Source organism: Streptomyces sp. NPDC034037 (genome assembly GCF_055575715.1).
Genome location: NZ_JBVISC010000004.1, coordinates 220,693 through 553,679 on the forward strand (window position 1 = coordinate 220,693; position 332,987 = coordinate 553,679).

The window sequence follows — 332,987 nt, forward strand, 5'->3', positions numbered from 1 at the left end:
GGCCCCGTGACCTTCAACAACACCCCCGCGGGGCGCACGGCGCTGGCGGCGTCGCTGGCCGTCCTCCTCGTTCTCGTGGTCTTCGCGGTCTACGGCGGCACGCAGTTGTTCAGCGGCGGGGACTCGCCGGGCTCGGACCGGGCGTCCGTCCCCGGCGGCCGGTCCCAGCCGGGCGGTTCGGCGACCGGTGGCGGAAGCGACGCGGCACCCGGTGCGGGAACCGGTGTGGACGGGGCGGGGGGATCGCAGAAGCTGGTGCCGCTGGTCGACGCCGACGCGGTCCTGAGCGTCCTGCCCGATACGACCAGCCTGTCCTCCGGCTGGACCCAGAGCAGCCCGCCCACCGCGGACGTCGCCTCCCAGGGCGACGGCTCGACCTTCGAAGGCTCAGCCGTGTACTACCCGAGCTACGGCATGGACACCCAGTTCCTGGTCTACGCCTACCCGAGCGAGAAGAAGGCGGTCGCCGCCTTCAAGGAGAAGAGCCGCGAGGCGGCGGAGGAGGGCGCGCAGCGGATGACCATGCCGGCCATCGGTGACGAACTCGTCGCGTTCTCCGTGACCGAGGGCGGAGGCGGCGGATACGTCTCCAAGACCACCAACTACACGCTGGTACGCACGGGGACGGTACTCACTGTCGTGGGCGGCAAGGACACGGAGAGCCGCAAGTACGGCAGCGACGACCTCCAGTTCGCCACGCAGCTCATGTCCGACCGGGCGCGGGCCGCGCAGGCGCGCTGAGGAAGGCGGTCCAGGTGGCGGGGGATATCTGGAGGGTGGGGCCGCTGGGGTTCAGCTTTGAGTCGCGGACGTGGATGGTGGCGGGCGTTGCGGCCACCTCTACGCATTCGTTGCCCTGATCGCCGCTGTAGCTGGACTTGGCCCAGGCGAGGGCAACCTCGATGCATTCGCCTTCGTCGGTGCTGTAGCTGCTTTTGAACCAACTGAGGTCCGTGCTCATAAATCCTGCGCCACCTGTCCGATCAGCTTTGCGGACTCCTCGGGAGTCAGAGCCTGCGCTCGCAGAATGCCATATCGCCCGAACAGGTCTGCCAGGTCCGGCTGTTCGCTGACAAAGTAGCCGCCCTTGTGCCCTTCGATGTAGGCGAGCTGGCGGCGTTCCGCTGTCTCCAGGAGGATCCGGGGGCCCGCCAGCCCGGCATGGGTCCTCCGATCGTGCAGCATGACTTGAATCTCGACGTGGCGAAGTCGGCTCACGTCGAGGATGTGGTGCAACTGCTCCTTGAGGACCGAGGGTCCACCCAGGGGGCGGGTCAGTGCACTCTGTTCCACCACGAACCCCAGGTTCGGGGGTGGCTTGCGATGGATGAGCTGCTGGCGCTTCAGTCGGGCTTCAACCTGCTTCTCGACCTCGTCGTCGTCCAGTGAGGGAAAGCAACTGCTGTTGTAGACAGCCTGCGCGTACGCCCTGGTCTGGAGGAGTCCGGGGATCACATGGCTCTGGTACGAGTGAATGGATGACGCATTCCTCTCCTCAGCCAGGTAATCCTCGGTCCATGGCCGCAGCCCACTGCCCCCGAACTCCTTCTCCGCGAGCAGCGTCAGTGCACCCTGTGCACCCAGTACCTGATCGGCGATCTCGACCAGTTTCCCTTTCGGGGGCCGCTCGCCCCGCTCCACCATCGCCACCTGCGACTTGGAGTACCGGACATGCGTGCCCAGCACCTCCAGGGTGAGCCCGGCCCGCTCGCGGTAGAACCGCAACAGCGCGCCGAACGTCTCCGAACCTCGTTCACCGGAGTGCACAGCGACCTCCCCAAGCGCACAGCGCAGCACGACGCCTGCGAATCCCTGGTCACAGTATGTGAGCGCCCGACAACATCTGGCGCATGAACTCGGAAACCTCATCACTCAGGGTCCACGACTGGATCCCGGCGACGGGCCACGCCCTGCGCCACGCCGGCATTCACTTCGACGCGGTACGGATCGAGGGCGCGCTCGGCGAGCAGGTCGCGTACGACCTGATGCAGTTCACGGACTTCCACGCGGGCCCGATCGTCCGCGAGGCGACGGGTGGGCGCTACCTCTACTTCCTGCTGCCCCCGCAGACAGCGGACTCGTACACCTGGCCGGTCGGCGCGCGTGCGCTGAGCCGACGCTCGGGGAACCTCGCGTACGTGGGCGTGCCCGCGCTGGACGGCTACACGTGGCCGCTGGACTGGCGGTCGCGCCCGACGAGTGAAGTCCCGTTCGTGGAGGTTGGTCTGCTGCACGAGACGACTGAACGCGCGGCACGGTGACCGCATCATCGCGCGCCGAGTCCCGCCCCGCCGTGGAGCGAGGCCCCCGCGCCCGTCAGCCTCCCTGTGACTTGATGTGCTCGATCACCTCGTTGAAGTCCTTCGTCGGCGAGAAGTCGACGTACTCGCAGTCCTCAAGGGCCACCGGGGCGTGACCGGGCGGCCAGTAGAAGGCCTGACCCGCCTCGTAGACCTCGTCGCCCTCCGGGGTCCGCATCTTCAGCCGTCCCTTGAAGAGATAGCCCCAGTGCGGGCACGGGCAGAGGTCACCGGCCAGCCCTTTGAGGGCCGGTCCCAGGTCGGTGCCTTCGGGAAACCTCACGAAGGCGACCGACATGTCTCCGCCGACGTCCTGAAAACGCAGCTCCACTCCGCCGTCCGCGATGGCGACCGGAGTGTCCTTCCGCGTGATCGCTGTCATGGCTCCTCCCTGCTCACCTGCTCACCTGCTGAGAGGCACGGGGAAAACACCCTCCCTTCCAGCGTGGACCCGAGTGCCGCACAGTGCGCGCCGGGCGCCTCAGGGCGCCGGTGCGACGGCCCGTGCATCCGTACCGTTCCGGTAGCGCCCCGGCGTGGTGCCGAACGTCCGGGTGAACGCGTGCGAGAAGGCGTAGGGCGAGCCGTAGCCCACCTGGCGGGCCACTGTCTTCAGGGGGTGCGCCGTGTCGCGCAGGAGCGTGGCCGCCCGGGACATGCGCCACCAGGTGAGGTACGTCATCGGGGCGCGGCCCACCAGCGTCGTGAAGCGGCGGGTGAGGGTGGCGCGGGAGACACCCGTGCGGGCGGCCAACGCGGTGCTGGTCCAGGGGGCCTCGGGGGAGGCGTGCAGGAGGCGCAGGGCCTCGGCGACCACCGGGTCGGCCAGGGCGGCGGGCCAGCCGGCGTCCGAGGTGTGGTCCGTCGTCCACGCCCGCACCATGTAGATCAGCAGCAGGTCGAGGAGCCCGGGCACGGCCACGTCAGCACCGGGGAGCGCCGCCCCCGTCTCCCGGCCGAGCAGGTCGATCGCCGCCCGTAGCTCCGGGTGGTGTCCGGCGCGGCGGGGCAGGTGCACGGTCTGGGGCAGCTCGGCGAGCAGCGGGTGGGCGTGCCGGCGGTCGAAGCGGTACTTCCCGCAGAGCAACTCGGTTGTCGGTCCGTCCCGTTCGGGGTGGGGGAAGGGGGCCCGCGAGGGGCCGGCCGCGTCGAGCCGATGCTCGAAGGGGGCCGCCCGTGCGACGGTGCGGGCGTCCGCCGGTGCGTCCGCGAGGACGTGGCCCGCCCCGCGCGGCAGCAGCACCGCGTCGCCCGTCGCGAGGGTGAGCGGGGCGCCGCCGCCGTCCGGCAGCAGCCAGCAGCCGCCCTCCAGGACCACGTGGAACCCCATCCCGTCGTACGCGGGCAGCCTGCTGCACCAGGAGCCGCTGACCCGGACCCGGTGGGCGTCGGGCCGGCCGACCCGCGCGGCCGCGATCGCGTCGCTCACTACGTCCATGGCGGCAGCGTAGAGGAACGGGTGGTGAGTCATGCGCGTATCCGGGCAAGCGGTTCGGGCATTGGGGAGCTCACCCGGTGCTGCCTACGGTCGTACTCATGAACGAACACCTGATGGTCGGCGAGGTCGAGATCCGGCGCGTGGTGGAGCTGGAGGCGCCCTTCCTGCCCGCCAGCGCGCTCGTGCCCGGCGTGCCCGAGGAGCGGTGGCGCGAGAACCGGTCCTGGCTCGCGCCCGACTTCTGGGACCCGGACAGCGGCCGGGTCATGGCCGCCGTACAGACCTGGGTGCTCCGGAGCGAGGGGAAGACGGTCCTGGTGGACACCGGCGTCGGCAATGGACGCCACCGGCCGGACGCCCCGCACTTCGCGGACCTGGACACCGATTTCCCGGCCCGGCTCGCCGCCGCCGGAGTGCGCCCCGAGGACGTCGACATCGTCGTCAACACCCACCTGCACGCCGATCACGTGGGGTGGAACACCCGCCGCGGCGACGGCGGCTGGGTGCCCACCTTCCCGAACGCCACCTACCTCATGCCGGCCGCCGACCACGCCCACTTCGGCCCGCGCGGCGCGGACCGGGTCAGCCGCGACCCCGTCTTCGCCGACAGCGTCGCGCCCGTGGACCGGGCCGGGCAGACAGTGCTGTGGAGCGGCGCGTACCGCATCGACGCCCACCTCAGCCTGGAGGCCGCGCCCGGGCACACCCCCGGTTCGTCCGTCCTGCGGCTCGCCTCGGGAACCGACCGGGCGGTCTTCGTCGGCGACCTCCTGCACACCCCGGTGCAGATCCTCGAACCGGAGCACAGCAGCTGCCTGTGCCTCGACCCGCGGGCGGCCGCCGCGACCCGGGCGCGCGTCCTCGGGCGGGCCGCCGACGAGCGGGAGCTGGTCGTTCCGGCGCACCTGCGAGGGGCGGGCGCGGCCGAAGTGCGGCGCGCGGGAGGGGAGTTCGCGATCAGGCGGTGGGCCGCGTGAGCTCCCGGGTGGCCGGGAGGCCCGTGTAGGGCCCGCCGATGCCCCACGCCTGCGCCATCGCCTCGGCGAAGGCGGCGGCCAGCTTGTGCTCGCCGCTCGCGTTCGGGTGGGTGCCGTCGTAGGTGTCGGCGTGGATGTCGTACGAGGACGGCGGCGAGGCAAGGAGCAGGGGCGAGCGGCCGGTGTCCAGGTCGGCGACCGTCTTCGCGAGGAGCTCGTTGAAGTGGGCGACCTCGGCGGCGAACGGCGCGTCCGTGGCGGCCCGGATGTTCGGGATCACCGGGAGGAGGACCATCCGCACGCGCGGGTTCGCCGAGCGGGCCCCGGCGACGAACGCCCGGACGTTGACGGCCGTCTGCTCCGCGTTCGTGTAGAAGCCGAGGTCGATCAGGCCCAGCGAGATCAGCAGGACGTCCGCCGGATCGCGGGTCAGCGCCTGCGCGATCCGCGGCGCCATGTGCAGCCAGCCCTCGCCCCAGCCCGCCAGGTGGTGGCGGGGGAAGTCGGGGGAGGCGTCGGCGTAGTCGTGCGACAGGGGCGCTCCCGCCGCCTTGTCGTGGAGCGCGGTGCGCGGCCCCACCACGGCGACGCCCCCGTCGCCCAGGGTGGCGCGCAGGTGCTGCCACATGCGGTGGCGCCAGGTGTGTTCACCGGCGCTCCCGATCGTCATCGAGTCGCCGACGAACATGAACCTGAGCATCCGCACATCATCGCGGATGGGCGCCGCCGCCCGCGATGTGAGGCCGCACACGCCCCGCCGCCGCGCGGATGGCACGCTTGGGCCCATGCGTTCGCTTCGGGCTCTCCCCTCCGTCCTCGCCGCCGCCGTGCTGCTCCTGACCTCGGCGGGGCCCGCCGCGGCCGACGGCGGGCACGACGGGTTCACCATGAAGGACCCGCGGATCGTGGAGTCCAGCGGCCTGGCCGCCTCCCGCGCCCACCCCGGCGTCTACTGGACGCACAATGACCAGGACAAGGGCGCCTACCTGTACGCCGTCGACTCCAGGACCGGCAGGACGGTCGCCACCGTCACCATGACCGGGATCGGCGCGCCCCGGGACGTCGAGGCGATCTCGGTCGGGACCGACGGCTTCCTCTACGTCGGCGACATCGGCGACAACCTCGGCGGCACCTGGCCCCACGTGTGGATCTACAAGCTGCCCGAGCCGAAGACGCTGAAGGACCAGGCGGTCCGCGCCACGCAGTACGTCGTGAAGTACGCCGACGGGGCGCGGGACGCGGAGGCGCTGATGGTGCACCCGAAGACCGGGCGGATCTACATCGCGGACAAGAAGGAGGAGGGCGGCAGCCTCTACGAGGGCCCCGCCACGATGTCCACCGCCGGTCCGAACGTCTTCCGGCGGATCGCCGCCACCGACCTGTGGGTCACCGACGGCGCCTTCTCGCCCGACGGCCGCCGGCTGTCCCTGCGCGGCTACTTCGGCGGGGTCGACCTCGCCTGGCGGGGCGCGGGCAGGAAGCCCGTGCGGGAGGGGCGGCTGAGCGTGCCCTTCCAGCGGCAGGGCGAGTCGATGACGTACACCCCGGACGGCACGACCCTGATGTACGGCACCGAGGGCGCGCAGAGCGCGGTGACGCCCGTGGAGGTGCGCGGCAAGGGCGGGGGCGGCTCCGACGGGCCGTCGGGCGGCGGGAGTTCGAGCGGCGGCGCGGGGGGCGGGGACCTGGGCGGGAACCTCGCCAAGGGCGCGCTCACCGCCGGTGCCGTGCTGTTCGTCCTCTTCGGGCTGAAGCGGCTGCTGCGCAGGCGCTGACCCGGGCCGCAGTTCCGGCCCCGGTCCCCGGGCCGGCTCTCACGCCTCCTGGCGGCGCCGGGAGACCAGGACGTCCAGGCCGTCCAGGAGGCGCTGCAACCCGAACTCGAAGTGGTCGAAGTCCGGGCCGAAGGCGTCGCGGGAGAGCCCCGCGAGGAACGGGTAGCGGCCGCTGCTCATGACGCGTTCGAGGGCCGGGGCCTGCGCCGCCCAGAAGTCCTGGTCGGACAGGCCGGTCCTCTTCACCGCCTCCGTCTCGTGCACCTGGGTGCGGGCGACGCCGGTGACGTACCCCTCCACCATGACGACGACGCTGATCAGTTCGGGGTCGGTCAGGCCCGTCGACGAGATCCGCGCCAGGGTCCGGTCCAGGCCGCCGACCGAGCCGGGGCCCAGCACCGGGCGGGCCTGGTTGACGTGGAGCAGCCAGGGGTGGCGGCGGTAGCGCAGGAGGGTCTCGCGGGCGTACTCCTCGACGCCCTCGCGCCAGCCGCCGGTCCACGGGGCCTCCTCGCGGGGCGGGGTGTACACGCGGTCCAGCATCAGGTCCAGCAGCTCGCCCTTGCCGGGCACGTACCGGTACAGGGACATCGTGCCGGCGCCCAGCTCCGTGGAGAGCCTGCGCATGGAGACCGCCGCGAGCCCCTCGGCGTCCGCGAGGCGCACTGCCTCGGTGACGATCCGGTCCAGGGTGAGGGCCGGCTTGGGTCCGCGCGTGGGGCGCGCGCCCTCTCCCCAGAGCAGCTCCAGGCTGCGGGTGATGTCGTCGCCGGTGCGCCGGTCGTCGTCGCCGTTCGTGCTCGTCATGGCCTCACCCTATTCCCCCGCAAAGAAACTGGGTACGGCGTACCCGAAGGAACTGGGTACGGTGTACCCTCCACTGGGTACGGCGTACCCAGAGGGTGCGTGACGAGGACCGGGAGGGGCAGTACATGAACGGGAACGGCTTGGCGGTACGAGCCGAGGGGCTCCAGAAGCGGTACGGGGAGAAGTACGCGCTCGACGGCTTCGACCTGCACGTCCGGCAGGGCACGGTGCACGGCCTGCTCGGCCCCAACGGCGCGGGCAAGACCACCGCCGTGCGCATCCTCGCCACCCTGCTGCGGCCCGACGGCGGCCGCGCCGAGGTGGCCGGCGCCGACGTGGCGCGCGAGCCCGCGCGGGTCCGGTCCCGCATCGGTCTCACCGGCCAGTACGCCGCCGTCGACGAGATCCTCACCGGGCGGCAGAACCTGGAGATGTTCGGCCGCCTCTTCCACCTCGGCGCCCGGCGGGCCGCCCGGCGCGCCCAGGAACTCCTGGAGCAGTTCCACCTCCAGGACGCGGCGGACAAGGGCGCCGGTCAGTACAGCGGCGGCATGCGGCGCAGGCTGGACCTCGCCGCGTCGATGATTCTCGCGCCCGCCGTGCTCTTCCTCGACGAGCCGACCACCGGGCTCGACCCCCGCAGCCGCCTCGAAGTGTGGGACAGCGTGCGGGACCTGGTGGCGCGCGGCACGACCGTGCTGCTCACCACCCAGTACCTGGAGGAAGCCGACCGGCTCGCCTCCCGCATCACCGTCATCGACCGCGGCCGCGCCATCGCCGACGACACCCCCGACGGCCTGAAGAACACCGTCGGCGGCAGCCACCTCGACGTCGTGGTGCGCGACGCCGCTGACCTGCCCGCCGCCGCCGAGGCCGTCGCCCGGGTCTGCGCCGGCGAGCCGCTCGTCGTCGACGCGGAGCGCCGCGTCCAGGCTGCCGTGACCGACCGGGTCGCCGCCCTCACGGAGGTCGCGCGCACCCTCCAGGACGACGGGGTCGCCGTCGAGGACATCGGCCTGCGCCGGCCCAGCCTGGACGACGTGTTCCTGCGCCTGACCGGCCACGCCTCCCAGGCCCATACCTCCCAGGCCCATACCTCCCAGGCCCACGCCTCCCAGGCCCACGCCCCCGTCGCCGACCCGGAGAAGGAGATCGCGGCATGAGCGTCGCCCTCACCGCCGACACCTCGCACGGCCGGCTCTTCTGGGCCCTCGCCGACTGCGGGAACATCGCCCGCCGCTACCTCACGCACTTCCTGCGCCAGCCCGTCACCATCGCCTGGCAGCTGGGCTTCCCGATCATCTCCGTGCTGCTCTACGGCTTCGTCTTCGGCGAGGCCATGAAGGTGCCGGGCGGCGGGAAGGACGGCGACTACCAGCAGTTCCTGATGCCCGGCATGTTCGTGATGACGATGGCGTTCGGCTTCATGAACACCGCCATGGCCGTGGTCACCGACGCCTCCAAGGGCGTCATCGACCGCTTCCGCTCGATGCCGATGGCCCCCTCGGCGGTGGCGTCCGGGCGGGGGGTGGCCGACCTCGTCGTGGCCTGCGCGGAACTCGCCATCCTCGCGCTGACCGCCCTCGCCATCGGCTGGCGCTCCAGCGCCGGGCCCCTGGACACCGCCCTCGCCTTCGGGCTGCTGCTGTTCCTGCGGTTCAGCCTGATCTGGGTCGGGGTCTACCTCGGCCTCGTCGTGCCGACACCGGAAGCCGCGGGCGGTCTCTACGCCGTCGCGTTCCCGCTCACGATGATCTCCAGCGTGTTCGTGGCGCCGTCACTCATGCCGGACTGGCTGGCGCCGGTCGCCGCGTGGAACCCCGTCTCCTCGACGGGTACGGCCATCCGGGAGCTGTTCGGCAACCCGGGCGCGGGGGGCGGTAGCTGGGTCGAGCAGCACGCCGTGCTGATGGCCGTGGTGTGGCCGATCGTGATCTCGCTGGTCTTCCTGCCGCTGGCGGTACGGAGGTTCCGGCAGCTGAGCCGATAGGCCCCGGCAGGAGCGGGGGGAACCGCGCGACCGGCCACGGCGCATCCGCGGCCGGTCGCGCGGCGAAGCGCTAGAGCTTCTCGATCACGAAGTCGACGCACTTGGTCAGCGCCTCGATGTCCGCCGGGTCGATCGCCGGGAACATCGCGACCCGCAGCTGGTTGCGGCCCAGCTTGCGGTACGGCTCGGTGTCCACGATGCCGTTGGCCCGCAGGGCCTTGGCGACCGCCGCCGCGTCGATCTCGTCCGCGAAGTCGATCGTTCCGATGACCTGCGAGCGCTTGGCCGGGTCCGTGACGAACGGCGTCGCGTACTTCGACTCCTCCGCCCAGCCGTACAGGGTCCGCGAGGACGCCGCCGTGCGGCCGGTCGTGAACTCCAGGCCGCCCTGGGAGTTCATCCACTCCAGCTGCTCGCCGAGCAGGAAGAGCGTGGCGAGCGCGGGGGTGTTGTACGTCTGGTTCTTGCGGGAGTTGTCGATCGCCGTGGGCAGGCTGAAGAACTCCGGCACGTGCCGGCCGGACGCGTGGACGCGCTCGGCGCGCTCGATCGCCGCCGGGGAGAACACGCCGATCCACAGACCGCCGTCCGAGGCGAACGACTTCTGCGGGGCGAAGTAGTAGACGTCCGTCTCGGCGATGTCGACCGGCAGGCCGCCCGCGCCGGACGTGGCGTCCACCAGGACCAGGGAGCCGGCGTCGGCGCCCGCGACGCGCTCGACGGGAGCGGCGACACCGGTCGAGGTCTCGTTGTGCGTGAAGGCGTAGACGTCGACGCCCGCCTCCGCCTTCGGGTCCGGGTGCGTGCCCGGGTCGCTCGTGATCACGGTGGGCTCGGCCAGCCACGGGGCGAGCTTGGCCGCCTTCGCGAACTTGGAGGAGAACTCGCCGAAGCTCAGGTGCTGCGACTTGTTCTCGATCAGGCCGTGCGTCGCCACGTCCCAGAACGCGGTGGAACCGCCGTTGCCGAGGACGACCTCGTACCCCTCGGGGAGGGAGAAGAGGTCCTTGACGCCCTCGCGCACCCGGCCGACCAGGTTCTTGACCGGCGCCTGGCGGTGGGACGTACCGAGGAGGGAGGTGCCGGTGGCGGCCAGGGCGTCCAGCGCCTCCGTCCGCACCTTGGAGGGGCCCGCGCCGAAACGTCCGTCGGCGGGCTTCATGTCAGCGGGAATCCGGATCTCAGCCACGGGTTGAGCCTAGCGGTTTCTGGCACGGGGGCCTTGAACAGTCCGGCGTTTGAGACTCCGCCTCGGGGCTCTGCCCCGGACCCCGCTCCTCAAATGCCGGAGGGGCTGGATTTGGGCCCGGGACTGCTCAGCCGAGTCGTACCGGTAGGGCGTACAGGTCGTTCTGGGTCACCACCGGCTTGTGGTGGAGGTCCGTGGCGGGGACCGCCAGGGTCAGGTGGGGGAAGCGGGCGTAGAGCGCCGGGAGGGCCACGCCCGCCTCCAGGCGGGAGAGCGCCGCGCCGGGGCACACGTGCGGGCCGTGGCCGAAGGAGATGTGGCGGGTGGGGGACGTGCGGGTGATGTCGAAGGCGGCGGCCGTCGGGCCGTGGGCCTGCTCGTCGCGGCCTATCGCGCCGTAGGAGACGATCAGCGCGTCGCCCTTCGGGATCACCTTGTCCCCGACCGGGACGTCCTGCGCGGCGAAGCGGATCAGGACGTGCGAGGTCGGCGTGGAGTGGCGCAGCGTCTCCTCGACCACCGCGTCCCAGCCGACCCGGCCGGACAGGACGAGGGCGAGCTGCTCGGGGTGTGCGCAGAGGTTCACGACCGCGTTCACGATGAGGGAGATCGTCGTCTCGTGGCCCGCCGCGACCATCAGCTGGAGCGTGGAGACGATCTCCTGGTCGGTGAGGTGGTCGCCGCCCTCCGAGGCCTGGATCAGCGCGCTCGTCAGGTCGTCGCCCGGCTTCTCCCGGCGGGCCGCCACGACCTTGCCCATCATGGCCGCCAGCTCGCCGAGGGTCGCCAGGACCTCCTGCGGCGGCGTCTGCGTGGAGAAGAACTTGTCGAACAGGACCTTGAGGCGGGGGTGGTCGGCCTCGTCGATGCCCATCAGGTCGCTGATGACGTACATGGGCAGCGGGTAGGCGAACTCCGCCTTCAGGTCCACCACGTCGGAGCCCGACGCGGACAGCCTGTCGAGCAGGCCGTGCGTCAGCTCGGTGACGCGCTCGCGCATCCGCTCCACGCGGCGCGGCGTCAGCGCCTGCGCGACCAGCGAGCGCATCCGGCGGTGCTCCTCGCCGTCCACCGTCAGCATGGAGCGCCCGGGGTTGGCGAGACCGATCAGCGGCCAGTCGGCGGGGATCTCGCCGCGCCGCCACGCGCCCCACACCTCGATGTCCTTCACCAGCCGCTTGTCGGCCAGCAGTTGGCGGGCCTCGGCGTGGTGCGTGACCGCCCACACCGGCACGCCGCCCGGCAGTTCCACCTCGGCGAGCGGGCCCGCCGCGAGCAGTCGGGCGCTCTCCCCGTCCAGGTCGGTGACGAACGGGTCGAGGGCGATCCTGCCGGGTCTCACGGTCATCTGAGGTCTCCAAACGCTGAGGTCGGGGTCGGGGTGAAGCGCACCGGCAGGTCGGTCAGACCGCGCAGCCAGGGAGAGGGGCGGCGCGTCAGGTCGCCGGCCGGGACGGCCAGGTCGAGGTCGGGCAGCCGGTCGAGGAGCACCTCGATGCCCGTCCGCGCGATGACCTCCGCGACCTCCTGGGCCGGGAAGGGGCAGCGGTGCTCGCCGTGGCCGAACGCGAAGTGGGCGCTGTTGCCGCCGGTCAGCGCCGAACCGTCGGTACGCACCAGCGGGTCGCTGTTGGCGGCGCCGAGGCCGAGCAGCAGCAGGTCGCCGGCGCCGATGGGGCGCCCGCCGAGCCGGGTGTCGCGCGAGGCCCAGCGGCCGGCGACGTTCTGCGTCGGGGTGTCCTCCCACAGGACCTCGTTCATCGCCTCGGCGACGCTGTGCCGGCCGCCGAAGAGGGACGCGGCGAACCGGTCGTCGGTGAGCATCAGCCGCAGCGAGTTGCCGATCCAGTCGGCCGTCGGCTGGTGGCCCGCCGCCATCATCACCATGAGGTCCTGGGCGATCTCCTCGTCGCTGAAGGCGTCCGCCCGCCCGTCCACGTCCGCCTGCCCGGTCGCGTCCGGTTGCCCGTGGTGGAGCATGTACGAGGCCACGTCCTCGCCCGGCGTCTCGTGCTTGTCGGCGATGAGCCGCACCATCGACGACGCCAGGTGCTGCTGGCCCGCCAGCGCCCGCTCCCGGCCGTCGATCATGTCGTTCATGGCCGTGACGAGGGCGGGGCCCTCCTCGTCGGGGAAGCCGTAGACGCGCGCCAGGACGCGCACCGGCAGCAGCATCGCGTACTGGGCGACGAGGTCCGCGGCGCCCTTGCCGCAGAACCGGTCGATCAGCTCGTCCGCGAACGTCTCGGCGTGCGCCTTCAGTTCGCTCGGGTCGACCTCTTCGAGGGCGTGCGCGATCACGGCGGCGCGCCGGGTGTGCCGCTCGCCGACCGTGTAGAGGATGGACGGCTGGCGGTGGCCGATCATCGGCAGCAGCGGCCAGTCGGCGGGGATGTTCGGCCACTGGTTCCACAGCTCGGAGTCGCGGCTGAACAGCACCGGGTCGCCGGTGACCTGGTGCAGCTCGCGGTAGCCGAGCACCAGCCAGGCCGGTATGTCGCCGTCGAGCAGCACGGGCGCCACCGGGCCGTGGTCCCGGCGCATCTCCCGGTACAGCTGCGCGGGTTCGGCGGCGAACCGGGGGCCGGAGAGCGGGACGGGGGAGGGTGCGGCGCCGGTCACGGGGCAGGTCACGGGGCGTTCTCCAGAGGGGCGTTCTGCGGTGCGGCATGCCGCGGCGCGGCATCTCGCTGAGCGGCGTACAGCGTCTTCAGGTGCTCCACGAGCGCGATCAGCACGCCCTTGCTGGAGGTGCGCGAACGCGCGTCGCAGTCCACGAGCGGCACGTGCGGGTCGAGGTCGAGCGCCTCGCGCAGCTGCTCGGTGGTGTGCGCGGGCCCGCCGAAGTCGTTGCGGGCCACGATGAACGGCGTGCCGTGGCGCTCCAGGCGGTCGATGGCGTACCAGGAGTCCGCCAGGCGCCGCGTGTCCACCAGGACGACCGCGCCGAGCGTGCCGGCGAAGAGCCGGTCCCACAGGAACCAGAAGCGCTCCTGGCCGGGGGCGCCGAAGAGGTAGAGGACGTTGTGCGCGTCGAGGGTGATGCGGCCGAAGTCGAAGGCGACCGTGGTGGCCGTCTTGGCGCGCAGCCCCGCCAGGCCGCCCGTCTCGTCGATGCCCTGGCCGGCCTGCGTCATCGTCTCCTCGGTGTTGAGGGGGCGGATCTCGCTGACCGAGCGGACCAGGGTCGTCTTGCCGACGCCGAAACCGCCGACCACGACGATCTTCAGGCCGTTGTCGGCGGTCGCTGCCGGCGCTCTTCGGCCGGTGCCGGCCGGTGTGCGGTCAGAGGTTGCGGAGTCCAACGAGCACCTGCTCCAGGAGTTCGGGATCGGGAAGGCTGTGGGCGGGGCCCGAGCGGGGGTGGCGGGCGCTGACGCGGCCCGCGTCGAGCAGGTCGGACAGCAGGATGCGGGTGATGCTCACCGGCAGGCCGAGATCGGCGGCGATCTCCACGACCGCCGTCGGCAGGCGGCACATCCGCAGGATCGCGGCGTGCTCCGACTGCATGCCGGGCACCGGGTCGCACTCGGCGACGACGAGCGTCACCAGGTCGAAGGGGGCGTCGGGCGCCGACCGGCTGCGGCCCTGGGTGAGGGTGTACAACCGGTCGGGGGAGTCGTCCCTGCCGGGGCGGCCCACGCTCATGCGGTGGGCCGGCCGCCGGTGGCGCGGGGCGCCGCGCGCAGATGCTCGCCGAGCTGCTCGACCAGCTCGCTCATGGTGTGCCCGACCAGGCCCGCGTCGGCGTCCTCGGCGGCGATGACCGCGAGGTGCGCGCCCTCGCCGGCCTCGACGATGAAGAGGATGCCGCCGTAGAACTCGGCCATCGCCGAGCGGACCCCGCCGGTGCCGTCGCCGAACTCGGCGGACGCGCCGTGCGACAGGGACTGGATGCCGGCGGCGATCGCGGCGAGCTGGTCGGCCTGGTCGACGGAGAGCTCCGGGGTGCGGCACAGCTTCAGGCCGTCCCGGGAGAGCACGAGGGCGTGGCGGGCGCCGGGGGTGCGCTCCAGGAGGCCCACCAGGAGCCAGGTGAGCTTGTCGTCGGTGGTGGGGGCGGGCGTGGTGCCGGTCGTCATCGGGGGATGTCGCCTTCCGGGTGCTGGGCAGGGGCGGGGGTCTCCGGGCCGCCCGACGGATCGGTGGTGTCCGGGGCGGGGGTACGGACGGCCTGGCGGAAGCTGCTGAAACGGGCCGCGGTGCTCGCGGCGCCGGCGGGGCGCGGCCGGGGGTTCTCCCCGGTGTCACTGTCGAGCCGGCCCCGCTCGGCGGCGGCGAGGGTACGACCACGACGCCGCTTGGGGAGGGGCGCCTCGGACGCGACCACCGCCTCCGGCGCCGGGTCCTGGGCCGCCGTCGGGTCGGCGTCACCGGGGGCGGCCGGGGTCGCGGGCGCGGTGGCGGGGGACGCGTGTGCCGGGGCCGGTGCGGGGGTGCCCGGGGTCGCCGGGAGCTGCGCGGGTGGGGTCGCGGGCGCGGTGACGGGGGACGCCTGCGCGGGGACCGGTGCGGGGGTGCCCGGGGACTGCGCGGGCGCGGTGACGGGGGTGCGCGGGGTCGCGGGCGGGGTGGCGGGGGACGCGTGCGCCGGGGCCGGTGCGGGGATGCCCGGGGTGGTCGGGGACTGCGCGGGCGCGGTGACGGGGGTGCCCGGGGCCGCCGGGGGGAGTTGCGCGGGCGTGGTGGCGGGGGGACGGGTCGCGTCCGAGGGGCGGGAGAGCAGCTCGTGCGGGATGAGCAGGAGCACGCCCGTGCCGCCGCGCGCCGACGGGCGGAACGACACCGTCAGGCCGTACTTGCGGGCCAGCCTGCCCACCACCGCGAGGCCGAGGCGCGTACCGGTCAGCCCGCCGAGGCCCGTCGCCTCGCCGGACACGGCGCGCTCGGCGCGGCGCTGCTGCACCGGGCCCATCACCAGGCCGCTGTCCTCGACGGAGACGATGACGCCGGCCGCGACGTCCTCGATGTAGACGTGCACCTCGGAGGTGGGCGGCGAGAAGTTCGCCGCGTTGTCCAGGATCTCGGCCAGGGCGTGCATGACGCCCTCGGCGGCGTGGCCCGCGACCGCGACCTCGCTGGCCGAGTGGACGCGCACCCGCTGGTAGCCGCCGATGCGGCCCATCGCGCCGCGCAGGATCGACTCCATGACGATGGGCCGGGCCCAGCGGCGGCCCGAGCGGGCGCCGGTGAGCACCGCCACCGAGTCGGCGATCCGGCCGGCCTGCGCGGTCCTGTGGTCCAGGTGCAGGAGGTCGGTGAGGACGTCCTCGTCGGCGTGCCTGCCCTCCATCTCGCGCAGGTCGGCGAGCATGCCGGTGGCCAGCGCCTGCATGCGGCCCGCCGCGTTGGCGCAGGCGGCGAGCGCGGCGGCGCGCTCGGACTCGGCGGCGCGGGCGCGGCGCGTGAGTTCGGCGCGCACCCGGGTGTTCTCGGCGGTCAGCTCGGACCGCAGGCGGGTGTTCTCGGCGGTGAGTTCCGCCCGCGCGCGGGCGTGCGCGGAGGTCAGTTCCTCCCGTATCCGGGCGTTCTCGGCGGTGAGGTCGGTCACCTCAAGCGCGTGCGCGGCCGTGAGGCGGGCGTGCTCCTGGGTGAACTCGGCCGACCGAAGCGCCTGTTCCTGCTGGAGCCGCGCGCTCTCCTGCCGCTCGGCGGCCAGCCGGCGGCGGGCCAGCGCCTGCCCGCGCAGGGCGTGGAAGGCGACGGTCACGGCGGCGCTGAGCGCGAGCGCCGCGGCGCCGGCACCCCAGGCCAGCGGGGTCCGCGCGGACGCGGGCGCGAGCGTGACGGCCGTGCCGGCGAGCACCGCGGTGACGAGGAGGCAGGCCAGCAGGACGTATACGGAGGGGCGCAGCGGAGGGCGCTCCGTCCCGGGGCGCGCTAGGGGGGTTGGCGCGGTCATCAATCGGGGTCCTCGATCGGAAGCGACACACTCTGCTCGGACGTGCTCGGTCTTGTCCGGGGCACTGCTCAAGTTCTGGCCACTATAGGAGAGTTGATGCATGTAGTGGGAATGTTCCGTTCCGGATCGTGACATATCGGGAGCGGCGGGGTGCCCGCGGCGGCCGGGAGCGGGGGCATCCTGGACCGCATGAGCCCTCACGACGGTGACCTCGGCGGCGATCCCGGCGGCGATTTCGGCGGTGCTGCCCCTGGCGATCCCGGCGGCCTGGAGCGGGAGCTGCGCGCGGCCGTACGCGGCCCCGTGGACCTCTCCGTGACGGCGCGCGCCCTGCACACCATGGACGCCTCCAACTACCGCCGGGTGCCCGCCGCCGTGGTGGCCCCCCACGACGCCGACGACGTGGCGGCGGCGCTCGAGGTGTGCCGGCGGCGCGCGGTGCCGGTCGTGGCACGCGGCGCGGGCACCTCGATCGCCGGGCAGGCCACCGGCGTCGGCGTCGTCCTGGACTTCACCCGGCGGATGAACCGCGTCGTCTCCCTGGACCCCGGGACGCGCACGGCCGTCGTGGAACCGGGCGTCGTCCTGGACGACCTGCGGGCCGCCGCGGCCCCGTACGGCCTGACGTTCGGGCCCGACCCGGCCACGCACAGCCGGTGCACGCTCGGCGGGATGATCGGCAACAACTCCTGCGGGTCGCACTCCGTGGCCTGGGGGACCACCGCCGACAACATCCACGGGCTGACGGTCGTCGGCCCGCGGCGCGGTCCCGTCCGCCTCGGCCGGGGCTGGGACGGCGCGCCCGACGCCCTGCGCCCGCTGGTCGAGGCGCACCTGGCCCTGCTGCGCACCGGCTTCCCCGACCTGCCCCGCCGCATCTCCGGCTACGCCCTCGACGCCCTGCTCCCCGAGCACGGCGTGGACCTCGCCCGCGCGTTCTGCGGCTCGGAGGGCACGCTCGGCGTCGTCACCGAAGCGGTCGTACGACTCGTCGAGGCGCCCCGCGCACGGGCGCTCGCCGTCCTCGGGTACGCCGACGAGAGCGCCGCCGCCGAGGCCGCGGCGGGCCTCCTGCCGTACGGGCCGCTCACCGTGGAGGGCATGGCCGCCGACCTCGTGCGCGACCCCGCGCAGCGCGGCGCCCTGCCCAGGGGCGGTGCCTGGCTGTTCGTGGAGACGGGCGGGGTGAGCGCGGCCGAGGCACGCGCGCGTGCGGACCGGGTGGTGCGCGCCGCCGACGTCCTCGACGCCGTGGTCGTCGACGACCCGGCGCGGCAGCGGGCGCTGTGGCGGGTGCGCGAGGACGCCGCCGGGACGGCCACGCGCATGCCGGACGACGGGGGCGAGGCGTGGCCCGGCTGGGAGGACTGCGCGGTGCCGCCGGCCCGTCTCGGCGCCTACCTGCGGGACTTCCGGGCGCTGCTCGCCGAACACGGCCTGCGCGGCACCCCGTACGGGCACTTCGGGGACGGCTGCATCCACGTACGCGTCGACTTCGACCTGATCAGCTCCGAAGGAGTGGCGCGGTTCCGCCGCTTCTCCGAGGAGCTGGCGGAGGTCGTCGTGGCGCACGGCGGGTCGCTGTCCGGCGAGCACGGCGACGGGCAGGCCCGCGCGGAGCTGCTGCCGAAGATGTACGGGCCCGAACTCGTCCGCCTCTTCGAGCGCGTGAAGGACGCCTGGGACCCGGCCGGGCTGCTCAACCCGGGCATCCTGGTGCGGCCCGCGCCGCTCGACGCCGGTCTGCGCTTCGCGCCGCTGCCGCGCGAGCCCGTCGACGTCACCTTCGGCTACCCCCACGACGGCGGCGACTTCACCGCGGCCGTCCGGCGCTGCGTCGGCGTGGCCAAGTGCCGTACGACGACGGTGACCTCGCCGGGTGAGGTCATGTGCCCGTCGTTCCGCGTGACGGGGGAGGAGGCGCACTCGACGCGGGGCCGGGCGCGGCTGCTGCACGAGATGCTGGCGGGCGAGGTGGTGACGGACGGCTGGCGCTCCACCGAGGTCAAGGACGCGCTGGACCTCTGCCTGTCCTGCAAGGGCTGCCGCTCCGACTGCCCGGTCGGCGTCGACATGGCCACGTACAAGGCGGAGTTCCTGCACCACCACTACGCGGGCCGGCGCAGGCCCGCCGCCCACTACGCGATGGGATGGCTGCCGCGCTGGCTGCGCGCCGTCGCCGCCACCCGCACCGCGCCGCTCGTCAACGGCCTCGCACGCATCGGCCCGTTGGCGGCGCTCGGCAAGCGGCTCGCGGGCATCGCGCCGGAGCGGCCGGTCCCGGTGGTGGCACGGCGGACGCTGACCCGGTGGTGGCAGGGGCGGCCGGGGGCGGGGGCGCGGAATGCGGAGCCGGGGGTGCGGGGGGCGTCGGGGGCGTCGGTGGTGCTGTGGCCCGACACCTTCACCGAGCATCTGTCGCCGTCCGTGGGCCGGGCCGCCGTACACGTCCTGGAGGCGGCCGGGCTCACCGTCATGCTGCCGCCGAGGGGCGTGTGCTGCGGGCTCACGTACGTCTCGACCGGGCAGCTCGATCGCGCCCGGGCGGTGCTGCGCGCCACGCTGGAGCGCATGGCGCCGCTGCTGGAGGCGGGCGCACCGGTCGTCGTCCTGGAGCCGAGCTGCGCGGCGGCGCTCCGGACGGACCTCGTGGAACTGCTGGGCGACGACCCGCGCGCCCGGCGGCTCGCCGCGTCGGTGCGGACCTTCGCGCAGGCCCTGGAGGAGCTGGCCCCGCGCTGGCACCCGCCGCGCGTCGGCCGTCCGGCGGTCGGTCAGACGCACTGCCACCAGCACGCGGTCCTCGGCGACGCGGCGGAGCGGCGGCTGCGGGCGAGGGCCGGCCTGGAGGGCGAGCTGAGCGGCGGCTGCTGCGGGCTCGCGGGGAACTTCGGTTTCGAGCGCGGCCATCACGAGGTGTCGGCGGCCTGCGCCGAGGAGCAGCTGCTGCCCTCGGTGCGCCGGGCACCGGGCGACGCGGTGGTGCTGGCCGACGGGTTCTCGTGCCGTACGCAGCTGGAGCAGCTGGGTGGGGTACGGGGGCGGCATCTGGCGGAGGTGCTCGCGGAGGCGCTTCGGCCCACCCGTTGAGCACCGGCTCACGCTTATGCGTGCCGTGCATAACCGGCGCCCGATCGGCATTTCACGCCGCCCGCGCGCGGTCGTACCGTCGACGTGCGGGCGCGGGCGGCGAGCCCGGCGACAGCCAGCGGAAAACCGTTCCGCTCCTCCGCCCCGAGTCCATTACAGTGGACGATAGAGTCCAACGTGATGGACTCCATCATGGATGGCGGCAACGGCAGAAAGGCTCAGGCGTGAACGTCTCGCGCAGTGATGAAGCGGCACCGGCGGCGGCCTCCGTACTGGCCCAGCAGCCGGAAGTCGCCGGCGCGGCGACGACCGCCGAGGCCTCTGGGGCCTCTGGGGCTCCCGGGGCCACCGGTACTCCCGCGACGCCTCAGGGCGGCCTGCGCGCCAGGTTCGGCCCCATCGGGCTCGTCCTCGCCGGCTGCGTCTCCGTGCAGTTCGGCGGCGCGGTCGCCGTCAGCGTGATGCCCCGCGCCGGGGCGCTCGGCATCGTGACGCTGCGCCTGGTGTTCGCCGCGCTCGTGCTGCTCGCCGTGTGCCGCCCCAAGCTGCGCGGGCACGCGCGCGCCGACTGGGGCACGGTCGTCGCCTTCGGCGTGGCCATGGCGGGGATGAACGGCCTCTTCTACCAGTCCGTCGCCCGCATCCCCATGGGGCCCGCCGTCACCCTCGAAGTGCTCGGGCCGCTCGTGCTCTCCGTCGTCGCCTCGCGCCGCGCGGTCAACCTCGTCTGGGCCGGGCTCGCGCTCTGCGGCGTCTTCCTGCTCGGCGGGGGCGGGGGCTTCGGCGGCCTCGACCCGGCCGGTATCGCCTACGCGCTCGGCGCCGGCGCCATGTGGGCCGCGTACATCGTCTTCAGCGCGCGCACCGGACGCCGCTTCCCGCAGGCCGACGGGCTCGCGCTCGCGATGGTGGTCGCGGCGGTGCTGTTCCTGCCGCTCGGGATCGCCGAGTCCGGGGCGAAGCTGATCGAGCCGGGCACGCTGGCGCTCGGCGCGGTCGTCGCCGTGCTGTCGTCCGTGCTGCCGTACACCTTCGAGCTGGTCGCGCTGCGGCGGCTCCCCGCGCACACCTTCGCGGTCCTGATGAGCCTGGAACCGGCGCTGGCCTCCCTCGCCGGGTTCCTCGTCCTGAGCCAGGCCCTGTCCCTGACCGAGGCGCTCGCGGTGGCCCTGGTCATCGCGGCCAGCATGGGCGCGGTGCGCACGCAGGTGGGCCGACGCAAGACGCCGGAGCGCGGCTGAGCGGTCGGCACGCGTCCCGACCTCCCGGCGGACCCGGCTGCGCGCGCCGGCCTTCGTCGCGGGGGTGGACGCGTGCCGGTGTCCCTGACGTCCGGGGCTTTCCCGGCGGCCGGGGCGCCCGCGCTCGCCGTAGTGGTGCCGTCGCCTCCAAAATTCATGCAAGCACGCTTGCTTGTTTCTCGCCGCGCTGCCATGCTCCCAGGCACCTCCCCACGCTCTCCGCTCCGGGCGAGCGAGCAGGGGAGACCCCGTTGGTGCCCCGAGGGGAGCGTTCCGTGTTCGATGCCCTGTCCGTGCTCGACGACCTGCGCCGTGAGAGCGAGGAACTCGACCGGCTCGTCGCCGAGCTGAGCGAGGACCGCTGGGCCCTCGCCACCCCCGCGCCCGGCTGGACGGTCGCCCACCAGATCGCGCACCTGGCCTGGACCGACCGGGCCGCCCTGCTCGCCGCCACCGACCCCGGCGCCTTCGCCGCCGAGGTCGACAAGGCGGCCGCGGCGCCCGACTCGTTCGTGGACGAGGGCGCCGAGCAGGGGGCGGCGCTGGCACCCGCCGAGCTGCTCGCGCGCTGGCGTGCCGGGCGCGACGAGCTGGCCCGGGTCCTCGCCGAAGCTCCCCCGGGGGCCCGGTTGCCCTGGTACGGGCCGCCGATGGCGGTGCCGTCCATGGCGAGCGCGCGGCTCATGGAGACCTGGGCGCACGGCCAGGACGTGGCGGACGCGCTCGGCGTGCGGCGGACACCGACCGGGCGGCTGCGGCACGTGGCGCGGATCGGCGTACGGGCGCGGGACTTCGCGTTCGCCGTACGGGGGGAGAGCGCGCCCCGCGAGGAGTTCCGGGTGGAGCTGACCGCGCCGGTGACTGGCGAGCCGTGGGCGTACGGCCCCGAGGGCGCCGCCCAGCGCGTGACCGGGCCCGCGCTCGACTTCTGCCTGCTCGTGACGCGCCGCGCGCACCGCGCCGACCTGTCCCTGCGCGCCGAGGGCGCCGACGCCGACCGCTGGCTGGACATCGCCCAGGCCTTCGCGGGCCCCCCGGGCGCGGGGCGCGCTCCCCGGGCGCCAGGAGACACGCCGAGGGCAGACGGGGCGCAGGGAGGCGGGGCGCGGGCAGCCGCGTCACAGGCCCACGTCGCCTCGGGAGACCGCACCCCGGGAGCCTGCGCATGAAGCGGTCGCCCCTACGCGTCGGGAACGCCTCCGGGTTCTACGGTGACCGCTTCGACGCCCTGCGGGAGATGCTGACCGGCGGGCACCTCGACGTGCTGACCGGTGACTACCTCGCCGAGCTGACCATGCTGATCCTCGGCCGCGACCGCCTGAAGGACCCCGCGCGCGGGTACGCCAAGACGTTCCTGCGGCAGCTGGAGGAGTGCCTGGGCACTGCCCACGAGCGGGGCGTGAAGATCGTCGTCAACGCGGGCGGGCTGAACCCGGCGGGCCTCGCCGGCGCCGTGCGGGAGCTGGCCGCGCGGCTCGGGGTGCCCACGCGGGTCGCGCACGTCGAGGGCGACGACCTCGGCGCCCGCTTCCCCGGCGCGCTCACCGCCCACGCCTACCTCGGCGGCGCCGGCATCGCGGCCTGCCTGCAAGGCGGCGCCGACGTCGTCGTCACGGGGCGGGTGACCGACGCCGCCCTGGTCACCGGGCCCGCCGCCGCCCACTTCGGCTGGGCGCCCACCGCCTACGACCGGCTCGCGGGGGCGGTCGTCGCCGGGCACGTCCTGGAGTGCGGGACGCAGGCCACCGGCGGCAACTACGCCTTCTTCGCCGCGCACGACCCGGCGGCCCTGCGCCGCCCCGGCTTCCCGCTCGCCGAGATCCACGAGGACGGTTCCGCCGTCATCACCAAGCACGACGGCACCGGCGGCCTCGTCGACGTCGGCACCGTCACCGCGCAGCTCCTGTACGAGACCCAGGGCGCCCGGTACGCGGGCCCGGACGTCACCGCCCGCCTGGACACCGTCACGCTCACCCAGGAGGGCCCCGACCGGGTACGCGTCGAGGGCGTGCGCGGCGAGGCCCCGCCGCCCACCCTGAAGGTCGGTCTCACCCGGCTCGGCGGCCACCGCAACGAGGTCGTCTTCGTCCTCACCGGCCTCGACATCGAGGCCAAGGCCGCGCTCGTGCGTGCCCAACTGGAGGACGCCCTGCACCGCGCCGGGTCCCGCCCCGCCGAGCTGCGCTGGGAGCTGGCCCGCACCGACCACGCGGACGCGGCCACCGAGGAGACGGCGTCCGCCCTGCTGCGCCTCGTCGTGCGCGATCCCGACGCCGACGCGGTGGGCCGCGCCCTCGGCGGCGCCGCGGTCGAACTCGCCCTCGGCAGCTACCCCGGCTTCCACGTGACCGCGCCCCCCGGCAAGGGCGACCCGTACGGGATCTTCGAGGCCGCGTACGTGGACCGCTCCGACGTCCCGCACACGGCCGTGCTGCCCGACGGCGAGCGGCGTCCGGTGGAGCCGGGCGGCCACGACACCCTCGTACTCCAGGACGTGCCGCCGCCGCCCCTGCCCGCACCCCTGCCACCGGGCCCCACCCGCCGCGCCCCGCTCGGGCTCGTCGCCGGGGCCCGCAGCGGCGACAAGGGAGGGGACGCCAACATCGGCGTGTGGGTGCGCTCCGACGACGCCTGGCGCTGGCTCGCCCACGAGCTGACGGTGGACCGCCTGCGGCAGCTGCTGCCGGAGTGCGCCGACCTGACCGTCGTACGCCACGACCTGCCCAACCTGCGCGCCCTGAACTTCGTCGTCGAGGGCCTGCTCGGCGCGGGCGTGGCCGCGCGGGCCCGCTTCGACCCGCAGGCCAAGGGCCTCGGCGAGTGGCTGCGCGCCCGCCACCTGGACCTACCGGAGGTACTCCTGTGACCGTCCTCGCCTCCGCGCTCGACCCCGCGAGCGCCGAGTACGCCGAGCACCGCGCGGCCATGCTGGAGAAGCTGGCCGCACTCGACGCCGAGCAGGCCAAGGCCCTGGAGGGCGGCGGCGAGAAGTACGTCCAACGGCACCGGGCGCGCGGCAAGTTGCTCGCCCGCGAACGCGTCGAACTGCTCCTCGACCCCGACACGCCGTTCCTGGAGCTGTCGCCGCTGGCCGCCTGGGGCACCGACCATCCCGTCGGCGCCTCCATGGTCACCGGCATCGGTGTCGTCGAGGGCGTCGAGTGCCTGATCACCGCCAACGACCCGACGGTCCGGGGCGGCGCCTCCAACCCCTGGACGTTGAAGAAGGCCTTCCGGGCCCACGAGATCGCCTACGCGAACCGGCTGCCGTCGATCCACCTCGTGGAGTCCGGGGGCGCCGACCTGCCCTCCCAGAAGGAGATCTTCATCCCGGGCGGCGCCCTGTTCAAGCACCTCACGCAGTCCTCGGCGGCCGGCATCCCGACGATCGCCGTCGTCTTCGGGAACTCCACGGCCGGCGGCGCCTACGTCCCCGGCATGAGCGACCACGTGATCATGGTCAAGGAGCGGGCGAAGGTCTTCCTCGGCGGGCCGCCGCTGGTGAAGATGGCGACCGGCGAGGAGAGCGACGACGAGTCGCTCGGCGGCGCCGAGATGCACGCCCGCACCTCGGGCCTCGCCGATCACCTCGCCGAGGACGAACGGGACGCGCTGCGCCGGGCCCGCAGGGTCGTCGCGCGCCTCAACTGCCGCAAGGCGTACGCCGATCCGGGCCCGGCCGAGTCACCCAAGTATGACGAGGACGAACTCCTCGGCATCGTCCCCGGCGACCTGAAGAACCCCTTCGACCCGCGCGAGGTCATCGCCCGCATCGTCGACGGCTCCGACTTCGACGAGTTCAAGCCGCTCTACGGCACCAGCCTCACCACCGGCTGGGCCACCCTGCACGGCTACCCCCTCGGCATCCTCGCCAACGCGCGGGGCGTGCTGTTCAGCGAGGAGTCCCAGAAGGCCGCCCAGTTCATCCAACTGGCCAACCAGCGCGACATCCCGCTGCTCTTCCTGCACAACACCACCGGCTACATGGTCGGCAAGGAGTACGAGCAGGGCGGCATCATCAAGCACGGCGCGATGATGATCAACGCGGTCAGCAACTCGCGCGTCCCGCACCTGTCCGTCCTCATGGGCGCCTCCTACGGCGCCGGGCACTACGGCATGTGCGGGCGCGCCTACGACCCCCGCTTCCTCTTCGCCTGGCCGAGCGCCAAGTCGGCCGTCATGGGCCCGCAGCAGCTCGCCGGGGTCCTGTCGATCGTCGCCCGCGCGTCCGCCGCCGCGAAGGGGCAGCCGTACGACGACGAGGCCGACGCCGGTCTGCGGGCCATGGTGGAGCAGCAGATTGAGGCCGAGTCCCTGCCCATGTTCCTGTCCGGACGGCTCTACGACGACGGGGTCATCGACCCGCGCGACACCCGCACCGTCCTCGGCCTGTGCCTGTCCGCGATCCACACGGCCCCCTACGAAGGCGCGCGCGGCGGCTTCGGTGTCTTCCGGATGTGAGGCAGTGACGATGATCGAGTCAGTCCTGGTGGCCAACCGCGGCGAGATCGCCTGCCGCGTCTTCCGCACCTGCCGCGACCTCGGCATCGCCACGGTCGCCGTGTACTCCGACGCCGACGCGGACGCCCTGCACGTACGGGAGGCCGACACGGCCGTACGGCTGCCCGGCGCGGCGCCCGCCGAGACGTATCTGCGCGGCGACCTCGTCGTACGGGCCGCGCGGGCGGCGGGCGCCGACGCCGTCCACCCCGGCTACGGCTTCCTCTCCGAGAACGCCGGCTTCGCCCGCGCGGTCCTGGCCGCCGGCCTGGTCTGGATCGGCCCGCCGCCCGAGGCCATCGAGGCGATGGCGTCCAAGACGCGCGCCAAGGAGCTGATGGGCGTCGCACCGCTCGGCGACCCGACCGAGGCCGACCTGCCCCTCCTGGTGAAGGCGGCGGCCGGGGGCGGCGGACGCGGCATGCGCGTCGTCCGCGACCTCGCCGACCTGGCGGGGGAGTTGGCGGCGGCGCGCGCGGAGGCGGCCGGTGCCTTCGGGGACGGCGAGGTGTTCGTGGAGCCGTTCGTCGAAGGCGGCCGGCACGTCGAGGTGCAGGTCATGGCCGACGCGCACGGCACGGTGTGGACGCTCGGCACCCGCGACTGCACCCTCCAGCGCCGGCACCAGAAGGTCATCGAGGAGTCCCCGGCCCCGGGCCTCGCCCCGGACCTGGTCGCGGAGCTGCACACGCAGGCGGTGCGGGCCGCGCGCGTGACCGCGTACCAGGGGGCGGGCACGGTCGAGTTCCTCGTCGCGGACGGCCGCGCGCACTTCCTGGAGATGAACACCCGCCTCCAGGTCGAACACCCCGTCACCGAGGCCGTGTTCGGCCTCGACCTGGTCGCGCTCCAGATCCGCGTCGCCGAGGGCCACGCCCTGGAGGCGGAGCCGCCGCCCGCGCGCGGGCACGCCGTCGAGGCCCGCCTGTACGCCGAGGACCCGGCGGCCGGCTGGGCCCCGCAGACCGGCACCCTGCACCGCCTGGACGTCCCCGGCGTCCGCCTGGACACCGGCTACACGGACGGCGACACGATCGGCGTCCACTACGACGCGATGCTCGCCAAGGCCGTCGCGCACGCGCCCACCCGCGCCGAGGCCCTGCGCAGACTGGCCGGCGCCCTGGAGCGGGCCGTCGTCCACGGCCCCGTCACCAACCGCGACCTGCTCGTACGCTCCCTGCGGCACCCGGAATTCACCGGCGCCCGCATGGACACCGGCTTCTACGACCGGCACGCCGCGCAGCTGACCGGCGCCGCGCCCGACCCCCTGGCCCCGCTCGCCGCCGCCCTCGCCGACGCGCACGGCCGCTCCCGGTTCGGCGGCTGGCGCAACCTCCGCTCCCAGCCCCACCGCAAGCGCTACCGCACCGAACCCGACGGCACCGAGCACGACGTCCGCTACGACCACACCCGGCACGGCCCGACCGCCGAGGGGGTGCGGGTCCTGACCGTGACGCCGACCCGCGTCGAGCTGGAGGCCGACGGCGTACGACGGAAGTTCACCGTCACCCGGTACGGCGAGCGCGTGCACGTCGCCACGGCGCACGGGGACACCGCCCTGACCGCGCTGCCCCTGCTCCCCGAGCCCACCGCCCACCGCGCGCCCGGCTCGCTGCTCGCCCCGATGCCGGGGACCGTCGTGCGCGTCGCCGAAGGGCTCGCCGAGGGCGCGGCGGTCACGGCCGGGCAGCCCCTCGTCTGGCTGGAGGCGATGAAGATGGAGCACCGCGTCTGCGCTCCCGCCTCCGGCACGCTCACCGCGCTGCACGCCGCACCCGGCCGCCAGGTCGAGGTCGGCCAGCTGCTCGCCGTCGTCCAGGCCGCAGAACCGGAGGAGTCCGCATGAGCACCGCACGCAGCACCGCTGGAAGCACCGTAGGCAGCACCGTTCTGGAGACCGAGGAGCACCGGGCGCTGCGCGCCGCCGTCGCCGCCCTCGGCAAGCGCTACGGACGGGAGTACATGACCCGTGTCGTGGCGGGCGGGGACCACCCCGACGAGCTGTGGGCGGACGCCGCCGCGCTCGGCTACCTCGGGGTGAACCTGCCCGAGGAGTACGGCGGGGGAGGCGGCGGCATCAGCGAACTGTCCCTCGTGCTCGAAGAGCTGGGCGCGGCCGGCTGCCCGCTGCTGATGCTGGTCGTCTCGCCCGCGATCTGCGGCACCGTCATCGCCCGCTTCGGCACCGACGCGCAGAAGCGGACCTGGCTGCCCGGCCTCGCCGACGGCTCCCGCACCATGGCCTTCGGCATCACCGAGCCGGACGCGGGCTCCAACTCCCACCGCATCACCACCACGGCCCGCCGCGACCCCGACACCGGAGACTGGCTGCTGAGCGGCCGCAAGGTGTTCATCTCCGGCGTCGACATCGCTGACGCCACCCTCGTCGTCGGCCGGACGCACGACGCCCGCACCGGCAGCCTCAAGCCGTGCCTGTTCATCGTCCCGCGCGACACCCCCGGTTTCGAGCGGCGGCAGATCGCCATGGAGCTCCAGGCGGCCGAGAAGCAGTTCGAGCTGGTCCTGGACGACGTACGGCTGCCCGCCGACGCGCTTGTCGGCGACCAGGACGCGGGCCTCCTCCAGCTCTTCGCGGGCCTCAACCCCGAGCGGATCATGACGGCCGCCTTCTCGCTCGGCATGGCCCGCTTCGCCCTGGACCGCGCCGTCGGATACGCGGGCGAACGCACCGTCTGGAAGACGCCCATCGGCGCCCACCAGGCCATCGCGCACCCCCTCGCCCAGTCCCACATCGAGATCGAACTGGCCCGCCTGATGATGCAGAAGGCCGCGAGGCTCTACGACGACGGCGACGACATGGCGGCGGGCGAGGCCGCCAACATGGCCAAGCTGGCCGCCGCCGACGCCTGCGTGAAGGCCGTCGACCAGGCCGTCCACACCCTCGGCGGCAACGGCCTGACCAAGGAGTTCGGGCTCGCCTCGCTCATCGTCGCCTCCCGGGTGGCGCGGATCGCCCCGGTCAGCAGGGAGATGATCCTCAACTACGTCTCCCACCAGACCCTCGGCCTGCCCAAGTCCTACTGAGGAGGAGCCCCGCCCATGAGCCTCGTCGTCTCCTCCCCTCAGCGCGGGATCGTCACCGTCCGCCTGGACTTCCCCGAGCGCCGCAACGCGCTCTCGGCGGACCTGCTGGGCGCGCTCGCCGAGGCGCTCCACGGCCTCGGCGGGGACCCCGCCGTACGGGCGGTCGTCCTCACCCACACGGGGACGACGTTCTGCGCCGGCGCCGACCTGCGCGAGCCACCGGACCCCCGGGACTTCGTGCGGCTGCTGCGGCAGATCGTGGAGCTGCCCAAACCGGTGCTCGCGCGGGTGGACGGCCATGTGCGGGCCGGCGGGCTCGGGCTGCTCGGCGCGTGCGACCTCGCGGTGGCCGGGCCCGGCGCGTCGTTCGCGCTCACGGAGGTCCGCCTCGGGGTGGCGCCCGCCGTGATCTCCCTGACCCTGCTGCCCCGCCTCGACCCGGGCGCCGCCGCCCGCTACCACCTCACCGGGGAGCGCTTCGAGGCGGCGGAGGCGGCGCGGATCGGCCTGGTCACGGCGTACGCCGCCGATGTGGACGCGGGTCTCGCACCGATGCTCGACGGGCTGCGGAAGGCGGCGCCGGGCGCCCTGGCCGAGACGAAGAAGCTGCTCACGGCTAGGGTGCTGGACGCATTCGACGAGCATTCGGACGCCCTGGTCGCCCTGTCCGCGCGGCTCTTCGGTTCCACCGAGGCGCGGGAGGGCATGGGGGCGTTCCTCGAACGACGGGAGCCCCCATGGGCGCTGTGACCACCGCCGACCGGGCGCCCAAGCAGGACCGCAGCCGCGCGACGCGGCAAAAACTGCTTGAGGCCGCCGTGTCGTGCCTCGCCGAGCACGGCTGGGCGGGCTCGACGGTCTCGGTGGTCGCCGAGCGGGCCGGGGTCTCGCGGGGCGCCGCCCAGCACCACTTCCCGACCCGCGAGGACCTCTTCACGGCGGCCGTGGAGTACGTCGCAGAGCAGCGCTCCACGGCCCTGCGCTCCCTGCCCGCGCAGGACCGCGGCCCGGTGGTCGCCGCCCTCGTGGACCTCTACACCGGTCCGCTCTTCCGGGCGGCGCTCCACCTGTGGGTCGCCGCGTCCCACGAACCGCAGCTGGGCCCCCGGGTGACGGAGCTGGAGGCCCGCGTCGGCCGCGAGACGCACCGCATCGCGGTGGAACTCCTCGGCGCCGACGAGTCCGTGCCCGGCGTCCGCGAGACCATCCAGGGCCTGCTGGACATGGCCCGTGGCCTCGGCCTCGCGAACCTCCTCACGGACGACGGAGCACGCAGGGAGCGGGTCGTCGCCCAGTGGACGGCACTGGTGGAGGGGACGCTCGGCTGAAGAGATGAACAGCAGCTCCCCGGCTCGGCTGAAGGGGTCGAAAACCAGCCCCTCCGGCGTTTGAGGAGCGGGGTCCGGGGCGGAGCCCCGAGGCGGTAGCCCCGAGGCCCCCGAGACGGTGCCCCCGGGTTCAGCGGGAGATGTCCCCGTACCCCTCGATCTCCTGGGGCCCGCGCGACCCGGGCCCCACGTACCGCGCGGAGGGCCGCACCAACCGCCCCGTCCGCTTCTGCTCAAGAATGTGCGCCGACCACCCGGCGGTCCTCGCACAGGTGAACATCGACGTGAACATGTGCGCCGGCACCTCCGCGAAGTCCAGGACGATCGCCGCCCAGAACTCCACGTTCGTGGCGAGGACCCGGTCGGGCCGCCGCGCGTGCAGCTCGTCCAGGGCCGCCTTCTCCAGCGCCTCGGCGACCTCGAAGCGCGGCGCCCCCAGCTCGCGGGCGGTACGGCGCAGCACCCGCGCCCGCGGGTCCTCGGCGCGGTACACGCGGTGCCCGAAGCCCATCAGCCGCTCGCCCTTGTCCAGCGCCTGCTTCACGTACGCCACCGCGTCGCCCGTGCGCTCGATCTCCTCGATCATGCCGAGGACCCGGGAGGGCGCCCCGCCGTGCAGCGGACCGGACATCGCGCCCACCGCCCCGCTCAGCGCCGCCGCCACGTCCGCGCCGGTGGAGGCGATGACGCGCGCGGTGAACGTGGAGGCGTTCATGCCGTGCTCGGCGGCCGAGGTCCAGTACGCGTCGACGGCCTGGACGTGCTTGGGGTCGGGCTCCCCGCGCCAGCGCTTCATGAACCGCTCGACGACGGTCCCGGCCTTGTCGATCTCCCGCTGGGGGACCATCGGCAGGCCCTGGCCGCGGGCGGACTGGGCGACGTAGGACAGGGCCATGACGGCGGCGCGCGCCAGGTCCTCGCGGGCCCGCTCCTCGCTGATGTCGAGCAGCGGCCGCAGGCCCCACACCGGGGCGAGCATCGCGAGCGCGGACTGGACGTCGACGCGGATGTCCCCGGAGTGCACCGGGATCGGGAAGGGCTCGGCGGGCGGCAGACCGGGGTTGAACGCGCCGTCCACGAGCAGGCCCCACACGTTCCCGAAGGAGACGTGGCCGACCAGGTCCTCGATGTCGACGCCGCGGTAGCGCAGCGCGCCGCCTTCCTTGTCCGGTTCGGCGATCTCCGTCTCGAACGCGACGACTCCTTCAAGACCGGGTACGAAGTCGGACATCAGGCGGCTCCTCGTGATGGTTCGACAGGATGGTGTGCGAGATGGGTTGGCGACCAGCTCATGACCATGCGTCAAAATCGGGCGAAAAACGATCCGGTTCCGCGGTCGATCTCACGTTTGTGCGGCGCGTTCGCCGACTCGCGGTCCGAAGCGGTCACCCCGGTGATGCCCCGTGGGGCTGGTGGTCACCCAACCGATTCGGCAGCAGGACGATATCCCCTGGTGTCACCTTTGGCGATGGAACGCGGCACTCAGTGCCACAGGTCACCTCTCCGGGGCGCGGGACATCCCACCCGGCGCCCGCCCCGATACGGCAAGATGACCGGGTGACCGACTCCAGCGCCCCTTTCCCCGAACCTCTCCCCGAGCCGGCCGGCATGCGCGAGCAGTACGTCACCGAGGGGCTCGTCGAGGCCGACCTGCCCGCCGACCCCATGGCGCAGTTCGCGCGCTGGTTCAAGGAGGCGGCGCGCGCCAAGGACGTCCTGCCCGAGCCGAACGCCATGATCGTCTCGACGGTGGACGCCGAGGGCAGGCCCAGCTCCCGCACGGTGCTCCTGAAGGGCTTCGACGAGCGCGGCTTCGTCTTCTTCACCAACTACGACTCCCGCAAGGCCCGGGAACTGGCCGGCAACGCCCACGTCTCGCTGCTCTTCCCCTGGCACCCCGTGGCCCGCCAGGTCATCGTCTCCGGCACCGCCGCGCGGGTCGGGCGCGAGGAGACCGTCGCCTACTTCCGCACCCGCCCGCACGGCTCCCAGCTCGGCGCCTGGGCCAGCGCCCAGTCCTCCGTGCTCGCCTCCCGGGACGAACTGGACCGCGCGTACGCCGACTTGGCCGCCCGCTATCCGGTGGGTGAACAGGTCCCCGTGCCCCCGAACTGGGGCGGCTTCCGGGTGACCCCGCGGGCGGTGGAGTTCTGGCAGGGCCGCAGGAACCGCCTGCACGACCGCCTGCGCTACGTCCGGACGCCGGACGACAAGGGCGGCAAGGACTGGCACCTGGAACGCCTGAGCCCATGACAAGGCCGCCCCTTCGAGACGGCCTCGGCCGGAAGGGACAGCCCGTCCGGCGTTTGAGGACGAGTAGGCCGAAGGCCACGACAGACCCCGCGCACACCCCGGCCCACCGACCTACCCCGCCAGGACCCTGTCCAGGAACGGCTCGACGGCCGCCCGCCACGCAATGGGCTGGTCGTAGTGGACAAGGTGCCCCGCGTCGGCCACCTCCGCGTACTCCCCGCGGGGCAGCACGCGGACCATCTCCTGCGACTCGGCCCGCCCCAGCTCGCCGTCCAGGCCGCGCACGACGAGCGCGGGGCAGCGGACCTGCATCAGCTCCTCCCAGTGCGCGTCGTGCACCCACGGCTCGCGGGACCTGAGCATCTGGGCGGGGTCGAACACCGGCCGCCAGCCGTCCGGGCCCTCGGCCATCACCTCGGCGAAGAACTCGCCGCGCGAGGGGTTGGGGCGCTCCACCCACGGGTCGTCCTCGCCGAACCACCTGCGGACGTCGGCGAGCGTCGCGAACGGCACCGGCCAGGACGTGAACCACTGCTCCCACTCGCGCTGCGAGGCCGCGCCGAGCGCCGAGGCCCGCATGTCGCAGATGACAAGACCCCGCACCAGGTCCGGGCGGCGCGCGGCCAGCTGCCAGGCGGTGAGCGCTCCCATGGAGTGGCCGATGAGGACGGCGGGCGCGAGGCCGAGCTGCTCCAGGGCGGCCTCGGCGTCGGCCACGTAGGCCTCGCGGGTGTAGGGGCCCTCGGGCCGCTTCTCGCTGCGGCCGTGGCCGCGCTGGTCGAGGGCGACCGCGCGGTGCCGCTCGGAGAGCCAGCGGGCGGTGTCCGCCCAGTGCGAGGCCCGGCCCATCAGGCCGTGCAGCAGCAGCACCCCGCCCGGCGCCCCCTCGGCCTCTCCCGCCTTGGGAGGATCGGCGAACTCCCAGGCGGCGAGGCGTACGCCCTCCGCGCCCGTCACGTCGATGCGCCGCACCATGATTCCTGGCACCCCCCTTGACTCCGCTCGGGATCCACGCCTGGCCTTGCCCCACACCCCCGCACGCTATCGAACTCCCTTTCGAGAACGGGCGGATCGCGGGTAACACCCCTCGTTCGGGTGACCACGCTCAAGGATTGACGGGCGCGGCCGAGGGGAGATCTTCATCGGGAGGCGGGCCGCTCGGGGAAACCGGTCCGCGGGAACTGACCCCGAGAGCTCGGGGCTCCGGGTCAGTGCAGGGGAGGACAGGTCCCGGCGCCCTCGGGCGCCGGGACCCTCACCTCCGGACTCACCGGACGGGCACATCCTCCCGCCCCCTCTCCGGCTGTGCGGCCAGGCCCGGCGCCGACACGGTCAAGAGCCTTCAGGTCATATGCCTCTCGCGACAGCCTCGCACGCGAAACGCCCGCGCGCTGCGATTCCGCACACTGGATCTTGGACTCCGCGACATCTCGCGAGGATCGCGGCGGCTTGTCAACCACCCCTCTGACAACGGAAGTTGTCCTCAGCGCTTGGCGACGAAGACATGCGAGGCGATCTCCGCGGACAGCTCCGCGGCCTCGCCGCTGCTGCCCACGAGCACGCCGCCCGCCGACTGCGTCACGCTCACCACGGAGCCCGGCTGCACGCCGGCCCGCCGCAGCGTGTACATCAGCTGGGCGTCCGTCTGGATCGGCTCGCCGATGCGGCGCACGACGACCGTCTTGCCCTCGGTGCCCGGGTCGAGCTCCGTCAGGGAGACCATGCCCTCGTCCAGGAACGGGTCCGCGCCGTCCTTCTCGCCCAGCTCCTCGAGACCCGGGATCGGGTTGCCGTACGGCGACTCGGTGGGGTGGCGCAGCAGCTCCAGGACGCGGCGCTCCACGGCCTCGCTCATCACGTGCTCCCAGCGGCAGGCCTCGGCGTGCACCTGCTCCCACTCCAGCCCGATCACGTCGACCAGCAGGCACTCCGCCAGGCGGTGCTTGCGCATCACGCGGGTGGCCAGCCGACGGCCCTCCTCGGTCAGCTCCAGATGGCGGTCGCTGGCGACCGCCACCAGGCCGTCGCGCTCCATGCGCGCCACGGTCTGGCTCACCGTCGGTCCGCTCTGGTCCAGCCGCTCGGCGATCCGGGCGCGCATGGGGACCACACCTTCCTCCTCCAGTTCGAGGATGGTGCGCAAATACATCTCAGTGGTGTCAATCAGCCCCGACATGGGTGCCCCTCAGAATTCGCTCGTGCGCTGGCCCTGCCCTCAATTCTGACGCATACCACCGACAACCGTGCCGCGCCGTGGGAAAACCCGCCCCCGGGCGTCCGAAGACAGTGTTGACAGGGCGTAGGTCCAGACCGCAACGTGAGGCGAATGAGCTCCAAGAGCGAGAGCAAACCGGCCGGTCAGTACTTCGACGCCGCCATCGATCTGCTCCGACGGGTCCGCGACGAGGAGGCCGGGGCCATCGCGGCCGCGGGCACGCTGCTGGCCGACGCGGCCGCCTCCGACGGGCGGCTTTTCGCCTTCGGCGCCGGACACTCCTCGCTCGCCGCGCAGGACGTCGTCTACCGCGCGGGCGGCCTCGCGCTGATGAACCTCCTCGCCGTGCCCGGCGTGGTCGGCGTCGACGTGATGCCCGCGACCCTGGGCTCCGCCCTGGAGCGCGTCGACGGCCTCGCGGCCGCCGTCCTGGACTCCTCGCCCGCCCGCCCCGGTGACGTCCTGGTGATCATCTCGCTCTCCGGGCGCAATCCGCTGCCGGTGGAGATGGCGATGAACGCCCGCGCGCTCGGCCTGAAGGTCATCGGCGTGACCTCGCTCGCCTACGCCACCGCGACCAGGTCGCGGCACACCTCCGGGACGTTCCTGAAGGACCACTGCGACGTGGTGGTCGACTCCAAGATCGCCGTGGGGGACGCGGAACTGTCCCTCGACGGGGTCGACGCGCCGTTCGGCCCCGCCTCCAGCGTGGTGACGAACGCGCTCATGCAGGCGATGGTCGCCGCCGCGGTGGCGGAACTGGCCGAGCGCGGCATCCAGCCCCCGCTGCTCCGCTCCGGCAACGTGGACGGGGGCCACGACTGGAACGGCCGCGTCTTCCAGGAGTACGGCAACCGAATCTTCTACCGCTTCTGAGAGCACCCGGCGCTGCTGGAGGCACCCGGGGGGTGCCGTCAGTGCTCGAGGCCCCCGGCCAGGTCCAGCGCTGTCGCGACCCGTGCCGCGACGCTCTCCGCGTACATCGCGTCCGCGCGCTCGAACTGGCCGCGTCCCGGCCCCCGCAGGAACGTCACGACGCCCAGCGTCCGGCCCCGGCTGCGCAGCACCGCGCACAGGGCGTGCACCGTGTCCGTGGGCCACTGCCGGGCGCCCGCCCACTCCCGGGCCCGCTCGGGGGCCGCCGCGCCCGCGCTCGCCCGCACCGAGCCGGCCCGCTCCACGCACTGCGGAGCCGGATGGCCCTCGGGGTAGCGGACCGGTATCCCCGCCATGGCCACCGGCAGACACGGCCCCGGCGCCCCGGCGGGCGTCGCGGCGACCCGCACCAGGCGCACCGGGTCCTCGCCGGCCACGAGGTCCACCAGGGCGTGGTCGGCGAACCCGGCGAGCGCGAAGTCCAGCTGGACGGTGGCCGCCTCCATCGGGTCCTCGCACTCGGCGGCGGCCCGCGCCGCACGGTGCGACTGCTGGGTGCGGAAGCGCAGCTGCGAGGCCTCCTGCTCCGTCAGCTTCGCCTCGGTCACGTCCTGGAAGAGCCACCCGACACCGAGCGGAACCGGTTCTTCCGTGAGCGGTGAGGCGAGCCGCAGGAAGCCGCTGCGCCAGCACCGCCGCTCGAAGCCGTCCTCCTGCCCCTCGCCCGCCCGCACCGACACCCACAGCTCGGCGGGGGCGGGCGGCGCGCCCTCGGCGAGCACATGGGCCAGCGCGCTCTCCAGCTCCTCCACGCCCTGCCCGAGCAGATCGGCCAGCGGCCTGCCGAGGACCGCCGTACGCCCGAGGCCCAGCGCGCGGGCGGCGTGTTCGTTGACCACCGCGGGGCGCAGGTCGGCGTCGACGAGGACCACGCCCCACGAGGCGTCCTCGAAGAGCGCCTCGCTCAGGGCGATGGACCGCTCCAGGTCGATCTGCGCGTGGACCTCGCTGAAGGCGCAGTACACCCCGGCGGGCTTGCCGTCCCCGCCGCGCACCGACGCGCACTGCATCCGTACCAGGACGCGCCCGCCGCCCTTGGTCACCAGGGCGAACTCGTGCACCTGGCGCCCCGGCGCGTCCATCGCGGACAGCAGCCGCCCCTCGACGTCCCCGGCGTCGGCGGCCCGCACGGCCCACCCGGACAGCCCCCGCCGCCCGACGGCCTCCGCCGCCGACCAGCCGAGGACCCGCTCCGCCTCGCGGTTCCAGTGCGTCACCACGCCGTCGGCGTCGAACGCGCACAGCGCCGCGTCCATCCCGTCCAGCAGTGCCGCGAGCAGCTCGGCGCCGCCCTGCTCGGGCTCGTCAGGGCCCAGTTCGTCAGTAGTCCCGCTCTGCCGCGAAGCACTCACCCCGAACCCCCCTGCCGCCGTGTCCTCAGATCATTCAACTCGAACGTGACGCACCCCACAGCCGGTTCCCGGAACTCGCGGGAAAAGTGCTGCCCGGAAATTCGGTTGTGCGGTGCGGGGAGCGGTTCCTAGGGTGGCACGTACACGAGAAGGGAGGTGGTTCGGCAGATGTATCGAAACCGGACGCGTGAGGTGACTGCGGGCTAGCGGCCCGTCGTCGCGCATCGAATTCGGCGCCGGACCGGCACGTGTGAAGCGCGTGCAGCCGGCCCTATTTCCCAGCAGTCACCCGACCCGCGAGCCGCCGGTACGTCCGGCCGGCTTCCTGGACCCGGCATCGCCCGGCCTCCCAGGAACCACGGCTCGCGGGTCGTCTGCGTCCCGAGGGGCTACCCCCTGCTGACCGCCGTGAGGATCTCCGGGAGGCGGCCGGCCACGCGCGGGGCCGCGAGGCGCGTTCCGGCCTCCGCGATCGCCCAGCCGTAGGCCGCGCCCACGGGGAGCAGGAGCCAGGTCCAGGAAGCGGCGTCGGAGGCGTGCAGCCAGATGGTGAGGGCGAGCACCGGGGCGCACAGCAGGGCCGCCGCCACTATGCCGCCGAAGACGGAGAGCCAGGCGAGGCCCGCCTGCCCGGGGGCCACGTTCTTGTAGCCCTCCTGCGGGATGGAGTACGGGAAGCGGGCCGAGGCCCAGGCGCCCGTCGCCAGCATCGCGCCGAGCAGCGCGAAGGACAGGCCGAGGGCTTCGGGCAGGGCGGGCCAGTCGCCGAGCAGCGCCGTGGTCAGGACGGTGACCAGGGTGGCGTAGGGGAGGGTGATCAGCGTCAGCGCCAGGGCGCGGCCCCGCAGCTCCACGTACGCGTCACGGGGCGAGGAGATCGTCATCGCGACCATCCAGAACGCCGAGGTGTCCTGGCCGAACTGGTTGTACATCAGGATGCCGAGCATCCCCGCCGCGAAGCACGCGAGGTACACCGAGCCGGTGCCCTGGAGGGCGTTGAGGACCGGCACGATCAGGCCGATGGCGAGAGACGTCACCCAGGCCGCCTTCGTCTTGGGGTCGCGCCACATGTAGCGCAGGCCGCGGGCCATGACGGTGCCGGTGCGGCCGGCGGGCAGCAGGCCGCCGAGGGCTCCGGTGAGGCGCGAGGCGCCCTTCTCCGGTGCGGCGGCCGCCAGGGTGGAGCCGTCCGGCGCGGTCATCAGGCGGGTCAGGCTGTGCTGCCAGAAGGCCAGCAGCGCCACCAGCGCGACTGCGGCGAGGGCCAGTTGGGCGGCTCCGGTGGCGTACGCGCCCTCGCTCACCGAGTCGATCGCGCCGAGTGCCGACGCCGGGGGGAGCCAGCGCACGACGGCCGCCGCCGGGTCGAGGGTGCCGAGCCCGGCCGAACCGAGGTGCTGCGCGCCGAAGCTGACCGCCTGCGCGCCGACCGCGATGACCAGGCCGCTCAGCACCGCGAGGTCGCGGCCCCTGCGGCTGGTGAGGAGGCGGATGTTGGCGGCGGCGACCGCGCGGGCCAGGGCCACGCAGACGAGGAGCGTGAGGGCGCAGGCCAGGACCCCGGTTGCGGCGGCCGCGGCGCCGTGGGCGAGCGCGATCGCCGCACCGAGGGCCAGGCAGAGCGTGAAGAGGGGCCCGATGCCCACGAGCGACGCCACGAGCAGCCCCCGCACCAGGTCGCGCGGGCGCAGCGGCAGCATCACCAGGCGGGTGGGGTCCAGCGTCTCGTCGCCGCTCGGGAAGAACAGCGGCATGACGGCCCAGCCGAGGGCGAGGACCCCGGCGAGCAGGACGCAGACGGTGGCGGCGTGCGCGGTGCCGCGCAGCGCGATCAGGCCGAGGAACTGGAGGGCGGCCACGAGCAGGGCCAGGACGGCCGAGGCGAGGTAGGCGGCGCGGCGCCCCGCCGACTGGCGCAGGCCGTTGCGCAGCAGGGAGAGCTTCAGCCGTACGAGGACGGGGGTGATCGCCGGGGCGGGAGCGGGGGCCGTCATCGGGCGCCGCCGCCCAGCCAGTCGAGGTCGGAGCCCGCGTCCCGGCCGGGCGCGCCGACGAGTTCGAGGAACGCCCGCTGGAGCGAGGGCGCCGCGCCGCGCACCTCGGCGAGGGTGCCCTGGGCGCGGATGCGGCCCGCGGCCATGACGGCGACCCAGTCGCACAGCGACTCGACCAGCTCCATGACGTGGGAGGAGAAGACGACGGTGGCGCCGGAGGCGGTGTAGCGCTCCAGGACGCCGCGGATCGTCTCGGCGGAGACGGGGTCGACGCCCTCGAACGGCTCGTCGAGGAAGAGGACTTCGGGGTTGTGCAGCAGCGCCGCGGCCAGGCCGATCTTCTTGCGCATGCCGGTGGAGTAGTCGACGACGAGCTTGTGCCGGGCGCCGGCCAGGTCGAGTACGTCGAGCAGCTGGGCGGCGCGCTTGTCGACCTCGGCGCCGGGCAGGCCGCGCAGTCTGCCGTTGTACGCGAGGAGTTCGCGCCCCGAGAGGCGTTCGAAGAGCCGCAGGCCCTCGGGGAGCACCCCGATGCGGGCCTTGACCTGGACGGGGTCGCGCCACACGTCGTGGCCGACGACCTCGACGGTGCCCCGGTCCGGTCTGAGCAGGCCGGTGACCATGGAGAGGGTGGTGGTCTTGCCCGCGCCGTTGGGCCCGACCAGGCCGATGAACTTGCCCGCGGGCAGCGTCAGATCGATCCCGGCCACCGCGACCTGCTCGCCGAACCGCTTCCAGAGCCCCTGGACCCGTACCGCCGCCTCGGTCACCGTGCTGCCCTCCGTCGCCGACTGTCCCGTGGCCGCACGATACGGGGGCGTCGCCTGCTGGGCGTGCGGTACGGGGCGGCGCCGTGCGGGGCGGTCAGCGCCGGGCTTCCCGGCCGCACGCGTACGCCAGGGGCGAGATGATCTCCTCCACGTCCGGCAGCCAGCGGTTGGCGGCGGTCGGGCGGCACGCCCACTGGACCGCGCCCGAGGCGCCGACGCGGGTCGGGGGAGCCGCGACGTGGGCGCCCTCGCCGAGCGCGACGAGGTCGAGGGCGGCCGGCGGCCAGCCGAGCCCGCGCACCAGGTCGGGGACCTTGGCGGCGGCGCCGGGGAGCACGAAGAACTGCGTGCGCCGGCCCGGGGTGCGGGTCACCGGGCCGAGGGTCAGCTCCATGCGCTCCATGCGGGCGAGCGCGAGGAACCCGGCGGTCTCGGGCACGTCGATCGCGTCGAACGTACGCCCCGTGGGCAGCAGGATCGACGCCTTGGGCTGCTTCTGCCACAGCCGCCGGGCGACGGTCGCGCTGCCGGTGGCCTGGGCCGCCCAGTCCTCGCGCGCCGGGTGCGCGCCGGGTGCCGCGCACGCCGGGTCGCCGCACGAGCACCGCTCGGTGCCCTCGGCGGACTCCAGCCAGGTCCCGGGGAAGACGTCCCAGTGACGCTCCTCCGCGTAGCGCACGGCCGTGTCCGGCAAGGCTTCCGCGCGCTGCGTCGGGATCCGCGCGGCCGAGGTGACTTCGATGGTCTCTTCCACGCAGACCTCAACTCCCGTCACCACCACGGGTTACGGGCGCACGCGAGGGCGGAGGAGGAGCATCGATCCTGCGCGCGGGGCGCATGGGTGCACGGCCGGGGCGCGCGGGGGAAATGGCATCCATGTGCGGGTAGCCAGGCCAAGGGCGCTCGGAAGACGCCTCGGAGGAGGCCTCCGGGAAGCCGGTCACCACCGGTGGACGGTCCCGGAGGAAGCCCGACGCACCGCCGGTCGGCACATTGTCGTACTTGTGGTTCTTCATGGCTTCTTATGCCTCTTTCGTGGCGCATCTTCGCCTTGCCGCACGGGCATTGATCGTCGTGAGGCGGTCTCGAAGGCCGCCCCGTTCCCGATGGTCGACGGTGCACTCAGGGGGTACGCCATGGCCGCCAGGCCTCTCGTCGCGCGGCAGCCCAACGAACGGCTGCAAGCGCTCATCCAGGAAGCCGGCTGCTCCAACGCCGGCCTCGCCCGCAGGGTCAACATGTGCGGCGCGGAGCACGGTCTCGATCTGCGCTACGACAAGACGTCGGTGGCCCGCTGGCTGCGCGGGCAGCAGCCGCGCGGCCGGGCGCCCGGCATCATCGCGGAGGCGCTCGGCCGCAAGCTCGGCCGCACCGTCACCATCGACGAGATCGGCATGGCGAACGGCAAGAACCTCGCCTCGGGCGTGGGCCTGCAGTTCTCGCCGACCGTCCTCGGCGCCATCGAGCAGGTCTGCGAGCTGTGGCGCAGCGACGTGGGCCGCCGGGACTTCCTGTCCGGCTCGTCCGTCGCCGCCTCCGCGCTCGTGGAGCCCAGCCGCGACTGGCTGATCTCCTCGCCGGACGCCCAGGTCGGGCGGACGGCCGGGCCGCGCGTCGGCATGGCGGACGTGGCCGCGGTCAAGGCGATGACGGAGGCGCTGACCCGCCTCGACCACCAGTACGGCAGCGGCCATGTGCGTCCCGTCGTCGTGCACTACCTCAACTCCGTGGTCTCCGGGCTGCTCGCCGGCTCCTACCGGGAGGCGGTCGGGCGCGAACTGTTCGCCGCCGTCGCGCGGTTGACGGAGCTGGCGGGCTACATGGCCGTGGACACCGGCCAGCCCGGCCTCGCCCAGCGGTACTACATCCAGGCGCTGCGGCTGGCACAGGCGGCCGGCGACCGGGGCTACGGCGGGTATGTGCTGGCCGCCTCGATGAGCCACCTCGCCGCCCAGCTCGGCAACCCGCGCGAGATCGCGCAGCTGGCGCGGGCCGCGCAGGAGGGCGCGCGCGGACACGTCACGCCTCGCGCGGAGGCGATGTTCTACGCGGCCGAGGCGCGCGGGCACGCCCTGCTCGGGGACGCGCGGGCCACGCAGGCGGTGGCGGGACGCGCGGTGGAGGCGATGGACCGGGCGGCCGGCGAGGGGGAGTCCGGCGACGACCCGGTGTGGATCCGGCACTTCGACCACGCGTATCTGGCCGATGAAATGGCGCATTGTCACCGGGACCTCGGCCAGGCCGACGCGGCGGCGCGCAGCGCCCAGGAGTCCCTGGACGGGCACCCGGAGACACGGGCCCGGCGCCGCGCGATCGGCCTGGTCCTGCTCGCCACGGCCCAGGTGCAGCGGCGCGAGGTCGAACAGGCCTGCCACACGGGCCTGAGGGCCGTGGAACTGCTCGGCACCCTGCGCTCCAACCGCGGCGCGGAGTACCTGGAGGACTTCCAGCAGCGCCTCGAACCCTTCCGGGAGGAGCCGGTGGTACGGGAGTTCGGGGCGCGCCTCGACGTCCAGGCGGCGTGAGGCGCGGATGCTATCAGCGTCCGGGCGGGAGGTTTTGTTACTCGCGGCGCTGGGCAGGAGTCGTAACTTTGAGCTGCGTGGCAGAGGCTTGCGGGGACCCGGTAGCGTGAGCCGACGGTTCCGTAGGTCCCCCATGTGTAGGAGTCCCGGTGACGCAGCAGAGCGGTCAGGGCGCTGCTTCCTCCGATCCGCGGCAGCCCGCGGACCGGCCCGCCCACGAAGGCGTCGTGCTGCCCGCGGACGGCAGCGAGCCGCTGCTGCCCGGCACCGCGGGCCGCCAGGCCACCCCGGCGGGCGGCACGCCCTGGGGTCAGCCCTGGGGACCCGACACGGCGGGCCCGCCGCCGGGCGGTCAGGGCCCGTCCTGGGACGGTGGGACGCCCCAGGCGATGCCGCTGCCGCCGGAGGGCGCCCAGGCCCCGTACGGCGGCGCGGACCCCTCGTACGGCTCGGGTCCCGCGTACGGCGCGGACGCCTCGTACGGATCGGACCCCGCGTACGGTGCGCACGCCTCGTACGGGTCGGACCCCGGGTACGGCGCGGACGCCTCGTACGGTTCCCAGGGCGCCTACGGCTCGCAGAGCCCGCAGGGTGCGTACGGCGGCTCCCACGAGAACCAGGGCTACGGCGCCCAGCAGAGCCACGACCCGCGGCAGCAGGGGTACGACGCACAGGGCGGCCATGACGCCCGGCGCATGCCGTTGCCGCCCGCCGCCGGGGGCGACGCCGACGCCACGCGGTACATCCCGCCCGTGCCCGCCGCCGGGGGCGACGAGGGCGCCACCCAGTACATCCCGCCCGTGCCCGCGAGCGGGGCCGACGAGGGTGCCACGCAGTACATACCCCCGGTGGGACCCGGCGCCCTGCCGCCCGAGGCGCCCGCCCCCGACGCCTCGCGGTACCCGGGCCGCCCCCAGGCGCCCGCGCCCGGCCCGGCGTCCGACAGCGAGCCCACCCAGTTCCTCGCCCCCGTCCCCGGCGGGAACACCGTGCCGCCCGAGCCGCCCGCCGCGCCCTACGGCATCCGCCCCGGCGCCCCCGGCGACCGGCAGCCGCCCGCCGAGTTCGACAGCCTCTTCCGCACCGAGCCGGAGGCCGAGCAGGGTCCCGCCTCCACCCAGCAGATGCCCCGCTTCGAGAGCCCGGCCGCCGCCCCCGCGCCCGCCCCGGCCCCGGCGCCGGCACGCGAGGGGGGCCACGGCGGCCGCCGCACCCGCACCGGCTCGAAGGTGCCGCTCATCGTGGCCGTCGGCGTCGGTATCGCCGTGCTCGGCGTCGGCGCGGGCGCGCTCCTCAGCTCCGGCGGCGACGAGGACGACAAGGCGGCCACGGGCGAGCCCGTCTCCGCGTCCGCCCCCGCCGACGACCGGCCCTCGCCCACCGCCGACCCGGCGAAGAAGCAGGCGGTCGCCCTGGACAAGCTGCTGGCCGACAGCAACAACAGCCGTGACATGGTCATCGCCGCCGTACGCAACGTCGGCCGGTGCCAGAACCTGGACGAGTCGGCGAAGGACCTGCGCGCCGCCGCCCGCCAGCGCAACGGCCTCGTCCGGCGGCTCGCCGCCCTGGAGGTCGACAAGCTCCCGGCCAACGACCTGCTGACGACCTCCCTCAACAAGGCGTGGAAGGCCTCCGCGTCCGCCGACAACCACTACGCGGCCTGGGCCGACCAGGTGGCCGGCAAGAAGGGGTGCAGGAAGGGCCAGGCCCGCAGCACCCCGCAGCAGGGCGCGGGCAACCGCGCGAGCGGCGAGGCGACCGCCGCCAAGGCGCAGGCGGCCGACCACTGGAACGCGATCGCCCGCAAGTACGGGCTGACCACGCGCGAGAAGTCCCAGCTGTAGTCCCCGCCGGGGCGCTCCGCGAGCCGCCCCGGCGGTGACTACGCCGACTGCTCCAGTGTCTGCTCCACGTTCACGAACCCCTTGCGCGCGGGGATGAGCCGCCCGTCGCGCACGACCTGGAACGTGACACCGGAGTTGATCAGGCGCGGATATTCGCCGGCCGCGATGAGGTCCTCGAAGCGCCAGCTCAGCGTCGGGGTGAGGCCGCCCGTCTCGACCCGCAGCCCGCCGTCGAGGGCGCGCCGCAGCGTGCGGGCGGTGACCTCCTTGCCGTGCAGCGACTCGACGGCCCGCTTCAGGACGGTGTACGCGATCCAGGTCGTCTGGACGCCCGCGTCGGCCGGGTCGACCCGGTTGTCGCCGAAGGCCTGCTCCCGGATGACCTCGCGCATCCGCGCCCACCGCGCATCGCCCGACGCGGGGTACCAGCCGGTGACGTACGCCCCCTCGTAGGGGCCGCTCGCGCCACCGGTGCGGTCCACGAGCGACTGGTCGACGCTGCCGAGCACGGAGGAGATCCGCACCGGCGGATAGTCGCCGCTGGTGCGCCGGAACGAGTCGTAGAAGGTGTCGGTGCGGGCCCCGAGCGCCGCCGTCACACAGCCGTCCTTGGTGCCCGCGTGCTGGAGGGCCTGCTCGGCCTGCGGGGTGAGGTCGGTGCCGTCCTCGGGGGCCCGGATGTCGGCGACCGGCTTGTGGTGGCCGTCGCGCAGACCGGAGTTGAGCAGCTTGGGCAGCTCGTCGCCGGCGAGGGTGTCGGGGCGGACCAGGGAGACGCGGTCGCAGCGCGCGGCGAGCTGGCGGCCGTTGCCCGCGAGGAGCGCCGGTTCGCCGCCGTTGACGGGATAGGACAGGGGGCTGCTGAACTCGTCGTCGGTGACGCCGTAGCCGCCGATGTAGGGGATGCCGGCGACCTCCAGCGGGGCGAGGGCGGCGCCGCCGTGCTGGCTGTAGGCGCCGACGACCGCCGCCACGTCCTGGTCGACCGCCTCGCGCGCGCAGTCCGCGGCGCCGACCGGGTCGTTGTGGTCGTTGCAGGTCAGGACCCGCAGCTCGCGGCCGTCGAGGCCGCCGTGCGCGTTGACCCAGCGCGCGTAGGCCTGGGCCATGGCCGGGACGCCGGGCTTGTTGGTGGCCCGGGTCTTCTCGGGCGCCCACGTCATGACGGTGATGGGGCCATCCCCGGAGCCCCCCGTGGCGCCAGGGATGACCCCGCAGCCGGCCACCAGCGACGTACTCGCCGCCGCGGCGGCCGCGGAGAGGACCGCGGTTCGAAGGGGGCGGGGAAGGAAGGTGCGTCGCCTGCCGGTCATGTCCCCGCACAATGCCGTCGGAGGACCAACCGTGGAGTGACTCGCCTTCAACGGACAGTGACATGAAGGTGAACGGGCGGGGGCCGGTTCGCGTGCATGAGGTGGGAACGTACGATCGATGACCGTGCAAGGTTCGGAGAAGTCTTCCCGTCGCGGCCGTCGCTCCAGCACCATGGGCGGCATGCCGACCAATGACATGCCGTGGTGGCGCTGGCGCAGCAACGTGCGCTCGGCGCTGCACATGCTCTCCGACCCCGCGTTCCAGCGTGAATGCTGGCTCGGGGGCCGCGAGGAGTACGGGGATGTGACCGACGCCGTGTACCGGCTGGTCGAGGACACCTGGCTGGACAACTGGTCCGCGGAGAAGTACGTCGGGACGATCTTCCGGGACCCGCAGGAGGCGGCCCTCGTCGACACGGCCGTGCTGCGCGTCCTGCGGATCATGCACGAGGTCGGGCCCGACGCGATGGTCTCCGTCTACCTGGAGCACCCGGGCTGGCCCGACGCGGTACGGGCGGCGCGGGACGCGCACGTGCGCATGGCCGTGGGGGACGGCGAGGACCCCGACGAGCCGCCGCGGACCCTCGAAGTGCTGCGCATCCTGACGCGAACCGCCTGAACGCCTGCCGCGCCGGCCCCGCGCGTATGGGAACCTTGGCCGCATGAACGAGCAGTCCGTCGCCCCCGCCCCGCCCGCTGAGCAGTACGTCCTGACCCTCTCCTGCCCCGACAAGCAGGGCATCGTGCACGCCGTGTCGAGTTATCTCTTCATGACCGGCTGCAACATCGAGGACAGCCAGCAGTTCGGCGACCACGACACCGGACTGTTCTTCATGCGCGTCCACTTCTCCGCCGAGGCCCCGGTGACCGTCGACAAGCTGCGGGCGAGCTTCGCCGCGATCGGCGACTCCTTCCACATGGACTGGCAGCTCCACCGCGCCGAGGACAAGATGCGGGTCGTCCTGCTCGTGTCCAAGTTCGGGCACTGCCTGAACGACCTGCTGTTCCGCTCGCGGATCGGCGCGCTGCCGGTGGAGATCGCTGCCGTCGTCTCCAACCACACCGACTTCGCCGAGCTGGTCGCCTCCTACGACGTGCCCTTCCACCACATCCCGGTGACCCGCGACACCAAGCCGCAGGCCGAGGCGCGGCTGCTGGAGATCGTGCGGTCGCAGGAGGTCGAGCTGGTCGTCCTCGCGCGCTACATGCAGGTGCTCTCCGACGACCTGTGCAAGGAGCTGAGCGGGCGGATCATCAACATCCACCACTCGTTCCTGCCGAGCTTCAAGGGCGCCAAGCCCTACCACCAGGCGCACGCGCGCGGCGTGAAGCTGATCGGGGCCACCGCGCACTATGTGACGGCCGACCTCGACGAGGGGCCGATCATCGAGCAGGAGGTCGAGCGGGTCGGCCACGGCGTGACGCCCGACCAGCTGGTGGCGATCGGCCGCGACGTGGAGTGCCAGGCACTGGCGCGCGCCGTGAAGTGGCACGCCGAGCGGCGGATCCTGCTCAACGGGCGGCGGACGGTCGTCTTCGCTTAACTCCGCGCGCGGGCACGGGGGGCGACGGCTGCCGGTGGGCTCACAGCCTGCTCAGGGACGCCGCCGCGAACAGGACGTCGCGGACGGCCTCGCGGTCGCCGCCCCGGCCCGCCGCCGCTTCCGCCGGTGAGACGTGGCCCGCGGCCAGGCGGCAGAACTCCACGCCGTCCAGCGCCACATGGGCCACCTCGCGCTCGGCGGACGCCCGCGCGCCCGGCGAGTCGAGCGCGATGAACCACTCGCCGCCGCCCTCCCCCTCGATCTCCAGGCGCAGGCTGCGGCCCGGCGCGCCCGCGGCGACCAGGTCCCGCGAGGGGGCGGCGAGCCCGGAGCGGCGGCGGTCGGCCAGGGTGGCGGGGAGCATCCGGGCGGCGAGGTCGATCATGCGGTGGAGGTGCCGGGGCGCGGGCGGGTCGTAGGGGTAGTCGACGGCGCGGGCGATGTCACCCGCGTGGATCCAGCACTCGAAGGCGCGGTCCACCATCGCGTCCCGCAGCGGCAGTTCGATCTTCTGTCCCGGCCCCTCGCCGGGCGGCGGCTGCTCCGTCCCGTACGGCACCGGCAGCCGCCCGGAGCCGTCGCCCGCGAACGACACCGTGCGGACGATCTCGTGCGTCTGGTCCCGCCACGGGCCCCGCACCGCGCGGGTGGGCGGCAGGCGCGAGGCGCGCCAGTACGCCTCCGTGCGGCGGGTCGGGTGGCGCGGGCCCGCCTCCTCGGGGCCCAGCGGGTCGTCGAGGCCGAGGGCGATCGCGACCAGGCCGTCGACGGCGAGGAGGTGCGCGATGATCCCGGCGACGGTGGTCTTCCTGCTCACCGGGGAGTCCTGCTCGAACCAGCGCAGCCGCACCGGGGCGTGCCACTCCGGGCCGCCGATGTCCCGCAGCAGGGCGTCGAGGCGGGCGCTCTCCGCGTCGTAGGGCAGGGCCCACTCGGGCACCGGGATGCGGGGCGGGCGCCGGCCGAGGCAGCTCGCCAGGACGCGGGTGCGCAGACCCGGGTCGAGATCGAGGCTCTCCTCGGCGTGCAGCAGGGTGACGGCGTCCCGCAGCCGCAGCGCCTCCTGCGCGCACGGCCCGCACTCGCCCAGGTGCTCCTCGACGGCGAGGGCCTCCGCCGCGGAGCACGCCGACAGCGCCCAGGCACCCAGCAGGGACCGCAGGACGCGGTGGTCCAGGACGAGCGGCCCGGGGCCGGCAGGGGACGCCTGCCCGGCGGCCGGCGCGTCGGGCACGGGCAGTCCGGTGTCCTCCACGGAGGAGCGCGGCAGCGGTATGCGCGGGCCGCCCCGCACCTCGGTGGCGTCCGCCGGCCCCGGTTCCCCGGGCGGCTCGCGGCTCTCGGGGTCCTCGTACGGCTCGGGGCGGTCGGCGCCGGTCACGGCGTCGTCCCGGGGCCGGGCGGGGAGCCGGTGGACGGGCCCGCCGAGGGGCCGGCGCTGTCGTGGGCCGTGGACAGGAGCTGGAGGCCGAGGCGGAGCCTGCGCCGGGCCTCGTCCTCCGTCACCCCGAGGTCGGCGGCCGTCTGGCGGTAGTCGCGCCGCTGGAAGTAGGCCAGTTCGAGAGCGGCTCGCAGCGGGGCCGGCATGGCCGTGACGATGTAGTCCGCGCGGGCGGCGGCCGAGGCGCGCCGCACCTTGCGCTCCAGGTCCTGCGCGGTGCCCGCGCCGCCGAGGGCGAGGGCGGCGGACCCGGTCTGCCGCAGCCGGTGGACGGCCCGCTGATGGGCGAGCCCGGCGAGCCAGGAGCGCAGGGGGCCCTGGCGGGGGTCGTACGCGTCGGGGTTCTCCCAGATGTGGGCGAAGACCTCGCGGGTGATGCGGTCGGCGCCGGCCTCGTCGCCGAGGACGCGGTGGGCGAGGCTGTGCACGAGCGGGGCGAAGCGGTCGTACAGCTCGCCCAGCGCGGCGGCCTCGCCGTGCGCCAGCCGCTGCTGCATCCGGCGGTCCCGGCGCCGCGGCGCGTCCTTCGGCATGCGGCCCCCTCGCGCTCGCCCTGCCCGTCCGTGCTGTGGTCCGTGCTGTCGTCGCCCGTTTTTCCGACTACCCCTCGAATGTAGTCGGCGGCACTGACAGCGCACTCCTGTTTACGGCAAAGCGTGCGCCGGGCCGGATCCCGGATGATATCGACGGGGGTCCGCTGGTGTTTCATGGACGAAGCGGTGGGGCAGCCGAGCAGGACGAAGCGTAGGGACCGCTTCCGGATCACTCCGGGAGGCGGGACGGGCAGGGCGAGCGAGAGGCGTGACGCGTGACGCTCAAGGTGACGGTGGACGAGGAGTCCGGCTGGGCCGTGCTGCGCGTCCGCGGCGAAATGGACCTGCTGACCTCGCCCGTGCTGCGCCAGCGGGTGCACGACGCGGTGGCGGACGGCCGCCGCAGCGTCGTCCTGGACCTGTCCGACGTGCTGTTCTGCGACTCCAGCGGGGTCGGCGTGCTGATCGCCACGCGCCGTCTGATCCGCTCCTGCCGGGGCCGGTTGCGGCTGATCCTGCCCGCGCAGGGCGCCGTCGACGGCAGCCACGTCAACCGGGTCCTCGCGGCCCTCGGCGTCCGCAGGCTCTTCGAGGTCTTCCCGGACGTCGGCGCGGCCCTGGACGAGGAGGCCACCCCGCTCTCCGCGTAGGGCGTGATGTGAAAGTCCCGTCTGCCTGGCGACGCCTGGCACGCACGCTCGCCGCGTTGTCGGGATCGCACGCACCAGACGCCGCCAGGCCCGCCCTGCGGGCGGACGACGCTACTTTCACAACACGCCCTAGCCCCCGCAGTAGCCCCCGGCGCGTCAGACGTGCCGTTTGGCCGCCGACACGAAGGCGTCGACCGCGCCCAGCGAGACGACGCGCCGTTCGGTCAGTTCGTCGCGGTCGCGGGCCTTGTGCAGATCGGTGACCGCGTCGAGTGCCCGCCGGGCCAGGCCGGCCAGTTCGTCGTCCTCCGTGAGCAACTCCACCCTGAACAGCGCCTCCTGCGCCGCGGAGCGCAGCTCGTAGGAGCGGAAGCGGGACTCGACGCCGTCCTCGGCCCGGTTCTCGTGCCTGCTGAACCACCGGTCGAGCAGCACCCGCCGGTAGTTGACGAGGGCGCCCGCGTACGCGCTGTAGGCGTCGACGCGCTCCTGCCGGAGCTTCTCGCGGCGCGTGAAGTCCTCCGTCCGCGCGATCGCCCTGCGCTGGAAGACATGGGTGACACCCGCGCCCAGGAGGGTTCCCAGCACCGCTATGACACTCGCCGCGACAGCTTCCACGGGTGACAGTGCAGCACATCACCCATCGGTGCGGCTCAAAGGACGTACGCTCGCTCGCGGTGGGTACCCATCCCCTCAAGAGCACCCGACCGCGGAAGTGAGGCAGCCCGAAGACCATGGACAGTGCCGAGTACGAGCGTAGGATCGCGGCCCGGTTCGCCACCTTCGACCAGGATGGCAACGGCTACATCTCCCGGGAGGACTTCAGCACGGCGGCGGCCGCCCTGTGCAAGGAGTTCGGCGCGACGGCGCGGTCCGACAAGGGGCAGGCCCTCTATATCGGCGCCGAGGCGTTCTGGCAGGGCATGGCCGGGATCGCGGACCGCGACGGCGACCAGCGGATCACCAGGGGCGAATTCATCGGCGGGGCGGTGAAGCGGCTGCGGGACAACCCCGAGCGGTTCGCGGAGATCGCCCGGCCCTTCCTGCACGCGGCCCTCGCCGTCGCCGACGCGGACGGCGACGGATCGCTCGCCCCCGCCGAGATCGAACGCGCGCTGGAGGCGCTGGAGGTGCCCGAGGACATCGCCGACGCGGCGGCCCGCGCGCTCGACACCGACGGCGACGGCAAGGTCGCCGAGCAGGAGATCGTGACGGCCGTCGCGGAGTACTTCACGGTCTCCGAGTAGCCCGCCGCCCCGGGGACGGGGACGGAGCTGGGACCGGGGGTGGTTCGCACCGGTGTCAGGACGGGGCGAAGCGCTCCCGCAGGCGGTACTTGAGGACCTTGCGCAGCGTCTCGTTGCGGGGAAGCGCCTCGACGACCTCCAGCTGCTCCGGCAGCTTGTGGGGGGAGAGGCCTTCCCCGCGCAAGTACGAGGTGACCTCCTCCAGGGTCGGCTCGGGGGCGCCCGGCCGCCGCTCCACGACCGCGCAGACCCGTTCCCCGCGCTCGGGGTCGGGCAGCCCGACGACCGCCGCCTCCGCGACGGCCGGATGCCGGTGCAGCAGGTCCTCGATCTCCTTGGCGGAGATGTTCTCGCCCTTGCGGATGATGATGTCCTTGGCCCGCCCGGTGAGGACCAGATGGCCGCTCGCGGTGAGGTGGCCGAGGTCCCCGGTGAGCAGGAAGCCGTCGGCGTCGAAGGCGGCCGCGTCCTGCGCCGGGTCCACGTAGCCCCGGCAGACGGCCTCCCCGCGCAGCCGGATCTCGCCGTCCGTCCCCGGGGGCAGCAGCTCGCCGGCGGGCCCGGTGACGCGGATCTCCATGCCGTCCGGGGGCCTGCCCTCCGTCGTCGCCAGGTGGTCGGCCGTGTCGTCCGGGTCGCCCATGGTGATCATCGGGACCTCGGTCATGCCGTACCCGTGGGTGAGCCGGCAGCCCATCTCCCGTACGACGGCGTGGTACAGCTCCGGGGGCTTGGGCGCGCCGCCGCCCGCCAGGAGCCGCAGCGTCGGGATGAGCCTCTCGCCCGGCGGCAGCTTGCGCTGCTCGGCGAGGAACAGGGAGTAGAAGGCCGTCGACCCGCCCGCCACGGTCACGCCGTGCCGCCGGTAGCCGTCGAGCGCGTCGGGCAGCGCGAAGTGCTCGAACAGGACCGCCGGGAAGCCGTACAGGAGCAGCATGATCGTGTAGTCGGGGCCCGCGATGTGCGCGTAGGGGAACGCCATCGAGCCGACGTCCGACTCCGCGGGGCGCAGCGCGTGGGCCAGGCAGGAGCCGCCGGCGAGCAGCGAGCGGTCGGTGTGCCGCACGCCCTTGGGGTCGGACGTGGTGCCCGAGGTCCAGTAGATCCAGCGCACCGAGGTGCCCTCGGCGGGCGGCGGGGGCAGCACGGCCGGGTCGGCGTCGGGCAGCGCGTCGTACGCCTCGAAGACGCCTCTGGCGCCGAGCCGCCGGGCCATCTCGCGGTGGTCGAAGCCCCGCCACACGCCGGGTGTCGCGAAGAACTCCGCCTTGGACTCCCGCAGCGCGAAGCCGACTTCCCGGTCGCGGTAGAAGGGGATGACGGGGGACTGCACGGCGCCGATGCGGGCCAGCGCGCAGGACAGGAGGGCGGTCTCCAGGCGGGTGGGCAGCTGCCAGGCGACGACCGTGCCGGGGCGCACCCCCATGCCGTACAGCCCGGCGGCGACGCGTTCGGCGCGCTCGCGCAGGGCGCCGAAGGTGAGCGTGCGGTCGTCGGCGGGGTCGGCGGCGGCCTGGATGAGCACGGGCCGGTCGGGGGTGTGGGCGGCGCGGCGCTCGACCAGTTCCCAGAGCGTGCGCGAGGCGGCCAGTTCGTGCGCGGTCTCGTGCCGTGTGGTCCTCAAGTGATCCCCCCGGGGTCGGCCAGGAACGGACGCGCGGACGCGCGGACGCTTGGACCGCATGGGCTGATGGCCCGTCAGATCGTGCGCAGAGCGTAGGCCGCGGCGCCTTGTCGGTCCATAGGCGCGGGGCTAGCCTGCTATCTGACGGGTCATCAGATCACCCGGAAGGGCCGGAGGGATGACCGGAGGAGGGACCATGACCGAGCTTCCCCGGATCGTCAGCGTCGACGACCACGTGATCGAGCCCGCACACCTCTTCGAGACCTGGCTGCCCGCCAAGTACCGCGACCGCGGCCCGCGGCCCCTGACGGCCGGCATCGGCGAACTCGCCTACGTGGGCGGCAAGTACCGGATCACCATGGACCCCGACGGGCCGCCCGCCGACTGGTGGATCTACGAGGACCTGAAGTTCCCGTACAAGCGCAACATCGCCGCCGTCGGCTTCGACCGCGACGACATGACACTGGAGGGCATCACACGCGCCGAGATGCGGCGCGGCTGCTGGGACCCCGTCGCCCGGCTGGAGGACATGGACCTCAACCACGTCGAGGCGTCCCTGTGCTTCCCCACCTTCCCGCGCTTTTGCGGGCAGACGTTCGCGGAGGCCCACGACAAGGAGGTCGCCCTCGCCTGCGTCCGCGCCTACAACGACTGGATGGTCGAGGAGTGGTGCGGCGACAGCGGCGGCCGGCTCATCCCGCTGTGCATCATCCCGCTGTGGGACATCGGCCTCGCGGTCGCCGAGGTCGAGCGGAACGCCGCGCGGGGCGTGCGGGCCGTCACCTTCTCCGAGATCCCCACCCACCTCGGGCTGCCCTCGATCCACTGCGGCCACTGGGACCCCTTCTTCGCGGTCTGCCAGGAGACCGGCACCGTCGTCAACATGCACATCGGCTCCTCCTCCCAGATGCCGGCCGCCTCCCCCGACGCCCCGCCCGCCGTACAGGCGGCGCTCTCCTTCAACAACGCCATGGCCTCGATGATGGACTTCCTCTTCAGCGGCGTCCTCGTGAAGTTCCCGACGCTCAAACTGGCGTACTCCGAGGGCCAGATGGGCTGGATCCCGTACGCGCTGGAGCGCGCCGACGACGTGTGGGAGGAGCACCGCGCGTGGGGCGGGGTGAAGGACCTGATCCCCGAGCCGCCCTCCACGTACTACTACCGGCAGATGTTCTGCTGTTTCTTCCGCGACAAGCACGGCGTGGCCTCGTTGGATGTCGTCGGCCGGGACAACGCCACCTTCGAGACCGACTACCCGCACGTGGACTCGACCTTCCCGCACACCAAGGAAGTCGCCCTCGACCACGTCCGGGGGCTCGACGACGAGACGATCCACAAGCTGATGCGCGGCAACGCCATCCGCATGCTCGGCCTGGACCTGGACAAGTAGGCCGCGCGTGGACCTCACGTACACCGAGCAGGAGGAAGCCTTCCGGGCCGGGCTGCGCGAGTGGCTCGCCACGGCACTGCCGAAGCTGCCCCCGGCGCCCTCGCCGCGGAACTGGCCGGCGCGGCGCGCGTACGACACCGGCTGGCAGCGCATGCTCTTCGACGCCGGGTACGGCCAGGTGCACTGGGACGCCTCCCCCACGCAGCGGCTGATCTTCCTGGAGGAGACGGAGAAGGCGGGCGCCCCCTATGTGGGCGCCAACTTCGTGGGCCTGCTGCACGCCGGGCCCACCATCGCCTGTGAGGGCACCCCCGAACAGCGCGAGCGGTGGCTGCCGCCCGTGCTGCGCGGCGACGAGGTGTGGTGCCAGGGGTTCAGCGAACCGGACGCGGGCTCCGACCTCGCATCGCTGCGCACGCGCGCGTGGCGGGACGGCGACCACTACGTGGTACGCGGGTCCAAGATCTGGACCTCGCACGCGGAGGTCGCCGACTGGTGCGAACTCCTGGTGCGTACGACACCGGTGAGCGAGGCCGTGCCCAAGCACCGGGGCATCACCTGGCTCGCCCTGCCGATGGACGCCCCGGGGGTCACTGTGCGCCCGCTGCGCACCCTGGCCGGCTCCACCGAGTTCGCCGAGGTGTTCCTGGACGACGTGCGGGTGCCGGTCGCGAACCGCGTCGGGGAGCAGGACGACGGCTGGCGCGTGACCATGGTGACCCTCTCCTACGAGCGCGGCACCGCCTTCGTGGGGGAGGTGGTGGCCTGCCGCCGCGTCCTCGGCGAGATCGCGCGCGAGGCCCGCGCGAACGGCCGCTGGGACGACGTGGCGCTGCGCCGCAGGCTCGGGCGGCTCGCCGCGGAGTTCTCGGCGCTGTGGCGCCTCACGCAGGGGAACGTGAGCGAGGCGCAGCGCTCGGGGGGCGTGCCCGGGGTGGGCGGTTCGGTCTTCAAGCTGCGGTACTCGCACGCCCGCCAGGAGCTGTACGACGCTGCCGCGCAGGTGCTCGGGGCCGGGGCGCTGGACCTCGAACGGCCGTGGGCCCTGGAGCGGCTGTCGTCGCTGTCGTACACGATCGCCGCGGGCACCTCGCAGATCCAGCAGAACATCGTGGCCGAGCGGATCCTCGGCCTCCCGAAGGGGCGGTGAGGCTCCGTATGGATTTCCAACCGACGGAGGAACAGCGGGCGTTGCGGGCGGGTGTGCGGGAGCTTTTGGAGGGGCGGTTCGCCGCTCGGGACGCCGTGCGGTGGGGCGAGGGGGAGCCCTCGCCCGAGGGCGCGGGCCGGCTCGACCGGGGGCTGTGGCGGGAGCTGGGCAAGGCCGGTTTCTTCGCGCTGACGCTGCCCGAGGCGCGGGGCGGCGTCGGGCTCGGGCGGCCGGAGGCCGTACTGGTCTTCGAGGAGGCGGGGCGGGCGCTGCTGCCGGGGCCCGCCGTGGCGACGTTCCTGGCGGCGGGCGAGGTGGCGGGCGCCGCCTCGGGGGACACCGTCGTGACGGCCGTCGACGGGACGCTGGTGCCCTGGCTGGCGGAGGCGGACGTCGTCCAGGGGGACGCGGCCGGCGCGGTGGCGCTGCGCTCGCTCGACCCGCTGACGCCGCTGCACCGCGTACCGGGACCGCCCGCGCCCGGCCGGGGAACGCTCCTGCACGCCGCCGAACAGCTGGGCAGCGCCGCCCGCACCGGTGAGATGGCCGTCCGATATGCCCGCGTACGTACACAGTTCGGGCGGCCCATCGGCGCCTTCCAGGCCGTGCAGCACCTCTGCGCGCAGATGTTCGTGCGCGCCGAGGTCGCCCGTGCCGCCGTGTACGCCGCCGCCGTGACCGGCGACCCGCTGGAGATCTGCGGCGCGAAGCTGCTGGCCGACGACGCGGCGGTGCGCAACGCGCGCGACTGCCTCCAGGTGCACGGCGGCATGGGCTTCACCTGGGAGGCCGAGGTGCATCTGCACCTCAAGCGGGCCTGGGTGCGCGCGGAGCTGGGGCAGTCGGCGGACGCGGCGGCGGAAGCGCTTGCCGATGCGCTGTGAATGCGGACAGTGACACTACGGAGCGTTGATATCGGGTTGTGTCCTACGCGTGACTCGTCACGGCCCGGAGTCGGTGTCCGGCTCGGGTACCTTGTGTCAGATGCGAGTGGTTCTGAGGCTGAGCCATCCCGGTGGCGCCCCCGCGGCGGCGCCGTACCCGGCGATGCGCGCCGCTCGCGACGCAGGACGGGGCCCCGTGCCCGCCTGTTCGACCCCCCGCGGTACGCGTCGCACAGTATGCAGCACGCGTACTCCTTCGCGCTGGAATATGCCCGAAGCGCTTGTTGGGGTGACTGAACGTCAATCATGCTGTCTCCTAAGGGGATCACGTTCCGTGACCCCGTGGAGTCGCGAGGCGATGTGTCCGCCGGTTCGGATGGTGTGAGCGGTGCAGGTGCTTCAAGTTCAGCTGGAGGTCGGGGCCGATCCCGCGGAGGTGGGACGGGCCAGGCGATGGGCCCGTTCACGGCTGGCGGGCTCGGGGATAGAGGTCGACGAGCCGGTGGCCGAGACGCTGATCCTGCTGATCTCGGAACTGGTCACCAACGCGGTGGTGCACACCGGCTGTCCGGCCGTGCTGCGCATGCTGCTGCCCGGTGTGCCCGCCCAGGCGCCGGGGACGGTCCGGGTCGAGGTGGCCGACCGCAGCACCCGCCCGCCCCGGCAGCGGCACGCCCAGGGTGACGAGACGGGCGGCCGCGGCCTGGAGCTGGTCGACGGTCTCGCCGACCGCTGGGGCTGGCAGCCCGAGGGCGGCGGCAAGAGCATCTGGTGCGAGGTGGACCGGTGCGAACCGGGCGTCGCGGCCGTGGCGTTCGACGGTGTGTCCTACGGGGACACCGACGCCGACGTGGCCTACGAGGCCGTCTGAGCCCGAGCGCCGTGTGCGCCGTGGTGTGCCACGGTGCGCGCTCCTGTGCGCGGGCGGGATAATTCGGGCATAGTCCATGAATCCCCGGCACGGTGTTGACGTGGCGTGTCCGATTGATCACGCTTGTGTGCAGCGATTCGCCGCGAGGGGACGTCGAGGGTGCTCGGTGACGGAGATCCTCGACGAGATGTGGGTCGCGAGGTCGGCGTCGGTCCCCTCACCTGTCGTGAGGGACTCCCCCCGGGGGCGGGGGCAGTGTCGAGCGCCGAGCCGGATGGCGGCGCGCGGCGGCGCGCTCGGGGCGAGACCCGACGCGCCGCCGTCCGGGAGGAGGGGCCCTGGAGCGGGATGTCCGGTCGGAGCGGGCGCCACGTCCGCTCACAGCACCGCGACCGGTGCCACGGGCGTCCCCGTGCCGCCGACGAACGGCTCCGGCATCGCGGACAGCAGGAAGGTGTAGCGGGAAACTTCCGCACAGGCTGTGGACAACTTCTCCAGGTTCCAGTTCTGGCCCTGGAGCATGCCCATCTCCACCAGGTCGAGCGCGTGCACGGGCAGCCACAGGTCCGCGATCTCCGGCGGGAAGATCTCGAACGTCAGGGTGTCGTTGGCGACGGCGGCCACGTCCCGCGCGTGGAACCACTCGGGGGTGCGCAGCGACAGGCCGGGTGACGGATGCCCGTACGCGTGCCTGTCGCCCGCCAGATACACCTGGAGCTGTCCCGTGCGGACCAGGACGATGTCGCCGGCGCGGACGGCGACGCGCGCGAACTCCGCGGCCTCGTCCAGGTCTTCGGGCGTCACCGCGTGGCCGCCCGGCAGCCGGTCGACGCCCTTGGCGCGCGCCACGTCGAGCAGTACGCCGCGCGAGACGACGGGCGGCGCCTTGTCGATGCCGCTGAACCGCGCGCCGGCGTGGGCCGTGATGGTGTCCGCGCGGCGGCCGTTGTAGATCTTCCCGGAGTGCGAGGCGTGGGTGAGGGCGTCCCAGTGGGTGGCGGTCTGCAGGCCCATCGTCACGGCGTCGTCGCTGGTGGCGACCGAGCCGGGGCCGAAGAGCTCCTGGTTGATCTGCACCATGGCGTGCAGCGGGTTCACCCGGCCCGGGATCAGGCCCGTCTGGACGCCGTCCTCCCTCAGGGGCAGCGCGAGCGGGACGCGGCGCCCGGAGCGGACCTCGGCGGCGGCCGCCCGCACGACGCCGTCGGTGATGAGGTTGAGCGTGCCGATCTCGTCGGCGGAGCCCCAGCGCCCCCAGTTGTTCACGCGTTCGGCGATGTCGTGGAACTCGGGCGGCAGCGACATGGATCCTCCGCGGGGCTTGTCTTCCGGTGTCCGGGGGGCCATAAAATCTAACGGTCCGTCAGAAACCGCGGGAAGGGGCCGGCGTGGGGAACTTCTTGGCAGGCGAGGTGGTGGCCGTCACCGGTGCCGGGCGCGGCATCGGCAGGGCCGTCGCGCTCGCCGCGGCGGAGCACGGGGCGAAGGTCGTCGTCAACGACCACGGCGTCTCCGTGGCGGGCGCCGCGCCGGCCAGCGAGGTGGCCGACGCGGTCGTCGAGGAGATCCGGGCGGCGGGCGGCGAGGCCGTCGCCGTCGCGGACGACATCGCGACCATGGCGGGCGGGCAGCGGCTCGTGGACGTCGCCCTCGCCGCGTACGGACGCCTCGACTCGGCGGTGTGCGTGGCCGGGATCCTGCGCGAGCGGATGCTGTTCAACATGTCCGAGCAGGAGTGGGACGCGGTGCTCGCCACGCACCTGAAGGGCACGTTCACCGTCTTCCGCGCCGCGTCGGCGGTGCTGCGCAGGCAGGGCTCCGGCACCCTGATCGGCTTCACCAGCGGCAACCACCAGGGCTCGGTCTCCCAGGCCAACTACAGCGCGGCCAAGGGCGGGATCATCTCGCTGGTGCGCAGCGCGGCCCTCGGCCTGCACAAGTACGGGGTGACGGCGAACGCGGTGGCGCCCGTCGCGCGGACGCGGATGTCGGCGAACGTACCGATGGAGCTGACCGAGATCGGCGAACCGGAGGACGTGGCGGCCCTCGTCGTCTACCTGCTGAGCGACCGGGCCCGGCAGGAGCGGATCACCGGGCAGGTCTACACGATCGCCGGCCCCAAGATCGCCGTGTGGGCGCAGCCGCGCGAGCTGCGCGCCGCGTACGCCGAGGGGTCCTGGACGCCGGAGCGGATCGCCGACTTCCTGCCCGGAACGGTCGGCACCGACCCCATGCCGCTGCTGGCGCGGGTGCAGGACATGGCAAGGGCGGCGGCCGACGGGGCGCGCCCGAACGCGTAGGCGGAGAGGGGCGGGCGGTGGATTTCGGTTTCGGACCCGAGGACGAGGCCTTTCGAGCCGAGGCGCGCGACTGGCTCGCCGGGCACCTCACCGGGGAGCACGCGCGCGTACGCGGGCGTGGCGGGCCCGGCAGCGAGCACGAGGGCGGCGCCGAACGCCGGGCCTGGGAGCGGGAACTGGGACGCGGCGGCTGGATCGGGCTCGGCTGGGACGCCGACGGGTACGGCAACCGGCGGGCCACCCTCACCCAGCAGGTCGTCTGGGCCGAGGAGTACGCCCGCGCGCGGGCGCCCGCCCGCTGCGGGCACATCGGCGAGAACCTCCTCGCGCCGACCCTCCTGGCGTACGGCAGCGCGGAGCAGCGGGCCCAGTTCCTGCCGCCGATCGCGCGGGGCGAGGCGCTGTGGTGCCAGGGGTACAGCGAACCGGGCGCCGGGTCGGACCTGGCGGGGGTGCGGACGCGGGCGGTGCGCGACGGTACGGGGCTGCGCGTCACGGGGCAGAAGATCTGGACCTCGCTGGCGCGCGAGGCCGACTGGTGCTTCGTCCTCGCGCGGACGGAGGAAGGGTCCCGGGGGCACAGCGGGCTCTCGTTCGTCCTGGTCCCGATGGACCAGCCCGGCCGCGTCGACGTACGGCCCATCCGGCAGCTGACCGGCACCAGCGAGTTCAACGAGGTCTTCTTCGACGGCGCCCGCGCGCGCGGCGAGCACGTGGTGGGCGGCCTCGGCGGCGGCTGGCGGGTCGCCATGGGCCTGCTCGGCTTCGAGCGCGGGGTGTCCACCCTGGCGCAACAGATCGGCTTCGGCGAGGAGTTGGCCGGTGTCGTCCGGGAGGCGGTCGCCTCCGGGGCGGTGCGGGACGCCGTGGTGCGCGAACGGCTGGAGCGGCTCTGGGCCGAGCTGCGGGTCATGCGGTGGCACGCGCTGCGCACGCTCGGCTCCGGGGCGCGGGCCCTGCCCGGCGCCCCCAGCGTGGCCAAGCTGCTGTGGGGGCGGTGGCATCAGCGGCTCGGTGAGCTGGCCGTCCAGGTGCGGGGGGCGGCGGGCGCCGTCGGCCCCGCGGACTGGCGGGCGGCGGCGCCGTACGAACTCGACGCCGCGCAGCGCCTGTTCCTCTTCAGCCGCGCCGACACCGTCTACGGCGGCTCGGACGAGGTGCAGCGCGACATCATCGCCGAGCGGGTGCTCGGTCTGCCGAGAGAGGCCCGGGGGCCTCGGTGAGGGGTGCGTGGTGAGGGGTGTCGTCTTCGACGGGAAACGGGCCGAGGTGGTGCGGGACCTGGCGGTCCGGGACCCGGGACCGGGCGAGGTGCTGGTCGCCGTGGCGGCGGCCGGGCTGTGCCACAGCGATCTGTCCGTGCTCGACGGGACCATTCCCTTCCCGCCGCCCGTGGTCCTCGGGCACGAGGGGGCGGGCGTCGTGGCGGCGGTGGGGCCCGGCGTCGGGCACGTGGCCCCCGGGGATCACGTGGCGCTGTCCACCATCGCCAGCTGCGGTGTCTGCGCCGAGTGCGGGCGGGGCCGGCCGACCATGTGCCGCAAGGCCATCGGGGCGCCGGAGCGGCCGTTCTCGCGGGCCGGTGAGCCGCTGTACCAGTTCGCGGCCACCTCCGCCTTCGCCGAACGCACCCTGGTCAAGGCCGTGCAGGCGGTGCGGATCCCCGACGACGTGCCGCTGACGTCGGCCGCGCTGATCGGATGCGCCGTCGTGACGGGCGTGGGGGCGGTGCTGAACCGGGCCGAGGTCGGCCTCGGCGACACCGTGCTGGTCATCGGCGCGGGCGGCATCGGCCTCAACGTCCTGCAGGGCGCGCGGATCGCGGGCGCCGCGACGATCGTCGCCGTCGACGCGAACCCCGGCAAGGAGGCGGTGGCCCGCCGGTTCGGGGCCACGCACTTCCTCACGTCGACCGCCGAGGTGCGCGACGTCCTGCCCCAGGGCGTCGACCACGCCTTCGAGTGCGTGGGGCGGGTCTCGCTCGTACGGGAGGCGGTGGACCTGCTGGACCGGCACGGGCAGGCCGTCCTGCTCGGCATGCCGGGGCCGACGGCGGAGGCGTCGTTCGTGGTGGCCTCGCTCTTCCTGGACAAGGCGGTACTCGGCTGCCGGTACGGCAGTGCGCACCCGCAGCGGGACTTCGCGCTGTACGCGCGGATGTACCGGGAGGGCCGGCTGCTCCTGGACGAACTGGTGACGGCGACCTACCCGGTGGAGGACTTCGCGAGGGCGGCGGCGGACGCGGGGGCGGGGCGGGTGGCACGGGCGGTACTGACGTTCTGAGGGGCGGGTGGTGTCAGGTGGGGGTGAGGGTGCGGAATGTGCGGCGGTAGGTGGTGGGGGTGACGCCGAGCGCCGTCTGTAGGTGCTGGCGCATCGACTGGGCCGTGCCGAAGCCCGCCGCGCGTGCCACCTGGTCGACGGAGAGGTCGCTGGACTCCAGCAGGTGACGCGCGCGGTCGACGCGTTGCCGGGTCAGCCAGTGGCCGGGGCTGACGCCGACCTCCTCGCGGAAGCGGCGGGTGAAGGTGCGCACCGACATGGACTCCCGCGCGGCCAGGTCGCGCAGGCGCAGCGGCTGGTCGAGGCGGTCCAGCGCCCAGGCCCTCGCCGCCGCGGTGGTCGCCAGCCGCGGCTCGGGGACGGGGCGCTGGATGTACTGGGCCTGGCCGCCGTCGCGGTGGGGCGGTACGACCGTGCGGCGGGCCACGTCGTTGGCGACCGCGGTGCCGTGGTCGCGGCGTACGAGATGGACGCAGAGGTCGATCCCCGCGGCCACGCCCGCCGACGTCAGCACGTCGCCGTCGTCGATGAACAGCACGTCCGCGTCCACCTCGACCTGCGGGAACAGCTGCTGGAAGTGGGCGGCGCTCGCCCAGTGCGTGGTCGCCGGGCGGCCGTCTAGGAGGCCGGCGGCGGCCAGGACGTAGCTGCCCGTGCAGATCGAGATCAGGCGGGTGCCCGGCCTGATGTGCGCGAGGGCGGCGGCGAGTTCGCCGGTGAGGCGGCCCTCTTCGTAGACCGGCCCCAGTTCGTACGAGGCCGGGATCACGACCGTGTCCGCCGTGGCCAGCGCCCGCGGGCCGTGCTCGACCAGGATCGCGAAGTCCGCGTCCGACCGGACCGGGCCCGGCGCCCGCACGGAGCAGGTGACGACCTCGTACAGCGGGCGGCCCGCGGCGTCCCGCGCCCGGCCGAAGATCCGCTGCGGGATGCCCAGCTCGAAGGGGATCACCCCGTCGAGGGCGAGGACGACCACGCGGTGGCGGGGCGCGGTTTCGGGGGCGCGCCGGTGGGCCGGGCCAGAGGTGCCGTCGGAGGCGGGCATGGCCCGATCCTAGCGAACCATGACCTTCGGGCCACTCGTTTCGGGCCAGCCCGTCCCCGAGCCTTGATGACGTGACCCAGACAACGGAGCCGCCCGCGGGAACCGCCGGGCCGAGTGGATCCCATGGCCCGAGTGACTTGAGTGGCCCGAGTGGCCCGAGTGACTTGAGTGGCCAGAGTGGCCCGGGCGGCCCGAGCGGTCAGAGTGAGCCCAGTGACCTGAGTGGTCCGAGCGACCTGAGTGGCCCGGGCGGCCCGAGTGAGCCGAGTGGTCCCAGTGACCTGAGTGGCCCGAGTGAGCCGAGTGGCCTGGGCGACCCGAGCAGTCGGAGTGAGCCGAGTGGGCCGAGCGGTCCGAGCGAGGCGCAGGGGGCGATTGGGGCGGGGCGTCGTGGGGGGCGTGTGCATCGGGCGTGGTTCGTCGCCGCCGTCGCGTTCGTGACGATCATCGGCGCCGCCGCGTTCCGCTCCCTGCCGAGTCTGCTCATCGACCCGCTGCACCAGGAGTTCGGCTGGTCGCGCGGGACCATCGGCCTCGCGGTCTCCGTCAACCTCGCGCTGTACGGCCTCACCGCGCCGTTCGCCGCCGCGCTGATGGACCGCTTCGGCATCCGCAGGGTCGTCGCGGTCGCCCTGATCGTCATCGCCCTCGGCTCCGGGCTGACCGTGTGGATGGAGTCCGCCTGGCAGCTCCTGCTGTGCTGGGGGCTGCTCGTCGGGCTCGGCTCGGGCTCGATGGCGCTCGCCTTCGCCGCCACCGTCACCAACCGCTGGTTCACCGAGCGGCGTGGCCTGGTCACCGGCATCCTCACGGCCGCCTCCGCCTCCGGCCAGCTGATCTTCCTGCCGCTGCTCTCCTGGATCGTGGACACCTACCGGTGGCGGCCGGCCGCCGTGACGGTCGCGCTCGCCGCGCTGGCGGTCGTCCCCTTCGTCTGGCTGCTGTTGCGCGACCACCCGGCCGACGTGGGCCTGAAGGCGTACGGCGCCACGGAGTTCGCCCCGAAGCCGCCGCCCGTCGCCGGGGCCGCCCGGCGCACCGTCGGCGTGCTCCTGAAGGCAGCCCGCACCGGACCGTTCTGGCTGCTCGCGGGGAGCTTCGCGATCTGCGGGGCCTCGACGAACGGCCTGATCCAGACCCACTTCGTGCCCGCCGCGCACGACCACGGCATGCCCATCACGGCCGCCGCCTCGCTGCTCGCCGTCATCGGCGTCTTCGACGTCGTCGGCACCATCGCCTCGGGCTGGCTCACCGACCGCTTCGACGCGCGGCGCCTGCTCGCCGTGTACTACGCGCTGCGCGGCGTCTCGCTGCTCTTCCTGCCGATCCTGCTCGCCCCGAACGTCCACCCGCCGATGCTCTTCTTCATCGTCTTCTACGGCCTGGACTGGGTCGCGACCGTCCCGCCGACCCTCGCCCTGTGCCGCGAGCACTACGGCGACGACAGCGCGATCGTCTTCGGCTGGGTCCTTGCCTCGCACCAGGTGGGCGCCGCCGTGGTGGCGTTCCTCGGCGGTGTCGTGCGGGACACCTTCGGGTCGTACGACGTGATCTGGTACGCCTCCGGGGCGCTGTGCGCGGCGGCGGCACTGATGGCCCTGGTGGTGCGGCGGCGCGACCCGGCGGACCTGCCGGCCCTCCCGGCCCTCAGGGCGTGAAGCGGCCGAACCCGCCCCGGTGGAAGAGCAGCGGTGCCGGGTCCGTGCCGGTGGTGCCGAGGGCGTCCACCCTGCCCACCACGATGAGGTGGTCGCCGCCGGTGTGCACCGCTTGGACCGTGCAGTCGATCCAGGCGGGGGCGCCGGCCAGGCGCGGGGAGCCGGTCACGGGCGCCGCGTCGTAGGCCACCCCGGCGAACTTGTCGGCGCCGCTCACCGCGAAGCCCCGGCACAGCTCGCCCTGGTCGGCGCCGAGGATGTTCACGCAGAAGACGCCGGCGCGGGCGATGCGGGGCCAGGTGGTCGACGTACGCGCCACCATGAAGGAGACCAGCGGCGGGTCGAGGGAGAGCGAGGAGAACGACTGGCAGGCGAAGCCCGCCGGGCCTTCGCCCTCTTCGCCGGGGGGAGCGGTGATCACGGTGACGCCCGTCGCGAAGTTGCCGAGGACGCGGCGGAACTCGCCCGGGTCCAGCGGGGCCCGTTCGTCGTCGCCGACCGCCCGCAGCCGGGGGCGCGGCAGGTCCTCGTCCGAAGGCGTCCTCGGCGCGGGGCCCGAGGTGGGCGCCCCGACCGACCTGAGGTACCGGACGGCGGCGGCCGCCATCCCTGCGTGTCCCATCACGCTGCCCATTGAAGCTGACGGAGCGTCAGTTGGGAAGCCCGGCAGGGGTGGGAAGGGCGGGGCGGGGCCACTCCCGCCCCACGCGTATCTTCAGGCCCATGAAGTGGGGAAACGCCGGTGGGGGCACCAAGAAAGCGGGCCCTGAGGGGACCTGGAGCGGCATCCGGCTGCGGGCCGCGTCGGCGGCGTGCGCGGCGCAGCTGCCGGTGGCCGGCGTGGTGGCGTTCACGCTGACGCTCGACGACGACGCCCGGGGGGCGGGCGGTCCCGCCTTCGGGCTGGCCTGCGCCCTTCTCCTCGGCCCCTTCATGCTGCCGGTCCTCGGCCTGCTGCACGCCGCCGTGCTCACCCTCCCCGCCGTCGGCCTCGGCCGCCTGGCCGCCGCGCGCCTTCGCCGGGGCCCCGAGTGGGCCTGGTCGCTCCTGTGCCTGCTGCCGGTCGCCGCCGTGTGGGGCCTCCTGTTCGCGGTGTTGGGCGCGACCTTCGTGGCGCCGGTGCTGTGGTGCGCGGCGAGCGGTGTGTTGCCCGTGCTGAACATCGCGTACTGCCTGCGGCGCGAGAAGCGCCTGGGCCGGCCGCTGCGGAAGGTGTGGATCCTGTCGGGGCTCGCCTCGCTCGGCCTGTGCGCGGCGGTCTTCGGCGCCGCGGTCCTGGCCACTCTGACGGGGGTCCTCAAGGAGTACGAACCGCCGCGGCTCTCCGCCGCGCAGCTCGCCGGCACCTGGCGCGGCGAGGACGACGAGAGCGTGGTCCTGCGGCTGCGGGGCGACGGGCGGGCCGTGCTGGACGGCACCCCCTTCGAGCGGGAGCCGGGCGACGCGTACGACGGCAGCGGGCTGTCCCGCTGTCATGCCACCGGCACGTGGACGCTGGGCGACGCGCTCTACGAGCGGCGCCCGGCGGTGGCGGTGGAGACCGATGCGTGCGGGGGCGACCAGCGGTGGACTGTCGGCGGGACGGAGGAGCGCCCCGAGCTGTTCGTGGCGCTCGGTGACCCGGACTCCCCGGACATCGAGGTGCTGGTGCGGCGCCGGGGGTGAGGGGGGCGGGGCCGCCGAGGTGGGGGGCCGTCGAGGTGGGGGCCGGGGTGTGTGCGGTGGTGGGGCGCCCGAGGCAGGGGGGGCGAGGGGCGTGAGGCGGTGGGCCGTTGAGGCGGGGGGGCGGGGAGGGTGGGTACGGCGGTGGTGTGCAGCAGGGCGAGGGGCTGAGGTGGTGGCTTTGAGGGGCCCGGGGGGCTGTCAGCGGCCTTGGTAGGTGGGGGCGCGGCGTTCCGTGAAGGCGGTGATGCCTTCGTGCGCGTCCGCCGTGGTCATGTTGATCTCCTGGGCGTCCGCCTCCGCCGCGAAGGCCGTCGCGCGGTCCGACTCCAGGGACGCGTTGACCAGGCGCTTGGTCAGGGCGAGGGCCCGGGTCGGCCCGGCCGCCAGGCGCTCGGCCCACTCCCGCGCCGTCTTCTCCAGGTCGGCGGCCGGTACGACGCGGTTGACGAGGCCGAGGCGTTCGGCGTCGGCGGCGGACACGGCGTCCCCGAAGAACATCAGCTCCTTGGCCCGCTGCGGGCCGATCAGGCGGGGCAGCAGATAGGCGCCGCCGCCGTCGGGTACGAGGCCGCGGCGCGCGAAGACCTCGATGAACCGCGCCGGTTCGGCGGCGATCACCAGGTCGCAGGCGAGGGCGAGATGAGCGCCGAGGCCGGCCGCGGTGCCGTTCACGGCGGCGATGACCGGCTTCTCGCAGTCCAACACCGCGGAGATCAGGCGCTGGGCGCCCCGCCTGATGGTCCGGGCGACATCACCGGCCGTGCGTGCTGCGGGCGGGGGCGCCTGGCGTTCGCCGGGTGAGGACGTCTCGGCTGAGGGGGGTGCCGCGCGCAGGTCGGCGCCCGCGCAGAAGCCCTTGCCGACGGCGGTGATCACGACGGCCCGCACGGCGGGGTCGGCGGAGGCCTCGTCGAGCAGCGTGATGACGCGTTCGCGCTGGTCCCAGGTGAGGGCGTTCAGCACCTCGGGCCGGTTGAACGTGATCCACGAGACGCCGTTGTCAGTGGTGTGCCGTATCAAGGGACGCGAGGGGTCGGGAGCTTCGTCGCGCGCTGAGGGGAAGGCGGCTGTCATGAGGGAGTGGCTCCGTTTCGAGGGCCGGGCCGGCAGGGGCGCGGGTCACCGTGTCCTGGAGCGCCGGGTGCCGGGTGCCGGGTGGCCGTGCGCCGGGTGGCCGGGTGGCGGATGGCCGGGTCCGTAGGCGGGCCGGGGGGACAGGGGGGCAGGTCGCCGGGCGAGGGGCGGGGGCACGGTCAGGGACGGCAGGTGGCGAACGCGTCGAGGGCGACGGCGCCCTGCCCCCGGGGCAGCACCATCAGCGGATTGATGTCCAGCTCCGCCAGTTCGCCGCCCAGTTCGAGGGCCATCCGCTGGACCCGCAGCACCACTTCCACGAGCGCGTCCACATCGGCGGGCGGCGCCCCGCGGACCCCGTCCAGCAGGGCGCGGCCGCGCAGCTCGTGCAGCATGGCCGTCGCCTGGTCCTCGCCGAAGGGCGGCACCCGTACCGCCGTGTCCCGCAGGACCTCGACGAGCACACCGCCGAGCCCCACCGTCACGGTCGGCCCGAAAAGCGGATCGTGGGTGACCCCGACGACCATCTCGACGCCCGGCTCGACCAGTTGGCAGACCAGGACGCCATCCAGCGCCACCTCTTCGTAGCGGGCGATGTCCGTCAGCTCCCGATAGGCGTCCCGCACCTGACTCGCGGAGGTCAGCCCGAGCTTCACCAGGCCCAGCTCGGTCTTGTGCGCGATCCGGGCGCCGGAGGCCTTCATGACGACCGGGTAGCCGACGAGTGCGGCGGCGCGGACGGCCGCCGCCGCGCTGGTCACCAACTGCTCGCGCGGTACGCGGATCCCGTACGCCCGCAGCAGTTGCTTCGCCGCGTGCTCGCTGAGCTGCTCGCCGGGCCGCATCAGGGCCAGCGCCTTGCGGAAGGACGGCGAGGGGGTGCGCGGCGCCTCGTCGAAGGGGGAGCGGTAGCCGGTGGTGAAGCGGTGGTGGTCCAGATGGGCGCGCACCGCCGTGATGCAGTTGGCGAAGGTGCGGAAGGTGGCGACGCGGGAGGAGCCGAGCAGCGTACGGCGGTAGGCGTCCTCGGTGCCGACCGGCGACCCCCACACCACGCACACCAGTTTGTCCGTCTGCTCGGCCGCCTCCACCAGGTCCCGCGCGAGCTGGTCGCTCATCGGCGGGAAGGGGCCGGTGATGGGGCAGACGAGCACACCCACCTGCGGATCGGCGAGGATCGCGTCGATGATTTTGCGGCCGCGCCAGTCGCCCACGGGGTGGCCGCCGCTGTCGACGGGGTTGGTGACGTTCAGGTACGGCGGTATCCACTGGTGCAGCTCGGCCTGCTTGGCGGCGCGGAGCGTGGGCAGGCGCAGCCCCGCCTCGGTCGCCAGGTCCGCGAAGTGCGCGCCCGTGCCGCCCGAGATCGAATAGACGGCGACTCCGTCGGCGAGCGGCGCGCGGGCCCGGGCCAGCAGGGTGGCGGTGTCCTGGAGCTCGTCCAGCCCGTCCACGCGGATCACGCCGAACTGCCGCATGGCCGCGTCCACCACCGCGTCGGCCCCGGTCAGCTTGCCGGTGTGGGAGGCCGCCGTGCGGGCGCCGGTCTCGGTGCGGCCGACCTTGACGGCGACGACGGGCACGCCCCGCCGGGCGGCCCGGTCGGCGGCGAGCAGGAAGGCGCGGCCGTCCTTGAGCCCTTCGACGTAGCAGGCGATGGCGCCGACCTCGGGGCGCTCGGCGAAGTAGGAGATGAAGTCGGAGGTCTCCAGGTCGGCCTCGTTGCCGGTGGGCGCCCAGTGGGAGAGGCGTATGCCGAGCTCCTGCAGGCCGAAGAGGGGGCGGCCCTGGTGGCCGGACTGGGTGATCAGCGCGATGGCGGGGCCCTCGAGGTCGTCGCGGAACTGCTCGAAGGCGTTGAGGTTGGTGTTGGGGCCGAGCAGCCGCAGGCCCGAGCGGCGTACGGCGGCGGCGAGGCGGGCCTGGGCGGCCGCGCCCTGGTCACCGGTCTCGGCGAAACCGGCGGCGAAGGCCACGGCGAACCGCACCTTCTCCTCGGCGAGCTGCTCGATCACGGGCAGCGGGTCGGCGACGAGCAGGACGGCGAGGTCGACCGGTTCGGGAAGGTCGGCGACGGAAGGGGAACAGGGGATGCCGAAGACCGACCGGTGGGTGGGGTGCACGGGGTGCAGGCGTGCGCCGGTCCGCTCGGCCCAGGCGATGAGCCGGCGGGTGATGCCGGCGCCTGGCCGCCCCTCGGTGTCCGAGGCGCCGACGACGGCGACGGACTCGGGCCGGAAGAAGCGGTCCAGGTCGGGCACGTCGGCGTGCAGCGGCCGGCCGCTGACGTCCAGGTCGCCCGCCGTGGTGGCCCTGCCGTGGACGGCGGCGGGAGGGAGTTCGCCGCAGGCCACGACATGGGCGCGGCGGGGGTCGGTGGTGAAGGTGCCGTGAGTCGATCCAAGCATCGGTCCACCCGCTCCTGTGTGACAGCACTTACTGACGCACAGTCAGATTACTGAACTGACGCCCCGTCAGGAATGGGGATGCAGGCAAAGGCTGGTGCCCTTGGCGGTGGGCCGGTGGGCCGGTGGGCCGGTGGGCCGGTGGGCCGGTGGGCCGGCGGGGCGGTGAGGCCGTGGGGCGGTGGGGCGGTGAGGCCGTGGGGCGGTGGGGCGGTGAGGCCGTGGGGCGGGGGTGGTTTCGTGTTCCGTTCCGCCGTCCACGGAAGCGTGGAATCCCCTTGCTGCCAAGGGGGGAATCGGCCGGGGTGGGGGTTTTCGGGCGCGCCCCTTAAGGGGTGGCCTTGCGGCTGCGGCGGGCTATCGCTCTCGCGATCTTCTCGGCGTCGCGGGACAGTTCGCGGAGCATCCCGCTGATGGGGTTGGTGAAGCCGGTGAAGTACAGGCCGGGGGCCCGCTTCGGGGTGCGGCGGCCGTGCGCGGTGGGGCGTCCGCGTGCGTCGAGGACGCCGAGGTCGCCGACCAGGCCCTCCAGGGCGCGGCGGTAGCCGGTCGCGGCGATGACGGCGTCCGGCTCGATCCTGCTGCCGTCCGCCAGGACGACCTTGCCGTCCTCGAAGGACTCCACGGCGGCGACGGGCTCGACCCGGCCCTTGCGCACGGCGTCGATCAGTCCGACGTCCTGCACGGGGATCGCGCCCTGCCTGGCCCGGGAGTAGAGCCCGGTGTCCGGTCGCGGCAGCCCATGCGCCGACAGGTCGGGGACGGAGATCCGGGCGAACGGCACGGCGAGCCGGTCGACCAGCGCGGCCGGCAGTCTGCGGCACAGGATGCCGGTGAGCTGGGCGGGCCAGCCGGCCGTGGAGCGGCGCACGATGTGCGGGGCGGTGCGCACCGCGAGGCGGACCCGGGCGGCGCCGCCCTCGACCAGGTCGACGGCTATCTCCGCGCCGGTGTTGCCGACGCCGACGACCAGGACGTCCTTGCCGGCGAAGGGCGCCGGGGCGCGGTAGTCGGCGGCGTGCAGCAGTTCGCCGCGGTAGGTGTCGCGGCCGGGCCAGTCGGGGAGGCGGGGCGTGTGGTTGTGGCCGGTGGCGACCACGACCGCGCTGCCGGTCAGCTCCCGGCCGCCGGTGGCGAGCAGCAGCCAGCCGGTGCCGTCGGCGGTGCGCTCCAGGCCGGTCACCTCGACTCCGGTGACGACGTCGAGGCGGTGGTGTTCGGCGTACTTCTCCAGGTAGCGGACCAGGTTGTCCCGTGACACCCAGCGGCCGAACGCCCTGGGCATGGCGAGGCCGGGCAGGGCGGAGAGGCGGCGGGTCGTGTGCAGGTGGAGGCGGTCGTAGTGGCCGCGCCAGGAGGCGCCGACGTGCCCGGACTTCTCCAGGACGACCGCGCGGACGCCTCGCGCGCGCAGCGCCGCCGCGACGGCCAGGCCACCGGGCCCGCCACCGATGACGTACACGGGGTGGCGGGGCTGCGGGCGGGTCGTCGGCGGGGCTGTCGGGTCGGCCATGACTGGAGAGTAACCGCGCGCTTACTTGACGGGTGACGGACAAGTCCGGAATCGGTTGCGAATCGATCACGGGGGCGCCGGGCTCCGCCGCTCGCCGCCCCCTGGTCGCCCCGCCGCCCCCTTGCGCTCGTGACACCGGTGCGCTGAACTGACGTACCGTCAGAAGCAGCGTCGAGGCATCGGTGTGGGCTGCGGCGAGGGGGAGAGGGGTGCGCGGGGTGGACTCGATCTGGCTCAGCGGGGCCGAGTGGGTGGCCGTGTTGCGCGCGGGGCTCGGGCTGTGGTGGCTGGAGAGCTGGCGTCACAAGGACAAGAAGGGCTGGCTCGAACGGGGCACGGGGATCGCGTGGGCGGCCGATGTCGCCGCCGGGCATCGGTGGAGCGTGGTCCGCAGCGGCTTCGCCACCGTCGTCGCGCCCCGCCCCAAGGTGATCGCGTACGTCGTCGTCCATGCCGAACTCGCCCTCGGACTGGGGCTGGTCCTCGGGTTCCTCACCCCGGTCGCCCTGGTCGGCGGGCTGCTGCTCAACCTGCTCTACCTCGTCCTCATGATCCACGACTGGGCCGAGCAAGGGCAGAACGCGATGATGGCGCTCATCTCGCTGGTCGCCCTCTTCGCCATGTCCTGGCAGACATGGTCCCTCGACCACGCGCTCGGCCTCTTCCGGTGAGCGGGGGCGGCGCGGCCGGGGAGCAGGCGCGGTTCGATCTTCCGGAGCCGGATGCGTTCACCCGGCCGTACTGGGACGCGGCCGCCGAGGGGCGGCTCTTGATCCGGCGCTGCGGGGCGTGCGGGGTGGCGCACCACTATCCGCGCGAGTTCTGCCCGCGGTGCTGGAGCGAGGACGTCACCTGGGAGCGGGCGAGCGGCCGCGCCACGCTCTACACCTGGTCGGTGGTGCACCGGAACGACCTGCCGCCGTTCGGCGCGCGTGTCCCCTACGTCGCCGCGGTCGTCGACCTCGCGGAGGGTCCCCGGATGATGACGGAACTCATCGGCTCTGGGGTGACCGAACGGCTGCGGATCGGCATGGCGCTGGAGGTGACGTTCCGGTTCCTCGGGCCGGGGGTGGACGGGGCCGGGGCGGACGGCGTCGGGGTGGACAGGGTCGGGGGGTTCGCGGTTCCGGTCTTCAGGGTGAGCGCCGGGGCGGGCGAGTAGGCCGGCTACCGGCTACCGGCTACCGGCCACCGGCTGCCAGGTGTCACGGGGCGCACGGTGAGGCCGCCCGGGCCCGGGAAAAGCTTTGTGCGGGCCGGGCCGTCCGGGCAATCATGGGGCATGTCCCATGACGCGCGTGCCCGTGCCCATGCCTATGCCTATGCCCATGGCCACTGGCAGTTGACCGGCGACCTCGGCGTCTTTCACGGGCGCGCCGACAAGTTCCTGCACTCCGCGCCCGCCCTGCACACCGCCCTCCTGAGCGTCACCGACACCCTGCGCGTCTCGGGACTCCAGGCGTACGGGGAAGGGGCGCCCCTCTTCGGTACGTACGCCGATGACGCGGGCCGCGTCCAAGGCGCCTTCCTGCGTACGCCGCCGCACCGGCTGATGGTCAGCCCCGTCACCGGCGAAGCCGCCGACGCCCTCGCCCGGCAGCTCGCCGACGTCACCGGTGACCTGCCCGGCGTCGGCGCCGACCAGGACACCGCGCGGGCCTTCGCCCAGGCCTGGGAGAAGCACACGGGCGCCACCGCGACGCCCGGCTTCCGCCAGCGGCTCTACCGGCTCGGCACCCTCACCCCGCCCGAGCCCGCGCCGCCCGGCCGTGCCCGGGTCGCCGACGAACGCGACCGGGAGCTGTTGGCGCGGTGGCACCGGGAGTTCGGCGAGGCCGTCGGTGAGCCCCCGGCCATGGACTCCGGCGCCTGGGTGAGCGCCCGTCTCGCCTATGGCGGCGTCACCCTCTGGGAGACCCCCGACGGCACGCCCGCCGCGATGGCCGGCGTCACGCGCCGCACCGCCGGGCAGGTCCGCGTCGCCCCCGTCTACACCCCGGCCACCCTGCGCGGCCGGGGATACGGCGGTGCCGCGACCGTCGCCGTCACCCGCGCCGCCCTCGACGCGGGCGCCGACGAGGTCCTGCTCTTCACGGACCTCGCCAATCCGACCAGCAACGGGCTCTATCAGCGGATCGGTTACCGGCCCGTGCGGGACTTCGCCCAGTACGACTTCGGCCGCTGAGACGGGGCAGGTGCGGCCCCGGTGAGGGCTACAGTCAGGGTTACGGCTCTACGGCCAGAGCAGCTCCCGGGTCCAGCCTTCGTCGGGCCGCGCCCTGCGGTAGCGCAGGCGCACGTGCCGGCGCCGTGCGTCTCCCTGGAAGAACTCCGCCTCCAACGGGTCCAGCGCATAAAGCGTCCACGTCGGCGCGTCCGCGTCCGGCTCGGCCCGCGCGCGCTCCCAGGCGGCGTCGGAGGCGTGCTCCAACTCCTCGTACGTACGCAGGACTTCGCTCTGCCGGCCCACCAGTGCGGCGGCCAGGGCGCCGGTCGAGCGGGCGTGCAGATCGGCGAGGCTCTCGGTGTGCGGGGCCGTCGTGACCTTGCCCCTGATCCGGATCTGGCGGCCCTGCGAGGCCCAGTAGAAGTGCAGGGCGGCCTCCGGGCGGGCGGCGAGCTGGCGGCCCTTCGCGCTGCCGGCGTGCGAGGCGAAGTGCCAGCCGTGGTCGTCGGCGCCGTGCAGCATCACGGTCCGTACGTCGGGGCCGCCGTCCTCGGCGACCGTCGCCAGGCCCATGGTGTGCGGCTCGGGCTGCCCGGCGGCCACCGCCTCCGCGAACCACGCGCGGAAGAGGGGCAGCGGCACGGCGGGCGCCGTGCCCGGGTCGAACGCCGGCAACTCGACGTCCCAGACGCGCTGACCCCGCAGCAACTCCTGGAACGCGGCCGCGGAGGGCGCGCATGCCTGGCCATCGGACGAATGGGGCGCGGCCCCCTGCGCGGAGTCCCGCGACGATCCTGCTCCGGAAGTGCTCATACGCCGATTGTGACGCGGAGCGGCGGGCGCGGGGCGCCGGGTGTCAAGCGCGACGGAACCCCCGCCCCCGCCCCCGCCCCCGCCCCCCTCACCCCCGCCCCAGCACCACCGTCCCCGACGAACAGAACCAGCCGCCCGTTCCCGAGGCCACCGCCACCTCCGGGAGGGTGCCGTCGGGGCGTCGGACCTGGCCGGCGCCCGCGTCGCCGCGGAGCTGTCGTACCGCCTCGACCAGGAGGAACAGGCCCCGCATGCCGGGATGCTGGGCGGACAGGCCGCCGCCGTCGGTGTTGGTCGGCAGGGCGCCGGTACGCAGCAGGCGGCCGTCCTCCACGAACGCGCCGCCCTCGCCCTTGGCGCAGAAGCCGAGGTCCTCCAGCGTCACCAGCGTCATGTACGTGAAGGCGTCGTAGATCTGGGCGACATCCACGTCCCGCGGCCGTACGCCCGCCCGCGCGAAGGCGAGCGCACCGCTGACCGCCGCCGGGGAGACCGTGAAGTCGGCCCACTCGGACATCGTCGTGTGGGACACGTGCTCGCCGGTGCCGAGGATCCACACCGGCTCGGACGCGCAGTCCGCCACGTACTCCTGTGCGGCCAGCAGCACCGCGCAGCCGCCGTCGGAACGCACGCAGCAGTGCAGCTTGGTGAACGGGTCCGCGATCATCGGGCCGGCCAGGACGTCGTCCACCGTGATCGGGTCGCGGAACATCGCGTCCGGGTTGGTCGCCGCGTTGGCCCGAGCCTGCACGGCCACCGAGGCGAGCTGCTCCAGGGTCGTCCCGTACTGGTGCAGGTGGCGGCGCGCGGCCATCGCGTACTTGGCGATCAGGGAGTGCCCGTACGGGACCTCGAACTGCGAGGGGCCGCGCGCGCCGAAGGAGAGGTTCGACGTGCGGCGCCCCGCCCTGATGTCCGCGCGGGCCGTCGACCCGTACACGAGGAGGACGGCGTTCGCCCGCCCCGCCGCTATCGCGTCCGCCGCGTGCGCCGCCATGACCTCCCAGGTGGCGCCGCCCACCGAGGTGGAGTCCACCCAGCGGGGCGCGAGGCCGAGATACTCGGCGACCTCGACGGGCGCGAGGGTGCCGAGGCCCGCCGAGGCGACGCCGTCGATGACCTCGCGGCCCAGACCGCAGTCGGCCAGGGCGCGGCGGGCCGCCTGGGCGTGCAGGGCGTAGGGCGTGGCCTCCTCGACCCGGCCGCAGTCCGACAGGGCGACCCCGACGACGGCGACCTTGCGCGAGGTGGAGCGGCGGAGGGTGGCGGACATGAAACTGACGGTACATCAGATAAGGCCCTCGGGAGGAGGGTGTCGGCGGTGGTCGCCACGGCGTCGCTCTGGGCAACTCGGCGGTGCGGTCCTAATATGACGCGCCGTCAGTTCTGGCGTCGGACGTCCCGACAGATGTCCGTCAGTCGCGGTCCGGCCGCCGCCGGGCCCGGGGAGGAGCCCGCCGATGGACGCCGCTTTCAGCGCCGAGCAGGAGGAGATCCGCCGCACCCTTCGCGACCTCCTCGCCCAACGCTGCGGCCCCGACGACGTCAAGGCCGCCGTGCGCACCCCCGCCGGTCATGACACCGCCCTGTGGGCCGTCCTCGCCGGCCAGCTCGGTCTGCCCGGCCTCGCGCTCCCGGAGGCGTATGGAGGCGTGGGCTGCGCGGTGGCGGACCTCGCCGTCGTCGGCGATGAGTTGGGGCGCGTTCTGGCCCCGTCGCCGCTGTTCGCCACCGCCGTCCTCGCCGCCCCGCTCGTCCTCGCCCTCGGCACCGGCGAGCAGCGTGCCGCGCTGCTGCCCCGGATCGCGGCGGGCGAGCTGACCGCGACCCTCGCCGTGCCCGGCGCCGGGCTCGCCACCGCGCTCGGCCTGGTCGGCGACAACCGCGGCGACTGGGCGGGCGGTGGCCGCGCGGGCGGTGTCCAGGCCCGGATCCGCGACGGGCGGTGGCGGCTGTACGGGCAGGCCGAGCAGGTGCTCGACGGGCACAGCGCGGGGCTGCTGGTCGTCGCCGCGCATGCGGGTGGCTTCGCCCGGTCCCGGACGCGCCTCTTCCTCGTACGGGAAGGGGCGCCCGGCATGGCACGGACGCGCCGGACCTCACTCGACGAGACCCGCGCCCAGGCGCGCGTCGAACTGCGGGATGTGCGAGCGGAGTTGCTGGGGGACGACGACGGTGACGTACCCGGTGTGCTCGCCGCCGTCGGGGACGCCGCCGCCACCGTCCTGGCCGCCGAGGCCGTCGGGGCGGCCGAGCGCGCGCTGGAGCGCACCCTGGACCATGTGCGCCGCCGGGAACAGTTCGGGCGGCCGATCGGCTCCTTCCAGGCGGTGAAACACCGCCTCGCCGAGGTGTACGTACAGGTCCAGGCGGCGCGCTCGGCCGTCTCCTACGCGGCGTGGGCGGCGGGGGCGCGGGCCGCCGGGACGGAGGGGCCGGGCGCCGAACGGGCCGGCGGGCTCGCGCTCGCGCAGGGGCTCGACGCGCTGCGTCTCGCCGCCTCGGAGACCGTGCAGCTGCACGGCGGCATCGGCTTCACGTGGGAGCACGAGGCACACCTGTACTTCAAGCGCGCGGCCGGGGACGAGCTGCTCTTCGGGCCCCCGCACCGCCTGCGCTCACGCGCGGCCGACGGGGCGGGCCTGTTCGGCGCCGAGGGGGTGGGTGCCCCGGGGAGGTGAGTCCGGCCACCCCGTAGGGGCACGGCCACGCTCCCGCAACGGCACGGCCCGTAGGGCCGGGGAGGGCACCCCGTAGGGCACGGCCGTTCTCGCACGGCACGTCCCGTAGGGCCCGGGAAGGCACCCCCGTATGGGCACGGCCTCGCAGGGCAACGGAGGCACCCCCCCCAGGGCAACGGAGGCACCCCCCCAGGGCAACGGAGGCACCCCCCAGGGCAACGGAGGCACCCCGTAAGGCAAGGGAGGGCACCCCGTAGGGGGCGCGGCCGGTCCCGCGCGGCACGGCCCCGTAGGGCAACTGAGGCACCCCCTAGGGCACGAGCGTCACTCCGTATGCCCGCCCCGTCAGGGTTCCGCGAGGCCCGGGGCCTCAGGCGTCGTCCGCCTCCGCGCGCATCTCCTCCAGCGTGTCCGCCAGGCGCTGCACGCCCTCGACGATCACCTTCTCGGGGGCGCTCACGCTCATGCGGAAGCAGCGCGTGGCGTGGCCCTCCGGGAGGGGGTCGGACGGTGTGCCCACGAAGAAGTGCCGGCCCGGGACGACGAACACCCGCTTCTCCTTGAGGCGCCGGTACAGCTCCATGTCGTCGAACCACGGATGGTCGATCCACACCCAGGCGAACATCCCCCCGGCCCCGGAGTGCAGCCGCCAGTTCAGGCCGCTCGGCAGCTGCTCCTCGAGCAGTTCGGCCATGAACCGCTTCTTCTCGCGGTAGTGCGGGGCGATGGCCTCCCGCGTGACCTCGTCCAGCCGCCCGCCGCGCAGCACGTGCGCCACGGCGGCCTGGGGCAGCTGCGGCGCGTGCAGCACGGAGTTGGACATGAAGGCGGCCAGCGCACCCACGTACTGGGGTGCGCCGATCGCGAAGCCGACCCGTTCACCGGGGAGCCCGGCCTTCGAGACGGAGAAGCAGTTGACGACGTTCTCGTGCCACACCGGCTCGACCTGTACGTCGGCGATCCTCGGGAACGGCGCGCCGTAGGCGTGGTCGACGAAGAGCGGTACGTCGCGGTCCGCGGCGACCGCGATCAGGCCGTCCAGGTCGGCCTGGTCGATGGATCTGCCGGTGGGGTTCCCGGGGCTGGAGATGAGCAGCATCCCGATGTCCCGCCGGCGCGCGAGGGCGTCGAGATCCAGGGAGTAGCGGAACCGATGGGCCCCCTCCGTCCCGACCCGGGGCGCGAGGCCCACCACGCCGTCCTCGTGCATGCACAGGCCCTGATAGCCGGTGTAGTCGGGAGTCAGGGGCAGCACCAGGCGGCGCATCACCTCGGAACCGGAAGAGGAAGAGGAGTCGGCACCGGCACCGGCACCGGAGTCGGCGCCCGCACCCGCGCCCGCGCCGGGGCCCGCGAACAACGCCGCCGCCGCGAAGCACACCATCTGGCTGCCCGGCCCGACCACGATGTTCTCCGGGCCGAGATCCCAGCCGTACGCCGCCCGGAAGTAGTCGGCTATGGCCGCCACGAGCGCGGCGTTCCCACGGGAAGCGCCGTAGCGGCAGCTGACCTGGTCGAACTCCTGCGCCAGCGCCGTCGACAGAGCCTCCCGCCACATCTCCCGGGCCTCGGGGATCACGGCGGGGTTGCCCACGCTCAGGTTCAGCCACTCCCCCTCCGCCGCGCCCGCGGTGCTGGAGGCGACGTCCTCCATGATGCTCCGCAGACCGGAGAGGCCGGCCAGCTTGGTGCCGACGGACGACAGACGCATGAGTTCTCCTACTTCGGTCAGCGGACAGCCGGTTCCAGCAGGCGCAGGTCGTCCCCGTCCAGTTCGACGGGGACACCGACCGGCAGGGTCAGGACGGGATCGGTGTGTCCGAACTCGAACTCCGTCACGATCGGGAAGGCGAGCCCGTGGCAGACCTCCAGCAGCGCGCGGTCCAGCTGCGCCCGCTGCTCGGCACTCCAGAGCCGGGGCCTGCCGAGGACGAGCCCGGCGGCCCGGTCGAGCAGCCCCGCGTGCCGCATCTGCCACAGGTCACGGGCGGCGTGCGCGGGACCGTAGCCGTCGTCGGTGGTGAGTTCCAACGCCAGTACGTGCCCCGCGTAATCGGGCAGCCAGGGGGTGCCGAGGAGCTGCAGGAGGCTCGGGACGCAGCCGGCCAGCAGCGGTCCCTGGCCCGTGCCGGGCCGCAGCACGGTCCGCGCGGGCGCCGCTTCGGCCACGCGCGCCCGGTCCTCGCCCGCCCAGTCCACGAACTCGTCGAGCACCTCGGGGGAGCGGGGGAACGACCCGGTCCAGCCGCGCGTGGTGACGTCGAGGAACGAGCGCAGCGTGAACTCCGGCGTCCCCCCGGTCTCGGCGAACTCCGACAGGACGGCCGGCCCGTAGAACGTGGTCGCTCCGGTGCGGGCGTACAGCGCGTGGTGCAGCACGGTGGCGTCGGAGTAGCCGCACAGGACCTTGGGGTGCGCGGCGAACGCGTCGTAGTCGATCAGGTCGAGCAGCTCCGTGGCGTTGAGGCCGCCGATCATCCACAGGACGCCCTTGACGTCCGGGTCCCGCAGCGCCGCGTTGAACTCCCGCGCCCGCGCGTGCCGCGACCCGGCCTCGGGTCCGGCGACGGGCGGTGCCTGGGTCACCCGCAGGCCCGTGCGGGCGGACAGGTCTTTCAGGCCCCGGGCGGCGCGGTCGGGGAAGACCGCCGCTCCCTGCCACGACGGCGACACCACGGTGACCGCGTCGCCCTCGCGCAGGCGCGGCGGGCGCAGCCGCGCCTCGCGCAGGGTGCGCGCCTGGGCCTCGGAGAGGCCGTAGGTGGCGCGGAGATCGGCGTCGGGGGTGTGCGGGTTCCGGTCCAGTACGGCCGCCGCGGTCTTGAGGTTGCGCGCCATGACGCGGGCCCGGCGCTCCGCCTCGGCGTCCAACGCGGCGCGGAAGTCGGCGGAGGCGCCGAACCGGCCGAGCAGGTCCTCGGTCTGCCGGGCGCTCAAGGGCGCGAGCAACTCCAGGAGCCGCAGCACGAACTTGCGTACGACGGAGCCCGGGCCCTTGCCCGCCGGGCGGGCGCCGTGCTCGATCAGCAGGGCGAGCGCCCGGTAGAGGTTGACGGCGTCGGCCGCCTGCTCCCGGGTCAGGCCCGCCTCCTCGGCGGCCTCGACGCGCCCGGCGATCTCGGGCAGGAAGTAGGCGTTCGGGCCGAAGGGGATCGCGGCGGTGATCTCCACGCCGAACCCGACCTCGGCGTAGCGGCGCTCGGCGGCTTCGACGAGGATCAGGTTGGACAGTGGCTGCCAGCGTGCGCACCGGCAGTCGGGCCGGCACTCCGTGGCACAGCCGACGTCGGGGCGCCGGTAGTAGTAGGTGATGCCGCGCCCGCGCAGGTCGTAGCCCTCGCCGTACTCCCAGCGGGTGGACACCTGCGGGGCGTCGAGCACGTGGAGCCGGCCGCCGTGCTCGGCGACGGCCGCCGCCACCTGTGCGGCCAGGTCCGCGTCCTGGGAGTCGACGAGGATGTGGAGGCGGTCGGCGCGGTGGTCGGGGAGCGCGGCGAGGGTGGCGAGGTGGCTGTCCACCGTGACGCGCCGCAGGTCGTCGTCGCTGTCGATGTCGGCGAGCAGGCCGGTCATGCCGAAGGCGAACAGCCAGGGGTGTTCGCCGTGGGCGCGGAAACACGGCTGGTAGTGGCAGATCCGGCCGATGCCGCGGCCGGCCGCGAGGGTGTCCTTGTACGGGGTGACGGTGGCGTTGACGAACGCGACGGTGGCGTCGGCCTCGACGAGGGAGACCGGCGGCGTCAGCCGGTAGCCCCGCCCGGTGAGCGCCTCCAGGAACCCGAGGACCACAGCGCGGGTCGCGGGGCTGTCCCCCACGGAACTCGCGGTGTCGAACAGCCGCTCCCGTATCCCGGGATCGAGGGTGGGCGCCGGCCCCGGGGCGGTCTCCGTCATGTCAGTGTCGTCCTTCCGTGCTGTCGTGATCCATGGGTGCGCCCCGTCCGGAGGGCGAACCAGCCGAGTGCCGCGTCCGCCATGCCGCGCTGGAACGCCCGCAGCGTCGGCAGCCCCGGCGGGGGAGGCATCCGGGACATCCAGGTGAACCATCCGGCGAAGACCGCGAGCAGGGCGGTGGCGTCCTCGGCGGAACGGCCGTACTCCTTCAACACCCCGGCCAGCGCCTCCTCGGGCGGCGCCGCCCACCGGCAGGCCACCTCCAGGAGCAGGTACAGCGGATCGAACACCGCCGCGCCGCGGCAGGCGTACGCCCAGTCGACGACCACCGGGGCGCCGCCGGTCCACAGGACGTTGTCGGCGCGCAGATCGGCGTGGAGCAGCTCCTCGCCCGCGAAGGCGCCGCGGGCGTGTTCCGACAGGGCCACCCACTCCGGTACGGGGAGCAGGGCGCCGCCCGTGTCGTCGGTGGGCCAGGCGTCGAAGGAGGGGTCCGCGTCGAGGGCGGCCCAGGCGGCGAACGCGTCCCCGAAGTAGGCGTCCAGCGGCGGCAGCCCTGGCGGCGCCGCCGTCCTGTGCGCGGCCAGGTGCCGCAGCACCTCCGCCAGCTGCCCGGCCGGCCACTCGGGGGAGCAGATGCGGCCGTCGACGGCCCGGAAGGCGAGCACCGTCCAGTCGTCCCAGTCGAACGCCCAGGCGAAGCCGGGGTCCAGGGCGTCCCGCGCCAGGTGCTCACAGGCGAGCCACTCCTGGCGGTAGAGGCCCCGGCCGTGGCTGTTCACCGCCTCCGAGGTGGCCTTGACGAACAGGGACCGCCCGGCGGTGCGGACGATGCCCGCGAAGCCCGCCGAGAAGCCCCCGGTGATCGCGTCCACGCGCACCACCGGCGAGCCGAGACGCTCCTCGACGCGTCGGCGCAGCCCGCCGGGCAGCGCGTCCCATTCCATGCGCGGAGTCCACAGCACCGGATCAGTACCCCACTCCCATACGACGCCACACGGTGTGCCCGAAGGCCGGTGCCCGCTCCGCGCCGACCTCGCCGACCTCGCCGGCCCCGACCCACTCGGCCACCGCGCGGATCGCCTCGGCCAGGGTCAGCCGTGCCAGGCCCGCCCCCAGGCAGAAGTGGTGCCCGGCCCCGAACGCCAGCTGCGGGCGCTCGCCCCGGTCCGGCGGGGGCAGGCGGAAGCGGTCCGGCTCGGCGAACACCTCCGGGTCCCGGTTGGCGGCCGCGACGACCAGCGCCACCCGCTGCCCCGCCTCGATCACCCGCCCCCGCACCTCGACGGGCCGCACCGCGGTCCTCGGCACGAAGTGGAAGGGCGCTTCGAGCCGCAGCGCCTCCTCCACGAGCCGGGTGACGTCCAGCTCCCCGCGCCGGACCTGGTCGAGCAGCGGCCGCCGCGGGCCGAGCAGGTGCGTGAGCGCCGACCCCAGGCAGGCCACCACGGGCTCGATGCCGCCGGTGAGGATCTGCGCGAACAGGGCGACCGCCCGGTCCTCGTCGATCCGCAGGAACGCCGCGAGCTGGGCGGGACCCCGGCCCGCCCGCGCGTCGGGCAGCGTCACGGAGGCGATGTGCTCCCGCAACCGGGAGATGGCGTGCCGCGCGCGGGGGGCCCGGCCCGGGTCGAGCCGGGGCACCCCGATGAAGCCGATGATGTCCGCCGACCAGGCCAGCAGATCGTCCCGGTGCTCGGCCGCGATGCCCAGCAGATCGCAGGTCACGTCGACCGCGAGCGGCTGCGCGAAGTCCGCGAGGAGATCGGCGGACGCCGGATCCAGCGGCTTCAGGAGCGCGTCCGCCCGCTCGGCGATCGCCGTACGCAGGGGGCGTACGACGGCCGGGCGGTAGGACGGGCCGACCGCGGAGCGCACGGCGGTGTGCTCCGGCGGGTCGGTGAACATCGGCCAGGCGTCGAAGAACCGCGTGACGTCGGCGACCTCCTCCAGCGTCGCCGGGTCGTGGTCGCCGAGGAAGGCGGCGCCGATCCGCGCGGACAGCCGGCCGTCCCTCAGGAGCGTGTTGACGTCCTCGTACGCGGTGACGTACCAGCAGGCCGTGGCCGCGTCCCACCACACGGGGGCGGTGCGGCGCAGCACGGCGTACTGCGGGTGCGGGTCGCGTGCGAAGGAGTCCGCCATCAGGTCCACGGACGCCGACGGGTCCGCGGACGCGGTCTGGGCCGCGGTCATCAGGCCGGGCGGCGGGCGACGGTGAAGAGGTTGTTGCCGCGGCCCGCGATGCCGGGGGCCGAGCGGACCTTGTTCTCCATGGCGAAGATCCGGTCGAAGTTCTCGCCCGCCAGGATGTCCACGAGCTGGTCCGTGGAGCCGTGCAGCTGGGTCTCCTGGTAGCCGGGGTAGATCAGGTTCGGGAAGCCGCTGAGGACGTCCAGCTCCAGGCCGGCGGCGGCGTGCATCTTCTCGATGCGCTCGACGTCGTAGAGGTGCATGTCCGGCATGGTGTCGGTGAAGCGGCCCCGGCCGGCCAGCGCCTTCTCCGCCTCGTCGAGGCGCCCGATGCCCACGTTGAAGAACGCCGCGTGCCAGACGCTGGGCAGGAACGACACCAGCAGCCCGCCGGGCTTGAGCAGCGCGGCCACGTCCTTGATCGTCTGCTCGGGGTCGGCGACGAAGCCCAGGACGTTGTGGAAGTTGAACGCCAGGTCGAAGCTGCGCCCCTGCAGGGCCTGGCCGACCTCGGCCAGGTCGCCCTGCCGGAACTCGACGCGGTCGGCGAAGCCCCGTCGCTCGGCCTTGGCCTCGGCGACCTGGATCATCTCGCGGGTGAGGTCGAACAGCACGCCCGTGCTCTTGGGCGCCTCCTCCGCGAAGAACGAGGTCCAGCGGCCGGTGCCGCCGCCCGCGTCGAGGAACGCGAAGTCCTCGGGCAGCCGGGACAGCACGTCCTCGCGCAGGGCCGTCGCGAGCAGGCGGTCGGAGAGCATCCAGTAGGGCTGGAGGTCGACGTCGTCGTAGGCCTCCGCCTTCTCGGAGAAGTAGCCCTTGACTGCCTGGTCGTACTGAAGTTCGGTCATGACGTTCCTCGCTCACAGGTGACTTGAGAGGTGCGGTTTGCTGGTGCCGTCCCGGCGCGGCCGGGCCCCGGGGGCGGGCGGCGGTGGTCAGGCGGCGGCCCGCTCGGTGCGGAAGCCGCCGTTCAGGGCCTTCTCCAACTCCTGGCCCCGCTCCTCGAACTGCTCCAGGGAGTCGGCTCCGTAGATGAGGAAGAGGCACCAGGCGGAGGGGTGCGGCTCGCCGTACTCGTCGCCCACGCCGTGCTGGCGGACCGTCTCCAGGACGTAGTCGAAGGCGTCGATGTCGGCCTGGGACGGCTCGGCGACGATCTTCCCCTCCTCGCTCGGGGCGAGGTTGATCCAGCCCACGTAGCGGCTGGGTTCGCCGTCCGCGTACGGGGCCGCCCGGCCCGGGTCGACGACCGACTTGATCCACGCGATGCGCAGGTCGTCGCCGAGGGCGCGCCAGGTCTGGGTGATCCCGCCCCCGGCGAACCGGCTGGCGATCTCCGAGAAGACGATGCGCCGCTCGCCGGGCTCCTTGAAGAACTCCAGGTGGGTGATGCCGTCCCGGATGCCGAGCGCGCCGTTCACGCGCCGGTGCATGTCCTCCACGTCGGCGTAGAGTTCGGCCCACTCCTCGCGCGGCAGCAGGACGGAGCCGTTGCCCACCCCGGCCGTCTCGATCGCGAGGCGCGGCCGCAGGTAGCGCATGATGCCGAGCGCCTTGCAGACCCCGTCGACCCAGATGGCGTCCACGTGGAACTCGTCGCCCCGCACCGGCTTCTCGGCCAGCAGGAAGTGCTCGGTGTTGTCGCCGCCCGCCTCTTGGAGCAGGGTGCTCAGCGCCTCCTCGGAGTGCACCCAGCTCGTGCCCAGCGTGCCGAGTCCGGCGGCGGGCTTGACGACGACGGGGAAGCCCAGCTCGTCGGCGGTGCGGCGCACGCCCCGCGCCACCTCGGAGGTGCGCAGCGGGACGAAGTCCGTGACGGCGACACCGGCCGCGCGCACGGCCTGCTTCATCGCCCGCTTGTCGCGGGTCCTGAGGGCCATCTCCAGGGTGGGCTGCGGGCAGCCCAGGAGCTGGGCGAGGTATCCGGCGCCGTACTGGCTGAACTCGGACAGGCTCACCACCCGGTCCGGGATCCAGCCGTCGCCCTTCAGCTCCGTGGCGACCTGGCCCAGTTCGTCCATGTCGTCGAAGCTGTTGATGCGGAAGACGTACGGCAGGGTCTTCAGGACCTCCTCGTCGACGTGGAAGTGGGCGGCCTCGAACGTGTCGAAGAGCAGCGCCACTTCCGCGCCCTCCGCACGCAGGGCGGAGAGGATGTACGGGTCCCAGCGGCAGACGAGGATCTTGGTGCTCATCGGCGGTCTCCTTGTGCTCGAAAAACGTGCGGGTACGGGGGTACGCGGACACGGCGGGGGAGTGGGTCAGGACTCGGCCGGCTCCACGACCGGCCGGGACTCGTCCTCGAGTCCGGACAGGGGAGTGGACGGCAGGAGGCGCGACCCGCGCAGGACGAGCCCCAGCGCGGCCAGGGCCAGCGCCGCCCCCGCGGTCATCAGCACCACGTGCCCGTCCTCCACCAGCCGGCCCGACAGCAGCGGTCCGACGGTGAAACCGAGCGAACACACGAACCCGTAGGCGGCGTTGTAGCGGCCGCGGTTGGAGTCGTCCGCCCAGCTGTTGACCAGCGTCGGGCCGGTCGCGGCCAGCAGGGACTCGCCGACGGCGAAGACGGCCATCGCCGCCGCCCCGCTGAGCAGGGCGTACGCGCCGCCGCCGAGCCCGGTGACCGCGAGGATCAGGAGCCAGAAGAACGCCCAGCTCCCGGCGAGCAGCGCCAGCGCCGTACGCGGGGTGAGGTCCTTGAACCTGTGCATGAGCGTGACCTGGACGAGCACCACGGCACCGGTGTTGACGGCGAACATCACGCCGAGCGCGGTGGGGCCCAGCGTGCTGTCGGCCAGCAGGATCGCGGGCATGCCGGAGTTCAGCTGCGAGTACCCGAGCGTGAACAGGGTCAGGACGACGAGCAGCAGGGCGACCAGCTTGCGGTCGCGCAGGACGGCACGGTAGGAGGCCGGCCCGGGTTGACCTGCGGGGGCCGCTTGCTCCGTCTGCTCCGTCTGGTCCGCCTGTGCTGGCTGGGGGGCCCGCTCCCCGCCCGCCTCCTCACGCGCCTGGCCCGTGCCCCGCAGCTGCCGGGAGACCAGGAAGCCGGTCGCGAGGAAGGAGAGCGCGTCGAGCCCGTACAGCAGCTGGAAGACCAGGAGGGAGTCGGTCAGGCCCGCCACCAGGCCGCCGACCAGACCGCCGAGGCCCATCACCGCGTTGACCACCGCGAAGTCGGTCGAGAAGACCACCGACCAGTGCTCGCGGGGCACCTGGTCGGCGATCAGCGCGTTCCAGGTGATCGCGCCCCCGATGCCCAGACCCTGGACGAGCCCGGACGCCAGAGCCGCCTCGGGCGTGCCGGACACCACGAAGCCGACGGCTCCCAGCGCCGCGCACACGAGCGCCGCCCAGACCGCCGGGGCCCGGCCGAAGCGGTCCGAGACCCACCCGGCGAGCGGCCCGCCGACCAGCGCTCCCAGCGAGGTCGCCGCGACCGCGCCCGTCGCCGTCGCCAGCGACAGGCCCCGCATCTCGTGCAGGTACACGACCAGGAGGGGCACGACGAGGCCGGTGCCCGCCGCGTTGACCGCGTTGATCGCGATCAGCCGCCGTGCCGGGGCGGGCAGCAGGCGCAGTGACTTCATGCTGCTCATGACAGGCTCAGGACCTTTTCAGAAGTGGAAGAGCGGCTGGTCGGTGAAGGCGCCGGTGTCCGGGTAGAGCGAGACGCCGTACCGCGCGAGGACGTCGAGCTGCTGCTGGATGTAGGGCACCGCCGCGCCGGCGTCGGTGTAGTCGCGCGGCGCCATGCCGATGCGCTCCACGGCCTTCTCGACCGCGATGTTCTCCCAGCGGCCCAGCTGCGGCATGAGCAGGTGCTGGTAGTCCGCCTGCCAAAGGCGCAGCACCGCGCGGTCGTTGACGCGGCGGACCAGGTCGAGGGTCGTGTGGTTCAGCGACCGGGCGGTGTGCACGTCCATGCCGATGTGCGACCAGGAGTAGTCCGGGTCCTCGGGGTCGTGCACCTCGATGCGCAGCGCCTCCTTGTCCTCCCACAAAGGCATGGTCTCGTCGGAGATGCTGAACACACTGAGCATGAAGTGCCCCGCGTACTCCTGGGACAGGAAGTCCCGCGTCTCGGAGAAGTCCGCGGGCGTCTCCCCCGGGTAGCCGGCCATGAAGGAGCAGCGGTAGCCGAGGCCGCCCTCGTTGAGGAGGCGGAAGGCGCGCAGGTTGTCCTTCCGCGTGACCTTCTTGTTCATGTGGCGCAGCGTGCTGTCGCTCATCGACTCGAAGCCGATGGACAGGAACTGGCAGTGGGTCGCCGCGATCGCGTCGATCAGCTCGGCGGACTTGAGCACGTTCGCCCTGCTGTACGCCTCCCAGCCGATGCCGACGTCGGGCAGGAGCTTCAGCAGCTCCCGCAGCCGGGTCGGGGGCACCGTGAACGTGCTGTCCATGGCGGAGATGTAGGAGGCCCCGCTCTCGTCCGCGTAGCGCCGCCAGTCGTCCGCGATCTTCTGGGCGGACTTGTAGCGCCACTTGGGACTGGCCGCGGGGAAGGAGCAGAACTTGCAGCTGAAGGGGCAGCCCCTCATGGACTCGTAGGGGATGACGCGCCACTTGCCCTTCGGCATGGGGGAGGGGAACGCGTCGAGGTCCAGGTAGCGGAAGGGGCTCATCCGGTGGCCGAGCAGCTCGCGGGAGTGCCGGTAGACGAGATTGGGGACCGCCTCCGGTGATCCGCCGTTCTCCAGCATGTCCAGCAGGGCGGGCAGCGCCTCCTCCCCGTCGCCGCGGACGATGTAGTCAATCTCGGGGATCGCCCGCATCAGGGAGCCGTACTTGAGATTGCTGTACTGGCCGCCGAGGATGATGGGGATGCCCGGATAGGTCTCGGCGATCCAGTGGACGGCGTGCCGCAGGTCGCGCTCGGTCCAGATGAAGCTGGTCGACAGGAGAGCCGCCCGGTACGACCCCTGGGGCGCGGGGGAGACAGCGCCCTGTGCCCACAGGTTGGTGGTGTCGTAGGTGTCGGTGCGGTGCCCGGCCCGCTCCAGGATCTCCTGGACGGCGAAGGTCGTCAGGTGGGGGACGTTGTAGTAACGGGGGCGCAGCAGGGGGTAGTCGGCGCCGTTGTGCCGGAAGCCGAGCCGGTCGAGGCCGAACTGCTCGAGTCGGGTGCCCCGCAGGTACTTCGCCGTGTTCTGCGCCCCGTGCTGGCGGTCGAGCATGCTGCCCGCGAGGTAGTCGGAATTCTTCAGTGTCGGCCCGAGGCCGGACACGAGGACGACGTCGATGGTGCACTCTCCTGGGGTGAGTGCGGGCCGTGGCCCGCGACTGCCGGTTCGCCGTCAGGGGTTGATCTGCCGGCCGTTCACCCGGTGCAGCATCTGCAGGTCGCGGATCTCGTCGTGCTTGAGCAGCCACAGGAAGAAGCGCTCGACGCCCAGGCCGAAGCCGGAGGTCTTCATCGGACGCAGCTCCCGCATCCGCAGGTACCAGGCGTAGTCCTCCTCGGGGACCATGTGCATGGCCAGCGCCTCGCGGGCCTCCTCGGCGGTGGTGTGGCGCTCGCCGCAGCCGACCGTCTCGCCCACGCCGAACAGCAGGTCGCCGTTGCGGGCGCGGGAGGGGTCGCCCGGCTCGAAGGCCTGGTAGAAGGGGACGGAGAGGTGGTCGAACTGGGTCACCCAGACGAACTCGCCGTACTTGTCCATCAGGGCGCGCTCGGCCTTGCGGGTCAGGCCCCGGGCGCCTTCCGCCAATTCCGTCACGTATTCCGGTGAATCACCGAGGAGTGCGACGGCGTCGGAGAAGGAGACGCGGGGGAAAGCGCCGAGGGACAGCATCCGCTCGATGTGCGCGGTGTCTCCCGCCACTTCGGCGATCGTCGGCCCCATTTCCTTCAGAAAGGCGCCGGCGAGGTGGCGTACATACGCCTCCACGGTCTCCATCACCGCGTCCACATCACCCGGAAGCTCGGCTTCCGAGTGGTAGAACTGGCACAGGTGCGTGGAGTCGGGTGCCTCACCGCGGAACGAGGGCATGACGTAATAGCAGCCCTCCTCCCACATTCTGCAGCCGTATTCCAGGAGGAACTGCATGGAATCGGCCAGATAGGTGGGCACACCCTCCAGTTCGATGCGCACCGGCGACGAGTCGCTGCCGAGGCCCATGGGGCTGGATATGGACCCGGTCGTCACGGGGAGATAGGCCGCGCGGACGTTCCGCTGAGCCCAGAATTCCGCCGTGGCCCGCTGCATGACGTCGGTCAGCTGGAGCAGCATCCGGTACCACGGGTGCGTCAGCGCGATCTCGAAGTGCGAGTCCGGGTCACGCCAGGTACCGGGGGCCGAGAGGGAGACCTTCTCCGTCGTTTGCGCGCTCACGTGTCCTCCTTGGACGCTCTGTACTGGTGGAACAGCTGGAACAAACGGTCTTGGCCGGTCGGGCCCGGGGCTCGCCCGCGCTCAGTCCCAGCCCCAGGTGAGCGGCGACGCGGTCGTGCTGTCGGCGAGGGTGCGGGCCGGCGCGGGGTGCTCGGACCCACCCAGGGCGAAGACCGAGAGTGCTATGGCACAGGCGGCCATAAGGGTGGGAAGTCTGCGGCCCATTGATACGCCTCCGAGAATTCTTGGTGCCCTTGAATGCGATGAGTGGATCAGCGCGGCCGAACTGCGGTGTCGGCGACGTGTTCATATTCGCTGGCCGGAAAGCGACCGTTCAAGGGAGTTGGCTGGCACCAAGGTGCAGAGGCAGCAAGGGGACAGGGCTATTCGCGGTGCCCGGCGGGCACGGAAACGACACCGTGGCACATGCGGGAGGACGTTCCGGGCGGCGGAATCCGGAGCGAGGCCCGTGTCGTGTGGGGCGGCTCGCGGAGCAATGTCCGGGCGGCCGCGAGAACACAACTGCCCGCCACCTCGGCGGAGGCGGCGGACACGAAGAGGACGCCCAGGCGTCCGCGATGGGGTTGGGCCGGCTGGTAGAAGTGCTCCACCACGCAGCCGGGTACGCGGGACGCCTCGGCGGTCAGCTGTTCCAGCCCGAAGAGGGCGGGACCGGGGCCAGGGGGAGACACCTCGATGTGAATGGCGTACACAGGAGGAGAATCCCAGAGACGATCACGGGCCGTGCCCGTTACGCGCGGGCAGCTTGAGGCCGTGGCAGGAAGCGGACGGCGCCCTCGGCGCCGAGCGCGGGCCGCGCGCCGGGGCCGGCGGGCGCCGCGGCCCTGGTCAGAGCCATCCGCAGCGGGAGGCGAGGACCCCGGCCTCGAAGCGGCTGCGGGCACCGAGCCGGCCGGCCACATTGGCCATCATCCGCCGCACGGTCCGCAGGGAGAGCCCGAGCTTGCGCGCGGCCACCTCGTCGGTGTGCCCCTGGGCGAGCAGCTTGAGCAGGGCGTCCTCCTGCGGGCTCGGGGCGTCGGTCTCCTCCGGGACCTGCTGCCCGCCCAGCGGCACGGCGCGGTCCCAGGACATCTCGAACAGGGCCAGCAGGGCGGCGACCACGCTCGACGAGCGCACGACCACGGCGCCCAGGCGGGAGTTCTCCGGGTCGATGGGCAGCACCGCGCTGGTGCGGTCGACCACCAGCATGCGCAGCGGAAGCGAGGGGAGCGTCCGGACCTCGCCGCCCCGCTCGAAGAGCCAGCGGGCGTACTCCGTGGTCCCCCGGTCGTTGCGCACGCTGTCGAGGTAGATCGTCTTCAGCCGCACCCCGGCGGCCAGGCTCCGCTCGTCCAGCGGCCGGCTGGCCTCCAGTGCCGCCGGGCTCATCGAACCGCCCGGCACGAACGCCAGCAGTTCCTCCTTCGCGAGCTGGCTCATCTCGGCGAGGCGGCCGCGCACCTCGTCGACCCCGTAGAGGCGCTCCAGGCCCGCGTTGCTGCGGCTGGCCTGATGGGCCGCGTAGGCGGCGGCCAGTTCGGCGGTGGCCGCCCGCACCGCCGCCAGTTCGAGCTGCTGGGTGTGGATCTGCGCCTCCCACCGGTGTATGTGGGCGGAGAACCCGACCTCGGGGTGGACGGGGAGGGGACTCACGTCGTCCTCGGGGAGATGGAGCATCGACAGCTCCGCCAGGCGGTCCAGGCACTCCCGTACCCGCTCCTGCGTGGCGCCGAGCCGCTCGGCGACGTGGGCCACGGACCACTGCGGTTCGGAGATCACCGCGCGGTAGACGGCGACGCACAGTTCGTCCGCGCCGATCAGCGTCGCGAGCGAGATGCCGTGCGTCTTGGCGTACGGCTCTTCCGTGCCGGCAAGTTCCCCCATGCCCCCACCCCCAGGTGCAGCGTTGTCGACCGGAACGTTTCTAACACACGAACGACGCCTTCAGCCGATGACGATCGCAAATATTCCTGGCGGGGGGCGGGTACGGACACCGCGACGGCGGACCACCGGGGTGATCCGCCGTCGGGTTGACAGGACTTGGGTGGATGGGTGCCCTAACGGGCGATGTAGGGGCGGAGCCGCCCGGCCGCCGCGCCGGTCACTTCGTCGGCTTCTTGCCGGTGACGCCCAAATGTACCAACATGGCCAGATTCGGCTTCAGTTCGTTCTGCTTGACGCCCCACGTCTGGAAGCCGCGCTGGTGCGAGGCGACCGCCGCGAGCATCGCGACCAGGGAGCCCGCCATGGCCGCCGGGCTGATGTCCTTGTCGACCTTGCCCTTGGCCTGCAGCTCCTTGACGGTGTCCGCGAGGGAGTTGTTGACCGAGTTGAGGATCTTCATGCGGAGCTTGTAGAAGCGCTTGTCGCCCTCGGCGGCACCGAGGTCGACCACCCGCAGGATCGCGTCGTTCTTGCGCCAGAAGTCCAGGAAACCCTCGACAAGATCCTGGGAGGTCTGCCAGCCCGCCTTGCCGGCCCACGAGCGGCCGTCGAGCAGCTGGGTCAACTCGGCGCCCTCCGAGGCCATTTGCTCGGCGATCTCCAGGACGGCGCCCTCGACGTCCGGGAAGTACTGGTAGAAGGTCGCGGGTGAAGTCCCGGCCTTGCGGGCGACGTCGATGACTTTGACGTCCCGGTAGGGCGAGGAGCTGAGCATCTCGCCGAGGCAGTCGAGCAGCTTTTGACGCGTCGCCTGACCGCGCCGGCCGGCCACGCGGCCGTCGACGGTACGTACCTGTCCTGTCATGCCGTCAGCTTACCGACGGGTGATCGGAGCGCGATTCGGCCGAGTGCAAATGGGGTTGGGGCGCGGGAGGGCGGGGGAGACGCGCCTTTTTGGAATCGAGCGACAGTTCGAATGCATGCGCTGCGGGCGCCGTGGCGGGCGGTTAGCTTGGCTGGCATGGACTACGCAGAACAGGACACAGGGGGCGGATACGCGCAGGGCGTGCCTTGCTGGGCCGACGCGATGCTCCCGGACGTCGAGGGCGGCAAGCGCTTCTACGGTGAGCTCTTCGGATGGACCTTCGACGAGGGCGCGGGCCCGCGGTACGCCCACTACACGCAGGCGTACGCCGACGGGCTGCCCGTCGCCGCCCTCGCGGCCAAGGCCGACGGCCGCATGCCCACCGTGTGGACGGTGTATCTGGCCACCCCCGACGTGGCCGCCCTGGCCCGGCGGATCAAGAGCGCGGGCGGTTCCATGGTCACCGAGCCCATGACCGTCGGGCCCGCCGGCACGATGGGGCTCGCCGCCGACCCCGAGGGCGCCGTCTTCGGGCTCTGGCAGGCCGGCACCCACCAGGGCTTCGGCAGGCGGCGACGCCCCGGGACGTACCGCTGGTGCGAGGTGTACTCGCGGGACAGGACGCGCGTCGACCCCTTCTACGAGCACGTCTTCGGCTACGGCGGCCACGACCTCGACCTCGGCGGCACCGACTTCCGCACCTGGTCGCCCGCCGGGGCCCCGGCCGGCCCCGACACCGCGATCGGCGGACGCAGCCTGATGTCCCCCGCCACCGACGGATACAGCAGACCCGAGACGCCCCCGCACTTCCTGCTCTACTTCGACGTCACCGACGCGGACGCGACGGCCCGGGCGGTGACCCGGCTCGGCGGACGCGTCCAGCTGCCGCCCCACGACAGCCCCTACGGGCGGACCGCGGTCCTGCGGGACAACCAGGGGGCGACCTTCGCCGTCCTCCAGGACTGAGCTGCCGGACATGCGCACGGGTGGGCCCATGTCCGGCAAAACCCCGAGAAACCCCGAGACACCCCGGGACACCCCGATCCCGCCCCGGGTTCGCCAGGGCCGCCTCGGACAGGAAGAATCGGGGTGCGTGCCGCCGTAGCGGCTCGGGTGGTGAGACGCTGCACGGGGCTGTCTTCTTCGGCGGCCGCGTACGGGGAGGTGGCAGGGCAAGTGGTGGATCAGCTGACGCAGCACGATCCGAGGCGGATCGGGCCGTTCGAGGTCCTCGGCCGGCTGGGCGCCGGCGGCATGGGCCTGGTCTATCTCGCGCGTTCCGCGTCGGGGCGGCGCGTGGCGATCAAGACGGTACGGACCGAGCTCGCCGAGGACCAGCTGTTCCGCGTCCGCTTCACGCGCGAGGTAGAGGCGGCCCGCGCCGTGTCCGGCTTCTACACCGCCGCGGTGGTGGACGCCGACCCGCGGGCCGCCGTGCCCTGGCTGGCCACCGCGTACGTCCCCGCACCCTCGCTCGAGGAAATAGTGAATGAACACGGTCCGCTGCCCACCCAGGCCGTGCGCTGGCTGGCGGCGGGCGTGGCCGAGGCCCTGGAGTCCATCCACGGCGCGGGCCTCGTCCACCGTGACCTCAAGCCGTCCAACGTCCTCGTCGTCGAGGACGGGCCGCGCGTCATCGACTTCGGCATCGCGTCCGGCGTCTCCAACACGCGGCTGACCATGACGAACGTCGCCGTGGGCACGCCCGCCTACATGTCGCCCGAACAGGCCAAGGACTCCCGCAGCGTCACCGGCGCCAGCGACGTGTTCTCGCTCGGCTCCACGCTCGTCTTCGCCGCCACCGGGCACGCCCCCTTCCACGGCGCCAACCCCGTCGAGACCGTCTTCATGCTGCTGCGGGAAGGCCCGGACCTCGAAGGGCTGCCCGACGAGCTGCGCCCGCTGATCGAGTCGTGCATGCAGATGGAGGCGACGCTGCGGCCGAGCCCCGCCGACCTCCAGGCCCAGCTCGCCCCGCACCTGTTCGCCTCCGAGAGCGCCGACAACGACGACAGCGGCACCGCCTCCGCCTGGCTGCCCGAGCGGGCCGTCGCCCTCATCGAGGCGCGCCGCGGCGGCCGGCCCCCGGCCCGCGTCCCGGCCACGGCGGGCCGCAGCGGCGGTGGCCGCGCCCCCGTGACCGCGCCGCCGCCCCCGCAGCAGCCGCCGCCCGCGCCGGCCCGGCCGCCGTTCGCCGCCGGGCCCGACGCGGGGCCCGTGCACCTGGCCGGCGGCAAGGTGCCGATCGGCCCCGGGCCCCGGGTGGCCGACGCGCGCGCGGCCGCCGTGCCCGGTGACTTCGGGCTCGCCGCCTCCTGGTCGCGCTCCTCCTCGCCCCAGGGCGGGCCGGGCACCGGCGCACCCGCCGCGCCCGCCGTGCCGCCGCCCGCGGTCGCGCCCGACACGGGTCCCAAGACGTGGCGGCCGTGGCGGTTCCGGATGTCCAACGACGTGTGGGGCACGCCCGCCGTGGCCGGCAACCTCGTCTACGTCACCTCCTTCGAGGTGCACGCCCTGGACGTCGGCACGGGCCGCCGCAGCTTCAAGACCCGGGACGTCGCCTGGTCCATGGCGGTCGCCGACGGCCGCGTCCACGCCTCCGACGGCCCCACCCTGTACGCCCTCGACGGCGCCGACGGCTCCGACCTGTGGCGGCTGCCGACCGACGCGTGGGTGTACTCCCTCCAGGCCGCCCGGGGCACGGTCGTCACCGGCACGCGGGGCGGCGGCGTCCAGGCCTGGGAGGCCGCCAACGGCGAGAAGCTCTGGGAGATCACCGGCGCCCAGACCGACTTCGAGACGCCGGAGGCCGGGCCCGCCGTCTTCGACGGGACGGTGTACGTCTGGAAGGACGCGCGGCTGCGGGCCCTGGAGGCCCGTACCGGCGAGGAGCGCTGGTCCTACCCCGTGGGCGACGCGGCATCCTGCGGCGGCGTGCCGGTCCGCGTCACCCAGGCCCCGGACGGCTATGTGTACGTCGCCGCCGGTACCCGCGTCCTGGCCGTCGACGTGGCCGCCGGGCACGTCCGCTGGCACTTCGAGGCGCCCGCCGCCTTCCTCAGCCCGCCCGCCTTCGCGCCCGGCCCCGCCGTGACGGGCGGCGGCGTGTACCTCGCCGACTACCTCGGCACGGTGTACGCCCTGGACGCCACGGACGGCCGCGACCGCTGGCGCATCGCCACGGAGTCCCGCTCCTCCATCGAACCCGTCCTCGTCGCCGACGGCCACGTCCACGTGGGCAGCGGCAAGGGGCTCTACACCCTGGACGCCGTCACCGGCACCCCGAAGTGGCGCTTCCAGGCGGGCGGCGAGGTCGTCGGGGCGCCCGTGGTCGCCGACCGGCGCATCCACTTCGGCTCCACGGACCACCTGCTCTACACCCTGAAGGCCGACGACGGCCGGCTCCGCTGGAAGCTGGCCACCGGCGGCGAGATCACGGGGACACCCGTGGTGCGGGACGGCGTGGTGTACGCGTGCAGCAAGGACCGCTGCGTGTACGCGCTGGACGCGGAGCGGGGGACGGGCACCTCACCCCGGACGTAGGGCCGTCACGGCCCCGGGGCCCTCGGCCGTCACCGGTCTCGGGGTTCCTCCGGGGGACGGCCCGGGGCGTCCCCTGCGGTGTTCTCCGGGGTGTCCTGCGGGCGCTTCTCCCAGAACGGGCGGTTGCGGTCGGGGTCGTCCCGGTGCCCGTGCGCGTGGCGGCCGGCGGGGCGCGCACGGCGGCCCGGGCGGCGGCGCGGCTCCGGTGCGCCGGTGTCGTCGTACGCCGGCCCCGCCACGCGCGGGCGCCCGGCCATGAGCGCCGCCGCGAGCAGGAGCAGGACCCCGCCGCCGAGCGCCGCGAGGACGCCGAGGCCGAGGCCCGAGCCGTCGCCGGAGACGGACAGGCTCCCCTCCTTCTGGCCCTGGCGGACCATCCACAGCACCGCGAAACCGAGCACGACGACGCCCGCGAGCGCCACGAGCAGCCGGGACCGCAGCAGCAGCCCGACCAGCGTCACCAGCGCCGCGCAGGCCAGGGGCAGGAAGAGCGAGCCGAAGAGCTGCGCCCCGGAGTCGGTGACACCGCCCCCGGAGAACAGCTCGCCCAGGCGGTAGTCCCGCCCGTGACGGCCGTCGTACCAGGCTCGGAAGGGGCTCCATACGGCGGCCGTCGCTCCGATGAGAGCGAGGACCGTGCCGAGGACGTTGCGGACCATGCCGGCCTCCTCGTACGTCGTCCACGCACGGTGGCTCCGTACGCGGCTCTCAAGATCGACGCTACGCCGCCTCCGGCACCCCCGCCACGCGGCCGCCGCACTTCCTAGCGGACCCGGAAGCCGCCGCCCCGGCGGCCCCCGAACAGCTCCGCCTGCCGGTCGGGCGGCAGGTTCCCGAGGGCGATCAGGTGCGGCGCGTGGGCCAGCGCCTGGGAGCGGGCGGCCTCCTTCGCCGTCCACAGGGCCCGGACCGTGCCCTGCACCGCCTCGGTGGGGTAGGAGGCGATGGTCTCGGCGGCCCGCACGGCCGCCTCCCGCGCGCCGCCCGGCGCCGTCAGCTCCGAGACCAGGCCCGTCTCGTACGCCCTGCGCGCCGAGATCCGCTCGGCCGTGCCGAGCAGCGCCATCCGCGCCACCTCGCCGAACGGCATGCGCTGCGCCATGTGGATCGTCTCGTACGCGCTGACCATCCCGTAGGCGGTGTGCGGGTCGAAGAACGTGGCGCGCTCGTCGGCGACCAGGAACTCCGCCTCGCCCAGCAGGTAGAACGCGCCCCCGCACGCCATGCCGTTGACGGCGGCGATCACCGGTTTCCAGAGGTCGTTCGCCTTCGGGCCGATCGCGACGAGCGGGTCGTCGATCATGTACGGGGAGCCGGGCTGCGGCACCTCGGCGGCCCGGTCGATACCGGTGCAGAAGGCCAGGTCGCCCGCGCCGGTCACCACGATCGCGCGCACCGAGTCGTCGTGGCGGAACCGCCGCCAGGCGGCGGTCAGTCCGGCGGCCGTCGCCAGGTCGATCGCGTTGTGCCGCTCCGGGCGGTCCAGGGTGAGGACCGCCACGCCGGTGTCCTCGTCGAGGGCGGTGCGCAGGGCGCCGCCGGGCCCGCTCACGGGCGCTCCAGGATCCAGCGCGGGAGCGTGACCCCGTCCACGTCCGCGAAGACCGCCTGCACCCGCGCGCCGATCCGCAGCCGGGCCGGGTCGACGGAGTTCGGCGGGGCGTCGGGGGAGGAGACGAGGTTGCCGACGAGGCGGATGCGGGGGGCGTCGGCCAGCTCGACCAGGACCACGTTGTACGGGGCCAGCGCGGCGTAGGCGGGCAGGAGCGGGGGATGCGGGACGACGTAGGACCAGACGCGGCCGTGGCCGCTCATCCTGTGCCACTCGCTGTCGAAGGAGTGGCAGTGCGGGCAGCAGGGGCGGGGCGGGAAGCGGAGTTCGCCGCACGCGGGGGCGGCGCACCGCTGTACGCGCAGTTCGCCCCGGGCGGCGTAGCCCCAGAAGGGGGCGCCGTCGTCGTCCATGACGGGGCGGAGCAGCCCGCTGGTCGTCGTGGTCGCGTCTGCCATGTGATCGTCCTTTGTCGGGAGGGGGATCGTCGTGGCCGCTCGCGCTCTTCGTCGGCCCCTCAGGGGGCCCGCAGGAGCAGGGCCGAGGTGGGGACTCCCTCGCCGGCCGTCACCAGGCAGGTGGCCGCGTCCGGGACCTGGGCGGTGGAGGTGCCCCGCAGTTGCTTGACGCCCTCGGTGATGAGGTTGAAGCCGTGGACGTAGGCCTCGCTGAGGCCGCCGCCGCCCGTGTTCAGGGGCAGCCGGCCGCCGCTCTCCAGGGCGCCGCCCTCGGTGAACGCGCCGCCCTCGCCGCGCCCGCAGAAGCCGTACCCCTCCAGGGAGAGCGGGATGAGCGGGGTGAACGCGTCGTAGATCTGCGCGACGTCCACGTCCTGCGGGCCGAAGTCGGCCTGCTTCCACAGGTGCCGGGCGGCCGTCCAGGCGGGCCCCGAGAGCGGGTCGTCGGTCCAGTAGTTGACCATGCCGTGGTGCTGCGCGGGCAGGCCCTGCGCGACGGAGTGGACGTACACGGGCCGGGCGCGGCAGTCGCGGGCCCGCTCGGCGGCGACCACCACGCACGCCAACGCCCCGTCCGTCTCCAGGCAGTTGTCGAAGAGGCAGAGCGGTTCGCTGATCCAGCGCGAGGTCATATACATGTCGCGGGTGAGCGGACGGTCGTACATCATCGCGGCGGGGTTCTGGTTGGCGCGGTTGCGGCAGGCGAGGGCGACGTTGAAGAGGTGGTCGCGGGTGGTGCCGTACTCGTGCATGTGGCGGCGCGCCAGCATCGCGATCTCGTCGGCCGGGCGGAGCAGGCCGAAGGGGCGCGTCCACTGGGCGGGCGTGGGCAGTTGGACGGCCGTGTTCTTCCAGGGGCGGGGGCCGCTGCCGCGTTTGCGGGACCGCCAGGCGACGCCGACGCCCGCCTGACCGGTCGCGATCGCGGCGGCGAGGTGGGCGACGGTGGCGCAGGAGCCGCCGCCGCCGTAGCCGACCTTGCTGAAGAAGGTGACGTCGCCCGCCCCGACGGCCTTGGCGACCTCGACCTCGTCGGTCTCCTCCATCGTGTACGAGGCGAAGGCGTCCACCTCGGACGGGGCGATGCCCGCGTCATCGAGCGCGGCGAGGATCGCCCGGCACGCCAACGTCCGCTCGCCCTGCGGCAGTTGGCGGGCGAACGCGGTCTGGCCGATGCCGACGATCGCCGTGGCGTCCTTGAGGGAAGGCATGGGTGGCGGCACCTCCGCGAGAGGGGCGTCCCGGCGGGCGTCCGGGCTGCTGACAGGGCGTCAGGCTACCGCTAATCTGACGGTCAGTCAGCTGGTGCGGTGGGAGGGGCTTGCGATGCGCGGCGACCTGGGGCCTGCGATCCGTGGCGACCTGCGGTGGGGCACCGTCCCCGGCCTCGTCCGGTCGGCCGCCGAGCGGTACGGCGACCGGGAGGCGGTCGTGGAGGGCCGCACCCGCCTCTCGTACGGGGAACTGGGCCGGCGCGTGGAGCGGGCGGCGGCGGCCTGCGCGGCGAGCGGCGTCGAGCCCGGCGACCGCGTCGCCGTCTGGGCCCCGAACACCCTCGACTGGATCGTCTGCGCGCTCGGCGCGGTCTCGGCGGGGGCCGTCCTCGTCCCGGTGAACACCCGCTTCAAGGGCGCGGAGGCCGCCTACGTCCTGGCCCGCAGCCGCGCGCGGCTCCTCTTCGTCACCGGCACCTTCCTCGGCACCTCCTACGTCGCCTCCCTGCGCCGCGCGGCGGCCGAGGGCCCGGGGAGCGGGCCGCTGCCGGGCCTTCCGCACCTGGAACAGGTGGTCGTCCTCTCCGACGACGCCCCGCGGGACTTCCGGACCTGGGAGGACTTCCTCGCAGGCGGTGACGGCGTGGACGCGGCGGCGGTCCGCGCGCGGGCGCGGGCGATCGACGGAGCGGCGCCTTCGGACATCGTCTTCACCTCGGGCACGACCGGGCGCCCCAAAGGCGTCGTGATCACCCACGCGCAGACGCTGCGCTGTTACGACGTGTGGAGCGAACTGGCGGGCCTGCGCGAGGGCGACCGCTACCTGATCGTGAACCCCTTCTTCCACACCTTCGGCTACAAGGCCGGGATCATCGCCTGCCTGACGCGGGGCGCCACGATGATCCCCCAGCCGGTCTTCGACGTCGACGCCGTCCTCGCCAACATCACCGCCGAGCGCGTCTCCGTCCTGCCGGGCCCGCCCACCCTGCACCAGGCGATCCTCGACCACCCCTCTCGCGGCCGGCACGACCTGTCGGCGCTGCGGCTCGTGGTCACGGGCGCGGCACTCGTGCCGCTCCGGCTGGTCGAGCGGCTGCGCGACGAGCTGCGGGTGGGCACGGTCCTCACCGCGTACGGGCTCTCGGAGGCGAGCGGCATCGTCACGATGTGCCGTGGGGACGACGCGCCGGAGGTCATCGCCTCGACGTCGGGCCGGGCGATACCGGACACGGAGGTACGGGTGGTGTCACCGGCGGGCCGGCCGCTCTCCCCCGGGCACCCCGGCGAGATCCAGGTGCGCGGCCACCACGTCATGCGGGGCTACTTCGAGGACCCGGCGCAGACGGCCCGCGCGGTGACCCCGGACGGCTGGCTGCGCACCGGGGACATCGGCGTCCTGGACGTGCGGGGCAACCTGCGCGTCACGGACCGCATGAAGGACATGTTCGTCGTCGGCGGCTTCAACGCCTACCCCGCCGAGATCGAGCGGCTGCTCACCGCCCACCCGGACGTGGCGGACGTCGCGGTGATCGGCGTACCGGACCCGAGACTCGGCGAGGTGGGCCGGGCGTACGTGGTGCGACGCCCGGGCTCGACGGTGACGGCGGACGACCTGATCGCCTTCTCCCGCCGGGAGATGGCGAACTACAAGGTGCCGCGGTCGGTGGAGTTCGTCCACCACCTGCCGAGGAACGCGAGCGGGAAGGTGGTGAAGGGGGAGCTGCGGCAGAGCCCCCCACCCGACCGCCCGAAGACCGCCCCTGAACCCTGAGGCCCACCGCGACACTCCGGACGGCCCCGAACTCCCCTTGTCCGCGCGATTCGCCCCACTCGCTGCCCGAGGGGCCTTTGCGGGCTGGGGCTCACAGCCACCGCATGGCGGCCTCGACGCTGTCGTCGATGCCCGCGTTGAACGCGATGGCTGCCCCCGGCGCGTGCTGCCGGACCAGGTTCACGACCTGCTCGAAGAACGTCAGCAGAGGTTCGGGCTTGCGTATCCCGCCCCCGATGACGACGACGTCCCAGTCGCGTTCGGCCAGCGCCGCGACCACCGTGGCCTCGGCTGACCCGTCCGGCGCGATCAGCGCCATCGACACCTCGACACCATGTTCGCCGAAACGGGCCAGTTCCTTGTCCAGGACCGCGCGCATGGCGTCCCCGTCCATACCGGGCACTGCGTGCGGGTCGAAACCGAGAATGAGAGCAGAAGGCATGCTCTGCATGACGATCAACTGCCGGTGCCGGTTCCGTTCCTCTTTGCCGCGCTTCGTTGCTTCGGCCTCCTACCCCTTCAACTGCGCTACGGCAGCGATTCGTGGGGAGATGGCCCGCACGGCACGTGTACGCGCGTAGGGCTTCAGACGGAGCCGCATGGTCTCGAAGTGCTCGTCCCCTCGGGCAGAGGAAATGTGTTCGTAGTCGTCCAGGAACCTTCTCCACGACTCGCACGCAGCATCGACATGCCCGTACTGCAGTTGGCGTTGGGCAAGCACAGCGTTGAAATGCACCCGGCCCTGCCGTTCGCTTCTCGGCTGCACCTTCAGTGCCTGTTGCAACGCGCTGATCGAGCCCGGGAGGTCCTTCCCTTCGTAGAGCACATGGGAGACGTGGAACGCATAGGCGGACTGGTCGTAACCTCCGACGGCTTCACGACGGTTGTCGGCTTTCATCAGCGATACCTCTGTCTCCGCCAGCAAGCGCCTTGCCCGCCTGTGGTCGCCGACCATGGACGTGGCATGTGCTTGCTGTCCCGTCAGAAAGGCGCTAAGCCGAGGACCGCCCTTCGGGGCGGCCTCTGCCGCCGAGTCCGCAAGCTGCAAGGCCCGTGCACCGTATCCAAGGTTGGATGCCTGGAGGCTCATGCCCCGCAATGTTCGGCAGTACGTCACGTGATCATCCGCGTAGCCGGCGAGTTCCAGCGCCCTTGTGTAGTACTCCTGGGCGGTACGGTGGTCCCGCTCGTACATGGCCATCCAGCCGGTCAGGTAGGTCAGGTCAGAGGCCGCCGCGTACATATCTTTTCTGACAGCCGCAGAAGCCTCGGCGCGGAGCCACGGGGCCACCGTGTGGACCAGAAAGGCGGCGGCCATGGGGCGGGCGTGGGCCCCTCCCAGCTCGTCCAGGATATCCGCGATCTTCTCCGTCATCCTGCGTACTGACTCGACTTGCCCTGACCCGATCCGAACCGTGGCCTTGCCGGGAGCCACCGGGACAGCTTCAGCGGCTCGCGCCGCGTCGGCGAACAAGGGCACGGTCAGTGCTGCTGAGAACAGACCGCCCGCGGCGATGACACCACGACGAGTGGGGTCCATGTCGGCCCTCCCTAGGTCGACTAGCTCTTCCACCGTGTCGATGCCCGGCGGGGCCTGGTCAGACGGTGCGACCGGTAGCCCTGCCTCGGCGTGCGTCACGGTGCGATGCAGCTTTCGAGAGAACGCCTCAAGGATCACGCGCCTGACCGGAACCTTTGGGACCGTGCCGCTGATCCAGTGGGAGACCGCGGACTGGTCGTAGTGGAGCGCCAATCCGGCCTCCGCCCCCAGCCGGTTGATGATGATCGCGAACTGGGACCGGCTCCATTTGGCCTGTTCAAGCAGTCGCGCCAGATCAGTGTTCGGCGTGCGTGTGCGTGGCGCCATGCCCTCAACTCCTGCCAAGCAGTCCGGCGTTCATGGCTTTCATACTTCGGCACTGCTTCCAAGGTACCCCTCAGCGTGTTCACACGGTTGCGTAGAGGCAGGAGCGATCACCAGTGAACGGAACCGGGCCGTGGACGTGGACGGTGCTCTCCGCGGTTGCCGTGCTCGGTACCGGGGCCCCCATTAAGAGAGGCAATCCAGATGGCACATGCCGGCATTGATCCCGCTTCCCCGCCCCGCAGGCGCATCGAGGCCGTGGTCCTGGTCCGCAACGGATACGGGGACGTACTGATGGTCAAGCCCCGGTACAAGCAGGCAGACGACGAGCAGGAGTGGCAGCTCCCCGGTGGCGGTGTGCTTTCGGGGGAGACCGTTGCCGCTGCCGCCGTGCGGGCGCTGCATGAGGGGACCGGTATCAAACGGCACGTCACGCACGCGCTGATGATCGACCAGGTGCCTGCGAGTGAGGACGGCATGAGTGCTGAGGAATACAACGTCGTCGTGGACGGCGGAACACTCACCGCGGAAGAAGCTGCCGCAGTAGCGCTGCCGGAATCGGCGCGTTCCGAGTTGTGGGGCGTGCGATGGGTGGCCGCTGCCGACTTGGACAGCGTGGCGTGTCCCTACCAGGTGAAGCGGGTTCGGGCCGCGGCGCGCGCCTTCTCTTTCGGAATGCGGTTGCCGCTGTATCAGCTGGGCGAGCCGACGGTCGCATCCTGACCGGTTGGGCGCACATCACTCCCGCCCTGGCCGGACGAGCCGCAGGCAGACCATCACCCGTCGGGTCGGCTCATCCGCCTCGCCGCTCGGGGCATCCGGGTCGCCCGGCACGTGGTGCAACCGGCCGACCCGTGAAACCGGCGGGGAAGTGGCCGCTTCCCCGCCGGGCCGCGCACCAGAGGACCCACCGATACAGACAGGGGATCGCTCATGACAGCCACGACGCTGCTCAAGTTCGCATGGCTGGAGGTGACAGGGGTTTGCAACGAAATCTGCACCCACTGTTACGCCGACTCGTCACCGCAGGGCACCCACGGCACGATGACCGTGAAGGACTGGGTGAACGTGCTGGACCAGCTCGCCGACATGGAGGCGTTGGACGTTCAGTTCATCGGGGGCGAGCCGACGTTGTACCCCCACCTGCCCGAGTTGATCGAGCACGCACATGGACGTGGACTCGGCATCGAGGTGTTCTCGAACCTGACGCACGTCCGCGAGCCCTTGTGGGACACCTTCAAGCGCTGCGGGGTCAAGCTCGCCACGTCGTACTACTCGGACAGCGCGCAGGAACACGATCAGGTGACGCAGCTCAAGGGATCGCACAAGAAGACACGCGCCAACGTCGTGAGAGCGCTGGAACTCGGCATCCCCCTGCGCGGCGGAGTCGTCGCCGTGCGTGCGGGGCAGCGCGCACAGGAAGCGGCTCGGGACCTCACGGTGCTCGGTGTCGAAACGGTGGGTGGAGACAGGGCCCGCGCGTTCGGACGGGCCAGTCTTGGCGCTGCCCCCACCGTCGGGGACCTGTGCGGGCACTGTGCGCATGAAAAGTGCGCCATCGGCCCTACGGGTGACGTCTGGCCCTGTGTGCTCGGACGCTTCCTCAGCCTTGGCAACGTCAAGGCGGCGCCGCTCGCCGAAGTGTGGGGCGGCTCGCAGATGGCCGCGGTGGCCGCCGATATCGCGGCGGTGCACGGTCCCGGAGCACAGGCGTGCACACCGCCGCAGTTCCTCCCGATGTGCGGTCCCTGCCAACCCTGCGTTCCCTCGGTGGGTTTCTGTGACCCGAGGGAGGCGGGAAGTGCGCCGGGCGTCGCTACCATCGGCGCATCTGCTTGACCCGCATCAAGGAGAACCATGGACGACCACGGCGACGAGTACGGCGCATGGGTCGGGGACACCGTTCCGGACCCGGCGGCAGACCGCACCGACGAAGAATGGGCCGCCATCGCGCGCTACCTGCGGCACGCGGCGAATCAGCTCGGTCCGTCGTTGCCGCTGTGTCTGCCCGGGGAGCCGCAGCAGTGTGGGCGCACCGCCCGACAGCACGTCCTCGCGTGGGGAGCGGCGGTCAAGGCAGCCGCTCAGCATGTGATCGAAGAGGCGGCGCCCTCACCCGCGCACGCGGCTTTCGCGGCGGGTCCGCTCTATCACCGGAGGCGGGCCGTACTGCGCGAGCACGACAAGCACTGAGAGGGCGCTGACGGGCTCCGGTACGCCGCCGCTCGGCGGCGCCTCGCGTGCCATGACCGCGGGCGGTGGGTCAGTGGCCGATGGGTGGTTCCAGGCAGCCTGTTTCCTTGAAGCGGCCGTTTGCTCTGGCGCCGTAGTTGGTCTTCTGGATGTAGGCGGTGACGCAGGCGTCGTCGCCGATGTAGAGGCCGATCATCGCGCCCTCGGGGGTGACGTAGTCGTCGCCCTCGTAGCGCTGGTACATCTCCCTCACCTCCAGCTCGCCGCCGAGCAGCTTGCCCGCGTGGGTCGTCTCGCGCGGCTTGTACCCGAGGCTGTCGATGAGCGTGGCGCGCACGCTGTCCGGGTCCCACTTCCGTTGCCGCCAGAGCCGCTTCAGGACAGGTGTCATGCGGGCGGCCTCGGCCCGCGCGGTCCGCTCGTCGGCGGCGGACATGTCGCCGGGGCGCCGTGGGGCGCTGTTCTCGCCGTAGTGCGGGGCGCCGTCCGCCGCTCCGGGTTCCACGTAGGGGGAGGCGCCCGGCGCCGAGGGAGTGGTGGACGCGGTGTCGCGGGGGGCGGCCGGGGCGGCGTCCGTCCGCTTCTCGTCGCCGCAGGCGGTCAGAGGCAGCACGGCCGCCAACAGAGCTGCGGCCAGGGCGAGATGGCGTCGGTGCGTCGGTGTGGTCAGCATGTGCATGACTCTGCCATGGCGCACGTACGCCCCGGCGCCCCCGCCGCGACGCGAACCCTCTGCGACGATCATCGGATGCGCCCAGAGCACCCCGCCCGGCCCACCCGCCCCCGCCTCCTGTTCGTCACGGACCTCGCCTACCAGGCCAAGGGCCGCCGCTACTGCGACGAGGACATCCATCTCACCGCCCGGCTCCGCGAGGACTTCGACGTGGCCCTGTGCCACCCCCTGGACGCGGCCGCCCTGATGGAGACGTCCGCCTTCGACGCGGTCATGGTCCGCAACAGCGGGCCCGTCCTGCACTACCAGGACCGGTGGGACGACTTCACCGCCCGCGCGGCGCGCGCCGGGGCACGCGTGTACAACCAGCTGACCGGCAAGGCCGACATGGTCGGCAAGCAGTACCTCCTCGACCTCACCGCCGCCGGCCTCCCCGTCATCCCCACCGTCGACGACCCCCGGGACCTCGACCGGCTCCCGGACGCGGACACCTACGCGGTCAAGCCGAAACAGGGCGCGGACTCGATAGGCCTGGAGTTCCTGCCGAAGCGGGCGCTCGCGGCGCTGCCCCCCGGCCGGCGCGACCTGCTGATCCAGCCCCGCGTCGACTTCACGTACGAGGTGTCGTTCTACTTCGTCGACCGCGCCTTCCAGTACGCGCTCCACGGCCCCGCCCCCGACAAGCGCTGGCACCTGGAGCGCTACGCCCCCACCCCCGCCGACCTCGCCTTCGCGCAGCGCTTCGTCGACTGGAACGCGATCGACCACGGCATCCAGCGCGTGGACGCCTGCCGCACCCGGACCGGCGAGCTGCTCCTGGTCGAACTGGAGGACCTCAACCCGTACCTGTCCCTGGACCTGCTGGACGAGGCGACGCGGGAGTCCTTCGTGGCAGCCGTCAAGGGCTCGCTGCGGCGCCTGGTGAACGGGGCCGAGCGGTGAGCCCGGCCCCGTCGGCCCCCTGGGGGCGGGCGGATCAGGTCCGCGGGCCCGACGGCGTGTGGCCGTCACCGAGCGGCACGGACGGCGTGTGGCTGTCGCCGAGGGTGACGGACGGCGTATGGCTGTCGGCGAGCGCCGGCGAGGCCGCCACGCCGGTGGCGGCGGCCGCCAGGGCGAGAGCGACGAGGAACTTCTTGCTACGGGTCATTCCAACTCCTCGGGTGGGGCGGGGACTTCCAACAGCAGGGGACCCTACTGACGAGGCGGCCGAACGTTCGGTTCCGGCGGCGGGACGGCGGGGCGGCGTGGCACGCCCGGGGCGCGACGCGGGCCCAGAGGGGCCCGGCACCCCGGGCATGCGTCGGCCGCGGCGGCTTCCCCTCCGCGCCGCCGCGGCCGATCGTTCCCCCGTCGGGATGTGCAGCTGTGGGGTCAGCCCTGGGGCGGGACCGGCGTGTGGCCCTCGCCCTGGGTGGTGAAGACGCCGTCCTTGGGCGGCAGGGGCGTGTGGCCCTCGCCTTGGGTGGTGACGGCCCCGTCCTTGGGCGGGGCGGGCGTGTGGCCCTCCGCCATCGTGGTGACACCGATGTTCTTGTCGATCTCGCTCATGTACGACAACTCCTTCGTCTGAGCGGGGCTTTCGGGACAGCCACGCCCGCTCGGCAACTCCCCCGAGGATCGCCGAACGGGCGTAGTGGGCCGCTCACCTTAACCGCAGGGCCCGTGCGACCCGTCTGCCCCCCGACGCGACGGATCGACTCCTTGAGAGTGGCAGCTCCTCATAAACGTTCGATGAACGCCGCCGCGAGCGGGGTCAGGCGCAGGCGGACGGCGCCAGCAGGAACCGCACCCGGTCGGCCTCCGGGGCGCCCGCCTCCTCGTGGATGGCCAGGGCCTCGCGCCAGCAGGCCTGGGCCCGGTCCGACTGCCCGAGGCTGACGAGGGACTCGCCCAGCAGGGTCAGCACGTTGGCCCGCATCCACTCACCGCCGACGCAGCCGATGGCGAGCGCCTGCTCGGCGTGCTGGGCCGCCTGTGTCGCGCGCCGGTCCGCCAGGTGCACCTGGGCGACGCGGTAGTGCGTCGTGCCCTGCCACAGGCGCTGGCGGTTCGTGGCGAAGATCTGCAGGGCGTCGGTCAGCTGGTCCAGGGCGTCCGCGCGGTGGCCGGCGTCGCTGAGGGCGAGGCCGAGGGCGTACTTCGCGTTGGCCAGCCGGTAGGTGACCCCGAGGTCGCTGTAGACGGCGATGCCCTGCCGGGCCAGCTCGATCGACCTGGTGGTGCGGCCCATCGCCAGGAGCGCCCGCGACAGGTTGCACAGGGCGCTCGCCTCGCTGTGGCGGTTGCCGTCCGCGCGGAAGACCTCGATGGCGCTCCGCAGATGGACCTCGCTCACGTCGGGCCGGTTGACGCAGTTGTTGACGATGCCCTGTTCGTTCAGGGCGTTGCCGGTGGTCCAGGGGTCCTTGGACCGCGCGGCGAGCGCGGCCGCCCGCTCCAGCTGGCCGGAGGCGTCGTCGAAGCGCCCGTACTTGTTGAGCACCTGAGCGAGCGTCACCCGGGCCCGGCCCTCGGCGAGCGCGTCCCCCGCCTCGGCGGCCGCCTCACAGGCGGCGCGCGTCGCCATCTCGTACCGGTAGGAGATGGCCCCCGACTCCGCGAGGTCCTTCGAGGCGAGCAGCAGGTCCACCGCGCGCCGCAGGCTGCCCTGGCCCAGCGAGTGCTGGACGCACGCCAGGATGCAGGACGCCTCCGTGTGCAGCCAGTCGAAGGCGCGGCCGCTGTCGGTGAAGTCGAGGCCGGCCCGGGCGGTGACCTCCAGGTGGTCCACCGTGCGGTCGCCGGGGCGCTCGATGGCGTAGACCCGGGCCGCCGACCCCAGGTAGAAGTCCAGCAGCCGCGACATCGCCGCGTCCCGCTCGCTCGGCGGCTGCTCGTCGCGTTCGGCGCACGCGCGCGCGTAGAGACGTACGAGGTCGTGGTAGCGGTAGCGGCCGGGGGCCGCCGATTCGACCAGAGAGGTGTCGACCAGGGATTCGAGGAGGTCCTCCGTCTCCTCCGGGGGCAGGTCGAGGACGGCCGCGGCGGCGGCGAGGGAGAGGTCGGGGCCGTCGGCGAGGCCGAGCAGGCAAAAGGCGCGGGCCTGGGAGGGCTCCAGCTGGCCGTAGCCGAGCTCGAAGGTGGCCTTGACGGCGAGGTCGCCCGCCTGGAGCTCGTCCAGGCGGCGCCGCTCGTCGGCGAGCTTCGCCGCGAGGGTGGAGACGGTCCAGGTGCGGCGCGCCGCGAGGCGCGAGGCGGCGATGCGGATGGCGAGCGGCAGGAAGCCGCAGGCCGCGACGACGTCGAGGGCCGCTTCCCGCTCCGAGGTGACCCGCTCCTCGCCGACGATGCGGGTGAACAGGAGCAGCGCCTCCTCGGGGGACATCACGTCGAGGTCCACCAGGTGCGCGCCGGCCAGGTCGACCATGCGGACCCGGCTGGTGACCAGGGCCGCGCAGCCCTCCATGCCGGGCAGCAGGGGACGTACCTGCGCGGCGTCGCGCGCGTTGTCCAGGAGGACCAGGACGCGGCGGCCGTCGAGGACGGAGCGGTAGAGGGCGGCGCGCTCCTCCAGGGTGTCCGGGATCGCGGAGTCGGGGGTGCCGAGGGCCCGCAGGAACGCGCCGAGGACGGTCTCCGGCTCGGCCGCCCGCGCGCCGGCGCCCTGGAGGTCGATGTAGAGCTGACCGTCGGGGAAGTGGGCGCGGGCCACGTGCGCGACGTGGACGGCGAGGGTCGTCTTGCCGACGCCGCCGATGCCCGCGAGCGCGGAGACCGCCATCACGCGGCCCTCGGCGGCGGAGAGGATGTCGCTCAGCTCGCTCACGAAGGAGGCGCGGCCCGTGAAGTCGGGGACGGTCGCGGGCAGCTGGGCCGGGCGGACCACGGCGGCCGCCGGCTGCGGGGCGGCGGCCGAGGGCTCGGTGAGGGCCGGGTCGGCCCGGAGGATGCGCTGCTGGAGGTCCTTGAGGCCGGGGCGCGGGTCCACGCCCAGCTCGTCGGCGAGCAGCCGCCGCGTGTCCGCGTAGACCGCGAGGGCCTCGGCCTGGCGGCCGCTGCGGTAGAGGGCCAGCATCAGCAGTTCGCGCAGCCGCTCGCGCAGCGGGTGGGCGGCCGTCAGGGCCGTCAGCTCGGAGACGGCCTCCGCGTGGCAGCCGACCTCCAGGTCCATGTCGAGGCGCGATTCGATCAGTTGCAGTCGCCACTCGTCGAGGCGGGTGCGCTGGGTGTCGGCGTACGGTCCGGGCACGCCGGCGAGCGGTTCGCCGTCCCACAGGGCGAGTGCCTTGTTCACCAGGGTGCGCGCCGTGCCCAGGTCACCGACGCCGCGCGCCTTCTCTGCCGCCGCCCAGAGGTCCTCCGCCACGGCCAGGTCCAGGGCGCCGTCGGCGACCTGGAGGGCGTACCCGCCGGATTCGCTGACGAGAACTCCGGGGGGCAGCACCTTGCGCAGGCGCGACGCGTACGTACGGACCGCCGCCAGCGCCTGGGAGGGTGACTCCTCGCCCCACAGGGCGTCGATCAGCTCCGAGGCCGTGGCCGTGCGGCCGTCCCGCAGCAGGAGGGCCGCGAGGAGGGCCCGCTGCTGTGGTGAGCCGGTCGGGAGCTGCTCCGTGCCGTGCCAGGCCCGCACCGGTCCGAGCACGGTGAAGTGTGGTGCCCGGACCTCGGGGTGCCCCTCGGTCCGCCCCTCGGGGATGTTCCCCGAGGCCGGACGCCACTGCTCCGGTACTCGCGGTGCATCGACCATCGCTCCCCCTGCCGCCCTGCCGTTCCCAGATCCTGCCGGTCGCGGGCCTGCCCTGCCCGCGTCGTGCCTCGTTCGGTCATGCCCTCGGCCGTGCCCGTGCGGCGCCTGTGGCGGGTCCGGGCCGTGCCTCGGTCGTGCACCCCGCCAGTTTGCCTTGTCCACGGCGGATGCGTCAGCCGTGGGAGACGGCTCTCACAGGGTCCTCGCACGGCGTCCCGCGTGACGCGGGTACCCCAAGGAGGCGTGGGCGACCCGGAACCGAGCAGCTGACGGGCCGTCAGATCAGCGCTACCGTGGGCCGCATGGAGACGATGGAGAGCGCGGACAGCGCGGCGAGCTTCCCGAGGATCATCTCGGTGGACGACCACACCGTCGAACCCCCGCACGTCTGGCGGGACCGGCTCCCGGCCAGGTACCGGGACACCGGCCCGCGGATCGTCCGCGCCCCGCTGAGGGAGATGACCTTCCTGGGCGGCAGATTCGCCCCGGTCATGGGGGAGAAGGGGGACGAGGGGCCCGTCGGGGACTGGTGGGTGTACGAGGACCTGCACCGGCCGCTCACCCGCCTCGACACGGCCGTCGGGTATGACCGGGACGAGATCAGGCTGGAGGTCATCACCTACGAGCAGATGCGCCCCGGCTCCTTCAGCGTGCCCGACCGTCTCGCCGACATGGACGTCAACCACGTCCAGTCCGCCCTGTGCTTCCCCACCTTCCCGCGCTTTTGCGGGCAGACGTTCACCGAGGCCGCCGACCGCGAACTGGGGCTCCTCGGGGTGCGCGCGTACAACGACTGGATGGTCGAGGAGTGGTGCGGCCCCGAGGCCCACGGCCGCCTCATACCGCTCACCCTGATCCCCCTGTGGGACGCCGGGCTTGCCGCCGCCGAGGTGCGGCGCAACGCCGCGCGCGGGGTGCGGGCGGTCGCCTTCTCCGAGATCCCGCCGCACCTGGGGCTGCCGTCGATCCACACCGACGCGTGGGACCCCTTCCTCGCGGCGTGCGACGAGACCGGGACCGTCGTCGCCATGCACATCGGCTCCTCCAGCAGGATGCCGTCGACCTCGGCGGACGCGCCGCCGGCGGTCGGCTCCACGATCACCTTCGCCAACTGCTGCTTCTCGATGGTCGACTGGCTGCTGAGCGGCAAGTTCGAGCGCTTCCCGAACCTGCGGGTGATGTACGCGGAAGGCCAGATCGGCTGGATCCCCTACGTCCTGGAGCGCGCGGACGTGGTGTGGGAGGAGAACCGTGGGTGGGGCGGGGTCGCCGACAAGGTCCACCGGCCGCCGTCCGAACTGTTCGCCGAGCACGTGTACGGATGCTTCTTCGACGACGCCTTCGGCCTGCGGAACCTGGATTCGATCGGTGTCGGGAACGTGCTCTACGAGACGGACTACCCGCACTCCGACTCCACGTGGCCGAAGTCCCGTGAGGTGGGCCAGGCGCAGATGGGCCACCTGCCGCCGGACGTGGTGGACCGCATCGTCCGGGGCAACGCGATCGAGCTGCTCGGTCTGACGCCGGCGGGGTTGTGGGCGGGGGCGTGACGCCGCCCGCCCCGGTGCTCCGTGGCGCGGGCTTCCGGACCCCTTGTCTGACGGTGCGTCAGCTACGACCATGGGTCCTCCCCGGCGCGTGCCGTGCCGCCGGGGCGAGGTGGGGGTGTGGGGCCAGTGATCGCGTACGGAATGCAGCTGCCCGTCCAGTCGCAGAGTTCCCTCTACGCCGAGGCGTGGGAGGCCGGCGCCACCCCGGGTGACCTGATCGAGATCGCCCGGACGGCGGACCGCGCCGGCTTCGCCTATGTCGCCTGCTGCGATCACGTCGCCGTGCCCCGCCGGCTCGCCGACGGCATGGGCCTGATCTGGTACGACCCCGTCGCGACCCTCGCCCACCTCGCCGCCGTCACCGAGCACGTCCGCCTGCTGAGCCACGTGGCCGTCGTGGGCCTGCGCCACCCCCTCGTCACCGCCAAGCAGTACGCGACCCTGGACCACCTCAGCGGCGGCCGCCTGATCCTCGGGGTCGGGGCGGGGCACGTGCCGGAGGAGTTCGCCGCCCTCGGCGTCGACTTCGCGCGGCGCGGGCCGCTGCTGGACGAGACGATCGACGCCCTGAGGGCCGCGCTCGGCCCGGAGCCGTATCCGGAACACCACGGCCCCCGCTACGACTTCGGCGACCTCGGCCAGCTGCCCCGCCCCGCGCAGCGCCGCGTCCCCGTGTGGGTCGGCGGCTCCTCGCCCGCCGCCGTCCGCCGCGCGGCGATCCGGGGCGACGGCTGGCTGCCGCAGGGCGACCCGCGCCCCGAGCTGCCCGCGCGGATCGCCCGGCTCCGGCGGCTGCGGGAGGAGGCGGGCATCGAGGAGCCGATCGTCGTCGGCGCGATCACCGAGCCCCTGTACGTCGGGGCACCGAGCTGGCCCGTCGGCCGCCGGACGCTCCACGGCGGGCCGGACGCCCTCGCGGAGTCGCTGCGCGCGTACGCGGCGATGGGCGTCGACCAGATCCAGGTCCGCTTCCGCAGCCGCAGCCGCGCCGAACTCACCGACCAGATGCGGGCGTTCGCCGCCGACGTGGCCCCGCACCTCGACGCGTGAGCACACCGCCCCACCCACTCCACCGACCGAGGAGCGTTCCCATGGGCAAGCTGGACGACCGCGTGATCATCGTGACCGGCGCGGCGCGCGGGCAGGGCGAGCAGGAGGCGCGGCTGTTCGCCGCCGAGGGCGCCAAGGTCGTCGTCGCGGACGTGCTCGACGCGCAGGGCGAGGCCCTCGTCAAGGAGATCGGCGCGGACGCCGGGGTGCGGGACGGGAAGGGCGCCGCGCTCTACGTCCATCTCGACGTGGGCCGCGAAGAGGACTGGCAGGCCGCCGTGGCCACCGCCAAGGACGCCTTCGGCAAGGTCGACGGGCTCGTCAACAACGCGGGCATCCTCCGCTTCAACGAACTCCTCGCCACACCCCTGGCGGAGTTCCAGCAGATCATCCAGGTCAACCAGATCGGCTGCTTCCTCGGCATCCGCACCGTCGCCCCCGAGATCGCGGACGCCGGCGGCGGCACCATCGTGAACACCGCGTCCTACGCGGCGCTCACCGGCATGGCGTACGTCGGCGCGTACGCCGCCACCAAGCACGCCGTCCTCGGGCTGACCCGGGTCGCAGCGCTGGAGCTGGCCTCTCGCAGGATCCGCGTCAACGCCCTCTGCCCGGGGGCGGTCGACACGGCCATGACCAATCCCGCCCAGCTCGATCCGGGCGCCGACCCCGAGGTGGCGAAGGGCGCGGTCGCCGAGCTGTACCGGAAGCTGGTGCCGATGGGGCGGATCGGCACACCCCAGGAGATCGCGGCCCTCGCGCTCTTCCTCACCGGCGAGGACTCCTCCTACATCACCGGCCAGCCCTTCGTCGTCGACGGCGGCTGGCTGGCGGGCGTCAGCGTCCTCTGAGCCGCGAGGGCCCCGCCCAGTAGGTGACGGCCCGTCAGGTCTTGACGGTCCGAGGGGCGGGTGGAACAGTCGACGCATCCTGAACTGACGGGGCGTCAGAAACTATGCCGCCGCGACCGCCAGACCTCACGAGGACGGTGAACCTCCTTGGAATTCGGTCTCTTTGTACAGGGATACGTGCCCGCCGCGCGGGCCAGGGTCGACCCCGAAGCGGAGCACAAGGCGCTCATCGAGGAGACCGAGTACGTCATCGAGGCCGACAAGGCCGGCTTCAAGTACGCCTGGGCCTCCGAACACCACTTCCTGGAGGAGTACTCCCACCTCTCCGCCAACGACGTCTACCTCGGCTACCTCGCCCACGCCACCGACCGCATCCACCTCGGATCGGGCATCTTCAACCCGCTCGCGCCCGTCAACCACCCCGTGAAGGTCGCCGAGAAGGTCGCCATGCTCGACCACCTCTCCGAGGGGCGCTTCGAGTTCGGCACCGGACGCGGCGCCGGCTCGCACGAGATCCTCGGGTTCATGCCGGGCATCACCGACATGAACCACACCAAGGAGATCTGGGAAGAGACCATCGCCGAGTTCCCCAAGATGTGGCTCCAGGACGAGTACGCCGGCTTCCGGGGCAAGCACTGGTCGCTGCCGCCCCGCAAGATCCTTCCCAAGCCGTACGGGAAGTCGCACCCCGCCATGTGGTACGCCGCCGGGTCCCCCTCCTCGTACGCGATGGCGGGCAAGAAGGGCCTCGGCGTGCTCGGCTTCAGCGTGCAGAAGGTCTCCGACATGGAGTGGGTCGTGGAGTCCTACAAGAACGCCGTCAAGGACGCCGAGGCGGTCGGGGACTTCGTCAACGACAACGTCATGGTGACCTCCACGGCCATCTGCGCCGAGACGCACGCCAAGGCCGTCGAGATCGCCGTCGGCGGCGGGCTCAACTACCTCCAGTCGCTGCTCTTCCGCTACCACGACACGTTCCCCCGGCCCGAGGGCATCCCCCGGTGGCCCGAGCTGCTGCCCGCCTACAGCGAGGAGATCATCGAGCTGCTCATCGCCGAGGAGCTGATGATCTGCGGCGACCCGGACGAGGTCTTCCGGCAGTGCAAGCGGTGGGAGCAGGCCGGGGCCGATCAGCTCAGCTTCGGGCTTCCCATCGGGGTCTCGCCCGAGGACACGAAGAACACGATCCGGCTGATCGGGGAGCATGTCATTCCCAAGATCGACACGGATCCCGTGCATCGGACCTCCCGGTTCCGGGCGGCGGCTTCTTCCTGAGGTCGCCCTTCAGCCGCCCCGGCCTCCTCTCCCGGACGGAGGCCGGGGCCCTGCCGGGCCTGGGCGGGGCCTTGGTGCTGACGCGGGGCTGTGCCCCGGACCCCCCCAATCGCCCTTCGGGCTCGTCCTCAAACGCCGGACGGGCTGGAATTCCGCCGGTCCGGGCTCTCGACTTGCTCGACGCGCCGATTGCGCACGGACCATTCCGCTCTCCGAAATCAACGCGCCAGGTGTGCGCAGACCATTCCGCTCTCCGGAATTGTCGCGCCGGGTGTGCGTTGACCATTCCGCTCTCCGGAAGGGGACGTTCCGTCATGCTCGACCACCTCATCAAGGGGGCCACCGTCGTGGACGGGACCGGCGCCCCCGCCTTCGCCGGCGACGTCGGCATCCGGGACGGCCGCATCGCCGTCATCGCCGCACCCGGCACCGGCACCGAGCCGGCCGTGACGAGCGAGGACGCCCGGGGGCGGGTGCTCGCGCCGGGGTTCGTCGATCCGCACACGCACTATGACGCCCAGCTGTTCTGGGACCCGTACGCGACGCCGTCCCTCAACCACGGCGTGACGACCGTCGCCGGCGGCAACTGCGGGTTCACGCTCGCGCCGCTGCATCCCGCGCGGCCCGAGGACGCCGACTACACGCGGCGGATGATGGCGAAGGTCGAGGGCATGTCGCTGGTCGCGCTGGAGGAGGGGGCGCCCTGGACGTGGAGTTCCTTCGGGGAGTACCTGGACGCCCTGGAGGGGCGGATCGCCGTCAACGCCGGATTCATGGTGGGGCACTGCGCCCTGCGGCGGTACGTGATGGGCGCGGACGCCGTCGGCGGGCAGCCGACCCCCGACCAGCTGCGGCAGATGCTCGACCTCCTCCACGACGCGATGGACGCCGGCGCCTGGGGCCTCTCCACCACGCAGTCCGCCACCCACTCCGACGGCGACGGGCGGCCCGTGGCGTCCCGGTACGCGCGGCCCGCCGAGCTGCTCGCCCTGTCCCGGGCCGTCGCCGAGCACGAGGGCACGCAGCTGGAGGCGATCGTCGCCGGGTGCCTGGACCAGTTCGGGGACGACGAGATCGACCTGCTGGTGGAGATGAGCGTCGCCGCCGGGCGGCCCCTGAACTGGAACGTCCTCACCATCGACGCCGCCGTCCCCGAACGCGTGCCCCGCCAGCTCGTGCCGAGCGAGCGCGCCCGCCGGGCCGGCGGCCGCGTCGTCGCCCTCACCATGCCGATCCTCACCCCGATGAACATGTCGCTCGGCACGTTCTGCGCCCTCAACCTCATCCCCGGCTGGAACGACGTCCTCGCTCTGCCCGTGCCCGAGCGGATCGCGCGGCTCCGCGACCCCGGGGTGCGCGCCGGGATGCTGCGGCGCGCGGACAGCAAGGAGGCCGGCGTCTTCCGGCGCCTGGCCCGCTTCGACCGGTACGTCATCGGCGACACGTACTCCACGGCGAACGACGGCCTCACCGGACGGGTCGTCGCCGACATCGCCGCCGAACGCGGCCAGGAACCCTTCGAGTGCATCGTGGAGATCTGCGCCCACGACGACCTGCGTACGGTGCTGTGGCCGATGCCCGCCGACAACGACCCCGACTCCTGGGCCCTGCGCGCCCGGACCTGGGAGCACGAGGACGTCCTGCTGGGCGGCTCGGACGCCGGGGCGCACCTGGACCGCATGTGCGGGGCGCCGTACACGACCCGGTTCCTCGGGGACTGCCTGCGCGGGCGCGAGCTGGTCGGGCTCGAACAGGCCGTGAAGATGCTCACCGACGATCCCGCGCGGCTCCTCGGACTGCGCGAACGCGGCCGGATCACCGAGGGCCACCACGCCGACCTGGTCCTCTTCGACCCCGAGCGGATCGACGCGGGGAAGGCCACCCTCGTCCACGACCTGCCCGGCGAAAGCCCCCGCCTGGACTCCCGGGCGATCGGCGTCGACGCGGTGTGGGTCAACGGCGTCGAGGTCATCCGCGAGGACGCCGTCACCGGCGCCGTGCCCGGCAGGGTGCTGCGCTCCGGGCGGGACACCAGGACGGTGAGCACCAAGTGAGCCACGCGCAGCGTTTGTTCGTCGGCGGTGAGTGGGTGGAGCCCGACGGCGGGCACTACGAGGTGATCGACCCGGCGACCGGGGAGGTCGTCGGCCTCGCGCCCGAGGCGAGCCGCGCGCAGGCCGAGGACGCCGCCTCGGCGGCTCGTGCCGCCTTCGCGGGCTGGTCCCGCACGCCGCCGCGGGAGCGGGCCGCCCTTCTGTCCCGCGCGGCCGCGATCATCCGGCGCGACCTCGTCCCGTACGCGGATCTCGCCCGGGCCGAGACCGGCGCGACGACCGCCACCGCCCGGGGCATGCAGGTCGCGGTGGCGGCGGCCCGCTTCGAGCGGTACGCGAAGGGCGCCCTGGAGCCGGTGGAGAGCGGACTTCCGCCGCAGCTCAGCGAGGCGGGGCCGATGGGGAGGGCCGGGGTGACGGGCGCGGTCGCGGTGCGGCGGCCCGTCGGGGTCGTCACCTGCGTCACGTCGTACAACAACCCCTGGGCGAACGCGGCGGGCAAGGTCGCGCCCGCGCTCGCCATGGGCAACACCGTCGTGGTCAAGCCGGCCCCGCAGGACCCCCTGTCCGTCTTCCGGATGGCGGCCGCGCTGGCGGAGGCGGGGGCGCCGCCCGGGGTCGTCAACGTCGTCTGCGGCACGGACGCGGCCGTCGGCGAGGCCGCCGTCGGCTCCCCCCACGTCGACATGGTCAGCTTCACCGGGTCGACGGCCGTCGGGCAGCGCATCGGGGAGGTGTGCGGGCGGCACATGAAACGGCAGCTGATGGAGCTGGGCGGCAAGGGCGCGGCGATCGTCTTCGCCGACGCCGACCTGACGGCGGCGGTCGCCGGGATCGGCACCACCTTCTCCTTCTACAGCGGCCAGATCTGCACCGCGCCCACCCGCGTCCTGGCCGAGCGCGGGGTGTACGAGCGGCTGGTGGAGATGCTGGCCGGATACGCCGGCCGCCTGAAGGTCGGGGACCCGCGCGCGCCGGACACGGTGGTCGGGCCCGTCATCTCCGCCGCGCACCGCGACCGGATCGAGTCGTACGTGCGGATCGGTCGCGAGGAGGGCGCCCGGGTCGTCACGGGCGGTGAACGCCCCGCCGGGCCCGGCCTCGGCAAGGGCTTCTACGTGGCGCCCACGCTGCTCGCCGACTGCACGCCGGACATGCGGGTCGTCCAGGAGGAGATCTTCGGCCCGGTCGTCGTGGTCGTCCCCTTCGAGGGGGCCACCCCGCAGGCCGCTGAGGAGACGGCCCTCGCCCTCGCCGACGACAGCGACTACGGGCTCATCGACTACGTCTGGTCCGGTGACGCGGCCCGCGCCTTCCGTGTCGCGGGCCGCCTGCGGGCGGGCGGCGTCGGGGTCAACACGGTCGCCCGCAACATGGAGGCGCCGTTCGGCGGCTTCAAGAAGAGCGGCGTGGGCCGCGACGTCGGTTCGTACGCGCTGCACGCCTACAGCGAGCTCCAGTCGATCGTCTGGCCCGGCTGAGCACCGCCCTGACAAAGCCCCCGGCCGGCGGCCCTGTCAGGGTCCCGGGGCCGGTCAGGAGCGGCCCAGGAAGATCGGGTTCGTGAAGGCCGTCAGCGGGCCCGGCAGGTTCGGGGCCGTCGCCGGGTGGCGGACCTCCGCCCGGACGTACGCCGCGTACGACGGGGTCGTGCGCCACTCCACCGTGCCCGTGCCGGACTTCGGCAGCGGGGCGCTGGTGTGCAGGACGCCCTGGTCGGTGACGATGCGGACCGTGCCGCCCGGGGCGCCCTTGACGTCCAGGCGGACCGTGACGGGGGTGTCGCGGTCGACGGCGAGGCGGCCGCCGATGCCCGCGTGCGCGCCCCGGCCGCCCGCCGCCGAGAACGCCAGCTCCACCGCCTTCGACTCGGCCACGTAGGAACGGCCCCTGCGCAGGCCCTCCTGGATGGCCGCGCGCGTCAGGTCGTCGGCCAGGACGACCGTCTGCGGGCCGCCGATCCGGTCCGGGTCGCGGTGCGCGTCGCTGTTGCCCATCGCCGGGATCCACGGCCGGCCACCGCGTACGGAGGCGACGAGCATGCTGTCCCAGTCGGCCAGGGACACCTCGTCGTCCGGGGTGTACGCGCCGTTCCACACCTCCACGACGTCCGCCTCGCCGAAGCCGAACTTCCAGTTGCAGCCGACGCAGGTGGCGTGCGGGTGGGCGGGCACGACGAGGCCGCCCGCGTCCCGGACCTTCCGCGCGTACTTCCCGAAGCGGTTGTCGCGGGCGCGGTAGCGCCAGTCGATGAACGTGCCCGGGTCCGTGCCGAGGGCGACCACGTGGCCGTTGCGGGTGGTGACCTCCTCGCCGAGCATGATCAGCAGGTCCTCCCCGGCGTGCTCGGCCCAATGGGCGTGCGCGGAGTGGGTGTTGTGCTCCGAGCTGTTGATGAAGTCGAGACCGGCGGCGCGGGCGAGCGCGGCGATCTCGGCGGGGGTGCGGCGGCCGTCGGAGTGCACGGAGTGCAGATGGCAGTCCCCCCGGTACCAGGCGCGGCCGCGCCCCTTGGCGCGCTCGGGCGGATAGTCCGGCCTCGGGGTCCTGCCGGGCGCCCCGTAGGTGAGGGTGATCGTCACCTCGTAGGGGAGGCCCTCGGGGGCGACCGTGTACGGGCCGAGGGCGATGTGCCAGGTGCCGGGGCGGATGCGGCCCGGGATGTAGCCGGGGGTCGCGTCGTCGGCGCGCAGGAAGAACTCGGTGCGGGCGCCGCCGGACCAGCCCCGGAAGCCCTCGCCGCCGAGGCCGGTGCCGCGCTCGTCGAAGACGCCGATGTCCAGGGCGTTGCCCTGCGTCCCGGCGGGGACGGGCGGCTTCTGGTAGCTGTAGGCGACGCGCAGCTCGGCGACCCCGGCGGGGATCTCGACCGGCAGGTACACGAAGTCCGGCGCCCCGACGGGCAGCGTGCCGCGCACCGTGCGCGTCTCCGTGCTCCCCGGCGCCCGGCCCGCCGCCCCGCCGGCGGCCCCGCGCTCGGCGCCGCTCGCGAAACCCACGCCGTTCAGCGTGAGCGCGGCGGCGGCTCCCGTCACGAACAGTGCGCGCCTGTTCGGTCCCTCGTGCACGACGTCCTCGCACATGCGGCGGCTCCCCGGGGTGTCGATGGTGACGTGAGTGGTGCGGGCAACCCTGGTATTGAGCCGTGAACTGCGCGGCAAGGGAAGGAGATTGACGTATTTCCACCCGGTGGCCACGAAAGGTTCCGCCCACCGGCACCCTCTCCGGGGCAGCGGCCCCGTCCCTCCCTGGGCCCCCGGCGGCCCGTCACCCGGTGGCGCCCGCTGCCAGCAGCAGTGCCTCCGTCTCCGGGTGCGGGCCGAGCCGGGCCCAGTGCAGCGGGGTGTGGCCCGTGCGGTGGTCCTCGCGGAGGGCGGGGTCGGCGCCGTGGGCGAGGAGTTCGCGTACGGCGTCGGCGTGGCCCCAGCAGGCGGCGCCGCACAGCGGGGTGCCCTCGCCGCCGTGGCCGCTCTCGGCGTCGGGTTCCGCGCCCGCCCGCAGCAGCAGCCGCACGGCTTCCGCGGCGCCGTGCACCGAGGCCGCGTACAGCGGCAGCGTGCCCTCGGCGTTCGGCAGGCGCGGGTCGACCCCGGTGCGCAGGAGGGCGGCCACGGCTCCGGTGTCGCCGAGCAGCGCGGCGTACACCAGGCGGTGGGTCAGCTTCTTCTGGCGGCGTCGGTTCACCGGCGCCACGGTAATGAGGGCGCGGCCATGGACCAACCGGCTTTCCGGGGATAGGAAGTGCCGAGGAAGCACCGACCCCGGAGAGACCCGTGCGCATCTCCGCGACGCTGTACATGACCGACGCCACCATCGGCCCGGCGCGCCTGGCCCGGGAAGTGGAGGGCCGCGGATTCCACGGCCTGTACCTCCCCGAGCACACCCACCTCCCCGTCCCCCGCGAAACCCCCTATCCGGGCGGCGAGCTGCCGCCCGAGTGCGCCCGCATGCTCAGCCCCTTCCTCGCCCTCGCCCAGGCCGCCGCCGTCACCCGGCGGCTCACGCTCGGCACGAACATCGCCCTGGTCGCCCAGCACGACCCCATCGACCTCGCCAAGCAGGTGGCGACCCTCGACCACCTCTGCGCGGGCCGCCTCACCCTCGGCATCGGCTACGGCTGGAACCGCGAGGAGGCCGAGGACCACGGGGTCCAGTGGCCGAGGCGGCGGGCCGTCGTACGCGACCGCATGGCGCTCATGCGGGCGCTCTGGGCGGACCAGCCGACCGAGTACGAGGGCGAGTTCGGCTCCGTGCGACCCAGCGAGGCCCACCCCAAGCCCCGCCGGGCACCCCGCAAACGGCCGGGGAAGGGGCCGCTGTACGGGCCGCGCACCCTCATCGGCGGCGCGGCGGGCCCCGGGCTCTTCGCGCACATCGCGGAGTACGCCGACGGCTGGATGCCCGTCGGCGGCTCCGGGCTGCGCCAGGCGCTGCCCGTCCTGCGCGCGGTGTGGGCGGACGCGGGACGCGAGCCGGACGACCTGTACGTGGCGCTGACCGGCGTCGCCCCCGACGCGGGCAAGCTCGCGCACTGGGCCGAGCTGGGGGTGGACGAGGTGATCGTGCAGCTGCCCGCGGCCGGCGAGGCGGAGGTGCGCGCGGCACTCGACGCGGCGCGGCGCCACGTGCGTCCGTGACGGCCCTGGGGTGATCGGAAGTATCTGCACAGGTCAGGTGTTCTCGCTCGTATGCTCGGAGACATGACCAACAGCGCGCAGCCCGACGAGGCCGACCGACCCACCGCGAACGCCATGCGCCGCGCGCTCAGGCGGGCCAGGGACGGCGTCGCCCTGGACGTGGGGGAGGCCGCCGTCCTGCTCCAGGCGCGCGGCGCGGATCTGGACGACCTGACGGCGTCCGCGGCGCGGGTACGGGACGCGGGCCTCGCGGCGGCCGGCCGGCCCGGCGTCATCACGTACTCGAAGAGCGTGTTCATCCCGCTCACGCGGCTGTGCCGCGACAAGTGCCACTACTGCACCTTCGTGACGGTGCCCGGCAAGCTGCGGCGCGAGGGCCACGGCATGTTCATGTCCCCCGACGAGGTCCTCGACATCGCGCGGCGCGGCGCCGAACTGGGCTGCAAGGAGGCCCTGATCACCCTCGGGGACAAGCCGGAGGACCGCTGGCCCGAGGCCCGCGAGTGGCTGGAGGCCGAGGGGTACGACGACACCCTCGCCTACGTCCGCGCCATCTCCATCCGCATCCTGGAGGAGACGGGCCTGCTCCCGCACCTCAACCCGGGCGTCCTGACCTGGACGGACTTCCAGCGGCTCAAGCCGGTCGCGCCCAGCATGGGCATGATGCTGGAGACCACCTCCGAGCGGCTGTGGAGCGAGCCGGGGCAGCCGCACTTCGGCTCGCCCGACAAGGAGCCGGCCGTCCGGCTGCGCGTCCTGGAGGACGCCGGGCGCTCGTCGGTGCCGTTCACGAGCGGACTGCTCATCGGGATCGGCGAGACGTACGAGGAGCGTGCCGAGTCGCTGTTCGCGCTGCGCCGCGTGGCCCGCTCGTACCACGGCGTCCAGGAGCTGATCATCCAGAACTTCCGCGCCAAGCCGGACACGGCGATGCGCGGCATGCCCGACGCCGAGATCGACGACCTGGTCGCCACCATCGCCGTCGCCCGGCACATCATGGGCCCGGCCGGCAACATCCAGGCCCCGCCGAACCTCATCGCGGGCGAGTACGAGCGGCTGATCGCCGCCGGCATCGACGACTGGGGCGGTGTCTCGCCGGTCACCATCGACCACGTCAACCCCGAGAAGCCCTGGCCCCGCATCGAGGAGCTGACGGAGCGGTCCGCGGCGGCGGGCTTCACCCTCGCCGAACGGCTCTGCGTCTACCCGGAGTTCGTCCTGCGCGGCGAGCCCTGGCTGGACCCGCGCCTGCTGCCGCACCTGCGGGCCCTCGCCGACCCCGACACGGGCCTGGCCCGCCCGGACGCCACCGTCGAGGGCCGGCCCTGGCAGGAGCCCGACGAGGGGTACGTCGCCGCCTCCGGCCGCACCGACCTGCACCGCACCATCGACACCACCGGCCGCACCACCGACCGGCGCGACGACTTCGACGAGGTGTACGGCGACTGGGGGGCGCTGCGCGAGCAAGTAGCTGACGCCAGGCAGCGGGAAGGCGTCCCGTCCCGCATCGACGGCGACGTGCGCGCCGCCCTCGCCACGGCCGCCGACGACCCGACCCGGCTCACCGACGACGAGGCGCTGGCGCTGCTGCACGCCGACGGGCCCGCGCTGGACGCCCTGTGCGCCGTCGCGGACGACATCCGCAAGACGGTCAACGGCGACGACGTCACGTACATCGTCACCCGCAACATCAACTTCACCAACGTCTGCTACACCGGCTGCCGCTTCTGCGCCTTCGCCCAGCGCAGGACGGACGCCGACGCCTACACCCTCTCCCTGGACCAGGTCGCCGACCGGGCCGCCCAGGCCTGGGACGTCGGGGCCGTCGAGGTGTGCATGCAGGGCGGCATCCACCCCGACCTGCCGGGCACCGCCTACTTCGACATCGCGCGCGCCGTGAAGGAGCGCGTACCGGGCATGCATGTGCACGCCTTCTCGCCGATGGAGGTCGTCAACGGCGCGACCCGCACCGGCCTGTCGATACGGGAGTGGCTCACCGCCGCCAAGGAGGCGGGCCTGGACTCCATCCCGGGCACGGCCGCCGAGATCCTGGACGACGAGGTGCGCTGGATCCTCACCAAGGGCAAGCTGCCGACGGCCACCTGGATCGAGGTCATCGAGACCGCGCACGAGCTGGGCATCCGCTCCTCGTCCACCATGATGTACGGCCACGTGGACCAGCCGCGCCACTGGCTCGGCCACTTCCGCACGCTGGCCGCCGTCCAGCAGCGGGCGCTGGCCAAGAACGTCGCCGGCTTCACGGAGTTCGTGACGCTGCCCTTCATCCACACGAACGCGCCCGTCTACCTGGCCGGCATCGCCCGGCCGGGCCCGACCACCCGCGACAACCGCGCCGTCACGGCCATGGCGCGGATCCTGCTGCACCCGCACATCCCCAACATCCAGACCAGCTGGGTGAAGCTCGGCCAGGAGGGCGCCGCCGAGATGCTCAGGTCCGGCGCGAACGACCTCGGCGGCACGCTGATGGAGGAGACCATCTCGCGGATGGCGGGCTCCAGCTACGGCTCGTACCGCTCCGTCGAGGACCTGACGGCCATCGCGGAGGCGGCCGGGCGGCCCGCGAAGCCGCGTACGACGCTCTACGGCGAGGTCCCCGAGGAGCGCCGGCGTGCCGCGCAGGCCTCCGACGGGCACCTGCCGGAGCTGCTGCCCCTGGTGGACTGACGTCCCGCCGGGCGGCACGCGGAGGGCTTCCGCGCGCCGCCCGGGATTTCCTGGCCGGCCGACTAGCGGGTCAGGAAGCCGCCGAACTCCACGCGGTTCTCCGGCAGGCCCACCGTCTTCGGGCCGAACGACGTGATGCCGGTGACCGTCAGGCCGCCCGCCGCGCCGCGCAGGTGCCACACGGCGCCCGAGTCGGCGTAGGTGCCGTCCTCCAGCTGGGCGCTCACCGTCAGGTCGGCCTTGCCGTCCTTGTTGGTGTCGGACAGCAGGACCTGGCCGCCGAACCTGTCGTTCTTCTCGGAGGCGCCGGGGACCCCGGTGGTGGACTGCTGGAAGGCCTGGGCGCCCGTGCCGGTCAGACCGGTGCGGGAGCCCTTGAGCAGCACGGTGCTGCCGGCGTCCTTGACGGACTCGATGTCCTCGCCGGGGACGCCGACGGCCACGTCCGCGTAGCCGTCGCCGTTGACGTCGCCCGCGCTGATGGCGGCGCCGAACTCGTCGCCGTCCTCACCGACGCCGGGCACGCCCGCCGTGTCCTGCGTGATCTTCGCCGTGCGGGTCGACGAAGGACCGTCCGCCGTGCCGTACTTGATGAGGATCGTGCCCTTCTGGTACGGCATGTCCTCGAAGTTGCCGCCGATGTCGCGGACGATCAGGTCGCCGTAGCCGTCCTTGTCGACGTCCGCGATGGCGCCGCCGACGGAGGCCGCGAGCGGCTTCGGGGTGGTGTTCACGCCGTCCTTGCCGCCGGCCCAGAACTTGCTGCCGTACGCCATCTCCTCGAACCCGTGGTTGGTGACGATGTCGTCGGCGCCGTCGCCCGTGACGTCGCCCGTGACGAAGCCGCCGGGGCCGAAGGTCCGGCTCGTGGCGACCGCCTGGGTGCTCGCCGCCTTGCCGTCCCGCGTGAAGGGGCCGTAGGAGATGAGCATGCCCTGGTCGTCGTTGTCCGGGTCGTCGCTGCTCGGGAAGTCGACCGTGACCAGGTCGCGCTTGCCGTCGCCGTTGAAGTCGCCCGCGGTGACGTGCCCGCCGTTCCAGGGCAGCTCGGCGCTGCCCTGGCCGGACAGGCCCGAGGCCGAGCCCCACAGGACGACGGCCTTGCCGTCGTAGCCGTTGACGACGAGGTCGGTGTACTGGTCGCCGTCGAGGTCGGCGGCGGCCGTCTCCTGCCCGAACCGCCCGCCGTTCTGCGGCTCGCCGGGCACGCCGGGAGTGGCGCGGCCGAACGTCTTGGCGTGCGCGGTGTCGGGGCCGGACGCCGAGCCGAGGACGACCGTCACCTTGCCGGGCGTCGTGCCCTCGTAGCCGCCGACGGAGGAGATCGCGAGGTCGGCGTACCCGTCGTGGTTGAAGTCGACGAGCGGCGTGCGGGGCGCCGTCGGGGCGGCCGAAGCGGCGCCCGCGGAGGCGACGAGCACGAGGGGCGTGACGAGCGTGGTCACCGCGAGAGCGGCCGTGAGGGAGCGTCGCATGGGTTCTCCAAAAGGAAGGACAAGAGGACAGACAAAAGGACAGAAAGGACGGGAGGGGTACGGGGAGAGGGAGGCGGGAGAGGGGCGGCGGGTCAGCCGGCGAGGGTGTGGCCCCACTTGGCGTCCTTCTCGGGCGCGCCGAGCTTGACCGGGCTGAGCGTGCCCGCGCCGGTCGTGGTCAGGCCGCTCGCGGAGCCGTAGAGGTTCCACAGGGCGCCCGAGTCGGTGTACGTGCCGTCCTCGCCGGGAGCCGTGGCGGTCAGATCGGCCTTGCCGTCCTTGTTCAGGTCGGTGAGGGACACCCGGCGGCCGAAGTCGTCGCCCGTCTCGGAGACCCCGGGGACCCCGGCGGTGCTCTGGTTGTAGGCGACGGCGCCCTTGCCCGTCATGCCGCCAGCGGCCTTGGACGCGCCCTTGAGCAGGACGACCGCGCCGGTGCCGGTGGCCGCGTCGAGGCTCTCGCCAGGGACGCCGACGGCGACCTCCGCCCTGCCGTCACCGTTCACGTCACCGGCGCTGAGGGAGGCGCCGAAGGCGTCGTTCTCCTCGCTCGCCCCCGGGACGCCCGCCGTGTCCTGGGTGATGACCTTCTTGCGGGCGTCGGTGGGGCCGGTGGAGCCGCCGTACTGGATGGTGATGCTGCCCGGGTGGCTGTCGATGACCTCGGTGACGGAGCCGATGTCGCGGGTGATCAGGTCGCCGTAGCCGTCGCCGTCGACATCGCCGACGGTGCCGCTGTAGGCCGTGCCGAGCGCCTTGGAGGTGTGGCTGACGCCGGTCCTGGACCCCTTCCAGAAGCGGGCCTCGTGCTGCATCTCCTCAAAACCGTGCGTGGTGACGATGTCGTCCACGCCGTCGCCCGTCAGGTCGCCGGTGATGAAGGAGCGGATGCCCGTCGGGCCGTCGCTCGTGGTGAAGCTGTCCTGCGTACGCGTCTTGCCGTCCCGGGTGAAGGGGCCGTACTGGATCGTCATCCCGGAGACGTCCGGGTCGTCGCTCGGTTCGGCGTTCACGACCAGGTCGCGCTTGCCGTCGCCGTTGAAGTCGCCCAGGGCGAACTCGGAGTACTGGTAGGGCAGGAGCGTGTTCTGGCCGGTCAGGCCGTCCTTGGAGCCCCACAGCACGGTGGCCTTGTTGCCGTTGTCGTCACCGCCGGCCACGAGCAGGTCGGTGTAGGAGTCGCCGTCCAGGTCGCCGGGGATCGACTGGTAGCCGAAGGCGTACGTGCCCGTGGGCTCGCCGGGCACGCCCGGCGTGGAGCGGTCGATGATCTGGTGGCGCGCCGTGCCGGGCCCCGAGGCGGTGCCGTACACGACGGAGACGTAGCCCGCCTTCTCGACGCCGTCGACCGTGCCGGAGGGCGCCGTGACCGCGAGGTCGGGGTACCCGTCGTGGTTGAAGTCGGTGACCGGCGTGCGGGGCGGCACGGGCGCGGCCGACGCCTGGCCGGCGGCGGCGACGACGGCGAGGGGGGTCGCGAGCGCGGCGACGGCGATCGCGGTGATGAGGGTGCGGCGGGGCACTGAGCCTCCTGTGGAAAACGTCTGTGACACAACGGGAGACGGGCCTCCCGGAGCGAAGGTTGTACACCACAGGAACTCCGTTACGAGATGCGGACGTTCCATCGAGTACGGCGGCCGTTCACCTCGCGGCCCGCCCGGATGCGGGACACTGGCCGCTGGTCGGGGCGGCCGAAGCGGCCGGGGGAGGGGCACGATGGCGCGGGCGAGAGTGTCGATGCAGGAGCTGATCCGGCGCAGGCGCCGGGCCGCCTTCGTGGGCAGGGGCGAGGAACTGCGTCTGTTCCGGGAGAACTTCGACGTGCCGGTGGACGACGACCGCCACCGGTTCCTGTTCCACGTGCACGGCCCGGCGGGCGTCGGCAAGACCTCGCTCGTGCGGGAGCTGGCCCAGCTGGCGAGGGACCGGGGCGCCCTCGTCGCCCACGTCGACGAGGGCGCGGCCGGCATCCCCGAGGCCATCACCGACATGGCGGACCAATTCGCCCAGCAGGGGCGGACGTTGAAGGCGCTGGAGCGGGCGCTGGCCGCCCATCGGCAGCGCAGCCACGAGGCCGTCGCGGCCGCCCTGCGCGAGCCCGGCCCCGACGGGCCCTCCACCGGCAGCGCGGTGGCGGCCCGGGCCGGCGTGGTGGGCCTCGGCATGGTGCCGGTGGTGGGCGGCTTCGCCGGGGTCCTCGACGCGGACCGCCTCGCGCGCGGCGCGGACCGGCTGCGCTCGCGCCTGCGCGGCCAGGAGGACGCGCCGCCCGCCCTCGAACCGGAGCGCCTCCTCACCCCCGTGCTCCTGGCCGAGCTGGCCGAGGCCGCCGTCGCCGTGCCCTGGGTGGTCCTCTTCTTCGACACGTACGAGCGCACGGCGCCGTTCCTCGACCGCTGGCTGCACGCCGTGATGACCAGCGAGCGCTACGGCGAACTGGCCGCCAACGTCGTCGTGGTGACCGCGGGCCAGCGCCCCCTCGACCCCGCCCGCTGGGAGGGCGCCGCCCACTTCGCGGCCGAACTGCCGCTGCGGCCCTTCACCGAGGCCGAGGCGCGCGCCCTGCTCGCCGCCAAGGGCCTCACCGACGAACCGGTGGTCGCGGAGGTGCTGCGGCTGTCCGGCCGCCTGCCCGTGCTCGTCTCCACCCTCGCCGAGAGCGGCCCCGCCGGCCCCTCCGACGTGGGCGACCCCAGCGCCACCGCGGTGGAACGCTTCCTCGAGGGCGAGCCGGACCCCGCCCGCCGCACGGCGGCCCTGGCCTGCGCGCTGCCCCGGCGCCTGGACGAGGAGGTCGTGGGCGCCGCCACCGGCGAGGGCGGCGAGGGCCCGGCGGAGCTGTACGCCTGGCTGCGCGCCATGCCGTTCGTACGGACCGACCGCGGGGGCGAGAGCCGCTACCACGGCGTCGTGCGCGCCCCGATGCTGCGCCTGCGCCGGGGCCTGACCCCTGAGCAGTGGGCCGCGGGGCACACCCGCCTCGCCCAGCTTTACGGGCGGCGGCGCGCCGCCCTGGAGGAGGCGGAGGGGAGCCCGCCGCGGCCGGACGACGCCTGGTCGCGGCCCGCCTGGCGGGCGGCGCGCGTCGAGGAGCAGTACCACCGGCTGTGCGCCCGCCCGCGCGAGGCGCTGCCCGCCGTCCTGCGCGACGGCGTCGGCGCGTGCCGCGTGGACACGGCCGTGGCCCGCGAGTGGGCGCGGGCCGTGCAGGACGCGGCCGAGGACACCGACGCGCGGCAGCTGCGGGCCTGGGCCGACGACTGCGGGGCGGCGCTCGCCGACGAGGCGCAGGGCGCGCTGCGGGTGCTGGAACTGCTCCTGGGCCGCGCCGGGCTCGACGACGCGGGCAGGGCGGCCGCGCACAACGCGCGCGGCCTGCGGCTCTTCCTCCTCGGCCGGCCGCGCGAGGCACTCGGCGACCACGAGCGCGCCATCGCCCTGGACCCCGCCGACCCCTGGGGCCACCACGACCTGGCGATCACCCGCCGGGCCCTCGGGGAGTACGAGCGGGCGCTGGAACACCTCGCGCACGCCGCGGAGCTGGTGCCCGACGCGGCGTGGGTGGCCCAGCAGCGCGGCGAGACCTACCGGCGCATGGGCCGCCCGGCCGAGGCCCTGCCCTGGCTGGAGCGCGCGCACGAGCTGGACCCGGCGGAGCCGGTGACGCTGGGCAGCCTCGGCCAGGCCAAGTGCGCGCTCGGCCGCTTCCGCGAGGCCCTGGACGACCTGGACCGGGCGATCGCCCTGCGGCCGGAGTACGCCTGGGCGCTGGGCCGCCGGGCCCGGGTCCGCCACCACCTGGGCGATGTGCCGGGCGCCCTCGCCGACCTGGACCGGGCCGAGCGGCTCGCCCCGGACGTCGCGGGCACCCTGGGCGAGCGGGGCAATGTGCTGCGCTCGGCGGGCCGCCACGAGGAGGCCGTCGTCGAGTTCGACCGCGCGCTGTCCCTGGACCCCGGCTACGCGTGGGCGTGCGGCTCCAGGGCCCTGTCCCTGGAGGCCCTCGGCCACGTCACCGAGGCCCTGGCCTCCCTGGACGAGGCGCTGCGGATCGACCCCGGGTACGCGTGGGCACGGGAGCAGCGGGAGCGGATGCGCGCCGGTGACGCAGGCGCGTCCGTGTCCGGCGGATGAAGGCCCGGCACACGGTGTCGGCAGGCCCTGCGAAGCTCCCGTGAACGTCGTCCAAATGCGACCTCAGGGGCGTCTTGCCGCATACCCCTTGCGCGCTGAACCGATCGTTCCCGTTCGATTACAGTGCTGCGCAGACGCAACCGGTCGAGGCGTGTGGGGAGGTCCGGTGGGCACAGCGGCAGCCACCGGTGTCTGGGGCCGCGCCGAGCAGCAGGACTTCCGCAGCCGGGTGCGGGGCGCGCTCCTCGGGGCCGCCGTGGGCGACGCCTTCGGGGCGCCCGTCGACGCCCTCCCCCTGGCGGCGATACGGGCGGCGCACGGCTCCGACGGTCTGACCGAGCCCGTCCCGGCGTACGGCAGGCGGGGCGCGGTCACCGCCGCCACCCAGCTCACCCTCTTCACCGTGGACGGGCTCATCCGCGCCCAGGTCCGGCGCGACACCGGCGCCTGGCATCCGCCGACCGACCTGCACCGCGCCTACCGCCGCTGGCTCGCCACCCAGAGCGACTGGGGGCCCGACGAGCGGCGCGAGGAGGACGGCTGGCTGGCCCGCGAGGAGTGGCTGTACCAGCGGCGCGATCCTCCCCGGGCGTGCCTCCTCGGCCTCGGCAACGTGATCATGGGCACGCTGGAGACCCCCAAGAACCCCGACGCGCGGGGCCCCGAGGCCGCCGTCAGATCCGCGCCCCTCGGCCTCCTCGTCGGCTGGGAGCCGCAGCTCGTGCTGCAACTCGCCGTCGAGGGCGCCGTGCAGACCCACGGCCACCCCACCGCCTATCTGGCGGCCGGCGCGCACGCCCTCGTCGTGCACGGCCTCGCCCGCGGCGAGTCCCTGGACGGCGCGCTCCAGCGGGCCCTCGCCCTGCTCGCCGCCCGCCCCGGCCACCAGCCCGTCACGGACGCCCTGCGGCACGCGCTGGGCGCCGTGCGCCAGAGCCTGCCGACGGCCGCGCGGGTGGGCGAGCTGCTCGCGGACGGCACCGCCGAAGGGGTCCTCGCCGCCGCCGTGTACTGCGCGCTGGTCGGCGAGGACGTCCGGCACGGGGTGCGGCTCGCCGTCAACCACGACGGGGCGTCGGCCGCTGCGGGCGCGCTGTGCGGGGCGCTGCTGGGCGCGCTGCACGGGGAGACGGCGCTGCCGCCGGGCTGGCTCACCGAGCTGGAGGGCCGGCCCACCATCCTGGAGCTGGCCGACGACTTCGCGATGGAGATGACCCAGGGCCCGGCCCTGCACGGCCCCGCCGCCTCCGCGCCGGGCTGGCTCGCCCGCTATCCGCGCGCCTGAGGCGACTTCGCCGGGAGCGCCTTGGCCCCGGCGGCTCCCGTGGGGCCGTCGTCGTCGGTGTTGACGCGTTCGATGAGCGCGTCCCGCTCCGGGGTGTCCTCGGGCTTCAGTCTGCCGACGAGGACGTAGAGGACGAGGGAGACGGCCAGCGGGATCGACACCTGGTACTGGAGGGCGACACCGCCCTCGACGGCGGCGTTCACCGGGTAGTTGACCAGGTAGAAGGCGAACAGTCCGGCGCCCCAGCTGGTCAGCGCGGCCGTCGGCCCGCAGGTGCGGAAGGCGCGCAGCAGGCCCAGCATCATCGGGATCGCGATGGGCCCCATCAGCCCGGCGACCCACTTGATGACGACGGTGATGATGTCCTTGAACGCCGGGGAGTTGACCTGCGTGGCGACCGCCATGGACAGGCCCAGGAAGGCCACCGTGGTCAGCCGGGCGGCGAGCAGCCCCGCCCGCTCCGACCAGCCCCTCGCCCGCGCGGAGAGCACCGGCGCCACGTCCCGGGTGAAGACGGCGGCGATCGCGTTGGCGTCGGAGGAGCACATGGCCATGGTGTGCGAGAAGAAGCCGACGATGACCAGGCCCAGCAGGCCGTGCGGCAGCAGCTGTTCGGTCATCAGGGCGTACGCGTCCGAGCCGTCGGGCTTCTTGGCGTCGACCAGGAGCGGTGACATCCACATGGGGAAGAACAGGACGAGGGGCCAGACGAGCCAGAGGATCGCGGAGAGCATCGCGGAGCGCGCGGCCTCCTTGGCGTTGGCGGTCGCCATGTAGCGCTGCGCCTGGTTGAGCATGCCGCCGTTGTACTCGAAGAGCTTGATGAAGAGGAACGCCAGCAGGAAGACCGTGCCGTACGGGCCGACCAGCGGTTTGCCGTGCCCGGCCAGCTCCGGTTCGTCCCAGACCCCGAGGAAGCCGCCGTGCGGGCCGAGTTCGGCGACGACGGCCACGAACATCGCGACGCCGGCGAACAGCTGGATGACGAACTGGCCCAGCTCGGTGAGCGCGTCCGCCCACAGGCCGCCGATGGTGCAGTAGATCGCCGTGATGACGCCGGTGACGAGGATGCCCTGGTTCAGCGACGCCCCGGTGAACACCGAGAGCAGCGTCGCGATGGCGGCCCACTTGGCGCCCACGTCCACGATCTTCAGCAGCATCCCCGACCAGGCGAGCGCCTGCTGGGTCCGCAGGTCGTAGCGGTTCTTCAGGTATTCGAGCGGCGAGGCGACGCGCAGGCGGGAGCGGAGCCGGTTGATGCGGGGGGCGAAGAGCCGGGCGCCGATGGCGATGCCGAGCGCGATGGGGAAGGACCAGGTGACGAAGGACGTGACGCCGTAGGTGTACGCGATGCCCGCGTACCCGGTGAACATCACCGCGCTGTAGCCGGACATGTGGTGCGAGATGCCGGAGAGCCACCAGGGCATCTTCCCGCCGGCCGTGAAGAAGTCGCTGACGTTGTCGACGCGCTTGTGGGACCACACGCCGATCGCGACCATCACGCCGAAGTAGCCGATGAGCACGGCCCAGTCGAGACTGTTCATGTGGCCCTCCAGGGGTCCGCCTGGTGAACTGCGCTGAATGGCTCGCACTTCGCCACACGAGGCCGTGGGGGCCGTGGACGGCCCGGAAGTGCGTGCTCATCGTGGGTTCGGGCACACGTCGGCGACAACGGGGGGTAAGGTCAAGAGCAGGCAAATTCGTTCGGAAAGCTGATCCGGGTTCACATATCTGACTGGAGGTGAACCCGCCTACCGCATCAGCTCCCCCGCGTTGACCAGCAGCGACTGCCCGGTGATGGCACGGGCCCGCTCGGACGCGAGGAAGACGACCGCGTCCGCGACGTCCGCGTCCGTGGCCAAGTCGGGCAGGGCCATGCGCGAGGTGAGCCGCCCCAGCACCTCCGCCTCCGGCACCCCCTCGGACCCCGCCGTGAACCGGACGTACGCCTCCACCGGCGGCCCCCACATCCATCCCGGCAGCACGGTGTTGACCCGGACGCGGTGCGGCCCCAGCTCCCGCGCGAGGGAGTACATCGCGGAGGTCAGCGCCCCCTTCGATGCCGCGTACGCCATCTGCCGCACCTCCGAGGGCGCTGCCACCGCCGACTGCGTGCCGATCAGGACCACCGCACCGCCCCGCCGCTCCTTGAGCGCGGGCAGGCACGCGCGCGTCATGCGCAGGGTGCCGAGCAGATTGACGTCCAGCACCCCGCGCCACGTCTCGAAGTCCGCGTCCTCCAGGCCCCCGAAGTGACTGTCCCAGGCGGCGACATGGACGACCGCGTCGATCCCCCCGAACCGCTCACACGCCAGCGCGGCGAGCGCCCGGCACCGGCCCTCGTCGGTGACGTCCGTCGCCAGGTGGGCGGTGCGCGCGCCACCGGGGTCGATCTCGGCGGCCGTCCTGACGAGGTTCGCCTCCGTGCGCGCGCCGAGCACGGCGTTGCCCCCCTCGCGCACGACGGCCGCCGCGACCTGGTGGCCGAGTCCCGCGCCGACGCCCGAGACGACGACGGTCTTTCCCGCGAGGAGCGACGACGGCGCCATGGGATGCCTCCCGGCTCTGGCAGTTTGTCTGACGGGGCGTCAGAGTATGGGCGTCCACCGGAGGAAGGAAGAGAGAGGCAGGGCAGAGCCGTGGCGCGAGAGACCCGCAGCGACCCGTACGCCGAGCTGGCCGCCGTCGGCCCCTACGGCGTGCACCCCGGGCACGCCCTGATCACCATGGTCGAGCCGCATCCGGGGCACGAGCGCGCGTACAACCGCTGGTACGAGGACGACCACTACTACGCGGGCGCGATGGCCATGCCCTGGATGTACGCGGGGCGCCGCTGGGTGGCCACGCGCGACCTCCGGCTCCTGCGCTGTCCGGCCCGCTCCGCCGTGGCCGAGCCGGTCACCGCCGGCTGCTACCTCTCCACGTACTGGATCACCGAGGGGCGCTACGCCGACCACATGAAGTGGACGGTCGGCATCAACAAGCGGCTGAACCGCGACGGCCGCGTCCACCAGGAACGCACCCACGTCTTCACCGCCTTCCAGGACCACGAGGCGACCGTCTACCGCGACGGCGCGGTGGGCCCGCGCGACTTCCACGCGCTCGACCACCCCTACCAGGGCCTGGTCCTCGAGGTCATCGACGCCGAAGCCCCGGACCGCAGGTCCGCGTTGCTGGAGTGGTTGTGCTCCCGGCACCTGCCGGGCGCGCTCGCCGGATCGCCGGCCGCGATGGTGACGCTCTTCCGGCCGACCCCGCTGCCCGGGGACCGGATGACGTACGTGAAGCAGGTCGAGGCGGTGGACACCCGGCTGACACTCCTGTGGTTCCTCCAGGACGACCCCCGGGCGTGCTGGGAGGCGCACTTCACCGGGCGGGACACCGCCGTCGCCGCGTCGGGCCTCGGCCGGGTGGAACTGGTCGCGCCCTTCATTCCGACGGTGCCGGGCACGGACCTGTACGTCGACCTGCTGCGCTGAGCGGCTGCGCTGAGCCGGGCGGCGCCGCTGGGCGCATGGCCGAGCCCCCTCGGCCGGGACGGCGGGCCAGTCGAGAGGGCTCATACGGTGGTGCCTATGCGGTTGTGGTGCTGCGGTTGTTCTTCCGGGGGCCGGTCGGTCCGGCCGGTGCCGCAGTCTCACGCGAGCCCGGCAGCCCCCCGGCTCACCTCGGTGACGAACGCGTTCCACGAGTCGGCGGGGAAGGCGAGGACGGGGCCTTCGGTCACCTTGGAGTCACGCACCGCGATGCCGGTCGCCTGCGGCGACTTGACCTCGACGCACGCGCCGTTGCCGGTGGAGTACGAGGACTTGACCCACATGTGCGAAACGCCCTGCTGGATTGCCATGGTCTCTCCGTTTTGCCCAGTCGTTGAGTTGCTGTCGCCGCGTCGCCGCGGTGGATGCCAACGCTTGTGCTCGATGGCGTGATGGACGCTACTCGCCAACTTCGGCGCATGAAGGGAGCGTTCACTCGACCGGATGGCATATACCAGGGGGGTCTTCCGCCGCGGCGAGGCAAGGGTGTACCGTGCGCCGATTTACCCGGTGGGGCGGTGTCCGGGCTGCTCGGTCAGCGGCCGTAGCCCTGCGCGATCTCCTCGATGAGGCGGCGGGACTGGTCCACGTTCAGCGCCTGGGCGCGCAGGTGCTCGTACATCACGCTGTACTGCTGGACGTCGTTCGCCTTCTCCAGGTAGAGGTCGCTGGTGACGCCCTCGATGTAGACCACGCTGGAATCGGCGGCGTCGGGGAACTCCAGGATGGCGTACTGCCCGTTGAGCCCGGGGTGGGCGCCCAGCTCGAAGGGGATCACCTGGACCGTCACGTGCGGCAGCCGGGACTGCTCCAGGAGGTGCTCCAGCTGGTCGCGCATCAGCTGCGGCGAGCCGACCACGCGGCGCAGCGCCGACTCGTCGAGGACGGTCCACAGGCGCAGTGGGTTCTCCGGCGCCGCGATGCGCTCCTGGCGGCGCATGCGCACCTGGACCCGCTTCTCGATGTCGGTCGTCGTGGTCTCCGGGAGCGCGCCGGTGATGAGCGCCTCGGCGTAGGCGCGGGTCTGGAGCAGGCCGGGGACGACCTGCGGGTCGTACACGCGCAAGGAGGCGGCATCCGTCTCGAGCCCGATGTACACGCTGTACGGGATGTCGCCGAAGGAGTGCCACCAGCCCTGCTGGCGCGAGTCCTTGGCCATCTGCATCAGGGAGTCGACGATGCGGTGGTCCTCGACCTCGTAGACACCGCAGAGGTCGCGCACGTCGCGCTGGCTGATCGAGCGGCGGCCGTTCTCCAGGCGGCTGATCTTCGACTGCGAGACGAGCAGGCGCTCGGCGACCTCCTCGGCCGTCATGCCCTTCAACTCGCGGAGCCGGCGCAGCTCCTGGCCCAGACGACGTCGTCTGACGGTGGGATTGACATTGGACGCCACGGGACGCGCACCTCCGGCTTGCCTGCCACGACTTTGCGTATCTACTGCTCAGCAGAGTGCCACCAACGTGCGGGGCACCGCTGGGAAACAGCGGATGTGCGAACGTGCGGGCGGACCAAGGCGGGCGCGGGCCGGCCCCTGGGCGCCGCGGGGCGCGGCGCAGGGTGTGCGGCCGCGCGGGGCGGTGGTCCCGGGGTGTCGTCGTCCGGACGGTCCGGTACCCCTCCCCGCGCGGCCCAGCGGCTCCCGAACCGGGCCCGGGGGACTGCGGCGCGGCGCTGGTAATGGTGCGGTGGTGCTGAGCGGTCACGTACTGCTGAGCGGTTGCCCGCCGGTGACGCGGTGCGTCGGCGGTGGTGCGGTGCGGTGCTGTGCGGTGCCGTGCCTCAGTGGGCCACGGCGCGTGCCATGGATCCGCGGCGCGGCTGCATCGGGATGCCGTCCGCGTCCGCCACCGCCCTGGCCGGCTGCCGGCCGCCGGGACCCGTGGGGCCCGCCGGTGCGGCGCTGCGGCGCGGCTGGGCCGCCACGCCGTTCTGGACGTCCATCACGGCGTGCGCCACGAGGCCGCCCATGGGGTCGTGCCTGATCAGGTCCCGGAGGCGGGAGCGCGATGAACGCCCCTCGTTCCCGGGGTACAGATGCTTGCCGAGACCGACCGCGTGGGCCAGCGCGGCGAGCGCCGCGGTCCGCGGGTCCGGCGGTACGCCGGTGCGGATCGCCGAGTCCAGCCGGGCCCTGATGTCCCGGCTGATCGCCGTGTCCGTCGCCTGGTAGCGAGTCGTCGGCAGTACTCCGCACATCTGGCCCGCCACGGCATGCACCATGCCGCACCGCTCCAGATGCGAGAGGTAAATCTGGCGCAGCCCCAGCCGGGGCCCGCCGATCCAGTGGACCGCCCGAACCGGACTGCCGCGTCTGCGCAGCAGCTCCAGTGCGGAGTCCAGAGTCGGATCTCCGGTCGGCCGTGGCATCACCACGGCGATACGATCCCCGTCTGGGGCTATCCGTCCGGCCAGCGCCAGCTCCACTAGCTGTGCTCCGGCCAGACCGAGGTCGAGCGACTGCGGCTGCGCCGTGGTACCCGTGGCCGGGTCCAAAGCGAGCAGCAGAAGCTCCTCCGGAATTGTTCTGCGGCTCCTGCCCATCCATGCCTCCCCGCGTGGATGAGTGACAGGGTGACCCCTCTCACATTGGTCTGTCGAGAGCGCGTGGGCGGGATGTACGGGAACCAGTAGGTATGTCGTTCTCGTCTACCACGGGGGTTTAAGCCCTCACACAGGACACTGGTACACGGTTCGGACAGTGGGTCCGGCCCGGATTTGGCGCAGGTACGAGGAGGCATCGGTGGCGGGCGAGACCCCCGACAGGTCGAAGCAGCGGAAGTCGTCGGGGAACCCGACTGCGGCGGACCCTTCAGCGCCGGCATCGGATGAACGGGACCCGCGGCTAGCGATCACCCGTGAGATCCCCGCGGCGCGGGCGGATGCCGGGGAGACCTCCGAGGCTTCGGAGACGTCGGACGCTTCGGAGCCCTCGCAGGCGGCTGCTTCCGGCGGCGGGGCGAACGGTGACGTGCGGCTGCGGAAGGCGGTGGCGGCGTGGGTCGCCACGTCGGACGAGGACGAGGACGCGGACGCCGCGGGCGCCGGGAGCGGTGACGGTCCCGCCGACCCCGGGGCGGAGTCCTCCTCCGCGCAGGGCGACTCCGACGAGGACACCGCCTCCGCCGAGGGCGACGCGGCCAAGGCCGCAGAGGCCGGCGGTGCCGCCAAGGTCGCCGCGTCGGCCAAGTCGGCCGCCGAGGACACCACTTCGGGCAAGGGCGACGCGGCCAGGCCCGGCACCGGTGAGGCCGCCGCCTCGGCCGAGTCGGGCGGCGAGGAGTCCGGCTCGGGCAAGGGTGACCGCGCCCCGGGCAAGTCCGGCGCTGCTGCTAAGGCTGTCGCCTCGGCCGATTCAGGTCGCGAGGAGACCGGCTCGGGCAAGGGGGACGCCGTCTCGGCCGCTTCCGGTGCCGCCAAGGCCCCCGCGTGGGCCAGGTCCGACCGCGCGGAGGGCGACGACGCCTCGGCCGCGTCCGACGCCGACAAGGCCGCTGAAGCCGGCGACGCCGCCAAGGCCGCCGCCTCGGCAAAGGCGGCCGCTGAGGGCAGCACCTCGGGCAAGGGCGACACCGGGGACGAGGCCGAGGAGGCCGAGGGCGCCGGTTCCACCGGTGTGGATCAGGCCACCGCCGTCTTCCGGGCGCCGACCGTCAAGCCCGAGGTGGATCAGCCGACCACCATGCTCAAGCTGGGCGGCGACGCACCCGCCAAGGGCGCCGCGAAGAGCCCGGCGAAGGACAGCGCGAAGGCCAGTGCAAAGGGCGACGCAAAGGACATCGCAAAGGGCACTGCAAAGGACTCCGCGCAGGACTCCGCCGAGGCCGGCCCGACCGCCGAGCGGGACGCCGAGCGCACCAGCAAGTTCGTCGCGCTGAAGCCGCTCGACGAGCGGTCCGCCAAGCCCGCCGCCGCCGCGTCGAAGGCCGACGCCCCCGCCGCCGAGGCCGACGCCTCCCAGGCGCCCCCGCCCGTGGAGCGTACGACCCAGCAGCCGGTGCCGCCCAAGCCGCCGCTCGACCTGCTCGCCGAGCTGACCAACACCCCGCCGCCGCCGGAGACCCCGACGCGCACCGCGGTGCGCCGGCTCAAGATCTGGACGCCGCTGGTCCTGCTCCTGGTGGTCGTCTTCGCGGTCGTACAGGCCGTGCGTCCGCTGCCGGCGCCCACCCTGGACCTCACCGCCCAGCAGAGCGTGACCTTCGAGGGCGGCAAGCCGTCCGTGCCGTGGCCGGCCGAGGGGCAGGCCGCGATGGACGTCAACGGCATCGGCACGTTCGGCACGTCCGGCGAGCAGAAGCCGGTGCCGATCGCGAGCATCGCCAAGGTCATGACGGTCTACCTCATCCTGCGCGACCACCCGCTGAAGAAGGGCGAGGACGGCCCGAAGATCCCCGTCGACGCCGCCGCGCAGAAGCACTACGAGACCGGCAAGGCGGAGCAGGAGTCCGTCGTCAAGGTCACCGAGGGCCAGAAGATCTCCGAGTACGAGGCGCTCCAGGCGGTCATGCTGCCGTCGGCGAACAACGTCGCCAAGCTGCTCGCCCGCTGGGACACCAAGAGCCACTCCGAGGACGAGTTCGTCGCGAAGATGAACAAGACCGCCAAGGAGCTGGGGATGAAGAACACCCGGTACACGGACCCCAGCGGCCTGGACAAGACGACCGTCTCCACCGCCGAGGACCTCGTGAAGCTCGGCCGCGCCGCGATGGAGAACCCGGTCTTCAACGAGATCTCCCGCCAGCCCAGCTACAAGGACCTCAACGGCGACAAGCAGAACAACTTCTTCGGCCTGGTCCCGACCGTCGCCATCGGCATCAAGACCGGCACCACCACCGCCGCCGGCGGCAACATCCTCTTCGCCGCGGAGAAGAAGGTGGGCGGCGAGACGCAGACGATCATCGGCGCGGCCCTCGGCCAGTTCGGCAAGGACGGCGTCGCCAACATCGACGCGGTCACCGGCGTGACGCGCAAGCTCATCGAGGCCGGGCAGGAGGCGCTCACCGCCAAGACCATCGTCAAGAAGGGCGACGTCGTCGGCCGGGTGGACGACGGCCTCGGCGGCACGACACCGGTCGTGGCCAGTGAGAACGTCTCCGCGGTGGGCTGGTCGGGCCTGACGGTGAAGCTGCGGCTCGAACAGCTGAAGGGCAAGGCGGTCCCGCACACGGCGAAGGCCGGCACCAAGGTCGGCGTGCTGAGCGTCGGCGACGGCAAGGGCGAGGCCGTCGAGGTGCCCGTCGCCCTCCAGAAGGACCTCGCCGAGCCGGGCCTCGGCGCCAAGCTGAAGCGCGTCGGCTGACGCGGGCGGCCGCGCCCGGCGAGGGCGCGGCCGAAACCCGCCGAGCACGCGCGGGGGAGCGGCCCACGGGGGGCTGCCCCCCGCGCGTGCGTGCTAGCGTCACAAGCTCGGGGGGCAGTACGCCGGGGCTGAGATCGGGGTGTTCCGGGACGGACGCCCGTCGGCCCGCCCCGGGGGGACAGGACGACACGGGGAGAGCCTTCAGTGGCCACAGCGGAGCCGACGCGCGCCGACGAAGACACCGAGCCGGACGGCGGCGAGGGCGTGAGCCCCGGCGCCGCTCCGCGAATACCGCTTTCCTCCTCGCCCGGCCGGCCCCAGGCGCCGACCGCCGCCTCCTCGTGGCACACGCGCCTGGCGCGCCACCCGGTCGCCGTCGTGACGGTGCTCGCCGCGGTGCTGCACGTCGTGTGGGTGTTCGCGTTCGCGAACAGCGGCGGTGACCTCGCGGCGCAGGACGCCTGGGCCGAGTTCGTCGGGCGGCACCCCGACTCGGCGTACAACCTCGCCTGGTACGGCGGCATGCACCCGGTGTCGTACAGCGTCATCTCGCCGTACCTGATGTCGGTGCTCGGTGTGCGCACCACGATGATGATCGCGGGCACGCTCTCCGCCACGCTGCTCACGCTGATCCTGGTCCGCAGCCGGGCGGTGAAGCAGCCGCTGTGGCCCGCCCTCGCGGGGCTCTTCGCGCTGTTCTGCAACGCCGTGTCGGGCCGCGTGACCTACGGCCTCGGTCAGATGTTCGCCCTGATGGCGGTGGCCGCCGTGTTCTGCTGGCCGCACCGCTGGCGCTACAAGCGGTGGGCGAAGGCGCTGGTCGCGGCGCCGTTCGCCGCGCTCGCCACGATGGGCAGCCCGGTGGCCGGCCTGTTCGTCGGGCTCGTCGCCGTGGCGCTCTTCCTCAGCAAGCGCTACCCGGGCGCGTACGCCCTCGGGGTCGCGCCCGCCGTGGTCGTCGGGCTCTCCGCCTGGCTCTTCCCCTTCTCCGGCACGCAGCCGATGTCGTTCTGGTCGGCGTCGCTGCCGCTGCTGTTCGCGGGGCTCGTCTACTTCCTCGTACCGAAGCAGTGGAAGACCGTGCGGATCACGACGGCCGTGTACGCGGCTTTCGTGCTCGGGGTGTGGATCATCAGCTCGCAGATCGGCTCCAACATCACCCGGCTCGCGATGTCCTTCGCCGGCGTCGTGCTGATCGCCGCGCTGCCGTACACCGTGCCGAAGTCCCGCAAGTGGTACGCGGTCGTCCTGGCCTTCGTCGGCTTCACCGGTTGGGTCGGGTTCAAGGCCGGCGACGACGTGGTGCACACCCGGCCGGTGCTGTCCTGGACCCGTGACCTGGCGACCCCGCTGATCAAGGAGTTGCAGGAGCACGGCGCCGAGCGGGGCCGCGTCGAGGTCGTGCCCGCGCGCAGCCACCGCGAGGCGTCCGCGTTCGCCCCCTACTTCCAGCTCGCCCGTGGCTGGAACCGGCAGGCGGACATGGAGCGCAACCCCATCTTCTACGACGACACCCTGAACTCCGCGAACTACCACGACTGGCTCAAGCGCTGGGCCGTGCACTACGTCGTGCTCCCCAAGGGCGAGCCCGACGGGGACGGCGGCAAGCGCGAGACGCAGCTCATCTCGGACGGCCTGCCCTACCTGAAGCAGGTGTGGGGCAACTCCGACTGGCGGCTCTACAAGGTCACCGACCCCACGCCGCTCGCCGAGCCGAACGCCGTCGTGCAGCGCGCCGAGCAGGGCGAGATGACGCTGCGCGTGAAGAAGCCGGGGCGTGTGCTGATCCGCGTGCCGTACTCGCCGTGGGTGAGCGTGGTCGACACCCGGGGCAAGGGCCTGGAGCCGCCCCGGGAGACCGCTCAGTCGCAGCGGCGGCGCGCGGACGACGAGTCGGCCCCCAGGGAGTACGACAACGTCAACGGCTGCCTGCTGGAGGCCGAGGAGGACCACAACGGCGACAAGTGGATCGAGCTGTTCGCCCCGAAGGCCGGCACCTACCGGCTCGGCTCGCCCTACCAGCTGCCCCGCGGCACGCCCTGCCCGGAGGAGTTCCGGCGCTGACGCCCCCGCCCGCCTCAGCCGCCGGGCGGGGCGCAGACCCCCGAGACGGGCAGGGCGCCGGGCCCGGTGTCCGGCACGGCGTCCCGGCGGACGGTGTCCAGCTGGCCCAGCAGCTCGTCCAGGCGCCGCTCCGCGGGGTTCCTGAAGTACTGCAGGACGGCCCGGTGGAAGGCGTCGCGCAGGGCGGGCGGCATCACGTCCGAGGCGTCGAAGCAGAGCGTGCGGGCCTTCTCGGTGAGGATCCGCGCGATGCGCCGCCCGGTCGGGTCGCTCGGCTGGGGGTCGGCGGCGTCGGGGAAGAGCGGCCGCAGCGCGTCCTTCGCCTCGGACCGCCACAGCGAGCGGGCCGTCCGGCCCGACAGGCGTTGGACGAGGGTGCGGGCCGCCGGATTGTCGCCGAAGACGGCCGCCATGTCGCCCGCCACCTCGTAGGCGCCGTCCTGGGCGGACCGGCCGCGCAGGAAGCCCGCGGACGGGTCGACACGCACCGGGTCGTGCGCGTAGACGTACCGGATGAAGGCGCTCTGGTGCTCGTGCGTGCAGCGCGGGCTCATGGAGCCGAGCAGCCCGCGCGGGGCCGCCCCGCCCCCGGCCGCCGGGTCGGCGGTGCCCGCGTACGGCATGGTGAGCGACTGGTCGACGGACTCCTTGGAGCGCTCGCCGAGCAGGGCGGCCCAGGTCGTCCAGGCGTCGCGGACCCGCCGGTCGCGCCAGCCGAGCCGGCCCGTCGCCCACCGGGCGTAGACCTCGGGGCCCGCCCGGTGGAGCAGGATGTCCTCGATCCAGTCGGTGCCCGGCCAGCCGGAGGTGGCCTGCGAGGCGAGGCCCACGCACCACCTCGGCGCCCTGGCCGACTCGCCCGCCCGGCTCCACACCAGGCTCTTCAGGTCGACCTTGAGCGGCACCCAGTAGGTGCGGCGGGTGCCGTCGACGGAGAGCGGCGGCGCCCACGGCGGATAGGCGCGGGCGGCGGCCGCGGCGGGCAGCGGCCTGAGCCGGCCGGCGCGGGCGTACTCGGTCAGCTCGCCGACGCTGTTGAGGATCGCCACGTCGGGCGGGGCGTCCGCCTCCAGCTGCGCGACGAGGGTCTCGCGCAGGGAGCGGGTGCCCTGGTAGGTGTACGTCTGCCCGGTGCCGTCGTCGAGCCTGTTCAGCATCGCCTCGAACGCCTCGCCCTCGTCGCCCGTCCAGGGGCCGAGGACGACGAGCGTCTCGTCGGGGCGTCCGGCGCAGGCCCCGGCGGTCACGGCGAGCAGGCAGGCCGCGAGGAAGACGCGCAGGACGGCGTGGGCGCGGGTCATGCGGCGGCTCCGGAGCGGGAGATGAGGACGTACTCGCGGCGGTAGGCGTGCAGGGTGGCGTAGATCAGGCCCGCGTCGAGCAGCCCGGTGGGCCCCACCCAGGGCGCCACCCCGTCGAGCGCGGCCAGCCGGCCCCGGGCCAGCTCGTGGTCGGCCCGGGCGGCCAGGGAGGAGATGAGGCCGGGGTGCGGGGGGCCCAGGGGCCGCTCGTCGACGGTCGACTCGATCGCCGGTGACGTCGCGTCCGCAAGCCGGCCCGCCGTGGTCACCACCCGCTGCTGCGCGCGGTGGGCGAGCACCGCGTCGGCGGCCAGGAACGGCACGGCGAGCAGCGGCAGCCCGGCCGCGAGCAGCGGTACGCTGACCCGCAGGCGGAAGCGGTGGCGGAGGAAGACCTGGGTGCGCCACAGCCCGGTGGCGAGCAGGACGAGCGCGCAGCCCGCGACGGCGGACGCGGCGAGCACACCGCCGCCGAGGGCCGCCCGCTCGGCGAGCCGGCCGCGCAGGCTCGTCTCCAGCGCGGAGATGCGGTCCACCACGGCGGTCGCGTCGGACCCGGTGCCGGGCTCGCACGGCGGATAGCCGCCGGGGCCCGTGCGGCGGGGCGGCACGGGGGGTGTGCAGAGCATGCTGCGGGCGTACGAGAGGCCGGTGTCCCGCAGGACCGGGTCGCCGACATTGTTCTGCGCGAAGACGATCCAGCTGCCGTAGTCGACGACGAGCCCGGAGACCACGTCCAGCTCCTGGCGCTCGGCGGTGGTCAGGGCGCCGCTGCGGGCCACCTGGTTGAGGCGCTGCGTGGCCCGCGTCGTGCGGGAGAGGTAGCGCCTGCCGATGCCGGACAGCCGTACCGACTCCCCGGCGCGCAGGCTCCTTCCGGCCTCGCGGTCGGCGATGCGCAGGGACATCTCCGCGTCGGCCAGGTCGGCGAGGGCCGGCAGCCGGCTCGCACGCAGCGCCGCCGCGTCCGCGCGGACGTCCGCGTACGCCCAGCCGAGCGAAAGGGACGCGACGACGGCGAGCAGCGGCAGGGCGATCAGGCGCTCGCGCAGGTAGACGCGGTTGCGGGTGTGCGCGTCGAGCGGGGCGGGCCACAAGTGGCGGTGCAGGCGGCGCAGCACGGCGGCGGTGACGAGCCGCGCCGCCCGCCACGACGCGCTCACCGCGGGTCACCGGTGGCGCGGGTCCCGGGCAGGACCGTCATGCTCGACTGGATGCGGGCCGCCTCCACGTCGAAGCGGGTGACGCGGTCCAGAAGACGTACCGTGCCGCGCTCGGCGTCGCTCACGCGCACCAGGCGGCGCAGGTGTTCGCGCATCGCCGTGTCGCCCGTCGCGACGGCGAGCCGCCAGGCCGTGCCGAGCAGCGCCTCGGCCGCCTCCCGCGCGCCCCGCTTCAGCTCGGCGCAGGCCCGCTCGAAGGCACGGTGCAGCTCCTCCTCGTGCCGGTAGTGGGCGACCTGGGGGTCCAGGCGGCTGTAGAGGTCGGCGTCGTCGGTCCAGCGCACCAGGACGGGCCGCGGGTCGGGCAGTTCGACGTCCTGCGGGGGGCCGGCGGTGTCGATCTCCACTTCCGTCAGGAGGAGTTCCCTGCCGAGCTGCGCCGGGTCGTAGGGCGCGCCGACGCGCAGCAGGTAGGCGCGGGTCTCCTCACCGCACGGCCCGAGGGCGTACTCCACGACGGGGCCGCCCGCCCCGCTGCGCACGCCGCTCAGGTCGGTGTGGGCGGGGTCGAGGGCGGCGCGGGTCGGGTGGACCTGCTCGAAGGAGTGCGGGCGCACCCCGGCCCGGTGGCGCAGCCGCAGGCGCAGGCCGGTCACGTCGCGTGCGGCGGCGCGGCCGGTGAGGGCGGCCAGCTCGCCGGGCAGCCGGGTCAGGTCCGCCACGGCCCGGGTCCGCCCACTGAGCGCGCCCGCGATCAGCAGGAGTTCCTCGGTCTGCCAGGCGTCCCCGATGCCCACGACGTCGCAGTCGAAGGCGCCCGCGCACCGCTCGACGCGTTCGCGCAGCTCCGCGGGCGACTCGTAGCCGGGCTCGTTCCTGCCGTCGGTGAGCAGCAGGGCGTGGCGCAGGTGCGTGCCCGGTCCGGCGTCCGGCAGGTGGTCGCGGAAGAGGGTCCTGGCCCGATCCAGCCAGGTGCCCATCGCGGTGCCGCCGCCCGGGGTGCAGTCGTGCAGGGCGGCCTCGGCGGCGGCCCGCGACTCGGTGTGCGCGACGGCGAACCCGGGCCGCCTCGGATAGATCATCGCGGTTCTGTCGCCCCCGGCGACCAGCGCGAACAGCGAGCCGTCGGGGAGCTTGGCGAGGGCGCTCACGGCGGCCGCGCGGGCGGCGGCCAGCCGGCTCGGCGGCAGCACCATGGACGAGGAGTGGTCGATCAGAAGCACCTGCGCGAGCCGGGGCCCGGCCGGCCGGTCCGCCGCGCGGGGCGCGGGGGCGCCGGGCCTGCGCACCGTCACCGTGAGGACCGCGTACATCCGCGCGGGCTCCTCGGCGGCGGACCCGCGCGGGCGCGCCAGCTCCACGACCTGGCTCACCTCCAGGGTGACGCGGGCGCGCGGCCCCGCCCCGGCCCCGGTCATCCGCCCCGCTGCGCGGAGGTGCTGTTCCTGATCCAGGTCCTGATCTTCTTGCCCGGCCATGGGGTGTCCCTGTGGTGTCGTAAGGCGAAGGGGCGTACCGCGTAGGCGCGGTCCAAGAGGAGTTCGGCGAGCGGGACCTCGGCGTCCCGCGGTGGCGCGTCGCGGGCGGCCTGGAGGGCCAGGCCCCGGTAGAAGCGGGACAGGTCCTTGCACAGCCCGCGCTCGTCGCGGGGGAAGTCGAGCAGCGGGTCGGCCCGCTCGGCGATCGCGCGCAGCTCGGCGCCGGTCATCCGCGGGGCGCCCTCGGCGGGGGCGAGCAGACGGTGGGCCACGCCCCACACCTCCGCCTTCATCCGCACCCGGGCCTGCTCGTCGGTCAGGCCGTGCGCGGTGAAGAGCGCGGCGAGGCCGCGCACCGCGGTGCCGAGGCCCGCGGCGTCGCGGGCGTGGTCGGCGCGGACGCGCACGGCGGCGGTGCGGGCCGCGGTGCGGTGCCGGGAGTGCTGGGGCACCGCGTCCAGCGCGGCGATGGCGTCGGCGAGGGCGTCGGGGCCGCCGAGGGCGAGCCGGGCGCGGGCGGCGCCGAAGGCCGCGCTGCCCAGCGAGGGGTTGCGCAGCCGGACGGCCTCGTAGAACGTCAGCGCCTCGTGGGGCCGCCGAAGGTGCTCGGCGCAGTGCCCGAGGGCCAGCTTGGGCGCGTACTCGCCGGGGATCGCGCCGTACACCCGGTCGAAGTGGTCGCGGGCCTCGGCGACCTGGCGGCGGGCGAGCGCGAGCAGCCCGCGGTGCCAGTCGAGCCGCCAGTCGTGCGGGGCCCGCGCGGGGCCGATGGCATCCTCGGCCAGCGCGAGCGCGGTCTCGGCGGCGGACAGGGCCTCGGGGTCAGTCCGCTCCCGGGTGCGCAGCCGCAGCCGGCAGCGCAGCAGATGCACCTCGGGGGAGTCCCGCCAGTCGCCGGTGTGCTGGAGCAGCGCCACGGGGTCGTCGTCGCTGAGCCTGCTCAGCTCGCCGTGGTGGTCGTCGTCGGGGTCGGGGCGCGGCACGGGCAGGCGCCGGGCCACCTCGGGCGGGGCGGGCGGCGGATGGCGGGGCGCGGACGGCGGGGCCGCCCAGCGCGACACCTCGGGGGCGGAGCCGAGGCCGGCGTCCAGGGCGTACGCGGACTGCAGGAAGAGCGGCGACGGCTCGAAGGTCTCCACGCCCGTGCGCAGGGACCGCAACTCCCGGAACACGCCCCGCAGTTGCTCCTCCATCTCCTTGGCGGTGGCGAAGCGGTCGGCGCGCCGGGTGCGGGTGGCGCGGCGCAGGGCGCGGGCGAGGGAGACCTGGCCGAGCCCGCGGTGTCCGGCCGCGGCGTCGTCCAGCGGGTCGAGCGCCGCGAGGTCCGCGAGGTCGTGGCGGCTCGCGCCGAGGCCGCACAGGGTGCGGAGCGTCTCGCCGAGGCTGAACAGGTCGTCCTGCGGCTCGGACTCGCCGTGGTCGCCGACGCTGGGCGCGCGGTACAGGGGCGTGGTGAGGCCGGGCGCGCCCGCGCGGCGCACGCTGCCGACGTCGACGAGCTTGGTGGTGGACCCGTCGTGCATCACGTTGGGCGGCTTCAGGTCGCCGTAGACCTTGCCGCGTCCGGGTGCGTGCAGATACGCGAGCCCGGCCAGGATCCGCACCCCGTAGGCGAGCGCGAACTCCCTGAACCGCGCGTGGCCGAACTCCTCGGGGTGCTCGCGGGCGCGCGCCCGCACCTCTTCGAGGTTGAGGCCGTCGACGTACTGCAGGACCAGGAAGTCCCCGACCCCGGGATGGTGCCCGTAGTTGAACACCCGGATGAAACCGTCGTGGTTGAGCTCGACCAGCTCCCTGCGCTCGCCCTTGAGGAGGCTGTACGAGTCCGTGGCCAGCTCGGCGTGGAGCATCTTGATGGCGACGGCGCGGCCGTCGACCTTCGTGTCGTGGGCCAGGCACACCTCGCCCATCCCGCCGTAGCCGAGCGCCCGCACCAGGCGGTACTGGCCCGCGAGCAGGGTGCCGGGCGGCAGCGGCAGGTCGCCCGGGGCGCCCGGTTCCGCGTCGGCGCTGTCGGCGCGGTCCCGCAGGGCGATCTCGGGCAGGACCGTCGGGTCGGGGTTCTCCGCCGGGAGCGTCACCCGCGCCGGGCGCGCCGAGGGGGCGGCGCCGGCTTTCCGTTGCCGGGACGAGGCGCGCTCGCGGGGGAGGCCCGGGGAGGGGTACGGGGGTGGGGCGGGGCTCGTCTCCGGGCGAGGCGCCGGGGCCGGGGGCCGGGCGGGCTCCGTGGAGTGCCGCCCCGTCGAGGGGTCCACGCGCTCCCCGCTGGCCAGACAGAAACCGGTGGGCGTCACCGTGCCCGAACACCCGGGATGCGGACAGGCCTTGCCGGACATCACGCCCCACCGCCCACCGCGCCCAGGCGCCGTGCCACGCGGGCGAAGGCTTCGACGGCCCGCTCGGCGTCGGCGAGCGGACACGGGCCGGCCATCAGGAGCCGCCGTGCCTCGCGGTGGGGGCGGGTCGTGTCGGGGTGTGGGCAGGTCTGGACGGGCGTCACGTGTCACCGTCCATCTCGGCCAGGCGCCGTGCCACGCGGGCGAAGGCTTCGACGGCCCGTTCCGCGTCGGCGAGCGGACACGGGCCGGCCATCAGGAGCCGCCGTGCCTCGCGGTGGGGGCGGGTCGTGTCGGGGTGTGGGCAGGTCTGGGCGGGCGTCACGTGTCACCGTCCGTCTCGGCCAGGCGCCGTGCCACGCGGGCGAAGGCCTCGACGGCCCGCTCGGCGTCGGCGAGCGGACACGGACCGGCCATCAGCAGCCGCTGCGCCTCGCGGTAGGGGCCGACCGCGTCGGGGTGTTCGGTCAGGCCGCGCCGGGCCAGCCGTGCCAGATGGTCGCGGAGCAGCGCGCGCAGCCGCAGATGCTCGTCGAGCATCTCCCGCAGCTCGCTCTCCACGGCCGCCGCCCGCAACAGATAGGTGTCCACGGCCTGTTCGGCCCGGCTCAGCTTCTCCAGGAGGCCCGGCCCGCCCCGCCCGGTCAGCGGCCGCAGCTCGTCGCTGAGCTGCACGGTCCACAGCGCGGCCCGCGCCGCGTACCCGGTGGCGGCCGGCGGATCCACGACGTGCGGCTCCACCCGGTGGAAGAGGGACCGCGCGCGCCGCTCGGTGTCGGCCAGCTCGTCCACGCGGACGCCGATCCGCCCGAGCCAGCGCGCGGCCCGGTCGGCGGGCAGCAGCCGCTCGGCCATCGCGTAGGGGAACCCGTGGGTGCCGTCGCGCACGACGAGCAGCAGCCGCGCGCCCGCCTCGGCCAGCTCCCGCAGGACGCGGACCGCCGTGGCCGGTTCGGTCGGCGAGCGGTCGGCGTGCAGCACGGCGACGGCGGGCCCGCGGGCCGGGCCGGTGGGCCGCCGCGCCGCGTGCCGCAGCTCGTGCCGCAGCACGGCGAGGGCGTCGCGCACCTCCGGCCGGCCGGGGTCGTCGAGCGCCACGCCCTCCAGGTCCAGGACCAGGGCGATGCTGCCGGCCCGGGGCGCGATCCCGGCGCGGGACAGGAGCGGCGTACCGGTGCCCGGCGGACCGGCGCCCGGGGCCTGCGGTCCGCAGCCGGGCGGCGGGCCCGCGGCCAGGTGCGGCGCCTGCTCCCGGTCGGCCATGTTCAGTACGACGTACAGCGCCTGCCGGGCCCGTTCGTCGTCCTCGGCGATGAAGAGGACCTCGGTGTCCCAGGCGTCCGCGGCGGCCTCCAGCCAGCGGGTGACGGTGCGCTGGAGGCCGTGCGGGCGGGCCGCGCGGGCCGCCTCGCGGGAGACGACGCGGTGGCCGGGCACGGCGTGCGGGCCGCTCACGTACCGCTCGGCGAACCGGCGGAAGTACTTGGCGACCGTGGCCGCCGGGATCATGTACCCGTGCTCGCCGCTCTCGTCGGCCTGCACGACGATCCCGAGCAGCCGGTCGCCGCCCTCCTCCAGCACCCCCGAGCCGCTGAACCCGCCGCGCAGCCCGCCCGCCCCGCCCAGGTCGATCTGCACCCGCTCGTCGCCCTCGCCGCCGGGGCCCCGGCAGACGCCCGTCAGCCACTGCCCGCCCGAGCGGTACTCCGGGAAGCCGTCGATGAGGACCGGCGCGCCCCGGTAGTCGAGCGTGCGGTGCAGCGTGACCGGCGAGGGCACGGGCGCGGGCTCGTCCAGGACCAGCACCGCCAGGTCGCCCTGCGCCTTGCCGAACGCGGGCACCCAGTGCCCGGCCGCCACGGTCGCGGTCCGCTGAGGGGTGCGGGTCAGACCTTGGAGCAGCGGGAACTCCACCCGCACCCGGTCGGGCCGCAGCCCGGTCGCCGGATCGCGCACGACATGGGCGCAGGTCAGCACGTGCTCGCCGCCGAACAGCACCCCCGCGCCGAGCACGTCACCGCTCCCCGAGGCGGCCCACCGCCGCAGCCGCACCCGCCAACTGCCGTGCTCGGGCGGGGTTTCGACCCCCGCGCCCACGGCTCCCCGCGTTCCGTCCCCGTCCCCCATGCTTCCTCAGAATAGGCGCGCGGGAGGGCGATGACGCCTGGGTTGCACGGGAGAGACGGTGCGCGATACCGAACGCCGCCTCCCGGCTCCGGGACCGAGCGCCGCCTCCCCGGCGCCGGGGAGGGGAAGCGCCTACCGGGCGGAGACCGGGAACGCCACGTCGCACACCTCGTCCTCGGGACCGCTGGCGTCCCAGTCGGCGAAGTACACCTCGCGGCACGGCCCGCTCAGGGTCAGGCCCTGCTCGGCGGCCCAGGCCTCCACCGCGTCGAAGGCGGCGATGATCTGCGGATAGGCGACCTGCGCCTTGGTGATCCTGGTGCGGGCGAGCCGGTGCGCGGGCTCGACCCGCACGGTGACACCCGCCGCGCGCCCCTGTGCCGCCGCCCAGGCCCGGGCCGCCTCGGCGTCCCGGACCGGCACGCAGGACTCGGCGGGCCCGTCGCTCTCCTCGCTCACCTCCGCGTGGTAGACGACGTAGTGCGGGGCGGGCATGCCGCCGCACTCCTCCCTGGCCGCCCGCTCCAGCCGCTCCGCGGACGCGGCGATCCAGGCGGGCAGCTCCCCGGCGCTCACATGCCGGGTCTCGCTCAGGACGTGGGTCTCGGCCACGTCCACGGTCCTCACTTCGAATGTCGCGTACAACTCGGCGTTCCTTCCCGAAAGTCGTCCACGGAGGTACCGGGCGAGCGTGCGCTGCACGGCGAAGCGTTCCTCGACCGCGTCCCAGTAGGCGTCGAGCGCGTGCGCCGCCCGCTCCCCGTCCAGCCGCACCGTCTCCGCGATGCCGGCCAGCGGCATGTCGAGCCGGCGCAGCAGCGCGACGGTGCGGGCGTGCTCGATCTGGCCGGCCCGGTAGTAGCGGTAGCCGCTGGCGTCGTCGACGTGTGCCGGTGCCAGCAGTCCGAGCCGGTCGTACAGCCGCAGCGCCTTGGGTGAGAGCCGGGCGCGGGCGGCGAACACGCCGATGGAGAGCAGTTCGTCCTCTGGGTGCGCGGTCACGGTGCCATCCTCCGTCACCGGGCCGGTCGGCCCGATGCCGCAGACTCTGGAGTCTGCCCCTGGGGCAAGGTCAACGGCGGATGCCCGGACGGTCAGCCGCCGCCCGCGTACGCCTGCCAGATCCGGGGCGGCAGCTGGTTGCCGCGCCGCTCCTTGGCCCCGCCGACGCCCGACATCGGCAGCAGCGCCGGCTGCCCGGGGCGGACGCGGAACACGGTCACCGCGGTCGAGAGGTCCTTCGTGTAGCCGGCGAACCACGCCGTCCGCAGCCGGTCCTGGTCGCCCGTACGGCCCGCCGCGACCCCCGGCCCGAGCCCCTCGGCACCCGCGCGCAGGGCGCCGGTGACCTCCGCGGCCACCCCCGCGTCCATCGCGCGGCCCGGCCCCGGCCGCCCCAGACCGGGCAGCGCGGCGCCGTCCTTGACGACCTTGGTCACCGAGTACGGGGCGTGCCGCAGCCCGCCGTTGGCGAAGGTGCCGTACGCGGTGGCCATCCGGATGGCGCTGGGCGTGGACGTGCCGACGGCGAAGGTCGGCTCCAGCGGGGCCATGCTCTGCCGCAGCAGTCCCGCGTCGAGTGCCGTCCGCCGCACCTGCGCCAGGCCGACGTCCTCGCCGAGGCGTACGTAGGTCGCGTTGCCCCCGAAGAGCAGGGCCCTGCCGAGGGTGGGGTGGTCGGGGTCGCGCCGGCCCCGGGAGGGACGCAGGGCGCCGTCGGGGCCGTACCGGCTGTCGGCCAGGTCGCCGGCGGACTGCCCGGACCCGCCCACCCCGTGCTGGAGCGCGGCGGCCAGCACGAACGGCTTGAACGCCGAACCGGCCGGGACGCCTGAGGTGTCCGCGTTGTTGCTGAAGTGTTCGGTGGCGTCGGGACCGCCGTACAGCGCCACCACCGCCCCGTCGGACGGCCGCACGGACGCGGCGCCGACCTGCACGTACCGGTCGGCGGCGCGGGTCTTCGGCGCGAGGTCACGCTCCACGACCCGGCGCACGGCGCGTTCCAGGCGGCGAACCTTGTCCTTGTCGAAGGTGGTGTGGATGCGGTGGCCGCCGCGGGCCAGCTCCTCGTCGGTGAGTCCGGTTCGCTGCCGGACGTATTTGTTGGCGATGTCGACGAGGTAGCCGTTCTGGCCGCCGAGGCCGGTGGAGCGCGACTGCTTGCGTGGTTCGGGGAAGACGCGGTACTTCGCCCGTTCCTTCTTCGTGAGCAGCCCGGTGTCGACCTGCCGGTCCAGGATCCACGCCCAGCGTTCCGTCGCCCGCCGGTGGTTGGCCGCGCCGCCCGCCGGGTCGTACAGCTCCGCGCCCTTCAGCAGCGCGGCGAGCAGGGCCCCCTGGCTGGGGTTCAGCTGCTTGGCCGGGATGCCGTAGTAGGCGTGGGCGGCGGCCTCGATGCCGTAGGCGCCGCGCCCGAACCAACTGGTGTTGAGGTAGCCCTTGAGGATCTCGGCCTTGCTCTTCTTGCGGTCCACCTTCAGCGCGATCACGAACTCCTTGACCTTGCGCGTGACCGTCTGGTCCTGCGAGAGGTAGGTGTTCTTCACGTACTGCTGGGTGATGGTGGAGCCGCCCTGGGTCTCGCCGCCGCCGACCACGCTGACGACGGCCCGGGCCAGGCCGCTGGGGGAGACCCCGGAGTCCTCGTAGAACGTCTCGTTCTCGGCGGCGATCACGGCGTGCACGGCCGAGGGGGCGATCTGGTCCAGCTCCACCAGTTGCCGGTTGATCTCGCCGGTGGTCGCCAGCTGGGTGCCGTCGGCCCAGTAGTAGACGTTGGCCTCGCGGCGGGCCGCCGCGTTCTCGTCGGGGATGTCCACGCTGACGTACACGCACGTGAAGAGCGCGGCGACGGCGAGCACGAACAGGGCGCTCGTGGCCAGCAGTTGACGCCAGGAGGGCAGCCAGCGGCGGGCGCCCGCGCGGCCGGAGCGTGGATAGTCCACCAGGCGCCGACGGGCCGGACCGGCGTCGGCGCCGGGGCCGGGGGTGTTCCGGCCGCGGCGGCGCGTCTTTTTCCCTTGAGCATGAGACCCCATGTCGTGGGAGAGTGCGCCACGCGCGGCCGGGTTGGCCCGGATTCCGCACTTCTCACGGATCGACGGGCCCGCCGGGGTCGCGAATCAGCCGATTCCCGGCGGGGCGGCGGCTCGGCGGATCAACGGCTCTGCGGACCGGCGGGCCGGTGGTCAGCGGATCTTCGTCAGCTCGCCCTCGTCCTTGAGGACGGCGACGCCCAGCGCCCAGATGCTGTCGACCCGCTGGCGTTCCTGGGCGTTGGGCCGCGGGTTGGTGCAGGACGTCCCGGGGCCGCCGCCCGACATCAGCTCGCTGCACGGGCCCGAGTAGTGGTCGGGCAGCCCGAGGACGTGGCCCGTCTCGTGCGCGGTCACGCGCACGGAGTTGTACTGCTGGTTCTGCCGGTAGTCCAGGAAGATGTAGCCGTGCCCCCGCCCGTCGGTGGAGGCGTAGGAGCCTCGTGGGTCGTTGCCCTCGCGGTACTCGAAGTCCGTGCCGCTGCCGGCTTCCTGGAGCTTCACGTTGTTCACGGAGGAGTTCCAGATCTGGGTGCTCTGCGCTATCTGGCCGCGGAAGCTGGGCGCCCGGCGCGTGCTGTAGGTGACGGTGACGGCCTGGATGCCGGGCCTCGCCGCCTGCTTCTTCAGCGCCGACTTCATGACGGCTTCGAAGAACTGCCGGTTGGCGGCCTGGCTCTCGCCGCCGTGCGAGGAGGGGGCGTACGACGATGTCCGGAACGCGGAGGGGGCCTGGTCGGCGGCCGGGGCCGGGGCCGCGAACGCCGTGGGGGCGGTCAGGCCGGCCACGAGGGCCGCGGTGCCGAGGGCCGCGAGGACTCTGGTTCTGTTCATGTGGGGTGTGTCCCTTCCGGGATGGAGGCCTGCGGGTGCGGCCTCCGGTCGGGACGAGTATCGGGAGCGCGGGACGCACTGCCCCGATGCCATTCGGGGATAGTGCGGGAGCATCAACTGCCGTCTGTAAGGGGGCCGTTGAGTCGCCGGACGCGGTGGATGTCGCGTACGCACAGGTTGAGGGCGGTGGCCGCCACGATGATCGCCGCGCACACCACGAGCACGGACCGGTCGCTGAACGCGTGCGAGAACAGCGCGACGACAAGGTAGCCGACGGGGACGGCGAGCCGCTCGCCGACCTGGTTGAAGGCGCTCATCCGCCCCAACTCCTCATCGGGCACCTGCTGTTGGAAGGCCGTGACCCAGGTGACGCCCGCGACGTCCAGGCACACGCCGGCGAGCGCGGCGCACAGCAGCAGCCAGGACGGCGCCAGGTCGGCCGCCAGGGCCACGAGGGGCAGCGCGAGCCCCGAACTGGCCGTCACCGCCACGACGAGCAGCCGGCGCGGCTTCCACCGCAGGCACACGAGCGCGCCCGCGAGCAGCCCGAAGGAGAACGCGCCCTGGACCAGTCCCCAGGTGCGGGCGCCCGCGTAGTGCTCCTCGGCGACCACCGGGCCCAGCAGCTGGTAGCCCGCGAGAAAGGCGGCGACCAGGACGGTCCCGGCGGCCGTGTACGTCCACAGCCACGTCCGCGACCAGAACCCCGTCCAGCCCGCCCGCAGATCCGCGAGGGCGCCGCCGCGGACGGCGGGGGCGCCGAGCCGCAGCCCGAGCAGCAGCAGGGCGGCGGCGACGAAGGTGAGCGCGTCGAGACCGAGCGCCCACGCCGGGCCGCCGACGGCGACGAGCAGACCGCCGGCGACCGGCCCCACCACCTTGACGGCGTTGGTGGGCAGCCGCAGCAGGGCGTTGGCCCGCTGGAGCTGCCCGGGCGCGACGAGCCGCGTGAGGACGCCCTGCGCGGCGGGCGCGGTCAGGGCCACCGCGACACCGGAGACGAAGCCGCAGGCCGCGATCCGGGCCGTGTCCGCGTGCCCGGTGGCCACCAGCAGGGCCAGTACGCCCTGCGCGGCCGCCGCGAGGAGGTTGCCGCCGCACAGCAGCCGGCTGCGCGAGACCCGGTCGGCGAGGACGCCGCCGGCGAGCAGGAAGACCACGGTGGGCACGGTGTTCGCGGCGAGCACGACACCGAGCGCTCCGGCCCCGCCGCCCGCGCCGATCACCGCGTACGCGAGGGCGAGCGGTGCCATCGCGGAGCCCGTGGCGGAGACGAGCTGGGCGAGCAGGAAACGGCGGAACGCGGGCACGCGCAGGGGCGATCGGGAGGCCGTGGGCGGTGTCGGTCCTGCCGTGGTGCCCGTGGCGCGCATGCCGTCCCCCGCTCCCCGTGGTCCCGGTGGTCCCGGTGATGGGGCGGCCGGGACGCCCGCCCGGCGGGAAGCATAGGCTCCGACGAATACGCCGTGGCATTCTGGCGCTGGCTGCTACCCCCGGAGGCGATGTGACGTCATCAGACAGAGATCCGGAGCGACGACCACCGGTCGAGCCGCAGGACGCGGTGGCGCGGGACGCGGCGGCGCAGGGCGAGAAGGTCATCGCGCTGCAACGCAAGGTCAGCCAGCTGGAGCAGGCGGTGGAGTCCCACGCCACGATCGACCAGGCGATCGGCATCGTCGTCGCGATGGGCCGGCTGACCCCGGACCAGGGGTGGACGGTGCTGCGGGAGACCTCGCAGCACACCAACATCAAACTGAGCCGGGTGGCGGACCTGATCGTGGCCTGGGGCTGCGCCGGTGACCTGCCCGAAGACGTCCGCAAGGCGCTGGACGAGAGCTTGGCCCGCGCCCGGTCGACGTCGGAGTGCGCGGGGCCTACGGCGTAGGCGGCGCGTCCGCGCGGCGGCGCTTGTGCTTGGAGCGGCGCTTGTGTGTGGGGCGGCGGTTGTGTGTAGGGCGGCGCCTGTGGCCTGTGGACTTGTGGGGCCGGCGGCGTCTTCGGGGCCGACGGCGTCAGCGGAACCGGCGGTCGCGGTGCGGCCGACGGCAGGAGAGGCAGCTCTCCACGCTGCTTTTCCAACGAGGAGAGCCTGGCGCAGGACACTCCCGGGCGCCCCCTGCGCGTGGCGGTGCGGGTACCCGTACCCGCACCGCCAAACCGCCCGGACCGGCCGATGCCCCCCTCACGCCTCCCGTGCCTCGGCGAGGGTGTGGGCGACGAGGGCGTTGGCGTGGCCGTGGCCGATGCCGTGCTCGGTCTTGAGCCAGGCCACCAGCTCCATGTGCCGGGTCAGCGGCGAGTCCCGCACCAGCTGCTTCCACTCCTCGACGGGCCGCCCGTACTTCTTCTCGATCGAGGGGAAGTAGCTGGCGGGGCCCTTCACTGCGGCGTCGCTCACGGCGGTTCCTTTCTGGCGGTGGGTGCGGTCATGGGTAAGACGCCGGACAGGACCGTTACTCATCGCCTGCGGGCAGCACATTGGCGTGATCTGCGTCACGGAATCGCTTCCGTAAGGGATCCTGGGCGGTTGCCTCGGGGAGGGCGCCCAGCATCCGCCCCTCAGGGCTGTGGGGCGCGAGCCCGAAGGGAACGGAACGCAGGCGAATCCGGCCGCGCGGCGACCTCGCCCGGCTCCGACCGGCCGTGCCGCCTCGCGGTCCCCACCCCGGCAGGGGGTGGTGGTCACCCCGGGGCGCGCCTGCCGAGGAGGTAGGTCGCGGTGAGGGAAACCGCGCGGTCCTCGTCGTGCGCCAGCGCGGCGAGGGTGCGTGACGCGGTGGGTCCGGGGATGTCCGCGAGCGCCTGCGTCAGACGCCGCCGCGCGCCGGGGGAGTCGGCGGCGCGGCCGAGGCGATCGACGAACAGGACGGCGATCCGCTCCGCCCACTCGGCCCCCCGCCCCGCGAGCACGCCCAACACGTCGGCCGCGTCCACGTCGTTCACCTCCGCCACGACCATGTCGAGCAGAGTGCCGACGAGGGGAACGACGAGCGGGTCGGGGAGCGGATCGGGATGCGGGTCGAGGGGAGGGGCGGTGCGTGGGTCGGGGCGGGGGCGTGGTTCGGCGTACGGGTCAGGGTTGGTGGGAGTGGCGGGGGGCGGGGTGGTGCGCGGGCCGGTGTCGGTGAGCGTGTGTGCACGGGGGCCGGCGTACGGGTCAGGGGCGCTGGGCGGGGTGGTGCGCGGGTCGGTGTCGGTGTCGGTGAATGTGGGTGTACGTGGGTCGGCGTGCGGGGCAGGGGTGGTGGGCGTGGCGGGGAGCGGGGTGGTGCGTGGGCCGGTGTCGGTGTCGGTAAGTGTGTCTGTACGGGGGGCGGCGTACGGGTCGGGGGCAGTGGGCGGGGTGGTGCGCGGGTCGGTGTCGGTGAGCGTGTGTGTACGGGGGTCGGCGTACGGGTCAGGGGTGGTGGGCGTGGGGGGTGGCGGGTCGGCGTGAGGGCCCGTAGCCGTTCCGGGGTGTGGCCCGGTGGGCGGCGGGGGCGGGGCGGCCGCTTGCCGTGTGCCGAGGGCCAGGGCCGCGTATCTGCGGACCACGACGTCCGGGTGGGCGAGGGCGTCTCCCAGCAGCCTGGCCGCCTCGGCGTCCGGGATCTCGGCGAGGCTCTGGACGGCCCGCTTGCGTACGTCGGCGTCCGCCGAGCCGAGCCCCTCCGCCAGCAGCTCCCACCCGTTGCCGCCCGCACGCGCCAAGGCCCACCGCAGGGTCCCGGCAACCACCGGGTCCGCCTCCCGCAGCGCGGCCTCCACCAGCGCTTCCACGGGGGCCTCTTGGCCCGCGGCCGGCTGCCCCGAGGACAGGGCCGCGCGCTGGCGCCTCCCCGCGCTCTTGGACCCCAATGCCTGGAGCAGCGCGACGACGTGGAGCACGTCCTCCCAGTCGTGGGGCCCGGCGGCACCGACCCGGCTGAGCCGGGTGAGCAGCTCCGTCTCCCGCGCGATGCGGTCCCGCGTCTGTTGGACGAGGTCGTCGACGAGCGCCGAGGGCGTGAAGCCGGGGTCCTCGAGGGCCCGCCCGATCTCCCGCAGCGAGAGCCCCAACGACCGCAGGCTCTCGATGTGGAAGATCCGCCGGATGTCCTCCCCGGAGTACTCCCGGTAGCCGCCGACGGTACGCCCCGTGGGCCGCACGAGTCCGAGCGACTCGTAATGCCGGAGCATGCGGGCGCTGACGCCGGACCGCCGAGCCACCTCACCGATCAACACCGCACCCCACGCCCTCTCTCCCCGCACCCCGCACACCCCTCCGGCCCCCTCCGACGGTATCCCCCGTTACCCACAACCGGCCGCCCCCGCCGGCCCACTCTCCCGACCCGCCTCTCCCTTCCGTCCGGACCGCCACCCCAGGCCACCCAACGGGCCAAGGACCCCGCCTCGTCAGCCACACCCGCCGGACCGATCCCCCCCGCCAAGTCCGCCACCGCGCCGAGCCACCCCCGCTGGGCCGAGCCCCCGCCAAGTCCGCCACCTCGCGGGCCAAACGCCCCGCCACGCCAGCTGCCCCGCCGGGCCAATCCCCGCCAAGTCCGGCACCGCGCCGAGCCAGCCCCCCCCGCGAGCCAGCCCCCCCCCGGCGAGTCGGCCCCCCGTGAGTCGGCCACCACCCCTAGAGCTGGCCACCCCACCGGAGCAGCCGCCCCTACCGGGGCAGCCGCCCCCACCGGGGCAGCCGCCCCCACCAGGTCAGCTGTTCTCGCCGAACGGCCGCCCCCCGGCCGGGCCGAACCCCCGGGCCAAGTCGGGGCCCCAGCGGGTCACCTCACCCCCGCCGAGCCGGCCCCCGGCCGAATGCCGCCCGCACGGAGTTGCCCGCCGAGTCAGCCACCCCCACCGAGCCGGCCATCGGCGGCGACCCGTTCCTCCCCGCCGAGGGCCACAACGCGCTTGGCCTCCTCCACGGCGTACTCGAATCCCATCTCCGGGTCCCGCAGCAACTGTTCCGTGGCGAGCGCGTGGGCCCGTACGTGCGGGTCGGCGCCCCTTGCCGCGACCCGCAGGGGCGTCGAGACCACCTCGCCGAGCGCCACGAGCGCCCGGCTGAGACTGCGCCGGGTCTCACGTCCGCCGCGCCCCAGCTGTGTCACCAGTACGGCGGCCAGCTCGGCCGCTTCCCCTTCCGGGGCCAGTGCGACGGCCGCCCGCCAGGCGGTCCGCGCCACCTCGTCGTCGGCGTCGCACAGAACCGCCCGCGTGATGGCCGGCCACGCGCGCCCGTCCCCGATCTTGGACAGCGTGTGCAGCGCCTGCGCACGCGCCTGCGCGCACTCCGAGCCGACCTCACCGATCAACGCCGGGACGGTCACGGCCGCCGGATGCCGGGTGAGCGCCCACGTGAGCATCTCGCGTACGGAGAAGTCGGGTTCAACGGCGCACCGCTCGACGAGCCGGTCGACGAACCGGGGATCGGGCGTCGTCCCGATCGCCAGCGCGGCCCGCAGCCGCACGGACGAGCGGCCGTCCTCCAGCGCCCGGCCCAGGATGGCCGTGTCATTCGTGATCATGAGGACCACCTCCGCGCCCCAGCCAAGAGGTTGTCACGGTGTCAGGGTCAAGCCGCCCTACCCCTCCGCCCGGCCCTCACATGGCCGCCGGTCCGGACCCGTCACTTCCCGTGCGGGTCGGTGCTGTTGAGCGCGGCGACGACCTCGTCGTAGTCGCCGCGGGCCTCGCCGTAGCGCAGGAACTTCACGCGCTCGACCTGGATCTCCTTCGCGTCGGGCCGGGACTCCAAGAGGGCGACCGTCTCGGCGATGTACTCGTCGAGCGGCATGGCCGACTCGTTGTCCTCGTGGCCCGGCATGAGGGCGGTGCGGACGGCCGGCGGTTCGAGTTCCACGACCTTCACCGAGGTGTCGGCGAGCTGGAGCCGGATCGACTCGCTGAGCATGTGGATCGCGGCCTTGGAGGCGTTGTAGCTGGGCGTCGCCTTCAGCGGCGCGAAGGCGAGGCCCGATGAGACGGTCATGATCGTGGCGTCCGGCCGCGTACGGAGGTGCTCGATGAACGCGGCGATGAGGCGGATGGGCCCGAGGACGTTCGTCGTGACGGTGGACTCGGCAGAGGCGAGGAAGGACGCGGGCTCGTGCCAGTCCTCGACCCGCATCACGCCGGCCATGGTGATGAGGACGTTGAGGTCGGGGTGGTCGGCGAGGACCTGCCGGGCGGCCGACGCGATGCTCGCGGGGTCCGTGGTGTCGATCCGCACGGTGTCGACGCCGGGGTGCTCGGCGGCGATCCGCTCCAGGGCCTCGGCGCGCCGGCCGCCGACGATCACGGTGTTGCCCCTGGCCTTCAGCTCCAGGGCGAGGGCGAGGCCGATGCCGCTGGTGGAGCCGGGGATGAAGACGGTGTTTCCGGAGATGTTCATGGGTCCACTGTGGCCAGCCGGCCGCGGCGGGGGCAGGGACCACTCATCGGGGGACCGGCGATCCCTGGCTCGCCCCGGGCCGGCGGGCGATACTCGGGCCATGGACCGTGCAGCCCTGGCCGACTTCCTGCGCCGCCGCCGCGAGGAGCTCCAGCCGCAGGACGTCGGGCTCCCCGCCGGTGCGCGCCGGCGGACCCGGGGCCTGCGACGGGAGGAGGTCGCGTCCCTCGCCCTGATGTCGACCGACTACTACACCCGCCTCGAACAGCGGCGCGGCCCGCAGCCGAGCGAGCAGATGCTGGGGTCGCTGGCCCGGGCGCTGCGGCTGACCGGCGACGAGTGCCGGTACCTGTACCGGGTCGCGGGGCACAACGCGCCGACCACGGCGTCGTCCGCGCCGCATGTCGCGCCGGCGCTGCTGCGGGTCCTCGACCGCCTCGACGACACCCCGGCGCTCATCCTGTCCGAGCTGGGCGAGACGCTCGTACAGAACAGGATGGCCGCCGCGCTGCTGGGCGACGCGTCGGGCTACACGGGAGCCGACCGCAGCATGATCCACCGCTGGTTCACCGACCCCGGGGAGCGGTCGCGCTACCCCGAGGCCGACCGGGGCCGGCAGAGCCGGGCGCTGGTCGCGAGCCTGCGCGCCGCGTACGGGCTGCGCGGCCCGCGCTCCCGGGCCGGCGACCTCGCGCGGAGCCTGCGGAAGCTGAGCGCGGAGTTCGCGGAGCTGTGGGACCGGCACGAGGTCGCCCAGCGCTTCGAGGACCACAAGACACTGATCCACCCGGAACTGGGCCCCATCGAACTGGACTGCCAGGCCCTGTTCACCGAGGACCAGTCCCAGACCCTCCTGGTCCTCACGGCCCCACCCCGCACAGAGGCCCACGAAAAGCTGCAACTGCTGGCCGTCCTGGGCCTGGACCGGTTCACGGGGGCGGAGCGCTAGGCCTGACGGCCGCCCCGGGTCTTCCCTCCTTTTTGGCGGAAGGGAGCCCTTTCGTCAGGTACGAGCCATGGACCGGATGACCGTGATCACATGATCTGTGTCCGCTAGATCTTCCAGTACTGCATCAGCGCCAGCGCCGCGCAGCTCGGCCGCTGAACTCTTCCCCGTGGCTACGGCGACCAGCCGCACACCCGCCTCCAGTCCCGCCGCGACGTCCGCAGGGGTATCACCGAGAAACACCGCGGCCTCGGCCCGAATCGAGGATCGTGCCAGCGCCGCACGCAGCAGCTCGGGGCGCTCCTCCCCATCCTCGCCGTAAGCCCCCTCGTCGAGTCGCATGTAGTCATCAAGGCCGAAGACCGCGAGCTTCACCTCGGCGGCCCCGCGCACATTGCCCGTCACCACGGTCTGCCGCATGCCCTGCTTCGCGAGGCGAGCGAGGACAGCGGCGGCCCCGGGCAACGCGTGCCCGCGCTCGCGCAACTCGGCGGCCCGCCGGACATGTGCGCCGCCGAGAGCACTGGCGAAGGACTCGAACAGCTCATCGCTGTAGGGGAGGTCGTGCAGGCGCGCGGTCTCCCGCAGGATGACGCGCTCCGTCGACCCGGTGACGGACGCCTGTTCTCTCAGCTCGACCCCGGTCACCTCCTCGAAGGCCTGGGCCCACAGTTCACGCCCCAGGCCGCCCGTGGCCATCAGCGTATGGTCGATGTCCCACAGCACCAGCTCCGTCACGGCGCCCCCTCTCTCGCTGCATTCCTGTGTCCCCGCGTAGCGGGCACCCTACGCTCAGGCAGAGCGAGCAAGGAGCGGGCGCATGGTGGCGTCAGACCTTCCCATCGGGGACCGGATCAGGCATTACCGCGGAGGGAGACGGCAAGACGCGGTAGCCGGGCTAGTGGGCATTTCTCCCGATTACCTGTCCCAGATCGAGCGCGGTCTGAAGGTTCCGTCGGTGCCCATCTTGTACGCGCTGGCTCAGGAGTTGGGGGTTCCCACCGCTGCCCTGTTGTCGGAGCAGCCGCCGGAAGAGGAAGAGCTGACGGACACGGCGGAGGACGCGGTCGGCCGTGCGCTCCTCGGCTACGGTCCAGCCCTCAGCCGTACGCCCGCCACAGCGGCCGAGCTGAGGGGCCGGGTCGAGGCCGCCTGGCATTCCTGGCAAACCGCAGGGGACCGATTCACCCAAGCGGCCGAGACGCTGCCGGAACTGGTCGCCGATGTAGAGCACGCCGCGCGTGCCGCTCGAACCGGACCCGATCCGGTCGAGGGGCGCAGCACTCTCCGGGCAGCCGCAGACCTGTACTGCCTGCTCCGCTCCTACCTGCGCCGTACCGGCCGCGTCGACCTTGCCACCATCGCGGCAGATCGGGCGATGCGAGCTGCCGAGGACGCCGATGACCCACTGCGCATCGCAGCCGCCCAGTGGAACCTCGGACACGTCCTGCTCGCTGCTGGCCAACCGGCAGAGGCTGAGGAACTCGCGCTGCGGGCGGCAGAAGACGTAGTCAACGCGCGGATGCGAGAGGTCGAGCGAACAGCGATGCGAGGCGCTCTCCAGCTCGTGGCTGTCGTCGGCGCCTCTCGCCGGCGTCGCTGGTGGGAAGCGCGCGAGCGACTCGTCCAGCACGCAGGGCCCGCGGCCCGCGCGGTGCCCGACGACAGCAACATCGGGTGGACGGTTTTCGGGCCGACGAATCTCGCACTGCACGCTCTGTCCATCGAGATGGAAGCGGGTGAGACCAGCGAGGCGCTTCACACGGCGGATGCCATCGACGTCAGCGGACTACCTTCGCTGGAAAGGGAGTTCACCTTCGGCCTGGAGGTGGCGGCCTGCCACAGCCAGCGTCGGGACGATGCGGCCGCGCTGCTGGCCCTCCTCGGGCTGGAGGCCAGCGCCCCTGAGGATCTCGCTCGGACGCCGCTCGCTCGGCAGCTGGTGCTGACAGTGATCCGACGGGCACGGGCGATGCACGCCCGGCAGGCGGAGCAGCTGGCAGTGCGGATCGGACTCATGTAGCTGACGAGCTTGTGGTCCACCCGAACTATCAGCTCGGGTGAGCCCGGCAGAGGCCCCTACGGTCACCGGTGTGAGGCAAGCCACCAGACTGCGAGGGCTCCGATGATCGCGCGACAAGACGTGGACCAGATCGCGACATGGCTCGCCTGTGCTCAACAGGCACCCGAGCAGGCCCGACGCGAATGGGCGGACACCGGCGTGGCCTTGCTGCCGCTCGGCCAGCGGTTCGAGGCCGCCCGCCTGCCCGCGCGGCTCGTCCTCGCGGCGGTGGACACGTACGATCCGCTGGAGATCACCGAACGCCTCACCCGGTTCCTCAACGGCCCCGTCTTCTTCGACGGTCGGGCGATGGGCGGCACCTTCTACGCCCTGATGCAGCCCCACCGCGCGGGCCAGGTCTGGAAGTACCAGGACGTCGCCCCGCGCCTCGGCGCGAACACCTACCTCGGCGTACCGAGGATGGAGCGCGTGAAGCCGCCCGGCACGCACTGGGTGGCGCCCCCGCGGTTCCCGGGCGACCTGTGCGAAGCCGCCACCGTCGAGGCCCTCATCGGCTTCGGACTCAGCATCACCCAGGAGGCCGAGCTGTGAGCGCGCCACCGAGTGGTCGGGTCACCTGGATCTACGGTCCGGAAGCGGCCGCGTACCTGCTGGAGGGGCGTATTCGTGCCCACCAGGCCGACTGCCCCGGTTGCGGCCCCGGGAAGTGCGAGGAGCGGGCCCGCTTGTGTCGCGCCCTGCGCGGCGTGCCGTCGTTGTTGAAGCGCTACGAGCCCAGCGAAGAGGACTGCCGATGACCGAGGCCACACGGTTCTGCTGGCGTTGCGACGCGCCGATCACCAAGGAGCGGCCCGGCACGTCCGTGCCGAAGGAGTCCCTTTCGGCTGGCGGGGCGGTCGGCTGGTGGCACATGAATTGCCCTCAGCTGCCCACCTTCGGGCGGTGCACGCCCCGGCAGACGCCCGCCGTGACCCGCCCATCGTCGACCCCCTGGGCGGGGCCCGCCCGCTGAGGCTTCAGAAGCGCGTTTTCCGGCCGCCACCTGCGGAAACGCGACGATCGCTTGGACGATATTTGGACGGTGACCTTCGGTAGTGAGGTATAGCGAGGTATAGCGAGGACGTCTGAGGGTGTAGCCAGAGTGCGCACAACAAAGGCCCAGGACCGGAGACTTGCTCCGTGACCTGGGCCTTAGCCCTGCTGACCTGGTGCCCCCGGCAGGATTCGAACCTGCGACACCCGCTTTAGGAGAGCGGGTGTCGCTCGCAGCGCCACGAAGCCCCCCCCGCCGACGACCACGGCTCGGCGTACCGCGCATCGAGCGCAGGAAGCCGCCCGGCACCTGCTGGGTGTCGCCCCCGCGCTTCGAGGGTGACCTGTGCGAGCCCGCCGCCGTCGCGGCCCTCGTCGCCCATGCGGTCAGCGCCGGTGGCGAGGGGGAGCAGGCGCAGTGACCGCTCCGGCTCCGCGGCGGGCGTCAGTCGGACAGCAGGACGGTCAGCCCCGTCGCCAAGCCTCCGCGCCAGCACGCGTAGTCGTGGCCTCCGTTGAACTCCTCGTACGTCACCTCGTAGCCCCGCGCCCGCAGGACGTTGCGCAGGCGGCGGTTCTCCGGGAGGAGCATCCACTCCTGGGCGCCGACCTCCAGGTGGAGGCGGACCGGGCGGTGCGGGGCGCGGGCATAGGCGCGGGTGAGCCATTCCGGGCCGCAGCCGTCGGGCGCGTTCTCGTCGGGCCACCAGAACGAGCCCGACTGGGAGAGCGCGGCGCCGAAGCGGTCCGGGCGCCGGTGCGCCGCGTACGCCGCCGTGAGGCCGCCCGCGCTCTGACCTGCGATGACCGTGCGCTCGGGGGGCGCCGTGGCCCCGTACGTGTCCGCCGCCCAGGGCAGCAGGACGTCCGCCAGCCAGTCCACGAAGGCGCCGCTGCAGCTCAGGTCCTCCATGCGGCGGCCCATCGTGTGGACGAGCAGCGCGGCCGTGGGGGGCAGGGCCCCGTCGGCGTGCAGGGCGTCGAACGTGTCGCCGATGCCGAGCACCGGGCCCCACATCTCGCCGTCCAGGAGTACGGCCACCGCCCGGACCGGCTCCCGCGGCACGTGCACGGTGACCCGTCTGCCGTCCACCTCGGCCTCGGCGGACCGCCCGGCCGCCCTCGCCCGACGGCCCACGTACGGCTGGGGCGGCGCGTCGGGCAGGGACATCACGGAGGCGGGGTGCCGGCCGTCGCGGGCGGGCAGGCGCGGGGCGCCGTCGAGCGGGTCGGGGACGGCCTCCGCGAGGACCCGCAGCCACGCCTCGCGGTCGGTGCGCAGGGTCTCGCGCCGGGGGCCGTGACCGACGTAGAACTGGTAGGACGCCCGGTGGTCGGACCGCAGCCGGTGGCTGAGCGCCCAGACGTCCGTGCCGGGCAGGCGCTCCATCAGGTGCGGGGTGAGGTCGCCCGCGTGCCGGTCCTTGTCCGTGACGGTGTGCAGCAGCGTGAGGACATCCGTGGCGGGGCGCGCGGGATCGTCCCGCCACAGGAACGTGACGAGGCGGTACGCCGGGTCGCCCGCGGGGTCGGCCTCGACCAGGGGCGTGCCGCCGGCCTCGATCCGGTTCCAGAAGTCCCGTTCGGCGCCCGGCACTTCGGCTCGTACGGCGTGCAGGAGTGTCCGCAGCAGCGGGCTTCGCACTGGGGTGGCCTCTCTCGGGTCGGGGGTGGCCGTGGGCGCGGCCGGGGATGTCGTACGCGGGTTCGGTGTTGCTGTCGTATGCGCGTCAGCGGGTGTCATACGCGCGTCTGTGGCTGCGTACGCGCGTCCGGTGCCGTCCGTCATACGCGCGTCGCCGCCGAGCGGCCCAGCAGGACCCACAGGAGGAACGGGCCGCCGAGGACCGTCGTGACGACGCCGACCGGCAGTTCCGATCCGTCGAAGGCGATCCGCCCGAGGGTGTCCGCGACGACCACGAGCACCGCGCCGGTCAGCATCGAGCCGACCAGCGGCACCCGCAGCGGGCCCGCGAGGCGGGAGGCGATGACGGGTGAGGCGAGGGCGACGAAGCCGACGGGCCCGCAGACGCCGACCGCGAGGCCGGCGAGCGCCACGGCGAGGAGCAGGCAGATCAGGCGGGTGCGCCCGGCATGGGAGCCGAGCGAGGCGGCGGTGGCGTCGTCGAAGCGCAGGACGCCGAGGTGGCGGGCGACGGCGAGGGCGAGCGGGACGAGGACGGCGAGGCCGATGAGGACGGGCACGGCGACGGAGTAGCCGCGGCCGTTGAGGCTGCCGGAGGTCCACACGTACAGCGAGCTTGCGGAGTTGAGGGAGCGCCGGGAGAGGACGACCTGGGTGGCGGCGGAGGCCAGCGCGGACATGGCGAGGCCGACGACGAGCACCCGGTAGCCGCGCTGGCCGAGCCCGCCGGAGACCAGCGTGACGACGACCACGGCGACGAGCGCGCCGATCGGGCCCGCCCACCAGGCGCCGAAGGACCCGGAGGCGCTGAAGGTGACGGAGACGAGGACGGCGGCGGTGGCGCCGTCGTTGACGCCGAGGAGTTCGGGGGTGGCGAGGCGGTTGCGGGCGAGGGTCTGCGTGAGGCACCCGGCGAGGCCGAGCGCGGCGCCCGCGGCGAGCCCGGCGACGATGCGGCCGAGCCGGAACTTCTGTACGAGCAGTACGTCGAAGTGGTCGCCCTGGCCGAGGACGGCCCGGAAGGTGCGGCCGACGCCCATCTCGCTCTGCCCGGCGTACGCGGAGAACACGACGGCGACCAGGAGGAGCGCGGCGAGCAGCAGCGCGGCGAGGGTGGCGCGGCGGGCGACGAGGAAGGAGAGGGGGCCGCGCCGCAGGACGTAGGTGTCGGCGGGGCGGGGGCGGGGGGTGCGCTGCTTCACCGGGCGGGTGTCGGGTTGCTCTGGGGGCCGCAGGGTGCCGGGTCGTTCGGGGGTTCGCAGGGTGCCGGGCCGTTCGGGGTGGCGGAGGGCGCCGGTCCGTCCGGGGATTTGCAGGTCGCCGGGCTGTCCAGGGGTTCGCAGGGTGCCGGGCCGTTCGGGGAGGCGGAGGTCGTCCGACCGATCGGGGAGGCAGAGGTCGTCCGGCCGTTCGGGGCGCCGGAGGTCACCGGGCCGATCGGGGAGCCGGATGTCGCCGGTCCGTTCGGGAGTTCGCAGGGACCCGGCCTGCCCGGGGAGCCGCAGGCCGCTGGCCCGCCCGGGGCCCCGCAGGACCCCGCCCCGTCCGAGGAACCGCAAAGCGCCAGTCAGGCGGCGCCGCCCGGAAGGCGCGCTCTCCTCCGTCGCGGGTTCCGTCATGCCCATCGTGCCGAACTGCCGGGAGCGGACGATGAGGATCAGTACGGGCGCGCCGATCAGCGCCACGATGACGGACACCGGCGCCTCGTACGGGCGGGAGACCACGCGGGCGGCGACGTCCGAGACGGTCAGGACGCAGGCGCCGATGAGGCCCGCGAGGAGCAGCCGGGCCGGCAGCCGGGTGCCCGCGAGGGCGCGGGCGAGGAAACCGGCGAGGAGGCCGAGGAAGGAGATGGGGCCGGCGAGCGCGACAGCGGCGGCCGTCAGCAGGGTGACGCCGACGGCGACGACGGTACGGATCACGGGCGGCCGGTGGCCGAGACCGCGGGCCAGATCGTCGCCGAGGGCGAGGGCGGACAGCGGGCGGGCGACCAGCACGGCCACCAGGAAGCCGGCGGCGAGGACGGGGGCCAGCCGCCCCAGTTCGCCGTAACCCTCGACGCCCGCGAGGGACCCGAGCACCCAGAAGCGGAACTTGTCGTACGTCTCCGCGGAGTTGACGACGATCACGCTGGTGAGGCCGCCGAAGGTGGCGCCGAGCGCCGATCCGGCGAGCACGAGCCGCATGGGAGAGCCGCCGCCCTTGCGTCCGGCGATGAGCAGCACGAGGCCGCTGGCGACCACGGCACCGGCGAACGCGCAGCCGAGATAGGCGAAACCGGAATCGACTCCGAGCAGCGCGATGCCCGCGACGACGCCCAGTGAGGCACCGGCGTTGACGCCGAGCAGGCCGGTCTCGGCGAGCGGGTTGCGGGTGACCGCCTGGAGCAGGCACCCCGCGACGCCGAGCGCCCCGCCGACGAGCAGCGCGGTCAGGGTGCGGGGGATGCGCAGGTCGCCGACGACGAGGGCGAGGCGGGCGTCGTCGCGCGCGCCGTCGCGGTTCAGGAGGTAGTCGAGGACTCCGCCCGGTCCGATCTCGCCGGCGCCGACGCAGAGCGAGAGGGCCACCAGGAGCAGCAGGGCGAGGGTGAATCCGGCGACGGCGAGGGCGACGGTGCGGGATCGGGGTGGCGCGGTGGGTGCGGGGTGCTCTGGTGTCGGCCCGAGGGCTCCCCTCCCGGTGTCCGCTTCGGGGTCGCTTTCCCGGTCCCTTTCGGCCAACCCGCCCGGCTTTTCGGGCTGTTGGGGTGCTCGGGGCGTGGTGCCCGCTGTCGGCGTGCGCATAAGGTGAGGCTAGCCTAACTATGTCGACAGGGTGGCGACCTCTGGGCAGTGGTTATACGTTAGGTTAGGCTTACCTAAAAAGTAGGGGGAGGTCGCTCACTCATGCCTGAGCACATACCGAACGGGGCGCCCGCCGACGGCGAGTTCGCCGGGCGTACGGCTCTGGTGACCGGCGCGGGCCAGGGCATCGGCGCCGCCGTCGCCACCGCCCTCGCGGCCCGGGGCGCGCACGTCGTCGCCACCGACCGCTCGGCGCACGGCATCGACGAACTGGCCGCCGCCGCGCGGGGGACGGGCGTCTCCGCACGGGGGACGGTCGCCTCTGTACGGGGGGTCGCCTCTGTACGGGGGGCGGCCACCTCCGCACGGGGGACTGTCGCCTCCGCAGCGGGGACGGCCGGCGGCACGCGGGGGACGGCCGGTGCCATCACGCCGCGCGTCATGGACGTCACCGACTCCGCCGCCGTCACCGCCCTCGTCGACGACGTCGTACGCGAGCACGGCGCCCTCGACCTCCTCGTGAACGTCGCGGGCATCCTGCGGACCGCGCCCGTCGCCGAACTGACCGACGCCGACTGGGCCGAGACCTTCGCCGTCAACACCACCGGCGTCTTCCACACCTCGCGTGCCGCCGCCGCCCACATGACGGCGCGCGGCTCCGGCTGCATCGTCACCGTCGCCTCCAACGCGGCCGGGATCCCCCGCACGGGCATGGCCGCGTACGCCGCGTCGAAGGCGGCGGCCACGATGTTCACCAAGTGCCTCGGGCTGGAGATCGCCCGCAGCGGGGTGCGGTGCAACGTCGTCGCGCCCGGGTCCACGGACACCGCCATGCAGCGGGCGCTGTGGCCCGAGGGGCAGCAGGACGTGCCGCGCAGCGTCATCGACGGCGACCCCGCGACGTACCGCACCGGCATTCCCCTCGGCCGGATCGCCGCGCCCCAGGACGTCGCCGAGGCGGTGCTGTTCCTCGCCTCGGAGCGGGCCCGGCATGTGACCTTGCAGGAGTTGTACGTGGACGGGGGCGCGACGTTGCGGTGAGTCCCCCGGCGGGGGCGGGGGCGGGGGACTTGACCGCCGCTGCGCGGCGGATGTCGCCCACCCACCCACCCGTTTGCCCCGCATCCCCCCGTACCGAACGAACCACCCCTCCCCGGACCCACCGCGGGGCGTACCCCGCCCCCAGAAACGGAGCCCCCGTGTCGACGGCACCCGAAGTCGCCACGCACGTCACGACGGCGGCCGAACAGGCCCACCCCGCCGTGGGCGCGGCCACCGCCCTCCTCGACGCCTACACCCCCGGCGAACGCTTCCTCGCGACCCCCACCCGCACCCTCCTCTCCGAGGGCGGCGTCCACGCCCACGTGCCACACGACGACAGACCCCTGCCGCACCGCGTGGCCGCCACCCTGGCCGGCGCCCGCCGCGCCGGGCTCACCAGGCCGTACGTCGTCGGCGCCGTCCCCTTCGACCACACCGCGCCCGCCGCGCTCGCCGTCCCCGCGGCCGTGCGCACCGCGCCGCCGCTCACCGCGGACCCGCTCATCGCGCTGCCCGCCGAGACGCCGGACGCCACCGACTGGCACATCCGTCCGGTACCGGCGCCCGAGGAGTACGGCGCCGGCGTGGCCGCCGCCGTAGAGCGCATGTGGCGCGGCGACTTCAGCAAGGTCGTCCTCGCCCGCACCCTCGAACTGACCGCGCCCGCCCCGCTGAACATCCCCCTGATGCTCCAGCGCCTGGCCCGCCGCGACCCCTCCGGCTACACCTTCGCGCTGCCGACGGCCCCCGGCCGCACCCTGATCGGCGCCAGCCCCGAGCTGCTCGTCTCGCGCCGCGGCCACCAGGTCGTCGCCAACCCCCTCGCCGGTTCGACGCCCCGCAGCGACGACCTCGCCGAGGACGTGCGCCGCGCCGCCGCGCTCCTGGAGTCCGCCAAGGACCTGCACGAGCACGCGGTCGTGGTCGACGCCGTTCACCAGGCGCTCGCCTCGTTCTGCACGGACCTGACCGTCCCGGCCCGCCCCACCCTGATCCGCACCGCCACCATGTGGCACCTGTCCACCACCCTCACCGGCACCCTCGCCGCCCCCGACGCCTCGGCCCTCGAACTGGCCTGCGCCCTGCACCCCACCCCCGCGGTCTGCGGCACCCCGACCGCCACCGCCCGCGAGGTGATCCGCGAGACCGAGCCGTTCGACCGCGGCTTCTTCACCGGCATGATCGGCTGGGGCGACGCGAACGGCGACGGCGAGTGGGTCGTCACGATCCGCTGCGCCGAGGCCGAGGAGCGCTCCCTGCGGCTGTACGCGGGCGCGGGCGTCGTCGCCGCGTCGGACCCTGCGGCGGAGACCGCGGAGACGGGCGCGAAGTTCCGCACGTTCCTGAACGCGGTGGGAGCCGAGCTGTGAGCACCCCCGAGGCGCCGACGTGGCCCGAGGAGTTCGCCGCCCGCTACCGCGAGGCCGGCTGGTGGCGCGGCGAGACCTTCGGCCGGATGCTGCGCGAGCGCGCGGCCGAGCACCCCGACCGGATCGCGATCGTCGACCCCGCGGGGGACTCCGCCGGGGACCCGGCCGGGGCCCGCCGCTGGACGTACGGCGAACTGGACCGCCGGGCCGACCGCCTCGCGGCCGGCCTGCTCGCCCGCGGCATCACCAAGGGCGACAAGGTGGTCGTCCAACTCCCCAACATCGCCGAGTTCTTCGAGACCGTCTTCGCCCTGTTCCGCATCGGCGCCCTGCCGGTCTTCGCGCTGCCCGCGCACCGCGAGACGGAGATCCGCTACTTCTGCGAGTTCACCGAGGCCGCCGCGTACGTCATCCCCGCCGAGGACGGCGGCTTCGACTACCGCGACCTGGCGGCGCAGGTCCTGGCCGCCGTCCCCACCCTGCGCCACGTCTTCGTGGCCGCCGGCGACCCGGGCGCCTTCGAGGCCCTGTCCGACGTACCCGTCGACCCGATCACCGATCCGGTCACCGACCCGGTCAGCGACCCGCTCACCGTCCCTGACCCGCCCGGCCCCTCCGACCTGGCCTTCCTCCAGCTCTCCGGCGGTTCCACGGGCGTCCCGAAGCTGATCCCGCGCACGCACGACGACTACATCTACTCGCTGCGCGGCTCGAACGAACTCTGCGGCGTCGACGCGTCGTCCGTGTACCTGGTCGCCCTCCCCGCGGCGCACAACTTCCCGCTCTCCTCGCCCGGTTCGCTCGGCGCGCTGTACGCGGGCGCCCGCGTCGTGCTCTGCCCGCGGCCCGCCCCCGAGGTCGCCTTCCCGCTCATCGAGTCCGAGGGCGTCACCATCACGGGCCTGGTCCCGCCGCTCGCCCTGGTCTGGACGGAGGCGGCGCCTTCATCGACGTACGACCTGTCCAGCCTGGAAGTGTTGCTGGTGGGCGGCGCCAAGTTCAGCGAGGAGGCGGCGCGGCGCGTGCGGCCCGCGCTGGGCTGCACGCTCCAGCAGGTCTTCGGCATGGCGGAGGGCCTGGTCAACTACACGCGTCTGGACGACCCGGACGAGACGATCGTGACCACGCAGGGCCGGCCGATCTCCCCCGACGACGAGATCCGGATCGTCGACGACGAGGACAACGACCTGCCCGTCGGCGCGAGGGGCCACCTCCTGACCCGCGGCCCGTACACGATCCGCGGCTACTGGAAGGCGCCCGAGCACAACGCCCGCTCCTTCACCCCGGACGGCTTCTACCGCACCGGCGACATCGTCCGCCTCACCGGGACGGGCCACCTGGTCGTCGAGGGGCGGGCGAAGGACCAGATCAACCGCGGTGGCGAGAAGATCGCGGCCGAGGAGGTCGAGAACCACCTCCTCGCCCACCCGTCCGTGCACGACGCCAACGTCGTCGCCGAACCGGACCCCTACCTCGGCGAACGCACCTGCGCGTACGTCATCCTGCGCGCCGGCGCGGAGCCGCTGAAGCCGGTGGCGGTCAAGAAGTTCGTACGCGGCCGGGGCCTCGCGGCGTACAAGGTGCCGGACCGCGTCGAGTTCGTGGAGGCGTTCCCGCAGACGGGCGTCGGCAAGATCTCGAAGAAGGACCTGCGGGCGGCGGCGTCCGCCACGCGGGCACCCGTCCCACAGCCCGGGGACGCGTCCCAGCCCACGCAAACCTGAACCGGCGTGCCTGGGCCCGCGAGCCTGCACGCACGTCTGAACGCGCACCCTCAACGCACACTGAACGGAACACGTCACCACCATGGCCCTGCCCGCCATCGCCCCGTACCCGATGCCGTCCGCCGACGAGCTGCCCGCCAACCGGGTCGACTGGAAGGTCGACCCGGCCCGCGCCGTGCTCCTCGTGCACGACCTGCAGAACTACTTCCTGTCGGCGTACGACCGCGACGCCTCCCCCGTGCCGGAACTGCTCGCGCACGTGGCCGAGTTGAAGCGGACGGCGGACCGGCTCGGCGTGCCGGTCCTGCACACCGCGCAGCCGGGCGGCCAGACGCCCGAACAGCGGGGCCTCCAGCAGGACTTCTGGGGTCCGGGCCTGCCGGACGACGAGCAGGCGGCGGCGCTCGCCCCGGAGATCGGCCCGGCGCCCGCCGAGACGGTCCTCACCAAGTGGAAGTACAGCGGTTTCGTCCGCACCGACCTGCTGGAGCGGCTGCGCGAACAGGGCCGCGACCAGCTGGTCATCACCGGCGTCTACGCCCACATCGGCGTCCTGATGACGGCGTGCGACGCGTGGATGCAGGACATCCAGGCGTTCGTGGTGGCCGACGCGGTGGCCGACTTCTCGGCGGACGACCACGCGATGGCGCTGCGCTGGGCGGCGGGCAAGTGCGCGGTGGTCACGACGACGGCGAGGGTCTTCGACGACGCCGGCCACGACGCGATCTGAAGACTCAGGCCCCTGAGGCCTTTGAGGCCCCTGAGGGCCTGACAGGCCTGGTGGCCCTACCTGCCCCTGACTGACCCTGACTGCCCTGACGGCAAGGAGCGACACCGTGACCACGACCCCTCTGACCCTCGACCAGCTGCGCGCGGACGTGGCCGACGTCCTCGGCGAGGACCCGGCGGACATCCCCGTGGACGAGAACCTCGTCGACTACGGCCTCGACTCCGTACGCCTGATGAGCCTGCTGGGCCGCTGGCGCCGCGACCACGGCGTGACGGCGTCGTTCGCGGACCTGGCGGAGCAGCCGGCGCTGGAGAAGTGGGTGCCGCTGCTGACGCGGGAGGCGTAGGTCTCGGCGGACGTATACAGGAGGTCGAGTCCGTTCAGAAGGCGGATCAGAAGGCGGAGTTGTCGAACCACCGGTCGAGCAGCTCCGGGTCGCCGGCGGTCCGGAAGGCCTCCGCGTCGCGCCCGAGCCGCCCATAGAGCAGCAGGAGCAGATCGGCGGCGGCCCCGCGCACGGAGGCGTCGGCGTCCTGCCCGGTGGCGCGGATGAGCCCGAACCCGTCGCTCCGCAGCTGTACGAGCCACTCCTGACCGGTGTCGTCGGCGCGGAACCGGAGGACTTCGTCCCGGCCGCGCAGTCGGGCGACGCCGGGTGCGAAGGGCGTGGCGTAGGGCAGATTGACGAGGAACTCGTCCACGCCGTCGGCCGCGAGCACCGGGTCGATCACGGTCGGCAGCCCCAGGGCGGCCTCGGCGTCGGTGCGGTGCACCAGGGTCTCGTACAGCATGCGCCGGACCCAGAAGCGGGCGTGCGGGTCGGCGCCCCAGGTCCACATGGGCGCGCCGGTGTCGACCTCGGCGAAGGCGCGGGCGGCCAGCTCCGCGCCGGCGACGAGCCAGGCACCGTACGCGTCCTCGCGCTCGGGCAGATCGAGTTGGACCTCCCGCGTGCGCGGCGCTTCCTGGACCCCGGCGCGCAACAGGGCGGCGAACCACCGCTGCACGCCCCCGGTGTGCCGGACCAGATCGAGGAGCGTCCAGCCCGGACAACCGGGCACGGGAGCGGAGAGATCGCCCTGTTCGAGGAGGGCGGCGAACCGCCGGGTCTCACGGGCGACGGCGTCGGCGTGCAAGTCCGCGCCAAGCCCACTTCGAGGACCGCCACCAGCCCCGAGGTCACCGGACACAGTCACGCGCACCCCCTCCCCCTTCGGTTTCCGTACCGGCTTCCGTGCCGGCCGTGTCGAGGGCGTGGGTCAGCGCGTTGAGCCGGGAGCGCAGGTCGCGTACCTCGTCCAGGGAGAGCCCGGTGGACGAGGCGATGGTGCGCGGCACGGCGAGGGCCTTCTCCCGCAGCTCGACGCCCTGCTCCGTGGGCCGCACCGAGACGGACCGCTCGTCCTCGACGCTGCGCCGCCGCTCCACGTACCCGGCGGCCTCCAGCCGCTTGAGCAGCGGGGACAGCGTCCCGGAGTCCAGCCGCAGCCGCTCCCCGATCTTCTTGACGGGCAGCTCGCCGTGCTCCCAGAGGACGAGCATGACGAGGTACTGGGGGTAGGTGAGCCCGAGATCCTTCAGGGCGGTCCGATAGACGCCGTTGAAGGCGCGGGCGGCGGCGTGCAGCGAGAAGCAGACCTGCTGGTCGAGCCGTAGAAAGTCCTCGTCCCGGTCCGCGCCACCGCGCGGCGCGCGGGACTCCTTGACGTTGTCCATCCCCCCACTCTACCGGCACCCCCCTACACACAACCAAGTCACACACAACTAGGTTGCACACAATTAAATAGCGTGCTCTACTAAACACCTCGGTTCCCACGGGTGACCGCGAACGGACCGCGAAAACCAGCAGGAAGAAGGAGAATCATGGACGCGCTGTACACCGCTGTGGCCACCGCCAACGGCCGCGAGGGCCGCGCCGTCAGCTCCGACGGCCAGATCGACCTCCCGCTCGGCTTCCCCACCGCCCTCGGCGGCAACGGCAAGGGCACCAACCCCGAGCAGCTCTTCGCGGCGGGCTACGCGGCCTGCTTCGCCAGCGCCATGGGCAACATCGCGCGCCAGGAGAAGATAGACGTCTCGGACGTCTCGGTGACGGCGGAGGTCAGCATCGGCAAGGACACGGACGGCGGCTTCGGCCTCTCCGTGATCATGCGCGCGGAACTCCCCGACCACCTCCAGGGCCCCGCCGGCGAGGAGCTCCTCAAGAAGACCCACGCCTTCTGCCCCTACTCCAAGGCCACGCGCGGCAACATCCCCGTGGAACTGGTCATCGAGTAACCACCCCCGCCCTTCACCTCGGCACCCCCGAACGACCACCCGCTACACTGACGGCGGTGACGCGCTCCCCAGGGACCCGCGCCACCATGCCTCGCCTTCGTGGGGCTTGGAGAAAACCCCATCACTGCAGGTCAGCGGGTAATCGCCAGCCTCGCTCAGAACGCATGACTCCCAACCTGAGAACGCTCAGCGAATCGCTGCAGGTCAGCGAGGGCATCCGTTCATGCACCGCGGAGACTGCCTCCCGACTCCGAAGTCCCGTCGATCAAGTGAGCGGGAGGCACCTCTTCACTCTCCTGCGCGCTGCCGCGCGACACGGGCACGGCTCCGGGAAGCTCGTATCCACCCCACCCATCCGGACCAAGGGATCGCTCGGTCGCTGTATCTGTCACGCGCCCCACGAACATCGTCGCGACGAGGCCCAAGCGCTACAGAGCTAGGATGCCCACGGCTGTCGATCAAGGGGGTACGACATGGTGGGCGCGCAGAGGCCCGAGCTACTGCCGGACTGCGACGTGCCGACCCAACGCAGACAACCAGATGACTTCGTCACGACCTGCCTTGTCCGCCTGGCCGACGAGTCACTCGGTGACGCCTGGCGGACATCCGCCCTGACAGCGTGCATGGTCCGTGGAGGTTCTGCACTCGCTGCGGCGACATTCATGGTTCAGACTCCAGGACCCTGGTACGAGGACTTGCGACGCATCTTGCGGTTGTCTGGGGTCAATGTCGATCGGCCGGCGTACTCCAGCGCCGACTACACCGTCGGCCTCTGCTACGTCGCAGGCATCAAGGGCCTCCCGGCAGGTCTGCGGCACCGCGCAGCTGACGCGCTGGTGCATCGCGCGAACGACGCCGGCTACGCGGAAGCCCGACACCTGCTGCCCAAGAACGGCTGGAGCTGGTTGGCGGACGCGGTACGTGAGGGGTGGGCCGTGTGGACCGCGCAGCTCTTCGCCCAGGACGAGACGGCCCCGCTCACGACACGTATGAGAGTCGGTCTGGCCCTCGCCGAGCACGAGCATCCTGCTGGCTACGTACCGACAGCTCTGGAGCGGCTTGCGGCACACCCGGGTGCGGCAAGCAAAGATCGTCTCGCCCTGGCCGTCGCCGTGGGGCAGCGCGCCCCCAAGGACGCGACGGGTCTGCTCTGCTGCGTCGCGTCCGACTCGATCGTTCAAGCCGGCCACCGGATGCAGGCCATTGAACTGTTGGACGCGATCGACCCGGTGAAGGCTGAGGAGATGCGGGCCCTGCAGACCCGCCTTCCCTCCGCCCGGACGTCTCGTGACCAACAGCGAGACGCCGCCGCGCGCGCGGAGCAGGAAGCGGCAGCGCGGCGCGAGCGGGAGACCCCTGCGGCGGTCAAAGAGCGCCTCGATTCCAAGGTGGAGGAGCTTCTGGACGATCTCCGTGGCCGCGGCTCGGCGGACTGGCTGGCCGATGACCTCGACAACCACATCGCGGAGAGCGACTGGAACCAGGTTGCCCAGGACATCGCCGACATCTGCGGTCTGGTCCGTGGCGAGGAGGTCGAGTCCTCGCTCCGCCTGCTGGAAGTCCTCACGCAGATCAGGTACGGCGACGAGGCCAGTCCGACGTCGAGCACTTCCGACCTAGAGAAGCGAGGTGATCTGGACTTTCCCCGACTCACTCGGGAGGAGCTGACAGGTTACGCGCGTGCCAAGGCAGAGCGCTCCTGGACCTTCTGGAGGGAGCTCGTCGAAAAGCATGGTTGGAATGACGACAAGCTCTATGAACTCGACCGTCAGGCAGACGAGGTGGACCGGAACGTTGCCGACTCGCTCTGCCAGAAGGCCGGCGATCACCTGCGAGCCCTGCAACAGTTCCTGGTGTGGGAGCTCTGGCCCGCTCTCGTGAACGCCGCGGAGCGCCGAAACTACGGCGCAGCGCGCGGCCACCTGGCGACAGCCCGACTCCTTGGGGACGAAGCAGAGCACGCCGAGGTCCTGTGGAGATCAGCAACGCTCGAGAACTACTCCTTTGACCCTCGGGCCATGTCCTGGCCCCGTGACTTCTGGCTGGTGCTGGAACAATGGCGACGAGGCGCTCCTGTCCCTGACGCTCGGGACTGATCCGGCCGCTGGCGCGTACCACGCGACCGGATCTCTCCTCAGCACGCCGCCAACCATGCCAGGGGCCATACCTACTTCGCCTTGGGCGCCCACTCCTGCGCGAAGGTCTCCATCTGCTTGAGAACCAGGTCGACGGCCTCGCGCTCCTCCTCCGGGGGGTAGTCGAACTTCGCGAGCACCCGACGGATGCGGGAGCGAAGCTTGGCTCGGACAGGCTCCCGGGAAAGCCAGTCGACGGACAGGTTCTCCCGGATGTCCTTCACGAGCGCGCGGGCGATCCGGGCGAGGGTGTCGTCTCCACCCGTGATGAGCTCGGCCATGTTGCGGTGCGCGACGGCGTCGTAGAAGGCGAGTTCGGCGTGGCTCAGCGGTGGGTCGAAGTGCTCGCCACGGCGGGCCTCCACGGCAATCTCCGCTGCCATGGCGGCCAGTAGGGCGATTGTCTGGGCGCTAGTCAGCTGCTGGAGCATGTAGCGCCTCATCAGATCGTCGAGACGCTCAGCAAAACTCTCGTGGCGGACGATGTTGTGCTTGGTGACTTCACGCATCTTCTGCTGGATCAGGCGCCGCAGGGCCTCGGCGACGAGGTGCGGCGTCTCGGAGTTCTCCAGCTTGTGCAGCTGGGCCTCGTTGAGGTGGGTGATGTCCAGCTTGCCTATGCCGGCCTGTTCGTACAGGTCCGTGATGTCGTCGGCGTCGACGACGGAGGCAGCGAGCTGCTTGAGGTAGAGCTGGATCTCCGCGGAGAGGGGTTCGCCCTTCGCCTCCCGATCGGCGGCGTCGAGCTTGACCATCCAGGCACGGACCTCGGTAAAGAAGGCAATGTCGCGCCGCCAGTTCTCCAGGTCCTCGCAGCGCTCGACGATTTCCCGGCTCATGGAGCAGATCCGGTAGTAGCGCTCCAGGCGGTAGGCGCTCTCCTTGAACTTCGTGGACAGCGGCTTGGCGTCACCCTCTACCTGATTGCCGGGGGTCTTCGGGTCGCGCAGATAGTTGGAGACCAGTCGCAGCGCACGCTTGCGGGGCTCCGGGTGCGCGGTGTCGGCGAGGAACTCCTTCCAGCGGCTACCGGCCAGGAGTCCCTTGATGTCGTTGAGTTCGTTCTTGACGTGGGTGATCGCTCGCTCGATGTCCGCGCCGAGCGTCTTGTCCTCCTGGTCGCTGGGCGAGTATTCGCCGAGCGCCTTCGTGAGGTGGTCGGTGAGTGGGGCGTAGCCGACGAGGAGGCCGTCCTGCTTGCCGCGGAAGCGACGATTGACGCGGGCGAGGGCCTGCATGAGGTTCGCACCCTGCATCGGACGGTCCATGTAGAGGGTGTGAATGGGCGGAGCGTCGTAGCCAGTGAGCAGCATCGAGTGGACGATGAGCAGCTCGAGTGCATCGTCGGGGTCCTTGGCACGCTTCTGGACGATCTTCTGCTGGGACTTGCGCAGGCCGTGCTTGCGGAGAAATTCGAGGTCGGTGGGGTCGCTGTGAAAGACGATCTTCATGACGCCCTCATCGACCTTGTCGCTCGCCCAGTCGGGGCGTCGCTTGGCGAGGACGTCGTACAGCCGCACGCAGATCTCACGGGTGGCGCAGACGACCATCGCCTTGCCGGGGCCGCCGATCTGCGGCTTCATGAGCTCGCGGCGCTGCTCCCAGTGCTCGATCAGGTCGTCGGCGAGGGTCGCTATGCGGTCGTCTGCGCCGTACACGGTGTTCATGGTGGCGGCGCTCTGCATGGCACGGCGGCGCTCGGCGTCGTCCATACCCTCGGTCAGAGCGTTGGCCTGCTCGTCGATGGCGTCGGGGTCGACGCCGGGCGGGAGGGAGACGTCGATGACCCGTGGCTCGTGGTAGACACGCACGGTGGCGTCGTCGTCCACGGCCCGCTTGAGGTCGTAGCGGTCGATCTCCGCCCCGAACACTGCCCACGTGTCGGCTTCGGCCTTGGAGATCGGGGTGCCAGTAAAGGCGATGAACGTGGCATACGGGAGCGCGTCGCGCAGGTGGCGGGCGTATCCATCCAGACTGTCGTAGTGGGAACGGTGCGCCTCATCGACGACGACCAGGATGTTGCGGCGCTCGGAGAGCCGCGGATGGCTGACGCCGGTGGCCTTCTCCTCAGGAGTGAGCCCGAACTTCTGCAGCGTCGTGAAGATGATCCCGCCGGTGCGTCGACTCGACAGCTCGGTGCGCAGCTCCTCGCGGGTGGTCACCTGGAGGGGTGCCTGGCGGAGGAGGGTTGTGCTGTCCTGGAACGTCTCGTACAGCTGGTCGTCGAGGTCGTTGCGGTCGGTGACCACGACGATGGTGGGGTTGTTCAGCGCCGGGTGCCGGGACACCAGCGCGGAGGTCTCCACCATCTCCTCGGACTTGCCTGCGCCCTGCGTGTGCCAGACGACGCCGGCTTGGCCGTTGCTGCGCGACGCCTCGACGATCGCGTTCACGGCCTTGGTGACGGCGTAGTACTGGTGCGGCTTCGCGATCCGCTTGCCGGTCGGCGTGAAGTTGACGAAGTTGGCCGCGAGGGAGAGGAAGCGGGGCTGGGTGAACAGCCCGTAGAGGGCGAGATTCAACGCCTCCAGACCGTCGTAGTCGGGGGCATTGGTGTCGACGCGCTTGCCGTCCTCGTCCACGTTCCACGGGGCGAAGTGCTCGTACGGCGTGAATACCGTGCCGTACTTCGCGGTGATGCCGTCCGAGACGAGGCACAGCACGTTGTAGCGGAACGCGATCGGAAACTCGGTGACGTACGTCTGGATCTGCGCGTGCGCGTCCTTGAGCGTCGCGTTCTCAGCGGCGGCGCTCTTCAGCTCGACGACGGCAAGCGGAAGACCATTGACGTAGAGGACGACGTCGAAGCGGCGGTGACCGCCGTTGCTGTCCCGCAGGGTGACCTGCTTGACGACGAAGTACGTGTTCGCGTCAGCGTTGTTGAAGTCCACGAGGCGGACGGTCGGGCTCTGCTCGGCGCCGAAGTCGTCGGTGTACGTGAGGCGGATGCCAGAGACCATGTAGGCGTGCGCCTGCTTGTTCTCCGGGTACGCCTCCGCGGACCGCACGTCGGTCGCGATGCGGAGAGCGTCACGAACGGCCTTGGGCGGCAGCTCGGGGTTCAGCCGCTCGATGGCCTCCTTGAGCTCATCGTGTAGGACGAGGTCGTCCCAGTCCGCCCGCTGCCCGGTTCCGGGAGCGATGTCCTCGCTCTCCTTCACCTCCCAGGCGAGCTCGGCAAGCTGGTCCATGGCCAGGCTCTCCCACGTGGCCTCGGTCATCTTGCCGTCGCGCTTCGCGCGGTCGCTCGTCATACGGCGTCCTCCACGATCCGCTCCGCGTCGCGGACGCGCAGCTCGCCGGACATAAGTTGAGGGAGTAGGGCGTCGCGAAGGGCAACGAGGGTGATCGACTCCATACGCGCTTGATCTGACCGCGAGAGGAGCGGCGACATGCGATCTGTCAGAGCGTCGATCTGCGCCTGTTCCGGCATCACGAACCTGAATTCCGGGAGCGCCTTCACGCTCATGTGCAAAACCGTCGTGCCATTGCAGTAGCTCATCACGTGCTCACGGAACTGCGGCATCGAAAGCAACGCCAACAGGTATTCGGGAGTAAGCGAGTCACGAGGGCGGACAACTGCAAGATCCAAGCTAGCAACGAGAGTCCCACCCACGCCAAGACTCGTCACACGCATTGGCCTACCGATAACCTCGGCTTTCTGCGTCAAGTCAGTGTGAGCAACCACCACTTCGCCATCGGCAACGACCTGTGACTCCTTGAAGTCACCCGAGAACCGCTTGAGCCCAGAATGCCGGAAAAAACCATCTCTACCGACACACTTTAGCGAGACCAACCAGTTGCCCCCTTCCCCCAAGTCGACACTACGATATGAATTACCCTTGGTAATTAGAGCCTTGTCACCAAGAAACGCCTCCGAACCAACCGTGTGCTCAATCACGTATTGGCCATGAGACATCGCCAAGCGGCTAGCCGTAGTTGCGATGCTTTCATTGACTGCAATCTTGTCATCCAATGCCCCAAGGACACCAACTACACCCTCTTGTTGCGCCCGAGACGGGATCCGCAGCTTGAGCGACAAGATGTCACCCAAGCTAATGAAGTCCGCCATGTCGGTTTGCCCCTTTAGGGCATTCGCCTGAATCCAGAAATCGGCACTCCTGAACCAGTAGTACAGATATCGCGCCATCAGTGGACCATCTGCGCATGGCCGGAAATAGCACAGCTGCGGGCTGTAGGCATACCGTGGGGATTCAGGCGGAATCAAGGCAACCCGACCCACAGTTCCCTTGACAGTGAGGACAATGTCTCCGGGGCGGGAGACCTTTGGGCCATGATCCCCAGAGCGGCTCTCTAGAGAAGAGCTGAAATCGGGCGACCCAATCTTACCGTCCAAGACATCTGCAACCCTCAAAATGGGGAGTTCCTGGCTAACCGATCGAGGTCGTCCGGCGCCGACTTCAATCTGATTCTCATTGGCCAGCTCTGCAAGCGACACCATTCGCTCAGCCATCGGTCCTCCCCAGCTGCTTCCGAACGACCGCGTCGAGCCGCGCGGACTCGTCGAGGTGAGCGAAGAGTTCCTTTGTCAGGCGTGCGATGCGCTCGGTGACCGGCTCGGCGTCCGGGTCCTCCTCTGCCTCAGCCGCGCCGACGTACCGTCCCGGGGTGAGCACGTGATCCTGTTTGGCGACCTCCTCCAGCGTGGCGCTGTAGCAGAAGCCGGGCACGTCCTCGTACGAGAGCTCCTTCTCTTTGGCGGACGCGGTGCCGCGCCACGCATGGTACGTGTCGGAGATCTTCTCCAGGTCCTCGTCTGTGAGAACGCGCTCAGTGCGGTCGATCATCGTTCCCATTGCGCGAGCGTCGATGAAGAGCACCTGGCTCCGTCGGTCCTCCAGCGCCTTCGTGCCCTGCGGGGTCTTGTCCTTGGCGAGGAACCACAGGCACGCCGGAATGGCCGTTGTCCGAAACAGGTTTCCCGGAAGGGCGATCATGCAGGCAACCAGGTCGGCCTCGACCAGCGACGCACGGATCTCGCCCTCGCCAGACTGCTTCGAGGACATGGAGCCGTTCGACAGGACAACGCCGGCCGAGCCGCGGTCTCCCAGCTTGGAAACGATGTGCTGAAGCCAGGCGTAGTTGGCGTTGGCCTGCGGCGGCACTCCGAACTTCCAGCGCGAGTCGTCCGTCTTCCTCGCCCAGTCAGACATGTTGAACGGCGGGTTCGCCATGACGAAGTCGGCCTTGAGGTCAGGCAGCTTGTCGTCGTCGAAGGTGTCGCCCCAACGGTCACCGACGCCCTTAGGGTCCATGCCATGGATGGCCAGGTTCATCTTCGCCAGGCGCCACGTGCGCTCGTTGGCCTCCTGGCCGTACACCGCGATGTCGTGGCTGTGGTCCCGACCGCGCCGCTTCATGACGAACTTGCCGGACTGGACGAACATGCCGCCCGAGCCGCAGGCCGGGTCATAAACACGGCCCTCGTACGGCTCCAGGACCTCCACGATCAGGCGCACCACGCTCGCCGGGGTGTAGAACTCTCCCGCGCGCTTGCCCTCGGCCCTCGCGAACTTCTCCAAAAAATACTCGTAGACCTCGCCGAGCACGTCCTGTGCCGGGCGGTCTCCGTGCCCGGTGAAGCGGGCGTCGCTGATCAGATCAACGAGCTGCTTCAGCCGACTCTGGTCGACGTTGTCGCGGTTGAAGATCTTCGGGAGGACGCCGGTGAGGGTCTTGTTGGCCTTCATCACCTCGTCCATCGCGTCGTCGAGGAGCTTGCCGACGCCGCCCTCCGCGCTGGCCGCGTTCTCGGCGATGTAGTCCCAGCGGGCGGTCTGCGGCACCCAGAAGACGTCCTTCTTGGTGTACTCGTCGCGCTCCTCCAGGAAGGCGCCGCGGCGGTGCTCCGGGATCTCCGCGAGCTCGGGGTCGGCGGCCAGCTCGGCGCGCCGCTCCGCGAAGGCGTCGGAGACGTACTTCAGAAAGACCAGTCCGAGGACGAACTCCTTGTACTGGGCGGCGTCCATGGAGCCGCGGAGCTTGTCGGCGGCCTTCCACAGGATGTCCTGGATCTCCTTGGTGCTGGAGACGCCGGGCAGTTCGCCCTGACCGGCGGTGGCTCGCTTGCGCGGGGGCATCGTTCCTTCTTCCTCGTTCCTTGGTGGCGTCGGTTTTCAGCAGTTCAACAGGGTTACAGCATGGAGCGATTCGGGGCGGCTTCGTCGATGGTGAGCGTGCCGTCGGCCAGGCCGGCGATTGTCAGCCGTTTCGCCTCGTCAAGGGCATCGATCTGGGCCTGCAACAGCTGCCCTCGCCGTTCCGTCTCCGCCAGGAGGGTGTCGAACCGCTCGATGTCGTCCGGTTCGAGGTCCGGTAGCTGGTAGTCCTCTATGCGACGGGGGCGCACGGCACTCGGGCTGCGCCTGGTCGCACGAGCGGCACGGAGCAGCGCGGCCAGCACGCGTGGCGTCAAAGGCCGTTCACCGTCGCCGCGGACACGCAGTACACGCGCTGGGAAGGTGACGACCTTGAAGCCATCGTGGTCAACGTAGAGGCCGAGTTCGGGGGCCACGGTGTAAACGAGGTCGCCGGGCTCGGTCAGTGCCACGTGGTCGTACTTCGCGGCCAGTATGAGCCGGTCGATCCGGCGGGCGCCGATCGGACTGGATCCGGTGATCTCCTCCGGGCCGATCACGGCGTGGTTGCCCGCACCGCTGATGTCCGTTTCATCGATCCGGTGACCCTTGAGCTTGGCCACCCGCCGCTGCTTGATCAGCGCTCCCAGAGTCGTTCGCTCCGGCAGGCGACCCATGCGTCGCTGGACGCGCCCCCGGAACGGGCCGTGCTGCTCGCCATAGGCCCGGGCTTCCTCAGCGACGCGTTCCAGTCGGGTCTCGGCCTCGGCGATCAACGCGGGACGCTCCATGACCGTGCGCGCCAGGATCTGGGAGGCCGGCGGGCCCGGAGGCGTGAGCGGGCCCCCGAACGCCCGGTCCAATTCAGCGACGCGTGCGACTCGCCCGTAGCGGGGGTCATGCCCCCCGAGCCCCTGGAAGCCCTCCGCCCTCCACAGCAGGACGTCCTCAGCAAGACGAGCACTCACGCGCTCAGTGAGCGCCTCCGCGCTGATGTCGACGAGAAGGACGTACCCTTCCGCTTCCGAAACCGGGTCACGCGTGAGGATCCAAAGGGCCGGCCGATACGCAGGCCGATAGGGCAGAGTGCCGGCAGGCAGGGAGATGACAGCCTCGACGAGGTTGCGCCGCAACAGGGCCGAACGCAGTTTGGACTCCTCGGTGCCCGTCAGTGCGTCGACAAGGGCATCGGCGGGGCCGAGCACGATGGCGGTGCATCCAGGTCCGAGCAGGTCCGCAATCCGCTCCACGTCTGCCAGCGCGCTCAGCACGGACCGGTCTTCGCCAGGGCGATACGGGAGTTGCGTGACGACGATCTGTGGGTCGGCGAGCCTTTCGTCCAGATCCGTGCCGGTCTGCACGTCGAGTGCGAACTCGTCGATGCCGGCCAACAGGAGGCGACGGCGAACGATCCGGGCCAGACGCTCGTCGGGGTCCGCTGCCAAGGCAGTGATGCTCTCCGGTTCCTCCGCCTCGCGGATGAGAGCCGCCAGGACGTCGCCTGCCCTGGCGTACGGGTCGGCCAGCGTGACTCGCTCACCTCGCCCGAGGCGGGGGCGCAGGTCCGCGAGCTGTACCAGGAGGTTCAGGAGCTCCGGGGCCAGGGCGTCGGCAGCAAGCGTGGTGGCACCGAGCCGCGAGCGCGAGGCAAGCAGCCACTCGTAAGCTCCTCGCTCACCGTAGGCGGCTTCGATCATGTCCTCGGCAAGGCGTACGAGCGGAACGGCGTCCTCGTCTGCGACCTGAAGCTCCCGCAGGAGAAACTCGTCGTCCGGGTCGATGCGCTCAGCGCGGCGCATGATCGCGTCCCACAGCCGCAGGGGCGCCGTCGCTTCCTCCCCGTTCTCCCCAGCCAGGGGCTGCTCATCGAGGTACCGCAGAGAGAGCAGCGCGCCGACGGTGTCGACCGTACGCAGCGCATCAGAGCGGTCTGCATGTGCGGCCAGGCTGTAAAGCACGAGTTCGGCGCGCAGCTGAGCCGGGTCCGCATGGCCGAGCCCCGTGGAAAGGAGCCATTGCGCGATCTCCTCGCCATCGAACTGAACGCGGCCGGCCATCTCGGCCACGGGCGTCGGAAAGTCCGTGTAGCGTCGGCGCCACGTCGATACGACCGGCCGTTTGACCTGTGCCAACGCAGCGATCTCGGGCATCGAGAGCAAGGGGCTAGCCGCGGCACCGGCGGCAGGGCCGCGGAAGAGCGCATCCGTCACGGCGTTCCCTCCTCTCAGTCGATAGGCGGCGGTGTTGCCGGACCCCTGGCACCAGATGGTGCGGTGGATTCGGGGATGGCCCACACCCTAGAGCACAGCCTGCACTCGATACCTTCCATTCTTCGATAACCCCGGTTATCAGAACTTCACTGTCCAGTTCCCTCGCCGCCCCGCCACTCTCGGAGCGCATCGCCTCAGTCGTCAGACAGGCGGCACCGGCCACCACCCCGTGTGGCTGATCGACTCCATGCCGAGAGGGATCCACCGATGACCATCACCATGCCGACCGCCGCCGTCGAGGGCATCCAGCTGACCGTGACCCCGTTCCGCCCGGACGCCGTGATCGGGACCATGGGGCTGCCGACCCTGCTGCAGCTCGTCCCCTCGCCGAAGGCGGAGGAGGACAAGCGCGCCCTGAAGTACGCCTCGGGCACCCTGCGCCGGCACGCCGAGGTGCGCGGGCTGGTCCAGCGGATGCTGAAGGCGACGCAGAAGGGGCGGAATGTCACCTCGTACGCCTCCTACATCGCCACCGGCATCAGCGGCGGCCACGGCGCCGCCTGGTCCACGCCGCCGATCACGCTGTGGCTCGACGGCCACCCGGCCGCGGTCGGCGACGAACTGATCGCGGGCACGGGCATCCGCACCGTCACGGTGCTGCCCGGCTCGCCCGTCGTCGCCATCGACGGGGAGACGCAGGTCACGGCATGGCACGAGCTGTACGACAACCCGGAGCGGTTCGGAACGACGTACGAGAAGCTCGGCCAGGTCCGGGTGCCCTTCGAGCTGTACTTCGGGCTCACCGTCGAGGACGCCCGGCAGATCTTCTACGACCGCAACGTCGAGGGCGTGCCGGTGGCCAAGAATCTGGCGATGTCGATGGACCAGCGGGACATCGGCACCCAAATCGCGCACCGGATCTCGGAGACGGTGAAGGTCGAGCACGACGGGAAGATCATCCCGTTCAGCAAGCTGGTGCAGGGCCGCAAGCGCCAGCTGACCAAGACCGACCCGGAGCTCGTGACGCTCTCCGCACTGCGGGTCCTGGTGATCACGGCGCTGCACGGGCGGAGCGGACTCGGCCTGTCCTCGGCGACGGTCCATGAGGGCGACCTGCCGGAGGGCGTGAGCACCGAGCAGGCCGAGCGCGAGCTCGTCCCGATGCTGTCCCAGGTGATCTCGGCGCTCTTCCCGCACTTCGCGGCGCGCGGCGCCGTCTCGGCCCCCGCCGTGCTGGCCGGCCTCGGAATCGCCGCCCACCAGGCGACCAGCTGGGCGAACGGTGGCAGCCGGCTCAACGTCGAGGAACTGCTGCGGCTGCTGGAGCCGGTGCGCTTCGAGCGCGAGGCCCGCTACTGGGACGGCGTGGCCGCCAGCGCCAACGCGGCCGGTGTCCTGAACTTCGGTGGCGGCGCCAAGGACTCCGGCGGCCGAGTCGCCGACGCGCTGCTCGGGCCCGACACGGACTTCGGACGCAAGATCCGCGGCTGGTAGCCCGCCCCCTCCCTCTTGCTGTCTACGGGGCCCGGTGTGGCTCTCGGGCCCCGGTCCGCCCAGCACTTCACCTCTGGAGAGAACTGACCATGAGCACTCAGCACCCGCCGCAGCCCTCCCCCGACAGCTGGGGGCCCGGACCCGCTCAGCCGCTCCCCGCCACGAAACCCACCCGCCGCAAGGCGTGGCTGACCCACGGCGCCACGGCCATCGTCGCTCTGCTGATCGGCACCGCGATCGGGGCGAACGGCAACGACACGGGGAACCCGCTCACCGCATCCGAGAAGCCCCAGGCAGTCGGGACGACGACCCCGACGACCGAGCCGGAGCCGACATCCCCCGCACCGGAGACGACCGAGGCGGAGCCCGCTTCCTCGGCACCGGAGACGACCACGTCCGAGCCGACGCCCACCAAGGACCCCGGTCCGGCCAGCACCTTCGCCGGCGACGGGGAGTACCTGGTCGGCGAGGAGATCGCACCAGGCACCTACAAGACCGCGGGACCGGACGACGACTTCGGCTGCTACTGGGCCCGGCTCAAGAACGCGAGCGGCGAGTTCGACGCGATCATCGCCAACAACAACCTGAACGGCCCGGGCCGCGTGACCTTGAAGAAGGGCGAGTACTTCCAGACCCAGCGCTGCCAGGAATGGGTCAAGACCGGCTGATCCGGCTGCGAGCCCCTGTTCGCCCCCCCATATGAGAGGGAGAAGTCGGATGGGCCGACGCTCACCGGTCGCGCACGCCTGCAGCCCGCGCCCGACGCGCAGCCCTCAGGGTGTACGCGTGCACGACCAGGTCAAGCCCGTGGCCGGCCCGATCGTGGTGGCCACGGACGCGTCCGTCGCCTCAGAGCTCGCGAGCTGCGGCTACGTGGCAACGACCGGACACAGCGGAGTACGGGCCCACCTGCACCCACGGCGGCTCACCCAGTCCTCCACCCGCGTCGTCGTCCATGAGCTCCGGGCCGTCTACTGGGGGCTGAACGCGGTCCTCACCGCCGCGCCCGGCCGCCCGGTGGAGGTGCGCTGCGACAGCCTCGGCGCTCTGCACTTCCTCGCCCAGTGGGCGCAGGGCGGATCGGACATGCCCGCGGGCTACGACACCGAGCTGCGCTCCGAGGGGCGAACCCCCACCCTCCTCAAGCTCCAGATGATCGCCGAGTACACGCCCGGTCTCACCTTCGTCCACGAGAAGGCGCACGTCGGCCACCCGCTCAACGAGGCCGCCGACTCACTGGCCAAACTCGGGCTCCGCTGCCTGCGAGGCATCGTCCCTGCATCCGAAGTCTCCCGGCTCGTACCCCTCTGGGCGACCAACGCTCTCGACGCCTACGCCCGGTCCACGAGGTCGTCGTCCCGTCCCGCACCCAGCAGCCCCTGAAGCCGGCGCACAAGAGCCAGCGACAATCGCGGGGCACGGTGAAGCGGGCTTGGACAGGGGCGAATCCCGTGACGCGAGATGAACTGCCGAGCCCCCTGTCAGCGCTGCACAGGGCGCAGATAGGAAACTACGGAAACGCTTGCCGTGGGCCTCGCGACGTCCCCGGCGAGCCACGTCTCTCAGTCGTCTGGTCTCCCCCAGTCCACGACACGGAGCCCGGCTCGTATGAGCAGGTCGTCGCTGAGACCGAGTCGTCCTATCGGCGACCTGCCGAAGCGCATGAACCAGCGGTTTCTGCGATCTCGTTCATCGGCGGTGAGCAGGTTCCAGTCATCGTGGTGGAGCCCTCCCCTGTCTTCTCCTCCGGCTTCCCGCGCCGCCTGCTGGACGAAGGAGAACTCGTCAGGCGCGTCGCACAGGGCGATCAAGGCCCACGCAGTCCCATAGTCGAGCGACGGGCCGTGCTGTCTCATGAGCCGATACGTGCGCCATTGCCGAGTGGGGGCGAGGATCCAGCGTCTGCTCTGCAGGTTCATGCGGTGTCGCCTCCGGGGCTGGTCGGGTGGGCGTGCAGCCAACTGGCGGCCGTCTTCTGGAGGTCGGAGCTGCCGAGCGTGCGCAGCGTCTGGGTGAAGGCCCGAAGGAGGACCTCAAGCTGTTGCGGGCTTCGGAAGTCGTCCAGGAGCTGGTCGATGAACCTGCCGATCTCGTCACGGAGGGTGTCCCTGTCGGAGTCATGCGGCGGGCGGAGGTCTCCCAGCGCCGTCTTCAGATCCGGGAGGTCGCCGATGCGATCGGGGTGCTGATCGATCCACCAGACGCGGCGCAGGTCCGGGTCAGCGAGGATGCGCTGAAGGAAGACGAGGTGGCGATACGCGTCGTGTCGTTGGAGGTCGCTCTCCTGCTCTCGACGCAGGTGTTCCAGAGCAAGGCTCCGGTCCCTGTCGTCGACGAACAGCTCCGCAACGCCGTGGGCGATGAAGCCCGTGGTGGGGTTGAGCGGATGGGCGATGGCCTGGTTCACAGCGTCCTGGGCCGCGGCTCTCTCGAGCACTGTGTAGCGGGTGAGTGTCTGCGCTGCCCGTTCCCGCAGTTGGCTGCGGGCGCGTACGGCTGGGTCCCCGTACGGCTCCTCGCTGTCGGCGCCTTCCACGCACCAAGAGCCATCGATGTGCACGGTGAAGAAGACGCTTGGTACGCGGCTGGGAATTCGTTCACCGTGAAGCTGGACGGTCACAGCTGTCGGCAACGGGGCCGGAGCCGCCTCACCGCTTGTGGCGGGAGGCGGCCCCGGGCGCCTACGTCGGCGTGCGAAGAGACTCATGCCGAGGTCACGACAGCCGGTCCGGGACCCGCAGTCGCGAAGTCGGGCGAATCTGCCATCGCTACGGAAGGCGGTGCCATGTCCGCCTGATGATCAGCGACAGGTTCGGGCACCTCCATGGCGATGAGGCGGTCGAGTAGGACGGGACGCCGGCGACGCCCGGTCTCCGTGGTGACGCCTCCCTCTCCCACGAGGAGGTGAGACACCCCCGCGTCACGGAGATTTCCCCTGAGTACGCCTTCGGCCACGGGGAGGACGAGGGTGTCCGGTACGGCGGGTGAGTCCAGCCACGCGGCCAACGCCGCCTTGGCCTGGTCGGTGGTGGGAGTGTGTTTCCAGGCCGCACGCCACCCACGGACGAACAGAGTGTCTTCGACTCCAGCCGCCCCCTCCTTATCGGTCCTGGTAGTCGCGAGCGAACGGCCGATTGCGTTCTCGTCCTTCAGACTGGTCAGGGCGAGGAAGGCCGTTGCACCGGCCTGCTGGATCACGGCATCGTCGTCCTCCGCCCAGGCGACGATCTCCCCCAGGACCAGGCTCGTCAGCTCTCCTTCGGCTGCCAGCGTACGAACGGCCCTGGCAACAGCATCGGCTCCACGTCGATCACTGCGGGAGGCGAGCAGCCGGAGCCGGGTGAGTGCGACACGGGGGTAGGACCGGCCCATGCTTCCCGCGCAGACGTCGGCGATCGTGGTGGCGCGCGCTTCGCTGAGGTTCTTCAGTTTGGCAGCGTCGTAAAGGTACTTGCGGACTGCCACCCCGATACCCGGGTGGGTCGCCGTACTTTCCAGAACGCCCGCCGCGAGTCTGCGAAGTGCAGGACTGTCCGCCTCTGTCCACTCGGTGACGATGCCCAGAACGGCCTCACCGCCGGTACCCGTGGCGAGCCTTGTGATCGCCGAGGCGACATGCTGGCGGTGCTTGACGGCCGCTCCGTTCTGACCGGTGATGTCGGAGGCCCACCGCAGAAGAATCTTCCTCAGCGGCGGCCTCTGCTTCCAGACGTGCGACAGGACCGCTTCGTGCAGTCCGTGACGTGCCGTGCTGAGAGACAGAGCGTCGTCATCGGTGCGTTCGGCCCCGACGATCTCCATTCGCTTGTCCAGATCCGGGCCGGCCAGCGGGCCACCGATCGGCAGAGCGCCCTCCACCTGCTGGAAGAGCTTGTCCGCGGCTTCCATCACGGCGTCGGCGGACACCCCTTCCAGGAGAGCTACAGCGATCAGCAAGGCTCGGTCGCGAAGGTGGTCGACGCCGTCGTACTGCTCGAACCAGTCGTCGAGATACTGCTTCCAGTTCTCGAACTCGGCCTTGACGGCCTCCTGACCGTCGGGAGGCGCATGAGCGGTAATCCGGGCAAGGCGGACCGCCTCGGCCAGCGGCGTTGTGGGCCCCAGAAGTCCGGACAGACCTGTATCGCCCTTGAGCCAGTCGAGCCGCTCGGCGTCGTGCTGCTCGAGGTGGGCTCTGGCGACCTTGAGCAGCGGCGGAGGCACGTGCTCGACGCGGGGGATTGAGGCCTGCGTGCCCGGCTTCCACGTATCGGCTGTGGCCAGGATGATCAGGCGGGTCCCTGCGTCGGACGCCTCCTTCTGGTAGTCGTTCAAGCCCTGGTAGAAGTCCGGTGGCAAGGTGCGGTACGCCGACAGATCGAGGATGAACCCGTGGTCGGGTGTGCATGGAATTTGCTCCGTACGCGGGCGGTCCCAGTCCAGCACGAGGCCACGGATGTTCTCGCCCCTGATCCCCGCGTCACGCAAGATCCGCAAAGCCGTCGTGCGACGGCCCGTACCGTCAGCGCCGGTCAGCACGACGACGTTGTGCCGGCTCTCCTGCCCTGTCAGTAGACGAACGCCGCGGGCGACCTGCCCCTCCTTTCCGGGCTCCGGTTCGGTGTGGACGTAGGCATTCTCGACGAGCGCGATCTCCGCCTCATCGATGCGGGCCGCCTGCAGGAACTCCCAGCCACGGACGTACTTGTGATGGTGCTCCTCGTAGTCACCTGCCACCTGGGTGACTTGGGCGTGATCCGAGGCCGTCGCGTCCTGGCGCACGCCTTGCTCTCCACCTTGCTCGGGGGCCGATGCGTCGCTCATGGCCGCCTCCTGAAGACGGTCTGGTTGCCGCCGACCTGGTTGATCCGTGCCTTGCCGCTGGCCTTCGCGTTCTGCCGGACGATCGTCGCCTTCTGGGCGGACTCAGGGTTCTCGGTCTGCCACCGCTTCACGAAGTCGAGCAGTTCACGGGCCGCGTCCTCGTCTTCGTCCGCCACGTCCTGCAGCCGGACGGCCCAGGCTCCCGACACCTCCCTAGCCCGGTCATCGGCCTCGTTCTCCGGGGCCTCGAGGAGCAGCTCCCTGTCGCGGTCGAGACGCGCGAGCTGGCGCGTCTCGTCCTCCACCCGCCCCCGGCCGAGCCAACGCCCGACCCAGCTCCTGGCACCACGCCACCCATCCGACACCATGGACGCGACCAGCGCCGCAGCGCCCGCCGCCCCCACCGTTGCCGGTTCCTGAGGCACGTCCACTCTGGTCTCCTCCATCGGTGACAGTGACAGGCCCCATGCGTTCCCCTCGCACCCCCACCCTCATGACCACGGAGCGAAACAAGGCGAATTCGAAGCGTTACAAGGCTGAAAACGCGGCACCCCGAGGGACTCCCGGCTCAGGGCTCCAGCGTGATCCAGCCGTCCGGAATCCAGCCGGCGAGGTAGCCCTCGACGAACAGGGAGAGCTCTGGAATGCCCAGATGACTCAGGCCCGGCAGCAGGTCGCTCCACGGCTCCCAGCCACCCGCCGCCACCGGAAACAGCCGGTCGGCATGGGCGGTGAAGATGCGGGCCTCGCGCTGGCCCGACAGCGAAGGCCCCGGAGGTGACTCGACTCGGGCGACAGTGCCCCCGGGCCGTATCGCGCCGATCGCCAGGAGGCGACCGGCGGCCTGGTCGTGCGTTTCCCGCTCACGGCGGAGGGTCGAAGGGAGGGTGACCCCTCCGGACGGTCCGCAGCGAACGACGAGCACCTCATGTCCGGGCCCGAAGCAGAGGAGGTGCACCTCTCGACGCGTTCTCGGTGCATACATGCACATAGATGAATCGTCTCCGAGTGCTCGCGCCACGCAAGCGGGACGCAGCCGACCAGGGGAGACGCGGCTCCGTCAGCGGGAGGAGCTCGGCGGCAGGGCGGCCGGCCCCGGCCAGAGCTGGAATCCGAACGCGGCCTCCAGCCTGGCGATCGTCCCCAGGTCCGGCATGACCTTGCCGTTGACGACCCTGCTGACAGTGGAATGAGTGACGCCTGTGGCGTCAGCCAGCGTGCGGAGGGTGTGTCCAGTGGAGGCCATGGCGCGCTCGAGGTTGCGAGCGAGCGCCTGCCCGTAGTGCGCGCTCACGGGAGCGTCGGGGGCCAGAGCGGCATGCGGCCAGGCACCGTCGACCACATAGTGTCGCGGGACCTGATCGTTACTGCTCCGGGGCATGCCGAGATCATCCCACGCACCCATGGGTCCGCACCTTTCCCGCTCGACCTTCTCTGGCCTCACACGCCAAGCCTGTTGCAAGTATGGAACACAGAATACGGTGTCGACGAGAGCCCGAAGGGGATATCCGGCAACAGTCAGCTGAGCCTGCACCAATCGATGCAAGCTCGTGAGGTCAGCGCCAACCGTCCAGCGATACCTGGGGGCCGTCGGCGAGATAGCGCCGGAGCGCGCTGGCGGTGGTGTCGACGAATTCGTCGGGGATGGCGTCTGCGTCGACCCAGCGGACCTGGGAGTGCTTGCGGGGTTCGCGGTTTTCGGGTTCGCCGGTCCAGTCGTGGGCGGCGAAGACGACCGTGAGGAAGCCGTTGGGGGCTTCGACGCCCCAGGCTCCGTGGATGATGTGGGCGACCTTGAGGGACTCGGGTTTCACGGTGAGGCCGGTCTCCTCGTAGAGCTCGCGGACCGCGGTTTCGGTGATGGGCTCGCCCGGTTCGCTCTTACCGACGGGGAGGTCCCACATGCCCTGGGCGAACTTGGCGTTCTCGCTGCGCTGGAGGAGGACGACGCGGTTGGTGGCCTTGTCGTGGACGATGACGGCCGCGACCAGCAGGGTCATCGATTCGAGCGCCGGCTTGAGGGCTTGGGATCGGTCATCGGTCTGCTGGGCCACGGGGTTCCCTTCGTCGGGCGGGTTGTTGGGCATGTTAGGCGAGCGCCTCACGAGCACGGCGGGCGAGATCTGCGGCACCCGGTACCTTGCGCCTCTGGTAGACCACGAGGGTGGAGCGGATCGACGTGATCGCCTTGCGGGCTCGGTCGGAGGTCATGCCCTCCATGAGGACGAGGGCTTGGGTCCAGGCGGCGACGGCTTCGTCGGCGCGGGCCTGGGCGGCGAGGCTGTCGCCGAGGTCGGCGTGGGTGAGGGCGTGGACGCGCTTGTACTTGTCGGGGTCCCAGCGGGTGAGGGCGTCGCGGTGCTGCTGTTCGGTGCCGATGTGGTCGGCGAGGTCGGTCAGGGTGCGGGCGGTGTGGCTGGCCACGGTGCCGGCGGCAGGGCCGCTGACGCGGGAGTAGCTGGGTTGGGGGCCGTCGTCGCGGAGGAGGGCGTCTTCGGCGGCGAGCAGGGCGCGTGCGGCCGACGGGTTCTCGTTCACGGCGGCGTAGGCGCGGGCGTGGGTGATGTGGAGGAGCGCCTCGGTCTGGCCGTCGACGTGGCCGAGACCTGCGCGTAGGGCGCCTTCGACGAGGTCGACGCAGTGGTGGGGCTGCTTGAGGCTCAGCGCCTGGTGGGCGAGGGCGCGCATCATCCAGGCGGCGTGGCCGTGGGGGTCGGCTTCGCAGGCGAGCTTGTATCCGACCTGGTAGTAGCGCTGGGCAGCGCCTTCCTGGCCGAGGTCGTGGTGCTTCCACCCTGCGAGGTAGGCGAGTTCGGCGACGGCACCGAAGGCGGCCCGGCGTAAGCCGTCGCTGGGAAAGCGTCCGCGCAGCATGGGGGCGGCTGTGTCGGCGAGGTACGCGGTGACGGTGGTCAGGCCGTGGCCGCCGCCGAGGCGCTCGTCGGCGGCGCTGAAGGCCGCCGTGATCTGCCGTACGACGTCCACGTCCTCTGCCCCGACCACGGACGTGCCGGTGCGGGCGCGGAGCATGCGGGCAGTGGCTTCGTGGTCGTATCCGAGCGGCATGGCGACGCCGGCGGTGGTGAAGGCCGCGATGGCGAGGAAGCGGCGGCGCTCGACGTCGGCGCGGCCCAGGTCGGTGGCGGCGAGGACAGGGTCGGATTCCGTCGGCGCTTCGTCATCGCTGGCCTGGAGGCCGATCTCGGTCTGGGTGACCGTGCGCCCCGCTCGGCGGGACAGCGCCTCGGCCAGGTACTGACCTACCCGGCCCGACGGGGCGCGGGTGCCGTTCACCCAGTGCGAGATGGCCGACTTGTTGGTCTGGAGGATCTCGCCGTTCTCGGCCGCGATGCGCCGCACGTCTCTGGAGAGGGCCTCGTAGGTGCAGTCGACCGCCGCGATGACGTCGCGCAGACGGGAGTTGGGTTCTCTCGGCGCCGCCACGATCGCCTCCACTCCGGAGCTGTAAACCGCGTATACCGCTTCAACTGCCTTCCACCGTACCCACTCAGCGTGACCACCGGTTCACTTATCAGCAGCCGCCCGGAACGGCGCGACCGTGATCCAGGCTCCCCCTTGGTCCGGGCGGCACCCCGAAGTTCCGTACGCCCACACCAGGCTCGGGCATTCCTGTGCCCGGACCCGGCCGATCAGAGACGGAGACACGGTGACCACCATCGACACCACGGCCATCACGGTCGAGTTGCCCGAGGCGTTCGACCCGCGCTGGAGCCGCCTGCCCGGCATCCAGGTCGACGGCCGGCGCATCACGATCGACCCGGCCGAGTACTTCTTCCGCTTCGAGTCGAACACCTGGCTCGTCGCCGACTGGGAGCTGGTCAAGGCCCAGCTCCTCGGTGTGGACGAGACGACCGAGAGCTCGGTCGAGCAGCTCGCGCTCGACTTCATCAAGCAGCACAGCGAATCCACGTCCGACGCGGCCCGCGTCGTGGCCACCGCGTACGAGGTGTACGCGTACCTCTTCCGCGAGGAGCACCCGGCCGGACTCGGCCTGCCGCAAATCACCGCCGAGCACCTGCGGATGCTGCGCGAGGCCGCCACGCTCATGGCGCTCAACAAGGTCGAGCTCGACGGGCACATCTCCAACGTCGGCCCGTGCTGGTTCTTCCCCGCCGCCACCTCCGTCGTCTTCGACCTGGACGACGAGATGGGCGGGATGCTCGATGAGGTCTACCACGGCGGCTGGTTCAACGAGCACCGCCGGATCGAGTCCATCAAGGCCCACGCCGCCCTCGGCGGCCGGCTCGTGCACGGCTGCCAGTCCGTGCCGGACCAGTCCGGCGGCGTGGTCGCGCCCTACGGTGCCTCGATGGCGAACTTCCGCGACGACCTCGCCGCGTTCAAGGCGGGCTGGATCGAGCAGGTCTACGCCCACCGCGTGAACCCCGCCGCGTAACCCCACCCGATCAGGCTCCGGGGCGGGCCGGCACTCCTCGCCCGTCCCGGACGCCACCACCCATCCCCGGAGCCCTCCCGTGACCACGAACCCCAGCGCCGAACTCCTCGACAACCTGCTCACAGCGACCGGCCAGACCACCGCCGCACGGAAGGAGGTACGCGTGTGGTCCATGTCCGGCGTCGAGCGCGTGACCTTCCCCGACGGCTCCACGGCCATCTTCAAGTACGCCAAGAAGCCCTTCGACAGCGAGGACCAGGCCCTCCGCTTGGCCCACACCCTCGGCGTACCCGTCCCCCAGGTCCACGCCTCCGCCGTCCTGGACGGCTGGCTCGGCATGTTCATGGAGGACCTCGGACCCTCCGTCCGCGAGGCCGATGACCTCGACGGCGTCGCCGCGGCCGTGATCCTGCACGGCACCCGTACGGCCCCGCCCTTGCCCGTCCTCGACCAGGAGCGGCTTCGCACGCTCCCGGCCCGGGCGCTGGAACACCTCGAACGGCTGCGCAAAGCCGACCGGTGGCAGGACGCCGACGACGTCGAGGACGCGCTCGACAGGATCGCCCAAGTCGCCGAGGCCCGCTCGGCCGGAGCGACGCTGGAACCGTTCGGCTGGGTGCACTCCGAGTTCCACCCCACCAGCCTCCACATCGGCGAGCGCGGCTGGCGGCTCCTCGACTTCGCCCGCGCCTTCACCGGCCCCGGCCTGCTCGATCTCGCCAGCTGGCACGGCACCATCGAGCCCCCGCACCCCATCCGCCTGCGCGTCTTCCTGGAGCAGTACGTCACCGCCGGTGGCACCCCCGACGCCCTCGCCCCGCGCGGCGGGCTCACCGCCGAGAACTGGGCCCTGGGCTGGCACCGCATGTGGGCCGTCGAGTGGTTCATGGAGCAGTCTGTCCGCTGGATCCACGACCCGGCCACCGACTCCGCCTACATCAAGGCCGTCCGCCGCCACCTCACCGACGTCCTCCACCTCCTGGAGATCTGACGTGCTCGCCCAGGCATCCCCCTGGCACGCCCACGCGCTCCAGCGCACCGCCGCTGGCCTCGCCGAACCCCTCTCCGTACCCGCCCGGATGGAGTGGACCACGAGACCCGGCCAGGGTCCCGGCGCCGAGATCCTCGGCCCCGACCTGCGCGGCAAGCGACTCCTGGAACTCGGCTGCGGCCCCGGCCACAACGCCGCCCACCTCGCCACCCGCGACGGCGCCCACGTCACCGGCGTCGACCTGGTCGGCCTCCAGGTCCGCCGCGCCCGCTCCCACTACGGCCGACTGAACAATCTCACCTTCGTTGCCGGCCACGCCCTGCACTACCTGCACGCCTCTGGCGAGCAGTTCGACGCGATCTACTCCGTCTTCGGCGCTGTCGGCCTCGTCGCCCCCGAGCTCCTGCTCCCGGCCATCGCCCAGCGCCTCACGCCCGGCCGGGTGCTCGCCTTCTCCGTCCCGCACCCGCAGCGTGGCGGCCGAAGCCCCTCCGGTGACGACCATCCTCGCCGCGACCACGTCACTCTTCCCGACCGCACCCGGCTCCCCATCGCCCGCTGGGAGTTCTCCACGGACCGGTGGGAGAAGCGCCTCAGCCAGGCGGGCTTCTGGCTCACCTCGGCCCAGGAGTTCCACGACCCCCGCATGGGCTACTGGCCCACCACCCTGCTGATCCGCGCCCGCAAGCTCTGACCAGCCATTTGCCCTGGCTTCCCCCTGGAGGAACCGATGCGCCCGCCCTACCTGCTCCTCGACATCGATGGCGTCCTCATTCCCTTCCCCGATGCAGCGGGCTCGGCCCCGGCCACCCACGCCCGCCACGACGTCGTCCCCACCGGCCGGAGCGCCGACAACCCGGTCACCGTCTGGCTCGACCCTGCCCATGGCCCCATGCTCATGGACGTGATCCGTACCGGCCTGGTCGCCCCCATCTGGTGCACCAGCTGGCGCCAGGATGCCACTACCCTCATCGGCCCGCTCCTCGGCCTTCCAACCCTGTCGTACGTCGATCTCCCGCGTCCGCAGATCACCACCAGCCACCCCAACGGCTACCTGTGGAAACGCGACCACGTCGACGCATGGCTGGGCGACGCCCCCGCCATCTGGATCGACGACGACTTCACCAGCCTCGACCATGAATGGGCCGCAGCCCGCACCATCCGAGGTGCGGCAACCCTCCTCCTCCAGCCCGAACCCCACATCGGCCTTCAGACAGAGCACCTCGCGCAGGTGTTGGCATGGGCTACGCGTGTGCCCGGCACACAGGTGGCACGGCCCTGAGTCGGGTGTCTACGCAGTAAGGCCGAGCGCCAGTGATCGCTTGGGCCACCGTCTGGCGGTCAGGCGAGCCGCAGCCCGACTCACATGACGCCGTGCCTTTGCGCGGCCAATGCCCACTGCTTGACCTGTTCGATCGTGGCGTCTGGTGTGGGCGCTGCCGAGTGGACGACGAACTCGGCATAGGCCGGATCGTCGATCGGCAGTGAGGCCAGAGGGTGTTCGCGCAGCCGGGCCACGAGGTATCCGGCGGCGAGCAGGTCCCGGGACTTCTCGATGTCGACCTCGTATTTGTCGGCGTGCCAGTAGGAGCCGTCGTACTCGATGACGAGGGTCCGGCCGGTGGAGAGCTCGACGGTGATGTCGACAAGCCAGTGCGAGCGCCGGGCGAACCCGTCGTGCCGCACCGACCGGCCGGACGCGGCCCCACCGAAGGCGCGTTCGGAGGCGGCGTGGTGAGCGAGTTCGACCTGCGACTTGCCGTGTTCCCTGCACTCGGGGCATCCGCTACCGCCGGTCCGGGAGGCCAGCGAGGCGTGCCAGACGTGATCGGCGTTCGTGGAGCAGATCCAGGCGGGTATGAAGGATGTCTGCCCGCTCGGGCGCACCTGCCATGCGGAGCACGGATTCGCCGGGGACCATTCGGCTGCCAGGTCCGGGAAGTGGTAGGCCAGCGAGTCCAGGATCGTGCGACATTCGGGGCACCGAAGGCGCTGGCCCTTGTCGCGCTGAGCAGGTGTTTCCTGCCACTCGTGGCCGCAGTTCGGGTCCTGCCACCACATGCTCTTGCGGGAGCCGGGAGACACGGATGCGGCCTGGATGCTGCCGTTCTTCGACGGGTGCCACTGCGAGGCGATCTCCGCGGCAAGACTGAACGCCGACGGATCCGTCTTGAGAGCCGCGAGCCGTTCGTCACGTGTGCCCTGGCCACGGCAGGAAGGGCAGCCGGCCGTCAGGTACCGATGCGGGGACAGTCGCGGATAGTGTCCTCGCGGGCAGCGAAAGCGATGGCCGGAACCGTGGCCTGCCACCGTCACCGTACGGGGGTCCTCGTCATCCGCCCAGGCCGTCAGCAGCTCGGGGACGTCGGCAACCGGCGTCACCTTGTAGCGCTCGTACTCCGCCTCCCACACCGCGCGTCGCTTCGGTTCGCACTCGGGGCATTCGCGAGCGCCGACCATGTCCAAGACCCTCTTGGTGAACCGCAGCCCGCAGTCCGGGCAGCGCTAGGACACCTCGCGGCGGGCCTTGACCGTGACGGTTTCCCAACCCGCGGCTTCGTTGCTCTCGTGATCCCACCAGTCGACGACGGGCAGTCCGGAGTCCTTGAGCAGGTCCCGCTTCTTCGCCTGCCTCGCCGCGGCGGTGGTGGCGGAGGAGGAGGTCTGCCGGTCGCGCCTGGGGTTGGTCTGGCACCTGCACCCGAACGCGATGTCGCCCAGCCGCTCGGCACTGAGCCGTTCGCAGTACCGGCATCGCACGTGGTGCGGGTCCTCGGACAGTGACGGGTCAGTGAGCGGCCCGAGGTAGTCGTAGCCGTTCTTCTCGGCGTGCTCGCGCGCCTCTGGTGCCGGCACTGGTATCAGGTTCGCGTACGCCCCCTTGAGGCGCCGGTCCTCCTCCGCCCAATGCCGCCAGTAGCAGGCCCGGCACGTCGCTTCCCCGAGCGTGTTCTTCTCGAGGGTGTACTCGAACCGGTAGTGCGCTTCGACCCCGCACGCCAGGCAGCGCGTCAGACGCCACGCAGTCGGCTTGGTGAACGGCTCCAGGGGTTCCAGACCGCCAGCACGCAGCATCGCCGTGATGTGGTCGTCGCACCAGGAATCGCGTGAACGGGTCCGGTACGCGGCCGGCTGCGAGCAATTCGGCTCAGAGCACAGCTGAACCGTCTTTCGAGGCACCGTAGGACTCACGTGCGGAGTCTCCCACGACTGTCGTTGCTGCTCCGGTCCGGTGATGCCACGGGCGGGCGTCCCGCCCCCCTTGCACGTGCGCGCTCCGAATCGCTGGCCCTGATCGCGTAGCAACGCTTCAGGAGTGGATTGCTACGCAACAGCTCGACGGCCAGGTGAAGTTATACGTTCAGCACCTTCCTGCTCCAGCCATTTTTCGGACCTAACACCAGCAACCGGACGCCGTCTGGCCACCAGAAGCATGGATATGGCCGGCCGATTGCACTTCAGCTTCGCTTGCTGCCATGATCGTCAGGACATTCGCTTCGCGCCCCGTTCGGGCCGGGTGAATGGAGAGCATAGAGGTCTAATCCGGGGTGGGGAGGATGTGTTGAGCAGCGCTGTCGGCGCCCACGCGCAGCCGCTCCTCGCCAAGCTGCAGGACTTGGCAGATGTCGAGCACGCCCGCAAGGAGCAGACTGACGTTGCGGTTGTCCAGGCCGAGCAGGCTCTTGCCGACGCCCGCGAGGCTCAGCGCGTAGCGACCGAACGGTACTCCGCTGCGACAGCCGCGGTCACCGCAGCAGAGGACTACTTCGCCAAGCTTGATGCCGACGCATCGCCTGACGACGTTCCTACAGACTCCGGTCCCACTCAGACTCCGTCGCAGCACACGGCTTCCCCCGGTCGTCCGGTCAACCATCTGATCCTCGACGTGTTGGAGCTCGGGCGCGTCACTCCCCTGGCATCCATCTACGAGGGAGTACTACGCCTGCGTCCTGGCACCTCGGGCGGTGCGATCCGCGGGTCGCTCACGAAGTTGCACCAGAGCGGCGCCGTGGAGATCGTCAGCCGCGGCGTCTATCGCCTGCTCGTGATTCCGGAGGACTACCAAGCGGACACGTAGACCATCAGACGCATCAGCCTCTGACGCACGCAAAAGGGCACCGCAGGAATAACTTGGCGGTCTTCCAGCGGTGCCCGCGACGCGTCAGCTGAGGGCCCACGCATCGGGTGCAACCTTAAAGGATGACGCACTGCCCACGCATCGTCATACGCGCACCCTCGCGTCGGCCCTCTGGGGCATTCCACTGCATTTCCCCACGAACCCGAGGGCCCACGATGATCTTTTTCTCAGCCTCCGCTCGCGAGAGCGTCGCCCCTGTCGCTTCCAGCATGGCCGGAGGCACGCGATGAGCACCTCCGCACGTCGTCACTCGCCGCGCATACTCCCCTCCGAGCGCCTCACGCCGCGCCGCCAGCTTCTGATGCTCGACGCGATGGCGGAGGCAGGCGGTTCCGACCGCCGAGCCTTGTCCGCCCAGGACATCGCCGGACTGACCGGCGTGGCGGTCAAGTCGGTAAGCCGCGCTGTACCGTTCCTGCTGCATACGGGTCTGCTCCAGGAAGAGGGCAGCGCATGCGCTCTGACCGAGCTCGCATTCAAGCTCACGCAGCTACGGATCACCGATACGGCCCGCGCCCGGCTCCTCCTGCGCGACCGCTGGCACGGCAGCTGGTTCCACAAGCTCGCCCTTAAGCACCTGGCGTCCGGCCCCATGGAGGACGAGAAGCTGGCCCGGTCCCTGAGCGCGGGACTGCCCGGCCCGCACGAACGCGGGCTGTACCTCACCGAGTGGATGGCCTACGCCCTACTGCTGGACCGCGACGAGCAGAAACGATTCATCCTTCCTGCCGACCAGGACACGCCACCGCGCGCGGCAGAGACCACGCACACCGCACCGTTCGGCGTCCTCGACCCGCTACTGGGGACCCCCACCAAGCACATCTCGGCCCTGCCCGACGGCGACTTCATCGCCCTGATGGGGGCCTACAGGACCGTCTTCGCGTCCCTGGCCTCCCAGTCCTCACACCCGACGGGGCGCTGACCGCTTCAGGTCACTGAGCAGGGCGTGGCTCCTCTCAGGAGCCGCACCCTGCTCGACCGGCTGCCCGCACACCTCCCCCGCGCAGTCGGCCTTCCACACCCTCACCGCCCTGTGTGCAGCGGGCGCATCGCACCCCGTCCGTCCTGTCCAGCCGGCGTCACCCCTTCACCTTTCTGCTGTTGCCGCGGAGATCTCCCCATGCCCAAGGTGTTGCATGTACGGAACATCGGCGTTCCGGTCGTCCCCTCCTGCCCTCGATCAGGTCCGGCCGCGGGTGGACGTGCCCCCATCGCGCTGATGCCGCTTCGTCGAAGGGCTCTCATAGTGGGCAGCGACCTCTCCCTTACCCACGCGCTCGACCGCGTCCATGACGCCTGGCAGTCCATGGCCGCCCACGGCGAGTTCACCGAGCAGACGCTCGACAAGTTCGAGCTGCTCCTGGGTCGCTTCGGCCGCTACGCGCACCTGCGCGGCGCCGTCGTCCTCGACGACATCACGCCCGACCTCGCGGAGGACTTCATCACCGCCCCCGGCCGCAGTCGCCACGGCCACGTCACCGAGGCCGCGGCAGCCACGATGCGGCTGCGGCGTTCCGTAGTCCGCGCCGCCTACCGGACGCTGCGCGAGCTGAAGCTGTCGGACGCCGACCCGACTCGGGACATCGAGCTGCCGGCGCGGGCTGTCGGCGGCGTCCGGCCGCTGTCCGAAGACGAAGTCATCGACCTGCGCCACCACTCCTCCTACGTCACCCGACCCAGCCGGCACGGTGCCGCCGCCGCGCTCGCGCTCGCCGGGGGTCACAGCGGCGAGATCGGTCACATCCGTGTGAAGGACCTCGACGTGGCGGGGCGGCGCGTGTGGATGCACGGATCCACCAAGACCGACCCCCGCTGGTGCCCGCTCGACGACTGGGGCCTGAACGTCCTGACCAGCCGCGCCGCATTCGTCACGGCCCGCCGGCTCCGGCCCGAGTCGGCTCCCCACACCCGCCTCGCCGTCTCCGACCGGCACGCCTCCGACGCCTCTCTCCAGGCCCGTGCCTGCGTCGCCCTGGCCGACCTCCTCAAGCGCATCGGCCTCGGGGGCGAGGAGGACGTCAAACCGGCTTCGGTCACCGCCTGGGCCGCGGTCGCGGAGTTCGAGCGCACCGGCCGGATCGAGGACGCCGCCCGCCTTCTCGGTCTGCGCTCCCTGGACCGGACGGCCGCCGTCATCGGCTACTCCTGGCGCGCCAAGGCCGACGCCGAGGGGGACCTGGGAGCGGACTGTGCTTGACGACGTCTTCGGCGACCCCCTTCCCAGAGAGCTCCGCCCCAGCAGGAAACGCCAGCTCAGCGACAAGGAGCAGCGCAACCAGCAACGCCGGATCGCGGACTGCCTGGACGATCCGCGCCTGCACGAGATGGCTGAGCTTCTGCCCCCTCCGGCCAGCCGCGGGTGTCCCCGGCAGTACCCGCCCGTCATCTACGTCATCCTGGCCGCGCTGATGACCGTCACCCGTTCCAAGCGCTCCGCCGTCGGCACCCTCGACGACAAGCAGTGGCGTTCCGTCCGGGCCTCCGTACGGCGCCACGCCGGACGCAGGGCGGCCGCTCTCCTGCCCGTCACCCCGCCCAGCCGCAAGCAGTACGAGTACGCCGAGCTGAATCTCCTGGCCTCCAGCATCGAGCCGCTCCGTGAACTCTTCGAGCAGCATGCAGCCCAACAAGCCCTCCACCAGGGCCTCTTCCCGGCCGATTCCCCGCGCGTCTGGTCCCGGCCCGAGCGACGGCAGCTACTCGTCGGCGACGCCACTGTCCCCAAAGCTCCCTCCAAGATGGAGCAGGCCTACACCCCCGACACCACGACCGGCGAAATGCGCCGGCGTCACTTCGATCCCGCCGCCCGCCTCTACTACGAGAACGGGGAGAAGGAGAAGCGTGTCGCACGCGGCACGAAGTGGTTCTTCGCCTCGGCCCGCGACGACGGCTACTGGCAGCGTGTCATCCTCACCGTGCGGCACGTCGCCGGCGGCGAGTACGAGGACGAAGCAGCTGTCGCAGTAAGGGCCTTCACTCAGCTCAGCCATGTTTTGCCCGGCTGCATGGGGGTCGTCTACGACGGCGCCTTCCGTGGCGTCCACCGCGACGCCCTCGCCCGTCTCGGGCTCCTCGTCGTCAACAAACAGCACGGCTCGGTCAAACCCCGCGCCTATGAGCTCCTCCGCTTCGGACGCTGCCGCCACGACTTGTGGTGCGACCAGGGCCGCATCGCCGAACGCGTCCTCCTCGACGACGGAACCAGCACCCTCGTTCCCATCCCCGTCAGCAGGCTCGAACACCGGCAGGGCCGCACGAAGTCCCGCTGGTACCACCTGCTCTCCATCCCCTGCCGCCACGGAGCCCACAGCCACCGCGTCCCCGTCGGCATCACCACCACATCCGACGACCGCCTCGGCACAGATCCCGACACCGGCCAGCGTCTCAAGAGCGACGCCGAACGCGACCTCCACCGTGCCGAATACCTCCAGCAGATCCCGGAACCAACCCTTGCCCACCAGCGGGTCTACCCGTACCGAAGCGATGCGGAGTCCGTCCACAACCAACTCGACAAGAGCCTGTGGAACGAGCGAATGATCTCCTACGGCCTCGAACGCCAAAACGTCTTCATGCTCGGCTTCGCCCTCGCCCAGAATGCCACCAGCCGTCGCATCCACCTCGAAGCCTCGACAGCCCCCTCCGACACGCCCAGGCAGGGAGCGGCCCTCCTGGGATAAGCGTCGCTGGAGCGCTCAAGCGGCCCCGGACGAGTTCCCAGGCGATGAAGGAATCACGAAGGGAAGGAACGCCAGACGGATGTCTCGGCCATCGTCGTGCACGGAGCGGAAAACGAAGTCGTACCGTCCCTCGTCCTCGGTCGGCAGTCGGCGTACACATTGGGGGTGTCGACCGATCTCCTCGGCTGCTTTGCGGATGGTCTCCCCAGGGTTGCCTTCGCGGATGAAGAGGAGAAAGGCGGCTTTGGTGTCACGCCAGACGAGGTAACGCCCAAGCAGCTGCTCGTCGAGCGCCTCGGTGATCGCCTTGGGGCCCTTCCAGTTCTTGCACTCCGCGATGAAGACGTTCCGGTCACCCGCCCGGATGAGGATGTCGGTCTTGCCGCGGCCGTTGAAAACCTCTCCAGCCGCCTGCCCCTCGAAGTGGGTGTTGAGAGTGAACAGCAGCTGGTTGCGGATGTCCTCCTCGCCCATCTTGGCGGCGGTGGGCAAGCTCCGCTCCAGGCCGTTGCGGAAGCGCCCGATGATCTCCAGGGCCGCTTCGTAGTCGGCGGACAGCAGTTCCGGCTCGGGTTCAAAGGGTCCAGATGCCTGTGGCCGAGGACGAGTGGTGATCCTGCGACGGGCAACCGGAACGCCGTGCAGCGGCGCTCCTGCCCTTCTGCGAACCGGGAAACCCAACGCCGCTTCCATGTCGCGGTCGGCGAGCAGCTTGTCCCTGCGGCCCGTGATGAGCTGCTCGGCAGCGTCCCTCAGGCCCGCATTGTGGGGGTCGATCAGCTCTTTGGCCCAGGCGAGGTGCTTGGCGATCTGATCGAGCTCTTCCTCGAAGCGCTTACGGGCAGCGGTGATATCACCCGATGCGCCAATCCAGCTGATCTGAAGCTCGTCCTCCGCGACCGTGGTGTACCAATCACGCATCGTCCAACACCTCGGCCGGAACATGAAGACCCGGTGCTCGCCCTCGAAAGGAACCGCGATCCGCAACACCGTGAGACGGCGCTCATGTGCACGCCCCGCGATGTCCTCGACGAAGGTAGTGGTCTCGTCGACAGGCAGCTGCTGAATACCGCCACGGTCCAGCTGCGGCACGGCCACGGAGTGGCGGTCGACGAAGTAGTCGACCATCTCGGTCTGCGACGTGCGGAGGAACTTCTCTGCCGGCCAGTCGAAGACCCCCTTCTTCAACGCGACCATCTCATTGTGAAGCACCTGGCTGAGGTCCGCCTCGCCAAAGAGCGTGGGCCGCCAGAAGGACATGTCTCTGATCGCCATGCCGCCATTCTGGTTCCCTCCACTGACAACGGGGCAGAGCCCCTCCCCCGCCTGAGGCGGCCCAAGCAGACCCGCCAGAGGCCAGGACGCTGGTGCTAATCACGTCCCTCAGCCCACCCTCGGCACGAAACGGTCAAAACGACTGCCACTGAGGCGCTGTCCTGCCGACCCCCTTCCAAGAACGAACTGAAGAATCCGCAGGTCAGCGGCCCATCGGTCCAGCCACGTCACTCAGCACCTACTATCCGAGACGCCTCACGGACGCCCATCCGCTACCCTGTTCCCTGGTCGGCCGTTGGCGTGGCTCTTGTCGGGCAGCGATGCTGCTCAGCAGGGTCCGCACCGCGTCTGACCAGCGGGCTTGGCTTCCTTGCCGAAGATCCACTTGCTGGGTTTTCTCCAGGGTTTTCTCCAAGCCCCCGCCTTCGTAGCTCAGGGGATAGAGCACCGCTCTCCTAAAGCGGGTGTCGCAGGTTCGAATCCTGCCGGGGGCACGCTTAAGCAGCAGGTCAGAGGCCCTGTCGCCCACCGGGGCGACAGGGCCTCTGGCTTCCGGCACGGATTCAGCACACATGAGATGTGCGCCGAGGGTGGGGAGCTGTACCGCGATGCCCGCGAAGGACGAACTGGCCAAGCGCCGCTACGCCAACCTGGTCGACCACTTGGAAACCCTGATGAAGGCTTCGCTGAAGCCCGGCTACCAGGGCTACCACGGACAGCTGGTCCTGGGCGGCAATGACCTCGAAGAGATGGGCGAGCTCAAGGACGTACGGCGTGCCGCTCGCGAGGCAGGCCGTCGCCTCGACTGGCAGCCGAAGACCCATCTCGTGGACGGACGCCTCTTCGTCTATGACGACCGCGAGGTCCCTGAGGAAATCAGCACGCTGGCCCAGCGCGAGGCAGCCGAGGCGGTCAGTGCACTCATGCAGTCCCACAGGAACCAGATCCCCAGGAACGGCTAGCACCACCCCGATGGTTGAGGCCGTGCCGCCAGACGCTGGAGCAGAATCCGTCGAACGACGGCACGGATCAACCACACATCACACCGCAACGCCCTCCAGGGCGGCCACCGTGTCTGCGGCTGCCGAGCATGCTCTGAACGACGTTGACTTCCGCTCTGCTGGCAATGGCCAGTGAGGCCGCTGGGTGGCGCCCGCCTTGGTAGCCGCCGGGGCGAAGTTTTGTGTGCTCCCGTCGGCTGATGCGCACTCCCTCTGAGTGATGACATGGATGCGCCCGGAAGTTGACGCCCGTGAGTGCAGTGGACAATGAGACTTGAACTCCGTTGCTGTAATGGGGAGTTCAAGTGGACCGATGGGACCGGGCCGGTCGGGTGGCGGCGTATGGGGCAGCGCTGGCTCTGACGCCCTACCTGCTGATCAAGGTGTCGTGGGTGGCCGGTTCGCTCTTGGGGCTGCTGCCGGTCAGGGCCGGATTCGGCAAGGCGGAGTGGGTGGTGCTCAACAGCGCCACGATCGGAATGGCGGGAATCGGGATAGCGGTGGCGCTCGCGCTGGTGCGGCCGTGGGGGATGCGCATACCGGCAGCGCCGTTGGCTTCTGCGCTTGGGTTGGGACGGGCTTCCTCGTCCCGGTGCTGCCCTATGCCGTTCTCAGTTCGCTGCTGGGCTCGGAAGACGGCAATCCGAAGAGCGGGAGTGAGACGGGCCCGTCGATGCCGGTCTGGGAGGCCGCGCTGGTTCAGATCGGGTTTGTAGGCATGGGGCTGGGTCTGGCCATCGCGCTGCCCACGTACTTGCGGCGGCGCTGGCCGGACGCATTCGCGGGTCGGCTCGGCGACCGTGGGGCGGACTCGCCAAGGGTGCTGCCATGGATGGGGTGGTCGGCGCCGCAGTCGGTCTCATCTGGCTGTACTGGGCGGTGGGCGGCACCGCAGGGGTCGCCCACCGTGGCGAGCGGGATCTCGCTTGGCATGTGCTGTCCGGCGTCTTCGGGCTCTGGGCCTTCGTGGCGTCCGCCGCCACCTGGGCTGCCGTCCGAGGCCGGCCCGCACGAGCCCCCCGATGGCGCCCGATGGTGTTTGGCTGGCTCGGCTCGGGCTCGTTGTTCGCCTGGAGCGGCTGGAAGCTTCCGTTCACCCTGTACTTGGCGGTCGCGCAGCCGGCCGATGCTGCCCTGCCGGAAAACCTTGAGCTCGCGGCGGTCCTGCACCTTGCAGCGGTGGGTACGGGCGCCGCGATGCTGCGAGCGCTCGTTCGTACGCGGCTGGTCTCACGGAACTCGTAGCCGACCCGTCCAAGAACGTGTGTGTCGAGCAACCTGGCCACCCTCGCGACGGCACTGTATGCGGCGACCGACGATCTACTGAAACAGGGCCCGAACCTGGCGCCGTGGCGGCCCGCCGTGGGTACCTCGCCGCAGCTCACCGACGCCGAGCTGGTCACCCGCGATGATGCAGGCGATGCTCGGGTTCACCTCCGAGGCCAGGTGGCTCCGGTATGCCCAGGCTCACCTTCGCCACCTTTTCCCGCACCTGCCGCAGCAACCCGGCTACAACAAGCGGCGGCGCAAGGCCGCGAGTACGGCTACTGCGCCAGTCACAGCCGCTTCTTCTGGGGTCTACGCCTGCACGTAATACGCACCCTCCAGGGGCTGCCCATCGCCTTCGCCCTGATGGGAGCCAAGGCCGACGAGCGCGAAACCCCGCTTGACCTGCTCGCGGCCGAACCACACCTCCTCGCCGCCCGGCTCGCCCAGACAGTGATCGGCGACAAGAGCTACTTCGGCCGCACCTTCGGCACGAACTTGCCGAGCAGGGCGACCAGTTGCTACGGCCGACCCGCAAGAGCGAAAAGCAGCGGCCCGGCGGGTCGCTGTTCAAACCGTTGCGCCAAGTCATCGAGTCGGGCAGCGGAACGTTCAAGGGGCACCTCAACTTCGAACAACACCGAGGACGTACGCCTCGTGGTGTCATTACCCGCGTTCCGCAGCGCATCCTCGCCTTGACCGCCGTGATCTGGCCCAACGGTGCCACCGGACAGGGCACCCTCCGCTCGCTGACAGCGTACGACCACTGGCCCCTTGGAGGTGGGGCGAGGTAGAGCTTGCCGTTGTCCCCGATGTACGCCTCGACGATGTGTGCACGGCAGCGTCGAGGCCGACCCGGCCCATCTTCAGCGTGGACGTCTCGCCCCAGCGCGCGTGTGAATGCTGCGGTGGTGACGCTTGCGGCATGCAGGGGCGATGCTCAGGGCATCATCGAGTCGACCCTGGCGCTGGTACGTCTACGCGACGGAGTTGACGATCATGGGACGCAGCAAGGGATCAGCGGAGCGGTCCGCCGCATCGCCGCAAAGCGGGGCCCGTCGTTCTCCCCTGTGGAGGAGACGGCAGGGGGCTCCGCGGAGCGTCGTGAGTTGCACGCCGAGACCGTTCGCCAGCACGTGCAGCGTGGGCAGGCGCGTCGAGTGTTCCTGCCGCTGCTCAAGCTCTGCCGGAATGACATCCACGCACACGCCCGAACGCCCGGCCAAGTCCTCTTGCGTCAACGAGGTCAGCCGCCGTAGCCGACCCAGGATCCGCCCCAAATCATTGTTCGCCACGCAATCAAGGTACTCACTTTGCCTGAAGCCGCATGTCGGCCTCCATCGCTCGCTACAATCAAGTTATGGGTGGCTCAAAGCGCGATGAATTCTCCGCAAAGACAAAGGCTTCTCTGGCGGCCCGGGCCGGTCATCGGTGCAGTAATTTGACTTGTAGGCGCCTGACTATTCGACCGGCCTGGCAGGATGCGGAGAAGGCCATCAATTTGGGCGAAGCGAGTCACATCTATGGTGCCAGCCCAAAGGGGCCTAGATATGACGCCTCGATGACTTCAGGGGAACGAAAATCCATCCAGAATGGTGTTTGGTTGTGTAAGCCATGCGCCAAGATTGTTGACAGCGAACCCGCCGCATACCCAGCAGAAGTTCTGGCGGTGTGGAAATGGCATGCGGAAGCCGGTGCTGTGAGGGAGTCGGCGGCGGCGGTCGACCAAACGGGAATCTTGCTTGCGGACATCGCTGCAGCGCGCGAGCTGGTTCTCAATTTTTGCGAAACTTGGGAGCGCAGCGAGCCGTACATGGGGTTCGACATCCCATTTGAAGTGCGCACAGAGAAAGGCATCAGGTATTCAAGGGATCGAGTGAACTGTTACCACAAGGAGGTCGAACCACACGTGGCAAGAGTACTGATGGTTGCTAGCCACCTCCTAGGGTCGAGCCACCAGGCAATTGTGGACCTCGAAATCGAAGCTGCCAGCGCTCACGTGAACTACATCGCAATGCGCGATTGTGCTAGAAAATTGCAACAATTGCATAGCGTTTTGGAAATGCGGTGAAAGGGTATCATTCGATGTGCGCTGTCGCGAAAATGTAGACTTTCCCGATTTCTGCAGATCATCTTGGGGTGATCTTCGGGTTATTGCGGCGAGCAAACGGAAGAATCCGCAGGCGGCCGCTATCGCCCTGTAGTCGACCGGAGCGGACTGGCTGACCTCAACAGCAGAAACTCATCCAAACGCTCCTTGTTGACTGGTAAACGCTCCCTAGGCGCAGGGGTGGTTTCGAGGTCGAGCGCGGCGCAGTTTTGAACCGTTGGCAGAGGCTGCGTCACAACCATTCCAGATCTGAGGGCGGCCGTAGGCAACACCCGTTTGCGGCGGTGTACGACTGCCCGCCTCCTAGGTGCTTTGGGTCCGGCACGGGCTCGGCGTGCGCCCGCGTGCGTCCTGTAAATCCCCCTCGCGCCCTTCCCTGCCGGCAGAAGTCGAGTCACGGTGCCGATGAACGCCGCATAGGCAGCTTGGCTTAAGGGGAACAGCATGGAGAAGTGTGGGGCCTCGACCAAGGCAAACCGACGGTGCCAGCGAAAGGTGGTGACCGGCACCTCCAGGTGCCCTGTGCATCAGGGTCCTTGGTCTGCGTACGGCGCGGCCCAGCGCAAGGAGAAGGAAGCCAAGGAGAAGAAGCGCAAGATCCGCAAGAAGCGCTAGCTCCGATGGAGACCCATTCGCCATCTCACACAGGAGGCATGGGAACTGCGAACGAACCGGGGGCCAGTGCCGCGAGAGGCAGCCGCTACCCCAACGGGCGGTTCACCGTGGTGGCTCCGGCGCCCCCCGAGGCAGCCGCAGGGCCAGCCCCGCGCCCGTTGCCACGAAGGCTGCCGTTGTCAGTACTGCCAGACGGTAGGGGGCGGGGTCCGTGAAGGCCACGCCGTGGCCGCCGATCAAGGCCGCGCAGGCCGCGATGCCCAGGGCGCCGCCCAGGGTGCGGGTGATCTGGAAGAGGCCCATCGCCTGGCCCATGTCGGCGGGGGCGATGGTCTCGAAGCCGGCGATCTGGATCGTCAGGACCGCCGTGCCGAGGACCAGGCCCACCGCGAACATCAGCCCCCGCACCGCCCACGCGTTCTCCGCCACCCCCGGTGCCGCGAGCGCCGCGAAGACGCCGGACGCCAGCAGGAGCGCCGGGGCCGCGAGGCGGCGCGGGCCCAGGCGGGGGAGGAGGCGGTCCACGGCCTGGGACGCCAGCATCAGGCCGAGCGCCTCGGGGAACACGCTCAGCCCGGCGTCCAGCGCCGACGCGCCCAGCGCCGCCTGGTAGAGCAGCGGGAAGACGAACAGCACGCCCATCAGGCCCGCCGCGCTGACCAGCGCCAGCGCCGACGCCGAACCGTAGACGCGGTCACCGAGCAGGCGCAGGCGCAGGAGCGGTTCCCGTACCCGGAGTTGGTGGATGATCGCCGCGGCCAGCAGGAACGCGCCCAGCACCGCGCTGACCGCCACCGGCGGCCGCGTCCAGCCCTGCGAGGGGCCAAAGCCCAGGGCGTAGGTGAGCAGGCCCAGCGCCGGGGTCGCCAGGAGGAAGCCGACGCGGTCGAAGGGGCCCGGCGTGCCCTCCACGTGCTCGCGCAGGCCCATCACGCCGAGCAGCACGGCCGCCGTCCCGACCGGCACGTTGACGAAGAACAGCCAGTGCCAGGAGAGGTGTTCGGTGAGGAAGCCGCCGAGGGGCGGGCCCAGCGCCGGCATCAGCGCGGTCGGCACGATCAGGACCTTGGACAGCTTCACGCGTTCCTCGGGCGGGAACGCCCGGAAGAGGAGCGTCATGCCGACCGGCGTCAGCAGCCCGCCCGCCAGGCCCTGCGCGGCCCTCGCCACCACGAGCGTGGTGAGGTTCGGCGCGAGGCCGCACACGGCGGAGGCCGCCGTGAAGGCGGCGAGCGCGCCGAGGAAGACGCGTTTCGTGCCGAGGCGGTCGCCCAGCCAGCCCGCCACCGGCAGCGCGAGGGCCAGGGCGACGAGGAACGCCGTCTCGACCGTGTTCGCCGCCGACACCGGGCGGCCGAAGTCGCCCGCGATGGTGAACAGGGCCGGGTTGACGATCGTCGAGTCCAGGCCGTTCATGCACATCGCGGCCGTGTAGACGAGGACGACGGCGACCTTCGGGCGGATCCGGGGGGTGACCAGCAGGCCGCCGCCGTTCACCGGCTGTTGATCCAGTCCAGGGCGTCCTGGCGCGGGCCCGGCCCATGGACCGGGGACCAGCCCTCGGGGACGGCGGCGAACAGCGGCCACAGCGAGTGCTCGCCGCGGGCGTTGGCCAGGACCAGGAACTCCCCCTCCGCGTCGAAGGGGTTGGCGGGTGCGTCACTCATGATCGCGGGTCTCCAGCTCGGTCGGTCGGGCACGCATGGTCGCGGGGCTCCAGCTCGGTCAGGCGGGCGGCGAGCACGCGGGCGATGTGCGTGATCGGCTCGGGCAGGGTCATGTCCTTGTGCGAGCAGGCCACGTCCGTGTTCGCGATGCGTCCGCTCACGTACGGCGTCCACGTTTCGGGCGTGAGGGTCTCGTCGATGGTGTCGACGGTCGCCCGGAAGAACAGCACGTCGCCGTCGAAGCGGCGGTGGTCGTAGCCCCGTACGAGGTGGTTCGTGTTGAGGTAGATGTCCCGCAGCGCCTCGAAGGTGGCGGGGGCCAGGGCCGCCAGGGGGCTGCCTTCGCGGCGCAGCACGTCGATGACGTTCTCGGTGGTCAGCGCCTTGCCCGCGAGGCTGTCCGGGCCGTGGCCGCCCATCGTGAGCAGCGACTCCAGGGCCTCGGCCTCGTCGGACTCGGGCAGCTCGCGGAAGCCCTCCGCCGGGTAGGCGTCGAGGATCGCGAGCAGCTCCACCTCGTGGCCCAGGTCCTGGAGGTGGGTGGCCATGGCGTGCGCGATGATGCCGCCGGTCGACCAGCCGAGGAGGCGGTAGGGGCCGGTGGGCTGCACCTCGCGCAGGCGGGCGACGTAGTGGGCGGCCAGCTCCTCCAGGGTGCGGGGCAGCGGGTCGGCGGCGGTGGCCGCTCCCACGCCCTGTGCCTGGAGGCCGTAGATCGGCACGTCGGCCGGCAGGTGGCGGATCAGGCCCGCGTAGCACCAGCTCAGGCCGCCCGCCGGGTGGACGCAGTGGACGGGGGCGCGGTCGCCCTCGCGGGCGGGGCGCAGGGGGAGCAGGACGTCCAGGGGGTCGGCCTGCTCGCTGCCCGCGTCCAGGAACGAGTCGAGAGCGGCCGGTGTCGGCGACTGGAAGACCGTACTGATGGAGATCTCCGTGCCGAACGCGGCCTGTACGCGGCTCGCGAGCCGCACGGCGAGCAGTGAATGCCCGCCCAGCTCGAAGAAGTTGTCGTCGATCCCGACGGGCCCCGCCAGGGCCAGCACCTCCGCGAAGACCGCGCAGAGCTGCTCCTGGCGAGGGGTGCGCGGGGCGCGGCCCGTGCCGGTGGTGGCGGGGCGCTCCGGGGCGGGGAGGGCCTTGCGGTCCAGCTTGCCGTTGCTGGTGAGCGGCAGCCGGTCCAGGAGGACGACCGCGGACGGCACCATGTGGGCGGGGAGCGCGCCGGCCGCGTGTTCGCGCAGTTCGGTGGGGGTGGTGCCGTCCGCGACCGCGTAGCCGACCAGCCGCTTGTCGCCGGGCACGTCCTCGCGCACGATGACGGCCGCGTCCCGGACGGCGGGGTGGGCGGCGAGGACGGCCTCGATCTCACCGAGTTCGATGCGGAACCCGCGGATCTTCACCTGCTGGTCGGCGCGCCCGAAGTACTCCAGGGTGCCGTCGGCGCGGCGGCGCGCGAGGTCGCCCGAGCGGTACATGCGGGCGCCGCGCTCGCCGAACAGGTGCGCGTACGGGTCGGCGACGAAGCGGGTCGCGGTCAGGTCCGGGCGGCCCAGATAGCCGCGGGCCAGGCCCTCACCGGCGACGTACATCTCGCCGGTGACCCCGGGCGGGCACGGCTGGAGGCGGTCGTCGAGGACGTAGACGCGCAGGTCGGGGATGTTCACGCCGATGGTGCTTGAGGTGGCGGCGGCGGCCGTCTCCCGGTCGAGGGCGAAGTAGGAGACGTGCACGGTCGTCTCGGTGATGCCGTACATGTTGACGAGGGTGGGGCTGTCGTCCGCGTGCCGGTCGTACCACTCGTCCAGCCGCGCCAGTTCGAGCGCCTCACCGCCGAACACCACGTACCGCAGGGCGAGTTCGCGGCCGTCGCGGGCCTCGCGGTCGGCTGCGGCGAGCTGGTAGAAGGCGGACGGCGTCTGGTTGAGGACGGTGACCCGCTCCTCGGCGAGCAGCGCGCGGAAGGCGTGCGGGTCGCGGCTGGTCAGGTGCGGTACGACGACGACCTTGCCGCCGTACAGGAGCGCGCCCCACAGCTCCCACACCGAGAAGTCGAAGGCGTACGAGTGGAAGAGCGTCCACACGTCGTTCTCGTCGAAGCGGAACCAGTGGTCGGTCGCGGTCAGCAGCCGCGTCACGTTGTGGTGCGTGACCACGACACCCTTGGGGCGACCCGTGGAGCCCGAGGTGTAGATGACGTACGCGGGGTCGTCGGGGGTGAGCGGGCGGGTGCGGTCGGCCTGGGCGAGGGGGCCCGCGTCGTACGCGTCCGGGGTGGCGCCGTCGACCGCGATCAGGGGCAGCGCGTGGGCCTCGGCGGGCAGCCGGGGCGCGGTCGCGGTGTCGGTGAGCAGGGCGGCGGGCCGGGCGTCGCCGAGCATGTACGCGAGGCGGTCGGCGGGGTAGTCCGGGTCGAGGGGGAGGTAGGCGGCGCCCGAGAGCGCGACCGCGAGCAGGCCGGTGACCAGGTCGGCCGAGCGGGGCAGCGCGAGCGCCACGATGGCGCCGGGGCCGATGCCGCGGTCGGCGAGGAGGCGGGCCAGGCGGTGTGCGCGGGCGGACAGTTCGGCGTGGGTGAGGGTGTGGCCGGCGTGGGAGACGGCGGCGCGGTGCGAGTGCCGGGCGACGGCCCGCTCGTAGACGTCGGCGAGCGTCACGGGCTCCTGGGGGCGCGGCTGTGCGGCGGTCGGGTCGATGGTCGTCGGGGTGTGGGGGTGCGGCTGTGCGGCGGTCGGGTCGATGGTCGTCGGGGTGTGGGGGTGCGGCTGTGGGGTGGGCCGCTCGACGCTCGCCGAGGCGTGGGGGCGCGGCTGTGCGGCCGGCCGGTTGACGGTCACCAGGGCGTGGTGGTGCTCCTCGGCGCTGAGCAGGGGGAGCAGGCCGAGGGGGGTGTCGGGGGTGCGGGCGGCCGCCGCGAGGAGGCGGGCCAGGCGGTCGGCGAGGGCCTCGGCGGTGGCGCGGTCGAACAGGTCGGTGCGGAATTCGAGGAAGCCGCCGATGCCGCCCTCGTCGGGCAGTTCACCGGCGTTCAGGGTCAGGTCGAACTTGGCGGTGCCGGAGGGGACGGCGGCCAGCCGGGCCGTCGTGCCGGGGCCGAGCGCGAACGGCCCGTCGGGGATCGACTGCCAGGCCAGCATCACCTGGAAGAGGGGGTGGCGGGCCAGGGAGCGGGGCGGGTTCAGCTCCTCGACGAGCTGGTCGAAGGGGAGCGCGTCGTGCTCGTACGCGGCGAGCGTCGTCCCGCGTACGCGCTCCAGGAGCACCCGGAAGGCGGGGTCGCCGGAGGTGTCCGCGCGCAGCACCACGGTGTTGGTGAAGAAGCCGACGAGGTCGGCGGTGGCGTCGTCGTCGCGCCCGGCGACGGGGGTGCCGAGCGGGATGTCGGTGCCGCAGCCGTGCCGGGTGAGCAGCGCGGCGAGCCCCGCCTGGACGGTCATGAAGACGGTGGTGCCGGTGGCCGCCGCGAGCTGCTGGAGCGCGCGGCGCGTCGCGGGGTCCAGCGCGAAGGCGACGGTGTCGCCCTCGGACGACGCGACGGGCGGGCGCGGCCGGTCGGTGGGCAGCTCCAGTTGGTCGGGCAGGCCCGCCAGAGCCTGCTTCCAGTACGCGAGATGGGTCCGCGCCAGGCCGTCCGCGAGGAGCTTCTGCTGGTGGGCGGCGTGGTCGGCGTACTGGAAGGGGAGCGGGGCGAAGCGGGGGGCGTGGCCCGCCGCGCGCGCCGTGTAGGCGGTCGCGAGGTCGCGGGCGAGGGGGGTGGTGGAGGCGCCGTCGCCCGCTATGTGGTGCAGGAGCAGCAGAAGGGTGTGGCGGGCGGGGTGGTCCGGGTCGGTGAACAAGGTGGCGCGCAGCGGGGGTTCGGCGGCCAGGTCGAAGCAGTGCCGGACGGCCTCGGGCACGGCGCTCGGGGTGAGCGGCGCGCGGTGCAGGACCGGCCGGGCGAGGGGGTGTTCGGGGGCGAGGATCCGCTGGTGGGGACGGTCGCCGGGGACGGAGTCGCCGCCACGGCCCGAGGCGTTGTCAGTGGTGGGATAGAGGGTCCTGAGTGTCTCGTGGCGGGCGCTCAGGTCGTGCAGGGCGTGCAGCAGCGCGCTGTCGTCGACGGGGCCGTCCAGGGTGAGGACGAGCGGGATGTTGTACGTGGGGCTGGGCCCTTCGAGGCGGTGCAGGAACCACAGGCGCTGCTGGGCCGGGGACAGCGGGAGGGCGTCGGTGCGGGGAACTGGGACGAGCGGGGCCGCCGCCCCGGGGACGGGAGCGGACGCGGCGCGCACAAGTGCCGCCAGGGCTGCGGGAGTCGGCGCCTTGAAGACGTCGGCGATACCGACCGGGGCGGCGAACCGCTCACGGATACGGGCGGCCAGACGCCCCGCGAGCAGTGAGTGGCCGCCGAGGTCGAAGAATCCGGCGTCGGGTGCGGGCCACCCGGAGTCCAGGCCGAGGACGTCCGCGAAGAGGTCGCAGAGCGCCCGGGTGAGCGGGTCGCCGGCGTCACCGGTGGGGCCGCCCGGAGTCGGGGCGGGCTCCGGGTCGGGCAGGGCGCGGTGGTCCAGCTTGTCGTTGGCGGTGCGCGGCAGCTCGGCGAGGAGCGTGACGGTGGCCGGGACCATGTGCGCGGGGAGGGTCGCGGCGAGGTGGGCGCGGAGTGCGTCCGGGGTGACGGCCGCTGTCGGGACGGCGTAGGCGAGGAGCCGCTTGCCGTGCGGGGTGTCGCGGGCGATGACGGCGGCCTGGGCGAGCGCCGGATGGGCGGCGAGCCGCGCCTGGATCTCGCCGAGTTCGATGCGGAACCCGCGGATCTTCACCTGGTCGTCGCCGCGCCCGAGGAACTCCAGGGTGCCGTCCGCGCGCCGCCGCACGAGGTCCCCGGTGCGGTACATGCGGCCGCCGGGATCGCCGTGTGCCGCGCCGAACGGGTCGGCGACGAAGCGTTCGGCGGTCAGGTCGGGGCGCCCGAGGTAGCCGTGGGCCAGACATGCCCCGGCGACGTACAGCTCACCGGTGACGCCGGGCGGCGTCGGGCGCAGGCAGGAGTCGAGGACGTACACGCGCGAGCCGCGCACGGGGTGCCCGGTGGTGGTGCCGTCGGGGCCGGGCAGCCAGTAGTAGGCGTCGACGGTCGTCTCGGTCGGCCCGTACAGGTTGATCGGGCGGGAGCCGGGCGTGGCCGCGAGGCGCTCCCACAGCGGGGCGGGGACGGTCTCGCCGCCCACGACCACGACGGCGGGACGGTGCCTGCCCTCGTCCAGGAGGCCCTCGGCGAGGAGCGCCTCGGCGTAGGACGGGGTGACGTCGAGGTAGTCGACGCGGTGCGCGTCGACGTACGCGGCGAGCGCCGACGGGTCGCGGTAGGCGGCGTCGTCCAGGAGGTGGAGTTCGTGGCCGTGGACCATCCACAGCACCGGGTCCCACGACGCGTCGAAGGCGAACGAGGCGCTGTGCGCGACCCGCAGCCGCTCCCGGCCCGCGCGCCGCACGGCGGGCGCGATGTGGTCGGTGCCGTGCCCGGCGAGGAGGTTGGCGAGCGAGGCGTGGGTGACGACGACGCCCTTGGGCCGGCCCGTGGAACCGGAGGTGTGAATGATGTACGCGGGATCGTCCGGCCGCGGGGCGGTGGCCGGGGCGTCGGGGGGCAGCGCGGCGAGCGCGGCGGCCGTGTCCGGGGCGTCGAGCGCCAGCACGGGCAGGCCGTGGCCGGGGAGGGCGGCGAGGGTCGCCCGGGTGCCGATGACGTACGCGGGACGGGCGTCGGCCAGTACGTCCAGCGTCCGGGCGGGCGGATGGCCGAGGTCCAGCGGCTGGCAGACGCCGCGCGCCTTCAGGACGGCCAGCAGCGCCACGACCGTGTCGGTGCTGCGGGGCAGGGCGAGGGCGACGGGCGTGCCGGGGGCCAGGTCGGCGGCCAGGCGGTGGGCGAGACGGTTCGCGGCCGCGTCCAGCGCGCCGAAGGTCAGGGCGGCGCCGCCGCTGCGGACGGCCACCGCGTCAGGGGTGCGGGCGGCCTGCGCGGCGAACACCTCGGGGAGCGTGTGCTCCGCGGGCGGCTCGGCGCGTCCGGCGGTGGCCGCGCGGACCTCGTCGGGGGTGAGGAGGTCGAGGGTGCCGATGGGGCGGTGCGGGTCGGCGAGGAGCAGGCCGGCGAGGGCGTCCAGATACGCGGCCAACGTACGCCCGTGACCGGCCAGTTCGGCGTCGCCGTACCGTGCCGCGGCGGCGTCCAGGGTGAGGCGCAGGGTGCCGTCGGCGCGGGGGGCGGCGCCGATGGCGAGGTCCTCGACGGGGCCGGCGGCGAGGTTGTGGACGGTACCGGGCAACCCCGCGAAGTCCAGGTCGGACTCGAACGGCTTGATGTTGACCATGGGCCCGGTCAGCGGCTCGCCCGCCGGGTTGCCTGCCGTGCCGCCTGCTGTGCCGTCCGCCGGGCCGCCTGCCGTGCCGAGACCGAGGTCGCGGCGCAGGTCGGCCTGCGGGTAGCGCTGATGGCGGCGGACCGCGCGGAGCTCTAGGACGACGCGGCGCAGCAGTTCGGCGCCCGTGTCGTGGGGGCGCACGGCGACGCGCAGCGGCAGGACGTTGACGGTCATCGCCGGGGTGCGCAGGGCGGCGGGGCCGCGGCGGTTGCTCAGCGGCAGGCCCAGCACGATGTCCTCGGCGCCGGTGACGCGGTGCAGATGCCCGGCGGTGGCGGCGATGACCAGCTCGGCCCAGGTGGCCTTCACGGCCTGCGCGGCACGGCTGATGCGCTCGAAGGACCCCTCGGGCAGGTCCTGGGCGCGGCGGCGCGGTGGGCCGGAGGTGCCGGCGGCGGAGGTGCCGGCGAGGGTGGCGGGGGCGGTGTGCCCGGCGGTCCGCCCGGCCCAGAAGGCGCGGTCGGCGGCGTACTGCTCGCCGTCCAGATAGCACCGCTCCTCCGCGACCAGCTCGGCCAGCGGGGCGAACCGGCGCTCGGGCAGCTCCCGTTGCCCGGCCGCGAGGGCCGTGTACAGCTCGGCCACGCGGTCGCCGATGAGCTGAAGGGCGTAGGCGTCGACGGCGAAGTGGTGGACGCGCTGGTACCACCAGTGGCGGTCGTCGGCGAGGCGGATCAGCGCCTGGGTGACGAGGCCGCCCTCGGCGGAAGCGCCCGTGAGGTCCACCGGTCTCGCGAGGTCGGCCCGCGTCCAGGCCTCGGCGGCGCCCTCCGGGTCGGCCTCGCCGCGCAGGTCCAGATGGTGCAGGCGGGGGTGCGGGCGGGGGCGTGCCGCTCGGGGCGCGACCTCCTGCCAGGGCGTGCCGTCCGCGTCCTCGCCCGCCCGCAGCGACAGCGTCTCGGCCTCGGCCATGGTGCGCGCCAGCGCGTCCTCGAACAGGGCGGTTCGCAGGGGGCCTTGGATCTCGACGCGGTCCGCGGTGTTGTACGCGGTGCTGCGCGGGTCCAGCTGCTGCGCGTAGAAGATGCCGGCCTGCGCGCTGAGCAGGGGAAGGCGGTCGGGGCGCTGATGCATGTGTGTGAGGACTCCCGTGAACCTGGACCTGGACCTGAACCCGAACCTGGCGGTGTCTGACTCGAACCTGGACGTGCGTGACCGAATGTGGGCGTGCGTGACCGAACCTGGGCGCGGACCCGCGCCCGGGCCCACCCACGTCAACTTAGGTAAGCCTAAGCTATCTTGCTCGCCATGGAGAAGACGACCGCCCCCACGGACCTCACGACCGCCCCACACGACCGCGCGACAGCCCGCGCCGAAACGACCGCCATCGACCCGACCGCCGACCTCAAGGCAACCGACGCCGAACCGGCCGCCCTCAAGGCAACCGACGCCGAACCGGCCGCCCTCAAGGCGGCCCTGCGCGAGGAGGTCGAGACCCACCGCGCCGCCCTCCTCGCCCTCAGCGCCCGCATCCACGCGCACCCCGAGACGGCCTTCGAGGAGCACCGCGCGGCCGCCTGGTGCGCCGAACTCCTCGGCGAACACGGCTTCGAGGTGACCGCGCCCGCCTTCGGCCTGGACACCGCGGTGAGCGCCACCATCGGCTCCGGGCCCGTCACGGTCGCCCTGGCCTGTGAGTACGACGCCCTGCCCGGCCTCGGCCACGCCTGCGGCCACAACCTGATCGCCGCCGCGGGGCTCGGCGCGGCCCTCGCCCTGGCCCCGTACGCCGACGAACTCGGCCTGACCGTACGGGTGCTCGGGACGCCGGCCGAGGAGCGCGGCGCGGGCAAGGCGCTGCTCATCGACGCGGGCGCCTTCGACGGCGTGGACGCGGCGATGATGGTCCACCCCTGCCCGTTCGAGATGGCCGATTTCCGCTCGTTCGCGCTCGGCACGCTCTCGGTGACGTACACGGGCAGGTCCGCGCACCCGAGCCTCAACCCGCACGAGGGCCGCAACGCCGCCGATGCCCTGACCGTCGCACAGGTCGCGCTCGGCCTGCTGCGCCAGCAACTGCCGCCCCACTGGCGGGTGCACGGCATCACGACCGCGGCGGGCACGGCGCCGAACGCGATACCGGACCGCGCCACCGCCTCGTACGAGATCCGCGCCCTGGCCGCCGAGGACCTGCGCGAACTGCGCGAACGCGTCGAGAACTGCTTCCGCGCCGGAGCGCTGGCCACCGGCTGCGAGGTCACCCTGGAGCGCCCCGAGCCCGACTACCTCGACTTCCGGGGGGACCCGGAGCTGATCGCCCTGTGGCAGACGAACGCCCGGGCCCTCGGCCGCGCCGAACCCGTCGAGCGCGAGCCCTTCGCCTGCACGGACATGGGCAACGTCTCGCACCTCGTGCCGTCCATCCACCCCGTCCTGGACATCAGCGGCGGCGCCTGCGGGCCGCACGAACCGGAGTTCGCGGCGGCCGCCGTCTCCCCGGCCGCCGAGCGCGCCCTGCTGGACGGCGCACTCGGCATGGCGTGGACGGCGGCCGACTTCGCGTACAGGCGACGGGCGCGGGCTACTTCTTCGTGAGCGCCTCGCTGATGTCGCGCATGACCTCGTCGGCGGCCAGCGGGCCGCCGCGGGTCGACCACACGGAGCCGTCCACGGTCACGACGTGCTTCTTCTCGACCGCGCCGAGGTCCTTGTAGGCGGGCTTCTTCTGGACGTCCTTCAGGGCCTTCTCGCCGTCCGAGGTCAGCGTGGAGAGGAAGAGCCAGTCGCCGTCGATCTCGTTGATCTTCTCCAGGCTCAGCGAGGGGGTGTGCGCGTTGCCGTCCTTGTTCTGGTTCTTGGGCCGCTTCAGGCCCATCTCCAGGGCGACACCGCTGGCGAACTGCTTGTTCTCCATCCAGCTCGGGCCGTCCGGGTTCCAGCGCACGATCGACACCTCGGCGCCCTTGTTCGCGCCGAGCTTCTGCCCCGCGGCCTTGGCGGCGCTCTCGTGGGCGGCGATGACCTTGTTGGCCTTCGGGAGTGCGTTCACGGCGTTGCCGATGCCCCGCAGGGTCAGCTTCCAGTCGTCGGTGGGCGCCATGGTCACGACGGTCGCGGGCGTGATCTCGCGCAGCTGCTTCAGGACCTGCTCGTCCTGCATGTCACCGGCGAGGATCAGATCGGGCTTGGCGGCGACGACCTTGTCCATGACGGGCTGGAGGAGGTTGCCGACCACGTCGATGCCCTCGACCTTGCCGGCGAGGTAGGCCGGCGGCTTGTCCAGGCCCTGGCCGTTGGTGATGCCGACCGGCTTCACGCCGAGCGCGAGCACCGCGTCCAGGTCCTCCTGCGTCAGCGTCACCACGCGCTCGGGGTGGGCGGGGACCTTCACCGCCTTGCCGGTCGCGTCCTTGATGGTGCGGGTGGCGGCGGAGCCGGAGCCGCCCTTGGCGGAGGAGTCCTTGTCGGAGCCGTCGTCCGAGCCGCAGCCCGTCAGGAGCAGCGCCGCCGCGCCGAGCACCGCGACCGACCGGGGCGCGCTTCGGGAGACGAGGGAGAAGGGGCGGCGGGGGACGGTCATCAACAGCTCCGGGATCAAGAGGACATGATGAAGTGGTCGTCAACGACCACCCTTTTGGCTAAGGTTAGCCTTACCTTAGGTCAAGCTGGCAAGGGGTGAGCCCCTCGCACTCGGAAAGGCACGCCCCGTGGAACTCCGCGTCGAGCAGCTCACCGCCGGCTACGGCGGCACGCACACCGCCGTCGACGGCGTGGACCTCACGGTCGAATCCGGCCGGGTGGTGGCCATCGTCGGCCCCAACGGCTGCGGCAAGTCGACGCTCCTGCGCTGCATGGCGCGGCTCCACCAGCCCGTGTCCGGGCGGGTCTTCGCGGGCGACGCCGACATCTGGCGGCTCAAGCAGCGCGAGACGGCCCACCGCGTGGCCCTCCTGCCACAGTCGCCGCAGGCGCCCGAGGCGGTCACGGTAGCGGGCCTCGTACGGTACGGACGCCACCCCCACCAGGGGCTGTTCCGCCAGTGGTCCGCCGAGGACGAGCGCGCCGTGACCCGGGCGCTGGAGGCCACCGGCACGGCGGAACTCGCCGAACGGCGCCTGGACCAGCTCTCCGGCGGGCAGCGCCAGCGGTGCTGGCTCGCCATGGCGCTGGCCCAGGAAACCCCCGTGGTCCTGCTCGACGAGCCGACCAGCGCGCTCGACATCGGCCACGCGGTGGAGGTCCTCGACCTGGTCAGGCAGGTCGCGGCGGAGGGCAGGACCATCGTGATGGTCGTCCACGACCTCGCCGCGGCGGCGCGGTACGCGGATGTCGTCGTCGCCATGCTGGCCGGGCGGATCGTGGCGACGGGCCCGCCGCGCGAGGTGGTCGACGCGGAACTCGTCAAGACGCTCTACGGCATCGACGCGGAGATCCTGCGCTCGGCGGCGGACGGCTCCCCGGTCGTGGTCCCGGCGGTGCGCCCCACCGCCACCCGGAGCTGACCCCACCCCGGACGCGCGGCGGCGCGTTTCCCGGTGCGCCGGTAACGGCATGTGCTACGGTGCGAGCAGTACGTGTGTACGCCCCGGTTCGTCTCAGGGCGCCCGTACTCCTCTCCCAGCTCCCCTTCTCGGGGTCTTCCAGGCCGATCGGGCCTTCTCCCACACTGCTCACTCGGCAGTTCCCGGCATGCGCCGCACGGATCACCCGATGGATGGATCACCTGTCGTACGGAGCATCCGTCGTACGGGGCGTGGTCATCGCCGCCCCGCAGGGCCCCCTCATTGCCCGTCCGCGAAAGGACCACTCACATGACCGCCACCGCGACCGCACCGGTCTCGCGCACCGCGTCCGCCACCACCGCGCCCATCTCCTGTACCGGCGTCCTCGACATCGCCCGGGACGGCCGCGGGTTCCTGCGCGGCAAGGGGTGCCTGCCGGCCTCCGACGACGTCCAGGTCCCCGCCCCCCTCGTCCAGCGCCTCGGGCTGCGCACCGGCGACTTCGTCGAGGGCGAGTGCGCCGGGCGGGCCCGCACCCTCACCGGCGTGCACCGCGTCGGCGGACACCGGCCCGAAGCCCTGCGCGGGCGGCCCCGCTTCGGGGAGCTGACGCCGCTGCACCCCCGCGAGAGGCTCCGCCTGGAGTCCGCGGGCGGCGGCGTCACCGGACGCCTCGTCGACCTCGTCGCCCCCGTCGGCAAGGGGCAGCGCGGCCTGATCGTGGCGCCCCCGAAGACCGGCAAGACCATCCTGCTCCAGCAGATCGCCGCGGCGGTCGCGGAGAACCACCCCGACTGCCACCTCATGGTCGTCCTGCTGGACGAGCGGCCCGAGGAGGTCACCGACATGCTGCGGTCGGTCCGCGGCGAGGTGTACTCCTCGACGTTCGACCGCCCCGCCAAGCAGCACATCGCGCTCGCCGAGCTGGCCGTGGAGCGCGCCAAGCGCCTGGTCGAGCAGGGCCGGGACGTCGTCATGCTCTTCGACTCGCTGACGCGGCTGTGCCGGGCGTACAACAACGCCGCCTCCAGCGGCGGCAAGACCCTCAGCGGCGGCGTCGACGCCACCGCGATCCAGGGGCCCAAGCGGCTCTTCGGCGCCGCGCGGCTCGCCGAGGAGGGCGGCTCCCTGACGATGCTCGCCACCGTCCTCGTGGACACCGGCTCGCGCGCCGACGACTACTACTTCGAGGAGCTGAAGGGCACCGGCAACATGGAGCTGCGCCTCGACCGCGTCATCGCCGACCGGCGCCTCTTCCCCGCCGTCGACATCACCCCCTCCGGCACCCGCAGGGAGGAACTGCTCCTGACGGACGACGAGTTGACCGCCGTACGCGGGCTGCGGCGGGCCCTGGTCGGCAGGGACAGCCACGCCTCTCTGGAGACGGTGATCGAGCGCATGAGGAAGACCCCGGGCAATGCCGCGTTCCTGCGGCAGGTGCAGCAGACCGTGCCGGGGGCGGGCAGCGCCAGCGCCCAGGCGGGGAACGGCGCTACGGCCGCGTGACGTGCACGCGGTAATCCCCGCCGTCCGTCACGTCCGCCACCGTCACCCGCACCCCCGCCCGGCGGTCGGTGAAGGTCTCGCCGGGGGCGTAGGGCGCGTCGGAGAGTTCCGCGTGGACGTTGGGCCGACGGGTGCAACCGCCGCTGTCCGCCGCCGAGTCGGCGACCGTGACCGGGCCGTGGCCGGTGTCGACGTCCGCGTCCACCCGGTAGACCAGGACGCCCGGCTTGCAGACCGCCTCGTCGTTGCCGCCCTGGGTACGGGCCTCTATCGCGTACCCCGTCTTCTCGGTCAGCGGGACGAACGCGAGCTTCGTGCCGCCGGAGCGGGCCAGCGGCGTCAGGACGTGCTCGGTGGTGCCGGTCCTGGCCGCGCAGCCGACCTGGTCGTCGTCGAGCCAGCCCAGCTTCCACTTGTGCCAGGCGAGCAGGTCGTTGTTGGCGCCCCAGTCCTCGCTCATGATGTCCCAGTGGCCGGCCGCGCCGCCGCCGTCCTGCGTGTAGAGGTCGGGCAGGCCGAAGACGTGGCCGTTCTCGTGCGGCAGCACCCGGTAGCCCGTCTCCTGGTAGCTGCCCGAGCCGTCGTCCTGCCGGCTGTAGACGAAGGACGCGTTGGAGACCGGCACGCCGTCGGCGACCGGCGCCTCGTGATTGCCCGCGAAGGTCACCGACAGGACCGTGTCCAGCGCGGAGGGACCGGCGTTCGGGGTGACGAGGACGTTCACCAGGTCGTACGTACGGAAGTCCACGTCCGGGTCGGCGGCGGCCACGATGTCCTCCACCAGCTCCCGGTAGCCCGGGTCGAAGGGGGCGCCGCGCTCTATCCCGTACTCCGCGAACGGCTTGGGCATCCGCAGCCAGTCGGGCACGGGGGACTCGGGGCGGTAGTCGAGGCGCCCGTAGGAGCTGGTGCGAAACCACTGCGAGGTCTGCGGGAAGAACTCCGCGAGCCGGTCCATGGCGCTGCCCTGACCGGGCGCGTCGGAGAAGTCGACCATGAGGTTCAGGGCGCGGACGGTGCCGGTGGAGCGCGAGTAGCCGGGTGAGGTGGGCATGCCCTCCGACATCTGGACGCCCATCGTGCCGCTGATCATGCAGGGGCCGAGCGTGGCCCCGCGGGCCATCGACACCGGGCCCGCCGCGCTGGGGGAGTCCTCCATCAGCCGTCCGGTGCTCGCCGAGGTGGTGACCGCGAGGGCGAGTGCCGTGACCGATGCGAGGGCCACACCGCGACGGGCGGGGCCTATCCGGCGCCAGATCGGCTGCTGCATGCGTGGGCCTTCCACCTAGCGGCAGCCGCCGGTCCTGGCTGCACCCTGTCCGATCACCCTGTGCCGAGGGGTGCGCGGGCGCGCGCTGGGTGCGACCGATCGTGGGTATTCCGCCGATCCCCCGTGGGTATTTCCGGCGCATCAGGTGTGACGCGGGACACAGCGGTTCAGGGCCGGTGCGGGAAATATCCGGGGACCGTCTCCCCGTTTAGACCTGTGTCCGCGCGAAACGGGGACTCACTCCCCGCATCGCACCGGGCGCAGGACACCGACCGCCGTCGCCGCCCGGCGACAGCCGCTCGTACAGAACGTCGATCGCCACCCGGATCGTCACCGCAAGAGTCAGCAGAGGAGCACGCCGTGGACACCGCCACCGCCCCGCAGCGCCGAGCGCCCCGCCCGCGGGCCGACGCCCTGCGCAACCGGGAGCGGATCGTCGCCGCCGCACGCGAGATGCTCGTGGAGTACGGATCCGACGTACCCCTCGACGAGATCGCGCGCCGGGCGGGCGTCGGCAACGCCACGCTCTACCGCCACTTCGCCGACCGCGCCGAACTGATCCACCAGGTCGTGCTCTACGTGACCGGCCGCGTCGCCGCCCACGCCGAACAGGGCATCGCCACGGCCGACGCCGACCCGGGCGCCGCCTTCACGGCCCTGCGCACCTTCGTCCACGCCGCGGCCGACGAACGGATCGGCGCCCTGTGCCCGATGCTGTCGGCCGCCTTCGACCACGACCACCCCGACCTGCTGGACGCCCGCGATCACCTGGAGCGGTCGATCGAGGGCCTCGTGGAGCGGGCCCGCGCGGCCGGGCAGCTGCGCACCGACATCGCCGTCGGTGACCTCATGGTCGCCCTCTCCCAGCTCGGCCGGCCGCTGCCCGGCACGGCCTGCCCGAACATGGACCGCTTCGTCCACCGCCATCTCCAGCTGTTCCTCGACGGCCTGATGGCACCCGCCCGCTCCGAACTCCCGGGGGAGGCGGCGACTTTGGAAGACCTCCGCAAGCGCTGACCCCGCCGTGCGGCGGGGCCGGCCCGGGGCCGGGTCCGCCGTCTTTTCCCACATCGTTGTTCACACTTTCGTACCGCTAGGTGGCACACCCATGTCTGCAGCAGATCCGAGACGCTGGAAAGCCCTCGTCTTCATCGCCCTCGCACAGCTGATGGTCGTCCTCGACGCGACCATCGTGAACATCGCGCTGCCCTCCGCCCAGCAGGACCTCGGCATATCCGACGGCAACCGCCAGTGGGTCATCACGGCCTACGCGCTCGCCTTCGGCGGTCTGCTGCTCTTCGGCGGCCGCATCGCCGACCTGTGGGGCCGCAAGCGCACCTTCGTGACCGGCCTCATCGGCTTCGCCGCGGCCTCCGCGCTCGGCGGCGCCGCGACCGGCGAGGCCATGATGCTGGGCGCCCGCGCCCTCCAGGGCGTGTTCGGCGCGCTGCTCGCGCCCGCCGCCCTCTCGCTGCTCGCGGTGATGTTCACCGACGCCAAGGAGCGCGCCAAGGCCTTCGGCATCTACGGCGCGATCGCCGGTGGCGGCGGCGCCGTCGGCCTGATCCTCGGCGGCTTCCTCACCGAGTACCTGAACTGGCGCTGGACGTTCTTCGTCAACATCCCCTTCGCGGTGATCGCCGCCCTCGGCGCGTACTTCGTCATCCGCGAGCCGGCCGGCACCCGCAACCGCTCGCCGCTGGACGTCCCCGGCGTGGTCCTGTCCACCCTCGGCCTGGTCGCGCTCGTCTACGGCTTCACCCGCGCCGAGTCCGACGGCTGGTCGGACTCCGTGACGGTCGGCATGTTCGTGGCGTCGGCGGTGCTGCTCGCCGCGTTCGTCCTCACCGAGTCCAAGGTCAAGTCGCCGCTGCTGCCGCTGCGCGTGCTGACCGAGCGCAACCGCGGTGGCGTCTACCTCTCGCTCGGCCTCGCCATCATCGCGATGTTCGGCCTGTTCCTGTTCCTCACGTACTACCTGCAGATCGTCAAGGGCTACTCGCCGGTCAAGACCGGCTTCGCCTTCCTGCCGATGATCGTCGGCATGATCGTGGGCTCCACGCAGCTCGGCGCCCGCCTGATGACCCGCGTCCCGCCGCGCCTGCTGATGGCCCCGGGCTTCCTGCTCGCCGCGCTCGGCATGCTGCTCCTGACCCAGCTGGAGATCGGCACCTCGTACGCCGGTCTGATCCTGCCCGCGCAGCTGATGCTGGGCCTCGGCATGGGTACGGCGTTCATGCCCGCCATGTCGCTGTCCACGCACGGCGTCGAGCCCCGTGACGCCGGTGTCGCCTCCGCGATGGTCAACACCTCGCAGCAGGTCGGCGGCGCCATCGGCACGGCCCTGCTGAACACCATCGCCGCCTCCGCGACCTCCGCGTACCTCGCGGACCACGTGGCCGGCGGCGCCGACCTGAGGCTCGTCAAGGCGCAGGCCATGGTCGAGGGCTACACCAGCGCCATCTGGTGGGCGGTCGGCATCCTCGCGGTCGCCGCCCTGATCGCGGCGACGTTCATCAACACCGGCCACCAGGGCGGCCCCGCGGCCTCCGGCGACGCGCTGGAGGGCACCGAGGACGAGCTGAAGATCCCGGTGATGGCCCACTGACCCCGCCCGCTCACCCGGGCAGGGTCTCCTAGCGGAGCCAGGGGAGGTCGGCCCCCGCCTCCTTCGGCTGAAGTCCCTCGGCGACGATCGTCATGATCTCGCCGAGGGACTTCTGCTGTTCCGGGGTGAGCCGGTCGAACAGTGCCTGGCGTACGGCGGCGACATGGCCGGGGGCGGTCCTGCGCAGCACCTCGAACCCCTCGTCGGTGAGGATCGCGAGCTGGCCCCGCTTGTCGGAGGGGCAGTCCTCGCGGCGCACCCAGCCGCTCTTCTCCAGACGCGCGACCGCGTGCGAGAGCCGGGACCGGGTGATCTTCATCGTCTTGGCCAGCTCGGTCATCCGCAGCCGCCGCCGGGGGGCGTCGGACAACTGGACCAATAGCCCGTAGTACATGTGCGGCATGCCCGCGTCGCGCTGGAGCTGACGGTCGAGGAAGTCGTCGAGGAGGGTGCTCGCCTGGAGGTAGGACCGCCAAACGCGCTGTTCGTCGCCGTCCAGCCAGCGCGGTCCGCCGTCTGCGGGAGGAGTGGGTGCCATGTCCATGTACTCCACTGTACGAGGCCCTTCCTTGAACTTTGAACAAACCACGCGTACCGTCGAGCGTAAAGCTTGAGAGTTCAAGTAGATGCCTCGGTCGGCCGAAGGGTCCCGTCACCCGGCCCCCAAGGCCCCCACCCGCAGCCCGGAGGTGCGCGATGACCCGCATGCCCGCCCTGTACCTGAGCCACGGCGCGCCGCCGCTCGCCGACGACCCCGTGTGGCCCGCCGAACTGGCCGCCTGGTCCGCCGGCCTGCCCCGCCCCCGGGCGATCCTCATGGTCTCCGCCCACTGGGAAGAGGCGCCCCTGGCCCTCGGCGCCACCGCGACCGCGCCGCTCGTGTACGACTTCTGGGGCTTCCCCGAGCGCTACTACCAGGTGACGTACGCCGCCCCGGGCGCCCCCACCCTCGCGGACTCCGTGCGCAAACTGCTGCGCGCCCCCGGCGTACCCGTGCAGGACGTGCCGGACCGGGGTCTCGACCACGGCGCGTACGTCCCGCTCGTGGAGATGTACCCCGACGCCGACATCCCCGTGCTCCAGATCTCCCTGCCGACCCTGGAACCGCGCCGCCTCATGGACCTCGGCCGCAGGCTCGCGCCGCTGCGCGACGAGGGCGTCCTGATCGTGGGCAGCGGCTTCTTCACGCACAACCTGGCCGCGCTGCGGCAGGACGGCACCCCCTCCTGGTCCGCCGAGTTCGACGCCTGGGGGAAGGAGGCCCTCGCGGCGGGCGACGTGGACGCGCTCCTCGACTTCGGCCACGCGTCCCCCGCCGGGCACCTCGCCCACCCCCGCACCGAGCACTTCGCCCCGCTCTTCGTGACCCTCGGCGCCGCCGACGCCACGGGGGACCTCGCCGGGCAGCGCAGCGTCATCGACGGGTTCTGGATGGGGCTGGCGAAGCGGTCGGTGCAGTTCGGCTAGCGCGGGCCCGCGACCGGGCGGCCGCCCGGCCACCCGAGCGGCTCACCCAGCTCGACCGCCCGCAGCGCCGAGGCCAGCGCCCGCTCATCACCGATGTCGAGCGCCGTGTCCGCGAACTTGATGACGTGCTCGTCGCCGTGCGCCAGCGCCAGCTCGACCACCTCCGCCGCGGCGACGGAGCCCCGTGGCTCGTACGCGACCGGCGAGTCCGGCGCGTACATGGCGGTGACCGCCGCCGACGCCGTCCAGGCGGCGCGCAGACTCGGCACCCACAGCGCGCGAGGGAGCGCGGGCAGGGCGCGCAGCACGGCGTTGGGGGCCGTCGCCGCGTGGACGAGCATCACCTCGTCGCCGTGGCCGTGCGTGGCGTACCGGTGCGTGGCCGCCCGCACCAGCTCGGTCAGCGCCCGCCGCGCCTGGTCGGGGTCCGTCACGGAGGCGGCCCACACCGGCAGCCCGCGCACCCGGGCGAGCCGGTCGGGGAAGCCGCCCGCCGCCCGGTCCGTGATGGGGGGCACCGCGTCCAGGGCCTCGGCGGCGCTCGCGGCGCCCGGCAGTCGGGCCAGGCCGGTGACCGGGCGGTGCCGGGCGGCCCAGTAGCCGAGGCCGTGTGCCAGTTCGGCCAGGCGGGGCGTGGTCTCGCCCCCCGCCAGGGCCCGCACGGCGTGGCCCACCCGGATCACGGGGTGCGTCGAGCCCCCGTACATCCCCGGCAGCAGCACGGGCCACCACTCGGCGAGCACGTCGCGCCAGGGCCGCGCGGCGATCTCCCGGCCGAAGTGGCCGATCCAGTCGGCCGCCCGGCGCGGATCGCCGAGGGCGGTGTGCCGGTCCGCGTCGGTGATCGGCGCGACGGGGGCGGGCAGGTCCTCCAGCTTCGGGGCGTAGCGATCGAGCCAGCGGTGGACCGCCCCCGCCTGCCCGCGCGCGGCGAGCGCCTCGACGGCCATCGGCGCGTGGTTGGTGAGCCGCCCCAGCCGCTCGGGCCCGAAGCCGTGCAGCCGCTCTAAGGCCTCGTCGAGGATGCCCGTGGGGTCGGTCGTGCCGGCAGTGGTGTCGCTCATGCCGGGACGGTAGGCCCCCGGCCGGGCGGCCCGTAACGGCCCGGAGACCTAGGGCGGGCCCTGTCCCGGCCCTAGGTCCGGGGGCCGAGGAGGGCCGAGGGGCCGCTCGTACCAGGCGACGTCCCAGTACCGCCCGAACTTCCTGCCCACTTCCTCGTACGTGCCCACGTGCCGGAAGCCGAAGCGCTCGTGCAGGCGGACCGAGGCCGGGTTCGGCAGGGCGATCCCGGCGTAGGCGCGGTGCAGGTCCTCGCGCTCCAGGGCCGCGAAGAGCGCCGTGTACAGGAGGGTGCCGATGCCGCGGCCCGCGGCGTGCGGGGCGCAGTACACGCTGACCTCGACGGAGGTGGCGTAGGCGGGCTTCGGGCGCAGCGGGCCGCTGGTCGCGTAGCCGAGGAGTCGGCCGGGGCGTGCGTCGGAACGCGTTTCCTGGGCAACCAGAAGACGGTGAGGGCCGTCTTTGGGGTGGGAGAGCAGCCAGGGGCGGCGCTGTTCCGGCAGGAAGGCGACGGTGTCGAAGGTGATGGCCGTCTCACGTACGTAGTGGTTGTAGAGGTCGGTGAGGGCTTCGAGATCGCTCTCGACCCCCGGCCTGACCTGCACCCGCGCACGTTCTGTCATCGACTGCCCTCCCCGTGTGGCGCGACAGGGTACTGCACCGTCAGGAAAAAAGAAGCGCCGCATGGGAATTCTGTCCGGATTCCAGTCGTTGTTTCCATCGGATGCAGGGCACTCGAAGGTGTGCCATCCGCCACACAGGCCCCACTGGGGCCGACACACAGCAGGCCCCGGCAAGAGGGCCGACCAGGACACCACACGCAAGGGAGCACGCATGGCAACCCGTGCCGTCGCCCGTCGTAAGTCCGCCTCCGGCGAGACCGATGCGGCACGCAGTGTTCGCGCCGTAGGCGGGGAGATCGCCGACCGCGACCTGGTCGGCATGTACCTCGACGAGATCGCGCGTACGCCGCTGCTCGACGCCGCCAAGGAAGTGGAGCTGTCCCAGATCATCGAAGCGGGTGTGTACGCCCGCAAGATCCTGGACGGCGAGGTCGAGGACAGCAAGGTCACCGCGGACCGCGAGGAGCTGGCAGCCCTCGTCGCCGACGGCGAGCGGGCCAAGGACGTCTTCATCCGGTCGAACCTGCGCCTGGTCGTCGCGGTCGCCCGCCGCTATCCGCGCAGCGGCCTGCCCCTCCTCGACCTGATCCAGGAGGGGAACGCGGGCCTGGTGCGCGCCGTCGAGAAGTTCGACTACGCCAAGGGTTTCAAGTTCTCCACGTACGCCACGTGGTGGATCCGCCAGGCCATCACGCGCTCGATAGCCGACCAGTCGCGCACCATCCGCCTCCCCGTCCACCTGGTGGAGGAGCTGGGCCGCATCCGCCGCGTGCAGCGCGAGTTCAACCGCGAGCACGGCCGCGAGCCGGAGCCCGCGGAGATCGCCGCCGAGCTGTCCTCGACGCCCGAGCGCGTCATCGACGTCCTGGACTGGGCCCGCGACCCGGTCTCGCTGAACATGGGTGTGGACGACCAGGGCGACACCCAGTTCGGCGACCTCCTGGAGGACACCTCCGCGGTCTCGCCCGAGCAGTCCGTCCTGTCGCTGCTGCGCAGCGAGGAGCTGGACGGCCTGATCGGCCGCCTCGACCAGCGCACGGCCTCCATCATCAAGATGCGGTACGGCATCGACGACGGCCGCGAGCGGACGCTGACGGAGGTCGGCAAGGAGCACGGGCTCACCCGCGAGCGGATCCGCCAGATCGAGAAGCACGCCCTGCTGGAGCTGAAGAAGCTGGCACGGGACACGGGCTTCGACGCGGTCGCCTAGGGCCTGCGCGGGGCCCCTCATCCCCCCTGCGGCCGAGGCCCGCGCGCGGCTAGGCGGGGCGGACCGGGCCCTCGTCGGGGTGCCCGGCGGCCGCCCGGGTGAGGCGGCCGCCCATCTCCCGGAGGCAGTCGATCAGTTCCGGCGGCCCGTGGGCCGTGAAGTCGCAGTCGGTCACCGCCAGGCGGACCGCGAGCCACTCGACGGAGTCCGTCGCCCTGCCGCGCAGCCGGCAGCGGCCCGCGTCCAGCGGCTCGACCGCGCCGAGCGTCGACGGCAGCCTGGCCGTCACGAACTCCGCGGGCGCGGCGAACGTCACGTCGATCTCGTACGCCTCCTGCCCCCGCCACACCGACTGGCGGATGAACTCCGCGGCGCCCCCCTTCGGCAGCTCCCTGGGCACGAACCGCGCCCCCGTGGGGAAGGGCTCCGCGATCCGGTCGACGCGGAAGGTGCGCCAGTCCTCGCGGTCGATGTCGTACGCCACGAGATACCAGCGCCGCCCGGTCGAGACCAGGCGGTAGGGCTCCGTCAGGCGCCGCGACTCGGTGCCGTCCCCCGTGCGGTAGGCGAACCGCAGGCGCTCGTGGCCGGCCGTGGCCGACGCCATCACCGTCAGCGTCTCCGGCGCGATGCTCGCCCCGTCCCCGCCGGTCAGCGGCATCGTCGCGATCTGCAGCGCCGACACCCGGTGGCGCAGCCGCGCCGGCAGGACCTGCTCCAGCTTGGCGAGCGCCCGCACGGACGCCTCCTCCACGCCCTCCACCGCGTGCCCCGCCCCGGCCCGCAGCCCCACCGCGATGGCCACCGCCTCCTCGTCGTCGAGGACCAGCGGCGGCATGGCCTTGCCCGCGACCAGGCGGTACCCGCCGAGGGCGCCCTGGGTCGCCTGCACCGGATAGCCGAGGTCCCGCAGCCGGTCCACGTCGCGCCGCACCGTGCGCCGGCTCACCCCGAGCCGCTCGGACAGCTCGCTGCCGGGCCACTCGCGGGGCGCCTGGAGCAGCGAGAGCAGTTGCAGCAGCCGGATGGGCGTCTGGGCGCCCGTCGCCCCGGTCACGCGCCGGCCGCCCGGAGCAGCGGCGCGGTCCTCGTCGGACCCTCGGTCGTCGTCATGGCATCCAGCATGCCGTGGATATAGGAACTGTTATGACCTACATGCCTTCTAGCCTTCCGGCATGAGTTCTTCCCCCAGCACCCTGCCCGAAGCCCCGCCGGCGGCGGACCGGCGCCGGTGGCTCGCCCTGGCCATCGTGATGACCGCCGCCTTCATGGACCTCGTGGACGTCACCATCGTCAACATCGCGATCCCGTCGATCCAGCGGGACCAGGGCGCCACCTACAGCCAGATCCAGTGGATCACCGCCGGTTACGCGCTCGCGTTCGCCGCCGGACTCATCACGGGCGGACGGCTCGGCGACATCCACGGCCGCAAGCGGCTCTTCCTGATAGGCATCACCGGCTTCACCGTGGCCTCCGCGCTGTGCGGTCTGGCCGCCAACCCGGAGATGCTGGTCGCCTCCCGCATCCTCCAGGGCGCCATGGCCTCGCTGATGGTGCCGCAGGTGCTGTCCATCGTGCACGCGACATTCCCCGCGCACGAGCGCGGCAAGGTCTTCGGGCTCTTCGGCATGATCGTCGGCCTGGGCGCGGTCTCCGGACCGCTGCTCGGCGCGCTGCTCACGGAGTGGAACCTCTTCGGCCTGGAGTGGCGGCCGATCTTCCTGATCAACCTGCCGGTCGGCATCGCGGGCGTCCTCCTCGGCCGGAAGTTCATCACGGAGTCCAAGGCCCCGAGGGCCCTCAAGCTCGACCTGGTCGGCGTCGTCCTGGTCACCCTCGGCATGCTGCTGCTGATCTACCCCCTCACCCGCGGCCGCGAGCTGGGCTGGCCGACGTGGGGGTACGTCATGATGGCCGGCTCCCTCGTCGTCTTCGGCGCGCTGGTCGCGTACGAGAGGTGGAAGACCGCGAAGGACGGCTCGCCGCTCGTGGAGCTGTCGCTGTTCAAGGTGAAGAGCTTCGCCGCGGGCATCGCCGTGCAGACCGTCTTCGGCGTCGTGATGGGCATCTTCTTCCTCGTCTGGACCCTGTACATGCAGCTCGGCCTCGGCTGGACCCCGCTGCGCTCGGGTCTGACGGGCGTGCCGTTCTCGATCGCCGTCTCGGCGGCGGCGGGCATGTCGGTGCAGAAGCTGGTGCCCCGCTTCGGCCGCAAGGTGCTCCAGGCGGGCGCCCTGACGATGGCCGCGGGCCTGCTGGTCTACATCTGGGAGGTGGACCGGTACGGCACCGGCATCGCGCCCTGGCAGATGGCGCTGCCCCTGGTCGTGATGGGCGTCGGCATGGGGCTCATCGTGGCGCCGCTGACGGACGCGGTCCTGTCCGACGTGCCGCGCGAGCACGCGGGTTCGGCCTCCGGGCTCATCAACACCGTGCAGCAGATGGGCACCGCGCTCGGCCTCGGCCTGGTGTCGGTCGTCTTCTTCGGCGTGATCGACGAGGAGGTCGCGCCGTACCGGCTCCCCGCGGAGTTCGAGGCCGGCTTCGAGAACGCGCTGGGGTGGGCGGCGGGCGTGCTCGTGGTCATCTTCCTGCTCATGTTCGCGCTCCCGGCGAAGCCGAAGCAGCAGGTGGAGGGCGGCGCCCCCGTCGCGCCGGAGCCCGAGGCGCCCGAGCGCGAGGCCGCGCTGAGCCACTGACACCGGGGCGCGGCCCTCTCCCGGGGCGGACCCCGCGCCGAGCGATGCCGTGCCCAGTGCCGTGCGACCCCCGTGCCCCTCAGGGCGCGGGGGTCCGCGCGTTTCTCGGCCTCTGCCCTGAGCCCGCTTGTGCCCACTTCCTGCCCGAACTTGTTTACTTTCCGCCTACCCGGCCGTACTCTGCCGGGGAAACCACAAGCTCGGGCATGCGGCGGAGGCAAACGGACATGTACGCACCGGAGCGGCAGCAGGAGATCCTGCGGCTCGCACGCGACGGCGGGCGGGTGGACGTCCTGTCGCTGGCCGAGGAGTTCGCGGTCACCGCGGAGACCATCCGCCGCGACCTGAAGGCGCTGGACCGCGCCGGACTCGTGCGCCGCGTGCACGGCGGGGCCATTCCGGTCGGGCGCCTCGACTTCGAACCGGACCTCGCCGAGCGCGAGAGCACCGCCGCCGACGAGAAGGACCGCATCGCCCGCGCCGCCCTCGCCGAGCTGCCGGCCGAGGGCAGCGCCGTCCTGGACGCCGGCTCGACCGTCGCCCGGCTCGCCGCGGCCCTCCCGCTGGAGTCGACGCTCACCGTCGTCACGCACAGCCTGCCGACCGCCGCCCGCCTCGCCGACCACCCGGGCATCCAGCTGCACCTCATCGGCGGCCGGGTCCGGCGGCGCACGCGGGCGGCCGTCGACGCGTGGGCCCTGCGCGCGTACGGGGAGATCCGCGCCGACGTGCTCTTCCTCGCCGCCAACGGCTTCTCCGCCCAGGCCGGCCTCACCACCCCCGACCTCGCCGAGGCCGCCGTGAAGCGCGCCGCCGTCGCCGCCGCCCGCCGGGTCGTCCTGCTCGCGGACTCCGCCAAGCACGGCCAGGAGCACTTCGCCCGCTTCGGCGACCTCACCGACGTCGACCTGCTGATCACGGACACCGGCCTCGCCCCCGAAGACGCCGCCGCCATCGAGCGCGCGGGCACGGAAGTAGTACGCGCATGATCCTCACCGTCACCCCGAACCCCTCGCTGGACCGCACCTACGAGGTCCCCGCACTCGACCGCGGCGAGGTCGTCCGCGCCACCGGCGACCGCATGGACCCGGGCGGCAAGGGCGTCAACGTCTCGCGGGCCGTGGCGGCGGCGGGCGTACGCACCATCGCCGTGCTGCCCCTCGGCGGCGCCCCCGGCGCGCTGGTCGCGGCCCTCCTCGACGAACAGGGCATCGAGGCCGCCCCGGTGCCGGTGGCCGGGCAGACGCGTTCCAACATCGCCGTCGCCGAACCGGACGGCACCCTCACGAAGATCAACGCACCCGGTCCCGAACTGTCCGGGGCCGAGGCGACGGCCCTGCTCGCCGCCGTCGGCGAGAAGTCCGCCGGCGCCGACTGGATCGCCTGCTGCGGCAGCCTCCCGCGCGGCCTCGCCCCCTCCTGGTACGCCGAGCTGGTGGCCCGCGCCCACGCCGCGGGCGCCCGGATCGCCCTGGACACCTCGGGCCCCGCCCTGCTCGCTGCGCTCGCCGGGCGCCCGGACGTCGTCAAGCCCAACGCCGAGGAACTGGCCGCCGCCGTCGGCCGCCCCCTCGCCACCGTCGGCGACGCCCTCAAGGCGGCGGAGGAGCTGCGGGCGCTGGGCGCGCGCGCCGTTCTCGCCAGCCTCGGCGCGGACGGCCAGCTGCTCGTCGACGACGCGGGCGCGCACTTCGCGAGCGCCCCGGTCGCGGCCGTACGCAGCAACGTCGGCGCCGGTGACTCCTCCCTGGCGGGCTTCCTGATCGCGGGCGGCCACGGGCCAAAGGCCCTCGCCTCCGCCGTGGCGCACGGCGCCGCCGCGGTCCAGCTGCCGGGCAGTGTGATGCCGGCGCCCCGCGACCTGCGGCCGGACGCGGTCACCGTGACGGCCGAGGTCCCGCTGGACCGCGTCCTGACGGAGCCCGCCGCGTGAACCGCCCCGCCCCCGTCCCCCCGAAAGCCCCCGCCCGCCGGGCGATACGCGTGCGAAGGAGCCCGCGATGACCGAGATGATCACTGCGGACCTGGTCGACCTCGATCTCGACCGGTCCGCGGAAACCAAGGAGGCCGCGGCGCGCTCCCTGGCCGAGCGCATGGCGGCCCTCGGGCGCGTGAGGGACCTGGACGGCTTCCTCGCCGACGTCGCGGCCCGCGAGGCGCAGATGCCGACCGGCCTGGACGGCGGCATCGGCATCCCGCACTGCCGCAGCGCGCACGTTACCGAGCCCACCCTGGCGTTCGGCCGCTCGGCCCGGGGCATCGACTTCGGGGCGCCGGACGGACCGGCCGACCTGATCTTCCTCATCGCCGCCCCGGCGGGCGCGGACGACGCCCATCTGACGATCCTGTCGTCGCTGGCCCGGCAGCTGATGGACGCCGAGTTCACGGCCGCGCTGCGGGCCGCGACGGACGCCGGGACGGCCACGGACCTGATCCGGGGCACCCGGCCGGCCGACGGGGAGCCCTCTGCCCCCTCCGAACCTTCCGCGCCCTCCGAACCTTCCGCGCCCTCCTCGCCTTCCGAACCCTCCGTGTCCTCCGCGTCCGGCGCGGACCAGGAGCCTGCCGAGCCGCGGACGCGGGACGACGGGACGCCGGCGGAGCCGTTCCGCGTCGTGGCGGTGACGTCCTGTCCCACGGGCATCGCCCACACGTACATGGCGGCCCAGGCACTGGAGAGCGCGGCCCGCGAGGCGGGCGTCGAGATCAGCGTGGAGACGCAGGGCTCGGCCGGCTTCACCCGCCTGGACCCGGCGGTCGTCGCCGCGGCGGACGGCGTCCTGTTCGCCCACGACGTCCCCGTGCGGGACAAGACGCGCTTCGCGGGCAAGCCCACCGTTGACGTGGGCGTCAAGGCCGCCGTCAACCGCCCGGCGGAACTCCTCGCGGAAGTCCGCCGCAAGGCGGCCCGCGGCGAGACGACGCCGGCGCCGGACAAGCCGTCCCCGGTCGAGAGCGCGGGCGACAGCGACGACGGTTACGCCACCAAGCTCCGCAAGTGGCTGATGTCCGGCGTCAGTTACATGGTCCCCTTCGTCGCGGCCGGCGGCCTGCTCATCGCCCTCGGCTTCGCCATCGGCGGCTGGAAGATCGACAAGGCGCCGTCCGTCGCCGAGCACTTCATCTGGACGGAGCACACCAGCTGGGCCGCGCTGCTGTTCCAGATCGGCGGACTCGCCTTCGCCTTCCTGGTCCCGGTCCTCGCGGGCTACATCGCGTACGGGATGGCGGACAGGCCCGGCCTCGTCCCCGGCTTCGTGGGCGGATCGGTCGCCGTCACCATCAAAGCGGGCTTCCTCGGCGGGCTCGCCGCCGGTCTGATCGCGGGTGCCGTCGTCCTCGGCATCCAGCGGGCCCGCGTCCCGGCCGTGCTGCGCGGCATCATGCCGGTGGTGGTGATCCCGCTGATCTCCTCGGCGGTGGTCGGCTTCCTGATGTTCCTCGTCGTCGGCAAGCCCATCGCCTCGCTCCAGAGCGCGCTGACCGACTGGCTGGAGGGCCTGTCCGGCGCCAACGCCGTCATCCTCGGCGTCATCCTCGGCCTGATGATGTGCTTCGACCTCGGCGGCCCGCTGAACAAGGTCGCCTACGCCTTCGCGATCGGCGGCCTCACCCACCCGACCGACGGCGGCCTCAAGGTCATGGCCGCGACGATGGCGGCCGGCATGGTCCCGCCGCTGGCCATGGCCCTCGCCACGACCGTGCGCGGGCGCCTGTTCACCGCGCCCGAACGGGAGAACGGCAAGGCGGCCTGGTTCCTCGGCGCCTCCTTCATCACCGAGGGCGCGATTCCGTTCGCGGCCGCCGACCCGCTGCGGGTCATCCCCGCCTCGATGGCGGGCGGCGCGGTCACCGGCGCCCTGTCGATGGCGTTCGGCTGCACACTGCGCGCCCCGCACGGCGGTGTCTTCGTGGTCCCGCTGATCGGGGAACCGTTGCTCTACCTCGTCGCGATCGCCGCCGGCGTCGGCGTGTCCACGCTCGTGGTCGTCCTGTTGAAGAGCGCCCGCAAGGCGACACCCGTGGACGCCACGACCGAGGCGCGGACGGCGGCCGGGACGGACGCCACGGAGCGGGTGCCGACGGCCGTCTGACCCAGGGGGGTGGTGCGACGTGCGTCACTTCGGGACCTAAGCCCCATAACCCCCCTGTCGGAAGTCCCCTCCCTTGTTGTCTACTGGGCCGCATGTTCCGGGATGTCTCGATCGTTCAGCAGCTGGGCGTGGCCGTGCTCGCCGTGGCGACCGCGGTCTGGGCCGTCGGCCTGGTGCGGGTGATGCGCAGGGAGCGCACCCAGGCAGGGGCGGGGCGCCAGGCCCACGGCCTGGGCGTCCTGCCCGGCCAGCAGGGCCCACCGCACTGGGAGAGCGTGGAACTCACCTCGGCCGAACGGGCCGCCTTCGCCGGTCTCGTACGCCAGTTCGGCGAGCGGCGCCCTTAACCCGCCGCCGTGTTCCCGGCTCTGCGCTCCATCGCGGCGCGGGCCGCCTCCTGGGTCGCGTACACCTCGCACATGTGGCGGCCGTCGGGGGTCAGCGTGTGCTCGACCTCCCACAGGCTGACCTCGCCGCCGTCGAAGAGCAGGAACGCGTGCTCGTAGAGCGCGAAGCCGGGACGCGCCCCGCCCGTGAGGGCGGGACGGCCGAACGCCTGCGTTATCTGGTGCGCGAACGCCGAGCGCAGCAGCCGCGCGACGTCCTCGCCGGGGCGGTCCGCGTTCTCCGCGCGGCGCAGCAGTCTGCGCGCGTGGTCCGCGGAGTCGTCCGACACGTACGTGTGGCGCGGCGCGGGGTCGGCGGGCATCTGGAGCGGCAGAGGCCGGCCGCGGTCGGGCGGATCGGGCGGCAGCGGCAGCCGCGAGGTGGCGACGCCCGCCTCCTCCTCGTCGGCGTACAGCTCGTACGTCGGGGCGCTGCCCGGCGAGGTGTTGTGCACCAGTTCCCAGAGGGTGAGCACGGACGCGTCGGCGAGGAGCCAGGTGTGTCTGTACGTCTCGCGGTGCAGGCCGGCGCTGTGGTGCGCGGAGTGCAGGGCACTGTCGTGGGCGAGGGCCGAGTCGAGGCGGGCCAGCACCTCGTCCGGCAGGTCGAAGGAGTTGAGGGCACGGCCGAGGAGTCGCTCGAGATGCTCCTCCGGGGAGTGTGGGTCGGGCGACTCGGGTGGCTCGTACGCCGTGTCGTACGGAACGCTCAAGGCTTCTCCCGGCGTTGCTGCATGTCACCTGGTGAGTGCATACCGTAGCCCCTGGATCGGACATCATGCCCGGGAACGGGAAAACGCGCGAGCCACGTGGCAAGTTCCCACGTGGCTCGCGCGGTTGGTCCGGGCCGGCGGCGTCAGCTCGCGCTGCCCGCCGTCCACTCGCTCCACGACATGTTCCAGCCGTTGAGGCCGTTGTCCGGGGCGATCGTCTTGTCGGGCGAGCCCTTGACGGTCACGACGTCACCGATCAGGGAGTTGTTGAAGAACCAGGCACCCATGGTGTTCGGGTCGCCCGCACCGCGCGCGTCCTGGAGGCCGACGCAGCCGTGGCTGGTGTTGGCGCTGCCGAAGACCGAGGGCGAGCCCCAGTAGTTGCCGTGGATGAAGGTGCCCGACGTGGACAGGCGCATGGCGTGCGGCACGTCCTTGATGTCGTACTCACCGCCGAAGCCCACCGTGTCGCCGTTCATACGGGTCTGGGTGAACTTCTCGGAGATCACCATCTTGCCGTTGTACGTCGGGTTCGAGGGGCTGCCCGCGGAGATCGGGACGGTCTTGATGACCTTGCCGTCCCGCTCGACCGTCATCTTCTTGGCCTGCACGTCGACGGTGGAGACCTGCGCGCGGCCGACGGTGAAGGTGACCGTCTTGTGCTGCACGCCCGTGATGCCGTTGCCGCCCTTCACGCCGTCCAGGTCGATCTTCATGGTGACCTTGGAGCCGGCCTTCCAGTACTCCTCGGGCCGGAAGTCCAGGCGCTGGTCGCCGAACCAGTGGCCGACGACCTTCTGACCGCTGCTGGACGTCACCGTGATGTGCGACTGGACGTCCTTCTTCTGCGTGATCGCCTTGTCGAAGTTGAAGGAGACCGGCATGCCGACGCCGACGGTGGCCCCGCCGTCCGGGGTGTAGCTGCCGATGAAGCTGTTGGCGGTGGAGACGGTGGTGAACGTCGCGTTCTCCGTCGCCGCGTTGCCCTTGGGGTCCTTGGCGTTGGCGGTCACCTTGTACTTGGTGCCGCGCTCCAGCTGGCCCTTTGGCTTCCAGGAGGTGCCGTCGCCGGAGAGGGTCCCCTCCACCGCGGCGCCGGACGTCACCGACGTCATCTTCACGCTCGTCAGCTTGCCGCCCTTGACCTTGACGCTGGTGGCGTTGATCGAGGCGTCGGTGGCGCCGTCCTTGGACGAGATGGTGATGTCGGCGCCCTTGGCCGACTCGTTCGCGCCCTTCTTGTCGTCCTTGGCACCCGCGTCCCCGCCACAGGCGGTGAGGGTCAGCGCGCCCACGGCGGCGAGCGCGGTGGCGGCCAGCAGGGCACGGCGCCGGGGGTTGACTATGACTGACCTTGTCACGAGCTGCTCCAAGTACGGGTTCTGATCCAGTACGAGTAAAGAGCGGCCCGGCGTGCGGAGTAGTTCCCTCCGCCGTGTGTGAGCGCGGGCACATTTATGGCGCCCAATTCGGCCACCTGGGCGGGCATTTACCCCATGGCTGCCCCTTTGCCCCGCCCGGCGGCCGGGAAGCGAGGCCCCGGATAGAGGTCGAGGTACGCCGGGAACGCGCCGCCCGGCGTCCGCACCGACTCCGCCGCCAGCAACGCCCGCACGATCGACGCCGTCACGAGGTCGGCACCCGCGGCGAGGATCTCGTTGAGCGCCAGCGGGTTCCCGGCGTCCAGCGGGCGCTCCCCGGTGGCGAGCGCGAAGACCGTGTCGCCGTCGTTGAGCAGGTGGACGGGGCGCACGGCGCGCGCCATCCCGTCGTGGGACGTGCCCGCGAGCTTCCGCGCCTGAGCCTTGGTCAGGTCCGCGTCGGTGGCGACGACGGCGAGGGTGGTGTTGAGGGGCGGCGGCCCGTGCTCGGCGGCGGCCTCGGCCAGATGCCGCAGCGCCTCCTCGTGGACCTCCGGCGCGGGGTACTCGACCCGCCGCCCCTCGAAGTACCGCCCGTACAGCGCGCCCGTCCCCGGGTCGACCCCCGACCCCGCCGCGTTCGCCACGGCCAGCGCCGCGACGGTGACGCCCGAGCCGAGACGGACGCTCGCGCTGCCGACACCGCCCTTGAACCTGCCGACCACGGCCCCGGTCCCCGCGCCGACGTTGCCCTCCACGACGGGGGTGAACGGCTCGGTGCGCGCCGCCGCCTCCACCGCCGCCCGGCCGGTCGCCGCGTCCGGCCGGGCCCGGAAGTCACCGCCCCGGCCCAGGTCGAACACGCAGGCGGCCGGCACGACGGGCACGACGTGGGCGGGATCGGCGCCGACGCGCACCCCGCGCCCGTGCTCCTCCAGCCACGCCATCACCCCGGCCGCCGAGTCCAGGCCGTACGCGCTGCCGCCGGTGAGGACGATGGCCTCCACGCCCCGCACGAGGTTGCGCGGGTCGAGGGCGTCCGTCTCGCGGGTGCCGGGCCCGCCGCCGCGCACGTCCACGGCGGCGACGACGCCCCCCTCGGGCGCCAGCACCACGGTGGTGCCGGTCAGCCGCCCGTCACCGGTCAGGGTGGCGTGCCCGACGCGCAGCCCCGCGACGTCGGTCAGGGAGCCACCCGCGCCGGCGGTCACCGCGCTCGCAGTCACGGCGCTCGCGGTCACCGCGCTCGCAGTCACCGCGCTCGCGGTCACCGTGTTCAGGGAGTCAGGGGCGGAGTCAGGGGTCATACGCCGATGCGTATCACGCCCGGCGGCTCGTCCGGGAGGTGAGCGTCACCCCCGTCGCGACCGTCGCCGTCGCCACGAGCCCCGCGACGAGCACCGCCCAGCGCCCGGCGAACGTACTCGCCAGCGTCGCCAACGCGCTCACCGGCAACACCATCTGCTGGGCGAGCCCCACCTTGAAGTACCGCGCGTGCAGCGCCCATACGGTGATCAGGTACAGCGCCGTCGGCACCGTGACCGCGGCGGACGCGGCCGTCGTCGACAGATGCGCCTCGCCCACGGCCTGTTCGACCGCCACCTCGATCCCGGCACCGATCGCCGCGGCCGAGCCGAGGATCACGTAGTGGCCGTATCCCCACAGGAACGCCTGGCGGTTGTCGCGCAGCAGCCCATGGGCCGGCACGACGAAGTAGATCCACCACGCGGCGAAGACGATGAGCAGACCGCCCGCGGCGATCGGCAGGAGTTCGTCCAGGGCGTCGTTCTCCTCGATGCCCGACTTCACCGCGACCGTCGCCGCCGCGATCGTCTCGCCCAGCACGATGATCGTGAAGAGGCCGTACCGCTCCGAGATGTGGTGCGGGTGCCAGGCCGTGGTGTACGTCCGCTCCGCGATCACCGGCACGCACATCTCGGCGACCGCCATCACGAGGAACAGCCACAGCCGGCCGTCCTCCGGAAGGAACAGCAGCCCCGACCAGCCGATCTGGCAGAGCACCACGCCGGTCGCGTACCGCAGGGCGGTCGTGCGCTCCGCGCCCGTCGCCGCCCTCGCCGCGCGCAGCCACTGGGAGGACAGGGCGATCCGCATGATGAGGTAGCCGAGCCAGATCAGCAGGAAGTCGTGCTCCTGGCAGGCCTTGGAGACCCCGGCCGCGAAGACCAGGACGCCGGCGATCTGGATCAGTGTGACCACACGGAACAGCGCGTCGTCGTTGTCGTACGCCGAGGAGAACCAGGAGAAGTTGACCCAGGCCCAGAACAGCGCGAAGAAGACCATCGCGTAGTTGAGGACGCCCTCGCCCGCATGCCCCTCGGCGACGGCGTGCACCAGCTCCACACCGGCCTGGGCGACCGCCACGACGAAACAGAGGTCGAAGAAGAGCTCCAGCGGTGTCGCGGCCCGGTGCCGCTCCTCCCGCCCTCGCGCGAGGAGCGGCCGCAGGGGCCCGGCCGGGGCGGAGGAGTCGGAGGCGTGCGAGGGCTCGGAAGGCCGTACGGGGTCGGAGGACCGTGCGGGGTCGGGGGAGGGGGAGGCGTGGGAGCGGTGCAAGGGGTCGGGGGAGTGTGGGGAGTCGGCGGGGTGTGGGGATGACGTCATGCGGACCACAACAGCAGACGCCGCGCGCCGATCCGGGACCCGGGGGGCCCGCAGGATCCGAAGCCTTGCCGAGCTTCACGCCTTTGGGCTCGCTCGCCCGCTTCCACATGCGGCGCGGATCGCCGAGACCGAGGAGATGGGGATCTTCGCGCCCCAGGGCCTCCAGGCCGTCTGACAGCCACGGCCGGACGCGGCCGACGTACCCTTGAAGCATGCCGACGTACCCTGGAGGCATGAGTACCGCCCCCGCCCCCGAATCGCGCGATCCGGAGGAGCCGAAGAAGCCGAAGCACGTGCTGATCTTCGACGATCCGCTGTCGCAGCAGTCTTCGGACGATACGGACCGAGGGTGGGGTGAGCGGGCCGAGTCGGGCGGTGGCAGCGCCGCCGACCTGGCACGCTTCCTCGACGAGAAGCCGCCCCACCACCTCTGAGCCCCGCCCCACCACCTCTGGGCCCGGGCTACTGCTTGTAGGGCCCCGAGCCGCGCTGCGCCACCAGGGCGTCGCGGATCTCCTTGAGGACCTCCAGCTCGGTGACCTCCATGACCTCCTTCGTGCCCTCCCGCTCGGCCCGCCGGGCCGCGACCCGCGCGAGGTACTTGGCCATCGGCAGCACCATCAGGAAGTACACGATGGCCGCGGTGATCAGGAAGCTGAGGACCGCGCTCAGCACGGAACCCCACATGATGGGGATGCCGTTGACGACCTCGCCCGCGGCGTTCGTCTCGCAGGGAGACTTCAGGCACGAGCGGTAGTGGTCGAGGTCCTTGGTGCCGAAGGCGCCGACCAGTGGGTTGATGACCCCCTTCACCAGCGAGTTCACGATGTTCGTGAACGCGGCGCCGATGACCACCGCGACGGCCAGGTCGACCACATTGCCGCGCATCAGGAAGGCCTTGAAGCCCTCCCAGACGCCCGGTTCCTTCTTCTCGCTCACCACGAGGCCTTTCGTCGCACGTGCAGGTTGCGGAACAAACAACTCCGCAACCTACGCCAGAGCGTGGACGGCCTGTCCAATTCGCTCTCACGAACGAGCGACGTGACCGGGTGCCCGTACGACCGCGTACGACGCCGATCATCGCAACGTCACCGCCAAGCGGGCGTTCGCCCCTGCCCCGGCGAGCCGTGACGCCGTGTCGCGCGGCACCGAGAGCACCACCAACGCCCCGCTCTCGGCGGGCCCTTCCGGCTGTTCCGGCACCTCGGACACCCGGGCCGCGGCCGCCACCACCCGGGGCTTAGCGCCGCCCCCCGGCGTGCCCTCGGCGGCGATCACGTCGACCCGGTCGCCGGGGCGCAACAGGCCCGCGGTGGTCGCGTCCGCGATGCGCACCGGCGCGCTCACCGTCTCCACGGCCCGCCCGCGCTCCCGCGAGGGCTCGGCGGACGCCGCCGGGCCAGGCGGCCGGTCCTCGCCCGGCGGCCCCGAGGACGCGAGGGCCGCCGCGGTCATCGCGAGTCCCACGGCCAGGGCCCGCCGCCGGTGGCGCAGCAGCCGGCGCAGCCGGGGATGCCCGCGGCGCACCCGCACGGGCGTGAAGTGGGGGACAGGGCAGCCGTCGGCCGGCCGGGTCCGGGAAGGGAGTTGGGTCACGACAACCACCGCCTGCGGTGCGAGGACTGGACTCTTCCGCACCCACGATGCAGGTCTGCGCCGATCCCCGCTGAGGCCCGTGGACTACCCACCGGTTGTGGACAACTCCCTCACCCGAAGGAGCAATTCCGCCCACCGCCCACCGCCCACCGCGCCCCCACGGCGCCCCCGCCGACCCCCACCGCCGCGCCCCCGCCCAAGCCCAGGCTGAGGCCCCACCCCAGGCCCGGCCCCTTCACGGCAACCGGAACCCCGGATCCATCCCGCCCAGCGCCCCGGCACACAAGCAATCCCGCTCCCCGGCCCCGGCCCCGCCACCGTCCCCCGCCCCCGGCAGCCCCGCGATGGCGTCGAACAGCACGCCCCGCAGCCGGTCCACATTCGCGGCGAACACCTGGAGCACCTCCTCGTGCGAGACGCCCTCGCCAGTCTCCGCGCCCGCGTCCAAGTCGGTGACCAGCGTCAACGACGTGTAGCAGAGCTCCAGTTCCCGTGCCAGCACAGCCTCGGGGTGCCCGGTCATGCCCACCACCGACCAGCCCTGGGCGGCGTGCCAGCGCGACTCGGCCCGGGTCGAGAAGCGCGGTCCCTCGACCACGACGAGCGTCCCGCCGTCCACCGGCTCCCAGCCGCGTCCGCGCGCGGCCTCCAGCGCGGCGGCCCGCCCGACGGGGCAGTACGGGTCGGCGAGCGACACGTGCACCACCCGGGGCACGGTGCCGTCCGGCAGCGGCACCCCGTCGAAGTACGTCTGCGTCCGCGCCTTGGTGCGGTCCACGAGCTGATCGGGCACGAGCAGCGTCCCCGGCCCGTATTCGGCGCGCAGCCCGCCGACCGCGCACGGTGCGAGCACCTGGCGCACGCCGACGGAGCGCAGCGCCCAGAGGTTGGCGCGGTAGTTGATGCGGTGCGGCGGCAGGTGGTGGCCCCGGCCGTGGCGGGGGAGGAAGGCGACCCGCCGCCCCCCGGCCTCGCCGAGGAAGAGGGAGTCGCTCGGGGCTCCGTAGGGGGTGTCGACCTGGATCTCGGTCACGTGGTCGAGGAAGGAGTAGAGACCGGAGCCGCCTATCACGCCGATCTCGGCCCGGGTCACGTTCGCCGTGTTCACCATGGGCCGCACGGTATCCGCCTCGCGGGACACGCTGAAGCCCCCGTCCTCCGGCTCGCGGAGGCACGCCGAAGCCCCGCCGTCCGACTCGCGGGGACACGCCGAAGCCCCGCCGTCCGGCTCGCGGAGGCACGCCGAAGCCCCGCCGTCCGACTCGCAGGGACACGCCGAAGACCCCGCCATCCGACTCGCGGGGAACACGCCAAAGCCCCGCCGTCCGGCTCGCGGAGGCACGCCGAAGCCCCGTCACCCGGCTCGCGGGGACACGCCGAAGACCCCGTCGTCGCGGTGGACGGCGGGGCCTTGCGGAAGAAGCCTGGAAGCCCTAGGCGGCCGAGCTCGAAGCCGACGAGGAGCCGGACGACGACCCGGAGGACGACGAGGACGAAGAAGTCGAGGAGGCCGCGGCGGAAGTCGTGGAGGACTTCGTGTCGGACGTGGACTTCGACGGCGTGCTGCTGGACGACGAGCCGCGGCTGTCGTTGCGGTAGAAGCCGGAGCCCTTGAAGACGATGCCGACCGCGGAGAACACCTTCTTGAGGCGTCCGTCGCAGCTCGGGCACACGGTCAGGGCGTCATCAGTGAACTTCTGCACCGCCTCGAGGCCCTCGCCGCACTCGGTGCACTGGTACTGGTACGTCGGCACTTGCTTCCTCCTGGCACTCTCACTCGATGAGTGCTAACGACGATCCATAGTGACGTATTCCGGGGGATCAGTCCACCGTGACCGGCACGCGGTGACCGACGCCACGCGCGACGGTGCGGCCCGAGTCCTTCGGGACGAGCCGCGAGCGCAGGGTCACGAGGACCGCCAGGGCCAGTGCGGTGCCGCCCAGCGGGACCAGGAACCCGGCCCCGTCCCAGAAGTGGTCCTCCAGCTGTCCCGCGACCGTGACGGCCGCCGCCTGGCCGAGCGCGACGGCGCCGGTCAGCCAGGTGAAGGCCTCCGTGCGGCCGGTCGGTGCGACCAGCTTGTCGACCAGCGTGTAGCCGGTGATCAGCGCCGGCGCGATGCAGACGCCGACCAGCAGGCCGAGGCCGGCGAGCAGCAGCGCGGAGTGCGCGGCCCACAGGCCCGAGGCCATCAGCGTCAGGGCCGCGTACGCGACCAGGAGGCGCCGCTGCGGGGAGACCTTCCAGGCGATGGCGCCGCAGACGACCCCGGAGAGCATGTTGCCCGCCGCGAACGTGCCGTAGAGGACGCCGTTGAGGCCGGGCTCGCCGATGGACTCGGTGAAGGCGGCCAGCGAGACCTGCATGCCGCCGAAGACGGCGCCGATCCCGAGGAACGTGACGATCAGGACCCGCACTCCGGGGACCCGCAGCGCCGAGACGTGCTCCACGCGCGCGTGGCCCTCGTCCTGGGAGGACGGCTTGGGCTGGGTGCCCTTCTGCGCGGCGAACAGCAGACCGCCGACCAGCGTGAGCCCTGCCTCCGTGAGGAGACCCGCCGAAGGGTCCACACCGGTGCACAGGGCGGTCGCCAGGAGCGGCCCGAGGACGAAGGTCAGCTCGTCGGTGACCGACTCGAAGGCGGCCGCCGTGGTGGCCAGCGGGGAGTCCTGGAGCTTGACGCCCCAGCGGGCCCGCACCATGGGGCCGATCTGCGGCGTCGAGGCACCCGCGGGCACGGCGGCCACGAAGAGGGCCCACAAGGGCGCGTCGGAGAGCGCGAGCACCGTCAGGGCGATGACGGACGCGCTGTGGACGAGGACGCCGGGCACCAGCACGGCGCGCTGCCCGAACCGGTCGGCGAGCTTGCCGCTGAAGGGGGCGAACAGCGCCATGGAGACGCCGGTGGCGGCCGAGACGGCGCCCGCGGCACCGTAGGAGCCGGTGGTGTGCTGGACCAGCAGGACGATGGAGATCGTCAGCATCGCGAACGGCTGTCGTGCCGCGAAGCCGGGGAGCAGGAACGTCCAGGCGCGAGGGGTGCGCAGGAGCTGTCCGTAGCCCGGGCGGGATGCGGTGACCGTGGATGCCACGGCCCGTGCCTTTCTGCCGCCTGGTAGCGCCCGTGCGGGGGCGCCGAGAGCTGTCCTCTTGCGCGGAACTGCGGTAGATGCCGGGGCCCACTGCGAGGGCGCCACGGCCGCCATACGGTCGCGCCAGCCCTGCGTCAGGCAGAGTTGGTTCGATCAGGTGACCTTTACAGGTCCCTTTATCGTACAGGCAAAGGCCTCATCTGCCCCTGTGATCGCAGCCGATGAGACCCCCGCCACCTACGATTGGTGTTTTTCTCCGTCGTTTCCCAGCCAACTGGCGAGCTTTCCGCCGTGGCCCACCGCGCGCAGCCGCCGCTCGGCCGCGTCCCGCACCGGGTCCGTCGCCACCACGAGCAGCTCGTCGCCGCGCCGCAGCACGGTCGTGGGCAGCGGCACAAACGATTCGCCTTCCCGCACGATCAGCGTCACGGCCGATCCGGCGGGCAGGCGCAGCTCGGCCACCTCGACGCCGTGCATCCGCGAGCCCTCGGGGATGCCCACCGACAGCAGATGGCCCTGGAGCCGCTCCAGCGGCGCGGACTCGATGCCGAGGTCGGCGGCCTCCGGGGAGCCGCCGATGTGCAGCAGCTTGGCCAGCCAGGGCAGCGTGGGGCCCTGGACGAGGGTGTAGACGACGACGAGCACGAAGACGATGTTGAAGATCCGCTGACTGTCCTCGACGCCGCTCACCATCGGGATCGTGGCCAGGATGATGGGCACGGCGCCGCGCAGCCCGGCCCAGGACAGCAGCGCCTTCTCCTGCCAGGGCATGCGGAACGGCAGGAGGCTCAGCACGACCTCCAGGGGGCGCGCGACCATCGTCAGGACCAGGCCGATGACGATGGCCTGCCAGGTGTCGTCGAGCAGCTCATGCGGGGTGACCAGCAGGCCGAGCAGGACGAACATGCCGATCTGGGCGAGCCAGCCGAGCCCCTCGGCGAAGCCGCGGGTGGCGGGCCAGTGGGGCAGCCTGGCGTTGCCGAGGACCATCGCGGCGAGGTAGACGGCGAGGAAGCCGCTGCCGTGCGCCATGGCGCCGGCGGCGTAGGCGGCGACGGCGATGGCCATGACGGCGATGGGGTAGAGGCCGGAGGCGGGCAGCGCCACGTGCCGTAGGCCGTAGGCGCCGAGCCAGCCGACCGCGATGCCGATCGTGGCGCCGATCGCCAGCTCCAGGGCGATCTTGCCGACCAGCAGGTACCAGTCGTCCACCGGGCCCGCCGTGGAGAACGCCACGACGAGGATCACCACGGGGGCGTCGTTGAACCCCGACTCGGCCTCCAGGACGCCCGTGATGCGCGAGGGGAGCGGCACCTTCCGCAGCACCGAGAAGACCGCCGCCGCGTCCGTCGAGGAGACGACCGCGCCGATGATCAGCGCGGGCCGCCAGTCCAGCCCCACCAGGTAGTGCGCGCCGGCCGCCGTGACGCCCACGCTCACCGCGACCCCGAGGGTCGACAGCACGGCCGCGGCGGGCAGGGCGGGCCTGATCTCTTTCCACTTCGTGCCGAGGCCGCCCTCGGCGAGGATCACGACCAGGGCGGCATAGCCGATGACCTGGGTCAGCTCGGCGTTGTCGAAGTGGACGTCGCCGATGCCGTCCTGGCCCATGACGACGCCGATGCCGAGGTAGAGGAGCAGGCTGGGAAGCCCGCTGCGGGACGAGACGCGGACCGCCGCCACCGCGACGAGCAGGACGAGCGAGGAGACGAGCAGGAGCTGGTTGAGGTGGTGGACAGTCAGGGGCCGTTCCTTCCTCCGTGCGCGCACAAGCACTTCTTGCGAGCCAAGTACTTCGTTACCTTACCTAATTGTTAACGCCTTCTTGATGCTCTCGAACGCGCATACGATCTTCTGGGGTCCGGTTCCTGACTCCGCGTCCGGAGTCACAACGCCCTGCGCCTATGGTTGCTCCAGCGCTCCCAGAGCCGCCCACTCGACAGCACAGCCCGCCCTGCCGCTCGCGTAAGGACAGCAAGGACAGCGATGCCCTCCAACACCACCGCCTCTTCCGGTCATAAGTCCGGCAAGAAGAAGGGGCGCCGAGCCCGACTCGTCGTGATCGTCCTGGTCCTGGCCATCGTCGGAGGCATCGGCTTCGGCGCGTACTGGAGCATCAGCGCCGTGCGCTCCTCCTTCCCGCAGACCAAGGGAACGATCAAGCTCGACGGCCTCTCCGGCAACGTCGAGGTGAAGCGCGACGGGAACGGAATCCCGCAGATCTACGCCGAGTCCGACGCCGACCTGTTCATGGCACAGGGCTTCGTCCAGGCGCAGGACCGCTTCTGGGAGATGGACGTCCGCCGTCATATGACCTCCGGGCGGCTCTCCGAGATGTTCGGCAAGAGCCAGGTCAAGAACGATGAGTTCCTGCGCACGCTCGGCTGGCACCGGGTGGCGAAGAAGGAGTACGACTCCAAGCTCTCCCCGGAGACGAAGAAGTACCTCCAGGCCTACGCCAAGGGAGTCAACGCCTACCTCGACGGCAAGGACGGCAAGGACATCTCCGTCGAGTACGCGGCGCTCGGCTTCACCAACGACTACGAGCCGCAGAAGTGGACCCCGGTCGACTCCGTGGCCTGGCTCAAGGCCATGGCCTGGGACCTGCGCGGCAACATGCAGGACGAGATCGACCGCTCCTTGATGACGAGCCGCCTCGGCCCCTCGCAGATCAAGGACCTGTACCCGGAGTACCCGTACAAGCGGAACAAGCCGATCGTGCGGGAAGGCGCGTACGACGGTCTCGGCAAGAAGTACGACCCCAAGGGCACCGGCGCGCAGTCCGGCACCGGGGGGACCGGTACGGGCACGGGAACCGGCACGGGCGCCGGGGCCGGCGGGACCGGCACGGGGACCGGCACCGGCGGCGCCGCGGGCTCTGGCGGCGGCACGGCGGGCTCCGGCCTCGCCGGTGGCGCCCAGAGCCCCGACGGCCTCCAGTCGCAGCTCTCGGGCCTCTCCGACGCCCTGGACGGGGTCCCCGCGATCCTCGGCCCGAACGGCAACGGCATCGGCTCGAACTCCTGGGTCGTCGCCGGCGAGCACACGATCACCGGCAAGCCGCTCCTGGCGAACGACCCGCACCTGGCGCCGCAGCTGCCCTCCGTCTGGTACCAGATGGGCCTGCACTGCCGTTCGGTCTCGGACAAGTGCCGCTACGACGTCTCGGGCTACACCTTCTCCGGCATGCCCGGCGTGGTCATCGGCCACAACCAGGACATCGCCTGGGGCATGACGAACCTCGGCGCCGACGTCACGGACCTGTACCTGGAGAAGTTCACCGGGGACGGGTACCAGTACGGCGACAAGGTGGTGCCGTTCACCACGCGCGACGAGACCATCAAGGTCGCCGGCGGCAAGGACAAGACCATCAGGGTCCGCGAGACCAACAACGGCCCGCTCATCTCCGACCGCGACGACGAGCTGGTCAAGGTCGGCAAGAAGGCAGGCGTCGACAGCGCCGCCCCCGACCGGGGCGACGGCTACGGAGTGGCGCTGCGCTGGACCGCGCTGACCCCCGGCCGTTCCATGGACGCCGTCTTCGAGCTCAACCGGGCGACGGACTTCAAGGAGTTCCGCAAGGCGGCCGCCTCCTTCGAGGTGCCCTCGCAGAACCTGATCTACGCCGACACCAAGGGCAACATCGGCTACCAGGCGCCTGGCAAGATCCCCACCCGCGGCAAGGGCGACGGCTCGCTCCCCGCGCCCGGCTGGGACCCCGCGTACCGCTGGGACGGCTACATTCCGCAGAGTGCGCTGCCCTACGAGTACAACCCCGAGCGCGGCTACATCGTCACCGCCAACCAGGCCGTGATCGACGACGGCGACAAGGCGAAGTACCCGTACAAGCTCACCTCGGACTGGGGCTACGGAGCGCGCAGCCAGCGGATCGACGACCTCATCCAGTCGAAGATCAAGAACGGCGGCAAGATCTCCACCGAGGACATGCGCCTCATGCAGATGGACAACAGCAGCGAGATCGCCAAGCTGCTGGTGCCCAAGCTGCTGAAGATCGACGTCAAGGACAAGTACGTCCGCGAGGCGCAGAAGCTCCTGGAGGGCTGGGACTACACCCAGGACGCCGACTCGGCGGCGGCCGCGTACTTCAACTCGGTCTGGCGCAACATCCTCAAGCTCGCCTTCGGCAACAAGCTCCCCAAGGAGCTGCGCGTCAAGGGCCAGTGCCTGAACGTCGAACCGGCCGGCAACACCGGCCCGGCCGACGAGGGCAAGAAGGTGCGCGAGTGCGGTGAGCGGGACGCGGACTCGGCGCAGCCGGACGGCGGCGACCGCTACTACGAGGTGATCCGCAAGATCATCGACGACCGGACCAACGCCTGGTGGAAGACGCCGGCGACCCGCACCGACCGGGCGACCAAGACGCGCGACGACCTGTTCGCGCGGGCCCTGGAGGACGCGCGCTGGGACCTGACGGCCAAGCTCGGCAAGGACGTCGACAGCTGGAGCTGGGGCCGTCTGCACCGCCTCACGCTGAAGAACCAGACGCTCGGCACCGAAGGACCGGGCTGGCTGCAGTTCGTGCTCAACCGCGGGCCGTGGAACCTCGGCGGCGGTGAGGCCGCGGTGAACGCCACCGGCTGGAACGCGGCGGGCGGCTACGGCGTGGTGTGGGTGCCGTCGATGCGCATGGTGGTGAACCTCAAGGACCTCGACAAGTCCAAGTGGATCAACCTCACCGGTGCCTCGGGGCACGCGTACAACGCGCACTACACCGACCAGACCGACAAGTGGGCCAAGGGCGAACTGCTGCCGTGGGCCTACACCGACAAGGCGGTCGAGAAGAGTACGAGCGACAAGCTGGTCCTGCGCCCCTGACCGGGACCGGCCCCCGCTGAAAGGGCCCTCCACGCGCGCGTGGAGGGCCCTTTCGCGTGGCGCGCGGCCCTACGCGGGCTCAGCGGAAGCGATGCACCCCGGAGGGCGTCACGGCGGCGCGCACCGGGTGGTCGTGGGCCTCGGCCGGGACGTGCGCGAGCACTTCGGAGTCGTACAGGAGCACCACGAGCGCGGGATCGGCGCCCGCGCGCTCCAGCCGGGCCAGGACGCGGTCGTACGACCCGCCGCCCCGCCCGAGCCGCGTCCCGTGTCCGTCCACCGCGAGCCCCGGCAGCAGCACGGCGTCCGCCTCCAGGACGGCCGCCGGGCCGAGGCGGGCCCCGGCGGGTTCGAGCAGCTCGATCCTGCCCTGGTGCCGCACGCGCACGAGGGAGCCCTCGCCGTCGTACGCGGCCCAGTCCAGGTCGTTGTCCGCGAGCAGCACGGGCAGCAGGACCCGCGTCCCGCGCGCGTGCAGGGCGTCGAGCAGCACGCGCGTGCCGGGCTCACCGCCCACGGACACATACGCCGCGACCGTGTCCGCCCCCGCCAGCTCGGTCAGCTCCAGCGCGCGCTGCGCGAGAGCCACCGCCGCCTTTCGTACGTCATCCCCCGTCAACCCGCTTCTCACCGCGAGGAGGCCTCGTCGCAATGTCCGCTTGGTTGGCTGGCCGCAGGCCTCGGGTCCGTTCATGGATTACTCACAAATCCTTCCTGATGACGCATATGCCATCTAATTGGCTGGACTCACAGATTCCGCACATAACCACCGGATATGGTGGGCCGCATGACTGAGTCTCACTCCCCCCGCCCCCGGATCACCAAGGCGGTCATCCCGGCGGCCGGCCTGGGCACGCGCTTCCTGCCCGCCACCAAGGCGACGCCCAAGGAGATGCTGCCGGTCGTCGACAAGCCGGCGATCCAGTACGTGGTCGAGGAGGCCGTCTCCGCGGGACTCGACGACGTCCTCATGATCACGGGCCGCAACAAGCGCCCCTTGGAGGACCACTTCGACCGCAACTACGAACTGGAGTCGGCCCTCCTGAAGAAGGGCGACGAGGCGCGGCTGGCCAAGGTCCAGGAGTCCAGCGACCTCGCGACGATGCACTACGTCCGCCAGGGCGACCCCAGGGGACTCGGTCACGCCGTCCTGTGCGCGGCCCCGCACGTCGGCCGCGAGCCGTTCGCCGTCCTCCTCGGCGACGACCTCATCGACCCGCGCGACCCCCTGCTCGCCCGCATGGTCGAGGTCCAGGAGCGGCGCGGCGGCAGCGTCATCGCGCTCATGGAGGTGGCCCCGGAGCAGATCCACCTCTACGGCTGCGCCGCCGTCGAGGCCACCGAGGACGGCGACGTCGTCAAGGTCACCGACCTGGTCGAGAAGCCCGACACCGCCGACGCGCCCAGCAACTACGCGATCATCGGCCGCTATGTCCTTGACCCCAACATCTTCGACGTACTGCGCAAGACCGAGCCGGGCCGCGGCGGCGAGATCCAGCTCACCGACGCGCTCCAGCAGCTCGCCGCCGACGAGAAGGTGGGCGGCCCGGTGCACGGCGTCGTCTTCCAGGGCCGCCGCTATGACACCGGCGACCGGGGCGACTATCTGCGTGCCATTGTCAGACTCGCGTGCGAACGTGAAGATCTGGGTCCGGAGTTCCAGGCCTGGCTTCGCCGTTACGTCACCGAGGAGATGTAGCACTTTGAGCAGCAGCACGACGACACCGAGCACCGGTCAGGACGCGCTCTGGTCGGTTCAGGAGCATCTGGACGACGTCCTCGCGACCGTCCGCCCGCTCGAACCGATCGAGCTCCAACTCCTCGACGCCCAGGGCTGCGTCCTCGTCGAGGACGTGACGGTGCCCGTCTCGCTGCCGCCCTTCGACAACAGCTCCATGGACGGGTACGCGGTACGGGTCGCCGATGTCGCGGACGCCAGCGAGGAGTTCCCCGCCGTCCTGCACGTCGTCGGCGACGTGGCCGCGGGCCCCGGCGAGCAGCCCACCGTCGGCGCGGGCCAGGCCGCCCGCATCATGACCGGCGCGCCCCTGCCCCCCGGCGCCGAGACCGTCGTGCCCGTGGAGTGGACCGACGGAGGCCTCGGCGAGGGCCCCGTCACCGGGATGCGCGCCCACAGCGCGGCCCCCGAGGGCGCTTTCGGCGAGGTCCGCGTGCACCGCCCCGCCGAGGCACGCGCGCACGTCCGCGCGCGGGGCAGCGACGTCCGGGCGGGCGACCGCGCCCTGGACGCGGGCACGGTGCTCGGCCCGCCGCAGATCGCCCTGCTCGCCGCGATCGGCCGGGGCACGGTGCATGTGCGCCCGCGCCCCCGCGTGGTCGTCATGTCCACCGGCAGCGAACTGGTCCAGCCCGGCGAGTCGCTGGCGGACGGTCAGATCTACGACTCCAACAGCTTCGCCCTCACCGCCGCCGCACGCGACGCGGGAGCCATCGCCTACCGCGTCGGCGCGGTCGCCGACGACGCCGAGACGCTGCGCTCCACCATCGAGGACCAGCTCATCCGCGCCGACCTCGTGGTCACCACGGGCGGCGTGAGCGTGGGCGCGTACGACGTGGTGAAGGAGGCCCTGACCTCCCTGGGCGACCCCGACGAGGAGAGCGGCATCGGGGCGGGTGGCGGCGTGGAGTTCCGCAAGCTGGCCATGCAGCCGGGCAAGCCGCAGGGCTTTGGCACCATCGGCCCCGACCACACCCCCCTGCTCGCCCTGCCGGGCAACCCGGTGTCCTCGTACGTCTCCTTCGAGCTCTTCGTGCGCCCCGCGATCCGCACCCTGATGGGTCTGCCCGAAGTGCACCGGACGGCCACGCGCGCGAAGCTGACCGCCGACAAGGCGCTGCGCTCGCCCGAGGGGCGTCGGCAGTTCCTCCGGGGCAGGTACGACGCGCAGGCGGGCACCGTGCGTCCCGTCGGGGGCTCGGGCTCGCATCTGGTCGCCGCGCTCGCGCAGGCCGACGCGCTGATCGTGGTCCCCGAGGACACCACGTCGGTGGAGCCGGGCACGGACGTCGACGTGGTCCTGCTCGGCTGAGAACACCGTGTGCGCGGTACCGTGTCGCGCACAACAGGCCCGGCGCGCCGCACCGCGCGGGGCCGGGACCGGGAGCGCCACAGCACATGACCGCGATTTCCCGGGGGGACACCCCCGGACCCTCCGAGCAGCAGCGACTGACCCACATCGACGAGGCGGGCGCGGCGCGCATGGTCGACGTCTCCGCGAAGGACGTCACCGCCCGCACCGCGCGGGCCAGCGGCCGCGTCCTGGTATCGCCCCGCGTGATCGAGCTTTTGCGGGGCGAGGGAGTGCCCAAGGGCGACGCCCTCGCCACCGCCCGGATCGCGGGCATCATGGGCGCCAAGCGCACCCCCGACCTCATCCCGCTCTGCCACCCGCTGGCCGTCTCCGGGGTGAAGCTCGACCTCTCCGTGGCGGACGACGCCGTCGAGATCCTCGCCACGGTGAGGACGACGGACCGTACGGGAGTCGAGATGGAGGCCCTCACCGCGGTGAGCGTCGCGGCCCTCACCGTGGTCGACATGGTCAAGGCCGTGGACAAGGGCGCCGTCATCACGGACGTGCGCGTGGAGGAGAAGACCGGCGGCAAGTCCGGGGACTGGAGCCGTGCGGGAGCGGGCGCATGAGCGACGGACAGGCACAGACGCCCTACCGGGCACTGGTCGTCACGGCCTCCAACCGCGCCGCCGCCGGCGTCTACGCCGACCGGGGCGGCCCGCTCCTCGTCGAGGGCCTGACCGCGCTCGGCTTCTCGGTCGAGGGCCCCCGGGTCGTGCCCGACGGCGACCCGGTCGAGCAGGCGCTGCGCGCGGGAGTCGCGGCCGGCCACGACGTCATCCTCACCACCGGCGGCACCGGCGTCTCGCCCACCGACCGCACCCCCGAGGCCACCCGCCGCGTCATCGACCACGAGGTGCCGGGCATCCCGGAGGCGATCCGCGCGTACGGCAGGGACAAGGTCCCGACGGCGGTGCTCTCCCGGGGCCTCGCCGGGGTCGCGGGCCGCACGCTCATCGTGAATCTGCCGGGTTCCACGGGCGGGGTGCGCGACGGCCTCGCCGTCCTGGAGCCGCTGCTTCGGCACGCCGTCGACCAGTTGCGCGGCGGCGACCATCCCGGTCCCGCTGGGGGTGCGAGCTGAACAGCCCTTCCTGGCCCGTCGAGCTGACGGACAAAGACATCACGCTCCGTCCGATAAAGATGCGCGACCAGCGCGCCTGGCGCGAGGTCAACCGGCGCAACCGCGACTGGCTGCGCCCCTGGGAGGCGACCATCCCGCCGCCCACGGCCGGCGGTCCGCTCGTGCACCGCCCCACCTACCGCCAGATGGTCCGCCACCTGCGCGCCGAGGCGAGCGCCGGCCGGATGCTGCCGTTCGTCATCGAGTACCAGGGCCGCCTCGTGGGGCAGCTGACGGTCGCGGGCATCACCTGGGGCTCGATGTGCTCGGGCCATGTCGGCTACTGGGTCGACGAGTCCGTGGCCGGCCGCGGGGTCATGCCGACCGCCGTCGCCCTCGCCGTGGACCACTGCTTCCGCTCGGTCGGGCTGCACCGCATCGAGGTCTGCATTCGCCCCGAGAACACGCCGAGCCGGCGGGTCGTGGAGAAACTCGGTTTCCGCGACGAGGGGCTGCGGCCGCGCTATCTCCACATCGACGGGGCCTGGCGCGATCATCTCGTCTTCGCGCTCACCGCCGAGGAGGTGCCGGAAGGCCTGCTGTACCGCTGGCACCAGGCGCGCCCTCGGAACACGGCCTAGCCGAGTCCCTCGGGGAGCCGCCAGGGTAGCCGTCAACGACACAAATGAAATACATGTTCGAAATTGACCGGTGCGGTCATTAATTTTCGTGTGCCGGACTGCCTGTTGATCGCATCAATCACAAAAAAAGTTCGAGATATCAGCCAGATCGTGCGACACACCGGCGCAATTGGCAGATGGCCTCAACGAAACCCCTCTACCGTGTGAGCGTGAGCAGCAGCGGCCTCATCTACGCAGTCATCGTCGGGGCCTGGGCCGCCTACTTGGTGCCGATGTGGCTCCGTAGGCAGGACGAGCTGAACGAAGCCCGTCCGACGGAACGCTTCAGCACCGCCATCCGGCTGCTGTCCGGACGGGCGGCCATGGAGCGCCGATACGCCAAGGACCTGCAAGCCCGCTCGCCCGAAGAAGGGGAGACGCGCGGCGACCCGGACCTCGTCACCGGCTCGGTGGACGTCCGGGCCTTCGCCGCGCCTCCGGAGGGCCGGGCCGAGCCCGAGGCGGACCGGGTGGAGCCTCCCGCGGCACGGGCCGAGCCCCCCGCCCGGCAGCAGGCGCGCCCGGAAACCGACTCCGAGCCCGAGACCGAGCCCGGGCAGCCCCCGCGCACCCGCTCGTCGCCCGCCCGGCGCGCCGCCGCCGCGGATGCCGCCGCGCGCGCCCGGCGCTCCAAGGTGCTCGCGCGCCGCCGGCGTACGACGGTGCTCCTCTTCCTCGCCTTCACGGCCGGCGCGATCGTCGCCGCGGTCGGCGGCCTCGCGTTCCTGTGGGCGCCCGCGGCGCCGGCGGTGCTGCTGAGCGCGTACATCGTCTACCTGCGGGGCCAGGAGCGGCGCCGCTTCACGTACACGATGGACCGGCGGCGGGCCGAGGCGGCGGCGCAGCGGCTGCGCGAGCGCCAGCCCCGGCGCGGGGCCGCGAGCGCGGAGCCCGTCATGGCCGAGACGGCGGACGGACAGGACCCGGGGACGGAGACCGGTCTGTCCGCGCTGGCCGCCGACCGCCGCGCCCTCGTCGAGCAGACCGACCACGCGGAGTGGGTCGACCAGCAGCGCGAGCGGCAGCGCGGGCCCGGCCGCGGCGACAGCTGGGACCCGGTCCCGGTGCCGCTGCCGACGTACGTGACCGCGCCGGTCGCCCCGCGCGCCTCCAGCGGCGTCGACCTCGGCGCCCCCGACGCGTGGAGCTCGGCACGCTCCAGCACGGCCGAGCCGGCCGCCGACGAGCCGAGGCGGCCCGCCGGGGCCGCGGCCACCGGAGCCGCCGCCGAGACCGACGGCGTCGAGGGTGCGGAGACCGGCGGCGGGCGCAGCGACAAGCGCCGGGCCGCGTCCGCGCGACGGGCCCGCGAGCGGGGCCGTACGCCGCTGTTCGACCAGTACGAGGACGGCGACCGGCCCCGTGCCGCCAACGAGTGAGACACCGTGACGTCCGCCCGGGCTGACCAGCCAGGACCGGATTTCCGAGCACCCCGATCGGGATGCTAGAGTTTCACTCGTTGCAAGGGCCTGTGGCGCAGTCTGGTAGCGCACCTCGTTCGCATCGAGGGGGTCTGGGGTTCAAATCCCCACAGGTCCACTGCACATGAGATCCCGTCCAGTTCATCGAACTGGACGGGATCTTTGCGTTGCCCCGAGGTCTAGAGCGCCTTCACGTAGCAGCGGCTCAAGTCGTCGAAGCGGTAGTGGCCGAACTTGGTGGGGGCCGGGGTGTAGCCGCTGGAGGTGTAGAGCGCTATCGCCTCCGGCTGCTTCGTGCCGGTCTCCAGGACCATGCGGGTGCGGCCCGCCGCCCTCGCGTCGTTCTCCAGGGCCGCCAGGATGCGGCGGGCCAGGCCGAGGCCGCGTGCCTGGGGTGTGACGTACATCCTCTTCAGCTCGGCGTCGCCGACGTCGTAGCCCTCGCCGGTCGCGTCCATCGCGCGCCAGCCGCCGGTGGCCAGCGGGGTGCCCCCGTCGTCGTACGCGATGAGGTACAGGCCGCGGGGCGGCTCGAACATCGTCGGGTCGAGGTGGGTGACGTCGCCGCCGTCGCCGTACCGCTGGGCGTATTCGAGCTGGACGCGGTCGTTCAGCTCGATCGCGTGGGGGTGCGCGAACGTGACCGCGCGCAGGTGGACGGCGGAGGCGGCCGGGGCCGCGTTCTGGATAGTCATTCGAGGCATCGTACTTCTATGCGGTGGCGGATGGGCAGTGAGTGGGCCGGGGGTGGTTTCCGCTCCAGTGTGCCCGGGGGTGCAGGGGGTGCGGGAGGGCCGCCGTACGGGCGAAGTTCCCGTGCGTTCGGGTTGGTCACCGGTGGCAGGGCGGTGCGCGGGGGCCGGGCGGAGAACCCTTGTGGTTGTTCGGACACACCTCACGAAGGAGAAACCCATGCGTATCCGCACCGTGTTTGCCGCCCTCGCCCTGGCCGCCGCGGCCACCCTGGCCGGCGCCACCGCCGCGTCCGCGAACGATGGCTGGGACCAGGAAGTGGGCGACACGGTCGTGATCACCTCGATCCACTTCGGTGACATGAACAGCTGACGCCGGACCGCGGTGCTCTCGGCGCCCGGGGGTGAGGCCAAGGCCGTCACCCCCGGGCGCCGAACACTTCTCCGAGCCGGGCGCCCGCCGTGTGGGAGCCTGTTCCCTGGCCCGCGGAGGAAGCGGCCAAGGAAGAGTGGGCGAGTGTTGTGCTGACAGTGACCTCAGTGAATGTGAACGGGCTGCGGGCCGCCGCCAAGAAGGGCTTCGTGGAGTGGCTCGGCGGGACCACGGCCGACGTGCTGTGCCTGCAGGAGGTGCGCGCCGAGCCGCAGCAGCTGCCGGACGAGGTCCGCGCGCCCGAGGGGTGGCACGTCGTGCACGCGCCCGCGGCCGCCAAGGGGCGCGCCGGTGTCTCCCTCTACACGCGCCGCGAGCCGGACCGGGTGCGGGTCGGCTTCGGGTCGGCGGAGTTCGACGGCGCCGGGCGGTACGTGGAGGCCGATCTGCCGGGTGTCACGGTCGCCAGCCTGTATCTGCCCTCGGGTGAGGTCGGCACCGAGCGGCAGGACGAGAAGACGCGGTTCATGGCGGAGTTCCGGGTGTACCTGAGGGGGCTCAGGGAGCGGGCCGCCGCCGAGGGGCGGCACGTCCTCGTGTGCGGCGACTGGAACATCGCCCACCAGGAGGCCGACCTCAAGAACTGGAAGGGCAACAAGAAGAACTCCGGCTTCCTGCCCGAGGAGCGCGCCTGGATGAGCGACGTCTTCGAGGAGTACGCGGACGTCGTGCGGGCCCAGCACCCCGGTGTGGAGGGGCCCTACTCGTGGTGGTCCTACCGCGGGCGCGCCTTCGACAACGACACCGGCTGGCGCATCGACTACCACGTCGCGACGCCCGGCCTCGCCGAGCGCGCCGTGAAGGCGTACGTGGAGCGGGCCGCGACCCACGGCGAGCGCTGGAGCGACCACGCGCCCGTCACGGTGGTCTACGACCTCTAGCCGGTCGGGTCCGCGCGCCTTCCCCCTTCGCGGTCCTGCCCCTGCCTCCCCCACCCCGAAGCCGCCACGCGAGTGGTCCGGCCCCGGACACGGGGACAAAGTCCGGCGGAACGCTGTCGCCGACCCGGCCGGCATGGCAGATTGCGGTCCCGAGTGCGACCAACTGCCGCTGTGACGGGGGGACTTCGTGGCCGTTCTGCCTTCGAGACGTGCCGTGGTGCTGGGCGCCGCGGGTGCCGGGGCCGCGGCGGTGCTGCCCGCCGCCGGGGCGCATGGGGCGGGCGGCCGGACGCCGCACGTGCTGGTGACCGAGCAGGCGAGCAGGCGGCTGCTCGTCCTCGACGCCCGGCGGCGCGTGTGGGATCCCGCCGCCGACCCGTCCGTCGTGCGCTGGCAGTTCTCGCCGCTGGGCGACCCGCGCTACCGGGACCTGGGTCCGCACGACAGCTGGGTGTACCCGAGCGAGGCGAAGGTGCGGCTGCACCGCAAGCGGCGGTACGTCCTGACGACGGCGTCGTTCGGTTTCGTGGCCGTCGTGGAGCACCCGACGGGACGGCGGTACTGGGGCGCGGCGCTCGGACCCGGTGACGACCTGCTCAACCCGCACAGCGCCGAGATCCTGCCCGACGGCAACGTGGCGGTCGCGTGCAGCACGGGCGCCTGCGTACGGCTGTACGCGGCCTCGCAGGGCCCGCGCACCACGTGGCACACCCAGGAGCCGCTCAAGGGCGCGCACGGGCTGCACTGGGACGGCGCGCGCCGGCTGCTGTGGGCGCTCGGCGACGACGAGCTGGTGGCGTACGAGGTGGGCGGCACGGCCGCGCGGCCCGCGCTGCGCCGTACGTACGGCATCACCCTGCCCGTGGGCACGCCCGGCAGGACGCCCGGCGGGCACGACCTCTTCCCGGTGGCGGCGCGGCCGGGGCGGCTGTGGGTGACGACCAACGCGGCCGTCCTCCAGTACGAGATCGACACCGGCGTCTTCGTGCGGGACTACGCGGGGGCCGGGGAGATCTCCCGGAAGTCCGTGAAGGCCGTCGGGGACGACCCGCGCACCGGGCGGGTGGTGGCCACCGTGCCGGAGAGCGGCCTGGGGGAGACCTGGTGGACCACGACGGTCTCCCTCCACCGGCCGGAGGGCGGCCACCGGCTGGTCGGCGGCGGGATCTACAAGGCCCGCTGGTGGCTGCCGCGCTGAACCGGGCCCGCCGCCTCAGGTCGGTTTGACGCGGCGGTCCAGGGCCATCGAGAGCTCCGCCTCCACCACGCTCTTGGCCACCGGGCGGAGCAGCTCGATGTCCGTCTCCGCGGCGCCCGGGGTGTGCGTGCGGATGACCGTGATGAACAACTCCGCGAGCGCGTCGGCGTGTTCGCGCACCCGCCGGCCCGCCTCCAGGACCGCCGCGAGGGGAACCCCCTTGCGCACGAGGGTGGACGAGGCGTCGAGCAGGCGGCGGCTGATGTGCACGAGGTCGTCGCCGTCGGTGCCGAGATAGCCGAGCTCCAGCGCGGCGACGAGGTTCTCCGGGGTGACCTCGCCCGCGAAGTGGTCGGCCAGCTCCTCGGGGGTGAGGCGGACCGGCTGCTCCTCGGTGGGGCCGCCGAGGCCGAGGAGTTCGCCGACGTCGCGGCCCTTGTCGAAGGCGTCGGAGAGTTCGGCGATGCCGTTGAGGGTGTGGCCGCGCTCCAGGAGGGCGGCGATGGTGCGCAGGCGGGCCAGGTGGTGCTCGTCGTACCAGGCGATGCGGCCCTCGCGGCGCGGTGGCGGGATCAGGCCGCGCTCGCGGTAGAAGCGGACGGTGCGCACGGTGATGCCCGCCGCCTCGGCCAGCTCCGCCATGCGGTACTCGCGGACGCCGCCTTCGCCTTCCCGTTGGTCTGCCACGGGGGAAGCCTATGTCGTACCGCCGGTAACTTTCCCCGGCCGACCCCTACCCATGAGTACGTACGGTGTTCTACTCTCCCCATTGCGCCAGTGGTTACTGGCAGAGTCGTGTACTTCGGGAGGCGGCGGCATGGCCGAGCGCGAGCGTGGCCCTGAGCAGGGGCGCGAGCACGAGCACGTACGGGTGGCGGTGATCGGTTCCGGGTTCGGCGGCCTCGGCGCGGCCGTGCGGCTGCGGCGCGAGGGGATCACCGACTTCGTCGTCCTGGAACGGGCCGGCGCGGTGGGCGGCACCTGGCGGGACAACAGCTACCCGGGCTGCGCCTGCGACGTGCCCTCGCACCTGTACTCGTTCTCCTTCGCGCCCCACCCCGACTGGCCGCGCACCTTCTCCGGGCAGGAGCACATCCAGGAGTACCTGGAGCGCGTCACCGACACCTTCGGGCTGCGCCCGCACATCCGCCTCGACACCGAGGTCGAGCTGATGCGGTGGGACGCCGGGCAGCTGCGCTGGGAGATCGAGACCAGCGGGGGCACCCTCACCGCCGACGTCGTCGTCTCGGCCACCGGGCCGCTCTCCGACCCCAAGACGCCGGACATCCCGGGCCTGGCCGCCTTCCCCGGCAAGGTCTTCCACTCCGCCCGCTGGGACCACGGCTACGACCTGCGCGGCAAGCGCGTCGCGATGATCGGCACCGGCGCCTCCGCCATCCAGATCGTCCCCGAGATCCAACCGGCGGTCGGCAGGCTCACCCTCTTCCAGCGCACGCCCCCCTGGGTGATGCCCCGCGCGGACCGCGCCATCAGCGGCGCCGAGCGCTGGCTGCACCGGCAGCTGCCGTTCACCACGCAGGCCCGGCGCGGCCTCCTGTGGGGCATCCGCGAGTTGCAGGTCCAGGCGTTCACCAAGCGGCCGAACGAACTGGGCATCGTGGAGCGGCTCGCCAAGCGGAACATGTACCGGGCGATCAAGGACCCGGCGCTGCGGGCCAAGCTGACGCCCGACTACCGCATCGGCTGCAAGCGCATCCTGCTCTCCAACACCTACTATCCGGCGCTCGCGCGACCCAACGTCGACGTCGTCGCCAGTGGTCTGAGCGAGGTGCGCGGCAGCACCCTGGTCGCCGCCGACGGCACCGAGACCGAGGTCGACGCGATCATCTTCGGCACCGGCTTCCACGTGACGGACATGCCGATCGCCGAGCGCGTCGTCGGCGCCGAGGGGCAGACCCTCATGGAGAGCTGGAAGGGCGGCATGAACGCGCTGCGCGGCGCGACCGCGGCCGGCTTCCCCAACTGGATGACGATCATCGGCCCCAACACCGGCCTCGGCAACTCCTCCATGATCCTCATGATCGAGTCGCAGCTGAACTACCTGGCCGACTACCTGCGCCAACTCGACGTCCTCGGAGGCCGCGCCGCGCTCGCCGCCCGCCCCGAGGCGGTGAGCGCCTGGAACCGGCGGGTGCAGGAGCGGATGAAGCGCACCGTGTGGAACACCGGCGGCTGCACGAGCTGGTACCTGGACGCGAACGGCGTCAACACCACCGTCTGGCCCGGCACCACCACCGAGTTCAGGTCGGCGACCCGTCGGGTCGACCTCGACGAGTACGAGGTCCTCAGGGCCCCGGATGCAGCGCCTCACATGCAGGAGAAACCCCGTACGACGGGGGAGACGTCCGGTGCGGCGAAGGCGGAGGCCGGGGCATGAGCCGGCTGACCCGCGCGGCGAGCGGGCCCTACGCGCCGCCGCCCCCGGCCCGCGAGCTGACCGCCGTCTCCGCCGACGGGGCCCCGATCCACGTCGAGACGCACGGGCCGCAGGGCGCGCCCGCCGTGGTGCTCGCGCACGGCTGGACGTGCTCGACGGCCTTCTGGGCCGCGCAGATACGTTCCCTCAGCGCCGACCACCAGGTCATCACGTACGACCAGCGGGGGCACGGGCGCAGTGGCGCGCCCGCTGAGCCCTCCGGGTACAGCACGCGGGCGCTCGCCGACGACCTCGAAGCGGTCCTCGCGGCGACCCTCGCGCCCGGCGAGCGGGCCGTGCTCGTCGGGCACTCCATGGGCGGCATGACGATCATGGCGGCGGGCGGGCGCGAGCTGGTGCGGGAGCACACGGCCGCGGTCCTGCTGTGCAGCACGGGCAGTTCGAGCCTGGTCGCCGAGTCGCTGGTGGTGCCGTTGCGGGCCGGGCGGGCGCGCACCCGGCTCACCCGGTCCGTGCTCGGCTCGCGGGCGCCGCTCGGGCCGGTCACGCCGCTGAGCAGGCGGCTCCTCAAGTACGGGACCATGGGCCCCGGTTCGGCACCGGACAAGGTCGACGTGTGCGCGCGGATCGTGCACGCCTGCCCCACCGCCGTGCGCCACGGGTGGTCCCATGTGCTGGCCACGCTCGAACTGGACGTGGAGGTCGCCGCGTTGCGGGCGCCCACCGCCGTCCTGGCCGGTCTGGCCGACCGGCTCACGCCCGTCGTGCACGCGCGGCGGATCGCGGCCGCGCTGCCCGTCTGCGTGGGCCTCACCGAACTGGCCGGGGTCGGCCACATGACGCCCATAGAGGCGCCGGACGCCGTCACCGGGCGCATAAGGGAACTCGTCGGCACGTACGTACAGGTCAAGGAGGGCGCATGAGCAAGGTCAGCCTGGAGGGTCAGGTCGCCGTCGTCACGGGCGCCGCGCGCGGAGTGGGCGAGCTGCTCGCGCGCAAGCTGTCGGCGCGCGGGGCGAAGGTCGCGCTCGTGGGCCTGGAGCCGGACGAGCTGAAGCAGGTCGCGGCGCGGCTGCACACCGAGGCCGCGTACTGGCACGCCGACGTCACCGACCACGGGGCGATGGCGCGGGTCGCGCGGGAGGTCAAGGAGCACTTCGGGAAGGTCGACATCGTCGTCGCCAACGCGGGCGTGGCCGGCGGCGGGCCGTTCGTGGAGTCCGACCCCGACGCGTGGCGCCGCGTCATCGAGGTCAACCTCATCGGCAGCGCGGTGACCGGGCGCGCCTTCCTGCCCGTCCTCATGGAGAGCCGCGGCTATCTGCTCCAGATCGCCTCGTTCGCCGCGATCGCGCCGGCGCCGATGATGACGGCGTACTGCGCGTCGAAGTCGGGCGTCGAGGCGTACGCGCACGCGCTGCGGGCGGAGGTCGGCCACAAGGGCGTCAAGGTCGGCGTCGGCTACCTGTCCTGGACGGACACCGACATGGTGCGGGGCGCGGACCAGGACGACGTGATGCGGGAGCTGCGCCAGCGCCTGCCGTGGCCGTCCAACAAGACGTACCCGCTGGGCCCCGCCGTGGACCGCCTGGTCGCCGGGATCGAGCGGCGCTCGGGCCATGTGTACGCGCAGTGGTGGCTGCGGGGCATGCAGGGCATCCGCGGCTATCTGCCGGGCCTGATCGGCACGGTGGGCCAGCGCGAGATGCGCCGCTTCGAACCCCGCCTCGGCGACGTGCCGACCGGCCTCGTCGGCGCGGGCGGCTCGGCGGACGAGCGGGCGCGGGCACAAGCGGGGGCCTGACCCCGGGCGCCCGAACCCCGGCGGGTGGGCCCGCGCGTCGGCGAAGCGCGAGAGAGGCCCGCCCGGCGTCCCGGGGGGCCTCTCGTCTCACGCGCGGGGTGGCGTCAGATGTCCTGGTCGAACGTGTCCTGACGCTCACGCGCGGCGTTCCGGGCCCGCTCCTGGGCCTGCGAGGACCGCTCGGACGCCTCGTCGCGGGTCTGCGTGCCGCGCTCGCGCATGTCGTCGCGGGCCTGCGAGGCGCGCTCGCGTGCCTGGCTCTTGTCGCCCTTGGCGCTCTTGGCCTTGTCGGCGAGGTCCTGAGCCTTGTCCTGGAACTGGTCCTTGATGCCCATGCGATTCACTCCCGTTGTGGGTGAGGGGGTTGGGGCCTCGACCAGATTTACACGGGTGGACACTCCGCGCATTTCGATCAAGTACGCAGCGTGACCGGCGGCTTGGCGCGCGGCGTCAGGAGCGGGGCGGCAGCGGCGGACGACGGCGGTCCGGGACGTCCGAGTAGCCCGGCGGCACCGCCGCCGGCTCGCGCTCCAGGAGCTCAAGCGCCACCCTGACCGCGTCGTCGAGCTGCGCGTGCCGCCCCTCCGCCCAGTCCAGCGGCGTGCGCAGCGCCTCGATGTCCGGCGGCACGCCGTGGTTCTCCACCGACCAGCCGTACGCGTCGAACCAGCCCGCGTTCATCGGCACCGTGATCACCGTGCCGTCGCCGAGCCGGTGCCGCCCGGTCATGCCGACCACGCCGCCCCAGGTGCGCTGGCCGACGACCGGGCCGAGGCCGAGCAGCTTGAAGGCCGCCGTGATCATGTCGCCGTCCGAGGAGGTCGCCTCGTCGGCCAGCGCCACCACGGGGCCGCGCGGCGCGTTCGAGGCGTAGGAGACGGGCTGGGCGTTGCGGGTGATGTCCCAGCCGAGGATCTTGCGGGTGAGCTTCTCCACGACCAGTTCGCTGATGTGCCCGCCCGCGTTGCCGCGCACGTCCACGATCAGCGCGGGCCGGGACACCTCAAGGCGCAGGTCCCGGTTGAACTGCGCCCATCCGGAGCCGCCCATGTCGGGGATGTGCAGATAGCCGCACTTGCCGCCGCTCAGCTCCCGCACCACCTCCCGGCGTTTGGCCACCCAGTCCTGGTAACGCAGCGGGCGTTCGTTGACGAGGGGGACGATCGCGACCCGCCGGGCGCGGCCGCCGCCCTCCGCCGGGCGGAACGTCAGCTCGACGGTCGTGCCGCCCGCCGCCGCGAGCAGGGGGTAGGGCCCGGTCACCGGGTCGACGGGGCGGCCGTCGACGTGCGTGAGGATCGCGCCCTCGCGGATGCCCGATCCGGCCAGCGGCGAGCGCGCCTTGGAGTCCGAGGAGTCGCCGGGCAGGATCCGCTTGACCAGCCAGCCGCCGTCCCGGCGGACGAGGTTCGCGCCGAGCAGGCCCATCGCGCGCTGGTAGTGCGGCGGGCCCTCGTTGCGGCGGGCGGGGGAGACGTAGGCGTGGGAGGTGCCCAGCTCGCCGAGGACCTCCCGCAGCAGGTCCGCGAACTCGTCGGGGGACGCGACGCGTTCCACCAGCGGGCGGTACTGCGCGAGCACCCCGTCCCAGTCGATGCCGCACATATGGGGGTCCCAGAAGTACGCGCGGATGATGCGGCCCGCCTCCTCGTAGGCCTGCCGCCACTCGGCGGCCGGGTCGACCTCGTGCAGGACGCGGCGCAGGTCGATCCAGACCGTCGTGTCGCCGTCGCCCTGCTCGGTGGCGGGTACGGCGGTCAGGTCGCCCTCGTCGACGACCACGAGCCGTGAGCCGTCGCCGCTGAGCGCGAACCAGTCCAGGTGGTCGACGAGTGGGGACTTCTTCGCCTTGGCGATGTCGAAGTGCTCCAGGGTGGGGCGGCCCGAGGTGTCGGCGGGGTTGGCGAAGGTCTCGCCGAGCGCGCCCGAGATCGGCCAGCGCAGCCAGACCAGGCCGCCGCCGCTGACGGGGTGCAGCGCCGAGTACTTGGACGCGGCGACGGGGAAGGGGGTCACCCGGGCGGCCAGCCCTTCCGTCTCCACCATGGTCGTGCCGTCGCCCTCGCTGTTGTCGGCCGGGTCGAGGCCGCCGGCCGCCGGGCGCCCGTCGGGCAGCAGCGCGAAGGGTGAGGGGGTCGCCGAGGAGAGCGGCACGAGGTAGGGGCGGCAGCCGAGGGGGAAGGACAGGTCGCCGGTGTGCACGTCGTAGACGGGGTCGAAGCCGCGCCAGGAGAGGAAGGCGAGGTAGCGGCCGTCGCGGGTGAAGACGGGGTTCTCGTCCTCGAAGCGGCCATTGGTGACGTCGACGATCGTGCGGGCTCCGGGGCCCGCGATCCGGGCCAGCTTGATCTGGCGCAGGGAGCGGCCGATGCCGGGGTGCGACCAGGTCAGCCAGGTCCCGTCCGGGGAGAACGCCAGATCGCGCACCGGCCCGTTGACGGACCGGATCAACTCGATGACCTCGACGGCGTCGCCCTGCCCGACGGCGGCGCCTGCCGGGGGCCGGTGGGCCGTTCGGGTCCCGGGGTTGCCGTCGTCCTCCCCCGCGTCTGCGGTCCCGCCGTCCGTGGCGGACGCCTCCGCGGCCTCCTCGGTCCCGAGGGGCTCACCATTCTCGCCTGCCTCCCTGCTCGCGGCGGCCGCCTCCGCCTCGCGGATCTCGCCCACCTCGCGGATCTGCCGGTTCAGGTCGGCGCTCACCTCGTCGGACAGGGCGATGAGCAGGAGGCGGCCGTCGTTCGAGGCGACGGCGAGGCGTTCGCCGTCCGGGTCGGACACCAGTTCCTGGACGCGGCCGAGCCCGCCGGTCACCAGCCTGCGCGGCGGCCGGTCGCCGCTGGCGCGCGGCAGGTAGGCGATCTCCACGGCGTCCTCGCCGTCGGCGTCGGTGACGTAGGCGACCTGGCCGCCGGTGCCGAGCATCTCGGGCAGCCGCACGCGCACGCCGGGGGTGTCGGTGATGGTGCGGGCGGGGCCGTCCCGGTGGGTCAGCCAGTACAGGCTGCCGCGTACGACGACGGCGCTGGCCCGGCCCGTGGTGTCCACGGAGATCGCGTCGAGGTGCTGCGCGGCCGGCACCTGGTAGATCCGCCGCCCCGGACGCGGCCCGCCGAGCCGTACGTCCAGGCGGCGCGGCGCGGAGTCGGCGGTGAGCGCCTCGACCAGCCAGATGTCGCCCGCGCACTGGTAGACGACCCGGGTGCCGTCGCTGGCGGCGTGCCGGGCGTAGAAGGCGTCGTGATCGGTGTGGCGCCGCAGGTCGGTGCCGTCCGGCAGGCAGGAGTAGAGGTTGCCGACGCCCTCGTGGTCGGAGAGGAACGCGATGCGCCCGGCCACGAACATGGGGGAGTCCAGGTGCCCGTCGAGGTGGCCGAGGATCTGCTCGCCGTGCATCCACAGGCGCCCGGTGGCCCCGCCCCGGTACCGCTTCCAGGCGGCCGGCTCGTGGGGCGGCTTGCCCGTCAGGAGCAGCGTCTTGCGGTCGCAGTCGTCGTCGGCGAGCGTGTCGGTGATCGCGATGTCGGCGACGGGACCCCAGGGCAGCTTGCCGCCGGGGGAGCCGTCGACGGGCACGCTGTAGGCCCAGCAGAAGTGCGAGAAGGGCTGGCCGTGCGAGGAGACGGCGAGGACGTCCCCGTCGGGGGACCAGCCGCAGACCCGGGTGTCGGTGCTGCCCCAGTAGGTCAGCCGGCGCGCGGGCCCGCCCGCCACCGGCGCCAGATGGATCTCCGGGTCGAGGCTGCGCCAGCTCGTGTACGCGATGTGGCGGCCGTCGGGCGAGAAGCGGGGGTGGCCCACCTTGGTGCGGTCGACGGTGAGCCGCCGGGCCCGGCCGTCGGGGGTGCCCGCCGGTGTGAGCGGGGCCACCCAGAGGTCGTCCTCGGCGGCGAAACAGAGGCGATCGCCGCTGAGGTGGGGAAATCGCAGGTAGGCGGGGTCCGCCTGGGCATCGTCGCGCTCGTCGGTCACCTCACCATGCTTTTCCGCCCGGCAGGCCCCGGCAACTCGTGGCGGGCCGCGTGACGCACACCACGAACGAAACGGTTTCGTTTCGTTAAGGGGTGGCCTACAGTCGAGGGGTACGAAACCGTTTCGTTCACGGAGTCGGGCGGCCTGCGCCGGGCCGCCGTCTCACCAGGAGGTGGGGACCATGGCCGAGCCGACGACCGCGCGGCGCAGCAGGATCACGCCCGAGCGCGAGGCCGAGCTGTACGAGGCCGTGCTCGACCTGCTCCGCGAGGTCGGCTACGACGCCCTCACCATGGACGCCGTGGCCACCCGTACGCGCTCCAGCAAGGCCACCCTCTACCGCCAGTGGGGGAGCAAGCCCGAGCTGGTCGCCAAGGCGCTGCGGCACAACAAGCCGGTCTCTCTGGCGGAGATCGACACCGGATCGCTGCGCGGCGACCTGTCCGAGATGGTGGCCCGCTCCGACGACTGCCAGATGGAGAAGGACGCCGCGCTGATGCGGGGCCTGTTCCACGCCGTCCACGACAACCCCGAACTCCACCGGGCGCTGCGGAACCTGCTCATCGAGCCGGAGCTGACGGGCCTGAACGATCTGCTGCGCAGAGCCGTGGAGCGCGGTGAGGTCGCCGCGGACAACCCGGCGCTGGAGTACACCGTCCACATGCTGGTCGGCGGTTTCGTCGCCCGGGACCTCATCGAGGACCGCCCGGTCGACCGCGCTTTCCTCGCCTCGTACGTGGACGCCGTGATCCTCCCCGCCCTCGGCGTCTGACCGCTCCACCCCCCGTCCCGGCGCGACCGCTGACGCCGCCGGGCCGATCCCCCTCGCCCTGCAGCCACCCCGGGCTGCGTGTCACCTCGACCTGACCGGGAGTACGCCCCCGTGGCCACGTTCCTCTACAAACTCGGCAAACTAGCCTTCCGAAAGCGGCACTTCGTCGCCCTGATCTGGGTGGCGCTCCTCTCGCTCGCCATGGTCGGCGCGGCATCGGCGCCCACCGCCTCCTCCAGCTCCTTCTCCATACCCGGCACGGAGGCCCAGAAGGCCTTCGACCTGCTGGAGAAGCGTGTCCCCGAGGCCAGCGCCGACGGCGCCAGCGCCCGCGTCGTCTTCAAGGCGCCGGCCGGCGAGAAGGTGACGGACCCGGCCAACAAGGCCGAGATCGTCAAGACCGTCGGCGCCCTGAAGTCCGGCTCGGACCAGGTGGCCCGCGCCGACGACCCGTTCCGCGCCAAGACCGTCAGCAAGGACGGCTCCACCGCGTACGCCTCGGTCTCGTACAAGGTCACCGCCATGGAGCTGACCGACGAGGACCGCGACGCGCTGGAGAAGACCACCGACAAGGCCCGCGCGTCCGGGCTCACCGTCGAGGTCGGCGGCGACGCGCTCCAGGCCATGCCGGAGACCGGGTCCACCGAGATCATCGGCATCGCGATCGCGGCGGTCGTCCTCGTCATCACCTTCGGCTCGCTGATCGCGGCCGGGCTCCCGCTGCTCACCGCCCTCATCGGCGTCGGCATCGGTGTCTCGTCCATCACCGCGCTGGCCGACGCCCTGGACCTCGGCACCACCACCTCGACGCTCGCCATGATGATCGGCCTCGCGGTCGGCATCGACTACGCGCTCTTCATCGTCTCGCGCTTCCGCGGCGAGCTGGCCGAGGGCCGCGACCGCGAGGAGGCGGCGGGCCGCGCGGTCGGCACCGCGGGCTCCGCGGTCGTCTTCGCCGGGCTCACCGTCGTCATCGCGCTGGTCGGCCTAGCCGTGGTGAACATCCCGATGCTCACCAAGATGGGCTTCGCCGCGGCCGGCACGGTCGTCATCGCCGTGCTCATCGCGCTGACCCTCATACCGGCGCTGCTCGGGTACGCGGGCCGGCTCGTCCTGCCGATGGGCGAGAAGAGCCGGCTGTTCGGCGGCGGCAAGAAGCCGGCCGGTGCCGACGCCGACGCCGAGCAGCCGGGTGCCGCCAAGCCGAACATGGGCACCCGCTGGGCCCGCTTCGTGGTGCGCCGCCCGATCGCGGTGCTGCTGGTCGGCATCGTCGGGCTCGGCGCCGCCGCCCTCCCCGTCTCGCAGCTGGAGCTGGGCCTGCCGGACGACGGCGCGCAGCCCACGTCCACGACCCAGCGCAAGGCCTACGACCTGGTCTCGGACGGTTTCGGGCCGGGCTTCAACGGCCCGCTGATGGTCGTCGGCGACCTCAAGGGCGCCGACGACCCGAAGGCGGCCGCCAAGGAGATCACCAGGACCATCTCGGGCCTCGACGACGTCCTGACGGTCGCCCCGCCGATGATCGACAAGGCGGGTGACACCGCGATCATCAGCGTCGTGCCGTCCTCCAAGCCCAGCGGCGTCGAGACCGAGGACCTGGTCCACTCGATCCGGGACACCGGCGCGAGGATCACCGGCGACACCGGCGCCGAGATCATGGTGACCGGCACCACCGCCATGAACATCGACGTCTCGCAGAAGCTCAACGACGCCCTGCTGCCCTATCTGGCGCTGGTCGTGGGCCTGGCCTTCCTGCTCCTGATCGTCGTCTTCCGCTCGGTCCTGGTCCCGCTCAAGGCGGCCCTCGGCTTCCTGCTCTCGGTCCTCGCGGCCCTCGGCGCCGTTGTCGCGGTCTTCCAGTGGGGCTGGCTCGGCTCGCTCTTCGGCGTGGAGCAGACCGGCCCGATCATGTCGATGATGCCGATCTTCATGGTGGGCGTGGTCTTCGGCCTCGCGATGGACTACGAGGTCTTCCTGGTCACGCGCATGCGGGAGGCGTACGTCCACGGGGAGCGGCCCGGCCAGGCGGTCGTGACCGGCTTCCGGCACGGGGCCCGGGTGGTCTCGGCGGCGGCCGTCATCATGATCGCGGTGTTCGCGGGCTTCATCGGCTCCAGCGAGCAGATGGTCAAGATGATCGGCTTCGGCCTCGCGATCGCGGTGTTCTTCGACGCGTTCGTGGTCCGCATGGCGCTGGTGCCCGCCGTCCTCGCGCTGCTCGGCGGGAAGGCGTGGTGGCTGCCCAAGTGGCTGGACCGCGCGCTGCCGAACGTCGACGTCGAGGGCGAGGGGCTGCGTACGGCGGCGGAGCGGGACGCCGATCCGGACGCGGACCGGGACCTGGTGCGGGTCTGACTCCGCCGGACGGGGCCGGGCCGGCGTCCGGCCCCGTCGGCCGGCTCAGTGGTTGACCGGGGTGGCGGTGTAGGTGCGGCGCAGGAAGCGGATCAGCGTCGCGGCGTCGAACTGGACGACCGTCACCCCCTCCCGCGCGTGGAACTCCACGACCGTCTGGACCCGGCCGCAGGGCCAGATGTGCACGTCACCGGCGGTGACCGGGGCGCGCAGGCCCCTTTCGAGCAGGTGCCGCGCGAGAACCCGCTCGCGGTGGCCGGGGAGGCCGATCCGTACGGTGTGCGGGTCGGCCTCCGCGTCGTAGCGCAGGACGGCGGGGACGGCGCGGTGGCCCTCGGAGGAGTCCGTGACGAGGTGGGCGCGTGCGTACTGCTCGACTGCGGACATCGCTGAACTCCTCATCCCGGCGCCATTTCCTCACCAATGTCCCATATGTCCGGCCGTCTGCCCTGAGGTGGCGGCCGAAGTGACCCACCCGGCGGGCGTAGCCGTATCGGGACGTCGGTGCTCTTGCAAACAGTTCGCAACAAGGCCGTATCCTTGAACGGTTCACGAGCGAGCTGCCCTGCCAGGGCCCCTGCCCAGGAGTGCACGCATGCATGTCCCCGACGGATTCATCAATGCTCCCGTCTCCGCCGCGGCGGGGGTCGTCGCCGCGGGAGCCGTGGCGGTCAGCCTCAAGGGCGCCCGGCGCGAACTGGACGAGCGGGCGGCCCCGCTCGCCGGACTGGTCGCCGCCTTCATCTTCGCGGTGCAGATGCTGAACTTCCCCGTCGCTGCGGGCACCAGCGGGCACCTCCTCGGGGGCGCGCTCGCCGCGATCCTCGTCGGCCCCTACACCGGGGTCCTGTGCGTCTCCGTCGTCCTGCTCATGCAGGGCGTCCTCTTCGCGGACGGCGGCCTGACCGCGCTCGGCGTGAACATCACCGACATGGCGGTCGTCACCACCGTCGTCGCCTACCTCGTCTTCCGCGGCCTGGTGAAGGTCCTGCCGCGCGGGCGCCGCTCGATCACGGTCGCCTCCTTCGTCGCGGCGCTGCTCTCCGTGCCCGCCGCCGCGATCGCCTTCACGCTGATCTACGCCGTCGGCGGTACGACCGACGTCTCGCTGACCAGGGTCGCCACCGCCATGGTCGGCGTCCACGTCCTCATCGGCATCGGCGAGGCCGCGATCACCGCGCTCACCGTGGGAGCGGTGATCGCCGTGCGGCCCGACCTCGTGTACGGGGCGCGCGACCTGGCCCGGCCGCTGAAGCTGCGGGTCGGCGGGGAGCTGGTCGACGCGCCGGCCCCCGCCGCGGCACCGGCCGCCTCTGCCCGCCCTGCCCGCTCGGCCCCCTCGCCCAAGAAGGTGTGGCTCACGGGCCTCGCCGCCTCCCTCGTCCTCGCGGGCTTCGTCAGCTTCTACGCCTCCGCGGACCCCGACGGCCTGGAGAAGGTCGCCCGCGACAAGGGCATCGACAAGAAGGCCGAGGAGCACGCCGCCGCCGACTCGCCGCTCGCCGACTACGGCGTCAAGGACGTCACCGACGCCCGTCTCTCCGGTGGCCTCGCCGGTGTGATCGGGGTCGGCGTCACCGTGGTCGCCGGGTCGGCGGTGTTCTGGGCGCTCAGGCGGCGGCGTACGGGCGAGACGGGGCCCGCGTCGACCGCGGACGTCACCGGCGCCACCGCCCCCAGCGGCTCCGAGAAGGCCTGAGGTGGGCGCGGGCCACGCCCACCGGCTCTACCGGCACGGCCACTCGCCGGTGCACGCGCTGCCCCCGCACGCCAAGCTCGCGGCGGTCTTCTGCTTCGTGCTCGTCGTCGTCTCCACCCCGCGCGAGGCGATGTGGGCGTTCGGGGTGTACGCCCTGCTCCTCGCCGTCGTCGCGCGGGCGGCCCGGGTGCCGGCCGCGTTCCTCCTCAAGCGGCTGCTGATCGAGGTGCCCTTCGTGGCCTTCGCCGTCCTGATGCCGTTCGTGGCGCAGGGCGAGCGCGTCGACGTGCTCGGTGTCTCCCTGAGCGTGAGCGGCCTGTGGGGCGCCTGGAACGTCCTGGCCAAGGGGACGCTGGGCGTCGCCGCGTCGGTGCTGCTCGCCTCCACCACCGAACTGCGCGAACTGCTCCTCGGCCTCCAGCGGCTGAAGCTGCCGCCGCTGCTCGTCCAGATCGCCTCGTTCATGATCAGATACGGCGATGTCATCACCGACGAGATGCGCCGCATGAGGATCGCCCGGGAGTCGCGCGGCTTCGAGGCGCGGGGCGTGCGGCAGTGGGGCGTCCTCGCCAGGTCCGCGGGCGCGCTCTTCATCCGCTCCTACGAACGCGGGGAGCGGGTGCACCTCGCGATGGTCAGCCGTGGCTACGCGGGCTCGATGCCGGTCATCGACGAGGTGACCGCCTCGCGCGCGCAGTGGACGTACGCGCTGGCCCTCCCGTCCGCCGCGCTCCTCGTATGCCTGCTGGGGTGGACGCTGTGACCGCCGGCCGGGATGGATGCTGTGACGCGCCGACTGGAATGGATGCTGTGACGCGGATGGGTGTTGTGACGCGCCGACCGGGACGGATGCTGTGACGCGGATGGATGCTGTGACCTCGACGCCTTCGCTGGAAGTGGCCGGCCTCGCCTTCGCCTACCCCGACGGGCACCAGGCCCTGTTCGGCGTGGACTTCCGCGTCGGGCGCGGCGAGCGCGTCGCCCTGCTCGGGCCGAACGGCGCGGGCAAGACGACCCTCGTCCTGCACCTGAACGGCATCCTGACCGCCGGCGCGGGCACGGTGACCGTCGCCGGGCTGCCCGTCGGCAAGAAGCACATGGCCGAGATCCGGCGCCGGGTCGGCATCGTCTTCCAGGACCCGGACGACCAGCTGTTCATGCCGACGGTCCGCGAGGACGTGGCGTTCGGCCCCGCGGCGTCGGGAATGCGGGGGCCCGAGCTGGAGACGCGCGTGGCCAAGGCCCTGACGCAGGTAGGCATGGCGGACTACGCGGACCGCCCGCCGCACCACCTCTCCTTCGGCCAGCGCCGCCGGGTCGCGGTCGCGACCGTCCTCGCCATGGAGCCGGAGATCCTCGTCCTGGACGAGCCCTCGTCCAACCTCGATCCGGCCTCGCGGCGCGAACTGGCCGACATCCTGCGCTCCCTGGACGTCACCGTCCTGATGGTCACGCACGACCTGCCGTACGCCATGGAGCTGTGCCCGCGCGCGCTGATCCTCAGCGAGGGCACGATCGCGGCGGACGGTCCGACCGGCGACCTGCTGGCCGACGACGCCCTGATGCGCGCCCACCGCCTGGAACTGCCCTTCGGCTTCGATCCGAAGACGCTCAAGGCGAGCGGCCAGGGAATCACGGGCTAGCGGTGGCTGTTGGGCTGGACATGAATGACGTCATGGGTGGGGTGCGGGGCACGGTCGCCGACGGTTTCGAGGCGGTCCGCGAGGCCTTCGCACGCAACTTCGCCGAGCGCGGGGAACGCGGGGCCGCCGTCACCGTCTACCGGCACGGGCGCAAGGTCGTGGACCTGTGGGGCGGCACGCGGGACGTCGACGGCGACCTCGCCGCCGGGGACGCGCCCTGGGAGCCCGGCACGGCACAGGTCATCCGCTCGGCCACCAAGGGCGTGGCCGCCGCCGCCCTCCTCCTGCTCCACCAGCGCGGCGAGCTGGACCTGGACGCGCCGCTCGGCACGTACTGGCCGCAGTTCAAGGCGCGCGGCAAGGAAGGCGTCCTGGTGCGGCACGTCCTCGCGCACCGCGCGGCGGTACCCGCCCTGGACCGGCCGCTGACCCCGGCCGAGGCGCTCGACCCCGACCTCGCGGCGGCGGTGGTCGCGGCGCAGGCCCCGTTCTGGGAGCCCGGCGCGGACCACGGCTACCACGCGCAGACCTACAGCTGGCTCACCGGCGAGCTGGTGCGGCGCGTGACGGGCCAGGCCGTCGGGGAGTGGATCGCCGCCGAGATCGCCCGGCCGCTCGGCCTCGGCCTGTGGCTCGGGCTGCCGGAAACGGAGGCGGCGCGGGCCGGCCGGATGGGCCGCGTCGAACCGCCTGCCGCGGCGGGCGGTCTGCGCCTGCGGCCGAAGCGGAACGTCGCGGCGGCCTACGCGGACCCGAACTCGCTCACCCGCCGCGCCTTCGGGGCGATCGATCCCTCCCCGGACGAGAACGACCCGCTGTACCGGGCGGCCGCCCTGCCCGCCTCCAACGGCATCGCCACGGCGGACGGCCTTGCCCGCTTCTACGCCGCGCTCATCGGCGAAGTCGACGGCGGCACCCGGCTGTTCACCCCTCGGACGACGGAGGCGGCCCGGACCGAGCAGTCCGCGGGCCCCGACCGCGTCCTGGTCGTCCCCACCCGCTTCGGCCTCGGCTACATGCTGCACGGCGCCGCCTCCCCGCTGCTCGGCCCCGGCTCCTTCGGCCACCCCGGCCGCGGCGGCGCCCTCGGCTTCGCCGACCCGGAGTCGGGGACCGCCTTCGGGTACGTCACCAACGGGATGGGCAAGGGCGTCACCGCGGACCCGCGGGCCCAGGCGTTGGTACGGGCGGTGCGCGAGGGGCTCGGCGCGTAGCCGGACTCCGGGGCCCGCACCGGGACGAGGGGCGTCAGTTCCCGGCGGGGGCGCGGCTCTCGATCCGCCGCAGGGCGAGCAGGCCGCCGACACCGGGGGCCAGGGCGCGCCACCGGGCCCCGGGCGCGGCGGCCGACGGCACGGCCCACGTGGTGGCGATGACGACGAGGTACGCCGTGCCGTGCAGCGGGCCGAGCAGTGCCGAGAGCGCGGAGGCGTGGACCGTGCACAGGTTGGCCAGCAGCAGGACGAGCGAGAGGGCCTCGGCGGCGGCCGCGATCCGCAGGGTGCGCACGGGGCTCACGCTCCCGTGGTGGAGCCGGGGCGGACGATCATCAGGACGACGACGATCGCCCAGAGCAGGTTGAAGACGCCGGTGAGCATCGCCAGCCGGGCGGCAGCCTTCGCGGGCCCGTCGCCCCCGGACCCGGACCTTGGGCCGCGTGGCGCGTCGCCCTGCGCCAGCGCGAGCAGGCGGCGCTGGCCCGGCAGGACGGCCAGCGCCAACAGGCCCGCCGCGAGGGCGGTCAGGGCGAGCGAGGCGATGAGCCACGCGTCGCCGAGCACGCCGAGGCGGGCCCCGGTGGCGATGCCGAAGACGGGCACCGCGATGCCCGCGACCGCGTAGCCGCGGCACACCCGGTGCAGGAGCGCGGCGACTCTCGGCCCCTCCTCGCCGCCGATCGCCCGCAGCGCCTGGCGCGGGAACATCGAGGCGGCCACGGTGATCGACCCCACGGCGAGGATCGCCACGAGGACGTGGACGGACAGCAGGAACTTGGTCACGGCGGAGCCTCCGGAGGAAACATATACGTTGGCTGCCAATACATACACCGCCTACGGCCGCTTTGTGTAGGCTGCCTACTCATGAAGGCGGATGCGGTGCGCGGGCACCTCGACGGATTGCTGCTGGCCGTGCTGGAGCAGGGCCCCCTGCACGGGTACGCGATCATCGCCGCGGTGCAGCGCCGCAGCGGCGGCGTGCTGGAGCTGCGTACGGGCACCATCTACCCCGCGCTGAACCGCCTGGAGCGGCTCGGCCTGCTCAGCAGCGGCTGGCAGGCGACGGGGGAACGGCGGCGCAGGTGCTACGAGTTGACGGACGCGGGACGGGCGACGCTGGCCGGGGAGCGGGCGGCCTGGAGCGAGTTCACCGCGGCGATCGGCTCGGTCCTCAACCCCGCCCCGAACCCGGGACTCGCGACGTGACCCCCCTTGCCCCGCCCCTCCAGGCATACGTGGCCGAGCTGGCCGCCGCCCTGCACGGGCCCGCCAAGGCCAAGGTCCGCCTGGTCGAGGAGATGCGGGACGGACTCACCGACACGGCCGCCGCGTACGCCGACGCCGGACTGTCCGAGGAGGAGGCCGCCCACCGGGCGCTGCGGGAGTTCGGGACCGTCGCCGAACTCCTGCCCGGCTGCCAGCGGGAACTGACCGTCGCCCAGGCCCGGCACACCGCGCGGGCCGTCACCCTGGCCGCGCCGTTCCTGGCCGGCTGCTGGTACCTGGCCAGGACCGCGGGCCACGACCTGGCCTGGCAGCTGCCGCGCACGGCCCAGCTGTTCGCCGTCCACCTGGCCGTCGTCGCGACCCTCGCCGCGCTGCTCGCCGCGGCCGCGCTGGCCGCCACGGGCAGCCTCGCCCGCCGTCTGCCGACGCCGCGCCGGCTGCCGCTCGTGGTCGCCTGGGCCGGCACGGCCGCCAGCGCGGCCATGGCGGCGGCGACCCTCGCGCTCACCGCGGCGGCGGCCCTCACCGGCGACTGGCCCCTGCTCACCTGCGCCGGCCTGCTGGCCGCCGCGTCCCACGCCACCCTGGCCCCCTCGGCCCGCGCCTGCCGCCACTGCGCCCACCTCCCGGAACCGGCCACGGGCTGACGTGGACGGGCTCAGATCGCGACGCCGAGCTCCTCGCGCGTCCGGTGGAAGAACGCGCGTACGGCCGGCTCGCGTCTCCAAGGGACCAGGGCCGCGTTGAACTCGCGGACGTAGTCCTTGGCCCGGGTCGACTGGACGCGGGCGAGGATGTCCACGGACCGGTGGCCGAGTTCGAGCCCGTGGTCGAGGTCGCGGGCCTGAAGGTGGGCGGTCCCGACGATCGCGAGGCGCATGCCGACGGAGCGGGTGAACGCGCCGGCCGGCATGGCGGCGGCCCGCTGGTTCCAGGCCAGGGCCGCCTTGGGATTCCCCAGGTCCCGGAAGATCTCGGCGGCGTCCGCGGACAGGCGGGCGTGGTGGTAGAAGTCGATCCAGGCGGGTTCGTCCCCGCTGTCCGCCGCTGCCCGGTCGAGGAGGGACTCCGAGGCGGCCAGAGCCCGTGCGGCGGCTCGGGGGTCGTTTCCGCGGGCGTGCGCGCGGGCCTCGATGAGTCTGGTGAACGCCAGCACACGAGGAGTCGCGTGCCCCTTGGCCCGATTGAAGGCGCCCTGCGCCATGTCGACGGCCTCGGAGGCGAAACCCCGCATCAGGGTCTGCATGGCCATGGTGGTCAGCACGTAGCAACCCAACTGCACGTCGCCGCCGGCGCGGGCGAGCCGAAGGGCCTGGATGAAGTGACGCTGGGCGACCTCGTGCTGGCTGACGTCGAAGGCGGTCCAGCCCGCCATGCGGGACAGCTCGGCGGTGACGGAGAAGAGTTCACGGCCGGTCCGGTCGGAGAACGACCCTTCGAGGAGCGGGGTCGCCCTCCGGTCGAGACAGTCGGTGAGGGAGTTGGCCCGCCAGTTCCCGCCCCCGAACTTGGAGTCCCAGCGGCGGGCGTCGTCGGCGGCCTCACGCAGTTCGTCGAGGTCGGCCCGGCCGACCTGCCTGCCGCCGCGGCGTTCCGCGGTGTCGTCGGTGGGGGCGATGAGCCAGCGGGTGACGGGAGTGGTGAAGGCGGAGGCGGCGAAGGCCGATCCGGCTCCGGCCAGGAAGTCGCGGCGGTTCACGGAGCTCCAGAACGAAGTGGCGACGCGGATGGCATCGACGGGGTCCCGCGGGAAATCCAACCCCGCGTCCGCGTCCAGGGCCCCTGTGCCGCCCATGCCGATCTCACAGAGGCCGACGGGACGCCCGAGCCTCTCGGCGACGGCCTGTGCCAGCAGTTTGGGGACGGGCCATTTCGGTGTCATTCCCCGTCTGCACCAGTTCGCGACGGACGTGTGCGAGTAATCGGTCTCCACCCCGGCGGCCCGGGCGAGCTGGTTGACGCGCAGGGCCAGGGACTTGTGGCTCGCGCCACTGGCTTCGATGATCCGGGCCAGCTCCACGTTGGGCGGACGGGGCCGTCGGGCGACCGATGCCATGACCTGCTCCCTTGCCGGTGACTCACCATGGACGGGCCACCGACCCTATTCCTCCAGGCGGGGCCGCGAACCGTGGTCGCGAGATGTGAGCCCCCTTGTGAGCCCTCCCTCCGTCCTCGGCGAACGGCTGTGATGAACATCCGGACCACCGCCGGAACCGGCGACAACGCTCGTTGCGGCGGCGGTCGTGGCATGGCAACTCCTGATGCGGGGTGAACACACATGTGCGGAATCGCGGGGCTGGCCGGGACGGATGCCGTCCGACACGAGCGGACCGTCGGAGCGATGGGCGTCTCGCAGGCCTACCGTGGCCCGGACGGCACCAGGCACGCCGTCGGTTCGGACGGGCGGGCCGTACTGGCGATGAACACGCTGGCGATCGTCGACCCGGAAGCGGAGCCCGGCCCCTATCTCGACGGCGCGTCCGGGGTGCTGCTGGCCTTCAACGGCGAGATCTACAACTACCGGCATCAGGCGAAGGCCTGGGGCATTCCGCTCGCTGCCCGTGAGACCGACGCGCACTTCCTGCTGCGGGCCTGGGTCAGGTTCGGACCGTCCTGCCTGGACGGTCTGGACGGCATGTTCGCCCTCGCCGTCCACGACCCGCGGGTCGGGACGCTGTTCCTGGCCCGGGACCGGCTCGGCGAGAAGCCCCTCTACTGGCGCCTGGACGGCGGTCGGCTCGCGTTCGCCTCCGAGGTCACCACCCTGACCGGCTATGGCAGCGCACCGCTGGTGCTGCGGCCGGAGATGCGGGCGATCGAGACACCGACCGGCGTCGACACCCCCTTCCAGGGCGTCCAACTGCTCGCACCGGCCACCCTGCTGGCCTTCGATGTCACCACCGGCTCGCTCGACCAGCACGCCTACTGGCGCCTGGAGGCCCGGCAGCCGTTCACCGGCTCGTACCGCGCGGCCCTCGCGAAGTTCTCTGTCGTTCTGGCCGAGCAGGTCTCGCTGCGGGTACCGGCCTGCGACTTCGCGCTCCTGCTCTCGGGCGGTCTGGACTCGGCCGTGCTGGCCTGCCTGATGCGGCCTCCGGTCTGCGTCACCGTCCGCTACCGGGGCCAGGACAGGCTCGACGAATCGGATGCAGCGGCCCGGGTCGCTTCCGGCATCGGCGCCGAACTCGTCGTGGTCGAACCGGACCAGGCCGACTTCACCCGGGCTCTGCCGCACATGATGTCGGCGCTGGACTACCCGATGGGCAACGCGTCCACCTTCTCCGAGTACATGGCCTACAAGAAGGTCTCCGACCTCGGGCTGAAGGTCGTCGTCGGTGGGCTGGGGCCTGACGAGTTCCTCATGGGGTACGTCCGACACGCCTTGGTCCTCTTCGGCCGGGACGCCGTTCTGGCTGCCGGCATGGACGCCTATGAGCCGTTGGCCGCGAAACTCACGCACACCGCGGGACAGCGTCTCGCTCCAGCGGAAGCGCTCGCCCGGCTCGTCCTGCGTGGTCCGGACCCCGAGGGACGGATCCAGGGGCTGATCGCCGCCGCGATGGAGAAGGCGGACGGGGATCTGGCGAGGGCCCTCACCCTCGCCGATCTGGCGACGGCCTGGCGGCCACTGGTGTTGACCAGTGACAAACTCGCCTCCGCCCATGCCCTCGAACGCAGATCTCCGTATCTGGCAAGGGAGTTGGTGGAGCTGTCCTACCGCTTGCCCTCGGCGCACAAGATTGGTCGTCCCGCCGAGGGGAAGCGGATCCTGCGGGACGCGGCGGGGGCACTCGGGCTGCCGCGGGAGATCTGGGGAAGCCGGGACAAGCGCGGCTTCGGCAGCCCTGTGCCGGCGTGGCTGAACGGACGGCTCAAGGCCTGGGCCGACGCCGAGATCCATACCGCCCTGGCCACTGCACCGACCGCGTTGCGGCCGCTGCTGGCGGGCGGGCTGACGCCGGGTGGGCGGTTCGACCGTACGCGGATGCAGGCCGTCATGGCAGCCGGCTGGCTGACCGGCCCGACCGTGCGGGCTGCCGCGTGACCCCCGACGCCCTCACTACCGTGTCCGCATGCGTCAGGAGACCACCCCCGAAAGCCCGGCCACCGCCCGTGGCGCGGTCGCGATCATCACCAACCGCCGCGGCGAAGTGCTCCTCCACCTCCGTGACGACCTGCCCTGCATCGCCTGGCCGGACCACTGGAGCGTGCTCGGCGGCGGCTGCGACCCCGGCGAAACCCCTGCCGAGGCGCTGGTCCGCGAACTGGACGAAGAAGCAGGCCTTGCCGTCGACGACCTGACCGAGCTCTTCGACATCCGCGACGAACACGGTTCGGGACAGCTGATCACGTTCTTCGCCGCCTCCTGGAGCGGCGACGAGACGCGCCTGTCCCTCACGGAGGGCGTCAGGCTCCAGTTCTGCCCCCCTCAAGATCTCGCACTGCGCAGAATCCCGCCGTTCATCCGGGACGGGATCAACCGTCATCTGGCCGCCCGGCCCGCCTGAACGTCCCGCCCCTTCGGGCCGGGCCGAGGTGGCGTCCGTCGGCCGCCCCCACCTCGCGAAGGAACCTGCTCATGAAGCTCACCGTGATCGGCTGCGGCCACCTCGGCGCCACTCACGCGGCCTGCATGGCCGAACTCGGCCACGAGGTCCTCGGCATGGACAGTGACATGGACAAGGTCGCGATCCTCAACTCCGGCAAGGCTCCCTTTCACGAACGCGGCCTCGACGACATGCTCGCCAAGTACACGGCCACGGGGCGGCTCGCCTTCACCGCCTCCTACGCGGAGGCCGCCGCCTTCGCTGATCTGCACTTCATCGGGGTCGGCACCCCGCAGCAGCCGGGCACATCCGACTACGACCTCTCCCAGCTGTTCGGCGCCGTCCGCCGGCTCGCCCCCCGCCTGACGAATCCGGCCGTCGTCGCGGTGAAGTCGACCGTCCCGGTCGGCACCGCGCCGCGCGTGCGCGACATGCTGCACGAGTACGCACCCGCCGGGGACGCCGTCGAGGTGGTCTGGAATCCAGAGTTCCTGCGCGAGTCGCACGCGATCGAGGACACCCTCCGACCCGACCGGCTCGTCCTCGGAGTCGACGCCCACCACTCCCGGGCCGAGGCGGTGCTGCGGCAGTGCTTCGGGAGGATCACCGCCTCGGGGACGCCGATGTTCGTCACGGACTGTGCCACGGCCGAACTCGTCAAGGCGTCCGCGAACGCCTTTCTCGCCACGAAGATCTCGTTCATCAACGCGATCGCCGAGGTCTGTGAGGCCGCCGGGGCCGACGTGGGCTGCCTCGCGGACATCCTCGGCCAGGACGCCCGCATCGGGCGGCATGGCCTGCGGCCCGGCCTCGGTTTCGGTGGGGGCTGCCTCCCCAAGGACCTCCGGGGGTTCGTGGCCCGCGCCGAGGAACTCGGTGTCGGCCGCTCACTGGCGATCCTCCGCGAGGTCGACGCGATCAACGACCGGCGTCGCGAACGCACCGTCGAGCTCGCCCGACGGCAACTGGACGGTGACCTCGGAGGGAAGCGGATCACCGTCTGGGGCGCCGCGTTCAAGCCCGGGACCGACGACATCCGTGACTCGCCCGCCCTGGCCGTCGCCCAGAAACTGCACGAGCTCGGTGCCGAGGTCACCGTCAGCGACCCGAAGGCTCTGGACAACGCGCGCAAGACGTGTCCGGAACTCGACTTCGTCGCCGACCCCGTCATCGCCGTGCAGGACGCCGACCTGCTGCTGCATCTGACCGAATGGCCGCAGTTCTCCCTCGTGGACCCGCGTCGGCTCGCGGCCGGCGTCTCGGTGCCGAACGTGATCGACGGCCGGGGCACCCTCGACCCGGTCGCCTGGCGCGAGGCCGGCTGGAACTTCCGCGCACTCGGTTGCCCCTGAGCCACGGACCGATGACGGGCCCGGCGCCGCCTACCCCGCGTGCAGCATCAACCCGATGCCCGCCACCATCAGCCCCGCCGCGACCAGCCTCGGTGTGCCGAAGCGTTCCTTGAAGAAGATCGCGCCTATCGCCGCGCCGACGATGATCGAGGACTCCCGCAGGGCCGAGACCGGGGCCAGGGCCGCCTTGGTCTGGGCCCACAGGACCAGGCCGTACGCCGAGACCGACAGGGCCGCGCCGAGCAGGCCCACCGCCGCGAACGGGCGGAGTCTCGCGGGGAGTTCGCCGCGCCAGCGGTACGCCGCGTAGAGCGGGATCGCGAGGCCCTCCAGGATCATCAGCCACGCGATGTAGCCCATCGAGGAGCCGGAGGCGCGCACGCCGAGGCCGTCCACCACCGTGTACGCCGCGATGGAGACGCCCGTCGCGAGGGCCGCGCCGATCGCCGGCCAGTCCGGGCGGCGCCCCGAGCCCCGTATGCCCCACAGGGCGAGGCACGTCAGGCCCGCGCACGACACGGCTACGCCCGCCGCCTGCCGGCCATCCGGGGTCTCGCCCGCGAACACCGCCGCGAGGACCGTCACCACCAGCGGCGCCGTGCCGCGCGCGATGGGGTACGCCTGGCCGAAGTCACCGAGCTTGAACGACCGCATGAGCAGGGCGTAGTAGCCCACGTGCAGGAGGGCGGAGAGGACCAGGTAGGGCCAGGCCCCCGCCGCGGGGAGCGCCACGAAGGGGGCCAGCAGCAGGCCGATCAGCGTGCCGCCGCCGGCGATGAGCGTGAAGCCGACCAGCTTGTCCGTGATGTGGTGGGCGATCGCGTTCCAGGCGGCGTGCGTGACGGCGGCGAGCAGGACCGCCGCCGCGACCAGCGGGGTCACCGCGCGGTCTCGCGCACGTCCACCGGGGTGCCGCCCGCATGGGCGATCAGCGACTCGGGGTCCATGGGGAAGACGGCGTAGGGGGTGCCCGCCGCCGCCCACACCACGTCGTGGGCGAGGAGCGAACGGTCGGCGAGGACGCGGGTCCTGGCGGCGTGGCCGAAGGGCGGCACCCCGCCGATCGCGTAACCGGTGGTCTCCCGGACCACATCCGCCTTGGCCCGCGTGACCTTCTCCGCGCCCAACTCCCGCCGCACCAGCTCCACGTCGACCCGGGACGCGCCGTCCATCAGGACCAGGACCGGCACGCCGTCCGCCGCGAAGATCAGCGACTTGCAGATCTGGCTCAGTTCGCAGCCGATCGCGTCCGCCGCCTCCTGCGCGGTACGGGTCTGCTCCGGGAAGCGGCGGGCCCGGCCGATCACCTCGGCCAGGCCCAGCTCACGCAGGGCGGCGGCGAAACGGGGGTGGGCGGCGGACTCGGCCGGTTCCACGGACCCGGCCGGGGCGGCGCCCCCGGTGCCGGCGGGCTCTGCGGACGCGGCGCGTTCAGAAGTGCTCATGCGCGGCACGCTAGCGGTCCGTGTACGGGACATGCGACCGCGTATCCGCATGGCGGACACCGGACAGGGGCCCGGTAGAGCACCCGGCGGAGCTTCCCCTGGAACCCGCCGCCCCGGTACGGCAGCCCCCGGGGCCCTGGGGCCTCGGCCCCCGGCTCAGCCCCCGGCCAGCAGCATCGCCCGTACCAGCGGGCCCGCCGAATCCCCGCCGTGGCCGCCCTGTTGCACGACCGCCGCCGAGGCCAGGTCGCCCCGGTACGCCGTGAACCAGCCGTTCGGCTTCTTCTGGCCGTCGACCTCCGCCGAGCCCGTCTTCGCGCCGGCGTCGGAGCCAAGGCCCCGCATCGGCTCCGCCGCGGTGCCGGCCACCGCCGTGTAGTGCATGAGGTCCCGCAGCGCCGAGGCCGTCGCCCCCGACATCCTGCGCGGCGCCGTCGCGAGCGTGCGGTCGTCGAGGTCGGGCGAGACCAGGTAGGGCTGGCGGAACCTGCCGGACTTCACCGTCGCCGCGACCGACGCCATGTTCAGGGGGTTCATCCGCACCCCGCCCTGCCCGATCAGCGAGGCCGCCATCTGGGCGTCCGACTGGACCGGGACCGCGCCGTCGAAGGACGGCACGCCGATCGACCAGTCGTCGCGGCCGAGGCCGAAGACGTCCTGCGCCTGCCGGGTCAGCGAGTCGTTCTCCAGCTTCTTGGCGCGGCTGATGAAGGCCGTGTTGCAGGAGCGCGCGAAACTCGCCCGGAACGTGCCGTTCTTGATCTGGAACTTGTCGTCGTTCTGGAACTTCCAGCCGCCGTACGTCACGTACTTGGGGCACGGATGCTTCTTGTCCACCCCGGCCAGCTTCTTCTCCAGGAGCATGGAGGAGCTGATGACCTTCATCGTGGAGCCGGGCGCCAGGGAGCCCTGGAAGGCCATGTTGAAGCCGGTGGGGTTGGAGTTGGCGGCGGCCAGGATCTCACCGGTGCTCGGCTTGACGACGACCACGGAGGCGCGCTGCCGCTTGGCGGTCTCCCGCTCCGCCGCGGCCTGCAACCGACCGCTGAACGTCGTCCGCAGCGTCCCCGGGGTGCCCGACGAGAGCGTCAGGAGCGTCTTGTCGGGCGTCGACCTCGCGTCGTCCTTCTTCGACCTCGCGCCGTCCTTCTTGGCCGGGGCCCCGTTCGCGGCAGCGCCCTCGCGCGCGGAGCCGGCCGGTCCGTCGTCCGCCCGCACCACCCGAAGTTCCACGCCCGCCCGGCCGCCGGCCTTCTTGCCGTACTTCTCGCGCAGGCTGTCCAGCACCGTCCCGAGCGAGGGGTACTTCGCCGCCGTCAGCTCCTTGCCGTCCCGGTCCACCGCCTTGATCGGCGGGTCGCCCGCCTCCCCCGTGACCAGCCGGTCGCCCGCCCGCAGTTCGGGGTGCGGGACCGAGGGGCGCCAGGCGACCAGCGTCCTGCCGTCGCTCTTCCGGCGCACCACCGTCAGCTCGGACGCGTAGGCGAAGGGCTTGCTCTGCCCCTTGTACGCCACCATGGTGGCCGCCTTGAAGGGCACCTCCGTACCGGAGCGCCTGCCCGGCGTCAGCCGTATCTCCCGGAAGCGGCCCTCCTCGCGGTAGGACGTCAGGGCCTCGCGGGCCGCGTCCCGGTCGTCCGTCAGCGCGGCGGCCCGGGACACGTCGCCCTTGGACCACGCCGTGAGGAACGCCCGCGCGGTGTCCCGCACCTCGGCCGGCGTCGGCGGCCCCGAGGCCACCCGCTTCCCGTCGGCCGAGTCGCCCGACCCGGAACCGGGGCCACCGGAGAGCGCGTACGCGGCGGCCCCCACCCCGCACAGGACGACGGCCGCCGCCCCCACGAGCACTCCCGGACGCATCCGCGTGTCCCGTGATCCGCCGTCCTTGCGCCCGGCGGCGCGCCTTCGCTTGCCCACAAAACCTCCGCAGTCTCCCCGGGGAGCCCCCAAGCTCCGCACCGGAAGGCCACCTTAGAGGCGTACGGCGAGGCCCTTGACCACTTTTCCGTCCGGCCGCACGGCGTTCGGGCCCGCCCTCTACCCTGCGCACGCCTCGTCGGCGGGGCCCGCCGGGGCGCCGGACCCGCACCGCGTCAACCGCGCCCCCTGCACCCGGACCGCACCACCCTCACCCCACCCGCAGCACGTCCGCGACGATCGGCCCCGCCGCGTCGCCGCCGTGCCCGCCCCGCTGCACCATCGCGGCGGCCGCCACATCGCCCCGGTAGCCGGTGAACCAGCTGTCGGACGTCGCCTGCCCCCCGACCTCCGCCGACCCGGTCTTCGCGCCGATGTCCCCCGGCAGGCCCGCCATCACCCGGGCCCCGGTGCCGCTGACCGCCGTGCGGCGCATCATCCGGCGCAGCTGGGCCACGGTCGAGGCGGGCAGGCCGCGCGCGGTGGCCAGTTCGCGGTCGTCGAGGGACCTCGGCACGATCACCGGCTGCCGGAAGGCGCCCGTCATCGCGGTCGCCGTGACCGAGGCCATGGTCAGCGGGTTCAGCTGGACCGTGCCCTGGCCGATGGCGTTGGCGGCGCGCTCGGGGCCGGGGGAGGGCGGGACGGAGCCGTCGAAGGAGGGGACGCCCACCTTCCAGTCGCCGAGGCCGAGGCCGAAGCCGTCGCGGGCCTCCTCGGTCAGGGAGGCGTCGGTGAGCCCGCCCTCGTCCACGAGCTTCACGAACGCGGTGTTGCAGGAGCGCGCGAAGCTCTCCGCGAACGTCGCGGACTCGTCGGGCGCGAGGCCCGTGAGGTTGTGGAAGGTCTGGCTCTGCCAGGTCGCGGTGGCCGGGCAGGGCGCGGGCCCGTCCGCCTTGGCCACGCCCTTGTCGAGGAACATCGCCGCCGAGACGATCTTCATCGTGGAGCCGGGCGCCACCTTGCCGAGGAACGCGGCGTTCCAGCCGTCCTCGCGGTGGTTGGCGACCGCGAGGACCTCGCCCGTGCTCGGCTTGACCGCGACCACCGACGCGTCGCGGTTGCGCAGCACCGCTTGCTCCGCCGCCTTCTGCACGGGCGCGCTGAGCGTTGTGCGCAGCTTGCCGGGCCTGCCCTTGGCGAGGGTGAGCAGCGTGCGGGTCCCGGCGTCCTCGTCGGCGTGTCGCACGTACAGCTCCACGCCCGGCCTGCCGCCCGCCGTCCTGGCGTACTTCGTGCGCAGGTCGGCCAGGATCGGGCCGAGCGAGGGGTACTGCTTCGCGTGCAGGACGGTGCCCGCGCGGTCCACCGCCTGGAGGGCCGGCGCCTCGGCCTCGCCCGTCACCAGCGTGTCGCCCTTCTTCAGGGCGGGGTGCAGGACGGCCGCCGACCAGTCGACGAGCGGGCGGCCGGTCGTCTCGCCCCGTACGACGGTCAGCTCGGAGTCGTAGGCGAGAGGCTTGCTCCGGCCCTTGTACGACACCGTGGCCGACACGGAGAACGGCACGCGCGCGCCGGACGCCCGCTTCGGGGTGAGCCGCACCTTCGTCAGCCGCGCGTCCTCGCGGTAGCCGGTCAGGGCGCTCAGGGCGGCCTCGGCGTGGTTCGTGTACGCGGCGGCCCGCCCGGCGTCGCCCTTCGCCCAGGCCGTGAGGAACTGCCGGGCGGTGTCGCGCACCTCGCCGCCGGTGGGCGGCCCCGTCCGCACCTGCTCGAGGCCGGGCCCCGCGGAACCGCCGCCACCGCTGACCCCGCTCACCAGGTTGTACGCGCCGTACCCGGCGCCCCCCACCATGACGGCGAAGACCCCGCCGACCAGAGCGGCCTTTGCTCCGTTGCGCACGATGCGCCCCCTCCCCAGGAGAGCCTTCCCCAAGGAGTCGCCCGGGAAGGCCTTTCCTCCGGCACTTTATGGGCAGGAAGGGAATGGGGGGACGGCTGTTATCGGAAGGTGTCCCGCCTCTCAGACCCAGGTGTCCAGCCACATTCGGGACCGCCAGGAATCGATGGGAATGGCGGTGCCGGTATAGATGGGCCAGAAGTAGATGAAATTCCACAGGATGAGCAGGACGACGACGCCGGACGCGGCGGCACCGGCGACGCGGCGCCGCTCACCGGAGCCGGCCGGCCCCAGCATCGCGCCGATGAGCATCGCCACCGCCAGGCACAGGAACGGCACGAAGACGACCGCGTAGAAATAGAAGATCGTCCGCTCCTGGTAGAAGAACCAGGGCAGATAGCCGGCCAGGACCCCGCAGAGGATCGCGCCCGCCCGCCAGTCGCGGCGGAACGCCCACCGCCACAGGACGTAGACGAGCGCGCACCCCGCCACCCACCACAGCAGCGGGGTGCCGAGCGCGAGGACCTCGCGGGCGCACTTCTCGGTGGTGCCGGCCGGGCAGCCGTCCTTGCCGGGCAGCGGCGACTCGTAGAAGTAGGAGACGGGCCGGCCGTCGACGAGCCAGCTCCAGGGGTTGGACTGGTAGGTGTGCGGCGAGGACAGGCCCACGTGGAACTCGTAGACCGCGTGCTCGTAGTGCCACAGGCTGCGCACCCAGTCCGGCAGCCACGTCCAGCCGCCGCCCCGGCCCTGGGTCGCCGCCCAGTCGCGGTAGTAGCCGCCCGAGCCGTCCGCCGGGGAGAGGATCCAGCCGAGCCAGGACACCACGTACGTGACGACCGCCACCGGCACTGTCGACACGAAGGCGGGCAGCACGTCCCGCAGCAGCACCGCCCGGTAGGGCCGCACCGCGCCGGCGACGCGGCGCGCCCCGACGTCCCACAGGACGGTCATCAGGCAGAAGAAGACCAAGACGTACAGGCCGTTCCACTTCGTGCCGAAGGCGAGCCCGAGGCAGAGACCGGCCGCCCACCGCCACGGCCGCCATCCCAGGCGCACCGTTTCGGCGACGCGGGCGTCGGGCCGCACGATCCCGTCCTCGTCGACGGGCAGCGCCGCCGCGAGTCTTTCGCGCGCCTTGTCCCGGTCGATCAAGAGGCACCCGAAGGCGGCGAGCACGAAGAACATCAGGACCTGGTCGAGCAGCGCGGTGCGGCTCATCACGAAGTGCAGGCCGTCCACGGCGAGCAGCGCGCCCGCCAGGCACCCGAGGAACGTGGAGCGCAGCAGCCGCCGCCCGATCCGGCACAGCATCAGGACCGACAGCGTGCCGAGCACCGCCGTCATGAACCGCCACCCGAACGGATCGAAGCCGAACAGCCATTCGCCGATCCCGATGACGTACTTGCCGACCGGCGGATGCACCACGTACGAGGCGTCGTGCGGGATCGCGATGTCGCCGCCCTGCCGCAGCACGTCGTCGTTGATCTTCTCCGGCCAGTTGACCTCGTAGCCGCGGTGGATGAGCCCCCAGGCGTCCTTCGCGTAGTACGTCTCGTCGAATATCACGGCCTTCGGGTTGCCGAGGTCCCAGAACCGGCTCACCCCGGCGACCAGGGTGACCAGCAGCGGACCGAGCCAGGCCGCCCGGCGCACCACCCGGTCCGCGGCGGCCGCCGACAGGCCGAGCGTCGTCCACAGCCGGGGGCCGGGCCGGGTGTACGGGGGGACCAGCCGCGCCCCGACGTCGTCCGCGGGCCGCGCCACATGGCCGAATCGGCGCAGCCGCCGCTGCCACGAGGGCCGCCGCTCCTGCGCTGCCTGGCCCTCGCGGGTGTCCGGGGAAGACGCGGTACTGGTCACCGCGCCATCGTAGGGAACGAGACTGTGCGAGTCCCGTCCGTGGGCCCTGCGAGGATGGATCCGTGACAGGAAGCGCAGATTCCCCCGGAACCCTCGTGTTGGCAGGCACTCCCATCGGCGATGTCGCCGACGCGCCGCCGCGCCTCGCCGCCGAGCTGGCGTCGGCGGACGTCGTCGCCGCCGAGGACACGCGGCGCCTTCGCCGGCTCACCCAGGCGCTCGGGGTGCAGGTCGGCGGCCGTGTCGTCTCGTACTTCGAGGGCAACGAGAGCGCGCGGACCCCCGAGCTCGTCGAGGCCCTCGTGGGCGGCGCCCGCGTGCTCCTGGTGACGGACGCGGGCATGCCCTCCGTCTCCGACCCCGGCTACCGCCTGGTCGCCGCCGCCGTGGAGCGGGACATCAGGGTGACCGCCGTGCCGGGCCCCTCCGCCGTGCTCACCGCGCTCGCCCTGTCCGGCCTGCCGGTGGACCGCTTCTGCTTCGAGGGCTTCCTGCCCCGCAAGGCCGGCGAGCGGCTCTCGCGGCTGAAGGAGGTCGCCGGGGACCGCAGGACACTCGTCTACTTCGAGGCCCCGCACCGCATCGCCGACACGCTCGCCGCGATGGCCGAGGCGTTCGGCGACGAGCGGCGCGCCGCGGTCTGCCGCGAGCTGACCAAGACGTACGAGGAGGTCAGGCGCGGTCCGCTGAAGGACCTCGCCGTTTGGGCGGCGGACGGCGTGCGCGGCGAGATCACCGTCGTCGTGGAGGGCGCCCCCGAGAAGGACGCCGGCGAGATCGGGCCCGACGAGCTGGTGCGCAGGGTGCGCGTGCGCGAGGAGGCGGGGGAGCGGCGCAAGGAGGCGATCGCCGCGGTCGCCGCCGAGGCGGGCCTGCCCAAGCGGGAGGTCTTCGATGCCGTCGTGGCGGCAAAGAACGCGGATCGGGGCGGCCCATCGAAGGGCAAAGGACTATCGTGAAAAGCAAAGCGCGGGCCGCGCACCAGGCCCTTTTCCTAAGGAAAGGCCAAATCGGCTCCAACGCTCGACAGGTCTGATGCGCTCGCCGTCCCAAAGGCGTCCACTGGTCAGGGGACGACGACGCTTGCTGTGTGGACAAGTGCCCGTCCCTCGGACAAGAGGAGCAGCGGCATGAGTGAGATCGCAGACACCGGTCACCCCCGCACGGCACTGAATGTCGGTCACGAGTCGTACGCCTTCGCCTGCATGCGCTGCGGGCACGGCTGGGAGCAGTCGTACGAGATAGAGCACCACGTGGACGCCGCCGGCCAGGAATTCGTGATGTACCGGGCGGACGGCCTGCACGTGCCCTCGCCCCTGTCCCGCCCGACCTGCCTGAACTGCGGCGGCCACGTCGTGCGCATCATGCGGGCCGGCCAGGTGTCCTCCGTCCTGGACACGATGCGGCGCCAGCACGAGGGCGGCCGCGTCGGCAAGCCGGCCGGGCCCGTGGAGCCGGTCGCCGAACCGGCCGAGGGGGAGCACCACTGGCACCTGTCCGACCTGCTGCACCCCTTCCAGCACCGCAAGGGCCGCTAGGCCGGCAGGCCGACGGGGCGGCTTCGTAGGATCGGGGCATGCCTTCGAAGAACGCCGACGCGCCGCCGCCCCTGCCCGAACCGCTGCGGGTGGCGGTCGCCGACTCCCACACCCACCTCGACATGCAGACGGGCACGGTGGCGGAAGCCCTCGCCAAGGCCGCGTCGGTGGGCGTCACCACGCTCGTCCAGGTCGGCTGCGACGTGCGGGGGTCCCAGTGGGCGGCCCGTACCGCGGCCGAGCACGAGCGGGTGCACGCCACCGTCGCCCTGCACCCGAACGAAGCGCCCCGCATCGTCCTCGGCGACCCCGACGGCTGGTCCCGGCAGGGGGAGCGCGCGGCGGGCGGTGACGGCGCGCTGGACGAGGCGCTCGCCGAGATCGACCGGCTCGCCGCGCTGGAGCACGTCAAGGGGGTCGGCGAGACCGGCCTGGACCGCTTCCGCACCGGGCCCGAGGGCATGGCCGCCCAGGAGCGGTCCTTCCGCGCCCACATCGAGATCGCCAAGCGGCACGGCAAGGCCCTCGTCATCCACGACCGCGAGGCCCACGAGGACGTGTTGCGCGTCCTGAAGGAGGAGGGCGCCCCCGAGCGCACCGTCTTCCACTGCTACTCCGGTGACGCGGCGATGGCCCGGATCTGCGCGGAGAACGGCTACTTCATGTCGTTCGCCGGCAACGTCACCTTCAAGAACGCGCAGGGGCTGCGGGACGCCCTGGCCGTCGCGCCGCTCGACCTCGTGCTCGTGGAGACGGACGCGCCGTTCCTGACGCCCGCCCCCTATCGCGGACGGCCCAACGCGCCCTATCTCATTCCGGTCACGGTGCGCGCCATGGCCGAGGTCCGCGGCATCGGCGAGGACGCCCTGGCCGAGGCACTCGCCGCGAACACCGCGCGCGCCTTCGACTACTGACCGACAACGCCGCGACGACACAGGGTAGCCGTCCCGCTTTGGAGAGTGACGGCCGCTCCGCTAGGTTCTGACCGCCCGGTCCGGACCTCTGGAGCGTCATCGTGAGCACATCGCAGTACGGGACGTACGAGACGTACGAAGCGCCCCATGACCCTTCGTACGAGCCGACCGTGCCGGACGGCCGGGCCCACGTCCCCCACGAGGCGGGGGGCGGCGGCGACCTCCCGCTGCAGGCCACGGTCGTCTCCGTCGGCGGCCGGGCCGAGGCGCGCCGCGCCGCCCGCCGCCGCAAGGCGCCCCGGGGCTCCGACGGCCCCCAGGGCCCGGACCGCCGCCAGGTCTCCGAGCGGGGCGAGGCGCTGCGGCGCCTGGTGCCGCAGGCGCTCGTCGTGGCGTTCCTCGCGGGCGGCACCTCCGCGTTCGTCGCCGACGACAAGGCCGTGCGGCTCAGCATCGACGGCGAGCCGCGCACCCTGCACACCTTCGCCGACGACGTCGGTGAGCTCCTCGCCGACGAAGGCGTCGCCGTCGGCGCCCACGACCTCGTCGCACCCGCCGTGGACACCGCCCTGACCAGCGGCGACGAGATCGCCGTACGCTACGGCAGACCCGTCAGACTCCTCCTCGACGGCGAGCGCCGCGAGGTGTGGACCACGGCCCGCACCGTCGAGGGAGCCCTGCGCCAGCTCGGCGTCCGCGCGCAGGGCGCGCACCTGTCGGCCTCGCGGAGCCGGCGCATCGGCCGCGCCGGACTCGATCTCGCCGTCCGCACGGAACGCACCGTCACGATCATGGCGGACGGGCGGGAGCGGACCATCCGTACGAACGCGGCCACCGTGCGGGACGCCGTCGCGGAGGCCGGGATCACGCTGCGCGGGCAGGACACCACCTCGGTGGCGCCCGGCAGCTTCCCGCGCGACGGGATGACCGTCACCGTCATGCGGATCAGGGGGTCCAAGGAGGTGCGCGAGGAGGTGATCCCCTTCGCCGTGGAGAGGACGCGGGACGCGACGCTGTTCCGGGGCACGGAGGTCGTCGCCCAGGCGGGCCGGACCGGTGCCCGGCGCGTCACCTACGCGCTGCGCTCCGTCAACGGCGTCAAGCAGAGACCGCGCCGGATCAGCTCCGAGGTGGTGCGCGAACCCCTGAACCGGATCGTGCGGGTCGGCACCAAGCCGCGGCCGTCCTCCGTCGCCGGGGCGGACCACCTCGACTGGGACGCCCTCGCGCGCTGCGAGTCGGGCGGGCGTCCGGGGGCGGTCGACCCCTCGGGGACCTACGGCGGGCTCTACCAGTTCGACACCAGGACCTGGCAGGCCCTCGGCGGCTCGGGCCGCCCCCAGAACGCCCCCGCCGCGGAACAGACCTTCCGCGCGAAGAAGCTCTACATCCAGCGGGGCGCGAGCCCCTGGCCCCACTGCGGCCGCCGCCTGCACGGCTGAGGCCCTTCGTCGCTTCCGGACGCGGGACAGGGCGCCGCGGGAGGCCCGGGGGCCGGGCCCCGTAACCTGGTGCGGTGAGCACTGAGCACGGCACCCTCCTCGGCCCCGCCGACATCCGCGAACTGGCCGCCGCCCTGGGCGTACGCCCCACCAAGCAGCGCGGCCAGAACTTCGTCATCGACGCCAACACCGTCCGGCGCATCGTCCGCACCGCGGAGGTCGGCCCGGACGACGTCGTCGTCGAGGTCGGCCCGGGCCTCGGATCGCTGACCCTGGCGCTCCTGGAGAGCGCGGCCCACGTCACCGCGGTCGAGATCGACGACGTGCTCGCCGGGGCCCTGCCCGCGACCATCGGGGCCCGCCTCCCGCACAAGGCCGACTCCTTCGCGCTGGTGCACAGCGACGCGATGCTGGTGCGCGAGCTGCCGGGCCCGGCGCCGACCGCGCTCGTCGCGAACCTCCCGTACAACGTCGCGGTGCCCGTCCTGCTGCACATGCTCGAATGCTTCCCGACCATCGAGCGCACGCTGGTGATGGTGCAGGCGGAGGTCGCCGACCGGCTCGCCGCCGCCCCCGGCTCGAAGGTGTACGGCGTGCCGTCGGTGAAGGCCAACTGGTACGCGGACGTCAAGCGCGCCGGGTCCATCGGGCGCAACGTCTTCTGGCCCGCCCCGAACGTCGACTCCGGCCTCGTCTCGCTGGTGCGCCGCGCCGAACCGGTGAAGACCACCGCTTCCCGGCGCGAGGTGTTCGCGGTCGTGGACGCCGCCTTCGCCCAGCGCAGGAAGACCCTGCGGGCCGCCCTGGCCGGCTGGGCCGGTTCCGCGGCCGCCGCGGAGGCCGCGCTGGTCGCCGCCGGCATCTCCCCGCAGGCCCGCGGCGAGGCCCTGACCGTCGAGGAGTTCGCCCGCGTCGCCGAGCACAAGGGGGCGGGCGCGTGAGCGCGGCAGTGACCGTGCGGGTCCCCGCGAAGGTCAACGTCCAGCTCGCGGTGGGCCCCGCCCGCCCCGACGGCTTCCACGACCTCGCCAACGTCTTCCTCGCCGTCAGCCTCTATGACGAGGTCACGGCGGCGCCCGCCGACGAGCTGCGGGTGACCTGCGAGGGCCCCGGGTCCGACCAGGTGCCCCTGGACCGCACGAACCTCGCCGCCCGCGCCGCCGAGCTGCTCGCCGCCCGGCACGGCATCGCGCCCGACGTCCACCTGCACATCGCCAAGGACATCCCCGTCGCCGGTGGCATGGCGGGCGGCAGCGCGGACGGCGCCGCCGCGCTCGTGGCGTGCGACGCGCTGTGGGGCACGCACGCCACCCGCGCCGAACTGCTCGACCTGTGCGCCGAGTTGGGCAGCGACGTGCCGTTCAGCCTGGTGGGCGGGGCCGCGCTCGGCACCGGGCGGGGCGAGCGGCTCGCGCCGCTGGAGGTCGGCGGCACCTTCCACTGGGTCTTCGCCGTCGCCGACGGCGGGCTCTCCACGCCCGCCGTCTACCGCGAGTTCGACCGGCTCACTCCCGACGCGCCCGCCCCGAAGGCGTCCCCCGCGCTCCTGGAGGCCCTGCGCGAGGGCGACGCCGAGGCCCTCGCCGCCACCGTCACCAACGACCTCCAGCCCGCCGCGCTCTCCCTCTTCCCCCGGCTGCGCGACACCCTCGCGGCCGGCACGGCGGCGGGCGCCCTGGCCGCGCTGGTCTCCGGTTCCGGCCCGACGACGGCGTTCCTCACGGCCGACGCCGCCGCCGCACGCACGGTGGCCGACGCGCTGACGGCCTCCGGGACCTGCCGCACGGCCCGCGTCGCCACCTCCCCGGCCCAGGGAGCCCGCACGATCTGACGGGCGCCCACCGCCCGCGTGCCCAGATACTCACCCGCGGATCTGAGTACGGGCACCCTGATGCCGGGGGCCGCTCGCGCGCGACCGTACGTCCATGGCATCAAGCTCCATGGGAACAAGCGTGCGCGAACTGGCCGCCGGGACGCCCGCCGGGCGCGACCGGTACATCGACCTGCTGCGGGTCGCCTCGCTCGGCACGGTCGTCGCCGGGCACTGGCTGATGGCGGCCGTGACCGTCGGCGCCGACGGCCGCGCCGAGGTCGGCAACCTGCTAGCCGTCGTACCCCGGCTGCAACCGCTCACCTGGGCGCTGCAGATCATGCCGGTGTTCTTCTTCGTCGGCGGCTTCTCGCACGCGCTGTCGTACCGCTCCCTGCGCCGCAAGACCGAGGCGTCCGGGGGCGGCTCCGTCTACTCGGCCTTCCTGCGGGCCCGGCTCCAGCGGCTGCTGCGGCCCACCATGGTCTTCATAGGCGTATGGGGCGCCCTCGCGCTGGCCCTGCAACTGGGCGGCCGAGGCGGCGGACTGCTCGACGTCGCCCTGCGCCTCGTCGCCCAGCCGCTGTGGTTCATCGGCGTCTACCTGGCGATGGTCGCCTGCACCCCGCCCCTGCTGCGGCTGCACGAGCGGTGGGGCTGGGGCGCGTTCGGCGCGCTCGTGACGGCGGCGGGCGCGGTGGACGTGGCGAGGTTCGCGTTCGGCGTCCCCTACGTCGCGTTCCTGAACTTCGCCTTCGTCTGGCTCGCCGTGCACCAGCTCGGCTTCCTGCGCGCGGACGGCAGGCTGCGGATGCCGTACGTCCTCGCGGGCACCGGCCTGGTGGGCGCCGCCCTGCTGGTGGCCCTCGGCCCGTATCCGCTCTCCATGGTCGGCATGCCCGGCGAGCGCGTCTCCAACATGGCACCGCCCACCTTCGCCCTGCTCTGCCACGGCCTGTGGCTGGTCGGCGCGGTCGAACTGCTGCGCGCCCCGGCGACGCGGTGGCTGACCCGGCCCCGCGTGTGGCGCGGCGTGGTGGCGGCCAACGGCGTCTCCATGACGGCGTTCCTGTGGCACCTCACGGCGATGCTCGGGGTCTACGGCCTGCTGCTCGCCCTCGACGTCCCGCTCCCGGAGCCCGCGAGCGCCGCGTGGTGGGCGCAGGTGCCGCTGCGGCTCGCGGCGGCGGCGGCCCTGACGGCGGCGCTGGTGGCGGCCTTCCGCCGCTTCGAACGCCCGGCGCCGGCGCGGCAACAGGCCCTGCCGCGAGCGGCCTCGGGCCCGACGGCGGCCCTCGGCGTCACGCTCTGCCTGTTCGGGGTGCTCGGCCTGTCGATGGTCGGCTTCGGGGGCCTGCTGGAGGGACGTACGGCGATGCTGATCGCCGTCCACGTCACGGCACCGGCGGCGGTGGCGATGGCCCTGGCGGGGTGGCTGCTGGTGGAGCGGGCGGGAGGCCCGGTCAGAGCACGTCGATGGCGGTGAGGTCGATGTCGATGTCGTAGGGCTCGCTGACCTTGATCTGGTCGCGGTGGATGCCCACGTGCACGTACGCGTTGGTCACCTGGTCGAGTTCGTAGACGTGGATGACGGGCCTGCGGCCGGTCCCGCTCTGTTCGACGCGCCAGAAGTTCGGGATCCCGGCCGTGGCGTACTTCTGGGGCTTGGTCGTGCGGTCGCGGGACTCCGATTCCGGGGACACGACCTCGACGGCCAAGAGCACGTCCCGCACCGGGAAGCGGCTCAGACGGTCATCGGTGATGGCGCAGGCACGGACCACGATGAGGTCGGGTTCAGGGGCGTTGTGCTGGTCGATCACTACGTTCATCTCGCGTACGACCTTCAACTCCGTCGGCAGGGTCTGCTCGAGACCGCGCTCCAGGAGCTTGATCGACAAGAGATGGAGGTAGCTCTGCGGACTCACGAAGATCAGGCTCCCGTCGATGAGCTCAGTGTGCGGCGGGAGATCGGGCAGCGTGAACAGGTCGTCCACGGAGTAGCCGGTCGGCGGCGGCACCGGCCAGCGCCCGTGCTGCTCAACGGACTCGGCGGTCATGGTTCCTCCCATGGACGGGATTCTTCGGCCTGCCCTCCCACCGTAGCCGCCACATTCCGCATCCGTCATCACAAAGAGTGAGCGAGTCGGTACCCGTATCCGCCCGGCGGTCCGACCTCAGGAGGCGACTACGCTGGAGAGTCGATCGATCCCCCCTGTCAGGAGAGAAATGGCCGTCAATCTGGTCAATGTCGAGGCAGTCAGCAAGGTGTACGGCACCCGTGCCCTGCTCGACGGCGTCTCACTCGGCGTGTCCGAGGGGGACCGGATCGGCGTCGTCGGGCGCAACGGCGACGGGAAGACCACCCTGATCCGGATGCTCGCCAAGCTGGAGGACGCCGACACCGGCCGCGTCACGCACAACGGCGGGCTGCGGCTCGGCGTGCTGACCCAGCACGACTCGCTGGACCCGGCCGCCACCGTCCGGCACGAGGTCATCGGCGATCTCGCCGACCACGAGTGGGCGGGCAGCGCCAAGATCAGGGACGTGCTGACCGGCCTGTTCGGCGGGCTCGACCTGGCCGGCTTCCCGCAGGGCCTGGACACCGTCATCGGCCCGCTCTCCGGCGGCGAGCGGCGCCGCATCGCGCTGGCCAAGCTGCTCATCGCCGAGCAGGACCTGATCGTCCTCGACGAGCCGACCAACCACCTCGACGTGGAGGGCATCTCGTGGCTGGCCGAGCACCTGCGCACCCGCCGCTCGGCGCTGGTCTGCGTCACGCACGACCGGTGGTTCCTGGACCAGGTGTGCACCCGCATGTGGGACGTGCAGAAGGGCTCCGTCTTCGAGTACGAGGGCGGCTACTCCGACTACGTCTTCGCCCGCGCGGAGCGTGAGCGCATCGCCGCCACCGAGGAGAGCAAGCGGCAGAACCTGATGCGCAAGGAGCTGGCCTGGCTGCGCCGCGGCGCCCCGGCCCGCACCAGCAAGCCCAAGTTCCGCATCGAGGCCGCCAACGAACTGATCGCGGACGTACCGCCGCCGCGCGACACCAGCGAGCTGATGAAGTTCGCGACGACGCGGCTCGGCAAGACCGTCTTCGACCTGGAGGACGTCTCCGTCCAGGCCGGACCGAAGCTGCTGCTCAAGCACCTGACCTGGCAGCTCGGCCCCGGCGACCGCATCGGCCTGGTCGGGGTGAACGGCGCGGGCAAGACCTCGCTGCTGCGGGCCATGGCCGACGCCGCCCGCAGCCAGGGCGACGTCCAGCCCGTGGCCGGGAAGATCGTCGTGGGCAGGACGGTGAAGCTGGCCTACCTCTCGCAGGAGGTCGCCGAGTTGAAGCCGACCCTGCGGGTCCTCGAAGCGGTGCAGCAGGTGCGCGAGCGCGTCGACCTCGGCAAGGGCCGGGAGATGACCGCCGGGCAGCTCTGCGAGACGTTCGGGTTCAACAAGGAGAAGCAGTGGACGCCGGTCGGCGACCTCTCCGGCGGCGAGCGGCGCAGGCTGCAACTGCTGCGGCTGCTGATGGACGAGCCGAACGTCCTCTTCCTGGACGAGCCGACCAACGACCTCGACATCGAGACGCTGACGCAGCTCGAGGACGTGCTCGACGGATGGCCGGGCTCCATGGTCGTCATCTCCCACGACCGGTTCTTCGTGGAGCGGACGACGGACAAGGTGTTCGCGCTCCTCGGCGACGCGAGCATGCGGATGCTGCCGCGCGGCATCGAGGAGTACCTGGAGCGGCGTCGGCGGATGACCGAGGCCGCCCCCGCCCCGGTGCCGGCGCCCGCCTCCGCGCAGAGCGCGCCGAAGGGTGTCTCCGCCGCCGACGCCCGCGCGGCGAAGAAGGAACTGCAGAAGATCGAGCGGCAGCTGGACAAGCTCTCCGAGAAGGAGACCAAGCTGCACACGCAAATCGCCGATAACGCCACGGACTTCGAGAAGGTGGCCAAATTGGACGGCGAACTGCGCGAACTCGCGGGCGAGCGCGAGGCGTTGGAGATGCGCTGGTTGGAGCTGGCGGAGGATGCGTAGAGCTTCCGTGCGGCTCGCGTAACGGACGCATCACGGGCCGGTCCTCCCTTGGGAACAGGGGCTGGACCGGCCCCGTCTCGAACGGGTTCAGGGTGATAGAAAGGCTGACCTGAGCACCATTTGGCGTGCCGAAAATCAGTGAAGGGGGAAGCGCTGATGACTCAGCCGCCCAACCAGCCGCCGCACGGCGGTTTCGGAGCTCCGCAGGATCCGCCACCGGGGCAGCCGCCCGCGCAGCCGGGATACGGCTATCCGCAGACCCCGCCGCCCGCGGCCGACAACCCGTACGCGCAGCCGACCCAGCCCGCCGGGCCCGGCCCGTACAGCCCGCCGCCGCAGCCCGGCCCCTACGGCCAGCCCCAGCAGCCCGGCCCCTACGGCCAGCCCCAGCAGCCCGGCCCGTACGGCCAGCCGCAGCAGCCCGGCCCCTACGGCGCCCCGCCCTCGTACGGCTACCCCCAGCAGCCGCCCACGCAACCGCAGTTCCCGGCCGGACCGGGCGGCCCCGGCCCCGGCCCCGGTGGCGGCAACGGCAAGCGCAACAAGCTCCTGGTGATCGCCGCCGCGGCCGTGGCCGCGCTGCTCGTCGCCGGCGGTGTCACCTGGGCCGTCGTCGGCGGTGACGACGACGGCGGGAAGAAGAAGTCCGAGGCGAAGAACAAGGACCCGAAGCCGACCACCTCCGCGCCCGTCAACCCCGGTACCGGCGACGGCGACGGCGACGAGGGCAAGGAAGACCTCAACGAAGGCCGCAAGCCGGGCGAGGCGAAGGTCCTCTGGTACAAGGAGGCGCCCAAGGTGCCCGGCTCCGGAGCCGACGGCCCGGGCATGTGGATCCAGGGCGACACCGCGGTCAAGGCCGCCTACAAGCAGCTCTTCGCCTACGACGCGCAGACCGGCAAAACGGCGTGGCCGGCCATCGAGTTCCCGCAGAAGATCTGCGCGGCGACCCGGGCGGCCACCGACGACGGCAAGATCGTCATCGCCTACAAGGACAGCGCCAAGAGCAACGCCAAGTGCAACCAGCTCCAGGTCATCGACCTGAAGACCGGGGACAAGGGCTGGGGCAGGTCGGTCAAGGAGGAGGGCCTGTTCGACTTCTCCATGCAGAGCAACCTCGTCCTCGTCGGCGACGTGCTGATGGTCGGCCGCGACCAGTCCGGCACGGCCCTGCGCATGAGCGACGGCAAGAAGCTCTACGTCGTGGACAAGAAGGAAGAGGGCACCTGCTTCCCCAGCGGGTTCACCGGCGGGGACGGCAAGATCTTCACGGCGCTGTCCTGCGGCGCGAGCACCCCCCAGGAGCACGACGAGCTCCAGCAGCTCGACCCGAAGACCGGCAAGGCCCTGTGGACCAAGAAGTTCCCCAAGGGCTGGCGCGTCCGCAAGCTCTACGGGACGAGCCCGACGATCGTCTACCTCCGCAACGAGGAGAAGAAGAAGTGGAACATCTCGGTGCTGAAGGAGAACAGCTCCGAGACGCGTTCCGAGGTCGACGTGGCCGACAACTTCGCGCCCGACTGCGGCACTTCGATCCTCGACCGTGAACTGGGCGGCTGCCTGGGCGTGGCGAACGACGACAAGAACCTCTATCTGCCGACCGACGACAAGGGCGCCAACGAGATCGTCGCCGTCAGCCTGGCCACCGGCAAGGAGGCCTGGCGCGTGAAGTCGCCGCTGGACGACCGGATGTACCCGCTGAAGCTGTCGGACGGCGAGCTGATCGCCTACGTCGAGCCGTCGTACAGCGCCGGCGGCCGGGTCGTCTCCATCGCCACCTCGGGCTCGCACGAGCCGAGCACCCTGCTGCGGCATCCGCAGGGCACCGCGCAGATCGAGAGCGGCTTCTACTCGAAGGACGTCGACTACGTGGACGGGCGGTTCTACATCTCCACCACCAGTCTCACGGGCAGCATCTCGGGCCCGGCGAAGCTGATGCTCGCCTACGGCAAGTGAGCGCGTCCCCGGCCCGGTTCACCCTCTCCTCCCTCCGCGTCCCCAAGGAATACACCACGTCATGACCCAGCCGCCCCAGCCCCCGCAGCAGCCGCCGAACGAGCCCCCGCAGGGCGGCTTCGGCCCGCCCCAGGAACCGCCGGCCGGTGGTTTCGGAGCCCCGCAGGACCCTCCGCCCGTCGGCTTCGGCAAGGCCCCGGAGCCCTCGTACGGCTACCCGCAGCAGCCGCCGGCCCCCCAGGCGCCGCCGCCCGCCGCGCCCCCGGCGCCCGCCGGACCGCCGCCGCAGGCACCCCCGGCCGGCGGGCCCACCTACGGCTACCCGCAGGCGCCGCAGTCACCTCAGGCACCGCAGGGTTACGGCTACCCGACCCAGCCCGCCCAGCCGCAGTACCAGCAGGCCGCGTACCAGCAGTACCAGCAGGGCTACCAGCAGCCGCCCACCATGCCGATGCAGCCGCAGCCCGGCGGCTCCGGTCCCGGCGGCGGCAAGAAGTTCAGCGGGCAGATGGCGATCATCGTCGCGGCGGTCGTCGCGATCGCGCTGATCGTCGGCGGCGGCGTGCTGTACGCCGCGGGCAAGGACGACGACTCCAAGAACACCGCGCAGGAGTCCGACGGCAAGGGCGGCAAGAAGGGCAAGGGCGGCAAGGGCGGCACCGACGTCCCGCAGGGCGGCCCGGCCAAGGAGAAGGCCCCGGCCGACCCCACCGCCAAGGTCGCCCTGCAGCTGCCCCAGCCGGAGGTCCCCAAGGACCAGATCTGGCAGGCCCCCGGCTCGCTGCTGACCGACGACACCTACGTCAAGGCGGGCGTCAACGAGCTGAACGGCTACGACCCGGACACCGGCAAGGAGAAGTGGTCGATCCCGCTCTCCGGCCAGACCTGTGCCATGTCGAAGGAGATGACCGAGGACGGCATCGCCGCGGTCGTCACCGAGGAGGCCAAGCGGAACAAGAAGGGTGACTACCAGAGCTGCACCAACGTCTCCGCGGTCGACCTGAAGTCCGGCAAGAAGCTCTGGACGGAGACCGTCGAGACCGGCGGCATGAAGGCGACCTTCAAGGAGGTCACCATCTCCGGCACCACGATCGCCGCCGGCGCGGGCACCAGCAACGGCGGCGCCGCCTGGGACGTGAGCGGCAAGTCCCTGTGGAAGCCGAAGGTCGGCAAGTGCGAGGACGTCGGCTACGCCGGCGGCGACCAGCTGGTCGCGGTCCGCAAGTGCGGCACGTACGGCGACGAGAAGCTGAAGATCCAGCTCCTGGACGCGAAGACCGGCAACGCCAAGTGGACGTACCCGCTGGCCGACGGCATCGACAACGCCAAGATCATCTCGACGAACCCGGTCGTCTTCGGCCAGGACACCACCGAGATCACGGCGAGCGGCGCCACCGACGTCTTCTCCCTCGGCGGCAACGGCAAGCTGCGGGCGAAGATCTCGCTGGAGGAGGGCAAGTACGACCACGACTGCGGCGTCAACGTGGTCAACGACTGCACGTCGATCACCGTCGGCAACGACCGGCTGTACGTCCCGACCCGCCAGCACGACGGCAGCGGCGAGAGCTACAACCGCACCAACGAGATCGTCTCCTTCTCGCTGGCCACCGGGAAGCCCACCAGTGACCGCGCCGTCGCCGGCGACAACGGCGAGATCTTCCCGATCCGCATGGACGGCGGCAACGTCCTCGCGTACAAGGCGCACGGCTACCAGAAGGGCGCCCAGGTCGTCTCGCTCGACGGCAAGACCATGAAGGAGACCAAGCTCCTGGAGACCCCCTCCTCCGAGGCGGTCACCGACGCGATCAGCGGCATGGTCCCCAAGTCGAACGAACTGCTGTACGCCGAAGGCCGCCTGTTCATCGGCAAGAAGCTGCTGAGCAGGCCCTACACCAAGGGCGAGAAGCAGTACGTCGCGCTCGGCTTCGTCGCGAAGTAGTCCCCGGCGCACCCGCGCGACCGCACGGCGGCCGTCTCCTCGACGCACGAGGGGGCGGCCGCCGTCGTCGTCGCGCCGCCCCGTACTCCCCCTCGCCCCCCAAGGGCACGGCTTTCGGCATTCCGGGCCGCATCTGGCGGGTAGGGGGCGCGCAACGTCGAACAAGCGTGTAGCTTCCGGGGCATGAAAGGCCGGGGGGCCTGCGGGAACTGGGGGGTTTCTATGGGTGTGCGGCTCATGGTGGTCGACGATCACCGGCTGCTCGCCGAGGCGCTCGCCTCGGCGCTGAAATTGCGCGGGCACCGGGTGCTCGCCGCCGCCGCGCCCCCGGCGGGCGCGGCCGAGCTGGTCATCAGCAGGGCGCCGGAGGTCTGTCTCCTCGGCACGGCCACGCCCGCGGAGCCGGGCATGTTCGATCCCGTGGTCAAGATCAAGCGGGAGCGCCCGCAGGTGGCGGTCCTGGTGCTCGGACCGGTGCCCAGTCCGCGCGGGATCGCGGCCGCCTTCGCCGCCGGCGCCTCCGGTTACGTACGCCACGACGAGCGCATCGAAGGAGTGGAGCGCGCCATCATGAAGGCGCGCGCCGGGGAGGCCGCCGTCGCGCCGCAGCTGCTGCAAGGGGCCTTCGGCGAGCTGCTGAACCCGGCCGCGCAGCCCGACGACGAGGGGCAGCGCCTGCTGCAGATGCTCACGCCCCGCGAGGTCGAGGTGCTGGTGCGGGTGGCGGACGGCGAGGACACCCGGCTGATCGCGGCGGGGATGGGGATAGCGCCGAGCACGGCGCGCACCCATGTGCAGCGGGTGCTGATGAAGCTGGGGGTCGGCTCGCGTCTGGAGGCCGCCGCGCTCGCGGCGCGCACGGGCCTGCTGGACCGCGCCGAGCGCCCCGCCTCGGCGCACACGGAGAGCGCCGAGAGCGCCGAGGGCACGGTCACGCGGCTGGGGCCCGGGCCACCGCGGTGAACCCGGGCCCCTCGGGCGGCGGTTACGCGTCGTCGGCCGGTGTCCCGGCGGGCGCCGCCAGGGGGCGCAGCCACAGCCAGCCGAGGAAGAAGAGCCCGAGGGCGAGCATGCCGAGGCCCGTCCACAGGTTGATGTTGATGTGCTCGGCCTTCTCCAGGTCGGCGTCGGACGCGGTGATCCCGGCGATCGTCACGATGATCCCGTAGACGACGAACAGGCCGCCGATGATGCGCCGGATGTCGAAGAGGCGGGCGGCTGTCGCGGACTTGCGCTCGAGGTCGGAGACTTCGTTGTGCAGCTCTGACATGGTGTGTGGTCCTTAGAGCGAGTACGGCAGGTAGCAGGCGGTGGCGAGGACGACGGCGCCCCAGCCGAGCAGCGCCGGCTTGCGGTACCAGGCGTCGTCACCGGCCTCAACGCCCTCGTCCTCCAGGCCCGGGGAGGCCGTTCCGTAGACCAGACCGGCCAGTTCGGCCTCCGGCCTGGGCGCGGTGAACAGGGTGACGACGACCATGACGAGCGCGCCGGCGACGAAGCCGACGATGGCCGAGACGAAGTTGGCGCCCTGGTCGGTCGGGATGTCGACGACGCCCTGCTTGTAGATCCAGAAGTAGTTGACCATCGCGGCGGTGGTGCCCGCGACCAGCCCCCACACGCCGGACTTCATCGAGGCCCGCTTCCAGAACATGCCGATGATGAAGACGACGAACATCGGGACGTTGAAGAAGGAGAAGAGGGTCTGGAGGTAGCCCATGATGTTGGAGAACGAGGAGGCGATGAACGCCGTGCCGATCGAGGCGAGCACCCCGATGGCCGTGATGAGCCGGCCGAACTTCAGGTAGTAGCCGTCCTCGCGGCCCTTGATCACGTACTTCGCCCAGATGTCGTAGGTGAAGACGGTGTTGAAGGAGGAGACGTTCGCCGCCATGCCCGCCATGAACGCGGCGAGCAGACCGGTGACCGCGATGCCGAGGACGCCGTTGGGCAGCAGTTCCTGCATCAGGTACGGGATCGCGTCGTTGTACGTCAGGTCGGAGCCCGGCGTGCCGATCTTCGGGACCAGGACGGCGGCGATCAGGCCCGGGATCATCACCAGGAAGACGATGAAGATCTTCGGGAAGGCGGCGATCAGCGGGGTGCGCTGGGCGGCGGAGAGGTTCTTCGCGGACAGGGCGCGCTGCACCTCGGCGAAGTTGGTCGTCCAGTAGCCGAAGGAGAGCACGAAGCCGAGGCCGAGGATGATGGTCAGCCAGTTGGCGCCGAGCGGGTTGGCGTCGCCGATGCCGGTGCCGCCCCAGGCGGTGAGGAAGTCGCCGCCGTGCTGCTTCTCGATGGAGCCGCTCAGGCCGTCCCAGCCGCCGACCTTCTTCAGGCCGATGACGCAGATCGGGATGAGCGCGGCGAGGATCACGAAGAACTGGAGCACCTCGTTGTAGATCGCCGAGGAGAGGCCGCCGATGGTGATGTACGCGAGCACGAACAGGCCGGCGACGACGATCGCCACCCACTGCGGCCAGCCCAGCAGCGCCTCGACGACGATCGACAGGGCGTAGAGGTTGACGCCCGCGATGAGTATCGCCGCGAAGGCGAAGAGCGCCGAGCTGAGCAGGTGCGCCGACCTGTCGAAGCGCTGGAGCAGGAACTCCGGGACGGAGCGGACCTTGCTGCGGTAGTAGAACGGCATCATGACCAGGCCGAGGAAGACCATGGCCGGGATGGCGCCGATCCAGTACCAGTGGACGACGGCGACGCCGTACTGGGCGCCGGTGGCGGCCATGCCGAGGATCTCCGTGGCACCGAGGTTCGCGGCGACGAAGGCGAGACCGGTGACCCAGGCGGGCAGGGAGCGGCCCGAGAGGAAGAAGTCGAGGCTGGTCTTCACGGAGCGCCGGGCGGCGAAGCCGATGCCGAGGACCACGGCGAAGTAGATCGCGAGGATCGCGTAGTCGAGGCCGTTGGTGGGCAGCCGAAGTCCCTCGGCCAGGGTTTGTGTGGGGGACTGCATGGGTGAACTCGCTTCGTTGCGCGAACGGATCAGACGGAACCTACGCCCCTTGCCTCGATAACTGAACAGTTCTGTTGGTGTTCTTTGTTTGATTGTGATCGACAACGCTTTTCGGTGCCGCACGGGGGCACGGGGCGTGCACAGGGGGTGACCGGCATTGACGTAGCTGTTGCCTTGTGGTTTTTTATGTTCGGTTCTGTTGGGTAGGTGGTGGTGAGGAGCCCCGGACGTGAAGAAGACCTCGACCCGTCTCGCCGACGGTCGTGAGCTCATCTACTACGACGTGCGCGACGGCACGGTCCGCGAGGCCGTCGACCGGCGCCCGCTCGGGCCCGTCTCCACCACGTCGGAGGTCCGCGCGGACCGCCTGCTGGGCGACGCGGTGGCCATCGCCTCCCACCGCCAGGGCCGCACCTACCACCCGCCGGCCGACGAGTGCCCCCTGTGCCCCAGCGCCGGGGACCGGCTCAGCGAGATCCCCGACTCCTCCTACGACGTGGCGGTCTTCGAGAACCGCTTCCCCTCGCTCGCGGGCGACGCGGGCCGCTGCGAGGTGGTCTGCTTCACCTCCGACCACGACGCGTCCTTCGCCGACCTCACGACCGAGCAGGCCGCCCTCGTCCTGGAGGCCTGGGTCGACCGGACCGCCGAACTGTCCCAGCTGCCCTCCGTGGCGCAGGTGTTCTGCTTCGAGAACCGCGGCGCCGAGATCGGCGTGACCCTCGGCCACCCGCACGGCCAGATCTACGCCTATCCCTTCGTCACGCCCCGCACCGATCTGATGCTGCGCTCGCTCGCCGCCTTCAAGGAGGCGTCCGGCGGCCGCAACCTCTTCGACGACGTCCTCGCCGAGGAGAGCGCGGGCGAGCGGGTGGTCCTGGCGGGCGAGCACTGGGTGGCGTTCGTGCCGTACGCCGCGCACTGGCCCTACGAGGTGCACCTCTACCCCAGGCGCCGGGTGCCCGACCTGCTCGCGCTCGGCGAGGAGGCGCGCGCGGAGTTCCCGCGGATCTATCTGGAACTGCTGCGCCGCTTCGACCGGATCTTCGAGGGTCCCGGCGGCGGGAAAGAAGGCGAGGGGCAGCCGCCCACCCCGTACATCTCGGCCTGGCACCAGGCGCCCTTCACCGGCCTGGCGGGACATGACGGCATCAACCGGGACGACTTCGCCCTCCACCTCGAACTTTTCACGATCCGCCGCACTTCGGGCAAGCTGAAGTTCCTCGCGGGTTCCGAATCCGGCATGAGCGTGTTCATCAACGACGTGCCGCCGGAAACCGCGGCCGAGCGACTGCGAGAGGTAGCGACTTCATGAGCGGTAAGTACCTGGTCACCGGCGGAGCGGGCTATGTCGGAAGCGTGGTGGCCCAGCACCTGATCGAGGCCGGCCACGAGGTGAGCGTCCTCGACAACCTCTCGACCGGCTTCCGCGAGGGCGTCCCGGCGGGCGCCGCCTTCATCGAGGGCGACATCCGCGACGCCGCCAAATGGCTGGACCCCTCCTTCGACGCCGTCCTGCACTTCGCCGCCTTCTCGCAGGTCGGCGAGTCCGTCGCCAAGCCCGAGAAGTACTGGGACAACAACGTCGGCGGCACCATGGCCCTGCTCGCCGCCATGCGCGACGCGGACGTGCGCAGGCTCGTCTTCTCCTCCACCGCCGCGACCTACGGCGAACCGGTGAGCACCCCCATCACGGAGAGCGACCCGACCGCCCCCACCTCGCCCTACGGCGCCTCGAAGCTCGCCGTCGACCACATGATCACCGGCGAGGCCACCGCCCACGGGCTGGCCGCCGTCTCGCTGCGCTACTTCAACGTCGCGGGCGCCTACGGGCAGTACGGCGAGCGCCACGACCCCGAGTCGCACCTCATCCCGCTGGTCCTCCAGGTCGCCCAGGGCAGGCGCGAGGCGATCAGCGTCTACGGCGACGACTACCCCACCGACGACGGCACCTGCGTACGCGACTACATCCACGTCGCCGACCTCGCCGAGGCCCACCTCCTCGCCCTCGGGGCCGCCACCCCCGGCGAGCACCTGATCTGCAACCTCGGCAACGGCAACGGCTTCTCCGTGCGCCAGGTCATCGAGACCGTCCGCCAGGTCACCGGGCACCCCATCCCCGAGGTGATGGCCCCGCGCCGCGACGGCGACCCGGCGGTGCTCGTCGCCTCCGCCGCCACCGCGCGCGAGAAGCTCGGCTGGCACCCGTCCCGCCCGGACCTCGCGGGCATCGTCGCCGACGCCTGGGCGTTCGCCCGGCGAAAGGGGTAATTCATGACCACGGCAGCCGAAGTCGGCGCGCAGTTCGAGAAGTTGTACGGGTACGCGCCGGACGGCGTCTGGTCGGCCCCCGGCCGCGTCAACCTCATCGGCGAGTACACGGACTTCAACGAGGGATTCGTGCTGCCGCTCGCCCTCCCGCACACCGCCGTCGCCGCCGTCTCCCCGCGCACCGACGGCGTCCTGCGGCTGCACTCCGCGGACATCGACGCCCCGCTCGCCGAACTGCGCGTCGACGAGCTGACCCCGCTGTCCGACGGAGGCTGGGCCGCCTACCCCGCCGGGGTCGTCTGGGCCCTGCGGGAGGCCGGGCACGCCGTCACGGGCGCGGACCTGCACCTGGCCTCCACGGTCCCGACCGGCGCCGGCCTCTCCTCGTCGGCCGCCCTGGAGGTCGTCACCGCGCTCGCCCTCGACGAACTGTTCGGGCTCGGGCTCACCCGGCCCGAACTGGCCGTCCTCGCCCAGCGCGCCGAGAACGCCTTCGTCGGCGTGCCCTGCGGTGTCATGGACCAGATGGCCTCGGCGTGCGGCGCCGAGGGCCACGCCCTGCACTTGGACTGCCGCGACCTGACCCTGCGCCAGGTCCCCTTCGACCTCGCGGCCGAGGGGCTGCGGCTGCTCGTCGTGGACACCCGCGTCAAGCACGCCCTCGGCGACGGCGCCTACGCGGAGCGCCGCGCCGGGTGCGAGGCGGGCGCCGCCGCCCTCGGCGTCGGCCACCTGCGCGACATCGCGTACGAGGACCTGCCCGCCGCCCTGGAGCGGATCACGGACGAGAAGGTCCGCCGCTACGTCCGCCACGTCGTCCGCGACAACCACCGCGTCGAGCGGGTCATCGGCCTCCTGGACGCCGGTGACGTCCGCGCGATCGGCCCCGTCCTCACCGAAGGACACGCCTCGCTCCGCGACGACCTGCGCATCTCCTGCCCGGAGCTGGACCTGGTGGTGAGCACCGCGAACACGGCGGGCGCGCACGGCGCCCGGATGACCGGCGGCGGCTTCGGCGGCTCCGCGATCGTCCTGGTGGAGAGCGCCGACACCGACGCGGTGACCGAGGCGATCCGCACGGCCTTCACCGCGGCCGGCCGCACGGCGCCGCGCGTCTTCCCGGCGGTCGCGTCGGCGGGGGCGCGCCGGGAGAAGTAGGCGGCCGCGAACAGGTCCCGCCGCGCGGTCACACTTTCGCGAAGCGGTTCGTCATGGCAGTGAACGACCCCGGCCGGGGCGCGAGGGCGCACCGGCGACTGCCCGACGAGGAGCCCCTTCGATGTCCACCGCACACGTCGTCATCACCCTGCTGGCCGCCGCGACGACCGGTTTCTCGGCCTCCTCGGTCTTCCTGCGCTCGAAGTGGGTCGTCGGCCCCATGGCCGACTACGGCATCCCCATGGCGTGGCTGCCCTGGCTCGGCACCGCCAAGGCCGCGGGCGCCGCGGGCCTGGTGGTCGGCCTGTTCGTGCCGTTCATCGGGGTCGCCGCCGCGATCGGCCTGGTGCTGTACTTCGCCGGGGCCGTGATCGCCGTGGTGCGGGCCCGTTGGTACGCGCACATCCCCTTCCCCCTGATCTACGCGGCGCCGGTCGTCGGCGCCCTGGTGCTCACCCCAGCCGCTTGGTGAGGGTGAACTCCTTGACGCCCTCGGGGTAGTCGGGGATCACGCACACCAGGTCGTACCCCTGGTTGCGGTAGAAGCCCGGTGCCTGGAAGTCCCAGGTCTCCACGCGGGAGTTGAGGCAGCCCCGCTCCTGGTGGGCCACGCGCTCCGCCTCGGCGAGCAGCCGGGAGCCGAGGCCCGCCCCGCGGTGGCGGTCGTCGACCCACAGGAGGTCGACGTGGAGCCAGCGGGCCCAGGTGTACGCGGCCAGACCGGCCGCGAGGCCGCCCGACGCGTCCAACGCCCACAGAGCCAGGGGGACTTCCTCGTCGTCGACCGTGCCGCGCAGGGCGCGGATCGCCGGGGACGCCGCCGTGTTCGTCGCGGCGAGCCGCGAACGAAGCAGAGCAAGCCGCTCTTTGTCGACTCCTGTCTCCATACGAAACATACGGCTCACCATAAACGCGCCGGGCAATCAGTTCTGCAAATCACCTTCCGCTCCAGGCGTGCGGCCCTACTCTGAAGGACAGTGCCGGTGGGGGCCGGCGCCGATCAGGGGGCGTGACAGTCGGGTGCGACGCCCGGCATGGGGGAGGCGGTGACCGCGCGGCGGCGGCCGTGCCACTGCGCCGACCCCTGTTCCGGGCGCCGTACCCGCTCCGATCGTTTCCCGACGTATTCGACGGGGGTATCCCCTGCTCCTTGCGGGAGCGCGGGGAAGGGGGTTTTCGTGGTTCGCATCCGAGTGCTGGTCGTGGACGACCATCGCATTTTCGCCGAGTCGCTGGCCGCCGCGCTGGCGGCCGAGGCCGACGTGGAGGTGTCCGCCGCCGGGAGCGGACCCGCCGCGCTGCGCTGCCTGGAGCGGGCGGTCGCCGAAGGCCGGCGGTACGACGTGCTGCTCGTCGACGCCGACCTCGGGGCCACCGCGAGCGCCCTCCAGGGCGCCAGACCGGCGGTCCCCGTCCAGGACGGCAACGCCGAGGGGCTCGTCGACGGGATCTCCCTGGTCGCGGGCGTCCGGTCCGGCCAGCCCGCCGTGCGGACCGTGGTGCTCGCCGAGAAGGACGATCCGCGCCGCGCCGCCCTCGCGCTGCAGGCGGGCGCCTGCGGCTGGGTCGCCAAGGACTGTTCGCTCTCCCGGCTCCTGACGGTCATCCGGGGCGTGCTGCGGGACGAGACGCATCTGCCGCCCGCCCTGCTCACCGGCGTCCTGCGCGAGCTGACCGCCGCCCGCAAGCACCGCACCGAGTCCGAGCGCCTGGTGGAGTCGCTGACCCCGCGCGAGCGCGAGGTGCTGCGCTGCATGGTGGCGGGCCTGGGCAGGAAGGCCGTCGCCGAGCGCCTCTTCCTCTCCCCGCACACCGTGCGCACCCACATGCAGAACGTGCTGGGAAAGCTCGGCGTGCACTCCACGCTCGCGGCCGTCGCGCTCGCCCGGCGCGCGGGCGTCGGGCCGGTCGACCTAGCCGGGGATGTTGTCGAACGGGGCGGTCAACTGGCGTAGCAGTCCCGCCAGTTCGCCCCGCTGGGCGCGGGACAGCTCCGCGAGGATCGCCCGCTCCTGCGCCAGCAGGCCGGCCAGGGCCTGGTCCGCGCGGTCCCTGCCCTCGGCGGTGAGCCGCACGAGCACCCCGCGCCGGTCGCTCGGGTCGGGCAGCCGCTCGACGAGGCCCTTCTTCGCGAGGCGGTCGATGCGGTTGGTCATCGTGCCGGACGTCACCAGGGTCTGCGTCAGGAGCTGGCCGGGGGAGAGCTGGTAGGGCGCGCCCGCGCGCCGCAGCGACGTCAGGACGTCGAACTCCCACGGCTCCAGATTGTGCTCGGCGAAGGCCAGCCGGCGGGCCCGGTCGAGGTGCCGCGCCAGCCTGCTCACGCGGCTGAGCACCTCAAGTGGTTCCACGTCGAGGTCCGGGCGCTCTCTGCGCCACGCCGCGACCAGCCGATCGACCTCGTCCTCCATGACGATCAGTGTAGGGGGTCTGTCGACGTGAAGTCTCTTGACGTCAAGATTCTCAAGGGTGAGGATGATGAGGGAAGGGCGTGCACCCGTACGTCCCCGCCTTTGGAGGAGGTCCGCCATGCCGGCCGCCACACCCGCCGCCACCTGGGATCCGCGCCAGTACCTGCGCCACGGCGACCATCGGGCCCGGCCCTTCCTCGACCTGCTGGAGCGCGTGCCCGAGCTGCCCGCCGGGGGCCGCCCGCCCCGCGTGGCCGATCTCGGCTGCGGGCCCGGCACCCTCACCCGGCTGCTCGCGCGGCGGTGGCCCGACGCGCACCTCACCGGCCTGGACAACTCCCCGCAGATGCTGGCCGAGGCCGAGCGGTTCGCGGGACCCACGGACGGCGGCGGACGCCTGGACTTCGCCGCCGCCGACGCGGCGCAATGGGCCCCGGCCCCGGGGACGTACGACCTGATCCTGTCCAACGCCACCCTCCAGTGGGTGCCGGGCCACCCGGACTCCTTCCCCGCCTGGATCGCCGCGCTCACCCCCGGCGGCACGTTCGCCTTCCAGGTGCCCGGCAACTTCGACGCCCCGAGCCACGTCCTGATGCGGGAGCTGGCCGAGTCCGGGAGCTGGCGGAAGCGCCTCAGCGGCCGGCTGCGGCACGCGGACGCCGTCCTGACGCCCGCGGCCTACCTGGAGCGGCTCACGGGGCTCGGCTGCGAGGTCGACGCCTGGGAGACGACGTACCTGCACGTCCTGAAGGGCACGGACCCCGTCCTGGACTGGGTCAAGGGCACGGGCCTCGTCCCCGTCCTCACCGCGCTCGGGGACGACGCCGAGGCGCGGGAGACGTTCCTCGCGGAGTACGGGGCGCTCCTGCGAGAGGCATACCCCGCCGGGGACCACGGCACCGTCTTCCCCTTCCGACGGGTGTTCGCGGTGGCGCGCAGGGGGGACGCCTGACGCTCACGACCCTCGCGGCAAGCGGCAACCTCTGGCCTGACCTGGCACTTTTGGGTGAAGGCCCAGGGCTTTACGGGTGACAGCGCGCCATGCGCCATAGCGTCGCGGTGTCGCTTGTGCCGCAGTGGCGCCCGCGCCCACACTGATGGAGGAGGTGCTGCACGATGACCGCTCTCGCACATGAGGTGACTCCCGTGGTGGACAACCCGGTATCCGACTTGGACGAGGTCCTGTGGCAGGCGTGGAAGGCCATGGATCTCCCCGAGGGCTACCGCGCCGAGATCATCGAGGGAGCCATCGAGGTGTCGCCTACCGGTCGCCGTCGTCATACGGTGCTGATCAACCGCCTGCGCCGGGCCCTTGAGGGCCATATGGACGGCAGCAGTCTCGCGCCTTATCAGGACGGCAACCTCATCCACCGGAGCAAGGTCTGGATTCCCGATCTCTTCGTGGCCCCCGAGGACCTCGATGAGATCCCCGACGAAGAAGACCTCGGCGTCGACGCCGCCGGAGTCGCCCTGGTCGTCGAGGTCGTCTCGCCCGGCCGCCGCAACATCGAACGGGACCGGGTCCGCAAGCGCCGCGAGTACGCCCGCGCGGGCATCCCCGTCTACGTGATCGTCGACGACTTCGACGAGGACGGCGCCGTCCTCGTGCTGAGTTCGCCCAACCCGAAGAAGGCGTCCTACGAGGACGAGCACCGGGTGCCCTACGGCACCGACGCGGCCATCCCGAGCGGTCCCGCCAAGGGGTTCGTCATCGGCGAGGACATCACGCGCAGCTGACCGCGCGCCCCCCCGTTCCCGGGGGCCGTCAGCTCTTGCGGTGGCCTATCAGGCGCGGCTTCGGTTCCAGGCCGTCCAGGCCGTGCCAGGCGAGGTTGACCAGGTGCGCCGCCACCTCGGCCTTCTTCGGTTTGCGGACGTCCAGCCACCACTGGCCCGTCAGCGCCACCATGCCGACCAGCGCCTGCGCGTACAGCGGCGCCAGTTTGTGGTCGAAGCCGCGGCCCTTGAACTCCTGGCCCAGGATGTCCTCGACCTGTGTGGCGATGTCGGAGATGAGCGAGGCGAAGGTGCCCGTGGACTGGGCGACGGGGGAGTCGCGGACCAGGATGCGGAAGCCGTCCGTGTACGTCTCGATGTAGTCGAGGAGGGCGAAGGCGGCCTGTTCGAGGAGTTCGCGGGGGTGCCCGGCGGTGAGCGCGCTCGTCACCATGTCCAGGAGCTGGCGCATCTCGCGGTCCACGACCACCGCGTACAGCCCCTCCTTGCCGCCGAAGTGCTCGTACACCACCGGCTTGGAGACCCCGGCCTTCGCCGCGATCTCCTCCACCGACGTGCCCTCGAATCCCTTCGAGGCGAACAGCGTGCGGCCGATGTCCAGCAACTGCTCCCGGCGCTCGGCACCCGTCATCCGGGTCCGGCGGGTGCGCCGGGGCTGCTTCTCTTTGCCGGCAGGGCTGGAATTACTGGAATCGGTCGCCACGTCGTCCATCATGCCGCGTCAGCGCCCGGTGACTGTCGGCGGGCGTCGATGCGGGACTTGGAGGGCCAGCGCACGTCGGACGCCCAGCCGAGCTGCTCGCACCAGCGGATGATCCGCGCGGAGGAGTCGAGCTGGCCCTTCATCACACCGTGCCGCGCGGACGTCGGGTCGGCGTGGTGGAGGTTGTGCCAGGACTCGCCGCAGGACAGCACCGCGAGCCACCACACGTTGCCGGAGCGGTCCCGGGACTTGAAGGGGCGCTTGCCGACCGCGTGGCAGATGGAGTTGATCGACCAGGTGACGTGGTGCAGCAGGGCGACGCGCACCAGCGAACCCCAGAAGAACGCCGTGAAGGCGCCCCACCAGGACATCGTCACCAGACCGCCGACCACCGGCGGGATCGCGAGCGAGACGACCGTCCAGAACAGGAACATCCGGGAGATGCGGCGGATCGCCGGGTCCCTGAGCAGATCCGGCGCGTACTTCTCCTGCGACGTCCGCTCCTCGTCGAACATCCATCCGATGTGGGCCCACCACAGGCCCTTCATCAGGGCCGGGACCGTCTCACCGAACCGCCAGGGCGAGTGCGGGTCGCCCTCGGCGTCGGAGAACTTGTGGTGCTTGCGGTGGTCGGCCACCCAGCGGACGAGCGGCCCTTCCACGGCCATCGAACCGGCGACCGCGAGCGCGATCCGCAGCGGGCGCTTCGCCTTGAAGGAGCCGTGCGTGAAGTAGCGGTGGAAGCCGATGGTGATGCCGTGGCACCCGAGGTAGTACATGAAGACGAGCAGGCCGAGATCCAGCCAGCTCACTCCCCACCCCCAGGCCAGCGGCACCGCCGCGAGCAGGGCGAGGAAGGGGAAGACGATGAACAGGAGCAGACTGACCTGTTCGACGGACCGCTTCTGCTCACCGCCCAGCGTGGCGGGGGGAAGCGGCGCGGCGGAGGCCGGGGCGCCGGACGCGGAAGCGTCGTCGATCACATCGGTCTCGGCGGGCGCATCGGAAGCTGTGGTCATGGGCAGGTCCCCTGGGGGTCGAGGGTCTGGGTCGGAGAGTGTCCACGGGTACGGGTACCGCTTCCTACGGTTCCGTAACCTACGGCGACGTAAGTATGGCAGTGCGGGGCGTCTCGGCAAGTGGCCGAAACTTCCCCGCCGCGCGGCGACATCTATCCTTGGAACCGGTCGGACAGCGCGGTCCGCTCTGAACCTCCCCCGAATCCTTGACCGGGACCCCAGACGTGCTTTCACTGCAAGGAGCCGCACCTGTGAGCAGTGCCGACGACCAGGGCCGCCAGGCCACCCGTACAGCCAGCACCGAGCTGCGCGCCGACATCCGCCGCCTGGGCGACCTGCTGGGCGAGACCCTCGTACGCCAGGAGGGCCCCGAACTCCTCGAACTGGTCGAGAAGGTCCGCCACCTCACGCGCGAGGACGGCGAGGCCGCCGCCAAGCTGCTGGGCGGCACCGAGCTGGAGACCGCGGCGAAGCTGGTCCGCGCCTTCTCCACCTACTTCCACCTCGCGAACGTCACCGAGCAGGTCCACCGCGGCCGCGAGCTGCGCGCCCGGCGCGCCGCCCAGGGCGGGCTGCTCGCCCGCACCGCGGACCGCCTGAAGGACGCCGACCCCGAGCACCTGCGCCAGACCGTGCAGAACCTGAACGTGCGGCCCGTCTTCACCGCGCACCCCACCGAGGCCGCGCGCCGCTCGGTGCTCAACAAGCTCCGCCGCGTCGCCGAGCTCCTGGAGACTCCGGTCATCGACTCCGACCGGCGCCGCCACGACACCCGACTGGCCGAGAACATCGACCTCGTCTGGCAGACCGACGAGCTGCGCGTGGTGCGCCCGGAGCCCGCCGACGAGGCCCGCAACGCCATCTACTACCTCGACGAGCTGCACGCCGGCGCCGTCGGTGACGTCCTGGAGGACCTCACCGCCGAGCTGGAGCGCGTCGGCGTCCAGCTGCCCGAGGGCACCCGCCCCCTCAGCTTCGGGACCTGGATCGGCGGCGACCGCGACGGCAACCCCAATGTGACGCCCGCCGTCACCTGGGACGTCCTGATCCTCCAGCACGAGCACGGCATCAACGACGCGCTCGACATGATCGACGAGCTGCGCGGCTTCCTGTCGAACTCCATCCGCTACACCGGAGCCACCGACGAGCTGAAGGCCTCCCTCCAGGGCGACCTGGAGCGGCTGCCCGAGATCAGCCCCCGCTACAAGCGGCTCAACGCCGAGGAGCCCTACCGGCTCAAGGCGACCTGCATCCGGCAGAAGCTGGAGAACACCAAGCAGCGCCTGGCCAAGGGCACCGCGCACGTTCCCGGCCGCGACTACCTCGGCACGAGCGAGCTGCTGGAAGACCTCACGCTCATCCAGACCTCCCTGCGCGAGCACAAGGGCGCCCTGTTCGCCGACGGCCGGATGAACCGCACCATCCGCACCCTGGCCGCCTTCGGCCTCCAGCTCGCCACCATGGACGTACGCGAGCACGCCGACGCCCACCACCACGCGCTCGGCCAGCTCTTCGACCGCCTCGGCGAGGAGTCCTGGCGGTACGCGGACATGCCGCGCGAGTACCGCCAGAAGCTGCTCGCCAAGGAGCTGCGCTCGCGCCGCCCGCTCGCGCCGTCCCCGGCGCCGCTGGACGCCGCCGGCGAGAAGACCCTCGGTGTCTTCCTCACCGTCAAGAAGGCCCTGGAGGTCTTCGGGCCCGAGGTCGTCGAGTCGTACATCATCTCCATGTGCCAGGGCGCCGACGACGTGTTCGCCGCCGCCGTCCTCGCCCGCGAGGCCGGCCTGATCGACCTGCACGCCGGCTGGGCCAAGATCGGCATCGTGCCGCTCCTGGAGACCACCGACGAGCTGCGCGCCGCCGACGTCATCCTGGACGAGATGCTCGCCGACCCGTCCTACCGGCGGCTGGTGGCGCTCCGCGGCGACGTGCAGGAGGTCATGCTCGGCTACTCCGACTCCTCCAAGTTCGGCGGCATCACCACCTCCCAGTGGGAGATCCACCGCGCCCAGCGCCGGCTGCGCGACGTCGCCCACCGCTACGGCGTGCGCCTGCGCCTCTTCCACGGCCGCGGCGGCACCGTCGGCCGCGGCGGCGGCCCCTCGCACGACGCGATCCTCGCCCAGCCCTGGGGCACCCTGGAGGGCGAGATCAAGGTGACCGAGCAGGGCGAGGTCATCTCCGACAAGTACCTCGTGCCGTCACTGGCCCGCGAGAACCTCGAACTGACCGTCGCGGCCACGCTCCAGGCGTCCGCCCTGCACACCGCCCCGCGCCAGTCCGACGAGGCCCTCGCCCGCTGGGACGCCGCGATGGACATCGTCTCCGACGCCGCGCACTCCGCCTACCGGCGCCTCGTCGAGGACCCCGACCTGCCGACGTACTTCCTCGCGTCGACGCCGGTCGACCAGCTCGCCGACCTGCACCTGGGCTCGCGGCCCTCGCGCCGCCCCGGCTCGGGCGTCTCGCTCGACGGTCTGCGCGCCATCCCGTGGGTCTTCGGCTGGACCCAGTCGCGGCAGATCGTGCCCGGCTGGTTCGGCGTCGGTTCCGGGCTGAAGGCGCTGCGGGAGGCGGGCCTGGACACCGTGCTCGACGAGATGCACGAGCACTGGCACTTCTTCCGCAACTTCCTCTCCAACGTCGAGATGACGCTGGCCAAGACGGATCTGCGGATCGCCCGGCACTACGTCGACACGCTCGTCCCGGACGAGTTGAAGCACGTCTTCGCGACGATCGAGGAGGAGCACGAGCTGACCGTCCGTGAAGTCCTGCGGATCACCGGCGGCAAGGAGCTGCTCGACTCCCAGCCGGCGCTCCAGCAGACCTTCGCGATCCGCGACGCCTATCTCGACCCGATCTCGTATCTCCAGGTCGCCCTGCTCAAGCGGCAGCGGGACGCGGCGGAGGCGGGCCAGGAGCCCGACCCGTTGCTCGGACGGGCGCTGCTTCTCACCGTCAACGGTGTCGCGGCCGGGCTGCGGAACACCGGCTGACTCGTGCGGGCGCGTGGGGGCTGGTCGCGCAGTTCCCCGCGCCCCTGAGGGGGCGCTCCTGACGGGGCGCCCCCTTCGCGTGCTAGGAGTTGTACGTGCTCTGGGCCCGCTCCAGGCCCTCCAGGATCAGGGCCTCCGCCGCGTCCGCCGCCCGGTCCACCAGGTAGTCGAGTTCCTTGCGTTCCGTCGAGGAGAAGTCCTTCAGGACGAAGTCCGCCACCTGCATCCGGCCCGGCGGGCGGCCGATGCCGAACCGCACCCGGTGGTAGTCGGGGCCCATCGCCTTCGTCATCGACTTCAGGCCGTTGTGGCCGTTGTCGCCGCCGCCCAGCTTCAGCCGCAGCGTGCCGTAGTCGATGTCCAGCTCGTCGTGGACCGCGACGATGTGCTCGGTGGGCACCTTGTAGAAGTCGCGCAGCGCCGTGACGGGGCCACCCGACACGTTCATGTACGACATGGGCTTGACCAGGATCACCCGGCGGCCCGCCGGACCCGGCGCCCCGATCCGGCCCTCGACCACCTGGGCCTGCGCCTTGGCGGCCCGCTTGAACTTCGCGCCCATGCGCCGCGCGAGCAGGTCGGCCACCATGAAGCCCACGTTGTGCCGGTTCATGGCGTACTCGGGGCCCGGATTGCCGAGGCCCGCGATCAGCCAGGGCGCGTTGGCGTCGGTCGTCACGTGCGTGTCTCCTTCATACGCGGGTTCATACGCGGGCAGCCGCCGCCCCCGAGGGAGCGGCGGCTGCCGTGCCGAATGTGCGTCGCGAGGATCAGGCCTCGGCGGACGCGTCGCCCTCGGCGGACTCGGCCGGGGCCTCCTCGGCCTGCGCGGCCAGGACCTGGAGGACGACCGCGTCCTCGTCGATGGCCAGCTTGGAGCCCGACGGCAGCGGGATGTCCTTGGCGAGGATGGACGCGCCGGCCTCCAGGCCCGCGATGGAGACGGTGACCTCGGTGGGGATGTGCGTGGCCTCGGCCTCGACCGGCAGCGTGCTGAGCACGTGCTCCAGGAGGTTGCTGCCCGGGGCCAGCTCGCCCTCGGTGTGGACCGGGATCTCGACCGTGACCTTCTCGCCGCTGCGCACGAGCAGCAGGTCGACGTGCTTCAGGATGCCCTGACGGAGGGCGTCGCGCTGCACGGCCTTCGGGATGGCCAGCTGGGTCTTGCCGTCCACGTTCAGGGAGAGCAGGACGTTCGGGGTGCGCAGGGCGAGCAGCAGCTCGTGGCCCGGCAGGGTCAGGTGGACCGGGTCGGCACCGTGGCCGTAGAGCACGCCGGGAACCTTGTTCTCGCGGCGGATGCGGCGCGAGGCGCCCTTGCCGAACTCGTTGCGGGTCTCGGCGGAGATCTTGACCTCGGACATGTGCACTCCTCGTACAACAGGTGTCGGATGGGGTTACCCGGCCATACGACTGGCCTGCTACGAAGAGCGCGTCGATAACGGACCGCCACACACAAAAGTGTGGCCTCCCTCGCCGAGCAACTTCAGCAGTCTACTCGGCCGGGAGGCCACACCCAAAAGGATCTTTACTGCTCCTCGAAGAGGCTCGTCACCGAGCCGTCCTCGAAGACCTCGCGCACCGCGTTGGCGATGGTCGGCGCGATCGAGAGGACCGTGATCTTGTCCAGCTCCAGCTCGCCCGGCGTCGGCAGCGTGTCCGTGAAGACGAACTCGCTCACCTTCGAGTTCTTCAGGCGGTCCGCGGCCGGGCCGGACAGCACGCCGTGCGTCGCCGTGACGATGACGTCCTCCGCGCCGTGCGCGAACAGCGCGTCGGCGGCGGCGCAGATCGTGCCGCCCGTGTCGATCATGTCGTCGACCAGGACGCACACGCGGCCCTGCACCTCACCGACGACCTCGTGCACGGTCACCTGGTTGGCGACGTCCTTGTCGCGGCGCTTGTGGACGATCGCCAGCGGCGCGCCGAGCCGGTCGCACCAGCGGTCGGCGACGCGCACGCGGCCGGCGTCCGGCGAGACGACCGTGAGCTTGGAGCGGTCCACCTTCGCGCCCACGTAGTCCGCGAGGATCGGCAGCGCGAACAGATGGTCCACCGGGCCGTCGAAGAAGCCCTGGATCTGGTCGGTGTGCAGGTCGACCGTGAGGATGCGGTCGGCGCCCGCCGTCTTCATCAGGTCGGCGATCAGCCGCGCCGAGATGGGTTCACGGCCGCGGTGCTTCTTGTCCTGGCGCGCGTAACCGTAGAACGGCACGATGACGGTGATGGAGCGGGCCGACGCGCGCTTCAGCGCGTCGATCATGATGAGCTGCTCCATGATCCACTTGTTGATCGGAGCGGTGTGGCTCTGGATCAAGAAGCAGTCGGCGCCACGCGCCGACTCCTGGTAGCGGACGTAGATCTCGCCGTTGGCGAAATCGAAGGCCTTCGTCGGCACGATGCCGACACCCAGCTTGTGTGCGACCTCCTCGGCCAACTCGGGGTGGGCGCGGCCGGAGAAGAGCATCAACTTCTTCTCGCCGGTCGTCTTGATCCCGGTCACAGCACTGTCTCCTCAGAGAGTTCTTCCCGCTGCCGTACTCACGCGTCCCGGTGCGTCGAGTCGGCCGAATGTGTGCACCTATCACGGTACGCCGTGTCAGACGCACCTGTTTCCGGTCAGCTTGCGCCGTCCGCCTCCCGGGAAGCCGCCTCGGCCGCCTTCGCGGCCGCGCTCCCCGGACGCTTCCGGGCCACCCAACCCTCGATATTCCGCTGCTGGCCCCGGGCGACGGCCAGCGAACCCGCCGGCACGTCCTTGGTGATCACGGAGCCGGCGGCGGTGTAGGCGCCGTCCCCCACCGTGACAGGAGCCACAAACATGTTGTCCGAGCCGGTGCGGCAGTGGGAGCCCACCGTCGTGTGGTGCTTCGCCTCGCCGTCGTAGTTCACGAAGACGCTCGCCGCGCCGATGTTGGAGAACTCGCCGATCGTCGCGTCGCCCACGTACGACAGGTGCGGCACCTTCGAACCGGCGCCGATCGTGGCGTTCTTCATCTCCACATACGTACCCGCCTTGGAACCGGTCCCAAGCCGGGTTCCCGGGCGCAGATACGCGAACGGGCCGACGCTCGCGCGCTCCCCGATCTCCGCGCGGTCGGCCACGCTGTTGTCGACGCGCGCCCCGGGGCCCACCGTCGTGTCCCGCAGCCGGGTGTTGGGGCCCACCTCGGCGCCCTTGGCCACGTGCGTGGCGCCATGCAGCTGCGTGCCCGGGTGGAGCACCGCGTCCCGCTCGAAGGTCACCGTGGCGTCGATCCAGGTGGCGGCGGGGTCGACGACGGTCACCCCGTCGAGCATGGCCGCCGTCAGCAGCCGGTCGTTCAACGTCTTGCGGGCCTGCGCCAGTTGGACGCGGTTGTTGATGCCCGCGATCTCCTCGTGGTCCCCGGCGACGGAGGCGCCCACGCGGTGGCCGGCCTCGCGCAGGATGCCCAGCACGTCCGTCAGGTACTCCTCGCCCTGGCTGTTGTCCGTGCGCAGCTTGCCGAGCGCCTCGGCCAGCAGCCGGCCGTCGAAGGCGAACACCCCGGAGTTGATCTCGCGGATCGCGCGCTGCGCCTCGGTGGCGTCCTTGTGCTCGACGATCGCGGTGACCGCGCCGCTCTCGCCGTCGCGCACGATGCGGCCGTAGCCGGTCGCGTCCGGCACCTCGGCGGTCAGCACCGTCACGGCGTTGCCGTCGGCGGTGTGGGTGGCGGCGAGCTGCTGGAGCGTGGCGCCGGTGAGCAGCGGCGTGTCGCCGCAGACGACGACGACGGTGCCCTCGACCGCGCCCAGCTCCTCCAGGCCGATGCGCACGGCGTGGCCGGTGCCGTTCTGCTCGGCCTGGTAAGCGGTGCGGACCTGCGGCGCGACGGCGCCGAGGTGCTCGCGGACCTGCTCGCTCTGGAAGCCGACGACGGTGACGAGCCGCTCGGGGGAGAGCGCGGAGGCGGCGTGGAGCACGTGCCCGATGAGGGACCGGCCGCAGATCTCGTGCAGGACCTTCGGGAGGTCCGACTTCATACGGGTGCCCTCACCCGCTGCGAGGACGATGACGGCCGGGCGGGTTGCGCTCACGGGGATGCCCTTCGGCTTCGGATGGCTGGTGCCTCTGTGGGGTGGACATCCGCAGGATACCGGGGCGTAGGGGGGTGGAAACGGCGGCGGGTCCCGACCTCGGAGGTCGGGACCCGTACGGTGCGGCTCCCCCGCCAGGACTCGAACCCGGACAGATGGCACCAAAAGCCACAGTGCTGCCAATTACACCACGGGGGAACAATCCGTCTGGACCGGACATCTGCCCGGTCCGCCGGATCGGCACCCAACACTATGCCGCACCGAGGGCCTCGCGTGCGACGCCAGGGGGCACCGGAAACTCACCGGAAAACCGGGGAGGAACGCCCGTACGCTGAGACACATGACCATGACGGGGGACGACCACACCGCGGCCATGACCGGGCCGTGGTGGTGGGAGAGGCGGCGCGGGGCCGCGTTGGACGTGGGGCTCGCGGTGGTGTCCGCGGCGGAGTGCGGCGCGGAGGGGGTGGCCTTCGCCCGGGACGCGGGCCTGCCGACGGCGGTGGGGATCTGCTTCGGCTCCCTCGCGGGGGCGTCGCTGCTGTTCCGGCGGCGCTGGCCGGTCGCCGTGGTGCTCGTCTCCATCGCCATCACGCCCGCCCAGATGGGCTTCCTGCTGACGATCGTCGGCCTCTACACGCTGGCGGCCTCGGAGCTGCCGCGCCGCGTCACCGGCGCGCTCGCGGGCATGTCGATGGCGGGGACGCTCATCGTCGCGCTGGTGCGGGCGAGCCGGGACCTGGCGGAGGAGGGCGCGCACCCGCCCATAGGCAGCGAGTTCGTGCCCTTCTTCGCCGTCGCCGCGGCGATCGGCGTGACGGCGCCGCCGGTGCTGCTCGGGCTGTACGTGGGGGCGCGGCGGCGGCTGATGGAGAGCCTGCGGGAGCGCGCGGACGACCTGGAGCGCGAACTCCAGCTGCTCGCCGAGCGCGCGGAGGAGCGCGCGGAGTGGGCGCGGGGCGAGGAGCGCACGCGGATCGCCCGCGAGATGCACGACGTGGTGGCGCACCGGGTGAGCCTGATGGTGGTGCACGCGGCGGCGTTGCAGGCGGTGGCGCGCAAGGACCCGGAGAAGGCCGTGAAGAACGCGGCGCTGGTCGGCGACATGGGCCGCCAGGCGCTGACCGAGCTGCGGGAGATGCTCGGCGTGCTGCGCACCGGCGACGGGACGAGGGGCGCGCGGCCGGTGGAGCCGGTGCCGCTGGCCGCCGTGGGGTACGCGGCGGCCGTGGCCGCCTCGCGCGCGGTGGACGAGGACGGGCCCTGCCTCGCGGAGCTGGAGGAGCTGGTGGGCCAGTCGCGGGCCGCCGGCATGGCGGTGGACCTGACGGTGGAGGGGGAGCCGCGGGACTACGCCGCCGACGTGGAGCAGACCGCCTACCGCGTGGTCCAGGAGGCGCTGACGAACGTGCACAAGCACGCGGCGGGCGCGAAGACGTACGTACGGCTCGCGCACCGCGGGGCGGAGATCGCGATGCAGGTGGAGAACGAGCCGCCGCCGAAGGCCGGTTCGGCGGACGCGCGACTGCCCAGCGGCGGCAACGGCCTGGTGGGCATGGAGGAGCGGGTCACGGGACTCGGCGGCGTCTTCGTGTCGGGCCCGACGGACGGCGGCGGCTTCCGCGTCTCGGCGGTCCTGCCCGCCGCCGTCCCGGCCGGCTGACCTCGCGCGTGCCGGCCTGGCGCGCGTACTGGCCTCGTCGCGCGCGTACCGGCCTGGCCACGCGCGTACGCCGGTCAGCTCGCCGTCAGCCGGGTCGGCCGGACGCCGGTGACGAGCGTGGCGAGCGCCTGGTCGACGCGGGCGCCGAGGAACCAGTCACCGCTGTGGTCCAGGCTGTAGACCCGGCCCTGGGCGTCGATGGCGAGCAGCGCCTGGGTGTCCGTCTCCTCGCCGATGGGGCACACCTGGGTGCCGAGGGCCCGGCCGAGGTCGCCGAGGGTGCGGGCCAGGTGCAGGCCGTACATCGGGTCGAGGTGCACGGTGGCGGGCGCGATCTGCCGGCCGGGGCCCTGCGGGGTGATGTGCAGCCCGCCGAACTCGGCCCAGGCCTCCACGGCGGCCGGGAAGACGGAGTGCCGGTGCCCGGCCGGCGAGGTGTGCCGGCGCAGCGCGTCGGCCCAGATCTCGGCCTGCTTGATGTCCCAGCGCCCGGGGCGCCAGCCGGCCGCGCGCAGGGCGGCGTCGACAGGGACGGGCAGCGGGGCGGCGCCCGCGCGGGCGGCGGGGGCGGTGTGGTCGGCGTGCATGGGGCCCTTGTTCGGTCGGCGGCGGGCAGAGGTGCGGGCGCAAGGACGGGCGGCGGTCGGTGGTCGGCGGTCAGTGGTCGGCGGTCGTCGGGTCCACGACGCGTACGCCGAAGTGCGCGGTGAGGGCGGTACAGGACCGGCACAGCTCGGCGAAGGAGCCGTGCAGGGGGTCGCCGTCCTCGCGGATGCGGCGGGTGGTGAGCTTCGCGTGCTTGAGGGCCTTGCGGGCCTCGCCGTTGGTCATGGCTCTGCGCGAGGCCCGCTTGGAGCGGCTCGCGTCGGCCGCCGTGAGATGCCGGGAGATGAGGATGGTCTCCGCGCAGCGGCCGGTGAAGCGTTCGCGCTGACCGCTGGTGAGGGTGTCGAGGAAGTCCTGGACGAGCGGGTGCAGCGCGGGCGGCTCCTCGCCGCGCCCCGGGGTGCAGGTGAGGGTGGTCTGGCCGCGTACGGAGAGCGCGGCGGCCACCGTCGGCAGGATGCCGTCGCGGCGCTGGCGCAGGATCGGGGCGTGTGCGGCGGTGCTGCTCCAGCCCACGCGCGGGTCGCCAAAGACGGCGCCGGGCACCGCCTCCGCCGTGGCCTGTCCGGTCGTGGCCGGCGTGCGGCCGGTCGTCTCGCTCTGTGCCGTGTGCATCATGCTGTGCCCCTCCCCCTTGCTCGCGGTCGTCCCCGCGGGTGTGCCACGCCCCCGCGCCGCGGGGGACAGCCTGTCAAATGGGGCGGGTGGTGCGGAAGCTGGGGCTCTGCGACACGCCTGTCCCGCCCCCGGTTTCGTCGCACGGTGACGGCCTGGTGGCTGCTGGTCATGGAAGCGGAGGCCCGGTGACCGGTGCGGCCCTTGCGCATAGGCTGTGTCGACATCCGCAGTACCAGGGGCCGAGGGAACCAGGATCCACGGCTCGAAACCGGCAGAATCAGAACTTTTCACCGTGCCGCAGGGGGCAACCGCCATGACGACAGGTCGGCTGGGGCAGCAGTCCGCGCCGCCGAACGCGGCCTACGCCGGGCAGGTCGTGCACTTCCCGGACCCGGTCCGTGCCGCCCGCCACCCCAGAGGGGTGCGCGTGGACGAGCGGGGCCATCCGGACTTCTCGCCCTACGCCCGGGCCGCCGCCGAGATCGCGGAGCCCCCCGAGGGCTTCGGCGTGGACGAACTGCGCCTGACGGACTACGTGTCGGCGAACGCGGCGCTCGCGGCGGAGGGCCACGAGCTGTGGGACACGATTCCCCCGGTGGCGACCCCGCACGGCTGGACCTGGCACCACGTGCCGGGCGGCCGTCGCCTGGAGCTGGTCCCGGTCGAGGTGAAGGCGCTGCTGCGGCACCACGGCGGGATCGCGACGACGGCCGTGGACCACGACAAGCGGGGCACGCGCCCGCTCCAGGAGACGCGGCCCGCGCACTTCGGCCTGCCCAAGGCGGCGGTCGCGGTGAGCGAACAGCAGGTGCAGGGCGTGGAGGAGGACCTCGGCCTTCGGCTGCCGGGTGCCTACCGCTCCTTCCTCAAGGCGGCGGGCGGCTGCGCGCCGGTGGGCGCGGCGCTCGACGCCGAGCTGGGACTGCTGGTGGACCAGCCGTTCTTCACGGTGCGGGACGTGGCCGCGGTCAACGACCTGGTGTACGTCAACAAGTGCCTGCGCGACCATCTCACCAAGGACTACCTGGGGGTCGGCTTCGTGCAGGGCGGGCTGCTCGCCGTCAAGGTGAAGGGCGACCGGGTCGGTTCCGTGTGGTTTTGCGCGTACGACGACGCGCGGGACGTCTCGGAAGCGGCCGGGTGGCCGCCCGCCGAGCGGGTGCGGCGGCTGCTGCTGCCGTGCGGCGACGACTTCGACGCGTTCCTGTCACGGCTCGCGGGCAATCCGCCGGAGCTGGAGACCGTGGCGAACCTGATGGTGGACGGCGGCTTCGCGCGCGCCGTTCCCGTGTCCTCGGCTGGGGAGTGACTAGGCGATGGTGACCTTCGCGCAGGCGCAGGAGCGCGCCGAAGAGTGGATCAACGGCGATGTGCCGGCCCATCGGCACCGGGAGGTGCGGGTCCGGGAGTTCGACCTCGGGTTCGTGGTGTGGGCGCAGGACCGGGAGAACGGTCCGGTGTCCGACGGCGGCGACCAGCGGCTCGTCATCGCCCGCGACAGCGGCGAGGCCACGCTGTGGCCCGCGCTTCCCGTGGGCGAGGTGATCCGCAGGTACGAGGAGGAGTACGGCCTGCCGGACGTGGCACCGCAGGACGCGGTCGCGCCGCCGCCGGCGCGGGTCGACCTCAATCAGACGTCGTTCCTGCTGACTCCGCCGGAGTGGCTCCAGGAGGCGGCGGACAAGATGGGCATCCCCGACCGGCGCTCGGGCGGCTCGGACACGGGGGCGTCGGCCGCGGACTCCGGGTCCGAGGAGGTGCCGCCGGGCGACTCCGCGGCCTCCGACTCCGCGCCGGGCGACTCCGACCCGGGTGACGTCGAGTCCGGCGTCTCCCTGTCCGCCGACGCCGGGCACCCGGCTCCCGAGGCGGCGCCCGCCGCTGCCTCCGCCGCTTCTTCCGCGCCGGAGGGCGGCACGCCGTGGCCCGCGGCGGCCGCACCGGACGAGGACGGCGAAAAGGCCCGCCAGGACGACCTGCCCGTGACGTCGCCGGGCGTGCCCATGGGGGCGACCCCGTGGGCCGGTACGGACACCAACGCCGATTCCGGCGACGACTTCTCGGTACCGGCGCCCGCGACGGTGTTCGCGCCGCCGCTGGTCGCCGGGGACGAGGACGAGGCCAGGCCGCGGGGCGTGGCACCGGACGCCAAGACGGCCCTGATGCACGGCGGCAGCCACCTCCCGCCGACGACGATCGCCCCGGCGCTGGACGCCTCGTCCCCGGGGGAGGCGTCCGCGTACGGACACCCGCAGGGCCGGGACCAGAGCCAGGGCCCGGCCACGGGCGACACCGACGCGCCGCCGCAGCCGACGGACGCTTCGGCGTACGGGTATCCGCAGGGCCCGGTCGCGGGTGGGCCGGGTTCGTCGGCGGCGCGGGGCGCGGGTGGGTCCGCCGGGCCGTCTCTTCCGCCTCCTCCACCCGGGGTGCCGGATGCTTCGGCGTACGGGTATCCGCAGGGGCCCGTCGCGGGTGGGCCGGGTTCGTCGGCGGCGCAGGGCGCGGGTGGGGCGCAGGGGCCCGCCGGGCCGTCCGTCCCGCCTCCGCCCGGGGTGCCGGATGCTTCCGCGTACGGGTATCCGCAGGGGCCGGTCGCAGGTGGGCCGGGTCCGTCGGCGGCGCAGGGTGCGGGTGGGTCCGCCGGGCCGTCTCTTCCGCCTCCTCCACCCGGGGTGCCGGATGCTTCGGCGTACGGGTATCCGCAGGGGCCCGTCGCGGGTGGG

At 72.6% G+C, this 332,987-nt stretch carries 283 protein-coding genes, 4 tRNA genes and 4 pseudogenes (1 of these 291 running past the window's edge); 144 read left to right on the forward strand and 147 right to left on the reverse strand.

Annotation, left to right across the window (positions count from 1 at the left end):
- Positions 1-741: the 3' portion of a hypothetical protein gene (locus tag ACZ516_RS16255; RefSeq protein WP_469010687.1), read on the forward strand. 390 nt of this gene lie to the left of the window's left edge; only the last 741 of its 1,131 coding nucleotides appear in the window; its start codon lies off the left edge, out of view; it ends in the stop codon at positions 739-741.
- On the opposite strand, the gene ACZ516_RS16260 is transcribed toward ACZ516_RS16255, so the two are convergent.
- Positions 704-961, reverse strand: a complete 258-nt coding sequence (locus ACZ516_RS16260; protein WP_469010688.1) for a DUF397 domain-containing protein — start codon at positions 959-961, stop codon at positions 704-706. The two genes, ACZ516_RS16255 and ACZ516_RS16260, sit on opposite strands and share 38 nt — an antisense overlap.
- Positions 958-1,767, reverse strand: coding sequence for a helix-turn-helix domain-containing protein (locus tag ACZ516_RS16265; RefSeq protein WP_469010690.1), 810 nt, complete (start codon positions 1,765-1,767; stop codon positions 958-960). Before ACZ516_RS16265 ends, ACZ516_RS16260 begins: the two co-directional genes overlap by 4 nt.
- A gap of 83 nt (positions 1,768-1,850) precedes the next feature.
- Between ACZ516_RS16265 and ACZ516_RS16270 the strand changes: the two genes are divergently transcribed.
- A complete protein-coding gene (locus ACZ516_RS16270; RefSeq protein WP_469010691.1) occupies positions 1,851-2,261 on the forward strand; it encodes a hypothetical protein in 411 nt (136 codons plus the stop codon).
- 55 nt (positions 2,262-2,316) lie between these two features.
- Here ACZ516_RS16270 and ACZ516_RS16275 read toward each other — a convergent pair whose 3' ends face one another.
- Complete coding sequence (locus ACZ516_RS16275) at positions 2,317-2,682, reverse strand: cupin domain-containing protein (protein WP_469010693.1); 366 nt, start codon at positions 2,680-2,682, stop codon at positions 2,317-2,319.
- A 99-nt stretch (positions 2,683-2,781) separates the two neighbouring features.
- Positions 2,782-3,738 (reverse strand): AraC family transcriptional regulator, encoded by a 957-nt coding sequence (locus tag ACZ516_RS16280; protein ID WP_469010694.1) that lies wholly within the window; start codon positions 3,736-3,738, stop codon positions 2,782-2,784.
- 98 nt (positions 3,739-3,836) lie between these two features.
- Between ACZ516_RS16280 and ACZ516_RS16285 the strand changes: the two genes are divergently transcribed.
- Entirely contained in the window at positions 3,837-4,715 is an 879-nt protein-coding gene (locus tag ACZ516_RS16285) for an MBL fold metallo-hydrolase (protein ID WP_469010695.1), read from the forward strand.
- Here the strand turns inward: ACZ516_RS16285 and ACZ516_RS16290 are convergent.
- A complete protein-coding gene (locus ACZ516_RS16290; protein ID WP_469010697.1) occupies positions 4,696-5,415 on the reverse strand; it encodes a GDSL-type esterase/lipase family protein in 720 nt (239 codons plus the stop codon). The two genes, ACZ516_RS16285 and ACZ516_RS16290, sit on opposite strands and share 20 nt — an antisense overlap.
- Before the next feature lie 85 nt (positions 5,416-5,500).
- Between ACZ516_RS16290 and ACZ516_RS16295 the strand changes: the two genes are divergently transcribed.
- Positions 5,501-6,490, forward strand: coding sequence for a WD40 repeat domain-containing protein (locus tag ACZ516_RS16295; RefSeq protein WP_469010698.1), 990 nt, complete (start codon positions 5,501-5,503; stop codon positions 6,488-6,490).
- 39 nt (positions 6,491-6,529) lie between these two features.
- On the opposite strand, the gene ACZ516_RS16300 is transcribed toward ACZ516_RS16295, so the two are convergent.
- Positions 6,530-7,297, reverse strand: coding sequence for a TetR/AcrR family transcriptional regulator (locus tag ACZ516_RS16300; protein ID WP_469010700.1), 768 nt, complete (start codon positions 7,295-7,297; stop codon positions 6,530-6,532).
- Between the two features lie 125 nt (positions 7,298-7,422).
- Here ACZ516_RS16300 and ACZ516_RS16305 point away from each other — a divergent pair, with 125 nt between their 5' ends.
- Together ACZ516_RS16305 and ACZ516_RS16310 are read left to right on the forward strand one after the other, a co-directional pair.
- On the forward strand, positions 7,423-8,460 hold the full coding sequence (locus tag ACZ516_RS16305) for an ATP-binding cassette domain-containing protein (RefSeq protein ID WP_469010701.1): 1,038 nt from the start codon (positions 7,423-7,425) through the stop codon (positions 8,458-8,460).
- Positions 8,457-9,287 carry an ABC transporter permease gene (locus tag ACZ516_RS16310; RefSeq protein WP_361078256.1) on the forward strand — a complete coding sequence of 277 codons (831 nt, stop codon included), beginning with the start codon at positions 8,457-8,459 and terminating at the stop codon, positions 9,285-9,287. Before ACZ516_RS16305 ends, ACZ516_RS16310 begins: the two co-directional genes overlap by 4 nt.
- 70 nt (positions 9,288-9,357) lie before the next feature.
- Here the strand turns inward: ACZ516_RS16310 and serC are convergent, their stop codons facing one another.
- The 7 genes from serC to ACZ516_RS16345 form a co-directional block, all read right to left on the reverse strand.
- On the reverse strand, positions 9,358-10,476 hold the full coding sequence (gene serC, locus ACZ516_RS16315) for a phosphoserine transaminase (protein ID WP_358698315.1): 1,119 nt from the start codon (positions 10,474-10,476) through the stop codon (positions 9,358-9,360).
- A gap of 127 nt (positions 10,477-10,603) precedes the next feature.
- Positions 10,604-11,824, reverse strand: a complete 1,221-nt coding sequence (locus tag ACZ516_RS16320) for a cytochrome P450 family protein (protein ID WP_469010702.1) — start codon at positions 11,822-11,824, stop codon at positions 10,604-10,606.
- Entirely contained in the window at positions 11,821-13,110 is a 1,290-nt protein-coding gene (locus ACZ516_RS16325; protein WP_469010703.1) for a cytochrome P450, read from the reverse strand. Before ACZ516_RS16325 ends, ACZ516_RS16320 begins: the two co-directional genes overlap by 4 nt.
- Complete coding sequence (locus ACZ516_RS16330) at positions 13,107-13,781, reverse strand: GTP-binding protein (protein WP_361078246.1); 675 nt, start codon at positions 13,779-13,781, stop codon at positions 13,107-13,109. Before ACZ516_RS16330 ends, ACZ516_RS16325 begins: the two co-directional genes overlap by 4 nt.
- Positions 13,762-14,118: a DUF742 domain-containing protein gene (locus ACZ516_RS16335; RefSeq protein WP_358585849.1), complete on the reverse strand. Its 357-nt coding sequence runs from the start codon at positions 14,116-14,118 to the stop codon at positions 13,762-13,764. The genes ACZ516_RS16330 and ACZ516_RS16335 overlap by 20 nt, the downstream gene beginning before the upstream one ends.
- Positions 14,119-14,120: 2 nt before the next feature.
- The gene (locus tag ACZ516_RS16340) at positions 14,121-14,558 is read right to left on the reverse strand and encodes a roadblock/LC7 domain-containing protein (RefSeq protein WP_358913057.1); all 438 of its coding nucleotides are present in this window, start codon (positions 14,556-14,558) and stop codon (positions 14,121-14,123) included.
- The gene (locus ACZ516_RS16345) at positions 14,555-16,378 is read right to left on the reverse strand and encodes an ATP-binding protein (protein ID WP_469010704.1); all 1,824 of its coding nucleotides are present in this window, start codon (positions 16,376-16,378) and stop codon (positions 14,555-14,557) included. Before ACZ516_RS16345 ends, ACZ516_RS16340 begins: the two co-directional genes overlap by 4 nt.
- A 189-nt stretch (positions 16,379-16,567) precedes the next feature.
- Between ACZ516_RS16345 and ACZ516_RS16350 the strand changes: the two genes are divergently transcribed.
- The 9 genes from ACZ516_RS16350 to ACZ516_RS16390 all read left to right on the forward strand — a co-directional run bounded on the left by ACZ516_RS16350 (position 16,568) and on the right by ACZ516_RS16390 (position 29,582).
- On the forward strand, positions 16,568-19,468 hold the full coding sequence (locus ACZ516_RS16350) for an FAD-binding and (Fe-S)-binding domain-containing protein (RefSeq protein ID WP_469010705.1): 2,901 nt from the start codon (positions 16,568-16,570) through the stop codon (positions 19,466-19,468).
- Between the two features lie 272 nt (positions 19,469-19,740).
- A complete protein-coding gene (locus ACZ516_RS16355) occupies positions 19,741-20,709 on the forward strand; it encodes an EamA family transporter (protein WP_469011027.1) in 969 nt (322 codons plus the stop codon).
- A gap of 275 nt (positions 20,710-20,984) precedes the next feature.
- A complete protein-coding gene (locus tag ACZ516_RS16360) occupies positions 20,985-21,878 on the forward strand; it encodes a TIGR03084 family metal-binding protein (RefSeq protein ID WP_469010706.1) in 894 nt (297 codons plus the stop codon).
- Positions 21,875-23,575, forward strand: a complete 1,701-nt coding sequence (locus ACZ516_RS16365; protein ID WP_469010707.1) for an acyclic terpene utilization AtuA family protein — start codon at positions 21,875-21,877, stop codon at positions 23,573-23,575. The genes ACZ516_RS16360 and ACZ516_RS16365 overlap by 4 nt, the downstream gene beginning before the upstream one ends.
- Complete coding sequence (locus tag ACZ516_RS16370) at positions 23,572-25,170, forward strand: acyl-CoA carboxylase subunit beta (protein WP_469010708.1); 1,599 nt, start codon at positions 23,572-23,574, stop codon at positions 25,168-25,170. Before ACZ516_RS16365 ends, ACZ516_RS16370 begins: the two co-directional genes overlap by 4 nt.
- A 10-nt stretch (positions 25,171-25,180) precedes the next feature.
- Entirely contained in the window at positions 25,181-27,055 is a 1,875-nt protein-coding gene (locus ACZ516_RS16375; RefSeq protein ID WP_469010709.1) for an acetyl/propionyl/methylcrotonyl-CoA carboxylase subunit alpha, read from the forward strand.
- Positions 27,052-28,254, forward strand: coding sequence for an acyl-CoA dehydrogenase family protein (locus ACZ516_RS16380; protein ID WP_469010710.1), 1,203 nt, complete (start codon positions 27,052-27,054; stop codon positions 28,252-28,254). The genes ACZ516_RS16375 and ACZ516_RS16380 overlap by 4 nt, the downstream gene beginning before the upstream one ends.
- Positions 28,255-28,269: 15 nt before the next feature.
- Positions 28,270-29,004, forward strand: coding sequence for an enoyl-CoA hydratase family protein (locus ACZ516_RS16385; protein ID WP_469010712.1), 735 nt, complete (start codon positions 28,270-28,272; stop codon positions 29,002-29,004).
- Complete coding sequence (locus tag ACZ516_RS16390; protein ID WP_469010713.1) at positions 28,992-29,582, forward strand: TetR/AcrR family transcriptional regulator; 591 nt, start codon at positions 28,992-28,994, stop codon at positions 29,580-29,582. Before ACZ516_RS16385 ends, ACZ516_RS16390 begins: the two co-directional genes overlap by 13 nt.
- A gap of 130 nt (positions 29,583-29,712) precedes the next feature.
- Here the strand turns inward: ACZ516_RS16390 and ACZ516_RS16395 are convergent, their stop codons facing one another.
- The gene (locus ACZ516_RS16395; protein ID WP_358588685.1) at positions 29,713-30,813 is read right to left on the reverse strand and encodes a citrate synthase 2; all 1,101 of its coding nucleotides are present in this window, start codon (positions 30,811-30,813) and stop codon (positions 29,713-29,715) included.
- 308 nt (positions 30,814-31,121) lie between these two features.
- Between ACZ516_RS16395 and pdxH the strand changes: the two genes are divergently transcribed.
- Complete coding sequence (gene pdxH, locus ACZ516_RS16400) at positions 31,122-31,835, forward strand: pyridoxamine 5'-phosphate oxidase (RefSeq protein WP_469011028.1); 714 nt, start codon at positions 31,122-31,124, stop codon at positions 31,833-31,835.
- A gap of 111 nt (positions 31,836-31,946) precedes the next feature.
- On the opposite strand, the gene ACZ516_RS16405 is transcribed toward pdxH, so the two are convergent.
- Together ACZ516_RS16405 and ACZ516_RS16410 are read right to left on the reverse strand one after the other, a co-directional pair.
- The gene (locus tag ACZ516_RS16405; protein WP_469011030.1) at positions 31,947-32,810 is read right to left on the reverse strand and encodes an alpha/beta fold hydrolase; all 864 of its coding nucleotides are present in this window, start codon (positions 32,808-32,810) and stop codon (positions 31,947-31,949) included.
- Between the two features lie 508 nt (positions 32,811-33,318).
- Positions 33,319-34,011 (reverse strand): metal-dependent transcriptional regulator, encoded by a 693-nt coding sequence (locus ACZ516_RS16410; protein ID WP_358588687.1) that lies wholly within the window; start codon positions 34,009-34,011, stop codon positions 33,319-33,321.
- A 150-nt stretch (positions 34,012-34,161) separates the two neighbouring features.
- On the opposite strand from ACZ516_RS16410, the gene ACZ516_RS16415 reads away from it, so the two are divergent.
- The gene (locus ACZ516_RS16415; protein ID WP_361078219.1) at positions 34,162-34,926 is read left to right on the forward strand and encodes an SIS domain-containing protein; all 765 of its coding nucleotides are present in this window, start codon (positions 34,162-34,164) and stop codon (positions 34,924-34,926) included.
- A 38-nt stretch (positions 34,927-34,964) separates the two neighbouring features.
- Here ACZ516_RS16415 and ACZ516_RS16420 read toward each other — a convergent pair whose 3' ends face one another.
- The 4 genes from ACZ516_RS16420 to ACZ516_RS16435 form a co-directional block, all read right to left on the reverse strand.
- Positions 34,965-36,338 carry a PAS domain-containing protein gene (locus ACZ516_RS16420; RefSeq protein ID WP_469010715.1) on the reverse strand — a complete coding sequence of 458 codons (1,374 nt, stop codon included), beginning with the start codon at positions 36,336-36,338 and terminating at the stop codon, positions 34,965-34,967.
- Positions 36,339-36,727: 389 nt separating this feature from the next.
- Positions 36,728-38,332, reverse strand: a complete 1,605-nt coding sequence (locus ACZ516_RS16425) for a transporter (protein WP_469010717.1) — start codon at positions 38,330-38,332, stop codon at positions 36,728-36,730.
- The gene (locus ACZ516_RS16430; protein ID WP_358590470.1) at positions 38,329-39,102 is read right to left on the reverse strand and encodes an ABC transporter ATP-binding protein; all 774 of its coding nucleotides are present in this window, start codon (positions 39,100-39,102) and stop codon (positions 38,329-38,331) included. Before ACZ516_RS16430 ends, ACZ516_RS16425 begins: the two co-directional genes overlap by 4 nt.
- Positions 39,103-39,196: 94 nt before the next feature.
- Positions 39,197-39,856: a bifunctional DNA primase/polymerase gene (locus ACZ516_RS16435; RefSeq protein WP_361078209.1), complete on the reverse strand. Its 660-nt coding sequence runs from the start codon at positions 39,854-39,856 to the stop codon at positions 39,197-39,199.
- Positions 39,857-40,238: 382 nt separating this feature from the next.
- Here ACZ516_RS16435 and ACZ516_RS16440 point away from each other — a divergent pair, with 382 nt between their 5' ends.
- Together ACZ516_RS16440 and ACZ516_RS16445 are read left to right on the forward strand one after the other, a co-directional pair.
- A complete protein-coding gene (locus tag ACZ516_RS16440; RefSeq protein WP_469010718.1) occupies positions 40,239-41,627 on the forward strand; it encodes a transcriptional regulator in 1,389 nt (462 codons plus the stop codon).
- Positions 41,628-41,776: 149 nt separating this feature from the next.
- Positions 41,777-43,471, forward strand: a complete 1,695-nt coding sequence (locus ACZ516_RS16445) for a hypothetical protein (protein WP_469010720.1) — start codon at positions 41,777-41,779, stop codon at positions 43,469-43,471.
- Between the two features lie 38 nt (positions 43,472-43,509).
- On the opposite strand, the gene ACZ516_RS16450 is transcribed toward ACZ516_RS16445, so the two are convergent.
- Positions 43,510-44,784: an ABC transporter substrate-binding protein gene (locus tag ACZ516_RS16450; RefSeq protein WP_361078200.1), complete on the reverse strand. Its 1,275-nt coding sequence runs from the start codon at positions 44,782-44,784 to the stop codon at positions 43,510-43,512.
- A gap of 118 nt (positions 44,785-44,902) precedes the next feature.
- On the opposite strand from ACZ516_RS16450, the gene ACZ516_RS16455 reads away from it, so the two are divergent.
- Positions 44,903-45,403, forward strand: coding sequence for an SCO4402 family protein (locus ACZ516_RS16455; RefSeq protein ID WP_358699784.1), 501 nt, complete (start codon positions 44,903-44,905; stop codon positions 45,401-45,403).
- A 43-nt stretch (positions 45,404-45,446) separates the two neighbouring features.
- Positions 45,447-46,328 carry a formyltetrahydrofolate deformylase gene (purU, locus tag ACZ516_RS16460; protein WP_358699783.1) on the forward strand — a complete coding sequence of 294 codons (882 nt, stop codon included), beginning with the start codon at positions 45,447-45,449 and terminating at the stop codon, positions 46,326-46,328.
- 40 nt (positions 46,329-46,368) lie between these two features.
- On the opposite strand, the gene ACZ516_RS16465 is transcribed toward purU, so the two are convergent.
- On the reverse strand, positions 46,369-47,709 hold the full coding sequence (locus ACZ516_RS16465) for a zf-HC2 domain-containing protein (protein ID WP_469010722.1): 1,341 nt from the start codon (positions 47,707-47,709) through the stop codon (positions 46,369-46,371).
- Positions 47,706-48,302 (reverse strand): sigma-70 family RNA polymerase sigma factor, encoded by a 597-nt coding sequence (locus ACZ516_RS16470; protein ID WP_358580426.1) that lies wholly within the window; start codon positions 48,300-48,302, stop codon positions 47,706-47,708. The genes ACZ516_RS16465 and ACZ516_RS16470 overlap by 4 nt, the downstream gene beginning before the upstream one ends.
- A gap of 275 nt (positions 48,303-48,577) precedes the next feature.
- Between ACZ516_RS16470 and ACZ516_RS16475 the strand changes: the two genes are divergently transcribed.
- The gene (locus ACZ516_RS16475) at positions 48,578-48,952 is read left to right on the forward strand and encodes an STAS domain-containing protein (protein ID WP_358580424.1); all 375 of its coding nucleotides are present in this window, start codon (positions 48,578-48,580) and stop codon (positions 48,950-48,952) included.
- A 156-nt stretch (positions 48,953-49,108) separates the two neighbouring features.
- Here the strand turns inward: ACZ516_RS16475 and ACZ516_RS16480 are convergent, their stop codons facing one another.
- Positions 49,109-49,570: a hypothetical protein gene (locus ACZ516_RS16480; protein ID WP_361078189.1), complete on the reverse strand. Its 462-nt coding sequence runs from the start codon at positions 49,568-49,570 to the stop codon at positions 49,109-49,111.
- 116 nt (positions 49,571-49,686) lie between these two features.
- Between ACZ516_RS16480 and ACZ516_RS16485 the strand changes: the two genes are divergently transcribed.
- The gene (locus tag ACZ516_RS16485) at positions 49,687-50,199 is read left to right on the forward strand and encodes an EF-hand domain-containing protein (protein WP_358580420.1); all 513 of its coding nucleotides are present in this window, start codon (positions 49,687-49,689) and stop codon (positions 50,197-50,199) included.
- 55 nt (positions 50,200-50,254) lie between these two features.
- Here the strand turns inward: ACZ516_RS16485 and ACZ516_RS16490 are convergent, their stop codons facing one another.
- A complete protein-coding gene (locus ACZ516_RS16490) occupies positions 50,255-51,823 on the reverse strand; it encodes a class I adenylate-forming enzyme family protein (RefSeq protein ID WP_469010723.1) in 1,569 nt (522 codons plus the stop codon).
- 196 nt (positions 51,824-52,019) lie between these two features.
- Between ACZ516_RS16490 and ACZ516_RS16495 the strand changes: the two genes are divergently transcribed.
- The 4 genes from ACZ516_RS16495 (at position 52,020) to ACZ516_RS16510 (ending at position 56,118) form a co-directional block, all read left to right on the forward strand.
- Positions 52,020-53,213, forward strand: a complete 1,194-nt coding sequence (locus ACZ516_RS16495; protein WP_358580416.1) for an amidohydrolase family protein — start codon at positions 52,020-52,022, stop codon at positions 53,211-53,213.
- A gap of 7 nt (positions 53,214-53,220) precedes the next feature.
- A complete protein-coding gene (locus ACZ516_RS16500) occupies positions 53,221-54,363 on the forward strand; it encodes an acyl-CoA dehydrogenase family protein (protein WP_469010725.1) in 1,143 nt (380 codons plus the stop codon).
- An 8-nt stretch (positions 54,364-54,371) separates the two neighbouring features.
- Positions 54,372-55,247: an acyl-CoA dehydrogenase family protein gene (locus tag ACZ516_RS16505; RefSeq protein WP_469010726.1), complete on the forward strand. Its 876-nt coding sequence runs from the start codon at positions 54,372-54,374 to the stop codon at positions 55,245-55,247.
- Positions 55,248-55,635: 388 nt separating this feature from the next.
- Positions 55,636-56,118, forward strand: coding sequence for an ATP-binding protein (locus tag ACZ516_RS16510; RefSeq protein ID WP_358580410.1), 483 nt, complete (start codon positions 55,636-55,638; stop codon positions 56,116-56,118).
- 378 nt (positions 56,119-56,496) lie between these two features.
- On the opposite strand, the gene ACZ516_RS16515 is transcribed toward ACZ516_RS16510, so the two are convergent.
- A complete protein-coding gene (locus ACZ516_RS16515) occupies positions 56,497-57,423 on the reverse strand; it encodes a cyclase family protein (protein ID WP_469010728.1) in 927 nt (308 codons plus the stop codon).
- 83 nt (positions 57,424-57,506) lie between these two features.
- Here ACZ516_RS16515 and ACZ516_RS16520 point away from each other — a divergent pair, with 83 nt between their 5' ends.
- The 3 genes from ACZ516_RS16520 to ACZ516_RS16530 are packed head-to-tail and all read left to right on the forward strand — an operon-like array spanning position 57,507 to position 60,701.
- A complete protein-coding gene (locus tag ACZ516_RS16520) occupies positions 57,507-58,418 on the forward strand; it encodes an SDR family oxidoreductase (RefSeq protein WP_358580406.1) in 912 nt (303 codons plus the stop codon).
- Positions 58,419-58,435: 17 nt separating this feature from the next.
- Positions 58,436-59,641 (forward strand): acyl-CoA dehydrogenase family protein, encoded by a 1,206-nt coding sequence (locus ACZ516_RS16525; protein ID WP_361078170.1) that lies wholly within the window; start codon positions 58,436-58,438, stop codon positions 59,639-59,641.
- Between the two features lie 10 nt (positions 59,642-59,651).
- A complete protein-coding gene (locus tag ACZ516_RS16530) occupies positions 59,652-60,701 on the forward strand; it encodes an alcohol dehydrogenase catalytic domain-containing protein (RefSeq protein ID WP_361078167.1) in 1,050 nt (349 codons plus the stop codon).
- A gap of 13 nt (positions 60,702-60,714) precedes the next feature.
- Here ACZ516_RS16530 and ACZ516_RS16535 read toward each other — a convergent pair whose 3' ends face one another.
- A complete protein-coding gene (locus ACZ516_RS16535; protein ID WP_469010729.1) occupies positions 60,715-61,746 on the reverse strand; it encodes a GlxA family transcriptional regulator in 1,032 nt (343 codons plus the stop codon).
- 374 nt (positions 61,747-62,120) lie between these two features.
- Here ACZ516_RS16535 and ACZ516_RS16540 point away from each other — a divergent pair, with 374 nt between their 5' ends.
- Positions 62,121-63,404, forward strand: a complete 1,284-nt coding sequence (locus ACZ516_RS16540; protein WP_361078381.1) for an MFS transporter — start codon at positions 62,121-62,123, stop codon at positions 63,402-63,404.
- Here the strand turns inward: ACZ516_RS16540 and ACZ516_RS16545 are convergent.
- Entirely contained in the window at positions 63,394-64,026 is a 633-nt protein-coding gene (locus ACZ516_RS16545; RefSeq protein WP_358580434.1) for a flavin reductase family protein, read from the reverse strand. The genes ACZ516_RS16540 and ACZ516_RS16545 overlap by 11 nt on opposite strands.
- 101 nt (positions 64,027-64,127) lie before the next feature.
- On the opposite strand from ACZ516_RS16545, the gene ACZ516_RS16550 reads away from it, so the two are divergent.
- On the forward strand, positions 64,128-65,069 hold the full coding sequence (locus ACZ516_RS16550; RefSeq protein WP_361078161.1) for a YybS family protein: 942 nt from the start codon (positions 64,128-64,130) through the stop codon (positions 65,067-65,069).
- Positions 65,070-65,267: 198 nt separating this feature from the next.
- Here ACZ516_RS16550 and ACZ516_RS16555 read toward each other — a convergent pair whose 3' ends face one another.
- From ACZ516_RS16555 to ACZ516_RS16565, 3 genes are all read right to left on the reverse strand, one after another.
- Positions 65,268-66,143: an enoyl-CoA hydratase/isomerase family protein gene (locus tag ACZ516_RS16555; protein WP_469010730.1), complete on the reverse strand. Its 876-nt coding sequence runs from the start codon at positions 66,141-66,143 to the stop codon at positions 65,268-65,270.
- Between the two features lie 179 nt (positions 66,144-66,322).
- Positions 66,323-68,551, reverse strand: coding sequence for an acetate--CoA ligase family protein (locus tag ACZ516_RS16560; protein ID WP_469010732.1), 2,229 nt, complete (start codon positions 68,549-68,551; stop codon positions 66,323-66,325).
- Between the two features lie 325 nt (positions 68,552-68,876).
- Complete coding sequence (locus ACZ516_RS16565; protein WP_469010734.1) at positions 68,877-70,061, reverse strand: flavin-containing monooxygenase; 1,185 nt, start codon at positions 70,059-70,061, stop codon at positions 68,877-68,879.
- Positions 70,062-70,279: 218 nt separating this feature from the next.
- On the opposite strand from ACZ516_RS16565, the gene ACZ516_RS16570 reads away from it, so the two are divergent.
- The 3 genes from ACZ516_RS16570 to ACZ516_RS16580 all read left to right on the forward strand — a co-directional run bounded on the left by ACZ516_RS16570 (position 70,280) and on the right by ACZ516_RS16580 (position 72,246).
- Complete coding sequence (locus ACZ516_RS16570; RefSeq protein ID WP_358580383.1) at positions 70,280-70,732, forward strand: DoxX family protein; 453 nt, start codon at positions 70,280-70,282, stop codon at positions 70,730-70,732.
- A complete protein-coding gene (locus ACZ516_RS16575; protein ID WP_469010736.1) occupies positions 70,696-71,223 on the forward strand; it encodes a Zn-ribbon domain-containing OB-fold protein in 528 nt (175 codons plus the stop codon). The genes ACZ516_RS16570 and ACZ516_RS16575 overlap by 37 nt, the downstream gene beginning before the upstream one ends.
- 120 nt (positions 71,224-71,343) lie before the next feature.
- Complete coding sequence (locus ACZ516_RS16580; RefSeq protein ID WP_469010738.1) at positions 71,344-72,246, forward strand: GNAT family N-acetyltransferase; 903 nt, start codon at positions 71,344-71,346, stop codon at positions 72,244-72,246.
- Positions 72,247-72,294: 48 nt separating this feature from the next.
- Here ACZ516_RS16580 and ACZ516_RS16585 read toward each other — a convergent pair whose 3' ends face one another.
- Positions 72,295-73,041, reverse strand: coding sequence for a pyridoxine/pyridoxamine 5'-phosphate oxidase (locus ACZ516_RS16585; RefSeq protein WP_469010740.1), 747 nt, complete (start codon positions 73,039-73,041; stop codon positions 72,295-72,297).
- 88 nt (positions 73,042-73,129) lie between these two features.
- Positions 73,130-74,314 (reverse strand): thiolase C-terminal domain-containing protein, encoded by a 1,185-nt coding sequence (locus ACZ516_RS16590; RefSeq protein WP_361078133.1) that lies wholly within the window; start codon positions 74,312-74,314, stop codon positions 73,130-73,132.
- A 187-nt stretch (positions 74,315-74,501) separates the two neighbouring features.
- Here ACZ516_RS16590 and ACZ516_RS16595 point away from each other — a divergent pair, with 187 nt between their 5' ends.
- A complete protein-coding gene (locus ACZ516_RS16595) occupies positions 74,502-75,722 on the forward strand; it encodes an acyl-CoA dehydrogenase family protein (protein ID WP_469010741.1) in 1,221 nt (406 codons plus the stop codon).
- A 370-nt stretch (positions 75,723-76,092) separates the two neighbouring features.
- Here the strand turns inward: ACZ516_RS16595 and ACZ516_RS16600 are convergent, their stop codons facing one another.
- From ACZ516_RS16600 to ACZ516_RS16650, 11 genes are all read right to left on the reverse strand, one after another.
- Positions 76,093-77,433: an aminotransferase class I/II-fold pyridoxal phosphate-dependent enzyme gene (locus tag ACZ516_RS16600; protein WP_469010742.1), complete on the reverse strand. Its 1,341-nt coding sequence runs from the start codon at positions 77,431-77,433 to the stop codon at positions 76,093-76,095.
- Between the two features lie 17 nt (positions 77,434-77,450).
- The gene (locus ACZ516_RS16605) at positions 77,451-79,616 is read right to left on the reverse strand and encodes a S66 peptidase family protein (RefSeq protein ID WP_469010744.1); all 2,166 of its coding nucleotides are present in this window, start codon (positions 79,614-79,616) and stop codon (positions 77,451-77,453) included.
- Complete coding sequence (locus ACZ516_RS16610; RefSeq protein WP_361078122.1) at positions 79,613-80,563, reverse strand: phosphotransferase; 951 nt, start codon at positions 80,561-80,563, stop codon at positions 79,613-79,615. Before ACZ516_RS16610 ends, ACZ516_RS16605 begins: the two co-directional genes overlap by 4 nt.
- Positions 80,564-80,585: 22 nt before the next feature.
- Entirely contained in the window at positions 80,586-81,812 is a 1,227-nt protein-coding gene (locus tag ACZ516_RS16615; protein ID WP_469010745.1) for a cytochrome P450, read from the reverse strand.
- Positions 81,812-82,657 carry a class I SAM-dependent methyltransferase gene (locus ACZ516_RS16620; RefSeq protein ID WP_358580359.1) on the reverse strand — a complete coding sequence of 282 codons (846 nt, stop codon included), beginning with the start codon at positions 82,655-82,657 and terminating at the stop codon, positions 81,812-81,814. Before ACZ516_RS16620 ends, ACZ516_RS16615 begins: the two co-directional genes overlap by 1 nt.
- 87 nt (positions 82,658-82,744) lie before the next feature.
- Positions 82,745-84,004 carry an ATP-grasp domain-containing protein gene (locus ACZ516_RS16625; RefSeq protein WP_358580357.1) on the reverse strand — a complete coding sequence of 420 codons (1,260 nt, stop codon included), beginning with the start codon at positions 84,002-84,004 and terminating at the stop codon, positions 82,745-82,747.
- A 66-nt stretch (positions 84,005-84,070) separates the two neighbouring features.
- Entirely contained in the window at positions 84,071-85,411 is a 1,341-nt protein-coding gene (locus ACZ516_RS16630; protein WP_469010747.1) for an MFS transporter, read from the reverse strand.
- Positions 85,412-85,429: 18 nt separating this feature from the next.
- A complete protein-coding gene (locus ACZ516_RS16635; RefSeq protein ID WP_469010749.1) occupies positions 85,430-87,043 on the reverse strand; it encodes a B12-binding domain-containing radical SAM protein in 1,614 nt (537 codons plus the stop codon).
- Between the two features lie 69 nt (positions 87,044-87,112).
- On the reverse strand, positions 87,113-88,150 hold the full coding sequence (locus tag ACZ516_RS16640; protein WP_361078107.1) for an amino acid--tRNA ligase-related protein: 1,038 nt from the start codon (positions 88,148-88,150) through the stop codon (positions 87,113-87,115).
- Between the two features lie 849 nt (positions 88,151-88,999).
- Positions 89,000-90,037 (reverse strand): helix-turn-helix transcriptional regulator, encoded by a 1,038-nt coding sequence (locus ACZ516_RS16645; protein WP_361078104.1) that lies wholly within the window; start codon positions 90,035-90,037, stop codon positions 89,000-89,002.
- Between the two features lie 217 nt (positions 90,038-90,254).
- Positions 90,255-90,902 (reverse strand): TetR family transcriptional regulator, encoded by a 648-nt coding sequence (locus tag ACZ516_RS16650; protein WP_358580343.1) that lies wholly within the window; start codon positions 90,900-90,902, stop codon positions 90,255-90,257.
- A 156-nt stretch (positions 90,903-91,058) separates the two neighbouring features.
- On the opposite strand from ACZ516_RS16650, the gene kbpA reads away from it, so the two are divergent.
- Together kbpA and afsK are read left to right on the forward strand one after the other, a co-directional pair.
- Positions 91,059-91,868, forward strand: a complete 810-nt coding sequence (gene kbpA, locus ACZ516_RS16655) for an AfsK-binding protein KbpA (protein WP_469010751.1) — start codon at positions 91,059-91,061, stop codon at positions 91,866-91,868.
- Between the two features lie 210 nt (positions 91,869-92,078).
- Positions 92,079-94,445 (forward strand): protein serine/threonine kinase AfsK, encoded by a 2,367-nt coding sequence (gene afsK, locus ACZ516_RS16660; protein ID WP_358580339.1) that lies wholly within the window; start codon positions 92,079-92,081, stop codon positions 94,443-94,445.
- Positions 94,446-94,474: 29 nt separating this feature from the next.
- Here afsK and ACZ516_RS16665 read toward each other — a convergent pair whose 3' ends face one another.
- The 4 genes from ACZ516_RS16665 to ACZ516_RS16680 all read right to left on the reverse strand — a co-directional run bounded on the left by ACZ516_RS16665 (position 94,475) and on the right by ACZ516_RS16680 (position 97,666).
- On the reverse strand, positions 94,475-95,104 hold the full coding sequence (locus ACZ516_RS16665; RefSeq protein WP_469010752.1) for a hypothetical protein: 630 nt from the start codon (positions 95,102-95,104) through the stop codon (positions 94,475-94,477).
- Positions 95,105-95,208: 104 nt separating this feature from the next.
- A complete protein-coding gene (locus ACZ516_RS16670) occupies positions 95,209-95,997 on the reverse strand; it encodes an enoyl-CoA hydratase/isomerase family protein (protein WP_361078094.1) in 789 nt (262 codons plus the stop codon).
- Complete coding sequence (locus ACZ516_RS16675; protein ID WP_361078090.1) at positions 95,994-96,455, reverse strand: Zn-ribbon domain-containing OB-fold protein; 462 nt, start codon at positions 96,453-96,455, stop codon at positions 95,994-95,996. Before ACZ516_RS16675 ends, ACZ516_RS16670 begins: the two co-directional genes overlap by 4 nt.
- 59 nt (positions 96,456-96,514) lie before the next feature.
- Complete coding sequence (locus tag ACZ516_RS16680) at positions 96,515-97,666, reverse strand: lipid-transfer protein (protein ID WP_469010754.1); 1,152 nt, start codon at positions 97,664-97,666, stop codon at positions 96,515-96,517.
- 115 nt (positions 97,667-97,781) lie between these two features.
- Here ACZ516_RS16680 and ACZ516_RS16685 point away from each other — a divergent pair, with 115 nt between their 5' ends.
- Positions 97,782-99,440 (forward strand): FadD3 family acyl-CoA ligase, encoded by a 1,659-nt coding sequence (locus ACZ516_RS16685; RefSeq protein WP_469010755.1) that lies wholly within the window; start codon positions 97,782-97,784, stop codon positions 99,438-99,440.
- A 91-nt stretch (positions 99,441-99,531) separates the two neighbouring features.
- Here ACZ516_RS16685 and ACZ516_RS16690 read toward each other — a convergent pair whose 3' ends face one another.
- A complete protein-coding gene (locus ACZ516_RS16690; RefSeq protein ID WP_358580431.1) occupies positions 99,532-99,882 on the reverse strand; it encodes a hypothetical protein in 351 nt (116 codons plus the stop codon).
- Between the two features lie 69 nt (positions 99,883-99,951).
- Positions 99,952-101,307, reverse strand: a complete 1,356-nt coding sequence (locus tag ACZ516_RS16695; protein WP_469010756.1) for a tetratricopeptide repeat protein — start codon at positions 101,305-101,307, stop codon at positions 99,952-99,954.
- 201 nt (positions 101,308-101,508) lie between these two features.
- Between ACZ516_RS16695 and ACZ516_RS16700 the strand changes: the two genes are divergently transcribed.
- The 3 genes from ACZ516_RS16700 to ACZ516_RS16710 all read left to right on the forward strand — a co-directional run bounded on the left by ACZ516_RS16700 (position 101,509) and on the right by ACZ516_RS16710 (position 103,497).
- Complete coding sequence (locus ACZ516_RS16700; protein WP_469010757.1) at positions 101,509-102,027, forward strand: NUDIX domain-containing protein; 519 nt, start codon at positions 101,509-101,511, stop codon at positions 102,025-102,027.
- Between the two features lie 210 nt (positions 102,028-102,237).
- Positions 102,238-103,143: a radical SAM/SPASM domain-containing protein gene (locus ACZ516_RS16705; RefSeq protein WP_469010758.1), complete on the forward strand. Its 906-nt coding sequence runs from the start codon at positions 102,238-102,240 to the stop codon at positions 103,141-103,143.
- 18 nt (positions 103,144-103,161) lie between these two features.
- Positions 103,162-103,497, forward strand: coding sequence for a hypothetical protein (locus tag ACZ516_RS16710; RefSeq protein WP_469010760.1), 336 nt, complete (start codon positions 103,162-103,164; stop codon positions 103,495-103,497).
- A gap of 70 nt (positions 103,498-103,567) precedes the next feature.
- Here the strand turns inward: ACZ516_RS16710 and ACZ516_RS16715 are convergent, their stop codons facing one another.
- Positions 103,568-104,170, reverse strand: a complete 603-nt coding sequence (locus tag ACZ516_RS16715; RefSeq protein ID WP_361078081.1) for a hypothetical protein — start codon at positions 104,168-104,170, stop codon at positions 103,568-103,570.
- 75 nt (positions 104,171-104,245) lie between these two features.
- On the opposite strand from ACZ516_RS16715, the gene ACZ516_RS16720 reads away from it, so the two are divergent.
- A complete protein-coding gene (locus tag ACZ516_RS16720; protein ID WP_469010761.1) occupies positions 104,246-105,112 on the forward strand; it encodes a hypothetical protein in 867 nt (288 codons plus the stop codon).
- A 34-nt stretch (positions 105,113-105,146) separates the two neighbouring features.
- On the opposite strand, the gene ACZ516_RS16725 is transcribed toward ACZ516_RS16720, so the two are convergent.
- The 3 genes from ACZ516_RS16725 to afsR form a co-directional block, all read right to left on the reverse strand.
- Positions 105,147-105,320, reverse strand: a complete 174-nt coding sequence (locus ACZ516_RS16725; RefSeq protein ID WP_358580318.1) for a hypothetical protein — start codon at positions 105,318-105,320, stop codon at positions 105,147-105,149.
- A gap of 224 nt (positions 105,321-105,544) precedes the next feature.
- A complete protein-coding gene (locus ACZ516_RS16730) occupies positions 105,545-105,721 on the reverse strand; it encodes a sigma-like protein (RefSeq protein WP_358580316.1) in 177 nt (58 codons plus the stop codon).
- A gap of 205 nt (positions 105,722-105,926) precedes the next feature.
- Positions 105,927-108,902, reverse strand: coding sequence for an SARP-family global regulator AfsR (gene afsR, locus ACZ516_RS16735; RefSeq protein ID WP_469010762.1), 2,976 nt, complete (start codon positions 108,900-108,902; stop codon positions 105,927-105,929).
- Between the two features lie 311 nt (positions 108,903-109,213).
- Between afsR and ACZ516_RS16740 the strand changes: the two genes are divergently transcribed.
- The 6 genes from ACZ516_RS16740 (at position 109,214) to ACZ516_RS16765 (ending at position 117,163) form a co-directional block, all read left to right on the forward strand.
- Positions 109,214-110,452 carry an amidohydrolase family protein gene (locus ACZ516_RS16740; RefSeq protein ID WP_467465304.1) on the forward strand — a complete coding sequence of 413 codons (1,239 nt, stop codon included), beginning with the start codon at positions 109,214-109,216 and terminating at the stop codon, positions 110,450-110,452.
- 141 nt (positions 110,453-110,593) lie between these two features.
- The gene (locus tag ACZ516_RS16745; RefSeq protein ID WP_469011031.1) at positions 110,594-111,502 is read left to right on the forward strand and encodes a TIGR03619 family F420-dependent LLM class oxidoreductase; all 909 of its coding nucleotides are present in this window, start codon (positions 110,594-110,596) and stop codon (positions 111,500-111,502) included.
- A 41-nt stretch (positions 111,503-111,543) separates the two neighbouring features.
- Complete coding sequence (locus tag ACZ516_RS16750; protein ID WP_469010763.1) at positions 111,544-112,353, forward strand: SDR family NAD(P)-dependent oxidoreductase; 810 nt, start codon at positions 111,544-111,546, stop codon at positions 112,351-112,353.
- Positions 112,354-112,500: 147 nt separating this feature from the next.
- Positions 112,501-113,628: an LLM class flavin-dependent oxidoreductase gene (locus tag ACZ516_RS16755; RefSeq protein WP_361078063.1), complete on the forward strand. Its 1,128-nt coding sequence runs from the start codon at positions 112,501-112,503 to the stop codon at positions 113,626-113,628.
- A 314-nt stretch (positions 113,629-113,942) separates the two neighbouring features.
- Positions 113,943-115,682, forward strand: coding sequence for an N-acyl-D-amino-acid deacylase family protein (locus tag ACZ516_RS16760; protein ID WP_469010764.1), 1,740 nt, complete (start codon positions 113,943-113,945; stop codon positions 115,680-115,682).
- Positions 115,679-117,163, forward strand: coding sequence for an aldehyde dehydrogenase family protein (locus tag ACZ516_RS16765; protein ID WP_469010766.1), 1,485 nt, complete (start codon positions 115,679-115,681; stop codon positions 117,161-117,163). Before ACZ516_RS16760 ends, ACZ516_RS16765 begins: the two co-directional genes overlap by 4 nt.
- Before the next feature lie 54 nt (positions 117,164-117,217).
- On the opposite strand, the gene ACZ516_RS16770 is transcribed toward ACZ516_RS16765, so the two are convergent.
- Both ACZ516_RS16770 and ACZ516_RS16775 read right to left on the reverse strand, forming a co-directional pair.
- Positions 117,218-118,765, reverse strand: a complete 1,548-nt coding sequence (locus ACZ516_RS16770) for a CehA/McbA family metallohydrolase (protein ID WP_469010768.1) — start codon at positions 118,763-118,765, stop codon at positions 117,218-117,220.
- Between the two features lie 184 nt (positions 118,766-118,949).
- Entirely contained in the window at positions 118,950-119,366 is a 417-nt protein-coding gene (locus ACZ516_RS16775; RefSeq protein ID WP_469010769.1) for an ankyrin repeat domain-containing protein, read from the reverse strand.
- An 89-nt stretch (positions 119,367-119,455) separates the two neighbouring features.
- Here ACZ516_RS16775 and ACZ516_RS16780 point away from each other — a divergent pair, with 89 nt between their 5' ends.
- Both ACZ516_RS16780 and ACZ516_RS16785 read left to right on the forward strand, forming a co-directional pair.
- Complete coding sequence (locus ACZ516_RS16780; protein WP_469010771.1) at positions 119,456-120,319, forward strand: TIGR03619 family F420-dependent LLM class oxidoreductase; 864 nt, start codon at positions 119,456-119,458, stop codon at positions 120,317-120,319.
- A 63-nt stretch (positions 120,320-120,382) separates the two neighbouring features.
- The gene (locus tag ACZ516_RS16785) at positions 120,383-123,004 is read left to right on the forward strand and encodes a bifunctional FO biosynthesis protein CofGH (protein ID WP_361078045.1); all 2,622 of its coding nucleotides are present in this window, start codon (positions 120,383-120,385) and stop codon (positions 123,002-123,004) included.
- Positions 123,005-123,066: 62 nt separating this feature from the next.
- Here ACZ516_RS16785 and ACZ516_RS16790 read toward each other — a convergent pair whose 3' ends face one another.
- The gene (locus tag ACZ516_RS16790; RefSeq protein ID WP_361078042.1) at positions 123,067-124,479 is read right to left on the reverse strand and encodes an FG-GAP and VCBS repeat-containing protein; all 1,413 of its coding nucleotides are present in this window, start codon (positions 124,477-124,479) and stop codon (positions 123,067-123,069) included.
- Between the two features lie 92 nt (positions 124,480-124,571).
- On the reverse strand, positions 124,572-126,002 hold the full coding sequence (locus ACZ516_RS16795; RefSeq protein ID WP_469010773.1) for an FG-GAP-like repeat-containing protein: 1,431 nt from the start codon (positions 126,000-126,002) through the stop codon (positions 124,572-124,574).
- 193 nt (positions 126,003-126,195) lie between these two features.
- Here ACZ516_RS16795 and ACZ516_RS16800 point away from each other — a divergent pair, with 193 nt between their 5' ends.
- The gene (locus ACZ516_RS16800) at positions 126,196-128,613 is read left to right on the forward strand and encodes a tetratricopeptide repeat protein (RefSeq protein ID WP_469010774.1); all 2,418 of its coding nucleotides are present in this window, start codon (positions 126,196-126,198) and stop codon (positions 128,611-128,613) included.
- Positions 128,614-128,779: 166 nt separating this feature from the next.
- Positions 128,780-129,898: an ADP-ribosylglycohydrolase family protein gene (locus ACZ516_RS16805; protein WP_469010775.1), complete on the forward strand. Its 1,119-nt coding sequence runs from the start codon at positions 128,780-128,782 to the stop codon at positions 129,896-129,898.
- Here ACZ516_RS16805 and ACZ516_RS16810 read toward each other — a convergent pair.
- Both ACZ516_RS16810 and ACZ516_RS16815 read right to left on the reverse strand, forming a co-directional pair.
- Complete coding sequence (locus ACZ516_RS16810) at positions 129,883-131,442, reverse strand: sodium:solute symporter family protein (protein ID WP_469010777.1); 1,560 nt, start codon at positions 131,440-131,442, stop codon at positions 129,883-129,885. The two genes, ACZ516_RS16805 and ACZ516_RS16810, sit on opposite strands and share 16 nt — an antisense overlap.
- 207 nt (positions 131,443-131,649) lie before the next feature.
- Positions 131,650-132,447 (reverse strand): SDR family oxidoreductase, encoded by a 798-nt coding sequence (locus ACZ516_RS16815; RefSeq protein WP_469010778.1) that lies wholly within the window; start codon positions 132,445-132,447, stop codon positions 131,650-131,652.
- Positions 132,448-132,537: 90 nt separating this feature from the next.
- Here ACZ516_RS16815 and ACZ516_RS16820 point away from each other — a divergent pair, with 90 nt between their 5' ends.
- Entirely contained in the window at positions 132,538-133,377 is an 840-nt protein-coding gene (locus tag ACZ516_RS16820; RefSeq protein WP_469010780.1) for a hypothetical protein, read from the forward strand.
- 158 nt (positions 133,378-133,535) lie between these two features.
- Here ACZ516_RS16820 and ACZ516_RS16825 read toward each other — a convergent pair whose 3' ends face one another.
- The 3 genes from ACZ516_RS16825 to ACZ516_RS16835 all read right to left on the reverse strand — a co-directional run bounded on the left by ACZ516_RS16825 (position 133,536) and on the right by ACZ516_RS16835 (position 135,975).
- Complete coding sequence (locus ACZ516_RS16825) at positions 133,536-133,745, reverse strand: DUF397 domain-containing protein (RefSeq protein ID WP_358588453.1); 210 nt, start codon at positions 133,743-133,745, stop codon at positions 133,536-133,538.
- A gap of 224 nt (positions 133,746-133,969) precedes the next feature.
- Positions 133,970-134,827: a helix-turn-helix domain-containing protein gene (locus tag ACZ516_RS16830; RefSeq protein ID WP_358588455.1), complete on the reverse strand. Its 858-nt coding sequence runs from the start codon at positions 134,825-134,827 to the stop codon at positions 133,970-133,972.
- 386 nt (positions 134,828-135,213) lie between these two features.
- A complete protein-coding gene (locus ACZ516_RS16835; protein ID WP_358588457.1) occupies positions 135,214-135,975 on the reverse strand; it encodes a GOLPH3/VPS74 family protein in 762 nt (253 codons plus the stop codon).
- A gap of 427 nt (positions 135,976-136,402) precedes the next feature.
- On the opposite strand from ACZ516_RS16835, the gene ACZ516_RS16840 reads away from it, so the two are divergent.
- Together ACZ516_RS16840 and ACZ516_RS16845 are read left to right on the forward strand one after the other, a co-directional pair.
- On the forward strand, positions 136,403-138,733 hold the full coding sequence (locus tag ACZ516_RS16840) for a D-alanyl-D-alanine carboxypeptidase (protein WP_469010781.1): 2,331 nt from the start codon (positions 136,403-136,405) through the stop codon (positions 138,731-138,733).
- A 204-nt stretch (positions 138,734-138,937) separates the two neighbouring features.
- Entirely contained in the window at positions 138,938-140,797 is a 1,860-nt protein-coding gene (locus tag ACZ516_RS16845) for an MFS transporter (protein ID WP_358700736.1), read from the forward strand.
- Between the two features lie 14 nt (positions 140,798-140,811).
- Here ACZ516_RS16845 and ACZ516_RS16850 read toward each other — a convergent pair whose 3' ends face one another.
- The 11 genes from ACZ516_RS16850 to ACZ516_RS16900 form a co-directional block, all read right to left on the reverse strand.
- Positions 140,812-142,098 (reverse strand): extracellular solute-binding protein, encoded by a 1,287-nt coding sequence (locus tag ACZ516_RS16850; protein ID WP_361078015.1) that lies wholly within the window; start codon positions 142,096-142,098, stop codon positions 140,812-140,814.
- Positions 142,095-143,261 carry a hypothetical protein gene (locus tag ACZ516_RS16855; protein WP_361078012.1) on the reverse strand — a complete coding sequence of 389 codons (1,167 nt, stop codon included), beginning with the start codon at positions 143,259-143,261 and terminating at the stop codon, positions 142,095-142,097. Before ACZ516_RS16855 ends, ACZ516_RS16850 begins: the two co-directional genes overlap by 4 nt.
- Positions 143,258-144,739: a VWA domain-containing protein gene (locus ACZ516_RS16860; protein ID WP_469010783.1), complete on the reverse strand. Its 1,482-nt coding sequence runs from the start codon at positions 144,737-144,739 to the stop codon at positions 143,258-143,260. The genes ACZ516_RS16855 and ACZ516_RS16860 overlap by 4 nt, the downstream gene beginning before the upstream one ends.
- On the reverse strand, positions 144,676-146,820 hold the full coding sequence (locus ACZ516_RS16865; protein WP_469010785.1) for a tetratricopeptide repeat protein: 2,145 nt from the start codon (positions 146,818-146,820) through the stop codon (positions 144,676-144,678). The genes ACZ516_RS16860 and ACZ516_RS16865 overlap by 64 nt, the downstream gene beginning before the upstream one ends.
- 254 nt (positions 146,821-147,074) lie before the next feature.
- Positions 147,075-147,239 carry a hypothetical protein gene (locus tag ACZ516_RS16870; RefSeq protein ID WP_469010787.1) on the reverse strand — a complete coding sequence of 55 codons (165 nt, stop codon included), beginning with the start codon at positions 147,237-147,239 and terminating at the stop codon, positions 147,075-147,077.
- Positions 147,236-147,400 (reverse strand): hypothetical protein, encoded by a 165-nt coding sequence (locus ACZ516_RS16875; protein ID WP_469010789.1) that lies wholly within the window; start codon positions 147,398-147,400, stop codon positions 147,236-147,238. The genes ACZ516_RS16870 and ACZ516_RS16875 overlap by 4 nt, the downstream gene beginning before the upstream one ends.
- Positions 147,397-149,202, reverse strand: coding sequence for a trypsin-like serine peptidase (locus ACZ516_RS16880; RefSeq protein ID WP_469010791.1), 1,806 nt, complete (start codon positions 149,200-149,202; stop codon positions 147,397-147,399). Before ACZ516_RS16880 ends, ACZ516_RS16875 begins: the two co-directional genes overlap by 4 nt.
- A 132-nt stretch (positions 149,203-149,334) precedes the next feature.
- A complete protein-coding gene (locus ACZ516_RS16885) occupies positions 149,335-150,222 on the reverse strand; it encodes a MerR family transcriptional regulator (protein ID WP_469010793.1) in 888 nt (295 codons plus the stop codon).
- 74 nt (positions 150,223-150,296) lie between these two features.
- Positions 150,297-152,240, reverse strand: coding sequence for a transglycosylase domain-containing protein (locus ACZ516_RS16890; RefSeq protein ID WP_469010795.1), 1,944 nt, complete (start codon positions 152,238-152,240; stop codon positions 150,297-150,299).
- 150 nt (positions 152,241-152,390) lie between these two features.
- Entirely contained in the window at positions 152,391-153,071 is a 681-nt protein-coding gene (snpA, locus tag ACZ516_RS16895) for a snapalysin (RefSeq protein ID WP_469010796.1), read from the reverse strand.
- 113 nt (positions 153,072-153,184) lie between these two features.
- Complete coding sequence (locus ACZ516_RS16900) at positions 153,185-154,444, reverse strand: MFS transporter (RefSeq protein WP_469010798.1); 1,260 nt, start codon at positions 154,442-154,444, stop codon at positions 153,185-153,187.
- A gap of 131 nt (positions 154,445-154,575) precedes the next feature.
- Here ACZ516_RS16900 and ACZ516_RS16905 point away from each other — a divergent pair, with 131 nt between their 5' ends.
- Positions 154,576-154,956, forward strand: a complete 381-nt coding sequence (locus ACZ516_RS16905; protein ID WP_358589573.1) for an ANTAR domain-containing protein — start codon at positions 154,576-154,578, stop codon at positions 154,954-154,956.
- A 297-nt stretch (positions 154,957-155,253) separates the two neighbouring features.
- Here the strand turns inward: ACZ516_RS16905 and ACZ516_RS16910 are convergent, their stop codons facing one another.
- The 4 genes and pseudogenes from ACZ516_RS16910 to ACZ516_RS16925 all read right to left on the reverse strand — a co-directional run bounded on the left by ACZ516_RS16910 (position 155,254) and on the right by ACZ516_RS16925 (position 159,435).
- Positions 155,254-155,469: a DUF4287 domain-containing protein gene (locus ACZ516_RS16910; protein WP_358584856.1), complete on the reverse strand. Its 216-nt coding sequence runs from the start codon at positions 155,467-155,469 to the stop codon at positions 155,254-155,256.
- A gap of 1,076 nt (positions 155,470-156,545) precedes the next feature.
- Positions 156,546-157,274: pseudogene (locus ACZ516_RS16915) on the reverse strand (MerR family transcriptional regulator); the annotation flags it as partial.
- Between the two features lie 611 nt (positions 157,275-157,885).
- A complete protein-coding gene (locus ACZ516_RS16920; RefSeq protein ID WP_469010800.1) occupies positions 157,886-158,569 on the reverse strand; it encodes a HEAT repeat domain-containing protein in 684 nt (227 codons plus the stop codon).
- 101 nt (positions 158,570-158,670) lie between these two features.
- Positions 158,671-159,435, reverse strand: coding sequence for an SDR family oxidoreductase (locus ACZ516_RS16925; RefSeq protein WP_358584862.1), 765 nt, complete (start codon positions 159,433-159,435; stop codon positions 158,671-158,673).
- A 100-nt stretch (positions 159,436-159,535) separates the two neighbouring features.
- On the opposite strand from ACZ516_RS16925, the gene ACZ516_RS16930 reads away from it, so the two are divergent.
- Positions 159,536-160,384 carry a helix-turn-helix transcriptional regulator gene (locus ACZ516_RS16930; protein WP_469010802.1) on the forward strand — a complete coding sequence of 283 codons (849 nt, stop codon included), beginning with the start codon at positions 159,536-159,538 and terminating at the stop codon, positions 160,382-160,384.
- Between the two features lie 54 nt (positions 160,385-160,438).
- On the opposite strand, the gene ACZ516_RS16935 is transcribed toward ACZ516_RS16930, so the two are convergent.
- Positions 160,439-161,119, reverse strand: coding sequence for an HAD family hydrolase (locus ACZ516_RS16935; protein WP_469010804.1), 681 nt, complete (start codon positions 161,117-161,119; stop codon positions 160,439-160,441).
- Positions 161,120-161,201: 82 nt separating this feature from the next.
- On the opposite strand from ACZ516_RS16935, the gene ACZ516_RS16940 reads away from it, so the two are divergent.
- Positions 161,202-162,404 carry a helix-turn-helix domain-containing protein gene (locus tag ACZ516_RS16940; protein ID WP_469010806.1) on the forward strand — a complete coding sequence of 401 codons (1,203 nt, stop codon included), beginning with the start codon at positions 161,202-161,204 and terminating at the stop codon, positions 162,402-162,404.
- Between the two features lie 102 nt (positions 162,405-162,506).
- On the forward strand, positions 162,507-162,995 hold the full coding sequence (locus ACZ516_RS16945; RefSeq protein WP_469010807.1) for a hypothetical protein: 489 nt from the start codon (positions 162,507-162,509) through the stop codon (positions 162,993-162,995).
- A gap of 615 nt (positions 162,996-163,610) precedes the next feature.
- On the opposite strand, the gene ACZ516_RS16950 is transcribed toward ACZ516_RS16945, so the two are convergent.
- Positions 163,611-163,685: transfer RNA gene (locus tag ACZ516_RS16950), tRNA-Arg, on the reverse strand.
- Here ACZ516_RS16950 and ACZ516_RS16955 point away from each other — a divergent pair.
- Positions 163,661-163,858, forward strand: coding sequence for a hypothetical protein (locus ACZ516_RS16955; RefSeq protein ID WP_469010809.1), 198 nt, complete (start codon positions 163,661-163,663; stop codon positions 163,856-163,858). The genes ACZ516_RS16950 and ACZ516_RS16955 overlap by 25 nt on opposite strands.
- A 23-nt stretch (positions 163,859-163,881) precedes the next feature.
- Here the strand turns inward: ACZ516_RS16955 and fes are convergent, their stop codons facing one another.
- Positions 163,882-165,180, reverse strand: coding sequence for an enterochelin esterase (gene fes / locus ACZ516_RS16960; protein ID WP_469010810.1), 1,299 nt, complete (start codon positions 165,178-165,180; stop codon positions 163,882-163,884).
- A 41-nt stretch (positions 165,181-165,221) separates the two neighbouring features.
- Positions 165,222-167,867, reverse strand: coding sequence for a Fe(3+)-hydroxamate ABC transporter permease FhuB (gene fhuB / locus ACZ516_RS16965; protein ID WP_469010812.1), 2,646 nt, complete (start codon positions 167,865-167,867; stop codon positions 165,222-165,224).
- 102 nt (positions 167,868-167,969) lie between these two features.
- Between fhuB and dhbA the strand changes: the two genes are divergently transcribed.
- The 5 genes from dhbA to ACZ516_RS16990 all read left to right on the forward strand — a co-directional run bounded on the left by dhbA (position 167,970) and on the right by ACZ516_RS16990 (position 173,078).
- The gene (dhbA, locus tag ACZ516_RS16970; RefSeq protein ID WP_469010813.1) at positions 167,970-168,908 is read left to right on the forward strand and encodes a 2,3-dihydro-2,3-dihydroxybenzoate dehydrogenase; all 939 of its coding nucleotides are present in this window, start codon (positions 167,970-167,972) and stop codon (positions 168,906-168,908) included.
- A gap of 158 nt (positions 168,909-169,066) precedes the next feature.
- Positions 169,067-170,278 (forward strand): isochorismate synthase DhbC, encoded by a 1,212-nt coding sequence (gene dhbC / locus ACZ516_RS16975; protein ID WP_361077947.1) that lies wholly within the window; start codon positions 169,067-169,069, stop codon positions 170,276-170,278.
- Positions 170,275-172,002, forward strand: coding sequence for a (2,3-dihydroxybenzoyl)adenylate synthase (locus ACZ516_RS16980; RefSeq protein ID WP_361077944.1), 1,728 nt, complete (start codon positions 170,275-170,277; stop codon positions 172,000-172,002). Before dhbC ends, ACZ516_RS16980 begins: the two co-directional genes overlap by 4 nt.
- A gap of 82 nt (positions 172,003-172,084) precedes the next feature.
- Entirely contained in the window at positions 172,085-172,732 is a 648-nt protein-coding gene (locus tag ACZ516_RS16985) for an isochorismatase family protein (protein ID WP_469010816.1), read from the forward strand.
- Positions 172,733-172,838: 106 nt separating this feature from the next.
- Entirely contained in the window at positions 172,839-173,078 is a 240-nt protein-coding gene (locus ACZ516_RS16990; protein WP_358697118.1) for a phosphopantetheine-binding protein, read from the forward strand.
- Between the two features lie 46 nt (positions 173,079-173,124).
- Here the strand turns inward: ACZ516_RS16990 and ACZ516_RS16995 are convergent, their stop codons facing one another.
- Both ACZ516_RS16995 and ACZ516_RS17000 read right to left on the reverse strand, forming a co-directional pair.
- Positions 173,125-173,868, reverse strand: a complete 744-nt coding sequence (locus tag ACZ516_RS16995) for a maleylpyruvate isomerase family mycothiol-dependent enzyme (protein WP_469010818.1) — start codon at positions 173,866-173,868, stop codon at positions 173,125-173,127.
- Between the two features lie 43 nt (positions 173,869-173,911).
- Complete coding sequence (locus tag ACZ516_RS17000; RefSeq protein ID WP_469010819.1) at positions 173,912-174,448, reverse strand: MarR family winged helix-turn-helix transcriptional regulator; 537 nt, start codon at positions 174,446-174,448, stop codon at positions 173,912-173,914.
- A gap of 147 nt (positions 174,449-174,595) precedes the next feature.
- Here ACZ516_RS17000 and ACZ516_RS17005 point away from each other — a divergent pair, with 147 nt between their 5' ends.
- The gene (locus ACZ516_RS17005) at positions 174,596-175,009 is read left to right on the forward strand and encodes an organic hydroperoxide resistance protein (RefSeq protein ID WP_358584872.1); all 414 of its coding nucleotides are present in this window, start codon (positions 174,596-174,598) and stop codon (positions 175,007-175,009) included.
- A gap of 695 nt (positions 175,010-175,704) precedes the next feature.
- Entirely contained in the window at positions 175,705-177,105 is a 1,401-nt protein-coding gene (locus ACZ516_RS17010) for a hypothetical protein (RefSeq protein ID WP_469010821.1), read from the forward strand.
- Between the two features lie 71 nt (positions 177,106-177,176).
- Here the strand turns inward: ACZ516_RS17010 and ACZ516_RS17015 are convergent, their stop codons facing one another.
- From ACZ516_RS17015 to ACZ516_RS17030, 4 genes are all read right to left on the reverse strand, one after another.
- The gene (locus ACZ516_RS17015) at positions 177,177-180,398 is read right to left on the reverse strand and encodes a type I restriction endonuclease subunit R (RefSeq protein WP_469010822.1); all 3,222 of its coding nucleotides are present in this window, start codon (positions 180,396-180,398) and stop codon (positions 177,177-177,179) included.
- Complete coding sequence (locus ACZ516_RS17020) at positions 180,395-181,294, reverse strand: restriction endonuclease subunit S (RefSeq protein ID WP_469010823.1); 900 nt, start codon at positions 181,292-181,294, stop codon at positions 180,395-180,397. Before ACZ516_RS17020 ends, ACZ516_RS17015 begins: the two co-directional genes overlap by 4 nt.
- Positions 181,295-181,610: 316 nt before the next feature.
- The gene (locus ACZ516_RS17025; protein ID WP_469010825.1) at positions 181,611-183,245 is read right to left on the reverse strand and encodes a class I SAM-dependent DNA methyltransferase; all 1,635 of its coding nucleotides are present in this window, start codon (positions 183,243-183,245) and stop codon (positions 181,611-181,613) included.
- 53 nt (positions 183,246-183,298) lie between these two features.
- A complete protein-coding gene (locus ACZ516_RS17030; RefSeq protein WP_469010827.1) occupies positions 183,299-185,452 on the reverse strand; it encodes a DNA methyltransferase family protein in 2,154 nt (717 codons plus the stop codon).
- Between the two features lie 267 nt (positions 185,453-185,719).
- Here ACZ516_RS17030 and ACZ516_RS17035 point away from each other — a divergent pair, with 267 nt between their 5' ends.
- From ACZ516_RS17035 to ACZ516_RS17045, 3 genes are all read left to right on the forward strand, one after another.
- On the forward strand, positions 185,720-186,946 hold the full coding sequence (locus tag ACZ516_RS17035) for a DNA sulfur modification protein DndB (RefSeq protein ID WP_469010828.1): 1,227 nt from the start codon (positions 185,720-185,722) through the stop codon (positions 186,944-186,946).
- An 89-nt stretch (positions 186,947-187,035) separates the two neighbouring features.
- Positions 187,036-187,614 (forward strand): hypothetical protein, encoded by a 579-nt coding sequence (locus ACZ516_RS17040; RefSeq protein ID WP_469010830.1) that lies wholly within the window; start codon positions 187,036-187,038, stop codon positions 187,612-187,614.
- Between the two features lie 118 nt (positions 187,615-187,732).
- Entirely contained in the window at positions 187,733-188,329 is a 597-nt protein-coding gene (locus ACZ516_RS17045; protein ID WP_469010831.1) for an RNase H family protein, read from the forward strand.
- A 179-nt stretch (positions 188,330-188,508) separates the two neighbouring features.
- Here ACZ516_RS17045 and ACZ516_RS17050 read toward each other — a convergent pair whose 3' ends face one another.
- From ACZ516_RS17050 to ACZ516_RS17085, 8 genes are all read right to left on the reverse strand, one after another.
- Positions 188,509-188,865 carry a hypothetical protein gene (locus ACZ516_RS17050; RefSeq protein ID WP_469010832.1) on the reverse strand — a complete coding sequence of 119 codons (357 nt, stop codon included), beginning with the start codon at positions 188,863-188,865 and terminating at the stop codon, positions 188,509-188,511.
- Positions 188,862-189,383: a hypothetical protein gene (locus ACZ516_RS17055; protein ID WP_469010833.1), complete on the reverse strand. Its 522-nt coding sequence runs from the start codon at positions 189,381-189,383 to the stop codon at positions 188,862-188,864. The genes ACZ516_RS17050 and ACZ516_RS17055 overlap by 4 nt, the downstream gene beginning before the upstream one ends.
- A 266-nt stretch (positions 189,384-189,649) precedes the next feature.
- The gene (locus ACZ516_RS17060) at positions 189,650-191,749 is read right to left on the reverse strand and encodes a hypothetical protein (RefSeq protein ID WP_469010835.1); all 2,100 of its coding nucleotides are present in this window, start codon (positions 191,747-191,749) and stop codon (positions 189,650-189,652) included.
- A complete protein-coding gene (locus tag ACZ516_RS17065) occupies positions 191,746-192,180 on the reverse strand; it encodes a hypothetical protein (RefSeq protein WP_469010836.1) in 435 nt (144 codons plus the stop codon). The genes ACZ516_RS17060 and ACZ516_RS17065 overlap by 4 nt, the downstream gene beginning before the upstream one ends.
- 137 nt (positions 192,181-192,317) lie before the next feature.
- Complete coding sequence (locus ACZ516_RS17070) at positions 192,318-192,674, reverse strand: hypothetical protein (protein ID WP_469010837.1); 357 nt, start codon at positions 192,672-192,674, stop codon at positions 192,318-192,320.
- A 135-nt stretch (positions 192,675-192,809) separates the two neighbouring features.
- The gene (locus ACZ516_RS17075; RefSeq protein WP_469010839.1) at positions 192,810-193,154 is read right to left on the reverse strand and encodes a helix-turn-helix domain-containing protein; all 345 of its coding nucleotides are present in this window, start codon (positions 193,152-193,154) and stop codon (positions 192,810-192,812) included.
- Between the two features lie 151 nt (positions 193,155-193,305).
- Positions 193,306-193,836: an NUDIX domain-containing protein gene (locus tag ACZ516_RS17080; protein WP_469010841.1), complete on the reverse strand. Its 531-nt coding sequence runs from the start codon at positions 193,834-193,836 to the stop codon at positions 193,306-193,308.
- A 1-nt stretch (position 193,837) separates the two neighbouring features.
- The gene (locus ACZ516_RS17085; protein WP_469010842.1) at positions 193,838-195,193 is read right to left on the reverse strand and encodes a tetratricopeptide repeat protein; all 1,356 of its coding nucleotides are present in this window, start codon (positions 195,191-195,193) and stop codon (positions 193,838-193,840) included.
- A gap of 223 nt (positions 195,194-195,416) precedes the next feature.
- On the opposite strand from ACZ516_RS17085, the gene ACZ516_RS17090 reads away from it, so the two are divergent.
- From ACZ516_RS17090 to ACZ516_RS17105, 4 genes are all read left to right on the forward strand, one after another.
- A complete protein-coding gene (locus tag ACZ516_RS17090) occupies positions 195,417-196,166 on the forward strand; it encodes a hypothetical protein (RefSeq protein WP_469010844.1) in 750 nt (249 codons plus the stop codon).
- Between the two features lie 79 nt (positions 196,167-196,245).
- Complete coding sequence (locus ACZ516_RS17095; RefSeq protein ID WP_469010845.1) at positions 196,246-197,157, forward strand: phosphotransferase family protein; 912 nt, start codon at positions 196,246-196,248, stop codon at positions 197,155-197,157.
- A gap of 1 nt (position 197,158) precedes the next feature.
- A complete protein-coding gene (locus ACZ516_RS17100; protein ID WP_469010846.1) occupies positions 197,159-197,851 on the forward strand; it encodes a class I SAM-dependent methyltransferase in 693 nt (230 codons plus the stop codon).
- A gap of 36 nt (positions 197,852-197,887) precedes the next feature.
- The gene (locus tag ACZ516_RS17105) at positions 197,888-198,439 is read left to right on the forward strand and encodes an HAD domain-containing protein (RefSeq protein WP_469010848.1); all 552 of its coding nucleotides are present in this window, start codon (positions 197,888-197,890) and stop codon (positions 198,437-198,439) included.
- Between the two features lie 80 nt (positions 198,440-198,519).
- On the opposite strand, the gene ACZ516_RS17110 is transcribed toward ACZ516_RS17105, so the two are convergent.
- Positions 198,520-199,617 carry a zinc-ribbon domain-containing protein gene (locus ACZ516_RS17110; RefSeq protein WP_469011033.1) on the reverse strand — a complete coding sequence of 366 codons (1,098 nt, stop codon included), beginning with the start codon at positions 199,615-199,617 and terminating at the stop codon, positions 198,520-198,522.
- A 45-nt stretch (positions 199,618-199,662) separates the two neighbouring features.
- Positions 199,663-200,232 carry a hypothetical protein gene (locus ACZ516_RS17115; RefSeq protein WP_469010849.1) on the reverse strand — a complete coding sequence of 190 codons (570 nt, stop codon included), beginning with the start codon at positions 200,230-200,232 and terminating at the stop codon, positions 199,663-199,665.
- Between the two features lie 487 nt (positions 200,233-200,719).
- Here ACZ516_RS17115 and ACZ516_RS17120 point away from each other — a divergent pair, with 487 nt between their 5' ends.
- The 4 genes from ACZ516_RS17120 (at position 200,720) to ACZ516_RS17135 (ending at position 204,972) form a co-directional block, all read left to right on the forward strand.
- Positions 200,720-201,235 carry a hypothetical protein gene (locus ACZ516_RS17120; protein WP_469010850.1) on the forward strand — a complete coding sequence of 172 codons (516 nt, stop codon included), beginning with the start codon at positions 200,720-200,722 and terminating at the stop codon, positions 201,233-201,235.
- Positions 201,236-201,521: 286 nt separating this feature from the next.
- Positions 201,522-202,217, forward strand: coding sequence for a hypothetical protein (locus ACZ516_RS17125; RefSeq protein WP_469010852.1), 696 nt, complete (start codon positions 201,522-201,524; stop codon positions 202,215-202,217).
- Positions 202,218-202,541: 324 nt separating this feature from the next.
- A complete protein-coding gene (locus ACZ516_RS17130; RefSeq protein WP_469010853.1) occupies positions 202,542-203,492 on the forward strand; it encodes a hypothetical protein in 951 nt (316 codons plus the stop codon).
- Positions 203,485-204,972, forward strand: coding sequence for a hypothetical protein (locus ACZ516_RS17135; RefSeq protein ID WP_469010855.1), 1,488 nt, complete (start codon positions 203,485-203,487; stop codon positions 204,970-204,972). The genes ACZ516_RS17130 and ACZ516_RS17135 overlap by 8 nt, the downstream gene beginning before the upstream one ends.
- Before the next feature lie 15 nt (positions 204,973-204,987).
- Here ACZ516_RS17135 and ACZ516_RS17140 read toward each other — a convergent pair whose 3' ends face one another.
- Positions 204,988-206,247 (reverse strand): hypothetical protein, encoded by a 1,260-nt coding sequence (locus tag ACZ516_RS17140; RefSeq protein ID WP_469010856.1) that lies wholly within the window; start codon positions 206,245-206,247, stop codon positions 204,988-204,990.
- Positions 206,248-206,668: 421 nt separating this feature from the next.
- On the opposite strand from ACZ516_RS17140, the gene ACZ516_RS17145 reads away from it, so the two are divergent.
- The 4 genes and pseudogenes from ACZ516_RS17145 (at position 206,669) to ACZ516_RS17160 (ending at position 209,308) form a co-directional block, all read left to right on the forward strand.
- Positions 206,669-206,741: transfer RNA gene (locus ACZ516_RS17145), tRNA-Arg, on the forward strand.
- A 96-nt stretch (positions 206,742-206,837) separates the two neighbouring features.
- A complete protein-coding gene (locus ACZ516_RS17150; protein WP_469010857.1) occupies positions 206,838-207,209 on the forward strand; it encodes a hypothetical protein in 372 nt (123 codons plus the stop codon).
- An 867-nt stretch (positions 207,210-208,076) separates the two neighbouring features.
- Positions 208,077-208,493, forward strand: a complete 417-nt coding sequence (locus tag ACZ516_RS17155; RefSeq protein WP_469010859.1) for a hypothetical protein — start codon at positions 208,077-208,079, stop codon at positions 208,491-208,493.
- Positions 208,494-208,514: 21 nt separating this feature from the next.
- Positions 208,515-209,308: pseudogene (locus tag ACZ516_RS17160) on the forward strand (transposase).
- Positions 209,309-209,544: 236 nt separating this feature from the next.
- Here the strand turns inward: ACZ516_RS17160 and ACZ516_RS17165 are convergent.
- A pseudogene (locus ACZ516_RS17165) lies at positions 209,545-209,809 on the reverse strand (transcriptional regulator); the annotation flags it as partial.
- 65 nt (positions 209,810-209,874) lie between these two features.
- Between ACZ516_RS17165 and ACZ516_RS17170 the strand changes: the two are divergent.
- The gene (locus ACZ516_RS17170; protein WP_469010860.1) at positions 209,875-210,585 is read left to right on the forward strand and encodes a hypothetical protein; all 711 of its coding nucleotides are present in this window, start codon (positions 209,875-209,877) and stop codon (positions 210,583-210,585) included.
- A gap of 756 nt (positions 210,586-211,341) precedes the next feature.
- Here the strand turns inward: ACZ516_RS17170 and ACZ516_RS17175 are convergent.
- The 3 genes from ACZ516_RS17175 to ACZ516_RS17185 are packed head-to-tail and all read right to left on the reverse strand — an operon-like array spanning position 211,342 to position 220,384.
- Positions 211,342-212,736, reverse strand: a complete 1,395-nt coding sequence (locus ACZ516_RS17175) for a DHA2 family efflux MFS transporter permease subunit (protein ID WP_469010862.1) — start codon at positions 212,734-212,736, stop codon at positions 211,342-211,344.
- Positions 212,733-212,906, reverse strand: a complete 174-nt coding sequence (locus ACZ516_RS17180) for an MbtH family protein (RefSeq protein WP_358584900.1) — start codon at positions 212,904-212,906, stop codon at positions 212,733-212,735. Before ACZ516_RS17180 ends, ACZ516_RS17175 begins: the two co-directional genes overlap by 4 nt.
- Positions 212,903-220,384 (reverse strand): amino acid adenylation domain-containing protein, encoded by a 7,482-nt coding sequence (locus ACZ516_RS17185; RefSeq protein ID WP_469010863.1) that lies wholly within the window; start codon positions 220,382-220,384, stop codon positions 212,903-212,905. Before ACZ516_RS17185 ends, ACZ516_RS17180 begins: the two co-directional genes overlap by 4 nt.
- A 174-nt stretch (positions 220,385-220,558) precedes the next feature.
- On the opposite strand from ACZ516_RS17185, the gene ACZ516_RS17190 reads away from it, so the two are divergent.
- Positions 220,559-221,845 (forward strand): M20 family metallopeptidase, encoded by a 1,287-nt coding sequence (locus ACZ516_RS17190; protein ID WP_469010865.1) that lies wholly within the window; start codon positions 220,559-220,561, stop codon positions 221,843-221,845.
- Here ACZ516_RS17190 and ACZ516_RS17195 read toward each other — a convergent pair.
- Positions 221,832-222,830, reverse strand: a complete 999-nt coding sequence (locus ACZ516_RS17195; RefSeq protein ID WP_469010866.1) for an ABC transporter substrate-binding protein — start codon at positions 222,828-222,830, stop codon at positions 221,832-221,834. The genes ACZ516_RS17190 and ACZ516_RS17195 overlap by 14 nt on opposite strands.
- Before the next feature lie 127 nt (positions 222,831-222,957).
- Between ACZ516_RS17195 and ACZ516_RS17200 the strand changes: the two genes are divergently transcribed.
- Together ACZ516_RS17200 and rho are read left to right on the forward strand one after the other, a co-directional pair.
- The gene (locus ACZ516_RS17200) at positions 222,958-223,752 is read left to right on the forward strand and encodes an ABC transporter ATP-binding protein (protein ID WP_358583760.1); all 795 of its coding nucleotides are present in this window, start codon (positions 222,958-222,960) and stop codon (positions 223,750-223,752) included.
- 309 nt (positions 223,753-224,061) lie between these two features.
- On the forward strand, positions 224,062-225,258 hold the full coding sequence (gene rho / locus ACZ516_RS17205; protein WP_361077915.1) for a transcription termination factor Rho: 1,197 nt from the start codon (positions 224,062-224,064) through the stop codon (positions 225,256-225,258).
- Here rho and ACZ516_RS17210 read toward each other — a convergent pair.
- A complete protein-coding gene (locus tag ACZ516_RS17210) occupies positions 225,245-226,528 on the reverse strand; it encodes a M6 family metalloprotease domain-containing protein (RefSeq protein WP_469010868.1) in 1,284 nt (427 codons plus the stop codon). The genes rho and ACZ516_RS17210 overlap by 14 nt on opposite strands.
- Positions 226,529-226,888: 360 nt before the next feature.
- On the opposite strand from ACZ516_RS17210, the gene ACZ516_RS17215 reads away from it, so the two are divergent.
- Both ACZ516_RS17215 and ACZ516_RS17220 read left to right on the forward strand, forming a co-directional pair.
- Positions 226,889-227,545 carry a TetR/AcrR family transcriptional regulator gene (locus ACZ516_RS17215; RefSeq protein WP_358698651.1) on the forward strand — a complete coding sequence of 219 codons (657 nt, stop codon included), beginning with the start codon at positions 226,889-226,891 and terminating at the stop codon, positions 227,543-227,545.
- Between the two features lie 91 nt (positions 227,546-227,636).
- Positions 227,637-229,136, forward strand: a complete 1,500-nt coding sequence (locus ACZ516_RS17220; protein ID WP_358698650.1) for an MFS transporter — start codon at positions 227,637-227,639, stop codon at positions 229,134-229,136.
- A 28-nt stretch (positions 229,137-229,164) separates the two neighbouring features.
- Here the strand turns inward: ACZ516_RS17220 and ACZ516_RS17225 are convergent, their stop codons facing one another.
- Positions 229,165-229,680 carry a MarR family winged helix-turn-helix transcriptional regulator gene (locus tag ACZ516_RS17225; protein ID WP_358583754.1) on the reverse strand — a complete coding sequence of 172 codons (516 nt, stop codon included), beginning with the start codon at positions 229,678-229,680 and terminating at the stop codon, positions 229,165-229,167.
- A 161-nt stretch (positions 229,681-229,841) separates the two neighbouring features.
- On the opposite strand from ACZ516_RS17225, the gene ACZ516_RS17230 reads away from it, so the two are divergent.
- Complete coding sequence (locus ACZ516_RS17230) at positions 229,842-230,603, forward strand: dioxygenase family protein (RefSeq protein WP_469011034.1); 762 nt, start codon at positions 229,842-229,844, stop codon at positions 230,601-230,603.
- Here the strand turns inward: ACZ516_RS17230 and ACZ516_RS17235 are convergent.
- Both ACZ516_RS17235 and ACZ516_RS17240 read right to left on the reverse strand, forming a co-directional pair.
- A complete protein-coding gene (locus ACZ516_RS17235; RefSeq protein ID WP_469010870.1) occupies positions 230,600-231,667 on the reverse strand; it encodes a questin oxidase family protein in 1,068 nt (355 codons plus the stop codon). The genes ACZ516_RS17230 and ACZ516_RS17235 overlap by 4 nt on opposite strands.
- Before the next feature lie 48 nt (positions 231,668-231,715).
- Entirely contained in the window at positions 231,716-232,288 is a 573-nt protein-coding gene (locus tag ACZ516_RS17240; protein ID WP_469010871.1) for a GNAT family N-acetyltransferase, read from the reverse strand.
- Between the two features lie 211 nt (positions 232,289-232,499).
- Here ACZ516_RS17240 and ACZ516_RS17245 point away from each other — a divergent pair, with 211 nt between their 5' ends.
- Complete coding sequence (locus ACZ516_RS17245; protein ID WP_361077903.1) at positions 232,500-233,498, forward strand: sigma-70 family RNA polymerase sigma factor; 999 nt, start codon at positions 232,500-232,502, stop codon at positions 233,496-233,498.
- Between the two features lie 49 nt (positions 233,499-233,547).
- Here ACZ516_RS17245 and ACZ516_RS17250 read toward each other — a convergent pair whose 3' ends face one another.
- On the reverse strand, positions 233,548-234,555 hold the full coding sequence (locus ACZ516_RS17250) for a helix-turn-helix transcriptional regulator (RefSeq protein ID WP_358583747.1): 1,008 nt from the start codon (positions 234,553-234,555) through the stop codon (positions 233,548-233,550).
- Between the two features lie 118 nt (positions 234,556-234,673).
- Between ACZ516_RS17250 and ACZ516_RS17255 the strand changes: the two genes are divergently transcribed.
- From ACZ516_RS17255 to ACZ516_RS17275, 5 genes are all read left to right on the forward strand, one after another.
- Positions 234,674-236,197 carry an MFS transporter gene (locus tag ACZ516_RS17255; protein ID WP_361077900.1) on the forward strand — a complete coding sequence of 508 codons (1,524 nt, stop codon included), beginning with the start codon at positions 234,674-234,676 and terminating at the stop codon, positions 236,195-236,197.
- Positions 236,198-236,424: 227 nt separating this feature from the next.
- Complete coding sequence (locus ACZ516_RS17260; RefSeq protein ID WP_361077897.1) at positions 236,425-237,186, forward strand: DeoR/GlpR family DNA-binding transcription regulator; 762 nt, start codon at positions 236,425-236,427, stop codon at positions 237,184-237,186.
- Positions 237,183-238,130 (forward strand): 1-phosphofructokinase, encoded by a 948-nt coding sequence (gene pfkB, locus ACZ516_RS17265; protein ID WP_469010874.1) that lies wholly within the window; start codon positions 237,183-237,185, stop codon positions 238,128-238,130. Before ACZ516_RS17260 ends, pfkB begins: the two co-directional genes overlap by 4 nt.
- 67 nt (positions 238,131-238,197) lie before the next feature.
- Entirely contained in the window at positions 238,198-240,291 is a 2,094-nt protein-coding gene (locus tag ACZ516_RS17270; RefSeq protein ID WP_469010876.1) for a PTS fructose transporter subunit IIABC, read from the forward strand.
- Positions 240,292-240,383: 92 nt separating this feature from the next.
- Positions 240,384-240,638: a hypothetical protein gene (locus ACZ516_RS17275; RefSeq protein ID WP_469010878.1), complete on the forward strand. Its 255-nt coding sequence runs from the start codon at positions 240,384-240,386 to the stop codon at positions 240,636-240,638.
- Here the strand turns inward: ACZ516_RS17275 and ACZ516_RS17280 are convergent.
- From ACZ516_RS17280 to ACZ516_RS17295, 4 genes are all read right to left on the reverse strand, one after another.
- Positions 240,635-241,390, reverse strand: a complete 756-nt coding sequence (locus ACZ516_RS17280; RefSeq protein WP_469010879.1) for a DUF6227 family protein — start codon at positions 241,388-241,390, stop codon at positions 240,635-240,637. The genes ACZ516_RS17275 and ACZ516_RS17280 overlap by 4 nt on opposite strands.
- Before the next feature lie 143 nt (positions 241,391-241,533).
- The gene (locus tag ACZ516_RS17285) at positions 241,534-242,751 is read right to left on the reverse strand and encodes a L,D-transpeptidase (protein WP_358583733.1); all 1,218 of its coding nucleotides are present in this window, start codon (positions 242,749-242,751) and stop codon (positions 241,534-241,536) included.
- A gap of 128 nt (positions 242,752-242,879) precedes the next feature.
- A complete protein-coding gene (locus ACZ516_RS17290; protein WP_469010881.1) occupies positions 242,880-244,058 on the reverse strand; it encodes a P1 family peptidase in 1,179 nt (392 codons plus the stop codon).
- Positions 244,059-244,071: 13 nt separating this feature from the next.
- Positions 244,072-245,376 (reverse strand): low temperature requirement protein A, encoded by a 1,305-nt coding sequence (locus tag ACZ516_RS17295; protein WP_469010882.1) that lies wholly within the window; start codon positions 245,374-245,376, stop codon positions 244,072-244,074.
- A gap of 233 nt (positions 245,377-245,609) precedes the next feature.
- Here ACZ516_RS17295 and ACZ516_RS17300 point away from each other — a divergent pair, with 233 nt between their 5' ends.
- A complete protein-coding gene (locus tag ACZ516_RS17300) occupies positions 245,610-245,810 on the forward strand; it encodes a hypothetical protein (protein WP_469010884.1) in 201 nt (66 codons plus the stop codon).
- 28 nt (positions 245,811-245,838) lie between these two features.
- Here ACZ516_RS17300 and mscL read toward each other — a convergent pair whose 3' ends face one another.
- The 6 genes from mscL to ACZ516_RS17330 all read right to left on the reverse strand — a co-directional run bounded on the left by mscL (position 245,839) and on the right by ACZ516_RS17330 (position 251,835).
- A complete protein-coding gene (gene mscL, locus ACZ516_RS17305; RefSeq protein ID WP_469010885.1) occupies positions 245,839-246,315 on the reverse strand; it encodes a large conductance mechanosensitive channel protein MscL in 477 nt (158 codons plus the stop codon).
- A 138-nt stretch (positions 246,316-246,453) separates the two neighbouring features.
- On the reverse strand, positions 246,454-246,972 hold the full coding sequence (locus ACZ516_RS17310) for an RcpC/CpaB family pilus assembly protein (RefSeq protein ID WP_361077876.1): 519 nt from the start codon (positions 246,970-246,972) through the stop codon (positions 246,454-246,456).
- A gap of 235 nt (positions 246,973-247,207) precedes the next feature.
- Positions 247,208-248,083: an S-methyl-5'-thioadenosine phosphorylase gene (locus ACZ516_RS17315; RefSeq protein WP_361077873.1), complete on the reverse strand. Its 876-nt coding sequence runs from the start codon at positions 248,081-248,083 to the stop codon at positions 247,208-247,210.
- 322 nt (positions 248,084-248,405) lie between these two features.
- Positions 248,406-248,726 carry an FmdB family zinc ribbon protein gene (locus ACZ516_RS17320; protein WP_469010886.1) on the reverse strand — a complete coding sequence of 107 codons (321 nt, stop codon included), beginning with the start codon at positions 248,724-248,726 and terminating at the stop codon, positions 248,406-248,408.
- Between the two features lie 67 nt (positions 248,727-248,793).
- Complete coding sequence (locus tag ACZ516_RS17325; RefSeq protein ID WP_358699004.1) at positions 248,794-250,065, reverse strand: MFS transporter; 1,272 nt, start codon at positions 250,063-250,065, stop codon at positions 248,794-248,796.
- Positions 250,066-250,302: 237 nt separating this feature from the next.
- Positions 250,303-251,835 (reverse strand): potassium/proton antiporter, encoded by a 1,533-nt coding sequence (locus tag ACZ516_RS17330; protein WP_467464353.1) that lies wholly within the window; start codon positions 251,833-251,835, stop codon positions 250,303-250,305.
- Positions 251,836-252,051: 216 nt separating this feature from the next.
- Here ACZ516_RS17330 and ACZ516_RS17335 point away from each other — a divergent pair, with 216 nt between their 5' ends.
- Entirely contained in the window at positions 252,052-254,901 is a 2,850-nt protein-coding gene (locus ACZ516_RS17335; RefSeq protein ID WP_469010888.1) for a penicillin acylase family protein, read from the forward strand.
- Positions 254,902-254,980: 79 nt separating this feature from the next.
- Here ACZ516_RS17335 and ACZ516_RS17340 read toward each other — a convergent pair whose 3' ends face one another.
- Positions 254,981-255,595: a 5-formyltetrahydrofolate cyclo-ligase gene (locus tag ACZ516_RS17340; protein WP_361077861.1), complete on the reverse strand. Its 615-nt coding sequence runs from the start codon at positions 255,593-255,595 to the stop codon at positions 254,981-254,983.
- Between the two features lie 93 nt (positions 255,596-255,688).
- Here ACZ516_RS17340 and galU point away from each other — a divergent pair, with 93 nt between their 5' ends.
- The 7 genes from galU to ACZ516_RS17375 all read left to right on the forward strand — a co-directional run bounded on the left by galU (position 255,689) and on the right by ACZ516_RS17375 (position 261,275).
- Positions 255,689-256,600, forward strand: coding sequence for a UTP--glucose-1-phosphate uridylyltransferase GalU (gene galU / locus ACZ516_RS17345; protein ID WP_361077858.1), 912 nt, complete (start codon positions 255,689-255,691; stop codon positions 256,598-256,600).
- A 4-nt stretch (positions 256,601-256,604) separates the two neighbouring features.
- Positions 256,605-257,951, forward strand: coding sequence for a molybdotransferase-like divisome protein Glp (glp, locus tag ACZ516_RS17350; RefSeq protein ID WP_469010889.1), 1,347 nt, complete (start codon positions 256,605-256,607; stop codon positions 257,949-257,951).
- Positions 257,952-258,037: 86 nt separating this feature from the next.
- Entirely contained in the window at positions 258,038-258,562 is a 525-nt protein-coding gene (gene moaC, locus ACZ516_RS17355) for a cyclic pyranopterin monophosphate synthase MoaC (RefSeq protein ID WP_358583709.1), read from the forward strand.
- Positions 258,559-259,077 (forward strand): MogA/MoaB family molybdenum cofactor biosynthesis protein, encoded by a 519-nt coding sequence (locus tag ACZ516_RS17360; RefSeq protein WP_358583707.1) that lies wholly within the window; start codon positions 258,559-258,561, stop codon positions 259,075-259,077. Before moaC ends, ACZ516_RS17360 begins: the two co-directional genes overlap by 4 nt.
- A complete protein-coding gene (locus ACZ516_RS17365) occupies positions 259,074-259,697 on the forward strand; it encodes a GNAT family N-acetyltransferase (RefSeq protein ID WP_358700118.1) in 624 nt (207 codons plus the stop codon). Before ACZ516_RS17360 ends, ACZ516_RS17365 begins: the two co-directional genes overlap by 4 nt.
- Positions 259,698-259,906: 209 nt before the next feature.
- Positions 259,907-261,115 (forward strand): divisome protein SepX/GlpR, encoded by a 1,209-nt coding sequence (gene sepX / locus ACZ516_RS17370; RefSeq protein WP_469010890.1) that lies wholly within the window; start codon positions 259,907-259,909, stop codon positions 261,113-261,115.
- Positions 261,116-261,201: 86 nt separating this feature from the next.
- Positions 261,202-261,275, forward strand: a tRNA-Ala gene (locus ACZ516_RS17375).
- Between the two features lie 61 nt (positions 261,276-261,336).
- On the opposite strand, the gene ACZ516_RS17380 is transcribed toward ACZ516_RS17375, so the two are convergent.
- Positions 261,337-261,852 carry a GNAT family N-acetyltransferase gene (locus ACZ516_RS17380; protein WP_361077849.1) on the reverse strand — a complete coding sequence of 172 codons (516 nt, stop codon included), beginning with the start codon at positions 261,850-261,852 and terminating at the stop codon, positions 261,337-261,339.
- 217 nt (positions 261,853-262,069) lie between these two features.
- Between ACZ516_RS17380 and ACZ516_RS17385 the strand changes: the two genes are divergently transcribed.
- The 3 genes from ACZ516_RS17385 (at position 262,070) to ACZ516_RS17395 (ending at position 264,361) form a co-directional block, all read left to right on the forward strand.
- Complete coding sequence (locus ACZ516_RS17385; protein ID WP_358698986.1) at positions 262,070-262,222, forward strand: hypothetical protein; 153 nt, start codon at positions 262,070-262,072, stop codon at positions 262,220-262,222.
- Positions 262,223-262,371: 149 nt separating this feature from the next.
- Positions 262,372-263,163, forward strand: coding sequence for an exodeoxyribonuclease III (locus tag ACZ516_RS17390; protein WP_469010892.1), 792 nt, complete (start codon positions 262,372-262,374; stop codon positions 263,161-263,163).
- 187 nt (positions 263,164-263,350) lie between these two features.
- Positions 263,351-264,361, forward strand: a complete 1,011-nt coding sequence (locus ACZ516_RS17395) for a DUF6528 family protein (protein ID WP_469010894.1) — start codon at positions 263,351-263,353, stop codon at positions 264,359-264,361.
- Between the two features lie 15 nt (positions 264,362-264,376).
- Here ACZ516_RS17395 and ACZ516_RS17400 read toward each other — a convergent pair whose 3' ends face one another.
- The gene (locus ACZ516_RS17400) at positions 264,377-265,003 is read right to left on the reverse strand and encodes a MerR family transcriptional regulator (RefSeq protein ID WP_358579675.1); all 627 of its coding nucleotides are present in this window, start codon (positions 265,001-265,003) and stop codon (positions 264,377-264,379) included.
- Positions 265,004-265,178: 175 nt separating this feature from the next.
- Here ACZ516_RS17400 and ACZ516_RS17405 point away from each other — a divergent pair, with 175 nt between their 5' ends.
- From ACZ516_RS17405 to ACZ516_RS17415, 3 genes are read left to right on the forward strand one after another with little or no spacing between them, the layout of a single operon-like run.
- On the forward strand, positions 265,179-266,759 hold the full coding sequence (locus ACZ516_RS17405) for a flavin-containing monooxygenase (RefSeq protein ID WP_469010895.1): 1,581 nt from the start codon (positions 265,179-265,181) through the stop codon (positions 266,757-266,759).
- Positions 266,756-267,682, forward strand: a complete 927-nt coding sequence (locus ACZ516_RS17410) for an alpha/beta fold hydrolase (RefSeq protein ID WP_358579657.1) — start codon at positions 266,756-266,758, stop codon at positions 267,680-267,682. The genes ACZ516_RS17405 and ACZ516_RS17410 overlap by 4 nt, the downstream gene beginning before the upstream one ends.
- Complete coding sequence (locus tag ACZ516_RS17415; RefSeq protein ID WP_469010897.1) at positions 267,679-268,563, forward strand: SDR family oxidoreductase; 885 nt, start codon at positions 267,679-267,681, stop codon at positions 268,561-268,563. Before ACZ516_RS17410 ends, ACZ516_RS17415 begins: the two co-directional genes overlap by 4 nt.
- Positions 268,564-268,667: 104 nt before the next feature.
- Here the strand turns inward: ACZ516_RS17415 and ACZ516_RS17420 are convergent, their stop codons facing one another.
- Complete coding sequence (locus tag ACZ516_RS17420; protein WP_358579652.1) at positions 268,668-268,898, reverse strand: hypothetical protein; 231 nt, start codon at positions 268,896-268,898, stop codon at positions 268,668-268,670.
- A 115-nt stretch (positions 268,899-269,013) separates the two neighbouring features.
- Positions 269,014-272,532 carry a S41 family peptidase gene (locus ACZ516_RS17425; protein ID WP_469010899.1) on the reverse strand — a complete coding sequence of 1,173 codons (3,519 nt, stop codon included), beginning with the start codon at positions 272,530-272,532 and terminating at the stop codon, positions 269,014-269,016.
- Positions 272,533-272,713: 181 nt separating this feature from the next.
- Between ACZ516_RS17425 and ACZ516_RS17430 the strand changes: the two genes are divergently transcribed.
- The gene (locus ACZ516_RS17430; RefSeq protein ID WP_469010900.1) at positions 272,714-273,304 is read left to right on the forward strand and encodes a TetR/AcrR family transcriptional regulator; all 591 of its coding nucleotides are present in this window, start codon (positions 272,714-272,716) and stop codon (positions 273,302-273,304) included.
- A gap of 111 nt (positions 273,305-273,415) precedes the next feature.
- Positions 273,416-275,662, forward strand: coding sequence for an MMPL family transporter (locus ACZ516_RS17435; protein ID WP_361077829.1), 2,247 nt, complete (start codon positions 273,416-273,418; stop codon positions 275,660-275,662).
- A gap of 45 nt (positions 275,663-275,707) precedes the next feature.
- Here the strand turns inward: ACZ516_RS17435 and ACZ516_RS17440 are convergent, their stop codons facing one another.
- On the reverse strand, positions 275,708-276,049 hold the full coding sequence (locus ACZ516_RS17440) for an SsgA family sporulation/cell division regulator (RefSeq protein WP_358579642.1): 342 nt from the start codon (positions 276,047-276,049) through the stop codon (positions 275,708-275,710).
- A gap of 208 nt (positions 276,050-276,257) precedes the next feature.
- Here ACZ516_RS17440 and ACZ516_RS17445 point away from each other — a divergent pair, with 208 nt between their 5' ends.
- The 4 genes from ACZ516_RS17445 (at position 276,258) to ACZ516_RS17460 (ending at position 280,218) form a co-directional block, all read left to right on the forward strand.
- On the forward strand, positions 276,258-277,361 hold the full coding sequence (locus tag ACZ516_RS17445) for an energy-coupling factor ABC transporter permease (RefSeq protein WP_361077826.1): 1,104 nt from the start codon (positions 276,258-276,260) through the stop codon (positions 277,359-277,361).
- Between the two features lies 1 nt (position 277,362).
- Positions 277,363-278,124, forward strand: a complete 762-nt coding sequence (cbiQ, locus tag ACZ516_RS17450) for a cobalt ECF transporter T component CbiQ (RefSeq protein ID WP_358579637.1) — start codon at positions 277,363-277,365, stop codon at positions 278,122-278,124.
- 100 nt (positions 278,125-278,224) lie between these two features.
- On the forward strand, positions 278,225-279,004 hold the full coding sequence (locus ACZ516_RS17455; protein ID WP_469010902.1) for an energy-coupling factor ABC transporter ATP-binding protein: 780 nt from the start codon (positions 278,225-278,227) through the stop codon (positions 279,002-279,004).
- Between the two features lie 32 nt (positions 279,005-279,036).
- Positions 279,037-280,218 carry a serine hydrolase domain-containing protein gene (locus tag ACZ516_RS17460; protein ID WP_469010904.1) on the forward strand — a complete coding sequence of 394 codons (1,182 nt, stop codon included), beginning with the start codon at positions 279,037-279,039 and terminating at the stop codon, positions 280,216-280,218.
- Positions 280,219-280,252: 34 nt separating this feature from the next.
- Here ACZ516_RS17460 and ACZ516_RS17465 read toward each other — a convergent pair whose 3' ends face one another.
- Both ACZ516_RS17465 and ACZ516_RS17470 read right to left on the reverse strand, forming a co-directional pair.
- The gene (locus ACZ516_RS17465; RefSeq protein WP_469010906.1) at positions 280,253-280,522 is read right to left on the reverse strand and encodes a hypothetical protein; all 270 of its coding nucleotides are present in this window, start codon (positions 280,520-280,522) and stop codon (positions 280,253-280,255) included.
- On the reverse strand, positions 280,519-281,004 hold the full coding sequence (locus ACZ516_RS17470; RefSeq protein WP_469010908.1) for a hypothetical protein: 486 nt from the start codon (positions 281,002-281,004) through the stop codon (positions 280,519-280,521). The genes ACZ516_RS17465 and ACZ516_RS17470 overlap by 4 nt, the downstream gene beginning before the upstream one ends.
- 81 nt (positions 281,005-281,085) lie before the next feature.
- Between ACZ516_RS17470 and ACZ516_RS17475 the strand changes: the two genes are divergently transcribed.
- Both ACZ516_RS17475 and ACZ516_RS17480 read left to right on the forward strand, forming a co-directional pair.
- Complete coding sequence (locus ACZ516_RS17475; protein ID WP_361077809.1) at positions 281,086-281,427, forward strand: PadR family transcriptional regulator; 342 nt, start codon at positions 281,086-281,088, stop codon at positions 281,425-281,427.
- Positions 281,424-282,095: a permease prefix domain 1-containing protein gene (locus ACZ516_RS17480; RefSeq protein ID WP_469010909.1), complete on the forward strand. Its 672-nt coding sequence runs from the start codon at positions 281,424-281,426 to the stop codon at positions 282,093-282,095. Before ACZ516_RS17475 ends, ACZ516_RS17480 begins: the two co-directional genes overlap by 4 nt.
- An 11-nt stretch (positions 282,096-282,106) precedes the next feature.
- Here the strand turns inward: ACZ516_RS17480 and ACZ516_RS17485 are convergent, their stop codons facing one another.
- The gene (locus ACZ516_RS17485; protein ID WP_469010910.1) at positions 282,107-283,504 is read right to left on the reverse strand and encodes a sporulation protein; all 1,398 of its coding nucleotides are present in this window, start codon (positions 283,502-283,504) and stop codon (positions 282,107-282,109) included.
- Between the two features lie 285 nt (positions 283,505-283,789).
- On the opposite strand from ACZ516_RS17485, the gene ACZ516_RS17490 reads away from it, so the two are divergent.
- From ACZ516_RS17490 to ACZ516_RS17500, 3 genes are all read left to right on the forward strand, one after another.
- The gene (locus ACZ516_RS17490; RefSeq protein ID WP_469010912.1) at positions 283,790-285,493 is read left to right on the forward strand and encodes an asparagine synthetase B family protein; all 1,704 of its coding nucleotides are present in this window, start codon (positions 283,790-283,792) and stop codon (positions 285,491-285,493) included.
- A 28-nt stretch (positions 285,494-285,521) separates the two neighbouring features.
- Positions 285,522-285,956, forward strand: a complete 435-nt coding sequence (locus ACZ516_RS17495) for an NUDIX domain-containing protein (RefSeq protein ID WP_469010913.1) — start codon at positions 285,522-285,524, stop codon at positions 285,954-285,956.
- A gap of 71 nt (positions 285,957-286,027) precedes the next feature.
- Positions 286,028-287,347, forward strand: coding sequence for a UDP-glucose dehydrogenase family protein (locus ACZ516_RS17500; RefSeq protein WP_469010915.1), 1,320 nt, complete (start codon positions 286,028-286,030; stop codon positions 287,345-287,347).
- A 30-nt stretch (positions 287,348-287,377) separates the two neighbouring features.
- On the opposite strand, the gene ACZ516_RS17505 is transcribed toward ACZ516_RS17500, so the two are convergent.
- The 5 genes from ACZ516_RS17505 to ACZ516_RS17525 form a co-directional block, all read right to left on the reverse strand.
- Positions 287,378-288,229 (reverse strand): DMT family transporter, encoded by an 852-nt coding sequence (locus tag ACZ516_RS17505; RefSeq protein ID WP_358579610.1) that lies wholly within the window; start codon positions 288,227-288,229, stop codon positions 287,378-287,380.
- Positions 288,226-288,792 carry a YbaK/EbsC family protein gene (locus tag ACZ516_RS17510; RefSeq protein ID WP_469010917.1) on the reverse strand — a complete coding sequence of 189 codons (567 nt, stop codon included), beginning with the start codon at positions 288,790-288,792 and terminating at the stop codon, positions 288,226-288,228. Before ACZ516_RS17510 ends, ACZ516_RS17505 begins: the two co-directional genes overlap by 4 nt.
- 156 nt (positions 288,793-288,948) lie before the next feature.
- A complete protein-coding gene (locus tag ACZ516_RS17515) occupies positions 288,949-290,709 on the reverse strand; it encodes a penicillin-binding transpeptidase domain-containing protein (RefSeq protein WP_469010919.1) in 1,761 nt (586 codons plus the stop codon).
- A 211-nt stretch (positions 290,710-290,920) separates the two neighbouring features.
- Positions 290,921-292,552, reverse strand: a complete 1,632-nt coding sequence (locus ACZ516_RS17520) for a penicillin-binding transpeptidase domain-containing protein (protein ID WP_469010921.1) — start codon at positions 292,550-292,552, stop codon at positions 290,921-290,923.
- A gap of 120 nt (positions 292,553-292,672) precedes the next feature.
- Positions 292,673-294,412 carry a dolichyl-phosphate-mannose--protein mannosyltransferase gene (locus ACZ516_RS17525; protein ID WP_469010923.1) on the reverse strand — a complete coding sequence of 580 codons (1,740 nt, stop codon included), beginning with the start codon at positions 294,410-294,412 and terminating at the stop codon, positions 292,673-292,675.
- 62 nt (positions 294,413-294,474) lie between these two features.
- Here ACZ516_RS17525 and rsmI point away from each other — a divergent pair, with 62 nt between their 5' ends.
- The 7 genes from rsmI (at position 294,475) to ACZ516_RS17560 (ending at position 301,602) form a co-directional block, all read left to right on the forward strand.
- Positions 294,475-295,371 (forward strand): 16S rRNA (cytidine(1402)-2'-O)-methyltransferase, encoded by an 897-nt coding sequence (gene rsmI, locus ACZ516_RS17530; protein WP_469010924.1) that lies wholly within the window; start codon positions 294,475-294,477, stop codon positions 295,369-295,371.
- Positions 295,372-295,542: 171 nt separating this feature from the next.
- Positions 295,543-295,950, forward strand: coding sequence for a hypothetical protein (locus tag ACZ516_RS17535; RefSeq protein ID WP_361077775.1), 408 nt, complete (start codon positions 295,543-295,545; stop codon positions 295,948-295,950).
- Positions 295,951-295,988: 38 nt separating this feature from the next.
- Complete coding sequence (locus tag ACZ516_RS17540) at positions 295,989-296,864, forward strand: TatD family hydrolase (protein WP_358579596.1); 876 nt, start codon at positions 295,989-295,991, stop codon at positions 296,862-296,864.
- Between the two features lie 101 nt (positions 296,865-296,965).
- Entirely contained in the window at positions 296,966-298,306 is a 1,341-nt protein-coding gene (locus tag ACZ516_RS17545; RefSeq protein ID WP_469010925.1) for a ubiquitin-like domain-containing protein, read from the forward strand.
- Between the two features lie 74 nt (positions 298,307-298,380).
- Positions 298,381-299,247: a 16S rRNA (adenine(1518)-N(6)/adenine(1519)-N(6))-dimethyltransferase RsmA gene (gene rsmA, locus ACZ516_RS17550; protein ID WP_358579590.1), complete on the forward strand. Its 867-nt coding sequence runs from the start codon at positions 298,381-298,383 to the stop codon at positions 299,245-299,247.
- Positions 299,244-300,137, forward strand: a complete 894-nt coding sequence (locus tag ACZ516_RS17555; RefSeq protein ID WP_469010927.1) for a 4-(cytidine 5'-diphospho)-2-C-methyl-D-erythritol kinase — start codon at positions 299,244-299,246, stop codon at positions 300,135-300,137. The genes rsmA and ACZ516_RS17555 overlap by 4 nt, the downstream gene beginning before the upstream one ends.
- Positions 300,138-300,246: 109 nt before the next feature.
- On the forward strand, positions 300,247-301,602 hold the full coding sequence (locus ACZ516_RS17560; RefSeq protein ID WP_469011036.1) for an acyltransferase family protein: 1,356 nt from the start codon (positions 300,247-300,249) through the stop codon (positions 301,600-301,602).
- Here ACZ516_RS17560 and ACZ516_RS17565 read toward each other — a convergent pair.
- A complete protein-coding gene (locus tag ACZ516_RS17565) occupies positions 301,580-302,185 on the reverse strand; it encodes a Uma2 family endonuclease (RefSeq protein ID WP_469010928.1) in 606 nt (201 codons plus the stop codon). The two genes, ACZ516_RS17560 and ACZ516_RS17565, sit on opposite strands and share 23 nt — an antisense overlap.
- A 157-nt stretch (positions 302,186-302,342) precedes the next feature.
- Here ACZ516_RS17565 and ACZ516_RS17570 point away from each other — a divergent pair, with 157 nt between their 5' ends.
- The 4 genes from ACZ516_RS17570 (at position 302,343) to ACZ516_RS17585 (ending at position 309,012) form a co-directional block, all read left to right on the forward strand.
- Positions 302,343-304,154 (forward strand): ABC-F family ATP-binding cassette domain-containing protein, encoded by a 1,812-nt coding sequence (locus ACZ516_RS17570; protein ID WP_358579581.1) that lies wholly within the window; start codon positions 302,343-302,345, stop codon positions 304,152-304,154.
- 156 nt (positions 304,155-304,310) lie between these two features.
- Positions 304,311-306,110: an outer membrane protein assembly factor BamB family protein gene (locus ACZ516_RS17575; RefSeq protein ID WP_361077762.1), complete on the forward strand. Its 1,800-nt coding sequence runs from the start codon at positions 304,311-304,313 to the stop codon at positions 306,108-306,110.
- A gap of 61 nt (positions 306,111-306,171) precedes the next feature.
- Positions 306,172-308,049, forward strand: a complete 1,878-nt coding sequence (locus ACZ516_RS17580; RefSeq protein WP_469010930.1) for an outer membrane protein assembly factor BamB family protein — start codon at positions 306,172-306,174, stop codon at positions 308,047-308,049.
- Between the two features lie 222 nt (positions 308,050-308,271).
- Positions 308,272-309,012 (forward strand): helix-turn-helix transcriptional regulator, encoded by a 741-nt coding sequence (locus ACZ516_RS17585; protein WP_361077756.1) that lies wholly within the window; start codon positions 308,272-308,274, stop codon positions 309,010-309,012.
- Positions 309,013-309,034: 22 nt separating this feature from the next.
- Here the strand turns inward: ACZ516_RS17585 and ACZ516_RS17590 are convergent, their stop codons facing one another.
- Together ACZ516_RS17590 and ACZ516_RS17595 are read right to left on the reverse strand one after the other, a co-directional pair.
- On the reverse strand, positions 309,035-309,319 hold the full coding sequence (locus tag ACZ516_RS17590; protein ID WP_358579572.1) for a hypothetical protein: 285 nt from the start codon (positions 309,317-309,319) through the stop codon (positions 309,035-309,037).
- Positions 309,320-309,331: 12 nt separating this feature from the next.
- On the reverse strand, positions 309,332-311,017 hold the full coding sequence (locus tag ACZ516_RS17595) for a sodium:solute symporter family protein (protein ID WP_469010931.1): 1,686 nt from the start codon (positions 311,015-311,017) through the stop codon (positions 309,332-309,334).
- Positions 311,018-311,246: 229 nt separating this feature from the next.
- On the opposite strand from ACZ516_RS17595, the gene galT reads away from it, so the two are divergent.
- From galT to ACZ516_RS17615, 4 genes are all read left to right on the forward strand, one after another.
- Positions 311,247-312,332 carry a galactose-1-phosphate uridylyltransferase gene (gene galT, locus ACZ516_RS17600; RefSeq protein WP_469010933.1) on the forward strand — a complete coding sequence of 362 codons (1,086 nt, stop codon included), beginning with the start codon at positions 311,247-311,249 and terminating at the stop codon, positions 312,330-312,332.
- Positions 312,329-313,288: a UDP-glucose 4-epimerase GalE gene (gene galE, locus ACZ516_RS17605; protein ID WP_358696241.1), complete on the forward strand. Its 960-nt coding sequence runs from the start codon at positions 312,329-312,331 to the stop codon at positions 313,286-313,288. The genes galT and galE overlap by 4 nt, the downstream gene beginning before the upstream one ends.
- Before the next feature lie 3 nt (positions 313,289-313,291).
- A complete protein-coding gene (gene galK / locus ACZ516_RS17610) occupies positions 313,292-314,446 on the forward strand; it encodes a galactokinase (RefSeq protein ID WP_469010935.1) in 1,155 nt (384 codons plus the stop codon).
- A 121-nt stretch (positions 314,447-314,567) separates the two neighbouring features.
- Complete coding sequence (locus ACZ516_RS17615) at positions 314,568-314,918, forward strand: DoxX family protein (protein ID WP_469010937.1); 351 nt, start codon at positions 314,568-314,570, stop codon at positions 314,916-314,918.
- Here ACZ516_RS17615 and ACZ516_RS17620 read toward each other — a convergent pair.
- A complete protein-coding gene (locus ACZ516_RS17620) occupies positions 314,899-315,354 on the reverse strand; it encodes a GNAT family N-acetyltransferase (RefSeq protein WP_358579558.1) in 456 nt (151 codons plus the stop codon). The genes ACZ516_RS17615 and ACZ516_RS17620 overlap by 20 nt on opposite strands.
- Before the next feature lie 270 nt (positions 315,355-315,624).
- Here ACZ516_RS17620 and ACZ516_RS17625 point away from each other — a divergent pair, with 270 nt between their 5' ends.
- The gene (locus tag ACZ516_RS17625) at positions 315,625-316,401 is read left to right on the forward strand and encodes a response regulator transcription factor (RefSeq protein WP_358579556.1); all 777 of its coding nucleotides are present in this window, start codon (positions 315,625-315,627) and stop codon (positions 316,399-316,401) included.
- Here the strand turns inward: ACZ516_RS17625 and tamR are convergent.
- On the reverse strand, positions 316,360-316,857 hold the full coding sequence (gene tamR, locus ACZ516_RS17630; RefSeq protein ID WP_358579554.1) for a MarR family transcriptional regulator TamR: 498 nt from the start codon (positions 316,855-316,857) through the stop codon (positions 316,360-316,362). The genes ACZ516_RS17625 and tamR overlap by 42 nt on opposite strands.
- A gap of 118 nt (positions 316,858-316,975) precedes the next feature.
- Here tamR and ACZ516_RS17635 point away from each other — a divergent pair, with 118 nt between their 5' ends.
- Both ACZ516_RS17635 and ACZ516_RS17640 read left to right on the forward strand, forming a co-directional pair.
- A complete protein-coding gene (locus tag ACZ516_RS17635; RefSeq protein ID WP_469010938.1) occupies positions 316,976-317,809 on the forward strand; it encodes a trans-aconitate 2-methyltransferase in 834 nt (277 codons plus the stop codon).
- Positions 317,810-317,973: 164 nt separating this feature from the next.
- A complete protein-coding gene (locus ACZ516_RS17640; RefSeq protein WP_469010940.1) occupies positions 317,974-318,594 on the forward strand; it encodes a Uma2 family endonuclease in 621 nt (206 codons plus the stop codon).
- A 28-nt stretch (positions 318,595-318,622) separates the two neighbouring features.
- On the opposite strand, the gene ACZ516_RS17645 is transcribed toward ACZ516_RS17640, so the two are convergent.
- Together ACZ516_RS17645 and ACZ516_RS17650 are read right to left on the reverse strand one after the other, a co-directional pair.
- Complete coding sequence (locus ACZ516_RS17645; protein WP_468751669.1) at positions 318,623-319,309, reverse strand: TetR/AcrR family transcriptional regulator; 687 nt, start codon at positions 319,307-319,309, stop codon at positions 318,623-318,625.
- Complete coding sequence (locus ACZ516_RS17650) at positions 319,306-320,316, reverse strand: acyl-CoA desaturase (RefSeq protein ID WP_361077730.1); 1,011 nt, start codon at positions 320,314-320,316, stop codon at positions 319,306-319,308. The genes ACZ516_RS17645 and ACZ516_RS17650 overlap by 4 nt, the downstream gene beginning before the upstream one ends.
- Before the next feature lie 251 nt (positions 320,317-320,567).
- Here ACZ516_RS17650 and ppc point away from each other — a divergent pair, with 251 nt between their 5' ends.
- Positions 320,568-323,312 carry a phosphoenolpyruvate carboxylase gene (gene ppc / locus ACZ516_RS17655; RefSeq protein WP_469010942.1) on the forward strand — a complete coding sequence of 915 codons (2,745 nt, stop codon included), beginning with the start codon at positions 320,568-320,570 and terminating at the stop codon, positions 323,310-323,312.
- 82 nt (positions 323,313-323,394) lie between these two features.
- On the opposite strand, the gene pth is transcribed toward ppc, so the two are convergent.
- The 5 genes from pth to ACZ516_RS17680 form a co-directional block, all read right to left on the reverse strand.
- A complete protein-coding gene (gene pth, locus ACZ516_RS17660; RefSeq protein ID WP_358579542.1) occupies positions 323,395-323,991 on the reverse strand; it encodes an aminoacyl-tRNA hydrolase in 597 nt (198 codons plus the stop codon).
- A 91-nt stretch (positions 323,992-324,082) separates the two neighbouring features.
- Positions 324,083-324,676 (reverse strand): 50S ribosomal protein L25/general stress protein Ctc, encoded by a 594-nt coding sequence (locus ACZ516_RS17665; protein WP_358697380.1) that lies wholly within the window; start codon positions 324,674-324,676, stop codon positions 324,083-324,085.
- A gap of 164 nt (positions 324,677-324,840) precedes the next feature.
- On the reverse strand, positions 324,841-325,815 hold the full coding sequence (locus ACZ516_RS17670) for a ribose-phosphate diphosphokinase (RefSeq protein WP_127909859.1): 975 nt from the start codon (positions 325,813-325,815) through the stop codon (positions 324,841-324,843).
- Positions 325,816-325,931: 116 nt separating this feature from the next.
- The gene (gene glmU, locus ACZ516_RS17675) at positions 325,932-327,374 is read right to left on the reverse strand and encodes a bifunctional UDP-N-acetylglucosamine diphosphorylase/glucosamine-1-phosphate N-acetyltransferase GlmU (protein ID WP_358579537.1); all 1,443 of its coding nucleotides are present in this window, start codon (positions 327,372-327,374) and stop codon (positions 325,932-325,934) included.
- A gap of 126 nt (positions 327,375-327,500) precedes the next feature.
- A tRNA-Gln gene (locus ACZ516_RS17680) sits at positions 327,501-327,572 on the reverse strand.
- A gap of 142 nt (positions 327,573-327,714) precedes the next feature.
- Between ACZ516_RS17680 and ACZ516_RS17685 the strand changes: the two genes are divergently transcribed.
- On the forward strand, positions 327,715-329,037 hold the full coding sequence (locus ACZ516_RS17685) for a sensor histidine kinase (RefSeq protein ID WP_361077721.1): 1,323 nt from the start codon (positions 327,715-327,717) through the stop codon (positions 329,035-329,037).
- A gap of 74 nt (positions 329,038-329,111) precedes the next feature.
- On the opposite strand, the gene ACZ516_RS17690 is transcribed toward ACZ516_RS17685, so the two are convergent.
- Positions 329,112-329,624 carry an SUKH-3 domain-containing protein gene (locus ACZ516_RS17690; RefSeq protein WP_358579532.1) on the reverse strand — a complete coding sequence of 171 codons (513 nt, stop codon included), beginning with the start codon at positions 329,622-329,624 and terminating at the stop codon, positions 329,112-329,114.
- 70 nt (positions 329,625-329,694) lie between these two features.
- On the reverse strand, positions 329,695-330,258 hold the full coding sequence (locus ACZ516_RS17695) for a YwqJ-related putative deaminase (RefSeq protein ID WP_358579670.1): 564 nt from the start codon (positions 330,256-330,258) through the stop codon (positions 329,695-329,697).
- A 316-nt stretch (positions 330,259-330,574) separates the two neighbouring features.
- Here ACZ516_RS17695 and ACZ516_RS17700 point away from each other — a divergent pair, with 316 nt between their 5' ends.
- Positions 330,575-331,570: an SMI1/KNR4 family protein gene (locus tag ACZ516_RS17700; RefSeq protein WP_358579530.1), complete on the forward strand. Its 996-nt coding sequence runs from the start codon at positions 330,575-330,577 to the stop codon at positions 331,568-331,570.
- A 7-nt stretch (positions 331,571-331,577) separates the two neighbouring features.
- Positions 331,578-332,987 (forward strand): annotated as a pseudogene (locus ACZ516_RS17705) (SUKH-4 family immunity protein); the annotation flags it as partial.

Excerpts from the sequence above, each read along its gene's own strand:
- pfkB (WP_469010874.1), top strand. The coding sequence starts at position 237,183 with ATGATCCTCACCGTCACCCCGAACCCCTCGCTGGACCGCACCTACGAG.
- ACZ516_RS16395 (WP_358588685.1), bottom strand. The coding sequence starts at position 30,813 with ATGTCCGACTTCGTACCCGGTCTTGAAGGAGTCGTCGCGTTCGAGACG.
- ACZ516_RS17540 (WP_358579596.1), top strand. The coding sequence starts at position 295,989 with ATGCCTTCGAAGAACGCCGACGCGCCGCCGCCCCTGCCCGAACCGCTG.
- ACZ516_RS16810 (WP_469010777.1), bottom strand. The coding sequence starts at position 131,442 with ATGAACAGTCTCGACTGGGCCGTGCTCATCGGCTACTTCGGCGTGATG.
- ACZ516_RS17240 (WP_469010871.1), bottom strand. The coding sequence starts at position 232,288 with ATGACAGAACGTGCGCGGGTGCAGGTCAGGCCGGGGGTCGAGAGCGAT.
- ACZ516_RS16700 (WP_469010757.1), top strand. The coding sequence starts at position 101,509 with ATGGCACATGCCGGCATTGATCCCGCTTCCCCGCCCCGCAGGCGCATC.
- ACZ516_RS17635 (WP_469010938.1), top strand. The coding sequence starts at position 316,976 with ATGCCGGCCGCCACACCCGCCGCCACCTGGGATCCGCGCCAGTACCTG.
- ACZ516_RS17035 (WP_469010828.1), top strand. The coding sequence starts at position 185,720 with ATGACCATCACCATGCCGACCGCCGCCGTCGAGGGCATCCAGCTGACC.
- ACZ516_RS16930 (WP_469010802.1), top strand. The coding sequence starts at position 159,536 with ATGGACCGTGCAGCCCTGGCCGACTTCCTGCGCCGCCGCCGCGAGGAG.
- ACZ516_RS17255 (WP_361077900.1), top strand. The coding sequence starts at position 234,674 with ATGAGTTCTTCCCCCAGCACCCTGCCCGAAGCCCCGCCGGCGGCGGAC.
- ACZ516_RS16725 (WP_358580318.1), bottom strand. The coding sequence starts at position 105,320 with ATGACCCGTAGCAAGAAGTTCCTCGTCGCTCTCGCCCTGGCGGCCGCC.
- ACZ516_RS17290 (WP_469010881.1), bottom strand. The coding sequence starts at position 244,058 with ATGACCCCTGACTCCGCCCCTGACTCCCTGAACACGGTGACCGCGAGC.
- ACZ516_RS17060 (WP_469010835.1), bottom strand. The coding sequence starts at position 191,749 with ATGAGCGACGCATCGGCCCCCGAGCAAGGTGGAGAGCAAGGCGTGCGC.
- ACZ516_RS17190 (WP_469010865.1), top strand. The coding sequence starts at position 220,559 with ATGGAGAAGACGACCGCCCCCACGGACCTCACGACCGCCCCACACGAC.
- ACZ516_RS17700 (WP_358579530.1), top strand. The coding sequence starts at position 330,575 with ATGACGACAGGTCGGCTGGGGCAGCAGTCCGCGCCGCCGAACGCGGCC.
- ACZ516_RS17315 (WP_361077873.1), bottom strand. The coding sequence starts at position 248,083 with ATGGTGAACACGGCGAACGTGACCCGGGCCGAGATCGGCGTGATAGGC.
- ACZ516_RS16745 (WP_469011031.1), top strand. The coding sequence starts at position 110,594 with ATGCAGCTGCCCGTCCAGTCGCAGAGTTCCCTCTACGCCGAGGCGTGG.
- ACZ516_RS16260 (WP_469010688.1), bottom strand. The coding sequence starts at position 961 with ATGAGCACGGACCTCAGTTGGTTCAAAAGCAGCTACAGCACCGACGAA.
- ACZ516_RS17690 (WP_358579532.1), bottom strand. The coding sequence starts at position 329,624 with ATGCACGCCGACCACACCGCCCCCGCCGCCCGCGCGGGCGCCGCCCCG.
- ACZ516_RS16750 (WP_469010763.1), top strand. The coding sequence starts at position 111,544 with ATGGGCAAGCTGGACGACCGCGTGATCATCGTGACCGGCGCGGCGCGC.
- ACZ516_RS16740 (WP_467465304.1), top strand. The coding sequence starts at position 109,214 with ATGGAGAGCGCGGACAGCGCGGCGAGCTTCCCGAGGATCATCTCGGTG.
- ACZ516_RS16300 (WP_469010700.1), bottom strand. The coding sequence starts at position 7,297 with ATGACGAGCACGAACGGCGACGACGACCGGCGCACCGGCGACGACATC.
- ACZ516_RS16270 (WP_469010691.1), top strand. The coding sequence starts at position 1,851 with ATGAACTCGGAAACCTCATCACTCAGGGTCCACGACTGGATCCCGGCG.
- ACZ516_RS17620 (WP_358579558.1), bottom strand. The coding sequence starts at position 315,354 with ATGGTGAGCCGTATGTTTCGTATGGAGACAGGAGTCGACAAAGAGCGG.
- ACZ516_RS16785 (WP_361078045.1), top strand. The coding sequence starts at position 120,383 with ATGACCAACAGCGCGCAGCCCGACGAGGCCGACCGACCCACCGCGAAC.
- rho (WP_361077915.1), top strand. The coding sequence starts at position 224,062 with ATGACCGCCACCGCGACCGCACCGGTCTCGCGCACCGCGTCCGCCACC.
- ACZ516_RS16290 (WP_469010697.1), bottom strand. The coding sequence starts at position 5,415 with ATGCTCAGGTTCATGTTCGTCGGCGACTCGATGACGATCGGGAGCGCC.
- ACZ516_RS16615 (WP_469010745.1), bottom strand. The coding sequence starts at position 81,812 with ATGACCGCGGCCCAGACCGCGTCCGCGGACCCGTCGGCGTCCGTGGAC.
- ACZ516_RS17580 (WP_469010930.1), top strand. The coding sequence starts at position 306,172 with ATGACCCAGCCGCCCCAGCCCCCGCAGCAGCCGCCGAACGAGCCCCCG.
- ACZ516_RS17590 (WP_358579572.1), bottom strand. The coding sequence starts at position 309,319 with ATGTCAGAGCTGCACAACGAAGTCTCCGACCTCGAGCGCAAGTCCGCG.
- ACZ516_RS16695 (WP_469010756.1), bottom strand. The coding sequence starts at position 101,307 with ATGGCGCCACGCACACGCACGCCGAACACTGATCTGGCGCGACTGCTT.
- ACZ516_RS16590 (WP_361078133.1), bottom strand. The coding sequence starts at position 74,314 with ATGTCCGCCACCCTCCGCCGCTCCACCTCGCGCAAGGTCGCCGTCGTC.
- ACZ516_RS16630 (WP_469010747.1), bottom strand. The coding sequence starts at position 85,411 with ATGAGCAGCATGAAGTCACTGCGCCTGCTGCCCGCCCCGGCACGGCGG.
- ACZ516_RS16890 (WP_469010795.1), bottom strand. The coding sequence starts at position 152,240 with ATGGGGTCTCATGCTCAAGGGAAAAAGACGCGCCGCCGCGGCCGGAAC.
- ACZ516_RS17495 (WP_469010913.1), top strand. The coding sequence starts at position 285,522 with ATGCGTCAGGAGACCACCCCCGAAAGCCCGGCCACCGCCCGTGGCGCG.
- ACZ516_RS17110 (WP_469011033.1), bottom strand. The coding sequence starts at position 199,617 with ATGGTCGGCGCTCGCGAATGCCCCGAGTGCGAACCGAAGCGACGCGCG.
- ACZ516_RS16690 (WP_358580431.1), bottom strand. The coding sequence starts at position 99,882 with ATGCCTTCTGCTCTCATTCTCGGTTTCGACCCGCACGCAGTGCCCGGT.
- ACZ516_RS17185 (WP_469010863.1), bottom strand. The coding sequence starts at position 220,384 with ATGCATCAGCGCCCCGACCGCCTTCCCCTGCTCAGCGCGCAGGCCGGC.
- ACZ516_RS16585 (WP_469010740.1), bottom strand. The coding sequence starts at position 73,041 with ATGAGCACTTCCGGAGCAGGATCGTCGCGGGACTCCGCGCAGGGGGCC.
- ACZ516_RS17385 (WP_358698986.1), top strand. The coding sequence starts at position 262,070 with ATGCGTATCCGCACCGTGTTTGCCGCCCTCGCCCTGGCCGCCGCGGCC.
- ACZ516_RS17180 (WP_358584900.1), bottom strand. The coding sequence starts at position 212,906 with ATGAGTGACGCACCCGCCAACCCCTTCGACGCGGAGGGGGAGTTCCTG.
- ACZ516_RS16485 (WP_358580420.1), top strand. The coding sequence starts at position 49,687 with ATGGACAGTGCCGAGTACGAGCGTAGGATCGCGGCCCGGTTCGCCACC.
- ACZ516_RS16620 (WP_358580359.1), bottom strand. The coding sequence starts at position 82,657 with ATGACCGAACTTCAGTACGACCAGGCAGTCAAGGGCTACTTCTCCGAG.
- ACZ516_RS16900 (WP_469010798.1), bottom strand. The coding sequence starts at position 154,444 with ATGCGCGCCACGGGCACCACGGCAGGACCGACACCGCCCACGGCCTCC.
- ACZ516_RS16760 (WP_469010764.1), top strand. The coding sequence starts at position 113,943 with ATGCTCGACCACCTCATCAAGGGGGCCACCGTCGTGGACGGGACCGGC.
- ACZ516_RS16985 (WP_469010816.1), top strand. The coding sequence starts at position 172,085 with ATGGCCCTGCCCGCCATCGCCCCGTACCCGATGCCGTCCGCCGACGAG.
- ACZ516_RS17210 (WP_469010868.1), bottom strand. The coding sequence starts at position 226,528 with ATGCAGCAGCCGATCTGGCGCCGGATAGGCCCCGCCCGTCGCGGTGTG.
- ACZ516_RS16665 (WP_469010752.1), bottom strand. The coding sequence starts at position 95,104 with ATGGTCCGCAACGTCCTCGGCACGGTCCTCGCTCTCATCGGAGCGACG.
- ACZ516_RS16555 (WP_469010730.1), bottom strand. The coding sequence starts at position 66,143 with ATGACAGCCGCCTTCCCCTCAGCGCGCGACGAAGCTCCCGACCCCTCG.
- ACZ516_RS16280 (WP_469010694.1), bottom strand. The coding sequence starts at position 3,738 with ATGGACGTAGTGAGCGACGCGATCGCGGCCGCGCGGGTCGGCCGGCCC.
- ACZ516_RS17430 (WP_469010900.1), top strand. The coding sequence starts at position 272,714 with ATGGCCGAGCCGACGACCGCGCGGCGCAGCAGGATCACGCCCGAGCGC.
- ACZ516_RS17560 (WP_469011036.1), top strand. The coding sequence starts at position 300,247 with ATGGGAACAAGCGTGCGCGAACTGGCCGCCGGGACGCCCGCCGGGCGC.
- dhbA (WP_469010813.1), top strand. The coding sequence starts at position 167,970 with ATGCCTGAGCACATACCGAACGGGGCGCCCGCCGACGGCGAGTTCGCC.
- ACZ516_RS17300 (WP_469010884.1), top strand. The coding sequence starts at position 245,610 with ATGAGTACCGCCCCCGCCCCCGAATCGCGCGATCCGGAGGAGCCGAAG.
- ACZ516_RS16815 (WP_469010778.1), bottom strand. The coding sequence starts at position 132,447 with ATGGCGCCGTCGTCGCTCCTCGCGGGAAAGACCGTCGTCGTCTCGGGC.
- ACZ516_RS17015 (WP_469010822.1), bottom strand. The coding sequence starts at position 180,398 with ATGACGAGCGACCGCGCGAAGCGCGACGGCAAGATGACCGAGGCCACG.
- ACZ516_RS16645 (WP_361078104.1), bottom strand. The coding sequence starts at position 90,037 with ATGGGGGAACTTGCCGGCACGGAAGAGCCGTACGCCAAGACGCACGGC.
- ACZ516_RS17535 (WP_361077775.1), top strand. The coding sequence starts at position 295,543 with ATGAGTGAGATCGCAGACACCGGTCACCCCCGCACGGCACTGAATGTC.
- ACZ516_RS17500 (WP_469010915.1), top strand. The coding sequence starts at position 286,028 with ATGAAGCTCACCGTGATCGGCTGCGGCCACCTCGGCGCCACTCACGCG.
- ACZ516_RS16425 (WP_469010717.1), bottom strand. The coding sequence starts at position 38,332 with ATGACGGCCCCCGCTCCCGCCCCGGCGATCACCCCCGTCCTCGTACGG.
- ACZ516_RS16610 (WP_361078122.1), bottom strand. The coding sequence starts at position 80,563 with ATGGAATGGGACGCGCTGCCCGGCGGGCTGCGCCGACGCGTCGAGGAG.
- ACZ516_RS17510 (WP_469010917.1), bottom strand. The coding sequence starts at position 288,792 with ATGAGCACTTCTGAACGCGCCGCGTCCGCAGAGCCCGCCGGCACCGGG.
- ACZ516_RS17405 (WP_469010895.1), top strand. The coding sequence starts at position 265,179 with ATGGCCGAGCGCGAGCGTGGCCCTGAGCAGGGGCGCGAGCACGAGCAC.
- ACZ516_RS16860 (WP_469010783.1), bottom strand. The coding sequence starts at position 144,739 with ATGGCCGGGCAAGAAGATCAGGACCTGGATCAGGAACAGCACCTCCGC.
- ACZ516_RS17220 (WP_358698650.1), top strand. The coding sequence starts at position 227,637 with ATGTCTGCAGCAGATCCGAGACGCTGGAAAGCCCTCGTCTTCATCGCC.
- ACZ516_RS17195 (WP_469010866.1), bottom strand. The coding sequence starts at position 222,830 with ATGACCGTCCCCCGCCGCCCCTTCTCCCTCGTCTCCCGAAGCGCGCCC.
- ACZ516_RS16835 (WP_358588457.1), bottom strand. The coding sequence starts at position 135,975 with ATGGGCAGGAGCCGCAGAACAATTCCGGAGGAGCTTCTGCTGCTCGCT.
- ACZ516_RS17685 (WP_361077721.1), top strand. The coding sequence starts at position 327,715 with ATGACCATGACGGGGGACGACCACACCGCGGCCATGACCGGGCCGTGG.
- ACZ516_RS16385 (WP_469010712.1), top strand. The coding sequence starts at position 28,270 with ATGAGCCTCGTCGTCTCCTCCCCTCAGCGCGGGATCGTCACCGTCCGC.
- ACZ516_RS17125 (WP_469010852.1), top strand. The coding sequence starts at position 201,522 with ATGAGCACCTCCGCACGTCGTCACTCGCCGCGCATACTCCCCTCCGAG.
- ACZ516_RS16405 (WP_469011030.1), bottom strand. The coding sequence starts at position 32,810 with ATGGTGCGGCGCATCGACGTGACGGGCGCGGAGGGCGTACGCCTCGCC.
- ACZ516_RS17295 (WP_469010882.1), bottom strand. The coding sequence starts at position 245,376 with ATGACGTCATCCCCACACCCCGCCGACTCCCCACACTCCCCCGACCCC.
- ACZ516_RS16545 (WP_358580434.1), bottom strand. The coding sequence starts at position 64,026 with ATGGGACACGCAGGGATGGCGGCCGCCGCCGTCCGGTACCTCAGGTCG.
- ACZ516_RS16375 (WP_469010709.1), top strand. The coding sequence starts at position 25,181 with ATGATCGAGTCAGTCCTGGTGGCCAACCGCGGCGAGATCGCCTGCCGC.
- ACZ516_RS16350 (WP_469010705.1), top strand. The coding sequence starts at position 16,568 with ATGAGCCCTCACGACGGTGACCTCGGCGGCGATCCCGGCGGCGATTTC.
- ACZ516_RS17225 (WP_358583754.1), bottom strand. The coding sequence starts at position 229,680 with ATGGACATGGCACCCACTCCTCCCGCAGACGGCGGACCGCGCTGGCTG.
- ACZ516_RS17400 (WP_358579675.1), bottom strand. The coding sequence starts at position 265,003 with ATGGCGGAGCTGGCCGAGGCGGCGGGCATCACCGTGCGCACCGTCCGC.
- ACZ516_RS16625 (WP_358580357.1), bottom strand. The coding sequence starts at position 84,004 with ATGAGCACCAAGATCCTCGTCTGCCGCTGGGACCCGTACATCCTCTCC.
- ACZ516_RS16850 (WP_361078015.1), bottom strand. The coding sequence starts at position 142,098 with ATGACCCGCGCCCACGCCGTCCTGCGCGTCTTCCTCGCGGCCTGCCTG.
- ACZ516_RS17050 (WP_469010832.1), bottom strand. The coding sequence starts at position 188,865 with ATGAACCTGCAGAGCAGACGCTGGATCCTCGCCCCCACTCGGCAATGG.
- ACZ516_RS16440 (WP_469010718.1), top strand. The coding sequence starts at position 40,239 with ATGGCCGCCAGGCCTCTCGTCGCGCGGCAGCCCAACGAACGGCTGCAA.
- ACZ516_RS17455 (WP_469010902.1), top strand. The coding sequence starts at position 278,225 with ATGGATGCTGTGACCTCGACGCCTTCGCTGGAAGTGGCCGGCCTCGCC.
- ACZ516_RS17025 (WP_469010825.1), bottom strand. The coding sequence starts at position 183,245 with ATGCCCCCGCGCAAGCGAGCCACCGCCGGTCAGGGCGAACTGCCCGGC.
- ACZ516_RS17695 (WP_358579670.1), bottom strand. The coding sequence starts at position 330,258 with ATGCACACGGCACAGAGCGAGACGACCGGCCGCACGCCGGCCACGACC.
- ACZ516_RS17475 (WP_361077809.1), top strand. The coding sequence starts at position 281,086 with ATGAAGGCGGATGCGGTGCGCGGGCACCTCGACGGATTGCTGCTGGCC.
- ACZ516_RS17640 (WP_469010940.1), top strand. The coding sequence starts at position 317,974 with ATGACCGCTCTCGCACATGAGGTGACTCCCGTGGTGGACAACCCGGTA.
- ACZ516_RS17230 (WP_469011034.1), top strand. The coding sequence starts at position 229,842 with ATGCCCGCCCTGTACCTGAGCCACGGCGCGCCGCCGCTCGCCGACGAC.
- ACZ516_RS16455 (WP_358699784.1), top strand. The coding sequence starts at position 44,903 with ATGACCGTGCAAGGTTCGGAGAAGTCTTCCCGTCGCGGCCGTCGCTCC.
- ACZ516_RS16550 (WP_361078161.1), top strand. The coding sequence starts at position 64,128 with ATGAAGTGGGGAAACGCCGGTGGGGGCACCAAGAAAGCGGGCCCTGAG.
- ACZ516_RS17445 (WP_361077826.1), top strand. The coding sequence starts at position 276,258 with ATGCATGTCCCCGACGGATTCATCAATGCTCCCGTCTCCGCCGCGGCG.
- ACZ516_RS17650 (WP_361077730.1), bottom strand. The coding sequence starts at position 320,316 with ATGACCACAGCTTCCGATGCGCCCGCCGAGACCGATGTGATCGACGAC.
- ACZ516_RS16600 (WP_469010742.1), bottom strand. The coding sequence starts at position 77,433 with ATGCGTCTGTCGTCCGTCGGCACCAAGCTGGCCGGCCTCTCCGGTCTG.
- ACZ516_RS17460 (WP_469010904.1), top strand. The coding sequence starts at position 279,037 with ATGGGTGGGGTGCGGGGCACGGTCGCCGACGGTTTCGAGGCGGTCCGC.
- ACZ516_RS16790 (WP_361078042.1), bottom strand. The coding sequence starts at position 124,479 with ATGCGACGCTCCCTCACGGCCGCTCTCGCGGTGACCACGCTCGTCACG.
- ACZ516_RS16605 (WP_469010744.1), bottom strand. The coding sequence starts at position 79,616 with ATGACGGAGACCGCCCCGGGGCCGGCGCCCACCCTCGATCCCGGGATA.
- ACZ516_RS16535 (WP_469010729.1), bottom strand. The coding sequence starts at position 61,746 with ATGCCCGCCTCCGACGGCACCTCTGGCCCGGCCCACCGGCGCGCCCCC.
- ACZ516_RS16415 (WP_361078219.1), top strand. The coding sequence starts at position 34,162 with ATGAGCTCCAAGAGCGAGAGCAAACCGGCCGGTCAGTACTTCGACGCC.
- galE (WP_358696241.1), top strand. The coding sequence starts at position 312,329 with ATGAGCGGTAAGTACCTGGTCACCGGCGGAGCGGGCTATGTCGGAAGC.
- ACZ516_RS16320 (WP_469010702.1), bottom strand. The coding sequence starts at position 11,824 with ATGACCGTGAGACCCGGCAGGATCGCCCTCGACCCGTTCGTCACCGAC.
- ACZ516_RS16495 (WP_358580416.1), top strand. The coding sequence starts at position 52,020 with ATGACCGAGCTTCCCCGGATCGTCAGCGTCGACGACCACGTGATCGAG.
- kbpA (WP_469010751.1), top strand. The coding sequence starts at position 91,059 with ATGGACTACGCAGAACAGGACACAGGGGGCGGATACGCGCAGGGCGTG.
- ACZ516_RS17260 (WP_361077897.1), top strand. The coding sequence starts at position 236,425 with ATGTACGCACCGGAGCGGCAGCAGGAGATCCTGCGGCTCGCACGCGAC.
- ACZ516_RS17275 (WP_469010878.1), top strand. The coding sequence starts at position 240,384 with ATGTTCCGGGATGTCTCGATCGTTCAGCAGCTGGGCGTGGCCGTGCTC.
- ACZ516_RS17645 (WP_468751669.1), bottom strand. The coding sequence starts at position 319,309 with ATGATGGACGACGTGGCGACCGATTCCAGTAATTCCAGCCCTGCCGGC.
- ACZ516_RS16595 (WP_469010741.1), top strand. The coding sequence starts at position 74,502 with ATGGACGCCGCTTTCAGCGCCGAGCAGGAGGAGATCCGCCGCACCCTT.
- ACZ516_RS16390 (WP_469010713.1), top strand. The coding sequence starts at position 28,992 with ATGGGCGCTGTGACCACCGCCGACCGGGCGCCCAAGCAGGACCGCAGC.
- ACZ516_RS17420 (WP_358579652.1), bottom strand. The coding sequence starts at position 268,898 with ATGGGCATCAAGGACCAGTTCCAGGACAAGGCTCAGGACCTCGCCGAC.
- ACZ516_RS16940 (WP_469010806.1), top strand. The coding sequence starts at position 161,202 with ATGGTGGCGTCAGACCTTCCCATCGGGGACCGGATCAGGCATTACCGC.
- ACZ516_RS17235 (WP_469010870.1), bottom strand. The coding sequence starts at position 231,667 with ATGAGCGACACCACTGCCGGCACGACCGACCCCACGGGCATCCTCGAC.
- ACZ516_RS17595 (WP_469010931.1), bottom strand. The coding sequence starts at position 311,017 with ATGCAGTCCCCCACACAAACCCTGGCCGAGGGACTTCGGCTGCCCACC.
- ACZ516_RS16365 (WP_469010707.1), top strand. The coding sequence starts at position 21,875 with ATGAAGCGGTCGCCCCTACGCGTCGGGAACGCCTCCGGGTTCTACGGT.
- ACZ516_RS17410 (WP_358579657.1), top strand. The coding sequence starts at position 266,756 with ATGAGCCGGCTGACCCGCGCGGCGAGCGGGCCCTACGCGCCGCCGCCC.
- ACZ516_RS17080 (WP_469010841.1), bottom strand. The coding sequence starts at position 193,836 with ATGCCCAACAACCCGCCCGACGAAGGGAACCCCGTGGCCCAGCAGACC.
- ACZ516_RS16345 (WP_469010704.1), bottom strand. The coding sequence starts at position 16,378 with ATGACCGCGCCAACCCCCCTAGCGCGCCCCGGGACGGAGCGCCCTCCG.
- ACZ516_RS16305 (WP_469010701.1), top strand. The coding sequence starts at position 7,423 with ATGAACGGGAACGGCTTGGCGGTACGAGCCGAGGGGCTCCAGAAGCGG.
- ACZ516_RS16515 (WP_469010728.1), bottom strand. The coding sequence starts at position 57,423 with ATGTCGCTGCCGCCCGAGTTCCACGACATCGCCGAACGCGTGAACAAC.
- ACZ516_RS17585 (WP_361077756.1), top strand. The coding sequence starts at position 308,272 with ATGGGTGTGCGGCTCATGGTGGTCGACGATCACCGGCTGCTCGCCGAG.
- ACZ516_RS17665 (WP_358697380.1), bottom strand. The coding sequence starts at position 324,676 with ATGTCCGAGGTCAAGATCTCCGCCGAGACCCGCAACGAGTTCGGCAAG.
- ACZ516_RS16560 (WP_469010732.1), bottom strand. The coding sequence starts at position 68,551 with ATGCTTGGATCGACTCACGGCACCTTCACCACCGACCCCCGCCGCGCC.
- ACZ516_RS17570 (WP_358579581.1), top strand. The coding sequence starts at position 302,343 with ATGGCCGTCAATCTGGTCAATGTCGAGGCAGTCAGCAAGGTGTACGGC.
- ACZ516_RS16650 (WP_358580343.1), bottom strand. The coding sequence starts at position 90,902 with ATGACAGGACAGGTACGTACCGTCGACGGCCGCGTGGCCGGCCGGCGC.
- fes (WP_469010810.1), bottom strand. The coding sequence starts at position 165,180 with ATGACACCCGCTGACGCGCATACGACAGCAACACCGAACCCGCGTACG.
- ACZ516_RS16340 (WP_358913057.1), bottom strand. The coding sequence starts at position 14,558 with ATGACGACCGGCACCACGCCCGCCCCCACCACCGACGACAAGCTCACC.
- ACZ516_RS16285 (WP_469010695.1), top strand. The coding sequence starts at position 3,837 with ATGAACGAACACCTGATGGTCGGCGAGGTCGAGATCCGGCGCGTGGTG.
- ACZ516_RS16470 (WP_358580426.1), bottom strand. The coding sequence starts at position 48,302 with ATGCCGAAGGACGCGCCGCGGCGCCGGGACCGCCGGATGCAGCAGCGG.
- ACZ516_RS17020 (WP_469010823.1), bottom strand. The coding sequence starts at position 181,294 with ATGGCGCGATATCTGTACTACTGGTTCAGGAGTGCCGATTTCTGGATT.
- ACZ516_RS17440 (WP_358579642.1), bottom strand. The coding sequence starts at position 276,049 with ATGTCCGCAGTCGAGCAGTACGCACGCGCCCACCTCGTCACGGACTCC.
- purU (WP_358699783.1), top strand. The coding sequence starts at position 45,447 with ATGAACGAGCAGTCCGTCGCCCCCGCCCCGCCCGCTGAGCAGTACGTC.
- ACZ516_RS16675 (WP_361078090.1), bottom strand. The coding sequence starts at position 96,455 with ATGGCAGACGCGACCACGACGACCAGCGGGCTGCTCCGCCCCGTCATG.
- ACZ516_RS16685 (WP_469010755.1), top strand. The coding sequence starts at position 97,782 with ATGCGCGGCGACCTGGGGCCTGCGATCCGTGGCGACCTGCGGTGGGGC.
- ACZ516_RS17005 (WP_358584872.1), top strand. The coding sequence starts at position 174,596 with ATGGACGCGCTGTACACCGCTGTGGCCACCGCCAACGGCCGCGAGGGC.
- galU (WP_361077858.1), top strand. The coding sequence starts at position 255,689 with ATGACTGAGTCTCACTCCCCCCGCCCCCGGATCACCAAGGCGGTCATC.
- ACZ516_RS16945 (WP_469010807.1), top strand. The coding sequence starts at position 162,507 with ATGATCGCGCGACAAGACGTGGACCAGATCGCGACATGGCTCGCCTGT.
- ACZ516_RS16715 (WP_361078081.1), bottom strand. The coding sequence starts at position 104,170 with ATGCTGACCACACCGACGCACCGACGCCATCTCGCCCTGGCCGCAGCT.
- ACZ516_RS17575 (WP_361077762.1), top strand. The coding sequence starts at position 304,311 with ATGACTCAGCCGCCCAACCAGCCGCCGCACGGCGGTTTCGGAGCTCCG.
- ACZ516_RS16770 (WP_469010768.1), bottom strand. The coding sequence starts at position 118,765 with ATGTGCGAGGACGTCGTGCACGAGGGACCGAACAGGCGCGCACTGTTC.
- afsR (WP_469010762.1), bottom strand. The coding sequence starts at position 108,902 with ATGGTCGATGCACCGCGAGTACCGGAGCAGTGGCGTCCGGCCTCGGGG.
- ACZ516_RS16720 (WP_469010761.1), top strand. The coding sequence starts at position 104,246 with ATGCGCCCAGAGCACCCCGCCCGGCCCACCCGCCCCCGCCTCCTGTTC.
- ACZ516_RS17155 (WP_469010859.1), top strand. The coding sequence starts at position 208,077 with ATGGATGGGGTGGTCGGCGCCGCAGTCGGTCTCATCTGGCTGTACTGG.
- ACZ516_RS17140 (WP_469010856.1), bottom strand. The coding sequence starts at position 206,247 with ATGGCGATCAGAGACATGTCCTTCTGGCGGCCCACGCTCTTTGGCGAG.
- ACZ516_RS17485 (WP_469010910.1), bottom strand. The coding sequence starts at position 283,504 with ATGGCATCGGTCGCCCGACGGCCCCGTCCGCCCAACGTGGAGCTGGCC.
- ACZ516_RS16580 (WP_469010738.1), top strand. The coding sequence starts at position 71,344 with ATGTCCCATGACGCGCGTGCCCGTGCCCATGCCTATGCCTATGCCCAT.
- ACZ516_RS16925 (WP_358584862.1), bottom strand. The coding sequence starts at position 159,435 with ATGAACATCTCCGGAAACACCGTCTTCATCCCCGGCTCCACCAGCGGC.
- ACZ516_RS16730 (WP_358580316.1), bottom strand. The coding sequence starts at position 105,721 with ATGAGCGAGATCGACAAGAACATCGGTGTCACCACGATGGCGGAGGGC.
- ACZ516_RS16680 (WP_469010754.1), bottom strand. The coding sequence starts at position 97,666 with ATGCCTTCCCTCAAGGACGCCACGGCGATCGTCGGCATCGGCCAGACC.
- ACZ516_RS16295 (WP_469010698.1), top strand. The coding sequence starts at position 5,501 with ATGCGTTCGCTTCGGGCTCTCCCCTCCGTCCTCGCCGCCGCCGTGCTG.
- ACZ516_RS17335 (WP_469010888.1), top strand. The coding sequence starts at position 252,052 with ATGCCCTCCAACACCACCGCCTCTTCCGGTCATAAGTCCGGCAAGAAG.
- ACZ516_RS17360 (WP_358583707.1), top strand. The coding sequence starts at position 258,559 with ATGAGCGACGGACAGGCACAGACGCCCTACCGGGCACTGGTCGTCACG.
- ACZ516_RS17415 (WP_469010897.1), top strand. The coding sequence starts at position 267,679 with ATGAGCAAGGTCAGCCTGGAGGGTCAGGTCGCCGTCGTCACGGGCGCC.
- ACZ516_RS16705 (WP_469010758.1), top strand. The coding sequence starts at position 102,238 with ATGACAGCCACGACGCTGCTCAAGTTCGCATGGCTGGAGGTGACAGGG.
- ACZ516_RS17040 (WP_469010830.1), top strand. The coding sequence starts at position 187,036 with ATGAGCACTCAGCACCCGCCGCAGCCCTCCCCCGACAGCTGGGGGCCC.
- tamR (WP_358579554.1), bottom strand. The coding sequence starts at position 316,857 with ATGGAGGACGAGGTCGATCGGCTGGTCGCGGCGTGGCGCAGAGAGCGC.
- ACZ516_RS16410 (WP_358588687.1), bottom strand. The coding sequence starts at position 34,011 with ATGTCGGGGCTGATTGACACCACTGAGATGTATTTGCGCACCATCCTC.
- ACZ516_RS16505 (WP_469010726.1), top strand. The coding sequence starts at position 54,372 with ATGGATTTCCAACCGACGGAGGAACAGCGGGCGTTGCGGGCGGGTGTG.
- ACZ516_RS16450 (WP_361078200.1), bottom strand. The coding sequence starts at position 44,784 with ATGACCGGCAGGCGACGCACCTTCCTTCCCCGCCCCCTTCGAACCGCG.
- ACZ516_RS16565 (WP_469010734.1), bottom strand. The coding sequence starts at position 70,061 with ATGGCCGACCCGACAGCCCCGCCGACGACCCGCCCGCAGCCCCGCCAC.
- ACZ516_RS17075 (WP_469010839.1), bottom strand. The coding sequence starts at position 193,154 with ATGGGTGCGTGGGATGATCTCGGCATGCCCCGGAGCAGTAACGATCAG.
- ACZ516_RS17105 (WP_469010848.1), top strand. The coding sequence starts at position 197,888 with ATGCGCCCGCCCTACCTGCTCCTCGACATCGATGGCGTCCTCATTCCC.
- ACZ516_RS17490 (WP_469010912.1), top strand. The coding sequence starts at position 283,790 with ATGGGCGTCTCGCAGGCCTACCGTGGCCCGGACGGCACCAGGCACGCC.
- galK (WP_469010935.1), top strand. The coding sequence starts at position 313,292 with ATGACCACGGCAGCCGAAGTCGGCGCGCAGTTCGAGAAGTTGTACGGG.
- ACZ516_RS17115 (WP_469010849.1), bottom strand. The coding sequence starts at position 200,232 with ATGCTGCGTGCTGGCGGTCTGGAACCCCTGGAGCCGTTCACCAAGCCG.
- ACZ516_RS17565 (WP_469010928.1), bottom strand. The coding sequence starts at position 302,185 with ATGGGAGGAACCATGACCGCCGAGTCCGTTGAGCAGCACGGGCGCTGG.
- ACZ516_RS16920 (WP_469010800.1), bottom strand. The coding sequence starts at position 158,569 with ATGATCACGAATGACACGGCCATCCTGGGCCGGGCGCTGGAGGACGGC.
- fhuB (WP_469010812.1), bottom strand. The coding sequence starts at position 167,867 with ATGCGCACGCCGACAGCGGGCACCACGCCCCGAGCACCCCAACAGCCC.
- ACZ516_RS17380 (WP_361077849.1), bottom strand. The coding sequence starts at position 261,852 with ATGACTATCCAGAACGCGGCCCCGGCCGCCTCCGCCGTCCACCTGCGC.
- ACZ516_RS17270 (WP_469010876.1), top strand. The coding sequence starts at position 238,198 with ATGACCGAGATGATCACTGCGGACCTGGTCGACCTCGATCTCGACCGG.
- ACZ516_RS17245 (WP_361077903.1), top strand. The coding sequence starts at position 232,500 with ATGGCAACCCGTGCCGTCGCCCGTCGTAAGTCCGCCTCCGGCGAGACC.
- ACZ516_RS16800 (WP_469010774.1), top strand. The coding sequence starts at position 126,196 with ATGGCGCGGGCGAGAGTGTCGATGCAGGAGCTGATCCGGCGCAGGCGC.
- snpA (WP_469010796.1), bottom strand. The coding sequence starts at position 153,071 with ATGAACAGAACCAGAGTCCTCGCGGCCCTCGGCACCGCGGCCCTCGTG.
- ACZ516_RS16275 (WP_469010693.1), bottom strand. The coding sequence starts at position 2,682 with ATGACAGCGATCACGCGGAAGGACACTCCGGTCGCCATCGCGGACGGC.
- ACZ516_RS16310 (WP_361078256.1), top strand. The coding sequence starts at position 8,457 with ATGAGCGTCGCCCTCACCGCCGACACCTCGCACGGCCGGCTCTTCTGG.
- ACZ516_RS17000 (WP_469010819.1), bottom strand. The coding sequence starts at position 174,448 with ATGGACAACGTCAAGGAGTCCCGCGCGCCGCGCGGTGGCGCGGACCGG.
- moaC (WP_358583709.1), top strand. The coding sequence starts at position 258,038 with ATGACCGCGATTTCCCGGGGGGACACCCCCGGACCCTCCGAGCAGCAG.
- ACZ516_RS16575 (WP_469010736.1), top strand. The coding sequence starts at position 70,696 with ATGGTCCCTCGACCACGCGCTCGGCCTCTTCCGGTGAGCGGGGGCGGC.
- ACZ516_RS16825 (WP_358588453.1), bottom strand. The coding sequence starts at position 133,745 with ATGGCAATCCAGCAGGGCGTTTCGCACATGTGGGTCAAGTCCTCGTAC.
- ACZ516_RS16710 (WP_469010760.1), top strand. The coding sequence starts at position 103,162 with ATGGACGACCACGGCGACGAGTACGGCGCATGGGTCGGGGACACCGTT.
- ACZ516_RS17615 (WP_469010937.1), top strand. The coding sequence starts at position 314,568 with ATGTCCACCGCACACGTCGTCATCACCCTGCTGGCCGCCGCGACGACC.
- ACZ516_RS17340 (WP_361077861.1), bottom strand. The coding sequence starts at position 255,595 with ATGAACGGACCCGAGGCCTGCGGCCAGCCAACCAAGCGGACATTGCGA.
- ACZ516_RS16380 (WP_469010710.1), top strand. The coding sequence starts at position 27,052 with ATGAGCACCGCACGCAGCACCGCTGGAAGCACCGTAGGCAGCACCGTT.
- ACZ516_RS16880 (WP_469010791.1), bottom strand. The coding sequence starts at position 149,202 with ATGGGGGACGGGGACGGAACGCGGGGAGCCGTGGGCGCGGGGGTCGAA.
- ACZ516_RS17170 (WP_469010860.1), top strand. The coding sequence starts at position 209,875 with ATGGGTGGCTCAAAGCGCGATGAATTCTCCGCAAAGACAAAGGCTTCT.